The organism is Citrobacter sp. C5_2 (genome assembly GCF_014596845.2).
Lineage (GTDB): Bacteria > Pseudomonadota > Gammaproteobacteria > Enterobacterales > Enterobacteriaceae > Citrobacter > Citrobacter werkmanii.
In genome coordinates this window covers 2652895-3112748 of sequence record NZ_CP115032.1, presented here as the reverse complement: position 1 = coordinate 3112748, position 459854 = coordinate 2652895, and the positions used below count along the sequence as shown (strand labels likewise).

At 51.2% G+C, this 459854-nt stretch carries 451 protein-coding genes, 5 tRNA genes, 1 other RNA gene, 8 pseudogenes and 1 other annotated feature (2 of these 466 only partly in view); of the genes and pseudogenes, 242 read left to right on the top strand and 223 right to left on the bottom strand.

The features are described 5' to 3' along the window. The 4 genes in view from csgG to csgD are tightly spaced (at most 25 nt apart) and all read right to left on the bottom strand, a layout consistent with a single transcriptional unit that may run on beyond the window. Positions 1–509, bottom strand: partial view of a curli production assembly/transport protein CsgG gene (csgG, locus tag ICA20_RS15310; RefSeq protein WP_003036082.1) — the 5' portion only. Its footprint begins 325 nt before the window's first position; the window shows 509 of its 834 coding nt (coding positions 1–509); the start codon lies at positions 507–509; its stop codon lies beyond the left edge, outside the window. A 25-nt stretch (positions 510–534) separates the two neighbouring features. Then, positions 535–948, bottom strand: a complete 414-nt coding sequence (gene csgF / locus ICA20_RS15305) for a curli production assembly/transport protein CsgF (protein WP_016152599.1) — start codon at positions 946–948, stop codon at positions 535–537. A gap of 25 nt (positions 949–973) precedes the next feature. Then, entirely contained in the window at positions 974–1366 is a 393-nt protein-coding gene (gene csgE, locus ICA20_RS15300; protein ID WP_038639617.1) for a curli production assembly/transport protein CsgE, read from the bottom strand. Between the two features lie 4 nt (positions 1367–1370). Further along, positions 1371–2021 carry a biofilm master transcriptional regulator CsgD gene (gene csgD / locus ICA20_RS15295; RefSeq protein ID WP_038639621.1) on the bottom strand — a complete coding sequence of 217 codons (651 nt, stop codon included), beginning with the start codon at positions 2019–2021 and terminating at the stop codon, positions 1371–1373. A 759-nt stretch (positions 2022–2780) separates the two neighbouring features. Between csgD and csgB the strand changes: the two genes are divergently transcribed. From csgB to ICA20_RS15265, 6 genes are all read left to right on the top strand, one after another. After that, positions 2781–3236 carry a curli minor subunit CsgB gene (gene csgB / locus ICA20_RS15290; protein WP_032939898.1) on the top strand — a complete coding sequence of 152 codons (456 nt, stop codon included), beginning with the start codon at positions 2781–2783 and terminating at the stop codon, positions 3234–3236. A 40-nt stretch (positions 3237–3276) separates the two neighbouring features. Continuing rightward, positions 3277–3726, top strand: coding sequence for a curli major subunit CsgA (gene csgA, locus ICA20_RS15285; protein WP_006685125.1), 450 nt, complete (start codon positions 3277–3279; stop codon positions 3724–3726). 61 nt (positions 3727–3787) lie between these two features. Further along, positions 3788–4120, top strand: a complete 333-nt coding sequence (csgC, locus tag ICA20_RS15280; protein WP_038639625.1) for a curli assembly chaperone CsgC — start codon at positions 3788–3790, stop codon at positions 4118–4120. A gap of 149 nt (positions 4121–4269) precedes the next feature. Beyond that, positions 4270–4590 (top strand): type 1 fimbrial protein, encoded by a 321-nt coding sequence (locus tag ICA20_RS15275; RefSeq protein WP_038639628.1) that lies wholly within the window; start codon positions 4270–4272, stop codon positions 4588–4590. A 100-nt stretch (positions 4591–4690) separates the two neighbouring features. Then, complete coding sequence (ymdB, locus tag ICA20_RS15270) at positions 4691–5233, top strand: O-acetyl-ADP-ribose deacetylase (protein WP_038639630.1); 543 nt, start codon at positions 4691–4693, stop codon at positions 5231–5233. Between the two features lies 1 nt (position 5234). Next, a complete protein-coding gene (locus ICA20_RS15265) occupies positions 5235–6656 on the top strand; it encodes a phospholipase D family protein (protein WP_038639633.1) in 1422 nt (473 codons plus the stop codon). Between the two features lie 20 nt (positions 6657–6676). Here ICA20_RS15265 and mdoC read toward each other — a convergent pair whose 3' ends face one another. Then, complete coding sequence (gene mdoC, locus ICA20_RS15260; protein WP_038639636.1) at positions 6677–7837, bottom strand: glucans biosynthesis protein MdoC; 1161 nt, start codon at positions 7835–7837, stop codon at positions 6677–6679. A gap of 270 nt (positions 7838–8107) precedes the next feature. Between mdoC and mdoG the strand changes: the two genes are divergently transcribed. From mdoG to ICA20_RS15245, 3 genes are all read left to right on the top strand, one after another. Further along, positions 8108–9643 (top strand): glucans biosynthesis protein MdoG, encoded by a 1536-nt coding sequence (mdoG, locus tag ICA20_RS15255; protein ID WP_087857802.1) that lies wholly within the window; start codon positions 8108–8110, stop codon positions 9641–9643. Then, positions 9636–12164, top strand: coding sequence for a glucans biosynthesis glucosyltransferase MdoH (mdoH, locus tag ICA20_RS15250; protein WP_038639642.1), 2529 nt, complete (start codon positions 9636–9638; stop codon positions 12162–12164). The genes mdoG and mdoH overlap by 8 nt, the downstream gene beginning before the upstream one ends. 76 nt (positions 12165–12240) lie before the next feature. Continuing rightward, positions 12241–12468, top strand: coding sequence for a YceK/YidQ family lipoprotein (locus ICA20_RS15245; protein WP_038639644.1), 228 nt, complete (start codon positions 12241–12243; stop codon positions 12466–12468). On the opposite strand, the gene ICA20_RS15240 is transcribed toward ICA20_RS15245, so the two are convergent. Further along, a complete protein-coding gene (locus ICA20_RS15240; RefSeq protein ID WP_038643106.1) occupies positions 12469–12846 on the bottom strand; it encodes a MysB family protein in 378 nt (125 codons plus the stop codon). A gap of 689 nt (positions 12847–13535) precedes the next feature. Between ICA20_RS15240 and ICA20_RS15235 the strand changes: the two genes are divergently transcribed. After that, positions 13536–14867 (top strand): sensor domain-containing diguanylate cyclase, encoded by a 1332-nt coding sequence (locus ICA20_RS15235; protein ID WP_038643109.1) that lies wholly within the window; start codon positions 13536–13538, stop codon positions 14865–14867. Between the two features lie 64 nt (positions 14868–14931). Here the strand turns inward: ICA20_RS15235 and mdtG are convergent, their stop codons facing one another. Together mdtG and ICA20_RS15225 are read right to left on the bottom strand one after the other, a co-directional pair. After that, entirely contained in the window at positions 14932–16152 is a 1221-nt protein-coding gene (gene mdtG, locus ICA20_RS15230; RefSeq protein ID WP_038639648.1) for a multidrug efflux MFS transporter MdtG, read from the bottom strand. 155 nt (positions 16153–16307) lie between these two features. Next, a complete protein-coding gene (locus tag ICA20_RS15225; protein ID WP_038639653.1) occupies positions 16308–17228 on the bottom strand; it encodes a Kdo(2)-lipid IV(A) acyltransferase in 921 nt (306 codons plus the stop codon). A 220-nt stretch (positions 17229–17448) separates the two neighbouring features. Here ICA20_RS15225 and ICA20_RS15220 point away from each other — a divergent pair, with 220 nt between their 5' ends. Beyond that, a complete protein-coding gene (locus ICA20_RS15220; RefSeq protein WP_038639656.1) occupies positions 17449–18501 on the top strand; it encodes a rhodanese-related sulfurtransferase in 1053 nt (350 codons plus the stop codon). 48 nt (positions 18502–18549) lie between these two features. Here the strand turns inward: ICA20_RS15220 and ICA20_RS15215 are convergent, their stop codons facing one another. The 9 genes from ICA20_RS15215 to mdtH all read right to left on the bottom strand — a co-directional run bounded on the left by ICA20_RS15215 (position 18550) and on the right by mdtH (position 25294). Beyond that, a complete protein-coding gene (locus ICA20_RS15215) occupies positions 18550–19125 on the bottom strand; it encodes a YceI family protein (RefSeq protein ID WP_038639660.1) in 576 nt (191 codons plus the stop codon). Position 19126: 1 nt separating this feature from the next. Next, positions 19127–19693: a cytochrome b gene (locus ICA20_RS15210; protein ID WP_038639662.1), complete on the bottom strand. Its 567-nt coding sequence runs from the start codon at positions 19691–19693 to the stop codon at positions 19127–19129. A 262-nt stretch (positions 19694–19955) separates the two neighbouring features. Next, positions 19956–20069 (bottom strand): YceO family protein, encoded by a 114-nt coding sequence (locus ICA20_RS15205; protein ID WP_003036148.1) that lies wholly within the window; start codon positions 20067–20069, stop codon positions 19956–19958. A 50-nt stretch (positions 20070–20119) separates the two neighbouring features. After that, positions 20120–21238: an N-methyl-L-tryptophan oxidase gene (solA, locus tag ICA20_RS15200; RefSeq protein WP_038639666.1), complete on the bottom strand. Its 1119-nt coding sequence runs from the start codon at positions 21236–21238 to the stop codon at positions 20120–20122. 114 nt (positions 21239–21352) lie between these two features. Next, entirely contained in the window at positions 21353–21607 is a 255-nt protein-coding gene (bssS, locus tag ICA20_RS15195) for a biofilm formation regulator BssS (RefSeq protein ID WP_003036154.1), read from the bottom strand. Positions 21608–21947: 340 nt separating this feature from the next. Next, positions 21948–22193 carry a DNA damage-inducible protein I gene (dinI, locus tag ICA20_RS15190; RefSeq protein WP_006685106.1) on the bottom strand — a complete coding sequence of 82 codons (246 nt, stop codon included), beginning with the start codon at positions 22191–22193 and terminating at the stop codon, positions 21948–21950. A 65-nt stretch (positions 22194–22258) separates the two neighbouring features. After that, entirely contained in the window at positions 22259–23305 is a 1047-nt protein-coding gene (pyrC, locus tag ICA20_RS15185) for a dihydroorotase (protein WP_038639670.1), read from the bottom strand. 105 nt (positions 23306–23410) lie between these two features. After that, positions 23411–23971 (bottom strand): lipoprotein, encoded by a 561-nt coding sequence (locus ICA20_RS15180; protein ID WP_038639673.1) that lies wholly within the window; start codon positions 23969–23971, stop codon positions 23411–23413. Positions 23972–24085: 114 nt separating this feature from the next. Then, a complete protein-coding gene (gene mdtH, locus ICA20_RS15175) occupies positions 24086–25294 on the bottom strand; it encodes a multidrug efflux MFS transporter MdtH (protein WP_038639676.1) in 1209 nt (402 codons plus the stop codon). Between the two features lie 259 nt (positions 25295–25553). On the opposite strand from mdtH, the gene rimJ reads away from it, so the two are divergent. The 4 genes from rimJ to murJ all read left to right on the top strand — a co-directional run bounded on the left by rimJ (position 25554) and on the right by murJ (position 29477). After that, positions 25554–26138: a ribosomal protein S5-alanine N-acetyltransferase gene (gene rimJ, locus ICA20_RS15170; RefSeq protein WP_006685101.1), complete on the top strand. Its 585-nt coding sequence runs from the start codon at positions 25554–25556 to the stop codon at positions 26136–26138. Positions 26139–26170: 32 nt separating this feature from the next. Beyond that, positions 26171–26818: a YceH family protein gene (locus ICA20_RS15165; RefSeq protein ID WP_038639678.1), complete on the top strand. Its 648-nt coding sequence runs from the start codon at positions 26171–26173 to the stop codon at positions 26816–26818. 1 nt (position 26819) lies between these two features. Next, positions 26820–27743 carry a Gfo/Idh/MocA family oxidoreductase gene (locus ICA20_RS15160; protein WP_038639680.1) on the top strand — a complete coding sequence of 308 codons (924 nt, stop codon included), beginning with the start codon at positions 26820–26822 and terminating at the stop codon, positions 27741–27743. Positions 27744–27941: 198 nt separating this feature from the next. Continuing rightward, complete coding sequence (gene murJ, locus ICA20_RS15155) at positions 27942–29477, top strand: murein biosynthesis integral membrane protein MurJ (RefSeq protein ID WP_038639684.1); 1536 nt, start codon at positions 27942–27944, stop codon at positions 29475–29477. Between the two features lie 84 nt (positions 29478–29561). On the opposite strand, the gene flgN is transcribed toward murJ, so the two are convergent. The 3 genes from flgN to flgA all read right to left on the bottom strand — a co-directional run bounded on the left by flgN (position 29562) and on the right by flgA (position 31034). After that, complete coding sequence (flgN, locus tag ICA20_RS15150; protein ID WP_038639689.1) at positions 29562–29984, bottom strand: flagella biosynthesis chaperone FlgN; 423 nt, start codon at positions 29982–29984, stop codon at positions 29562–29564. A 3-nt stretch (positions 29985–29987) separates the two neighbouring features. Next, positions 29988–30281, bottom strand: coding sequence for a flagellar biosynthesis anti-sigma factor FlgM (gene flgM, locus ICA20_RS15145; RefSeq protein ID WP_003832153.1), 294 nt, complete (start codon positions 30279–30281; stop codon positions 29988–29990). A gap of 93 nt (positions 30282–30374) precedes the next feature. After that, positions 30375–31034 (bottom strand): flagellar basal body P-ring formation chaperone FlgA, encoded by a 660-nt coding sequence (flgA, locus tag ICA20_RS15140; protein ID WP_038643111.1) that lies wholly within the window; start codon positions 31032–31034, stop codon positions 30375–30377. A gap of 157 nt (positions 31035–31191) precedes the next feature. Here flgA and flgB point away from each other — a divergent pair, with 157 nt between their 5' ends. From flgB to flgL, 11 genes are all read left to right on the top strand, one after another. After that, positions 31192–31608, top strand: a complete 417-nt coding sequence (gene flgB / locus ICA20_RS15135) for a flagellar basal body rod protein FlgB (RefSeq protein ID WP_038639692.1) — start codon at positions 31192–31194, stop codon at positions 31606–31608. Positions 31609–31611: 3 nt separating this feature from the next. Continuing rightward, positions 31612–32016, top strand: a complete 405-nt coding sequence (gene flgC / locus ICA20_RS15130) for a flagellar basal body rod protein FlgC (protein ID WP_038639694.1) — start codon at positions 31612–31614, stop codon at positions 32014–32016. A gap of 11 nt (positions 32017–32027) precedes the next feature. Next, on the top strand, positions 32028–32726 hold the full coding sequence (flgD, locus tag ICA20_RS15125; protein ID WP_038639698.1) for a flagellar hook assembly protein FlgD: 699 nt from the start codon (positions 32028–32030) through the stop codon (positions 32724–32726). A gap of 26 nt (positions 32727–32752) precedes the next feature. Beyond that, positions 32753–33988, top strand: a complete 1236-nt coding sequence (flgE, locus tag ICA20_RS15120) for a flagellar hook protein FlgE (RefSeq protein WP_038639701.1) — start codon at positions 32753–32755, stop codon at positions 33986–33988. 20 nt (positions 33989–34008) lie between these two features. Next, entirely contained in the window at positions 34009–34764 is a 756-nt protein-coding gene (locus tag ICA20_RS15115; RefSeq protein WP_038639704.1) for a flagellar basal body rod protein FlgF, read from the top strand. 13 nt (positions 34765–34777) lie between these two features. After that, a complete protein-coding gene (flgG, locus tag ICA20_RS15110) occupies positions 34778–35560 on the top strand; it encodes a flagellar basal-body rod protein FlgG (RefSeq protein WP_006685087.1) in 783 nt (260 codons plus the stop codon). 57 nt (positions 35561–35617) lie between these two features. Continuing rightward, the gene (gene flgH, locus ICA20_RS15105; RefSeq protein ID WP_038639707.1) at positions 35618–36316 is read left to right on the top strand and encodes a flagellar basal body L-ring protein FlgH; all 699 of its coding nucleotides are present in this window, start codon (positions 35618–35620) and stop codon (positions 36314–36316) included. 33 nt (positions 36317–36349) lie between these two features. Beyond that, complete coding sequence (locus ICA20_RS15100; protein ID WP_087857787.1) at positions 36350–37426, top strand: flagellar basal body P-ring protein FlgI; 1077 nt, start codon at positions 36350–36352, stop codon at positions 37424–37426. Beyond that, positions 37426–38376, top strand: a complete 951-nt coding sequence (gene flgJ / locus ICA20_RS15095) for a flagellar assembly peptidoglycan hydrolase FlgJ (protein WP_038639713.1) — start codon at positions 37426–37428, stop codon at positions 38374–38376. Before ICA20_RS15100 ends, flgJ begins: the two co-directional genes overlap by 1 nt. Positions 38377–38440: 64 nt before the next feature. Then, a complete protein-coding gene (gene flgK, locus ICA20_RS15090; protein WP_038639715.1) occupies positions 38441–40105 on the top strand; it encodes a flagellar hook-associated protein FlgK in 1665 nt (554 codons plus the stop codon). Positions 40106–40119: 14 nt separating this feature from the next. Continuing rightward, positions 40120–41073 carry a flagellar hook-associated protein FlgL gene (gene flgL, locus ICA20_RS15085; RefSeq protein WP_038639718.1) on the top strand — a complete coding sequence of 318 codons (954 nt, stop codon included), beginning with the start codon at positions 40120–40122 and terminating at the stop codon, positions 41071–41073. A 77-nt stretch (positions 41074–41150) separates the two neighbouring features. Here flgL and ICA20_RS15080 read toward each other — a convergent pair whose 3' ends face one another. Continuing rightward, a complete protein-coding gene (locus tag ICA20_RS15080) occupies positions 41151–42350 on the bottom strand; it encodes an MFS transporter (protein ID WP_038639721.1) in 1200 nt (399 codons plus the stop codon). Between the two features lie 21 nt (positions 42351–42371). Here ICA20_RS15080 and ICA20_RS15075 point away from each other — a divergent pair, with 21 nt between their 5' ends. Beyond that, a complete protein-coding gene (locus ICA20_RS15075) occupies positions 42372–43397 on the top strand; it encodes a LysR family transcriptional regulator (RefSeq protein WP_071888122.1) in 1026 nt (341 codons plus the stop codon). Between the two features lie 40 nt (positions 43398–43437). Here ICA20_RS15075 and rne read toward each other — a convergent pair whose 3' ends face one another. Further along, positions 43438–46674 carry a ribonuclease E gene (rne, locus tag ICA20_RS15070; protein WP_038639727.1) on the bottom strand — a complete coding sequence of 1079 codons (3237 nt, stop codon included), beginning with the start codon at positions 46672–46674 and terminating at the stop codon, positions 43438–43440. A gap of 574 nt (positions 46675–47248) precedes the next feature. Here rne and rluC point away from each other — a divergent pair. Beyond that, a complete protein-coding gene (gene rluC / locus ICA20_RS15065; RefSeq protein WP_173781982.1) occupies positions 47249–48202 on the top strand; it encodes a 23S rRNA pseudouridine(955/2504/2580) synthase RluC in 954 nt (317 codons plus the stop codon). A gap of 82 nt (positions 48203–48284) precedes the next feature. On the opposite strand, the gene ICA20_RS15060 is transcribed toward rluC, so the two are convergent. After that, positions 48285–48869, bottom strand: coding sequence for a nucleoside triphosphate pyrophosphatase (locus ICA20_RS15060; RefSeq protein ID WP_038639734.1), 585 nt, complete (start codon positions 48867–48869; stop codon positions 48285–48287). A gap of 197 nt (positions 48870–49066) precedes the next feature. Here ICA20_RS15060 and yceD point away from each other — a divergent pair, with 197 nt between their 5' ends. From yceD to ptsG, 14 genes are all read left to right on the top strand, one after another. After that, entirely contained in the window at positions 49067–49588 is a 522-nt protein-coding gene (gene yceD, locus ICA20_RS15055; RefSeq protein WP_003036239.1) for a 23S rRNA accumulation protein YceD, read from the top strand. A gap of 16 nt (positions 49589–49604) precedes the next feature. Then, a complete protein-coding gene (gene rpmF, locus ICA20_RS15050) occupies positions 49605–49778 on the top strand; it encodes a 50S ribosomal protein L32 (RefSeq protein WP_003036242.1) in 174 nt (57 codons plus the stop codon). Positions 49779–49900: 122 nt separating this feature from the next. After that, a complete protein-coding gene (plsX, locus tag ICA20_RS15045) occupies positions 49901–50980 on the top strand; it encodes a phosphate acyltransferase PlsX (RefSeq protein WP_071888123.1) in 1080 nt (359 codons plus the stop codon). A 77-nt stretch (positions 50981–51057) separates the two neighbouring features. After that, complete coding sequence (locus tag ICA20_RS15040; RefSeq protein ID WP_038639740.1) at positions 51058–52011, top strand: beta-ketoacyl-ACP synthase III; 954 nt, start codon at positions 51058–51060, stop codon at positions 52009–52011. Between the two features lie 15 nt (positions 52012–52026). After that, on the top strand, positions 52027–52956 hold the full coding sequence (gene fabD / locus ICA20_RS15035; protein ID WP_038639743.1) for an ACP S-malonyltransferase: 930 nt from the start codon (positions 52027–52029) through the stop codon (positions 52954–52956). 12 nt (positions 52957–52968) lie between these two features. After that, complete coding sequence (gene fabG / locus ICA20_RS15030) at positions 52969–53703, top strand: 3-oxoacyl-ACP reductase FabG (protein WP_006685074.1); 735 nt, start codon at positions 52969–52971, stop codon at positions 53701–53703. Positions 53704–53858: 155 nt separating this feature from the next. Further along, a complete protein-coding gene (gene acpP, locus ICA20_RS15025; protein WP_000103754.1) occupies positions 53859–54095 on the top strand; it encodes an acyl carrier protein in 237 nt (78 codons plus the stop codon). Positions 54096–54180: 85 nt separating this feature from the next. Further along, positions 54181–55422, top strand: a complete 1242-nt coding sequence (gene fabF, locus ICA20_RS15020) for a beta-ketoacyl-ACP synthase II (RefSeq protein ID WP_038639753.1) — start codon at positions 54181–54183, stop codon at positions 55420–55422. Between the two features lie 136 nt (positions 55423–55558). Then, a complete protein-coding gene (pabC, locus tag ICA20_RS15015) occupies positions 55559–56368 on the top strand; it encodes an aminodeoxychorismate lyase (protein WP_038639756.1) in 810 nt (269 codons plus the stop codon). Positions 56369–56370: 2 nt separating this feature from the next. Continuing rightward, positions 56371–57393, top strand: a complete 1023-nt coding sequence (gene yceG, locus ICA20_RS15010) for a cell division protein YceG (RefSeq protein ID WP_038639759.1) — start codon at positions 56371–56373, stop codon at positions 57391–57393. Then, a complete protein-coding gene (tmk, locus tag ICA20_RS15005) occupies positions 57383–58024 on the top strand; it encodes a dTMP kinase (protein WP_038639762.1) in 642 nt (213 codons plus the stop codon). Before yceG ends, tmk begins: the two co-directional genes overlap by 11 nt. Beyond that, the gene (gene holB, locus ICA20_RS15000) at positions 58021–59025 is read left to right on the top strand and encodes a DNA polymerase III subunit delta' (protein WP_038639765.1); all 1005 of its coding nucleotides are present in this window, start codon (positions 58021–58023) and stop codon (positions 59023–59025) included. The genes tmk and holB overlap by 4 nt, the downstream gene beginning before the upstream one ends. A 10-nt stretch (positions 59026–59035) precedes the next feature. Then, on the top strand, positions 59036–59833 hold the full coding sequence (locus tag ICA20_RS14995) for a metal-dependent hydrolase (RefSeq protein ID WP_038639768.1): 798 nt from the start codon (positions 59036–59038) through the stop codon (positions 59831–59833). A gap of 416 nt (positions 59834–60249) precedes the next feature. After that, positions 60250–61683, top strand: coding sequence for a PTS glucose transporter subunit IIBC (ptsG, locus tag ICA20_RS14990; RefSeq protein WP_003036277.1), 1434 nt, complete (start codon positions 60250–60252; stop codon positions 61681–61683). 55 nt (positions 61684–61738) lie between these two features. Here ptsG and ICA20_RS14985 read toward each other — a convergent pair whose 3' ends face one another. The 4 genes from ICA20_RS14985 to ICA20_RS14970 all read right to left on the bottom strand — a co-directional run bounded on the left by ICA20_RS14985 (position 61739) and on the right by ICA20_RS14970 (position 66706). Beyond that, positions 61739–63517, bottom strand: coding sequence for an aminopeptidase P family protein (locus tag ICA20_RS14985; protein ID WP_038639771.1), 1779 nt, complete (start codon positions 63515–63517; stop codon positions 61739–61741). Between the two features lie 14 nt (positions 63518–63531). After that, a complete protein-coding gene (locus ICA20_RS14980; protein ID WP_038639774.1) occupies positions 63532–64986 on the bottom strand; it encodes an AMP nucleosidase in 1455 nt (484 codons plus the stop codon). A 119-nt stretch (positions 64987–65105) separates the two neighbouring features. Beyond that, positions 65106–66422, bottom strand: coding sequence for a shikimate transporter (gene shiA, locus ICA20_RS14975; RefSeq protein WP_038639777.1), 1317 nt, complete (start codon positions 66420–66422; stop codon positions 65106–65108). Positions 66423–66630: 208 nt separating this feature from the next. Then, positions 66631–66706: transfer RNA gene (locus tag ICA20_RS14970), tRNA-Asn, on the bottom strand. 325 nt (positions 66707–67031) lie between these two features. Between ICA20_RS14970 and nac the strand changes: the two genes are divergently transcribed. Both nac and cbl read left to right on the top strand, forming a co-directional pair. Next, positions 67032–67949 carry a nitrogen assimilation transcriptional regulator NAC gene (nac, locus tag ICA20_RS14965; RefSeq protein ID WP_038639782.1) on the top strand — a complete coding sequence of 306 codons (918 nt, stop codon included), beginning with the start codon at positions 67032–67034 and terminating at the stop codon, positions 67947–67949. A gap of 101 nt (positions 67950–68050) precedes the next feature. Continuing rightward, a complete protein-coding gene (gene cbl / locus ICA20_RS14960) occupies positions 68051–69001 on the top strand; it encodes an HTH-type transcriptional regulator Cbl (RefSeq protein ID WP_038639784.1) in 951 nt (316 codons plus the stop codon). Between the two features lie 105 nt (positions 69002–69106). Here the strand turns inward: cbl and ICA20_RS14955 are convergent, their stop codons facing one another. Then, the gene (locus ICA20_RS14955; protein WP_038639788.1) at positions 69107–69979 is read right to left on the bottom strand and encodes a LysR family transcriptional regulator; all 873 of its coding nucleotides are present in this window, start codon (positions 69977–69979) and stop codon (positions 69107–69109) included. A gap of 108 nt (positions 69980–70087) precedes the next feature. Between ICA20_RS14955 and ICA20_RS14950 the strand changes: the two genes are divergently transcribed. From ICA20_RS14950 to ICA20_RS14915, 8 genes and pseudogenes are all read left to right on the top strand, one after another. Beyond that, positions 70088–71278 carry an MFS transporter gene (locus ICA20_RS14950; protein ID WP_038639791.1) on the top strand — a complete coding sequence of 397 codons (1191 nt, stop codon included), beginning with the start codon at positions 70088–70090 and terminating at the stop codon, positions 71276–71278. Continuing rightward, a complete protein-coding gene (locus ICA20_RS14945; RefSeq protein ID WP_038639794.1) occupies positions 71275–73137 on the top strand; it encodes an FAD/NAD(P)-binding protein in 1863 nt (620 codons plus the stop codon). The genes ICA20_RS14950 and ICA20_RS14945 overlap by 4 nt, the downstream gene beginning before the upstream one ends. A 46-nt stretch (positions 73138–73183) precedes the next feature. Beyond that, positions 73184–74467 carry a hypothetical protein gene (locus ICA20_RS14940; protein WP_230592229.1) on the top strand — a complete coding sequence of 428 codons (1284 nt, stop codon included), beginning with the start codon at positions 73184–73186 and terminating at the stop codon, positions 74465–74467. A 15-nt stretch (positions 74468–74482) separates the two neighbouring features. Continuing rightward, positions 74483–74686: a 4-oxalocrotonate tautomerase family protein gene (locus ICA20_RS14935; protein WP_038639801.1), complete on the top strand. Its 204-nt coding sequence runs from the start codon at positions 74483–74485 to the stop codon at positions 74684–74686. A gap of 158 nt (positions 74687–74844) precedes the next feature. After that, positions 74845–75483 carry a 2OG-Fe dioxygenase family protein gene (locus tag ICA20_RS14930; protein WP_038639804.1) on the top strand — a complete coding sequence of 213 codons (639 nt, stop codon included), beginning with the start codon at positions 74845–74847 and terminating at the stop codon, positions 75481–75483. Further along, complete coding sequence (locus tag ICA20_RS14925) at positions 75483–76715, top strand: ATP-grasp domain-containing protein (protein ID WP_149282261.1); 1233 nt, start codon at positions 75483–75485, stop codon at positions 76713–76715. The genes ICA20_RS14930 and ICA20_RS14925 overlap by 1 nt, the downstream gene beginning before the upstream one ends. Positions 76716–76780: 65 nt before the next feature. Continuing rightward, complete coding sequence (locus ICA20_RS14920; RefSeq protein WP_038639808.1) at positions 76781–77806, top strand: AbrB family transcriptional regulator; 1026 nt, start codon at positions 76781–76783, stop codon at positions 77804–77806. Between the two features lie 97 nt (positions 77807–77903). Beyond that, positions 77904–78160: pseudogene (locus ICA20_RS14915) on the top strand (hypothetical protein). A 54-nt stretch (positions 78161–78214) separates the two neighbouring features. On the opposite strand, the gene ICA20_RS14910 reads toward ICA20_RS14915, so the two are convergent. Further along, a tRNA-Asn gene (locus ICA20_RS14910) sits at positions 78215–78290 on the bottom strand. A 99-nt stretch (positions 78291–78389) separates the two neighbouring features. Further along, the gene (locus tag ICA20_RS14905) at positions 78390–79877 is read right to left on the bottom strand and encodes an EmmdR/YeeO family multidrug/toxin efflux MATE transporter (RefSeq protein WP_121528886.1); all 1488 of its coding nucleotides are present in this window, start codon (positions 79875–79877) and stop codon (positions 78390–78392) included. A gap of 160 nt (positions 79878–80037) precedes the next feature. Between ICA20_RS14905 and ICA20_RS14900 the strand changes: the two genes are divergently transcribed. The 9 genes from ICA20_RS14900 (at position 80038) to ICA20_RS14860 (ending at position 86594) form a co-directional block, all read left to right on the top strand. Then, positions 80038–80113, top strand: a tRNA-Asn gene (locus ICA20_RS14900). Between the two features lie 436 nt (positions 80114–80549). After that, positions 80550–80909 (top strand): purine nucleoside phosphoramidase, encoded by a 360-nt coding sequence (gene hinT / locus ICA20_RS14895; RefSeq protein WP_003030826.1) that lies wholly within the window; start codon positions 80550–80552, stop codon positions 80907–80909. A gap of 2 nt (positions 80910–80911) precedes the next feature. Further along, complete coding sequence (locus ICA20_RS14890) at positions 80912–81286, top strand: YcfL family protein (RefSeq protein WP_038639814.1); 375 nt, start codon at positions 80912–80914, stop codon at positions 81284–81286. Positions 81287–81299: 13 nt separating this feature from the next. Continuing rightward, the gene (gene lpoB, locus ICA20_RS14885) at positions 81300–81941 is read left to right on the top strand and encodes a penicillin-binding protein activator LpoB (RefSeq protein WP_038639817.1); all 642 of its coding nucleotides are present in this window, start codon (positions 81300–81302) and stop codon (positions 81939–81941) included. Further along, positions 81922–82746 (top strand): thiamine kinase, encoded by an 825-nt coding sequence (gene thiK / locus ICA20_RS14880; protein WP_038639820.1) that lies wholly within the window; start codon positions 81922–81924, stop codon positions 82744–82746. The genes lpoB and thiK overlap by 20 nt, the downstream gene beginning before the upstream one ends. Before the next feature lie 10 nt (positions 82747–82756). Further along, positions 82757–83782: a beta-N-acetylhexosaminidase gene (nagZ, locus tag ICA20_RS14875; RefSeq protein ID WP_038639824.1), complete on the top strand. Its 1026-nt coding sequence runs from the start codon at positions 82757–82759 to the stop codon at positions 83780–83782. A 21-nt stretch (positions 83783–83803) separates the two neighbouring features. Further along, positions 83804–84346, top strand: a complete 543-nt coding sequence (gene ycfP / locus ICA20_RS14870) for an alpha/beta hydrolase YcfP (RefSeq protein WP_003030817.1) — start codon at positions 83804–83806, stop codon at positions 84344–84346. Between the two features lie 235 nt (positions 84347–84581). Beyond that, complete coding sequence (gene ndh, locus ICA20_RS14865) at positions 84582–85886, top strand: NADH-quinone dehydrogenase (protein WP_038639829.1); 1305 nt, start codon at positions 84582–84584, stop codon at positions 85884–85886. A 168-nt stretch (positions 85887–86054) separates the two neighbouring features. Beyond that, complete coding sequence (locus ICA20_RS14860) at positions 86055–86594, top strand: glycine zipper 2TM domain-containing protein (RefSeq protein ID WP_003030814.1); 540 nt, start codon at positions 86055–86057, stop codon at positions 86592–86594. A gap of 57 nt (positions 86595–86651) precedes the next feature. Here ICA20_RS14860 and ICA20_RS14855 read toward each other — a convergent pair whose 3' ends face one another. Together ICA20_RS14855 and comR are read right to left on the bottom strand one after the other, a co-directional pair. Further along, the gene (locus ICA20_RS14855; protein ID WP_038639832.1) at positions 86652–88832 is read right to left on the bottom strand and encodes a TonB-dependent siderophore receptor; all 2181 of its coding nucleotides are present in this window, start codon (positions 88830–88832) and stop codon (positions 86652–86654) included. 247 nt (positions 88833–89079) lie between these two features. Then, entirely contained in the window at positions 89080–89715 is a 636-nt protein-coding gene (gene comR / locus ICA20_RS14850) for a TetR family copper-responsive transcriptional repressor ComR (protein WP_038639835.1), read from the bottom strand. Between the two features lie 243 nt (positions 89716–89958). Here comR and bhsA point away from each other — a divergent pair, with 243 nt between their 5' ends. Beyond that, a complete protein-coding gene (bhsA, locus tag ICA20_RS14845) occupies positions 89959–90216 on the top strand; it encodes a multiple stress resistance protein BhsA (RefSeq protein ID WP_029139491.1) in 258 nt (85 codons plus the stop codon). 87 nt (positions 90217–90303) lie between these two features. On the opposite strand, the gene ICA20_RS14840 is transcribed toward bhsA, so the two are convergent. The 3 genes from ICA20_RS14840 to ICA20_RS14830 all read right to left on the bottom strand — a co-directional run bounded on the left by ICA20_RS14840 (position 90304) and on the right by ICA20_RS14830 (position 96047). Beyond that, positions 90304–91269, bottom strand: coding sequence for a L,D-transpeptidase family protein (locus tag ICA20_RS14840; RefSeq protein ID WP_038639838.1), 966 nt, complete (start codon positions 91267–91269; stop codon positions 90304–90306). A gap of 148 nt (positions 91270–91417) precedes the next feature. Beyond that, complete coding sequence (gene mfd, locus ICA20_RS14835) at positions 91418–94864, bottom strand: transcription-repair coupling factor (RefSeq protein WP_038639841.1); 3447 nt, start codon at positions 94862–94864, stop codon at positions 91418–91420. Positions 94865–94982: 118 nt separating this feature from the next. Beyond that, on the bottom strand, positions 94983–96047 hold the full coding sequence (locus ICA20_RS14830) for an acyltransferase family protein (protein ID WP_038639844.1): 1065 nt from the start codon (positions 96045–96047) through the stop codon (positions 94983–94985). Between the two features lie 261 nt (positions 96048–96308). Between ICA20_RS14830 and lolC the strand changes: the two genes are divergently transcribed. The 5 genes from lolC to cobB are packed head-to-tail and all read left to right on the top strand — an operon-like array spanning position 96309 to position 101213. Next, positions 96309–97508, top strand: a complete 1200-nt coding sequence (lolC, locus tag ICA20_RS14825) for a lipoprotein-releasing ABC transporter permease subunit LolC (RefSeq protein ID WP_038639847.1) — start codon at positions 96309–96311, stop codon at positions 97506–97508. Further along, on the top strand, positions 97501–98202 hold the full coding sequence (gene lolD, locus ICA20_RS14820) for a lipoprotein-releasing ABC transporter ATP-binding protein LolD (RefSeq protein ID WP_038639849.1): 702 nt from the start codon (positions 97501–97503) through the stop codon (positions 98200–98202). Before lolC ends, lolD begins: the two co-directional genes overlap by 8 nt. Next, entirely contained in the window at positions 98202–99446 is a 1245-nt protein-coding gene (lolE, locus tag ICA20_RS14815; protein ID WP_038639852.1) for a lipoprotein-releasing ABC transporter permease subunit LolE, read from the top strand. Before lolD ends, lolE begins: the two co-directional genes overlap by 1 nt. 18 nt (positions 99447–99464) lie before the next feature. Then, on the top strand, positions 99465–100376 hold the full coding sequence (gene nagK / locus ICA20_RS14810; protein ID WP_038639855.1) for an N-acetylglucosamine kinase: 912 nt from the start codon (positions 99465–99467) through the stop codon (positions 100374–100376). Positions 100377–100391: 15 nt separating this feature from the next. After that, positions 100392–101213, top strand: coding sequence for a Sir2 family NAD+-dependent deacetylase (gene cobB / locus ICA20_RS14805; protein WP_038639858.1), 822 nt, complete (start codon positions 100392–100394; stop codon positions 101211–101213). Positions 101214–101312: 99 nt separating this feature from the next. Here the strand turns inward: cobB and potD are convergent, their stop codons facing one another. From potD to potA, 4 genes are read right to left on the bottom strand one after another with little or no spacing between them, the layout of a single operon-like run. Further along, a complete protein-coding gene (gene potD, locus ICA20_RS14800; protein WP_003030797.1) occupies positions 101313–102359 on the bottom strand; it encodes a spermidine/putrescine ABC transporter substrate-binding protein PotD in 1047 nt (348 codons plus the stop codon). Positions 102360–102386: 27 nt separating this feature from the next. Next, positions 102387–103166 carry a spermidine/putrescine ABC transporter permease PotC gene (gene potC / locus ICA20_RS14795; protein WP_006684943.1) on the bottom strand — a complete coding sequence of 260 codons (780 nt, stop codon included), beginning with the start codon at positions 103164–103166 and terminating at the stop codon, positions 102387–102389. Continuing rightward, positions 103163–104020 (bottom strand): spermidine/putrescine ABC transporter permease PotB, encoded by an 858-nt coding sequence (potB, locus tag ICA20_RS14790; protein WP_038639863.1) that lies wholly within the window; start codon positions 104018–104020, stop codon positions 103163–103165. The genes potC and potB overlap by 4 nt, the downstream gene beginning before the upstream one ends. After that, entirely contained in the window at positions 104004–105140 is a 1137-nt protein-coding gene (potA, locus tag ICA20_RS14785) for a spermidine/putrescine ABC transporter ATP-binding protein PotA (protein ID WP_038639864.1), read from the bottom strand. Before potA ends, potB begins: the two co-directional genes overlap by 17 nt. A gap of 250 nt (positions 105141–105390) precedes the next feature. On the opposite strand from potA, the gene pepT reads away from it, so the two are divergent. Continuing rightward, positions 105391–106617, top strand: a complete 1227-nt coding sequence (pepT, locus tag ICA20_RS14780; protein ID WP_038639867.1) for a peptidase T — start codon at positions 105391–105393, stop codon at positions 106615–106617. 96 nt (positions 106618–106713) lie between these two features. Here the strand turns inward: pepT and roxA are convergent, their stop codons facing one another. From roxA to xisR, 5 genes and pseudogenes are all read right to left on the bottom strand, one after another. Further along, the gene (gene roxA, locus ICA20_RS14775) at positions 106714–107835 is read right to left on the bottom strand and encodes a [50S ribosomal protein L16]-arginine 3-hydroxylase (protein ID WP_038639870.1); all 1122 of its coding nucleotides are present in this window, start codon (positions 107833–107835) and stop codon (positions 106714–106716) included. 91 nt (positions 107836–107926) lie between these two features. After that, positions 107927–109390 carry a two-component system sensor histidine kinase PhoQ gene (phoQ, locus tag ICA20_RS14770; protein WP_038639873.1) on the bottom strand — a complete coding sequence of 488 codons (1464 nt, stop codon included), beginning with the start codon at positions 109388–109390 and terminating at the stop codon, positions 107927–107929. Next, positions 109387–110061, bottom strand: a complete 675-nt coding sequence (gene phoP, locus ICA20_RS14765) for a two-component system response regulator PhoP (RefSeq protein WP_038643115.1) — start codon at positions 110059–110061, stop codon at positions 109387–109389. Before phoP ends, phoQ begins: the two co-directional genes overlap by 4 nt. 146 nt (positions 110062–110207) lie before the next feature. Next, complete coding sequence (locus ICA20_RS14760; protein WP_230592233.1) at positions 110208–110816, bottom strand: DUF3596 domain-containing protein; 609 nt, start codon at positions 110814–110816, stop codon at positions 110208–110210. Then, positions 110813–110983, bottom strand: a pseudogene (xisR, locus tag ICA20_RS14755) (excisionase family protein); the annotation flags it as partial. The pseudogene xisR and the gene ICA20_RS14760, both read right to left, overlap by 4 nt. On the opposite strand from xisR, the pseudogene ICA20_RS14750 reads away from it, so the two are divergent. Beyond that, positions 110982–111425 (top strand): annotated as a pseudogene (locus ICA20_RS14750) (host specificity protein J); the annotation flags it as partial. The pseudogenes xisR and ICA20_RS14750 sit on opposite strands and share 2 nt — an antisense overlap. A gap of 266 nt (positions 111426–111691) precedes the next feature. Here ICA20_RS14750 and ICA20_RS14745 read toward each other — a convergent pair. The 5 genes from ICA20_RS14745 to ICA20_RS14725 all read right to left on the bottom strand — a co-directional run bounded on the left by ICA20_RS14745 (position 111692) and on the right by ICA20_RS14725 (position 114798). Continuing rightward, complete coding sequence (locus ICA20_RS14745) at positions 111692–112582, bottom strand: manganese catalase family protein (RefSeq protein WP_038639876.1); 891 nt, start codon at positions 112580–112582, stop codon at positions 111692–111694. A gap of 18 nt (positions 112583–112600) precedes the next feature. Continuing rightward, the gene (locus ICA20_RS14740; protein ID WP_038639879.1) at positions 112601–113107 is read right to left on the bottom strand and encodes a ferritin-like domain-containing protein; all 507 of its coding nucleotides are present in this window, start codon (positions 113105–113107) and stop codon (positions 112601–112603) included. A 36-nt stretch (positions 113108–113143) separates the two neighbouring features. Continuing rightward, positions 113144–113644: a ferritin-like domain-containing protein gene (locus tag ICA20_RS14735; protein WP_038639882.1), complete on the bottom strand. Its 501-nt coding sequence runs from the start codon at positions 113642–113644 to the stop codon at positions 113144–113146. A gap of 78 nt (positions 113645–113722) precedes the next feature. Continuing rightward, on the bottom strand, positions 113723–113905 hold the full coding sequence (locus ICA20_RS14730) for a general stress protein (RefSeq protein ID WP_038639884.1): 183 nt from the start codon (positions 113903–113905) through the stop codon (positions 113723–113725). 650 nt (positions 113906–114555) lie between these two features. Further along, positions 114556–114798, bottom strand: a complete 243-nt coding sequence (locus ICA20_RS14725) for a DinI family protein (protein WP_038639888.1) — start codon at positions 114796–114798, stop codon at positions 114556–114558. 77 nt (positions 114799–114875) lie between these two features. Here ICA20_RS14725 and ICA20_RS14720 point away from each other — a divergent pair, with 77 nt between their 5' ends. Next, positions 114876–115295 carry a translesion error-prone DNA polymerase V autoproteolytic subunit gene (locus tag ICA20_RS14720; protein ID WP_038639891.1) on the top strand — a complete coding sequence of 140 codons (420 nt, stop codon included), beginning with the start codon at positions 114876–114878 and terminating at the stop codon, positions 115293–115295. Position 115296: 1 nt separating this feature from the next. Continuing rightward, positions 115297–116565: a Y-family DNA polymerase gene (locus ICA20_RS14715; RefSeq protein ID WP_038639894.1), complete on the top strand. Its 1269-nt coding sequence runs from the start codon at positions 115297–115299 to the stop codon at positions 116563–116565. On the opposite strand, the gene ICA20_RS14710 is transcribed toward ICA20_RS14715, so the two are convergent. From ICA20_RS14710 to rluE, 6 genes are all read right to left on the bottom strand, one after another. After that, positions 116558–117229, bottom strand: a complete 672-nt coding sequence (locus tag ICA20_RS14710; protein ID WP_038639897.1) for an SOS response-associated peptidase — start codon at positions 117227–117229, stop codon at positions 116558–116560. The two genes, ICA20_RS14715 and ICA20_RS14710, sit on opposite strands and share 8 nt — an antisense overlap. Positions 117230–117698: 469 nt before the next feature. Further along, on the bottom strand, positions 117699–119069 hold the full coding sequence (gene purB / locus ICA20_RS14705; protein ID WP_038639900.1) for an adenylosuccinate lyase: 1371 nt from the start codon (positions 119067–119069) through the stop codon (positions 117699–117701). Between the two features lie 3 nt (positions 119070–119072). Next, on the bottom strand, positions 119073–119714 hold the full coding sequence (gene hflD, locus ICA20_RS14700; protein ID WP_038643120.1) for a high frequency lysogenization protein HflD: 642 nt from the start codon (positions 119712–119714) through the stop codon (positions 119073–119075). Positions 119715–119748: 34 nt separating this feature from the next. Beyond that, positions 119749–120855, bottom strand: a complete 1107-nt coding sequence (mnmA, locus tag ICA20_RS14695; RefSeq protein ID WP_038639903.1) for a tRNA 2-thiouridine(34) synthase MnmA — start codon at positions 120853–120855, stop codon at positions 119749–119751. Between the two features lie 53 nt (positions 120856–120908). Continuing rightward, positions 120909–121370 (bottom strand): NUDIX hydrolase, encoded by a 462-nt coding sequence (locus ICA20_RS14690; RefSeq protein ID WP_038639907.1) that lies wholly within the window; start codon positions 121368–121370, stop codon positions 120909–120911. A gap of 9 nt (positions 121371–121379) precedes the next feature. After that, a complete protein-coding gene (gene rluE, locus ICA20_RS14685) occupies positions 121380–122003 on the bottom strand; it encodes a 23S rRNA pseudouridine(2457) synthase RluE (RefSeq protein WP_038639910.1) in 624 nt (207 codons plus the stop codon). A 201-nt stretch (positions 122004–122204) separates the two neighbouring features. Between rluE and icd the strand changes: the two genes are divergently transcribed. Continuing rightward, positions 122205–123455, top strand: a complete 1251-nt coding sequence (icd, locus tag ICA20_RS14680) for an NADP-dependent isocitrate dehydrogenase (RefSeq protein WP_038639915.1) — start codon at positions 122205–122207, stop codon at positions 123453–123455. A 113-nt stretch (positions 123456–123568) separates the two neighbouring features. On the opposite strand, the pseudogene ICA20_RS14675 reads toward icd, so the two are convergent. Then, positions 123569–123724, bottom strand: a pseudogene (locus ICA20_RS14675) (integrase); the annotation flags it as partial. Positions 123725–123762: 38 nt separating this feature from the next. Here ICA20_RS14675 and ICA20_RS14670 point away from each other — a divergent pair. The 10 genes from ICA20_RS14670 to ICA20_RS14625 all read left to right on the top strand — a co-directional run bounded on the left by ICA20_RS14670 (position 123763) and on the right by ICA20_RS14625 (position 131546). Next, the gene (locus tag ICA20_RS14670; RefSeq protein ID WP_038639917.1) at positions 123763–124491 is read left to right on the top strand and encodes a MerR family transcriptional regulator; all 729 of its coding nucleotides are present in this window, start codon (positions 123763–123765) and stop codon (positions 124489–124491) included. Positions 124492–124695: 204 nt separating this feature from the next. Further along, positions 124696–125130 carry a nuclear transport factor 2 family protein gene (locus ICA20_RS14665; RefSeq protein ID WP_038639921.1) on the top strand — a complete coding sequence of 145 codons (435 nt, stop codon included), beginning with the start codon at positions 124696–124698 and terminating at the stop codon, positions 125128–125130. Continuing rightward, a complete protein-coding gene (locus tag ICA20_RS14660; protein WP_038639926.1) occupies positions 125127–125846 on the top strand; it encodes an SDR family NAD(P)-dependent oxidoreductase in 720 nt (239 codons plus the stop codon). The genes ICA20_RS14665 and ICA20_RS14660 overlap by 4 nt, the downstream gene beginning before the upstream one ends. Then, a complete protein-coding gene (locus ICA20_RS14655) occupies positions 125843–127099 on the top strand; it encodes an FAD-dependent oxidoreductase (RefSeq protein ID WP_038639931.1) in 1257 nt (418 codons plus the stop codon). Before ICA20_RS14660 ends, ICA20_RS14655 begins: the two co-directional genes overlap by 4 nt. Before the next feature lies 1 nt (position 127100). Continuing rightward, entirely contained in the window at positions 127101–127823 is a 723-nt protein-coding gene (locus tag ICA20_RS14650; protein ID WP_038639934.1) for a DUF1365 domain-containing protein, read from the top strand. Next, positions 127820–129040, top strand: coding sequence for a cyclopropane-fatty-acyl-phospholipid synthase family protein (locus tag ICA20_RS14645; protein ID WP_038639939.1), 1221 nt, complete (start codon positions 127820–127822; stop codon positions 129038–129040). Before ICA20_RS14650 ends, ICA20_RS14645 begins: the two co-directional genes overlap by 4 nt. Next, complete coding sequence (locus ICA20_RS14640; protein WP_038639943.1) at positions 129037–129519, top strand: DUF2878 domain-containing protein; 483 nt, start codon at positions 129037–129039, stop codon at positions 129517–129519. Before ICA20_RS14645 ends, ICA20_RS14640 begins: the two co-directional genes overlap by 4 nt. Continuing rightward, entirely contained in the window at positions 129519–130046 is a 528-nt protein-coding gene (locus ICA20_RS14635) for a hypothetical protein (RefSeq protein ID WP_038639946.1), read from the top strand. Before ICA20_RS14640 ends, ICA20_RS14635 begins: the two co-directional genes overlap by 1 nt. Then, positions 130043–130573, top strand: coding sequence for a DUF3833 domain-containing protein (locus tag ICA20_RS14630; RefSeq protein WP_038639949.1), 531 nt, complete (start codon positions 130043–130045; stop codon positions 130571–130573). The genes ICA20_RS14635 and ICA20_RS14630 overlap by 4 nt, the downstream gene beginning before the upstream one ends. Positions 130574–130586: 13 nt before the next feature. Continuing rightward, positions 130587–131546, top strand: a complete 960-nt coding sequence (locus tag ICA20_RS14625; RefSeq protein WP_038639952.1) for a DUF523 and DUF1722 domain-containing protein — start codon at positions 130587–130589, stop codon at positions 131544–131546. A gap of 129 nt (positions 131547–131675) precedes the next feature. Here ICA20_RS14625 and yibB read toward each other — a convergent pair whose 3' ends face one another. The 4 genes from yibB to ICA20_RS14605 all read right to left on the bottom strand — a co-directional run bounded on the left by yibB (position 131676) and on the right by ICA20_RS14605 (position 134341). Then, positions 131676–132533 carry a protein YibB gene (yibB, locus tag ICA20_RS14620; protein ID WP_038639955.1) on the bottom strand — a complete coding sequence of 286 codons (858 nt, stop codon included), beginning with the start codon at positions 132531–132533 and terminating at the stop codon, positions 131676–131678. A 402-nt stretch (positions 132534–132935) separates the two neighbouring features. Then, positions 132936–133178 (bottom strand): DinI-like family protein, encoded by a 243-nt coding sequence (locus tag ICA20_RS14615; protein ID WP_038639958.1) that lies wholly within the window; start codon positions 133176–133178, stop codon positions 132936–132938. A gap of 200 nt (positions 133179–133378) precedes the next feature. Further along, entirely contained in the window at positions 133379–133918 is a 540-nt protein-coding gene (locus ICA20_RS14610; protein ID WP_038639961.1) for a cytochrome b, read from the bottom strand. A 144-nt stretch (positions 133919–134062) separates the two neighbouring features. Continuing rightward, the gene (locus ICA20_RS14605; RefSeq protein ID WP_038639964.1) at positions 134063–134341 is read right to left on the bottom strand and encodes a hypothetical protein; all 279 of its coding nucleotides are present in this window, start codon (positions 134339–134341) and stop codon (positions 134063–134065) included. Between the two features lie 237 nt (positions 134342–134578). Here ICA20_RS14605 and ICA20_RS14600 point away from each other — a divergent pair. Both ICA20_RS14600 and ICA20_RS14595 read left to right on the top strand, forming a co-directional pair. After that, a pseudogene (locus tag ICA20_RS14600) lies at positions 134579–135105 on the top strand (CSS-motif domain-containing protein); the annotation flags it as partial. Between the two features lie 157 nt (positions 135106–135262). Continuing rightward, positions 135263–135469, top strand: a complete 207-nt coding sequence (locus ICA20_RS14595) for a hypothetical protein (RefSeq protein ID WP_038639967.1) — start codon at positions 135263–135265, stop codon at positions 135467–135469. 128 nt (positions 135470–135597) lie between these two features. On the opposite strand, the gene ICA20_RS14590 is transcribed toward ICA20_RS14595, so the two are convergent. Together ICA20_RS14590 and ICA20_RS14585 are read right to left on the bottom strand one after the other, a co-directional pair. Then, the gene (locus ICA20_RS14590; protein ID WP_038643122.1) at positions 135598–135888 is read right to left on the bottom strand and encodes a Bor family protein; all 291 of its coding nucleotides are present in this window, start codon (positions 135886–135888) and stop codon (positions 135598–135600) included. A 332-nt stretch (positions 135889–136220) separates the two neighbouring features. Further along, on the bottom strand, positions 136221–138308 hold the full coding sequence (locus ICA20_RS14585) for a TonB-dependent receptor (protein ID WP_038639972.1): 2088 nt from the start codon (positions 138306–138308) through the stop codon (positions 136221–136223). Positions 138309–138736: 428 nt separating this feature from the next. Here ICA20_RS14585 and ICA20_RS14580 point away from each other — a divergent pair, with 428 nt between their 5' ends. The 10 genes from ICA20_RS14580 to ICA20_RS14535 all read left to right on the top strand — a co-directional run bounded on the left by ICA20_RS14580 (position 138737) and on the right by ICA20_RS14535 (position 146562). Beyond that, entirely contained in the window at positions 138737–140323 is a 1587-nt protein-coding gene (locus ICA20_RS14580; protein ID WP_038639983.1) for an ABC transporter substrate-binding protein, read from the top strand. Further along, positions 140323–141297, top strand: coding sequence for an ABC transporter permease (locus tag ICA20_RS14575; RefSeq protein ID WP_038643124.1), 975 nt, complete (start codon positions 140323–140325; stop codon positions 141295–141297). Before ICA20_RS14580 ends, ICA20_RS14575 begins: the two co-directional genes overlap by 1 nt. Then, on the top strand, positions 141287–142099 hold the full coding sequence (locus ICA20_RS14570) for an ABC transporter permease (protein WP_038639987.1): 813 nt from the start codon (positions 141287–141289) through the stop codon (positions 142097–142099). Before ICA20_RS14575 ends, ICA20_RS14570 begins: the two co-directional genes overlap by 11 nt. Further along, positions 142093–142887 (top strand): ATP-binding cassette domain-containing protein, encoded by a 795-nt coding sequence (locus ICA20_RS14565; protein WP_038639990.1) that lies wholly within the window; start codon positions 142093–142095, stop codon positions 142885–142887. Before ICA20_RS14570 ends, ICA20_RS14565 begins: the two co-directional genes overlap by 7 nt. Beyond that, entirely contained in the window at positions 142871–143461 is a 591-nt protein-coding gene (locus ICA20_RS14560; RefSeq protein ID WP_038639993.1) for an ATP-binding cassette domain-containing protein, read from the top strand. The genes ICA20_RS14565 and ICA20_RS14560 overlap by 17 nt, the downstream gene beginning before the upstream one ends. Positions 143462–143588: 127 nt before the next feature. Next, positions 143589–144200, top strand: a complete 612-nt coding sequence (gene zinT, locus ICA20_RS14555) for a metal-binding protein ZinT (protein ID WP_230592295.1) — start codon at positions 143589–143591, stop codon at positions 144198–144200. Between the two features lie 138 nt (positions 144201–144338). Beyond that, a complete protein-coding gene (gene leuE, locus ICA20_RS14550) occupies positions 144339–144977 on the top strand; it encodes a leucine efflux protein LeuE (RefSeq protein ID WP_032940118.1) in 639 nt (212 codons plus the stop codon). A 173-nt stretch (positions 144978–145150) separates the two neighbouring features. After that, positions 145151–145513, top strand: coding sequence for a DUF1971 domain-containing protein YeaR (gene yeaR / locus ICA20_RS14545; protein WP_038640001.1), 363 nt, complete (start codon positions 145151–145153; stop codon positions 145511–145513). A gap of 3 nt (positions 145514–145516) precedes the next feature. Continuing rightward, positions 145517–145699 carry a DUF1869 domain-containing protein gene (locus tag ICA20_RS14540; protein ID WP_003832433.1) on the top strand — a complete coding sequence of 61 codons (183 nt, stop codon included), beginning with the start codon at positions 145517–145519 and terminating at the stop codon, positions 145697–145699. Positions 145700–145917: 218 nt separating this feature from the next. Continuing rightward, positions 145918–146562 carry a hypothetical protein gene (locus ICA20_RS14535; RefSeq protein WP_038640005.1) on the top strand — a complete coding sequence of 215 codons (645 nt, stop codon included), beginning with the start codon at positions 145918–145920 and terminating at the stop codon, positions 146560–146562. 52 nt (positions 146563–146614) lie between these two features. Here ICA20_RS14535 and fdhF read toward each other — a convergent pair whose 3' ends face one another. After that, entirely contained in the window at positions 146615–148762 is a 2148-nt protein-coding gene (fdhF, locus tag ICA20_RS14530) for a formate dehydrogenase subunit alpha (RefSeq protein ID WP_038640011.1), read from the bottom strand. Positions 148763–149123: 361 nt separating this feature from the next. On the opposite strand from fdhF, the gene ICA20_RS14525 reads away from it, so the two are divergent. Beyond that, the gene (locus ICA20_RS14525; protein ID WP_005120370.1) at positions 149124–149372 is read left to right on the top strand and encodes a GlsB/YeaQ/YmgE family stress response membrane protein; all 249 of its coding nucleotides are present in this window, start codon (positions 149124–149126) and stop codon (positions 149370–149372) included. A gap of 48 nt (positions 149373–149420) precedes the next feature. Here ICA20_RS14525 and yoaJ read toward each other — a convergent pair whose 3' ends face one another. The 3 genes from yoaJ to ICA20_RS14510 are packed head-to-tail and all read right to left on the bottom strand — an operon-like array spanning position 149421 to position 150669. Continuing rightward, positions 149421–149495, bottom strand: a complete 75-nt coding sequence (yoaJ, locus tag ICA20_RS14520; protein WP_099530266.1) for a protein YoaJ — start codon at positions 149493–149495, stop codon at positions 149421–149423. A gap of 2 nt (positions 149496–149497) precedes the next feature. Continuing rightward, entirely contained in the window at positions 149498–149596 is a 99-nt protein-coding gene (locus ICA20_RS14515; RefSeq protein ID WP_038640017.1) for a YoaK family small membrane protein, read from the bottom strand. Positions 149597–149643: 47 nt separating this feature from the next. Then, on the bottom strand, positions 149644–150669 hold the full coding sequence (locus ICA20_RS14510) for a sensor domain-containing diguanylate cyclase (RefSeq protein ID WP_038640019.1): 1026 nt from the start codon (positions 150667–150669) through the stop codon (positions 149644–149646). A 186-nt stretch (positions 150670–150855) separates the two neighbouring features. Here ICA20_RS14510 and ICA20_RS14505 point away from each other — a divergent pair, with 186 nt between their 5' ends. Beyond that, positions 150856–151107 carry a DUF333 domain-containing protein gene (locus ICA20_RS14505; RefSeq protein ID WP_038640020.1) on the top strand — a complete coding sequence of 84 codons (252 nt, stop codon included), beginning with the start codon at positions 150856–150858 and terminating at the stop codon, positions 151105–151107. 7 nt (positions 151108–151114) lie between these two features. Here ICA20_RS14505 and ICA20_RS14500 read toward each other — a convergent pair whose 3' ends face one another. Beyond that, positions 151115–151462 carry a DUF488 domain-containing protein gene (locus ICA20_RS14500; protein ID WP_038640022.1) on the bottom strand — a complete coding sequence of 116 codons (348 nt, stop codon included), beginning with the start codon at positions 151460–151462 and terminating at the stop codon, positions 151115–151117. Between the two features lie 198 nt (positions 151463–151660). On the opposite strand from ICA20_RS14500, the gene ICA20_RS14495 reads away from it, so the two are divergent. Continuing rightward, the gene (locus ICA20_RS14495; RefSeq protein WP_038640024.1) at positions 151661–152368 is read left to right on the top strand and encodes a CTP synthase; all 708 of its coding nucleotides are present in this window, start codon (positions 151661–151663) and stop codon (positions 152366–152368) included. 37 nt (positions 152369–152405) lie between these two features. Here the strand turns inward: ICA20_RS14495 and ICA20_RS14490 are convergent, their stop codons facing one another. Beyond that, positions 152406–153593: a CynX/NimT family MFS transporter gene (locus tag ICA20_RS14490; protein WP_038640026.1), complete on the bottom strand. Its 1188-nt coding sequence runs from the start codon at positions 153591–153593 to the stop codon at positions 152406–152408. 99 nt (positions 153594–153692) lie between these two features. Here ICA20_RS14490 and ICA20_RS14485 point away from each other — a divergent pair. Further along, a pseudogene (locus ICA20_RS14485) lies at positions 153693–154485 on the top strand (helix-turn-helix transcriptional regulator); the annotation flags it as partial. Here ICA20_RS14485 and ICA20_RS14480 read toward each other — a convergent pair. From ICA20_RS14480 to yeaG, 5 genes are all read right to left on the bottom strand, one after another. After that, positions 154468–154914, bottom strand: a complete 447-nt coding sequence (locus tag ICA20_RS14480; RefSeq protein ID WP_038640032.1) for a DUF441 domain-containing protein — start codon at positions 154912–154914, stop codon at positions 154468–154470. The pseudogene ICA20_RS14485 and the gene ICA20_RS14480 overlap by 18 nt on opposite strands. 136 nt (positions 154915–155050) lie before the next feature. Next, on the bottom strand, positions 155051–155554 hold the full coding sequence (locus ICA20_RS14475) for a YbaK/prolyl-tRNA synthetase associated domain-containing protein (RefSeq protein ID WP_038640035.1): 504 nt from the start codon (positions 155552–155554) through the stop codon (positions 155051–155053). A 44-nt stretch (positions 155555–155598) separates the two neighbouring features. Further along, a complete protein-coding gene (gene dgcJ, locus ICA20_RS14470) occupies positions 155599–157089 on the bottom strand; it encodes a diguanylate cyclase DgcJ (protein WP_038640038.1) in 1491 nt (496 codons plus the stop codon). A 154-nt stretch (positions 157090–157243) separates the two neighbouring features. Continuing rightward, positions 157244–158527 carry a YeaH/YhbH family protein gene (locus ICA20_RS14465; RefSeq protein ID WP_038640041.1) on the bottom strand — a complete coding sequence of 428 codons (1284 nt, stop codon included), beginning with the start codon at positions 158525–158527 and terminating at the stop codon, positions 157244–157246. A 202-nt stretch (positions 158528–158729) separates the two neighbouring features. Beyond that, a complete protein-coding gene (yeaG, locus tag ICA20_RS14460) occupies positions 158730–160664 on the bottom strand; it encodes a protein kinase YeaG (protein WP_038640044.1) in 1935 nt (644 codons plus the stop codon). 433 nt (positions 160665–161097) lie between these two features. Here yeaG and ICA20_RS14455 point away from each other — a divergent pair, with 433 nt between their 5' ends. The 4 genes from ICA20_RS14455 to ICA20_RS14440 all read left to right on the top strand — a co-directional run bounded on the left by ICA20_RS14455 (position 161098) and on the right by ICA20_RS14440 (position 164054). After that, a complete protein-coding gene (locus tag ICA20_RS14455) occupies positions 161098–161844 on the top strand; it encodes a MipA/OmpV family protein (RefSeq protein WP_038640047.1) in 747 nt (248 codons plus the stop codon). A gap of 571 nt (positions 161845–162415) precedes the next feature. Next, the gene (locus ICA20_RS14450) at positions 162416–162658 is read left to right on the top strand and encodes a hypothetical protein (RefSeq protein ID WP_038640050.1); all 243 of its coding nucleotides are present in this window, start codon (positions 162416–162418) and stop codon (positions 162656–162658) included. A 10-nt stretch (positions 162659–162668) separates the two neighbouring features. Further along, positions 162669–163019: a hypothetical protein gene (locus ICA20_RS14445; RefSeq protein ID WP_038640054.1), complete on the top strand. Its 351-nt coding sequence runs from the start codon at positions 162669–162671 to the stop codon at positions 163017–163019. 180 nt (positions 163020–163199) lie between these two features. Further along, a complete protein-coding gene (locus ICA20_RS14440) occupies positions 163200–164054 on the top strand; it encodes an aldo/keto reductase (RefSeq protein WP_038640057.1) in 855 nt (284 codons plus the stop codon). A 62-nt stretch (positions 164055–164116) separates the two neighbouring features. On the opposite strand, the gene ICA20_RS14435 is transcribed toward ICA20_RS14440, so the two are convergent. Further along, complete coding sequence (locus tag ICA20_RS14435) at positions 164117–165001, bottom strand: D-hexose-6-phosphate mutarotase (RefSeq protein WP_038640060.1); 885 nt, start codon at positions 164999–165001, stop codon at positions 164117–164119. Positions 165002–165073: 72 nt separating this feature from the next. After that, positions 165074–166069 carry a glyceraldehyde-3-phosphate dehydrogenase gene (gene gapA, locus ICA20_RS14430; protein ID WP_003030697.1) on the bottom strand — a complete coding sequence of 332 codons (996 nt, stop codon included), beginning with the start codon at positions 166067–166069 and terminating at the stop codon, positions 165074–165076. Positions 166070–166410: 341 nt separating this feature from the next. Between gapA and msrB the strand changes: the two genes are divergently transcribed. Together msrB and ICA20_RS14420 are read left to right on the top strand one after the other, a co-directional pair. Continuing rightward, positions 166411–166824, top strand: a complete 414-nt coding sequence (msrB, locus tag ICA20_RS14425; RefSeq protein ID WP_006684886.1) for a peptide-methionine (R)-S-oxide reductase MsrB — start codon at positions 166411–166413, stop codon at positions 166822–166824. Positions 166825–166866: 42 nt separating this feature from the next. Further along, a complete protein-coding gene (locus tag ICA20_RS14420; RefSeq protein WP_003030693.1) occupies positions 166867–167142 on the top strand; it encodes a YeaC family protein in 276 nt (91 codons plus the stop codon). A gap of 43 nt (positions 167143–167185) precedes the next feature. On the opposite strand, the gene yajD is transcribed toward ICA20_RS14420, so the two are convergent. Then, the gene (yajD, locus tag ICA20_RS14415) at positions 167186–167530 is read right to left on the bottom strand and encodes an HNH nuclease YajD (RefSeq protein WP_038640066.1); all 345 of its coding nucleotides are present in this window, start codon (positions 167528–167530) and stop codon (positions 167186–167188) included. Between the two features lie 94 nt (positions 167531–167624). Further along, on the bottom strand, positions 167625–168878 hold the full coding sequence (locus tag ICA20_RS14410; protein WP_038640069.1) for a glycoside hydrolase family 18 protein: 1254 nt from the start codon (positions 168876–168878) through the stop codon (positions 167625–167627). 295 nt (positions 168879–169173) lie between these two features. On the opposite strand from ICA20_RS14410, the gene ICA20_RS14405 reads away from it, so the two are divergent. The 8 genes and pseudogenes from ICA20_RS14405 (at position 169174) to ICA20_RS14370 (ending at position 177910) form a co-directional block, all read left to right on the top strand. Next, complete coding sequence (locus ICA20_RS14405; protein WP_038640072.1) at positions 169174–170250, top strand: zinc-binding dehydrogenase; 1077 nt, start codon at positions 169174–169176, stop codon at positions 170248–170250. Between the two features lie 26 nt (positions 170251–170276). Continuing rightward, positions 170277–171656: an MFS transporter gene (locus ICA20_RS14400; RefSeq protein ID WP_038640074.1), complete on the top strand. Its 1380-nt coding sequence runs from the start codon at positions 170277–170279 to the stop codon at positions 171654–171656. Positions 171657–171673: 17 nt separating this feature from the next. Continuing rightward, entirely contained in the window at positions 171674–172717 is a 1044-nt protein-coding gene (locus ICA20_RS14395) for an NAD(P)-dependent alcohol dehydrogenase (protein ID WP_038640076.1), read from the top strand. A 19-nt stretch (positions 172718–172736) separates the two neighbouring features. Continuing rightward, complete coding sequence (locus tag ICA20_RS14390) at positions 172737–173573, top strand: ketose-bisphosphate aldolase (protein ID WP_038640077.1); 837 nt, start codon at positions 172737–172739, stop codon at positions 173571–173573. A gap of 4 nt (positions 173574–173577) precedes the next feature. Continuing rightward, positions 173578–174524 (top strand): annotated as a pseudogene (locus tag ICA20_RS14385) (sugar kinase). Between the two features lie 9 nt (positions 174525–174533). Next, entirely contained in the window at positions 174534–175517 is a 984-nt protein-coding gene (locus ICA20_RS14380) for an aldo/keto reductase (protein WP_038640078.1), read from the top strand. A 135-nt stretch (positions 175518–175652) separates the two neighbouring features. After that, positions 175653–176411, top strand: coding sequence for a DeoR/GlpR family DNA-binding transcription regulator (locus ICA20_RS14375; RefSeq protein WP_032943120.1), 759 nt, complete (start codon positions 175653–175655; stop codon positions 176409–176411). A 140-nt stretch (positions 176412–176551) separates the two neighbouring features. After that, positions 176552–177910 (top strand): MFS transporter, encoded by a 1359-nt coding sequence (locus ICA20_RS14370; protein WP_038640079.1) that lies wholly within the window; start codon positions 176552–176554, stop codon positions 177908–177910. 37 nt (positions 177911–177947) lie between these two features. Here the strand turns inward: ICA20_RS14370 and pncA are convergent, their stop codons facing one another. Both pncA and ansA read right to left on the bottom strand, forming a co-directional pair. Further along, positions 177948–178592, bottom strand: a complete 645-nt coding sequence (pncA, locus tag ICA20_RS14365; RefSeq protein WP_129694905.1) for a bifunctional nicotinamidase/pyrazinamidase — start codon at positions 178590–178592, stop codon at positions 177948–177950. Between the two features lie 8 nt (positions 178593–178600). Further along, complete coding sequence (gene ansA / locus ICA20_RS14360; protein WP_038640081.1) at positions 178601–179617, bottom strand: asparaginase; 1017 nt, start codon at positions 179615–179617, stop codon at positions 178601–178603. Between the two features lie 200 nt (positions 179618–179817). Here ansA and ICA20_RS14355 point away from each other — a divergent pair, with 200 nt between their 5' ends. After that, the gene (locus ICA20_RS14355) at positions 179818–180753 is read left to right on the top strand and encodes a DMT family transporter (RefSeq protein ID WP_051594515.1); all 936 of its coding nucleotides are present in this window, start codon (positions 179818–179820) and stop codon (positions 180751–180753) included. After that, on the top strand, positions 180750–181841 hold the full coding sequence (locus ICA20_RS14350; protein WP_038640083.1) for a helix-turn-helix domain-containing protein: 1092 nt from the start codon (positions 180750–180752) through the stop codon (positions 181839–181841). Before ICA20_RS14355 ends, ICA20_RS14350 begins: the two co-directional genes overlap by 4 nt. Here the strand turns inward: ICA20_RS14350 and sppA are convergent. Continuing rightward, positions 181838–183694: a signal peptide peptidase SppA gene (gene sppA / locus ICA20_RS14345; RefSeq protein WP_038640084.1), complete on the bottom strand. Its 1857-nt coding sequence runs from the start codon at positions 183692–183694 to the stop codon at positions 181838–181840. The two genes, ICA20_RS14350 and sppA, sit on opposite strands and share 4 nt — an antisense overlap. Before the next feature lie 174 nt (positions 183695–183868). Between sppA and ICA20_RS14340 the strand changes: the two genes are divergently transcribed. The 3 genes from ICA20_RS14340 (at position 183869) to topB (ending at position 187531) form a co-directional block, all read left to right on the top strand. Beyond that, entirely contained in the window at positions 183869–184420 is a 552-nt protein-coding gene (locus tag ICA20_RS14340) for an NAD(P)H nitroreductase (RefSeq protein ID WP_038640085.1), read from the top strand. A 116-nt stretch (positions 184421–184536) separates the two neighbouring features. Beyond that, complete coding sequence (gene selD, locus ICA20_RS14335; RefSeq protein WP_038640086.1) at positions 184537–185580, top strand: selenide, water dikinase SelD; 1044 nt, start codon at positions 184537–184539, stop codon at positions 185578–185580. 4 nt (positions 185581–185584) lie between these two features. Further along, positions 185585–187531 (top strand): DNA topoisomerase III, encoded by a 1947-nt coding sequence (gene topB, locus ICA20_RS14330; protein ID WP_038640087.1) that lies wholly within the window; start codon positions 185585–185587, stop codon positions 187529–187531. 89 nt (positions 187532–187620) lie between these two features. Here topB and gdhA read toward each other — a convergent pair whose 3' ends face one another. Then, a complete protein-coding gene (gene gdhA, locus ICA20_RS14325) occupies positions 187621–188964 on the bottom strand; it encodes an NADP-specific glutamate dehydrogenase (RefSeq protein ID WP_038640089.1) in 1344 nt (447 codons plus the stop codon). A gap of 237 nt (positions 188965–189201) precedes the next feature. Here gdhA and ICA20_RS14320 point away from each other — a divergent pair, with 237 nt between their 5' ends. Further along, complete coding sequence (locus ICA20_RS14320; RefSeq protein WP_038640091.1) at positions 189202–189477, top strand: YnjH family protein; 276 nt, start codon at positions 189202–189204, stop codon at positions 189475–189477. Here the strand turns inward: ICA20_RS14320 and ICA20_RS14315 are convergent. Continuing rightward, positions 189437–189850: a pyrimidine (deoxy)nucleoside triphosphate diphosphatase gene (locus tag ICA20_RS14315; protein ID WP_162620741.1), complete on the bottom strand. Its 414-nt coding sequence runs from the start codon at positions 189848–189850 to the stop codon at positions 189437–189439. The two genes, ICA20_RS14320 and ICA20_RS14315, sit on opposite strands and share 41 nt — an antisense overlap. A gap of 79 nt (positions 189851–189929) precedes the next feature. Here ICA20_RS14315 and ICA20_RS14310 point away from each other — a divergent pair, with 79 nt between their 5' ends. Together ICA20_RS14310 and ICA20_RS14305 are read left to right on the top strand one after the other, a co-directional pair. Further along, positions 189930–190499, top strand: coding sequence for a carboxymuconolactone decarboxylase family protein (locus tag ICA20_RS14310; RefSeq protein ID WP_038640095.1), 570 nt, complete (start codon positions 189930–189932; stop codon positions 190497–190499). Continuing rightward, entirely contained in the window at positions 190492–191115 is a 624-nt protein-coding gene (locus tag ICA20_RS14305) for a CDP-alcohol phosphatidyltransferase family protein (protein ID WP_038640097.1), read from the top strand. Before ICA20_RS14310 ends, ICA20_RS14305 begins: the two co-directional genes overlap by 8 nt. Positions 191116–191159: 44 nt before the next feature. On the opposite strand, the gene ICA20_RS14300 is transcribed toward ICA20_RS14305, so the two are convergent. The 7 genes from ICA20_RS14300 to xthA form a co-directional block, all read right to left on the bottom strand. Further along, the gene (locus tag ICA20_RS14300; protein ID WP_038643130.1) at positions 191160–192467 is read right to left on the bottom strand and encodes a sulfurtransferase; all 1308 of its coding nucleotides are present in this window, start codon (positions 192465–192467) and stop codon (positions 191160–191162) included. A gap of 87 nt (positions 192468–192554) precedes the next feature. Then, complete coding sequence (locus tag ICA20_RS14295; protein WP_038640099.1) at positions 192555–193187, bottom strand: ATP-binding cassette domain-containing protein; 633 nt, start codon at positions 193185–193187, stop codon at positions 192555–192557. After that, positions 193187–194722, bottom strand: a complete 1536-nt coding sequence (locus ICA20_RS14290) for an ABC transporter permease subunit (protein WP_038640101.1) — start codon at positions 194720–194722, stop codon at positions 193187–193189. Before ICA20_RS14290 ends, ICA20_RS14295 begins: the two co-directional genes overlap by 1 nt. Then, positions 194695–195864 (bottom strand): ABC transporter substrate-binding protein, encoded by a 1170-nt coding sequence (locus tag ICA20_RS14285; RefSeq protein ID WP_129694904.1) that lies wholly within the window; start codon positions 195862–195864, stop codon positions 194695–194697. Before ICA20_RS14285 ends, ICA20_RS14290 begins: the two co-directional genes overlap by 28 nt. A gap of 31 nt (positions 195865–195895) precedes the next feature. Further along, a complete protein-coding gene (locus ICA20_RS14280; protein ID WP_038640132.1) occupies positions 195896–196606 on the bottom strand; it encodes a TVP38/TMEM64 family protein in 711 nt (236 codons plus the stop codon). Then, positions 196603–197259, bottom strand: coding sequence for a TVP38/TMEM64 family protein (locus tag ICA20_RS14275; RefSeq protein WP_173782109.1), 657 nt, complete (start codon positions 197257–197259; stop codon positions 196603–196605). The genes ICA20_RS14280 and ICA20_RS14275 overlap by 4 nt, the downstream gene beginning before the upstream one ends. A gap of 223 nt (positions 197260–197482) precedes the next feature. Continuing rightward, positions 197483–198289: an exodeoxyribonuclease III gene (xthA, locus tag ICA20_RS14270; RefSeq protein WP_038640136.1), complete on the bottom strand. Its 807-nt coding sequence runs from the start codon at positions 198287–198289 to the stop codon at positions 197483–197485. Between the two features lie 444 nt (positions 198290–198733). Between xthA and ICA20_RS14265 the strand changes: the two genes are divergently transcribed. The 7 genes from ICA20_RS14265 (at position 198734) to ves (ending at position 206464) form a co-directional block, all read left to right on the top strand. Beyond that, positions 198734–199954, top strand: coding sequence for an aspartate aminotransferase family protein (locus tag ICA20_RS14265; protein WP_038640138.1), 1221 nt, complete (start codon positions 198734–198736; stop codon positions 199952–199954). Then, on the top strand, positions 199951–200985 hold the full coding sequence (astA, locus tag ICA20_RS14260; RefSeq protein ID WP_038640139.1) for an arginine N-succinyltransferase: 1035 nt from the start codon (positions 199951–199953) through the stop codon (positions 200983–200985). The genes ICA20_RS14265 and astA overlap by 4 nt, the downstream gene beginning before the upstream one ends. Beyond that, positions 200982–202460, top strand: coding sequence for a succinylglutamate-semialdehyde dehydrogenase (astD, locus tag ICA20_RS14255; RefSeq protein WP_038640141.1), 1479 nt, complete (start codon positions 200982–200984; stop codon positions 202458–202460). Before astA ends, astD begins: the two co-directional genes overlap by 4 nt. Beyond that, the gene (gene astB, locus ICA20_RS14250) at positions 202457–203800 is read left to right on the top strand and encodes an N-succinylarginine dihydrolase (protein WP_038640143.1); all 1344 of its coding nucleotides are present in this window, start codon (positions 202457–202459) and stop codon (positions 203798–203800) included. The genes astD and astB overlap by 4 nt, the downstream gene beginning before the upstream one ends. Further along, positions 203793–204758 carry a succinylglutamate desuccinylase gene (astE, locus tag ICA20_RS14245; RefSeq protein WP_038640145.1) on the top strand — a complete coding sequence of 322 codons (966 nt, stop codon included), beginning with the start codon at positions 203793–203795 and terminating at the stop codon, positions 204756–204758. The genes astB and astE overlap by 8 nt, the downstream gene beginning before the upstream one ends. 348 nt (positions 204759–205106) lie before the next feature. Further along, the gene (gene spy, locus ICA20_RS14240; RefSeq protein ID WP_006684847.1) at positions 205107–205592 is read left to right on the top strand and encodes an ATP-independent periplasmic protein-refolding chaperone Spy; all 486 of its coding nucleotides are present in this window, start codon (positions 205107–205109) and stop codon (positions 205590–205592) included. A 296-nt stretch (positions 205593–205888) separates the two neighbouring features. Further along, complete coding sequence (gene ves, locus ICA20_RS14235) at positions 205889–206464, top strand: environmental stress-induced protein Ves (protein ID WP_038640148.1); 576 nt, start codon at positions 205889–205891, stop codon at positions 206462–206464. On the opposite strand, the gene cho is transcribed toward ves, so the two are convergent. Both cho and nadE read right to left on the bottom strand, forming a co-directional pair. Further along, a complete protein-coding gene (cho, locus tag ICA20_RS14230; protein ID WP_038640150.1) occupies positions 206424–207311 on the bottom strand; it encodes an excinuclease Cho in 888 nt (295 codons plus the stop codon). The genes ves and cho overlap by 41 nt on opposite strands. A 126-nt stretch (positions 207312–207437) precedes the next feature. Continuing rightward, positions 207438–208268 (bottom strand): ammonia-dependent NAD(+) synthetase, encoded by an 831-nt coding sequence (nadE, locus tag ICA20_RS14225; protein WP_038640152.1) that lies wholly within the window; start codon positions 208266–208268, stop codon positions 207438–207440. A gap of 199 nt (positions 208269–208467) precedes the next feature. On the opposite strand from nadE, the gene osmE reads away from it, so the two are divergent. From osmE to chbG, 7 genes are all read left to right on the top strand, one after another. After that, entirely contained in the window at positions 208468–208806 is a 339-nt protein-coding gene (osmE, locus tag ICA20_RS14220) for an osmotically-inducible lipoprotein OsmE (RefSeq protein ID WP_038640154.1), read from the top strand. A 301-nt stretch (positions 208807–209107) separates the two neighbouring features. Continuing rightward, positions 209108–209428 (top strand): PTS N,N'-diacetylchitobiose transporter subunit IIB, encoded by a 321-nt coding sequence (chbB, locus tag ICA20_RS14215; RefSeq protein ID WP_003030620.1) that lies wholly within the window; start codon positions 209108–209110, stop codon positions 209426–209428. 87 nt (positions 209429–209515) lie between these two features. After that, entirely contained in the window at positions 209516–210874 is a 1359-nt protein-coding gene (chbC, locus tag ICA20_RS14210) for a PTS N,N'-diacetylchitobiose transporter subunit IIC (RefSeq protein WP_038640157.1), read from the top strand. 54 nt (positions 210875–210928) lie between these two features. Next, complete coding sequence (chbA, locus tag ICA20_RS14205; protein ID WP_038640158.1) at positions 210929–211276, top strand: PTS N,N'-diacetylchitobiose transporter subunit IIA; 348 nt, start codon at positions 210929–210931, stop codon at positions 211274–211276. A gap of 13 nt (positions 211277–211289) precedes the next feature. Continuing rightward, entirely contained in the window at positions 211290–212129 is an 840-nt protein-coding gene (chbR, locus tag ICA20_RS14200; protein ID WP_003030617.1) for a transcriptional regulator ChbR, read from the top strand. Between the two features lie 124 nt (positions 212130–212253). After that, positions 212254–213609, top strand: a complete 1356-nt coding sequence (locus ICA20_RS14195; protein WP_038640160.1) for a 6-phospho-beta-glucosidase — start codon at positions 212254–212256, stop codon at positions 213607–213609. Positions 213610–213621: 12 nt separating this feature from the next. Then, positions 213622–214380 carry a chitin disaccharide deacetylase gene (chbG, locus tag ICA20_RS14190; protein WP_038640162.1) on the top strand — a complete coding sequence of 253 codons (759 nt, stop codon included), beginning with the start codon at positions 213622–213624 and terminating at the stop codon, positions 214378–214380. Positions 214381–214417: 37 nt separating this feature from the next. On the opposite strand, the gene katE is transcribed toward chbG, so the two are convergent. Beyond that, on the bottom strand, positions 214418–216676 hold the full coding sequence (katE, locus tag ICA20_RS14185) for a catalase HPII (RefSeq protein WP_038640164.1): 2259 nt from the start codon (positions 216674–216676) through the stop codon (positions 214418–214420). Positions 216677–216889: 213 nt separating this feature from the next. On the opposite strand from katE, the gene cedA reads away from it, so the two are divergent. Next, positions 216890–217132: a cell division activator CedA gene (gene cedA / locus ICA20_RS14180; protein WP_230592298.1), complete on the top strand. Its 243-nt coding sequence runs from the start codon at positions 216890–216892 to the stop codon at positions 217130–217132. Positions 217133–217196: 64 nt separating this feature from the next. On the opposite strand, the gene tcyP is transcribed toward cedA, so the two are convergent. The 4 genes from tcyP to hxpB all read right to left on the bottom strand — a co-directional run bounded on the left by tcyP (position 217197) and on the right by hxpB (position 220974). Next, positions 217197–218588, bottom strand: coding sequence for a cystine/sulfocysteine:cation symporter (gene tcyP, locus ICA20_RS14175; protein WP_006684833.1), 1392 nt, complete (start codon positions 218586–218588; stop codon positions 217197–217199). A 135-nt stretch (positions 218589–218723) separates the two neighbouring features. Next, positions 218724–219323 carry a metal-dependent hydrolase gene (locus ICA20_RS14170; protein WP_087050648.1) on the bottom strand — a complete coding sequence of 200 codons (600 nt, stop codon included), beginning with the start codon at positions 219321–219323 and terminating at the stop codon, positions 218724–218726. A gap of 83 nt (positions 219324–219406) precedes the next feature. Then, positions 219407–220168 carry a 2-dehydro-3-deoxy-D-gluconate 5-dehydrogenase KduD gene (gene kduD / locus ICA20_RS14165; RefSeq protein WP_038640166.1) on the bottom strand — a complete coding sequence of 254 codons (762 nt, stop codon included), beginning with the start codon at positions 220166–220168 and terminating at the stop codon, positions 219407–219409. A 137-nt stretch (positions 220169–220305) separates the two neighbouring features. Then, positions 220306–220974 (bottom strand): hexitol phosphatase HxpB, encoded by a 669-nt coding sequence (gene hxpB / locus ICA20_RS14160; protein ID WP_038640168.1) that lies wholly within the window; start codon positions 220972–220974, stop codon positions 220306–220308. A 167-nt stretch (positions 220975–221141) separates the two neighbouring features. Here hxpB and ICA20_RS14155 point away from each other — a divergent pair, with 167 nt between their 5' ends. After that, the gene (locus ICA20_RS14155) at positions 221142–221678 is read left to right on the top strand and encodes a YniB family protein (protein WP_038640170.1); all 537 of its coding nucleotides are present in this window, start codon (positions 221142–221144) and stop codon (positions 221676–221678) included. 56 nt (positions 221679–221734) lie between these two features. Here the strand turns inward: ICA20_RS14155 and ICA20_RS14150 are convergent, their stop codons facing one another. After that, on the bottom strand, positions 221735–222595 hold the full coding sequence (locus ICA20_RS14150) for a fructosamine kinase family protein (protein WP_038640172.1): 861 nt from the start codon (positions 222593–222595) through the stop codon (positions 221735–221737). Between the two features lie 270 nt (positions 222596–222865). Beyond that, positions 222866–223795 (bottom strand): 6-phosphofructokinase II, encoded by a 930-nt coding sequence (gene pfkB / locus ICA20_RS14145; protein WP_038640174.1) that lies wholly within the window; start codon positions 223793–223795, stop codon positions 222866–222868. Positions 223796–224082: 287 nt separating this feature from the next. On the opposite strand from pfkB, the gene ICA20_RS14140 reads away from it, so the two are divergent. Next, on the top strand, positions 224083–224841 hold the full coding sequence (locus ICA20_RS14140) for a YdiY family protein (protein WP_038640176.1): 759 nt from the start codon (positions 224083–224085) through the stop codon (positions 224839–224841). Positions 224842–225006: 165 nt separating this feature from the next. Here the strand turns inward: ICA20_RS14140 and yniD are convergent, their stop codons facing one another. Continuing rightward, positions 225007–225114 carry a small membrane protein YniD gene (gene yniD / locus ICA20_RS14135; protein WP_087856702.1) on the bottom strand — a complete coding sequence of 36 codons (108 nt, stop codon included), beginning with the start codon at positions 225112–225114 and terminating at the stop codon, positions 225007–225009. Between the two features lie 302 nt (positions 225115–225416). Here yniD and thrS point away from each other — a divergent pair, with 302 nt between their 5' ends. From thrS to selO, 14 genes are all read left to right on the top strand, one after another. Further along, positions 225417–227345 carry a threonine--tRNA ligase gene (thrS, locus tag ICA20_RS14130; protein WP_032939806.1) on the top strand — a complete coding sequence of 643 codons (1929 nt, stop codon included), beginning with the start codon at positions 225417–225419 and terminating at the stop codon, positions 227343–227345. Positions 227346–227348: 3 nt separating this feature from the next. Beyond that, positions 227349–227891, top strand: a complete 543-nt coding sequence (infC, locus tag ICA20_RS14125) for a translation initiation factor IF-3 (protein WP_048997935.1) — start codon at positions 227349–227351, stop codon at positions 227889–227891. Positions 227892–227987: 96 nt separating this feature from the next. Continuing rightward, positions 227988–228185 carry a 50S ribosomal protein L35 gene (gene rpmI / locus ICA20_RS14120; protein ID WP_003030583.1) on the top strand — a complete coding sequence of 66 codons (198 nt, stop codon included), beginning with the start codon at positions 227988–227990 and terminating at the stop codon, positions 228183–228185. A 54-nt stretch (positions 228186–228239) separates the two neighbouring features. Beyond that, positions 228240–228596, top strand: coding sequence for a 50S ribosomal protein L20 (gene rplT, locus ICA20_RS14115; protein WP_003030578.1), 357 nt, complete (start codon positions 228240–228242; stop codon positions 228594–228596). A gap of 119 nt (positions 228597–228715) precedes the next feature. Further along, positions 228716–228840 (top strand) — a sequence feature (Phe leader region). Continuing rightward, positions 228721–228765 carry a pheST operon leader peptide PheM gene (gene pheM, locus ICA20_RS14110; protein ID WP_001386830.1) on the top strand — a complete coding sequence of 15 codons (45 nt, stop codon included), beginning with the start codon at positions 228721–228723 and terminating at the stop codon, positions 228763–228765. Its footprint overlaps the feature before it by 45 nt. 165 nt (positions 228841–229005) lie before the next feature. Further along, on the top strand, positions 229006–229989 hold the full coding sequence (pheS, locus tag ICA20_RS14105) for a phenylalanine--tRNA ligase subunit alpha (RefSeq protein ID WP_038640179.1): 984 nt from the start codon (positions 229006–229008) through the stop codon (positions 229987–229989). Between the two features lie 15 nt (positions 229990–230004). After that, positions 230005–232392, top strand: coding sequence for a phenylalanine--tRNA ligase subunit beta (gene pheT / locus ICA20_RS14100; RefSeq protein ID WP_038640181.1), 2388 nt, complete (start codon positions 230005–230007; stop codon positions 232390–232392). A 4-nt stretch (positions 232393–232396) separates the two neighbouring features. Continuing rightward, positions 232397–232696 (top strand): integration host factor subunit alpha, encoded by a 300-nt coding sequence (gene ihfA / locus ICA20_RS14095; protein WP_003030571.1) that lies wholly within the window; start codon positions 232397–232399, stop codon positions 232694–232696. Between the two features lie 280 nt (positions 232697–232976). Next, entirely contained in the window at positions 232977–233957 is a 981-nt protein-coding gene (gene btuC, locus ICA20_RS14090) for a vitamin B12 ABC transporter permease BtuC (RefSeq protein ID WP_038640182.1), read from the top strand. A 61-nt stretch (positions 233958–234018) separates the two neighbouring features. Beyond that, positions 234019–234570, top strand: a complete 552-nt coding sequence (locus tag ICA20_RS14085; RefSeq protein ID WP_038640185.1) for a glutathione peroxidase — start codon at positions 234019–234021, stop codon at positions 234568–234570. Beyond that, entirely contained in the window at positions 234570–235319 is a 750-nt protein-coding gene (btuD, locus tag ICA20_RS14080) for a vitamin B12 ABC transporter ATP-binding protein BtuD (RefSeq protein WP_038640187.1), read from the top strand. Before ICA20_RS14085 ends, btuD begins: the two co-directional genes overlap by 1 nt. A 77-nt stretch (positions 235320–235396) precedes the next feature. Next, positions 235397–235861, top strand: coding sequence for an NlpC/P60 family protein (locus tag ICA20_RS14075; protein ID WP_038640189.1), 465 nt, complete (start codon positions 235397–235399; stop codon positions 235859–235861). A 318-nt stretch (positions 235862–236179) separates the two neighbouring features. Beyond that, the gene (locus tag ICA20_RS14070; protein ID WP_038640192.1) at positions 236180–236893 is read left to right on the top strand and encodes an EAL domain-containing protein; all 714 of its coding nucleotides are present in this window, start codon (positions 236180–236182) and stop codon (positions 236891–236893) included. Positions 236894–236954: 61 nt separating this feature from the next. Continuing rightward, positions 236955–238397 (top strand): protein adenylyltransferase SelO, encoded by a 1443-nt coding sequence (gene selO, locus ICA20_RS14065; protein ID WP_038640194.1) that lies wholly within the window; start codon positions 236955–236957, stop codon positions 238395–238397. Here selO and ICA20_RS14060 read toward each other — a convergent pair. The 8 genes from ICA20_RS14060 to ppsR form a co-directional block, all read right to left on the bottom strand. Then, positions 238394–239173, bottom strand: a complete 780-nt coding sequence (locus ICA20_RS14060; RefSeq protein WP_038640197.1) for a heme ABC transporter ATP-binding protein — start codon at positions 239171–239173, stop codon at positions 238394–238396. The genes selO and ICA20_RS14060 overlap by 4 nt on opposite strands. Continuing rightward, positions 239166–240158 (bottom strand): iron ABC transporter permease, encoded by a 993-nt coding sequence (locus ICA20_RS14055; RefSeq protein ID WP_038640199.1) that lies wholly within the window; start codon positions 240156–240158, stop codon positions 239166–239168. The genes ICA20_RS14060 and ICA20_RS14055 overlap by 8 nt, the downstream gene beginning before the upstream one ends. Next, positions 240158–240979 carry a hemin ABC transporter substrate-binding protein gene (locus ICA20_RS14050; RefSeq protein ID WP_038640201.1) on the bottom strand — a complete coding sequence of 274 codons (822 nt, stop codon included), beginning with the start codon at positions 240977–240979 and terminating at the stop codon, positions 240158–240160. Before ICA20_RS14050 ends, ICA20_RS14055 begins: the two co-directional genes overlap by 1 nt. Beyond that, positions 240976–242007: a hemin-degrading factor gene (locus ICA20_RS14045; RefSeq protein ID WP_038640203.1), complete on the bottom strand. Its 1032-nt coding sequence runs from the start codon at positions 242005–242007 to the stop codon at positions 240976–240978. Before ICA20_RS14045 ends, ICA20_RS14050 begins: the two co-directional genes overlap by 4 nt. A gap of 47 nt (positions 242008–242054) precedes the next feature. Further along, entirely contained in the window at positions 242055–244040 is a 1986-nt protein-coding gene (locus ICA20_RS14040; RefSeq protein ID WP_038640205.1) for a TonB-dependent hemoglobin/transferrin/lactoferrin family receptor, read from the bottom strand. A gap of 74 nt (positions 244041–244114) precedes the next feature. Beyond that, entirely contained in the window at positions 244115–244303 is a 189-nt protein-coding gene (gene hemP / locus ICA20_RS14035) for a hemin uptake protein HemP (protein ID WP_038640207.1), read from the bottom strand. 170 nt (positions 244304–244473) lie between these two features. Further along, complete coding sequence (gene aroH / locus ICA20_RS14030; protein ID WP_038640209.1) at positions 244474–245520, bottom strand: 3-deoxy-7-phosphoheptulonate synthase AroH; 1047 nt, start codon at positions 245518–245520, stop codon at positions 244474–244476. A gap of 126 nt (positions 245521–245646) precedes the next feature. Continuing rightward, on the bottom strand, positions 245647–246480 hold the full coding sequence (gene ppsR / locus ICA20_RS14025; RefSeq protein WP_038640212.1) for a posphoenolpyruvate synthetase regulatory kinase/phosphorylase PpsR: 834 nt from the start codon (positions 246478–246480) through the stop codon (positions 245647–245649). Between the two features lie 328 nt (positions 246481–246808). On the opposite strand from ppsR, the gene ppsA reads away from it, so the two are divergent. After that, entirely contained in the window at positions 246809–249187 is a 2379-nt protein-coding gene (gene ppsA / locus ICA20_RS14020) for a phosphoenolpyruvate synthase (protein WP_038640216.1), read from the top strand. A 67-nt stretch (positions 249188–249254) separates the two neighbouring features. Here the strand turns inward: ppsA and fadK are convergent, their stop codons facing one another. The 5 genes from fadK to ICA20_RS13995 all read right to left on the bottom strand — a co-directional run bounded on the left by fadK (position 249255) and on the right by ICA20_RS13995 (position 254330). Beyond that, the gene (gene fadK, locus ICA20_RS14015) at positions 249255–250892 is read right to left on the bottom strand and encodes a medium-chain fatty-acid--CoA ligase (RefSeq protein WP_038640218.1); all 1638 of its coding nucleotides are present in this window, start codon (positions 250890–250892) and stop codon (positions 249255–249257) included. An 81-nt stretch (positions 250893–250973) separates the two neighbouring features. Next, positions 250974–251267: a ferredoxin gene (locus ICA20_RS14010; protein WP_038640220.1), complete on the bottom strand. Its 294-nt coding sequence runs from the start codon at positions 251265–251267 to the stop codon at positions 250974–250976. Continuing rightward, positions 251264–252553 (bottom strand): FAD-dependent oxidoreductase, encoded by a 1290-nt coding sequence (locus ICA20_RS14005; RefSeq protein ID WP_038640222.1) that lies wholly within the window; start codon positions 252551–252553, stop codon positions 251264–251266. Before ICA20_RS14005 ends, ICA20_RS14010 begins: the two co-directional genes overlap by 4 nt. A 55-nt stretch (positions 252554–252608) precedes the next feature. Beyond that, the gene (locus ICA20_RS14000; RefSeq protein ID WP_038640223.1) at positions 252609–253544 is read right to left on the bottom strand and encodes an electron transfer flavoprotein subunit alpha; all 936 of its coding nucleotides are present in this window, start codon (positions 253542–253544) and stop codon (positions 252609–252611) included. A 21-nt stretch (positions 253545–253565) separates the two neighbouring features. Next, positions 253566–254330 (bottom strand): electron transfer flavoprotein, encoded by a 765-nt coding sequence (locus ICA20_RS13995; protein ID WP_038640226.1) that lies wholly within the window; start codon positions 254328–254330, stop codon positions 253566–253568. Positions 254331–254804: 474 nt separating this feature from the next. Here ICA20_RS13995 and ICA20_RS13990 point away from each other — a divergent pair, with 474 nt between their 5' ends. Continuing rightward, a complete protein-coding gene (locus tag ICA20_RS13990; RefSeq protein ID WP_038640228.1) occupies positions 254805–255695 on the top strand; it encodes an AraC family transcriptional regulator in 891 nt (296 codons plus the stop codon). Positions 255696–255749: 54 nt separating this feature from the next. Here the strand turns inward: ICA20_RS13990 and ICA20_RS13985 are convergent, their stop codons facing one another. From ICA20_RS13985 to ydiK, 9 genes are all read right to left on the bottom strand, one after another. After that, positions 255750–256901, bottom strand: coding sequence for an acyl-CoA dehydrogenase (locus ICA20_RS13985; RefSeq protein ID WP_038640230.1), 1152 nt, complete (start codon positions 256899–256901; stop codon positions 255750–255752). Positions 256902–256914: 13 nt separating this feature from the next. Then, positions 256915–258510 carry an acyl CoA:acetate/3-ketoacid CoA transferase gene (locus ICA20_RS13980; RefSeq protein ID WP_038640232.1) on the bottom strand — a complete coding sequence of 532 codons (1596 nt, stop codon included), beginning with the start codon at positions 258508–258510 and terminating at the stop codon, positions 256915–256917. A 157-nt stretch (positions 258511–258667) separates the two neighbouring features. Then, positions 258668–259426, bottom strand: a complete 759-nt coding sequence (gene aroD / locus ICA20_RS13975; protein ID WP_038640234.1) for a type I 3-dehydroquinate dehydratase — start codon at positions 259424–259426, stop codon at positions 258668–258670. A gap of 36 nt (positions 259427–259462) precedes the next feature. Next, a complete protein-coding gene (ydiB, locus tag ICA20_RS13970) occupies positions 259463–260329 on the bottom strand; it encodes a quinate/shikimate dehydrogenase (RefSeq protein ID WP_038640236.1) in 867 nt (288 codons plus the stop codon). 21 nt (positions 260330–260350) lie between these two features. Then, a complete protein-coding gene (locus ICA20_RS13965) occupies positions 260351–261586 on the bottom strand; it encodes an MFS transporter (protein ID WP_038640238.1) in 1236 nt (411 codons plus the stop codon). 238 nt (positions 261587–261824) lie between these two features. Next, on the bottom strand, positions 261825–263045 hold the full coding sequence (locus tag ICA20_RS13960; RefSeq protein ID WP_038640240.1) for an MFS transporter: 1221 nt from the start codon (positions 263043–263045) through the stop codon (positions 261825–261827). Positions 263046–263093: 48 nt separating this feature from the next. After that, entirely contained in the window at positions 263094–263450 is a 357-nt protein-coding gene (locus ICA20_RS13955) for a YdiL family protein (RefSeq protein ID WP_038640241.1), read from the bottom strand. Positions 263451–263608: 158 nt separating this feature from the next. Then, an RNA gene (gene rprA, locus ICA20_RS13950) (antisense sRNA RprA) lies at positions 263609–263716 on the bottom strand. Positions 263717–263900: 184 nt separating this feature from the next. Then, on the bottom strand, positions 263901–265001 hold the full coding sequence (gene ydiK / locus ICA20_RS13945) for an AI-2E family transporter YdiK (RefSeq protein ID WP_038640243.1): 1101 nt from the start codon (positions 264999–265001) through the stop codon (positions 263901–263903). A 213-nt stretch (positions 265002–265214) separates the two neighbouring features. Here ydiK and ICA20_RS13940 point away from each other — a divergent pair, with 213 nt between their 5' ends. The 3 genes from ICA20_RS13940 to ICA20_RS13930 all read left to right on the top strand — a co-directional run bounded on the left by ICA20_RS13940 (position 265215) and on the right by ICA20_RS13930 (position 268944). Continuing rightward, a complete protein-coding gene (locus ICA20_RS13940; protein WP_085049443.1) occupies positions 265215–268271 on the top strand; it encodes an FAD-binding and (Fe-S)-binding domain-containing protein in 3057 nt (1018 codons plus the stop codon). After that, complete coding sequence (gene menI, locus ICA20_RS13935; RefSeq protein ID WP_038640247.1) at positions 268268–268678, top strand: 1,4-dihydroxy-2-naphthoyl-CoA hydrolase; 411 nt, start codon at positions 268268–268270, stop codon at positions 268676–268678. The genes ICA20_RS13940 and menI overlap by 4 nt, the downstream gene beginning before the upstream one ends. A 77-nt stretch (positions 268679–268755) precedes the next feature. Further along, entirely contained in the window at positions 268756–268944 is a 189-nt protein-coding gene (locus ICA20_RS13930) for a YdiH family protein (protein ID WP_029139522.1), read from the top strand. A gap of 67 nt (positions 268945–269011) precedes the next feature. Here ICA20_RS13930 and ICA20_RS13925 read toward each other — a convergent pair whose 3' ends face one another. Next, complete coding sequence (locus ICA20_RS13925) at positions 269012–269863, bottom strand: Vmh family MBL fold metallo-hydrolase (protein WP_038640249.1); 852 nt, start codon at positions 269861–269863, stop codon at positions 269012–269014. 122 nt (positions 269864–269985) lie between these two features. Between ICA20_RS13925 and ICA20_RS13920 the strand changes: the two genes are divergently transcribed. Then, positions 269986–270873: a LysR family transcriptional regulator gene (locus ICA20_RS13920; protein ID WP_038640250.1), complete on the top strand. Its 888-nt coding sequence runs from the start codon at positions 269986–269988 to the stop codon at positions 270871–270873. A 238-nt stretch (positions 270874–271111) separates the two neighbouring features. On the opposite strand, the gene ICA20_RS13915 is transcribed toward ICA20_RS13920, so the two are convergent. Next, complete coding sequence (locus tag ICA20_RS13915) at positions 271112–271708, bottom strand: hypothetical protein (protein ID WP_038640252.1); 597 nt, start codon at positions 271706–271708, stop codon at positions 271112–271114. A 5-nt stretch (positions 271709–271713) separates the two neighbouring features. Beyond that, on the bottom strand, positions 271714–272334 hold the full coding sequence (locus ICA20_RS13910; RefSeq protein WP_038640254.1) for a helix-turn-helix domain-containing protein: 621 nt from the start codon (positions 272332–272334) through the stop codon (positions 271714–271716). Between the two features lie 956 nt (positions 272335–273290). Between ICA20_RS13910 and ICA20_RS13905 the strand changes: the two genes are divergently transcribed. The 8 genes from ICA20_RS13905 to ICA20_RS13870 all read left to right on the top strand — a co-directional run bounded on the left by ICA20_RS13905 (position 273291) and on the right by ICA20_RS13870 (position 283852). After that, complete coding sequence (locus ICA20_RS13905; protein WP_080700406.1) at positions 273291–276803, top strand: autotransporter outer membrane beta-barrel domain-containing protein; 3513 nt, start codon at positions 273291–273293, stop codon at positions 276801–276803. Positions 276804–277204: 401 nt separating this feature from the next. Continuing rightward, positions 277205–277573 (top strand): Fe-S cluster assembly scaffold SufA, encoded by a 369-nt coding sequence (gene sufA / locus ICA20_RS13900; protein ID WP_038640259.1) that lies wholly within the window; start codon positions 277205–277207, stop codon positions 277571–277573. An 8-nt stretch (positions 277574–277581) separates the two neighbouring features. Further along, the gene (gene sufB, locus ICA20_RS13895) at positions 277582–279069 is read left to right on the top strand and encodes a Fe-S cluster assembly protein SufB (RefSeq protein ID WP_038640262.1); all 1488 of its coding nucleotides are present in this window, start codon (positions 277582–277584) and stop codon (positions 279067–279069) included. Between the two features lie 16 nt (positions 279070–279085). Continuing rightward, on the top strand, positions 279086–279832 hold the full coding sequence (sufC, locus tag ICA20_RS13890) for a Fe-S cluster assembly ATPase SufC (protein ID WP_038640264.1): 747 nt from the start codon (positions 279086–279088) through the stop codon (positions 279830–279832). Beyond that, on the top strand, positions 279807–281078 hold the full coding sequence (gene sufD, locus ICA20_RS13885; protein WP_038640265.1) for a Fe-S cluster assembly protein SufD: 1272 nt from the start codon (positions 279807–279809) through the stop codon (positions 281076–281078). Before sufC ends, sufD begins: the two co-directional genes overlap by 26 nt. After that, a complete protein-coding gene (gene sufS / locus ICA20_RS13880; protein WP_038640267.1) occupies positions 281075–282295 on the top strand; it encodes a cysteine desulfurase SufS in 1221 nt (406 codons plus the stop codon). Before sufD ends, sufS begins: the two co-directional genes overlap by 4 nt. A 12-nt stretch (positions 282296–282307) precedes the next feature. After that, a complete protein-coding gene (sufE, locus tag ICA20_RS13875; RefSeq protein ID WP_038640268.1) occupies positions 282308–282724 on the top strand; it encodes a cysteine desulfuration protein SufE in 417 nt (138 codons plus the stop codon). Between the two features lie 123 nt (positions 282725–282847). Further along, positions 282848–283852 carry a L,D-transpeptidase family protein gene (locus ICA20_RS13870; protein WP_038640270.1) on the top strand — a complete coding sequence of 335 codons (1005 nt, stop codon included), beginning with the start codon at positions 282848–282850 and terminating at the stop codon, positions 283850–283852. A 68-nt stretch (positions 283853–283920) separates the two neighbouring features. Here the strand turns inward: ICA20_RS13870 and lpp are convergent, their stop codons facing one another. From lpp to ICA20_RS13855, 3 genes are all read right to left on the bottom strand, one after another. Next, positions 283921–284157 carry a murein lipoprotein Lpp gene (lpp, locus tag ICA20_RS13865; protein ID WP_003029373.1) on the bottom strand — a complete coding sequence of 79 codons (237 nt, stop codon included), beginning with the start codon at positions 284155–284157 and terminating at the stop codon, positions 283921–283923. Between the two features lie 309 nt (positions 284158–284466). After that, a complete protein-coding gene (gene pykF / locus ICA20_RS13860) occupies positions 284467–285879 on the bottom strand; it encodes a pyruvate kinase PykF (protein ID WP_006684766.1) in 1413 nt (470 codons plus the stop codon). A 7-nt stretch (positions 285880–285886) separates the two neighbouring features. Beyond that, the gene (locus tag ICA20_RS13855; RefSeq protein WP_247672768.1) at positions 285887–286081 is read right to left on the bottom strand and encodes a hypothetical protein; all 195 of its coding nucleotides are present in this window, start codon (positions 286079–286081) and stop codon (positions 285887–285889) included. Between the two features lie 375 nt (positions 286082–286456). On the opposite strand from ICA20_RS13855, the gene ICA20_RS13850 reads away from it, so the two are divergent. Genes ICA20_RS13850 through ICA20_RS13840 form a run of 3 tightly spaced genes read left to right on the top strand, consistent with a single transcriptional unit; the run spans position 286457 to position 288974 of the window. Continuing rightward, positions 286457–287479, top strand: coding sequence for an ATP-binding cassette domain-containing protein (locus tag ICA20_RS13850; RefSeq protein WP_038640275.1), 1023 nt, complete (start codon positions 286457–286459; stop codon positions 287477–287479). Further along, positions 287472–288140, top strand: coding sequence for a methionine ABC transporter permease (locus tag ICA20_RS13845; protein ID WP_038640276.1), 669 nt, complete (start codon positions 287472–287474; stop codon positions 288138–288140). Before ICA20_RS13850 ends, ICA20_RS13845 begins: the two co-directional genes overlap by 8 nt. A gap of 21 nt (positions 288141–288161) precedes the next feature. Continuing rightward, on the top strand, positions 288162–288974 hold the full coding sequence (locus tag ICA20_RS13840) for a MetQ/NlpA family ABC transporter substrate-binding protein (RefSeq protein ID WP_038640278.1): 813 nt from the start codon (positions 288162–288164) through the stop codon (positions 288972–288974). A gap of 78 nt (positions 288975–289052) precedes the next feature. Here the strand turns inward: ICA20_RS13840 and ttrA are convergent, their stop codons facing one another. The 3 genes from ttrA to ttrB are packed head-to-tail and all read right to left on the bottom strand — an operon-like array spanning position 289053 to position 293868. Continuing rightward, complete coding sequence (ttrA, locus tag ICA20_RS13835; protein WP_038640280.1) at positions 289053–292118, bottom strand: tetrathionate reductase subunit TtrA; 3066 nt, start codon at positions 292116–292118, stop codon at positions 289053–289055. After that, the gene (gene ttrC, locus ICA20_RS13830) at positions 292111–293133 is read right to left on the bottom strand and encodes a tetrathionate reductase subunit TtrC (RefSeq protein ID WP_038640283.1); all 1023 of its coding nucleotides are present in this window, start codon (positions 293131–293133) and stop codon (positions 292111–292113) included. Before ttrC ends, ttrA begins: the two co-directional genes overlap by 8 nt. Beyond that, complete coding sequence (gene ttrB / locus ICA20_RS13825) at positions 293134–293868, bottom strand: tetrathionate reductase subunit TtrB (protein ID WP_038640285.1); 735 nt, start codon at positions 293866–293868, stop codon at positions 293134–293136. Positions 293869–294095: 227 nt separating this feature from the next. Between ttrB and ttrS the strand changes: the two genes are divergently transcribed. The 9 genes from ttrS to ydhT all read left to right on the top strand — a co-directional run bounded on the left by ttrS (position 294096) and on the right by ydhT (position 303018). Further along, on the top strand, positions 294096–295829 hold the full coding sequence (gene ttrS / locus ICA20_RS13820) for a tetrathionate respiration histidine kinase TtrS (RefSeq protein WP_087856321.1): 1734 nt from the start codon (positions 294096–294098) through the stop codon (positions 295827–295829). Then, positions 295804–296388, top strand: coding sequence for a tetrathionate respiration response regulator TtrR (ttrR, locus tag ICA20_RS13815; RefSeq protein ID WP_038640289.1), 585 nt, complete (start codon positions 295804–295806; stop codon positions 296386–296388). The genes ttrS and ttrR overlap by 26 nt, the downstream gene beginning before the upstream one ends. Before the next feature lie 92 nt (positions 296389–296480). Next, the gene (gene fumD / locus ICA20_RS13810; RefSeq protein ID WP_038640291.1) at positions 296481–296690 is read left to right on the top strand and encodes a fumarate hydratase FumD; all 210 of its coding nucleotides are present in this window, start codon (positions 296481–296483) and stop codon (positions 296688–296690) included. Positions 296691–297168: 478 nt separating this feature from the next. Beyond that, positions 297169–297795 carry a ferredoxin-like protein gene (locus ICA20_RS13805; protein WP_038640293.1) on the top strand — a complete coding sequence of 209 codons (627 nt, stop codon included), beginning with the start codon at positions 297169–297171 and terminating at the stop codon, positions 297793–297795. A gap of 113 nt (positions 297796–297908) precedes the next feature. After that, entirely contained in the window at positions 297909–300011 is a 2103-nt protein-coding gene (locus ICA20_RS13800) for an aldehyde ferredoxin oxidoreductase (RefSeq protein WP_038640295.1), read from the top strand. Positions 300012–300021: 10 nt separating this feature from the next. Then, positions 300022–300687 carry a YdhW family putative oxidoreductase system protein gene (locus ICA20_RS13795; protein WP_038640298.1) on the top strand — a complete coding sequence of 222 codons (666 nt, stop codon included), beginning with the start codon at positions 300022–300024 and terminating at the stop codon, positions 300685–300687. 64 nt (positions 300688–300751) lie between these two features. Beyond that, a complete protein-coding gene (locus ICA20_RS13790) occupies positions 300752–301420 on the top strand; it encodes a 4Fe-4S dicluster domain-containing protein (RefSeq protein WP_051594516.1) in 669 nt (222 codons plus the stop codon). Further along, a complete protein-coding gene (gene phsC, locus ICA20_RS13785) occupies positions 301417–302202 on the top strand; it encodes a thiosulfate reductase cytochrome B subunit (protein WP_038640300.1) in 786 nt (261 codons plus the stop codon). Before ICA20_RS13790 ends, phsC begins: the two co-directional genes overlap by 4 nt. A gap of 3 nt (positions 302203–302205) precedes the next feature. Beyond that, the gene (gene ydhT / locus ICA20_RS13780) at positions 302206–303018 is read left to right on the top strand and encodes a protein YdhT (protein WP_038640302.1); all 813 of its coding nucleotides are present in this window, start codon (positions 302206–302208) and stop codon (positions 303016–303018) included. A 9-nt stretch (positions 303019–303027) separates the two neighbouring features. Here the strand turns inward: ydhT and ICA20_RS13775 are convergent, their stop codons facing one another. The 4 genes from ICA20_RS13775 to ICA20_RS13760 are packed head-to-tail and all read right to left on the bottom strand — an operon-like array spanning position 303028 to position 306133. Beyond that, the gene (locus tag ICA20_RS13775) at positions 303028–303705 is read right to left on the bottom strand and encodes an amino acid ABC transporter permease (RefSeq protein ID WP_038640304.1); all 678 of its coding nucleotides are present in this window, start codon (positions 303703–303705) and stop codon (positions 303028–303030) included. Then, positions 303695–304480, bottom strand: coding sequence for an amino acid ABC transporter permease (locus ICA20_RS13770; protein WP_038640306.1), 786 nt, complete (start codon positions 304478–304480; stop codon positions 303695–303697). Before ICA20_RS13770 ends, ICA20_RS13775 begins: the two co-directional genes overlap by 11 nt. Next, entirely contained in the window at positions 304480–305298 is an 819-nt protein-coding gene (locus ICA20_RS13765) for an amino acid ABC transporter ATP-binding protein (RefSeq protein WP_038640309.1), read from the bottom strand. The genes ICA20_RS13770 and ICA20_RS13765 overlap by 1 nt, the downstream gene beginning before the upstream one ends. A gap of 1 nt (position 305299) precedes the next feature. After that, the gene (locus ICA20_RS13760; RefSeq protein ID WP_038640311.1) at positions 305300–306133 is read right to left on the bottom strand and encodes an ABC transporter substrate-binding protein; all 834 of its coding nucleotides are present in this window, start codon (positions 306131–306133) and stop codon (positions 305300–305302) included. A 212-nt stretch (positions 306134–306345) separates the two neighbouring features. Here ICA20_RS13760 and ICA20_RS13755 point away from each other — a divergent pair, with 212 nt between their 5' ends. Next, positions 306346–307239, top strand: coding sequence for a LysR family transcriptional regulator (locus ICA20_RS13755; RefSeq protein ID WP_038640312.1), 894 nt, complete (start codon positions 306346–306348; stop codon positions 307237–307239). A gap of 52 nt (positions 307240–307291) precedes the next feature. Here the strand turns inward: ICA20_RS13755 and ICA20_RS13750 are convergent, their stop codons facing one another. Next, a complete protein-coding gene (locus tag ICA20_RS13750) occupies positions 307292–307432 on the bottom strand; it encodes a hypothetical protein (RefSeq protein WP_003832695.1) in 141 nt (46 codons plus the stop codon). 332 nt (positions 307433–307764) lie between these two features. Between ICA20_RS13750 and ICA20_RS13745 the strand changes: the two genes are divergently transcribed. Beyond that, positions 307765–309246 (top strand): APC family permease, encoded by a 1482-nt coding sequence (locus tag ICA20_RS13745; RefSeq protein WP_038640315.1) that lies wholly within the window; start codon positions 307765–307767, stop codon positions 309244–309246. Between the two features lie 19 nt (positions 309247–309265). On the opposite strand, the gene ICA20_RS13740 is transcribed toward ICA20_RS13745, so the two are convergent. Both ICA20_RS13740 and ICA20_RS13735 read right to left on the bottom strand, forming a co-directional pair. After that, a complete protein-coding gene (locus tag ICA20_RS13740; protein ID WP_038640317.1) occupies positions 309266–309964 on the bottom strand; it encodes a cache domain-containing protein in 699 nt (232 codons plus the stop codon). Positions 309965–309988: 24 nt separating this feature from the next. Next, the gene (locus ICA20_RS13735; RefSeq protein WP_038640319.1) at positions 309989–310714 is read right to left on the bottom strand and encodes a GntR family transcriptional regulator; all 726 of its coding nucleotides are present in this window, start codon (positions 310712–310714) and stop codon (positions 309989–309991) included. A gap of 313 nt (positions 310715–311027) precedes the next feature. On the opposite strand from ICA20_RS13735, the gene ICA20_RS13730 reads away from it, so the two are divergent. The 4 genes from ICA20_RS13730 (at position 311028) to ICA20_RS13715 (ending at position 316127) form a co-directional block, all read left to right on the top strand. Next, entirely contained in the window at positions 311028–312455 is a 1428-nt protein-coding gene (locus ICA20_RS13730) for a gamma-aminobutyraldehyde dehydrogenase (protein WP_038640325.1), read from the top strand. Positions 312456–312466: 11 nt separating this feature from the next. Beyond that, entirely contained in the window at positions 312467–312940 is a 474-nt protein-coding gene (locus tag ICA20_RS13725; RefSeq protein ID WP_038640326.1) for an ester cyclase, read from the top strand. A gap of 82 nt (positions 312941–313022) precedes the next feature. Then, complete coding sequence (locus ICA20_RS13720; RefSeq protein ID WP_038640327.1) at positions 313023–314915, top strand: FAD/NAD(P)-binding protein; 1893 nt, start codon at positions 313023–313025, stop codon at positions 314913–314915. Positions 314916–314918: 3 nt separating this feature from the next. Further along, the gene (locus tag ICA20_RS13715) at positions 314919–316127 is read left to right on the top strand and encodes a cytochrome c (protein WP_038640328.1); all 1209 of its coding nucleotides are present in this window, start codon (positions 314919–314921) and stop codon (positions 316125–316127) included. Positions 316128–316170: 43 nt separating this feature from the next. On the opposite strand, the gene ICA20_RS13710 is transcribed toward ICA20_RS13715, so the two are convergent. Next, on the bottom strand, positions 316171–317646 hold the full coding sequence (locus ICA20_RS13710; protein ID WP_038640329.1) for a PLP-dependent aminotransferase family protein: 1476 nt from the start codon (positions 317644–317646) through the stop codon (positions 316171–316173). Between the two features lie 106 nt (positions 317647–317752). Between ICA20_RS13710 and puuE the strand changes: the two genes are divergently transcribed. From puuE to ICA20_RS13690, 4 genes are all read left to right on the top strand, one after another. Then, positions 317753–319015, top strand: a complete 1263-nt coding sequence (gene puuE / locus ICA20_RS13705; RefSeq protein ID WP_038640330.1) for a 4-aminobutyrate transaminase — start codon at positions 317753–317755, stop codon at positions 319013–319015. A 176-nt stretch (positions 319016–319191) separates the two neighbouring features. Further along, a complete protein-coding gene (locus ICA20_RS13700; protein ID WP_038640331.1) occupies positions 319192–320247 on the top strand; it encodes an ABC transporter substrate-binding protein in 1056 nt (351 codons plus the stop codon). Then, positions 320234–321238, top strand: coding sequence for an iron ABC transporter permease (locus tag ICA20_RS13695; RefSeq protein WP_038640332.1), 1005 nt, complete (start codon positions 320234–320236; stop codon positions 321236–321238). Before ICA20_RS13700 ends, ICA20_RS13695 begins: the two co-directional genes overlap by 14 nt. Next, positions 321235–321987 carry an ABC transporter ATP-binding protein gene (locus ICA20_RS13690; RefSeq protein ID WP_038640333.1) on the top strand — a complete coding sequence of 251 codons (753 nt, stop codon included), beginning with the start codon at positions 321235–321237 and terminating at the stop codon, positions 321985–321987. Before ICA20_RS13695 ends, ICA20_RS13690 begins: the two co-directional genes overlap by 4 nt. Here ICA20_RS13690 and ICA20_RS13685 read toward each other — a convergent pair. The 14 genes from ICA20_RS13685 to ICA20_RS13620 form a co-directional block, all read right to left on the bottom strand. Next, positions 321974–322696 (bottom strand): substrate-binding domain-containing protein, encoded by a 723-nt coding sequence (locus tag ICA20_RS13685; protein WP_038640335.1) that lies wholly within the window; start codon positions 322694–322696, stop codon positions 321974–321976. The genes ICA20_RS13690 and ICA20_RS13685 overlap by 14 nt on opposite strands. Positions 322697–322700: 4 nt before the next feature. Next, on the bottom strand, positions 322701–324308 hold the full coding sequence (locus ICA20_RS13680) for an FAD-NAD(P)-binding protein (protein ID WP_038640337.1): 1608 nt from the start codon (positions 324306–324308) through the stop codon (positions 322701–322703). A gap of 216 nt (positions 324309–324524) precedes the next feature. Then, positions 324525–324601, bottom strand: a tRNA-Val gene (locus ICA20_RS13675). A gap of 4 nt (positions 324602–324605) precedes the next feature. After that, positions 324606–324682, bottom strand: a tRNA-Val gene (locus ICA20_RS13670). A gap of 402 nt (positions 324683–325084) precedes the next feature. Next, the gene (gene trpS / locus ICA20_RS13665; RefSeq protein ID WP_038640339.1) at positions 325085–326089 is read right to left on the bottom strand and encodes a tryptophan--tRNA ligase; all 1005 of its coding nucleotides are present in this window, start codon (positions 326087–326089) and stop codon (positions 325085–325087) included. A 217-nt stretch (positions 326090–326306) separates the two neighbouring features. Further along, positions 326307–328091, bottom strand: coding sequence for a diguanylate cyclase (locus ICA20_RS13660; RefSeq protein WP_038640341.1), 1785 nt, complete (start codon positions 328089–328091; stop codon positions 326307–326309). A 118-nt stretch (positions 328092–328209) separates the two neighbouring features. Then, the gene (locus ICA20_RS13655) at positions 328210–329319 is read right to left on the bottom strand and encodes an AI-2E family transporter (protein WP_038640343.1); all 1110 of its coding nucleotides are present in this window, start codon (positions 329317–329319) and stop codon (positions 328210–328212) included. A 236-nt stretch (positions 329320–329555) separates the two neighbouring features. Then, positions 329556–331484, bottom strand: a complete 1929-nt coding sequence (locus tag ICA20_RS13650) for a GGDEF domain-containing phosphodiesterase (protein WP_038640345.1) — start codon at positions 331482–331484, stop codon at positions 329556–329558. Positions 331485–331501: 17 nt separating this feature from the next. Beyond that, positions 331502–331996: a molybdopterin-dependent oxidoreductase gene (locus tag ICA20_RS13645; protein WP_038640347.1), complete on the bottom strand. Its 495-nt coding sequence runs from the start codon at positions 331994–331996 to the stop codon at positions 331502–331504. A 399-nt stretch (positions 331997–332395) separates the two neighbouring features. Continuing rightward, positions 332396–333037: a PAS domain-containing protein gene (locus ICA20_RS13640; RefSeq protein WP_038640349.1), complete on the bottom strand. Its 642-nt coding sequence runs from the start codon at positions 333035–333037 to the stop codon at positions 332396–332398. A gap of 124 nt (positions 333038–333161) precedes the next feature. Then, positions 333162–334130, bottom strand: a complete 969-nt coding sequence (locus ICA20_RS13635) for a threo-3-hydroxy-L-aspartate ammonia-lyase (protein WP_038640351.1) — start codon at positions 334128–334130, stop codon at positions 333162–333164. A gap of 27 nt (positions 334131–334157) precedes the next feature. Then, positions 334158–334553 (bottom strand): RidA family protein, encoded by a 396-nt coding sequence (locus tag ICA20_RS13630; RefSeq protein WP_038640352.1) that lies wholly within the window; start codon positions 334551–334553, stop codon positions 334158–334160. Between the two features lie 225 nt (positions 334554–334778). After that, positions 334779–335087: a monooxygenase gene (locus tag ICA20_RS13625; RefSeq protein ID WP_038640354.1), complete on the bottom strand. Its 309-nt coding sequence runs from the start codon at positions 335085–335087 to the stop codon at positions 334779–334781. A gap of 39 nt (positions 335088–335126) precedes the next feature. Then, entirely contained in the window at positions 335127–335918 is a 792-nt protein-coding gene (locus tag ICA20_RS13620) for a PhzF family phenazine biosynthesis protein (RefSeq protein WP_038640355.1), read from the bottom strand. A 134-nt stretch (positions 335919–336052) separates the two neighbouring features. On the opposite strand from ICA20_RS13620, the gene ICA20_RS13615 reads away from it, so the two are divergent. Beyond that, positions 336053–336751 (top strand): RluA family pseudouridine synthase, encoded by a 699-nt coding sequence (locus ICA20_RS13615; RefSeq protein WP_038640357.1) that lies wholly within the window; start codon positions 336053–336055, stop codon positions 336749–336751. Positions 336752–336789: 38 nt separating this feature from the next. Here the strand turns inward: ICA20_RS13615 and mdtK are convergent, their stop codons facing one another. Next, entirely contained in the window at positions 336790–338163 is a 1374-nt protein-coding gene (gene mdtK, locus ICA20_RS13610; RefSeq protein WP_038640359.1) for a multidrug efflux MATE transporter MdtK, read from the bottom strand. 217 nt (positions 338164–338380) lie between these two features. Between mdtK and ICA20_RS13605 the strand changes: the two genes are divergently transcribed. Beyond that, a complete protein-coding gene (locus tag ICA20_RS13605) occupies positions 338381–339022 on the top strand; it encodes a riboflavin synthase (protein ID WP_038640361.1) in 642 nt (213 codons plus the stop codon). 47 nt (positions 339023–339069) lie between these two features. Here ICA20_RS13605 and cfa read toward each other — a convergent pair whose 3' ends face one another. Further along, positions 339070–340218, bottom strand: a complete 1149-nt coding sequence (gene cfa / locus ICA20_RS13600; RefSeq protein ID WP_038640363.1) for a cyclopropane fatty acyl phospholipid synthase — start codon at positions 340216–340218, stop codon at positions 339070–339072. 290 nt (positions 340219–340508) lie between these two features. After that, on the bottom strand, positions 340509–341714 hold the full coding sequence (gene punC / locus ICA20_RS13595) for a purine nucleoside transporter PunC (protein ID WP_038640365.1): 1206 nt from the start codon (positions 341712–341714) through the stop codon (positions 340509–340511). Positions 341715–341827: 113 nt separating this feature from the next. On the opposite strand from punC, the gene punR reads away from it, so the two are divergent. Next, on the top strand, positions 341828–342760 hold the full coding sequence (gene punR / locus ICA20_RS13590; protein ID WP_038640367.1) for a DNA-binding transcriptional activator PunR: 933 nt from the start codon (positions 341828–341830) through the stop codon (positions 342758–342760). Here punR and purR read toward each other — a convergent pair. After that, complete coding sequence (gene purR, locus ICA20_RS13585; RefSeq protein ID WP_038640368.1) at positions 342757–343782, bottom strand: HTH-type transcriptional repressor PurR; 1026 nt, start codon at positions 343780–343782, stop codon at positions 342757–342759. The two genes, punR and purR, sit on opposite strands and share 4 nt — an antisense overlap. Positions 343783–344079: 297 nt before the next feature. Here purR and cydH point away from each other — a divergent pair, with 297 nt between their 5' ends. Then, positions 344080–344169 carry a cytochrome bd-I accessory subunit CydH gene (gene cydH, locus ICA20_RS13580; protein ID WP_003029209.1) on the top strand — a complete coding sequence of 30 codons (90 nt, stop codon included), beginning with the start codon at positions 344080–344082 and terminating at the stop codon, positions 344167–344169. A gap of 175 nt (positions 344170–344344) precedes the next feature. Beyond that, positions 344345–345514 carry an MFS transporter gene (locus ICA20_RS13575; protein WP_038640370.1) on the top strand — a complete coding sequence of 390 codons (1170 nt, stop codon included), beginning with the start codon at positions 344345–344347 and terminating at the stop codon, positions 345512–345514. A gap of 39 nt (positions 345515–345553) precedes the next feature. On the opposite strand, the gene sodB is transcribed toward ICA20_RS13575, so the two are convergent. Beyond that, positions 345554–346135 (bottom strand): superoxide dismutase [Fe], encoded by a 582-nt coding sequence (sodB, locus tag ICA20_RS13570; protein WP_003029205.1) that lies wholly within the window; start codon positions 346133–346135, stop codon positions 345554–345556. 127 nt (positions 346136–346262) lie between these two features. Continuing rightward, positions 346263–347093, bottom strand: coding sequence for a C40 family peptidase (locus ICA20_RS13565; protein ID WP_038640372.1), 831 nt, complete (start codon positions 347091–347093; stop codon positions 346263–346265). A gap of 334 nt (positions 347094–347427) precedes the next feature. On the opposite strand from ICA20_RS13565, the gene grxD reads away from it, so the two are divergent. Beyond that, complete coding sequence (grxD, locus tag ICA20_RS13560; RefSeq protein WP_003832760.1) at positions 347428–347775, top strand: monothiol glutaredoxin 4; 348 nt, start codon at positions 347428–347430, stop codon at positions 347773–347775. A 53-nt stretch (positions 347776–347828) separates the two neighbouring features. Here grxD and rnt read toward each other — a convergent pair whose 3' ends face one another. From rnt to ICA20_RS13540, 4 genes are all read right to left on the bottom strand, one after another. Next, positions 347829–348476 carry a ribonuclease T gene (rnt, locus tag ICA20_RS13555; protein ID WP_038640374.1) on the bottom strand — a complete coding sequence of 216 codons (648 nt, stop codon included), beginning with the start codon at positions 348474–348476 and terminating at the stop codon, positions 347829–347831. Positions 348477–348571: 95 nt separating this feature from the next. After that, complete coding sequence (gene gloA, locus ICA20_RS13550) at positions 348572–348979, bottom strand: lactoylglutathione lyase (RefSeq protein ID WP_038640376.1); 408 nt, start codon at positions 348977–348979, stop codon at positions 348572–348574. Between the two features lie 97 nt (positions 348980–349076). Then, entirely contained in the window at positions 349077–350174 is a 1098-nt protein-coding gene (locus ICA20_RS13545) for an alkene reductase (protein WP_038640378.1), read from the bottom strand. A 54-nt stretch (positions 350175–350228) separates the two neighbouring features. Then, complete coding sequence (locus ICA20_RS13540) at positions 350229–350828, bottom strand: TetR/AcrR family transcriptional regulator (RefSeq protein WP_038640379.1); 600 nt, start codon at positions 350826–350828, stop codon at positions 350229–350231. A gap of 100 nt (positions 350829–350928) precedes the next feature. Between ICA20_RS13540 and ICA20_RS13535 the strand changes: the two genes are divergently transcribed. The 3 genes from ICA20_RS13535 (at position 350929) to sodC (ending at position 352720) form a co-directional block, all read left to right on the top strand. Next, entirely contained in the window at positions 350929–351168 is a 240-nt protein-coding gene (locus ICA20_RS13535; RefSeq protein ID WP_038640381.1) for a DUF1289 domain-containing protein, read from the top strand. A gap of 49 nt (positions 351169–351217) precedes the next feature. Beyond that, positions 351218–352114, top strand: a complete 897-nt coding sequence (locus ICA20_RS13530) for an aldo/keto reductase family oxidoreductase (protein ID WP_038640383.1) — start codon at positions 351218–351220, stop codon at positions 352112–352114. A gap of 81 nt (positions 352115–352195) precedes the next feature. After that, positions 352196–352720 (top strand): superoxide dismutase [Cu-Zn] SodC, encoded by a 525-nt coding sequence (gene sodC, locus ICA20_RS13525; protein ID WP_038640384.1) that lies wholly within the window; start codon positions 352196–352198, stop codon positions 352718–352720. On the opposite strand, the pseudogene ICA20_RS13520 reads toward sodC, so the two are convergent. From ICA20_RS13520 to ICA20_RS13510, 3 genes and pseudogenes are all read right to left on the bottom strand, one after another. Further along, positions 352696–354736, bottom strand: a pseudogene (locus tag ICA20_RS13520) (FUSC family protein). The gene sodC and the pseudogene ICA20_RS13520 sit on opposite strands and share 25 nt — an antisense overlap. Next, complete coding sequence (locus tag ICA20_RS13515) at positions 354733–355596, bottom strand: HlyD family secretion protein (protein ID WP_038640386.1); 864 nt, start codon at positions 355594–355596, stop codon at positions 354733–354735. Before ICA20_RS13515 ends, ICA20_RS13520 begins: the two are co-directional and overlap by 4 nt. 2 nt (positions 355597–355598) lie before the next feature. Beyond that, on the bottom strand, positions 355599–355835 hold the full coding sequence (locus tag ICA20_RS13510) for a DUF1656 domain-containing protein (protein WP_038640388.1): 237 nt from the start codon (positions 355833–355835) through the stop codon (positions 355599–355601). Between the two features lie 192 nt (positions 355836–356027). Between ICA20_RS13510 and slyA the strand changes: the two genes are divergently transcribed. Further along, positions 356028–356468 carry a transcriptional regulator SlyA gene (slyA, locus tag ICA20_RS13505; RefSeq protein WP_019076732.1) on the top strand — a complete coding sequence of 147 codons (441 nt, stop codon included), beginning with the start codon at positions 356028–356030 and terminating at the stop codon, positions 356466–356468. 46 nt (positions 356469–356514) lie between these two features. Here slyA and slyB read toward each other — a convergent pair whose 3' ends face one another. Continuing rightward, the gene (gene slyB, locus ICA20_RS13500) at positions 356515–356982 is read right to left on the bottom strand and encodes an outer membrane lipoprotein SlyB (RefSeq protein ID WP_003029175.1); all 468 of its coding nucleotides are present in this window, start codon (positions 356980–356982) and stop codon (positions 356515–356517) included. 273 nt (positions 356983–357255) lie between these two features. On the opposite strand from slyB, the gene anmK reads away from it, so the two are divergent. The 5 genes from anmK (at position 357256) to pdxY (ending at position 361836) form a co-directional block, all read left to right on the top strand. Then, positions 357256–358377 carry an anhydro-N-acetylmuramic acid kinase gene (anmK, locus tag ICA20_RS13495; RefSeq protein ID WP_038640391.1) on the top strand — a complete coding sequence of 374 codons (1122 nt, stop codon included), beginning with the start codon at positions 357256–357258 and terminating at the stop codon, positions 358375–358377. Between the two features lie 93 nt (positions 358378–358470). Next, positions 358471–358794, top strand: a complete 324-nt coding sequence (mliC, locus tag ICA20_RS13490; RefSeq protein WP_038640393.1) for a C-type lysozyme inhibitor — start codon at positions 358471–358473, stop codon at positions 358792–358794. A 59-nt stretch (positions 358795–358853) separates the two neighbouring features. Continuing rightward, positions 358854–359510 carry a pyridoxamine 5'-phosphate oxidase gene (gene pdxH, locus ICA20_RS13485; protein WP_038640396.1) on the top strand — a complete coding sequence of 219 codons (657 nt, stop codon included), beginning with the start codon at positions 358854–358856 and terminating at the stop codon, positions 359508–359510. Between the two features lie 126 nt (positions 359511–359636). Next, positions 359637–360911: a tyrosine--tRNA ligase gene (gene tyrS, locus ICA20_RS13480; RefSeq protein WP_038640399.1), complete on the top strand. Its 1275-nt coding sequence runs from the start codon at positions 359637–359639 to the stop codon at positions 360909–360911. Between the two features lie 64 nt (positions 360912–360975). Beyond that, complete coding sequence (pdxY, locus tag ICA20_RS13475) at positions 360976–361836, top strand: pyridoxal kinase PdxY (RefSeq protein ID WP_038640402.1); 861 nt, start codon at positions 360976–360978, stop codon at positions 361834–361836. A 107-nt stretch (positions 361837–361943) separates the two neighbouring features. On the opposite strand, the gene gstA is transcribed toward pdxY, so the two are convergent. The 12 genes from gstA to blr form a co-directional block, all read right to left on the bottom strand. After that, a complete protein-coding gene (gene gstA, locus ICA20_RS13470; protein ID WP_038640404.1) occupies positions 361944–362549 on the bottom strand; it encodes a glutathione transferase GstA in 606 nt (201 codons plus the stop codon). Between the two features lie 104 nt (positions 362550–362653). Beyond that, on the bottom strand, positions 362654–364159 hold the full coding sequence (dtpA, locus tag ICA20_RS13465; protein ID WP_038640405.1) for a dipeptide/tripeptide permease DtpA: 1506 nt from the start codon (positions 364157–364159) through the stop codon (positions 362654–362656). Positions 364160–364772: 613 nt separating this feature from the next. Further along, on the bottom strand, positions 364773–365408 hold the full coding sequence (gene nth, locus ICA20_RS13460) for an endonuclease III (RefSeq protein ID WP_038640407.1): 636 nt from the start codon (positions 365406–365408) through the stop codon (positions 364773–364775). Continuing rightward, complete coding sequence (locus tag ICA20_RS13455; RefSeq protein WP_038640410.1) at positions 365408–366100, bottom strand: electron transport complex subunit E; 693 nt, start codon at positions 366098–366100, stop codon at positions 365408–365410. The genes nth and ICA20_RS13455 overlap by 1 nt, the downstream gene beginning before the upstream one ends. A gap of 3 nt (positions 366101–366103) precedes the next feature. Next, a complete protein-coding gene (gene rsxG / locus ICA20_RS13450) occupies positions 366104–366724 on the bottom strand; it encodes an electron transport complex subunit RsxG (RefSeq protein WP_038640412.1) in 621 nt (206 codons plus the stop codon). Between the two features lie 9 nt (positions 366725–366733). Further along, positions 366734–367786: an electron transport complex subunit RsxD gene (rsxD, locus tag ICA20_RS13445; protein WP_038640414.1), complete on the bottom strand. Its 1053-nt coding sequence runs from the start codon at positions 367784–367786 to the stop codon at positions 366734–366736. Beyond that, on the bottom strand, positions 367787–369811 hold the full coding sequence (gene rsxC / locus ICA20_RS13440; RefSeq protein WP_038640416.1) for an electron transport complex subunit RsxC: 2025 nt from the start codon (positions 369809–369811) through the stop codon (positions 367787–367789). After that, a complete protein-coding gene (rsxB, locus tag ICA20_RS13435) occupies positions 369804–370382 on the bottom strand; it encodes an electron transport complex subunit RsxB (protein WP_032943340.1) in 579 nt (192 codons plus the stop codon). The genes rsxC and rsxB overlap by 8 nt, the downstream gene beginning before the upstream one ends. Next, complete coding sequence (gene rsxA / locus ICA20_RS13430) at positions 370382–370963, bottom strand: electron transport complex subunit RsxA (RefSeq protein ID WP_003029144.1); 582 nt, start codon at positions 370961–370963, stop codon at positions 370382–370384. The genes rsxB and rsxA overlap by 1 nt, the downstream gene beginning before the upstream one ends. Positions 370964–371039: 76 nt before the next feature. Next, positions 371040–371480: a DUF2569 domain-containing protein gene (locus tag ICA20_RS13425; RefSeq protein WP_038640418.1), complete on the bottom strand. Its 441-nt coding sequence runs from the start codon at positions 371478–371480 to the stop codon at positions 371040–371042. A 91-nt stretch (positions 371481–371571) separates the two neighbouring features. Beyond that, positions 371572–371787 (bottom strand): transcription modulator YdgT, encoded by a 216-nt coding sequence (ydgT, locus tag ICA20_RS13420; RefSeq protein ID WP_008784684.1) that lies wholly within the window; start codon positions 371785–371787, stop codon positions 371572–371574. A 291-nt stretch (positions 371788–372078) separates the two neighbouring features. After that, positions 372079–372204, bottom strand: a complete 126-nt coding sequence (gene blr / locus ICA20_RS13415; protein WP_038643149.1) for a division septum protein Blr — start codon at positions 372202–372204, stop codon at positions 372079–372081. A 240-nt stretch (positions 372205–372444) separates the two neighbouring features. On the opposite strand from blr, the gene ICA20_RS13410 reads away from it, so the two are divergent. Further along, positions 372445–373485: an oxidoreductase gene (locus tag ICA20_RS13410; RefSeq protein WP_038640423.1), complete on the top strand. Its 1041-nt coding sequence runs from the start codon at positions 372445–372447 to the stop codon at positions 373483–373485. A 77-nt stretch (positions 373486–373562) separates the two neighbouring features. On the opposite strand, the gene add is transcribed toward ICA20_RS13410, so the two are convergent. The 6 genes from add to ICA20_RS13380 form a co-directional block, all read right to left on the bottom strand. Beyond that, positions 373563–374564: an adenosine deaminase gene (gene add, locus ICA20_RS13405; RefSeq protein WP_038640426.1), complete on the bottom strand. Its 1002-nt coding sequence runs from the start codon at positions 374562–374564 to the stop codon at positions 373563–373565. Between the two features lie 161 nt (positions 374565–374725). Beyond that, the gene (gene cydB / locus ICA20_RS13400; protein WP_038640429.1) at positions 374726–375736 is read right to left on the bottom strand and encodes a cytochrome d ubiquinol oxidase subunit II; all 1011 of its coding nucleotides are present in this window, start codon (positions 375734–375736) and stop codon (positions 374726–374728) included. Continuing rightward, entirely contained in the window at positions 375736–377142 is a 1407-nt protein-coding gene (locus ICA20_RS13395) for a cytochrome ubiquinol oxidase subunit I (protein WP_038640431.1), read from the bottom strand. The genes cydB and ICA20_RS13395 overlap by 1 nt, the downstream gene beginning before the upstream one ends. A gap of 50 nt (positions 377143–377192) precedes the next feature. Beyond that, positions 377193–377699, bottom strand: a complete 507-nt coding sequence (locus ICA20_RS13390; RefSeq protein WP_038640433.1) for a ferritin-like domain-containing protein — start codon at positions 377697–377699, stop codon at positions 377193–377195. 24 nt (positions 377700–377723) lie between these two features. Further along, a complete protein-coding gene (locus tag ICA20_RS13385; RefSeq protein ID WP_038640435.1) occupies positions 377724–378221 on the bottom strand; it encodes a ferritin-like domain-containing protein in 498 nt (165 codons plus the stop codon). A 92-nt stretch (positions 378222–378313) separates the two neighbouring features. Then, positions 378314–378499 (bottom strand): general stress protein, encoded by a 186-nt coding sequence (locus ICA20_RS13380; RefSeq protein ID WP_006684659.1) that lies wholly within the window; start codon positions 378497–378499, stop codon positions 378314–378316. 484 nt (positions 378500–378983) lie between these two features. Between ICA20_RS13380 and ICA20_RS13375 the strand changes: the two genes are divergently transcribed. Next, on the top strand, positions 378984–380183 hold the full coding sequence (locus ICA20_RS13375) for a zinc-dependent alcohol dehydrogenase (protein WP_038640437.1): 1200 nt from the start codon (positions 378984–378986) through the stop codon (positions 380181–380183). 68 nt (positions 380184–380251) lie between these two features. On the opposite strand, the gene ICA20_RS13370 is transcribed toward ICA20_RS13375, so the two are convergent. Then, complete coding sequence (locus ICA20_RS13370) at positions 380252–381424, bottom strand: MalY/PatB family protein (RefSeq protein WP_038640439.1); 1173 nt, start codon at positions 381422–381424, stop codon at positions 380252–380254. Positions 381425–381434: 10 nt separating this feature from the next. After that, entirely contained in the window at positions 381435–383027 is a 1593-nt protein-coding gene (malX, locus tag ICA20_RS13365; protein ID WP_038640441.1) for a maltose/glucose-specific PTS transporter subunit IIBC, read from the bottom strand. A 169-nt stretch (positions 383028–383196) separates the two neighbouring features. Between malX and ICA20_RS13360 the strand changes: the two genes are divergently transcribed. After that, on the top strand, positions 383197–384225 hold the full coding sequence (locus tag ICA20_RS13360) for a Mal regulon transcriptional regulator MalI (protein ID WP_038640443.1): 1029 nt from the start codon (positions 383197–383199) through the stop codon (positions 384223–384225). Between the two features lie 45 nt (positions 384226–384270). Here the strand turns inward: ICA20_RS13360 and ICA20_RS13355 are convergent, their stop codons facing one another. Together ICA20_RS13355 and manA are read right to left on the bottom strand one after the other, a co-directional pair. After that, a complete protein-coding gene (locus ICA20_RS13355; RefSeq protein WP_038643152.1) occupies positions 384271–385779 on the bottom strand; it encodes a YdgA family protein in 1509 nt (502 codons plus the stop codon). A 106-nt stretch (positions 385780–385885) separates the two neighbouring features. Then, on the bottom strand, positions 385886–387061 hold the full coding sequence (gene manA / locus ICA20_RS13350; protein WP_038640446.1) for a mannose-6-phosphate isomerase: 1176 nt from the start codon (positions 387059–387061) through the stop codon (positions 385886–385888). 262 nt (positions 387062–387323) lie between these two features. Here manA and fumB point away from each other — a divergent pair, with 262 nt between their 5' ends. After that, positions 387324–388970 (top strand): class I fumarate hydratase, encoded by a 1647-nt coding sequence (gene fumB / locus ICA20_RS13345; protein WP_038640448.1) that lies wholly within the window; start codon positions 387324–387326, stop codon positions 388968–388970. 140 nt (positions 388971–389110) lie between these two features. After that, positions 389111–390514 carry a class II fumarate hydratase gene (gene fumC, locus ICA20_RS13340; protein ID WP_038640450.1) on the top strand — a complete coding sequence of 468 codons (1404 nt, stop codon included), beginning with the start codon at positions 389111–389113 and terminating at the stop codon, positions 390512–390514. Here the strand turns inward: fumC and tus are convergent. Continuing rightward, positions 390511–391440, bottom strand: a complete 930-nt coding sequence (gene tus / locus ICA20_RS13335) for a DNA replication terminus site-binding protein (RefSeq protein WP_038640452.1) — start codon at positions 391438–391440, stop codon at positions 390511–390513. The genes fumC and tus overlap by 4 nt on opposite strands. 74 nt (positions 391441–391514) lie before the next feature. After that, on the bottom strand, positions 391515–392816 hold the full coding sequence (gene rstB, locus ICA20_RS13330; RefSeq protein WP_038640455.1) for a two-component system sensor histidine kinase RstB: 1302 nt from the start codon (positions 392814–392816) through the stop codon (positions 391515–391517). Between the two features lie 65 nt (positions 392817–392881). On the opposite strand from rstB, the gene ICA20_RS13325 reads away from it, so the two are divergent. Then, the gene (locus ICA20_RS13325) at positions 392882–393226 is read left to right on the top strand and encodes a DUF1294 domain-containing protein (protein ID WP_038640457.1); all 345 of its coding nucleotides are present in this window, start codon (positions 392882–392884) and stop codon (positions 393224–393226) included. Positions 393227–393251: 25 nt separating this feature from the next. On the opposite strand, the gene ICA20_RS13320 is transcribed toward ICA20_RS13325, so the two are convergent. Then, positions 393252–394043: an MBL fold metallo-hydrolase gene (locus ICA20_RS13320; protein WP_038640459.1), complete on the bottom strand. Its 792-nt coding sequence runs from the start codon at positions 394041–394043 to the stop codon at positions 393252–393254. Between the two features lie 343 nt (positions 394044–394386). On the opposite strand from ICA20_RS13320, the gene ICA20_RS13315 reads away from it, so the two are divergent. Continuing rightward, a complete protein-coding gene (locus ICA20_RS13315) occupies positions 394387–395415 on the top strand; it encodes a HoxN/HupN/NixA family nickel/cobalt transporter (protein ID WP_038640460.1) in 1029 nt (342 codons plus the stop codon). Positions 395416–395469: 54 nt separating this feature from the next. Here the strand turns inward: ICA20_RS13315 and ICA20_RS13310 are convergent, their stop codons facing one another. Both ICA20_RS13310 and rstA read right to left on the bottom strand, forming a co-directional pair. Beyond that, positions 395470–396810, bottom strand: a complete 1341-nt coding sequence (locus ICA20_RS13310) for an L-cystine transporter (protein ID WP_038640462.1) — start codon at positions 396808–396810, stop codon at positions 395470–395472. A 243-nt stretch (positions 396811–397053) separates the two neighbouring features. After that, positions 397054–397788 (bottom strand): two-component system response regulator RstA, encoded by a 735-nt coding sequence (gene rstA / locus ICA20_RS13305; protein ID WP_179957930.1) that lies wholly within the window; start codon positions 397786–397788, stop codon positions 397054–397056. 126 nt (positions 397789–397914) lie between these two features. Between rstA and ICA20_RS13300 the strand changes: the two genes are divergently transcribed. Continuing rightward, positions 397915–398250 carry a GlpM family protein gene (locus tag ICA20_RS13300; protein ID WP_032939759.1) on the top strand — a complete coding sequence of 112 codons (336 nt, stop codon included), beginning with the start codon at positions 397915–397917 and terminating at the stop codon, positions 398248–398250. On the opposite strand, the gene folM is transcribed toward ICA20_RS13300, so the two are convergent. The 3 genes from folM to ydgH form a co-directional block, all read right to left on the bottom strand. Beyond that, the gene (folM, locus tag ICA20_RS13295; protein WP_038640466.1) at positions 398247–398969 is read right to left on the bottom strand and encodes a dihydromonapterin reductase; all 723 of its coding nucleotides are present in this window, start codon (positions 398967–398969) and stop codon (positions 398247–398249) included. The genes ICA20_RS13300 and folM overlap by 4 nt on opposite strands. A gap of 36 nt (positions 398970–399005) precedes the next feature. Beyond that, positions 399006–400388, bottom strand: a complete 1383-nt coding sequence (locus ICA20_RS13290) for an amino acid permease (RefSeq protein ID WP_038640468.1) — start codon at positions 400386–400388, stop codon at positions 399006–399008. 246 nt (positions 400389–400634) lie between these two features. After that, the gene (gene ydgH / locus ICA20_RS13285; RefSeq protein WP_038640470.1) at positions 400635–401579 is read right to left on the bottom strand and encodes a DUF1471 family protein YdgH; all 945 of its coding nucleotides are present in this window, start codon (positions 401577–401579) and stop codon (positions 400635–400637) included. Positions 401580–402104: 525 nt separating this feature from the next. Between ydgH and pntA the strand changes: the two genes are divergently transcribed. Both pntA and pntB read left to right on the top strand, forming a co-directional pair. Then, positions 402105–403634: a Re/Si-specific NAD(P)(+) transhydrogenase subunit alpha gene (gene pntA, locus ICA20_RS13280; protein ID WP_038643154.1), complete on the top strand. Its 1530-nt coding sequence runs from the start codon at positions 402105–402107 to the stop codon at positions 403632–403634. 10 nt (positions 403635–403644) lie between these two features. Further along, positions 403645–405033 (top strand): Re/Si-specific NAD(P)(+) transhydrogenase subunit beta, encoded by a 1389-nt coding sequence (pntB, locus tag ICA20_RS13275; RefSeq protein WP_038640472.1) that lies wholly within the window; start codon positions 403645–403647, stop codon positions 405031–405033. Positions 405034–405093: 60 nt separating this feature from the next. Here the strand turns inward: pntB and ICA20_RS13270 are convergent, their stop codons facing one another. Beyond that, positions 405094–406128 (bottom strand): AI-2E family transporter, encoded by a 1035-nt coding sequence (locus ICA20_RS13270; protein WP_038640474.1) that lies wholly within the window; start codon positions 406126–406128, stop codon positions 405094–405096. A gap of 416 nt (positions 406129–406544) precedes the next feature. Here ICA20_RS13270 and mdtJ point away from each other — a divergent pair, with 416 nt between their 5' ends. Together mdtJ and mdtI are read left to right on the top strand one after the other, a co-directional pair. Continuing rightward, positions 406545–406910, top strand: a complete 366-nt coding sequence (gene mdtJ, locus ICA20_RS13265) for a multidrug/spermidine efflux SMR transporter subunit MdtJ (protein ID WP_160956389.1) — start codon at positions 406545–406547, stop codon at positions 406908–406910. Further along, positions 406897–407226 (top strand): multidrug/spermidine efflux SMR transporter subunit MdtI, encoded by a 330-nt coding sequence (mdtI, locus tag ICA20_RS13260; RefSeq protein ID WP_038640477.1) that lies wholly within the window; start codon positions 406897–406899, stop codon positions 407224–407226. Before mdtJ ends, mdtI begins: the two co-directional genes overlap by 14 nt. A gap of 34 nt (positions 407227–407260) precedes the next feature. Here mdtI and ICA20_RS13255 read toward each other — a convergent pair whose 3' ends face one another. The 5 genes from ICA20_RS13255 to msrP all read right to left on the bottom strand — a co-directional run bounded on the left by ICA20_RS13255 (position 407261) and on the right by msrP (position 412049). Further along, positions 407261–408082: a serine protease gene (locus tag ICA20_RS13255; RefSeq protein ID WP_038640479.1), complete on the bottom strand. Its 822-nt coding sequence runs from the start codon at positions 408080–408082 to the stop codon at positions 407261–407263. 270 nt (positions 408083–408352) lie between these two features. Next, complete coding sequence (gene asr / locus ICA20_RS13250) at positions 408353–408745, bottom strand: acid resistance repetitive basic protein Asr (RefSeq protein WP_038643157.1); 393 nt, start codon at positions 408743–408745, stop codon at positions 408353–408355. Positions 408746–408882: 137 nt separating this feature from the next. Further along, positions 408883–410370, bottom strand: coding sequence for a carboxypeptidase M32 (locus ICA20_RS13245; protein WP_038640481.1), 1488 nt, complete (start codon positions 410368–410370; stop codon positions 408883–408885). A 47-nt stretch (positions 410371–410417) separates the two neighbouring features. Next, positions 410418–411044, bottom strand: a complete 627-nt coding sequence (msrQ, locus tag ICA20_RS13240) for a protein-methionine-sulfoxide reductase heme-binding subunit MsrQ (protein ID WP_038640482.1) — start codon at positions 411042–411044, stop codon at positions 410418–410420. Beyond that, positions 411045–412049, bottom strand: coding sequence for a protein-methionine-sulfoxide reductase catalytic subunit MsrP (msrP, locus tag ICA20_RS13235; protein ID WP_038640484.1), 1005 nt, complete (start codon positions 412047–412049; stop codon positions 411045–411047). It lies immediately after the preceding gene. 187 nt (positions 412050–412236) lie between these two features. Here msrP and ICA20_RS13230 point away from each other — a divergent pair, with 187 nt between their 5' ends. From ICA20_RS13230 to ICA20_RS13220, 3 genes are all read left to right on the top strand, one after another. Next, on the top strand, positions 412237–412959 hold the full coding sequence (locus tag ICA20_RS13230; RefSeq protein ID WP_038640487.1) for a response regulator transcription factor: 723 nt from the start codon (positions 412237–412239) through the stop codon (positions 412957–412959). Next, positions 412956–414437, top strand: coding sequence for a HAMP domain-containing sensor histidine kinase (locus tag ICA20_RS13225; RefSeq protein ID WP_038640489.1), 1482 nt, complete (start codon positions 412956–412958; stop codon positions 414435–414437). Before ICA20_RS13230 ends, ICA20_RS13225 begins: the two co-directional genes overlap by 4 nt. An 87-nt stretch (positions 414438–414524) precedes the next feature. Beyond that, positions 414525–415199, top strand: coding sequence for a type II CAAX endopeptidase family protein (locus tag ICA20_RS13220; RefSeq protein WP_038640491.1), 675 nt, complete (start codon positions 414525–414527; stop codon positions 415197–415199). A 30-nt stretch (positions 415200–415229) separates the two neighbouring features. Here ICA20_RS13220 and ICA20_RS13215 read toward each other — a convergent pair whose 3' ends face one another. Then, positions 415230–416480, bottom strand: coding sequence for an MFS transporter (locus tag ICA20_RS13215; protein ID WP_038640493.1), 1251 nt, complete (start codon positions 416478–416480; stop codon positions 415230–415232). Between the two features lie 107 nt (positions 416481–416587). On the opposite strand from ICA20_RS13215, the gene ICA20_RS13210 reads away from it, so the two are divergent. The 3 genes from ICA20_RS13210 to bioD all read left to right on the top strand — a co-directional run bounded on the left by ICA20_RS13210 (position 416588) and on the right by bioD (position 419656). Next, a complete protein-coding gene (locus ICA20_RS13210) occupies positions 416588–417496 on the top strand; it encodes a LysR family transcriptional regulator (protein WP_038640495.1) in 909 nt (302 codons plus the stop codon). 118 nt (positions 417497–417614) lie between these two features. Continuing rightward, complete coding sequence (gene mlc / locus ICA20_RS13205) at positions 417615–418835, top strand: sugar metabolism global transcriptional regulator Mlc (protein ID WP_038640497.1); 1221 nt, start codon at positions 417615–417617, stop codon at positions 418833–418835. 125 nt (positions 418836–418960) lie between these two features. Next, positions 418961–419656: a dethiobiotin synthase gene (gene bioD, locus ICA20_RS13200; protein WP_038640499.1), complete on the top strand. Its 696-nt coding sequence runs from the start codon at positions 418961–418963 to the stop codon at positions 419654–419656. Here the strand turns inward: bioD and clcB are convergent. From clcB to ICA20_RS13170, 6 genes are all read right to left on the bottom strand, one after another. Then, positions 419612–420901, bottom strand: coding sequence for a voltage-gated ClC-type chloride channel ClcB (gene clcB / locus ICA20_RS13195; protein WP_038640501.1), 1290 nt, complete (start codon positions 420899–420901; stop codon positions 419612–419614). The two genes, bioD and clcB, sit on opposite strands and share 45 nt — an antisense overlap. A gap of 117 nt (positions 420902–421018) precedes the next feature. Continuing rightward, entirely contained in the window at positions 421019–421633 is a 615-nt protein-coding gene (gene dmsD, locus ICA20_RS13190; RefSeq protein WP_038640503.1) for a Tat proofreading chaperone DmsD, read from the bottom strand. A gap of 42 nt (positions 421634–421675) precedes the next feature. Next, entirely contained in the window at positions 421676–422530 is an 855-nt protein-coding gene (locus ICA20_RS13185) for a dimethyl sulfoxide reductase anchor subunit family protein (RefSeq protein ID WP_038640505.1), read from the bottom strand. 1 nt (position 422531) lies between these two features. Then, a complete protein-coding gene (locus tag ICA20_RS13180) occupies positions 422532–423149 on the bottom strand; it encodes a DMSO/selenate family reductase complex B subunit (protein WP_038640507.1) in 618 nt (205 codons plus the stop codon). A 10-nt stretch (positions 423150–423159) separates the two neighbouring features. Beyond that, on the bottom strand, positions 423160–425598 hold the full coding sequence (gene ynfE / locus ICA20_RS13175; protein ID WP_038640509.1) for a selenate/tellurate reductase subunit YnfE: 2439 nt from the start codon (positions 425596–425598) through the stop codon (positions 423160–423162). Positions 425599–425751: 153 nt separating this feature from the next. After that, positions 425752–426060 (bottom strand): DUF1161 domain-containing protein, encoded by a 309-nt coding sequence (locus ICA20_RS13170; RefSeq protein WP_129694949.1) that lies wholly within the window; start codon positions 426058–426060, stop codon positions 425752–425754. Positions 426061–426163: 103 nt separating this feature from the next. On the opposite strand from ICA20_RS13170, the gene ICA20_RS13165 reads away from it, so the two are divergent. Next, positions 426164–426874 carry a YnfC family lipoprotein gene (locus tag ICA20_RS13165; RefSeq protein ID WP_038643159.1) on the top strand — a complete coding sequence of 237 codons (711 nt, stop codon included), beginning with the start codon at positions 426164–426166 and terminating at the stop codon, positions 426872–426874. Between the two features lie 6 nt (positions 426875–426880). Here the strand turns inward: ICA20_RS13165 and speG are convergent, their stop codons facing one another. Both speG and ICA20_RS13155 read right to left on the bottom strand, forming a co-directional pair. Continuing rightward, the gene (speG, locus tag ICA20_RS13160) at positions 426881–427441 is read right to left on the bottom strand and encodes a spermidine N1-acetyltransferase (protein WP_038640513.1); all 561 of its coding nucleotides are present in this window, start codon (positions 427439–427441) and stop codon (positions 426881–426883) included. A gap of 37 nt (positions 427442–427478) precedes the next feature. Then, a complete protein-coding gene (locus ICA20_RS13155) occupies positions 427479–427820 on the bottom strand; it encodes a DUF1283 family protein (RefSeq protein ID WP_038640515.1) in 342 nt (113 codons plus the stop codon). 152 nt (positions 427821–427972) lie between these two features. Between ICA20_RS13155 and ICA20_RS13150 the strand changes: the two genes are divergently transcribed. The 5 genes from ICA20_RS13150 (at position 427973) to ICA20_RS13130 (ending at position 433718) form a co-directional block, all read left to right on the top strand. Then, entirely contained in the window at positions 427973–428299 is a 327-nt protein-coding gene (locus ICA20_RS13150) for a YnfA family protein (protein WP_038640517.1), read from the top strand. Positions 428300–428406: 107 nt separating this feature from the next. Beyond that, a complete protein-coding gene (gene rspA / locus ICA20_RS13145; RefSeq protein WP_003832907.1) occupies positions 428407–429621 on the top strand; it encodes a starvation-sensing protein RspA in 1215 nt (404 codons plus the stop codon). A gap of 13 nt (positions 429622–429634) precedes the next feature. Beyond that, positions 429635–430654: a Zn-dependent oxidoreductase gene (locus ICA20_RS13140; protein WP_038640519.1), complete on the top strand. Its 1020-nt coding sequence runs from the start codon at positions 429635–429637 to the stop codon at positions 430652–430654. Between the two features lie 53 nt (positions 430655–430707). After that, positions 430708–432087, top strand: a complete 1380-nt coding sequence (locus ICA20_RS13135; protein ID WP_038640521.1) for an MFS transporter — start codon at positions 430708–430710, stop codon at positions 432085–432087. 164 nt (positions 432088–432251) lie between these two features. After that, a complete protein-coding gene (locus ICA20_RS13130) occupies positions 432252–433718 on the top strand; it encodes a mannitol dehydrogenase family protein (RefSeq protein ID WP_038640524.1) in 1467 nt (488 codons plus the stop codon). Positions 433719–433793: 75 nt separating this feature from the next. Here ICA20_RS13130 and ydfZ read toward each other — a convergent pair whose 3' ends face one another. The 3 genes from ydfZ to ydfG form a co-directional block, all read right to left on the bottom strand. Further along, positions 433794–433997 (bottom strand): putative selenium delivery protein YdfZ, encoded by a 204-nt coding sequence (gene ydfZ / locus ICA20_RS13125; RefSeq protein WP_038640526.1) that lies wholly within the window; start codon positions 433995–433997, stop codon positions 433794–433796. Between the two features lie 190 nt (positions 433998–434187). Further along, a complete protein-coding gene (locus ICA20_RS13120) occupies positions 434188–434874 on the bottom strand; it encodes a GntR family transcriptional regulator (protein ID WP_038640528.1) in 687 nt (228 codons plus the stop codon). A gap of 86 nt (positions 434875–434960) precedes the next feature. Continuing rightward, positions 434961–435707: a bifunctional NADP-dependent 3-hydroxy acid dehydrogenase/3-hydroxypropionate dehydrogenase YdfG gene (gene ydfG / locus ICA20_RS13115; RefSeq protein ID WP_038640530.1), complete on the bottom strand. Its 747-nt coding sequence runs from the start codon at positions 435705–435707 to the stop codon at positions 434961–434963. A 137-nt stretch (positions 435708–435844) separates the two neighbouring features. On the opposite strand from ydfG, the gene dcp reads away from it, so the two are divergent. After that, positions 435845–437890 carry a peptidyl-dipeptidase Dcp gene (gene dcp / locus ICA20_RS13110; protein WP_038640532.1) on the top strand — a complete coding sequence of 682 codons (2046 nt, stop codon included), beginning with the start codon at positions 435845–435847 and terminating at the stop codon, positions 437888–437890. A gap of 164 nt (positions 437891–438054) precedes the next feature. Beyond that, positions 438055–438981, top strand: a complete 927-nt coding sequence (locus ICA20_RS13105) for a diguanylate cyclase (RefSeq protein ID WP_149282260.1) — start codon at positions 438055–438057, stop codon at positions 438979–438981. 283 nt (positions 438982–439264) lie between these two features. Here the strand turns inward: ICA20_RS13105 and mgtS are convergent, their stop codons facing one another. Beyond that, positions 439265–439360, bottom strand: coding sequence for a protein MgtS (mgtS, locus tag ICA20_RS13100; RefSeq protein WP_003032406.1), 96 nt, complete (start codon positions 439358–439360; stop codon positions 439265–439267). Between the two features lie 486 nt (positions 439361–439846). Between mgtS and urtA the strand changes: the two genes are divergently transcribed. Genes urtA through urtE form a run of 5 tightly spaced genes read left to right on the top strand, consistent with a single transcriptional unit; the run spans position 439847 to position 445314 of the window. After that, complete coding sequence (urtA, locus tag ICA20_RS13095; protein WP_038640537.1) at positions 439847–441118, top strand: urea ABC transporter substrate-binding protein; 1272 nt, start codon at positions 439847–439849, stop codon at positions 441116–441118. A gap of 43 nt (positions 441119–441161) precedes the next feature. Then, positions 441162–442736 (top strand): urea ABC transporter permease subunit UrtB, encoded by a 1575-nt coding sequence (urtB, locus tag ICA20_RS13090; RefSeq protein ID WP_038640539.1) that lies wholly within the window; start codon positions 441162–441164, stop codon positions 442734–442736. Continuing rightward, on the top strand, positions 442736–443809 hold the full coding sequence (urtC, locus tag ICA20_RS13085; protein WP_038640540.1) for an urea ABC transporter permease subunit UrtC: 1074 nt from the start codon (positions 442736–442738) through the stop codon (positions 443807–443809). The genes urtB and urtC overlap by 1 nt, the downstream gene beginning before the upstream one ends. Beyond that, positions 443809–444606: an urea ABC transporter ATP-binding protein UrtD gene (urtD, locus tag ICA20_RS13080; RefSeq protein ID WP_038640542.1), complete on the top strand. Its 798-nt coding sequence runs from the start codon at positions 443809–443811 to the stop codon at positions 444604–444606. Before urtC ends, urtD begins: the two co-directional genes overlap by 1 nt. Before the next feature lie 9 nt (positions 444607–444615). Continuing rightward, positions 444616–445314, top strand: coding sequence for an urea ABC transporter ATP-binding subunit UrtE (urtE, locus tag ICA20_RS13075; protein WP_038640544.1), 699 nt, complete (start codon positions 444616–444618; stop codon positions 445312–445314). Positions 445315–445354: 40 nt separating this feature from the next. On the opposite strand, the gene ydeE is transcribed toward urtE, so the two are convergent. Then, complete coding sequence (ydeE, locus tag ICA20_RS13070) at positions 445355–446542, bottom strand: efflux MFS transporter YdeE (protein WP_038640546.1); 1188 nt, start codon at positions 446540–446542, stop codon at positions 445355–445357. Positions 446543–446740: 198 nt separating this feature from the next. Here ydeE and eamA point away from each other — a divergent pair, with 198 nt between their 5' ends. Continuing rightward, the gene (eamA, locus tag ICA20_RS13065; RefSeq protein ID WP_038643162.1) at positions 446741–447640 is read left to right on the top strand and encodes an O-acetylserine/cysteine exporter; all 900 of its coding nucleotides are present in this window, start codon (positions 446741–446743) and stop codon (positions 447638–447640) included. 33 nt (positions 447641–447673) lie between these two features. Here the strand turns inward: eamA and marB are convergent, their stop codons facing one another. The 3 genes from marB to marR are packed head-to-tail and all read right to left on the bottom strand — an operon-like array spanning position 447674 to position 448757. Further along, positions 447674–447892: a multiple antibiotic resistance protein MarB gene (marB, locus tag ICA20_RS13060; RefSeq protein WP_038640548.1), complete on the bottom strand. Its 219-nt coding sequence runs from the start codon at positions 447890–447892 to the stop codon at positions 447674–447676. Positions 447893–447919: 27 nt separating this feature from the next. Further along, positions 447920–448303 (bottom strand): MDR efflux pump AcrAB transcriptional activator MarA, encoded by a 384-nt coding sequence (gene marA, locus ICA20_RS13055; protein WP_003032424.1) that lies wholly within the window; start codon positions 448301–448303, stop codon positions 447920–447922. 19 nt (positions 448304–448322) lie between these two features. Further along, positions 448323–448757 carry a multiple antibiotic resistance transcriptional regulator MarR gene (gene marR, locus ICA20_RS13050; protein ID WP_038640550.1) on the bottom strand — a complete coding sequence of 145 codons (435 nt, stop codon included), beginning with the start codon at positions 448755–448757 and terminating at the stop codon, positions 448323–448325. A 257-nt stretch (positions 448758–449014) separates the two neighbouring features. Between marR and ICA20_RS13045 the strand changes: the two genes are divergently transcribed. Continuing rightward, entirely contained in the window at positions 449015–449680 is a 666-nt protein-coding gene (locus ICA20_RS13045) for a MarC family NAAT transporter (RefSeq protein WP_038640552.1), read from the top strand. A gap of 37 nt (positions 449681–449717) precedes the next feature. Here the strand turns inward: ICA20_RS13045 and ICA20_RS13040 are convergent, their stop codons facing one another. Both ICA20_RS13040 and ICA20_RS13035 read right to left on the bottom strand, forming a co-directional pair. Beyond that, on the bottom strand, positions 449718–450914 hold the full coding sequence (locus tag ICA20_RS13040) for a sugar transporter (protein WP_038640554.1): 1197 nt from the start codon (positions 450912–450914) through the stop codon (positions 449718–449720). A gap of 94 nt (positions 450915–451008) precedes the next feature. Further along, entirely contained in the window at positions 451009–451869 is an 861-nt protein-coding gene (locus ICA20_RS13035; protein ID WP_038640556.1) for a LysR family transcriptional regulator, read from the bottom strand. Between the two features lie 102 nt (positions 451870–451971). Here ICA20_RS13035 and sad point away from each other — a divergent pair, with 102 nt between their 5' ends. The 6 genes from sad (at position 451972) to ICA20_RS13005 (ending at position 458086) form a co-directional block, all read left to right on the top strand. Beyond that, entirely contained in the window at positions 451972–453360 is a 1389-nt protein-coding gene (gene sad / locus ICA20_RS13030) for a succinate-semialdehyde dehydrogenase (RefSeq protein WP_038640558.1), read from the top strand. Between the two features lie 150 nt (positions 453361–453510). Continuing rightward, positions 453511–454437 carry a glutaminase B gene (gene glsB, locus ICA20_RS13025; protein ID WP_038640560.1) on the top strand — a complete coding sequence of 309 codons (927 nt, stop codon included), beginning with the start codon at positions 453511–453513 and terminating at the stop codon, positions 454435–454437. Next, a complete protein-coding gene (locus ICA20_RS13020) occupies positions 454437–454796 on the top strand; it encodes a DUF4186 domain-containing protein (RefSeq protein WP_038640562.1) in 360 nt (119 codons plus the stop codon). The genes glsB and ICA20_RS13020 overlap by 1 nt, the downstream gene beginning before the upstream one ends. An 80-nt stretch (positions 454797–454876) precedes the next feature. Then, a complete protein-coding gene (locus ICA20_RS13015) occupies positions 454877–455404 on the top strand; it encodes a GNAT family N-acetyltransferase (RefSeq protein WP_038640564.1) in 528 nt (175 codons plus the stop codon). Positions 455405–455510: 106 nt separating this feature from the next. Beyond that, the gene (locus ICA20_RS13010; protein WP_038640566.1) at positions 455511–456962 is read left to right on the top strand and encodes a tagaturonate reductase; all 1452 of its coding nucleotides are present in this window, start codon (positions 455511–455513) and stop codon (positions 456960–456962) included. A gap of 209 nt (positions 456963–457171) precedes the next feature. Then, on the top strand, positions 457172–458086 hold the full coding sequence (locus ICA20_RS13005; RefSeq protein WP_038640568.1) for a bestrophin family protein: 915 nt from the start codon (positions 457172–457174) through the stop codon (positions 458084–458086). Here ICA20_RS13005 and ICA20_RS13000 read toward each other — a convergent pair. Both ICA20_RS13000 and tam read right to left on the bottom strand, forming a co-directional pair. Beyond that, a complete protein-coding gene (locus tag ICA20_RS13000; RefSeq protein ID WP_038640570.1) occupies positions 458079–458459 on the bottom strand; it encodes a GFA family protein in 381 nt (126 codons plus the stop codon). The genes ICA20_RS13005 and ICA20_RS13000 overlap by 8 nt on opposite strands. A gap of 130 nt (positions 458460–458589) precedes the next feature. Beyond that, a complete protein-coding gene (tam, locus tag ICA20_RS12995; protein WP_038640572.1) occupies positions 458590–459348 on the bottom strand; it encodes a trans-aconitate 2-methyltransferase in 759 nt (252 codons plus the stop codon). Positions 459349–459457: 109 nt separating this feature from the next. Between tam and ICA20_RS12990 the strand changes: the two genes are divergently transcribed. Beyond that, a protein-coding gene (locus tag ICA20_RS12990; protein WP_038640574.1) for a GNAT family N-acetyltransferase crosses the window boundary here: on the top strand, positions 459458–459854 show its 5' portion. The gene runs 128 nt beyond the window's last position; the window shows 397 of its 525 coding nt (coding positions 1–397); it begins with the start codon at positions 459458–459460; the stop codon falls past the right edge of the window.

Here is a 459854-nt window from a genome sequence, read left to right as displayed (position 1 = left end):
TCAAGCTGGTATTGCGTATCGGCGCCTATACCGAAATAGCGCGCGCCGACACCACCTGATTTAACGTTGCTTTCATAACCAATAATTGACCCTTCCACCATGACGTTTGCGGCGGTCAGAGACTGGAGCGGGATCCGGTTGTTAATGGCAACCGTACCGTTTTCCTGAGCCGCACGAATGATTTTTCGTTCGTTAAGCAAGTTCTGTAACCCCTGACGTTCCAGCGGGACGAACCAACGAGAATCCTTCAATGCGGTGACGAGCATAGCCGTGGCGCTTTGCGGGACGGCGGTAGAGAAGTTACTTGCCGGGTAAGGCTTAAACTGGCCAGTCTCATCCTGAATGTTGTATACCGACACAAATATCTTACCTGTAGGCATGGGTAGATGCGTCAAATCTTTATAGCTTTGGGCTCGGGGCATTAATGTCGGCTTAGCGGCCTCTTGAGGCGGGGCGGTTAAGCATCCGCTGAGTAAAATTACTGCCACCATGATAAGTAAGCGCTGCATGATATTTTCCTTTCGTGGCTCTCATTTAGAAATCGGTTGACTGGTTTTGTAAACCTGACACTTCAATAGTCGAAGTTCTTCCCGTTTTCCTGTCAGTGACATTTAATTGCAGTTGCCCATCCCGGTTGGCGATATCAACGATAAAGTCACTGGTTACCATCCTCCCCGGCTTACCTGTATTGATATTGGTGAGTAAGCCGCCGAGTATTTGCGACTGAATTGCCTGGGTAAAGTTATCCAGTGCTGTTGGGGTTTCGATCCCGTAGTCGCCAGCGCTCGGATCTTTATATGAGTTTTGCGCCTGAGCGCTATTTAATAAAAAAGAGCCGTTGTTTGGGTTGCCACCAAAGTTAGGGTTGCGGAACTGGAACGTCATGTTTCCGGCCCAACTTAATGGCGAAATTAGCATGAGCAAAACCACTGCATGTTTGACACGCATGAAAGCCTCCGGACAAAATCATGTTTTAGAATTCATCACGCGCTAAATCGCTTGTGCTTAATAGTGTTTGATCTATTTGCCGGCGATTTAATGCTTCCTCAGTTTCTGCCAATGCGAAGACCACTATTTTGTCGAAGTCTCTTTTCGTCGGGAATAAAAAGGTCTGGAAGATAACGTCCTGATTAACCGTTATCGTAATCCAACTTCCCCAACGTGCACTGGGCCTTTCATTAATGGTTAAGTTTCCTGTGTACTTGCTTTCCCACTTGTCACTAAAGGCGCGATAAAAATCATGGCCAATGGAAGAGACAGTGTGGTCAGTTAACAGTCCGGGAACCTCCACCTCTACAGCCGCGTGTAGATTCCCGGCAGCAAAGAACAAATTTGCTGCCACAATCCAGTTCAAATAGCGTTTCATGGCTTTATCGCCTGAGGTTATCATTGGCCCACGAGACCGCCTGCGTACGATTTTTGACAGCTATCTTTTTGAAAAGATTATAAAGGTGCGTTTTCACGGTATTTTCACTGATAAACAGCGAACGCGCGATTTCAATATTTGAGGCACCGATACGCAGTTTATTAAGGATCTCTTTTTCACGGTGAGTGAGTAGTGCCGACTCCGTGCTGTTATAGCGGTAATTTCCGGAATGCGTGATCAGGTAGCTGGCGAGCTTTTGCGAAAAGTAGCATTCACCGCGCAATACACCTTGCAAGCCGCTGACTACACGTTGTTCATCTTCGGTTGCGTAAAATACACCATTGATATGCGGCCAGTTTTCAATATCCCGATAGGGATAATCATCAGGGGTATTCAACAATAAAGTCTTTATATTGTTGTTTTTTCTGCTTAAATTATCTTTCCAGTAATGGATCAGTTTTTTATCTGCCTCCATCATATCCATTAAAACAATGCAGCCGGAGGAAATATCATCCAGAGAACGTTGAATATTATGTAGTTTTCCGGTTAACGCCAGTGATTGCTTTAAATGTTGTAATAACGCAGTTGCCTGCAGAGAAGGTTTAGTGATCAACAATAATGTATGACCATGAATACTATGGACTTCATTAAACATGATGAAACTCCACTTTTTAGTCGCACACCTGACAGCTGCCGCTACTAAAATAGAGGCACCAGAAGTACTGACAGATGTTGCACTGCTGTGTAGAAATAAAATATCAACCCAACGGGGTGAAAATATTAAAACAAATGGACTTCAACTGTTTTCAATCTAGCTATTACAAATCTTAAAGCAAGTGTTAAACATGTTACATAATGTAAATTTATATATTAAAATGTGATTTTTGGGTTTTAATTGAGTTTAGATTTGATAGTAAAGTTGTACATTTCAGCATTATTGCATAGATTTAAAAAATCATACAAATTATGCTATCGCATTGATATCAAATAAATAAATTTATGGTTTGTTAGTTTTACATTCCTAATGAATTCGGATTGTTTCGCCTGGATTCAACTTGGACAATTTTAGATAGAAAAAAATGATGCTTGTCACGACTTGTACCGATGCTTATCGCAGCACTAAGCTGGGAGGCGCGGAAATCGCGGGAAATGCACTTTTTTGTTACTGCATAGAAATTCACTTGCAGGGTTAAAAAAGAAATAGAACCTGCTGTCGCAACCGTGTTTTTTACTGTTAATTAATACTTTGGTGTGAATCAGGATATAAAAATACCACTGGCGGGTGAGTTATTTAAAATGTTTCAACGGACATACTCTTCATCGTAACGTGACGTTAACAAATGTAAGTCATGTTAACAAAAATTTGAGTGGTAACTAATTTAACTTCATGTACGACCAGGTCCAGGGTGACAACATGAAAAACAAGTTGTTATTTATGATGTTTACAATACTGGGTGTGCCTGGGATTGCATCCGCAACAAGTTATGATTTAGCTAATTCAGAATATAACTTTGCGGTAAATGAATTAAGTAAGTCTTCATTTAATCAGGCAGCCATTATTGGTCAGGTTGGCACTGCGAACAGTGCAAATACTCGTCAGGGGGGCTCGAAGCTATTGTCGGTCATTTCGCAAGAAGGTTCTGGTAACCGGGCGAAAACGGACCAGACGGGATCATATAACTTTGCATATATTGATCAGGTGGGTAGTTCCAATGACGCGAGTATTAAACAAGGTTCTTATGGTAATACAGCTGTAATTATCCAGAAAGGCTCTGGTAATAAAGCGAATATTACCCAGTATGGTACACAAAAAACAGCAGTTGTGGTGCAGAGACAGTCGCAAATGGCAATTCGCGTAACTCAACGCTAATCCATGATCGACGTTTAAATCAATCCGATGGGGGTTTACCATGAAACTTTTAAAAGTGGCAGCATTCGCAGCAATCGTCGTTTCTGGCAGTGCTCTGGCTGGTGTTGTTCCGCAATGGGGCGGTAATCATCATGGCGGCGGTAGCAACTATGGCCCAGACTCTTCGCTGAGTATCTACCAATATGGTTCAAACAACGCTGCGAATGCTCTGCAAAGCGATGCGCGTAAATCAGATGTCACCATCACCCAACATGGGCGTGGTAATGGCGCGGTCGTAGGCCAGGGGGCTGATGACAGTACTATTAGCCTGAAACAGACTGGCTTCCAGAACAATGCCACCATCGATCAGTGGAATGCAAAAAATGCTGATATTAGCGTGACCCAGTTCGGTGGCCGCAACGGCGCGCTGGTTAATCAGACTGCTTCTGACTCCAATGTGCTGATTCAGCAAGTTGGTTTTGGCAACAATGCAACAGCTAACCAACACTAATTCAGTTTTCTGACTGATAATAAACAGGGCGTGAGCCCTGTTTTTTTTTCGGGAGAATATGATGCATACATTATTACTCATTGCCGCGCTGACAAATCAAATAACATTCAATACGACCCAACAAGGCGATATGTACACCATTATTCCTCAGGTGACGTTAGCCCAACCCTGCGTTTGTGAGGTCCAGGTCCTTGCCGTTCGTAAGGGGGAGGGAGGACAAAGCCAATCGCAGCAGAAAACAAGCCTTTCGGTCCCCGCTAATCGGCCGATTGAACTAACCAAACTGAGCTTTAATATTTCACCGGGGGATTCGGTCAAAATTATCGTTACCGTTTCGGACGGGCAGTCTCTGCATTTGTCACAACAATGGCCTGACTCAACCAGTCAGCCATAATTTTTGCTGTATTTGCATTAAGGGTGTGGCTGGGAATGCGGCGCTGTTCTATGAATATAGAAACGTACAGCGTTTTTATTTGATCGTAACTCGCAGTGGTGAAGGATCATTCAGATCCCTCAAGGATGACTAATCATTGAGGAACCCTTATGTGCACATTTTTTAAACGTATTTTTAGCGCCAGTTTATGTACGTTATCTCTTTTCACTTTTCCCATAATGGCGCAACAGATCTCGCCCGGCGGCATTATCCATTTTCGCGGCGCAATAGTTGAAGCGCCCTGCGACGTTAACACCCAACAACAACAGATCGAATTGTCTTGTATGCGCAATGGCACCACCCGTAATAGTCTCTATAATCATCAACAGGTCACGGCTGCCCCTCAGAATGTGCAGCAAATTGCTACTGTGAAAATGCATTACCTCAATGAACAGAAAAACATGGCGATCCTTAACATTGAATATAAATGAACCATTCTGGCTTAGACATGCAAACTTGTGGTTAAAAAGTGAGATTTCAAGGAAATCCCTGCTGTACACTTGATGAATCGTGTTTTGTCAGGGGGAATTTATGCATTCACGCGTGCATGTGTTACACGGCGATATTACGACGATCGCTGTTGATGTGATCGTCAACGCGGCGAATTCATCGCTACTGGGAGGTGGTGGTGTTGATGGCGCAATCCATCGCGCCGCCGGCCCCGCATTGCTGGAGGCCTGCAAACAGGTTATCCAGCAACAGGGAGAATGCCCGACCGGGCATGCCGTTATCACGCTGGCGGGGGCGCTTCCGGCAAAAGCGGTCATTCATACCGTAGGGCCTGTCTGGCAAGGTGGAGGGCATCATGAGGCTGAACGTCTTGAAGACGCCTATCTGAATTCGCTGCAACTGGCCCTGGCCAATGGGTATCAATCCATTGCTTTTCCGGCGATCAGTACCGGAGTCTACGGGTATCCCCGCGCCGCAGCGGCAGAAATAGCGGTAAATACGGTGTTAAAATTTATTACCCGTCGTACGCTTCCCGATCAAATATACTTTGTTTGTTTTGACGAAGAAAACGCTCAACTCTACAAGAGACTACTTTCCCGGCAAGGTGACAAGAACACGGATTGATATGACGCGACTTGAGCGGGCCATCACGCCACTTTGTGCTAACCACCCTGGAGATTGTGGCATTCTTACGTTGGATGACAGCCTGGATGCCTTTGCTGCTCGCTATCGACTAACAGAAATGGCGGAACGTACACTGGATGTGCAGTACTACATCTGGGAGAACGACATGTCCGGTCTGTTGCTGTTTTCAGTTCTGTTGGCGGCGGCGAAACGTGGAGTGAAGGTTCGCTTGCTGTTGGATGACAACAACACGCCGGGTCTTGATGACACGCTGCGGCTGCTGGATAGCCATCCTAATATAGAAATTCGTCTGTTTAATCCCTTTTCCTTTCGCATCCTGCGCGCCCTGGGCTATTTGACCGATTTTGCCCGGCTAAATCGGCGAATGCACAATAAAAGTTATACCGCTGACGGCGTGGTGACCATCGTGGGCGGGCGTAATATTGGTGATGCCTATTTTGGGGCGGGTGAGCAACCGCTGTTTTCCGATCTGGACGTCATGGCTATTGGTCCCGTTGTCAAAGATGTTGCGGATGATTTTGAGCGTTACTGGCACTGCCGCTCTGTTTCAACGTTACAAAACGTACTTGAGATGTCGGAGTCAGATTCTTCGCAGCGTATCGAGCTGCCTGAATCCTGGTATAACGATGATATTACTCGTCGCTATTTGCATAAGCTGGAAACCAGCCAGTTTATGGCCAGCCTCGATCAGCAGTCGCTGCCGCTGATTTGGGCGAAAACGCGTTTGCTGAGTGATGATCCTGTCAAAGGTGAAGGGAAAGCGCCGCGCCATTCGTTATTACCGCAGCGTTTGTTTGATGTGATGGGGTCACCGGGCGAACGCATTGATATTATTTCCGCCTACTTTGTGCCGACTCGGGCTGGGGTGGCGCAACTGTTGAGAATGGTAAGGAAAGGCGTCAAGATTGCGATTTTAACCAATTCGCTGGCGGCAAATGATGTGGCTATCGTTCATGCGGGCTACGCGCGATGGCGAAAAAAACTGCTGCGTTACGGGGTAGAATTATACGAACTTAAACCTACCCGCGAACGCGTTTCGGTGGTCCACGATCGCGGATTAACCGGTAATTCAGGTTCCAGCCTGCATGCTAAAACCTTCAGTATTGACGGTCGAAAAGTATTTATCGGCTCGCTTAATTTTGATCCCCGTTCAACGCTGCTTAATACGGAAATGGGGTTTGTGATTGAGAGTGAAGTGCTGGCTGAAGTGATCCATAAACGTTTTATGCAGAGCCAGCGTGACATGGCCTGGCAACTGCGCCTCGACCGCTGGGGCAGAATTAATTGGGTGGATCGCGTTTCCGGCAGCGAACAGGTACTGAAAAAAGAACCCGCCACAGGATTCTGGAAGCGGGTTCTGGTGAAGCTTGCGTCGGTGTTACCCATTGAGTGGCTGCTCTGAACCACACAATGAGAGAAAAATTAACCGGCGACAGCTTTATTTTTATCTTGCTTAACGGCCGGTTTACCCGAAAAGAGAAACTTCAGCACCGGTATGCGCAAATGGAGTTCGTACAGTATCACCGCAATCCCCACCACAAACAGCAGGCCGCACAAAAAGCCCAGTAGATTCGATGAGATATGCGGTGTGATATACGCGCCAAAAAACAGCGTCAAAGGGTGGTGCACTAAATAGATAAACAGTGACGCGTTGACAAAATAGGTCACGCGGGCCGACTGGAAATTCAGCAAACGGTGGCCAAGCGAAAAGACGACGTTCACCATCCACAGTCCCATGACCATGGTGATGACATATTCGGTTTCATACATCCAGGCATCGCCATTGCCATAACGTTGATTGAGCAGGTAAGCGACAAACGCCAATGCGGCGCCTATCGTGCAGCTACGCGATGACCTGGTAAACAGCGCTTTCAGATTAGGGTTGATAAACGCCAGCGCGCCGAGCATAAAGAAAGGTATATAGAACAGCGTTTGCATAACAATAAAATTAAACATGCCATCGCTGAGAATTGAAGGGTAGAGGATGAAAATCGTCCTTCTGACGGCGGCATAACCGACACCCAATAAAATAAAAATCAGCGTTAATTTGGTCATCGACACAGCAGAGGGGTTGGCACCTTCGCTACGCATCGTCTTATTTTTCATCTGGGTAAATACCCACATGCTTACGGTCGTTAACACCACCAGAACCAGTAAAAACCACAGATGGGAAATAAGCTCCCAGGCCAGCGTGTTGTACTTTTCGTACCCGCTGAGAGTATGCCAGCTGTCTGCTTTGCCCTTCACGTATTGCAGCATGATAAATTGCGGCAGCGTAAGCAATGGAATCGCTGTCAGCATCGGGATTCCCACGCGTTCGACACGCACCTTCCACCACCGCTTTAGCGGATAGCGCAAAAATAACATGTACGAAAAGTAACCCGAAATAACAAAGAAGACCTGCATGCGAAATGCATGGATAAAATCGTTAAAAAGGGTCAACCACCATGACGGCTCTGCGCTGTTCACGTGCCAGGTATGAGTGGAGTAGATCAAAGAAATATGGAAGGGGATCCCTAACAACATTAGCCAGGCACGGATGGAGTCAAGAAAATATTCACGTGGTGGTGATACAGGGCTCATAGACAGTTACGTATTCTCAGACTTTTCGTCTTATCCCTAAGACGAATAATGGTTACATTCGAGGCCAACCCTACACGAAGTCCAACAACCTGTCTCCAGGATAAGCACGCAAAGTGAAAACAGCAGACAAAGCTGCTTAAAGCATGAGCCAGCGTGCGAACAATACAGGGATTCAGTTGTCGGAATACCCGATTATCCATTAAAATGGATCGGATCAATATAAGCACACAAAGGGGGAAGTGCTTACTAATTATGAAACATAAACTACAAATGATGAAAATGCGTTGGTTGGGTGCAGCAGTCATGTTAACGCTGTACACATCATCGAGCTGGGCGTTCAGCATTGATGATGTTGCAAAACAAGCTCAATCCTTAGCCGGTAAAGGCTATGAGGCGCCAAAAAGTAACTTGCCCTCCGTTTTCCGCGACATGAAATATGCGGATTATCAGCAGATCCAGTTTAATCGCGATAAAGCCTACTGGAGCAATCTCAAGACCCCATTTAAGCTCGAATTCTACCACCAGGGTATGTACTTCGACACGCCGGTCAAAATCAACGAAGTTACCGCCACTGCGGTGAAAAGAATCAAATATAGCCCGGATTACTTTAATTTTGGCGATGTTCAGCATGATAAAGACACGGTAAAAGATCTCGGTTTCGCCGGGTTCAAAGTGCTGTATCCGATCAACAGCAAAGATAAAAACGATGAAATCGTCAGCATGCTCGGGGCCAGCTATTTCCGCGTTCTCGGCGCAGGCCAGGTCTACGGTCTGTCTGCGCGCGGTCTCGCGATCGATACCGCTCTCCCTTCTGGTGAAGAATTTCCCCGCTTCCGTGAGTTTTGGATCGAACGTCCGAAACCGACTGACAAACGTTTAACCATATACGCCTTGCTGGACTCTCCGCGCGCAACCGGAGCGTATCGCTTTGTCATTATTCCGGGTCGCGACACGGTTGTTGATGTTCAGTCCAAAGTTTACCTGCGCGACAAAGTGGGCAAGCTGGGCGTGGCGCCGTTAACCAGTATGTTCCTGTTCGGCCCAAATCAGCCTTCTCCGGCAACGAATTATCGTCCGGAACTGCATGACTCTAATGGTTTGTCTATCCACGCTGGCAACGGTGAATGGATTTGGCGGCCGCTGAACAACCCGAAACATCTCGCGGTGAGCAGCTTTGCCATGGAAAACCCGCAAGGTTTCGGTCTGTTGCAGCGTGGCCGTCAGTTCTCGCGTTTTGAAGATATTGACGATCGTTACGACCTGCGTCCAAGCGCCTGGATCACGCCAAAAGGTGACTGGGGCAAAGGTAAGATTGAGTTAGTTGAAATTCCGACTAACGATGAAACGAACGATAACATCGTTGCGTACTGGACGCCGGATCAACTGCCTGAAGCGGGCAAAGAGATGAACTTCAAGTACTCCCTGACGTTCACGCGTGATGAAGACAAGCTTCATGCGCCGGAAAATGCCTGGGTACAACAGACTCGTCGATCTACGGGTGATGTTAAACAATCCAATCTGATTCGTCAGCCAGACGGTACTATCGCGTTTGTGGTGGATTTTACCGGCGCAGACATGAAAAAGCTGCCACAGGATACCCCGGTTACCGCACAAACCAGCATTGGCGACAACGGCGAGATCGTTGAAAACACCGTGCGTTACAACCCGGTCACTAAAGGTTGGCGTTTGATGCTGCGCGTGAAGGTGAAAGACGTGAAGAAAACCACTGAAATGCGAGCAGCCCTGGTCAATGCCGATCAGACGTTGAGTGAAACCTGGAGCTACCAGTTACCTGCCAATGAATAAGACTACTGAGTATATTGACGCAATGCCGCTTTCGGATATCGAAAAAGCGGCTCTGCCGAAAACTGACATCCGCGCCGTTCATCAGGCGCTGGATGCTGAGCATCGTACTTACTCGCGCGAAGATGATTCACCGCAGGGTTCTGTGAAAGCTCGTCTTGAGCAAGCATGGCCAGATTCTCTGGCGAAAGAGCAGTTGGTTAAAGACGATGAAGGACGCGATCAGCTTCAGGCAATGCCTAAAGCAACGCGTACCTCAATGTTCCCCGATCCCTGGCGTACCAACCCGGTTGGTCGTTTTTGGGATCGTCTGCGTGGACGTGATGTGACTCCGCGTTATCTTTCGCGTTTGACGAAAGAAGAACAAGAGAGCGAGCAAAAATGGCGTACCGTTGGCACAATCCGCCGCTATACGCTGTTGATCCTAACGCTGGCGCAAACGGTGGTAGCAACCTGGTATATGAAGACGATCCTTCCGTATCAGGGTTGGGCATTCATAAATCCGGTCGACATGATGGGGCAGGACCTGTGGGTCTCCTTTATGCAATTGCTGCCCTATATGCTACAGACCGGGATCCTGATTTTGTTTGCCGTGCTTTTCTGTTGGGTCTCTGCAGGGTTCTGGACTGCGCTGATGGGCTTCCTGCAACTGCTGATTGGGCGAGATAAGTACAGTATCTCCGCCTCAACGGTCGGGGACGAACCACTGAATCCTGAACACCGCACCGCACTGATTATGCCTATCTGTAACGAGGACGTTGACCGCGTATTCGCGGGGCTGCGCGCCACGTGGGAGTCAGTTAAAGCCACGGGCAACGCCGAGCATTTTGATGTTTACATCCTGAGCGACAGCTACAATCCTGATATCTGCGTAGCGGAACAAAAAGCGTGGATGGAACTGATTGCCGAAGTGCAGGGCGAAGGGCAGATTTTCTACCGTCGTCGTCGTCGTCGTGTGAAGCGCAAAAGCGGCAACATCGATGACTTCTGCCGCCGCTGGGGGAATCAGTACAGCTATATGGTGGTGCTGGATGCTGACTCCGTGATGAGCGGCGACTGTCTGAGCGGTCTGGTTCGTCTGATGGAAGCGAATCCTAACGCCGGGATTATCCAGTCTTCACCGAAGGCTTCCGGTATGGATACGCTGTATGCGCGTTGCCAGCAGTTCGCGACCCGTGTTTATGGCCCGTTGTTTACCGCCGGGCTTCACTTCTGGCAGTTGGGTGAATCGCACTACTGGGGTCATAACGCCATCATTCGCGTGAAGCCGTTTATTGAGCACTGTGCGCTTGCGCCGTTACCTGGCGAAGGCTCATTTGCAGGCTCGATCCTCTCCCATGACTTCGTGGAAGCGGCATTAATGCGTCGTGCCGGCTGGGGCGTGTGGATCGCTTACGATCTGCCGGGTTCTTATGAAGAGCTGCCGCCAAACCTGTTGGATGAGCTCAAGCGTGACCGTCGCTGGTGTCATGGCAACCTGATGAACTTCCGTCTGTTCCTGGTTAAGGGGATGCATCCGGTTCACCGCGCGGTGTTCCTCACCGGCGTTATGTCCTATCTGTCAGCGCCGTTGTGGTTCATGTTCCTCGCGTTGTCTACCGCATTGCAGGTAGTCCATGCCTTGACGGAGCCGCAGTACTTCCTACAACCGCGGCAGTTATTCCCGGTCTGGCCGCAGTGGCGTCCTGAACTGGCGATCGCGCTGTTTGCTTCCACCATGGTGCTGCTGTTCCTGCCGAAGCTGCTGAGTATTTTGCTTATCTGGTGTAAAGGGACGAAAGAGTACGGCGGATTTATTCGCGTCACGCTGTCGTTGCTGCTGGAGGTTCTGTTCTCCGTGCTGCTGGCGCCGGTGCGTATGCTGTTCCATACCGTTTTCGTGGTGAGCGCATTCCTCGGTTGGGAAGTGGTGTGGAATTCGCCGCAGCGTGATGACGATTCCACCCCGTGGGGGGAAGCGTTTATGCGTCACGGTTCTCAGCTCTTGCTGGGGCTGGTGTGGGCTGTGGGTATGGCCTGGCTGGATCTGCGTTTTCTGTTCTGGCTGGCGCCGATTGTCTTCTCGCTGATCCTCTCGCCGTTTGTTTCCGTAATTTCCAGTCGTTCTACGGTTGGGTTACGAACCAAACGCTGGAAGCTGTTCCTGATCCCGGAAGAGTACTCTCCGCCGCAGGTGCTGGTGGATACAGATACCTATCTGGTAATGAACCGTAATCGTACGCTGGACGACGGTTTTATGCATGCGGTTTTTAACCCGTCATTTAACGCGCTGGCTACGGCAATGGCGACTGCTCGCCACCGTGTGAGTAACGTACTTGAGATTGCACGCGACCGTCATGTGGAGCAGGCGCTGAACGAAACGCCGGAGAAACTGAATCGCGATCGTCGCCTTGTGCTGTTAAGCGATCCGGTGACCATGGCGCGTTTGCATTATCGCGTCTGGAATTCACCTGATAAGTATTCTTCGTGGGTGAATTACTATCAGGGCCTGACCCTGAATCCGTTAGCGCTCAGGAAAAAATAAGCGTTCTGTAATGTGAAAATACCGGCCTGGTGCCGGTATTTTTTTATACTGAATAAAAAGAGTCATGGGGTACCAGATGCGAATAGTGGCAGTGGCGATAATGGTCTTGTTCCTGAGCGGATGCGGCAGCATCATTAGCCGGACCATCCCAGGACAAGGGCATGGCAACCAATACTATCCGGGCGTACAGTGGGATGTCCGGGATTCCGCATGGCGCTACGTCACCATCCTCGACCTGCCGTTTTCGCTGGTGTTTGATACGCTGTTGTTACCGCTCGACATTCACCATGGGCCTTACGAGTAGTTATCGTTCATCCCATTCATCAGCTGCGGTCTGACCCTCTTCGGTATCAAGGGGAGGCTCCAGCTGAAATTCACCTTCGTCCCATTCGTGAAGCGTGTTTTCTTCCTGCCACTCCTGACGAATTTCAATCTCATCATAATCACCATCAAAAACGCTTTGCGCCGCTTCACCGCTTAGCATTGGCAGACATTCACCATCGACATCATCCTCATCGGCAAAGAATTCTGCTTGCCACATAATGTCGCCATCCTGTAGCACGTATTTTTGTACGCTTAGCTGCTGAACACTGGCATCGTCAGCCTCCAGACCTGGGTTATCTGCCAGAAACACTTCACGAGCAGCATCAATAGCCTCTTCCAGCGTGGCATAAAAATACATGTCATTCTTTGCCATAATCTTCTCCTAAGGTGAACAATAAATGGTGATGATTCAATCTATAGACCTCGATCCGCGGAGCGTCAAACCCATTGACTGCAGAGCTAACCTAAATGAATGCCAGCCGTTGGTAGCGACGACAGGGTTTTATGATGACGTCTTCGATTGGTATGGAAAAATTTACAATGCGAGATACTGAAGTTGGCGTAATGGACGACCGCGAATTTGAGAAAAAAAGGTAATGTGTGTGGTTAGCTGTGGCGTAATGAAAATCAAATAAATAAACGATACTGTTATATAAATGAATCTTCAGATTTAATACGTATTTATTCGATTCTTTGCTTGCAGTAATGCCTATTGTTCTGATGAGTGGATGTCTAACCTTATCAAAATAAAGGAAAAAATATTTATTAATGTGAAAAAATCACAGAGGTAATTATTGAGAGATACTGAACTCAAGAGCCGGAAAGGTAATGACTAAGTATCCGCCATGTGCAACATCTGTTAATGGCGTGAGGCGTTTTAAAAAAGGATACATAATAATAGATGATTAATACCAAGTGTTATAAATGGATAAAAAATCATTAAATAATAAATGAATAAATATCACTGAAGTTGTACGGTTATATAGATTGCAAATGCTTATGCTTTATTATATAAAATGCCAACTCAAGAATACTCCTAAGGATGTTATGGAAAACAGTAATTCAAATAACAGGAAGTTGATGGCGTTCTATATAACTTGCTTAATCAGCTATATTCTTGGTGGGTTATGTCTTACGCAGTTTAAATTAACAATGCAAAGTGTTCCGCAAACAATATATTTGATTATCATAGTAGGTTTGTTCTTTTTATATGGAATTATTTTCCTTTTTATGTTGTTTCAGTATTTATGCAGAAAAGATCTAACATGTCTCATAGTCTTAGGTATGGCATTTCTTAGCAATAATATTTTCTTTGTAGAAACTATCTATATCGTTCAGGATTTAATCAATGATCACACTTCGATAGAAAAAAGAACTAACGATATCGCTATATTCTATTATTTTCGCCAACTGAGTTTTATTGCTTTATTATTTGTATCCTTGAAATCTTATAAAGCATCTTCGACAATCCTTGAAACCAAAGAAAGAGAACCATGCTATATAGCGGTAGCATTTTTGATCATGTTGGCTATCGCTGTCCTGGCACATAGCCTGGCCAGTTATAACCCGAGCATGACCCTTGAGATTACGAGCTTAAAACCCGACAACATAACCGTACACTGGCATATTGGCTACATTTACTCTCTGATTGTTGCCTGGGGATTGGTTCTACTCTATTTGGTCATTAAAACCAAAACGCATAACATCTTATGGAAAAGTATCGGCTTACTGTGTTGCTCAGGAATATTAACCAATGTGCTGCTATTAAGTTTAGATGAATATAGTATGTATATTTGGTATATCAGCAGAGGGATTGAGGTGATCAGTACCCTTTGTATAATATCGATCTTAATGTATAACACTTTTATCATTCTAAAAAAAGAAACGGATTCGGCTATCAAAGATGCCATGACCAAAATATACAACCGGAAACTGTTCTATAGATCGTTAAAAGCATCGCTAGCGAAAGGCGTGGTTTGCGTAATGGTTTTGGATATCGACAAATTTAAACGCATTAACGATACCTATGGGCATCAGGAGGGGGATCGGGTAATCATTAGTATTGTTGATATAATCAACAAGTCAGTTAGAGATTCGGATATCTTTGCGCGCATCGGCGGCGAGGAGTTTGCGATTCTTCTTAAGTGCAAGGATAAAGATGAAGCTATTGTCGTTGCAGAACGAATCAGAAGAAATGTTGAGCATGGAACGACTATACCCAATGCATATGATTTAAAAGAAAAGATGACGATCAGCATCGGTGTATATTGTACTAAAGTTGATGATGACTCAGCGGATAAAGTTGTTTCTTATGCGGATGCTGCGCTGTATGACGCCAAAAACTCTGGCAGAAATAAGGTGTGTTACTACTATCATTAAAAGTAAAATGAATACTGCCTGAAAACGCAAAGTTTACTCTTCGGGTTCAGGCAATATATACAAATCATCCAGCGAGCTCGGCACTCCGGCGACGGCGCAGACTATTCCACGAGTAGATCGCGTTAAACAGTACAACCCCCGCGGTCACGCAGAAGACCGCGCGAAAGCCGTAGTTGGCGGATATTGCCGCCCCCATTAATGGTCCCGTTACGTTGCCGATGTCGCGAAATGACTGGTTATAACTGAAAATACGCCCGGCTATTTGGTTGGTTGAGTTATAAACCAGCAGCGTTTGCACCGCCGGGAGCAGAGCACCGTCGGCAGCACCCAATAAAAAACGCAGAACGCCCAATTGCCAGGGAGTTTGTACAAATGACATCGGGATCAGCAGTAGCACGGAAATAATCAGCGCGACGATTAGAATCTTCTCCGGGCCAATCCGGTCACCGAGTTTGCCAAGCCTTGGGGCACTGATTAACGCTGCTACGCCGGGTACGGAGGCAATCATCCCACTAATGAACGCGATATTACTGACGTTCCCGGCTAACTCCCGCACGTATAACGTCAGGATTGGCGCAATAGAACCGGTCGCCACCTGAATGATTAAGGTGGTGACAAACAGGCTCAGCACCAGTTTGGGGTTTTTTAACGAGGCCACGACTTCGCGTATGTGCAGCATCTCTTTCTTGCTTACCGGCTGAAAACGCTCGCGGATAAAAAATAGCGTCAGGATAAAACAGACCAGCAGTACGCTGGCGGTAATGAAGAACACGGGACGCAATCCATAATGGTCCGCGAGTAGTCCACCTGCCAGCGGCCCTAGCAGTGCGCCGCTGACACCGCCGGTAGAGAGCGTTCCCAGCGCCCAACCGCTTTTATTGCGTGGAACCTGGGTGGCGATCAACGCATTGGCGTTGGGAATGAAACCGCCGAGCAGACCGAGCAGCGCGCGCAGAACCAGGAACTGCCAGATATTTTGCGCCAGGCCCATCAGTAGCATCACAATAGCCATACCCAATGCGGAACGCAGCAGCATGATTTTTCGCCCTTTGCGGTCGGCAAGGCCACCCCAGAAAGGGGAGGCGATGGCTGAAAACAAAAAGGTGATGCTGAAGACCAGACCTGACCACATGTTCAGGGCGCTATGCCCCGTGACGCCGAGACTCTCAACGTACAAGGGTAAAAAGGGCATGACCAGGCTAAATGCTGCGCCGGTTAAAAAACAACCTATCCAGGCAACGGTGAGGTTGCGTTTCCAGTTTATGGGGGCATCTGAGGGTGACATAACGATCCGCAGTGTGATGCGCTGTATGCGCTATCGATTGAATATAAGTAAGCAGACTAATTATGCGCCCGGTTGATAGTTGCTGCAATGCGGATAGCAGTTAAACCTAAAGCGAGTCAGGAGGGGGTTGCAGCCCACTGGACTGCAACTGGATTTTAGTACAGGGAAGGGGCGCCTTCAGGACGGGTCTTGAAGCGACGATGCAGCCACATATATTGTTCTGGGGCCATCATGATGCATTGCTCAACGATCTTATTCATCCATGCAGCTGTGGTCTCCGCGTCGTCTAATGGCGGTGAACATTCTGGCGGCAGCATAATCAATTGATACCCTTTCCCGTCGGGCTTACGACGAGGAACAAATGGCACCAGGCACGCATTCGACATGCGTGAAAGCATCCAGGTCCCGGAGGTCGTGGCGGCCTGTTCAACGGCAAACAGCGGCACAAACACGCTGGCGCGAGGACCGTAGTCATGATCCGGCGCGTACCAGACCACTTCGCCTTTTTTCAACGCTTTAATCATTCCTTTCAGGTCCTTACGATCAAGCATTGATTTATTAGAGCGCATGCGTCCCCAGGTCTGTAACCAGTCGAGCAGCGGGTTGTCATTAGGACGATACACACCGATACCAGGCTCCTGCAGACCAAACTGACGCGCACCCAGTTCCAGGGTCAGGAAGTGCAGACCGACTAACAGGATCCCCCGCTTTTGCGCCTGAACGTCACGGATATGTTCCATCCCGATCACTTCTGTCCAGCGTGAAATGCGCTTATCGGACCAAAACCAGGCCATCCCGGTTTCCATCACGCCCATGCCGACGGACTCGAAGTTCCTGACGACCATCTGCTGGCGTTCCTGCTCACTCATCTGCGGGAAGCACAGCTCCAGATTACGTGAAACGATTTTTGCCCGGCGTTTCATCAAACGTAACGCCAGACGACCTAATGCACAGCCCAACTTATAAAGTACCGGGTAGGGCAACTGCACGATTAACCAAAGGATGCCAATACCCAGCCAGGTTAACCAATAACGTGGATGCAGTAGCGCAGCCGAAAACTTGGGTAAATTCGTCATGTCTATCCTGTCTTCAAACGACCAATTCCCTGTATTGTCGCATTTTTTCGCGCGTATCAAAAATTTGTGACGGGAGAACGGTGATTAAATCGGCAATTGTTGTTGCGTTTTTATCGTGAAGTAAGAAATGTAGCGTAAAATGTGTGGATGTAAATTGGCGATGTTTGCTTTATGATGCCGCCGATTTTCATTTACTCCCTATTTGCAGGATACGTACACCATGCCAGTGTTACACAACCGCATTTCGAACGACGCGCTCAAAGCCAAAATGCTGGCCGAGACTGAGCCGCGCACGACGATCTCGTTTTATAAATATTTCACCATCGATGACCCGCAACATACGCGTGATGCGTTGTACCAACTGTTCACTGCGCTGAATGTGTTCGGGCGTGTATATCTTGCCCATGAAGGCATTAACGCGCAAATCAGCGTGCCGCAAAGCAACGTGGATGCATTCCGCCAACAGCTGTATGCGTTCAATCCCGCACTGGATGGATTACGTCTTAATATCGCCCTGGACGATGACGGGAAATCATTCTGGGTGCTACGCATGAAAGTTCGCGAACGTATTGTGGCGGATGGTATTGATGATCCTGACTTTAACGCCAGCGACGTGGGTGATTACCTGAAGGCGGCAGAAGTGAACGCCATGTTGGACGATCCTGAGGCGGTATTCATTGATATGCGCAACCACTATGAATATGAGGTGGGGCATTTCGAGAATGCGCTGGAGATCCCGGCAGACACATTCCGTGACCAGTTGCCGAAAGCGGTTGAAATGATGCAGGCGCATAAAGATAAAAAAATAGTTATGTACTGCACGGGCGGGATCCGCTGTGAGAAGGCCAGCGCTTGGATGAAACACAACGGATTTAGCAAAGTCTGGCACATTGAGGGGGGGATTATTGAATATGCCCGCAAGGCGCGTGAACAGGGGCTTCCGGTACGTTTCATCGGCAAAAATTTCGTTTTTGATGAGCGTATGGGCGAAAGGATCTCTGAAGATGTTATCGCGCATTGTCATCAGTGCGGAACCGCATGCGACAGCCACACTAATTGTAAAAATGATGGCTGCCATCTGCTGTTTATTCAGTGCCCGGCTTGCGCGCAGAAGTTTAAAGGCTGCTGTAGTGAGCTGTGTTGCGAAGAGAGTGAGTTGCCGGAAGAAGAGCAACGACGTCGTCGCGCCGGGCGTGAAAATGGCAACAAAATCTTTAATAAATCCCGCGGTCGTCTGAATACCAAACTGGGTATTCCGGATCCCGCGCAATAAAAACGTTGCCGGATGATGGCTATCGCCTCATCCGGCAACATTTATGCGTTACTTCTGCTGCACACCTTCCACTGAGATGATTAAATCGACTTCCTGTGAAGCAGGGCCGAGATCGGTGGTGATATTGAAGTCTTTCAGTTTAATCTTACCTTGCGCTTCAAAACCGGCGCGCGTACCACCCCATGGATCGCCACCCTGACCGATCAACTTCGCGTCCAGCGTCACTGGTTTGGTGACGCCATTCAGGGTCAGGTTACCGGTGATATCGAGGTCGTTCCCCTCTTTTTTCACGCTGGTGGAGCTAAAGGTCGCCTGCGGGAATTTGGCCACGTTAAGGAAATCCGCGCTACGCAGATGCTTATCGCGTTCGGCGTGGTTGGTGTCAACACTGTTGGTGTTGATGGTGACGTTAACCTTATCGGCTGCGGGATTTTTTTCATCAAAGGTGAACGTACCGTCGAAATCTTTAAAGGTGCCGTACAGCCAGCTGTAACCCAGATGCTGAATACGGAAATTAACAAAGGCATGCTGTCCCTCTTTGTCAATTTTGTAATCTGCCGCCATAGCCGATCCGGTCGTGAATAACAGAGAGGCGAGTGTCAATCCCAGCAGGTTTTTTTTCATTTTAAGCTCCATAGTCAGATGACGATTTTCCCAACATGCGATTCAGGGTATCGTCGTTATCGATAAAGTGATGTTTCAGGGCCATAAGCCCATGAAGAAGCGATAAAACCACCACGGTCCATGCCAGCCACAGGTGCAGGCTGCCGGCAAGGTCGGCCTGAGCGCCCGCGTTGGCAAGGGTGGCGGGAATATCAAACCAACCAAATACGCTTATCGCTTTGCCATCTGCGGTCGAGATCAGATAACCGCTGATAACAATCGAAAAGAGCAGGGCGTAGAGCGCAAGGTGACCCAATGCCGCTGCGATGCGGGTTAAACGGGAATAGCTTGTCAGCGCAGCTGGGGGAGGGGAGAACAACCGCCAGACAACGCGAATGACCAGTCCCATCATGAGCAGGATCCCGATGCTTTTATGCAGTTCAGGGGCCTGGTGATACCAGCCGTCGTAATAGCTGAGCGTGACCATCCATAAACCCAACGCAAACATGCCATATACAGCAATCGCCATCAGCCAGTGCAATGCGACAGACACCACGCCATAGCGCTGTGGACTATTAGTGAATTGCATAAGTACACCGTTAGATATTTCAGGAGTAAATGAAAATGGCGCGTAAAAGACATTAATGCAACTAATAAATAACAATGATGATGATATTTATTTTCATATTCAATAAAATTGATTGAATATTGATGTCATCATCAAGGTATTAGAGAGAATGAGCAAAAGGTGGGCATTATTACACGGTGTTGATAGGGTTTTCTTATTCAGTTTATTGCAATGAAATTTAAGTAAATATCAGTTTTTGTCAATTAGTGTCAGTACGATCTGGTCAGAAAAACATAATATATATCACATCCATAATTGCCAGCAGCGACCATAAAATAATGTAGAGCATAAGATGCTCACGAATATTATTAACCAGATAGTGAAAGATGCGCCGCATCGATGTTATTCCTGTCATTAAAAATGGCCTCACCACGAGGCCATTAATCATTATCGCGTAAAGCGACTCAGCCTGAATGGCGTCAGGTCAAAGGCCGGCGGTTTGTCCTGCGCAAAGTCCGCGGCTATTTCCCCCAGTACGGAGGCAAACTTAAAGCCATGCCCGCTCAGTCCGGTGATGATCAGGGTATTGTCATGTTCAGGTAGCGTATCAATGATAAAGTCTTCATCCGGCGAATTATCGTAAGTGCAGGATGCACCGTGCAGACAACAGCCAATGCCTGGCAGAACTGTACGCAGGAATGGGAAAGCTTCGGAGCCATCGCTGGCCACAGCGGCAAACGGCTTGCGCTCTTCGGCAGCGTGAATTACCTGTCCGCCGTTGTGCTTACCAATTTTTAGTTCGTCGTTTTCTGCCGGAAAACCGTAGTACTGATCGCCATTTGGCAACTCGCCGGTAAAGGCCGGGAAGTTATTTTTAACGCTATAGCGGCCATCGGCTTGATACCATGCGAACACTTTGCGCACTGACTGTATCGGCAGTTCCGGTACTAATGCCTGTACCCATGTCCCTGCGCTGACCAGGGCTTTTTTGGCGTGGTAGTCACCGTCGGCGGTTTCTACTGTGACGCCATCTTCACTATGATGAATAGCCGTGACCGGGCATTTAAACAGCTGTGCGCAGCCAGCTTCTTCAGCCAGACGAATCCAGGTTTTAATCGCTAACTCACTACGCAAAAAGCCCGACTCAGCTTCAAATAGACCAATATAATTTTCAGGTACGCGAATCTCGGGCCAGCGAGCCATGATGGCGGCGGCATCAAGATGTTCGACGTTGAGTTGCCACTGTTTCGCGCTTTGCGTTGCGGTAGCTAAGAAAGTTGAATCTGCCGGGCCCAGATTGATAACCCCGGTGCGTACAAAAATCGGTTCTTCATTTTGAGTGGAAAGTTCATCCCACAATGTCTGCGCGCGCAGCACCAGCGGAACGTATTTCTCACCTTCGCCATAAGCATGACGAATTAATCGTGTGTCGCCGTGGTGGCTGCCCTGTTGATGCGGTGGCATATGCGCATCGATCATCAGAACGTTCAGACCGGCGCGAGTGGCATAGTATCCGGCTGCGGCACCCACGGAACCGCTGCCAATAATGATTAAGTCGTATTTCATCCGCTTCTCTCTGCAATCGCGATAGTAGCAGGGTAAATAACTGACCTGGAATATTCAACCGGGAAATAAGAAAGGCACCGTTAAGGTGCCTTTTGATGGTTGGATGTATCAGATTTAATGGCGCTGATACTCATTTACCTGGTAATCGCCGGATTCAATTTTGGCGATTCCTGCTTCTAATATCGAAATAAATTGCCTGGCAACATCAGTGGTTAACCAGAGCGTTTGACCAACTTCAGTCCCATCCGGGTCCGGTCGATTCGGGGTCTGGTAGTGCAAACGCAGCATCAGCGCGTCGTAGCTATCAACGGTGCTGATGTCCCATCCTACAAGCGGATGAGTCTGAATGACTTCATTATTCTTTTCCATCATGCCCCCTAATTCGTGTTACTAGACAACGGTTTTCGAGGTTCAATGCATTTTTTTTCTGAAGCAACTTCAGTATATCAATAAATAAGGGTATTCATTGAAAATTTAAAGAGGGCAGCGCATAAATTTATAGTTTTCAGCGTTATCTGACTAATAAAGCAACATGTCATTCATTTTTTTTTAGCAAGTTGCACAATTATTTTGTTGTTTTGGTTAAAAGATAACCAGGAAATGAATATTAAATTAAATGGCCGCCAGGGGGAGTCTGCATTTTTTTAAAACTGCGTGTAAAAAAAAAGCCGGGGCGACCCGGCAAACAAACATCACTGCATATCATTATTTATTCATTGATAAACCAGTCATCCGCGCTTTCCCAGGTCTCCTGCAAGATCTCGCTGATGCGTTCTTTGTCCTCTTTGGTCGCGCCAATTACCGACAGATTGTTAGCTCCGGCATAACGGACGGTAACGTTACCCTCGTTATCCGGAAAATGATGATGAATACGGCGGGAGAGTTCACCTGCCAATGCGTCAATCGCACCGGCAGGCAAAGGTGAAGTTTTGGCAATAGTGACTTCAATACGCATAATAGCCCCCTGTTGAATATACTGTTTATTTATACAGTTATTCAAATCAGTTGGCTACATTTTTTTTAGCTTTTTACTGACCAGCGTACCGTTTCGCCACCCAGGAAAGGCACCAGCGAGTCATCTGCCAGCGTAATGCTCTCCGGGACATGGTGCTCCACGCGTTCAAGCTCAATAAAAGTCTCATTCACCGGCAGACCGTAGAATTGCGGACCATTGAGTGAGCAGAAGGCTTCAAAATGGCTCAGTGCATTCATCTCTTCAAATACGGTGGCATAGCTGCCCAGCGCGGTCGGGGCGTTAAAACACCCGGCACAGCCGCAACTGGATTCTTTGCGATGACGGGCATGCGGCGCTGAGTCGGTACCAAGGAATGCACGGCTAAATCCGCTGGCGACCAGCTCACGTAGCGCCTGTTGGTGGACGTTACGTTTAAGGATTGGCAGACAATACAGGTGCGGACGAATGCCGCCGACCAGCATGTGGTTGCGGTTAAACATCAAATGTTGTGGCGTAATGGTGGCGGCGAGAAGCTCGTTACCATCCCGCACATATTCGGCAGCATCTTTAGTGGTGATATGTTCAAATACGACTTTCAGCGCAGTCAACCGCTGACGCAGCGGTTCCATCACCGTCTCAATAAAGCGTGCTTCGCGATCGAAAATATCGATATCCGCATGTGTCACTTCACCATGCACCAATAGCGGCATACCCAATTTTTCCATCCGTTCCAGCACAGGCATGATGGCTTCAATAGAGGTTACGCCATGCGTTGAGTTGGTGGTGGCATTCGCCGGGTAGAGTTTCGCGGCGGTAAACACGCCTTCGTTGAAACCTCGCTCCAGCTCATTGGGGTCCAATGTATCCGTTAAATAACAGGTCATTAAGGGCGTGAAGTCGTGTCCGGCAGGTACCGCATCAAGAATGCGTTGGCGATAAGCGATAGCTGCATCAACTGTGGTGACGGGCGGTGCCAGGTTCGGCATGACAATGGCGCGGCCGTAAATTTCGCTGGTATAGGGCACGACAGTTTTTAACATGTCGCCATCGCGAAAGTGAAGATGCCAGTCGTCTGGGCGGCGGATCTTTAAAACCTGGGATGGTGCAGTCATCAATATGCTCCGGCTGAGGATTGTCTTTTTTGCCGGAAACAAAGGATAAGCGGAAACGTTTTCGTTTGCACGAAAAAAAAGGGCGCATCAGCGCCCTCTGGTTTATTAGTCGGTGAATGGGATGATGATTTCGCCCGGTTTCACTTCTATACCTTTCGCCAGTTTTTTCGCCAGCGCTTCACCCTGACTGCTGTCGTCCTGCAGAACATAGGCAGGCTGTTGGTTAAAGTAATTACGCAGCGACTGGTTTAAATACGGCATCAGCGTTTGTAGCACCGACTGCATTTTTTCAGGTGTGACGGTCGCGTCCACGACTTCCATCTCTTGCAAGTAAATCGCGCCTTTCTCTTTATTGAAGACCGGTAGCGCTTTAAGTTTCAGCTTCATGGTGGCTTTCTGACTGCCAAACAGGGAATTCATGTCCAGATTGGCATCACCCGTCAGAGTCACTTTATTAGGCTCTTCACGCCCTATCTGACTGGCGAGATTGCTCAGTACGATGTGTGCTTCAGCGACGCCGGGCAAACCGATATCTTTTGAAAAGTTATTATGCTTCGCCAGCGCCTGATTAATCTCTTGCTCGCTAACCGTATATTGCGTGAGTTGATTACAACCAACCAACAGGCCGCCGACAATCAGTGCAGCGGCAAAAAAAAGCTTTTTCATGGGAGTCCTCAACATGATGCATATGGCGTAATCGTGACACAAAGCATCATCGAGTACCAGCGCCCCGGGCACCAGCAGAAAAAACTGAAAAGTGCTCGTGCGCCGGATTAGCTATCAGGCATCGGGTTCCAGCATGCCGCGCGTCGGGCGTTTGTGGCTGAATTGCCAGCCCAAAGCCAGGAAGGTGATGAAGCCGATAATACCGAGCATCATCCATGGCAATTCAGGCTGCGCCAGGGCTTTGCCCATATCAAACAGCCAGCCGCCGCCGACATAACCAATTGCGCCGCCGATGGCGAGCCCAAGTCGGCTGAAGCCCATGTAACTTCCTCGCGCCCGTGCATTGGCCAGCGAGGCGCTCAGGGTTTCACGCGCCGGTTCGGCGATGATCGAGCCAATATAGAAGGTGCAGATCAGCGTGAATAGCTGCTGTAAATTGCCGACCAGACCGATGGGCATCATGCTCAGAGACATCACCAGCAGACCGGCCATCAGGCGATGTTCCAGGCGAAAACGTTTTTCACTCCAGCGGGCAATAGGGTAGAGCAGCGTTAACGAGAGGCATGCTTCGATGGCATACATCCATTTCACGGCGGCAGGCGAGCCAGCGATGTCGTTCACCATGATTGGCAGCATTAACATGACCTGTACCGCCAGCATGTAATAACCCGCCAGCGTCAGCACATAGGTGACAAAACGTTTGTCATGCATCACGTGGCCCATCCCTTCACGCACCGGTATTTTCACCGTCGACAATTTCCATGCCGGGAGTAGCCAGGCGTTAAACGCCGCGCACAGAACAAACAAAATGGCTCCTGTCGCGCAGACCAGGCGGAAATCGTACTGTAACAGCCAACTGCCAAGTAACGCGCCAACCACGGCGCCTGCGCTATCCTGCATCATCAGGATAGAGAAAAAACGCCCGCGCTTTTCCGGGCGGATCAGTTTGACCACCAGCGCCGAACGGGGAGGGTCGAACAGCGTGCCGCCCAGCCCGGAAAGAAAACAGGAAAACCACAGCAGCCAAGGCTCGTGGGCAATACCCATGGTGGCGAACCCGGCGGCGCGCATCAGCATACCGGTGACGATCATCGGTTTTGCGCCGAAACGGTCAGCAATAGCGCCGCCAAAAATACCCAGACCCTGCTGAATAAATTGACGCAATCCTAACGCGATCCCGACCATAACGGCAGCCCAGCCCATTTGGTCGACGAAGCGAATTGAGATCAGCGGGAAAACGACGAAGAACCCCAGCACGACCAGCATATTATCGATGAGAAGGAAGTATTTACCCAGGTTCCTTGCCTGCGAGACTTGCGACATTTCCCCTCCCGGGAAAAACTCGTCACTCTGGTTAGAGTTTAAAAGATAAGCATCTCCTATTCTGCGGTGTCGCCATCGCTTTTCCCACCCTTGGCGGGACAATATTTTTTTATCAAAAGCCCGTCTTGATAGAGAGTTTTCATCAAAATGTGTGAATAATTCAAAAAATGGCAATTTGCTCTTTTCAAAGGGCATATTTGCACAGGTATAGTATCGCGAATAGCGTATCGAAGACGTTACGGGAAGGAGTAGGTATAGAATGTTTGGCTATCGCAGTAACGTGCCAAAAGTGCGCTTAACCACGGACCGCCTGGTCGTGCGTTTAGTGCACGAGCGTGATGCCTGGCGTCTGGCAGATTATTACGCAGAAAATCGTCATTTCTTAAAACCCTGGGAACCTATTCGCGATGAAAGCCACTGTTATCCCTCCGGCTGGCAGGCGCGTCTGAGTATGATCTCTGAGTTTCATAAACAAGGCACCGCGTATTATTTTGCGCTGCTCGATCCGGAAGAAAAAGAGATTATCGGCGTCGCGAACTTCTCGAACGTGGTGCGGGGATCTTTCCACGCTTGTTATCTCGGTTATTCCATTGCGCAAAAGTGGCAGGGGCAGGGGCTGATGTACGAAGCTTTAACCTCGGCCATTCGTTATATGCAGCGCACGCAGCATATTCACCGCATTATGGCGAACTATATGCCGCACAATAAACGTAGTGGTGACTTGCTGGCGCGACTCGGTTTTGAAAAAGAAGGGTATGCCAAAGATTACCTGCTGATTGACGGGCAGTGGCGCGATCATGTGCTGACGGCGTTGACCACATCAGAATGGACCCCAGGCCGCTAAGTTTCAGGTTAGCCTGAGTAATGGAGAAAACGATGAAATACGAATTAACCGCCACCGAAGCACGCGTGATTGGCTGTTTACTGGAAAAACAGGTCACCACGCCGGAACAGTATCCGCTTTCTGTCAATGGCGTCGTCACCGCCTGCAATCAAAAAACGAATCGTGAACCGGTGATGAATCTGTCGGAGTCGGAAGTGCAGGATCAGCTTGATAACCTGGTGAAGCGGCATTTTCTGCGTACGGTGAGCGGCTTTGGTAATCGCGTCACGAAATATGAGCAGCGTTTCTGCAACTCTGAATTTGGCAATCTGAAACTCAGCGCAGGCGAGGTGGCGCTGGTCACCACGCTGTTGCTGCGCGGCGCGCAAACGCCGGGCGAACTGCGAAGCCGTGCTTCGCGAATGTACGAATTCCGCGATATGGCTGAAGTGGAGTCGACGCTGGAAAAACTGGCGACCCGTGAAGATGGCCCTTATGTGATCCGTCTGGCGCGCGAGCCGGGTAAACGCGAAAGTCGCTATATGCACCTGTTTTGCGGTGATGTTGATGAGCCCATCGCTGCGGCAGATGAACTCCCGGTCGCGTCTGGCGATCTGCAGGCGCGCGTTGAAGCCCTGGAAACAGAAGTCGCAGAACTTAAGCAGCGGCTGGATTCTTTGTTGGTGCACCTGGGAGACTAACGTGAATAAATTACGTATCGGTGTTGTCGGTCTGGGTGGCATTGCGCAAAAAGCCTGGCTGCCCGTACTGGACAGTTCCGCTGACTGGACGCTGCAAGGCGCGTTTTCACCTTCGCGGGAAAAAGCGCTGCGTGTCTGTGAGACCTGGCGCATACCCTACGTTGACTCCCTGGTGAATCTGGCGAAAACCTGCGACGCGGTTTTCGTCCATTCCAGCACCGCGACGCATTTTTCGGTGGTCAGAGAACTCCTGAATGCCGGGGTCCATGTGTGTGTGGATAAACCGCTGGCAGAAAACCTGCGTGAGGCTGAACAACTGGTCGAGCTGGCCGCGCGGAAAAAACTGACGTTGATGGTCGGCTTTAACCGCCGATTTGCGCCGCTGTATCAGGATCTCAAAGCCCAGTTGGGCAACGCAGCGTCTGTGCGTATGGATAAGCATCGTTCGGACAGCGTGGGGCCGCATGACCTGCGTTTCACTCTGCTGGATGACTATCTGCACGTGGTCGATACTGCGTTGTGGTTGGCAGGAGGGAAGGCGCAGTTAAATAGCGGTACTTTGCTGACTAATGACGCTGGCGCGATGCTCTACGCCGAGCACCATTTTTCTGTCGATCAGCTACAGATAACAACCAGTATGCATCGGCGTGCCGGTAGCCAGCGGGAGTGCGTTCAGGCGGTGACCGATGGGGGACTGATTGACGTCACAGATATGCGGGAATGGCGGGAAGAACGTGGGCAAGGTGTCGTACACAAGCCGGTAGCAGGCTGGCAAACGACCTTAGAACAGCGAGGTTTTGCCGGATGTGCGCGGCATTTCATGGAGTGTGTGCAAAATCAGACGGTTCCTCAGACGGCAGGCGAGCAGGCGCTACTGGCCCAGCGTGTTGTCGAAAAGCTATGGCGGGAGGCGATGGCTGAATAACCGCCTGTAACATCTGGCGGTAGTAATTCATTGTAATCCAGGTACTATATGCCAACTCAAAATAACACCTCTTTTCAACCATAGGCTGGCTTGTAGGCCTGATAACACGCTGCGGCGTCGCCATCAGGCACAGTGACATTGCCGGATGGCGATGTTGGTTATACGGGGTTTTGCCTCAGGGTCTGGAATACAACATAGATGAATTTATTAAAGTCGCTGGCAGCCGTCAGCTCGATGACGATGTTTTCACGTGTGCTGGGTTTTGCGCGTGATGCGATTGTCGCCAGAATCTTTGGCGCAGGGATGGCGACCGATGCCTTTTTTGTGGCCTTCAAACTTCCTAACCTGCTACGCCGAATTTTTGCTGAAGGCGCATTTTCTCAGGCGTTTGTGCCTATTCTGGCTGAATACAAAAGTAAGCAGGGTGAGGATGCTACCCGCGTGTTTGTTGCCTATGTTTCAGGGCTGCTGACGCTGGCGCTGGCCGTGGTGACGGTTGCCGGGATGCTGGCTGCGCCGTGGGTGATTTTAGTCACTGCGCCAGGGTTTGCCGACACCGCCGACAAATTTGCCTTGACTACCCAACTGCTGCGGATCACCTTTCCTTATATCCTGCTGATTTCACTGGCCTCGCTGGTCGGCGCAATCCTTAACACCTGGAACCGCTTTTCTATTCCGGCGTTTGCGCCGACCTTTTTGAATATCAGCATGATCGGTTTTGCGCTGTTTGCCGCGCCTTATTTTAATCCTCCGGTACTGGCGTTGGCATGGGCCGTGACCGTTGGCGGCGTGCTGCAACTGGTGTATCAACTGCCGCATCTGAAGAAAATTGGCATGCTGGTGCTGCCGCGCGTGAACTTCCGCGATGCGGGGGCGATGCGCGTCGTCAAGCAAATGGGGCCGGCGATCCTCGGGGTTTCCGTCAGCCAGATTTCACTGATCATCAATACGATTTTCGCCTCGTTTCTGGCCTCCGGCTCGGTTTCCTGGATGTATTACGCCGACCGTTTGATGGAGTTCCCGTCCGGCGTCCTTGGCGTGGCGCTGGGGACTATCCTGTTGCCATCGCTATCAAAAAGCTTTTCCAGCGGTAATCATGATGAGTATTGTCGTCTGATGGACTGGGGGTTGCGTCTGTGTTTTCTGCTGGCATTACCCAGCGCTGTGGCGTTGGGTATTCTGGCAAAACCGCTGACGGTTTCTCTGTTTCAGTACGGTAAATTTACCGCCTTTGATGCCGCCATGACCCAGCGCGCGCTGGTGGCATACTCGGTCGGTTTGATTGGTTTGATCGTGGTGAAAGTTCTGGCCCCTGGCTTTTACTCGCGCCAGGATATTAAAACGCCGGTGAAAATTGCTATTGTGACGCTGATTATGACTCAGGTGATGAACCTGGCGTTTATCGGCCCGCTGAAGCATGCCGGGCTGTCGCTGTCGATTGGTCTGGCGGCATGTCTGAACGCTTCACTGCTTTACTGGCAGTTGCGTAAACAGAAAATCTTTACCCCGCAACCGGGCTGGGCCTGGTTTCTGGCGCGTCTGGTGATTTCCGTCGTGGTGATGTCAGCGGTTCTGTTCGGGATGCTCTATATCATGCCGGACTGGTCGCAGGGAACGATGTTGTGGCGTTTACTGCGTCTGATGGCCGTCGTGGTGGCTGGGATTGCAGCTTACTTCGCCGCGCTTGCTGTGCTGGGCTTTAAAGTGAAAGAGTTTGTGCGCCGGACGGCGTAACCGATAATTGCCGGATGGCGGCGTTACGCCGGATCCGGCCTGCAGAACGCGCAGGCCTGAAAGCTGCGAGCGATCAGGCTGGCATTAAATAGAGAATTTTTTCCCGCCGCGGTGCGCAGCAGAGGTTTGACCGTTTGCGCCATACAGCGCCGGCTCCTGGTGCGGTTTCAGCACTTGAATCGCTTGTTGATTACGCTCAATTTGCCCTTCCAGCAGCCATCCGTTGTGCTGGTTGAGGTCGCGCAAATGCTGCGTTTTTTGAGTGATCGTCTGCCAGCGTTCAGCAATCTCATCGTTGGCGCTGCGCGTGGTGTCATGCTCCAGACGGCGCTGCTGCTCCAGATAATCAAGGGTTGCCAGCAAAGAGCTTTTTTCTTCTGTAATACGCTGTAGCTGGCTGCCGTTGATGTATCCGGCGGAAAGCTGCTGCTGCTCAGCATCCATTACCGTTTTCAGGTCATTGAGGACGGTTGTCATCTGATCAAGTATTTCTGACAAACGAGTCATACTTTATTTACTCTGTAAGTAGCTCTGCGCCTCGCGAATGAGCGAGTCAGCAATTTTTCCGGTATCCATTTTCAACTCACCGTTACGGATCGCGGTTTTTAATGCTTCGACGCGTTCCATATTGATGTCATTGGTGCCGGGCTGCATCAGTTTGGCCTGGGCGTCGCTCAGCATGACGCTGGTGCTGGTGGTCGCGGTGGTTTTTTCCTTCCGCGCTTTTTGTACCGGCGCATCGCTGGTTTCACGTGGCTGAACGGTACTGACTGGCTTCAATGGTGAGGTACGATCAATGCTCATTTTGTTTATCCTCATCGAGGGGGTACGCTATAGCGGCCCGCTGTAATCATTGGTTGTTTATCTATCGGCACACGCTAAAAAATCTTTAACCTATTATAGGTTAATAAGAATATTCCCATCAGAATCGACGATGCCGCTCACCACCTGGCCGGAAATCATCCGCACTCGCGCATTCTGTGCGACGGCGGCATTGTTCAGCGCTTTACCTTCGGCATTCACCCGAAAGCCATCGCCATTGGCGATAACCAGTACGCGTTGGCCAGCTTTGATCCGCCAGGCCTGGCGCAACATTGAAAGCTGTATCGGCTGACCGGGAACCAGATCGCGCAGACTCACCGCGTCCTGCACCTGATTCAAATCTAACACGGCGCGCGGCGGCAGTTGGTCCAGCCGGCCTCGCTTTAACGTCACGCTGGTCGGGGTTAGCGCGCTGCCCCGGGCGACGGGCGCGGCGGCAACCACGTAGTTTCCCGTGGCCTGCACATTCACCTGCAAATAACGTTTCTCGTTGGCGCAGCGGGCCAGCACGTTCACATTCCCCCACAGTTTCGCGTTGCCTGACACGCTTAATGCGGGTTGCTCGCAACTGGGCAGTAGGTTAGGCGATGTACGGATAGTGACGACCACCTCATCGCTAAATCCGGCCAGACGTTGGGAAAACCATGCCGTCAGCTGTGAATTCAGGTCTTGCGCCAGCGTCATAGGGCTGAACAGCAGTGCTGCCACAACTATTCCACGTTTAAACGTTTGCATCAAAACCTCGCGTTTTTTCAGGTAGTGGCAGGATTTTACCTGTGTGACGCAGTCATCAACGCAACAAATAGCGACGCATTTTGCGTTTATTCCGGCGATAACGCGCGCGTAATGGGATTTAAGCTGTCGGCTGAATTTTGTCATTTGCGGAGGAGATATGCTCGATAAGCTCGACGCCGCCTTACGTTTTCAACAGGAAGCGCTGAATTTGCGCGCACAGCGCCAGGAAATATTGGCCGCCAACATTGCCAATGCCGACACGCCGGGGTATCAGGCGCGCGATCTGGATTTCGCCAGTGAATTGAAAAAAGTCATGGTGCGTGGACGGGAACAAACCGGCGGCGTCTCGTTGACGCTGACCTCTGCACAACATATTCCGGCCCAAACCGCTTCTGCTCCCGCTACGGAATTGCTCTATCGCATTCCTGACCAGCCGTCTCTGGATGGTAATACGGTGGATATGGACCGGGAACGTACGCAATTTGCAGACAACAGCCTCAAATACCAAATGGGGCTGACCGCGTTGGGCGGACAAATCAAAGGCATGATGAACGTGCTGCAAGGAGGGAACTAATTCGTGGCGCTGTTAAATATTTTTGATATCGCAGGCTCTGCGCTGACGGCGCAGTCTAAGCGTCTGAACGTGGCGGCCAGCAACATGGCGAATGCGGATAGCGTCACCGGACCCGACGGTCAGCCTTATCGCGCCAGGCAGGTTGTTTTTCAGGTTGATGCCGCGCCAGGGGCGGCTACAGGCGGCGTAAAAGTGGCTGACGTTATTGAAAGCCAGGCGCCGGATAAGCTGGTGTATGAGCCGGGTAATCCGCTGGCCGATGCGAACGGCTACGTAAAAATGCCGAATGTGGACGTCGTCGGCGAGATGGTCAACACCATGTCCGCTTCGCGTAGCTACCAGGCAAACGTCGAAGTGCTCAACACCGTGAAAAGCTTGATGCTCAAAACGCTTACGTTAGGCCAGTAAAGGAGACGCACATGTCTGTTGCTGTAACCATGAATGACCCGAGCAATGCAGGCGTTAAAGCCGCTACCGGGAATAGCTCTCTGACGGGCAGTAATGCCGCTGACCTGCAAAGCAGTTTTCTGACGCTGCTGGTCGCACAGTTGAAAAACCAGGACCCAACCAACCCGCTGCAAAACAACGAACTGACCACCCAACTGGCGCAAATCAGCACCGTGAGTGGGATTGAGAAACTGAACACCACGCTGGGGTCTATTTCCGGGCAGATCGACAACAGTCAGTCGCTGCAGGCCAGTACGTTGATTGGTCACGGCGTCATGATCCCCGGCACCACCATCCTGACCGGTAAAGGTACGGAAGAGGGCGCGAAAACCACCACCACGCCGTTTGGCGTTGAGCTGCAGCAGCCGGCAGATAAGGTCACTGCAACGATTACCGATAAAGACGGCAAAGTGATACGCACTATTGATATCGGCGGCTTGAAAGCAGGAGTTCATACCTTTACCTGGGACGGCACCATGACCGATGGCACGGATGCGCCAAGCGGTTCTTATAACGTCTCAATTGCTGCCAGCAATGGCGGAACGCAACTGGTGGCGCAGCCGCTTCAGTTTGCGCTGGTGCAGGGTGTTATTCGCAGTAACGGCGGTAATACGCTGGACCTGGGCACCTATGGAACCACCACCCTCGACGAAGTACGGCAAATAATCTAAGCCCTCACACTTATCAGGAGTAAGTCATGGCCTTTTCTCAAGCGGTCAGCGGTCTGAACGCTGCAGCGACCAACCTCGATGTCATTGGTAATAACATCGCCAACTCCGCTACCTACGGTTTTAAATCTGGTACGGCTTCTTTTGCCGATATGTTCGCCGGTTCTAAAGTGGGCCTGGGGGTTAAAGTTGCGGGTATTACTCAGGACTTTACCGATGGTACTACCACCAATACCGGACGCGGACTGGATGTGGCTATCAGCCAGAACGGATTTTTCCGTATGGTAGACAGCAACGGCTCTGTATTCTACAGCCGTAACGGTCAGTTCAAGCTCGATGAAAACCGCAATATCGTTAACATGCAGGGGCTGCAACTGACAGGTTATCCTGCTACCGGTACACCGCCGACAATACAGCAAGGTGCTAACCCGGCACCGATCACTATTCCGAATACGCTGATGGCGGCGAAAACCACGACTACCGCGTCAATGCAGATCAACCTGAACTCCACTGACAAGGTGCCAAGCAAAACGCCGTTTAATCCAAACGATGCGGATTCCTACAACAAAAAAGGCACTGTTACCGTTTTCGATAGTCAGGGTAACGCCCATGACATGAACATTTTTTATGTCAAAAACGCAGAGAGCAACACCTGGGAAATTCACACACAGGATGCTTCAACTGGCGACCCTGCAAAATCAGCCGGGTTTATGAAGTTTAACAACAATGGTGCGTTTTTAGGGATGAGCGCCACGGCAACTGGTACGCCAGCAGGAACGGATATCACAATTACAACCGGTCAGATTAATGGCGCAACTGAAGCCACCTTCTCTCTGAGCTTCCTGAACTCCATGCAGCAGAACACCGGTGCCAACAACATCGTCGCCACGAATCAGAACGGCTACAAGCCGGGCGATCTGGTGAGCTACCAGATTAACAATGACGGTACCGTGGTCGGTAATTACTCCAACGAACAGCAACAGGTACTGGGCCAGATCGTGCTGGCAAATTTTGCCAACAATGAAGGTCTGGCGTCTCAGGGCGACAACGTCTGGGCGGCTACACAGGCTTCCGGCGTGGCGCTGCTGGGTACCGCAGGCGAAGGTAACTTCGGCAAACTGACCAACGGCGCGCTGGAGGCCTCAAACGTGGATTTGAGTAAAGAACTGGTGAATATGATCGTCGCTCAGCGTAACTATCAGTCGAACGCGCAGACCATCAAAACCCAGGATCAGATCCTCAACACGCTGGTCAACCTGCGCTAAGCGCCTGACGGGATGGCTTAATGGATCACGCAATTTATACCGCTATGGGCGCGGCCAGTCAGACGCTGAATCAACAGGCGGTGACGGCCAGCAACCTGGCAAACGCCTCCACGCCGGGCTTTCGTGCGCAGCTTAATGCGCTGCGTGCGGTTCCCGTTGAAGGTTTGTCTTTACCGACGCGTACGCTGGTGGTGGCCTCCACGCCGGGGGCCGACATGACGCCGGGCCAGATGGACTATACCTCACGCCCGCTGGACGTGGCGTTGCAACAGGACGGCTGGTTGGCTGTCCAGACCGCAGACGGTAGCGAAGGATATACCCGTAATGGCGCCATTCAGGTAAGCCCTACGGGTGAACTCACTATTCAGGGGCATCCGGTAATCGGTGAAGCCGGGCCGATAGCCGTACCGGAAGGTTCCGAAGTCACCATTGCGGCTGACGGGACGATCTCGGCGCTTAACCCAGGCGATCCGGCTAATACGGTTGCGCCCGTTGGGCGTCTGAAACTGGTGAAGGCGACGGGGAATGAAGTGCAACGTGGTGATGACGGTATGTTTCGTCTGACCCAGGCCGCGCAGGCTACCCGTGGCGCGACGTTACAGGCCGATCCGAGCATCCGCGTTATGTCGGGCGTGCTGGAAGGTAGTAACGTCAAGCCGGTTGCCGCGATGAGCGACATGATTGCCAACGCCCGCCGCTTTGAAATGCAGATGAAGATTATCAGTAGCGTGGATGATAACGCGGGCCGCGCTAACCAACTGCTGTCGATGAGTTAACACAGGACATTTTATGATCAGTTCATTATGGATCGCCAAAACCGGCCTGGATGCGCAGCAAACCAACATGGATGTGATTGCCAACAACCTGGCAAACGTCAGCACCAACGGATTTAAGCGCCAACGTGCGGTGTTTGAAGATCTGTTGTATCAGACGATTCGCCAGCCTGGCGCCCAGTCTTCTGAACAAACCACACTGCCGTCCGGTTTGCAGATTGGTACCGGTGTGCGTCCGGTGGCAACCGAGCGTTTACACAGCCAGGGGAACCTGTCGCAAACCAATAACAGTAAAGATGTGGCGATTAAAGGCCAGGGCTTTTTCCAGGTCATGCTGCCTGATGGTACGTCAGCTTATACCCGTGACGGTTCTTTCCAGGTGGATCAGAACGGTCAGTTAGTGACGGCGGGTGGTTTTCAGGTTCAGCCTGCCATCACCATACCGGCTAACGCGCTCAGCATCACCATTGGACGTGACGGTATTGTCAGTGTGACCCAACAGGGTCAGGCTGCGCCTGTTCAGGTCGGGCAGCTTAACCTGACCACCTTTATGAACGACACCGGCCTGGAAAGTATTGGTGAGAATCTGTACACCGAAACGCAGTCATCCGGCGCGCCGAATGAGAGCACGCCGGGGCTGAATGGCGCGGGTCTGTTGTACCAGGGTTATGTTGAAACCTCTAACGTCAATGTGGCGGAAGAACTGGTAAACATGATCCAGGTTCAGCGCGCTTACGAAATCAACAGTAAAGCGGTATCGACCACCGATCAGATGCTGCAAAAACTGACGCAACTCTAAAGTGGAGTCCGGTGGGGTGAGAACCTCACCGGCACACTGATTTTGAAGATGACCGCAATGCGAAAATACGCGCTTCACCCATACCCAATTTTAACTCTGCTGGTGGTTTCACTGACAGGGTGCGCCTGGATCCCAGCCACGCCGCTCGTGCAGGGCGCGACGTCGGCTCAACCGGTTCCAGGCCCGACGCCGGTGGCGAATGGCTCAATCTTCCAGTCGGCGCAGCCGATTAACTACGGTTATCAGCCGCTCTTCGAAGACCGCCGTCCGCGCAATATTGGCGATACGCTGACCATCGTATTGCAGGAAAACGTCAGCGCGAGCAAAAGCTCCTCGGCAAACGCCAGTCGCGACGGCAAGACCAACTTTGGTTTTGATACCGTACCGCGCTACCTGCAAGGGCTGTTTGGTAACGAACGTGCCGACGTAGAAGCCTCCGGTGGGAACACCTTTAACGGTAAAGGCGGCGCGAACGCCAGCAATACCTTCAGCGGTACGTTGACCGTAACGGTGGATCAGGTCCTGGTGAATGGCAATTTACATGTCGTGGGTGAAAAACAGATCGCCATTAATCAGGGCACTGAGTTCATTCGCTTCTCCGGGGTCGTTAACCCGCGCACCATCAGTGGCAGCAACTCCGTACCGTCAACTCAGGTTGCGGATGCGCGTATTGAGTACGTCGGCAACGGCTACATCAATGAAGCGCAAAATATGGGCTGGTTACAGCGTTTCTTCCTTAACTTGTCGCCGATGTAAGCGAGGTACCCGGTGTTTAAATCTCTTGTTGGAATGGTACTGGTACTGGCAACCGCCTTTGCGCATGCCGACCGTATTCGTGACCTGACCAGCGTGCAGGGCGTGCGGGAAAACTCGTTGATAGGTTACGGGCTGGTGGTCGGGCTGGATGGTACCGGTGACCAGACCACACAGACGCCGTTTACGACGCAAACGCTCAATAACATGCTGTCGCAGTTGGGGATCACCGTACCAACCGGCACCAATATGCAGCTGAAAAACGTGGCGGCGGTGATGGTTACCGCGCAGTTCCCGGCTTTTGGTCGCCAGGGGCAAACCATTGACGTGGTGGTCTCTTCCATGGGGAACGCCAAAAGCCTGCGCGGCGGAACGCTGCTGATGACTCCGCTGAAAGGGGTCGATAGCCAGGTATATGCCTTGGCGCAGGGGAATATTCTGGTTGGCGGTGCGGGCGCGGCTGCGGGGGGCAGTAGCGTGCAAGTTAACCAGCTCAATGGCGGACGCATCACCAACGGCGCGACCATCGAACGTGAGTTGCCCAGCCAGTTCGGCGGCGGCAACACTATTAATCTGCAGCTCAATAATGAAGATTTCACTATGGCGCAGCAGATTACCGACACCATTAACCGCTCGCGTGGCTTTGGCAGCGCGACGGCGCTGGATGCCCGGACCATACAAGTGCGTGTGCCAAGCGGCAACAGTTCACAGGTACGCTTCCTTGCCGATATCCAGAATATGGAGGTGAACGTCACGCCGCAGGACGCGAAGGTCATTATCAACTCGCGTACGGGATCTGTAGTCATGAACCGTGAAGTCACGCTGGATAGCTGTGCCGTGGCGCAGGGTAACTTGTCGATTACGGTAAACCGCCAGGCAAACGTCAGCCAGCCGGATACGCCGTTTGGCGGCGGACAGACCGTAGTGACGCCACAAACGCAGATCGATCTGCGCCAGAGCGGCGGCTCGCTGCAAAGCGTACGTTCCAGCGCCAATCTGAACAACGTCGTGCGCGCGCTGAATGCGCTGGGGGCGACGCCGATGGATCTGATGTCCATTCTGCAATCGATGCAGAGCGCGGGTTGCTTACGCGCCAAACTGGAAATCATCTGATGATTGGCGACAGCAAACTGCTGACCAGCGCCGCCTGGGATGCGCAAGCACTGAACGAACTGAAAGCGAAAGCGGGTCAGGATCCGGCGGCGAATATTCGCCCCGTGGCCCGTCAGGTTGAAGGGATGTTCGTGCAGATGATGCTGAAAAGCATGCGTGAAGCGTTGCCGAAAGACGGCGTGTTTAGCAGCGATTCAACGCGTTTGTATACCAGCATGTATGACCAACAAATTGCGCAGCAGATGACCGCAGGCAAAGGTCTGGGACTGGCTGAAATGATGGTTAAGCAGATGACGCAAGGACAAGTGCAACCTGCTGATGATGCGCCACAGGTACCGATGAAGTTTCCGCTGGAAACGGTGACCAGCTATCAAAACCAGGCGCTGACGCAACTGGTGCGCAAAGCCATCCCGAGGACGACGGAAAGTAATGATGAGCCGCTGTCGGGCGACAGTAAAGACTTCCTCGCCCAGCTGTCGCTGCCGGCAAAACTGGCGAGTCAGCAAAGCGGCGTTCCGCATCATCTGATTCTGGCGCAGGCGGCGCTGGAGTCCGGATGGGGCCAGCGGCAAATTCGCCGGGAAAACGGCGAACCGAGCTTCAACATTTTTGGCGTGAAGGCTTCGGGAGGCTGGAAGGGACCAACGACCGAAATCACCACAACCGAATATGAAAACGGCGAGGCGAAAAAGGTGAAAGCCAGATTCCGCGTCTATAGCTCTTACCTTGAGGCGCTGTCGGATTATGTCGGACTGATTTCCCGTAACCCGCGCTATGCGGCGGTGACCGCAGCTGCAACCGCTGAGCAGGGCGCGCAGGCCCTGCAAAATGCCGGTTACGCTACCGACCCTAACTATGCGCGGAAATTAACCAGCATGATCCAGCAGTTGAAATCGATGAGTGAAAAGGTGAGCAAAACCTACAGTACGAACATCGATAATCTCTTTTAAATAGCTCAAGTCTACCGACCTGCTGCCGATAATAACGAGTATTGAAGGATTACAAGGAACCTCCATGTCCAGCTTGATTAATAACGCGATGAGTGGACTCAGCGCAGCGCAGGCCGCGTTGAACACTGCCAGTAATAACATCTCCAGCTATAACGTCGCCGGATATACCCGACAAACGACAATTATGGCGCAAGCGAACAGCACGCTGGGTGCGGGGGGCTGGGTAGGCAATGGCGTCTATGTTTCTGGCGTGCAGCGCGAGTATGACTCGTTTATCACCAATCAGCTGCGGGCAGCGCAAAACCAGAGCAGCGGTCTGACGACCCGTTATGAGCAAATGTCGAAAATCGACAACCTGCTGTCCAGCAAAACCAGTTCGATTTCGACCTCAATGCAGGACTTTTTTACCAGTCTGCAAACGCTGGTCAGTAACGCCGAAGATCCGGCGGCACGCCAGGCGCTGATCGGTAAAGCTGACGGTTTGGTGAATCAGTTTAAAACGACCGATCAGTATCTGCGCGATCAGGATAAGCAGGTTAATACCGCTATCAAAGCCAGCGTCGATCAGATCAACAACTACTCGAAACAAATCGCCAGCCTTAACGACCAGATTTCTCGTCTGACCGGTGTTGGGGCGGGGGCATCCCCTAACGATCTGCTCGATCAGCGCGACCAACTGGTCAGTGAACTGAACCAGCTTGTCGGCGTGGAAGTCAGCGTTCAGGACGGCGGCACTTACAACGTAACCATGGCGAACGGTTATTCATTGGTGCAGGGCAGCAATGCGCGCCAACTGGCGGCAGTGCCTTCCAGTGACGATCCTTCGCGTACAACCGTTGCGTATGTGGATGGCGTTGCCGGAGCGGTTGAGATCCCTGAGAAACTGCTGAATACCGGTTCATTGGGTGGACTGCTCACCTTCCGTTCGCAGGAACTGGATCAAACGCGTAACACGCTGGGCCAACTGGCGCTGGCGTTTGCCGATGCGTTTAACACCCAGCATAAAGAAGGTTTTGATGCTAACGGCGATGCGGGTAAAGATTTCTTTGCTATCGGCAGCCCGTCCGTACTGAGTAACGCTAAAAATACCGGTAAAGCAGAATTAAGTGCTGAAGTTGATGACAGTTCGAAAGTGCAGGCTACCGACTATAAAGTTGTGTTTAGCGGCGGCAAATGGCAGGTGACGCGTCTGGCCGATAACACCACGTTTGAAGCTAAACCTGATGCGAACGGTAAACTGGATATTGATGGTCTGAAGGTAACGGTTAAGGCTAATCCAACCGGCGCTAACGATAACGACAGCTTTATTCTGAAACCCGTGAGCAACGCCATCGTTGATATGAAAGTCATGGTGACAGACGAGTCGAAAATCGCCATGGCGTCAGAGAAAAACACTGATCCTGCTGCAGATACAGGTGCAAGCGATAACCGTAACGGTCAGAAACTGCTGGATCTGCAAACCAAGGCAACTGTTGGTAATAAAACCTTTAATGACGCTTACGCCACCCTGGTGAGTGACGTGGGCAACAAAACGGCGACGCTGAAAACCAGCAGTACCACGCAAAACAATGTGGTCAAGCAGCTTTATAACCAGCAGCAGTCGATTTCCGGGGTAAACCTCGACGAAGAATACGGTAATTTGCAGCGTTATCAGCAGTATTACCTGGCTAACGCACAGGTATTGCAAACTGCGAATGCGCTGTTTGATGCATTGATTAATATTCGCTAAGGGAGAGGGACACAATGCGTATCAGCACCCAGATGATGTACCAGCAGAATATGCGTGGCATCACTAACTCTCAGGCTGAATGGATGAAGTTCGGCGAGCAGATGTCGACCGGCAAACGCGTGATCAGCCCGTCTGACGATCCGATTGCCGCGTCGCAGGCCGTAGTGCTTTCTCAGGCTCAGGCGCAGAACAGCCAGTACACGCTGGCGCGCACCTTCGCGACGCAGAAAGTCTCGCTGGAAGAGAACGTATTGAGCCAGGTAACAACGGCTATTCAGGCTGCGCAGGAGAAAATTGTTTATGCCGGTAACGGTACATTAAGTGATGATGACCGTGCATCGTTGGCCACTGATTTGCAGGGTATCCGCGATCAACTGATGAACCTGGCGAACAGCACCGACGGTAATGGGCGCTACATTTTTGGCGGATATAAAACCGAATCGGCCCCGTTTGCCCAGGCTGATGGTTCCTATAGCGGTGGAACAACAAATGTGACCCAGCAGGTTGATGCTTCCCGTACTATGGTTATTGGTCACACGGGCGACAAAATCTTCGCCAGCCTGACCAGCAACGCCGTACCGGAACCACCGGGTAGCACCCAGGAAAAGAACCTGTTCAAAATGCTGGATAGCGCGATTGCAGAGCTAAAAATTCCTATTGCGGGTGATGATGTGGCAAAGGATAAGGCCGCAGCAGCTATCGATAAAACCAATCGTGGCTTGAAAAACTCACTGAATAACGTGCTTTCCGTTCGCGCAGAATTGGGTACCCAACTGAGTGAACTGAGCTCACTGGATTCACTGGGAGCCGATCGTGCGTTAGGCCAAACCCAACAGATGAGCAACCTGGTGGATGTCGACTGGAATGCGGCGATTTCGTCCTACGTCATGCAACAGGCCGCACTTCAGGCCTCTTATAAAGCATTTACCGATATGCAGGGAATGTCGTTGTTCCAGCTTAATCGGTAATAACTTTTTTTGAACATATCTTGAAACTGGGTATGTTTGTCTGCCCGCTCCCTTAACACCCAGGAGCGGGCATTTTTTTAGGCTACCGTTGTTTTGCTAAGCGACAGATTTCCCGTCAGCCTTATTACCAGCGCAAGCGCACCGCTGATGGTTGCCAGCGTCACCACACCTTCCCAGTTTGCCAGCGCATAGACCTGACTCCCGAGAACGGAACCCAGCGCCATACCAATGAACACCATAGTAAACAGCAGCGCATTCAGACGGCCCCGGGCCTGAGGCTCCAGGCCATAAACCAGGTTCTGGTGGGCAACCAGGCTGGATTGCAATCCGAGATCAAAACCGACCGCCGAAACAGCAATCAGCAACCACTGCCCCTGTACTGGCAGGGCGGGTAACAAGAACATCAGTGCGAAAGAGACGGTTACCAGCAAAGCACCTAACTGCGTCACTTTTGCTGCGCCCACTTTATCGGCCAGATGACCCGCCAACGGCGCGGCAAGCGCACCGGCGGCTCCCGCGATACCAAACGCGCCCGCCATCGCGCTACCCATGTGATAATGTTCAGATAACATCACCGCCAGCGTGGACCAGAAAGCGCTGAAGGCTATGGACAGAAAGCCCTGTGCCAGCGCCGCGCGGCGCAATGCGGGATACCGTTGCCAGAGCTGCGCCATAGAGAGCATCAATGACGGGTAGCTCAGCGTAGAATGGGCCGTAAAACGAGGCAGTACCTTCCACATAATTACGGTAATCATGGCAATACTGGCGGCGGCAAGTTGGTACATCTCACGCCAGCCAAACGCTTCACCCACCAGTCCGCTAACGGTACGCGAGAGCAAAATCCCCAACAGCAGGCCTGTCATCACCGTGCCCACCGTTTTTCCCTGTTTGCCTTCCGGCGCCAGAATAGCCGCCGCGGGAACGATATCCTGCGCCATTGTTGCCGCCATGCCCATCAACAGGCTCACTATTAGCAGTGAATGTAACTGCCCGGTAAAGCTGCATGCCAGAAGCAGTACGGCAAGAGAGATACTTTTCAGCAGGATTAATGTCCGGCGGTCATAACGATCGCCCAATGGCAATAAAAACAAAATACCCAGCGCGTATCCCGCCTGGGTCAGCGTCGGAACCAATCCCATGCCAGTAATACTTAAGTCCAGATCCTGACCCATTAAAGGCAGAAGGGGCTGGGCATAGTAGATAGCGGCAACGCTGAATCCGGCTCCTAACGCCAGAACGAAAATGACCCAACGGGAAAGTGCGGTGTGTGTGTTCACAAATGATTCCTCAATCACAGGATGTGCGGCTATTTTTATCCTTCTGCGGGTGGTGCGGTAGCGAGCGCAGTGGTAAAACAGTTATACGTCAGGCGTATGAAGAAACTGGTAATGATAAAAACTGAACGTATAGATAGGGTGGAATTGATGCGCACGTTTGTGCGTATCGTTGAAGCAGGATCGCTTTCGGCAGCGGCAAAACAGATGGGGACAACGCAAGCGACGGTAAGCCGACGGTTGCAATCCCTGGAAACTCTGCTGGGTGTGAAACTGATCATGCGTACCACGCATGCGATGAAATTAACCGACGATGGAGAGCGCGGATACCAGCACGCCAAAAATATCATCGATGCCTGGCTGGCGCTGGAAGATGGACTTAATGTCACGGAAGATGAACCGGTGGGGACGTTGCGCGTACGGGCGCCGCATGCGTTTGGACAGCAACAGCTCCTTGAGCCGCTGTTGCAGTTTCTTTCCCGCTATCCACAGTTATCGGTGGAGTGGATGCTTAACGACAAAACCGTTGATTTCCTGAGCGATAATATTGATTGCGCGATTCGGGTTGGCGCGGAAGTCGATCCGGCCACGGTTTCCGTTTTACTGGCTGAAGTTCCGCGTAGCATGGTGGCGAGTCCTGTATTGCTGGAGCAATATGGCGAAATTTCGCACCCTGAGCAGTTATCCGTGCTGCCGTGGATTGCAGTGAACACGTTTTTTCAGCATAGCGTTTCGTTGCTACACCAGGCGCGCAATGAACCTGTCACGCTGACTATTTCACCCAGATTAAGTACTGACAGTATTTATGTGGCAAGAAATGCCGCGCTGGCGGGGCTGGGGGTGACGATTGTTTCAAGCTGGATGGTTGAAGAAGATATCGCCAACGGACGTTTAGTTATGCTGCTACCCGAGTGGCGGGCAGCCTCGTTGCCGGTGCATCTGGTTTATCCATGGGCGCGTTACTATCCGACACGGTTGCGCAAATTTTTAGCGTTAATGAAGGATGTGATGCCACAATTAACCGGGATGAAACGCGTCGAGCCGATATAAAAAAGCCGACCCTAAGGTCGGCTTTGATGTTGATTATGACTTATTCAACCGGCTGCGGGCGTGTTGCCGGCGCAGTGGCCTGATGCGTGGCGCTGTGTCCACCGGCGGCGCCTTTGCCTTCAAAGGTGAATGGCGGGCGCTGCCAGTCGCTATGACGCGGCGCTTCTGGCACATAATCCGGCGCGGGAGCGCGGGTCATCGGCGCAGTCGCATGGCTGTGAAGGTGCTCGGCGTCAACGCTTGTTGCGACAACGTCAGACTTAACGACTTCAGCTTCTACAACCGGCGCAGCAACAACTTCCTGCGGCGCAGCGACTTCTTCCACAACAGGTGCTGCTTGCGCGACTTGTGCGACTTCTTCAACCACCTCCGGCCGGGAGACAACGATTTCCGCAGGCTCTTCAGCCGGGGTTTCAGCGACCGGTTGAGCTTCAGCGGCGATCTCTTCAGCTACAGGTGCGTCAGATTCAGCGATAATTTGCGGTTGTTCTTCAACCGGGGTCGCAATGACTTCCGGATGCGTGGTTTCAACAATGGCAATCTGAGGTTCCGCTACAACGTCCTCTGGCTGCACGGCTTCAACCGGCGCAGGAGTGTCCGCAATGTGCTCAACGGCAGCCGCAGCAACCTGAGGCTCTACTGCGACAGAGGCAGTTTGCTCCTGGTGAATTTCCTGCTCGCGTTGTTCTGCAACCTGCTGATCCTGCGGACGAACGACAGGGTAGCTGATCCATACTTTACCGGACGCCAATTCAGGAGAAGCACAGGCGACGGTCAGCGGCATTGGCGACTGAGCCGGATAACGCTCGTCACGATAACGACGACGACGCTGTCCACTTACGCGCAGATGGCGAGGGGAACGGCGGGAACGACGTGGCATACCGTTGGAGTCACGCGCTTCGCTGTTGTCTTCCTGCTCAGGTGCGACAACGGCTGGCAGATCAACTTTCGCCAGTTCGGTACGCGGAGTCGGTACGGACTGCTCAACGGGTTGAGCGACAACGACCTCAGCTGCCGCAGCGGTAGTTGCCACTTCGGCTTCAACCGCCGTGCTGTCTGTATAACGCACTTTCTGGTTCAACTGACGCTGTTTACGACGGGTCTGAGGCTGACGTACGCGCTCTTCCTGCTCGGTATCCTGCGCTTGCTGTTCAGCCAGGTTCAGCTCTTTAACTTCCTGCTGCGCCTGACGCTTGTCATCGTTGCGGCGACGGTTGCGCTCACGACGCGGGGTCTGCTGCTCATCACCTGATTTCGCTTTGTCAGCGACATCACTGGATTGCTGGCGATTATCGCGCGCTTCCGCATTTTGCTGCTGGGCCTGACGACGGTTACGACGATTGTCATCGCGGTTTTCGCCGTTTTCCGCACGTTCGTTACGGTTGTCACGATCGCCACGGTTATCGCGGTTATCACGACGATCGTTACGATCGCGACGATTATTTTGACGTGGTTTACGGCGGTCCTGCTGACGTTCCGTCTTCTCTTCAGCTTTCGGTACAGGTTGTTCAACCGGCTTCGCTTCTTCGTTACCGCCGAAGATAGACTTCAGTGCGCTGAAGAAACGGCTAATCAAACCAGGCTGAGAGGCTGTTGCTGCGGTGGCGGCAGCAGCTTTAGGCGCAACGGCTTTAACAGCGGGTTCTTGCACGGTTGGTGCTGGCGGCACGTCTGGCATAGCAAAGGTCGCGAGTGCCGGTTGCTCTGGCTGTTTACGCTCGACATACTCTTGTTCTGACGGCAGTTCCATTGCTTCTTCGTGCAGCTTCGGCAGCAAGTAGCTCAGGGTTGGCGTTTCTTCGCCTTTGCGGACGCGCAGCACGGAATAGTGCGGGGTTTCCATCTGATCGTTTGGCACGATTACACAGCGCACGCCATTCTGACGCGTCTCAATAGCGTTGACCGCAGTACGCTTTTCGTTGAGCAGATAAGAGGCAATTGGCACAGGAACGATAGCGTGAACTTCCTGGGTATTCTCTTTCAGCGCTTCTTCTTCAATCAGACGCAGAATAGACAGCGACAGAGATTCGTTATCACGCACGGTACCGGTGCCGGAGCAGCGCGGGCAGACGTGATGGCTGGACTCACCCAGCGACGGGCTCAGACGCTGGCGGGACATCTCCAGCAGGCCGAAGCGAGAAATATGGCTGATCTGAATACGCGCTCGGTCCTGACGCACGGCTTCACGCAGGCGGTTTTCAACCGCACGCTGGTGGCGAACCGGCGTCATATCGATAAAGTCGATGACAATCAGGCCGCCGAGGTCGCGCAGACGCAGCTGACGTGCAATTTCATCGGCTGCTTCCAGGTTGGTGTTGAATGCGGTTTCTTCGATGTCGCCGCCGCGGGTCGCGCGGGCGGAGTTGATATCGATAGCGGTAAGGGCTTCAGTGCTGTCGATGACGATGGAGCCGCCGGACGGCAGACGCACTTCGCGCTGGAACGCGGACTCAATCTGAGATTCAATTTGATAGTGGCTGAACAGCGGGATTTCACCGGTGTACAGTTTGATTTTGCTGCTGAAATCCGGACGACCCAGCGCGGCGATGTGCTGACGCGCCATCTCCATGACTTTCGGGTTATCAATGAGGATTTCGCCAATATCCTGACGTAAATAGTCACGGAATGCGCGGACGATGACGTTGCTTTCCTGGTGAATCAGGAACGGAGCAGGGCGGCTGTCGGCGGCTTTTTGAATGGCTTCCCAGTGTTTCAGGCGGAAGCTCAGGTCCCATTGCAGCGCTTCGGCGGATTTGCCGACACCTGCGGTACGCACAATAAGCCCCATACCATCAGGCAGTTCCAGGCTTGCCAGCGCTTCTTTTAATTCGGTGCGGTCGTCGCCTTCAATACGACGGGAGATGCCGCCCGCGCGCGGGTTGTTCGGCATCAGAACCAGATAACTACCCGCCAGGCTGATAAAGGTGGTCAGCGCAGCGCCTTTATTGCCGCGTTCTTCTTTATCGATCTGAACAATGACTTCCTGACCTTCACGCAACACATCTTTAATGTTGGGACGACCATGGGAGTTGTAGTTAGCGGGGAAGTATTCGCGGGCAATTTCTTTTAACGGAAGGAAACCGTGACGTTCAGCGCCGTAATCAACAAAAGCAGCTTCCAGACTCGGTTCAATACGGGTAATTTTACCTTTATAGATGTTGGCTTTTTTCTGTTCGTGTCCGGGACTTTCGATATCCAGATCGTACAGACGTTGCCCATCTACAAGGGCGACACGCAACTCTTCCTGCTGAGTCGCGTTAATTAACATTCTTTTCATCGTAACTTACTCATTATTCTTACATTGACGACTAAGCTGCGGGCAGAGTAATGCCTTTCCGGGTGTGAACCGATGGCCTCGTGTCTATTAGCGTCGCCAACCTCACGGTTATCGTCAGCTCAAAGAGGCGCAGAGTGTCGGTTGCCTGTATTTCATACGGAAACACAGCGCAATTATCAGGGGAACAGTCTGGGTGTTACTCTCCAGAAAAGCTTCCTTATTACCGGTAAGGACTGCAACCCGCAGCCCGCTAACTGCCTGAAAGATCAATACGTCTTACGCCATTGCTGCGTTGATGATCGGTCGGGCAAAATTGGGTCATTCCGGAAAAGGTCTTGTTTTAACAAGATTCAACACGGAGACAACCTCATTATTCCACTGCTAACCTTGTTATAGCAAGATGACTTTTGCCATTTATCACCCGGTTACTCACAGTTTTTTCACTTCCGCGTAGTGATTGGTTTAATAACCACCAAATCGGTTATGTCAAACTTAAGTAATAGGGTATAGCAGTTAATATAAGCATAGAAAAATGTGTGGCGCGAATCTTGATGGCTATTTAAAATCGGCCCCCATGAAAACAGAGACTCCAGCCGTAAAAACAGTTGCTATCACTGCCGACGAAGCAGGGCAACGCATCGACAACTTTTTACGCACTCAACTTAAGGGTGTGCCGAAAAGTATGATTTATCGCATTTTGCGTAAAGGCGAAGTGCGGGTGAATAAAAAGCGCATTAAACCCGAGTACAAACTCGAAGATGGGGACATTGTGCGTATTCCACCTGTGCGTGTCGCCGAACGTGAAGAAGAGACTATTTCCCCAAATCTGCAGAAGGTTGCGGCGCTGACTGATGTCATTTTATATGAAGATGATCATATTCTGGTGCTTAACAAACCTTCAGGAACGGCCGTACATGGCGGAAGCGGATTAAGCTTCGGTGTTATTGAAGGTTTACGCGCGTTACGTCCGGAAGCGCGTTTCCTCGAACTGGTGCATCGCCTGGACCGCGATACCTCCGGTGTGCTGCTGGTTGCTAAAAAACGCTCAGCCTTACGTTCATTGCATGAACAGCTGCGTGAAAAAGGGATGCAAAAAGACTACCTGGCGCTGGTGAGAGGCCAGTGGCAGTCGCATGTCAAAACCGTGCAGGCGCCGCTGTTGAAGAACATTTTGCAAAGCGGCGAGCGTATCGTGCGGGTGGATCAGGAAGGCAAACCGTCGGAAACACGCTTTAAGGTGGAAGAGCGCTATGCGTTTGCCACGCTTGTGCGCTGTAGCCCGGTTACAGGGCGCACGCACCAGATCCGTGTGCATACCCAATATGCCGGGCATCCGATAGCCTTTGACGATCGCTATGGCGACCGTGAGTTCGATAAACAACTCGCGGATACCGGACTGAACAGGCTGTTCCTTCATGCCGCGGCGTTGAAATTCACCCATCCGGGGACGGGCGAAGTGATGCGTGTTGAAGCGCCGATGGATAAACAGTTGAAGCGCTGCCTTGAGGTGTTACGTAGCAAAGCCTGATGCGCGTTGCTTATCAGGCCTGCAATCGCGTTATGCGCCGTAGGCCTGATAAGACGCATCGCGTCGCCATCAGGTAGATTAACTAGGCGTTAAGCGGGTTCATCTCTTCCCGGCGCAGCATTTGACACAATGCGATCAGCGGCAGGCCGATCAGCGTATTGGGGTCGCGACCCTCGAGACGCTCAAAGAGAGCAATACCTAACCCCTCACTTTTAAAACTGCCGGCACAATGTAGCGGGCGTTCTTTGCGCAGGTAATCATCAATTTCCGTTTCGCTTAGATGCCGAAAATGAACGTCAAACGGCTCGACCTCAGTTTGTAAATGTCCGGTAGCTGAATTATAAAGCGCCAGTCCGGTGTAAAACGTCACAATATTGCCACGGGCTTTGAGTAATTGTTGGCGCGCATTTTCTTCTGTTAATGGTTTGCCGGTTATTTCACCATCAAGAACACAAATTTGATCGGAGCCAATAATCAGATGCGCTGGATAACGTTGGGCGAGAGATTGCGCTTTTTGTTGCGCCAGTCGCGAGACTAAATGGCGTGGCGCTTCGCCGGGTAACGGCGTTTCATCCACCTCAGGAGCCGCGCATTCAAACGGAATTGCCAGTTTTTCAAGTAAAGCGCGACGCCAGGGAGAGGTCGAGGCAAGTATAAGTTGAGGCATATTTTTCCCCTCGCATATAGCGTATTGATGAGAGCCATTTTAAACTATGGACTTCGTCCTACAAGCTGGCTGTATTGGCTTGTCTTGAGCGATTTTAAGTCGATGACCCGCAATGTGTGCGAATTATTGGCAAAAGGCAACCTCAGGCTGCCTTTTTCTTTGACTATATGACGTTACAAAGTTAATATGCGCGCCCTATGCAAAAGGTAAAATTACCCCTGACTCTTGATCCGGTTCGTACGGCTCAAAAACGCCTCGATTATGAAGGTATCTATACTTCTGATCTGGTTGAGCGCGTCGCCGATTCTGTGGTCAGTGTGGACAGTGATGTGGAATGCTCCATGTCGTTCGCTATCGATAACCAGCGCCTTGCCGTGATAACCGGTGATGCGAAAGTGTCGGTTACGCTCGAATGTCAGCGTTGCGGGAAACCGTTCCCACTTCATGTTCACACAACATATTGTTTTAGTCCTGTCCGTTCTGACGAACAGGCTGAAGCACTCCCGGAAGCGTATGAGCCGATTGAGGTTAACGAATTCGGTGAAATCGATCTGCTTGCAATGGTTGAAGATGAGATTATCCTCTCCTTGCCGGTAGTTCCGGTGCATGATTCTGAACACTGTGAAGTGTCCGAGGCGGACATGGTCTTTGGCGAATTGCCTGATGAAGCGCAAAAACCAAACCCATTTGCCGTATTAGCCAGCTTAAAGCGTAAGTAATTGAGGAGTAAGGTCCATGGCCGTACAACAGAATAAACCAACCCGTTCCAAACGTGGCATGCGTCGTTCTCATGACGCTCTGACCGCAGTCACCAGCCTGTCTGTAGACAAAACTTCTGGTGAACAACACCTGCGTCACCACATCACTGCCGACGGTTTCTACCGTGGCCGTAAGGTAATCGCTAAGTAATCACGCATGACTCAATGGATTTCCCGCTTCGGTGAGAAAGACAGAGAGCGCACGCGTGATGAAGCTTAGTGAGGCTTTCCCCGGGTAACTGGGGAAACACCTAACCGGGCAGCGACGATACCTTGACACATCTAACCCTGGCGTTAGATGTCATGGGGGGAGATTTTGGCCCTACCGTGACAGTGCCTGCAGCATTGCAGGCACTGAATTCTAATTCGCAACTCACACTTCTTTTAGTCGGGGATCCCGATACAATCACGCCATTACTTGCCAAAGCTGACTTCGAACAACGTTCACGTCTGCAGATTGTCCCTGCTCAGTCAGTTATTGCCAGTGATGCCCGGCCCTCGCAGGCTATTCGCGCCAGTCGTGGAAGCTCAATGCGTGTTGCCCTGGAGCTCGTGAAAGAAGGTCGAGCGCAAGCCTGTGTGAGTGCTGGTAATACCGGCGCGCTAATGGGACTTGCGAAGTTATTGCTCAAACCCCTTGAGGGTATTGAGCGTCCTGCGTTGGTGACGGTGTTACCGCATCAGCAAAAGGGTAAAACGGTGGTGCTGGATTTAGGCGCCAACGTGGATTGTGATAGCACGATGTTGGTGCAATTTGCCGTTATGGGTTCCGTGCTGGCAGAAGAAGTCGTTGGGATTGCTAATCCTCGCGTTGCGTTGCTCAACATCGGCGAAGAAGAAACGAAAGGTCTCGACAGTATTCGGGATGCTTCTGTGGTGCTAAAAACAATCCCTTCCATTAACTATATAGGCTATCTTGAAGCCAATGAGTTACTGACTGGCAAAACTGATGTACTGGTCTGTGACGGCTTTACAGGTAATGTCACATTAAAGACGATGGAAGGTGTTGTCAGAATGTTCCTTTCACTGCTGGAATCTCAGGGTGAGGGCAAAAAACGGTCGTGGTGGCTGCTTTTATTAAAACGTTGGTTACAAAAAAGCCTGACAAGGCGATTTAGTCACCTCAACCCCGACCAGTATAATGGCGCCTGTCTGTTAGGATTGCGCGGCACGGTGATTAAGAGTCATGGTGCGGCTAATCAGCGAGCATTTGAGGTCGCGATTGAACAGGCAGTGCAGGCGGTGCAGCGACAAGTTCCTCAGCGAATTGCCGCTCGCCTGGAATCTGTATACCCAGCTGGATTCGAACTGCTGGACGGTGGCGAAAGCGTAAACTCACGACCGCACAGATAATAGCGCGTTTGTGAAAGCTGTCAGCGTACCAGCGTTTTGCTCGTGGCGGTATATAACCAAAAAGTGACTGAGCGTACATGTATACGAAGATTATTGGTACCGGCAGCTATCTGCCTGAACAAGTGCGTACTAACGCCGATTTGGAAAAAATGGTCGAGACATCTGATGAGTGGATCGTCACTCGTACAGGTATCCGTGAACGCCACATTGCAGCGCCAAATGAAACAGTTGCGACGATGGGCTTTGTCGCCGCAAACCGTGCGCTGGAAATGGCGGGCATCGACAAAGAAGAAATTGGTCTGATTGTGGTTGCCACCACATCATCCACACACGCATTTCCAAGCGCGGCATGCCAGATCCAAAGTATGCTGGGGATCAAAGGCTGTCCGGCGTTTGACGTTGCGGCCGCTTGCGCCGGTTTTACCTATGCCCTTAGCGTTGCCGATCAGTACGTTAAGTCTGGCGCAGTGAAGCATGCGCTGGTTGTTGGATCAGATGTTCTTGCTCGTACTTGTGATCCAACCGATCGTGGAACGATCATTATCTTTGGTGACGGCGCGGGCGCGGTGGTACTGAGCGCATCCGAAGAACCGGGTATTCTCTCCACGCATCTGCATGCTGATGGTCGTTACGGTGAATTGTTGACGCTGCCTAACGCCGATCGCGTAAATCCGGATAACCCGATCCACCTGACGATGGCGGGTAACGAAGTATTTAAAGTCGCGGTGACCGAGCTTGCCCACATCGTTGATGAAACGCTGGAAGCCAATAATCTCGACCGTTCTGCGCTGGACTGGCTGGTGCCGCATCAGGCAAACCTGCGCATTATCAGCGCGACAGCGAAAAAGCTGGGCATGTCGATGGATAATGTCGTCGTTACACTGGACAGGCATGGCAATACGTCCGCGGCTTCCGTACCGTGCGCACTGGACGAAGCCGTCCGCGACGGGCGTATCAAAGCCGGGCAGTTGATATTGCTTGAAGCCTTCGGGGGTGGATTCACCTGGGGCTCCGCGCTGGTTCGTTTCTAGTATAAGGATTTTAACATGACGCAATTTGCATTTGTGTTTCCGGGGCAGGGTTCCCAGACCGTTGGGATGTTGTCTGAAATGGCAGCAAGCTACCCAATTGTTGAAGAAACTTTTGCTGAAGCATCAGCTGCGCTGGGCTATGATCTGTGGGCGCTGACTCAGCAAGGTCCGGCAGAAGAACTGAATAAAACCTGGCAGACGCAGCCAGCGCTATTGGCTGCATCTGTCGCGCTGTATCGCGTATGGCAACAGCAGGGTGGTACAACACCTGCGCTGATGGCAGGTCACAGCCTGGGCGAATACTCTGCGCTGGTATGTGCGGGCGTAATTGATTTTGCCGATGCCGTCCGTCTGGTTGAACTGCGCGGCAAATTCATGCAGGAAGCCGTACCGGAAGGTACTGGCGGCATGTCTGCGATTATTGGTCTGGACGATGCCTCTATCGCTAAAGCGTGTGAAGAGTCTGCTGAAGGGCAGGTCGTTTCTCCGGTTAATTTCAACTCGCCGGGTCAGGTGGTTATCGCCGGGCATAAAGAAGCGGTAGAACGTGCAGGTGCTGCTTGTAAAGCCGCTGGCGCCAAGCGTGCGCTGCCGTTGCCGGTCAGCGTGCCTTCTCACTGCGCGCTGATGAAACCTGCCGCTGAGAAACTGGCCGTTGAATTGCAAAAAATCACTTTCAACGCGCCGACTGTTCCAGTTGTGAACAACGTCGACGTGAAGTGTGAAACTACCGCAGACGCGATTCGCGATGCGCTGGTTCGTCAACTGTACAGCCCGGTTCAGTGGACCAAAACCGTTGAGTTTATGGCATCTCAGGGCGTAGAGCACCTGTATGAAGTGGGGCCAGGTAAAGTTCTCACCGGTTTGACGAAACGTATTGTTGACACCCTGACCGCTTCGGCACTGAATGAGCCGGCAGCGCTGTCTGCGGCGCTAGAGCAATAAAAGAGGAAGCCCATGAATTTTGAAGGAAAAATCGCGCTGGTAACCGGTGCAAGCCGTGGAATTGGCCGCGCAATTGCAGAAACACTCGTTGCCCGTGGCGCGAAAGTTATCGGTACTGCAACCAGTGAAAGTGGTGCGCAGGCCATTAGCGATTACTTAGGTGCAAATGGTAAAGGTCTGATGTTGAATGTGACCGATCCGGCATCTATCGAATCTGTTCTGGAAAATATTCGCGCAGAATTTGGTGAAGTCGATATTCTGGTCAATAATGCCGGGATTACTCGTGATAACCTGTTAATGCGCATGAAAGATGACGAGTGGAACGATATCATCGAAACCAACCTGTCATCTGTTTTCCGTCTGTCAAAAGCGGTAATGCGAGCTATGATGAAAAAGCGTCATGGGCGTATTATCACTATCGGTTCTGTGGTTGGTACCATGGGAAATGCGGGTCAGGCTAACTACGCTGCGGCGAAAGCAGGTCTGATCGGCTTCAGTAAATCACTGGCGCGCGAAGTTGCGTCCCGTGGTATTACTGTAAACGTTGTTGCTCCGGGCTTTATTGAAACGGACATGACGCGTGCGCTGTCTGATGATCAGCGTGCGGGTATACTGGCGCAGGTTCCTGCGGGTCGCCTTGGTGGCGCTCAGGAAATCGCCAGTGCGGTTGCATTTTTAGCTTCTGACGAAGCAAGTTACATCACAGGTGAGACTTTGCACGTCAACGGCGGGATGTACATGGTTTAACCACGATTGAAAAATATTTGCGTTATTAGGGGGAATGGCCTCAAAATAACGTAAAATCGTGGTAAGACCTGCCGGGATTTAGTTGCAAATTTTTCAACATTTTATACACTACGAAAACCATCGCGAAAGCGAGTTTTGATAGGAAATTTAAGAGTATGAGCACTATCGAAGAACGCGTTAAGAAAATTATCGGCGAACAGCTGGGCGTTAAGCAGGAAGAAGTTACCAACAATGCTTCCTTCGTTGAAGACCTGGGCGCAGATTCTCTTGACACCGTTGAGCTGGTAATGGCTCTGGAAGAAGAGTTTGATACTGAGATTCCGGACGAAGAAGCTGAGAAAATCACTACCGTTCAGGCTGCCATTGATTACATCAACGGCCACCAGGCGTAAGTGAACATCTCCAGGCGGTCATTCGACCGCCTGAGTTTTATCTTTTTATCCCACTTGAATTATTTTCCCTCCCTGGAGGACAACCGTGTCTAAGCGTCGTGTAGTTGTGACCGGACTGGGCATGTTGTCTCCTGTCGGCAATACCGTAGAGTCTACCTGGAAAGCTCTCCTTGCCGGTCAGAGTGGCATCAGCCTGATCGACCATTTCGATACTAGCGCCTATGCAACGAAATTTGCTGGCTTAGTAAAGGATTTTAACTGTGAAGACATTATTTCGCGCAAAGAACAGCGCAAGATGGATGCCTTCATTCAATATGGAATTGTCGCTGGCGTTCAGGCCATGCAGGATTCTGGCCTCGAAATTACGGAAGAGAACGCTCACCGTATTGGCGCCGCTATTGGCTCCGGTATTGGCGGTCTCGGTCTGATCGAAGAAAACCATACCTCTTTGGTAAACGGTGGACCGCGTAAGATCAGCCCGTTCTTCGTTCCGTCGACGATTGTTAACATGGTGGCAGGTCACCTGACCATCATGTACGGCCTGCAAGGGCCAAGCATCTCCATCGCGACCGCCTGTACTTCAGGCGTACATAACATCGGTCATGCCGCACGTATCATTGCATACGGTGATGCAGACGCGATGGTTGCGGGTGGTGCTGAAAAAGCCAGTACACCGCTTGGCGTGGGTGGTTTTGGCGCGGCACGCGCGCTGTCTACGCGTAATGATAACCCGCAAGCGGCAAGCCGCCCGTGGGATAAAGAGCGTGATGGCTTCGTGTTGGGCGACGGCGCAGGCATGGTGGTACTGGAAGAGTACGAGCATGCGAAAGCGCGCGGCGCAAAAATCTATGCTGAAGTCGTTGGTTTTGGCATGAGCAGCGATGCTTACCACATGACGTCACCACCGGAAAACGGTGCAGGCGCTGCGCTGGCAATGGTCAACGCGCTACGCGATGCGGCTATCGAAGCGGGTCAGATCGGCTATGTCAACGCGCATGGTACGTCTACGCCTGCAGGCGATAAAGCTGAAACCCAGGCAGTGAAATCTGTCTTTGGCGATGCAGCGAGCCGCGTGATGGTTAGCTCAACCAAATCCATGACCGGTCACCTGTTAGGCGCTGCGGGCGCGGTAGAGTCTATTTTCTCTATCCTGGCGCTGCGCGACCAGGCTATTCCGCCAACCATCAACCTGGATAACCCGGATGAAGGTTGTGACCTGGACTTCGTTCCTCACGAAGCGCGTCAGGTGAGTGGTTTGGAATATACTCTGTGTAACTCCTTCGGCTTCGGTGGTACCAACGGTTCTTTGATCTTTAAAAAGATTTAAGTCTCGTCAGGTGATGCGTTAGCATCGAAATAAAACTGAAAAGGTCCGCTTGTCGGGCCTTTTTTTATTCGGTTTTTCACCCTTGTCCTGTGTTACTCATCCTGCCAAACTAGCGGACCAGATATAAGGAGCCTCCATGTTCTTAATTAATGGCTGCAAGCAAAATCTGCTGGCCGTAAGCGATCGAGCGACCCAATTTGGCGATGGTTGTTTTACTACCGCGCGAATTATCGACGGCGAAATTTGCCTCTTTGCAGCGCATCTTGCGCGTTTACAAGACGCTTGCCAAAAGTTGCTGATCGCTTTTGAACAGTGGTCAGAACTGCAAGATGAAATGAAAATGCTGGCTCAAGGACACGCGCGTGGTGTATTGAAAGTCATTATTAGCCGCGGTAGCGGCGGTCGGGGATACAGCGGCGCAAATTGTCACAACGCCACCCGTATTCTCTCTGTTTCAGCCTGGCCCGAACATTACGATCGTTGGCGCCATGAAGGGATTACGCTGGCGTTAAGCCCAGTGCGTCTGGGGCGTAACCCTATGCTTGCCGGACTTAAGCATCTGAATCGCCTGGAGCAGGTATTGATTCGCTCTCATCTTGAGCAGACGGATGCCGATGAAGCGCTGGTTCTTGACAGCGAGGGATGGGTTACGGAATGCTGTGCGGCTAATTTGTTCTGGCGTAAAGGTAATGTGGTTTACACTCCCCGGTTGGATCAGGCCGGAGTGAACGGCATTATGCGACAATTCTGTATCCGTATGCTGGCACAATCACCGTTCAGTCTTGTCGAAGTGTATGCCGGGTTGGAGGAGATTATGCAAGCCGATGAAATCGTCGTCTGTAACGCATTAATGCCGGTTATTCCTGTGCGTACCTGTGGCGACACGATGTTGTCTTCACGTTTGTTATTCGATTTTTTAGCCCCACTTTGTGAGCACCCGAATTAGTCATGAAAAAACTGTTACTCGTTGTCCTGTTATTGCTGGTTGTGCTGGGCATTGCCGCGGGCGTAGGCATGTGGAAAGTTCGCCATCTGGCGGACAGTAAGTTATTGATTAAAGAAGAGACTATTTTTACGCTGAAAGCGGGTACAGGCCGCCTGGCTCTCGGTGAACAACTGTATGCGGATAAGGTTATCAATCGTCCGCGTGTCTTCCAGTGGCTGCTGCGTGTGGAGCCTGACCTGTCGCATTTTAAGGCGGGTACCTATCGCCTGACGCCCGACATGACGGTACGAGAAATGCTGCTATTGCTGGAAAGCGGTAAAGAGGCCCAGTTCCCGTTACGTCTGGTGGAAGGGATGCGCCTGAGTGATTACCTCAAACAACTGCGCGATGCGCCCTATATCAAACATACGCTGAGCGACGATAACTACGAGACTGTCGCTCAGGCGCTGAAGCTGGAAAACCCGCAGTGGGTGGAAGGCTGGTTCTGGCCCGATACCTGGATGTATACCGCGAATACGACCGACGTAGCACTGCTAAAACGTGCGCATCAAAAGATGGTTAAAGCGGTGGATACCGTCTGGGAAGGGCGCGCTGATGGTTTGCCTTATCAGGATAAAAATCAGCTAGTGACAATGGCCTCGATTATTGAAAAAGAAACTGCGGTTGCCAGCGAGCGCGACCAGGTGGCCTCGGTCTTTATTAACCGCTTACGTATTGGCATGCGTTTACAAACCGATCCGACGGTGATTTACGGCATGGGGACACGGTATAATGGCAAATTGTCGCGTGTGGATTTAGAAACGCCAACCGCCTATAACACCTACACCATCACCGGGCTGCCGCCTGGCCCGATTGCCATGCCGGGAGAGGCCTCGTTGCAGGCTGCCGCACATCCGGCAAAAACGCCGTATCTCTATTTCGTGGCAGATGGTAAAGGCGGCCACACATTTAACACCAATCTTGTCAGCCATAACCGGTCAGTACAGGATTACCTGAAAGTGCTTAAGGAAAAAAATGGGCAGTAACTATATCGTCATCGAGGGCCTGGAAGGCGCCGGAAAAACCACTGCGCGTAATGTGGTGGTAGAGACACTTGAGCAACTCGGTATTCGTGACATGGTTTTTACCCGCGAGCCTGGTGGAACGCAGCTCGCTGAGAAACTAAGAAGTCTGGTGCTGGACATTAAGTCGGTAGGCGACGAGGTCATTACCGACAAAGCCGAAGTCCTGATGTTTTACGCCGCGCGCGTACAGTTGGTCGAAACCGTTATTAAACCTGCGCTGGCGAGAGGCGCATGGGTCATTGGCGATCGTCACGACCTGTCGACCCAGGCATATCAGGGCGGTGGCCGCGGTATCGATCAAAACATGCTGGCAACGTTACGTGATGCGGTACTCGGAGATTTTCGCCCGGACCTGACGCTCTATCTGGATGTCACTCCAGAAGTCGGATTGAAGCGTGCGCGTGCGCGTGGCGAACTGGACCGTATTGAACAGGAATCTTTCGATTTCTTTAATCGTACCCGAGCGCGCTATCTTGAACTGGCTGCCAAAGACGCCAGCATTCGTACTATTGACGCTACGCAGCCGCTGGAGGCTGTGATGGCTGATATTCGCAATACCATTACTCAGTGGGTGAAGGAGCAGGGCGCATGAAATGGTACCCATGGTTACGACCTGATTTTGAAAAACTGGTAGCGAGCTACCAGACGGGTCGTGGTCACCATGCGTTACTGATTCAGGCGTTACCCGGCATGGGCGACGATGCGCTGATTTACGCGCTCAGTCGCTATTTAATGTGTCAGCAGCCGGAAGGACATAAAAGCTGCGGACACTGCCGCGGCTGTCAGCTGATGCAGGCGGGGACCCATCCGGACTACTATTCGCTGCTGCCGGAAAAAGGCAAAAGCACGCTGGGCGTTGACGCGGTACGCGAAGTCAGTGAGAAACTGTACGAGCATTCACGCCTGGGCGGGGCGAAAGTGGTGTGGATCCCGGATGCCGCCCAGTTAACCGATGCCGCCGCTAATGCGTTACTGAAAACGCTGGAAGAACCTCCGGCGCAGACCTGGTTCTTCCTCGCCAGTCGCGAACCTGCGCGTTTATTGGCCACGCTGCGTAGCCGCTGTCGGTTATATCACCTTGCACCACCGGCAGAGTCATACGCTATCTCCTGGCTTACCCGTGAAGTGACGGCGTCACCGGAAGCATTGTTGAGCGCATTACGTCTGAGTGCGGGGTCGCCGGGTGCGGCATTAACGTTGTTACAGGCTGAAAGCTGGACGCACCGCAAAGAGTTCCTCGCCGCGCTGGCGAACACCCTGCAATCAGGCGACTGGTATATCCTGTTAGCGGCGCTCAACCACGATCAGGCTGCCGCTCGTTTACACTGGCTGGCCACGCTGTTGACGGATGCCCTAAAGCGTTCCTATGGGATTTCCCATTTAACCAATCCTGATGCTCAGGATCTCATCTCTTCTATCGCCGGGCGGTTATCCGTCGCCCAGATACAGGCGATACTCGGTGATGTTTGTCATTGTCGTCAGCAGTTGCTGAACGTGACGGGCATAAACCGTGAACTGGTATTAACCGATCTTATTCTCCGTATTGAGCATTACCTGCAACCAGGCACCGTACTGCCTGTTCCTCATCTTTGAGAGAGACATTATGTTTTTAGTCGACTCACACTGCCATCTTGATGGCCTGGATTATCAATCTCTGCATAAGGACGTGGATGACGTGTTGGCGAAAGCGGCCGCACGCGATGTGAAATTTTGTCTTGCCGTCGCGACCACCCTGCCTGGATACCGCAGTATGCGTGAACTGGTTGGCCAACGTGACAACGTGGTTTTCTCCTGCGGTGTGCATCCGTTAAATCAGGATGAAACTTATGATGTTGAAGACCTGCGTCGTTTTGCCGCCGAAGACGGTGTGGTAGCGATGGGAGAAACTGGGCTGGATTATTTTTACACGCCGGAAACGAAGGTGCGCCAGCAGGAATCTTTCATCCACCATATTCAGATTGGCCGCGAGTTACAGAAACCGGTTATCGTGCATACCCGTGATGCCCGAGCCGATACGTTATCAATTCTGCGCGAAGAAAAGGTGACGGATTGCGGCGGCGTACTACACTGTTTTACAGAGGACAGAGAAACGGCGGGCAAATTGCTGGATCTCGGCTTTTATATCTCGTTTTCCGGCATCGTCACGTTCCGTAATGCTGACCAACTGCGTGATGCTGCCCGTTATGTTCCTCTGGATCGTTTGTTAGTTGAGACGGATTCTCCGTACCTTGCGCCGGTGCCGCATCGTGGAAAAGAGAACCAACCTGCCATGACGCGTGACGTTGCGGAGTATATGGCCGTAGTGAAAGGTGTTGCCGTGGAAGAACTGGCGCAGGCAACCACTGATAACTTTGCCCGCCTGTTTCACATCGATGCTTCTCGCCTGCAATCAGTCCGTTAACTGACTTTTTTTAAAGCTCGTAATTAATAACTAAAGCGAGTAAAGTTCACCGCCACAAAATGGGCGGTGAATAACCAGTTAGACACATTCAGAAACTCATTTTATCGGAATGTGCGTATTTTGCGGCCATTCACAACTGAATTGTGATAGCCGTCAAACAAATACAGACTGAATTATTTTACTCTGTGTAATAAATAAAGAGCACTTAGATGCTCTGTCCACGGCGAGGCTCTCCCCCCTTGCCAATGCGTGAGAACGTAGAATACACAAAATCATTCAAGCGGCATCAAGGCGGCAAGTGAGTGAATGACAGGAGCTTACTCGAGTAAGTGACTGGAGTGAATGAGCGCAGCCAACGCTGAGGCGGTTTGAAGGATGAAGTGTATAAGCACAAATACTCAGGAGCACTCCTAATTATGTTTAAGAATGCATTTGCTAACCTGCAAAAGGTCGGTAAATCGCTGATGCTGCCGGTATCCGTACTCCCGATTGCAGGTATCCTGCTGGGTGTCGGTTCCGCTAACTTCAGCTGGCTGCCAGCCGTTGTATCGCACGTAATGGCAGAAGCAGGCGGTTCTGTTTTTGCGAACATGCCGCTGATCTTTGCCATCGGTGTTGCGTTAGGCTTCACCAACAATGACGGCGTATCTGCACTGGCATCCGTTGTTGCCTACGGCATCATGGTTAAAACCATGGCTGTTGTTGCGCCGCTGGTTCTGCATTTACCTGCTGAAGAGATCGCCGCTAAACACCTTGCTGATACGGGTGTTCTCGGGGGGATTATCTCCGGTGCGATTGCAGCGTATATGTTCAACCGTTTCTACCGTATCAAATTGCCTGAGTATCTCGGCTTCTTTGCGGGTAAGCGCTTCGTTCCTATTATTTCTGGTCTGGCTGCCATCTTCACAGGCGTGGTTCTGTCCTTCATTTGGCCGCCGATCGGTACTGCTATTCAGACGTTCTCCCAGTGGGCTGCATACCAGAACCCGGTAGTGGCGTTCGGTATCTATGGCTTCATTGAACGCTGCCTGGTGCCGTTTGGTCTGCACCATATCTGGAACGTTCCATTCCAGATGCAGATCGGTGAGTACACCAACGCTGCGGGTCAGGTATTCCACGGTGATATCCCTCGCTATATGGCGGGCGACCCGACTGCGGGCAAACTGTCCGGTGGCTTCCTGTTCAAAATGTACGGTCTGCCGGCTGCCGCTATCGCTATCTGGCACTCTGCTAAACCAGAAAACCGCGCGAAAGTGGGCGGTATTATGATCTCCGCGGCGCTGACCTCGTTCCTGACCGGTATTACCGAGCCGATCGAGTTCTCCTTCATGTTCGTGGCGCCGATCCTGTACATCATCCACGCGATTCTGGCTGGTCTGGCATTCCCGATCTGTATCCTGCTGGGTATGCGTGACGGGACATCGTTCTCTCACGGTCTGATCGACTTTATCGTTCTGTCCGGTAACAGCAGCAAACTGTGGCTGTTCCCGATTGTCGGTATCGGTTATGCGATCGTTTACTACACCATCTTCCGTGTGCTGATCAAAGCGCTGGATCTGAAAACGCCAGGTCGTGAAGATGCGACCGAAGACAGCAAAGCGGGTGCGTCCGGCGAAATGGCTCCGGCTCTGGTTGCTGCATTCGGTGGTAAAGAAAACATCACTAACCTCGATGCGTGCATTACTCGTCTGCGCGTTAGCGTGGCTGACGTTGCCAAAGTGGATCAGGCTGGCCTGAAGAAACTGGGTGCGGCGGGTGTCGTGGTTGCTGGTTCCGGTGTCCAGGCGATCTTCGGTACCAAGTCCGATAACCTGAAAACTGAAATGGATGAGTACATCCGTAACAGCTAAGCAGTAAGACGTTGGGGAGAACTAAGGCAGCCTGCGGGCTGCCTTTTTTATTGCCTTAATTGGCCTGAACGCGAATGGGCGCAGTGGCGGCGAACAGCCACGGACGGGCTTCTGCGTTTACGCGTGGGGACAACGTCTCTCTGACCTGCTGGTGGTAATCATCAATCCACTGTTTCTCAGCATCGCTCAGCAGATGCAATTCCACCAGGTTCAAATCAATCGGCACCAGCGTCAGCGTTGAGAAACGGCAGAAGCCCGGACGGCTGTTGATAATCTCCACCTGATTCTCAATGCGGATCCCATATTGCCCGGCCAGATAATAACCCGGTTCGATGGTGATGATATTGCCCGCGACCAGAGGCCATGGGTTAACTTTTTTGGCAATGCGATGGGGTTGTTCATGGATTAGCAACTGATGGCCCACGCCGTGTCCGGTACCATGATCAAAATCCAGTCCCAAATCCCACAATGCCCGCCTACTGAAGGCATCCAGTTGATGGCCCTGAGTACCGCTGGGAAACTGCAGTGAAATAAGTGACAAAAAGCCTTTCAACACGGCGGTGTAGTGCAAGCGTCGCTGCGGATCCTGTGGGCCAAATGCCAGGGTGCGCGTCGTATCCGTTGTACCATTATGATACTGACCACCGGAATCATTCAGGTACATGGCCTGCGAGGTAATTGGCGTATTGGTTTTTTCGCTGGAGTGGTAATGACACATCGCCGCATTGCTGGCAGAGGCTGAAATCGTGCTGAAACTCTGCTCGATAAATCCCGGCTGCTGCTGGCGAAACTCCAGCTGTTTCGCCTGTGCTTCCAGTTCGGTGATTGGATTGCCCGCCGCTTCGCGTAAAGGGACCTCATGGGCCAGCCATGCGAGGAAGTTAACCCAGGCGGCGCCATCCTGTTCATGGCATTCCCGATAGCCTGCCAGTTCAACGTCATTTTTGTGCGCTTTCATTAATGTAATAGGGTCGGGGGCCCACAGGACGTGGCCGCCATGTTCTTCTATGGCAAAACGCAATGCTACCGGAGCGTAGTCTTTATCGACCAGAAAGCGCTTCCCATTTGCCAACTGCTGGCAGCGAGCCAGAAAGCTCTCTTGCGGGGCCAGCGTAAGCGTATCCAACAGCGATGCGGGGAGTTGCTGTGTTTTATTGCTATCGACAAACCATTCCAGTTCGCCGCTGCGATGGAGCAGGGCAAATGAGAACGGCACCGGAACCATAGCAAGATCCGAACCACGGACATTAAGCAGCCAGGCAATGTTGTCCGGCAGCGTAATCGCCAGCACATCGGCCTGATGTTGAATGAGTTGCTCCACGACGCGGGCACGTTTCTGTGCGCTGCTCTCACCGCTGATGTCGAGGGGCATTTCGCGAATGATGCCGCAAGGCGCAGCCGGACGATCTAACCATACCTGGTCGAAGGGATCTTGCTCCAGAGGCACCAGCTCGCAGTGGGTAGCCGACAGCGCTTCAAACTGGCTGTTAACCATCAGCAGCGGCTCAAAGCCGATACGTGTACCCGCTGCAATGTGAGACTGCAAATAGTCTGCCAGCGGTTCGTCGTGTAAATGGTGAATTTCAAAATCATCCAGCGAGACTTCATTGCGCACCTGGACCTGATAGCGCCCATCGACAAATATTAATGCGCGGTCGCGCAGGACCAGCGCGAGTCCCGCTGAACCGCTAAAACCAGTCAGCCAGGCCAACTTATTATCATGCGGCGTACAATCTTCACTTTGGTGAGCGTCGGCGCGCGGGACAATCATACCATCCAGCCCCTGCGCTATCAGCAGGTTACGCAGGGCGGAAAGAGGGGTTGAGTTGTGCATAGTTACCTCAGGCCTTAACGGAACGGCGGTTCGTTGAACGTACGTAATTTACGGGAGTGCAGTCGATCGCCTTCGGCGCGAAGACGATCGATAGCCCGGATACCTATTTGCAGATGCTCGGAAATGGCGCCTTCATAAAAACGGTTGGCCTGACCAGGTAGTTTAATCTCGCCGTGCAGCGGTTTGTCGGAAACGCAAAGCAATGTGCCGTAGGGGACGCGGAAGCGGTAGCCCTGTGCGGCGATAGTGGCGCTTTCCATATCGATAGCTACCGCACGGCTGAGGTTAAAGCGCAGCGCAGAGGCGGAGTAACGTAATTCCCAGTTTCGATCGTCGGTGGTGACAACGGTACCGGTACGCAGGCGCTGTTTGACCTCTTCGCCGGGCATGCCGCTGACCTCTTTGGTCGCGTCATACAGCGCGCGTTGCACTTCAGCGATGCTCGGAATCGGAATATCCGGTGGGAGTACAGCATCCAGCACGTGGTCATCACGCAAATAAGCGTGGGCCAGAACATAATCGCCAATTGCCTGACTTTCACGCAGGCCGCCACAGTGCCCAATCATCAGCCAGACATCAGGGCGCAGTACGGCGAGATGATCGCAAATAGTTTTGGCGTTAGACGGGCCGACGCCGATATTCACCAGCGTGATCCCCTGACCATCAGCGGTAATTAAATGCCAGGCGGGCATCTGGTGTTTCTTCCAGGCGAGATCGGAGATGGCTTCTTCTGGCGCTTCGGTTTCGGCGGTGATCCAGATCCCGCCCGCGCATGACAGTGCGATATACGGGCTGTCCGGGTCGAGGATCTGGCTGCAGCCCCAGCGTACGAACTCATCGACATAGCGGGTGTAGTTGGTGAACAGCACAAAGGGCTGGAAATGTTCAACCGGCGTGCCCGTGTAATGACGCAGTCGCGCCAGCGAAAAATCCACGCGTCGGGCATCGAAGTGAGACAGCGGAGAAAATTCCGCCGGATGAAAAATCCCGTCCGCCGTTTCGTCACCAATCTGCGACAATTCAGTGGTGGGGAAATGACGCGTTAATCCGGCGCTCATCGAGCGATCCAACGTCAGTTCTGAACCGTCAATCACATAGGGATAGGGGATTTCATGCTGCGATGGCTCAACGGAGATATGCGCATCATAATCCTGATACAGCAGCGTGAGCTGTTCTTCAAGATAAGGACGAAAGAGCGACGGACGGGTAATGGTGGTGGTATAACAACCCGCATGGGTAAAACGGCCATAGGCGCGCGTTTTGGGCGGATTAGTGGCGCTGCCATCCCAGGTGACACGAAGTGACGGGTAGACAAAAAGACCGTTCTGGCGGGCGATTACGTCAGGGAGGGTCCCTGTTTCAATATACTTACCAATGGCGCTACGTAGTGATTTAACCGACTGTTCGTACAGCGCGTCCAGTTTATCCAGTGCCTGAGCCGGGGTCAGGCTGGCGCCCTTATTGTTCATGTCTGTCTCCTTGTTCCACAGATATACCGCTCTCCCGATAGTATGTCACAGGAATGTGAAACAAAAGTCAGACGTTAAGGAAGATGGTGCGAAGACCGGATGGCCCTCGCACCGGGGGTTTAACCGTGCTGCTTATCCCGCATCAACAGCGCGGTAGTGGCGGAGATAAGACAACCCGCCATCAGATAAATAGCTACGCTGTGCCAGTCTCCGCCTGAAAATGTTACCAGTGCCGCCGCAATAAAGGGGGTAAAACCGCCGCCAACCACGCTGGCCACCTGATAACCAACGCCTGCGCCGCTATAGCGATAGCTTGCGCCAAATAAACCGGTAAACATAGGCTGCTGCACGCAGACCACCATATCGTGTGCAATGTTGGCCAGCATAATCGCGAAGAACACGATCCAGAAAATAGACTGGGCCTCCAGCGCCATAAAGAATGGGAAGGCGCTTAGCGTCCCGACCAGTGCCCCGGTAATGTAGACGCGACGACGACCAAAGCGGTCAGCAAGCCACGCAAAGCAGGGGATGGTCAGACAGCTCAGCCCGCCGACCAGCAATCCGATATTCAGAAACAGCTCGCGTGGCAGGCCGAGGTTTTGTGTCGAGTAGTTAAGAGCAAATGCGGTGACGATATACATCGTCAGCAGTTCACACAGGCGCAGGGCGATAATTTTTAAGAATGCGCCCGGATGTCGGATTAAAGCCTCAATGACCGGAAGCCGCTTTTTCTCGGGCTGTGGCGCCTGTTGCTGCTGTTCGAACTCGGCCGATTCATCCATTCTGTTACGCATCCACAACGCGCCTAATACCAGCACGATGCTGAACAAGAACGGAATACGCCAGCCCCAACTGAGGAACTGCTCATCGGTAGTTTGAGAGCTAATCAGCGAGACCAGGCCGGTAGAAAGCAGCAGACCGACGCCGTACCCGACCTGTACACCGCTGCTATAAAAGGCTTTTTTATTTTTCGGCGCGCTTTCGACGGAGAGCAACGCGGCTCCGCCCCATTCACCACCCACGGCGAAGCCCTGAATGGCGCGCAGCGTCACCAGTAGAACAGGGGCCCACCAGCCAATGGTGTCAAAGGAAGGAATAATGCCGATCAGCGCCGTGGCGATCCCCATCATCCAGACGGTGAGCATCAGCATACGTTTACGCCCAAGACGATCGCCGAAGTGGCCGAAGATGACCCCGCCTAGCGGGCGGAACAGAAATCCGACGCCAAAGGTAGCGAAGGCGGCAAGTGTTCCCATCGCCGGACTGACCTGCGGAAAGAACTCGCGGTTAAAGACTAACGCAGCGGTGATGCCATAGAGCAGAAAATCATACCAGTCGACCACGGCGCCCGCGAAGCTACCAAGCGCAGCGCGTCGGGCACGGTTGAGCGAAGAGGCGTCCTGTTGGGGACCCGTGGAGGTGAGGGTGGAATCCATAGTTATCCTGTCTGTACTGTCTTTTAATTATTAGTATTTGAGTTGGGTTACGCACATTGCAGCCGATAGATTACCGGACGTTATGAGATTACCGCGACAGGCATGAAGAGGAAACGATTATATCCCTCGCAGAGGGCAACATGAATAATTAGACGAATGAGAAAATTGAAAAGCAAAAAGCCTGCTCGAAAGCAGGCTTTTCTGAATTTGGCTCCTCTGACTGGACTCGAACCAGTGACATACGGATTAACAGTCCGCCGTTCTACCGACTGAACTACAGAGGAATCGTGTGAACGAGGCGCATATTAGCGAGGGCGATGAGGGTTGTCAAAGGACGAAATACAATTGTGCGTTCGTTTGCTGACAAAATCAGCAAAGCGGCGAACTTTCCGTCTTTTTATGCTTTTGCCCCATTCTGGTGCGCTTCTACCTTTTCCAGGGCAGCCACAGTTATCTGTATAAGCGTACAAAAAATGTCGTTCTTCACTTTGCTCCTTATCTGACGCGGCGTCAGCGTAAAACGCCGCTGCAGACGAAACTGGCAAGTATCTTGCAATCCTGATTCACATGACTGCCAGCACGGGTTCTGGTATTCCGACAGGAGGCAAAATGAACTTCAGACGACTGAAATATTTCGTAAAAATCGTCGATATTGGTAGCCTGACCCAGGCAGCGGAAGTGTTGCACATCGCGCAACCCGCGCTGAGCCAGCAGGTCGCCACGCTGGAAGGCGAACTGGATCAGCAATTGCTGATTCGTACCAAGCGCGGCGTCACGCCCACGGAAGCGGGGAAAGTGCTGTATACCCACGCCCGAACAATTTTACGTCAGTGTGAACAGGCGCAACTTGCGGTCAATAATGTTGGTCAGACTCTGAGTGGTCAGGTTTCTATTGGCCTGGCACCGGGTACGGCGGCATCATCCATCACTATGCCACTGTTACAAACAGTACGTGCCGAACTGCCCGATGTACTGGTCTATTTGCATGAAAACAGTGGGGCAGTGCTAAATGACAAGCTTCTCAGCGGACAATTAGACATGGCAGTGCTCTATGAGCGCTCGCCCGTGGCGGGCATAAGTTGTCAGCCGTTGCTGAAGGAGGATCTTTTCCTGGTGGGGACGCGTGATTGTCCAGGCCAAAGCGTCGATTTAGCCGCAGTGGCGCAGATGAATCTGTTTTTGCCGCGGGATTACAGTGCGGTGCGTTTGCGGGTGGATGAGGCTTTTTCGCTACGTCGCTTAACGGCCAAAGTCATTGGTGAAATCGAGTCTATCTCGACCTTAACGGCTGCCATTGCCAGCGGTATGGGCGTCACCGTGTTACCCGAATCGGCAGCCCGCGCACTGTGCAATGCAGCAAATGGCTGGATGGCGCGGATTACTGCCCCATCAATGAATCTGCCGCTCTCGTTGAATGTGTCGGCCATGGGGAGCTTGTCGCCACAAGCGCAGGCAGTCAAGGAGATCCTGTTGTCGCTGGTTAGCCGACCGATGATGGAAAACCGTGAGCTGCAGCTGGTAAGCTAAAGCTTATTCCCAAGAGGAATAAGATGCAGGTTTTTATTATTTGTTATGCCGGGCATCAGACTTTAACAATAGCGTAATGTCTGATGTGCCCGGAGCGAAAAGTGAATTTCCAGCAACTTAAAATAATCCGCGAGGCGGCCCGTCAGGATTACAACCTGACGGAAGTCGCGAATATATTGTATACCTCGCAGTCGGGTGTCAGCCGACATATTCGTGAACTTGAAGATGAACTTGGCATCGAAATATTTATTCGTCGCGGGAAACGCCTGCTGGGCATGACCGAACCCGGTAAGGCCTTACTGGGCATTGCCGAACGTATTCTGAATGAGGCCAGCAACGTCCGCCGTCTGGCGGATCTGTTTACCAATGACACGTCGGGTGTTCTGACGATAGCCACCACGCATACCCAGGCGCGCTATAGCCTGCCCGCAGTGATTAAAGCTTTTCGTGAGCTTTTCCCGGAAGTGCGTCTGGAACTGATTCAGGGCACGCCACAGGAGATCGAAGCGTTGTTGCAAAATGGCGGAGCAGATATTGGGATTGCCAGTGAACGTCTGAGTAGCGATCCACTGCTGGTGGCTTTTCCCTGGTTTCGTTGGCACCACAGTCTGCTCGTTCCGCACGACCATCCACTCGTCAAGACATCGCCTTTAACGCTGGAATCCATCGCCCATTGGCCGTTAATTACTTATCGACAGGGAATTACGGGACGTTCGCGTATTGATGAAGCGTTTGCCCGAAAAGGGTTAGTGCCGGATATTATACTTAGCGCCCAGGATTCGGATGTAATTAAAACTTATGTGGCGTTGGGACTGGGTATTGGGCTGGTGGCAGAGCAATCCAGTGGCGAGCAGGAGGAGGGCAGTTTGACCCGTCTGGATACCCGGCATTTATTTGATGCCAACACCGTCTGGCTGGGGTTGAAACGAGGACAACTACAGCGCAACTATGTCTGGCGATTTATCGAGCTATGCAACGCAGGGTTATCCGTGGATGAAATCAAACGCCAGGCAATGGAGCCCGATGAAACGGTGATTGATTATCAGATATAAAGCGGGCTTTTCAATATCAATTACGTTGCCACTGGCGCTCTTTTGAGTGCGCCAGTCTTCCACTGACTCTGCGGCCTGCATTGCGCCGTTGTCGGTAGCGAAAAATTAAGCCTCGGTAATAAATGAGACAAAGCGATTAAGCACCCGGCTGACTTCTCGGTTTTTAAGCCATATCATCATAGTGTTCACGTTACCTATCTGTGGGGTAATCGTATGGCTACGGATAGGGAAATTATGTTCATACTGTCTGACTACGCTCTCTGGCAACAGGGCAATCCCCATTCCGGCACTCACGCAGCCAAGGATCGCCTGAAAAGAGCCGAACTCCAGGGGATCGGCATAATCGACTCCCTGCAGCCGCAGCCATTGTCCCAGACGGGAGCGATAGTTACACCCCTTAACAAAGACCAGCGGTCTTGTCACTTTGAGGTCCGCGCCGGTAATGACATTCCGGTGCTCTGCCGCCGTCACCAGTACCAGCGTTTCCTGACATAAAATGTGCAATTGCAGAGGCGAATTTTCCGTGTGCAGTGCCTGATGATCGGCAACGAAAGCGATTTCCAGTTCATTGTTCAGGATGTGCTGCACCAGTACCTCCGTGGGGGAGGTTTTCAGGTTTAGCTCAACGGAAGGCATTTCGCGGTGGAAATTCGCCAGTATCGAGGGCAGACGTACCGCTGCGGTCGTTTCCATTGCGCCGATGCGTAACGGTCCCGCCACTTTTGTTCCATGCATGGACAATTCCGCTTCGTGTAACAGGGCCAGAATTTTGTTGGCATAGCGAAGAAGAAGCTCGCCTTCAGGGGTGATGTAGAGACGATTTTTCTCACGGACAAACAGAGATACGTCAAGGCTGGCTTCCAGCTGTTTGAGACGGGTTGTGACATTCGATGAAACGCAGTGCAGACTACGCGCAGCAGCAGATATGGAACCCGTTTCCGCAACCGTTTTAAACAAGTTAAGCGAGGTACTGTTCATAGAAGGCATTACCTAAAGTGAATGTTTTCGTCATTTTTATTAACTTTTTATTATCATTTCCTTATGTAAGATAACAATCAAACTTAATTCGTCTTTTGAGGCCAAAAAATGGATATCGATCACAGTGCTGTTGGCCATCGTCAGCTGTGTACTGCTGTATTTGGTATGATTGTCTTGACCTTAGGAATGGGAATTGGGCGTTTTTTATATACCCCTATGCTTCCCGTTATGCTTCATGAAGGGCTTTTTACCTTTTCGCAATTATCCTTAATTGCCAGCGCAAACTATGCAGGTTACCTCGTCGGCAGTCTCCTTTTCTCCTTTGGTATTTTCAACGCAGTCAATAAGTTAAGAATGCTGTTACTGGCTTCAGCGTTACTCACAGCCCTGCTGATTTTTTTGATGGCACAAGTGACTCAGCCTGAAATTATTCTGTTAATCAGATTCCTTGCGGGTGTGGCAAGCGCGGGAATGATGATATTTGGTTCAATGCTGGTGCTCCAGCATACCCATAATCCTTTTGTTATCGCCTCACTGTTTTCAGGCGTAGGAATAGGCATTTTTATCGGTAATGAATATGTCATTGCTGGCGTGTCTTACGCGTTAGATTCACACTTGTTGTGGATTGGTGCTTCCATACTTTCAACGATATTTTTCGTCATCCTGGTAATTTTATTGCCGAAAGATAAGCATATGATCCCGCCGGTAAAAGCAGTCGTAAGTGCGGAACCTGAAATCCAGTGGTGGAATTTAGCCTTACTGTATGGTCTGGCCGGATTCGGCTATATCATTGTCGCTACATATTTACCGTTAATGGCCAGGGGGGTTGGCAACACCTTTTTAGCCGACCATATCTGGTCCATTGTCGGTCTTGCCGTTATTCCTGGATGCTATGGCTGGTTATGGGCCGCGCGTAAGTGGAATATATTATCCTGCCTAAGTGTTAACTTAATTGTTCAGGCGATTTGCGTAGTCATGGCCATATTTATTAACTCACCACTGCTACTAACCATTAGCTGTATTGGTTTTGGCGGCACATTCATGGGGACAAGTTCTTTGGTCATGCCGCTGGCAAGAAAAATAAGGGCACCAAAAAAGATTAACCTTCTTGGCCTCGTTACACTGACTTATGGGGTCGGGCAGATCGTCGGTCCATTAATTGTCAGTGCCTTCCAGAGCAATAAAAATGGAATGACCTATTCCATATTATTGGGTGCAGCCTCGTTATTTATCGCAGCAGGGATTAGCTATTTACAATACAGTAAAGTTAAATATTCAGACAGTTGGAGCAAAGAATGAAAAAAATGACAGTGGCTATACTGGGTATGGGACCGCGTGGTTTAAGTATTCTGGAAAGGATTTGTGCCCTGCATACAGAGTATGCGATTAATGAACATATGCAGATCATTATTATTGATAAAAATGCCATGGGTGTGGGAGCGCATAGTTTGTCTCAGCCCGACCATTTATTAGTTAATACTGTTGCCTGTCAAATAACATTGTTTGGTGATGTGACCGTAAAAAATGCCGGCCCTTTTCGCCCAGGCCCATGTTTTCATCAATGGGCTAACAATCAGGGTTATCGCAAAGTGGGTGATCGCTATATAAAAAGCGAAACAGGTTTAGCTATTGATGCAAATGATTACTTGCCTCGTCGCTTATTGGGAGAATATTTAAATTGGGCGTATGAGAGAATACTAAAAAATCTGCCAGCCAGTCTGACGGTAACGCAAATAAATCAGCAGGCAACTAATCTTTTTATTCAGCAAGATAAACGATCAGCCATTGTTTTAGAAGATAATCAGAGGATTGTTGCTGACTTTGTTTATCTGACAACCGGCCATGGCGACAATATGAAAACGTTGGAAGATCATTATGTCGAAAAATTTATTGCCAGCAGCAATAAGCAAAATGAACTGCTGGAATATTATTCCACGCCTTATCCGGTTGATAGGTTAAATAATATTCACTCCCGAGCTAAGGTTATCGTCCAGGGCATTGGGTTGACAGCTTATGATGTTATTTCCCAATTAACGCTGGGACGTGGTGGACGGTTTGTGACAGACAATGGGATGCTTCGCTATCACCCTAGTGGCAATGAACCTGATATTTTTATTTATTCCAGACAGGCTCTGCCTTTCAGCAGTCGCGGCATGAATCAAAAAGGTATTTCCGGTCAATACCGACCACGATTCTTAACTTCAGCCGCAATTAATGAATTTCGTGTCCAGAATTTAATTCATAATGCCACATCAAAAATAAATTTCATCGAACAAATTTTCCCGTTGCTGCATAAAGAAATGTGCTACGTTTATCGATCTACCCTGGAGGGGAAGTGGCAGGAACCCACGACATATGTTGCTGATGTGCATGATGCCGCGGTTATCGATAGCATACTTTATCCTCATCGCAATCAGGAACATGCCTCCCTGGAAGAATATAGCCAATGGTTTATTGATTTTTTACGCGATGACTTGCATGAGTCTGACAAAGGCAACGTCAAGGGCCCAGTGAAAGCGGCAACCGACATTATTCGTGACGTAAGAGATATTTTGCGAGGGGCTATCGATAATTGCGGACTTGACGCGAAATCGCATCAATACTTCATTGAGCAGATCAATCCTGTCTTTAATCGTATTGCTGTAGGTCCGCCGAAACTGCGTAATGAACAACTGTTGGCATTAATGCATGCCAACATAGTTCGTCTGGCAGGAGGAAAGGATCCCCGGTTAATGATGAATGAATATGAGGGTAAGTTCGAGGTTCATTCTGAATTTAAAGATGAGAGTAGCGTAGTGAAAGCTGATGTGTTGATAAAAGCCAAAATTGCTAACTTTTCGCCGTTGCACGACGTTTCAACGTTGATGAGGAATATGACTATCAACGGCATTGTGCGTCCCTTTATGAACGATGGTTATCATCCAGGCGGGCTGGATATTGATATCAATCAGCATCCGATTAACTGCCTTGGGGAAACACAAGAATCGATTTGGGTGTTAGGCAATCCAGCGGAAGGGGCTAATTTTTACACTTACGTATTGCCCCGACCCCTTGTCAATTCGAGGTTCCTGGTCGATGCCGGGCGCTGTGTAACTGATATGTATCAACAATTGCACCATCGCAATGTTCAGCATGAGGTTGTCATTAATGCAGACTGAGCAAATCCAGACGCACGGTAATCTCTGGCAAAATCTGCAATCCTCAATGATTGTGATCTCATTGGGTGTTTTCCTTGCATCCTGTGTGCTTGCCGGTAAATATCCCGTGATGTCTGCTTTTGCACTCGTTGCGTCAATATTGTATATCCTGTCAACTTTTTCATTCTGGTGGAAAAAATCATCGGCAAGAAGTGGGATCCTCATTTTTATCGCTTCGATGATTTTTCTACTGACAGCAAACAAGAGTGGGGAACTTAACCTCCTCGCTGTTTTTGTACGATATTCAGACGTCATGCTCTTGCTGGTGGGGATTGCATTACTCCGGCAGGTGATGAACGCGATAAATTTTAACGCTGCGCTGGGGGCATATTTACTGCAGAAAAAACCGTCTCGAGTCACATTGTCTATAACGTTGCTGACCGCTTTTTTAACCTGGCCAATGAGCCTTGGGGCCATTCCACTCCTGCTTGATAGCCTGAAAAAAGTGGTTCAACCGAAGTTTAACCTGGCGAAGATTGTCACTCGTACGGTATGTATCACGATGGTTTTAATGCCGACGACTATTGGTGCGGCGGCGGTATGGGCTGCTATGCCGGATATCCCTCATGTTCCGGCGATGCTGGTCGGCATTCCCCTGTTTTTATTCAGTATCCTGTTAAACCAGAAATCGCGTGTCCAACTGGTTGCCGAAGATAGTCATACGGTTTCTGACCGCGGCAATATGACCTCGATTCTTGCTTTTATCGGCTTGTTTTGGGGAAGCTTTATTCTATCGTTGAGCGTGCTGGGGTTGAATCCTTTGCAGAGCATCACCTTCACGGCGGTTGTTCTTTTTATCGTCAGCCATTTTGCGAATCGCAAAAAGCAGTGGGCGCAACAACTGTCTGAATCTGCTCAGGGGATCTCCGGCGAAGTGGTATTACTCCTGGCATGCAGCCTGTTAACATCGGTATGTATGATGTTGTTTGCAAACATCCCGCAAGGCATTACAGCGTTTGTTAGCGGTCTTACAACTTTTCAGTGCTATGCCATTATTTTATTTGTTCTGCCCTTGCCTGGTATTCTCGGTATTCATCCCCTAATTATATTTAGCGTGTCGTGGTCGATTTTTTCCGACTATCTTTCCGGCAGCGTGGTGGATTATCAGATTTGGATTTGCCTTTTTATTGCTACGCAACTGCTATCTCCGGTATCGATAAACGCAATTTTTGCTGCCAACAGCCTTAATGTTTCTCCCGGCAGAACCAGTTTCCAGATGCATTATGGTTATGTTCTGCTGTTTAACCTGTTTGCGCTTAGCTACCTCGGCGCATTATCCACAATCATTTAGTTTACAGGAGTTGTTATGCCCTACGTAAATATTAAGATCACTAAAGAAGGTGTGACCGATAAACAAAAGAAACAGCTGATGGAAGGTGCGACTCAGCTACTGGTGGATGTGCTTAATAAAAACCCTGCTACAACCATTGTGGTTATTGACGAAGTCGATACCGATAACTGGGGGATTGGCGGCGTACCGGTGACCGAGTTGCGTAAAAAAAGTCAGTAATAGTGAATGTGATGGCGGGGAACGTGCGTTCCTCGCCTGATATCCGCAGCCATCGTATTTTGCCCTGGATGCAGGTAATGATATTGGCCCTTGCCGGTGTCATAAGTTGAGAAAAATAACCAACATACATTATTGTCTCTTTTCTGAGGATGTCATATATGCATGCTTATCATCATATACGTTTGGGTAATACCTCGATTAATGTTAAAAAAAGCTTTGATGAGTTGCTACCTGATCCCTGGCTTAAAGCTGAAGATGGAAAATTTCGTTTTCGAAGTTATCTTCAGGCAAAAGCAGGGTATGAAAAATATTTTAGTTTGTGCGAGGCCGGAGTTTTCTTTCAGTCTGAAAAACTTAATACGTATTCAGGTGGTATCAGCAGAAAGTATCCAGAAATAAAACAGGATGTTGCCGAAGAAATTATGAATCTGGTATTTAGCAAATTACTGCCATTGCTACCGAAGGATAACTATAACGTTGGTATTCATCAAATAAGAATTACAACCCATGATCGACAGCCGGGCTATCCTGCTCCGGAAGGTATACATCAGGATGGCTTTAAGTTCATTGCCGTCTATTGCAGCGAAATGGAAAATATCGCCGGTGGCGATACTACGTTAATCCCTCATCACGACGGTGGAAATGACGCAACAACCTTCAAAATTCTGGCAGGGGAGGCGATCATTTTCAATGATGTTAATTATCTGCATTATACCGCACCTATCGTACCGCTGTTGCCCGGGAAAGGATTTCGGGATGTGTTTGTCATTACGTTTGATATCGAGAGTGAAAAATAATGAACATCTTACTGTGCCCACCCAAAATTCTTTTACAACACTCGCCAAACGCCTGGCATGAACTCCAGCAATCAACGCCGTTAGTGATAGCCACCTGCGCCAGTCAAAAAGCGGCGATTTTGCAACATATGGGGAATGATTTTACCTTTCTGTTTTATGAAAACTTTAACGATAATCCCCTGGTAGAACTGGATATTTATCATTATGCACGTTCGAACAACGCCAGCGGTATTTACTTCCTGGCTGAAATTGATGTGCTCAGAGCGGCAAGGATCAGCGATCGTTTAGGTTTAACGCAGGGGCGTGAGAATGCGGCGATCCTGTTTCGCGATAAGTTTCTGATGAAATCCCGTGTGCAGCAATATCAGTTACCGATTCCAGCAATGGCTCGCGTGGGAAATGCGACGGCAATGGCCTCATTTATTGCGCAACACGGATATCCCTGCGTGATAAAACCAAATGATGGACGTGGATCTCTGGGGGTGGTGGTTTTAAAAAATGAAGGTCAGTTATTTAAATATCTGGCGCAGATGAAATCCTCTGAATACCATAATCTGTTAATCGAGAAGTTTATTGAAGGTGAGGCTTATCAGATCAACGCGTTGTATCTGCAGGGGAAACCCATATTTATTTCCGCCTCTCGGGCCACGGTATCTTGTCTTGATTTTCTATCAGGGCAAACCTTAGGGCTGGTCATGGAAGATGATAATCCACTGCACCAGAAGTTGATTGACTATACAAAATACCTTGCGAAAGAAGTCTTCCCTATTGAGAAAAACACCTTACTTCATCTTGAGGTATTTGTGGATCAGGGCGGTAATATTATTTTCGGCGAGCTTGCCTGCCGGTTAGGCGGATGTTTCGTTAATGAAGAATTAGGTGCGGCGTTTGGCCTCGATCCGCGTATGACATGGCTGAAGGCCTGTCTGAACGAAACGTATCCGCGGGATTTGGCGCAAAGAATACCTGTTATCCGGGTTGGACAACTGAATGTGCCGCCTTCTCAAGGAACCTTACAGGCTATTGCGGATAAATGTCCGTTACGTTTTGTGATCAATTATCGGGCTACAGGTGTTGTCGGACGTCATTACGATGTGATGAAACTGACGAATGGTGAGATTGTCAGTGCCATTGTTGAAGGTGAGTCCAGTCGTGAAATTGAGGAACATCTTGCGATGCTAACGCAATGGGTGATCGATAATACGCATTGGGTTAAAGATACGGTGCACTGAATATATTCATGACGGTGCCGGCGAAAACTATTGTTATCTGAACAACCGGCCTGGAGAGGTACTGGATGAGAGTATTGGCAGGTATTATCCTCTGTTTTCTCGTCGGGCAGGGATTCACTTTCTGTAACGTTCCGCTGGGCATGATGTTTGGTGCCCTTTTTACCGTGCTTATGCTCAAACGTATTGGGTTCTCCGTATCCTCAATGCCGGGGAGTATCACGGTTATCCAGCTTTCTCTCGGAATCTCGATAGGGATTATGTTCAGAGATTTTTCATATGGCGAGCATCGGCAGATAAGCCTTTTGTTTGCTTTGTTATTACTCTGCTTATCTTTACAATTTACCTTGAGTTACTTCTGGTGTGTGCGGCGGTTAGGCTGGAGTAAAGAAGAGGCGCTTTTAGGTGCGGTGCCAGGAGCGATGGCGGCGGTACTGGCGTTAGCCTCCCATATTAAGACGCCGCCACAAAAGATTGTGATCTCGCATTCTCTGCGTCTCATCACCCTGACGTTTCTGGCCGGGTATATCACGCGTGGGGCATCTGCAGATATTCTGGCTGCGACTCCAGCCGTTGTTTTCTCCGGGCACAATCTGCTCTGGCTGACCGGAATGGTATTAGCAGGATATATTGCGGGGAAGTTTCTGGAGCGCTTACATTTCCCGGCACCCTTTATGATAACCTCGCTGGTTTGCGCGGCGGCATTGCACCCTTTATCTTCACAACCACTAATTTTTCCCGATCTCTTTAACCAGATTAGCATGGTGTTGATGGGGATCTTGCTGGGGCATCATTTTACGACTTATTCGATGGCTGAATTTAGTCGTCATCTTTGGTCTTCGGTACAGCTTGTTCTGATTGGACTGGGGGTGACGATAATCATGGCATTTATCTCGGCGCGCTTGCTGGATTATCCCTTCCCGGTGTTGATGCTCTCCTGGGTTCCCGGCAGCGTAGAGTCGATGTCATTTGCCGCGCTGGCGTTAAAAGCGGATGCGAGCTTTGTTATGGCGAATCATATTATTCGTATGCTTCTCATTCATACCGTTCCAGCATTGGTTTTCTTTCGCAAAAGACAGATGAAAGTAGATTAATGTCTTCCTTGAAGAGCAAGGCATTGTTGTGGCGTTGCGGTTATTATTGCGCTTATCCGCCGCTGGCCTAAAGGTGAAGGATTGATTGCTGAAGCCTATGTATACCACTCGTCTGAAAAAGGTTGGCGGATCCATCATGCTGGCGGTGCCTCCCGCCGTGCTGAAAACGCTGGGCTGTCGACGGACAGCGAAGTGGGCATGACCATTGATGATGGCTGCCTGATTATTGAACCCCAGAAACGGCCCCGTTATTCGCTGCGACCAGCACAGAACTATAGATATGGCGGCCCGGAACGCATACCTGATGCCGTTGTCAATGAGGTGCTTGCCTGGCTGGATGCGATTCTGTATTAACACCAGAGCCGCAAAAAAGCAAAAAGCCTGCTCGAAAGCAGGCTTTTCTGAATTTGGCTCCTCTGACTGGACTCGAACCAGTGACATACGGATTAACAGTCCGCCGTTCTACCGACTGAACTACAGAGGAATCGTGTGAACGAGGCGCATATTAGCGACACCACTCAGCGATGTCAAAGCCTGAATCGATAAATTCAATCGTTTGCCGAAATATTCCCCATTTCGCCGATTATTCAGGCGCAACAGGTTGTTTTATGCACTTTTCCTGTTCGGGACGCGGGTATTTCCATAGCCAGCGGCCGGTCACCATACGCCAGTAAAATAATGCGGCGCGTACGGCCCAGTCGAAGAACATCCCTAACCAGACACCGACTACGCCCCATCCTAAAACGATCCCCAGGGTGTAACCTACCACAACGCGACAGCCCCACATGCCCAGCATAGATACCCACATTGCGAAACGGGCATCGCGTGCGCCTTTAAACCCAGCAGGTAATACCCAGGAGGCTGCCCATATCGGCATAAATGCCGCATTGAGCCAAATCAGAATGACTATGACCTCTTTTACGTCCTGATCCTGGGTATAAAACGAGGCCATTACGCCAGCAAAAGGGGCGGTTAGCCAGGCAATGGCAGTTAAACCAATGGTCGACAGCCAGAATACATGCCGTAACTGAATTTCGGCTTGGGCAATCTGGCCGTTTCCCAAACGCCTGCCGGTGATGATTGTCGACGCAGAGCCTAAAGCATTTCCCGGTAGGTTGATGAGCGCGGCGATAGAAAATGCAATGAAGTTTCCGGCAATTACGCTGGTGCCCATCCCTGAGACAAACATCTGCGTTAACAGTTTACCGCCATTAAACAGCACTGACTCGATGCTGGCTGGAATACCGATCCCCATCACCTCCCAGATAATGGCGAGGTTGAGTGGCTTAAAATAACTTTTGAAAGTGATACGTAACGCCGGATTAAAACCAATCATCAGTACCCAAATAATAGCGATCGCACCTATGTAGCGTGAAATGGTTAGTCCGAGTCCGGCCCCCACGAATCCCAGTCCTTGCCAGGAAAAAATCCCGTAGATCAGGATACTGCTGATGACGATATTCAGAATATTCATGCCGCCATTAATCAACAGCGGTATTTTGGTATTGCCCGCACCGCGTAGGGCACCACTACCGATTAACGCAATAGCTGCCGCCGGGTAGCTGAGCACAGTTAGCTCCAGATAGGTAAGTGCCAAAGCCTTAACGTCTGGCGTTGCTTCACCTGCGACAACGTCAATAATCTGTTGACCAAAATAGTGAATGACTGCAGCCAGCACGGTTGCAAAAATCGTCATGATCACCAGCGATTGTCTGGCAGCAGCTCTGGCCCTGCGCCGATCTCGTTTTCCCAGGCTAAAGGCGACTACCACCGTGGTACCCAGATCGATGGCGGCGAAAAATGCCATGATAACCATATTGAAACTGTCGGCGAGACCGACACCTGCCATCGCTTCTTTTCCCAACCAGCTCACCAGGAAGGTACTCAGGACACCCATCAACAGCACACAGGTGTTTTCCAGAAAAATAGGGACCGCAAGCGGAGTGATTTCGCGCCAAAAGAGAACTTTATAACTCTTGCGTTTGGCATACCAGGGCGTGCGGGAAGCGACCTGACGTAAGGCAGCGGAGACGTTCAAAGTGGACCTTAAAGAAGAAAGTTGAAACCTCATTTCAAATGATGAGGGAGAATCCAAAAAGCTGCAAAGTTTTTTCCATTTAAAATGTCTGCAAATGCAACAAACTGTCGAGAGAAGCATCAATTGAGCGTTATTCAGGAAAATGGGGTTTGACAAAAAAAATTTCGCCGCTAAGATTAGCCTCCACAACGATTCCTCTGTAGTTCAGTCGGTAGAACGGCGGACTGTTAATCCGTATGTCACTGGTTCGAGTCCAGTCAGAGGAGCCAAATTTAAAAAGCCTGCTTGGGAAACTAAGCGGGCTTTTTTGCTTTTGTTTGGCTGCCAGGCGCAGTTACCTGGCGAGCTGCTTTTTGAGTTGAGTTATACAGTGTTGTTTTTCCACACTGAGTACCGGCGATTAGCACGCCAGTTGATTGCTCCACGTAATCCCTCTCTATGGGAGAATCATTGAGATTCTCTATAACCACTAACATTCCATACGCATACAGATGATACGGCACAAATGAAGCATCGTTTCAGTACTATGCTTAAGCGATAGCATAGGGAAATGGTTATAAGAGCGGCGCTGACCAGGGTTTTTGCTTAAAAAATCGAGGGTTAAAGTTGAAAGAGCGTGAGTAACTCGCTCATACTCTATACTCGCAGTGTTACCCGGCGTAGCATGGCATAACGCTTGGGCTGTTAATGAAAAAGGAAAACGTCGTGGCAGAAGAAACTATATTCAGCAAAATTATCCGTCGTGAAATTCCATCGGATATCGTGTACCAGGATGAACTGGTCACAGCGTTTCGTGATATTTCCCCTCAGGCACCTACGCATATTCTGATCATCCCTAATATCCTGATCCCCACCGTCAACGATGTGACGGCAGAACATGAGCAGGCGCTGGGCCGAATGATTACTGTTGCGGCGAAAATCGCGGAGCAGGAAGGTATTGCTGCGGATGGATACCGTTTAATCATGAATACCAATCGTCACGGCGGCCAGGAGGTGTATCACATTCATATGCACCTGTTGGGTGGACGTGCGCTTGGTCCAATGCTCGCACATAAAGGTCTTTAAGCATGACCAGAGGATGCATTGCACTTTCACTGGGCTTGCTGTTGCTGGCAGGCTGTCGCTCACACCCCGAAATTCCGGTCAGTGATGAACAGTCTCTGGTGATGGAATCAACGATTCTGGCGGCGGGCATAACCGCAGAACAGCCCGTGTTAACAACATCTGATATTCAGGCCTCAGCATCCTCGCGACTCTATAACGAAAGACAAGAATCCGTCACCGTGCATTATCGGTTTTACTGGTATGACGCCAGAGGGTTGGAGATGCACCCTCTGGAAGCGCCACGCAGCGTGACTATCCCGGCTCATTCGTCGGTCACACTGTACGGCAGCGCCAATTATCTGGGGGCGCACAAGGTTAGACTTTATCTATATTTGTAAGGGGTGAATCTTGATGATCAAAATGAATCGCTACGCATTGCTTGCCGCGCTGGCGATGTTTCTTTCTGGGTGTGTGGCTCAACGTGAACCCGCGCCGGTAGAGGAAGTGAAGCCGGTACCGGAACAGCCCGCGCAGCCGCAACAGCCAGTACCAGTAGTACCAACGGTGCCAAGTATACCGCAGCAGCCGGGTCCGATCGAACACGAGGATCAAACGGCGCAGCCAACACCGCGCCAACGTCACTACGACTGGAACAGCGCAATGCAGCCGATGGTAGGTAAAATGCTGCAGGCCGATGGTGTCAAAGCGGGTGGTGTTCTGCTGGTTGATAGCGTGAATAATCGTACCAACGGCTCGTTGAACGCTGGCGAAGCGACTGAAACCTTACGTAACGCGCTGGCGAATAACGGCAAATTTACCCTGGTTTCCGCCCAACAACTGGCTGTCGCCAAGCAGCAGTTAGGTCTGTCGCCGAACGATAGCCTTGGAACGCGCAGCAAAGCGATTGGTATTGCCCGTAACGTTGGTGCGCAGTATGTGCTCTACTCCAGCGCATCTGGCAACGTCAATTCGCCGGCACTGCAAATGCAATTAATGCTGGTACAAACTGGCGAGATAATCTGGTCAGGTAAAGGTGCCGTTCAGCAACAATAACAGACTGACGCGCGATGAAGTGCTGTCGCGCTACTTTCCGCAGTATCATCCCGTCGTAGCCAGCCACCACGGCCTGAGCGGCGGGAGCTGCATTATCGAATATCAGACCCACCGTTTAGTGCTGCGCTGCCATCACGACCCCGACGCGCCGGAATCGCATTTTCTGCGCCAATATCATGCCTTAAAACACCTACCGGAAAATCTTGCGCCCCGACCTCGTTTTTATACGCGTGGCTGGATGGCAGTCGACTTTTTTCAGGGTAAGGTAGAATCCAGATTACCGGACGCCGACGAACTTGCTGACTTATTGTATTATCTGCATCAGCAACCCCGACTGGGCTGGCGAATCAGTCTGCTGCCGTTACTCGAACAGTACTGGCAGTGCGGTGATCCGGCGCGTCGTACACCACATTGGTTACGAGCGCTGAAGCGGCTAAGAAAAAGCGGCGAGCCCCGACCTTTGCGGCTGGGGCCGCTGCATATGGATGTCCACGGTGACAACATCGTGCGCGGGCCGTCAGGGTTGCGGCTGATTGACTGGGAATATGCCGGAGACGGCGATATCGCCCTCGAGCTGGCAGCGGTGTGGGTCAGTGATGAACTCCAGCACCAACAGCTGGTCAGCGCCTATGGCCGACGAGCACGCATTGAGCCAACCGTTTTGTGGCGACAGGTCAGGCGATGGCGACCCTGGGTAATCATGCTAAAAGCGGGGTGGTTTGAGTATCGCTGGCGACAAACCGGCGATCAACAATTTATCAGGCTGGCCGATGAAACCTGGCGGCAGCTAACAATGAAAGGATGAGGAGAGCAGTGTGGGCCCAGTAATGTTGGATGTCGAAGGGTATGAGCTGGACGCTGAAGAGCGAGAGATTCTGGCGCATCCGCTGGTAGGTGGGTTGATTCTCTTTACCCGAAATTATCATGACCCGGAACAGTTGCGTGAGTTAGTGCGCCAGATCCGTAGCGCGTCACGTAATCATTTGGTCGTGGCGGTTGATCAGGAAGGCGGACGCGTGCAGCGTTTTCGCGAAGGTTTTACCCGCCTGCCTGCGGCCCAATCCTTTGCCGCGCTACACGGTCTGGAAGAGGGCGGCAAACTGGCTCAGGACGCCGGCTGGCTGATGGCCAGCGAAATGATCGCCATGGATATTGATATTAGTTTTGCACCGGTTCTGGACGTGGGACATATCTGTGCAGCGATCGGCGAGCGCTCTTACCATGCCGATCCGCTGAAAGCGTTGGCGATGGCGACCCGTTTCATTGACGGTATGCATGCCGCTGGCATGAAGACCACCGGTAAACATTTCCCCGGGCATGGAGCTGTGACGGCGGATTCGCACAAAGAAACGCCAACCGATCCACGTTCAGAAGCAGAGATTCGTGCGAAGGATATGTCCGTGTTCCGGACGTTAATTACGGAAAACAAACTCGATGCCATTATGCCTGCGCACGTTATCTACAGCGATGTTGATCCGCGTCCGGCGAGTGGTTCGCCTCACTGGTTGAAGACGGTACTGCGTCAGGAGCTTGGCTTCGACGGCGTTATTTTCTCTGACGATCTGTCGATGGAGGGGGCGGCGATTATGGGAAGCTACGCCGAGCGTGGGCAGGCATCGCTGGATGCTGGTTGCGATATGATCCTGGTCTGCAATAATCGTAAGGGAGCGGTCAGTGTGTTAGATAATCTGTCGCCGATCAATGCAGAACGTGTTACACGTTTGTATCATAAAGGTTCATTTTCACGTCAGGAACTGATGGACTCGACACGCTGGAAGACGGTAAGCGCCCAGCTCAACCAGCTTCATGAGCGCTGGCAGGAAGAGAAAGCAGGTCATTAACGCACGTTTGGCGAGGATGCGATGATTATCTATTTACACGGTTTTGACTCTAATAGTCCGGGCAACCACGAGAAGGTGTTGCAGCTGCAATTTATCGACCCGGATGTCAGGCTGATTAGCTACAGTACACGGCATCCTAAACATGATATGCAGCATCTGCTGAAAGAAGTGGACAAAATGTTGCAGCTTAATGTGGACGACCGTCCGCTGATTTGTGGCGTCGGGCTGGGGGGATATTGGGCAGAACGTATTGGTTTTCTATGTGATATTCGTCAGGTGGTATTTAATCCTAACCTGTTCCCATATGAGAATATGGAAGGGAAAATCGACAGACCTGAAGAGTATGCTGACATTGCGACAAAATGCGTGACCAATTTTCGTGAAAAGAACCGCGATCGTTGCCTGGTGATCCTCTCTCGCCATGATGAAGCACTGAACAGTCAGCGCTCGTCAGAAGAGCTGCATCACTTTTATGAGATCGTCTGGGACGAAGAGCAGACGCATAAGTTTAAAAATATCTCCCCGCATTTGCAGCGCATTAAGGCGTTCAAGACGTTAGGTTAAGCCTGATGAGCGTCTAAAAAACCAGCTTTCGGGCTGGTTTTTTTGTCCTTAACCTTCGGGTTGTCTATCTTTTCAGCATCAAAACTTGATGCACATCAATTTTGGTATGACCAATGCACCGTTCGTGTTATTCTCACTCTCGAAGGACATTTTCATTATCGTAACTTGTTGTTAATTAAAGGCTATGCCAATAACTTTTAATTAACAATTGGTTAATAAATTTGAGGGGGTCACGTTGACTACACCATTGAAAAGGATCGTGATTGTCGGCGGCGGTGCTGGCGGACTGGAAATGGCGACGCAGCTGGGTAAAAAGCTGGGGCGTAAGAAAAAGGCCAAAATTACGCTGGTGGACAGAAACCACAGCCATTTATGGAAACCGTTACTGCATGAAGTGGCGACCGGTTCTCTGGATGAAGGTGTGGATGCGCTGAGCTATCTGGCGCATGCCCGTAACCATGGCTTCCAGTTCCAGTTGGGCTCGGTGGTTGATATCGATCGCGAAGCGAAGACCATTACTATCGCTGAGCTGCGCGATGAGAAGGGCGATCTGCTGGTTCCTGAGCGTAAAGTGCCGTATGACACGCTGGTGATGGCGCTGGGCAGTACGTCCAACGATTTCAACACGCCGGGCGTCAAAGAGAACTGTATTTTCCTTGATAACCCGCATCAGGCGCGTCGTTTCCACCAGGAGATGCTGAATCTGTTCCTCAAGTATTCCGCGAATCTGGGCGTTAACGGTAAAGTGAATATTGCCATTGTCGGCGGCGGCGCGACGGGGGTTGAACTCTCCGCGGAACTGCACAATGCGGTTAAACAGCTGCACAGTTATGGCTATAAAGGACTGACCAATGACGCGCTGAACGTTACGTTGGTTGAAGCCGGTGAGCGTATCCTGCCGGCATTGCCGCCGCGGATTTCCAGCGCCGCGCACAATGAGTTAACCAAACTGGGCGTACGCGTACTGACGCAGACGATGGTTACCAGCGCTGACGAAGGCGGGTTGCATACCAAAGATGGCGAATACATTGAGGCTGACCTGATGGTGTGGGCCGCAGGGATCAAAGCGCCAGACTTTATGAAGGATATTGGCGGTCTGGAAACGAACCGGATTAACCAACTGGTGGTTGAGCCGACGCTGCAAAGCACACGCGATCCTGACGTGTATGCGATTGGCGACTGCGCTTCCTGCGCGCGTCCGGAAGGTGGATTTGTGCCGCCGCGCGCTCAGGCTGCGCACCAGATGGCGACCTGCGCGATGAACAATATCCTGGCGCAGATGAACGGCAAGCCGTTGAAAGCATATCAGTACAAAGATCACGGTTCTCTGGTCTCGCTTTCTAACTTCTCTACCGTCGGTAGCTTGATGGGCAACCTCACGCGCGGTTCAATGATGGTAGAAGGCCGTATTGCGCGCTTTGTCTACATCTCACTGTATCGTATGCATCAGATTGCGCTGCATGGTTACTTCAAAACCGGCCTGATGATGCTGGTCGGCAGTATTAACCGGGTGATTCGTCCGCGGCTGAAACTGCATTAATATTGACCTCAGGCGTCGGACAATTTCACGCATCCGACGCCTTCCTTCAGAGTTCTCTGAATCATCTCGTTTTATCCCTGCCTTCCGCTATTTTCATCCGTAATCTGATTGGCATTCCTTACCTTCTGTTGCAAAGTTGTTGCTAATAGCAAAAAAGGAGGAAGTCCCGTGAATAAATCAATGTTGGCGGGTATAGGGATTGGCGTAGCTGCTGCGCTGGGTGTTGCAGCGGTGGCCAGTCTTAACGTTTTCGAGCGTGGCCCACAGTATGCACAAGTTGTCTCTGCAACACCGATTAAAGAATCGGTAAAAACGCCACGTCAGGAGTGTCGGAACGTGACGGTCACGCACCGCAAGCCGGTGCAAGATGAAAACCGTATCGCGGGTTCTGTGCTGGGTGCCGTTGCCGGCGGTGTTATCGGCCATCAGTTTGGTGGCGGACGCGGTAAAGATATTGCCACCGTGGCGGGGGCGTTAGGCGGCGGCTATGCCGGTAACCAGATCCAGGGTTCGATGCAAGAAAATGATACGTACACCACCACGCAGCAGCGCTGTAAAACGGTGTATGACAAATCAGAAAAAATGCTGGGCTACGACGTGACGTACAAAATTGGCGATCAGCAGGGGAAAATTCGTATGGATAAGGACCCCGGCGCGCAAATTCCGTTGGATAACAACGGACAGTTGGTACTGAATAACAAAGCGTAAAATAGCATTATCCTGAACATTAGCCCCCCATTCGCTCAGGCTGGGGGGCTTTTTTTATCAGAAGGTTAAGGCGTAGTTCAGACCAAAGGTACGACCCCGGCCCTTGTATTCATACAGTGACGGGCTGCCATAAGTTGGGCTGTACAGCAGTGGCGCACGCTGTCCCCATAGCGTGGTGTACTCTTCATTCAGCAGGTTTTCCACGCTGAAGGTCAGCTTACCTAACGGGAGCTGGTAGCTGCCGATAAAGTCCATGGTGTTATAGCCGTCCAGCTTATTGCCGCTGGCGTCACTCAGATCAAATGTTTGCTGGCTCTGTACACGCAGCGACCACGGTTCAGGCGCCCAGCCGACCCATGCGGTTGCTTTAGATGGTGAAGCCAGAGTGACATCCCATTTCTGCCATTTACCGTTTTGTTTCACTTCGGATTTAATGACGTTGAAGTTGCCGCCCAGACTCCAGTCAGTATCGGCGATGAAATAATCTACCGCACCTTCCAGACCATAAATCCGACGATCGTCGGGCTGTACGTTTATGGTCATATCACTGCGGTTGATAACGATCGATTTATCCGAAGTGGAGTAATAAGCAGCCAGTTGCGTGCGCAGGTTATCGCCCGTGTAACGCCATCCCAGCTCGTACGAGTTAACTTTAATCCCTTCCAGGCGAGAATCCGCCACGTTGACGCTGCGCAGAAGTTGATAATGATCGCCAACCAGAGAATAGGTGCCGTTACCGTAATATTTCCCCGGATCCGGAAGCTCAACGCCCTGAGAGAAGTTAAACCAGGTTTGCTGGCGCTCAGTCAGGTGGGCGAGGATCCCGGCGTTAAACAGGAAGTTATCGTAATCGGTTTTGCCGCCCGGAATGGTATCCGCGGAGTTTGCAAGGCCCGTCGCGATTCCCTGCTGTTGGGCATAGCCAACGAAATCATCAACCCTGTTTTCGGTCCATTGATAGCGTACGCCGCCACTGAGAGTGAAGATATCGTTTATGTCATAGCTGTTTTGCAGGAAAGGCGCGAAGTTGGTGATGCTGTAACCAGGATAACGCCCGGTAGTATAAGCGGTACGGTTGTCCATGCCACCGGAGGGCAGAGAGTAAGCCAGATCGAAGAATTTCTGATTGGAATCGAAGGTTTCATGATCCGCATCGATACCCCACGTCAGTTCCCAGTCATCCATCACCTGGCTGTTGAGGGTAATTTTGGCACCGAACTGGTCGGTATCCTGCTGTGAGGCGGAGAAACTGGTGACCTTGCCTTTGCTCAGCGTAGGGAAGGGGTAGAATTTTAGCGATTCGTCGCGGTAATAGATTTGACTGACCAGGTTCTGACCAAAGAAGTCTGCATCGGAATATTGCAGACTGATCAGATGACGCTCGGTGCCGGGAATACGATCGGAGTTCAGTCCGCTGCTGGTATAAGCTTTACCGTTTCCGGTCACGGCGGACATGTTCTCGCCGAGATCCAGCCCGTAATCTTCATCCCCCTGGCTCTTGTAGTACTGGGTAACCAGTTGTAATTGACGGTTATCATCCAGCTCAATCGTCCCGGTGCCCATCACGTCCAGACGATCGGAATGCTGCAGGCCGGTTTGGGTGTTATCCAGCAGCAGAGCATCGTGGTTGCCGTCATACCAACCGCCAAACCGTTGATACGCGACGGACATACGACCGGATGCACGATCGGTTCCTCCACTCACCGCGGCGGCGACGCGTTCGTCATGATCGTTACTGTTATTAAACCCGCTTTTACTGCCCAGTTCGAGTTCGACTTCACGCTCAGGCTGACCTTTTTTTGTGACGATGTTGATCAAACCGCCGGTACTTCCTCCGCCATACAAGGATGTTGCGCCTGAGATGACTTCAATATGAGCAATGTTAAACGGGTCAATGGAGTCAAGTTGACGGCTGTCGGTGCGGGAGGAATTCAGACGGACACCGTCTATCAATACTACGATGGCGCGACCGCGCATGTTCATGCCGTAATTGGTTCGTCCCTGACTGCTGACATCAATTCCGGGGATTAACTGAGCAAGAACATCCTTGAACTCTTTACCACCCTGAACTTGCTGTTCAATTTCGCTTCCTTCAATAACCCAGGTCGTTTGCGCCATTTCTGCCACGGTGCGTTGGCTGCGGTTAGCGCTGACGATGAGATTCTCTTCCTCCGCTGCGATAGCCGGTAGGGTTAAGGATAATAAGAGCGGATTGAGCACCCAGAGACGCTTATGCATTTGTATTCCTTTTAAAAAAGTCGGTCTGTTTTTGTTATTGCGGTAGAGAAACCGATAGTTACATTGGGAAATAGGTGTTAAAACAAATGCGAATATTGCTGATAATAATTGTCGTTATCAATACATTTTTTAAAAAAGATCTGCTAATGCGATGAAAACAATAAGGAATGAAGGGTTATTGGTACAAAAAACCGAGGGCTTTTAGCCCCCGGCGGTGTCATCTGTTCGTGGAAGAGAGAGGAGAGAGTTAAGCTTTGATGAGTTCAGGCCACAGCCGCAGGGTGGTGTGTGCGATCTGCATCAGTTTCTCAAATGACGCGCCTTCACGGGCGCTAATCGACATACCCTGTAAAATGCAGTTCAGGTATTCGGCCAGCTTTTGCACGTCGCAGTGGGCCGGAATTTCGTCACGCTGCTGGCGCTGACGAAGGAACTGGGTAAGCGTCTGTTCCTGCATCGCATGGCGTGATTTCACCGTGTGGGCGATCTCGCGGGAAGAGGCCGCCAGCGTCGCGGACGTATTAATCATAAAACATCCTGCCGGAGTATCTTTACTGGTAAAGCAGGTCGCTATGGCGGTGAAATAGTCTTCCAGTGCTGACTGAAGGCTTTTTTCTTCGCAAAACAGCTGAGCTTCGTGTTTCGCCGCGAAGCGAGTTATATAGCGGTCCAGCACGGCACGAAACAACCCTTCCTTGTTGGTAAACTCCGCATACAGCGTGGGCGCTTTCGCACCCGTTGCTTCCACGAGATCGGCGAGCGATGTCGCTTCATATCCGTGCTGCCAGAAGAGTGTCATGGCCTTATCAAGCGCGGCTTCCCTGTCGAACACTTTTGGTCGGCCACGGCTTTTTTTTGCACAACCTGTCGTTTCAGTTGTCATGGCGCCGATGTACCTTTGTTGGGTTTATTGAATAATCATTATAAAAATATTCCCCCCCACACTCCAGCGGATTAGTGACAAAAATAATTTATAGCTATTAGCATGAAAAATAAGGTCTTTATCTTTTATATAACGATCATTATAAAAAAATGTTGACGTGTGACATGGATCACATCTATGATTTACCTATCGATCGTTAAGTTAATCATTACGACACCCATTCATCTGCAAAAGGTCACTATTATGAAAAACGTAAAAACTCTGTTTGTTGCTGCTGTTCTTAGCTCACTGTCATTTGCCAGCTTCGCCGCTGTTGAAGTTCAGGCCACGCCTGCAGGTCAACAGAAAGTTGGTACTATCTCTGCAAATGCGGGGACGAACTTAGGTTCTCTGGAAGATCAACTGGCGCAGAAAGCGGATGAGATGGGCGCGAAGTCTTTCCGTATTACTTCCGTTACCGGTCCTAACACCCTTCACGGGACTGCCGTTATCTACAAATAAGATTTAACCCATCGCAATGCCACTGCGAGTTAAATAAAAAACCCCCGCGGAATAAAATCCAGCGGGGGTTTTTTTTATGGGTAATGTTTACATCGGTTGTTGAGCCACGTCGTGATGGCGGGTGACATCGACCGGCATGCCTGAGCGAATCTCCATCGCATGTTCCATGACGGCAGGGTCCGTTTGCGCCGCATTCTTAAAGGTTTGCATTGCGGCGTTCAACACGATCGGCAGCAGTTGCGGGTCATCATTGATCTTTTCTGACAGCGGCTGGTGCACTTCCACCAGCCGCATGCCGTTAGGTTCGACTGAGGCTTTGATCGGCGTGTTAATGATATTGACTTTGGTTCCTGGCTTCACTTGACGGAACAGGGTTTCAATATCACCGTCGCGCAGACGAATACAACCGGAACTGACACGCATACCGATACCAAAGTCAGCATTGGTGCCGTGCAGCAGATAAACACCGCCGTATGCGGCTAAGCGAATTGCGTGATGGCCCATCGGGTTATCAGGCCCGGCAGGGACAACGGCAGGAAGATCGATGCCGTTTGCTTTATAGCGCGCGCGGATATTTGCCGTAGGCGTCCAGGTGGGATTAGCGCGTTTATCGGAAATGGTGGTTACCATGGTGGGCGTCAGCGTATCACCACCTAACTGGCCAATGCCAATAGGATATACGGTCACCGAATTTGTCCCCGGCTGGTAATAATAAAGACGCAGTTCGGCGAGGTTGATGACAATGCCTTCGCGCGGTGCATCCGGTAATAGGGTTTGCAATGGGATAGTCAAAACGCTGCCAGGACGAGGCACGAAAGGATCAACGCCGGGGTTGGCCTGCAGCAGCGCTAAAAAGCCGACGTTGTATTTTTTCGCAATAGCTTCGAGAGAACCGCCATTGTCTTCGACAACGTGAACGGCATTCTGTCCCACCAGACGGCTTCCCGGCGGCGGCAGCGGCCAGGTGTTTGCCTGAGCCGGAAATGCTAACGCGAAGGTCGCTGCAAGCGTAAAAAACGCTAACCAGCGAGAGAATCGTTTATTGTTTAACATCACCATAAATCCATTGTTTTTACGTGGTTTTTATTATGTAAAAGTAAACAAGAATTATGGCCGTTTGCTGTGTCGGGAAGTGCAGGGAAGTGCAAAGAGTTTGTAAATTCACAGGCCGGGAGCGTTATGTGCGCTCCCGGCCTGCTCACTATGCTACGGCGTTTTCTTCAAGTTGGCGCATAAACTGGCGTACCCAGTCGATTCGCGTTTTACGCTCGCTCAGATCCTGCATAAATTTCAGCCGGGTTGGACCGTCCAGACGGAAGTGCTGCGGCTGTTTTTGCAGTAAACCAATCAGCCACACCGGGTTAACGTGGTTTTTCTCTGCAAACTCAATCGTGCCGCCTTTTTCATTGCCTTCAAGCTTTCTGATGCCCAGTTTCTGCGCCTGTTGGCGTAACCGGGCAATATCCAGCAACGTACGGGCCGGGTCGGGCAGCAGACCAAAACGGTCTATCAGCTCGACCTTAATTTCTTCCAACTCGTTTTCGCCTTTCGCACTGGCAATACGTTTGTAGAACGACAGTCGCGTGTTGACATCGGGAATATAGTCATCCGGCAGCAGTGACGGCATGCGCAGTTCAACTTCGGTTTGCTGGCTGGTGAGATCTTCCAGCGACGGTTCGCGTCCCTCTTTGAGCGCATCGACAGCATTTTCCAGCAGCTCCATATACAGCGAGAAGCCGATGCTTTCCATGGAACCACTCTGATCTTCACCCAGCAGTTCCCCGGCGCCGCGAATTTCAAGGTCGTGGGTCGCCAGCGCAAAGCCAGCGCCCAAATCTTCCAGCGAGGCGATAGCTTCCAGGCGCTTTTGCGCGTCGGTGGTCATCGCTTTTGGATGCGGCGTCAGAAGCCAGGCGTACGCCTGATGGTGTGAACGTCCCACACGGCCGCGCAACTGGTGTAATTGCGCCAAACCAAAGTGATCGGCGCGTTCGATGATAATGGTGTTGGCGGTCGGGATGTCGATCCCGGTTTCGATAATGGTGGTACATACCAGAACGTTAAAGCGCTGATGGTGGAAATCGTTCATCACGCGTTCCAGTTCGCGCTCGCGCATTTGACCATGGCCGATGCCAATACGCGCTTCCGGCACCAGTTCCGCTAATCTGTCAGCGGTTTTCTGGATATTTTCGACGTCGTTAAACAGATAATAAACTTGCCCCCCGCGCAGAACTTCACGCAGGATAGCCTCGCGAACCACCAGATTGTCATATTCACGCACAAAGGTTTTCACCGCCAGACGACGGGCAGGAGGCGTGGCGATGATCGACAGATCGCGCATGCCGCTCATCGCCATATTGAGCGTACGCGGAATAGGCGTTGCCGTCAGCGTCAGGATATCGACATCCGCGCGCATTGCTTTGATGCGCTCTTTATGACGAACGCCAAAACGGTGCTCTTCATCGACAATCAGCAGGCCCAGATCTTTTAGCTTCACGTCCGCTTGCAGCAGTTTGTGGGTGCCGATGAGAATATCGATTTTCCCTTCGGCCACCTGCTCCAGAATCTGCGCTTGCTCTTTGGCGCTACGGAAACGGGACAGCATTTCAATACGTACCGGCCAGTTGGCAAAGCGATCACGGAAGTTGTCGAAGTGCTGCTGAGCGAGCAGGGTAGTCGGAACCAGCACGGCCACCTGCTTGTGGTTCTCTACGGCGAGGAAGGCGGCGCGCATCGCGACTTCGGTTTTACCAAAGCCGACGTCGCCACACACCAGGCGGTCCATGGCCAGCGGCTGGCACATATCGCTGAGCACCGCGTTGATCGCCTGCTCCTGATCGGGCGTAGTTTCAAACGGGAAATTGTCGCAAAACAGCTGGTACTGCTCACGATCATGCTTAAAGGCAAAGCCTTCTTTTGCCGCACGCTGAGCATAGATATCCAAAAGTTCTGCCGCGACATCGCGCACCTTCTCAGCGGCTTTCTGGCGGGCACGAGACCAGGCATCGCCGCCCAGTTTATGTAGCGGGGCATTTTCTTCCGCGCCGCCAGCGTAACGGCTGATCAGGTGCAACGATGACACAGGCACGTACAGTTTGGCGTCGTTGGCGTAGGTGAGCATCAGGTACTCGCCGGTGATACCGCCCGCTTCCAGCGTGGTCATCCCGGCATAACGGCCAACGCCGTGCTCCAGGTGCACCACCGGTTGGCCGGGATGCAGTTCGGCGAGGTTACGAATTAACGTATCAGGATTGATGGTGCGACGAGAATCCTGGCGGCGGCGCGCCACGCGCTCCCCGAGCAGATCGCTTTCGCAAATCAGCGCCAGGTTGCGTTTGCTATCAATGAAGCCGTGTTCGGCTGCGCCAATCATCAGATAGCGACCATTGTCGACGGCTTCGTCGAGACGCAATATGCGCTTCGGCGCGATTTTGATACGGGCGAGCAGTTCGCCAAGCGCTTCGCGGCGACCTTCGCTTTCAACGGAGAAAATCACCGGACCGGTGAAGCCTTCAAGGAATTTACGTAACGCATCTAACGGCGCTTTTTGCTGCGCCTGAACCGCGATATCTGGCAACTTCTGGAAGCCGAGGTTAGTATTCGCGGCTTTGTTCGCCAGAGTCTCAGTTTTCAGTTGAACACGGGGCCAGCGTTTAAGTTCGGAGAACAGCTCATCTACGCGCAGCCACAGCGAGTGTGGCGGCAGAAGCGGGCGCATCGGATCAACACCCCGGTTCTCAAAACGCGACAGGGTATCAGCCTGGAAGCGTTCTGCGCTGGTCTCGATATCGCCGGTATTGACCAATAACGTATTGGCGGGGAAATAGCTGAACAGGGGGGGCAGCGGCTCGCTGAAAAACAATGGCTGCCAGTATTCGATCCCGGCAGGTAACGTGCCTTTGCTGACCTGCTGGTAAATATGTTCGGCGTCGCGTTTAACTTCAAAGGTATCGCGCCACTGGCTGCGGAACAGCTCAATCGCCGTTTTATCGGTCGGGAATTCATGCGCGGGCAGCAAATTAATGGCGTCGACTTCTTCCAGTGTGCGCTGGGTGTCGGTATCAAACAGACGCAGACTGTCGATTTCATCATCAAAGAAATCCAGTCGATACGGTAATTCGCTGCCCATGGGGAACAGATCCAACAACGCGCCGCGCGTGGCGTATTCGCCGTGCTCCATCACCTGATCAACATGGCGGTAGCCCGCGCTGTCCAGTTGTTCGCGCAGGGCGTCGCGCGAAAGCCGCTGACCTTTTTTCATCACCAACGCATGACCATGCAGATAGCTGTGCGGACAGACGCGCTGCATCAGCGTGTTCACCGGCACAATCAGTACACCGCGCTGCATCGCAGGGAGTTGATACAGCGTGGAAAGCCGCGAGGAGATAATCTCCTGATGAGGGGAAAAGCTATCGTAGGGCAGCGTTTCCCAGTCCGCCAGGTTCATTACCATCTGGTCGGTAAACTGACGAATTTCATCATGCAGTCGCAGGGCATTTTGCATGTCCGGCGCGATCAGTACGACAGGACCCGCATGACGTTCAGCAATTTCAGCGACCAGCGTCGCGCAAGCTGCGCCGGTCAGTTCGCCTAACTGGCGCTGGTCGGAAGCGCTGGCCGGGAGCGTGTAACGATGTTGTTCAGGCATTCGGTTGTCAGGATCTCGTTTAGATATACATCTGATAAGCAATGTTCTTTATTATCCGTGATCGTTTCTCATAAGCAAATTGATTCGCCCCCTGATGGGGGCAAAAAGCGCGTTGAAATTAGCGCGAGGCCGTCGATAAAGACGGTGGAGAAAAGAGCAAGTCGGCAATGGTTTTTTGCGAAATCTTACGCACCAGCAAGCCAAACAGAGTGCACAACAGCAGGCAGGCGAAGGGATAAACCAGCAGCAGGAGCAACTCGCCGTAAGCAGGCCAGGCGGCATGATTGATTTTGGGGATTAGCGTTAAGCTGAACAGCTCAACCAAAATACGGTGGGTGGTATAGATGGCGATAGTATTGGATCCAATCACGCTTAACGGGCTGGATGCGCGCATACCAAAGCGCTGCTCGAACTGATAAAACAGCTTCATGATTAGTACAATAGACAGGAGGGAAAGCAGTAGCGAAATATTTGCCAGCCACGCGACCACAGCGGCCATTAAGCTAACCATAAATATGAGCGTATGGCGGCGCAGAGGCACCTCTTTGATCCATACCATCAGCGTTGCGCCAAACCAGGCGCCGAGGCTGTACCAGGGCAGATTGCGAATCACGCTGTTCATTCCCCACCACGGCGTGGGGAAAAAATTGATCGCCACGCTCAGCACGACAAACAGCACCAACAGCGGTAATGCCCAGCGGTTGAACATCTTACACAGCACAAAATAGACAATCAGCGCATACAGATACCACAAGCTGGTGCTGGCGGTCAGCATCCCGTGGGTAAAGCCAGTGATTGAACCGGCATACGCGGCGTTGGCGGCATGACTCAGATCGCGTTGCGGAGCCAACCAGTTATTGAGCGAGACTAACGCCAGCCATTGCACGACTCCCCATAGCACCAGCACCCAGGCAATACTCCAGATCCGTTTATCCACACAGGTTGTCCAGGGAACGCTATCGATGTAGCGGCGGATCAAATAGCCTGAAATAAAGAAAAATACCGGCATACGAAACGGCGCCAGGTACAGATTGAGGTAAATCCAGCATTTGCTCAGCATCTCTGAAAGCGGATACTGAAAGGTGGTGAGGTGTGGGTAAAACGTAATGACTGAGTGATATATTACCACCAGACAAATGCATAACCCTTTGATTTGATTGATCCATAATTCTTTTTTATTCATCGAGACAGCGTACCCATATTGTTAGCTATAGCCTGCCATCCTGCGCAACCCGCTGTACGCTGTAATGCGTAACTGTCTGCATTTTGTTTTTTTAGGATAAAGATCAGGGACCCGGACTGAAGGGGGGAGGGGTATCTACAGCGAATTGATTTATCTATCCTTTTAGGAATAGTGCTGACGAACACTTACGGTTCAGTCATTTACCCATTCCGCTTTCGCTTATATACTCGTGACTTTGCTAACAGCAACCAGACGGATTTCATGTACCAACCTGTCGCTCTATTCATCGGCCTGCGTTATATGCGCGGGCGTGCAGCAGATCGCTTCGGTCGCTTCGTTTCCTGGCTCTCCACCATCGGCATTACTCTCGGGGTAATGGCGCTGGTCACAGTGTTGTCAGTGATGAACGGTTTCGAGCGCGAGCTGCAAAACAATATCCTTGGCCTGATGCCCCAGGCTGTTCTCTCATCTGAACAGGGTTCCCTAAACCCGCAGCAATTGCCGGAAAAAGCGGTGGTGTTGAACGGCGTCAACCGCGTTGCACCCATAACAACGGGTGATGTGGTGCTGCAAAGTGCGCGTAGCGTGGCGGTTGGCGTAATGCTGGGTATCGACCCGGCGCAAAAAGATCCGCTCACGCCGTATCTGGTCAATGTGAAGCAAACAGATCTGCAACCGGGTAAGTATAATGTCATCCTCGGTGAGCAGCTTGCCGGGCAGTTGGGCGTTAACCGTGGCGATCAAATTCGCGTAATGGTGCCGTCCGCCAGTCAGTTTACGCCGATGGGGCGTTTGCCTAGCCAGCGTCTGTTTACGGTGATCGGCACCTTTGCCGCTAACAGCGAAGTCGACGGCTACCAGATGCTGACCAACATTCAGGATGCGTCACGCCTGATGCGCTACCCGGTGGGTAATATCACCGGCTGGCGTTTGTGGTTGAACGAGCCGTTAAAGGTTGACACGTTGAGCCAGCAAACGCTGCCGCAAGGTACCAAATGGCAGGACTGGCGCGAGCGTAAAGGGGAATTATTCCAGGCCGTGCGCATGGAGAAAAACATGATGGGGCTGCTGCTCAGTCTGATCGTGGCGGTGGCGGCTTTTAATATTATTACCTCGCTGGGTCTGATGGTAATGGAGAAGCAAGGGGAAGTGGCGATTCTACAAACTCAGGGGCTAACGCCGCGGCAGATAATGATGGTGTTTATGGTTCAGGGGGCCAGTGCCGGGATTATCGGCGCGCTGCTGGGCGCAGGGCTGGGCGCATTGCTCGCCAGTCAACTGAACAACCTGATGCCCATTATCGGCGTGCTTCTGGATGGCGCTGCGCTGCCGGTCGCCATCGAGCCGCTGCAGGTTATCGTCATTGCGCTGGTGGCGATGGCCATCGCGTTGCTGTCAACGCTTTATCCTTCCTGGCGCGCTGCCGCCACTCAACCCGCTGAGGCTTTACGTTATGAATAAGATCCTGTTGCAATGCGACAACCTGTGCAAACGCTATCAGGAAGGCACAGTGCAGACTGATGTCCTGCACGATGTCAGTTTTTGCGTTGGCGAAGGCGAGATGATGGCGATTGTCGGCAGCTCCGGCTCCGGTAAGAGTACGCTGCTCCATCTGTTAGGTGGGCTGGATACACCAACTTCCGGCGACGTCATCTTTAACGGTCAGCCGATGAGCAAACTCTCGTCTGCGGCGAAGGCGGAACTGCGCAATCAGAAGCTGGGCTTTATTTACCAGTTCCACCATCTGCTACCGGACTTTACCGCACTGGAAAACGTGGCGATGCCGCTGCTGATTGGTAAGAAAAAACCGGCTGAAATCACCGCGCGCGCGCGCGATATGCTGAAAGCGGTAGGGCTGGACCATCGTGCCAGCCATCGCCCGTCTGAACTGTCGGGCGGCGAGCGTCAGCGCGTGGCCATTGCCCGTGCGCTGGTGAATAACCCTCGTCTGGTGCTGGCGGATGAACCAACGGGTAACCTTGATGCGCGCAACGCGGACAGCATTTTCGAGCTTCTGGGGGAGCTTAACCGCTCTCAGGGCACGGCATTTCTGGTGGTGACGCACGATCTGCAGTTGGCGAAGCGCATGAGCCGCCAGCTTGAAATGCGCGATGGTCGCCTGACGGCCGAACTGAGCCTGATGGGAGCAGAGTAATGGCTTCGCCTTTATCGTTATTGATTGGTCTGCGTTTTAGCCGAGGTCGGCGGCGCGGCGGTATGGTCTCGCTGATTTCGGTGATTTCTACCGTTGGCATCGCGTTGGGTGTGGCGGTGTTGATCGTCGGGTTAAGCGCCATGAATGGCTTTGAGCGTGAGTTGAACAACCGTATTCTGGCCGTGGTCCCGCACGGTGAAATTGAGGCCGTTAACCAACCGTGGAACAACTGGCAGGAAGCGCTCGATAAAGTACAGAAAGTGCCTGGTATTGTCGCCGTGGCGCCCTATATCAACTTTACCGGGCTGGTGGAGAGTGGGGCGAATCTACGTGCGGTGCAGGTGAAGGGCGTTGACCCGAAACAGGAGCAGCGTTTAAGCGCGCTGCCATCGTTCGTGCAGAACCACGCCTGGGATAATTTCAAAGCCGGTGAGCAGCAAATCATTATTGGTAAGGGGATTGCCGATGCGCTGAAGGTGAAGCAGGGCGACTGGGTGTCGATTATGATCCCTAACGCCAGTGCGGACCATAAGTTACAGCAGCCTAAACGCGTGCGTTTGCACGTGACGGGCATTTTGCAGCTGAGCGGTCAGCTCGATCACAGCTTTGCCATGATCCCCATGGAAGACGCGCAGCAATACCTGGATATGGGATCCAGCGTTTCCGGGATCGCGCTAAAAGTTAACGACGTCTTTAACGCCAATAAACTGGTACGTGACGCGGGTGAAGTCACCAATAACTATGTTTATATTAAGAGCTGGATTGGCACCTACGGCTATATGTACCGCGATATCCAGATGATCCGCGCCATCATGTATCTGGCGATGGTGCTGGTGATTGGCGTGGCCTGTTTTAATATCGTTTCCACGTTAGTGATGGCGGTAAAAGACAAAAGCGGTGATATTGCGGTATTAAGAACCCTGGGGGCTAAAGATGGTTTGATCCGTGCCATTTTTGTCTGGTACGGCCTGCTGGCGGGTTTGTTCGGTAGTCTGATAGGCGTCGTCATCGGGGTGGTTGTCTCGCTGCAGTTGACGCCGATCATCAACGGCATCGAGGCGCTTATCGGCCATCAGTTCCTGTCTGGCGATATCTATTTCATTGACTTCCTGCCATCGGAATTACACTGGCTGGATGTGATCTACGTGCTGGTGACAGCATTAGTGCTGAGTCTTTTGGCGAGTTGGTATCCGGCGCGTCGCGCCAGCAATATTGATCCTGCGAGAGTACTTAGCGGCCAATAACAATAAGAAGGAGCGGTGATGTATTACGGATTTGACATCGGCGGGACCAAAATTGCGCTGGGGGTATTTGATAACCAACGCCGTTTGCAATGGGAAACACGCGTCCCTACGCCTCGCGACAGCTATGAAGCTTTCCTTAATGCGGTCTGCAATCTGGTAATGGAAGCGGACCAGCGATTCGGCGTCAAAGGTTCGGTGGGTATCGGCATTCCTGGCATGCCGGAAACAGAAGACGGTACGCTGTACGCGGCCAATGTGCCTGCCGCCAGTGGTAAACCGCTCCGTGCCGATCTCAGCGCCCGCCTTGACCGCGATGTTCGCCTGGACAACGATGCCAACTGTTTTGCCCTCTCTGAAGCCTGGGACGACGAGTTCACTCAGTATCCGCTGGTTATGGGATTAATCCTCGGCACCGGTGTCGGCGGTGGACTGGTGCTTAACGGTAAATCTATCACCGGACGCAGCTATATCACCGGTGAGTTTGGTCATATTCGTTTGCCTGTCGATGCGCTGACGCTGATGGGATTTGATTTCCCACTGCGCCGCTGCGGATGCGGTCAATTGGGCTGTATTGAAAGCTATCTCTCCGGCGGTGGATTTGCGTGGTTGTATCAGCATTACTACCATCAACCGCTGGATGCCTGTGAAATTATCGCGCTGTGGGAGCAGGGGGATGAGCAAGCGCGCGCCCATGTTGAACGTTATCTGGATTTACTGGCAGTCTGTTTGGGGAATATCCTGACCATCGTTGATCCTGATTTAGTGGTGATTGGTGGTGGTTTGTCGAATTTTTCCGCTATTACGACGCAACTGGCGGACAGATTGCCACGCCATCTACTGCCGGTTGCCCGAGTGCCGCGTATTGAGCAGGCGCGGCACGGTGATGCGGGCGGAATGCGCGGGGCCGCTTTTTTACATCTTACCGATTAATACAAAGAGGTTGTTATGCTGTCGCGTCGGAGTCATCGGTTAAGCCGCTTTCGTAAAAATAAACGCCATTTGCGCGATCGCCTGCGTCAACGAATCTTTTTCAGAGACAGAGTGGTGCCTGAATTGATGGAAAAACCAAGAGTGCTGGTACTGACGGGAGCGGGGATTTCTGCCGAGTCAGGTATTCGAACCTTCCGCGCGACGGATGGTCTTTGGGAAGAACATCGGGTCGAAGACGTTGCGACCCCGGAAGGGTTTAGTCGCAACCCGGAACTGGTTCAGTCGTTTTATAACGCCCGTCGTCATCAATTGCAGCAACCAGAAATCCAGCCCAACGCGGCGCATATCGCGCTGGCAAAACTTGAAGCCGAGCTGGGTGACCGTTTTTTACTGGTGACGCAGAATATTGATAACCTGCATGAACGCGCGGGCAGCCAGAATGTCATCCATATGCACGGCGAACTGCTCAAGGTTCGCTGTTCGCAAAGCGGACAGATTCTGGAGTGGACGGGCGATGTGACTGCGGAAGACAAATGCCATTGCTGCCAGTTCCCGGCTCCGCTGCGACCGCACGTCGTGTGGTTTGGCGAAATGCCGCTGGGAATGGATGAAATTTATATGGCGCTGGCAATGGCGGATGTGTTTATTGCCATTGGCACATCAGGCCATGTCTACCCGGCCGCGGGTTTTGTGCATGAGGCGCGGCTGCATGGAGCGCATACGGTAGAGTTAAATCTCGAGCCGAGCCAGGTGGGAAGCGAGTTCGAAGAGAAGCATTACGGTCCGGCAAGCCAGGTGGTGCCGGAGTTTGTTGAGAAGTTTTTGAAAGGGTTGTGATTTTTTTTGCCGGAAGGCGCTACGCTTATCGGGCCTACGCTTCGCATTGATGTAGGCCCGATAAGCGTAGCGCCATCGGGCATTCCTTACAACGCTGAATTAGCGTCCTGCTTTCAGCTTCTGATAATACTCTTCATAAATAGCGCTGGCGGAGCCGACGTCATTTTGCCATTCCCCTTTATTGATGGTTTCAGCATCAGGGTAGAGCGTTTTATCGTTCGCCACTTCCGGGCTCAGCAGCTTACGTGCCGCCAGGTTTGGCGTTGGATAACCGATAGTTTCTGCGACTTCTTTCGCCACGTCCGGGCGCAGCAGGAAGTTAATCAGCTTCAGCGCACCTTCTTTGTTTTTCGCATTAGCCGGAATAGACAGACTGTCCATCCAGAAAATACCCCCTTCCTTCGGCCACACCACTTCCAGCGGGGTCCCCGCCTGGCGCGCGACATATGCGGAGCCGTTCCACACCATCCCCAGATTGACTTCGCCTTCCATATACGGGTTGGCCGGGTTGTCAGAGTTAAATGCCGCGACGTTAGGCATCAGCTTCTTTAACTCGTTATACGCGGCTTCAATCTCTTTAGGATCGGTGGTATTGCCGGAATACCCCAGCTTGCGCAGCGCCATCTGGAAGACTTCACGCGCGTCATCGGTTAACAACAGGCTACCTTTGTACTCCGGTTTCCACAGGTCGGCCCAACTGGTTACGGTTTTCGGGTCGATGGCATCGCTGTTGACGCCAATGGCCGTCGCACCCCAGATATACGGAATGGAGTAGTCATTGTTGGGGTCAAACGGCTTGTTGAGCATTTCCGGATCGAGGTTGTGGAAGTTGGTCAACGTCGACTTGTCGATCTTCTGGATCATGCCTTCTTTACGCATTTTATCGACGTAATAGGTAGACGGAACCACCAGATCGTACGCACCGTCTTTATAGGTTTTGAGCTTGGCGTACATGGTTTCATTCGACTCGTAGGTCGAATAGATAACCTTAATGCCGGTCTCTTTGGTGAACTGCTCCAGCAGTCCTGGCGGCACGTACTCAGTCCAGTTATAGAAATAGAGCGTGTTGTTGTCATTCGCGTGAGCGGCGCTCATGCCTAGTGCCAGAGCACCCGCCGCGAGCAGGTGGCGTGACCATTTTTTCATCATTTAACGTCCCCTGAATTAAGGGCCTTAGCGGCCCTTGGTTTTATCACGTGCAATAAGCTGGCTGGCGATCACCATAACCAGCGACAGAACCAACAAAATGGTCGCCAGTGCGTTCACCTCGGGTGATACGCCGACTTTTACCATTGAGTAGATTTTTAAGGGCAAAATTTCATAACCCGGCCCGGTGACGAAGGATGAAACAACGACGTCATCCATCGACAGCGTAAAGCTTAGCAACCAGCCTGCGGCCACCGCAGGCATTGCCAGCGGCAGAATGATCTTGCGCAGGATAGTCACTTCACTGGCGCCCAAATCTTTTGCCGCTTCCAGCATTCGCACATCAAAGCCTTTCAGGCGTGAATAGACCGTCACCACCACAAAAGGCAGACAGAAGGTGATATGCGAAAACAGCAGCGACCAGAAGCCGAGCTGAATGCCAATCAGCATAAACAACACCAGCAGTGAAATCGCCATTACGATATCGGGCGACATCATCACCACAAACAGCATGCCGCTGACAAAGGGTTTCCCGCGAAAACGGTAGCGATAAAGCGCGACCGCGGTGAGTGAACCGATCAGCGTGGCAAACGTTGCGGAGAGCACTGCCATCGTCAGGGAGTGTTGCGCCGCCTGCAGCAGGCTGTCGTTGTTCACCAGCAGACCGTACCACTTGGTAGTAAAACCTTGCCAGTTGATGCCAAAGCGCGAGCTGTTAAAGGAGTTCACAATCAAAATAATGATTGGAATGTACAGATACGCGTAGATAGCGGTCATAAAACCGCCACGAAGCAGTCGACCGATCATTCGAGTTCTACCTTCTTGTTCAGCAAGCGGGAGGCGCGCCAGTAGACCAGCAGCATCAGCCCCATCACGATAGTCAGCGTTATGCTGGTGGCTGCGCCAAACGGCCAGTCGCGAATGTTCAGGAACTGCACTTTAATCACGTTACCAATCAACAGGTTTTTCGCCCCGCCCATTAAATCGGAAACGTAAAACAGCCCCATTGCCGGCAGCATAACCAGCAGACATCCGGCGATAATTCCCGGCATCGTCAGCGGAATAATGATGCGGGTAAAGGTCTGAAGTTTGCTGGCGCCTAAATCGCGTGCGGCTTCCAGCAGCGGTTTATCGAGCTTCTCAATGCTGGAGTAGAGCGGCATCACCATAAACGGTAGCAGGATGTACACCAGGCCGATAATCACCGCGCTGGGGGTAAACATGATGCGAATGGGGGTATCAATAATGCCGAGCCACAACAGAAACTCGTTGAGATAGCCTTTGGTACTGAGGAAAATTTTGAGTCCGTAGATGCGAATAAGCGAGTTGGTCCAGAACGGAACAATCAACAGGAACAGCAGCAGCGGGCGCACTTTTTCCGGCAGCTTTACCAAAAACCAGGCAAACGGATAGCCGAGTACCAGACAGGCGAGCGTGGCAATCAACGCCATATTGAGGGAGTGAACCAGTACCTCAAAATAGAGCGGATCCAGCAGGCGAGTATAGTTTTCCAGCGTAAAGACCATTTTGACGAAATTAGCGTCGTCACGGGTCAAAAAGCTGGTGCCGATGATCATCAGGTTGGGCAGAAAGACAAATAACACAAGCCAACCGACAATGGTGACGATCACCACACTCTGGAATTTACTTGTGTTCTTCATCAGCCAGTACGACCTCCCAGCTTTCTACCCAGTTAATCGCCATTTTCTGGTCGAGCGAGTGGTCGAAGTCAGGATCGTCTTCATTGAAGAATTCACTGACCATCACCATCTTGCCATTTTCCAGTTCCACAACCGACTCCAGCGTCATGCCTTTGTAGTTGCGTTCACGCACGTAGCCGATAAGACCTTCAATATGATTATCGTCGTTGATCTCATCAACGCGCAGATCTTCCGGGCGCAATAATACGTGCAGTTTTTGCCCAGGCACCACCGCGAAGTTGACGTAAATGTTGCACTCGCGACCTTCCACATTAGCACGAACGCGCTGATCGTCCAGACGCTCAATGACCGTCGCGTTAAACATATTGATTTCGCCGATAAACCCGGCGACAAACAGATTTTTCGGCTCTTCGTAGATTTCGCGCGGCGTACCGTCTTGCTCAATCTTGCCATCGCGCATCACCACGATACGGTCTGACATGGTCAGCGCTTCTTCCTGGTCGTGCGTGACAAAAACAAAAGTGATACCAAGCTTACGTTGCAGCGCTTTCAGTTCGTTCTGCATCTGTTTGCGCAGTTTGTAATCCAGCGCAGAGAGGGATTCATCTAACAGGAGCAAACGAGGTTTGTTGACCACTGCACGGGCAATCGCCACGCGCTGTTGCTGTCCACCAGAAAGTTGATGCGGCTTTCGTTGGGCGAATTCTTCCAGTTGTACCATGCGCAGGGCTTCGGTAACACGAGGAGGGATATCAGCAGCGGGTGTTTTCTGCATGCGTAAACCGAAGGCCACATTTTCAAACACGGTCATGTGGGGAAATAACGCATAGCTTTGGAAGACGGTGTTCACGTAGCGATTTTCCGCCGGAACGTGAGTGATGTCCTGGTTGTCCAATATGATATGACCGGAATCAACCGTTTCCAGACCGGCAATCAGGCGAAGAACGGTTGTTTTACCGCAGCCAGAGGGGCCGAGCAGCGTGAGAAACTCGCCGTTTTTGATGGTCAAATCCAGGCTGGAAATCACCTCTTTACCATCGAAACTTTTGCGAATTCCCGCTAATTGCACCAGTGGAGAAAGCGAACGCGGTTGTTTATTCAATTTTTTACTCTGTCCCATGTAAACGCACCGGATGGCTGACCGATGCGGGGTTTGTGGTTAACCACCTTGATGACTCTTAATGAGGGCCGTTATTCTACGGCAAACCATGGTAATCGCCAATCCTTGTTGCGAATTACTGACTTAGCCCTATAGTCAGAGTGGATGTCATGGCGAAATATTCTTACTTGCGGGGATAAAAGTGACCTGACGCAATATTTGTCTTTTGTTGCTTATTGATAATGTTGTCACAAAAAGTGAGGGTGACTGCATGGATAAACTACTTGAGCGTTTTTTACACTACGTGTCGCTGGACACCCAATCAAAATCGGGCGTGCGGCAAGTACCCAGCACCGAAGGACAGTGGAAGTTATTACAACTGCTCAAACAACAGCTCGAAGAGATGGGGCTGGTCAATATTTCACTCAGCGAAAAGGGGACGCTGATGGCAACGTTGCCTGCTAACGTTGCTGGCAATATTCCCGCTATCGGTTTTATTTCCCATGTGGATACCTCACCGGATTGCAGTGGTAAAAACGTTAATCCACAAATTGTTGAAAACTACCGCGGGGGCGATATCGCGTTAGGTATTGGCGATGAAGTTCTGTCGCCGGTGATGTTCCCGGTACTGCATCAGCTTTTGGGCCAGACGCTAATCACTACAGACGGCAAAACATTGCTGGGCGCCGATGATAAAGCGGGTATCGCAGAAATCATGACCGCGCTGGCTGTGCTGATCCAAAAAGATATTCCGCATGGTGATATCCGCGTGGCTTTTACGCCGGACGAAGAGGTTGGCAAAGGGGCGAAGCATTTCGACGTTGCGGCATTCGATGCGCAGTGGGCCTATACCGTTGACGGCGGTGGCGTGGGGGAGCTGGAGTTTGAAAACTTCAACGCCGCGTCGGTTAATATCAAGATCGTGGGCAACAATGTGCATCCGGGCACCGCAAAAGGGGTGATGGTGAATGCGCTGTCGCTGGCTGCGCGTATTCACGCGGAGGTTCCGGCCGATGAAAGCCCGGAAACGACGGAAGGCTATGAAGGCTTTTATCACCTGGCGAGCATGAAAGGGACGGTTGATCGGGCGGATATGCACTACATCATCCGTGATTTTGACCGCAAGCAGTTTGAAGCGCGTAAACGCAAGATCATGGATATCGCCAAGAAGGTTGGCAAAGGGTTACACCCGGACTGCTATATCGAACTGGTGATCGAAGACAGCTATTACAATATGCGCGAAAAAGTGATTGAGCATCCGCACGTGCTGGATATTGCCCAGAAGGCGATGCGCGATTGCGATATTGAACCTGTGCTGAAGCCTATTCGTGGCGGAACCGACGGCGCGCAGCTGTCGTTTATGGGGTTACCGTGTCCGAATCTGTTCACCGGCGGCTACAACTATCATGGCAAACATGAATTTGTGACTCTGGAAGGGATGGAAAAAGCGGTGCAGGTCATTGTACGTATTGCGGAGCTGGCGGCGAAACAAAAATAAATGTAGATGCCGGATGGCGCTTCGCTTATCCGGCCTACAAATATCTCATCCCGTAGGCCGGATAAGCGAAGCGCCATCCGGCGCAGTCACAATGATTTACCCTTCGAAGAACCAATACCCGCTGTTAACCAGTGCGGCCAGCATGGCAAGGAAGGATGGATCTTCCAGTGCATCCTCAAAATTCTCGGCCGTCAGTACGATATGACTGGCAAGGGCTTCAAGGGCAGGACGATGCGGCGAGTCAATTTTCTCACCATTGGCGTAGATATCGTCGCCGATGCGCAATACACGCAATCCACCCAGACGCACTAATACATCCCCTTGCTTCAGGGCATCGTAGATTTCGTCAGGCTGATACGGTGGCTCTGGCGGGGCAATATCCAGTTCATGACGAGACTGAGAAATAAACTCACCAAACCATTGTTGGAAATGTTCAGGTTGATTAATCAGCCCCAGCATCATTTCGCGCAGCTTGTCCATCTCCTGCGGCAGAACGTCAGCCGGATGATCGCGGGGCGGAAGATCCGGATCGCTGTAATACGTGCTGCCCAGTTCACGCTGCAAAACGTAATCGGCAAATCCGCTAATCAGTTCGCGAGTGTTTGGCGCACGGAAGCCCACCGAATAGTTCATGGCGTTTTCCAGCGCGTAGCCTTCGTGTGGGAACCCTGGCGGAATATACAGAATATCGCCGGGTTCCAGCTCTTCATCAATGATGGCTTCAAACGGGTCGACCTGCAGCAGATCCGGGTGAGGACAGTGCTGCTTCAACTGTAGTTTTTCGCCCACACGCCAGCGGCGGCGTCCGGTTCCCTGAATAATAAACACATCGTACTGATCCAGATGCGGGCCAACGCCGCCGCCGGGTACGGAGAAGGAGATCATCAGATCGTCAATACGCCAGTCCGGCAGCTCGCGAAACGGACGCATCAGCGCCGCGGTTGGCTCATGCCAGTGATTGACCGCCTGCACCAGCAGCGACCAGTTGTTTTCGCCAAGATGGTCATAGCTTTCGAACGGACCGTGGCTAACCTGCCATTTACCGTCCTGGTGGCTGACGAGTCGGCTGTCGACTTCGCTTTCCATCGCCAGTCCAGCCAGTTCGTCAGGAGAGAGTGGATCAATAAAGTTGTTAAACCCGCGTTTTAAGACCACCGGGCGTTTTTGCCAGTGGCGTTCCAGAAAATCGGGCCAGTTAAGTGTGAGTTGGTATTCCATAATGAGCATCCGCAGGCTGGTATCTGCAACCGATTATAACGGATACTTAACCTCAAGCGTGAAGTCAGTACATATTTATTACATGCGACGATTACTCGTCTTTCTGCCCCGGCTGCTGGCGACCAAAAATAACTTCCATGCGCGCGCCGCCCAACAGGCTGTCACCTGCAATAATCTGCCCGTCATACTGTTCGGTGATTTCACGCGCTACCGCCAACCCGACACCTTGTCCTGGTCGTAGCGTATCGACACGTTGTCCGCGGTCAAACACCACTTCCCGTTTGCTATGCGGAATGCCGGGGCCATCATCTTCAACCAGAATATGCAGTTGATCCTCTGATAGTCGCGCTGAAATCTCGACGAACTCCAGACAATATTTACAGGCGTTATCCAGCACGTTACCCATCACTTCGACAAAATCGTTCTGCTCGCCTACAAAGCTGATTTCAGGTGAGATGTCGAGATTAATGTTAACGCCTTTACGCTGATACACCTTATTCAGCGCCGAAGTAAGTTTATCCAGCAACGGCGCGACCGGATGCAGTTCCCGGCTGAGCAGGGCGCTGCTGCCACGCATGCTGGCGCGATGCAGGTAATAGCCTATCTGCTGGGAAATACGACTGATTTGCTCGAGCATGATGGGCTCCGCGTCGCTTACGTTCATTTTTTCGTTACGCATCGAGCGCATCGTACTTTGCAATACGGCCAGCGGTGTCTTCAGGCTATGCGTGAGATCGGTTAACGTGGTGCGGTATTTGCCGTAGCGCTCACGTTCGCTTTTCAACAGCCGGTTGAGGTTGCGGACCAGACTGGTCAGTTCACGCGTGGTGGCGGGATTCAGCATCTCACGATGATGTTCTTCAAGCTCACGAACTTCACGCGCCAGCGATTCAATAGGCCGCAGGCTCCACCAGGCGGCCACCCATAACAGTGGGATGACCAACAACAGATTAGCGACCAGCACATAAATAAACCAGCTCCAGACCATATACGAGCGCTTTAACTCAATAGGAATGGTATCGACAACCACAATGGTCAGTTGGGGCATTCTGGCGGTGGCTGGGTAGACATTTACCGCTACCGAGTGGGTCATTTCAGCGTCGTCGTCGTCTTCTCTGACTTCTTTTAACTGCTGCTGCGCGGAGTGATCTGCACCCAGCAACGTGCTGGTGGCGTCGACATTGGCCTCAATTTCATGAAAACCGTTCGTTTTAAGCCAGTCAGGTTGAATACTCTGGGTCAGCCACGGGACGTTGCGCTGCGCCCACAGTAACTTGCCGTTTTCATCATAAATCAGCGACATTGTGGGACTTTGCATGTCGAGATTTTCGGGCAACTCGACATTAATTTTACCGTTATCCCATTTCGCCAGGGTATAGAACAGATTGCTTTCGCCGCGCAACAGGCGAAACGTGGTCTTATCAAAGCTGACGCTATAACCCACCAGGGCAACGATGCCGTAGGCCAGTGAGAGCACCAATACCACGCCAGCGGTTGCCAGTAAAAAACGTAGCCGTAGCGATAACGGGAAAAAATGACGCAATAGTTTATTCATTGGCGCAATTCAAAAAGATATCCCTGGCCACGCACGGTGGTGATGACGTCGTCAGGATATTGCGCCTGTATTTTTTTGCGCAGACGTCCCATCAGAACATCAATAGTATGACTTTCACGCAGCTCGGCATCCGGATAAAGCTGCAGCATGAGCGAATCTTTACTGACCACTTTGCCGTTATTGCGGATGAGTGTTTCCATTATGGTGTATTCGAACGCCGTGAGCTTGATAACCTCATCATTGACAGATAACTCGCGGCGAGAGAGGTCCACCTGAAAAGGTGGAAGGGAGATAATCTGCGATGCCAGACCGCTGTTGCGACGCATCAACGCCTGCATGCGCGCAGCCACTTCTTCAATGTGAAATGGTTTTGTGACGTAATCGTCGGCGCCGGCGCTGAGCACTTCCACCTTGTCCTGCCAGCCTTCACGGGCGGTTAATACCAGAATCGGGAGCGAAACATCGTTGCTGCGCCAACGGCGGATCAACGACAAGCCATCTTCATCAGGGAGCCCTAAATCAACGATCGCGATATCCGGCAGATGTTCATTAAGGTAATAGTCTGCTTCCTTAGCATCTTCTGCATCATCCACCTGATGCCCTAAATCCTGTAACTGAACCTTGAGGTGGTGGCGTAATAAAGCATTATCCTCGACAACCAGTACGCGCATCATCGTTACTCCCTATCTGAACGGTATGAATAGTTTAACGCTGATTATGTGGATTGAAAGCAGCGCTATGAAATTAAATAACTTTTCTCATGCTCCCCTGCCCGTGGGGGCGTCCTGGGGGCTATTAGTGCCTGGTACTCATGAAGTCAAAGTGGGTCGGGATAGTTTTTAGATAGCTGGAGTCGCGACACTTCTTCATGAGGAGCATGAAATATAAACTGGCTTCGGTTTGCGGGCTTAAGCATTTCTGATAAAACTGCCATCTGTTTATTGACTGTTGAGGACACTCGGCCTTGCCCGGCAAGATTCGGCATTGCCGGGTTAATAATTGTCCCGGCCAATAACTCTTTTCGGTAATGCAAAATATCGGCATGCTCAGTATCTACCAGACGGGTATTTTCTCTGATTACACGTAGTAACGTATTTACGACCGAAGTAAGCGATAGCAGTGTTGCACCAGATACCTCTAAGGCTTTGGTGTCTGTAAAAAAATCACTTAGTTCTTTAAACGTGGTGATTTTTTTGGTTGTGATGAACTTCTTAAGCGCTTTGGATTCCGGGAAACGTTCCGCATAGTCGAACTTACCGAGCTGTATTTCACTTGTTATGAGCGCGCGAAGATTTCCAGCTTTTTTGATGTTGCTGCTGTTAACCGTCCAGCCGCGAAGGACTTCGCGGCAAGGTTTGCCGCGATAGGTAAATGTGATCCGTATTTTTCCATTATGCAGCTCCACGCTGGTTGGAAAGTCCATCATGCATCCTGTACTAATTGGTTAATCTTTGGATAGTTGTACCAAAGCAGTACTTTCGAATTGTCAGTTTCCCCGAGAGCTGTCAGATGTTTGAAATGCACGCCTTCGATCCACAAATTCAACCGATAACTTTTAATTTGTCTTTCCGACAAGCCGGTCTTTTCTGTTAATCAGATTTTTATGAACGAGGTGTCCCTCAAATATATGACGGCCCCGAGCATCACCAGCGGCGGGAACGCGCCGACCTTTAAGCTGACACCTGACGGCAGGCTGACTGCCCGTAATGCGGATATAAGCGGACATATCAGCGCGAATTCCGGCACCCTCAATAATGTGACGATAGCGGAAAACTGCACCATCAACGGCATGCTGCGGGCAGAGAATATTGTCGGCGATATTGTTAAAGCTGTGGGGCGGGCTTTCCCCGGAAGTGCTACTCACCCGAATGGAACCCTTACGGTTCAGAAACAGGATGATCAGCGTTTCGACAGGCAAATAATCATTTCGTCCATCACCTTTGCAGGAGGAAAAGGAAAATCAGAGACAAGCAACGAGATATGGACAGACTGTGGGCTTGTAGTGAAGAACAACGGCAGAGAGATATACTACGGCACATAAACGACTAATAGCACAGGAGCACACACACGGTGTCTTGCTTAATCGGGTAGACATCTCAAAACCTAAATGGCCTACGCCCCCGAATATTCAGACCAGTTAACATCTGGCGCGGAGGACAAATCGAGGCGGCGCAACTCAGTCGACTTTGTATAAGAAGTTCCCTATTAGTTTTTATAAAGCCCGCAAATAATTTCGCGGGCTCCATTCATCTCAATACTAAGTAATTAATATTCTTTAACTTAATGTAAAAACTATGTCAATTAACTTTTACACTGTTTCTTAGATTGAGGTTCACCTTCAGCCAGTTCCACGCCAGTGACAGGATTTATATCCTGATCAGATTTAAGCCTTGTAGCCATTGCTTTTATCATTGCGTCTTGCTTGGCTGTAAGGTTTATCGAGGCATTACCATCACCACCGTCAACAGCCGGAAATGGATCGGAAACATAGTCAAAGTTTTCATCACTATTCCAACTACCTCTCACGTCTTCACCTTCTGACATGTTGTAATATACGTTTTTGTATTTCTCAATTGGTGGTAATTTTCCTGGTGGAAAGGTGTTACGAATTGAATGTAATGCCTTTTCAAAAGAAAGCATATGTGCTGCTTCTCTGGTCATTAAAAATGCCAGAGCATCTTTTACGCCAGGATCATCAGTAACATTAATGAGACGCTCGTAAATGATCTTTGCTCGAGCTTCAGCTGCTATATTTGAACGAAGATCGGCTGTGACTTCACCAATAGTATCAACATAAGCTGCGGTCCAGGGGACTCCAGCTGAATTAGTTAATGCTGGGCCTCCTCCGTAGAGGAGAGAAGTTATATGGCTGTCATTGCCATTTTGAGTTAACGAACGATAAAGTTCAGCTTCACTCTCAGCCCCTTCAGCGAGTGCTCCTTTTGCACCTTTGTTGAGCATGCCAACAAGAGAACCAATAATTTCGAGATGGCTTAGTTCTTCTGTTGCTATGTCCATCAGCATATCCCTTCGGCCAGCATCTTCATCACTTAAACCTTGAGTGAAGTATCGGCATGCAGCTGCAAGCTCACCCTGTGGCCCGCCGAATTGTTCTAAGAGTAGATTAGCTAAGCCTGGATTTGGCTCACTTACACGTACTGTATATTGAAGTTTTTTCACGTGTCTAAACATAATGCCTCCTCTCAAGAATTATTTTTTTGCTTCAACTCCATCAATTTCAGATCTGACCATAAACTGTTCAGTGGTGTCAGGAATATGGTTAAGAAGCCATTCAGCCATTTGTTTTTCTTCACTAAGAATTGCTTCAATAATCGGTACTGAAGCTGTGTCACCGGCATTTTTGGCTGCTGCGAGAAGAGATGTGTAGCACGCAATTTCAAATTGTTCGAAAACATAACCACTGATCGACCCTTTGACAATTTCGTCTGATGGAAAAATTCCACCAATGGATTGCCCAAATGCGGCCATTTTACTCATAGAGTCTTTAATGACAGAGCGCGAAATATTATTACGATCAAGTATGCTTTCAAGCTGTGAAAGCTGGTTCTTGGTTTCGTTAATATGTTGCTCAATTCTGGAACGTAACTCAGGATAGTTTTCTATCCGGCTGGCCATAGACTCAAGCATTGTTTCAGCTTGTTTTTCCATTGCGTGTGCGTCACGAAGCCAGTCATGATAATGTTCAATTCTATTCATAATCTGTTTCTCCTAAAAGAAATTGAGGTCTATAGTTCAGGAATTATCCTGAGCTTTTTTATTAACATTATTAAATGCCAGATCTGTTAATTTGACGTCAGTAGCTTTTTCCTCTTCTAGACTTTCTTTTAGGAGTTTCGCTGCTTTTTTATATCCTAATTGCTCAGCGAGTGTTACCAGGGTGCCATAGCTGGCAATTTCATAGTGTTCTACTTTTTGTGCTGCGGCAATCAACGCTGCATCACGTATTTCATTTTTATCAGTGCTTTCAATTACCTCATTCGCCTCTTCGATAAGGCCTTCCATTGCGACGCACTTAATTCTTTTCAATTTAATTCCATCTTCAGAATCAACAACCTGGTCGATGCGTTCAATTTGACCATGTGTCTCATCAAGATGTGACTGAAAAGCAGCGATTAATTTATCACTATATGCAGAGCGACTAAGTTTAGATAGTGCCTTGGTTAGTTGTTTCTCTGCACTATATGTATCTGATAACAAGTGGATGAAGATATCTTCAACAGATTTAATTTGCATAATCACTCCAGAATTTTCACTGCGAGCCCGTAGGCTCGCAGTTAGCTTCAGTTATTCACGAATTTAGGGGGCGAGAAATTAAGAGTCAGATTTACGACCGCCGCCATGGCTATTCTGACCACCTTTTTTCCCTGCTTCTGATGCCCTTTGGGGATCGTTTTTAAAATTACCACCACTATTCTGGCCGCCTTTACGACCTGCTTCAGAAGCTTTTTGTCGATCTTCGGCGAAATTACCTGCACCGCCACGATGTTGGGTCATATCATTTCTCCTCTGATTTTCAATTTGTAAATAACATGTGCCTTATCAGCACCCCGTTAACTCTAGTAGTAAATAAGAAAGTGTCAAATATGAGACTGATTTACGTATTTTTTAATGTGGAAAATAATAATTGTAAAAGTTATGCGTCAGTGCTTATAATCTATTGATTTTAAGTGGTTAACAGAAAAATCATGGTTGTAATTCAAAAGATTAATAAACCTAAATTTACATTTCTATATTATTTGATGAGAGGAGTTGTGGTGTTTTATAAATAAGATTATTCTGATAAGTCATGTATTATGCTGTTTTATTGAGGAATTCAATAACGAATATTATGTAAAAAAATCCCATAATAAGGTAGTGGTAATTCACTTTTTTCAAGATTCTTCCTCATAGAGAATTCGCCTTGGCTAAATACTGAGAGGAGTTGGTCTGAAAACTTCGTCTTAAGAGCTATTTACGAAATCACTCATACAGTCCAAAGCATCATTATTGTACTTAACCATAAGATTTGAGAGTGGAAGGTAGAACCGCAGCACGTAGTGTGTAAGGGCGTACTGCGGTTGGCTGGTTCACATTCGATAGTGCGAGTATTGAATGTTGGCCAGTCACGGCGGATTGAACTTAAGCAATATGACGGTTGAAGGCGTTTAATCTGAAACCAGCCACATATCCGCCTCTTCAAACATTTCCTGCACGGTACGGCTTATTTGCTCTTTCTCGTGCTTGCTGGCATCAGTGTTGATCGCTGGTAGGGTCATCATCGGTTTAACCCGGACATCAGCATCTGGAAAGATCCGGTGCACTCTCTTTCTCAATTCGCCCAGAATGATATCTTTTGCACCAGGCAGACCATCAAAATTCCTTTTGTCATAAACGAGTTCCACGAACATGCTTTAACTCCTCTTTACTGTGTTTAATGTCAGCATATACTGTATGTATAAACAGTATAAGCGCGAGTGAGTTTATTATGAAGTTTTATTCACCAGCTGAGTTGCGCCAGATAGTTGCGCTTCCTTTATTTAGTGATCTTGTTTCATGCGGTTTTCCCTCCCCGGCGCATGATTACGTTGAACAACGCATTGATCTCAATGAACTATTAGTTCAGCACCCATGTGCAACATATTTCGTGAAGTCATCCGGTGATTCTATGACTGGAGCGGGGATCGGGAATGGCGATTTGCTGGTCGTCGACCGTTCCAGAAAGCCTGCACATGGAGATATTGTTATCGCTGCCATTGATGGCGAGTTCACGGTTAAACGTCTTCAGCTACATCCAATACTTATGCTTGTTCCTGAAAACAATTCTTATGCACCCATTACGATAAACAGCGAAGATATGCTGGATATCTTTGGGGTGGTGACGTTTATCGTGAAAGCGGCAAGCTGATATGTTTGCCCTGGTTGATGTTAATTCGTTTTATGCCAGTTGCGAGACTGCATTCCGACCAGATCTGAAAGGCAGGCCGGTAGTTGTTCTGTCAAATAACGATGGCTGTGTTATCGCCCGTAACACTGAAGCCAAAAGAGCTGGTGTGAAAATGGGGGAGCCGTATTTCAAGCAGAAGGACTTATTCCGTCGATATGGTGTGGTTTGTTTCAGCAGCAATTACGAGCTTTATGCAGATATGTCCTGCAGAGTAATGTCCACGCTAGAGGCAATGTCTCCCCGCTGCGAAATATATTCAATTGATGAAGCCTTCTGTGACCTGACAGGTGTAAGAAACTGCCGGGTTCTGCAGGAGTTTGGGCAGGAATTAAAAGACGCCGTTTATCAAAATACGGGTCTGGCGGTTGGCGTTGGTATTGCCCAGACAAAGACGCTGGCGAAACTGGCGAATCATGCCGCCAAAAAATGGCAGAGACAAACGGGTGGGGTGGTGGACTTATCTAACCAGGATCGCCAGCGCAAACTGATGGCTGCACTTCCGGTTGATGAGGTCTGGGGGGTAGGGCGCCGTATCAGCAAAAAGCTGGAGGCCATGGGGATTAAAACGGTTCTGGATCTGGCTGATACTGATATTCATTTTATCCGTAAGCACTTCAATGTTGTCCTCGATAGAACGGTGCGCGAACTGCGGGGCGAACCCTGTCTTGAACTGGAGGAATTTGCCCCCGTAAAGCAGGAAATTGTCTGTTCCAGATCATTCGGGGAACGTATTACGGATTATGATGCTATGCGACAGGCCATCTGCAGCTACGCGTCACGCGCCGCAGAAAAGTTACGTGGAGAGCATCAGTATTGCCGCTTCATATCTACTTTTGTTAAAACGTCACCCTTTGCGTTGAACGAACCGTACTACGGTAACAGCGCGTCGGTGAAACTGCTCACCCCGACACAGGACAGCCGGGATATCATTGCAGCAGCGACGAGGAGTCTGGATGCAATATGGAAAGACGGGCACAGATATCAGAAAGCAGGGGTAATGCTGGGGGACTTCTTCAGTCAGGGCATCGCCCAGTTGAATCTGTTCGATGATAATGCGCCGCGCCGGGGTAGTGAGAAATTGATGGAAGTTCTGGATCATCTGAATGCAAAGGAAGGAAAGGGGGCGCTTTATTTCGCCGGACAGGGGATCCAGCAACAATGGGCGATGAAGAGAGAGATGCTGTCACCACGATACACGACCCGCTATGAGGACCTGCTTCAGGTTAAGTAACAGGCTTAATTAAATCTGCTCCCTGATTGTTCACATTCCCGACGGCACGTGTTACGGCATGCCATATAAATTTATCAGCAGGCACGGAACCGTCGGCCGCAATTTCCGCAGCTTCTTTCCCTCCAATGTCCTGCCTCATCCATTCGCGAGCGGCTTCTGGTGAAAGTACCAGAGGCCGCCTGTCGTGAATATCTACCAGCCCTTTGTCGGCCGCAGCTGTCACTATCAGAAAACCTTCTGCTTCATCTCCACGTTCGAATGGTGTGCTACCGATCGCCGCCATAAAAATCGGCTGACCGTCTGCCCGGTGAATAAAGTAAGGTTGTTTCTTATCGCCTTCTTTTTTCCACTCAAACCATCCATCAGCAAAGCAAATTGCTCGGCCATGCTGCCAGAGTGGTTTAAACATTCTGCTGGTGGCCGCAGTTTCAGACCGTGCGTTAATCAGCGGCGGTTTATCCCACCAACCGGGGGCGTATCCCCAGATAACTGGATCAAGATGCAACTGCTCATCACGTTCGCTCAGAAGCAGAACCTTTGTCCCTGGCGCTACGTTGAATCTTCCGATGGGTTCTGGATCGTATGGAATATCGCGTTCTGATTCATCAGCGAGCAGGGCAAGATAATCTTCACGCGTCATTGACTGTGCAAAGCGTCCACACATAGAAACCTCCAGCCATATGTCAGACTGAAAGTATAGGTTATTGGCTGACACGAGAGGATTTGAACCTCCATACAACAAATATTCCATTATGGCTTTTTAGCTTCTCGAAGTTGCTAAATGGCCGATAGACCACTACCCATTTTTACTTTTTTGGGGGCAAATTTGGGGGCAAAAACCAGTCAGGGGCATGATTTGGGGCGATAAATTGACCGATATTGCCCGCAATTGCCCAAGACGGTTTTTTATTAACTAATTGATTTTATGATAATTAACAGTATTTACTGAATTTACAAAATCAGTTTTATAGTCTAGCGTTGATTATGTGTCCGTGGGGATAAACATTTAATAAACCGGGGGAAGGGAGGCTATCACTGGCGAAAAAGCCGGAAGGCGCTGACGCTTATCCGGCTTCAATATAACATCAACTGGAGGCCGGAACTGACGAAACCGCCGTCCGGCACAAACCAGATTACTTCAGTTCATCAACCATGGTGATGGCGCGACCAATATAGTTGGCTGGTGTCATCGCTTTCAGGCGAGTTTTCTCGTCTTCCGGCAGGGCCAGGCCATCGATAAACTGTTTCATACCTTCGGCGTCAACGCGCTTACCGCGCGTCAGCTCTTTCAGCTTCTCGTACGGTTTTTCAATGCCATAGCGACGCATTACGGTCTGAATAGGTTCGGCCAGCACTTCCCAGTTATGGTCCAGTTCATCAAGCAGATGCTCGCGATTGACTTCCAGTTTGCTCACGCCCTTCAGCGTGGACTGATACGCGATCAGCGCATAGCCAATACCGACACCCAGGTTGCGCAGAACGGTAGAGTCCGTCAGGTCGCGCTGCCAGCGGGAAACCGGCAGTTTGCTCGCCAGGTGTTGCAAAACCGCGTTAGACAGACCCAGGTTACCTTCGGAGTTTTCGAAATCGATTGGGTTAACCTTGTGCGGCATGGTGGAGGAACCGATCTCACCGGCGATAGTTTTCTGTTTGAAATGGTTCAGCGCCACGTAACCCCAGACATCGCGGTCAAAGTCGATCAGGATAGTGTTGAAACGGGCGATGCAATCAAACAGCTCGGCAATGTAGTCGTGCGGTTCAATCTGCGTGGTGTAAGGGTTCCACTGGATGCCCAGCGACGTAACAAACTCTTCGCTGAACTGATGCCAGTCTACTTCCGGATAAGCGGCGATGTGGGCGTTATAGTTACCGACGGCGCCGTTGATTTTACCGAGAATTTCGACCTGGTTAAGCTGGCGGTACTGGCGCTCCATACGGTAGGCCACGTTCGCCATTTCTTTGCCCAGCGTGGATGGGGTGGCGGGTTGACCGTGGGTACGGGAGAGCAGAGGGATATCGCGATACTGTACGGACAGATCTTTCACTGCGTCGATAAGCTTACGCCAGTACGGCAGGACCACTTCGTCGCGAGCGGTTTTCAGCATCAGCGCGTGAGACAGGTTGTTGATGTCTTCTGACGTACACGCGAAGTGAATAAACTCGGAAACGGCATGCAGTTCCGGGATATCAGCCACTTTTTCTTTCAGGAAATACTCAACTGCCTTCACATCATGGTTGGTCGTACGCTCAATGGTTTTGATGCGCGCAGCATCTTCTTCATTGAAGTTAGCGACGATCGCATCAAGGAAACCGATTGCGTCGGCAGCAAAAGCAGGAACTTCCTTGATCGCTGCGTGCGCGGCCAGTTTTTGCAGCCAGCGTACTTCAACCTGTACACGGAATTTCAGCAAACCGTATTCGCTGAAAATCCCGCGCAGCGCGCTGACTTTATCGCCGTAGCGTCCATCGACAGGGGAAACGGCGGTCAGTGAGGATAATTCCATAGATCACAACTCCGGGGTTAAATGAGCAAGAATTTGTTTTGCCTGAGTCGTCAGGCGATTACGAGAAAACATGAGTTGCAGACGGCCTCCACCAACCTGATGCCAGAGCACGGCTGCACGAATGCCAGCCAGTAGCGAAGCGCGTACTTTGGCCTGAACCTGCGGGCTCTGAAGGATGGCAGGAGAACCCGTAACCTGAATACGCGGGCCGAGTGGGCTGATGACGTCAACATAAATGCCGGCCATTGCGCTCATCAGCGTTTCTGACTGCAAATTAAAATGGTCCAACTGGCGCTGCAAGCCGTTGATACGGTCTCCCAGCGTGTCCATAGCGCCTTTGGCAGCTGACAGCTTACGCTCCAGTACCATCAGGCTTAACGTGTAGCGGGTGAGTTCCGCATTCAGCCCCTGACGACTGCTGGCGTTGAGCACGCCGAGCAACGTTTCAAGGCCAAGTCGCAGGTTAGCTTCACTCCCGCCAAAAACCCCAAGCGTAGAGCTGGGGTTCATGTCGATGATACTGTTGAGCGAAACGTGTAACGCATCGGCATCACAATGCCCCTGGTGCGCCAGTTCTTGCACCAGGCGTGCCGACTGGCATATACCTGCCAGGGCGAGGGTGATGTCATAATAATTCTTTGCCACGTTCACTGCTTCCTTGTATCAAATGTGTAAATAATTAGACCGGCAAAGGCAGGCGTTGTTCGATAATTCCGCCGCCGAGGCAGACTTCGCCATTGTAAAAGACAGCCGACTGACCTGGCGTTACCGCCGCGACAGGTTCGTCGAAAATGACTTCAACACGTTCAGCATCCAGCGCTTTAACGGTGCACGGAATGTCGGTCTGACGATAACGGGTTTTCACCGTGCAGCGCATGGTGCCGGTGAACGGTTCGCGATCGACCCAATGCAGCTGTTGCGCCACCAGCCCAACGGACATCAGACGTGGATGTTCGTGACCCTGAGCGACAACCAGAATGTTGTTCTCAACGTCTTTATCCACCACATACCATGGATCTTCCGTCCCTTCTTTTGTACCGCCAATGCCCAGACCTTTACGTTGGCCCAGAGTGTGGTACATCAGCCCCTGGTGCTGGCCAATCTCTTCACCGTCAACGGTGATGATTTTACCTGGCTGAGCCGGCAGGTAGCGACCAAGAAACTCGCGGAACTTACGTTCGCCGATAAAGCAGATACCCGTCGAGTCTTTTTTCCTGGCCGTAATTAGTCCGAGATCTTCGGCAATTTTACGCACCTGTGGTTTTTCCAGTTCGCCCACCGGGAACAGGCTTTGCGCGATTTGTTCATGACCGAGCGTGTAGAGGAAATAGCTCTGGTCTTTATTGCCATCGAGCCCTCGCAGCAGGCGGCTTTTTCCGTCGACATCCGCGCGGCGTACGTAGTGACCGGTGGCGATGTAATCGGCACCTAAATCTTCGGCGGCAAACTCAAGGAAGGCTTTAAATTTGATTTCTTTATTGCACAGAATATCCGGGTTCGGCGTACGACCCGCTTTGTACTCTTCCAGGAACAGTTCAAAGACGTTGTCCCAGTATTCTGCAGCAAAGTTAACGGTATGCAGTTCAATGCCGAGTTTGTCGCAAACAGCCTGTGCATCCGCGAGGTCGGCAGCCGCTGTGCAATATTCCTCGCCATCGTCCTCTTCCCAGTTCTTCATGAACAGGCCTTCTACCTGATAACCCTGTTGTTGCAACAACCAGGCAGATACGGAAGAATCGACACCGCCGGACATGCCGACGATCACTTTTTTTGGGCTTTCAGACATAGGAATACTCACGACATTGAACTTCAAGGCGGCATATTCTAGCACGCAGCCCTTTACTTGACACCCTCTGTAAACGGCCAGTTAAATTCGCCGATTGTTGCCAGCGGATAGCGCTCTCCACTCTGGTAACAGAGAATGCTCTCGGCAACCAGCGGCGAGCGCAGATTTGGCGCTGAAAGAATCTCTTCTGCGCTGACCCAGCGACAGCAATCTATATCACTGTCATGAGGTTCAGTAGCGCACATATTGGCAAGTTCTATAGAAAACAGAAAACGTAAAAAGGGCGTTTTGTCCGGCGCAATCCATTGATGCATTCGAATGAAGTGCTGCGGTTGCGCGTTGATGCCTGTCTCTTCCCATAGCTCACGAGCGGCGGCCTGCACCAGGGTTTCGTCCGCTTCCAGGTGCCCGGCAGGTTGATTCCACAAAGCTTTGCCGTTGATGGTTTCCTCAACGACTAAAAATTTATCTTCTGCATGCACAATGCAGGCGACCGTGACGTGTGGTTTGAACATACAGCTTCCTTATACAGTTGCATCCCGCCATTCGCCGTTAGCGAGATTTTCCAGTGTGTAATCGCCCATGGCATAGCGTATGAGGCGCAGCGTAGGAAACCCAACATGCGCCGTCATCCGACGTACCTGACGGTTGCGGCCTTCATATAAGGTGACTTTTAGCCAACTGGTGGGAATATTCTTCCGTTCACGAATGGGCGGGTTTCTTGGCCACAGCCAGGCAGGTTCTTCTACCATTTGAATTCCTGCGGGCAGTGTAGGGCCATCGTTGAGCGTTACGCCAGTGCGCAGGGATTCCAGCGCTTCGGGCGTAGGTTCTCCCTCAACCTGAACATAATAAATTTTCCCCGTACGCTTGCCGGGCTGCGTTAACCGCGCCTGTAATGCGCCATCGTTGGTCAGCACTAAAAGCCCTTCACTGTCCCGATCCAAACGACCCGCAGCATACACGCCTTGCACGGGAATAAAATCTTTTAACGTTTTGCGTCCCGCTTCGTCAGTAAATTGTGGCAAAACATCGTAGGGTTTATTGAACAAAACCACGCGTTTTGGCTGGTTTTCTTTACGCTGTTTAGTGACTTGTCGTGAGCTGAATCGCTTAACTTGGTGATTTCTAAAAGAAGTTTTTTGCATGGTATTTTCAGATTATATCAATTGCCGCATTATAGCCTAAGAACGAGTGTCTTTCATGGCGACGAACAATAGGGTAGTATTGACACGCTCATTACAAATCATTAACAAAAAATTGCTCTAACGCAGTCGTGCAGCAGGACGCCAATGCACATGCAGCGCGATGACAGACGAGCAAACCAGAAGCGCTCGAAGGAGAGGTGAATGGAAAGCAAAGTAGTTGTTCCGGCGGAAGGTAAGAAGATCACCCTGCAAAACGGCAAACTCAACGTTCCTGAAAATCCGATTATCCCGTTCATTGAAGGCGACGGTATCGGCGTTGATGTAACCCCACCGATGATCAAAGTTGTCGATGCTGCTGTCAAGAAAGCCTATAAAGGCGAGCGTAAAATCTCCTGGATGGAAATCTACACCGGCGAGAAATCCACTCAGGTTTATGGTCAGGACGTCTGGCTGCCTGCTGAAACCCTTGATCTGATTCGTGAGTATCGTGTTGCCATCAAAGGCCCTCTGACCACGCCAGTTGGCGGCGGTATTCGCTCTCTGAACGTTGCTCTGCGTCAGGAACTTGACCTGTATGTCTGCCTGCGCCCGGTGCGTTATTACCAGGGTACGCCAAGCCCGGTAAAACATCCTGAACTGACCGACATGGTTATCTTCCGTGAAAACTCCGAAGATATCTATGCGGGTATCGAGTGGAAAGCGGACTCCGCAGACGCTGAGAAAGTGATTAAATTCCTGCGCGAAGAAATGGGCGTGAAGAAAATTCGCTTCCCGGAACATTGCGGCATTGGTATCAAGCCGTGTTCTGAAGAAGGGACTAAGCGTCTGGTTCGTGCGGCGATTGAATACGCCATCGCGAACGATCGCGATTCTGTTACCCTGGTACATAAAGGTAACATCATGAAGTTCACTGAAGGCGCGTTCAAAGACTGGGGTTACCAGTTAGCGCGTGAAGAATTCGGTGGCGAATTGATCGATGGCGGCCCGTGGGTGAAAATCAAGAACCCGAAATCCGGCAAAGAAATCGTGGTTAAGGACGTTATCGCCGATGCGTTCCTGCAACAAATCCTGCTGCGCCCTGCTGAGTATGATGTGATTGCGTGTATGAACCTGAACGGCGACTACATCTCTGATGCGCTGGCAGCACAGGTGGGTGGTATTGGTATCGCGCCGGGCGCGAACATCGGTGACGAATGTGCGCTGTTCGAAGCGACTCATGGTACTGCGCCGAAGTACGCAGGCCAGGATAAAGTGAACCCAGGTTCCATCATTCTGTCTGCTGAAATGATGCTGCGCCACATGGGTTGGGTTGAAGCGGCTGACCTGATCGTTAAAGGTATGGAAGGCGCGATTAACGCCAAGACCGTAACCTATGACTTCGAACGTCTGATGGATGGCGCTAAGCTGCTGAAATGTTCAGAGTTTGGCGACGCGATCATCGAAAACATGTAATCCAGATTCTGGGTTGTGTTAAAACGGGAGCCGAGAGGTTCCCGTTTTTTATGCCTGCAACATTGTTTCCCCAAAACGTTTCCCCAAAACGTTTCCCCAAAAAACAGGCGTGCTCACCCTGTTTTTACTTCGACAACTATCCAATCCTTACCCCTGTCATTGTGATATTTGTCTGTCATTACTCTTGATTTATGTTCCAATAATTTCTGGATATCAATCCCTTGTGCTTTATATCTTCTTTCTGAAAGTGATTGTTGCTCGTGGTTCGTAGTATATTGAAAGTATTCTTGGTTATTCGGTGCTCTGTATGTCCTATTCCATCGGTGAATTTGCGCGGCTTTGTGGAATAACCGCCACAACGCTGCGCGCCTGGCAACGTCGTTATGGACTTCTCAAACCACAGCGTACGGAGGGTGGGCACCGGTTGTATAGCGATGACGATATCCAACAGGCGCTTAAAATTCTCGATTGGGTGAAAAAAGGCGTACCGATAAGCCAGGTTAAACCGTTGCTGTCCCGCCCTGGTGCCCGGCGAACGAATAACTGGCTCGCTCTGCAAGAGAGTATGCTGCAGCGCCTGAACGAAGGGAAAATAGAATCTCTGCGCCAGCTTATTTATGATGCTGGCCGCGAATATCCCCGCCCTGAACTGGTGAGCGAGGTGCTGCGCCCTCTGCGAAGCCAGGTCTCAGCTAACGTGCCGGCTATCATGACGCTGCGTGAAATCCTCGATGGTATTATTATTTCTTACACCTCGTTTTGCCTGGAGGGGGATAAGCGTGCGCCGGGCGATAACTACCTGATTACAGGCTGGCATCTTACCGACCCCTGCGAGATCTGGCTTGAAGCGCTTGGTCGCACTGGACAAGGACATCGCATTGATGTGCTTCCTGTACCGCCCGCGATGCTTGCGCCTGAAATTTTCCCCGATCGCAAATGGCTGTTGGTGACGTCCGGTAAACTCACCGTAGCGCGCAAAAAACAGATAGACCTCTGGCAACAGCAGGTCAACTCCCTCGAAGTGATCCCGCTTTAATCCTCTGTCATTACCTTTCTTGTGTGTTGATTGGCCACTACCTTAGTGGCTTACGAATAAATTCTCTCAAAAACACTAAATTTTAATTTGTTGAATTAAATGAATTTATAATTATTTTTATGTATAAACTTGGACAAATTAAAGTATTTGTGTAAGTTTTAGTTATACCGCCTACGTAATGTGGTTCACACAAGGGTAAGAGCTATGCGCGCACCGCCATCCGTTATCGACAGGTTTGTGGATTACTACGCCAGTTTGGATCGCCAGCCCGTCCCCGCGCTTGCCGGGTTGTACGACGTGCACGCGGTACTTGTCGATCCCTTCGGGGAACATAACGGGCTGTTTGCCATTCAACGCTATTTCTCGCATCTCCTGGCGAATGTGAATGCCTGCCGTTTTGCCATTGACCCTCCACTGTGTGAGACCGGGCGGTTTGCCGTGACGTGGACAATGTACTGGTCGCATCCGCGTATTGCTGGCGGAGAAATACGATCTTTGCCGGGATGTTCAATGGTCGAGACACATGGCGAGAAGATTTTTCGCCAGCGTGATTATTACGATGCCGGTGAGATGCTCTATGAGCATCTACCGCTGTTGGGTTGGGCCGTTCGCCACGTTAAAAGGAGGGTGCGCGCATGATGACTGTCCTCATTACTGGCGCAAGTTCTGGGATTGGCGCCGGGCTTGCAAAATCATGGGCCGATGACGGCTGTCACGTGATTGCCTGTGGCCGCAATCCCGAAAGGCTGGAACAACTGCGCCAATCCCACGCCAACATCACAGTACGCCTGTTCGATATGACAGACAGGGACGCCTGTCGCCAGGCGTTGGCGGACTGCAAACCCGAACTGGTTATTCTCTGTGCCGGAACTTGCGAATATCTCGACCACGGCTGGATAGATGCAGGGAAGATTGAACGGGTGATGGCGGCGAATTATCAGGGCCCCATCAACTGCCTGGCAGCGCTTCAGCCGCAGTTAACTTCCGGTAACCGCGTGGTGCTGGTCAGTTCGATGGCGCACTGGCTGCCGTTCCCACGGGCGGAAGCCTATGGTGCGTCTAAAGCCGCGCTAACCTGGTTTGCCAATAGTTTGCGTCTGGACTGGGAGCCAAAAGGTATTGCCGTGACCGTCGTTTCGCCAGGATTTGTTGATACCCCGCTTACCCGTAAAAACGATTTTCCTATGCCCGGGCAGGTGAGTGTAGAGCAGGCGGTGAAGGCTATTCGCCGTGGCCTGGCGAAAGGAAAAAATAGTATTGCCTTCCCGACAGGTTTTGGCGTGTTGCTGCGTCTGTTGGCCGGGTTGCCTGAGAGTCTCCAGCGCGCGTTGCTGCGCAGGATGGTGCGTTCATGAAAATTGCTATCATTGGCAGTGGTATTGCCGGATTAACCTGCGCCTGGCGTCTGGCCGGACATCATCAGGTGACGCTTTTTGAAGCGGCGTCGACCCCTGGCGGCCATACTGCGACGGTAGATATAGCGACTCCACAGGGGAATTTCGCAATTGATAGCGGCTTTATCGTCTACAACGACCGAACTTATCCGCGTTTTATGGGCTTGCTGAGTGAACTCGGTATCCAGGGGCAAAAAACGCAGATGAGTTTTTCGGTGCATAATACGCAAAGCGGTATGGAGTACAGCGGTCATACGCTGACTTCCTTGTTCGCCCAACGTCAGAACCTGCTCAAACCCGCATTTTGGGGAATGCTGAAAGAGATTGTCCGTTTTAATCGTCTGGCGAAACGGGCATTGAATGATGTCGATGCAAACGCCACGCTACAGACCTTCCTCGACCAGCACCACTTCAGCGCGTTCTTTGCGCGTCATTATATTCTGCCGATGGGCGCAGCTATCTGGTCATCTTCGCTACAGGAGATGCGCCGTTTTCCGTTGCCGCTGTTCTTACGCTTCTTTGAACACCACGGCCTGCTGGATATCTGGCATCGTCCGCAGTGGTACGTGGTGCCAGGCGGATCGCGCGAGTACATTCGCGTTATGCTGGCGAAGCTGGGTGAGCGTCTGGCATTGCACCTCAATGCGCCTGTTCAGCAGGTTATTCGTCACGACAGCGGCGTCAAAATCCAGTTGGCAGGATCAGTACAGACGTTTGATCAGGTGATCTTCGCTTGTCATTCTTCGCAGGCTCTGGTCGTGCTTGGTGATGCCACCCCCGCAGAACGCGACGTGCTGGGCGCAATTAGCTGGCAGCGTAACGAGGTCGTATTGCATAGCGATCGCCGCTGGTTACCGGTACGCGAACGCGCGTGGGCAAGCTGGAATTACCGCCTGAGTGGGCAAGATCGCGCCAGCGCCTGCGTCACCTATAACATGAATATTCTCCAGGGATTACCCGAAGGAAGCCCGCTATTCTGCGTGACCCTCAACCCGGACACCCCTATTGACGAGCGATTCGTCTGGCGACGCTTTGTCTACGAGCACCCATTGTTTAATCCCGACAGCTGGCGCGCGCAGGCGCGCCGCACTGAGATCAACGGCCTGCGTCGGACCTGGTTCTGCGGGGCTTATTGGTACAACGGCTTTCATGAGGATGGCGTGCGCAGCGCGCTCGATGTAGTACACGGCATTGCCGCAGGAGAGGGGGGCTAAGATGAACAGCTGCCTATACCACGGTGTTTTGCGCCATCGCCGCCTCCAGCCAGCAACACACCAGTTTAGTTATCAGGTGTTTATGGCGTGGCTCGATTTAGATGAACTCGCACAGCTTCCGGGCGTGGGCGTGAAGCGCAATCGCTTCGCCGCGACAGCTTTTCATGATGCGGATTACCCGCTGGGGACACCGTTAAGAGAGAGCGTGTTGAATAAGCTTGCCTGCCTGACGGGCGAACATCCCGGGGGGCGTGTAATGCTTCTGACACAGCTGCGCTATTTCGGTTTTCATTTTAACCCGGTCAATTTTTACTACTGCTATGACCGTTCACAGCGTCTGCGCTGGGTACTGGCGGAAGTCCGCAATACGCCATGGAATGAGCGACATTACTACGCTGTAGATGCACAGGAAAAGCGTCCGTTGGAAAAAGCGTTCCATGTATCGCCGTTTAACCCGATGGATATGGTCTATCACTGGCGATTTAACCCGCCGGGTAAAACGCTGCATATGCATATCGAAAACCACCAGGCAGAGAAGATTTTTGATGCCAGCCTGATGCTCAAACGCGAGCCGTTGACGCAGGCGAGTTTACGCGCGTTGCTGCTACGACTGCCGTTAATGACGCTGAAAACGGTGTTCGCGATTTACTGGCAGGCGCTACGCCTGTGGCTCAAGCGAGTCCCTCTCTACAACCATCCCGTCAGCAGGAGTGAACGATCATGACCGATCCCGTCTTTGCGCTTGAACCTGATGTTCCGCGCAACCTGCGTGTGGCGCGTTGGCTTCTTTTCCGCATGCTGAGCGGCCTTCGCCAGGGTTCAGTCACGGTGCGGGAAGGGGAGCAGACCTTGCACTTTGGTGATGTTTCAACTGAATTACGCGCTGAAGTACATATTCTCTCGCCCACGGTGTACTGGCGGGTGCTGAAAGGCGGAAGTCTTGCAGCGGCTGAGGCCTGGATGGACGGAGAGTGGGAAACGCAACAGCTCACGCCGTTACTGCAAATATTTGCGCTTAACAGCACCCTACTGGGACGCCTGGAAAGCGGTTTTCGCCTGCTTGGCCGACCCGCCGAGCGTTTGCGTCACTGGACGCGTCGCAACCATCGACAACAAGCAAGAGAAAACATTGCCGCGCATTACGATCTCGGTAATGCATTTTACGCGCACTTTCTTGATGAGGATTTACTCTATTCCAGCGCTTTATTCACCTGCCCCGAGCAGTCTTTAGCGCAGGCTCAGCAGGCCAAAATGGCGCGGCTTTGCGAACAACTGGCACTGACCGCGAATGACCACCTGCTGGAGATTGGTACTGGTTGGGGGGCGATGGCGGAATACGCCGCCCGCCACTACGGTTGCCGTGTAACCACCACGACCCTGTCTCAGGAACAGTTTGCCTGGGCGAAAGCGCGGATTGCCCGCGCAGGTTTACAGGAGAGAGTCAACGTCCTGCTGTGCGACTACCGCGACCTGACCGGGGAATTCGACAAACTGGTGTCGGTTGAAATGATCGAAGCGGTTGGTCAGCGTTATCTGCCGACGTTTTTCCGTACCTGCCAGGCGCGACTGCGTCGTGGGGGAAAACTGGCGATTCAGGCCATTACCATTCAGGATCAGCGCTATCGCGAATACAGCAAAAGCGTTGATTTTATTCAGCGCTATATCTTTCCAGGGGGCTTTTTACCCAGTATCACCGCGATGAGCGGCCTGATGACAAAGCATACTGACTTTGTGGTTCGTAATCTGTTCGATATGGGGCCCGACTACGCCCGGACGCTTGCGCACTGGCGACAAGGATTTGTTCACGGCTGGCATGACATTGAAAAACTGGGATTTGATGAGCGTTTTCGTCGTATGTGGCTGTACTACTTCGGCTACTGCGAAGCCGGTTTTAACGCCCGCACGATCAGCGTGGTGCAATTGACGGCGGAACGTCCATGAACCGCCATTTACAGGTCTTTATCCTGGCTGTCGGGTTCGATCTGTACTGGCTCATGGTGGTGTTATTTCGTGAGCGCGGCCTGGCGTTATGGCTTGGGCTGGCTATTCTGGCCTGCTTCTTGCTGCCGTCTGCGCAACGTCTGTACGCGTTAATGCTGGCAGCGGTGGGTAGTGGTCTGGATGCGCTGTGGGCGTTGACGGGGTTGATTAATTTTCACGGCGAAGCATTGTTGCCGTTATGGATGGTTGCGCTTTGGCTCATGTTCGCTGTCCTGTGGACGCACCTTACCTGCTCGACTACCTTGCCGGGATGGCTGCTGGCCATAATGGCCACCGGTGGTGGGCCGATCGCCTATGTGATAGGAGAGCGTTTGGGGGCCATTACTTTTCTGGAACCAACATTTATTGTTGTTGGCTTAATGGCGACGGGCTGGCTGGTGTTGATGCTGTTTTTTCATATTTTCATGGGGAAACACTAATGAAACCTGCCTTATTGATACTGCTGGGCGTCATGGCGACGACGCCTTTTGCCGGTGCCGCTGACTGGTTAAGCTGGCGGCAAGTCGGCGATGCGACGCTCTCCTGGGGACCATTCACGATCTATACCTCACAACTGCGCACGCCGGATGGGCGCTATCGCGGGCTGAAAGAGGATCAAGCACTGATTATCACCTATCAGCGCAATATTGAACGGCAAGAACTGGTTAATGCCACCCGCGATCAATGGCGAGCGCAGGGTATTCTCGGGCGGGAAGCGCAGAGTGAGTCCTGGCTTCGCATGTTGAGTGAGATATGGCCAGACGTCGCGCCAGGTACGCAACTGGCTTTTGTATTGCAAGATAAGCAGGGGAAGTTTTGGTATCGCGCTTCAGCGGCTCAAAGGCACTTTATCCCGCTTGGCCCACCGCAGTCGGCGGCGTTCAGCGAAAACTTTCTCTCTGTCTGGCTGGGTTCCCGCACGCAATATCCTGAGCTGCGTCAGCAGCTTACTGGAGGTGAAAAATGAAACGTTTATTGGCCCTGAGCCTGCCCTTGCTGATGCAGGTGGCTGGTTGTAGCGCTGAAATTGCCGACTATCGGCAACAGCAGCCGACGCTGGATATCTTTCAGTATTTTCAGGGAGAAACGCAAGCATGGGGGATGATTCAGGACCGCAGCGGTAAACAGCTTCGTCGCTTCCATGTCGATATTGACGGCGATGTGGTGGGAGACACATTGACCCTCAACGAACGCTTTGTGTATGACGATGGAGAGAAACAGCAGCGGGTATGGCATATCCGTAAAGTTAGCGCCGATCGTTACGAAGGTACTGCCGGTGACATTGAAGGCGTGGCGAAGGGGCAAGCAGCGGGCAACGCGTTCAACTGGCATTACAGCATGAATGTGAAAGCCAGCGGCAGAACCTGGTTGCTGAATTTTGACGACTGGATGTACATGCAGGATGCTAACCATCTGTTTAATAAAACGGAGATGAAGAAATTTGGCCTCACCGTCGGTACGGTGACGCTTTTCTTCTCCCGTAAAACGCGATAGTGAGGAAGAGGTCATGAAAATGCAACCCATCGTTGGGATCAGCGGCTGTTTAACGGGATCTGCCGTCCGCTTTGACGGCGGGCATAAACGGGCAGAATTTGCGATGGAGAAACTAGCCCAGTGGGTGACTTTCCAGCCTGTTTGCCCGGAGATGGCGATAGGTTTGCCTGTCCCTCGGCCAGCGCTGCGCCTGGTGCAAACAACTGTCGGGGATATTCGCATGCGTTTCAGTCACGCACCTCACGAAGACGTGACCGACGAAATGGCTGACTTCTGCCAGCGGTATCTGGCAGGGCTGGACACACTGTCCGGTTTTATCGTCTGTGCAAAATCCCCCAGTTGTGGCATGGAACGTGTGCGCTTATATGACGATAAAGGCAATCGCGGGCGTAAAGACGGGGTGGGACTGTTTACCGCCGCGCTGATGGAGAAATATCCGTGGCTACCGGTAGAAGAAGACGGGCGACTGCACGATCCGGTCCTACGCGAAAACTTCGTTGAAAGGGTTTTCGCGCTACATGAGCTCAATATGCTGCGCAAAAATGGCCTGACGCGGCGGGCTCTACTGGATTTTCATAGCCGTTATAAATTGCAATTGCTGGCTCACCATCAGGCCGGATACAGGCAAATTGGCCCATTTGTCGCATCACTGCATGAATGGGAGGATCTGGAGGCTTTCTTTGCGGTCTACCGGGATAATTTAATGACAATTCTGAAGAAACCCGCCTCACGTAAAAACCACACAAACGTGCTTATGCACATTCAGGGGTACTTCCGTAATCAGTTAACAATGCGTCAGCGCGGCGAGTTGCGCGAGGTGATCCTTCATTACCGCGCAGGACTACTGCCCATCCTGGCCCCGATGACGTTGCTGAAACATTATCTGGCGGAATACCCGGACGATTATCTGCTGACGCAGAATTACTTTGATCCCTACCCGCAAGAATTAGCATTGCGACTGACTGTTAATTGATCATGACTGATAAACAGAACCGAGCAGAGTGATAATTTATGTCGTGTTCGAATCTTTAATTACCGCTCTTCGCTCATAGTAGACGTCAGCTTTACCTTTATCGGTATTGTGTATGCCTTCAATTTAATCTTATTTCCCGATAAGTGTTACTTTTAACCTTCGTGAAAAAGAAACAAAATCATTCCTGCCATACAGTTTAAACAAATTGAACCATCGGTTTTTACCGAGATGATTTAGTTTGATTAATTGAGGTTTATAATGGTAGCACATTATAAAAATACCCTGATCATCATCCACAATATTGTTTTTAAGCGTTGTCATTTGGCACTGACAAACCAATTCATAAAATTCTTTCCATTTATTTTGTGTTGCAACAATGGCACCGCCAATAATATAAGAGCGATTATTAATCATGTGATCGAAAACCTGATGAAGCGTTTTGACAGTTAAACCTTTTTTTACTGTGAATAAGTTAACTTTGTTGACGTCAAAACGATAATCCCAGCGAGATAATCCATCTATTACTTTCGCATTACGACAGTAACCAAAATCAACCCATGCAACCATATTATTATTTACAAGATTTAACTCTATTGCCTTATTTACAAAGTATGTCTTCAGGTTGCAAACTAGTACGTAGTCTGAGGACCAGTATTCAGGGTTTATTAGTTGGCGAGTTTCAAGCTTATTTCTAAACTCATCATTTCTCTGGATCTGAGAAATCCTGTTTTTAATGTGTTGGAATTTTTTATTAATATCTAAGGGGATTACAACAGTACGTTTACCATTTCTAATTTTTTCTATTTTTGGTTTAAGATCGCAGGATGTAAATATAACCATGTCATTATCTAACTCAGACAAGTTTTTAAAATAATTGATGTAGGTATCAGATGTTCTCTCTAGATGAGGGGAGAAACCTTTATCACTCGTCCAGTTCCCGCGTCCTATATCGAAAAATGCTGTAACGATGGTAATAGATGAATTCATTTCTATGTAGTCCCTTTTCGGTATTTGTCCAAAAGCTGCCAAAATATTAGTAATGTATTTTTTTACAATTTGTAATATCCCGGTATTCTATCAGTATCAACATGGGTCGGAAAGCATAATGTGATATCTGAAATGATAAACAACAGATTGGATTTATCGAACTGTGAAATTATATATTGCAGTAGTTTATTATTTGAAGTGTCATAATATATAATGTTATTATTTCTTGTTGGTTTATCTTACGGCATCTGGAATAATTAAGCTACAGAAGCAAAGATGCCCGGACAGGACAAATGATATTTGCTCAGTGATGAGTGTTGCCGTGACGGAGTCGTATGCCAGAACATAACGGCGGTTAGCCGGCAATCTTTCAGGAATTTAAGTCACAGCAAATTAGGGTATTTAATCTGAAATCAGCCACATATCGGCTTCTTCAAACATTTCCTGAACAGTGCGACTAATCTGTTCTTTCTCGTGCTTACTGGCGTCAGTGTTGATCGCTGGGAGAGTCAGCATCGGTTTAACCCGGACATCAGCATCTGGAAAGATCCGCTGTACTCTCTTTCTCAATTCGCCCAGAATGATCTCTTTTGCGCCTGGCAGACCATCAAAATTCCTTTTGTCATAAACGAGTTCCACGAACATTGTTACTTTCCTTTATCTGTATAAACATACAGTACTTATGCTGTGTTTTTATCTGATATACAAGGGGCGACGTCAATACGAATTGATGTCGTCTGGAGATGATAATGTTATGAGGAGAGAGAAAGAAACATAAGCATTATGATGACTAATAAATAAACTAATGCTTTCTTGGTGTTTTAGTGCCTATGTTTCTAAGATTATTATTTCAGGTGTTTATGCTCAGGCATCATTCGCAACAGGGTATTGTCCTTCTGTATGGCGTGATGAAATAATGCCGCGCCAGCATGGGCTGCAATCAGGAAATACCCTACATTTGCCAAAGTTTCATGAATAGTTTTTACGATGGCCTTTATTTCACCGTTGCTATGAAAGAAAGCGGGAATGTTTAGCCCTAAAAAATACCAACTCTTTCCGCCGTAAGCCATCGTTAAGATACCTAATAACGGTAGCGCCAGAAAAGAGACATAGAGCATGATATGCATTAATTTGGCTGATATCCTCTGCCACTGGGGTGGCGTAGGTACGATCGCTGGATCGTCATACTTATGTTTGAGAATTAAACGTATTATCATTAAACACCAGACAAATACCCCAGCATTATAGTGTGTTTCTTTCATCAACAGATAGGGAGTGCTGCCTTTGGGAAACCAGCCGCGAAATTCCATTGCGGCATAGGTTATCGCGATTAACACCAGAGTTAACCAGTGCAAGCGAATCTGAAGCCTTGAGAATCTGTTCATTATTTTTCCTCGAATGATACGCCACCACAACCGTATCGTATTAAGCTTAACAAATCCTTATTTTCATTAAGAGATTAGGGTTTCGTTATGTCTGCTTCGGGTAACACGATCGAATAGTTGATTGGTGTGTTCACTGTGAGTTTGTCACGATTCATTTTTTGACGAGATTTTGTACGGGAAAACGTGTAGAGCATTGGCAGCAATTGGGTAAACGCCGAGGCTTTCTGTTCTGGCCTTGATTTCCTCAAATGGGAGTGAAGGAGACGGTTCCCGTCCTCCCCAGAGATTGATCCCTTCCGGAATGTCGTCTCTGCCGTATTCCTCGGCGATCTCAATCGTTTTGCCGTTATTCAATTCGATGACAACGCTTTTTCCATCTACAGGGATCAGATTTCCGTCATTATCAGTAATAAATATTTTCATTTGCTCGCCTCCTGGTTATGCCTTCATATGATAGCGCATTAAATGCGCTGCAATACTGCTATTGCACTGAAAATACTCAATGATTATTTACTATTAATCAATACGTTATGATGTGATTTAGAAAATGTGATTGGTTTCATGGCGATTTATGTTGCGGTCTACCATGCTCAGTAGAGACAAACTTGACTCAGTCAATGCCTGCTTTAACGGGTTCATTTTTCGCCACAGGATATAAGAATGCGCAAAGTACCGTTAACGATACTTGCTGCGATATGTCTGTTCGTAATCGGCGTTTTTATTCTCAACATGCTGCTTTGGTATTCCTCATCGATGGAAGCTCTTGGGGAAGCACGATATGCCGCGAAAAATATGGATAACATACTTAATGAAGCTTTCCAGGCAACGGATACAGCTAAGCGCATCGCTGAAAAGAAATGCGATCTGGAGAGCCAATATCAGCTCGGAACTGAAGCCGCGCTTCGGCCTCATCTACGAACGTTGATTATTATTCGGCAAGGGAAGGTTTGGTGCACCTCACTGCCTGGTAATCGGATCCTGCTGAAGCAAATACCGTCATACCTGATACAAATTTGCTGTTGGCCCCAGCACAAAATACGGTGAATGAGATACCTGTTCTGCTTTATTAAACTCATTTTCAAACAAGTAGCATCATTATCACAATAAGTGGTGTGCATATCCGGGGCGCATTGAATGTCCCATTTAAAGGACTGTCCTATTCGTTGCGGGTGGGCGACAAAGTACTTGATTCATTGATGGAAGTGAGAATAGGGTTGAATTGGCCGTAGAAATCCTGTGTTTTTCTTTATCGTGAGATAAATCTCAGATCGCGCTATTCAAAAAATATATCCTTAGTCATGTGGTGGTTATTTGCATTTTTACATACAGCAAACGGATAACAGCATGACTGATATAGCATTTACCAGGGCACGCGATTCAAATCGTGGAGTGAAAGTAGTACATAAGAAAAAATTGGATGTGCGCAGTAACGGTAAGTACACAAACCGGGACCAACTAGCAATCGCCGCTGTTCTGTTTTTAGGCGGTATCGCCGGAGCTATTGTTTTGGCAATGTACTTAATGATGCAGGAGGGCGTTTTTCTGTACTGATTGTTTAATTTTTCTTATGTTTTATTAAGGCGTGTATTGAGTCGCTACTACCATCTCTCAGTAATGTTCAATATTATTAACCATCAATTAAGTTAAGCAGGTATTCCTGAAAATACCTGCTTAAAATATCACTTAGAACAATACACTCTGGCTTCACGAGGGGTATAGATGCCAATCGTGATGATGCGCAAGAAAACATCCATACCCGACTCCTGAACTTCTGTGCGAACAACCTTGTCTGCACCGCCGCAAACAGAAGCTGCATCGATGGTTTGTGACTGGCCAATACCATTAATAAAAAAATTCTGTCTGGTTTCCTGTGTGGGTTTTTCTGCAATACCATTGTTAATTTTAAAGGTTTGCTGAGCGCAACCGGATAAAGCTGTTGCAGCAATAATCGCAATCATTAACTTTTTCATTTTTACCATTCTCAAGTGTTGGAAAGTGAGAAAATGATCTTCTTTAATGTCGCTGGTACATATCCGACCAGCGTTTATGCATGACAGTATTGTGCTGGCTGTTTATCTATTATTTAGTTAGATAAATTTTTTGTTTATGCTTTGTAGGTCATTGTTGATAACTTACGGTATCAACTCACATTTTATTAATATCAACATTAAGCACGCACAAAAATATGGGTGTGTTAATGTTATTTAGACGAGAATATCTAATTCATATACGCGAGGAAGATATCAGTTGCATATTGGAACAGGACTATCAGAGATAGTCCTGCCAATAAAACATTTTAAAATTAGAACTGATAGTTTAACGAAACCCAGTAGTTACGACCCGGATTTACGTAGCCGGTAGTGGATTGTGCAGTCTGATAGTAGTCACCTGCGTAGGTGCTATTGCGACCAACCTGATACAGTTTAACTTCGCTGAAGTCTTTATCCAGTACGTTATTGACTGCCGTATTCAGCGTCAGGTCTTTGGTCAGCTTATAAGACATTCCCATGTCGAGAACGGTCCAGGCTTTTAAATTCGCGCCTTTGTCGTCATACACTGCCTTTTGTACCGCGCTGAGGTTCTCATAATTTTCGGTAAAGCGTGGCGCCTTACCGCGATAACGGGCGCTCAACCAGGCGTTCATATCTTCTGTAGCCTGCCAGTTCAGGCGGGCGTTAGCCATATGTTTGGGGGTATAGCTCAACGGTGCGCCTTTATTATCACCATCTTTTTGCTTGCTTTGTGTGTAGGTGTAGTTAAGAGATAAACTCAGTACGTCCGACCAGAGAGGGAAGGTGCTGGCGAATTCAATACCATCGGTCCTTGCTTTACCGCTATTGGTATAGCTGTTGGTATTATCATCGATAGAATACGAGACAATTTTATTTTTATATTCGGTATAGAAGCCGGTAACGTTGGCGTTCAGTCCGGCCTCGTTTTCATAATATAACCCGGTTTCGTAGCTGATACTTTCTTCCGGCTTGAGGTCAGGGTTACCGACAGTATTAACGGTTCCTTGCGCAGTTACGCCGCTAATGCCGTTATGCAACTGGCTGAGTGAGGGCGCTTTATAACCTGTAGTAACACCGCCCTTGAGCGTCCACTCATCGGAGACATCCCAAACCATATAGGCGCGAGGACTCAGGTGGCCGCCAAAGACATCATTATGCTCATAACGGGTACCTGCGGTTAACGCCAATGAGTCTAGAATATGCCATTCATCTTCCGCATAGGCAGCCCACGTTTTTTGGTGGAACGTCTCGCCGGTATTGGCCAGTACGACACCGTCTTTCATTCGCGCATCCCAGTATTCCCCACCAAGGGTTAACAGGTGTGAGTCACCTAATGGCGTCAGCAGCACTGAGTCCAGAATGACGTTAGTGTTCTTGAGTTCTCGCGCATCACCGGCACGGCCCGCGTTTTCCGGCGTGAGCGCGGAGGAGACCAGTTGTCGGCCTTTGTTCTCGGTTTCATTCCAGCCGAGGGAAGATTTCCAGGTGCCGAACGTTAAAGCGGTATCGTGGCCGAGAGTCACTTTGTTGCGCTCATAGCGCAGCGTTTTATCATAACCTCCCGTCAGGTTGCCCAACTGTCCATCGTCATTGTCATAGCGCTGTCTGGCAGAGTCGAGATCTAACCACAACGTGTTGTTCTCATTGGTTTTCCAGTCCAGGCGCGTGCCGATATTATAGTTCTCAGATTCAGTTGGATAGGGTACGCGAGTAGAGGCGGTATCGCTCAAAGAGGTGACGCTTGAGCCCTGGCGCTGCGTTGTGCTCCCGCGAACCTGCATATCCAGCACGCCTGCGATTAACGGACCGCTGGACCAAAAGTTGGCCACCGTACTGTTACCCCATTTATTACTCTCTTGCAGGTTAACGCCGGTATTGATGGAGGTGCTCCATTTATCGGTACTTTTTTTGGTAATGATGTTCACCACGCCACCGATTGCGTCGGAGCCATACAGCGTCGACATTGGGCCGCGGATCACTTCGATATGATCGATTGCCGCCAGCGGGGGCATAAAGCTGGTATTCATGGCAGAGAAGCCGTTTGGCGTTACATCGCTGCTGCCGTTTTGACGAATACCGTCAATCAGGATCAGGGTATAGCTCGCAGGCATGCCACGGATGCTGATCTCCAGACCACCGGTTTTACCGGTGCTGCTTTCGACATCCACGCCCTCTACTGAACGCAGGGCTTCACCTAAATCATTATATTTATTGGTTTGTAACTCTTGCTGCGAAATCACGGAAACACTGGCTGCTGCATTGGTAATTTTCTTTTCGTAACCGGAGGCGGTGACTACCATGACATCTTCGGCAAAAACCAGGGGGCTGGTAAAACCCATACAGGACAGAACGACAGAGGCAATCGGTTTTAAACGCATAGTCAAACTTCCTTTGTTAAAATTCAAAGGCAGTAAGATAATTGATGAAAATGATAATACAAATAATTATCATTATAGATTTACATAACTTGTCATTTCTGGTGTTTTTCTTGAATAAATAGACATAAATTGTCATTGGCTTAGCGTAAAGGAATGGTAGTTAAGACAATAGTATTAACAGTAATTATTAGAATCGAATTAATATGTTATTGAATGAACGGTTGAATTTTAAACAATTTCTGGGGTTCACATCGTACTCATAACGGAGTATCAGAAAAAAGTATGATAATTTTAGAAAATCGTCATACTTTTCTGCGCCGCATCATTTTTTTCGCCAATTCTCTTCGCCATAATCCTTTTCCCAGGAGACTGCTTAACGACAATGCATCGTTAAGCGGCATAAACATAACGCAAATCTGGATAAAATAATGATCAAAGGCAAGCTGGCACTCCTGACGTGTGCATTAACTCTCGCATTAACCTCACCACTCCTCGCCGCGCAGAATGCGGGCGCAGGTCAGACGTTAAAACTGGCGATTGGACCGGAGCCAACGGAAGGGTTTGACCCAATGTTGGGCTGGAGTCATGGCAGCTATTTGCTTTTGCATGCGCCGTTATTAAAACAAAATGCAGATATGAGCTGGGGAAACCTGCTGACGGAGAAGGTGGTGACCAGTGCTGACGGCAAAACCTGGACGCTGACGTTAAAACCTGACCTTAAATTTTCTGATGGGTCGCCGCTAACCGCTGAAGATGTTGTGTTCACTTATAACAAAGCAGCAAAAAGTGGTGGAAAAATTGACATGGGGAACTTCGCTCATGCCACTTTGAAAGATAACCGCACGGTCGAAGTGACGCTGAGCAGCCCGCAGAGCACCTTTGTGAATGTGCTGGGATCTTTAGGCATTGTTCCGGCAAAGCTTTATAACGAAAAAACATTCGCCAAAAATCCGATTGGCGCAGGTCCTTATCGGTTGGTGAGTTTCCAGCCTGGGCAGCAGCTGATTGTGGAGGCTAATCCCTGGTATGCCGGTAAGAAAAATGATTTCAGTAAGCTGGTGTTTGTTTTCCTTGATGAAGATAACGCTTATGCCGCAGCACGCAGTGGGCAACTGGGATTAGTACGTATTGCACCTTCGATGGCAGTCGCCCCTCAGCAGCAGAATTTGAAACTGTGGGTGCGTGACAGCGTGGAGAATCGGGGCATTGTGTTCCCGATGATTCCTGCAGGTAAAAAAGACGCCAATGGTTATCCGATTGGTAACGATATTACAGCCGATGTCGCTATCAGACGCGCCATCAATTACGCCATTGATCGTAAGCAGCTCGCCGATCAGGTTATGGAAGGTCATGCGATCCCCGCCTATAGCGCTGTTCAGGGCCTGCCATGGCAGGGGCAGTCAGTCGCGTTCAAAGATGGCGACAGCGAAAAAGCACGGACGATTCTGGAAGACGCCGGCTGGAAAGTGGGTAAAGACGGTGTACGAGTGAAAGAGGGCAAAGAGGCGCGCCTGACTTTATGGTATGCCAGCGGTGACAGTACGCGCCGGGATTTAGCCGAAGCCGTACGTGCGATGCTGGAGCCTGTGGGTATCCAGGTATCATTGCAATCCGGAAGCTGGGAAACCGTTGAGCGTCATATGCATGCCAACCCGACGCTGTTTGGCTGGGGAAGCCTGGATCCCATGGAACTGTTCCATCATTACAGCAATCAGGCCGCGGGCGTGGAGTATTACAACCCCGGTTACTACAGTAATTCTGTCGTTGAAGATCATCTCAAACAGGCTATTGATGCACCGGACTGGCAAAAAGCGCTGCCTTTCTGGCAACAGGTTGAGTGGGATGGCAAGCAAGGCGCTGGTGTACAGGGCGATGCCGCATGGGCATGGTTATTGAATATTCAGCACACTTACCTGGCAAATCCATGTATTGACTTAGGCAAAGGCGCACCGGAAATTCACGGGAGCTGGTCACTGCTCAATAATCTGGATGAATGGACCTGGACCTGCCGTTGATGAAGTCTGTAGTGGGCAATTTTCTCCGGCTGATGGTGTTATTAGTGCTGGTTGCGGCTGGCACTTTTGTGCTGCTCAGCTTTTCTCCGGTCGATCCGATTCGTGCTTATATTGGCAACGATCTCCTGCACGTGCCACCGGAACAATATGCACGTATCGCCGCTCGCTGGGGATTGGATCAGCCGCTGTGGGAGCGTTTTGGTAACTGGTTTATACGGGTATTGCAGGGCGATCTCGGCTACTCGATGTTGTTTAATGCGCCGGTTGCCAGCGTGATCAAGGAGCGCTTTGCTACCTCGTTTGCGCTGCTTAGCGGCGCATGGCTGCTCTCCGGTATAGTGGGGACGGCAATGGGATTTGTCGCCGGACGCTACCTGAATCGCTGGCCGGATAAAGCAATTTGTCGCCTCAGCTATCTGCTTTCCTCGTTACCGACCTTCTGGATTGGCATGCTGCTGCTGGCGTTATTTGCCATTCGTTGGCCGATATTCCCGGTCTGCTGTGCGTGGGAGCCGGGCAACAACAGCGATATGGCGACACTAACCGAGCGTCTGCGCCATCTGGTGCTTCCCGTTTGCGCGCTAAGTTTACTGGGGCTGGGGCAGATTACGCTTCATACGCGGGAAAGTATCGCCAGCGTAATGAAGAGCGAATTTGTCCGTTTTGCGCGCTCTCAGGGCGACAAAGGTTGGTCACTGTTACGCCATCAGGTTCTGCGCCACGCTATCACGCCCGCGCTGTGCCTGCAGTTCGCCTCGCTGGGAGAACTGTTGGGGGGCGCGCTGCTGGCAGAAAAGGTCTTTGCTTATCCCGGACTTGGGCAAGCGACCATTGATGCCGGCTTGCGGGGCGATCTACCGTTACTGATGGGGATCGTCTTGTTTAGCACCGTGCTGGTTTTTATTGGCAATTCACTTTCTACCTGGTTTGTTCACGTGTTGAACCGTGCTCTGGAGCGACCCGATGCTCTATAATCCGACGCCAACGCTTATTCGTCTGGTGCTCTCTTTTAGTTGTCTGCTATTCATTGCGGTTTATGGCGCGGCCACGCTGGATAACCCGTTGAATGTGAATCTGCTTGCCCGTCATCTGCCCCCTGATGCGCTGCACTGGTTTGGCACCGATAACCTCGGTCGCGATCTGTGGGTGCGTTGCTTTCAGGGGGCGTTAACCAGTCTGCAAATTGGTATTGGCGCAGCCTTGTGCAGCGGCTTCATTGCGTTAATGATGGCGGCGTTGTCGCGCCTGCATCCACGTCTGGACGTGCTTATGCGTCTGATAACTGATGCCATGCTGTCGATGCCGCATCTGCTGCTGCTTATTTTGATTTGTTTTACGCTGGGCGGTGGGAAAAGTGGGGTGATCATGGCAGTGGCGCTAACCCACTGGCCGCGCCTCGCACTGATTCTGCGTGCAGAGGCCGAGCGTGTTGCCCATAGCGACTATCTGACGCTGACATGGCGTCTGGGACATGGTCATTTTTACTGCTGGCGACATCACTATCTACCGGCATTGTTACCCCAATGGCTCACGGGGACATTGCTGATGTTCCCCCATGCGGTGCTGCACAGCGCGGCGTTGAGTTTCCTCGGTTTTGGACTGGCGCCGCATGAACCGTCGCTGGGGCTGCTGCTGGCGGATGCGCTGAGGTTTATCAGTCATGGGGACTGGTGGTTAGTGCTGTTTCCGGGGCTGATGTTATTCAGCCTGGTGATGTTATTCGATCAGCTCGCGAGGGCAGTGCATCGTTTATGGTTGCGAGGTGACATATGTTGAGTTTAAGACAGGTCTCGCTGGACGTGGCGCGTTATCGTTGGTTCGGGGCGAGAAAATGGTCTCCGCTGTTGCAGGATATCTCTTTCGACGTTGCGCCCGGCCAGATGGTGGCCTTAGTTGGGGGAAGTGGTGAAGGGAAAAGTCTGCTCCTGCAATGTCTGCTCGATCTGTTACCGGAAAATTTGCGTCTGCACGGCGCCATAACCCTTGATGGCAAAATGCTGAACAGTCATGACATCCGCGAATGTCGGGGCAATACCTTCAGCTATGTCCCGCAAGGCGTTCAGGCCCTGAACCCGCTGCTCTCAATTGAAAAGCATTTGCGCAGAGCAAGTCAGCTCTCCGGCCAAACCTGGAATGCCGGAAAAATAGAAAAATTGCTCCAGCGTAGTCAACTGGAATCCAGCGTATTAGATGCCTTCCCGCGTCAGCTTTCAGGCGGTATGGCGAAACGTGTTCTGGCCTGTCACGCGTCGCTGAGTCAGGCCCGCTATATTCTGGCTGACGAAATTACCGCCTGGCTTGATGCGCCATTGGCTAATCAACTGCTTGAGCAGTTGCGTGGTTTATGTGAGCAAGGGTCTGGTGTTTTATGGGTGACGCACGATCTCACGCTGGCGGCCCAGCATGCGGATCGCATCGTCGCGCTGTATCAGGGAAGCGTGTCGGATAACGTTAGTCGTGAACAGCTGTTGCGCGGGGAAATTAGCGAGCATCTGCAACGTCAATGGCGGGCTCTGCCTGAGAGAAATCAATTGTTTGGAGTGCGCGATGCTGTGCTGTCGTGATGTCGTGATTCGCCAGGGAGGGAAGGTGCTGTGGCAAAACCTTTCTTTCTCATTGCACCCCGGTGAACGTATTGGAATTTGTGCGCCCAGCGGAACCGGCAAAACGACGTTGGGACGTGTGCTGGCGGGCTGGCAAAAGCCGACCTCGGGCGACATTCTTATCGATGACCAGCCGCTACCGATGCATCAATATTGCCCGGTGCAACTGGTACCGCAGCATCCGGAATTAACTTTTAACCCACGGCGTAGCACCGGCGATGCGGTTCATGACGCCTGGCGGCCCGACGCGGAAATCCTTACCCGTCTGCATATCAAGCCGGAGTGGCTAACCCGTCGCCCCGGACAGCTTTCTGGTGGTGAACTGGCGCGAATCGCCATACTTCGCGCGCTGGACCCGCGGACCCGTTTTCTTATTGCCGATGAGATTACCGCCCAGCTCGATCCTTCCATTCAAAGAGATATCTGGGGGCTGCTGCTCGAAGAGTGCCAGCGTCGCTCGTTAGGCATGCTGATTATCAGCCATCAGCAGGCGCTGCTTGATCAGATTTGCACGCGAGCGCTACTCACGCCGTGATTTTCCCCGTTCCGGTAAGTTACGACGTTGATTAAATAGTTATGTTATATTATAACATTTCACTCGCAAACGATTTGAGGGTGAAATTTTGGCTATTCATTTTAAAAAACTGGCAATCGCTCTGGGGATGATTTTGGTCAGTGGTCAGGTTTTGGCTCACGGTCACCATTCCCATGGTGTTCCGATGAGTGAAACAGAACAAAAGGCGTCAGAAGGCGTGTTTGATGATAATCAGGTACAGAACAGAGCGCTGACTGACTGGGATGGCATGTGGCAATCTGTCTATCCGTATCTGGTCAGTGGCGAACTTGATCCGGTATTCAAAAAGAAAGCGGAGAAAGATAAAAGCAAAACGGCAGAACAGATTAAAGATTATTACCGTCAAGGCTATGCAACTAACGTAGACACCATCGGCATTGAAAATGGTGTGATGGAATTTCATACCGGTAATCAGGTTACATCATGCAAATACGATTATGCCGGATATAAAATCTTGCACTATAAATCAGGCAAGAAAGGTGTACGTTATTTGTTTGAGTGTAAAGCTGCTGATAGCAAAGCGCCTAAATACGTCCAGTTCAGCGATCATATCATTGCTCCGCGCAAGTCAAGCCACTTCCATATTTTTATTGGAAATACCTCGCAGGCAGCCTTGCTCGAAGAAATGGAGAACTGGCCTACCTACTATCCTTATCAGTTGAAAGGCGAAGAGGTGGTGGATGAGATGCTGCACCATTAATCCGGCCTAAGTTAACGGTACATACCCGCCGCCGGTGGCGGGTATTTTAATTAACAACCTTCTCTTTCCATCCCGTTGCGCATTCGTTAGCATATTGTCTTGCAGCAAGTGCATGTGTTTTTTCAGGAAGAGGTTAACGTGTTTGCAGAGTATGGAGTTCTGAATTACTGGACATATCTGGTGGGGGCTATTTTTATCGTGCTGGTTCCCGGGCCAAATACGATATTTGTGTTGAAGAATAGCGTTGGTCGGGGAGTGAAGGGCGGTTATCTCGCCGCAAGCGGTGTGTTTATCGGTGATGCTGTGTTGATGTTTTTGGCCTATGCCGGTGTTGCCGCCTTGATCAAAACCACGCCTGTTTTATTTAATATCGTTCGTTATCTCGGCGCTTTTTATCTGCTGTATCTCGGTGCGAAGATCCTGTACGCCACACTGAAATCAAAGGCAAGCGACGCCGCGGCTGAGGAAGTCCCGTTTGGCGCCATTTTTAAGCGCGCCTTAATTCTGAGCCTGACTAATCCGAAAGCAATCCTGTTTTATGTTTCGTTCTTCGTGCAGTTCATTGATGTCAATGCGCCGCACTCAGGGCTGTCATTCTTTATTCTGGCTATAACGCTTGAGATAGTGAGCTTTTTCTACCTGAGTTTCCTTATTTTTTCCGGCGCGTTTGTGACCCAGTACATTCGTACCAAGAAGAAGTTGGCTAAGGTGGGTAACTCCCTTATCGGTCTGATTTTCGTTGGTTTTGCTGCCCGTCTGGCGACGCTTCAGTCGTAATCATTGGCCCGCTGAATATGGCGGGCTTCAATATTAAGCTTTTCTTCCCCACACATATCAGCTAATGGTTATAACCAATAAATGGTATTTTAAATGTATATTTTGAGGCGTACTCTGTACACAGCAGCGGTTCAATAAGACTCGCTGGTTGTCGACTGGAAAAGGGAAGAAAAATGCTTCAAATTCCACAGAATCATATCCATACACGCTCAACTCCGTTCTGGAACAAACAAACTGCACCTGCCGGAATTTTCGAACGCCACCTTGATAAAGGCACCCGTGCCGGGGTTTATCCTCGACTGTCAGTTATGCAGGGGGCGGTCAAATATCTCGGCTACGCAGATGAACACAGCCCTGAGCCAGTAGAAGTGATGGTTATTGAAGCCGGTCAGTTTGGCGTTTTCCCGCCGGAAAAATGGCATAACATCGAAGTGATGACCGACGACACTTACTTTAATATCGATTTTTTCGTTGCCCCGGAAGTACTGATGGAGAGTGCAAATCAACGAAAAGTCGTGCGCACTGGCAAGGAGTAAATCATGGGCAAAGCAACCTATACCGTCACAGTAACCAATAACAGCAACGGTGTGTCTGTTGATTACGAGACCGAAGCGCCGATGACATTATTGGTTCCGGATGTCGCGGCAGAAGTGGTCAAAGACCTGGTCAATACCGTCCGTTCATACGATACCGAAAATGAGCATGAAGTCTGCGGATGGTAGTGCTTTCACTTCTGATACCGTTTGAACTGATTGATTCTTAACTTGAAAACCGCACTGCATTTTGATAACGCAGGGCGGTTTTTTATTTGCGCCGGATAGATCGCAGTCCGGAAAAAGATTTCTTAAGAATACCTTAAGAAATTCGCATCGTTTGCTAATAGTTGATCATTCATAGGGGTTATGATCGTGAAATAGTAACAATACAGAACTTCGCGCTTATGAAATTGAATACCCGACTTACATTATCCGCATTCATTCTTGGACTGGTCCTCGTCGCGATCCCGTTCACCGCAAACTGGCATCTTCCTCTGCTCAATGGCGCGGTTGTCACATGGATTGAAAATGGCCAGGCGCTATGGTTATTGTTTGGTGCTGTATTTACTTTCTGCTACATCCGGCCTTTATCGCGTCCTGCAGGCGAGAAGCAATTTTGGCTTTGGGCGGCGGTATGGTGGCTGGTATTACTGGGCCGAAGCACCAGTTGGGGCCGTGATTACTTCCCGGAGCATCCTAAACTGCTGTTCAGAGCTATCTCAGTCGTGTTAATTGCGATGATTATTCTGCCGGTCCTGCTGTCGAAGCACCTACGCCAGGATATTGCCCGGCGCTTGCGTAATGAACCGCTACCGCTGTGGCTACTGGCGATCACCGTCTGCGCATTTTTGATTTCCGATACAGTGGAGCATCATCGCCTGCTGGCGCCTGTCTTTTTGCATAACGCCAGTTACGGCGATTTGATTGAAGAATTGTACGAACTGCCGTTTATGGTGGGATTGTTTCTGATGAACCTAGGTTTTATGCAGCGGGATAAACAGCATGAGCCTGCCGCTATTTGCTTCAGTGAACCGCATCTGGCGAAGTAGTTGGAAAAGGCCTGAGTCTGGAAGGCCAGACTCAGGCGGTCAGGGCGATAATTTACGCAATGGCCTCACACAAGCGTGATTTCATTTCGCTGTACGTTTGTGCGGCATACTTCTCCGCCCATCCCTGATCGGTAATGTGCTCAATTTTGACAGCACAATATTTGGTTTCCGGCGTTTTCGAGATCGGATCAAGGTTATCCTGCGTTAGTTCATTACACGCGCCAATCCACCATTGATAGGTCATATACACTGTGCCGGCATTAATACGCTCAGATACATCCGCACGGCTGATGACCTTGCCTCGGCGCGAGCTTACCCACACCAGGTCACGATGACGGATACCTAGTTTTTCTGCATCATCGGTGTTGATTTGAACATACCCTGGCTCATCAGCCAGCGCCTGTAATGCCGCGCAGTTGCCGGTCATGGAGCGGCAGGAGTAGTGTCCGACCTCGCGCACAGTACACAACACCAGCGGATAGTTCTCATCAGGGACTTCAGCAGGAGCGCGCCACGGAGCGGCAAACAGTTTGCCTTTGCCATTCGCGGTATCAAACTGGCTGTGTGCGTAAAGATACGGTGTGCCCGGGTGATCGAGATCCGGACAAGGCCACTGAACATGGCCCATCTCACCCATTTTCTCATAGGTCACGCCATAGAATAGCGGGCACAGTTCGCGCATCTCATCCCAGATTTGCTGATTATTTTGATACTGCATTGGATAGCCCATTTCGCTGGCCAACAGACTGATAATTTCCCAGTCACGTTTAACATCCCCGTGGGGTTCAATCGCTTTCTCAAAACGCTGGAAGCCACGATCGGCGCAGGTAAAGACACCACCGTGTTCGCCCCATGATGTTGCAGGCAACAGGACGTCGGCCATCTCTGCCGTTTTGGTCATGAAGATATCCTGCACGACGATAAAATCGAGCGCGTTAAATCCTTCCCGGACCAGCCCCAAATCAGCCTCGGTTTGCAGCGGATCCTCACCCATGATGTAGTAGGCTTTTATTTTGCCCTCAATCGCCAGATGCGGAACTTCGGTGATGCGCGTTCCGACCTTGTCATCCATCTGATTAACGTCAATCCCCCAGGCGGTGGCGAATTTCTCCCTGACGGCAAAATCGGTCACGTCCTGATACCCCGGAAACTGGTTAGGCAGTACGCCCATATCACATGCGCCCTGCACGTTATTTTGCCCGCGTACCGGGCCAACGCCGACGTTTGGACGTCCCAGATTCCCGGTCAGTAAGGCCAGGCTCGACAGTCCACGCACCACATCAACGGCCTGGCCAAACTGCGTGACGCCCATCCCCCACATCACGGTTGCCGATGGCGCCGCGGCAAATGTACGCATCGCCTGACGAACCTGTTGTGCAGGGACGCCGGTTAAATGTTCTACGGCTTCAGGGGCATAGTCCTTAACGGTTTCCCAGTATGTTTCCAGACCTTCGGCATGTTTATGCACGTACTCGCGATCGTAAAGCTGCTCTTCAATAAGCACATGGCCAAAAGCGTTGACCAGCGCCATGTTGCAGCCATTTTTTAACTGCAAATGCTGATCGGCGATACGGGCGGTTTCAATACGGCGAGGGTCGCAAACAATGATTTTCGCGCCGTTCTGACGAGCTTTAATCACCCGACGGGCCACTATGGGGTGTGAGTCCGCGCAGTTATAACCAAAGATGAGCAGGCATTTTGAGTTTTCAATGTCGCTGATGGAGTTGCTCATTGCGCCATTGCCCAGCGTTTCCTGGAGACCCGCAACGGAAGGCCCGTGACAGACACGGGCACAGCAGTCGACATTGTTGGTGTTGAGCACCCCACGGGCGAATTTTTGCATCACGTAGTTGGTCTCATTGCCTGTTCCCCGGGAGGAACCTGTCGTCATGATGGCGCGAGGACCATAGGTATTTTTGATTTCAGATAAGCGTTTAGCGGTGTAACGAATGGCCTCATCCCAGCTAACGGGAGTGAATTTTCCACCTTTTTCATAACGGATCATCGGGCGAGTCAGACGGGGAGTCAGAAGGCGGGTGTCGTTCAGAAAGTCCCAACCATAATAGCCTTTCAGGCATAGCTGATTTTGGTTCGTTACACCCTCAGCGGCTTCGGCGCGGATGATTTTGTTATTTTCAACAACAAGCTTGAGCTTGCACCCGGCCCCACAGTATGGGCATACACTGGTGATTTTTTTCATCAATAACAGACCTGTTAAATGCTGAAATAGCGCGAATTGTAGACGAAGCCACGTGAATAGATATCACGGGCTACGATGTGTCGTAGTGACGGGTTGTTAAAGCATAAAGCATGCCAAAAATGAAAACCCAGCATTGGCAGGGGGGCTGCCCAGAGAGCAGAGAGGAATGACTGTCGATTCGTCACTATTGACGAGAAGCGTCATAAATATCACCGTTTTGTCGTTGGTTTAACTCTATGAAACATCAGAAAAAGATGAAAATTACAGGTGATGCCGATCACAAATTATAATTTTTCAGCGCTATGCTATGCTTTTATACAACGAGTCAATCGTTAACTTAAAAACATAAGTGAGGAAAATAATGGGCATTATTTCATGGGTGATTTTCGGTCTTATCGCGGGAATTTTGGCAAAATGGATTATGCCGGGTAAAGATGGCGGCGGATTCTTTATGACCATTATCCTGGGGGTTGTTGGTGCGGTGGTTGGCGGCTGGATCAGTACCTTCTTTGGCTTTGGCAAAGTTGATGGTTTCAACTTCGGCAGTTTCGTCGTAGCGGTTATCGGCGCGATCGTGGTGCTGTTTATCTACAGAAAGATCAAAAGCTAATTCAATATACAGAGATGAAAGGCCACTGATATGTGGCCTTTTTATTAGTTACCACCAGCCCAGTTCCGTTCCCAGAACCACGATGATAGCCACGCCAATCATAATGAGCGTTGTTTTTTTCATCGTTATGCACCCGGCGCAGCGTAGCCGCCAACAAAAAACCAGGATAAGAAAACGACAGCGGAAATGAAAATAATGACGGGGAAAATAATACCGAGTCGCATAGGATTATCTGCCAGAGTTATTTAAAGACGAGCCAGCATAGCAGGGCTTAATGTACGACAAAAGTGGTTTTATCCTGTCGCTTTTTATCTTTGTACATTGCGCTGTCTGCCATGTGGAGCGCACAGTTTACATCGGTCTCATGCGGATCAATTTCCACCACGCCCAGGCTGGCGCCAGGATAAAACAGATGGACGCTGCCCAAGTGATAGTCGCCGCAAATGCGCTGTTGCAGCTGATTTTTCACCTTTTGCAGGCGCTCGCACCGATCGCTTTCATCTTCCGGCGACAGGCTAACGACTAAAAATTCGTCACCGCCCAGTCGACCAAGGATATCATTGTCGCTGCATTCGTGGAGCAGGCGCTGTCCGATCTGGATCAGGAACTGGTCGCCAACTTCATGACCAAAGCGGTCATTAATCAGTTTGAAATCATCCAAATCAATATAGGCAACGACGACCTTCTGCCGGAGATGTCGGGCAAGCGAAAATAGGGTTTCAACATTTTCAAAAATCGAGCGCCGGTTCGGTAACCCGGTCAGCGCATCGGTGTAGGAATACGCAATCAGCGCGGCGTTGGCTTCGCGTAACTGAGCGACCAGCGACTCTTTTTGAATAGACTGGGCGATCAGGCCGGCAAACAGATTCAGCACCTGTTCACCTCGCTCGCTCAATGCCTGCTGGCGGCGACTGGTGGCACAGAGCGTACCGTAAAACGTTCCGTCCGGAAGATGAACAGGCGTGCTGAGAAACGTAGTGATTTCCAGCGCGCGGGCTGCGCTGCATTCCGGCCAGCGTGCGGGCACGTTGTCGCTATACAGACAGTTATCTTCGATGGCGCGTTTGCATAGCGTCTCATCCCACGGGACGGACAGCCCTTCCGGGATCTGCATTTGTTTGCTATTGCGCGCGTACAAAATATGCTGCAGGCGAGCATCTAAATCGACCTTGGTTAAATAGGTTGATTCCATCTCTGTCACCACCTCCAGCATCTCCAGAAGTTGCCGAACCAGACTCTCAACAGACTGCTCCGTGGCTAAGGATTGTGAGACTCTGGCGAGGATCATGTCCGACATGAGGTGTAAATACTCCTGAGTAATGACAAGGCTGGCGTTGCCCGCATGATAGAACATCAAGGTGAAAGATGAAACACGTGCTCCCGGTTAAAATGTAAACATAAAATTGAAGCCCGGTGGTAAAACATGGAGATATATGAGGAGTCGGGGTAATCTTGCCGGATAACGTTCTTAGCAGGAGTTGATATGAAACTGGCGTCTGTTATTTTGCCCGGCATGCTGGTGCTGGCAGGGTGTAGTGCCCCACAACCGGAAGTGCCAATGCCACCGAAAATTGGCATGGCGAATCCGGCATCGGTGTATTGCGAACAAAAGGGCGGCTCGCTGATTACGGTGCAGACTCCGCAAGGGGTAAGGTCTGACTGCAAACTCCCCGGAGGGGAAGTAATAGATGAATGGGAACTCTGGCGTAGAGATCATCCGGCAGCGGGGAAGTGATCCGCTGTTAGCATTGACGTAGCCATTCAGCCAGCACCAGCGCGTGGTTTTGCTGAGTATTCTTCGCCGCATACAGTAGCGTTAAGGTTTGCTGCCGGGCAATCTCTGCGAGGCGCTTCCCTTCCTGCTGCTGTTGGGCCAGTTCGCTACGGTACTGCTGGGAGAAGTGAGAAAAATCAATCAGCTCTGCGTGGAATGCTTTACGTAAATCTGATGACGGCGTCAGCGCTTTATTCCATTCATTGAAAGCAAGGTCGGTCTTTTTTATCCCCCGTGGCCATAACCGATCGACCAGAACGCGATAACCATCGCTTGTTTCTGCCGGGTCATACACGCGTTTACACTGAATATTCATCTTTTCATCCGCTCCATTAAGCCGCCGCGTTGGTATTTAGCATCATTTTTATGACGGTTAAATAAGATCCTAAAACGTGACCATTATAGCATTTTGCCAGCCTGGACTCCCAATTTAAGGGATTGTGATACCGATGAAAAGTCGGTAGGCTGAGGCTCCTTATGTTGTCCCTTATTGTCTGGACATAAGGAAACCTTAATGGACATTTCCCCGATAAAAGATACGCTTCGCATTGCGCTGGTGGGCGATTACAACCCCGATATTGTGGCGCACCAGGCGATTCCCCTTGCCATTGATGATGCTGCTGCCGTGCTGGAGTTGGTGGCTGATTATGACTGGCTAACCACTTCCGATATCAATAGCCGTGAAGACCTGATTGGCTATGATGCCATCTGGGTCGTGCCAGGCATCCCCTATCGACACCCGGAAGGGGCGCTGATTGCGATACGCTACGCACGCGAGAACAGCATTCCATTTTTAGGCACCTGTGGTGGTTTCCAACACGCCATACTGGAGTATGCCCGAAACGTGCTGGGCTGGAGTGATGCCGCGCATGCTGAAACGGATACCGCTGGGCGAATGGTGATCGCGCCGTTGACCTGCTCGTTGGTTGAAAAAAAGGATGATATTGAGCTCCGGGCCAATACGCTGATTGCGAAAGCCTATGGACGCGATGCTATCACGGAGGGGTATCACTGCAACTATGGTGTGTCGGACGCTTTTGCCACCGTGCTTGAGAGCGGCGATCTCCGGGTGACCGGTTGGGATGACGCCGGGGATATTCGCGCCATTGAACTGGTAACGCATCCTTTCTTTGTTGGCACACTCTTTCAGCATGAACGTGGCGCGCTGGCGGGAAAACCCGTGCCGTTAGTCCAGGCGATGCTCCGCGCCGCGCGGGGATAAAATGCCGGGCAGGAGGTTAGCTAACCTGCCCGCTACATTATGCGTTCGCGATCTCCCGATCGCGCCCAGCGCACAGACCAAACACGGCCATCAGCATCGCTAACGCGGCGACACCCGCTAATGGAATCAGCCAGCTACCGTTGAGGTCGTGAATTTTACCCATCAAGGGCGGCCCGCAGGCGGCCAGTAAATAGCCGACAGACTGCGCCATTCCGGACAACGCCGCGGCCTGATGTGCGGAACTTGCGCGCAGGCCAATGAAGGTCAAGCCGAGGATCATGGTCGCACCTGAGCCAAAGCCAAACAGAATGGTCCACAGTAAAGCCTGGTCGGGCATTATGGCGAATCCCGCCGCGCCAATGGCGCACATTACTGAAACCAGGGCGGCGATGGCACGCTGATCCTTAAATCTGTTCAGGACGAGGGGAATCAATAACCCTGGCGCGGCGGTCGCCAGTTGCAGCAAACCGTGCAACGAACCGGCCTGCGCCTCGCTGTAGCCGTGGCTGATTAAAATGGCGGGTAACCAGCCGATGATCACGTAATAGATAAGCGAGTTGATTCCCAGAAACAGGGTCACCTGCCAGGCGAGGCTGGAGCGCCAGATAGCACGGGAATGTAATGCGCGTGAGTTACTCAAGCTGGCATTGCCCGTCTGACGACACTGGGGTAACCAGATAACCAGCGCCAGCAGCGGAAAAACCATCAGTACCATCAGTGCGCCGCGCCAGCCAAATCCATTTAACGCCAGCGGAACAACCATGGCTGAACCCAGCGCCGCCGCTGCGCCCATGGTCAGCGAGTAAGCGCCAGTAAGTTTTGCCACATGCTGGGCATAATCACGCTTAATTAGCCCAGGCAACAGGACATTTCCCAGGGCGATTCCGCACCCGATGATGGCGGTGCCGCTAAACAGCAATCCCGGTGAGGGCAGCGAGCGTATCGTAATACCTGCGCAAATCAGCAGCATAGCGGCAAACAGGCTGCGTTCGATGCCCCAGCGGCGCGCAACGGCTGCGGCCAGAGGGGATACCAGCGCGAAGGCCAGCAGCGGAAGGGTGGTCAACAGTCCCGTTTGGGCGGTACTCAGATCGTAGTCGGCACGAATTGCATCTAACAGCGGGGCGGCGCCGGTAAAGGTAACGCGCAGCGTGGTGGCAATCATCAGGATACCCGCGATCAGCAAAGCAGCGTTTTTACCGCGGGAGGAAGGCGTATTTATCATTTTTTTCTCATCTTGTCAGGCGAGGCGATACCTTAGCGTTTTTACGCCATGAGTGAATCAAGCTAAAATGACAGTTTATCGCTAAAATCGGACATTCTTATGTTGGGACTAAGATTGGATGGGTATGAACCTGACCTTCACCATGATGCCGCAGTGGCGTTCTGCATTCAGGCCCGGGAAGATGAACTCTTTAGTCCGCTGCATCAGCATCGTAAGGGGCAGTTGATTCTGGCTTTGCATGGCGCGATTACCTGCGAGGTCGAAAATGCCATGTGGATGGTGCCTCCCCAATATGCGGTGTGGATTCCTGGTGAAATTCCGCACAGTAACCATGTAACCGTAGGCGCACAATTGTGTTTCTTGTTTATTGAACCTCATGCCGTCGTGATGCCTGAGCGTTGTTGTACGCTAAAGATATCTCCCTTGTGCCGGGAGCTCATTCTCTCGCTGGCGTCGAAAACGGACGACCAACGACTGGAACCGTCAACTCAGCGACTGACGCAGGTGTTGTTTGATGAACTCCCGCAGCAACCGCAGGAGCAACTGCAGTTACCGGTTTCCGATCATCCGAAAATCCGCAGAATGGTCGCGACAATGGCGCGAGAGCCTGCCCAATGGCAGACGCTGGGGCAGTGGGCCGACGTATTTGCGATGAGTGAGCGCAACCTTGCCCGGCTGGTCGTCAAGGAAACGGGATTGAGCTTTCGCCGCTGGCGTCATCAGCTGCAGTTGATTCTGGCGCTGCAGGCGCTGATCGATGGTCATAATGTTCAGCAGGTCGCGCAAATGCTCGGTTATGATTCAACCACCGCATTTATCACGATGTTCAAAAAAGGCCTGGGGCAGACCCCAGGCCGTTATCTGAGCTGACTTGCTACTGCTTCCCAACAATCAACGAGACCAGACCTGCCGCAATAAGCGGCCCCACCGGTACGCCGCGAAACAGCGCCACGCCCAGCACCGTACCGACCAGTAAACCGGCCACAAGCTGGGGCTGGCTGCCCATCAACGTGACGCCGCGCCCGCCAAGCCAGGAGACAACCACGCCGACGGCAATCGCGATCAGTGATTTCCAGTTTACAAAGGAGTGAATGAGCGTGGAGGGCGGTAGCGTTCCGCTGGCGATCGGTGCCATTACGCCGATAGTCAGAATAATAATCCCGATGGTCAGTCCCTGTTTTTCAATCCACGGAAAGAACGTATTCAGAGGGGTTACACGGACGATGATCAGCACCAGAATTGAAACAGCGACAGTGGTGTTGTGGCTGACAAAGCCCAGAGCTGCCAGTCCGAGGAGGATCAGCAGAGTGACATCAAACATCGTAGTTTCCTTGCCAAAAGAAAAAATAAGCCTGCTTACTGTACGCGTAAACGCGTGACGGAACAGGCTTTATTTAATAATTATGATTTTTTTGAGCTAATGCACGATGCGGCGTTATTTGCTGCTAACTCGGCTGTTATTGAACGCGGCGGAACGAAATTAATTCCGGTTGTGCAATTCGCAGGTAATCAGCAGTATCCATGATCACGGATTTTTCCAGCATTCCGGCATTGAACGCAATTTCAGTAAAACGTTCAAACAACAGCGGATCGGCGACCAGTTTGAGATTCGGATGGAAACTAAATGGTGGGATGGCGCCAAATACGCAACCCGTCAGTTCATCGACTTCCGCCGGGCTGGCGAGCGACGCTCTCAACCCGCCGATATGGCCGGCCAACAGGCTCAGGTCGGCCTGCTGGTCGGCAGAGAGAATCGCCAGAACATGCTGATTAACGCCGTTACCCTTTACTTTACAGACCAGCGCTTTTGCGCCCTGGCCCAGTGCAGTACCGCGAATTTCAGAGACCGCTTCACATTTGCCGACGGCTTCATGGCTAACCACGCGATACGTCGCGCCTTGTTCTGATAATAACGAAATTAAACGCTGATGCGTTGCGTTACCTTTGTTCACTTCCGTCATGACTTGCTCCTGGTACAACAATGAAAATCCTGGCTGAAAAATGATTACGCATCGGTGCGTTTTTTCTGTTTGTTCAGATAGAGTTGGGCATCCGATGCTTTGTAAGCATCATCAATGGTGTCGTTTGGCTGCATATTATAAATCCCGGCAGAGAAGCTGATTGATATATCTTGCGCAATAATTTGTAAGTTGTAGCGAATCCGTTCCAGCACGCGGTGCGTTAATTCACTGGGATGATTGATGAGGATAATGCAAAATTCATCCCCGCCGAGTCGGATGGCATAGTCGCTTTTGCGAATCGAGGTTTGAATGGCTTTAGCCAGAAGGGTGATAATGCGATCGCCTTCCTTATGCCCCAATGTGTCATTAATCACTTTAAGCTTATCGCAATCAATGGCGATAAAGGTCACGAGGGTTCCCGTGTTCACCAACTGCTGCAAACGCTGTTCGAGCATCGGCGTCAAAATTTTACGGTTATAGAGTCCAGTCATCGCATCGCTGATATTTTCCCGCGTGACGTTGTGATACAACCGAAAATGAGTTCTGACCATATTCAGCAGCAATATCGTTGCCAGAAGATAAAAGGCGAATATTTTCCATGATGAGACAATAAAGTACATAAAATCAAGAGATAACGTGACGCGTATGCCGCCAGGGATGTCCTTCTCGTAGTGAACGTAGCGGAATAAATGGGTCTCACTTTGGTGAACAATAATCTCTTTTCCTGAGCTGATATCCGAGAGCGTCACGTTAAGAAAACGCCAGACGAGAGGGCGATCGCTGGTATAAAAGATATTTTTTAAATTTTCTTTGTTAATATCCACCATCACCACGCCTTTTAGCTTACCGGCATAGTAGACCGGCGTTAAAAAGCTCATCACCTTTTTCTCGGTCAGGTTATCCTCATAAATACTGGAGATCACCGTACGACCAGTGAAAATACCGTCAATATCATTCTGATCGATTCCCAGCGAGCCTTTTTGCAAAAATGTCCAGTTGTGTATTGCAAATTTCCGTGAGTCGATCAGGTCATAGAAATAGACGTAGTTATTTTTCAGATCGACGTAGTAGCGAAATTTATACTCCAGCGTCCCTAATCCCTGCCCATAATCCTTTTGCAGGCGATTGACGTTCACCGCCCGGTCAAAAGAGGGTAACAGGAATACGTCTTCAAGTTGCCCGCTACATTTCGTAGATGTGGTCTGCAACGTACCGTGTAATGGCAGATAATTATGCGCTGTGAGATTGAGCCCATGTGTACCGTTAACGCTATCGAAAGCATCGCAGAACGCTTTTTGTTGTTCGACAGATGCGGGTTCCTTAGGGGATGAAAATGTGCGCATCAGATGGGCTGCAATACTCTGATTGGTGTACTTATCATAGAGAAAGGAGGAGTCGGCTTTCTCATTGATATAGCGCATATAGGCATTCATTGCCTTATCGCTGGCAATGAGTTCATAAACTAAAAAAGAAGATGTCAAAACAACAACGCTGACTGAGATAAAGAGCCTGAGCGCTTTATGATGCAACTTCATAATGAATTACAGCCCATAGGTTAGAGATGCGATTTTACCACATGCTCCACATTCGCTCTAACGAAGCGGCGGGATAAACCATTGCAAAATGTCACGATCATGATACAGGGTAATGTAATCAGCCGAAGCCTGAGCCTCGGCCGAAAGTGGTTACTTAATTATTGCTGGTGGTACTTTGCTTATGAAACAGTTCGCGGAATACCGGATAAATATCATCCTGATCGCGGATATGCTGCATCGCAAAATTTTCAAAGGTTGATTGCAGATGTTCATATTCACGCCATAAGGTCTGGTGCGCGCGGCGGGTAATTTCGATATAGCTGTAATATCGCACTACCGGCAACAGTTTTTTCGCCAGAATCTCATGACACAACGGTGAATCATCCGCCCAGTTATCACCATCCGACGCCTGCGCGGCATAGATATTCCACTGAGCAGGGTCGTAGCGGTCTTTCACCACTTCATCCATTAACTTCAGCGCGCTGGAGACAATAGTTCCCCCGGTTTCCTGAGAGTAGAAGAACTCATGCTCATCTACCTCTTTCGCCTGGGTGTGGTGGCGAATATAAACCACTTCCACGTTCTTATAGGTGCGGCTTAAGAACAGGTACAGCAGAATATAAAAACGCTTTGCCATATCTTTGGTCGACTGATCCATCGAACCGGAGACGTCCATCAGACAGAACATCACCGCCTGGCTGGAAGGATCGGGCCGTTTTTCATAATTCTTGTAGCGTAAGTCAAAGGTGTCGATAAACGGCACGCGTTCGATTTTTGCCCGTAGTTCGGCAATTTCTTTGCGTAACCGTTCTTCTTCCAGCAACTGAGCCGGTTCACTTTTCGCGATGGTCTCAAGATCTGCTTCGAGCGCATGCAGTTCGCGACGCTTACCTGCCGTCATTGCCGTGCGACGCGCCAGTGAATTTTGCAGGGAGCGCACCACGCTGATGTTGGCCGGCACACCGTTAGAGGTAAAACCAGCCCGGTGCGTTTTGTACTCCGTTAGCTGACGCTGCTGATTCTGTTTAAGGTTTGGCAGTGCTAAATCTTCGAAAAGCAGATCGAGATATTCATCTTTAGAAATCTGGAAGACGAATTCATCCTGACCCTCGCCATCCTGACTCGCCTGGCCTTGTCCGCTTCCCGAACCGCCGCCTCCGCCCTGTGGACGTTCAATACGGTCATTCTGCACAAAATGGTCATTACCCGGATGCACACGATGGCGCAAGCCACCGCGCCCCTGATGGAACATCGGTTCGCTAATATCATCAGTCGGAATAGAGACAGATTCGCCGCTATCCACATCAGTCACCGAACGCTTGTTAATGGCCTCGGAGATCGACTGTTTAATTTGCGATTTATAACGGCGTAAGAAGCGCTGGCGGTTTACCGTGCTCTTGTTTTTGCCGTTAAGACGCCGGTCAATAAACCAGGTCATAAGCCCCCCGTACTGCATTTGCCAACTTACGCTTCATCCTTCAAGTTGTCTCCGCGTTGGCTGCATTCGCTCACCCAGTCACGTACTTATGTACGCTCCTGGGAATTCACTCATTTGCCGCCTTGATACCTCTTGAATGATTTCGCGTACAGAAGAAATTTTGGCCCGGTAAACGGATAAATTTTCCGGGCCATTTATGCTCTTAAGACGATTTACGTACGCGCAAATACCATTCGCACAGTAAACGCACCTGTTTACGCGTGTAGCCTTTTTCCATCATACGGTCGACAAAATCGTCGTGCTTTTTCTGCTCGTCAGTCGAGGTTTTGGCGTTGAACGAAATAACCGGCAGCAACTCCTCGGTATTGGAGAACATTTTCTTCTCAATCACCGTGCGCAGTTTTTCGTAACTGGTCCAGTTTGGATTGCGACCGCTGTTATTCGCTCTGGCGCGCAGAACAAAGTTGACGATCTCGTTACGGAAGTCTTTCGGGTTACTGATACCCGCCGGCTTCTCAATTTTTTCCAGCTCTGCGTTCAGCGACTCGCGATCGAACAGTTGACCGGTATCCGGGTCGCGGTACTCCTGATCCTGAATCCAGAAATCCGCATAGGTGACGTAACGGTCGAAAATGTTCTGTCCGTATTCGGAATAGGATTCGAGATAAGCTGTCTGAATCTCTTTGCCAATAAATTCAGCATATTTAGGGATCAGGTAGCCTTTCAGGAACTCAAGATAACGTTCGGCCTGCTCCTGAGGGAACTGTTCACGCTCGATTTGCTGTTCCAGGACGTAGAACAGATGCACCGGGTTCGCTGCGACTTCGGCATGATCAAAGTTAAAGACGCGAGAGAGGATCTTAAACGCGAAACGCGTGGACAGACCGTTCATTCCCTCATCGACCCCGGCGTAATCCCGATACTCTTGATAGGATTTCGCTTTTGGATCGGTATCTTTCAGACTTTCGCCATCGTAAACGCGCATCTTCGAGTAAATGCTCGAATTCTCAGGTTCTTTCAGACGAGAAAGAATGGTGAAACGGGAGAGCGTTTCCAGCGTGCCTGGCGCGCAAGGCGCATGGGTCAGCTCACTGTGATTAAGCAATTTCTCGTAAATTTTGATCTCTTCGGAGATCCGCAAGCAATAAGGCACTTTGACAATGTAAACACGGTCAAGGAACGCCTCATTGTTTTTGTTGTTGCGGAACGTCACCCATTCGGACTCGTTCGAGTGGGCAAGAATAATTCCGTTAAACGGCAGGGCAGAGATACCTTCCGTCCCGTTGTAGTTTCCTTCCTGGGTGGCGGTCAGCAGAGGATGCAGCACTTTAATCGGTGCTTTAAACATCTCTACGAACTCCATAATCCCCTGGTTAGCGCGGCACAACGCCCCTGAGTAACCGTAGGCATCAGGATCGTTCTGGGCGTGGTGTTCGAGTTTACGAATATCCACTTTCCCGACCAGCGCAGAGATATCCTGGTTGTTTTCATCGCCAGGTTCTGTTTTGGCGATAGCGATCTGCTCCAGAATAGACGGCCAGACTTTGACGACGCGGAATTTTGTAATATCCCCGCCAAATTCGTGCAGGCGTTTCGCCGCCCATGGCGACATGATCGTCCCGAGGTAGCGACGCGGGATCCCATACTCTTTTTCCAGGATCTGCGCATCTTCCTGTGGATTAAACAGGCACAACGGATGATCGTTAACCGGGCTACGTTCGCCATTGGCGCTCAGGACATAAATCGGAACTCTCTGCATCAGCGACTTGAGTCGCTCAGCGAGAGATGATTTCCCCCCTCCCACAGGCCCCAACAGATACAGAATCTGTTTCTTCTCTTCTAACCCCTGAGCCGCATGTTTCAAATAAGAAACAATCTGCTCAATGGCGTCTTCCATGCCGTAAAACTCTTCGAAAGCGGGATAGCGTGCAATTACCCGATTCGAAAAGAGTCGAGAAAGACGAGGTTCGTGGGCAGTGTCAACCATGACAGGCTCACCAATAGCCATTAATAGCCGCTCTGCCGCGTTGGCATAAGCACTGCGATCTTGCCGACAAGTGGTAAGAAACTCCTGCAGCGTGAACTCTTCGTCCTTGGCAGCTTCGTAACGCTGGCGATAGTGATCGAATATATTCATGGTATGCCGTCCTTTCGTTTTTTAGCACATGTTAAGAGCCGTTCATATGAATAGTAGAGGCCCCTGAAGAGGTAAACTGAACGACGTCGCTGCTGAAGAAATAAGCAACTCTCATGCCATTTTGATGGTCAGGAGATCAACGTATTCGGTGATACACCTTCTAAAATTAAGCGTAGATGGCATTTGCAAAACTTGCCTGGGTGCGCAAATGAATTTCAATGGCATATCAATAACTCATCAGCAAAAAAAGCACATCTTATGTAAAGAAATGGGGCGGGATTCATGTGGTGTTCACCATCCTGCAAGCAAAATGTCATCACTCGCTGAGAAATTAGGGGGTTACATTCCTGGACTAATACGTAAAATAGTTGGGCTGAAGCGTATTGGCGGTTACACTTTGACCGCTACACATTTGAATAAGGAATTATGGATTGTGACCAAACTCAAACTTCTGGCACTTGGCGTGCTTGCCGCAACCGCAGTTAGCACCGCACACGCGGAAAGTCAGTGGACTGTTGGTGCAGGTGTCGGCGTGATTAACAGCCCGTACAAACAGTATGACCGCGATGTTTATCCCGTTCCGGTTGTCACCTATGAAGGCGATAACGTCTGGTTCCACGGTCTGGGTGGCGGCTACTATCTGTGGAATGATACGGCAGATAAGCTCTCCATCATGGCGTACTATGATCCGACGCATTTCAAGCCGGGTGACAGCGACAGCCATGCTTTGCGCCAACTCGACAAGCGTAAAAGCAGCCTGATGGCTGGCCTCTCGTATGTACATAACACCCAGTATGGTTTCCTGCGTACCGCTCTGGCGGGTGATACCCTGGATAATAGCAACGGCTTTATCTGGGATCTGGCCTGGCTCTACCGTTACACTAACGGTGCGCTGACTTTGACGCCGGGTATCGGTGTGCAGTACAGCAGCGAAAACTACAACGACTATTATTATGGCGTGTCCAATCACGAGTCTCGCCGCAGTGGTCTGAAAAGCTACAGCGCTGACGATGGATGGGATCCATACCTGGAGTTGACTGCAAGCTATAACTTCCTTGGCAACTGGAACGTATACGGCACTGGCCGTTATGTGCGTTTGAGTGATGAAGTGAAGGATAGCCCGATGGTCGATAAATCCTGGTCTGGCATCTTCTCGGTGGGTGTGACCTACAAGTTCTGATGCTATTGCGTGTCAAATACAAGCCTGCAGAGATGCGGGCTTTTTTATGCTTCGTGGGGATGAATATTGATCTAAAACATGAGACTGCATTTTTATAGTGGTTTTATGTTTCGCCTGGCCGCAACGATTATTTAACCAGGTATTTCTTTTGCCGTTACTAAAAATAAACCTCTCATTTGATAGCCTGATAGCTATTGTTTTTTTTCATGAGGTAATATCGTCATGCCTTAATGATTTATTGTTGTGGGCTGTCGCTTTCTGGGTTCATAATTTATTGATAATACTGTGGTTTATTGTGTCGCGATGCGCGGGGTATTTATTCTCAAGTGGCATAAAGATAACTGATAAATATTTTGGCTTATTTCGAATGTTAACTTTCAGGTGAAAAAATAAAAAATTAATCATTTGTTTTTATTTTACATCCTTTAGGTATTTGTCTGAAAAAATTAAAATTGACATTAAATATCCTATTGCCGATATTCATTAAACTTTAAAAGTAGTGATAGCAACTCTCGTGGTAAGGCCTTAAATATGCCACGGGGATATCTTGAGTAAAAACCTGGTATAAATAATGAAAAAGTTAATCATGATAGCTGTGATGGGCGGGGTCCTGGCTGGATGCACCAGCGAGGCTTCACGCATGAGTGCATGCGAAAACAAAGGGATCAGCCGCGATGCCTGCTACATCGCCGAACAAAACCGTCAGGCGACAATCAATGCCGCGGCTGAAAAACAGGCCCTGGAAAACGCGCAAAATCTGTATAGCTCCGATGGCACCCATCCCGACCATCACCACAAACACGATAAATACTAAGGTTTAACTCATGAAGAAATTGATTATTATCGCTGCGCTGGTGGCTCCATCTGCTGCGCCTGCTTATGCTATCAGCGAAGCATATCGTCAGCAATTACAGCATGAACACAAAACTCAGGTCAGTGACGCTAATGCCCCGGTGCACGCCAGCAAAACCACATCCGTGCATGTGAATAAGCTGGGCGTGGACTTTAAACGTGGCGCTGATGGTATTGCATATATTAATGGCAACCCTGCGGCAAATGATGAAAATAATGCCGATGCACAAACTTACAGTGCGGGTTTGATTTCCGTCATTGTCTATAAAAACGGAAAAATTAACGCCATGAAAGAGGGCAAATATTTAGGTCGGTTGAAATAAGCGCTGAGTAGTGAAAATTTTGCATTATTTAGGCCCGGGATCTGCATCAGATCCCGGGCCTTTGACTTTAATCGTATTAACGGCCCACACGCCAAACTATGATGGTGCAATTTGTGCACCATAACAGGACACATGTCTGTTGTTTTGCTTTACTGTGGTGCATTAACACAGGAGGGTGCGATGACAGCGAAACAGGTGATGTTTACGGAGCAGGTATCGCTTCCTGCGATTGGGCAGGGAACATGGTACATGGGTGAGGATTCAGCCCGACGTCGGGATGAAGTCGCCGCGTTACGGGCTGGGCTGGATCTTGGCCTGCGATTGATTGATACAGCCGAAATGTACGCAGATGGTGCAGCGGAAGAGGTGGTTGGCGAGGCGCTGTCAGGTCGGCGTGATAGCGCTTTTTTAGTTTCGAAGGTTTACCCATGGAATGCCGCGGGCAAGAAAGCGATTGCCGCCTGCGAAGCCAGCCTGCGTCGTTTGAAAACCGATTATCTGGATCTCTATTTGTTGCACTGGACGGGAGACTTTTCATTTGCTGAGACCGTTGACGCTATGGAAACGCTTATTGCGCAGGGCAAAATCCGCCGCTGGGGCGTCTCTAATCTTGATTACGATGATATGCAGGCATTATGGCAGGTTGCAGGTGGACGACACTGTGCAACTAATCAGGTGCTCTATCATTTAGCATCACGCGGCATTGAATATGATTTACTGCCATGGTGCCAGCAACAGCAGATGCCGGTTATGGCCTACAGTCCGCTGGCTCAGGAAGGGCGGCTACGGGGGGACTTGCTTTCTAACCCAGTGGTCAATGACATTGCGCGCGCCCACAATGCCAGCGCTGCGCAGATTTTACTGGCATGGGTTATTCGTCTTTCGGGGGTGATAGCCATTCCGAAAGCCGCGAATGTGGCGCATGTCGAACAGAATGCCGCAGCACTGGAGATAACGCTCTCTGCCGATGAGCTGACGCAGTTAGATAAGGCATATCCGGCGCCAAAAGGTAAAACGGCGCTGGATATGGTCTGATTTGCCGCATGGCGCGCTGAGTTGCCTGATGGCGCAAACACTATCAGGCAACTGACACGATCTTAGCGCTTAGCAACACGAATCGTTTGTGCCAGACGAGACGGTTTTTCTTCGGTGGTTTTCTGCGGTGCCGTGGCGTAAGCCGTTTCTACGCAAACAAATGTTTTGTAACCGTCATCCGGCATGTCGCCCATGCTGACAGACAGCGCCGGGCCTGGGTTCCAGCCCACGACATTCAGATGGTGGTGGTGGATTACATCAATATTGCGATTCAGCGCATCATCATGAATGACGCTGCACGCTTCCGGATTCAGATAGACACGATCGGTACGGTCCGGGAAGGTCTGGATACCATCAGCCAGTACGTCTTCTTTGGCATTATTCACTTTATCGATCAGACGATCGCCAAGACCGCTGACTTTTACCGCCGCAATATCACCCACATTGAAATAGGTATGCAGCGCGGAGGTGGTTTCAAACTCACCGTGCGCTTCCAGCTCCATCTCGCAGGTGGCGCCCACTTTGAAACGGGCCAGCAGGCAGAACTCGTGCGGCCAAAGCTGACGCGTTTCAGCGCTGCTTTGCAGTTCGAACGTCAGTACGACACCTTTCTCGTCTTCGTTATGCGCCTTCAGCGTCCAGGGCAGGTTACGTGCAAAACCATGAGACGGCAGGCCTGGCTGAGCGGCAGGGCCAAACCACGGCCAGCAAATCGGTACGCCGCCACGCAGCGCAACACCGGTTTTAAACGGCGTATTGTTACTTAACCACAGGACTTCTTCTTCACCGTTTGGTTTCCAGGAAAGAAGATGTGCGCCCTGCAGCGCAAAAGAGGCTTTAACCTGCGGGTGATCGACAACAATGACCTCAAGCTCATCAAGCTGACGGCGGGAGAGTACCGGGGCAATTTGTTCGACTACCGGAAGTGCAAAAATTTTATTAATCATTACGCAATCCTTTCTTCAGGCAAAAAAAAGAGCGACCGTAGTCGCTCTTACAGATTACTGTTTCATCTCAACTTATTTGGAGATGTGAGCAATCAGATCCAGAACTTTGTTGGAGTAGCCGGTTTCGTTGTCGTACCAGGATACCAGTTTCACGAAGTTGTCGTTCAGTGCGATACCTGCTTTAGCATCGAACACGGAAGTGCAAACTTCACCGTTGAAATCGGTAGATACTACGTCGTCTTCGGTGTAACCCAGAACGCCTTTCATCGGGCCTTCGGAAGCAGCTTTGATTGCTTTCTTAATTTCTTCGTAAGAAGCAGCTTTTTCCAGACGAACGGTCAGGTCAACAACGGATACGTTCGGGGTAGGAACGCGGAACGCCATACCAGTCAGTTTGCCGTTCAGTTCTGGCAGTACTTTACCTACAGCTTTAGCAGCGCCGGTAGAGGACGGGATGATGTTCTGGGATGCGCCGCGGCCGCCGCGCCAGTCTTTGTGAGACGGGCCGTCAACGGTTTTCTGAGTAGCGGTGGTCGCGTGAACAGTAGTCATCAGACCTTCGATGATGCCGAAGTTGTCGTTGATAACTTTAGCCAGCGGAGCCAGGCAGTTAGTGGTGCAGGAAGCGTTAGAAACGATGTCCTGACCTTCGTATTTGTCAAAGTTAGCGCCTTTAACAAACATCGGAGTGTTATCTTTGGACGGACCAGTCAGAACCACTTTTTTCGCGCCAGCAGTGATGTGCTTACGAGCGGTTTCATCTGTCAGGAACAGGCCAGTAGCTTCAGCTACTACGTCAACACCAACTTCGTCCCATTTCAGGTTAGCCGGATCACGTTCAGCGGTAACACGGATTTTTTTACCGTTTACGATCAGATGACCGTCTTTCACTTCAACGGTACCGTTGAAACGGCCGTGAGTGGAGTCATATTTCAGCATGTAAGCCATGTAGTCAGCGTCTAACAGGTCGTTGATTGCAACGATCTCGATGTCAGAGCGTTCTTGAGCAGCACGGAAAACAATGCGACCGATACGGCCAAAACCGTTGATACCTACTTTGATAGTCATATATTCCACCAGCTATTTGTTAGTGAATAAAAGGTTGCCTGTAAAATTACAAAAACCTTACGCAGCGTCAAGCGGAATCGTGTCAATCATTGCGACAAATCAATCTGCTGCCTAAGCTTTGCGCAACTGACTCGCCTCACTCTTCCTTTGGGCTTGAAACCACATGGGGTCGGCGGCCCGAATTTTAAAGGGCAATCAAGATAAAAACGTGATTCTGATCACGAATTGCAGGCTGCCATTTCGCAAGGATCAAGTTTAGAACAAAAGTTCGCACTCCGGTGTTAATGTTTTGTTAGAATCTGTCTCGCGATGTGAGTTTAGATAAAGCGAGATGTGAGCAAATGGCTAATCAACCTTCTCCAGAAGAACTGAAAAAAAATTTAACAGAAATGCAGTTCTACGTGACGCAGAATCACGGGACAGAACCGCCATTTACCGGGCGTTTGCTGCATAACAAGCGTGACGGCATCTACCACTGTTTGATCTGCGATAAACCGCTATTTCGTTCCGAGACAAAATATGACTCTGGCTGCGGCTGGCCCAGTTTTTACGAGCCGGTCAGCGAAGAGGCTATCCGTTACATAAAAGATACCTCGCATGGTATGCAGCGCATTGAAATCCGCTGTGGGAACTGTGATGCGCACCTGGGACACGTCTTCCCGGATGGCCCAAAACCTACCGGTGAGCGCTACTGTGTCAACTCAGCCTCTTTGAACTTTACCGATGGCGAAAACGGTGAACAAATTAAAGGCTGAAGAAACGATTCAGCAAATTATTCTACGGAGAGAGGATTTAACATGAATCTTGATGAGATGATCAACAGCATGACGCCGGAAGTTTATCAGCGCTTATCTACCGCCGTTGAACTCGGAAAATGGCCGGATGGCGTGGCGCTAACGGCAGAACAAAAAGAGAACAGCTTACAACTGGTGATGTTATGGCAGGCGCGCAACAACATTGATGCGCAACATATGACGATTGATACCAATGGTGAGATGGTGATGAAGAGCAAGCAGCAGCTAAAGGTTGAATTTGGTATTACGCCTGAGCCTATAGCAACCTTCAAATCCTGATAATCCTGGCCCGGCAGTTATGATGTCGGGCCCGCAGTCGCTGTTATTTTTTGTTCATCATCGCCTTCAGATCGGCAAACGGATTATATTTCGCTTCGCCAACAGCCTTCTGCGCATCTTCTCCGGCAATCACCGTTGAACCATACTGGTCCGCTTCCGTATATTTAGAATGCTCATGATCGTGACAATACAGGCACAACATTTCCCAGTTGCTACCATCTTCCGGGTTATTGGAGTGATCGTGATCGATATGGTGTACCGTCAACTCGCGCAAATTTGAATAGACAAACTCGCGGGAACAGCGTCCGCAGACCCAGGGGAAGAGCTTAAGCGCTTTTTCCCGGTAACCAACTTCCAGACGAGCGTAATTTTTAGGGATAAAAGCCATAAAAGCTCATGCCTCCAATAGAAAATGAATAGCTGCGCCAAAGATTGGCGCAGCGTAATTCGGTAATCATAACCTATTGTGTCAGGCGTTGGGATCAGTGTTTGATGCCCAATGAATCGGCTAACTGTTTAGCCAGTTGATTGTTGTCATCCGCACCGTATTCCCAGAACATGGCGCCTCCCAGCCCCTTACTCTTGATGTAGTCGGCTTTAATCGCCACCGAGCGCGGGTTTTCATAGGAGAGGGCAAAGAGCGCTTTCCCGTCTGCTGACTGTACCGACAGCCACGGTACTTTCGCCTCATCATCCCAATGCTGGCTAAAGCGCTTCTGCGGATCGTTGATCAGCTTCGCCACGATATCGTTGTACTTCACATAGGTATCTTTGCTCAGATCGACGCCCAATGATTTGAACAACGCAATTTGTGCTGCTTCGAAATAGGGTTGGGTGGCAGGATTCTTCTGCGCGTCAGGTTTGCTCCAATCAATTCCCGGTTCAACGGCGCGTTTTGGTACGCGTCCATAAAAACCAATACCCAGATTCATCTGGCTCGGCTTTAACCCGGCGGCGAGATAGTTATTGACCACAAAATCCGCACTGTACTTATCTGCGGCGGCGACGGTCGGCCATTTCGTCGAATCATACAGGTTGGAGTTGAAATATTGAGTGCCGTAGGCCATGTCATAGGTCATCAAATTGATGTAGTCGAGTGATGGCGCAATGGCTTTTACATCCACCCAGCTTTTCGGACTTTCCGCATTCGCGCCCACGGCAATGGTCAGTAGCTTTTTATGCCCTAATGCTGCCCGCAGCTCTTTTAACAGCGCGGTAAAGTTAGCGCGATCGGTTGGTTGGCTTTCGACCAGTCCCCATGCGCCATTGACCGGATATTCCCAGTCGAGGTCGATGCCATCCAGACCGTATTTCTCAATGATTTCCTGCGCAGACTGAATGAATACCGCTCGTGTTTCTTTCGTTGCTGCCGCGCCTGAGAATCCACGCGCACCCCAACCCCCGACAGAAAGCAGAATTTTCAGATTCGGATTCTGCTTACGCAGCTCCGGGATTTTCTGCAAATCAGCCTGCACTTTCTCTGAAAGCCAAATCTGATGCAGCTTGCTGGCGTCTTTTAGGGCGTCATTGGTTTCGTCTTTCTCGTTGTTGTAGACAAGACCAAACGAATAGTTGAGGTGGGTTATCTGGCGCACATCCAGTTTATTGATATCGCCGCCTGGACCGGCAGTGACATCGCCACCGCCATTAAAGTAGCCAACTGACATCAGTGAATTGGCGGAAACAACGCTGGCGCAGAGCAGGGGGAATGCTGCCAACAAAGGCAATAGTTTCATCGGTGTTCCTCTTTGACATTTAAACAAGTAAACACGCCACGGAAAGGCGTGGCGAAAAAAACAGCTCTTACAGATTAACCGTTTCATAACAGAAAAAATGCGAAGGGGTTCACGGCGTACAGGCGAAGCGGCCTCCACGTTTCTGTAGGTTTCAGTACATCTTTGCACTTATTTGTGATCTGAGTTGTGAAATGCAGATCTTGATCTGTGTTTTAAAGATTTTGTGTTGACCTCAAAAATTACATGGATAAGTATGATGACCACTGATGCAAAACTAAACACAAAGGAAAATTCAATGAAAGCACTGGCAAGATTTGGCAAGGCCTTTGGTGGCTACAAGATGATTGATGTTCCGGAGCCGGTATGTGGTCCGGATGACGTTGTGATTGAAATCAGGGCAGCTGCTATCTGTGGCGCAGATATGAAGCACTATAACGTTGACAGTGGTTCCGACCAGTTTAATTCGATTCGTGGTCACGAATTTGCCGGTCGAATTGTCCAGGTCGGCGACAAGGTTACGGACTGGAAAGTGGGTCAGCGCGTGGTTTCTGACAACAGCGGGCACGTTTGCGGTGTCTGTCCTGCCTGCGAACAAGGTGATTTTCTTTGTTGTACAGAAAAGGTGAATTTAGGCCTGGACAACAATACCTGGGGCGGTGGGTTTTCGAAATATTGTCTGGTTCCTGGGGAAATCCTCAAAATTCACCGCCATGCGCTGTGGGAAATCCCGCCTGGTGTTGATTATGAAGAGGCGGCAGTCCTGGACCCCATCTGTAATGCCTACAAATCTATCGCCCAACAGTCCAAATTTCTCCCAGGTCAGGACGTGGTGGTTTTCGGTACTGGCCCGCTAGGTCTCTTTTCCGTGCAAATGGCACGCATTATGGGGGCCGTTAATATCGTCATGGTCGGGCTGGAAGAGGATGTCGCGGTGCGCTTTCCTATCGCCAAAGAGTTGGGGGCGACGGCGGTCGTCAACGGTTCGAACGAAGATGTGGTCGCCCGTTGTCAGGAAATCTGCGGCAAAGACAATCTGGGATTAGTTATCGAATGTTCCGGTGCCAATATTGCCCTGAAACAAGCTATTGAAATGCTGCGTCCCAACGGTGAAGTTGTCCGCGTAGGGATGGGTTTCAAACCACTCGACTTCTCCATTAATGATATTACCGCGTGGAACAAAAGCATTATTGGTCATATGGCTTACGACTCCACTTCCTGGCGTAACGCCATTCGTCTGCTTGCGAGCGGTGCGATTAAAGTCAAACCAATGATCACTCACCGTATCGGGTTATCGCAATGGCGCGAAGGTTTTGACGCCATGGTCGATAAAACCGCGATTAAAGTCATCATGACTTACGACTTTGATGAATAACATGTTTATTAAAGGGACGTTATCGCATGGAACAGATTGCAAAACCGCACTGCGGCGCCAGGCTGGACAGGCTGCCTGACTGCCGCTGGCATACGTCGATGTTCGCTATGGTAGCCTTCGGATTACTGGTTTGCTGGAGTAATGCCGTTGGCGGATTAATTCTCGCGCAGCTAAAAGAACTCGGTTGGACCGATAATTCTACCACCGCCACGTTTTCCGCCATTACTACAGCGGGTATGTTTCTTGGTGCACTGGGTGGCGGAATTATCGGTGATAAAACCGGGCGTAAAAACGCGTTTATCCTGTATGAAGCGATTCATATTATATCCATGGTAATTGGCGCGTTTTCACCCAATATGACCTTTCTGATCGCCTGTCGTTTTGTCATGGGGGCGGGTTTAGGCGCGTTGCTGGTAACCCTTTTTGCCGGGTTTACCGAATATATGCCAGGACGGAATCGTGGCACATGGTCCAGTCGGGTCTCGTTTATCGGCAACTGGTCTTATCCGCTCTGTTCACTGATTGCGATGGGGTTAACGCCACTGATCAGCGCGGAATGGAACTGGCGCGTACAGTTGTTGATTCCGGCTGTGCTGTCGCTCATTGCAACCGTTATTGCATGGCGCAGTTTCCCGGAGTCGCCCCGTTGGCTGGAGTCTCGCGGACGCTATCAGGAAGCTGAACAGGTGATGCGGGCCATTGAAGACGGTGTCATTCGACAGACAGGTAAGCCACTACCGCCGGTCGTGACAGAAGATGATGACAAACAACCGCGTTCAGTGCCGTACTCCGCCTTATTAACGGGAGTTTTATTAAAGCGGGTGATTCTGGGCTCCTTTGTTCTGATTGCCATGAACGTTGTGCAGTACACCTTAATTAACTGGTTACCGACAATATTTATGACTCATGGGATTAATCTGAAAGACTCCATAGTCTTAAATACCATGAGTATGTTCGGTGCGCCGTTTGGGATTTTCATCGCCATGCTGGTAATGGATAAAATTCCGAGGAAAACGATGGGGGTGGGGTTATTAGTGTTAATTGCCGTGCTGGGTTATATCTATTCGCTGCAAACCAGCATGTTGCTAATCACATTAATTGGTTTCTTCCTGATTACCTTTGTGTATATGTACGTTTGCTATGCCTCCGCGGTATATGTTCCAGAGATATGGCCGACTGAAGCGAAGCTGCGCGGGTCTGGGCTTGCTAACGCGATAGGGCGTATCAGCGGTATCGCCGCGCCTTATGCGGTCGCTGTATTACTTAATAGTTATGGCGTGACGGGCGTATTTGTACTGCTGGGCGCAGTCTCAATTATTGTCGCTGTTGCTATTGCCACCATTGGAATTGAAACAAAAGGCGTCTCTGTCGAGAGTCTCGGTATCGATGCCGTTACCAGCAAATAATATTGACGGGAAATAAAATGAAAAATTCAAAAGCGATATTAAAAACGCCGGGCACGATGAAAATCATTGCCGCCGATATTCCGGTACCTAAAGAGCATGAAGTGCTAATTAAAGTTGAATATGTTGGTATTTGCGGTTCAGATGTTCACGGTTTTGAATCGGGCCCCTTTATTCCGCCGAAAGACCCCAATCAGGAAATAGGTCTTGGGCATGAATGCGCCGGTACGGTGGTGGCAGTGGGAAGTCGCGTTAGTAAATTTAAACCGGGCGACCGGGTCAACATTGAACCCGGCGTGCCGTGTGGCCACTGCCGCTACTGTCTGGAAGGGAAATACAACATCTGTCCTGACGTCGATTTTATGGCCACACAGCCAAATTATCGCGGTGCGCTAACGTACTATCTGTGCCACCCGGAAAGCTTTACTTACAAGCTGCCGGACAATATGGACACCATGGAAGGCGCTCTGGTAGAGCCTGCGGCGGTAGGGATGCATGCCGCAATGCTGGCGGACGTGAAGCCGGGCAAGAAAATCGTCATTCTGGGGGCTGGCTGTATTGGTTTAATGACCCTGCAAGCCTGTAAATGTTTGGGGGCTACCGACATCGCTGTTGTTGATGTCCTGGATAAACGTCTGGCGATGGCCGGGCAGCTTGGCGCGACGGTCGTGATTAACGGTGCGAAGGAGGACACCGTTGTCTGCTGCCAACAGTTTTCCGGCGATATGGGGGCAGACATTGTTTTCGAAACGGCCGGTTCGGCCATCACGGTTAAGCAGGCGCCATATCTGGTAATGCGCGGTGGGAAAATCATGATCGTGGGCACGGTGCCTGGCGATTCAGCGATTAACTTCCTCAAAATTAATCGTGAAGTCTCAATACAAACTGTTTTCCGCTATGCCAATCGCTACCCGGTCACCATTGAAGCCATCTCCTCCGGGCGTTTCGATGTGAAGTCGATGGTGACGCATATTTATGATTATGCAGATGTTCAGCGCGCGTTTGACGAATCCGTCAATAACAAACGCGAGATTATTAAAGGCGTTATTAAAATTAACCATTAATTAAATAGGGAGAAACACCATGCTGGCAGATATTAAATATTGGGAAAACGATGCTCAGAATAAACATTATGCGATTGCTCACTTTAACGTGTGGAATGCGGAAATGTTAATGGGGGTCATTGATGCGGCAGAAGAGGCTAAATCGCCGGTAATTATCTCTTTCGGCACCGGATTTGTGGGGAATACCTCGTTTGAGGATTTTTCGCACATGATGGTTTCGATGGCGAAAAAGGCCTCGGTACCGGTTATTACTCATTGGGATCACGGACGTAGCATGGAGATTATTCACAACGCCTGGGTCCATGGCATGAACTCTCTGATGCGCGATGCCTCCGCCTTTGATTTTGAAGAGAATATTCGTCTGACCAAAGAGGCTGTGGACTTCTTTCATCCGTTAGGCATTCCGGTCGAAGCGGAGCTGGGCCATGTGGGCAATGAGACGGTCTACGAAGAGGCGCTGGCGGGTTATCACTATACCGACCCGAGCCAGGCGGCGGAATTTGTCGAGCGTACCGGCTGCGACTCTCTGGCGGTGGCGATTGGCAACCAGCATGGCGTATATACCTCCGAGCCGAAACTTAATTTCGAGGTGGTTGAGCGAGTTCGCCGAGCGGTTTCTGTTCCGCTGGTGCTGCACGGGGCATCCGGCATTAGCGATGCGGATATTAAAAAAGCCATCTCATTAGGCATCTCTAAAATCAATATTCATACCGAACTGTGTCAGGCGGCAATGGTGGCGGTGCAGGAGAACCAGAACCAGCCATTCCTGCATGTTGAACGTGAAGTTCGTAAAGCAGTAAAAGAGCGAGCGTTGGAAAAAATCAAACTGTTTGGCTCTGACGGTAAAGCGGAATGACAATATGGATAATATCGAGGTTATTTGTATAGGGGCTGCAATTGTTGATATCCCCTTACAGCCAGTGAGTAAAAATATCTTTGATGTAGATTCTTATCCGTTAGAACGTATTACCATGACCACCGGGGGCGACGCGATTAATGAAGCGACTATTATTTCTCGCCTTGGGCATCGTACTGCGTTAATTAGTCGGGTAGGGGATGATGCGGCAGGTCATTTTATTCTCGACCACTGTCGTCGGGAGAACATTGATATTCAAAGTCTGAAACAGGATGCGGATATTGATACTTCTATTAACGTGGGTTTGGTTACGGCTGATGGCGAACGCACCTTCGTCACCAACCGCAATGGCAGCCTGTGGAAGCTGAATATAAACGATGTTGATTTTGACCGCTTCTCTCAGGTAAAGCTGCTGTCTCTGGCGAGTATTTTTAACAGCCCGCTACTCGACGGCGAAGCATTAACGACGATTTTCACTCAGGCGAAAGCACATCGGTTAATTATTTGTGCCGATATGATTAAACCACGACTTAATGAAACGCTGAACGATATTCGCCAGGCTTTGAGCTACGTAGACTATCTGTTTCCTAATTTTGAGGAAGCAAAACAGCTTACCGGCAAAGAGACGCTGGATGAAATTGCCGACAGTTTCCTGAGCTGTGGCGTAAAACGGTAGTGATTAAGACCGGTAAAAGAGGCTGCTTTATCAAGCGTACCGATATGAAAATGGAGGTCCCGGCGGTTTCAGGAATTACCGCTATCGACACCATCGGCGCGGGAGATAATTTTGCCTCGGGATTTATCTCCGCGTTACTTGAAGGCAAGTCGCTGCGCGAGTGCGCACTGTTTGCTAACGCAACGGCAGCAATATCGGTACTGAGCGTGGGCGCCACAACGGGCGTAAAAAACAGAAAGCTGGTTGAACAACTTCTTGATGAATATGAAGGGTAATAACGGCAGATGAAAAAGATTCCTTTAGGCAGTACGGATATTATGCTTTCCCGCATGGGATTAGGGACATGGGCCATTGGCGGCGGTCCGGCATGGAACGGCGATCTCGATCTACAGGTTTGTATCGATACCATTGTCGAGGCGCATCGCTGCGGTATTAATCTGATTGATACCGCTCCAGGCTACAACTTTGGTAATAGTGAAATCATTGTTGGGCAGGCGCTGAAAAAGTTACCGCGTAAAGATATCGTGGTTGAAACTAAATGCGGCATCGTCTGGGAGCGGACAGGCAGCCTTTTTAACAAAGTGGGCGATCGCCAGTTGTATAAAAACCTCACGCCCGAGTCGATTCGTGAAGAGGTCAATGCCAGTTTGCAAAGGTTGGGTATAGAAAGCATTGATATCTATATGACCCACTGGCAATCGGTCGAACCCTGTTTTACACCGATTGCGGAAACCGTAGACACGCTGAACGCACTTAAGAAAGAAGGCAAGATTCGATCTATCGGTGCCGCCAACGTGGATGCAGGGCATATCAGGGAGTATCTCAAACACGGTGAGCTGGATATCATCCAGGCTAAGTACAGCATCCTTGATCGCGGACTGGAAGCTGAATTGTTGCCGTTATGTCAGCAGCATGGCATCGTCGTGCAGGTTTATTCACCGCTCGAACAGGGTTTACTGACTGGAACAATCGCGCGGGATTATATTCCTGGCGGCGCACGGGCCAACAAAGTCTGGTTCCAACGGGAAAATATGCTGCGGGTGATTGATATGCTCGAGCAATGGCGGCCATTGTGTGAAAAATACAGTTGCACGATCCCCGCGCTGGCGTTGGCGTGGATTTTGAAGCAAAGCGATTTAATCACCTTACTGAGCGGAGCGACCGCGCCTGAACAGGTTCGCGAAAACGTCGAGGCGCTGACCGTTGCCCTGACTGATGGCGATTCGTTATTGATGAGACAAATGGCAGAAGCGTTGGATATAAAATAACCCAGCTGGCAATGACCTCTGTTTCTGTGTAAAAGAGTACTAAATCTGTGATTCAGACATGTTCTTTTGAAAATAAACATAGCCTGTGAGATACTAGGGTCTTATTATTACTTTGCAGGAAACAGAGGTGTCATCGTGGCGGCAAAAGACAGGATTCAGGCCATTAAGCAAATGGTGGCTAATGATAAGAAAGTGGCGGTATCTAATTTAAGTTCCATCTTTCAGGTAACTGAGGAAACAATTCGCCGCGATCTCGAGAAGTTGGAAGATGAAGGTTTTTTGACCCGAACATATGGTGGTGCGGTACTTAATACCACCGCGTTGTCTGACAATATTCATTTTTATAAACGTGCAAAGTCTTTTTTTGAAGAGAAGCAGATCATTGCTCGTAATGCATTACCGTTTATTAAAAATAAGACCACAATGGCCGCTGACTCCAGCAGTACGGCGATGGAATTATTAAAGCTGTTAAAGGAAAGAAACGATCTGACGCTGCTAACCAACTCGGCTGAAGCATTTCATGAACTGGCGCAGTCAGAAATTAACGTCGTTTCTACTGGCGGCGAGCTGAATAAGAATACGTTGTCGTTGCAGGGAAGGATCACCAAGGAGATCATCAGTCGCTATCATGTTGATATTATGGTGATGAGCTGCAAAGGCCTGGATATGCAAAGTGGGGCGCTTGACTCTAACGAAGCAGAAGCGGAAATCAAAAAAACCATGATCCGCCAGGCGACTGAGGTGGCCCTGTTGGTTGATCACTCAAAGTTTGATCGTAAAGCTTTCGTCCAGCTCGTGGACTTTAGCCATATTAACTACCTTATAACCAATAAGGCACCGGGTGCAGAGTGGATTGCGTTTTGTAAAGAGAATAATATTCAACTCGTTTATTAACTTTAACGTTACTCGTGTCGATATTATTTTAGTTTGCACCTGGATAATGCCATAAAAATCTAATGATGATGGATGGCGCGGCAAAATTACTACTGCCGCGATCGCCATACTTTCTATTTAGTTGAATTTGAGGCATCCAGATGGAACAATGTGACCCTATCGGTGCAAGATTAGATCGTTTACCCTTATCGCGATTTCATTTTCGTATTTTTGGCATTATAAGTTTTAGTTTATTAGTCACCGGTTTCCTCAGTTATTCCGGGAATGTGGTATTGGCAAAATTAGTCAGTACCGGTTGGTCTAACAATTATCTCAACGCAGCATTTACCTCGGCGCTGATGTTTGGCTATTTTGTCGGTTCGCTAACCGGGGGCTTTATTGGTGATTATCTCGGTCGACGCAAGGCATTCCGCATTAATTTGCTGATTGTTGGGGTCTCTGCTTGCGCGGCAACGTTTGTGCCCAACATGTACTGGCTTATTTTTTTCCGTTGCCTGATGGGGATCGGGATGGGGGCGCTGATTATGGTGGGCTATGCTTCATTTACCGAATTTATTCCGCCTGCAGTACGTGGAAAGTGGTCTGCCCGCCTGTCATTTGTTGGTAACTGGTCGCCGATGCTGTCCGCAGCTGTTGGCGTCGTGGTTATTGCCTGGTTAAGCTGGCGGGTGATGTTTCTGCTCGGTGGCGCGACAATGCTGTTGGCCTGGTATCTGTCCGGAAAGTACTTTATCGAATCTCCCCGTTGGCTGGCTGGTAAGGGACAGAGAAGTGAAGCTGAAAAACACCTGGTACTGGTGGAGTCGCAGATTGAGACAGAGAAAAATATCACCTTACCCTCCTGTCAGAGCCATTGCCTGGTGGTGCACTCTGGCGTGGAAAGTGGTTCATTTTGGCTACTGTTCAAGGGGCCGATGTTGCGCTGTACGCTGGTGGCGATCACTGTGCTTATCGCGATGAATATTTCGCTCTATACCATCACGGTATGGATCCCAACGATTTTTGTTAATTCGGGAATCGATGTGACGAAGTCTATCTTTATGACCGCGATAATTATGATTGGCGCGCCCGTTGGAATATTTATTGCCGCGATGATTATCGATCGTTTTCCACGGAGGCTGTTTGGTTCACTCTTACTCGTTATTATCGCGCTGCTCGGATATTTCTATTCGATTCAAACCGAAGAGTGGGCCATTTTGAGCTACGGGTTGGTGATGATTTTTTTTCTGTATATGTATGTTTGCTTTGCCTCTGCGGTATATGTCCCGGAGTTATGGCCGACACATCTGAGATTGCGTGGTTCGGGTTTCGTGAATGCGGTGGGCAGGATTGTCGCGGTATTTACGCCTTATGGCGTCGCTATTCTGTTGACACGCTACGGCTCGACCACTGTCTTTATCGTGCTGGGCGTTATGCTGGTGCTCTGCGCACTGATTCTGTTGTGCTTTGGCATCGAAACACGCAAAGTTTCTCTGGAAGAGATTTCAACCCTGGCCTGAAATAACGTGCCGACAGGAGCGATCCTGTCGGCGTCGCTTACGGTTGGGTTTCCAGCCAGTCATCCAGCGTATACAACGTCGCACCCGCCGCCGCCATTTCCATAAAGGCGTTTGCACTGTCCTGGGGGTGAATATTGACGCCACGACAACCGTCGGTAATGACGCTGACGGCGTAACCCAGATCGAGCGCATCCAGAACGGTAAATTTTACGCAATAATCGGTCGCCAGCCCCATGATGATGAGCTCGGCAACGCGATGTTCGAGCAGCCATGCGTTCAGTGCGGTTGCCTGACGACGACCATTATCAAAAAACGCACTATAACTGTCGACCAGCGGGTTTTCGCCCTTAGTGAAGGTTTGCGCTATCGCGCGCTGGTTCAGCAAAGGATGCAAGGCTGCCCCTTCGCTGTTTTGCACGCAATGGTCGGGCCAGAACGTCTGCGCCAGGCCGTCCAGTTGCCCCTGACTGTATGGTTCAACCTGGTGCTGGCTGGCAAAACTACCATGATTAGCCGGATGCCAGTCGAGACTGGCGACGACGGTGTCGCCGCGCGGGGCGCACCAGTCGATCAGGCGGTTAGCAATATCGATGGTGCTGTCGCCTTGCGGGACGGCGAGGGCGCCGCCGGCACAAAAGTCATTCTGTAAATCGACCAACAGTAAGGCTCGGGTCATGGGCATTAACTCCTTTATTCGTCTGGCGTGAGCTCGCCACGCAGGTTTTGCGACATAGCTTGACGAATGCTCTGCGTGTCCAGCCCCTGACTCAGCAAATAGTGCAGTTTGGTCAGCGTTGCTTCGACCGTCATATCCGCGCCGCCGATAACGCCAGCATGCGCCAGCGCGTTCCCCGTCGCGTAACCCCCCATGTTCACCTTGCCGGACATACACTGCGTAAGGTTAACCACCACGATGCCGCGTGAGCTGGCATCTTCAAGCTCTTGCAGAAACTCTTTATTTTGCGGCGCATTGCCCACGCCGTAAGAGCGTAAAATTAACGCTTTAACCGGCTGGCGCAAGAAGTTGCGTACCACATCCGCAGAAATCCCAGGATAAATAGTCACCACGCCAATCGGTTGTGGCGTGATAGGGTGAACAATCAGTTCGCCCGTACCGTGTGGCGCAGGTGGTGTTCCCAGTCGACGGATATGGATACCCGCTTCCAGTAGAGGGGAAAGATTGGGTGAGGCAAAAGCGTCAAAACCATCGGCATGCGCTTTGGTGGTACGGTTGCCGCGAAACAGTCGATTATTGAAGAACAGGGTCACTTCGTTAATCGGATAATTCGCTGCAACGTAGAGCGCATTCAGCAAATTAATTTGTCCGTCGGAGCGTAATTCTGCCAGTGGTATTTGTGACCCTGTCACAATCACCGGCTTGCCGAGATTCTCCAGCATGAAAGAGAGTGCCGAAGCGGTAAACGCCATGGTGTCGGTACCGTGGAGAATGACAAAACCATCGTAATCGTCATAGTGCGATTTAATGTCTTCCGCAATATGCTGCCAGTCTTCCGGCGTCATATCGGAAGAATCCATCAGCGGATCGTATTCATGGATGGTGAAGTCTGGCATCTCAGGGCGGTGGAATTCTGGCATCAATGCCAGCTGGCGCTGAAGATGACCAGAAACGGGGATATAACCCTGTTCTGAGCGCTGCATACCAATGGTACCGCCGGTATAGGCAACGTAAATCGATTTCTTTTGCATGGGCGTCACAGATTAAGTTGTGCATAAACAGGCGCAGTATAAAGTCCCTCCTGAAAAAAGACAGCGCAAATGACGCATACCGGTTGTCTGATCAATATGTCATTTACGTTCAGTGCGTTGTCCCGATTATACAGTGTGGTTCTCCCCCCTCAGTCCTACAGTATCGACCTTCTTTTACGCGTACTTTTACGGATCGAGAAATGATCAGAAAGAGAATTGATAATGCCGCTATTTTGCTGATGGTGGTGATTTGCGGTGTCTGGGGCAGTCAACAGGTTGCGATTAAATCCGCGGCTGATGATATGTCGCCGTTTCTTCAGGTGGGGTTGCGTTCTGCAATCGCCGCGCTGCTGATTGGACTGCTTTTTCACCGCCGGGATAATATATTTGGCCGCCTGCGTGAGCGCAGTATTGCCAGAATGGGTACTATCGTTGGGCTGCTTTTTGCGCTTGAGTTCGTGTTGGTTTCTGTCGGAATAACGCTGACGACTGCCTCTCATATGGCGCTTTATCTGTACACCGCGCCGTTGTTTTCCGCTGTCGGGTTACATATTATTTTGCCTGAGGAACGCCTGAGCCGCCTGCAGTGGTGCGGGTTGGGCATCGCCTTTTTCGGGATTGCCGTCGCCGTGATGTGGGTTGCGCATGACGGGAATACGCAGTGGAGTCTGGCAGGCGATTTGTGCGGGCTGTTTGCGGGCATTGCCTGGGGAACGTCCAGCGTTGTGATTCGCTGCAGTCGTCTTGCTACCATTCCTTCATCGTGTACGTTGTTTTATCAACTCGCTATCACCGGTATTGTGTTATTGCTTATTGGTTTGATGCTGGGTGAAACGACGATACATATGACCTCGACATTGATGGCTAGTCTGACTTTCCAGACGCTGGTCGTCGCATTTTCAAGCTATCTAATCTGGTTCACTCTGCTGCGTAATTATCATGTTGCTTCGCTGGGAACGCTGGTTCTGATGACGCCTGCGATGGGGATTATCGCCGGCGTGATGTTTCTGGGAGAATCGCTACAGCCTGCGTTTATCGTAGGGGCGCTGTTGATACTGATAGGATTGCTTTGTGTGTCATTACCGTCCCGGGCAATTTTGCGCCATCGCCCGGGTTTAAACCGGAGCCTGAAGTGAAGAAAAACAACATTGCGTTGCCCCCAGGTGGAAAAGCGGATCGCGATATTATCACCGCCATTGATGCGAACCAGACAGCGATGCCCCTCAGGCCGCAATTAAATGTCGGGATTGTACTATGGCCTGAATTTCCTTTACTGGCACTGGCGGGGTTGACGGATGCGCTGCGTCACGCGGCGGATATGGGGGATGACAGCCAGAAGATCCGCTGTTCCTGGCGTCTGATGAGCGCTACGCCAGAACAGCCTGTTTTAAGCAGTTCGGGCATGGCGATGATGCCGGATAGCGCATTCGTTACCCCGGAACAGTTCGATTATATCGTGGTGATCGGTGGGCTATTGCGCAGTATGGCAAAAGCGGACCCTGCCGCGCGGCGTTATCTGCATCTTGCCCATCAGCGGAATATCCCGCTGGTCGGTGTTTGTACGGGCAGCTTTGTTCTGGCGCAGGAGGGTTTTCTACAGGGATTAACTGCGGCGGTTCATCCCTGGCATCTGAACGATTTTAAGACGCAATTTCCTCTGTTGACCGCCCGAACCGGCGTCGATTTCCATGAAGAAAAGGGGATACTGACTTGCCCGGGCGGTATCTCAACGATCGGACTGGCGACGGAGCTTATTCGCCGACACTGTGGCCCCGACAGAGCGACAAAAGCCATTTTCCAGATGTCAGTGCCTAACCGAATAGACGGCACTTCCGTGGCGGTTTCCAGAGCGATAGGCTTTACGCATGTGAGCGATAGCCGCTTACGTAAGGCCGTATTTTTGATTGAGAAAGGGTTGGTTAAACCTATCTCCACCCAATGGCTTGCCGCAGAAGTCAATCTGAGTCCACGGCAGTTGACCCGGTTGTTTAATGCTGAGTTTTCTCAGTCGCCGGGGGAGTTTATCCGTAGCGCCCGATTGCGTTATGCCCATTGGCTGCTGATAAATTCTGGAGAGAGCGTAACGGAGATTGCGCTGCGTCTGGGGTTTAGCGACTGCGCGCACTTTATTCGCATGTTTAGTCGGGAATTTGGCTGTACGCCTGGGGATTGTCGGAATACCCGAATCAATGCTGCCCCATCCGGGGCAGCATTTGACGGTTAACGAACGTTGGCGCAGGTCAGGCAAAACGCATAGCGGTTTTGCGGATCGTTAAACGCGGCCAGCTTATCGCTTTCAGCTTTTACCGTACTTGCCGCAGAAGCCAGCGGAGCCGGAAGCATTGCCTGAATGGCAGCGGGCAGCATGGCGCGAACCGAACCTGACATACTGTCCATGACCATATCCACGAATGTGGGTTCGTCCTGGTAATACTCAATGTGCCATTGTTTCAGTTTGGCCAGTTCAGCCGCTTTCGCGACGGCGTCGTCAAAATCCCCCAGACTGTCGACCAGACCGTTGGCTTTCGCATCCTGGCCGGTCCAGACGTGGCCCTGAGCGATTTTGTCAATCTGCTCTGGCGTTGTCTTACGTGCATTCGCGACCAGCGTGATAAAGCGCTTATAGCCGTTCTCGATGCTCAGTTGCATCATTTGCTGTACTTCAGGCGGTAACGCTTTAGTGATGGAAATGTCCGCCAGCGGGGAGGTGGCTACGCCGTCGGTATGTACGCCAATGGAATCCAGACTGTTTTCCACGGTGTTGATCACGCCAAAGATCCCGATTGAACCGGTCAGTGTGCTGGGGTTAGCCACAATGTAACTGGCTGGCGTGGAGATCCAGTAACCGCCTGATGCCGCCATACCGCCCATCGACACGACGACCGGTTTGCCCGCTGCTTTGGCCGCAGCCAGTTCAGCGCGGATCACTTCGGAGGCGCTGACGCTGCCGCCAGGACTGTTCACTCGCAGAACAATGGCTTTCACCTTCGGATCAAGACGCGCTTCGCGGATTTGTGCGGCAGTGGTGTCGCCGCCCACATTCCCTGGGGTTTCTTCACCGTCCATAATCGCGCCATTCGCGAAGATGACGCCAATGCTCTCTCCGGTATCCGCCGGGGTTTTCAGCGAATAATCGTAGTAGCTGACGGCGCGGAAGTTTTTATCCGCTTTGCTCCAGCCGAACTGTTTGGTCAGCATTTTTTCGACTTCAGCGCTGGAGGCGAGTGCATCCACCAGTTTGTTGTCGAGCGCGTATTTTGCGGTATCACCCTCGACTTTTGTCAAACCGTCCAGCATCGCTTGCGCGCCGGGGAACACCTGCTGGGCTGGGATCTGACGGTTTGCGGCTACCGTATCGAGATAGTTCTGCCACAGCTCGCCGATCCAGCGGCTATCGGCCTCGCGCGCGGCAGGGGACATATCATCGCGGATGAAGGGTTCTACCGCAGACTTATAGGTACCGACGCGGAACACGTGCGTTGAGACTTTCAGTTTATCCAGCAGGGACTTGTAGTACAGACCGTTAGTGGCAAAACCGTGCAGATCAACGGAACCCTGCGGAGAAAGGTAAATTTTGGTGGCAAAACTGGCGAGGTAATATTGCCCCTGGCTGAAGTTATCGCCCACGGCAAAGACCGGTTTACCGCTGTCGCGGAATTCCCGCAGCGCTTTACCGATGTACTGCATGGACGGCTGATCGGCCCCGGCAAAGTTTTTCAAATCCATCACGATGCCGGTGATGTTGCGGTCATCTTTCGCCTGGCGAATGGTATTCACGATATCAAACAGGGAGTTTTCCTGCAGTCGGTCAGAACTGGCGCCAAACAGTTGACGACCAATGGCGCTCAAGCGACTGGTGCTTGAAGGCTTGTCGACAATCACGCCCGAGATATCCAACAGCAGCGCGCCACGTTCAGCATGTTCACTGGTGTTGCTGCTACTGACTTGCATCCAGATCCCCACGCCAACCAGCACCAAGAAGATAAAGAACAGGTTAAGCACAAATTCACGGACGAAATTGAGTAATCGCCATGTCCATTTAAAAAATCCGGCAATAAATCGCCACAGGGTTCGCATGTATTCTCCCTACCGATTAACAACACGCCACCCGGTTATCCCGAAAAAGGCGTTAAGATGTGGCTATCGTAATGACCCAACGGGCACTTGTCAGCAGGAATCACCGCCTGTGCTGTAACAAAATCCGCTCACGTGTTAATTTTGTGAATAAATCTCATTGTTGGAGTTAAACAAATGGATGCACTCGAATTACTCATCACCCGTCGTAGCGCTTCTCGTCTTGTCGAACCGGCACCGGCGGGAGAGCAACTGCAAAACATTCTGCGGGCGGGAATGCGCGCGCCAGACCACAAAACGCTGCAACCGTGGCAGTTCTTTGTTATTGAGGGCGAAGGGCGCGAGCGCTTTAGCGCCGTGCTTGAAAAAGGCGCTATTGCCGCAGGCAGCGACGAGAAAGCTCAGGAAAAAGCGCGGACGGCGCCGTTTCGCGCCCCGCTGATCATTACCGTCGTCGCGAAATGTGAAGAAAACGACAAGGTTCCGCTGTGGGAACAGGAAATGTCTGCCGGTTGCGCGGTAATGGCCATGCAGATGGCCGCTGTTGCTCAGGGCTTTGGCGGTATCTGGCGTAGCGGCGCATTAACGGAAAGCGCGGAAGTTCGCGAAGCGTTTGATTGTCGTCCGCAGGATAAGATCGTCGGTTTTCTCTATCTGGGTACGCCGCAGCTAAAAGCGTCCACGACCATTAGCCTGGCCGATCCGAGCGCTTTTGTTCGTTATTTCTGATATCAACGGCAAAACTGTCTGGATTATGAGCAAAGACACCTGAATTCAGACAGTCACTCTTACCACATCATGGAATGAGCGCTACCATATCCGAATTGCAATGACAGGAGATGTCCATGAGCGAGCAAGCTATTCGTTTAACGCAATACAGCCACGGAGCCGGTTGCGGTTGTAAAATTTCCCCTAAAGTGCTGGAAACCATCCTGCACAGCGAGCAGGCGAAGTTCGTTGATCCAAACTTACTCGTGGGTAATGAAACCCGCGATGACGCCGCTGTCTACGATTTGGGTAATGGCACCAGCGTTATCAGCACCACCGATTTCTTTATGCCGATTGTCGATAATCCGTTTGATTTTGGCCGTATTGCCGCCACCAACGCCATCAGCGATATTTTTGCTATGGGCGGCAAACCGATTATGGCAATTGCTATTCTGGGCTGGCCGCTGGATAAGCTGGCGCCGGAAATCGCCCGTGAAGTGACCGAAGGCGGACGCTTTGCCTGCCGTCAGGCGGGTATCGCGCTGGCGGGCGGTCACTCTATCGATGCCCCGGAGCCTATCTTCGGTCTTGCGGTTACCGGCGTTGTGCCCACTGAACGCGTGAAGAAAAACAGCACCGCCGAGGCGGGATGCAAGCTGTTCCTGACCAAACCTTTGGGCATTGGCGTCCTGACTACCGCAGAGAAAAAATCGCTGCTGAAGCCGGAGCACAAAGGGCTGGCGACGGAAGTGATGTGCCGGATGAATATTGCCGGTGCGGCATTTGCCGATATCGAGGGCGTGAAAGCCATGACCGACGTTACCGGTTTTGGTCTGCTGGGACATCTGAGCGAGATGTGTCAGGGCGCAGGCATTCAGGCGCAGATTGTTTACCAGGATATTCCTAAGCTTCCTGGCGTTGAAGAGTACATCGCGCAGGGCGCGGTGCCGGGCGGTACCCAGCGTAACTTTGCCAGCTACGGACACCTGATGGGTGAAATGCCGCAGCCGGTTCGCGACCTGCTCTGCGATCCGCAAACTTCCGGCGGTTTGTTGCTGGCGGTAACGCCGGAAGCGGAAGCCGAAGTGAAAGCGGCAGCGGCGCAGTTTGGTATCGATCTCACTGCGATTGGTGAGTTAGTGGAAGCTCGTGGCGGTCGCGCCATGGTTGAGATCCGTTAACTCGATGCGGTTGTTTATTGCCGAAAAACCGAGTCTGGCGCGCGCTATCGCCGATGTGCTGCCAAAGCCGCATCGCAAAGGTGACGGCTTTATTGAATGCGGAAACGGACAAGTGGTGACCTGGTGTATTGGTCACCTGCTTGAGCAGGCGCAGCCAGACGCCTACGACAGCCGTTATGCGCGCTGGAGTCTGGTCGATCTGCCGATTGTCCCGGAAAAGTGGCAACTGCAGCCACGTCCTTCGGTGACCAAACAGCTCAACGTTATCAAGCGATTTTTACATGAAGCCAGCGAAGTTATTCACGCAGGAGACCCCGATCGTGAAGGACAACTGCTGGTGGATGAAGTGCTGGATTACCTGCAACTGGCTCCCGAAAAGCGCCAGCAGGTGCAACGTTGTCTGATTAACGACCTCAATCCGCAGGCCGTCGAACGGGCTATTGAGCGTCTGCGGGCCAACAGTGAGTTCATCCCGCTGTGCGTGTCGGCCCTGGCGCGGGCGCGGGCAGACTGGCTGTACGGCATCAATATGACCCGTGCTTACACCATTCTTGGGCGTAACGCGGGCTATCAAGGGGTACTCTCGGTCGGGCGCGTACAGACGCCGGTGCTCGGCCTGGTTGTGCGTCGCGATGAAGAGATTGAAAACTTCGTCGCCAAAGATTTCTTTGAAGTGAAAGCGCATATCGTGACGCCCGCCGATGAGCGGTTTACCGCTATCTGGCAGCCCAGCGAAGCATGTGAGCCGTATCAGGACGAAGAAGGGCGCTTGCTCAATCGTACGCTGGCCGAACACGTGGTGAACCGTATTAGCGGGCAGCCGGCGCTCGTTACCAGCTATAACGATAAACGGGAATCAGAATCCGCGCCGCTGCCGTTTTCGCTGTCGGCGTTGCAGATTGAAGCGGCGAAACGCTTTGGTTTGAGCGCGCAGAACGTTCTGGATATCTGCCAGAAACTGTATGAAACCCATAAACTGATTACCTATCCGCGTTCGGATAGTCGTTATCTGCCGGAAGAACATTTTGCCGGACGTCATGCGGTAATGAACGCAATTAGCGTTCATGCGCCGGATCTGCTTCCGCAACCCGCGGTGGATCCCGATACGCGAAACCGCTGCTGGGACGATAAAAAGGTGGATGCCCACCACGCCATCATTCCTACCGCGCGCAGTTCGTCCATCAACCTGAATGACAACGAAGCGAAAATTTACAACCTGATTGCCCGTCAGTATCTGATGCAGTTTTGTGCGGATGCGGTATTCCGTAAGTGCGTTATTGAGCTGGATATTGCCAAAGGCAAGTTTGTCGCCAAAGCGCGTTTTCTGGCGGAGGCCGGATGGCGCACGCTGCTTGGCAATAAGGAGCGTGATGAAGATAACGACGGGACGCCGTTGCCGGTGGTGGCTAAAGACGATGAATTGCTGTGCGAAAAAGGCGAAGTGGTTGAACGTCAGACTCAGCCACCACGCCATTTTACCGATGCCACGCTGCTGTCAGCGATGACCGGGATTGCGCGCTTTGTGCAGGATAAAGATCTGAAAAAGATCCTGCGCGCCACGGATGGATTAGGTACGGAAGCGACGCGCGCCGGGATTATCGAGTTGCTGTTCAAGCGCGGATTCCTGGTGAAAAAAGGGCGCTATATCCATTCGACCGATGCCGGAAAAGCGTTGTTTCACTCGCTGCCGGAAATGGCGACGCGTCCGGATATGACCGCGCACTGGGAATCTATTCTGACCCAAATCAGCGAAAAACAGTGTCGTTATCAGGATTTCATGCAGCCGCTGGTGGGAACGCTGTATCAGCTCATCGATCAGGCGCGCAGTACGCCGGTACGGCGCTTCCGGGGAATTGTCGCGCCGGGTGGCAGTGGTGGCGATAAGAAAAAGAGCGCGCCGCGTAAACGCCCGGCGAAAAAAAGCCCGCCATCCGAAGAGGCAGGCGTGTAAGTCTGTAGGCCTGATAAGCGTAGCGCCATCAGGCTTTGCCGGATGCGGCACCCGCGCCTTATCCGGCCTACGGTTCTACAGAGACAATATTAAATCACACCCTGGCCCAGCATCGCGTCGGCAACCTTCACGAAGCCCGCGATATTGGCGCCACGTACGTAGTTGGTTTGTTTGCTTTCGCCGCCGTATTCAACGCAGGCATGGTGAATATCCAGCATGATGTGGTGCAGGCGCGCGTCCACTTTCTCCGCTTTCCAGCCCAGACGTGCGGCGTTTTGCGCCATTTCCAGACCGGAGGTCGCTACGCCACCAGCGTTGGCGGCTTTACCCGGCGCGAACAGAACACCCGCTTCGAGGAACAGGTCGGTGGCTTCGATGGTGGTCGGCATGTTGGCCCCTTCGGCGACAGCTTTCACGCCGTTGGCGATCAGTACGCGCGCCGCGTCGACATCAAGTTCGTTCTGGGTGGCGCACGGCAGGGCGATGTCGACCGGAACCGACCACGGCTGCTTGCCTTCGAGATAGGTCAGGCCAAACTCCCGGGCGTAATCCGCCACGCGACCGTCACGGCTGTCTTTGATCGCGCACAGACGCGCCAGTTTTTCTTTGGTAAATCCACTTTCGTCGACCACTGTGCCGCTGGAGTCGGAAGCGGTCACCACCCGGGCGCCAAATTCCATGGCTTTCTCAATGGCGAATTGTGCAACGTTACCGGAGCCAGAGACCGCCACGCGCATGCCTTCAAAGCTGAGGCCATGACGTTTAAGCATCGCTTCGGTGAAGTACACCAGGCCATAGCCGGTCGCTTCCGGGCGGATCAGGCTGCCGCCGAAAGAGAGACCTTTACCGGTAAAGACGCAGGCGCTGTTGTTGGACAGTTTTTTCATCATCCCGGCCATAAAGCCGACTTCACGACCACCCACGCCGATATCGCCCGCCGGAACGTCGGTATCGGGACCTAAATGGCGGAACAGCTCGGTCATCAGCGCCTGGCAGAAACGCATCACTTCACCTTCGCTTTTACCTTTCGGGTCGAAGTCACTCCCGCCTTTACCCCCGCCCATCGGCAGCGTGGTGAGGGCATTTTTAAAGGTCTGCTCGAAACCGAGGAATTTCAGGATCGACAGGTTTACGGAAGGGTGGAAACGCATACCGCCTTTGTATGGGCCAATGGCGGAGCTAAACTGCACGCGCCACGCACGGTTAACCTGCACCTGATTACGATCGTCGAGCCAGACTACGCGGAACTGGATCACGCGCTCCGGCTCAACCAGACGCTCCAGCAGCGACATCTGGCGATAACGTGGGTTTTGCTCAAGGAAGGGCCACAGCGTCGTCATCACTTCACGAACGGCTTGCGCGAACTCGGTTTGGTTTGGGTCGCGCTTTTGTACATGGTTAAGAAACGACTCCAGAGAACATGTCTGATCCATAGATATAAAAACCTCTTATGTATTGATATGGTTATATTTTTGATATTTGTGTTAAGTGTTTTGCAGTTTTTGACTATACCACCAGCAGCGTGACGGGACGCAAGAAAAAATTAACCCCGCTAAGTAAATTAATATCGCGGCGTGGGTCATAACCAAAAACGATGACGGGCGGGACTAAAGTTTCTGCCGATTTATACCGTTATACTGAGCATAACTGTCAGTCACAAAGGAAAGAATATGCGCCGTTTAATCATGGCAGGAGCGTTGGTACTGGTGTCCAGCGCGACGCTGGCAAATCAGCTTTATCGCCCGGATGTGCAGGTGAATGTGCCGCCGGAAGTGTTCAGTTCCAGCGGGCAGCGAGCGCAGCCTTGTAGTCAGTGCTGTATTTATCAGGATCAAAACTATTCCGAAGGGGCGGTGATCAAAGCGGATGGTGTGCTGCTTCAGTGCCAACGCGATGATAAAACGATCAGCACGAATCCGCTGGTCTGGCGGCGCGTAAAAGAATAAAGGCTTCTAACAGCGGGATATCGGCAGGCGCCAGCGGATAACGCCGCGCCTCTTCGGGTGAACACCAGACCATATCCTGGTGTTCATACGCATTCAGTTCTCCCTGAAAAGACGGTACATGCCAGGCATGTAAATGAATCAGCCGGCCTGAAACCTCACGTTGATGGCTGGCGATATAGCGCCCAACGACTGCGTCGATGCCTAATTCTTCACGCAGTTCACGCACCAGAGCCTGAGACTGACTTTCGCCCGACTCAACTTTACCGCCAGCAAATTCCCACATGCCTGGCTGATCCGCATCCGGCGAACGCTGAGCCAGTAAAATTTTGCCATCACGTTCAATGATAGCGGCGACCACGTCGAGGGTTTTCATCATATTCATCAAGATCTAACAGCAGAAAATGACATACTATATTTATCTTTGAGTTATCTAAAGTATTCAGGAGTCATCGTTGAACGATCCTCACTCGTGGGTAAGTCCGTTAACGCGTATTCCCTCCAGTTTGCAACCGCTCGTCGCGACGCAGAAAAAACATTATGGCGATGTGCTGCATCCCACGCGCTGGTGGGGGCGGATGCCGTTTCTGTTCTGGCTGGTGGCGCTGTTTGTCGGGTTTCTGGAGCGTAAAAAGGCGCGCTTAACGCCGGTGATGCGCGCATTGTTAATGACCCGCGTTTCTCAGGTATGTCATTGCGCCTTCTGTGTTGATGCCAACAGCTTACGGCTGGCGGAACGCTGTGGCGCGCTGGATAAAGTCTTGCAGGTCGCCAACTGGCAAGAATCAGCGCTGTTTAACGCAGAAGAGCGCATAGCGCTGGCTTATGCGGATGCGGTGACCGCCACGCCACCGCAGGTTGACGATGCGCTGAAAAAGCAAATGAAGCAGCATTTTACCGATGACGTCATTACTGAAATGACCGCGCTGATTGCGTTTCAAAATCTCTCGGCGCGTTTTAATGCCGCCCTCGATATTCCTGCGCAAGGATTGTGCGACAGTTTTAAAGGACGCCCGCATGCTTGACCGTCATCTTCATCCACGGTTAAAACCGCTGTTGCATCGCTGTGTGGGCATTATTGATAAACCTGCGATTACCCCGGATGGCCTGACGCTGGTTGGTTTTGCTATTGGCGTGTTGGCCCTGCCATTTCTGGCGTTAGGCTGGTATCTGGCGGCGCTGGTGGTCATTGTGCTTAATCGCTTGTTTGACGGGCTGGACGGGGCGCTGGCGCGGCGCAGAGGGCTAACCGACGCGGGAGGATTTCTCGATATCTCACTCGATTTTCTGTTTTACGCCTTAGTACCGTTTGGTTTTATTCTTGCCGCACCTGCGCAGAATGCACTGGCTGGGGGTTGGCTGTTGTTTGCGTTTATTGGCACTGGCAGCAGCTTCCTCGCCTTCGCGGCCCTGGCAGCGAAACACGATATTAATAACCCAGGCTACGCGCATAAATCGTTTTATTATCTGGGGGGGCTAACCGAAGGCACTGAGACTATTTTGCTGTTTGTTTTGGGCTGTTTGTTCCCGGAATCTTTTGCCGTGCTGGCGTGGGTCTTTGGCGCGCTGTGCTGGATTACGACGTTCACTCGGATCTGGAGCGGATATCTGACGCTGAAAGCGGTTCAGCGTCAGGCGTAATGTCTTGTGTTGCCGGATGCGCTTATCCGGCAATGGTGACCGTTTTACTTGCTGCTGTCCGGACCCCGTTCACCGCTGGCGACCGGGTTTTTCGGATTGCTGCTCCACTCATACCAGCCACCGTCGTAAACAGAGACGTTTTTCCAGCCCATCGCGCGGGCATACATAAACGTTTCTGAAGCACGCCAGCCGGTGCCGCAGTAGAAAGAAACCTGCTGGTCTGGCGTGATATTCCACTGTTTCCACATGGCGGCGATATCATCCGCGCTGCGCATGGTGCCGTCCGGGTTATGGAAATCTTCCATATGCGTGGAATCACTCCCCGCGTGGCCCCAGCGTGCGCCTGCGATCTCACCTTTTGGCTTGATGTAGCTATAGCCGCTGGTGGTACCAATAAACTCAGGCCACGAGCGGATGCTGACCAGCGACGCATCCTGGCGATGCAGCAGGCCGCGAGCCTGTTCCGTATTCAGCATCAGTTGTGGTTGGGCAGGGATAGCAACGCCAAAATCAGGCTCCGCTTTCACCGTCGGCGGCGTTCCGCGTTCCACCGGTAAACCTGAATCTGACCAGGTTTGCCACCCGCCGTCGAGCAGACGCACATCTTTCACGCCTGCATACAACATGATTTGCGCCACGCGCGCGGCGGCATAGACATCACGACCGTATAAAATCACCGTGGTGTCGTGGCGAATACCATGTTTTGCCAGCATGGCTTTGAGTTGCGCGTCGGAAACTTTATTCCACAGTGGTTCGCTCTCGACTTCGTTGGTATCAATGTAGTCCGCGCCAGGGATATGGCTGAGCAGATACAGCTTCGGCGCGCCCCAGGCGGCTTCAATCACTTTCCAGTCACCCGACGGTTTGGCGGTCACTTCTTTTCCCTGCTGCAGGTCGTGCAGCCACTGCGGGTAAACCAGTTGTTCGAAGTGCGGCAGACGTTGCAGGCGGCCAGGATCCGCAAGGGCGTCGCTGAGGGTTGAAATATGGCTAAAACCGACTTTCTGCAGGCGGGATTTAACGGCCTGCATCTCGCTATCGCTACCATACAACGCCACCGGCGCATCGGTTTTTAGCTGATGCGCCTTCACCCAGGCATTGAGTTGTTCATCATTCATTTTGTCGAGCCAGGCGGCAGACAGATTCAGTGCGGAGGGTTCGTGTCCGGAAGGACCATTGAGCGATTGTGGCCAGCCGTTGTAAAAAGCGCTCTGACGGGTATCGATCGCCGCGCCTTGCTTTTGCTGTAACTGGTTGAGGGTGAGCGTCTGTGCTGTTTCAGCAGCCCAGGAAGGAGCGCAAGCGAGCCCTAAAGCCAGTGCCAGCGCGGTCATTTGAGAAACACGTTTCATCGAATAGCCCGACGTTGAAAAAAGAAGACGACATTCTGTGCCGCCGGTTAAGTAAAAACCTTGCGTTAACGCAGCATATCGCCACATTCACGCCCAGTTTTCCATCTGTAATACACGGCCTGCTGACGGGACATCCTGCACGTCATGCGTAACCTGTACCACCGGAATATTCAGCTTGCGCACCTCGGTAAAGACCCACTGGCGAAAGGTATCGCGTAGCGACGCATCCAGTCTGCTAAAGGGTTCATCGAGCAGCAGCGCCTGAGGCTGAGCCAGCAGGGCGCGCAGCAGGGCGACACGCGATCGTTGGCCGCCGGAGAGCGAGGCCGGATCGCGATGATAAAATCCAGCCAGGTCCGCGCGCGTAAGGGCGTTTTCAACAGTATGGCGTCTGGCGGATCCTTGCAGGCTGGCGGGTAAGGCCAGAAGTAAATTCTGCCCAACGCTGAAATGGTCAAACAACAACGCATCCTGGAACAGAATGCCAATCTGGCGCTGCGCGGTGGGCAGCATGTCTATACGCCGTTCGTTGAGCCACAGTTCGCCTGAAGCCTGAAACTGAGGAGACAATGCGCCGACCATCCACGAAAAAAGCGAAGACTTACCGCTACCGGAAGGTCCCATAATAGTGACAATGTCACTTTTGCTAACCTGGAAGTTCACATCTTTCAGTAGCGTTGTCGCGCCCCGGTACACTGAAAGGCTTTGAACGATGAGCATTAACGGAGTCCTTGTCGAAAGCGGCCGAGCCACGCGGCGAAAAGCGCCGCCAGTACGAAAACGAATAGCGGTAACAGAAGCTGCCATAGCGCCTGTGTCGCTAAAACAGCCGTGCTGCCGCCGCTGCTTAATGCCACCGCCTCGGTGGTCAGGGTGGGATAGCGTCCGGCCCCTAACCATAGCGTTGGCATATATTGGGCAATACTGACCGAGAAGCCAACCGCGAAGGCGACCAGTGCCGGGCGTAACAGCAATGGGCATTTTACCCGCCAAAATATGCGACCTCGTGTCCAGCCCAGCGTTTGTGCAATCAAAATCAATCGTGGGTCAATGCGTTGCCACGCCGGTTTGAGCACAAACAGCATCCACGGCATCACCCACAGCAGGTGGCCCCAGATGATGGTCGTCATCAGCCCATCTTGTCCGGTATATAACGCCAACAGATACTGTCCGGTGACCAGCGGCAGCGCGGGCAGGATAATGGGCAGCCAGACCCAACGGTGTCCGGTTTGCGGTCCCCATTCCAGCCACGCAAAGAGCATCAGTAACCCCAGCACGCTGGAGATGAGTCCCAGTTGCAGACTATTGCTGAGCGCGTCGCTGTTGAGCGATGAAGAGTTGGCGGAAAGCGCCAGCACCAGGGTGCATACTACTCCGCTGATGGGCAAAAGTTGTACCAGCGGCCGTGCGATTGTTGTGGACGAAAAACGCAGGCGTATTCCGTTTACTGCCGGAATTGTGCGCCGCCAGCCACGCCAGAACAGATAGCCCACCAGCGCGAAGATAAATAGCAACAACACCAGCAGCAGGCTGGCGAGTGCGCCTTTGGCCTGTTGTTCGGCATCGCTCTGGCTGAGCCATTGCCAGCTCAGCACAGCAAGCGTGGGCGGGTTGCCGGGGCCAAGGACGATGGCCACATCCACAACGGAGAGTGACCAGGCCACGACGGCCAGCATGGCTTTGCCTAACGCAGGAGCGATGGAGGGCAGTACCAGCCATTTCAGGCATTGCAAACGGCTGTAACCCAGCGAATCCAGGACGATAACCTGCTGTGAAAGTTGTTTTTCACTCAGCAGGGCTGAGAGGATCCACAACAAAAAGGCGCTCTCTTTCACCGCCAGCGTTATGCCAAGCCCAACCCCATAGCGGTCTGGTTGCGAGTTGAGAAAGGGCAGCCACTGCCAGAGCATGCCGCCTTCGGCAAAAATCAACAGCATGCTGGTCGCGAATGCGACGTGCGGGATCGCCAGCAGCAAGGGCAGGCGCGTGCACAATCGCGCCCAGCCAGCGCCAGGCCACAAAAAGAGGATCGCCAACAGCGTAATGGCCAGGGCACCCAGAGCTGCGAGGCTTACGGAAACCAGCGTTGCCAGCAACGCCTGCGAGAGTTGAGGATCGTCAAAGAGCGCCAGCCAGTGCGTGGTGCGAAGCGCTGGGGCTAGCAGAGAGAACGTTGCTGGCACCAGCGGCAGATAAACTGCCGTCATGATGCCCCACAGCAACAGAATTAATGCGTACCGTAGCGGCGTAGCCATTCTTGTTCCAGTGCATTTATCCAGGCAGCATGTGGTTCTGGCAGTACGGCAGGGAGTCCTTGCGGGGTATACGCCAGCAGTGCGTTACGCTGTTCGTTGGGCAGTTTTTGCGGATCAAGCACCGAAGGGTCTCCCCAGATAGCAGGGTCAGCTTTACGCAACTGCGCTTCGGGAGAAAGCAGGAAGTTTGCCACGACTTTTGCTCCGGCGCTGGCGCGAGCATTCGCCGGAATAGTGACAAAATGCACGTTGCCGATCATGCCCTGTGAGAAACCAAAACTATAGCTGGTTTTAGGCAATTCGCCGCTGGCCATTTTTTGCTGCGCGTGGGCTGGGTTAAAGGTCAATGATAAGCGCAACGTACCGGTATTCAGCAACGCATCCATCCGCGCAGGCGTGGGAGGAAAATCTTTGCCTTCACGCCATAGTGAAGGGTGTAGAGCGTCAAGATAATGCCATAACGGAGCGGTAACGTTGGCGAATGTGGCGGCATCGGGCGCAACTTTCAATGCTTGCGGTTCCGTGGTGAGCATAATCAACAACTGCTCGAGAAAAGCCGTTCCGGTAAAGTCTGGCGGGCGCGGGTAGGTAACTGTGCCAGGGTGTGCCTGCGCAAATTCAAGCAACGCCTGCGGGGATTGCGGCGGTTGGGCGGTGAGATCGCGCCGGGCAATGAAGGTTAGCTGTGCGCCGCCCCATGGCGATTCTGCCCCTTCCGTGGGGATGGCAAAGTCTTCACTGACCGGTTTCCGGGTATCAACATAGCGCCAGTTAGGTAACGCCTGCGCCCACTGGGTTTGCAGCAGACCCGCTTCTTTTAATGTGCGGAAGTTTTCACCGTTTACCCACAATAAGTCGACAGATCCGCCGGTTGTTCGCCCGGACGCCGCCTCGGTCTGGATGCGTTTAACGGCGTCGGCGGCATCCGCCAGCCGCACAATTTTCAGGTTAATGGCATAGTGCGTTTTCATCTCGCCGCTAACCCAGTCGAGATACTGATTAACGGCGTTATCGCCACCCCAGGCGTTGAACCATACCGTCTGACCGCGGGCGTCATTTTTGATTTGCTGCCAGCTGGCGTCCTGGGAAAAAGCCGCCAGCGGGCAGAGCAGCAAACTCAGGCACAATAAGCAGTAACGCATAATATCTCCATTGCTAAAAATGGCGTATGTCTCAGGTTTTTTTCCGTTGACGCTCCAGGTAAAGGCTTCTTGCTACTGAAATCACCACGCTCAGGGCAAACAGGATGAACAGGCCGGTAACAAACCAAAATGTACCGCCGGTTAACAGGCTACCGGCCCACGAATAGACAATCGTGGCGGGTAACTGACCGAGGCCGGTGGCGAGGAGAAAGTGGCGAAAACGAATCGAGGTCAGGCCCGCGGCATAGCTTACCGGGTCGAAGGGCACAAAAGGCAACAGGCGACAGATGAGAATAGTGTGCTTGCCATAACGTTCGAAAAAAGCGTCCATGTTGTTCAGCACCGTTTTCCCGGTCAGCTTTTCCACCGCACTTCGACCTAAAACGCGGGCAATAAAAAAACACAGCGCTGCGCCGACCATCGCGCTGCTCCAGGACAGTACACCGCCCCAAAACGCGCCAAACAGCGAGGCATTGGCAAACGTAATCACAAAGCCGGGAAGCGGCGCGACGATGGCCTGTAAGATCATCAGGAAGAACGATACAACCGCCGCCTGGGTCCCATACGAACGAATGAAGTGCTCGAGCGCGTGTTGATCCAGCGTAGTAAACGCCGCCAGGCTGCCCCGGAGAAAATCACTGACGCCAGGTATCCACGCCCATGCCATCAGCGCGAGCAGCAGCACAGCTATCAATCCTGCCCGGTAATAGTGGGTTAATCGCGCTTTGTTCAGCTTTGTCATTTACCTGCACACTCGGGGCTGGACGACGGATCGATATGTTTATATCTGGCCCAGGCTTTTGCCGCCTGAATAAGAATGAATAACGCCAGGCCCGCAACGCTGAGTTTGCCGATAAATGCCAGAGTCATGCCTTCGCTGGCCAGTTCGTGCGACATCAGCGTATAGATAAAGATGCCGGGCAAGGTGGTTACCGCAGATATCACCGTAAATGACCAGAACGGAATCGCCGTCAGCCCATAGGCGTAATTTTGAATATTATAGGGGAACAATGGTACGAGTCGGGTCAGGATCAGAAAGTCCAATCCGCTATGGGCAATGCCTTTCTCGATTGCCTGAAAAGTCGCCGTGTGCCTGACGTATTTCAGCAGTAGTTCCCGACCAAGCCACCGAGCCAGCAAAAACGACAGCGCCGAGGCGACGGTTGCCGCCACTAACGAGACAAGCGTCCCTGCCACAGGGCCAAACAGCACACCGCCGACGATCACCAGAATACTGCCGGGGATCAGACACAGCGCAGCGATGATAAACAGCAAGATGTAAAGCGTATAGCCGAACATACCGCTTTGGCGGATGACGTTTTGTAAATGATGGAAATTGGTTATCAGGTCGGTCAGGCCGAAATAATGGAAAACTCCCGCCAGAACGCAGAACAGGACTGTGACAATCAGCAGTCGATATTCTGCGTTATGCGAACTTCTTTTTCATGGGGGTTCTCCTGTAAAACCGAGTGTAATGCAGCGTTTTCGTCAGCGAAAAGTGCGCGCGAAGATATAATAAATTCCCGGACACAACAATGTATTACCGTCGATTTATTGATTTTACACAGAATAAACAGACTCTCCAGGCGAGGCCCGGAGAGTGACAAATCGCAGGAGGTCAGACGCGGAATTTAGCCCATACCGGCGCATGATCGGACGGTTTTTCCATGCTGCGGATCTCATAGTCGATGCCGGTTTCTTCGCAGCGCTCCGCCAGTGGGTTGCTCGCTAACAGCAGATCGATACGCAGGCCACGGTTATCATCAAAGCCTTTGGAGCGGTAATCAAACCACGAGAACTGGTCATTTTTTTCAGGATAAGCATGACGATAGGTATCCACCAGGCCCCAGCCCAGCAGGCGCTCCATCCACTCACGCTCTTCCGGCAGGAAGGAACATTTACCGGTACGCAGCCAGCGTTTACGGTTTTCCTCGCCAATGCCGATATCGAGATCGGTTGGGCTGATGTTCATATCGCCCATGATCAAGACCGGATTGTCGCGTTTCAGTTCAGTCTCCAGATAGTTTTGTAGATTCTGGTAAAACGCGGCCTTGGCCGGAAATTTGGTTTCGTGGTCACGGCTTTCGCCCTGCGGGAAATAGCCGTTGATCACGGTAATGCTGCCCAGAGGGGATGGGATTTCCGCCATGATGATACGACGCTGCGCTTCTTCGCCATCGTCCGGGAAGCCACGACGCACTGCGATTGGCGTTTCTTTCGTTAGCAGCGCCACGCCGTAATGACCTTTCTGACCATGATAAAAGACGTTGTAACCCAGCTTTGCTACCTCTTCGAGAGGGAACATGTCGTCGTGGACTTTTGTCTCCTGTAAGCCAATCACATCCGGTTGGTGTTTTTCGACAATGGCTGCCAGTTGATGAGGACGGGCACGCAGGCCGTTGATATTAAAAGAGACAAATTTCATAGTCGCTGCCGTTTTGCAAGATGAATAGTGCAAGGATGGTAGCAGAATTTCCGCTGGCTGACTGCTTCTTGTCACCTGATTCCAACAATGATTGCCAATGGTGTTAACGATGGAGCAAAAACTGCACCGTTTTGGCGCGAAGCGCGTCAGAACAGAGCAATAATTTCCGATAAATTTCGTATACGATCACAATTCCAGAATTATATTTGGCAACTGAATAAAACTGCGGTTTTTCCTCTATTTAGTCGCCTGGTGCGCAAACATATTCACTTTATATGCACATTAAGTGAATATCGCCACGTTGTAACCTGTTGATATTCCGTCACCGACCTTTGTTTATGCACTTTTTTTGCTGGCTGGCACGAACCCTGCAATCTACATTTACACCGCAAATACTATATTTATTAACATATAAATAACCTTTTATTTACCGTTGAGGTCGCTATGTCTCTGTCAATTACGCGTGAAAATTTTGATGAATGGATGATGCCCGTATATGCCCCGGCTCCTTTTATTCCGGTGCGTGGTGAAGGTTCACGTCTGTGGGATCAGCAGGGTAAAGAGTATATCGATTTCGCGGGAGGCATTGCGGTTAACGCGCTGGGGCACGCCCATCCGGCATTGCGCGAGGCATTAAACGACCAGGCGAGCAAATTCTGGCACACGGGAAATGGCTACACCAACGAGCCGGTGCTGCGTCTGGCGAAAAAGCTGATTGACGCCACCTTCGCCGAGCGTGTTTTCTTCTGTAACTCCGGCGCGGAGGCTAACGAAGCGGCATTAAAGCTGGCGCGTAAATATGCTCACGATCGTTTTGGCAGCCAGAAGAGCGGCATCGTGGCGTTTAAAAATGCTTTCCATGGCCGCACGCTGTTCACCGTCAGCGCCGGAGGGCAGCCCGCTTATTCACAAGATTTCGCGCCGCTGCCGCCGGATATCCGCCATGCCATCTACAACGATCTCGACTCAGCCCGCCAACTGATTGATGACACCACCTGTGCGGTCATCGTTGAACCGGTGCAGGGTGAAGGTGGCGTCGTACCGGCAACAAATGACTTCTTACAGGGTCTGCGTGAATTATGCGATCGCCACAATGCGCTGCTGATTTTTGACGAAGTCCAGACAGGTGTGGGTCGTACCGGCGAACTGTATGCCTATATGCACTATGGCGTTACGCCAGACCTGCTGACGACAGCCAAAGCGTTGGGCGGCGGTTTCCCCATCGGCGCGTTATTGGCGACAGCAGACTGTGCCAGCGTGATGACGGTTGGTACGCACGGTACAACATACGGCGGAAACCCGCTGGCCACGGCGGTGGCGGGCAAACTGCTGGAGATTGTTAACACCCCGGATATGCTCAACGGTGTTAAGCAGCGTCACGACTGGTTTGTGGAGCGTATTAACGCTATTAACGAACGTTTTGGACTGTTTAGTGAAATTCGTGGGCTCGGCCTGCTGATCGGCTGCGTACTGAACGCGGAATTTGCCGGGAAAGCGAAACTCATCTCGCAAGAGGCGGCCAATGCCGGAGTGATGGTGCTGATCGCCGGCGCTAACGTGGTGCGCTTTGCGCCAGCGTTAAACGTCAGCGAAGAAGAGGTTGCTAGCGGACTGGATCGCTTTGCGCTGGCCTGCGAACGCATTAAAGCAGGAGGTTCATCATGATGGTGATTCGTCCTATTGAACGCGCTGATATCACCGCGCTGATGCAACTGGCCGGTAAGACCGGCGGTGGGTTGACTTCGCTACCGGCTAATGAAGCCACGCTGATGGCGCGTATCGAACGCTCGCTACAAACCTGGCGCGGTGAGTTGCCGAAAAGTGAGCAAGGCTATGTTTTTGTACTGGAAGACAGCGCCAGCGGAACCGTTGCAGGGATTTGCGCCATCGAGGTGGCGGTAGGGCTTAACGATCCCTGGTACAACTATCGGGTTGGCACGCTGGTGCACGCCTCGAAAGAGCTGAACGTATATAACGCGCTGCCGACGCTGTTTCTGAGTAACGATCACACGGGCAGCAGCGAGCTTTGCTCTCTGTTTCTCGATCCCGACTGGCGTAAAGAGGGCAACGGCTATTTGTTGTCTAAATCACGCTTTATGTTTATGGCGGCATTTCGTGACCGGTTTAATGAAAAGGTCGTGGCCGAGATGCGCGGCGTAATCGATGAGCACGGTTACTCTCCCTTCTGGGAAAGCCTCGGCAAACGCTTTTTCTCCATGGAATTCAGCCGGGCGGATTTTCTCTGCGGCACCGGACAAAAAGCCTTTATTGCTGAACTGATGCCCAAGCATCCTATTTATACCCATTTCCTGTCTGAGGAAGCGCAAAGCGTAATTGGTCAGGTACATCCGCAAACCGCTCCGGCGCGGGCGGTGCTGGAGAAAGAAGGATTTCGCTACCGTAACTATGTCGACATTTTCGATGGCGGGCCGACGCTGGAATGCGATATCGACCGCGTTCGCGCTATTCGTAAAAGCAGGCTGGTGGAAGTGGCGGAAGGTCAGCCAGCGATCGGTGATTACCCGGCCTGTCTGGTCGCTAATGAAAACTATCAAAACTTCCGCGTCATGTTGGTTCGCGCTGACCCGGATACCCAACGTCTGGTACTGACGGCGGCGCAACTGGACGCCCTGAAATGCCACGCGGGCGACCATGTACGTTTTGTGCGTCTTTGTGCAGAGGAGAAAACAGCATGACATTATGGATAAACGGCGACTGGGTGACGGGGCTTGGCGAGCGTCGGGTGAAAACGAATCCGGTAAGCGGTGATGTGCTGTGGCAAGGTAATGATGCCGACGCGACTCAGGTGATGCGGGCTTGCCGTGCTGCGCGCACCGCCTTTGCCGGTTGGGCTAAACACCCCTTTAGCGCGCGTCAGGCTATTGTCGAAAAATTTGCTTCATTGCTGGAAAGCAATAAAGCCGAGCTAACCCAGATTATCGCCCGGGAAACCGGCAAGCCGCGCTGGGAAGCCGCCACTGAACTGACGGCGATGATCAATAAAATTGCTATTTCCGTGAAAGCTTACCATGTCCGTACCGGAGAGCAGCACAGCGAACTACCGGATGGCGCGGCGACGTTGCGCCATCGGCCGCACGGCGTGCTGGCGGTATTTGGCCCGTATAACTTCCCTGGCCATTTGCCCAATGGCCATATTGTTCCGGCTCTGCTGGCGGGCAACACGTTGATTTTCAAGCCCAGCGAGCTGACGCCGTGGACCGGTGAAGCCGTGACAAAGCTGTGGGAACAGGCGGGATTGCCGCCGGGCGTGCTGAATCTGGTGCAGGGCGGACGCGAAACGGGGCAGGCGCTGAGCGCGTTGGATGATCTGGATGGTCTGCTGTTTACCGGCAGTGCCAATACCGGTTATCAGCTGCATCGACAGTTATCCGGCCAGCCGGAAAAAATCCTTGCGCTGGAGATGGGCGGCAACAACCCTCTGATCATTGAGAACCCGGAAGATATTGATGCGGCAGTACATCTGACCATTCAATCCGCATTTGTTACCGCCGGGCAGCGTTGTACCTGCGCCCGTCGCCTGTTGGTTAAAAACGGCGCGCAGGGGGATGCGTTCCTCGCGCGTCTGGTGGAAGTCAGCCAACGAATAATGCCAGCTCACTGGGATGCGGAACCGCAGCCGTTTTTAGGCGGGCTGATTTCTGAACAGGCCGCACAGCACGTTTGTGATGCCTGGCAACGTCTTGCGTCGTTGGGGGGGCGCACGCTGCTGGCGCCACGCATGGTGAAAGCCGGAACGTCGCTGCTGACCCCCGGTATTATTGAACTGACCGACGTGGCAAACGTACCCGATGAAGAGGTTTTTGGTCCACTGCTCGGCGTCTGGCGCTATGACAGCTTTGATGACGCGATTCGTATGGCGAACAACACCCGCTTTGGGTTGTCATGCGGGCTGGTTTCACCCGATCGCAGCCAGTTTGATCAGATCCTGCTGGAGGCGCGGGCCGGGATTGTTAACTGGAATAAACCGTTAACCGGCGCGGCAAGCACCGCACCGTTTGGTGGTGTGGGCGCGTCCGGTAACCATCGCGCGAGCGCGTGGTATGCCGCGGATTATTGCGCCTGGCCGATGGCGAGCCTGGAATCTCCGGCCTTAACCCTGCCGTCGGCGCTCAGCCCCGGTCTGGATTTCTCTTGCGGGGATAAACGATGAAAGCGCGTGAGGTCAATTTCGATGGTCTGGTGGGATTCACCCACCACTATGCGGGACTGTCATTTGGTAATGAGGCTTCGACCAGCCACCGTTTTCAGGTGTCGAACCCTCGTCTGGCGGCAAAGCAGGGTTTGTTAAAAATGAAAGCGCTGGCGGATGCGGGATTCCCTCAGGCGGTGATCCCGCCTCATGAACGTCCCTATATCCCGGCGCTGCGTCAGTTGGGCTTTTGCGGCAGTGATGAGCAGATTCTGGACAAGGTGGCGCGTCAGGCGCCGCACTGGCTCTCCAGCGCCAGCTCCGCATCACCTATGTGGGTGGCGAATGCGGCAACGGTCTGTCCTTCGGCAGATTCACTGGACGGGAAAGTGCATTTAACGGTGGCGAATCTGAATAATAAGTTCCACCGTTCGCTGGAAGCGCCGACGACCGAAGCGTTGTTACGCTCGATTTTTCGTGATGAAAATACCTTTGCGATTCACGGCGCATTGCCTCAGGTTGCGTTATTCGGTGATGAAGGGGCGGCAAACCATAACCGCCTTGGTGGGGATTATGGCGATCCCGGCGTACAACTGTTTATTTACGGTCGTGAAGAGGGGAATGCGTCACAGCCGAGGCGCTATCCGGCGAGACAATCTCGTGAAGCCAGCGAGGCCGTAGCCCGGCTGAATCAGGTCAATCCACATCAGCTTGTTTTTGCTCAGCAAAACCCGGACGTTATCGATCTTGGCGTGTTTCATAACGATGTGATTGCGGTGTCGAATCGTCAGGTGCTGTTTTGTCATCAGCAGGCGTTTGTCAGACAGCAAACGTTGTTAGAGCAACTACGCCGTCAGGTGGACGGTTTTACCGCGCTGGAAGTCCCGGCCGCGGAGATGTCGGTGCAGGATGCGGTAACAACCTATTTGTTTAACAGCCAATTACTGAGTCGTGACGACGGTTCGATGATGCTGGTTTTACCGCAGGAGTGTCGGGAGCATGCTGGCGTGTGGCGATATCTGAGCCGTTTGCTCGCAGATGACAATCCGATCGATGACCTGCGGGTCTTTGATTTGCGTGAAAGCATGTCCAACGGCGGCGGTCCGGCCTGTTTACGCCTGCGAGTGGTACTTACCCCACAGGAGCTGCAGGCCGTGAATCCGGCGGTTATCATGAACGACACGCTGTTCAATACGCTGAATAACTGGGTTGACCGCTACTATCGCGATCGCCTTGTCGCAACGGACCTCGCGGATCCGCAGTTGTTGCGCGAAGGGCGTGAAGCGTTGGATACGCTGACGCAATTGCTCAATCTCGGCTCTGTTTATCCCTTCCAGCAGGAGAGAACGAGCCATGGATAATTTTCTGGCCCTGACGCTCGCAGGTAGCGCACCTGAGAAAACGCAGGGCACAATTCACGGTTTTGTCTGGCAATGGCTTGGTCACGGGGTACTGGAACTGACACCAACTGCGCCGGTTGAACAGTCGCTGGTGCTTTCTGCGGGAATTCATGGCAATGAAACCGCGCCGGTAGAAATACTTGATTCATTGCTGACCAGGCTGTTTAACGGTGAGCTGGCGCTAACATGGCGGCTGCTGGTCATTCTCGGTAACCCGCAGGCGCTGGCCACGGGAAAACGTTATTGTCATAGCGATCTGAACCGGATGTTTGGTGGCCGGTGGCAGAGTTTTGCCGAGAGTGAAGAGACGCACAGAGCCCATGAGCTTGAACTGTGTCTGGCAGATTTTTACTCGCGCGCGAAAGAGCCTGTGCGCTGGCATCTGGATCTTCACACCGCCATTCGCGGCTCACAGCATTTGCGCTTTGGCGTGTTGCCACAACGCAATGTTGCCTGGGACGAAAACTTTCTGGGTTGGCTGGGGGATGCGGGGCTGGAGGCATTGGTTTTCCATCAGACCCCAGGCGGTACGTTCACCCATTTTAGCGCTGAACATTTTGGCGCGCTGGCCTGTACGCTGGAACTGGGTAAAGCGCTGCCGTTCGGGCAAAACGATCTGACCCGGTTTGCACGCACAGCAGATGCGATGGCGCAGTTGCTGCGGGGCGAGCGAGTGTCTACGGCAGAAACATCTCCGTTGCGCTACCGTGTGGTCTCGCAGATTACGCGGCGTAGCGACGACTTTATTCTCCACATGGATAACCAGACGCTCAATTTTACCCCCTTTACCGAGGGAACGTTACTGGCGCAGGACGGAAATGAACGTTTTATCGTCACCCATGACGTTGAATACGTTCTTTTTCCGAACCCAAATGTGGCCTGTGGTTTACGTGCCGGATTGATGCTCGAAAGATTTTGATAAATATAATCGCCCTCAGATTTATTTCTGAGGGCTTATTTTTACGTGCGCTTTAGATTGATTACAGATTATTCCTGGGAAGTTGCTTTCTTAATAATCACAGTTCAGGTATAGTTCTTCATAATCCTTTCAAAATCACATGGTTGTAATTTTTCCTTTCAACTCTGCGCAATTTATTCTTTTTTTCTCCATAATTGATGAAAGTTTGTTTTTTACACTTTCATTGTTTTACCGTTGCTCTGATTAATTGACGCTTAAGCCGGTAAAGTTAATCTCGTCAACACGACATCACATTGCATAAGAATCGCATGAATGTCGTAAAAATAACTGAAAGAAAGGATAGAAATTATGCGTAAACTGACTGCTCTGTTTGTTGCCTCTACCCTGGCGCTGGGTGCTGCAAACCTGGCCCATGCTGCTGACACCACAACAGCTGCGCCAGCGGATGCCAAACCAATGATGCATCACAACGGGAAGTTCGCCCCGCATCACGACATGATGTTCAAAGACCTGAACCTGACCGACGCGCAGAAACAGCAGATTCGCGAAATTATGAAAGGCCAGCGCGATCAGATGAAACGTCCGCCGCTGGAAGAACGCCGCGCCATGCACGATATCATCGCCAGCGATAGCTTCGATAAAGCGAAAGCCGAAGCGCAAATTGCGAAGATGGAAGAACAGCGTAAAGCCAACATGCTGGCGCACATGGAAACGCAGAACAAGATTTACAACATTCTGACGCCGGAACAGAAAAAGCAGTTTAATGCCAATTTTGAGAAGCGTCTGACAGAACGTCCGGCGCAGAAAGGTAAAATGCCAGAAGCTGCCGAGTAATCGCCAGTCGTCTACACTAAATCAGTCATGCTGTGTCGGCGTTCAGCGCCGCACAGTGTGCAACAAACTCAAGACCGCCGCTCTTGTCCACAACATGTTTAACGATGTGGGCAGGATCGGCGGTTTTTTCTTTCCCGCCAGGAGAAGCGTTAATTTTTTTGCAAAATACCCTATTCAGCACTAAGGCAAATCAACCCTGTTGCCGATAACGATACTCTGCAGGGTAAATATCACAATGATGATTTATGGCTGGCTGTTCACGGCAGGTTGACGTGCTACGCCTTTCTGGAGGGGTGATGAAATATTTCGATATCCGCAAAATGCCGGTCAGTCTGTGGCGCAATGGGGCAGGAGAAACGCGAGAGATTTGCTGTTTTCCGCCAGCAACACGCGATTTTCACTGGCGGGCGAGTATCGCCTCTCTTGCAGCGAACGGAGAGTTTTCTCTTTTCCCGGGCGTAGAACGCGTGATTACCTTGCTGGAAGGAGGTGAAGTGACCCTGGAAGGGGCGAACATCTTCACTCACACCCTGAAGCAGCATCAACCTTTTACTTTTGCTGGTGACAAGGTTGTAAAAGCAAAGCTGACGGAAGGGCGGATGTCGATGGATTTTAATATCATGACCCGACGAGATGTTTGCCAGGCGAAAGTCAGAGTTGCCGATCGCACTTTTACGACCTTTGGTTCTCGTGGCGGCGTCGTGTTTGTTATCAGTGGCGCCTGGCAATTGGGTGAGAAGCTGCTGACGGCCGATCAGGGCGCGAGCTGGCACGACGGTAAACACACCCTGCGCCTGTTGGAGCGCGAGGGAAAACTGCTGTTCAGCGAGATTAACTGGATGCCGGGATACTCTCCGGATTCAGTTCAATAATGTCATATTTGCCAGACAAAACAGGCCGACAGAGAATTTTGTAGCCATCATGGTCAAAGCCAGCCGGCATTCTCGCCAGGGTTGTCGCCTCATCCAGCGTTGCAACGGCGCCCAGCCAAAACCAGTTATTGATGATATGGTACTGAGTCATGTCAGCGCGGGTTTCTTGCAGCGCAATGGCATTGTTCCACGGCCAGCAGATGACGCGCACTCTTTCCAGCGCCTCAAGCAGGCGCGAATGATGCGCCTGCGGGCTCTCTTTTCCACAGCACGCTCCGGCGCAGCGCTTTAGCGCTGAGCGAAAGCAGGCGCGCCCGCGACTCAGGGGTTCCAGCCCCAACAGGCCGTAGCACAGTTGCTGTTCATCGGCGATGCTTTGCAATGTTTGTAGCGCGGCACGGCGATTGGCAAACAAACCAAACAGATTGGGGGCATGGGAGAAATCAATATCTCGTGCGTAAACAACCTGAACAGTCTGGTCGGTAAGCTGCAGGGCGCAAAGCTGACGATTGCGTCGCAACCGTTTATTAAACAGAGGCTGCTGCTCTTTGATAAGCCGCGCTTCTAACAGTAGGGCGCCAATTTCTCCAGCCGTACAAATCCAGCTAATGCGTTTGGACTGGCGCAGCATTGCCGCTTCGTCCGTGGTACGCAGGTGTGACAACACGCGGCTGCGAATATTGACGCTTTTGCCTATATAAAGCGGCAGGGTGTCGCTTTCGCTATGAAACAGATAGACGCCGGGCACCGCGGGAAGCGCACTCAAAAATGGGCGCAGATGCTCGGGGTATTCATAAATTGCTGCTGCCTCTAATGTCAGGCGAGGGGCTGATTGACGCCGTACCACTTTTCACTCCGCTGCTGGTTATCTATCCAGTATAACAGCTGAGGAGCGATTAAAAAAGCGGCATGACCAGGCAGCTAAGGCCGGAGAGCGGCAATAGGGGCGCTACCCGGCATTAGGCAGAAAAAATTATGCTTTTTTCCAGAAATCATCAAACACGGTGATGGGTGGGCGACGTTTGTGCTCAGTCTTCAGATACCAACCTTCGATTTTTTTAGCTATTTCAGCATCCAGCGTTTTTCCTTCCAGATAATCGTCGATGTTGTCATAGCTCACGCCCAATGCGGCTTCATCCGGCAGAGAGGGGCGATCGTCTTCAAGGTCTGCGGTGGGAGCTTTCTTATATAAATGCTCCGGGCAACCCAGCGCAGCAAGCAGCTGTTTACCCTGGCGCTTGTTCAGACGGAATATTGGGTTGATGTCAGTACCGCCATCGCCATATTTAGTGAAGAAACCGGTGATCGCTTCTGCTGCATGATCGGTACCCACGACAACGCCGCTGGTCATGCCCGCGATACTGTATTGCGCCTTCATACGTTCACGGGCTTTTTCGTTGCCGCGCACAAAATCACTCAGCTCAATTCCCGCCTCACGCAAAGCCTGCTCGCTGGCCAGCACTGCGCCTTTAATATTGACGGTGAGTACGCGGTCTGGTTGTATAAAGGCAATGGCATCCTGGCAGTCCTGCTCGTCAGCCTGAACGCCATACGGTAAACGCACCGCAATAAATTGTAGCGCGTCATTTCCCGTTTCCTGGCGGAGCTCGGAAACGGCCATTTGGCAGAGTTTTCCGGCGAGGGTGGAGTCTTGTCCGCCGCTAATACCCAACACCAGTGATTTCAGAAAGGGGTAGGTTTGCAGGTATGATTTCAGGAAATCTACGCTGCGACGAATTTCCTCTTCTGCATTAATGTGCGGTTTTGCGCCAAGCGCTTTGATTATCTCTTGCTGCAGAGTCATGCAACCCCCTGTGAAAAATAAAATGATATGTTAAAGCTAACGCGTTGAGGCCCAAACGACAAGGGATGCAGGCCTGATATAACATCATTTTGTTTTAATAGAATTTTCCGAAACGGCCTAAGTATCATCTGATTGCTTGAAAAATGCGTTGTTGTGCTCCAGGCTTACATAACACGCTGAAAAACAAGAGGACGAAAAAATGAACAAGAATCTAACAGGAATTCTGGGTGCAGCGGCTGTTTTGACTATGCTGGCGGGGTGTACGGCCTATGATCGTACCAAAGACCAATTTGTTCAGCCCGTAGTGAAAGATGTGAAGAAAGGGATGAGCAGGGCGCAGGTCGCGCAGATTGCCGGTAAGCCTTCTTCAGAAGTGAGCATGATCCATGCGCGCGGGACCTGTCAGACCTACATCCTGGGTCAACGAGATGGTAAAGCTGAAACCTATTTCGTTGCTTTAGACGATACCGGTCATGTGATTAACTCTGGCTACCAGACCTGCTCAGAGTATGACACCGACCCGCAGGCAGCGAAGTAGTAACAACTGTTTATTGCCTGAGCACTCTGAACAACCGGCCATCGCGCCGGTTTTTTTGTGCCGCACGATCTTATTTATTGCCGCGAATTATTTGCATAAAATGTGAGGGGGGTCATAACGACAGGTCAAGGAGAGACAATTTAGTTGGTCAAGGAAATACCATCAACCGGTACAATCCCGTATACTCGTTTCAGCCACCTAAAAAAGTAATTTAGCTGACGCAGGTTACCCAGAGCATGGATGCAGGTTATGGCTTGCGGAGTGTCTGGTTGACAGATAATCGCACATGAGGATCGTTTTAATGGAAAAGAAACACATTTATCTGTTTTGTTCTGCGGGCATGTCGACTTCATTGTTGGTATCGAAGATGCGTGCTCAGGCCGAAAAATACGAAGTGCCGGTTATTATTGAAGCGTTTCCTGAAACGCTGGCCGGAGAAAAAGGCCCGGCGGCCGATGTTGTGTTATTAGGTCCGCAAATTGCTTATATGTTGCCCGAAATTCAGCGTTTGTTACCCAACAAGCCTGTGGAAGTGATTGACTCGCTGCTGTATGGCAAAGTCGATGGTTTAGGCGTGCTTAAGGCTGCTGTTGCAGCAATTAAAAAAGCCGCAGCAAATTAATTATTTTATTTTAATTTTTCCCGTCAAAGAGTTATTTCATTAACATTCACCGCAATTATTAATTGCGGTATTTAAGGGTATTTTTCTATGAGTAACGCTATTGCTTCACTTGAAAAGGTACTCCTTCCTTTTGCTGTAAAAATTGGAAAGCAGCCGCACGTTAATGCAATCAAAAACGGTTTTATTCGTTTAATGCCGTTAACCCTCGCAGGGGCAATGTTTGTATTAATTAATAACGTTTTCCTGAGCTTTGGGGAGGGGTCGTTTTTTTATTCGATGGGCATTCGACTTGATGCTTCAACTATTGAAACGCTGAATAGTTTGAAGGGCATTGGTGGAAACGTCTATAACGGTACGCTGGGTATCATGTCATTGATGGCGCCGTTCTTTATCGGCATGGCGCTGGCAGAAGAACGCAAGGTCGACTCACTGGCTGCCGGGTTGTTATCTGTCGCCGCATTTATGACCGTCACGCCGTACAGCGTGGGTGAAGCCTATGCGGTTGGCGCCAACTGGCTGGGCGGCGCGAATATTATTTCCGGTATTATTATCGGCCTGGTGGTCGCGGAAATGTTCACTTTTGTGGTCCATCGTAATTGGGTGATCAAATTACCTGATAGCGTACCGACATCCGTATCGCGTTCCTTCTCTGCGCTGATTCCTGGCTTTCTTATTCTCTCCATTATGGGGATCATCGCCTGGGCGCTGAACACCTGGGGTACCAACTTCCATCAGATCATTATGGATTCCATTTCAACGCCGCTGGCATCGCTGGGTAGCGTAGTGGGTTGGGCCTATGTGATTTTTGTTCCGCTGCTGTGGTTCTTTGGTATTCACGGTTCTTTGGCGCTGACCGCGCTGGACAGCGGAATCATGACGCCATGGGCGCTGGAAAACATCTCTATCTACCAACAGTTTGGTTCCGTAGACGCTGCGCTGGAAGCCGGTAAGACGTTCCACGTCTGGGCGAAACCGATGCTCGACTCCTATATTTTCCTTGGGGGTAGCGGGGCAACGTTGGGTCTGATTATCGCTATCTTCCTGGCATCACGTCGTCCTGACTATCGTCAGGTTGCTAAGCTGGCACTGCCGTCAGGTCTCTTCCAGATTAACGAACCTATCCTGTTCGGTCTGCCGATCATCATGAACCCGGTTATGTTTATTCCGTTCATTCTGGTTCAGCCGATTCTGGCGGCGATTACGCTGGCAGCTTACTACTCAGGCATTATTCCACCGATTACCAACATCGCACCGTGGACTATGCCAACCGGTTTGGGCGCGTTCTTTAACACCAACGGTAGCGTCGCCGCTCTGCTGGTCGCGCTGTTCAACCTCGGTATTGCAACGCTGGTTTACCTGCCGTTCGTGGTAGTAGCCAACAAAGCTCAGAACGTTATTGATCAAGAAGAAAGCGAAGATGATATCGCTAACGCATTGAAATTCTAAATTTAATCCGGCGTGGCTTTGCGGTCATGCCGGACTTAACCAGAGGAAAAAAGTATGTTGGATATCGAGAATATCGTCGACACGCAGTCAGAAGCAGAAGAACTTGAAGAAGTGGTGATGGGGCTCATCATTAATTCTGGTCAGGCGCGTAGCCTGGCATACGGCGCACTCAAAATGGCCAAGCAGGGGGATTTTGAAGCAGCGAAGACCATGATGGACCAGTCTCGCCTGGCGCTGAACGAAGCGCACCTCGTGCAAACAAAACTGATTGAAGGCGATCAGGGCGAAGGTAAAATGAAAGTCAGCCTGGTGCTGGTCCACGCACAGGATCATCTGATGACCTCGATGCTGGCGCGCGAGCTGGTCACTGAACTGATTGAACTTCACGAGAAGCTGAAATAGCGAGGAGTGCAAAATGCAGCTACAGATTAACGCACCGGAAATCAAAACTGTCTATGAACAGCAGCTGTTTAATGGCAAAAATTTCCATGTGTTCATCTATAACAAAACTGAGAGCATCAGTGGGCTGCATCAACATGACTACTATGAATTTACGCTGGTTTTAACCGGACGCTATTATCAGGAAATCAACGGTAAACGCGTATTGCTTGAGCGTGGGGACTTTGTTTTTATCCCGTTGGGATCGCATCACCAGAGTTTTTATGATTTCGGTGCGACAAGGATCCTTAACGTCGGTATCAGTAAACGTTTTTTTGAACAGCACTACCACCCGCTGCTGCCGTTTTGTTTCGTTGCATCGCAGGTCTATCGGGCGAATAACTCGTTTCTTACCTACATTGAAACGGTTATTGCATCACTGAACTTTCGTGAGAGCGGACTCGATGAATTTGTAGAAGTGGTCACCTTCTATATTATTAATCGGCTGCGCCATCATCGCGAAGAGCAGGTGCTGGATGATATTCCTCAGTGGCTCAAAACCACCGTCGAGACCATGCATGATAAACGGCAGTTTAGCGAGAATGCGCTGGAAAATATGGTACACCTGTCCGCGAAATCCCAGGAGTATCTGACCCGCGCGACCCAGCGTTATTACAGCAAAACGCCGATGCAGATCATTAATGAAATTCGCATTAATTTTGCTAAAAAACAGCTGGAAATGACTAACTATTCTGTTACGGATATTGCTTATGAGTCTGGTTACAGTAGTCCAAGCCTGTTTATTAAAACATTTAAAAAGCTGACGTCGTTTACGCCAAATAGCTATCGTAAGAAATTAACTGAATTTAATCAGTAGATATTATTTTCCAATAACTCATTTTTTATAGCTTGCCCTAAATAGCGTCGGGACAGCCACGCTATACCTGACAAACGGGTTGAGCATAATACATGTCAGTGTTTTGACACTGAAGGGAGAACGTATGAGCCAGAAATTAAAAGTCGTCACTATCGGTGGCGGGAGCAGCTACACCCCTGAGTTACTTGAAGGCTTTATTAAGCGCTATCATGAATTACCGGTTTCTGAATTGTGGCTGGTTGATGTAGAGGGTGGTAAAGAGAAGCTGGACATTATTTTTGACCTTTGCCAGCGGATGATCGACAAAGCTGGCGTTCCGATGAAGTTGTATAAAACGCTGGATCGCCGCGAAGCGTTGAAAGATGCTGATTTTGTTACCACCCAACTGCGTGTAGGACAACTTAAAGCCCGTGAGAAGGATGAGCGTATCCCGCTGAGCCACGGTTATCTGGGACAGGAAACGAACGGTGCGGGCGGTCTGTTCAAAGGTTTGCGTACCATTCCGGTTATTTTTGACATTGTAAAAGATGTGGAAGAACTGTGCCCGAATGCGTGGGTGATTAACTTTACTAACCCGGCCGGGATGGTGACTGAAGCGGTCTATCGCCATACGAATTTTAAGAAATTCATCGGCGTGTGTAATATTCCCGTCGGCATGAAAATGTTCATTAGCGATGTGCTGGCGCTGAAAGAGAGCGATGATTTATCTATCGATCTGTTCGGTCTGAACCATATGGTCTTTATCAAAGATGTGCTGGTGAACGGCGTGTCACGTTTTGATGAACTGCTGGACGGCGTCGCATCGGGCGAGTTGAAAGCATCTACCGTGAAGAACATCTTTGACCTGCCGTTTAGTGAAGGACTGATTCGTTCGCTGAAACTACTGCCGTGCTCTTACTTGCTCTACTACTTCAAGCCAAAAGAGATGCTGGCGATTGAGATGGGCGAATACTATAAGGGCGGGGCACGCGCTCAGGTGGTACAGAAAGTTGAGAAACAACTTTTTGATCTCTATAAAAATCCTGAGCTGAACGTTAAGCCGAAGGAGCTGGAACAGCGCGGTGGCGCTTATTACTCCGACGCGGCCTGTGAAGTGATCAACGCTATCTACAACGATAAGCAGACCGAACATTATGTCAACATTCCGCACCATGGGCATGTCGATAACATTCCTGCGGACTGGGCGGTAGAAATGACCTGCACGTTGGGACGCAACGGCGCCACGCCACATCCACGTATTACTCATTTTGATGAGAAAGTCCTTGGTCTTATCTATACCATTAAAGGCTTTGAAGTGGCGGCGAGTAATGCGGCATTGAGCGGAGAGCTAAATGATGTGCTGCTGGCGCTGAACCTGAGCCCGCTGGTGCATTCTGACCGCGACGCTGAAGTCCTGGCGCGTGAATTGATTCTGGCGCATGAACAATGGCTGCCAAATTTCGCCGGGTGCATCGAGAAACTGAAAAGCGAACAACACTAACTGAGGTCGGCTATGGAACGCGTACTGATTGTGAATGCGGATGATTTTGGCCTGAGCAAAGGCCAAAACTACGGCATTGTTGAAGCCTGCCGCAATGGCGTGGTCACCTCGACGACGGCGTTGGTAAATGGCGCTGCGATTGACCATGCGGTACAACTGAGTCGTGACATACCTGCACTTGCCGTCGGGATGCACTTTGTTCTGACGCTGGGCAGACCGTTGACGCCAATGCCAGGCCTTACGCGTGACGGATTGCTGGGGAAATGGATCTGGCAAATGGCAGAAGAAGATGCTTTGCCGCTGGATGAAATTTCGCAAGAGCTGGCCGCGCAGTATCAGCGTTTTATAGACCTGTTTGGGCGGGAACCGACGCATCTGGATAGCCATCACCATGTGCATATGTTCCCGCAGATTTTCCCCATTGTCGCGAGCTTTGCAGCCGAACGAGGGATTGCGTTGCGTATCGATCGTCAGGCGGTGTGCCAGTCGTCTGATTTACCCGACACGTTGCGTTCTTCCCAGGGATTCAGCAGCGAGTTTTATGGCGAAGCGATTTCTGAGGCGCTGTTTTTACAAACGCTGGATGCCTCAGCAGACCGGGGAGAGTCCTCACTGGAAGTCATGTGCCATCCAGCCTTTATCGATGACACTATTCGTCAAAGTGCCTACTGTTACCCCCGCTTAACTGAGCTTGACGTACTGACGTCTTCGTCACTGAAATATGCTATTGCGGAGCGCGGTTATCGTCTTGGCAGTTTTCTGAACGTGTAATTCCTGAGTTTGCGGCGCAATTATGCGCCGCATTTTTTTAGGCAGGGATCGCGTCGATTTTTCCGGCTCGCGACCAGACACGATGCGCAGTCATCAGTGTCAGTAAGGTATCCATAAACTGTGCGTCTGCACTGTCCGCTTCTACCACGCCTTCCTCACTCTGATTTGTGATATTCAATGCAGCTTTAAGCTGGCGAGCATCTCCTGCCAGGGCGATAGGTTTCAGGTGCTTATACGCTTCCAGTAAGTAATATTTCGCATCGCCATTCATGGCGATATCCGCGATATTCCCACCCGGAACGATAACCGCATCGACCGTCAGCGACGGCGAGCCGGCAAAGGTACCCGCGATCGTCAGGACGGAGCCATCGTCGGCAACCACATTACCCATTCTGGAATAGAGCAACCTGGCATGAACGCCTTTCGCCTGCAGGGCCTGCATAATGGTGAGCAGATCGTCTGCCTTTACCTGATCATTGAGCAGAATGGCGACCACGCGGCCTTTGATATCACCTTTTGATCCCGCATATAAACTAAGCGAAGGCGCATTGGTTAACCCGTTGACGTCCGGTGGAGGGGAGATCTGGGTTTGCTCTTCGGTCAGTTCAAAACCGAGGTTGCTGGCCACGGACTGCGCCAGAGTGGTATCAATATGCGCCAGATGATCGACCACTCTTTCGCGAATATAAGGCCGGGTCACTTTGCTGAGTTCGAAACTGAATCCGCCAATAATATGCTGTTGCTCTATTGGCGTCTGGCTTAGCCAGAACAGGCGAGGGTGGGCATAGTATTCGCCGAAAGAGGGGCTACGCTCACGAATTTTATTCCCGTCAATGCGCTCCTGATACGACTCAAATCCACCACGTTTTGGCCCCGGCGGCGTTTCTCGTGGCCAGTTGTCATTGATGGAGTTAGGTTCATAGTTGGCGGGATTGGTATCAATATCCATGCGATGCATGCCGTCGCGCTGGAAGTTATGATACGGGCAGGTAGGGCGATTGATCGGAATTTCATGGAAGTTGGGTCCCCCCAGACGGCTGATCTGTGTGTCCGTATAGGAGAACAGTCTGCCCTGTAACAGAGGGTCATTGGTAAAATCGATGCCCGGAACGATGTGACCGGGATGAAATGCCGCCTGTTCGTTTTCCGCGAAGAAATTGTCCGGGTTGCGGTTTAGTACCATTTTACCGACGCGCTGAACCGGAACCAGCTCTTCCGGGATGAGTTTTGTCGGGTCGAGCAGGTCAAAATCGAATTTAAACTCATCTTCCTCCGGAATTAACTGCAGGCCAAGTTCGTATTCCGGGTAATCGCCGGCTTCAATTGCCTCCCACAGATCGCGGCGATGGAAATCAGGATCGCGACCCGTCAGTTTCTGTGCTTCATCCCATACCAAAGAAGCTTTGCCAGCCAGCGGTTTCCAGTGGAAGCGGACGAAAGTGGCTTTCCCCTGCGCATTAATCAGCCGAAAAGTATGGATGCCAAAACCTTCCATCGTGCGATAACTGCGCGGGATCCCCCGGTCAGACATCGCCCACATCACGTTGTGCAGGGTTTCAGGCTGCAATGAGACATAATCCCAGAAGGTATCATGCGCGCTTTGGCCCTGTGGGATGGCCCAATGTGGCTCCGGTTTTACGGCGTGGACGAAATCCGGGAATTTATGTGCATCCTGAATAAAAAAGATCGGCGTATTATTCCCTACCAGATCAAAGATGCCCTCTTCAGTATAAAATTTTGTCGCAAATCCCCGAATATCCCTGACCGTATCCGCTGAGCCTGCGCCGCCCTGGACTGTTGAGAAACGGACAAAAACGGGTGTTATCTTGTTTTCTGCGGACAAGAAATCGGCTTTTGTCGTTGCGCTTAAATCGGTATAGGACTGAAAGTAACCGTGCGCGGCTGACCCTCGGGCGTGAACGATACGTTCTGGTATACGTTCGTGATCAAAATGGGTGATTTTTTCTCGCAGGATAAAATCTTCCAGTAATGTTGGCCCGCGATTTCCGGCGCGCAGCGAGTTTTGATCGTCTGCAATGCGTACGCCCTGATTGGTGGTCAGGGCAAATTCTTCGCTTCCTTTGCGAAAACTGTCCAGCGCGTTGAGTTTGTCACTTCTGATGTCAGGCGCTTTTAAGCTGCCGGACGTGGTGGGTTGCATGCCAGGAGGCGTGGGTTCAGGCGTTGGACGATGTGAACCGTCTGCTGGCGCCAGGGAATCAAGACCGGGTTTGGACTCGCTGGCATCATGAACCGGCGCAGTGTGATGGAGCGGATGCTTATCTTTCTGTGACATTAAACTCGTCTCCTGTATTCATCGCTGAAAGGGTCGTTGTTGCTGTCAAAAGCTTTAACTATAGACCACTCACTCAGCCCTGCAGGAATATACCGGGGAAGTAAAGCGCGATGAGACAGGCAAACCGCGCACGCAAGGCAGGACGCGGGAGGGGAAAATCGGCTAAGATAGCGGTTTTCTGATTTTTAGAATTTGTCTTTAGTGAAACAACTGATTATGAAACCTCTTCGCCAACAAAATCGTCCGGTTATTAGCTACGTGCCCCGCGTGGAGCCTGCTCCGCCAGAGCATGCGGTTAAAATGGATGCGTTTCGTGACGTATGGATACTGCGCGGTAAATATGTCGCTTTTGTCTTAATGGGGGAGTCGTTTCAGCGTTCGCCTGCATTTACGGTTCCGGAATCAGCGCAACGCTGGGCTAATCAGATTCGCCAGGAAAATGAACTGAGCGATTAACTGGATATAAAAAAACCGCCGGAGCATGACACGCCGGCGGTTTTTTGTTTATCAGCAAACAGGCTTAGCGATGCGCCAGTTCGGCGTTATCATCGCTGTCCAGAATCGTTTTGTCGGTCTGCTTCAGCCACTGGCTGGTCAGCGTACCGGCAGTCATGGAGCCGCTAACGTTCAGCGCCGTACGACCCATATCAATCAGCGGTTCAACGGAGATCAGCAGCGCGACCAGCGTTACCGGCAGACCCATGGCAGGCAGAACGATCAGCGCGGCAAAGGTCGCGCCACCGCCCACACCCGCAACGCCTGCGGAACTCACGGTCACGATACCTACCAGCGTGGCAATCCACATGGGATCCAGCGGGTTAATACCGACAGTGGGGGCGACCATCACCGCCAGCATGGCCGGGTACAGGCCGGCACAGCCGTTCTGACCAATCGTGGCGCCAAAAGAGGCGGCAAAACTGGCAATGGATTCAGGTACGCCCAGACGACGGGTTTGTGCTTCAACGTTCAGCGGGATGGACGCGGCGCTGGAACGGCTGGTGAAAGCGAAAGTCAGGACAGGCCAGACTTTGCGGAAGTATTTCAGCGGGCTAACGCCGTTAACTCCCAGCAGGATCCCGTGTACCACAAACATAATGCCCAGACCAAGATACGAAGCGACGACGAAGCTGCCAAGCTTGATGATGTCCTGCAGGTTGGAGCCTGCAACCACTTTAGTCATCAGCGCCAGAACACCGTACGGTGTTAACTGCATAACCAGACGAACCAGCTTCATCACCCAGCTTTGCAGGGTATCGATAGCGACCAGAACACGCTCGCCTTTTGGGGCGTCATCTTTCAGCAGTTTCAGTGCGGCTACACCGAGGAATGCTGCGAAGATAACCACGCTGATAATTGACGTCGGGTTCGCTCCGGTCAGATCGGCAAACGGGTTTTTCGGGATGAACGACAGCACCAGTTGCGGAACGCTGAGGTCGGCTACTTTGCCAACATAATTGGTTTCAATGGCATTCAGGCGTGCGGTTTCAGCCCCGCCCTGTACCAGACCTTCAGCGGTCAGGCCGAACAGGTTGGTCACCAGAACACCTACCAGCGCGGCAATCAGCGTGGTAAACAGCAGCGTGCCGATGGTCAGGAAGCTAATTTTACCTAACTGAGAGGCGTTGTGCAGACGCGCAACGGCACTGAGAATAGAGGCAAAGACCAGCGGCATAACAATCATTTGCAGCAACTGGACGTAACCGTTGCCGACAATGTTGAACCACTGTACGGAATCTTTAAGAACCTGGCTGTCGGAGCCATAAATGGTGTGCAGCGCAAGGCCGAACACCACACCCATGACCAGACCGACCAGTACTTTTTTTGCCAGACTCCACTGTTTGTGACGGGCTTGCGCCAGCACGAACAGCAGCACTACGAACACGATAATGTTCGCGATTAATGGAAAGTTCATCCCCGTTCTCCTGATCTTATTATGCGGATCACCGTACGATGGTGATTCAGTTGGCGCAAGATTAGCAGAACTGTGACATGCCTCTTATATTCAAATGGAATTGTTTATGCCAAAAATGACATTTCGGCTGATTTATTAGTCAACCTGGTGCGTTATGAATCGATTAAACTGCATTTGTAGCGTATTTATCATTTGCGATGACCAGCGTACTGCGCTGTTTTCTTGTACGGTCTGCGGCATCCAGATGGCCCAGGCAAACAGCGCCATACACAGGAATCGCTCCAGTTGATTCCCTTTTTGCGGCACAAGGATCGGCAGGCGAAAGCGCCAGCGACAGGGCCAAAGCAGGGGGACGCCTGCCGGGGTCAGCATGTCGGCCAGAATGTGGCTGAGATAACCGAGAACCATGCCCTGTAAGGCATCAGCTGGAATTATCCAGGTATCAGGGACTTTCAGGTAAAACGTGGCCAGCAGGGCAAAGACTGCCAGCAGGCTATGCGTAAACCCGCGATGGCCAAATGCGCGGGCAATGGGTTTCGATATCCACTTCAGACGCTGTCCGAGCAGAGATTTTGGATGATCGATATCCGGTAGCAGACATGTCAAAATGGCTGAAGGAACAATATGCCACCAGTCACCCTGCGCAAGAACGGGCGTTAGCTCGGCATTTTTGGCAAATACCGCACAGGCAATAGAAAAAAGAAGGTGGCCTTCCGCCGTCATGATAAAACCCAATAAACTGTCGATTCATACAGTATAGGGGTTTTATACAGTAGGCGGAAGAGGTGACGTTGTAACCCTTTGTCACAAGTGCGACATTACCGCGCCAGCCAACCACCATCCACGGCCAGCGTATAACCATGAATATAGTCAGAGGCTGAACTTGCGAGAAAAACGACCGGGCCTTTCAGATCGTCTGGCTTTCCCCAGCGTCCGGCTGGAATACGATCGATAATCTCCTGATTGCGCTCGCTGTCTTCACGTAGTTGCTGCGTGTTATTGGTCGCCATATAGCCGGGCGCAATAGCGTTGACATTAATACCTTGTGCAGCCCATTCATTAGCCAGCAGGCGGGTGATACCCAGTACACCGCTTTTCGATGCGGTATAGGAAGGAACGCGGATCCCGCCCTGAAATGAGAGCATTGAGGCAATATTAATTATTTTCCCACCGTTACCCTGCGCCACAAACTGGCGCGCCACGGCCTGCGACAGAAAGAACACGGATTTGAGATTCAGGGTCATCACGTCATCCCAGTCTTTTTCGCTGAAGTCCAGCGCATCCTGGCGACGTATGGTGCCCGCATTATTGACCAGAATATCGATCCGACCAAATGCCTCCACCGTTTGTGTCACAATACTGGCGAGTACGTCCTGTTGGCTGAGATCGGCCTGAATCGCCAGAAAACGTCGACCGAGCGCGTTAATTTTCTCTGCGGTATCATGCGGGGTTTTACGATTCACTCCGACCACATCACAGCCAGCTTCAGCCAGCGCCAGTGCCATACCTTGTCCAAGGCCGGTATCACATCCGGTGACGATGGCAACTTTACCTGCGAGACGAAAAGCATCCTGAATCATATTCACCTCAATTATTCATTCCATTCACACTTTACCATGCGGAAAGAATAGGAGAGGCTGAGCTGAAATGCAATAAAAATGAAACGCTGTTTTAAAATCAATCTCACGGGCAATGCGAATCATTGCCCGTGAGAGGATTAGCCGCGCAGATGAACGGCTGTAAGTTCGGTGAGCGAGGACAGTTTTACGTCGGCCAGTACATAGCGAGGATCGCCCTGATTTTCATGTGCAGGCACCACGATAGAGCGCATGCGAGCCGCTTTCGAGGCGATCATGCCGTTGACTGAATCTTCCAGGGCAACGCAACTCAAAGGATCAATGCCCAGTTTCGCTGCGCAATCGAGATACACCTGCGGGTGCGGTTTGCTGTAGGGCAGTTTCTCCGCGGAGGCCAGTGCATCGAAGCTGTCGCATAAACCAAACATGGTCAGCACTTTTTCCAGCATATGCAACGGTGATGCGGATGCCAGCCCGACCAAAAGTCCCTGCGATTTGCACAACGCCACGGCTTCACGTACGCCAGGCAGCAGCGGTCTTGTTTCTTCAACTAACGCAATAGCCCGCGTGATGATACGTTCAGTCACTTCCTGACGTGTGGGGCCATTCCACGGTTGCTGCGCAAACCACAAATCAACCACCATGTCGATGCGTAAGCCAAGGGTATCGGGAAGCTCATGGCGGCGAGTGATATCAACGCCTAAACTTGCCATCACATCCAGTTCGGCCTGATCCCAGAGCGGTTCTGAATCGACCAGTAATCCATCCATATCGAAAATTGCAGCAAGAATTTGACGCGGGGTTGACATCACAACCTCTCCTTTAGGGTGATAAAAGGGATTTCGAGCCAGTCATAACAGGCTCTGAGCGTTCATTATGGCTAATTCTCTATTATACCGCCTTTAAAGATCAGGCGAAAACGGTTATCAACGGGTAAACTTAGGCCAAAATGACACGTCTTTATCAAGGGGAACTCATGACGTATCAACAAGCTGGACGCATTGCCGTCTTGAAAAGGCTGGTGGGATGGGTGATTTTCATTCCCGCGCTGATTTCAACACTGGTTTCTGTACTGAAGTTTATGTATGCGCACAGCGAAAAGCAGGAGGGGATTAATGCGGTGATGCTCGATTTTGCCCATGTAATGATCGACATGATGCGGGTGAACACCCCCTTTCTTAACGTATTTTGGTATAACTCGCCGACACCCGATTTTCAAAGTGGACTCAATCTCGTTTTTTGGCTGATTTTCATCCTGATTTTTGTCGGCTTAGCGTTGCAGGATTCAGGTGCAAGAATGAGCCGTCAGGCGCGTTTTTTACGCGAAGGTGTTGAGGATCAACTGATTCTGGAACAGGCCAAAGGCAGTGAAGGGTTATCACGCGCACAAATTGAATCACGTATCGTGGTACCGCACCATATGATCTTTTTACAAATTTTTCCGCTGTATATATTGCCGGTGATCGTTATCGTCATCGGCTACTTCTTCTTCTCATTACTGGGCTTTTTGTAAGCGTTGAAACATCAGGCCTGCCGCATTGTGTAACGTCAGGCCTGATAAGCGCGCTGTTAAGCCGCCAGTAACCTATCCATCGCTTTCTGTGCCACAACCAGATGCTGCCCTCCGAACAGAATAGCCCGATTCAGCAGCGTATAGAGCTGGTAGACAGGCTGTCTGTCAAGAAAATCCAGGGGGAGCGGCGAGACGGACTGATAACCATCATATATTTGCGGCGGCTGTTCGGTATGTAACTGCAGCATTGCCAGATCGCACTCTCTGTCTCCCCAGTAGCAGGCAGGGTCGAAGATGTAAGGACCGTTCGGGCCGAGGGCGCAGTTTCCCGACCACAAATCCCCATGCAGGAGAGACGGCTGCGGCTGATGGGACGAGAGGCGTTGCTGAACATGCTCGACAATGGCGTCAATATTGCCAAACGCAATACCTTTTTCAGCGGCGAGTTCCAGTTGCCAGCCAATGCGCTGCTCGGCAAAAAAAGTTGACCAGCGACGTTGCCAGGCATTGGGTTGCGGCGTGGTCGAGAGCGCATTGTCGAAGTCGAGTCCGAACTGCGGCTGATCGCTCCATTCATGCAAATGCGCAAGCTGTTGGCCGAGGATAAACGCATTGTGCGCGTCAAGCGGACGGGGAGGGAGGAAGTCCATCACCAGGAAACTGTAATCTCTGTCTGCGCCTACCGCCCAAACTTTCGGTACAGATACGGTTTGACTGCGGGAAAGTAGCTCCAGTTGATCGGCTTCCGCCGTAAAGCCGGTCAACAGCTCTCTTTCATCGCATTTGACGAAAAAATCGCGCCCCGCATAGCGTAAATGCCATGCGGCGTGGATCTCTCCGCCGGGCAGTTCATTACGCAGTTCGATTTCGCCTTCACCTAATTGCTCGCTTAAAAGACGACTGATAGCCTGCCACATGATGTCTCTCCCCATGTTGTCTGCCAGATCATAAGGTTAGCGCAAGAATGCGGTTAAAAAACACGAACTGACGCACACCACGGACGCGTCATCGCTGGAAAGGCACTTAATGTTTGTCGTTCTTCTTCATCTCGCACAGTTGTGGAGACGTCTGTTTGCACATGATTCACTTCTTTGTAATCACGTGATTTTTTATCATAGACGTATAACAACCATGCCGACAGTTTTACCGGAAAATCCCCCTTCCTGGTAAGAAGGGGGACGGTGGCATTACTGCGCAAGGTATGCATATATTTTTTGCGTATCGTCCAAAGCGCACAGACGCGTCCCCTGATTCAGGGTTGCTGCGCTACCGGCGGCAACCCCGAAACGAACAATATCGTCAAAAGGTGCGTTGTCAGCCAGTTTAAGCGTCATGGCGCCGACCATGCTGTCGCCTGCGCCTACGGTACTTTGACTTTTCACCGGGGGTGGAACCACCTGGACGCAGGTGTCGCGATCAACGCCCAGCGCCCCTTGTGGCCCAAGAGAGACCACGACGCGGTGTGCTTTACCCGATTGCACAATCTCCTGCGCAGCTTTACGCACGTCATCAGGTTGGGTGAGTTCGCGGTTCACCAGCGCGCTCAGTTCTTTGAGGTTGGGTTTGACCAGTTCGATATTGCCGATGGCTAACGCCGCCGTTAGCGCCTCGCCTGAGCTATCGACGATGCAGCGAATACCCTGTTTTTGTGCTGAGGTAACGAGTCGGGTCAGCTTCTCAAGTTGTACGCCAGGCGGCAAACTGCCGCTAATCACCAGCAGCGCGCCGGACTCAATTTCCAGCACCTGATCCTGAAGTTGATAGAACTCATCATCGGTCAGCGCAGCCCCGGGCATAACGAAGCGATACTGCTCACCGCTGGACTCAACGTGGACGTGCAGATTTTGGCGGGTCCAGTCTTTGGCTTCGACTGTAGAGACGGGAACATTTTCGTCGGCGAGCAATGCAACAAGATGCTCACCCGTGGCCCCGCCCGCGGGGAAGATAGCCGTCGCAGTACCGCCAAGATGCGCTATTGCACGAGCGACATTGATGCCGCCGCCACCGGGTTCAAAAACCGGCGAGGTACAGCGAAGTTTACCCTCAGGGTAGATTTGCGGAGTAATTGTTGCGCTATCGAGAGAGGGCGCAAGTGTTAACGTATAGATACGTACCATCTTTACCTCCTGTTAGGCTGCCTTCAGTCTGGCACTTAACATCCCGAAAGTGAAGTAATTAACAACATGATTTTTCATATCTTTATTTAAAATTATCGGGTCAAAGTTATATAAATAAAATATCGATTTAAGAACGCTCTTATTCAAAAAATGAAATAAGAATTTATTGCTATGTTATTCGAGTCTTTTTATAATTTGTTACCTTTCAAGGGTCTTTTGTCATTGATCCATATGAAAGTTTCCGAGACCGTTATGGTCTCTTTTTTTGTTGTACGGACTCTTAATAAATGAAGCTTTTGAAGACAGTGCCCACAGCATTCATGCTGATGGGAGGCCTGCTTGCGTCAATGCATGCTGCCGCCGATGATTCCGTTTTTACTGTCATGGATGACCCTTCCAGCGCGAAAAAACCCTTTGAAGGTAACCTGAACGCGGGATATCTCGCCCAGTCAGGCAACACAAAAAGTTCTTCTTTAACTGCAGACACCAACATGACCTGGTATGGTCAAACCACGGCGTGGTCTCTGTGGGGAAACGCCAGCAACACCTCCTCAAATGATGAGCGTTCATCAGAGAAATATGCCGTAGGGGGCCGTAGTCGTTACAACATGACCGACTATGACTATCTCTTTGGGCAGGCAAGCTGGTTGACCGACCGCTACAACGGTTATCGCGAGCGTGACGTACTGACCGCAGGTTACGGCCGTCAGTTCCTTAATGGGCCGGTGCACAGCTTCCGTTTTGAATTCGGTCCTGGTGTTCGTTATGACGAGCACACTGATGGCACCACCGAAACGCAGCCGTTGGGCTATGCGTCCGGGGCGTATGCGTGGCAGATGACGGATAACACCAAATTTACTCAGGGTGTATCAGTATTCGGTGCTGACGATACGACACTCAACTCTGAAACGGCTTTGAACGTTGCCATCAACGAACACTTCGGGTTAAAGGTGGCTTACAACGTAACCTGGAACTCTGAACCGCCGGCAACGGCGCCGGAGCATACCGATCGTCGAACGACTGTTTCGCTCGGTTATCGTATGTAGTGACAAGCCGGGTCAAATAATTGGCCCGGTTTTCCCAATTAAAGTTAAGTTTATTTAATATTTACTCTACGTTTTATTTTTACCACATGACAATAACGCGCTATTTTTCAGGTAAATTCTATTTAATAGATAAATAAACGGAACCGTACTGCCGGTGCCAATAATTTAACCCCAGATCATTGCGGCCCAACGCAGCATCAGCATGGCCGCACAAATAACAAGCAGAATCACAACTATTTTCCAGTGTTTCTTCGCAAAGCGATTTGTTGGCATAGTTCTTTCCCGCTCATATTCGATGACTTTCGGCAAGTGTAACAAAGACGTCAGGGTGTCAGTGAATTGATTTACATCATACAGTGCGCGTTGATTGCTGCTTTGATCGGCTCGTAACACCGTGTACACTGTCAACGGTGTTATCAAAAAAAGGGCGTAGGTCCAGCGTCGCCACCAAGGCAACCCGTGACATATTTCGCAGAGTGAAGCGGGAATCAGCCCACACCTTTTTGATAATTTTAAATATTGAATCTTTGTATGTGCTCTTACGTGTGGGGCACCACTGCAAATAAGGATATAACATGCCTGTTATTACTCTTCCTGATGGCAGCCAACGCCATTACGACCACGCTGTAAGCCCCATGGATGTTGCGCTGGACATCGGTCCAGGTCTGGCGAAAGCCACGATTGCTGGCCGTGTTAACGGTGAGCTGGTAGATGCTTCCGATCTGATTGAACATGATGCGAAGCTCTCCATCATTACCGCGAAGGATGAAGAAGGTCTGGAGATCATTCGTCACTCCTGTGCGCACCTGTTAGGGCACGCGATCAAACAACTCTGGCCGCACACCAAAATGGCGATCGGACCGGTTGTTGACAACGGTTTTTACTACGATATCGATCTTGACCGTACGTTAACCCAGGAAGACGTCGACGCGCTCGAGAAGCGGATGCACGAGCTCGCTGAGAAAAACTACGATGTCATTAAGAAGAAAGTCAGCTGGTACGAAGCGCGTGAAACCTTCGTGAAGCGTGGCGAGACCTATAAAGTCTCTATTCTTGATGAAAACATTGCCCATGATGACAAGCCTGGCTTGTACCATCATGAAGAATATGTCGATATGTGCCGTGGCCCGCACGTGCCGAACATGCGTTTCTGCCATCACTTCAAACTGATGAAGACCGCAGGGGCATACTGGCGTGGCGACAGCAATAATAAGATGCTGCAGCGTATTTATGGTACTGCATGGGCAGATAAAAAAGCCCTCAACGCCTACCTGCAACGTCTGGAAGAAGCCGCCAAACGCGATCACCGTAAAATCGGTAAACAGCTTGACCTGTATCATATGCAGGAAGAAGCGCCGGGTATGGTGTTCTGGCACAATGATGGCTGGACTATCTTCCGTGAACTGGAAGTCTTCGTTCGTTCGAAACTGAAAGAATATCAGTATCAGGAAGTTAAAGGTCCGTTCATGATGGACCGCGTGCTGTGGGAAAAAACAGGTCACTGGGATAACTACAAAGATGCGATGTTCACGACGTCTTCAGAGAACCGTGAATACTGCATTAAGCCCATGAACTGCCCGGGCCACGTACAGATCTTTAATCAGGGTCTGAAATCATATCGCGATCTGCCGCTGCGTATGGCTGAGTTTGGTAGCTGCCACCGTAACGAGCCGTCAGGCGCGCTGCACGGTCTGATGCGCGTTCGTGGCTTCACTCAGGATGATGCGCATATCTTCTGTACTGAAGAACAGATCCGTGATGAAGTTAACGCTTGTATTCGTATGGTCTACGATATGTACAGCACCTTTGGCTTCGAGAAGATCGTCGTCAAACTGTCCACTCGCCCCGAAAAACGTATCGGTAGCGATGAAATGTGGGACCGTGCTGAAGCTGACCTGGCCGTTGCGTTGGAAGAAAACAACATCCCGTTTGAGTTCCAACTGGGTGAGGGCGCATTCTACGGTCCGAAAATTGAATTTACCCTGTATGACTGCCTCGATCGTGCATGGCAGTGCGGTACTGTACAGCTGGACTTCTCCCTGCCGTCCCGTTTAAGCGCCTCTTATGTTGGCGAAAACAACGAGCGTCAGGTGCCGGTTATGATTCACCGTGCAATTCTTGGGTCGATGGAACGTTTCATCGGTATTCTGACCGAAGAGTTTGCTGGCTTCTTCCCGACCTGGCTTGCGCCGGTTCAGGTTGTGGTCATGAACATTACCGATTCTCAGTCTGAATACGTTAACGAATTAACGCAGAAACTACAAAATGCGGGCATTCGTGTAAAAGCAGACTTGAGAAATGAGAAGATTGGCTTTAAAATCCGCGAGCACACTTTACGTCGTGTCCCTTACATGTTGGTCTGTGGCGACAAAGAGGTTGAAGCAGGCAAAGTTGCCGTGCGCACCCGTCGTGGCAAAGACTTGGGCAGCCTGGACGTAAATGAAGTGATTGAGAAGCTGCAACAAGAGATTCGCAGCCGCAGTCTTCAACAACTGGAGGAATAAGGTATTAAAGGCGGAAAACGAGTTCAAACGGCACGTCCGAATCGTATTAATGGCGAGATTCGCGCCCTGGAAGTTCGCTTAACAGGTCTGGAAGGCGAAGCTTTGGGTATTGTGAGTCTGAGAGAAGCAATCGAAAAAGCTGAAGAAGCTGGAGTAGATTTAGTTGAAATCAGCCCTAACGCCGAACCGCCAGTTTGTCGTATTATGGACTACGGCAAGTTCCTTTATGAAAAGAGTAAGTCTTCTAAGGAACAGAAGAAAAAGCAAAAAGTTATCCAGGTTAAGGAAATTAAATTCCGTCCTGGCACCGACGATGGCGATTACCAGGTAAAACTCCGCAGCCTGGTACGCTTTCTGGAAGATGGCGATAAGGCTAAGATCACGCTGCGTTTTCGCGGCCGTGAGATGGCCCACCAACAGATCGGTATGGAAGTGCTCAACCGCGTCCGTGACGATCTGAGTGAACTGGCAGTAGTCGAATCCTTCCCTACGAAGATCGAAGGCCGTCAGATGATCATGGTGCTCGCTCCTAAGAAGAAACAGTAAGGCCTTCAAGTAGCAATGTCTGTGGAGCCTGCGGGTTCCACAGCCGTTGTTCGCCTACGTTTCGTTTATTAACAATGCGAAGTGGAAGTTATTAAAATGCCAAAAATTAAGACCGTACGCGGTGCTGCTAAGCGCTTCAAAAAAACCGGTGGTGGTGGATTTAAGCGTAAGCACGCAAACCTGCGTCATATTCTGACCAAAAAATCTACTAAGCGTAAACGTCACCTGCGTCCAAAAGGCCTGGTTTCTAAAGGCGATCTGGGTCTGGTTATCGCGTGCCTGCCGTACGCATAAGCCGTTAACGTTTAATTAATTTTTTACTAAGAATATAGATACAGGAGAGCACATATGGCTCGCGTAAAACGTGGTGTAGTTGCCCGTGCACGTCACAAGAAAATTTTGAAACAAGCTAAAGGCTACTACGGTGCGCGTTCTCGCGTATACCGCGTTGCCTTCCAGGCTGTTATCAAAGCTGGTCAGTACGCTTATCGTGACCGTCGTCAGAAAAAGCGTCAGTTCCGTCAACTGTGGATTGCGCGTATCAACGCAGCAGCACGTCAGAACGGTATTTCTTACAGCAAATTCATCAACGGCCTGAAAAAAGCCTCTGTTGAAATCGACCGTAAGATCCTGGCTGACATCGCAGTATTCGACAAAGTAGCGTTCACCGCTCTGGTCGAAAAAGCGAAAGCAGCTCTGGCATAAGCCGGTGAAAAGAGGGAGCCTGGCTCCCTCTCTTTTATTGTAGAGCAATCAATTAGTTGACATTTTACCCGTAAGCCTTTTCAATAAAGGTTGTCCGGTTTTTACCACATAAGGTAATGCAAGCATGAATGCTGCTATTTTCCGCTTCTTCTTTTACTTTAGCACCTGAATCCAGGAGGCTTGCGCGTGAAAGAAGAAACGGAAAACAGCGCCTAAAAGCCTCCCTGGTGGAGGCTTTTTTTATACGCGTCATCCTTCAAGTTGTCTCTGTGTTGGCTGCATTCGCTCACCCCAGTCACGTACTGATGTACGCTCCTGAGGATTTGCTCTTTTGCCGCCTTGATACAACTTGAATGATTTTGCGTATAGACGAGCGACTAGTGAATATCGCCACATAACGAGGAAAACCATGTCACATCTCGCAGAGCTGGTTGCCAGTGCAACGGCCGCCATTAACCAGGCTTCAGATGTTGCCGCGTTAGACAATGTCCGCGTCGAATATTTGGGCAAGAAAGGGCACTTGACCCTTCAAATGACAACCCTGCGCGAGCTGCCGCCAGAAGAGCGTCCGGCAGCAGGTGCGGTGATAAACGAAGCCAAAGAGCAGGTACAGCAAGCGCTGAACGCACGTAAAGCCGAATTAGAAAGTGCTGCGCTGAATGCCCGTCTGGCTGAAGAAACGATCGATATCTCTCTGCCGGGACGTGGTATCGAAAATGGCGGTCTGCATCCGGTAACACGTACTATCGATCGTATTGAAAGCTTCTTTGGTGAGCTGGGCTTTACCGTGGCGACCGGTCCGGAAATCGAAGATGACTATCATAACTTCGACGCACTGAATATTCCTGGCCATCACCCGGCGCGTGCTGACCACGACACTTTCTGGTTTGACGCGACCCGTCTGCTGCGTACGCAGACTTCCGGCGTGCAGATCCGCACCATGAAAGAAAAACAGCCGCCGATCCGTATCATCGCCCCTGGGCGCGTATACCGTAACGATTACGATCAGACGCACACCCCAATGTTCCATCAGATGGAAGGGCTGATTGTTGATACCAACATCAACTTCACCAACCTGAAAGGTACGCTGCACGATTTCCTGCGCAACTTCTTTGAAGAAGACCTGCAGGTTCGCTTCCGTCCTTCTTACTTCCCATTCACCGAACCTTCTGCGGAAGTTGATGTGATGGGCAAAAACGGCAAATGGCTGGAAGTGCTGGGCTGCGGGATGGTTCACCCGAACGTGCTGCGCAACGTGGGTATCGATCCGGAAATCTACTCCGGCTTTGCATTCGGTATGGGTATGGAGCGTCTGACCATGCTGCGTTATGGCGTGACCGATCTGCGTTCCTTCTTCGAAAACGATCTGCGTTTCCTCAAACAGTTTAAATAAAGGCAGGATAAAACAATGAAATTCAGTGAACTGTGGTTACGCGAATGGGTAAACCCGGCGATTGATAGCGATGCGCTGTCAAACCAAATCACGATGGCGGGTCTGGAAGTTGACGGTGTGGAACCTGTTTCGGGCGCGTTCAACGGCGTTGTGGTGGGTGAAGTGGTTGAGTGCGCTCAGCACCCGAACGCTGACAAACTGCGCGTCACCAAAGTGAATGTAGGCGGTGACCGCCTGTTGGATATCGTCTGTGGCGCGCCGAACTGCCGTCAGGGCCTGAAAGTGGCGGTGGCAACCGTGGGCGCCGTACTGCCAGGCGACTTTAAAATTAAAGCAGCGAAACTGCGCGGTGAACCGTCTGAAGGTATGCTGTGCTCGTTCTCCGAGCTGGGTATTTCCGACGACCATAGCGGCATTATCGAACTGCCCGTCGATGCGCCAATTGGCACCGATATCCGCGAATACCTGAAGCTTGACGACAACACTATCGAAATCAGCGTTACGCCGAACCGCGCCGACTGCCTGGGTATCATCGGCGTGGCACGTGATGTTGCCGTACTGAACCAGGCTCCGCTGGTTGAACCGGAAATGGCGCCAGTAGCCGCAACCATTAGCGATGTCCTGCCGATTCAGGTCGACGCGGTGGAAGCCTGCCCACGCTATCTGGGGCGCGTGGTGAAAGGCATCAACGTTAAAGCGCCAAGCCCGCTGTGGATGAAAGAAAAACTGCGTCGCTGCGGCATCCGCTCTATCGATGCCGTGGTTGACGTAACGAACTATGTGCTGCTCGAACTGGGTCAGCCGATGCACGCGTTCGACAAAGACCGCATTGAAGGCGGGATTGTTGTCCGGATGGCAAAAGAGGGGGAAACCCTGGTTCTGCTGGACGGCAGCGAAGCTAAACTAAATGCGGATACGCTGGTGATTGCCGACCATAACAAAGCGCTGGCCATGGGCGGCATCTTTGGTGGCGAACATTCCGGCGTGAATGATGAAACGCAAAACGTCCTGCTGGAATGCGCGTTCTTCAGTCCGCTGTCTATTACCGGTCGCGCGCGTCGTCATGGCCTGCACACCGATGCTTCTCACCGCTATGAGCGTGGTGTCGATCCTGCGCTGCAGTACAAAGCGATGGAGCGCGCTACCCGTTTGCTGATTGATATCTGCGGCGGTGAAGCCGGTCCAATTATTGATGTAACCAACGAAGCGACGCTGCCAAAACGCGCGACCATTACGCTTCGCCGCAGCAAACTGGATCGTCTGATCGGACACCATATTGCTGATGACCAGGTGAGTGATATTCTGCGTCGTCTGGGTTGTGACGTCACGGAAGGTCAGGATGAGTGGAAAGCGGTAGCGCCGAGCTGGCGTTTCGATATGGAAATCGAAGAAGACCTGGTCGAAGAAGTTGCCCGCGTTTACGGTTATGACAATATCCCGAATACGCCAATTCAGGCAGGTCTGATCATGGGTACGCATCGTGAAGCGGATTTATCGCTGAAACGTGTAAAAACCATGCTGAATGACAAAGGCTACCAGGAAGTTATCACCTACAGCTTTGTCGACCCGAAAATTCAGGCATTGCTGCATCCGGGTGAAGAATCGCTGCTGCTGCCAAGCCCAATTTCTGTTGATATGTCGGCAATGCGCTTGTCACTGTGGACCGGTTTGCTGTCAACGGTGGTGTATAACCAGAACCGTCAGCAGAACCGTGTGCGTATTTTTGAAACGGGTTTACGTTTCGTACCGGATACGCAGGCCAACCTCGGGATCCGTCAGGATCTGATGCTGGCAGGCGTGATCTGCGGTAATCGTCATGATGAACACTGGAATCTGGCAAAAGAGACCGTTGATTTCTATGATTTGAAAGGCGATCTGGAAGCGGTTCTCGACTTGACCGGCAAACTGGCGGACATTCAGTTCAAAGCTGAAGCGAATCCAGCACTGCATCCGGGTCAGTCTGCGGCGATTTATCTGAAAGGTGAACGTATTGGTTTCATTGGGGTTGTTCATCCTGAGCTGGAACGTAAACTGGATCTGAACGGTCGCACTCTGGTGTTTGAACTGGAGTGGAACAAGCTCGCAGACCGCGTGGTGCCTCAGGCGCGTGAAGTTTCTCGCTTCCCAGCGAACCGTCGCGACATCGCAGTCGTTGTGGCAGAAAACGTTCCCGCTGCGGATATTTTATCCGAGTGTAAGAAAGTTGGCGTAAATCAGGTAGTTGGCGTAAACTTATTTGACGTGTACCGCGGTAAGGGTGTTGCGGAGGGCTATAAGAGCCTCGCTATCAGCCTGATCCTTCAGGATACCAGCCGTACACTTGAAGAAGAGGAGATTGCCGCTACCGTCGCCAAATGTGTAGAGGCATTAAAAGAGCGATTCCAGGCATCATTGAGGGATTGAACCTATGGCGCTTACAAAAGCTGAAATGTCAGAATATCTGTTTGATAAGCTTGGGCTTAGCAAGCGGGATGCCAAAGAACTGGTCGAGCTGTTTTTCGAAGAGATTCGTCGTGCTCTGGAAAATGGTGAGCAGGTAAAACTCTCTGGTTTTGGTAACTTCGATCTGCGTGATAAGAATCAACGTCCGGGACGTAACCCGAAAACGGGCGAAGATATTCCCATTACAGCACGGCGCGTGGTGACCTTCAGACCCGGACAGAAGTTAAAAAGTCGGGTTGAAAACGCAACGCCCAAAGAAGAGTGATTTAACGATTCGTTAAACCACTTGCGTTGCCATCAAAGCGGCAGCGTAAAGCATGACGTATATATACCCTAAATAATTCGAGTTGCAGGAAGGCGGCGACGCAGCGAATCTCCAGGAGCGTACATAAGTACGTGACTGGGGTGAGCGAGTAAAGCCAACGCACATGCAGCTTGAAGTATGACGGGTATAACTAAAAAGGCCGCTCTGCGGCCTTTTTCCTTTTCACTACCGAAACAGCACCGTAGAATCACCCCCATCTCTTTTCAGCAGAATGGAAAACATGCTGACTTTCGCCCATCAACAGCAGCGACGAAACGTGCGCTGGATACTGTCACTGTCAGTGCTGATGTTACTGGCAACGGTTTTAAGCCTGTGCGCAGGAGAACAGTGGATCGCTCCCGGCGACTGGTTCAGCGCCCGCGGCGATCTGTTCGTCTGGCAAATCCGCTTTCCTCGTACCCTCGCCGTTTTGCTGGTAGGCGCTGCGTTGGCTTTATCCGGTGCGGTAATGCAGGCCCTCTTTGAAAATCCACTCGCGGAACCGGGTCTACTGGGCGTGTCTAACGGCGCAGGTGTAGGACTTATTGCTGCGGTGCTGCTCGGCCAGGGGCAGCTTCCCGGCTGGGCGTTGGGCTTATGTGCCATCGCCGGGGCGCTGATTATTACTCTCATTCTGTTACGCTTTGCCCGTCGTCATTTGTCTACCAGTCGCTTGCTGCTGGCGGGAGTGGCGCTGGGCATTATCTGTAGCGCGTTGATGACGTGGGCCATCTATTTTTCCACCTCTTTTGACTTACGACAACTGATGTACTGGATGATGGGGGGCTTTGGCGGCGTCGACTGGCATCAGGCCTGGCTGATGGTGGCGTTGATCCCCGTACTGATATGGATCTGCTGTCAGTCTCAGCCGATGAATATGCTGGCGCTGGGGGAAACTTCTGCGCGCCAACTGGGGTTACCATTATGGTTCTGGCGCAATCTGCTGGTGGTCGCCACAGGATGGATGGTCGGCGTAAGCGTGGCTCTGGCGGGTGCGATTGGTTTTATTGGATTGGTTATCCCCCACATTTTGCGGTTGTGTGGTTTAACCGATCACCGTGCTCTCCTGCCTGGCTGCGCGTTGGCTGGCGCAATCGCATTATTGTTTGCTGATGTTGTCGCGCGTTTGGTGTTGGCTTCGGCTGAACTGCCCATCGGCGTGGTGACGGCTACCATGGGAGCACCGGTATTTATCTGGCTATTGTTGAAAGCCGCGCGCTAGAAAGCGTTGGTTCGGTCTATGATTAAAAAACTGAAAATCAACCTGTTGTTCTGGAGATGCTATGCAAGACACTATCCTCAATACCGAAGTGACGACCATTGACGGCGAGGCGACTACGCTGCAACCGTATTCCGGCAATGTACTGTTAATCGTCAACGTTGCTTCAAAATGTGGACTGACGCCGCAATACGAACAACTGGAGAACCTGCAGAAAGCCTGGCATCAACAGGGCTTCAATGTGCTTGGTTTTCCCTGCAATCAGTTTCTGGGCCAGGAACCGGGCAGCGAAGATGAAATCAAAACGTACTGCAGTATGACCTGGGGCGTTACCTTCCCGATGTTCAGCAAGATTGACGTCAACGGCGAGGGGCGTCATCCGCTGTATCAGAAGCTGATTGATGCCGCGCCAACGGCTGTGGCGCCAGCAGACAGTGGATTCTATGAACGTATGGCCAGTAAAGGCCGGGCGCCGCTCTACCCGGACGATATCCTGTGGAACTTTGAGAAGTTTTTAGTGGGACGGGATGGGCAAGTACTGCAACGATTCTCTCCGGATATGACGCCTGAGGATCCGATGCTGGTGCAAAGCATCAAGAAGGCGCTGGCAAACTAATGTCTCGATTGATGCAGCTACAGGATGTAGCGGAATCGACCCGGCTCGGCCCGCTTTCTGGTGAAATAAAAGCAGGGGAAATCCTGCATTTGGTGGGTCCTAACGGTGCGGGGAAAAGTACGCTGTTAGCGCGTATGGCGGGTTTGACGACCGGGGAGGGCAGCATCACCTTCGGCGACATGCCGCTTGAAGAGTGGCCGGCAGCAAAGCTGGCGCAATATCGTGCTTATCTTGCGCAACAGCAAAACCCGCCTTTTGCCATGCCGGTCTGGCATTTTCTGACGCTGCATCAACCCGACAAAGCGCGTGCCGATCTGTTACAGGAGGTCGCCGATGCGCTTGGTCTGGGGGATAAGCTGGGGCGTGGCGTTAATCAACTCTCCGGCGGTGAGTGGCAGCGTGTGCGCCTGGCGGCCGTTATTTTGCAAATTTGCCCGCAAGCTAATCCATTCGGTCAGCTTTTACTGTTGGATGAGCCGATGAACAGCCTGGACGTCGCGCAACAAAATGCCCTGGACAGGTTGTTGGGCCAGCTGTGTTTGCAGGGAATAGCGATTGTGATGAGCAGCCATGACCTCAATCATACCTTGCGCCATGCGCATAAGGCCTGGTTGCTCAAACGTGGGAAGCTGCTTGCCAGTGGCTCACGTGATACGGTCCTGACACCAGCTAATCTGTCTGCGGCTTACGGCGTGAACTTCCGTCGTTTGGATATCGAAGGCCACAGAATGCTCATATCAACCACTTAAGTTAAATGGGTTCTTGAAAATCCTGTAATTTCCACGCTAAATTGGCATAAAAATAAAATCCAGAGGATTCGTCCTGAATGCGCTTTTGGCTCCTTTTCATCACAGCATTGTTTTTGGCGGGCTGCAGCAGCCATCGTGCTCCTGCGCCAAATGCCCATTTGTCGGATTCTATCGCCGTTATCGCCGGTCTTAATGACCAGCTACAAACCTGGCATGGTACACCTTATCGTTATGGTGGTATGAGCCGTAGCGGGGTGGATTGCTCAGGGTTTGTTTTGATGACGATGCGGGATAAATTCGATCTACAGCTCCCGCGCGACACGCGCATGCAATCAAAGATTGGTACCGAAATCGATAAAGATGATTTGCTGCCAGGCGATCTGGTTTTCTTTAAAACCGGATCCGGAGAAAGTGGTCTGCATGTCGGCATTTACGACACCAATAATCAATTTATTCATGCCTCAACCAGCCGCGGAGTGATGCGCTCGTCACTGGATAATGTCTACTGGCGTAAAAACTTCTGGCAGGCTCGACGTATTTAACCCTCACAACTGACGAGGCTGCTAACGACTGTGCAGCCTCGACATTTTCATTTGAATGCTAACTGTTATTACTGCTTCCAGCCGATCAATAACCCTGTGTGTTAAGAGTGTATCTTGCTAAAAATATGATTTATGCCGGGATATTAAAAAGTGCAAAGCTGGATATTCGCTTATAATCACGATAAGCTAAAAAAAAGGATTCGATTTACTGGCTATAAAGGGACAAATGAAAGAGCCTCTACTTGCATCAGCAGTAACGTATTTCTCCATCCTTTGCTACAGGATGCCGGATAACACCTATGCAGAGGGGCTGGTACGATGATTGTTTCACTGGATAATCTTTATCAATCGGAGTTGTCTTTTCTTCCTGCGAGAAGTGAAAAAGGCGATCTTGAATTCGTAGATATCATCACCAGTTTTGCCAGCCTGCAGGGGGATGTGCGCATACCAACCGAGCTGGTCTTACCTCGGATGTCGGACGATGAACAATGTCGTTTATTTGCAGAGAAACTAGAATTAATCGAAACGTGCCAACATTTTTTTATTCAGCGAAAAGTCTCAGTCTGGATTAATTTAACCCCGGCAATTGCTCATACTTTATTATCAGACGCTGAATATGCTTCACAAATTGAACGATTTTCATTTCTGGAACTGGCTATTAATGAAAGCTATCCAGAGTTAAACAAGGGTAAAGACAATCCAACGCTGGCTGCACTTGCGGCAAGATTTCCATTAATTCTGCAAAATTATGGCGCTGGCGGCATATCAACGCGGGCAATTTTTGATGGCCTGTTCAAACGTGTGGTGTTGGATAAAAACTTTGTTCAACAAAGGATTGCACATATTTCATTTGAACCATTTATGCGCGCTATCCAGGCGCAAATATCACCCTGCTGTGAGTCAATCATCATTAGCGGTATTGATACGCAAGAAATGTTGGCACGAGTACTTCCCCTCGGTTTCAGCGCCATGCAGGGAGGACTGTGGCCTGCGGTACCGCCCGCGCAGATAATTTCGTTATCGAGGATATAACCCTTTTATTTGCTGGTGTTTAACAGGCTATTAACAGTCTACACTAGAGACAGGAGGCCCTATGACCCTGTCTTTTACCACCCGCTGGCGTGATGAATTACCAGCAACCTATACAGCACTCTCGCCTACGCCCCTGAAAAACGCGCATCTTATCTGGCATAACGATGCTCTGGCTGAGCAATTGGCTATTCCTGCGGCGCTGTTTACTATTCCAGAGGGTTCAGGCGTTTGGGGAGGTGAATCCTTGCTTCCCGGGATGTCGCCTTTAGCGCAAGTTTATAGCGGACATCAGTTCGGCGTTTGGGCCGGTCAGCTTGGTGACGGACGTGGGATCCTGCTGGGCGAACAACAGCTTGCTGATGGCTCGACGCTTGACTGGCACCTGAAGGGTGCCGGACTGACGCCTTATTCCCGCATGGGGGATGGGCGCGCCGTGCTGCGTTCAACCATTCGCGAAAGCCTGGCCAGCGAGGCGATGCACTATCTGGGAATACCCACCACGCGGGCATTGTCGATTGTCACCAGCGACACGCCGGTATATCGCGAAACGGTAGAGCATGGGGCGATGCTCATTCGCGTGGCGCAAAGCCATATGCGCTTTGGCCATTTTGAACACTTTTACTATCGTCGCGAGCCGGAGAAAGTCCGTCAACTTGCAGACTTCGCGATTCGTCATTACTGGCCGCATTGGCAGGAAGAAGCCGATAAATATCAGCTGTGGTTTAGCGATATTGTCACGCGTACCGCAAGCTTAATCGCCGACTGGCAGGCGGTAGGGTTTGCGCATGGCGTTATGAATACGGACAACATGTCTATTCTGGGGCTGACGATGGATTACGGTCCGTATGGTTTTCTTGATGACTACGTGCCGGATTTTATCTGTAACCACTCCGATCATCAGGGACGATACAGTTTCGATAATCAACCTGCAGCCGCGCTGTGGAACCTGCAACGTCTGGCACAAACCCTGTCGCCATTTATCCCGGTCGAGGCGCTCAATGATGCGCTGGACAATTACCAACTGGCGCTGTTAACGCGTTACGGTCAACGGATGCGGCAAAAGCTCGGCTTCTTTAGCGAGCAGAAAAACGATAACGAGCTGCTGAGTGAACTGTTTAGCCTGATGGCGCGAGAAAGAAGCGACTATACGCGAACGTTTCGCATGCTCAGTCTGACGGAACAACACAGTGCGCTATCTCCGCTACGCGATGAGTTTGTTGATCGTGCGGCGTTTGACGACTGGTTCACACGGTATCGCTCGCGCCTGGAACAGGACAGCGTTGCTGACGATGTCAGACAAACGCAGATGAAAGCGGCAAACCCGGCGATGGTTTTACGCAACTGGCTGGCGCAACGGGCGATTAGTCAGGCGGAGCAGGGAGATTACGCCGAGCTACATCGGCTGCACCAGGCGTTGCGTACCCCGTTTGTCGATCGCGATGATGACTATGTCAGTCGGCCGCCTGACTGGGGCAAACGGCTGGAAGTGAGCTGTTCAAGCTAAGGCGCCAGAAACACCTGGGGGGACACGTTGGCCGGATGATGGCCAACGTGAACCTCAGCACCGTACCAGCGCATCAGATCATCGGCCCGTAACACGGTCTCCGGCGTCCCTTGCGACGCCAGCCTGCCATTATGCAGTAACACTATTCTGTCAGCCCATAAAGCTGCCAGATTCAAATCGTGAAGCACAATACACACATGCAGTTCTCCTGAAGCGACAAGCGTTTTCAGTAACCGCAGCAGATGTTGCTGGTGGTAAAGATCCAGCGCCGAGGTGGGTTCATCAAGAAATAACCAGCCGCGAGGCGCTCCGTCGCACCAGAGTTGCGCCAGGGCACGGGCTAACTGCACGCGCTGTTGCTCGCCGCCGGAAAGCGTGGCGTATTGCCGACCTGCCAACGGCGCGCATCCGGTCATCTCCATCACCTGCGCGATAAGGCGAGGTTCCGGACGCTGGGCCCAGGGCGCGCGTCCCATTGCGATAACGGCCTCTACCGGCCAGTCAAATCCCAGTTGCGTTTGCTGACGCATCACCGCCCGATGGCGCGACAGCGTCTGCGTATGCCACTTATCCAGCGCTTTGCCCGCCAGCATGCAGCGTCCGGCAACCGGTTTGAGAAAACCGGTCAACAGGCGCAGCAGGGTTGATTTCCCCGCACCGTTTGGGCCGATGAGCGCCACCAGTTCACCTTTTGCGAGGGCAAGCGATACATCAGCAATCACCGACCTGCCCGCCACGCTATAGTGAAGTCCTTCAGCAACGAAATGTTCAGCCATGCGATCCTCGCTGACGAAAAATAAGCCATAAAAACCATGGGGCGCCGAGCAGACTGGTTAACAGACCGACCGGCATTTCCGCTGGCGCAACTGAAGTGCGGGCCAGCGTGTCGGCAATCAGTAATAAAAACGCGCCCGCCAGCACGGAACCGGGGATAACGGCCCGATGGTCTGCGCCGAGCCACATACGTATTAAATGCGGGATAACCAGCCCGATAAAGCCAATTACGCCGCTTACTGCCACCGCTGCGGCTACCAGCAAGGCGCTGCAAAGCAGCAAAATACGCTGGATTGTACGCACATTCACGCCAAGATAATGCGCCTCTTCCTCGCCCAGTTGCAGCAGGTTCAGGGCCGAAGCCAGACGCCAGACGATCAGCACCGTCGGGATAGCCAGCGAGGTAACTGCCAGCAGCGTGGACCATTGTGCAGCGCCCAGACTTCCCATCCCCCACAGCGACAGCTGGCGCAGTTGCGCATCATTACTGACCCACGACAGAACGCCAACAGCCGCCCCGCAGAGCGCGTTGATCGCAATACCGACCAGCAGCAGCCGCGAGAGTGAACCGTCGCGCTGTTGGCTGAGGATAAAAATCACCACGGTTGCCGCCAGTGCACCGACAAATGCAGCCAACATTGGCGCATACAGCATCAGTAGCGCGGGTAAAGAGACAGGCAGTACCACCCACAGGGCGACGGCGCAGGCTGCACCGCTGCTAATTCCGAGTAATCCCGGGTCGGCAAGTGGGTTGCGAAACAGTCCCTGCATCACACAACCGGATAGCGCCAGAGAACCGCCAATCACCAGCGCCAGCAGAACACGGGGCAGGCGAATAGTGAGCCAGATTTGACGCAGAGTTTCATTGTCATCACGCCAGAGCAGACTTACCGGCAGGCGCAACGCGCCAAAACCGGTAGCCAAAATTGTCATTACGACCAGCATTAGCGCCATGACCCACAAAGAACAAGTGATTCGTCGGGACATCAGGGCAATTGCTCTGCTTTCGCGCGTAGTTGCAAAATGGCCTGCGGCGTGCGGATACTGAAGCCAAGCAGAGCCATATCATCAACCTGCAATACCTGTTTATTCCGTCCCGCAGGTGTTTGCGCCAGCCCCGGCAGCGCCCACAGGCTCGCCTCGCCACCCATTGCCTTAACACCTTCCCGGGAAATCACAACCAGGTCCGGCTGGCTGGCAATCACACCTTCTTGTGAAAGAGGTTGATAACGGTTAACCCCCTGCATCGCGTTGCGCAAACCGGCGGCGCGAATAGCGGCATCGGCTCCGGTTTGCTGGCCTGCAGCCATGGCGGTCATCCCACCATGATTAAGAATAAACAGGACGCGTTTGTTAAGTTCAGATGACGGGAGCGCCGCCAGCTCCTGACGTAAGGTTGCACGCAACGTTTCGCCGTCGGCCTCCCGGTGAGTCGCCTCGGCAATGACGCGAATTTTTCCATCAATCGCGTTAAGGTCGTTGTTTGCCGGGATCGTAACAACCCTGACGTTGCTCTGCTCGACCTGTTTTAGCGCCAGAGAAGGCTGCGCCTGCGCACTGGCAAGGACCAGCGTCGGACGGGTGGCAAGGATCCCTTCGGCGTTAAGCTGGCGTAAATAGCCGACGTCAGCCAGGGCGTTTGCGGCTTCAGGCCACTGGCTGGTACTGTCTCGCGCCACAAGCGTTGACTGCGCCCCCAGCGCGTACACAATTTCGGTGACGTCGCCCCCCAGAGTAACGACTCTTTCCTCGGGGACCGCCAGTGCAGTAACGGGCAGCAGCGCAATCAGGAGCAGCAGTTTGTTCATGCGGCCAGCCCTTTCGGCGTCAGTGCGTCAATTTGCGCGCGCCATTGCGTTTGCTCCGGTTCGCCTTCCGTACGTTGACCATACAGTTGGGCAATCTGTGTGCCATCGGCCGCAAACAGTTCCAGACTGGTAACGTGTCCATCGGCGGTTGGTTTGCGCGTTACCCATGTTTCAGCCACGCTTTCTTCCAGCAGATGTAATGTAAATGCTGGATTGAATATATTCAGCCAGCCTTTCATCGGCACCAGTTTTTCTATCACGCCGGTAAAAATTTGTACGCAGCCGCGATTACCCACAAACACCATAATTTCATTACCATCCTGACGCGCGGTATTGAGTAACTGCGCCAGTGCGCCATTGGTCACTTTACAGGCCAGATCGTCGCCCACCAGATTAAACGCCTGTTGGCGAGTGAGATCGTGGCGTTTCAGCAGACCGAAGAACTGGTGGACATCGGTCATGGCTCGCCACTCTTGATCCACGGTCTGTGCATCAACGGTGACGGTAGCAGGAGCAGGGTTTTTAGCGGATTGCAGCGCCAGTGGCGGGTTTTCAGTGAAGATGAAACGGCTCAGTAACGCTGCCCATTCTTCAACGAGGGTATTTTGTGTGGCATAGACCTTCAGTAATGCATCACCCTGATGGTCGAAAAACTGAATGCTCTGACGCTCGCCGTGAGCGGTTGTTTCTCTGATATGAAAGGCGCTTGCCCACTGATTCAGGAACAGACGCAGATCGAGGGCGCGTGGATTGAGTACCAGCCCGGCATGCCCGCTCAGGTGCTGGTTGGTAAAGACGCCGACCTGCTCATGCACCGCATATTCGTTGCGGCAAATACATTTGGTTTCGCCTACGGCTTCCAGCGCGCCGAGGATTTCGCGGACTTCGCCACGTAAGCGCCAGGCGTCATGACCGACGCGCGCGAAGGTCAGTTCTGCCTCGCTGATGTGCATCATAGCCGCGATGTCACGTGCGTATTTGCCAGGGTTTTCTTTTTTCAGTTCCAGCCAGCGTGTGTGGTGATTCATTGTCTCTTCCTTCCAGATTGCTGCCCCGGCGAACCGGGGAAAAGTGATTACCACTGATAACTCACGAAAATTTTGCCATTGCGGCCATCCTGCGGAATGCCCTGCGGCGACCAGTACTCTTTGTCGAAAGCGTTGCCCAGGACCAGTGTGGTGGTCATGCCTTTTAGCGCCTGTTGCCCCTGATAGCTCACGTAGAAGTCGTTTACCGCATAGCCGGGTTGTTTGGCGTAGCTGCTGCTGATGTGCGTTGAGCGGTCAGCAAATGTACCTATCCAGCCAACGGAGAAACCGCTGTGCGCAACCGGCACGTTCAATTTGCTGGTGACGGTGTCCGGGTTAATGCTGGAAATGTACTCGCCCGTGTCAGTATCTTTACCCCGCGTGCGGTTATAGGCCATATCGAGGCTGAACAGATCGGCGGTGTATTTCGCCATCACGTCCCAGCCCCAGATTTTGGCGTTGGGTACGTTATAGGACATGGTCGTCGCAGCGGCAAAATCGACGCTGGTGGAGATGTAATCTTTGGCTTTGGTGTCGAAATAGCTGGCTTTAAATTCGAGCGCATCGCTCGCCATCAACAGATCGTCAAAGCGCAGGCCAAATCCGTATTCCTGCGTTTCGTTGGTTTCCGGACGCAGGTTCGGGTTTGGCACCCAGTAGTTGGTGTAAAAACGGCCAATCGAGAAGTGCTTCGCGTCGTTATACATCTCGCCCATGGTTGGAGCACGGAAGGCCTGAGCGTATGAACCGAAAAGCATCAGCCAGTCGGCAGGCGCAACGGTGAGTCCAGCGCGGGACGACCATTTGTCGGCATCGACATCTTCATAACCGTCGCTGCTGCCACGATAAGAATCATAACGGGTACCCCCCAGCAGCGTAACCGGCAGGTCGCGCAGGGTGATTTCATCCTGTAGCCAGCCGGAGCTAAAATCGATTTTTGCCTGCGGGAAACCGGTGGTTACGCCACCCGGTTGTTGTTCCTGACGATAGTATTCACCGCCGTAGGTCAGTAAGTGAGAAGCAAATGAATCGGTAAACAGGCGGCTACGGTTGTCGACTTTCCCGCCTTTGGTGGTCTGCTTGCGAAATTCGCCGGTGCTGTCCGTGTTTTGTGCATTAATGCGCGCTTCGGACCAGTAGATGCGGGCATCCGCGTTCAGCCAGTCATTATCCGCCGGGGCGAGGGAGTAGGTCAGTTGCGCATCGCGCTGAATGGTCGAGCGATCGGTCATCGGGTTGCTGGTGGTATCCGCCGCGCTGGTTTGTGGGTTTTTAGGTTCCCGGGCATCATTGTTGTAATAACGCAGCGAGCCGGCCAGCGTCTGGGCGCTGTCAATTTTCCAACTGCCTTTCGCCAGCATATTGTTAATTGCTTCATCGTTCGGGGCGGTAGTGCCGTCGCTCTGGCGCAAATTACCGCGATCGCGACTGGACCAGGCCAGCAGCCCGTCGAGGGTATCGGTGCGGCCAAATGCGCTGGCGCCCATACCGAGGCTGTGATCGCCGGTAGCCGCGGTACCGAACACGCGATAACCGCTATTCTGACCCGCCTCCAGTAAGTCTTTAGCATCCGCAGTGTCGTAGGCGATTACGCCACCCAGCGCGCCGCTGCCATACAACAGTGCGGAAGGGCCGCGCACCACTTCAATCCGCTTGATTAGCGCCGGATCGAGGAAGGTACTGTTCAGGTGCCCGGTATCGGTTCCCTGGCGAACGCCATCCACCAGCACCAGAACACCGCGACGGTCATAGCCGCGCAGATTGACGTCCTGACCATTTGTCCGCCCCGTACCGTCAAGGCTCAGGCCCGGAACCTTCCGTAACAGGTCGGCTGCCGAGCTGGCTGTCTGGTTTTCAGGTGCAGTAGCGTCGATAACGCTGACCATCATCGGCGCTTCAAAAGCGCTACGGGGATTACCGGTGGCGGTGACGGTCATATCCTCTACTGCCGCCCAGGCAACGACGGGAAGATTACTGACAATCGCCAACGCCAGGAGCGACGGGCGCAAGGATGCGGTGTGCAGATGGGGCATAGCAACTCTCCATTAGAAAATCGAAAAGCGCTGGCTGCCTGGGTATCACCTGGGTGGCTGGCGAAAAGTGTCGTTTATTTAGTCAGAATGAGTTTTCCAGCATGGGTCTGGCGCAGCAGGTAGTGCTGGCCATCGTGCTCTATAATCACGCGTCCTTCTTTGCCCAGCAAACTTTTACTGTCAATGCGACGCTCGGTTGCGGCGACGGCAGGCGGTGTTTTTTCTTTTGCAGGCGTTGCTGTTGTGTTATCCATACGTGACATAGAGTTTAAAAATAGCAATCAATGTAACAATGATAATCATTATCATCAAACTGCAAATGTGCGGCAAGCGTTTTTGTGAAATAATTGTGACGGGAACAGTTTTTGCACAACAATGAAGGGAAAAACAAAGAATTACCACCGGGCAACGTGGTGTTACCCAGTGTACAGCGTTAAAAACGGCTATCAACCGCCGAGGCGAGTTTGTCCACCAGTAGTTCAGTATCTTCCCAGTTCAGGCACGGGTCGGTAATCGACTGACCGTAAACCAGCGGCTGACCGCTGACGATTTTTTGCGTGCCTTCACGCAGAAAACTTTCCGCCATGATCCCGGCAATCGCCGTCGAACCGTTGCGAATTTGCTGGCATACGTCATCACACACTTCCAACTGACGGCGATGCTGCTTCTGGCAATTACCATGGCTGAAATCGACGACCAGATGCTCAGGCAGGGAAAATTCGTGCAAGGTATCGCAGGCGGCGGCAATATCTTCAGCAAAATAATTCGGCTTTTTACCGCCGCGCATAATGATATGCCCGTATGGATTACCGCTGGTCTGATAAATGGTCATCTGGCCGGTTTTATCCGGGGAGAGGAACATATGGCTGGCGCGGGAGGCGCGAATCGCATCGACGGCGATACGGGTATTACCATCCGTCCCGTTCTTAAACCCAACCGGGCAGGAAAGAGCAGACGCCATTTCGCGGTGGATCTGGCTTTCGGTGGTGCGCGCGCCAATGGCGCCCCAACTGATTAAATCAGCAATAAACTGGCCGGTCACCATGTCGAGAAATTCAGTCGCCGTGGGGACGCCCAGTTCGTTGACCTGCAGCAGCAGTTTACGCGCCAGCTCAATGCCGTGGTTCACACGGTAGCTGCCGTTCAGGTCCGGGTCGGAAATTAAGCCTTTCCAGCCCACGACGGTGCGTGGCTTTTCAAAATAGGTACGCATCACGATTTCCAGACGCGTCTGGTGCTTTTCGCGCAGGGCCTGCAGGCGCGTCGCGTATTCCACGGCGGCATCGAGATCGTGAATTGAGCAAGGGCCTACGATCACCAGCAAACGGGGATCTTCGCCATTCAATATTTTTTCTATCCGGCGTCGGGAGTCCGTAACATGACGGGCGACGGCGGACGAAACAGGATGCCGCTGCGCAAGCTCTGCTGGAGTGACCAGGTTGTCAATACGCGCAGTACGGAGTTCATCGGTTCTGTTCATTACTTGTCTCAGAAATTTGTTGCTTCAACGGCAGGACTACCGGGAAGTGATGTGCATCACAATATCACACTCATCCGGCCTGGTGGCGAGCATAATAACAAAAAATCGAACCAATGCACTAGCATTCTAGTACATGCGGCGATTCAGCCCCATAATGTCGAGGATCTTGGTAGCAATCTCTTCTACCGAATAATTGGTACTGTTTAACCATGGGATCTGATTTTTCCGGTACAGCGCTTCCACTTCGGCAACTTCCATCCGACACTGGCGTAGCGAGGCGTAACGGCTGTTCTCTCGTCGCTCTTCGCGGATCGCCGCCAGGCGTTCGGGGTCGATGGTCAGACCGAACAGTTTATGCTGCAGCGGCTTCAGGGATGTGGGCAGCACCAGATTATCCATATCATCGGCAATAAAGGGGTAGTTGGCCGCGCGGATACCAAACTGCATGGCCAGATACAAACTGGTCGGGGTTTTGCCGCAACGGGAAACACCGAGCAGGATCACCTGCGCCTGATCGAGGTTGCGCAACGAAATACCATCGTCATGGGCAAGGGTGTAATCAATAGCGGCAATACGCGCATCGTACTTGTTGAGGTTGCCGGGATTCAGGCCGTGGGTACGATGGGCAATCGGCGTTGGGTCGAGCTTCATCTCTTGCTGCAATGGAGCGACCAGCGCCTGTACGATATCCTGACAAAACCCCTCGCTTTGCAGAATGATTGAGCGGATTTCCGGCAAGACAATGGAGTAAAACACCAGAGGACGCACGCCAGTTTGTTGGTAGATGGCGTCAATCTGGTCTTTAACCGCGCGCGCGCGACTCTCGTTTTCAACAAACGGCAGCGTAATGCTGTTGATAGTGACCGGAAATTGCGACATTACCGCGTGGCCCAATACCTCGGCGGTGATGGCCGTACCATCAGAAATATAAAAAACGTGACGATCAACAGCATTATCCATTTTACTCATCCTGGGGCAGACATAATTCTCTGAAAGCATAAATTAAAATTCGCCAGAAGCGAATATTGCGCCATCACTTTTATAAACTGAAACGCTATTTTTATATTTAATGAAAAGTACATTTCATTTTTCGGAACAAATGTTTATACCGATAGTTTTTGTGGTGATCCCGTGTCGCTCGCGGGTTTGCGCAAATGCGGAAACAATCTTAAAAAATAAAAAATAAAGTTGCTTGAACGATTCACCGTTTTTTTCGCCGCGGTAAATATGCAAAGATAAATACGCAAAATTGAGTTTCCTAACCTCGTTCATATATAAGGATTGTTCGATGTCCAACAATGGCTCGTCACCGCTGGTGCTTTGGTATAACCAACTCGGCATGAATGATGTAGACAGAGTTGGGGGCAAAAATGCCTCCCTGGGTGAAATGATTACTAACCTTTCCGGTATGGGGGTTTCCGTACCGAATGGTTTTGCAACAACCGCCGATGCGTTTAACCAGTTTCTGGACCAAAGCGGTGTAAACCAGCGCATTTATGAGCTGCTGGATAAAACGGATATTGATGATGTTACCGAGCTTGCGAAAGCCGGGGCACAAATCCGCCAGTGGATTATCGACACTCCTTTCCAGCCGGAGCTGGAAAATGCCGTCCGCGATGCCTACGCGCAACTGTCAGCAGACGATGCCCATGCATCTTTTGCCGTGCGTTCTTCCGCCACCGCAGAAGATATGCCAGATGCGTCATTTGCTGGTCAGCAGGAAACCTTCCTCAACGTCCAGGGCTTCGATGCTGTCCTGGTCGCTATCAAACACGTATTTGCTTCGCTGTTTAACGACCGCGCGATTTCTTACCGTGTTCACCAGGGCTATGACCACCGTGGCGTGGCGCTTTCTGCTGGCGTCCAGCGAATGGTGCGCTCTGACCTTGCGTCCTCAGGCGTTATGTTCTCCATCGACACCGAATCCGGTTTCGACCAGGTGGTGTTTATCACTTCCGCATGGGGTCTGGGCGAGATGGTGGTGCAGGGTGCCGTTAACCCGGATGAGTTCTACGTGCACAAACCGACTCTGGCGGCTAACCGTCCGGCGATCGTTCGTCGCACCATGGGATCGAAAAAAATCCGTATGGTCTACGCGCCAACCCAGGAACACGGTAAGCAGGTGACCATTGAGGATGTGCCGCAGGAACAACGCGATATTTTCTCTCTGACCAATGATGAAGTGCAGGAACTGGCGAAGCAGGCGGTACAGATCGAGAAGCACTACGGTCGTCCGATGGACATCGAATGGGCGAAAGACGGTCATACTGGTAAGCTGTTCATTGTTCAGGCTCGTCCGGAAACCGTGCGTTCTCGCGGGCAGGTGATGGAGCGGTATACGCTGCACGCCCAGGGTAAAATTATTGCTGAAGGTCGCGCCATCGGTCACCGCATTGGCGCCGGCCCGGTCAAAGTTATTCACGACATCAGCGAAATGAACCGTATTGAACCCGGCGACGTACTGGTGACTGATATGACCGACCCGGACTGGGAACCGATCATGAAGAAAGCGGCGGCGATTGTGACCAACCGTGGTGGACGTACCTGTCACGCGGCGATCATTGCCCGTGAACTGGGGATCCCTGCCGTGGTTGGCTGCGGCGATGCCACCGAGCGCATGAAGGATGGTGAGAAGGTCACTGTCTCCTGTGCCGAAGGCGACACCGGTTATGTTTACGCTGAGATGCTTGATTTCAGCGTGAAGAGCTCCAGCGTGGAGACCATGCCGGATCTGCCGTTGAAGGTGATGATGAACGTCGGCAACCCGGACCGGGCTTTTGACTTTGCCTGCCTGCCAAACGAAGGTGTCGGCCTTGCGCGTCTGGAATTCATTATCAACCGCATGATCGGCGTGCACCCTCGTGCGCTGCTGGAGTTTGATGACCAGACGCCTGAGCTACAAAATGAAATCCGCGGCATGATGAAAGGTTTCGACTCTCCGCGTGAATTCTACGTTGGTCGTCTGACGGAAGGGATCGCGACGCTGGGTGCGGCGTTTTTTCCGAAACGCGTCATCGTGCGTATGTCGGACTTTAAGTCCAACGAATATGCTAACCTGGTCGGCGGTGAGCGTTATGAGCCGCACGAAGAGAACCCGATGCTGGGCTTCCGCGGGGCGGGCCGTTACGTTTCAGACAGCTTCCGCGACTGTTTCGCACTGGAATGTGACGCGGTGAAACGTGTCCGTAACGATATGGGTCTGACTAACGTTGAAGTGATGGTACCGTTTGTACGTACCGTTGCCCAGGCGAAAGCGGTGGTTGAAGAGCTGGCGCGCCAGGGGCTGAAACGCGGCGAGAATGGCCTGAAGATCATCATGATGTGCGAGATCCCGTCTAACGCCCTGTTGGCTGAACAGTTCCTTGAGTACTTCGATGGCTTCTCCATCGGCTCAAACGACATGACGCAGCTGGCGCTGGGCCTGGACCGTGACTCGGGTGTGGTTTCTGAACTGTTTGATGAGCGTAACGACGCGGTGAAAGCGCTGCTGTCGATGGCGATTCGCGCTGCTAAGAAACAGGGCAAATACGTGGGTATTTGCGGTCAGGGACCTTCTGACCACGAAGACTTCGCGGCCTGGCTGATGGAAGAGGGGATCGACAGTCTGTCGCTGAACCCGGACACCGTCGTACAGACCTGGCTGAGCCTGGCTGAACTGAACAAGTAACATTATGCCTTATCCGGCCTATTCAACGTAGGCCGGATAAGATGCGTTAGCATCGCCATCCGGCACTTTATCCTGCAACACTCTCCATGCTCAAACGTTTAATAATATCCTGACGCAACTGGTATTTTTGTACCTTGCCGGACGCTGTGCGCGGTAACTTCTCGACAACCACGATATGCTCCGGGTATTTATACTTTGCTACACGTTTGCGGCTAAAAAAGGCGACGACAGATTCCAGCGACAGCGAATGATGCGGGGCTTTTAGTACCACATAAGCGCATGACCTTTCACCTAACCGTTCGTCCGGCATCGCGACAACGCAGGCATCATGAATGCGTGGATGTTGCAATAAAATATCCTCTACCTCGCGGCTGCTGATATTTTCCCCTCCGCGCACAATAATATCTTTTTTACGCCCGGTTATTTTGATGTATCCCGCGTCGTCCATCCGGCATAAGTCGCCACTGTAATACCACCCCTCTTTATCCAGCGCGCGGGCGGTCAGTTCGGGTTCATCGAGGTAGCCCATAAAAACATTGGGGCCACGCGAGGCCTCTTCACCTTCTACTCCTGCAGGCAGGGTATTGCGCGCTTCATCAACGACTTTAATTTCGACCCCTGCAGCAGCATAGCCGTCGGTGGTCATCATGCGGGAAGGTGAATCATCGAGATTGACCAGCGCATGCGGCGAGCTCTCCGTTGAACCATAAATGCTTAACAATTTAATGCCGAGCCGTTGGCAGTCACGGGCAATCTTTTGCGGAATGGTGGTGCCTCCGCATAAAAAAAAGCGTAGCGATGAGAGATCGCAGGCGCGTTTTTCCATGCGACACAACATGTCATAGACAAATGGCGTTGCGCCGAGTACGCAGGTGCAGTGCTGTTGCTCCAGCAGATCGAGACAGGCGTCTGGGGTAAAAATATCCAACAACACGCTGCGTGCGCCGATTAAAAACGGTGCGGTAACGCCATGCAGAAAACCGGTAGCATGTCCAAGCGGCGCGGGCATTAAAAACACATCTTGCCAGGTGAGATTGAGACGGGCGCAGTAGGCGCGTTCGCTGGCAAGGATATTGTTGTGGGTTAACATTACGCCTTTCGGCATTCCCTCGGTTCCGGAGGTAAACAGTACCGCTGCCAGTTCATCCGCGTGAACGTTAATCGTTTGATTTAACGGCGGTGCTAAAAGCAGTTGGCTGAGTGCCTGTGAGGTGGTTGCCGGCGCCAGTTTATCCACGGCGACAATCTGTTGCAGATGCGGTAACTGGTTTTGTAAGGGGAGGATCAAATCGACCGGCCGGGTTTGTTTAAACAGGGTAGGTGCGAAAAAAATCTTCGCTTTACATTTATTTAATACCCATACTAACTCCGCTTCGCGCCAGGCTGGTAGTAACGGGACGGAAACGGCTCCGGTTTTCAGGCAGGCCAGATAAATAATGGTAAATTCGCACCAGCCCGGTAACTGGAAAGCGACGCGATCGCCGGGTTGAATACCGCAGGCTAAAAACCAGCTCGCCAGACTGCTGGCGGCACCGTCGAGTGCGGCGTAGGTATATGAAGCGCCATGATTATCAACCACGGCGATTTTATCCGGCATGGCTCTGGCTGTTTGGTTCCAGTAATCGCCAAGCGAAGCATCTCCCCATAAACCTTGTTGTCGCCAGGCATCGCGACGTTCGGCGTTAAACGTTAGTGTGATACTCATTCGTTATTCCCAGGATAATATCGGCATACGTCTGACCGGATTGGCCGTGGAGGCCGATCCGGGGTACAACGGCTCAGTCCGTTAGCCGTAGCGAAAATCAATGCCAAATGTTCCTGCCGGATACTCCCATTGTTCGAGGATCGTATCGCCGCACAGCACCCGACAGGTGCCACACTCCAGGCAGCCAGCAGAATCAAAATGAATATTCCCACTCTCGTCCTGCTTATACAGTCCGGCGGGACAGGCCTTCAGCAGTTTGCGAAATTCATTCAGATCGGGATGTTCGGCCAGAATAATGTGCGGGTGACCTTCATCGACATTGAATTTATTGACGCCCAGCTTGACGTCGACGTTAACGGTATTGTCCTGACTCATAGCGCAGTTGCCCCCTTGATGCCGTCTTTCAGTAAGTTCATCAACCCAATTTTCTTCGCATGGGACATCATCATCTTACGAATCGGTTGGTTCGGGCGTCCGTCAACGGTGAACATAGCGTTCATGATATCTGCGACCATGCGAGGGTATTGGGTGAAAAGGCGCGGGTTTTCCATCAGCGCCGGGATCTTGCGAAAATGCTGTAAATCACGCATCACACAGCCCTGTTCGAGGGCGCGTTTGTAGTCCATCAGGCTGCTGGCGGAGAAGTCCTGGCGTTCTTTGGCTGCAATGGCGGTTTGGGCAGCGGCTTCTGCGGAGGCTATTGCTAAATCCATACCACGCACCGTGTAACCCAGATTCAGGCAGAAACCCGCGGCATCGCCGACGATCATTACGCCGTCATCAACCAGTTTGGGTACCATTGCCAGACCGCCTTCCGGCACCATATGCGCGGAATACTCCAGCAGTTCTCCTCCCGCAATCAGTGGACGAATAGTCGGGTGTTGCTTAAAGTCTTCCAGCATTTGTGGAATACTTTTCGTTGCGTGAGCAATATCCCCCAGCCCGCATACCAGCCCCAGAGAGACCGAGTCCTGGTTGGTATACAAAAAGCCTCCCCCCATCAGTCCATCCGACGGTGAACCGGCAAACAGCCAGGCTGCACCTTCATCGCCTGAGAGGTTGAATCGATCCGCAATCACAGCCGGAGGTAAGCCGATCAACTCCTTTACGCCAACGGCATAGTGGTGAGCAGAAGAGGGAGGGACCATCCCCAGCGATCGTCCTAATATTGAGTTGACGCCATCGGCCAGGATGACAATATTGGCTTCCAGGATATCGTCACCTGCTTGCACGCCGGTGACCTTATTACCTTCGCGGATCAGCGCATCAACGCGGACGCCGGGGATGAACTGCGCGCCGGCCTGTTCTGCTTTTTCCATCAGCCAGGGGTCAAGTCGGTTGCGCAACACGGTGTAAGAATCCTGCGCTGGCGCGTTGTCTTTATCCCGATGAAAGTCGAGCGTTACGGCGCTCTCTTCGGTCAGGAAGGATATTTTTTCGCGGGTCACTTTACGTTCGAGTGGTGCTTCCTGCGCAAAACCCGGCATGATGCGTTCCAGACTATGCGCATAGAGTCGCCCACCGGTCATATTTTTACTGCCTGCACTGTTTCCGCGTTCGATGACCAGCACGTCCAGTCCGGCCTGCGCCATAACGTAGCCTGCAACTGTACCCGCCACGCCAGCACCGACCACAATGGCATCGAATTTTTCATCTGACATGCTTTATGCTCCTTTCCCGCCGCGAAGCAGCGGGAGATGTGCGTTAAATGGGGGGTTAGCGGCTGAGATGTTCGATAAGGGCCGGAACAACTTTGTAGATATCGCCTACCAGGCCGTAATCGGCGTAATTGAAAATAGGGGCTTTTTTGTCTTTATTGATAGCAACAATGACTTTCGCGCCGTTACCGCCGACCATGTGTTGAATTTGTCCTGAGATGCCTAACGTGAGGTAAAGGTCTGATTTCAGTAACACACCAGAAACGCCAATGTAGCGTTCGCGCTCCATCCAGTTTTCGCCTTCGGCAATCGGGCGTGAACAGCCCACTTCTGCACCCAGTACCGCTGCCAACTGGCGCACCATCTCCAGATCGTGTTGCGCAACCAGGCCGCGCCCCACGCCAACCACACGTTTGGCTTTACTGAGGTCCACGCTGCTCACGGATTTGGCGCGACGTTCCTGGCACATAATTTCATGAAGCGGTGCGATGTAAGCTGCCGAGACAACAGGACAGGTGTGCGATGCGTTTTCCGCTACGGGTTCAAGCACCCCTGGGGCTAGCGTGATAATTGCCAGCGCGCTTTTGATTTTTTCTTTGCCGAATGCCAGACCACCATACATGCGGTGCTCTGCGAACACGGTGTCATCCTCAAGCGTCACCGATATTGCGTCGTTCACCATTGCGGCATTGAGTTGGATGCTTAACCGTACCCCAAGTGATTTCGCGCGCTTTGTAGCGGGCATCAACAGCATTCCGGCGTGTTCTTGCATCTGCGCTGCAATGGTTTCGGCGTAATTTTCAACACGCTGTAAACCGGAGGGGGCTTCGAGCACGATTATCTCATCGGCACCCAGAGGTTTAACCTGATTAGCTTGTTCGCTGCCTTGTACAATAAGATGGACGTGTTCACCCCACTGACGCGCGCCGGCCATTAATTCTGTGTAGCGTTCTACGTTATCGCTGAACACCCATACGTTAGCTAATTTACTCATGATAATTTCTCTCCGTTGAGCTTAGTTCAGGGCTTTTTTCAGGTGTTCCGCCAGTTCGGCAATGGCTTCAGCCGAGTCATTTTCCAGAATGATGTGCTTACGTTCTGTTTGTGGCGGTACCGTAAGGCTTACCAGTTCCGCTAACGGTGACGCCGGCGTCCAGCCAATATCGCTGGCTTGCCATATTGTGACGGGCTTTTTACCCGCGCCGAGAATGGCTTTCATTGAGGGAATACGCGGCGTGTTGATATCCGAGGTTACGCAGAGTACAGCGGGGAGCGGCAGGTCAATCACTTCGACTTCATCTTCCAGCGTACGCTCAACCACAATGCGGTCGCCATTACGTTGGATGTTGCTGACGGCGCTAATCACCGGGAGTTGCAACAGTTCGCCAACCAGTAAGCCAACCTGTTGGGCGTAGATATCCCCCGATCCTTCTCCGAACAGCATCAGGTCGAAATTCATATTTTTGGCCGCGCAGACCAGCGCCTGAGCGGTGTCGCGGGGCAATGAATGCTCCAGCTGTGGATCCTGCACCATGAACAAACTGTCCGGTCCACGCGACAGCACGTCTTTACGCACTTTGGAATTTTGCAGTAGCGAGCCGCCCACGGTTAAAGCGACGATTTCATCACCCTCCGTACTCAGTTGCGCCGCGGCCTCAATCGCATTCAGATCAAACTGGCTGATTTTGGCGTCGGCCCGGTCAAAGTTAAGCGAACGCTGTGGGGTAACAACAATGTCCTGTTCTTCAGGCACCAACTTAAAGCAGGTTATTATTTTCATGGCATCTCCAGTCATCCACAGTAGGGAAAATTAACTGAAAATAGTGTGCGGCAGAGAGGGGACTGTTTTCGACGGGGCAATCTGTTTTCATTCCCAACAATCTTGCAAAAAAAAGTGCGGCGGGAATGCTTGTTTCATAAACGAGAGCTCGGGGTTGTGTACTGAAGAAAAAAAATAGCAAACACACCAGGAAAGGATAATTGCGAAATGCATCCTGTTTTTTATCGTTTCTACGCTTAATTTGTTTCTGATATGTAAATTGTTAATGTTGAATTAATAACATTTACTCTTATCAGTTTTTATAAAACGGGAATAATCGTAGAGAACAGCGAGATAGAGCCGGAGGTATCATCTTGCAGTCGACGCAAATAATTTTGTTTCGCCAGCAAGGAATAACGTTGTATAACATCATTATTGTTTTCGCTTTCTGATATTAATTATTCGCAAAATTACTGCCTTTAGGTGGAGGTTGTCATGTATCAACGCTGCTTTGATAATGCCATGGAGACCCTTTTTGAGCAGGGGAAAACGCCGAGACTTTCCCGATTCGTCATTAGCGATGATCCTAACTGGGAATCCGGCCATCATGTTCATGATAATGAAACGGAGCTTATCTATGTTAAAAAGGGGGTTGCAAGATTAATCATCGACTCTTCGCTGTATGTCGCGCATGCCGGGGACATTGTGGTGATTGAACAAGGGCGATTACATGCGGTTGCATCTGATACCAGCGCACCGGCTACCACTTACACCTGCGCGCTCTACGGTTTCCGGTTTAAAGGCTGGCAGGATAATCAGCTATTGCAGACGCACTCGTGTCCGGTCATTAACGTCAGTCAGGGTAAAGAGGTTATTAAGAGTATTTTTAATGAACTGGGGGTGATGCTCCCGCAGAGCAAGAACAACCTGACTTCTTCCGCTTATGACGCATTCGCGTATGCATTAACCGTGTTATATTACGAAAACTTTAAAAATGCTTACCGCTCTGAACAAGGATATATTAAAAAAGATGTCTTAATTAAAGATGTACTGGTCTATTTAAATAACAATTTCCGCGAAAAAATCACTCTCGAACAGTTATCTAAAAAATTCCGCGCCAGCGTGAGCTATATCTGCCATGAATTTACCAAGGAGTATCGTATTTCACCCATCAATTATGTTATTCAGCGACGAATGACGGAGGCAAAATTTTCCCTGACTAATACCGAGGCCTCGTTGGCGGAAATTTCGTGGCGGGTAGGGTATGAAAACGTCGATCATTTTGCCAAACTTTTTCAGCGGCATGTGGGATGTACTCCCAGCGATTATCGTAGGCAGTTTAAAAATAACCTTGCTGAGCAAGAATGCCTGATGCCTGAAGTCTGATTCCCCCGCACCGTCCCGGATAGCGCATCCGCGCTATCCGGTCAGTTATACCGCTTACTTATTTTGATAATCTTTCAGGATTTGGCGACCCGCGACGTAAATCATGATTTCATCGGTACCACCGCCAATGCGCTCACAGCGGACATCGCGCCAGAATCGGGATACGCGTGCTTCATCGGTGTAACCCAGTCCGCCCATAATCTGAATTGCGTCGTCAATCACTTCCATTGCCGTACGTGCACAATACAGTTTTGCCAGCGCCGCACTTGTGCGCAGCGACTGTTCCTGATCGGCCTGCCAGGCGACCTTCAGCACCATATTACGCATGTTTTCGATTTTTATTGCCATCAGAGCCAGTTTTTCCTGGATCATCTGGTTATGACCAATTGGCTTACCAAATGCGATGCGTTGGTTAGCGTAACGAGCGGCATCTTCGAAGGCGCATTCGGCAAAACCCGTGCTGCGCGCGGCGTTGATCAGGCGTTCCATTTCAAAGTTGTACATTACATTAAGGAAGCCCATGCCTTCTTCGCCGACCATATCGCTTTCGTCCACTTCAACGTTATCAAGATAGACTTCGCAGGTGCTTAACATGTGCCAGCCGATTTTATGCAGTGGGTTAACCTTAATGCCAGGTTTCTTTGAATCCACCCACCATAGCGTAAAGGCTTTCTTCGGATCTTTCGGCTCCGGGTCGCGAGCCAGTACCAGCATGTACGGATACTCTTTAGCGCCGGTGATAAATGTTTTTTGCCCGTTGAGATACACCTTGCCGTTTTTGCGGGTATAGCTGGTGGTGGCGCTGTTATTGTCGGAGCCTGCTCCCGGTTCGGTTAATGCCAGCGCATACGCTGGATCGCCCGTTTCCATGGTGCTTTCTGCCGTTTTACGCAGCTGCTCGGCGGAGCCAAAACGTCGCATGCTGTGGATGCACTGACCATTGGTGATCAAAAATGCGGGCGCGCCACATTTTGACACTTCCATCAGCGCCAGCATCTGGGTGACGTAATCAGCCGGGATGCCGCCAAACTCTTCCGGAACGCCCAGCATCGAAATACCGTTGTCCGCAAGGGCTCGCATAAATTCCTTCGGATAAGTCGCCGTCTGATCGCAGGTGCGGAAATACTCTTCCGGGAAATTGCTGGTAATCAGTTCGCGAATGCTGGCAAGCAACAGTTCTTGTTCTTCAGTTAATGAAAAATCCATCAGGGTACTCCTTTTAATTGGCTGCGTCGGGTAATACAAAGCCCATCGAGGCATCGATAAATAATCTTTCGTCCATCAGTTTCAGGTCTGGGGAAATAATCGGAATGAAGTCCATTTTGTCGAGAATGTCTTCCTGCAAGGAGACCCCTGGCGCAATTTCAACTAAATGGAGGCCATCTTCTTTTAACGTAAATACAGCGCGTTCGGTGATGTAACGCACATCGAGACCACGCTCAAGGGCAATTTTTCCACTGAACGTGACTTCAGGTAATTCGTTAACGAATTTTTTTACCCGACCTTCCTGCACGATATTTAACTTGCCGTCGGCAACTTCCGTTTTCAAACTTCCGGCAGTTAACGTGCCGCAAAAAATAATTTTCCTGGAGGTGGCGCTAATATCGATAAAACCGCCGGTGCCCATGATTTTGCCATTGAATTTATGTACGCCGACATTGCCGTGCCGATCCACTTCAGCAAAACTTAAATAACACACATCCAGCCCGCCGCCGTGGTAGAAGTCAAACTGGGAGGTCATATCCAGAATGGCGCGGGTGTTGACGTTGGCGCCAAACGCGATGCCCTGAGACGTAATGCCGCCAATCGGGCCGGTTTCTACCGTCAGAATAAAATCGTCGGCACAACCTTCTTCGCGTGCGACAAGGCCAATCCCGTCGGCGATGCCCACGCCAACGTTGCCGACCGCGCCTTTACGCATTTCGAACAGCGCGCGTCTGGCCACCAGTTTACGCTGGTTAAGCGGCAGGGCTGTTTGCTGGCTGTCATCGAGGACAAAATCGCCGGAAATAAAACGGTTAACCGGCGCGCCACCGTACAGTTGCGTTTGGTCGGGGTCGATGACCACAATATCGACCAGATAGCCCGGAATACGCACCGCTTTCGGATGCAACGTGGCTTTCTTCACCATTTTTTGCACCTGCATCATGACGATGCCGCCGTTGTTGTGTACGGCCTGAGCAATCACCAGCGCATCGAGATACATCACTTCATCTTCAAAGGTGGCGTAGCCTTCGCTATCGCAGGTCGTGGCGCGAATAAAAGCGATGTTTGGCGCAATGGCTTTGTAATAGAGGTACTCTTTGTTATCGATTTCCACCAGTTTGATCAGATCTTCGGTCGTCACCTCATTCAGTTTGCCGCCCTGTTGGCGAGGATCGACAAACGTACCGATGCCGATATCACTCAGAATGCCAGGCTGGTGTGCTGCTGATGCTCGCAGGGCTTGGGTCAATACGCCCTGAGGATAGTTATAGGCGGCGATTTTATTCTGCTCCGCCAGGTCGGAGATTCGTGGCGATTGTCCCCAGTGGCCGCAGAGCGCCCATTTGACTAAACCTTCCTGCGCCAGCGGGCTGATTCCACGGTCGGCACGGTCACCCAATCCCGTTGGGCTAATTAATGATAAATTACGTGGTGATTGCGTGTTTTTGTATTTTTCTGCCAATGCATTAATTAATGTGGTTGCCTCAAGAATACCGCCGCCTGCGCCTAATACGCAGAGGGTTGCTTCATCAGGAATATAATTAATGGCTTCTGCTGCGGATAATACAGGTACCCGACCATCGATACGGTTTGGTCTTGGAAATTTCATATAAACTCCAGATTATATGCGTGCGACTACCTGTCGCTATAGTCGACAATAATATTGTGAGTTAATTTAATCAGGCTTAGCTGCCAGCCAGATATTCGTGGTTAAGCGAATATCTGGGGCAGGGCATTGCTAATAGTGATGTGGATATATTCTGCTATTAAGCCTGATGCAATATTGTTAATACAGTACGCAGATCGGCGACCGAAATTTGTCCCGGGGCCGACGCTTTTTTCACGGCGCCAAAGGTGGCTGCTGAACCGAAAACCTCGCCGGAGAGACGTGAAATCACCCCAGTTTTAGCCATCGACATGGTAATTATCGGCCGGTCCGCATAGCGCTCTTGCATTTCCAGCGTAGCGCCCAACAGTGTCAGCACATCCGTTTTGTTTTGCGGCATCAGGGCGATTTTAGGAATATCCGCGCCAAGTTCCTGCATTTTACGCAGACGCTGGATGATCTCTTCTGCGGCTGGTGTCTTATGGAAATCATGATTCGACATAATCACGCTGACATTTTTCGCGTGGGCATGTTCGACGGTCGCTTTAACCAGCTCATCACCGGTGAAAAGCTCCAGGTCGATCATATCCACCAGACCGCTGTCTACTGCTGCACGGTTAAGTGCAATATAGTTTTCGACAGACAGTGCCTGTTCACCGCCTTCTTTGGCGCTGCGGAAGGTGAAAAGTAGCGGTTTGTCCGCTATCACATCGCGGATGGCGCGAGCCGCTTCCAGCACGGCATCTGTGGAAGAGACATCGCTGAAATGGTCAACGCGCCATTCCAGAATGTCGAAATCCTCTTCGCGATAGGCCAGCGCTTCGCTTTTTACCGTGGCGATGTCTTTACCCATCAGCGAGACAATGATCTTCGGCGCACCCTCGCCAATCACGAGGTTTCTTACGGTTACGGTTTTCATTGATTACCCTTTAAATATATTACAAATGCGTGCCCGTCAGGCTGCAAAACCCATAACCTGTTTCACATACTCCAGTGGGAAATCTTTCCCGGTCCAGAGTTTGAACTGTTCAGCCCCTTGCCATAACAACATGCCGTAACCATCAATTGTTTTGCAACCCGCAAGTTGCGCCTGTTGCAATAATTTGGTCATATGCGGGTTATAAACGCATTCCGTCACCAGCAGGTCCGGGCGCAGCAGGGAAACGTCGGTCACGAGAGATTCGTTGTCCAGCGGCTTCATGCCGACTTTTGTGCCGTTGGTCAGAATATCCGCGCTGGCGAGGGCATCGGCAAATGCTTGCCGATCGGCGAGATCGATAACGGTCACGACGCAATCGGTGTTTTCATTGACGCGTTTGGCGAATGCCTGCGCCTTTTCAAAGAATTCATCTTTACGGTTAAACAGCTTAATTTCTTTGATGCCTTCAATGGCCGCCTGCGCGCCAATGGCTGTCGATGCGCCGCCCGCACCCAACAGTACCATGGTTTTACCTTTAATATCGAAGCCGCTTTCTTTAATGGCGCGAATATGACCGGTGCCATCGGTATTGTAACCGCGCAGGTAACCATCATCGTTCACGATGGTATTGATTGCGCCGACCAGTTTGGCCGCAGGGGTCAATTCATCAACATATTCACATGCCAACTGCTTATTGGGCATAGAGACCCCGGTGCCACGCATCTTCAACGCTTTCAGTCCGGCAATGGCATTGGCAAACGTTGAGTTATCGACTTCAAATGCCATGTAGGTAAAAGGTAGTCCCGCTTTTTCTAATGCCTTGTTTTGCATTTCTGGTGACAGACTATGTCTGATAGGGTAGGCCATTAAGCCAATCAGTTCATATTTAGCAGTTACGTCCATTTGATACTCCTTCTAAACAATTTATTGAAAATAACGTTCGCCCAACCGCACATCATTTTTGGGAATATCAAATACGCGGTAGTAACGAATAAAGACGATGATGGCGGTGATGAAGGCCAGCAGAGCAAATGCAAAGTCCAGCAAAATGATGTATTGCAGGCCAATGTTAGAAAGGTATCCGGTGATTAATGGGATAATAAAATTGGCTACGCCACCCATCATCATATAAACACTGGTGACTTTGGCTTTGCTCCTGGGGAAAAACTCTGACATCACCGAGACGCCAAGCTGTAAAATACCGCCAGCGGCAGAGAAACCAATCAGAAATGAACCGGCGTTACACACTAGCGGAGAGGGATATAAATAGATGACCGCTGCGGTGATGGTTGCCAGTGCGGCGTTAAACACATTTGCCCATATCGGTCGAACCATTTTCTTCAGCAGGGCGGCAAAAATAAATACGCAGACCAACGATCCCATACTGTAGTAAGAGATCGTTTTCAGGGCGTCGGCTTCCGCCATGCCGGCAAACGCCATGGCGTATTTCGGCATCCAGACCACGATGACGTAAAAGGTTGAAAACGCCGCGACACCGAACATCACGGAAGCGACGCCTTCCAGCCAGACCAACGGTTTGCTGTTCATCTGTGGCAGCTCTTTAGCGATACCGGCATCCACCATCTGGCTGGGAAAGCGGCTTTTTAACAGCATCAGGGTAATAACGACGAACAGTACGCCAGGGATAATGACCGCATAGCCGTACCAGATATGGTTGAGCAGCATGGTGCTGACGACAATGGGGTAGAGCATCTGCCCGAACGAGACCATCGCTTTAACCAGGATAACAGCCGATCCTGATGCTTTGGGGAAGCATTCCATTAATGCCGGATAGCCACCGGTATCCAGCGCCGAGTTAGCCACGCCAACGCAAACAGCCAGAATAAAGGCAATCAGCAGATTAGGGCTGGCGGGAATACCGAAGAAAAACAGCATATACAGAATAGCGCCTAACAGAATGATCGCCCGGCGGCCAAACTTATCTGAGAGCACACCAAAGAATAAAATACTCACCAGTCGCCCCAAACCAATGCCTGAAATTAAATAGGCAATCCCGGCATTGTCGGTGGAGAACTTTTCTGCGAGAGACGTCATATTTTGCGCCAGCGTAATGACGCTAATGCCGTGGAGAAAATAACTTAAATAAATACAGATTATCGCCAGAAGAAATGGCGTGTTAAAGGTCTTGTTTTGAGACATTTTCACAACTCCTTGCGGATTTTAAAATTATTTCGTGCTTGACGATATTTTTAAATTTCGGCGACCTTGTGCTTAATATACCGTTCAGTAGACACATTACCTACATAGCATGGCGTTTAACTTACCAGGTATTTTGCATCTTAAACTGTGAATTTAATTCTTCCTGATGACTTTTTGCTGATAATTTAAAAGGGCAGCCAATTATGTTGCAGAAGGGATGAACAATATTGCATCCTCGTTATTCTGCGACCGTCGCCATTTTTAGTTGATGTTTTAATGCGGCGCGGCTGCGATACCCAATAAACAGCGCCAACAGGAAACCGACAGCGGCGATACCGGCATCAAACCACATGATATGAGCAATGCTGGTCTCAGAGATTCTTGCTGTGATCAGCGGAATGGTGAAAGTCGCAATGCTGCCCGCGCTGTAGTAAATGCCGGTCGCTTTACCCTTTGCATGTGGAAAGCGTGCCGCCATTAGCGTTAAACCGATTTGCACCACGCCTCCGGCTGAAGAAAATCCAATGACAAACGCAAAGGTGATAACCACGTAGGGTGTCGGGTGCAGGCAAACCACCAGCAGCGCAATAAATGAAATAAAGGTGTACAGCATCAACAACAATGTCGCGCGTTCCGCTTTGCGCGCCAGTGGCGCAGTAATCAATACACACAATAAAGAGCCGCAGGTGTAAATGCTTAACAATTTGATAGATAACGTATAAGGCATGCCAGCAACAAACTGTCCGTACTGCGCCAGCCACTGGCTTACCAGATAAAATGTCGCCATGGCGATATAGCCATACAGAGTGTAACAGGCAAGATCGAGAATCGAACAACGATGTTCAGATTGTTGGGTTTCCCGTTTAGCAGGTAATGCCTTGATGGAAGTTTGATTTCCTGGATGCGCCGGGAAACGACAGCGAAACAAAAACACGCCGTTGATTATCATAATGGCGGCCGCCAGCAGGAAGGACCAGCCAAACCAAAGCTCGGCCCACACCAACAAACTGATAATCATAGGTAGCAGAAACTGGCCGCTGGAGACGAAGGCTTTTATTAATATATTGGCTGTACTGGGCGATCGGGGAAACGCCTCCATCAGGCTGGGATAGGTTCCGGCATCGAGAAAACTGTTGGCCATTCCCGCCAGAAAGCCAAAGGCATAGGCGATAAAAATACTATGCGTATTGATGATGCCAACAAAGAAAATCAGGTAGCAGATCATGCCGAAAATAATAAACGGTCGGCGGCCATAGCGGTCGGAGAGCATGCCAGCCATTAATAAGACACTTAAACGACCGATGCCCAGCGAGGAAATAACGATCGAGACGCCCGCGGCGTTGGTTTGCCACTGGTGTTCAAGCGAAGACATATTGAGGCTCATCAGAATGACCCCCATGCCGTGGACCAGGTAATTAAAGTACAGCCCTATCGCAGTGGAGAAATAGGTGTTTTTCATAATGTGTTACTCAGCGAAGAGGCTAAATTGGTATGGCGTTGTAAATGCTTAACACAAACGCTCAAGGTCGTGAGCGTAGAGCTCAACAGCAGCCGATTGATAGATTTTCCAGTCGAGGAAATCGTTGTGGTGATAAACCGTCTGAAATGAGTTCAGATCGGGGAAAAAACGCATAGTGTTATTACCAATGCGGTTATTAATTTTGTCGATAACTGCATTAATTCTTACTTTCCGTCTGGCTTTCATTTCTTTACAAATGTGCGCGATGTACTCCGGGATTTCCCTTTCGCCATTTTCCCATTGTTGCCATGCGGCAACATTATTATCACGCGAGATATACATCGCGCTTTCTTCCACCGTCATAGCAAAAATATGGCGGATAGCCTGCAGTTCCAATGCGTTCATTATTTGATCACCTCATAAAAGACGGTGGAATAGTAATAGCATTGCTGTGGATATTTCGGCTTGAAGAGAGTCACAGTATCTTGTGCAATATTATTTGTTGTATAGCAGGGAAGAGGTACTGAGTTTTGCAGCCAGTCGAGTGCGGAGGTGAGTGAAGGACAAAAAAAAGCCCATCGTGGGAGATGGGCAAAGACTACACACAGCAATTCGTTGTTTCACTCAGGGGAATTCCATGCTTATAAATCAATGTGTTGATCTACAGCCTTGAGCTAATAGTAGGCATACTGATTTTTCGCGTCGATCAGATTCATCTCAATAGTTTAAAAACTGTAAAGAATTTGCGACATAAATGAGTGCTGCGAGGAGAGTACCGTTCGGTTTAACTCAGTACCGGGACGGGATAGATTAACATTGCTAAACAATCAGGCGGCAATGCCGCCTGACGTTGGATTACTTATTGCTTTCAATTTCTGCGAGGAGTTCGTCCGGATCGCTCCCCGGCGCAGGCGCTTCATTCACCCAGGCAGAGAACAGACGCCAGGACACAGCCAGGACTACCGGGCCGATAAACAGACCAATCATGCCGAATGCAATTAATCCACCGATGACGCCAGAAAGGATAAGGAGCAGCGGCAAATCGGCGCCCATACGAATCAACATTGGGCGAATGACGTTATCCAGCGTTCCGACCACACCGCTCCACACCAGCAGCACGGTGCCCCAGGTTGAATCCCCGGTCCAGTACAACCAGATAATGGCCGGGACCAGCACCGGCAGCGGCCCCAGTTGTACCAGGCAGGAGAGGATCATTAATACTGCCAGCAGCGTCGCATACGGCACGCCGGTTACCGCCAGACCAATGCCACCGAGGACCGCCTGTACCAGAGCCGTAACCACAACACCTAACGCAACAGCGCGAATGGCCTGAGCCGCCAGCAGAATGGCGGCATCACCGCGTTTAGATGCCAGTCGACACGCGAAATGACGGATCCCTAACGCCACCTGTTCACCACGCCAGTACAGCAGGGCGCTGAATAGCAGCATCAGGCCACAATGCATCATAAAGCGACCAATATGCGCAGCCTGACCGACAAACCAGGTCGTTGTGGCGCCGACATAGGGCCGAACTTTGGCCATAATGGCTGCGCCGCCCATATCCAGCAGGCTGTGCCATGCGCCATACATTTTGGCTCCCACCAACGGAATGCTGTTCAACCACGCCAGATCCGGCAGCGTCATATCGCCAGCGGTGACGGCATGGATCAACGGTCCGCTGCCATCAACAATGCTATTAACCAGCAGCGCAATAGGAATGATAAACAGCATTACCAACAGCAGGGTCATTACCAGCACCGCCAGTGAACGGCGTCCCCACAGCAGTTTTTGCAAGCGTAACAGGATAGGCCAGGTTGCGATAACCACCGTACCCGCCCATGCAAAACCGAGGATAAAGGGCTGCACAATCCAGAGACAGGCCACAATCATGATGGCTAAAAACAGCACCGTTAGCAGCACTTGTGCAATATCCCTGGGCTGACGAAAATTTACCATAAATACTTTTCACCTTTGTCTTTGCGTCAGAACGTTGACGCGACGTGAACACTTAAATCACACCCTGTAATGATGAGCAATTTCAGCGGTTTTGAACAGGCGGATTCTGCCTGTAAATCTGCTGAGCGTATTAGAAAAAAATGTGATACAACAAACAAAGCAACACGCAAACGATTAAATTCACAACACAGACCGCAGGAAAGGGTCACTATAATGATTCCACAAATTTCTCAGGCGCCAGGTGTCGTTCAACTGGTGCTCAATTTTTTGCAGGCGCTGGAGCAGCAAGGATTCACGGGCGATACGGCAACGAGCTACGCCGATCGGCTGACAATGTCGACGGATAACAGTATCTATCAGTTGCTTCCTGATGCTGTGGTTTTCCCGCGTTCAACGGCAGATGTGGCGCTGATCGCCCGTCTGGCGGCTGAACCTCTTTTTTCGTCGTTGATTTTTACCCCGCGCGGCGGCGGTACCGGGACGAACGGTCAGGCGCTGAATCAGGGCATTATTGTTGATATGTCCCGTTATATGAGTCGCATTATTGAAATCAACCCGCAGGAAGGTTGGGTGCGGGTCGAAGCCGGGGTAATCAAAGATCAGCTCAACCAGTTTCTGAAGCCTTACGGCTATTTCTTTGCCCCGGAATTATCCACCAGTAACCGGGCAACGTTGGGCGGGATGATCAATACCGACGCATCCGGACAAGGTTCGTTGGTTTACGGTAAAACCTCCGATCACGTGCTGGGTATCCGCGCGGTGCTGATGGGCGGCGATATTCTTGATACTCAGCCAATGCCGGTCGAACTCGCCCAAACGCTGGGCAACAGCAATACCACTATTGGCCGCATCTATAAGACGGTGTATGAGCGGTGTCGTGATAATCGGCAGCTTATTCTTGATAAATTCCCCAAACTCAATCGCTTCCTTACTGGTTACGATCTCCGACACGTCTTCAACGACGAGATGACCGAGTTTGATTTAACCCGCATTCTTACCGGTTCAGAAGGTACGCTGGCGTTTATTACCGAAGCGCGCCTGGATATCACACCGTTGCCCAAAGTCAGGCAGTTGGTCAACGTCAAGTATGACTCGTTTGATTCAGCATTGCGTAACGCCCCGGTTATGGTGGAAGCGCGCGCACTCTCGGTAGAAACCGTTGACTCCAAAGTGCTTAATCTGGCGCGGGAAGATATCGTCTGGCATTCGGTAAGTGAGTTGATTACCGACGTACCGGATAAAGAAATGCTGGGCCTGAATATCGTCGAATTTGCGGGTGACGATGAAGCATTGATTGATGCTCAGGTCAGGGCGCTGTGCGAACGCCTGGACGGCTTAATTGCCCGTCAGGAAGCCGGTGTCATTGGTTGGCAGCTGTGTACTGAGCTCGCGGGCGTGGAGCGCATTTACGCCATGCGTAAAAAAGCCGTCGGTTTGCTGGGAAACGCGAAAGGTTCCGCGAAGCCTATTCCGTTCGCTGAAGATACCTGCGTTCCACCGGAGCATCTGGCTGACTACATTGCCGAGTTCCGTGCGCTGCTCGACAGCCACGGTCTGAGTTATGGCATGTTTGGTCACGTGGATGCCGGCGTACTGCACGTCAGACCGGCGCTGGACATGTGTGATCCGCAGCAAGAAGTGCTGATGAAACGCATTTCTGACGATGTGGTCGCGCTGACGGCAAAATATGGTGGTTTGCTGTGGGGCGAACACGGGAAAGGTTTTCGTGCAGAATACAGTCCGGCGTTTTTCGGTGACGAACTGTATCGCGAATTGCGCAAAGTGAAGTCGGTATTTGATCCGCAAAACCGGCTGAACCCGGGGAAAATCTGTCCACCGGAAGACGTTGACGCGCCAATGATGAAAGTGGATGCCGTCAAGCGCGGGACTTATGACCGACAGATCCCACTGGCGGTGCGGCAAGAGTGGCGTGGAGCAATGGAGTGTAACGGCAACGGGTTATGCTTTAACTTTGATGCGAAAAGCCCCATGTGCCCGTCGATGAAAATCAGCCTCAACCGAATCCACTCGCCGAAAGGCCGTGCCACGCTGGTACGTGAATGGCTGCGTCTGTTGGCGGATCGCGGAATTGACCCGATACAGCTGGAAAAAGAGCTGCCGGAAAAACGCGCCAGTTTACGCACACTGATTGCCCGCACCCGTAACAGCTGGCATGCGCGTAAGGGCGAATACGATTTCTCGCATGAAGTCAAAGAGGCGATGTCCGGTTGTCTGGCGTGTAAAGCCTGTTCCACGCAATGTCCGATTAAAATTGATGTACCGGAGTTCCGCTCGCGCTTCCTGCAACTGTACCACACGCGTTATCTGCGACCGTTGCGCGATCATATGGTGGCGACCGTTGAGAGTTATGCGCCGCTCATGGCGCGTGCGCCCAAAACGTTTAATTTCTTCATCAATCAGCCGCTGGTGCGTAATCTGGCTAAAAAGCACATCGGTATGGTGGATTTACCGTTGTTGTCTGCGCCGTCGCTGCAACGTCAGTTGGTTGGTCATCGTTCTGCGAACATGACACTGGAGCAGCTCGAATTACTCAGCCCGGAACAAAAAGCCCGTATGGTGCTGGTGGTACAGGATCCGTTCACCAGCTATTACGATGCGCAGGTGGTGGCTGATTTTATCCGTCTGGTAGAAAAACTGGGCTTACAGCCGGTACTGCTGCCGTTCTCGCCAAACGGCAAAGCGCAGCACATTAAAGGCTTTTTAAACCGTTTTGCCAAAACAGCGAAAAAGACATCTGAGTTTCTCAACCGGGTGGCGAAGCTGAATATTCCAATGGTGGGCGTTGATCCGGCGTTGGTGCTCTGTTATCGCGATGAATACAAGCTGGCGCTTGGAGAACAGAGGGGGGATTTCCATGTATTGCTGGTCAACGAATGGTTATCTACCGTTGTGGCGTCACAGCAGCCAGCTGCTATTGCCGGTGAGCCGTGGTATTTCTTTGGTCATTGTACCGAAGTGACGGCCCTGCCAGGCGCGCCTGCGCAGTGGGCAGCTATTTTTGCCCGTTTTGGCGCCAGGCTGGAGAACGTCAGCGTGGGATGCTGCGGCATGGCTGGCACTTATGGGCACGAAGTGAAAAATCACCAGAACTCACTGGGGATCTATGAGCTATCATGGCACCAGGCAATGCAACGACTGCCGCGAAATCGTTGTCTGGCTACCGGATATTCCTGTCGTAGCCAGGTTAAACGCGTTGAAGGCACGGGCGTTCGCCATCCATTACAGGCACTGCTGGAGATTATAGGATGATCTGGAAACGTGAAGTCACTCTTGAGGCGCTCAATGCCATGGGTGAAGGAAATATGGTGGGGTTGCTCGACATTCGCTTTGAACATATTGGCGACGATACCCTGGAGGCCACAATGCCGGTGGACCATCGCACCAAACAACCTTTTGGTTTACTACATGGCGGTGCATCGGTGGTGTTGGCGGAAAGCATGGGTTCAGTGGCCGGTTACCTGTGCGCTCAGGGAGAGCAAAAAGTGGTGGGCCTTGAGGTTAATGCCAACCATGTTCGCTCTGCGCGGGAAGGGCGTGTCAGAGGCGTGTGTAGCGCCATTCATACCGGCTCTCGCCATCAGGTATGGCAAATCGAAATCTTCGATGAGCAAGGGCGATTGTGTTGCACATCGCGTCTGACGACCGCTATTTTGTGATGCATATTGCTTTTGGTCATTATCTGCGCAGTGAATGGTGTTATACTGTGCAGGTTTTGAACACAAGCGAGGATGATATGTCTACCCAATTAGACCCGGCCCAACTGGCAATAGAGTTTTTACGTCGTGATAAAACCGATCTTTCACCGGCTCAGTACCTGAAAAGACTGAAACAGCTTGAGCTGGAGTTTGCGGATTTATTGACGCTCTCTTCAACTGAACTGAAAGAAGAGATCTATTTTGCCTGGCGCATGGGCGTTCATTGATTCCGGTATGCTTATTGTAATGTAACCCCGACATGCGTTCGGGGTTATTTTTGGCGTTAAATCTTGTTTACCACTTCATCTCACCGGTATTGACCTTCGCGCTTAGCTCCAGAGAGCTGGCGTCCGCCAGACCTGGCCATGCCGCCGTCATGGTTTTAATCACGTAAGCTGAACCTTTATTCGCGCTTAACGCCTGCTCAAATGACTGCAAATAGTCCCGGGTGAAGCGAATCGCTTTATCGCCTGTCGGGCGTTCGCCAATGTAATGCCCCGGAACCACCTGAGCGGGCTGTAAGTTCTGCATCTCGCTTAACACATTGCGCCACGCGGAACGCTGTTCAGCAGACTGCGTATCCGCCGTCCAGACATGAATACCCGAAGCCACGCCGGTACCGCCAATGATTGCGCGGTTCGCCGGGATCCAGACATACGCCGCATAATCGTCGGGATGGCGAAGTTCCAGCGTTTCGCCATCAACCGTGAAACGCCTTTGTGTGGTGGCTTGCGGCACGGTGAGTGATGTTGGCGCGCCGTCCTTCATTTGCGGGCCCCAGAACTGCAGTTTGACCTCTTTCGTGGCGCGGATATGCTCAACCACATGCGGTGTTGCCAGCACTTTTACCTGTGGGAAGGCGTTGACGAGGGGCTGCAGACCGAAATAGAAATCCGGATCGCCGGAGGTGATTACGATGGCTTTCAGCGTCTTACCGCTGGCGCGAATCATCTGTACCAGTTGTTCACCATCTTTGGTGCTGAACTGCGCATCAAACAAAATCGCCTCTTTCGGTCCTGAAACCAGCGTCGAGGAGACCGGGAAAATAGACTTATCCTGCGGGTTGTAGACGTCCAGCTGGAGCGGGGCGGCAAAGAGTGAAGAGGAGAACAGGGGTAACAGCAGAGCCAGAGTTTTAACATTCATACCAGGTAACCTTGTGCAGGAAATTGTCTTTTGATAGTTCGCGTATTTTAAGGATATTTGCATCTGTTAGAATTCCTGTATCAGGGTATGCTGAGTTTCTTAAAACGATCGGATGGGATGCAATGGACAGAGTAATGGCGGCAACGGTATTCAACCATATCTGTGATTTGGGCAGCTTAAGCGCCGCCGCGCGAGCGCTGGGGCTTTCCAGACCGATGGTTAGTCGTTACCTCGACGAAATGGAAAAATGGGCGGGGGCAAGGCTTATCCATCGGTCGTCGCGTCGCCTGACGATCACGCCAGCCGGAGAAGAGGCATTAGTGAAAACGCGTTCTCTGGCGCAACTTTCGCTGGATATTGCTGCCGCCAGTGCCGCGCAAATACCTTCCGGTACGCTACGTGTCGCTTGCGCGCACTATACCGCGATGCACATTCTTGCTCCGGTGCTGCCCACTTTTCTGGCGCGGTATCCGCAACTGCGCATTGAGGTTGAGATTAATAATCAACCGGTAAGTCTGGTCGGGGAACGCATCGATGTGGCGATCCGCATTACGGATACCCCCGAGCCTGGGACCATCGCCCGTCGATTGGGGGACTGTGAATCCGTGCTGTGTGCGTCTGTCGATTATCTGCATCAACATGGCACCCCTGAAACGCTCGACGATCTTACGCAGCATAACTGCCTCTATTACAGCGGCTTTGCCGGAAAATCCTGGCACTTTCTCGATGTACAAGGGCAGACGGTTTCTGTTGCGATCAAAGGGAATTTGAGCGCCGGGATCTCTTCGCTGCTCTGTGAGTCGGCGCTGGCGGGTATGGGCATTGCGCTGGTACCGGAGCCGGAAGCGCGAGAAGGGTTGGCGCAGGGAAAGTTAGTTCGGTTACTGCCAGAGCTACAGCCTAAACGCCTGCCAATATACGGGTTGTATCTTTCTCGTGAGCATCAGCCTGCGGGGTTACGCTTGTTGTTAGACGCAATTAGTGAAACAACGCGCGAATTATGTCATTGACTGCGCTCAAAAAACAATCAAACCGCAATTTGTGTTAAACAAAACTTATCCGGGAGTGAGATTATTCTTATGCCCCTTCAAGAGCTAAGCCATTACGAGTGCCGGAGATAAGCGCCGGATGGGGCCGGAACCCTTAAGCCTGCCAGCAAGCAGACTTAAGGGTTTTTTTGTTATTTGCACTGTTCCGCATAATAATGCATTGCTGCTGAGACTGTAAGCGCTTAATTTCTATGTGCCTTTAAAGATGATAATTGGACTGTCTGCCACAATGAAAATAGTTTGTTCTTGACTCTAAAATAAAAGTGTAAGCGAGATGGATGTTATTCCTTTCTAAGTTAAATTCACATTTAATTTTACTGAGTCTGGCATAAACTATCTTTGCATTCAAACCACTTAGTTCAGAGATTTCAGAAAATGAATAACCATGACACAAATGCTCAAGAATAAAAAAATCCTTATTTGTCAGAGGCTTTGAAGCGTAATGATGCTCCAGTTCTGGAATGCTGGCTACAGACCACTTAGTATACGCCTTTGCTTTTTTTAGAATATCCACCCAGTTTAATATTGATTCTGTCGGTGTAATGCATAGTATGCTGAATTTACGCAGAAAATCTGCTGTCTGTTTATTGCATATAGCTATTATTTTCTGCGGTTCATCTAATGTAATCCGCATGTAATTTTTTATTTTATTTAATAGTAAGATTGGATGTGGGTTTTCGATGAGATCGAAAATATGAATGACCTCATCGGGTTGTGAAGTTTCAAATATTTCATCAATGAGGCCCAAAACCCCCTGCCGGGTATAGGCACAGTAAGTATGTATATGAAATCCCATAGTGTTTATCCTTTTTCTTTAGGAATCCATTCAATAAGTATTCCATTTTTAATATCTAGTTGGCCATTATCTCTGTAATGGTTTACGACACGCATTATTGTACTTTTTGAATACTTTGTTCTTTCCTGAAGAAATTTATAAACAGAGATTGATTTTCTAAACTCTGGTGGGAGCATACTAAGAACGGTAATCAGCTCTCCGATTGCCACTTTAACTGATGCGCCATTGAGGTTGGCATCTCTGCGCCATATGGCTTGAGATTTATACTTTTCAACTATCCACAATTGTTTGAATAAATTGAACTTTTCCACTAAATTCAATGCGGTTTCTTTTTTAATCCGATATGCTACTGAATGAGCCCGTATCTCACCATAAAAGTACGCTTCACTTTCAGGATGGTCGGTCCCGCTCATAATATAGGGCGCAAGCGCAGTACAGAATACCAGGTCGTCCATTGTTCTCCTGATATCCATCGCTCCTTCAGTCAGAAAGACGAAGTCAGTATTATTCGGCTTAACGCCTAAAGTACGCTCAATTCCAATTTCGCTTTTTATGATGATACGCGCGGCACCGGATGATAACCATTTGGAGATAATTAACTTCATTTCATCATTTGGCTTCATCATACGCAGGATTCTCATCATAAAAGTGGAATTTTAGTATCAATGTTCAATGAGCACTCACGATGTAAGTATATTCACATGGGGAATACTTTCCTTGCAATATGGGAAAATAATTAATTCCACATTGAAATGGTAACTTAATGAAATTAAATGAAATTATTATGTAATATAAGGTCGTTTTGTGGTTCAAGCATTTGTACTGGTCCGTTTTTTTGATATTTTAATCTTGGTTTTGCGTTTATGTCTGGTTTAATGTTCTACCCTCTATCTATTTTATGAATTATATATCCACAGGGGGCTTATGTGTTCTATTCCTGATTGTGTCATTTGAATCTTCTCTTTATATAAATTTACATAACTAGAGGGGCGAGAGGCAATTCGTTAAGCGAGAAATAATTTATTCCGTTATTAAATCGGGAGTTACGTTGCAATGCGCCGTAATGCCTGCAGAATTTCAAACGTATTACTTATTGACGACGATCCTGTTCGCGACTGCATCGTTATAAACAGGAATGTGCGGTTAGCGGTGGGCTGGGGAATTTCATATATATCAAATGGTTAATATATATCTGGTCTGCCGGTAAAAGAAATGTTAGTTACGGTGTCTGTTATGTATGTCAGGACAAGATAAAAACGAAAACAGGACGACAAGGATAAGGATGTAAAGGAAAGTAATAGATATAAAACAACAGGATATTAAATCTGAACCTATTTGCCGCATTAGAAAGTTTAGGATTTTTCATGCTGGTTGGAAATTGATAGCTTTAATAACCAGGGTATACTCGTGGCGTAAAACTGTGTAACTTGATGTTTCTAAATCATGGGGCTATACATAACTTAGTTATGCCATGAGCTATTACTATTCTCCAGGATCGTTCAAGTAATTACACCTCTTAAGAAAATGAACTTCACTGCAAAACGTAGTGGGGTTTTAGAGATATGGGAATTAAGGAGCGTCGATGTCTTGCTTAAACACCAGGTTATCAAAAGTATCAATAATGATTGGTCTTCTATTCTCAACATCAACTGAGATCGCTAAGGCGCAAACGATAGCCGATAACACATCAACTAATGTGCTTGCAGGCTATTCATCGTCAAGCAGTACTTCTGATACTCCAGAGTTATTTGCTTTGAATGCAGGAACAATTACCTCGCCCGGGGCATTAAATATTGTCACGACCGGAGGTAACTCTGAGGGCGTTCTTGCTCAATCTGGCGGGACGGTTAATCTCAACGGCGTTTCAACTATTACGACTTCTGGCGGCGATTCATCCGGAATTAAAGTGGATGGTACAGGTTCTTCGGTAACAAGCCAGGGGGACCTTAACATCACAGCAAATGGAAGTTCGTATGGAATATATGCCTTAAACGGCGGCAAAGTTAATGTTTCCGCCGGGACGTTAAACGTAACGGCTAACAACGATGCATCTGCCAATGGCCCATATAGCGCAATAGAAGCTAGCGGAAACGGAACCAGTGTAATTGTTAATGCCGGAGGCTTGATTCAGACATCCTCTCTTTTACCTTCTGGTGGAGGAGTCAATTCGTCTGCAGTGAATGCATCAAATGGGGCCAGTATCGAGCTTAATGGCACCGCATCCTCTAAATTAAATATTAAAACGGTTGGCGATACTGCGCATGGTATCTCAATGGATGCTAACGGAGTGGGGACTTCCGTCCATGGAAGCAACTTAGCTATCTCCACATCGGGTGCAAATGCAAATGGGGTATTTGTTGGGGATGATTTTTTACTTAGTGACTCGACCGTAACGACCTCCGGGACAGATGCCGATGGTATTAAGTTCCTCGGCAGCAATAGTGCAGGTGTGATACAAAATTCATCCATTGCGACCAGTGGGGCGACTGCAAACGGTATTTCAGTTATCGCTGGCGGTGATTCACAGCTCAATGGAGTTTCAATCAACACGACAGGCGACGAATCTTTTGGCATCTATGCCACGAGTTCAGGCAACGTTAGCTCACAGGGGCTGTTAAGTGTTAATTCCACCGGAAGTGGTTCTTCAGCGATAGTTGCTCAAGATAATAGTAACGTTGACGTTCGCGATCGGTTCAATATTGTGAGTACTGGCGATGATGCTTCTGCTATATCTGCTACAGACAGCAGTACAATCACATTGTCAGGTACTGGCACCATCGAAAAGAATTCATCATCATCCATCTTCACAACATCTGCGATTTATGCTGCATCCGCAAGCAGTGTCTCAATCCAGGGTACAGATGCCATAAATATCAACACGACAGGTGCAAACATTCATGGCGCCTATGTAGATGGCAGCGGTGATTTGAATAATCCGACAAGCATCTCGCTCACCAATACTAACATTTCAACTGCTGGAGTGGGGGCGCTTGGTGTATACGCGATAAAAGAAGGGGCTACCCTGAACGTTGTTGATAGCAATATAAACACAAAAAATTCATCCGCTGCAGGCGTTATGACGAGGGATGGCGCCATCGCCAATATTAGTAACTCAAATATACTTACCGAGAATCACATTTCAGCGGCGGTACGGGCGGTATCTGGCGGCAAGATTAACGTCACGGATAGTGCGTTAGAGACGAAAGGTAACTATTCGCCAGGTGTTTCTCTTGAGGGTGGGGATGTCGTTCTTACTAATACAACAGTAAATACGACTAATAGCATCCAAAGCCCGGCAATTTTGCAGAATCGCGGCGTGTCGACGCTTTCAATGACTGGCGGTGAATTATCATCTCTTGCCGGTGAGTCTATCTACGCTATAGAAGGCAATGGGACCATCCAGTTAAATGAGGTTAATTCCACCGTTAATAACGGCGTGTTTATTCAAAACACGGGGGCAGCGGCGTTAGAAGTCAATGCCGATGCTAACTCTGTTGTGTCGGGGGATGCAATTAATACCTCATCATCGACGGCTTCGCTTTCGCTTAACAATGGCTCTGTCTGGACAGGTAAAGCTGTTGATATGACAAATCTAAACATTGCCAATGGAAGCCAGTGGAATGTGACGGGCGATTCAAATTCTGCGGCTATTACCTTAAATAGTGCTTTGATTAACTTTCAAAGCAGTGGCGTTAATGATGTTAAGACCATCACGACTAATTCATTCTCCGGAAATAATGGAACGATAACTTTTAATACTGTTCTTAATGAAGGCGACGCTAATACAGTTTCTGACAGAATTGTAGTTAATGGTGATGCTGCCGGTAACCATACGATTAATATCAATCAGATTGGTGGAGCGGGGGCGCTCACTGTAAACGATGGCATTAAACTTGCTTCTATCAGTGGCCAGGATACGAGCTCGGTAACGCTATCAAAACCTGTTGTCGCAGGCGCTTATGAATACCTGGCGTATAACGGCGGCCAATCCGGAAATGGATGGTATTTGCGCTCGACTTTAGAGCCTACCCCAGAACCGACCGAGGAGCCGACGCCGAATCCAACCCCTGAGCCGACGCCAAATCCGACGCCAAACCCAACTCCGGAGCCGACTCCAAATCCGACTCCGGCCCCAACATCGGAACCATCATATAACCCATCAGTACCTGGTTACGTTATCGCCCCGTACTTAAACCGTATGTATGGCTATCAGACCGTTGGTACTTTGCATGAAAGGGTCGGTGAACAGGAAAATATTAAGAAAGAAAGTAATATGCCTCAGGGGGCCTGGGGACGTATTGGCGGCGGTGAAACAAAATCTAATGCAGATCGTTTTAACTATGACGCCGACACCTGGTTTGCTCAGCTTGGCGGCGATCTTTATAACAACTTTGAAGAAGATGGCACCAGAGTACATAGTGGCGTATTTGCTACTTTCGGACAAGTTAGCACGTCTGCTAAAGATTCTGTTCGTGGAATGTATCAAGGCAGATCGACAACGACAGGTAAGATCAATTCCAAAGGTTACGGTGTAGGGGCTTATTACACCTCATATTTTTCAAATGACGTATATGTAGATACTGTGGCTCAGTATACTCACTATCGTAATGAATATAATAGTATTTACGGTAATGATGCCACTCAAGATGGTGATGGCATAACTCTATCCGTAGAGGCAGGTAAGCCATTCAAATATGCCAATGGGTTATATCTGGAACCTCAAGTTCAACTTATGTATCAATACCTTCACTTAGATGCGACAAACGATGGCGTTGCCTACGTTAAATCAACGTCTGATAACTCGGGCCTTGCTCGTATCGGAGGACGTCTGGGTTATGATAGTGTTAAAACATCTAAAGCACATCCATATTTAACTGCAAATGTCCTGACTAATATTGGTCGTTCGCCAGATGTAACGGTGAGCTCGGTGAAATTTAATCAAGATTATTCAGATCAATGGTATGAAGTGGGCGGTGGTTTTACCGGTGATATTACCAAAAATGCTTCACTATATGCAGATATGAAATATCAGCATGATTTTGAAGGTAATATGCATGGTTTTGCTGGCAACCTGGGAATTCGGGTTAACTGGTAATAGTTAAAGGGCGGTAAGTTTATGCTTACCGCTTTTTTATTAACGTAAGTAATATGCCTGTAAATCAATACGTTTTGTAATATGCAAATATTAAGTCCCTGATTATACAATAATTGCAGATTTTATTCAGATTTTAAAAGCAATCCCTTAAATAGGTATTACCTATACATCTTTTGGCGTTTGACCTGCATGAACGATTGGATTTTCATAATCCATTATTAATCAATGCATTGAACAAAACAATCCATCTCTGATAACCCGCGCTGCAGGGTCTATGCTTATTAAAAGTAGCCAAAAAATGGCGATTAACCCGAATGCCCCTGCTGTTGAGGGGTTGAAGTGATAATCATTATCACTAACATGGTGTTATAGCTTGAAAGCTAATGACTCGAGGTAACCCTATGGAATTGCATTCAGGAACATTTAACCCGGACGATTTCGCATGGCGCGGTTTGACGTTAACACCGGCAGCTGCGGCGCACATCCGCGAACTGGTGGCAAAACAACCCGGTATGTTGGGCGTGCGTTTAGGTGTGAAACAAACCGGATGCGCGGGATTCGGCTACGTGCTGGACACCGTCCGTGAGCCGGAAAAAGACGATCTGCTGTATGAATCGGATGGCGCCAGACTTTATGTGCCGTTACAGGCGATGCCGTTTATCGACGGGACGGAAGTCGATTTCGTACGCGAAGGATTAAATCAGTTATTTAAATTTCATAACCCGAAAGCCCAGAACGAATGCGGCTGTGGCGAAAGTTTTGGGGTATAGGCGGTACTATGTCTCGTAATACTGAAGCAACTGATGATGTCAACACCTGGGCTGGCGGGCACCTCAATTATAAAGAGGGCTTCTTCACCCAACTGCAAACCGATGAGCTGGCAAAAGGGATCAATGAAGACGTTGTGCGCGCGATTTCGGCAAAACGTAATGAACCCGACTGGATGCTGGAGTTTCGCCTGAATGCCTTTAACGCATGGCTCACCATGGAAGAGCCGCACTGGCTCAAAGCGCACTACGACAAGCTGAATTATCAGGATTACAGCTATTACTCTGCGCCGTCCTGCGGCAATTGTGATGAAACCTGTGCTTCTGAACCGGGGGCTGTTCAGCAAACAGGGGCGAATGCCTTTTTAAGCAAAGAGGTAGAAGACGCCTTTGCACAGCTAGGGGTGCCGGTTCGTGAAGGAAAAGAGGTGGCGGTTGATGCTATTTTCGACTCGGTGTCGGTGGCGACAACCTATCGCGACAAGCTGGCAGAGCAGGGCATTATTTTCTGTTCGTTCGGTGAGGCGATTCATGACCATCCCGAGCTGGTGAAACAGTATCTGGGAACCGTCGTTCCGGGTAATGATAATTTCTTCGCCGCGCTGAATGCCGCAGTGGCATCTGATGGCACCTTTATTTATGTGCCGAAAGGCGTGCGTTGTCCCATGGAACTCTCGACCTACTTCCGGATTAATGCCGAAAAGACCGGGCAGTTTGAACGCACTATTCTGATTGCGGATGAGGGCAGCTACGTCAGTTATATCGAAGGTTGTTCAGCTCCGGTACGCGACAGCTACCAGCTACATGCGGCGGTGGTGGAAGTTATCATCCATAAAGATGCTGAAGTGAAATACTCGACGGTGCAAAACTGGTTCCCCGGTGATGGTAATACCGGCGGCATTTTGAACTTCGTCACCAAGCGCGCGCTGTGCGAAGGCGAAAACAGCAAAATGTCGTGGACGCAGTCGGAAACCGGCTCGGCCATTACCTGGAAATACCCAAGCTGCATTCTGCGTGGCGATAACTCTATCGGTGAATTCTACTCCGTCGCGCTGACCAGCGGTCACCAGCAGGCCGATACCGGCACCAAGATGATCCACATTGGCAAGAACACCAAATCGACCATCATCTCGAAAGGGATCTCCGCCGGTCAGAGTCAGAACAGCTATCGCGGCCTGGTAAAAATCATGCCGACCGCCACCAACGCGCGTAACTATACCCAATGCGACTCCATGTTGATCGGGGCGGACTGCGGGGCGCATACCTTCCCGTATGTCGAGTGTCGAAACAACAGCGCCCAGCTTGAGCACGAAGCCACGACGTCACGCATCGGTGAAGACCAGCTGTTTTACTGTCTGCAACGCGGCATCAGCGAAGAGGATGCCATTTCGATGATCGTCAACGGTTTCTGTAAAGACGTGTTCTCTGAACTGCCGCTGGAATTTGCGGTGGAAGCGCAAAAACTTCTCGCCATAAGTCTTGAACACAGCGTCGGTTAAAATTTAAGGAAAGCACATGTTAAGCATTAAAGATTTACAGGTCAGTGTCGAAGATAAGGCGATTCTGCGTGGGCTCAGCCTTGAGATTCGTCCCGGAGAAGTCCATGCCATTATGGGGCCGAACGGTTCCGGGAAAAGTACGCTGTCCGCCACGCTCGCCGGACGTGAAGACTACGAAGTCACTGGCGGGACGGTTGAATTTAACGGTAAGGATTTACTGGAACTGTCGCCGGAAGACCGGGCCGGCGAAGGGATCTTTATGGCATTTCAGTATCCGGTAGAAATTCCCGGCGTCAGTAATCAGTTTTTCCTCCAAACGGCGCTGAATGCGGTGCGCAGTTATCGTGGGGAGGAGTCGCTGGACAGGTTCGACTTCCAGGATCTGATGGAAGAAAAAATCGCGCTGCTGAAGATGCCGGAAGACTTACTGACGCGTTCGGTAAACGTCGGTTTCTCTGGCGGTGAGAAAAAGCGGAATGACATTCTGCAAATGGCGGTGCTGGAGCCTCAGTTGTGCATTCTCGATGAGTCAGACTCCGGGCTGGATATCGATGCGCTGAAAATCGTCGCCGATGGCGTGAACTCGCTGCGCGACGGGAAACGCTCATTCATTATCGTCACTCACTATCAGCGCATCCTGGACTATATCAAACCCGATTATGTTCACGTTCTCTACCAGGGGCGAATTGTGAAGTCCGGCGATTTCACGCTGGTCAAACAACTGGAGGAGCAAGGATATGGCTGGCTTAGCGAACAGCAGTAACGTGCTGCAACAGTGGCACCATCTGTTTGAGACCCAAGGGGAGACCCGTTCGCACTATGCGCAACAGCATCTGCAACAGCTACTGCGTCTGGGGCTGCCAACGCGTAAGCATGAGGACTGGAAATACACGCCGCTGGAGGGATTAACCAACAGCCGGTTCGTCAGCAATATCTCCGCGCTAACGCCAGCCCAGTTTGAGGCGCTGGCACCAGCGATTGATGCGGTACGATTGGTGTTTGTCGATGGCAAATTTTGTCCAACGCTCAGCGACAGCGTGGAAGGTAGCGGATTTGATATTACCGTTAATGATGAGCGTCAGACGCTGCCTGCAGCTATCCAGCCGGAAGTATTTCTGCATCTGACCGAAAGCCTGTCCCGCAGCGTAACGCACATTTTGGTCAAGCGTAACCAGCGACCAGCGAAACCGCTGCTGCTGCTACACATTACCCAGGGAGCGACGGGCGATGCGGTGAACACGGCGCACTATCGTCACCATCTGGATCTGGCGGAAGGCGCAGAAGCCACCGTTATTGAGCATTATGTCAGTCTCAGCGAGCTTCGCCATTTTACCGGGGCGCGCTTAACGATGAACGTCGCGGCCAATGCACATTTGCACCACATTAAACTGGCGTTTGAGAATTCGCTCAGCCACCACTTTGCCCATAATGATATTCAGTTGAGTACAGATGCCTCGGCAGTCAGCCAAAGTTTCTTGCTGGGTGATGCCGTGTTACGCCATAACACCAGTACCCAGCTCAACGGCGAAAATACTACGCTGCGCCTTAACAGCCTGGCGATGCCGGTGAAAAACGAAGTTTGTGACACCCGAACCTGGCTTGCGCACAACAAGGGCTATTGCAACAGCCGCCAGTTGCATAAAACGATTGTCAGCGATAAGGGGCGGGCGGTGTTCAATGGCCTGATCAACGTCGCTCAACACGCCATTAAAACCGACGGTCAGATGACCAATAACAATTTACTGCTCGGAAAACTGGCGGAAGTGGACACCAAGCCTCAGCTCGAAATTTATGCCGACGACGTGAAATGCAGTCACGGGGCGACGGTAGGGCGGATTGACGACGAGCAGATGTTCTATCTGCGTTCGCGCGGGATCGGTCAGCAGGATGCTCAACAGATGATTCTCTATGCGTTTGCCGCTGAGCTGACGGAAGCCTTGCGCGATGAAACGCTTAAACAACTGGTACTGGCGCGGATCGCTCACCGCCTGCCGGGAGGCGTAGCATGACATTTCCCATTGAAAAAGTGCGGGCTGATTTTCCGGTCCTGACGCGTGAAGTGAACGGTTTACCGCTGGCGTATCTGGACAGCGCCGCCAGCGCGCAAAAGCCTAATCAGGTGATCGATGCCGAAGCCGAGTTTTACCGTCACGGCTATGCGGCGGTTCACCGTGGTATCCATACGCTGAGCGCGCAGGCCACGGAAAAAATGGAGAATGTGCGCAAGCTCGCCTCGCTGTTTATTAACGCTCGTTCCGCTGAAGAGCTGGTGTTCGTTCGCGGTACCACGGAAGGCATTAACCTGGTGGCGAACAGTTGGGGCAACAGCAATGTCAGGACTGGCGATAACATCATCATCAGCGAAATGGAGCACCATGCCAACATTGTTCCCTGGCAAATGCTATGCGCCCGCGTGGGCGCAGAACTGCGGGTTATTCCGCTCAATGCCGACGGCACATTGCAACTGGAAGCGTTGCCAGCGCTGTTCGATGAGCATACGCAACTGCTGGCAATTACCCATGTTTCAAACGTACTGGGCACCGAAAACCCGCTAAGTGAGATGATTGCGCTGGCGCATCAATACGGCGCAAAAGTACTGGTGGATGGCGCACAGGCGGTTATGCATCATCAAGTGGATGTGCAGGCGTTAGATTGCGATTTTTATGTTTTCTCCGGACACAAGCTCTACGGGCCAACCGGTATTGGCGTGCTGTATGCGAGAGAGGCGCTGCTGCAGGAAATGCCGCCATGGGAAGGCGGCGGTTCGATGATTGCGACCGTGAGCCTGAGCCAGGGGACGACGTGGGCCAAAGCGCCGTGGCGTTTTGAAGCCGGTACGCCTAACACAGGAGGAATTATCGGGCTTGGCGCGGCTATTGAGTATGTTTCAGCGCTGGGGCTGACTGAAATTAGCGAATATGAACAATTCCTGATGCGCTATGCGTTGGAACAGCTGGCGGACGTGCCGGATTTGACGCTTTACGGACCGGATAACCGCCTGGGGGTGATTGCCTTTAACCTCGGCAAACATCACGCCTATGACGTCGGGAGTTTTCTCGATAACTATGGGATCGCCGTGCGGACGGGGCATCACTGCGCAATGCCGCTGATGGCCTACTATCACGTTCCCGCCATGTGTCGGGCGTCGATTGCCATGTACAACACCCATGAAGAAGTGGATCGCCTGGTGACAGGTCTCAAGCGTATTCATCACTTACTGGGATAACAGGGAGGCGTTATGGCTGCGCTACCGGATAAAGAAAAATTGTTGCGTAATTTTCTGCGTTGCGCTAATTGGGAAGAGAAATACCTGTACATCATTGAACTGGGTCAGCGTTTGCCGGAATTAAACGCCGACGATCGCTGCCCCGAAAATAGCATTCAGGGATGTCAAAGTCAGGTATGGATTGTTATGCGTCAGAATGCTGAAGGGATTATTGAATTTCAGGGCGACAGCGATGCGGCAATTGTGAAAGGGCTTATCGCCGTGGTCTTCATTCTGTACGACCGCATGACGGCCCAGGATATTGTGAATTTTGATGTGCGTCCGTGGTTTGAAAAAATGGCGCTCGCACAGCATCTCACACCGTCTCGTTCACAGGGGCTGGAGGCAATGATTCGGGCTATCCGCGCCAAAGCCGCAACTCTTAGCTAAACTGATAAAACACGTCAACTTTCAGACCGACTTGAAATCGATCGTGTAAGGCAACGCAGTGACTCGTAAGCCGGATCTGGCGCTCGCCGTCGTCCGGCAGGAACGCCAGGGGGGTGAGTGAGTATGAAACGCGCGTCTGTTATTACCTTAATGCTAATCGGCGCTTACAGCGCTATTCAGGCCGCATGGGCGGTCGATTATCCGTTGCCCCAGGCAAACAGTCGTCTTGTTGGGCAAAATCAAACTTATACCGTGCAGGAAGGGGATAAAAACCTACAGGCGATTGCCCGTAAGTTTGATACCGCCGCAATGCTGATCCTCGAAGCCAATAATACTATTGCCCCTGTTCCCAAACCCGGAACCCTGATTACTATTCCCTCGCAATTACTGCTGCCTGATGCGCCACGCGAAGGCATTATTGTGAATCTGGCGGAGCTACGTCTGTATTACTACCCGCCGGGAGAGAATATCGTTCAGGTATTCCCGATTGGTATCGGTTTGCAGGGGCTGGAAACCCCGGTGATGGAAACCCGGGTGGGGCAGAAAATACCGAATCCTACCTGGACCCCTACAGCAGGCATCCGTAAACGCTCTCTGGAACGTGGCATAACATTGCCTCCGGTAGTGCCCGCCGGGCCAAATAACCCGTTAGGACGCTTTGCACTGCGTCTGGCGCATGGAAACGGTGAATACCTGATCCATGGCACCAGCGCGCCGGACAGTGTCGGTCTGCGCGTGAGCTCCGGGTGTATTCGCATGAACGCGCCGGACATCAAGGCATTGTTTGCTCAAGTCCGAACAGGAACGCCGGTCAGGGTGATTAATGAGCCGATCAAATATTCGATTGAGCCGAACGGCATGCGGTATGTCGAGGTGCATCGCCCACTGTCGCCGGAAGAGGAACAAAACGTTCAGACCATGCCGTATGTGCTCCCAGCCGGTTTTACTCAGTTCAAAGACAATAAAGCCGTTGATAACAGCCTGGTGGAGCGCGCGTTGTATCGCCGTGCGGGTTATCCGGTCACAGTGACGGCCAGCCAGGCCTCGGTCGTTAGCAATGGTGCGGAAGTGAAGTCTGCGCGAAATGGGGTACCGGGAGAGAATGCAGAGGTGCGCGCTACGCAATAACAGGGAACGAGAAATTCAGGGCAAAAAAATGGCGCACAATGTGCGCCATTTTTATTACACAGATACTATTACTTGCGGTATTTAGTAGCTGCGTTGTCCAGACGCTGGTTAGCGCGAGCTGCGTCGTCTTTAGCAGCCTGAACGTCGGAACGCATTGCGTTCACGTCGTTGCTCAGCTGGTCAACTTTAGCGTTCAGAGTCTGAACGTCAGAAGACAGCTGATCGATTTTAGCGTTGCTGGAGCAACCTGCCAGCAGAGTAGAACCCAGGATTACCGCGCCCAGTACCAGTTTAGTACGATTCATTATTAATACCCTCTAGATTGAGTTAATCTCCATGTAGCGTTACAAGTATTACACAAAGTTTTTTATGTTGAGAATATTTTTTTGATGGGAATGCACTTATTTTTGATCGTTCGCTCAAAGAAGCATCGAATTGTGCAAAAACGGCTAAAAAACCGAGTGAAAACAGAAAGCTTCCATCGGATTCATCTTAGATAATCACGGATTAGATAGTGAAATCCGATTTGATTTTTTATTAATTGTGGCTATCGATAAAATAAAAAAAGCGCCACGAGGGCGCTTTTATAAGCAAATTAATTCGCGGCGGAATTATTACAGTACGTGAACGGATGCGGTGTTGGTCGTGCCGCTTGGAACCAGGGCGCCAGAAACCATAACCACAACGTCACCTTTCTGCGCCAGACCGCTCTCCAGAGCAACTTCTTTGCCCAGACGGTAGAAATCATCGGTGGAGCTGATTTCTTTAACAACCTGTGCCACAACGCCTTTGCTCAGTACCAGCTGACGCGCGGTAGTTTCGTTAGTCGTCAGCGCCAGGATGGTGGCATCCGGGAAGTATTTACGCACTGCGCGAGCAGATTTACCGCCCTGGGTTGCAACGACGATCAGCGGAGCGTCCAGTTTTTCCGCAGTTTCAACCGCGCCACGGCAAACGGCTTCGGTGATGCGCAGTTTGCGGCTGTCGTTGTTGAAGTCCAGACGGCTGGTCATCACGCGGTCGGTACGTTCGCAAATGGTCGCCATGATGGTCACGGCTTCCAGCGGGTATTTACCTTTCGCGGATTCGCCAGACAGCATGACTGCGTCGGTGCCGTCGAGGATTGCGTTCGCGACGTCGCCGGCTTCAGCGCGGGTCGGACGCGGGTTTTTGATCATGGAGTCCAGCATCTGGGTCGCAGTGATAACGACTTTGCGCGCGCGGATACATTTCTCGATGATCATCTTCTGCGCGAAGATAACTTCTTCAACCGGGATCTCAACGCCCATGTCGCCACGAGCAACCATGATACCGTCAGACGCTTCGAGGATTTCGTCGAAGTTGTTCAGGCCTTCCTGGTTTTCGATTTTGGAGATGATCTGGATGTTTTCGCCGCCGTGCGCCTTCAGGTGCTCGCGGATTTCAACCACGTCAGAACGTTTACGGATAAAGGATGCCGCAACGAAGTCAACGCCCTGTTCGCAACCGAAGATCAGGTCCTGTTTGTCTTTCTCAGCCAGTGCTGGCAGCGCGATAGAAACGCCTGGCAGGTTAACGCCTTTGTTTTCGCCCAGGTCGCCGTTGTTCAGCACTTTACAGATAACTTTGTTACCTTCGATCGCGGTAACTTCCATGCCGATCAGGCCATCGTCAACCAGTACGGTGTTGCCGACAGACAGATCTTTAGTGAAGCCTTCGTAAGTCACAGCAACGATTTCGCTGTTGCCGACAACAGATTTGTCGGTGGTGAAGGTGAAGGTCTGGCCTGCTTTCAGAGAAACGTCGTTACCGCCTTCCAGCTTAATGGTACGGATTTCCGGACCTTTGGTATCCAGCAGGATAGCGGCTTTCTTACCGGTTTTGCTCATCACGTTGCGCAAATTTTTGATGCGCTGACCGTGTTCTGCGTAATCGCCATGAGAGAAGTTAAGACGCATGACGTTCATGCCCGCGTCCAGCATTTTGGTTAACATCTCTTCGGATTCGGTTTTCGGACCGATGGTGCAAACAATTTTCGTCTTTTTCATGACAGTCTTAGTCTTTAAGTTGAGAAGGATTGGGAAATCTGGCTCCCATCGCGCACGGATGGGAAGCTAAACCTGAGTTACGAAAGTGGTGATGTCTCGCTCTAAGGATAGGTGACATCGAAAGAGCGTGCAGAGGAATGTGTGCTTGCGTTTCAGCCCAACGGGAAGGTGAGTTTTGTAGTCGTTGAGTTTTACAGGTCAATGTGCTGAAACCATTCAAGAGACAATTGGCGCGCATTATACGCTGAATTTTATCTAAAAGGAAAATGGAAACGCTGTTTCAAAACAGTTCTGTGCGGTTTTACAAAAAATATTCATTAATTTGTTCATCGGTATGGATAAAGGCGTTGGGCTCAGCGACAGTTTGTTGCGCAACAACCCGCCCTGGCTAGCCAAATAAACAGATTTAGGCGGGCGTTTTCAATGGATAGATCATATTCCTAAAAATTATATCAAATTCGTTTTAATTCATTCTAAAAGCCAATTTCACTCATTACACTCGTTTGGACATCCATACTGCTAAACAGCTAAAAGCGCTAGCAGGATTACAAAAAGCAGCAGCGGATACCCAAACGACATGATTGTCCTGAAAAATATTTCAAAAGTGTTTACGCCAGGCAGGCTATCCATTACCGCTGTCGATAACGTCAACCTGACGGTTGAGCAGGGACAGATTTACGGAATTATTGGTTACAGCGGGGCGGGTAAGAGCACCTTAATTCGCTTGCTTAATGGTCTGGAAAAACCGACCTCCGGCAGCGTGACGATTAACGGCCATGATATCTCTGCCGCCCGCGGAGAATCTCTGCGTCAGGCGCGACTGAAAATCAGCATGGTGTTCCAGCACTTCAACTTACTGTGGTCGCGCACGGTTAGCGAAAATATTGCTTTCTCTATGCAAATCGCGGGTGCGCCAAAGGCGTCCATCAAAGCGCGGGTTGCCGAACTGATTACGCTGGTTGGGTTAAGTGGTCGCGAGAATGCTTATCCGTCCCAGCTCAGCGGCGGGCAAAAACAACGGGTGGGAATTGCCCGCGCGCTGGCGAACAATCCTGACGTACTGCTGTGCGACGAAGCCACCTCGGCGTTAGATCCGCAAACTACCGATCAGATCCTTGATTTACTGCTCGATATTAACCGTCGCTTCAAATTAACCATTGTGTTGATCACCCATGAAATGCATGTGGTGCGCAAAATTTGCGACCGCGTGGCGGTGATGGAAAACGGTAAAGTCGTTGAAGAAGGCGACGTGCTCAGCGTCTTTACCCATCCGCAGCAGCCGATCACCCGACAATTCGTGCGTCAGGTGAGCCAGTACGCCGAAGAAGATGAGTTCAACCCACAGCTGGCACGCGAACTGGGCGGCGTGGTGATCAAGCTAACGTTTACCGGGCAACGCACCCACCGTCCCGTCGTTGGAGAATTGACCCTGCGCTACGGCCTGCCGTTTAACATTTTGCACGGCAAGATGACGCAAACCGCGCACGGGGTGTTTGGTCAGCTATGGGTGCACGTTGTGGCTACCGAGGAGCAACTGAGCAATATTCTGGCCGATCTGCGCGATAGCGACATTGAAGGTGAGGTGATTCAACATGGCTGAAGAACTGTTCCCCCATCTGAAATGGGATCAATTATTAGCAGCAACCCAGGAAACGCTCTATATGACCGCGCTTTCTGGCGTGGCGACCTTTGTTCTTGGGGTCGCCCTTGGCCTGGCGCTGTTTCTGACGGCGCGTGGCGGACTGTTCCACAATCGCGCCGTGTATAGTGCGATTTCGCTGGTGGTGAATATCTTCCGTTCGATCCCCTTCATCATTTTGATCGTGCTGCTGATCCCATTTACCAAAGCGATGGTTGGCACCATTCTCGGCGCCAATGCCGCGCTGCCTGCGTTAATTGTGGGAGCCGCGCCGTTTTATGCGCGTCTGGTCGAAATTGCCCTGCGTGAAGTGGATAAAGGCGTTATTGAAGCGACACGTTCGATGGGCGCGCGTCTGAGTACGCTTATTTTTCGGGTTTTACTGCCGGAATCTTCTCCCGCTCTGGTGTCCGGGATCACCGTGACGCTGATTGCGCTGGTCAGCTACAGCGCGATGGCGGGAGTCATTGGTGCCGGGGGTTTAGGGAATCTGGCCTATCTGGAAGGATTCCAGCGCAACCACAGCGACGTCACGCTGGTGGCGACGGTGACGATTCTGCTCATCGTCTTCATCATCCAGCTTTGCGGCGATGTGATCACCTCTCTGTTAGATAAACGCTAATAAAATACGGAAACCATTATCATGAAAAAATCACTGACATTACTCGCCGCAGCAACCTTAAGCGCCCTGAGCTTCGCCTCCTGGGCTGATACGCTGACCGTTGGCGCATCAAACGTACCGCACGCGGAGATCCTTGAGCAGGCCAAACCGATTCTGGCAAAGCAGGGGATCGACCTGGAAATTAAGTCGTTCCAGGATTACATCCTGCCGAATACCGCGCTGGCTGGCCGTGAAATTGACGCTAACTACTTCCAGCATATTCCGTATCTGAACAGCGTGATTAAAGATCATGCTGGCGATAAAACCTATGACTTCGTCAGCGCCGGAGCAATTCACATTGAGCCGATCGGCATCTATTCGAAGAAAGTGAAATCGCTTAAAGATCTGCCGGAAGGCGGCAAGGTCATCATGCGCGATGCGGTATCTGAGGAAGGCCGTATCCTGTCGATTTTCGAAAAAGAGGGTGTGATCAAGCTGAAACCGGGGGTGGACAAAGTCACCGCGCGCATTAGCGACATCGTGGAAAACCCGAAAAAACTGAAGTTCCTGCCTAACGTGGAAGCGGCGCTGTTACCGCAGATGTACAACAACGACGAAGGCGATGCGGTGGTGATTAACGCGAACTACGCTATCGACGCGGGGCTGGATCCGGTGAAAGATCCGATTGCCGTCGAAAGCGGTGAAAACAACCCGTATGCCAACATCATTACCGTACATCGCGGCGATGAGAAGAAAAAGGATATTGTGGCGCTGGTAGACGTGCTGCATTCAAAAGAGATTCAGGACTGGATCCGCACTAAATATAAAGGCGCGGTGATCCCGGTGAATAACTGATCCGCTTTTTGCCTTATCCGGCCTACAGGATGTTGTAGGCCGGATAAAATGCGTTAGCGTTGCCACCGGACGCGCGAGTTACACGCGCTCAATTCTCGCTGGCAGCCCCTGGCGTACCGCCGCACCCGACACCCAGTCAAGCCAGGTATTGGTTACCTGCCGGGTAGGATCCGCAAAGCCCAAGTCATTGAGATTAATTCCCGACCTTATCTGCGCGTCAAATGGCATCGGCTCGCCGTCGAGCGTATGCTGCGCCGCGCCCATTTCTTTATGTCCATAGCCATGTTCAATGGCGATAACTCCCGGCATAACACCATGAAGCAGGCTTATTTGCGCCTGTACCTGACCGCCAGGCGTAGTGATACGTACCGTATCGCCATGTGCTAGACCGTACCGCTTACCATCCTGCGGGTTGAGCGCCACCAGATTAACCGGCTTCAGATGATGCAGGCGCGGGATGACCGCCGTGGCGCTGGACATGGTATTGGATTTAAAGGAGATCAATTTCAGCGGCCATTCTTGTTCCGGGAACAACTCCTCGACCGCACGTCCGTCTGACAGACGCGAAGGATACCAGGCCGGGCAGCCGCTGTAGCGCTCGCCGGTAATCGCATGGCGGTGCGCGGCGACATTCGCATTCCAGATTTGCAGCGGTTTTTCCCACGCATTGCCGACGCGATCCTCCACCCGGCCACTGCTGGCTGGGGCGAAACGCCCGCCGCGTGAATACACAAATGCCACCCGGCTGGCTTCATCGGCTTTCAGCGTTTGCGTTATCACCGGCATGATCCGTTGCACCCCGGTCAAGGCAATGTCTTCCGGCTGAGCCTCCGGGACCGGTGATTTACCCATAAACGCAATATTGGCGGCGAGGCGCAGATAATAATCTTCCGCACGATTTAACGGATACTGATTGCCCTGTGGGTCGGTAATCGCATTATCACCAAAACCAGGCAAACCAATGCGTTTCGCTACCGCAATACAGAAAGATTCCATTGAGGCCGGTTGACCGTCAGCGGTACTGCTGGTTGCGGCTCTGACCACGGGCCAGCGAGCGGTGGTAGCTTTGCTGGCGACGCCCGCCCACGGGGCGCTGAATCCCCAGCTTTCGAAGTTATGGGTATCCGGCACGATGTAATCTGCCAGCGCCGTGGTTTCGTTCATAAAGGCATCAATGGCGATAAATAGCGGCAAACGCGCAGGATCTTTAAGCTTTTCTTCCGCCACGCCGCGCAACCCTGCGATGCCGTAAAACGGGTTGGTCATGTTAGAGATCCAGGCTTTTAGCGGATAAGGGTAGCCTTCGAGTGCCGAGACAAGAAGTTCAGTAAGTTGACCTGCCACAAACGGATACCAGGGGGCTTTTGCCGGGAAGGGCGATTGTCCGGCGGCTACTTTATTGCGGTACTCTTCGGAAGACTCATACGCGGTTTTACTGCGTGCGATGCTTAATCCCTTTGGTTTAATCTTCCCGGTGAAACTGTCCATGTTGTAGCGTGGTCCATCGGTGGCGCCATTGAACTTGCCGCCGCCGACAAACACGCCGCCTTCAAGACTCAGGTTGCCAATCAGCGCATTGAGCATCATTACCGACCAGGCGTTATAAAATCCATTACCTGCCATCATTCCGCCGTGCGCGATTACCGCCGCTTTACGTCCGTGGCGGGTAAACGCGTCGGCCAGTGCGCTAATGTCTGCTTCAGCCACGCCGCACTGCTGGCTGTATTGCGCCAGCGTGAGTTTTTCGGCGGATTCTTTCAGGCACTGGAGGCTGCTTTTTACCGTCACCGTCTGGCCGTCTGCCAGCGTCACCACGCGGGTGACAAACAACTGCGCGCGTGGGCAACCGCTGGCGGCGACGATTTCTCCGGCTTCGTTAACGACCACCGGCTCCTGGGCGGCGTTTGCGTTCAGATGCGCGAGGGTTAAATGCTGCCCGGCAAGATTTGGGATCTCATCGGTGATCACCAGATGCGTGGCGTTGCTCCAGCTTTTTTCACCGGCTTGCTGCATGGCCTGTACGCCGGGAATCGCAAGGTAATCGGCGTTATAGCGCTGTTTTTCGATTATCCAGCGGATCATACCCATCGCCAGCGCGGAGTCACTCCCCGGACGCACGGGCTGCCAGTGGCCGCGATCGTCAGCCAGTACCGTGGTTAATGGCAGGGCTGGCGCCACCACCACATAGCGGAAGTCGTCGCGTAAACGGGCGCTGGCGAGCTGGCGAGCCTGGCGTTTAAACGGGTTGCCGGATTGCGCCGGAGAGGTTCCCATAAACAACGCGAATTCGACATTATCCCAATCGGGCTTCACGTGGGTATTTTTATCCAGATCGCCCATTAGCGCACCAGAACCGGCCCGGTAGGCCAGACCGCAGTAAGCGCCATGCGCGCCGAAGTTTTTACTGCCGAAACTGTTCAGCGCGAAGCGACGTAAAAACGTATCACGTCCTTCATCGCTGGTATTGGTGACCAGCAACTGATTGGATTTTGGCCCAAAGCCGGGATGTCTGGCATCAAGCGGCGTATCGGGATCGTGAATTGCCCGCAGGCCATCAACATGGCCCTCACCAAACAGGTCACCGCCTTCCACCACCTCTGTGATTAATTGTTCGAAGCTGATGCGCTGCCATTTTCCCTCGCCGCGTTTGCCGACGCGTTTCATGGGCTGCAGAATGCGCTGTGGGCTGTACAGACCTTCAAGTAAGGTTGCGCCACGAGCGCAGGCGGTGGAGCGCGCGTCCAGACCCGACTCGCCCGCCAGTTGCGCCATTGCCGTGGCAAAGGGAACCGAGGCGTCAATATGGTGCTCGTGAGATAATGGATGATAAGGGTTACCGGCAATGCGCAGCACTTTGCCTTGCTCACTATCAACGCGTACCCGCACACCGCACTGCGTCCAGCAGCCAAAACACTGCGTCATTGAGATCACCTGCTGCGGATTTTGCTGCCATTGCGGCCGGGCATTGGCTTCAGGGATGAGCGCATTACCAAAGATGCGGTCGCGGGTAATTTTACCAGAGGTACCGTCCAGCAAACCGTCCAGTGCGCGCTTTGCTACATCCCGATAACTCAGACCAAACGTCACCATGCCACCTACTGCAAGACCGACTTTAAGCCACTGACGACGGGTTAAATTAGCCATGTTGCATTCTCCTTGCGATCGCGTTCAGGGCTTCACGAACAATAATAATCAGTGCTATCCACAGGCCGAAGGTGCCCACAATGGCCAGCCAGCCATCGGTGCCGCCGGGCAGGGTGTAAGGATTAAATTGGGCGTTAAATTTCGGTACGGTCTGTACCTGGATGAGTAACGTCCAGCGCATCAGCCAGCACAGCGCCATGGCGCTAAACGCCAGTAATATGCGCAGCAGCCGCGATAATGGAAAACGCAGCACCAGCCCGCAAAGGACGAGCGAGACAAGCCATAACGCAACCCAACCGATGGGGTAGTGTCGTGCCGAAGAGGCGACATCCAGCCACTGGCGAATTGCTGAACCGGAGAGCGTATTGCCGCTCACCCAAATTGCCACCACGATAGCCAGCGCGCTCAAGGCGACAATTTGTCCCCACGCCAGTTTGCGCAGCAAAGATCCTTCACTGTTTGTTGCAGCGATGAGCAGGGCGAGGAACGTTTGCAGCGCGCTGAGGAACATTGCAACCGGAAAGGCGTAGCTGAACCAAATGGGACGCGCCTGCACCACCGACACTTCGCGACCGGTGTAAACCAGTAATCCGATGGCGGATAAGGCGCTACCGACGGCCAACCATTTAGTTACACTGTAACTTTTAAGCGTTAGCTGCTTAACGTGTTGTGCCAGAAACCACAGGCCCAGGAAGCCGGTGAACAGCGGTAAAAACAGCGCGCCCCACGGCATCCAGGACCATGGCGTTGGATAAGCATAAAAATGCCAGACGCGGGCGGTTTGGTGTAAATCGGCGGTTAGCGCCAACGGGGCAGTTATTGCACAGGTCAGGGCAATTAACAGCGTCAGGTTTTCCAGGTCCGGCGTCTCTTGTTTGCGCCAGTGCAGCACGCAGGCGAACAGCGCGGCGCAGGCGGCAATACCGATGAAAAAGAAATACTGTACGGCCCAGGGTAACCAGCTTACATGTTGCGGATGGGCCAGAACCTCTTCGATAATCAGTGAATGGTTCATTTAAACCTCCTGCCAGAGCGCGGGTTGAGCGCGTCCCATTAACGGGGTGACAAACGCTTCATCCAGACCCAGATAAAACACGTGCGGTGATGTTCCGCTTTCGGGTTTCAGCACTTTGATGGCCTCATGGTGTTCATGCAGCATTTGAGAAATCCGGCTGTGCGGATCTTTGATATCGCCAATGATGCGTGCGCCGCCGACGCAGGATTCCACGCAGGCCGGGAGCAGCCCCGCTTCCAGACGGTGTACGCAAAATGTGCATTTATCGGCGGTTTGCGTTTCATGGTTGATGAACCGCGCATCGTAAGGGCAGGCCTGCACGCAGTAAGCGCAACCCACGCAGCGGGTGTTGTCGACGACCACAATACCGTCTTCACGTTGGAAGGTGGCCTGCACCGGACAAACGGGTACGCAAGGGGGATTATCGCAATGGTTGCACAGGCGCGGCAGCAGGACGTTGGTGACGCTTTGCTGGCCTGTAAGCTGCACCTGATACTGGTTAACGAGGGTTCGGAATTCTCCCTGCGGCGTCTGGTTTTCAATAGCGCAACTGACGGTACAGGCCTGGCAGCCGATGCAGCGTCGCAGGTCAATCAACATGGCGTAGCGATGCGCGAGTGAGCCTTCATGGCGTTCAGGCGAGAAGGGGAATTGCGCCTGCGCCAGGGGGACCAGTGAAGCGCCAGCGGTCAGGACGCCCAGTTGCTGGAGAAACTGCCGTTTACTGCTGTCCATATTTTCTCCCGTCACGGTACAACAACGAAACATTGGTCACGCCGTTGATTTGTGTGTGATGAATAAAGAATCTCAATGATTTACAGTGTAAAAATCGTGACGGGGGGTACTCTATTGTGGTTAACCACATACCCGGCTTGTTGTTGATCTAAAACAACATAATTGACAGGGATAATTGAGTGGGACGCAACGTAGTAAGATGCCTGACGGTACTGGCGTCGCTGTGGATGCTAAGCGGCACGGTCGCGGCGCAGACATGGAACATTGGCGTGTTGGCAATGCGTGGGGAGATCTCCACACGTCAGCACTGGCAGCCGTTGGAAACCCTGTTGAATCAGCAAATTCCCGGTGAGCAGTTTCATATACAACCGCTGGACCTGCACCAGATGCAGGAGGCGGTGAATCGTGGCACGGTACAATTTGTGGTCACCAATCCGGCGCAGTTTGTACAGCTAAACAACCGCTCTGCGTTACGCTGGCTGGCGTCGTTACGTTCTACCCGGGGAGGCAAAGCCGCCAGTAACGTGATCGGTAGCGCGATTCTCGTCAGGCGCGATAGTGGAATCACTTCCGCGCATGATCTGATCGGTAAAACGGTTGGCGCCATTGATGCTCAGGCTTTTGGCGGCTATTTGTTGGGGTATAAAGCACTTAGCGATGCCGGTCTGCGACCTGAGCGCGATTTACGCCTGACGTTTACCGGTTTTCCTGCCGATGCCTTACTCTATTTACTACGCGAAAAAGCTGTGCAGGCGGTGATTGTGCCGGTGTGTCTGCTGGAAAACATGGATGAGGAAGGGCTCATTCATAAAACGGACTTTAGGGCTGTACTCAACCATCCGACCTCGATTCCCTGTTTAACCAGTACGCCGCTCTATCCTGACTGGTCATTTGCGGCACTGCCTGCAGTGAGCGACGAGCTCGCCGATCGCGTCACACGGGTGCTGTTCAATTCTCCGCAGAATGCAACGTTTCGCTGGGGAGCGCCTGCCTCGACACGCGAAGTAGAAGCGTTGCTACGCGATGTCCGCCAGCATCCGCAGCAGCGTCAGCTCTGGCTGGACGTCAAAAGTTGGTTTATCCAGCACCAGCTCGCTATGGGGGCTGTGGCCGTTGTGCTGTTGCTGCTGACGCTCAATTATATCTGGGTGATGCTGCTGGTTCGTCGTCGCGGCAGGCAACTGGAGCGGAACAGCATTCTGCTGCGCAAACAAGAACAGGCGCTGGAAACCGCTCGCCAAATGAGTGTGCTTGGCGAGATGACCTCCGGGTTTGCCCACGAACTTAATCAACCGCTGTCGGCTATCCGCCATTATGCGCAGGGCTGTTTGATCCGCCTGCGCGGTCAGGATAAGCAGCATCCGTTGTTGCCTGCGCTGGAGAACATTGATGCTCAGGCGCAGCGGGGCGCTGATACGTTGCACAATCTGCGCCAGTGGGTCAGCCAGGCGCAGGGTAATCCGGTGATGACCGATGACTGGCGGGCCGTCAACGTTCATGATGCAATTCATCACGTCTGGCAATTATTGCGCATGCCCCAGCAATTCCCGGCAGTGGCGCTGCAAACGCGTGTCGGCAAGACGTTAACGCTGACTCTGCCAAGCGTTCTGCTTGAGCAGGTGCTGGCCAATCTGGTGCTCAATGCGGCCCAGGCCGGGGCAACCACGGTGTGGTTTAGCGCTCAGCGTGAGGAGGGGGATGTGCGTATTCAGGTGCAGGATAACGCTGGCGGTATTGATGAGGCGCAGTTGTACCAGGCTTTTCAGCCGTTTATGACCACCCGTAAAGAAGGCATGGGGCTGGGATTAGCCATTTGTCAGCGGCTGGTGCGTTACGCAAATGGCGACATTGAGATCAAAAATCATCAGGCTCCTGATGAAAAAGCGGGGGCGGTAGTGACATTACATTTTAAGCAAAACCAGGAGGGAGGCCGTAGTGGCATTAATTCATCTGCTGGATGACGACATTGCCGTCACCCAGGCCTGTGCGTTTTTACTGGAAAGTCTGGGATATGAGGTATGTTGCTGGGAGCAGGGTGAAACATTCCTCGCAGGGGCAAATCTGCACCAGGTGGGCGTGCTTTTGCTGGACATGCGTATGCCGGTACTGGATGGGCACGCTGTACATGAAGCGATGCGCCAGCGAGAAAGTACGCTGGCGGTGGTGTTCCTCACCGGGCATGGCGATGTGCCGATGGCGGTTGAGCAAATGAAACGTGGAGCAGTCGATTTTTTGCAAAAGCCGGTGTCCGCCGGGCCTTTGCAGACGGCGTTAGAGCACGCTTTGCAGGTTTCTCGCGCCGCTTTCTCGCGACAAGAGATCGTGGCCTGCTATCAGATGCTCACGCCAAAGGAGCGAGAGTTGGCGCAACTGGTTGCAAAAGGGTTAATGAATCGGGAAATTGCGGACGCTATGAATATTGCCGTGCGCACGGTTGAAGTTCATCGCGCGCGGGTGATGGAAAAAATGCAGGCGCGGAGCCTTGCGGAACTGGTAAATCGACTGCAGCGGATCCGATAGATTTATGACATTTGTTTGATTTTCATTGAATTTTGTCTAATTAGCCAGAGTGATATATGCTGTTGGTTTGAGTTAATGACGAGCGGGTAAATATGGGAAATCAGACCAAAGACGATGAGTTGTACCGGGAAATGTGCAGAATAGTCGGTAAAGTAGTACTGGAAATGCGCGATCTGGGACAAGAGCCAAAGCATATCGTCATTGCGGGTGTGCTGAGAACCACCCTCGCCAACCAGCGTGTAAAGCGCAGTGAGCTAGAAAAACAGGCCATTGAGACCGTTATTAAAGCATTGGCCGGATAATCCATAAAAAGAGGAGGGCAGTCATTTGCGCCATCCTCTTATTCTCGTCACGTTATTCTATCAATATATATAATTTAGGACTGCAATTAGAGAAATACACTCCGCTGTATATTTTGTTGTATATCGATTGATATATAAAAATATATTTGAGAGTGGAGTCACAAATATTTGCAAGCCACATGAAATATTATTTCAACTTATCTTAATGATAATAAATCTCACTCCGCATTAATTACTTTTCTTCCGTTTTTTAATTGATGACGATCAAAACGACGGGCGCTGAATAACCACATTATCATTGTGCCTAACCCTAAAGGATTAGATTCATTTAGTTTAACCACCGTCATTTCTACGATCAGGTTAGGGCAAATATTCACGTGTTGTTGGCAACATTAATGGCCGAATTGGCCCGATCTGTGCGTAAAAATTAGCCTTGATGTGTTGCCGCTACTGCGTTTGCGAAGAGGATGCGAAATAAATGAACCAGGTTGATCGTCCATTTTTAGATTGTGGTTTAACGCGGCTTGAATTCCTACGTATATCCGGAAAGGGTCTGGCAGGACTGACCATTGCACCCGCGTTGTTATCACTTTTTGGTTGTAAGCAGGAAGATATCGACAGCGGTACCGTTGGACTTATCAATACGCCGAAAGGGGTGCTGGTAACGCAGCGAGCACGCTGCACTGGTTGTCATCGCTGCGAGATTTCCTGTACCAATTATAACGATGGAGCCGTTGGCACCTTCTTTTCCCGCATCAAAATTCATCGTAATTACTTCTTTGGCGATGATGGCGTCGGGTCCGGTGGCGGGCTGTATGGTGATTTAAACTATACCGCGGATACCTGCCGCCAATGCAAAGATCCGCAATGCATGAAGGTCTGCCCGATTGGCGCCATTACCTGGAAGCAGGAAGACGGTTGTATTGCCGTTGACCATAAACGTTGCATTGGCTGTAGCGCTTGTACCACAGCCTGCCCGTGGATGATGGCGACCGTCAACACGGAAACGAAAAAATCCTCAAAATGTGTGTTATGCGGGGAATGCGCCAATGCGTGCCCGACTGGGGCATTAAAAATTATCGAGTGGAAAGATATTACCGTTTGATAGAGGGCAGGCATGCCTGATACGCGTCATTAATTGCCAAAAATAGCGCAGTTTTGAATAAAAAAGCTGCCTGACGGGTATATCTATTAAACCTTCTTGCAAAGGAAAACATGATGGCTAACGGTTGGACAGGTAATATTTTACGGATCAATCTCACCACGGGTAATATCACCCATGAAGATTCCAGTAAATTTAAGAAATTTATCGGTGGGATGGGCTTTGGGTATAAAATTATGTACGACGAAGTCCCGCCAGGCACCATGCCGTTTGATGAAGGGAATAAACTGGTTTTCGCCACCGGGCCATTAACGGGCTCGGGCGCACCCTGTAGCTCCCGCGTCAATATCACCTCCTTGTCAACATTTACCAAAGGTAATTTAGTCGTAGATGCTCACATGGGCGGTTTCTTCGCCGCACAGATGAAATTTGCCGGTTACGACGCCATTATTATCGAAGGTAAGTCCGCGTCGCCTGTCTGGATCAACATCAAAGACGATAAAGTCAGCATCGAAAAAGCCGATTTCCTGTGGGGCAAGGGCACGCGCGCCACAACCGAAGAGATTTGCCGCATTACCAGCCCTGAGACTTGCGTCGCCGCGATTGGCCAGGCGGGGGAAAATCTGGTACCGCTCTCTTGCATGATCAACAGCCGCAACCACAGCGGCGGCGCCGGTACTGGCGCGGTGATGGGCTCGAAAAATCTGAAGGCCATTGCGGTAGAAGGGACCAAAGGTGTCAACATTGCCGACCGCAAAGAGATGAAGCGGCTCAATGACTACATGATGACCGAGCTTATCGGCGCCAACAACAACCACGTTGTGCCGAGCACCCCGCAGGCCTGGGCAGAATACTCTTCGCCAAACTCGCGTTGGACGGCCCGCAAGGGACTGTTCTGGGGCGCGGCGGAAGGCGGGCCAATTGAAACGGGTGAAATCCCGCCGGGCAACCAGAATACCGTCGGTTTCCGTACCTATAAATCCGTGTTCGATCTCGGACCTGCCGCTGAGAAATACACGGTGAAAATGAGCGGCTGCCATTCGTGCCCGATTCGTTGTATGTCACAGCTCAATGTCCCGCGGGTGAAAGATTTTGGCGTACCGAGTACCGGTGGCAACACCTGCGTGGCGAACTTTGTGCACACCACCATTTTCCCCAATGGCCCGAAAGATTTTGACGATAAAGACGATGGGCGCGTGGTGGGAAACCTGATTGGTCTGAACCTGTTCGACGATTATGGCATCTGGTGTAACTACGGGCAGTTGCACCGTGATTTTACTTATTGTTACTCGAAAGGCGTTTTTAAGCGCGTACTGCCGGCGGAAGAGTATGCGGAGATCCGCTGGGATCAGTTGGAAGCGGGCGATCCTAATTTTATTAAGGATTTTTACTATCGGCTGGCGCATCGCGTGGGGGAACTCAGCCACCTTGCGGACGGCTCATATGCCATTGCTGAACGCTGGGATTTGGGCGAAGAGTATTGGGGTTATGCCAAGAACAAACTGTGGTCGCCGTTTGGTTTTCCTGTCCACCATGCTAACGAGGCTTCAGCGCAGGTTGGGGCGATCACCAACTGTATGTTTAACCGTGACTGTATGACGCATACCCATATTAACTTCATCGGTTCCGGTTTGCCGCTGAAATTACAGCGCGAAGTGGCGGGCGAATTGTTTGGTTCACAGGATGCCTACGACGAAACCAAAAACTACACCCCGATCAATGCCGCGAAGATCAAATATGCCAAATGGACGTTGCTGAAAGTCTGTTTGCATAACGCGGTCACGCTATGCAACTGGGTCTGGCCGATGACGGTCTCGCCGCTCAAGAGCCGTAATTATCGCGGAGATTTGGATCTGGAAGCGAAATTTTTCCAGGCGGTTACCGGCGATGAAACCACGCAGGCGAGTCTGGATCTGGCCGCTGAACGTATCTTTACCCTGCATCGTGCCTATACGGTCAAACTGATGCAAACCAAAGATATGCGCAATGAGCACGATCTCATTTGCTCCTGGGTGTTTGATAAAGATCCTAAGATCCCGGTCTTCACCGAGGGGACCGACAAGATGGACCGGGAGGACATGCGCCTGTCACTGACGATGTTCTATCAGGAAATGGGTTGGGATCCGGAGCTGGGCTGCCCTACGCGCGAAACGCTGAATCGACTCGGACTTGAGGATGTGGCAGCCGATCTGGCGGCACAAGATCTGTTGCCAGCGTAAGGAACGCGAGATGACTAACGTGAGCAACGTTCAGGCACCCATTGAGGCGTTTCCTGATGAGGTAGATAGCCAAAAGAGACACTGGCTGCAGGCGCTACAGTCGCCTGCCGAACAGGTGAACGCGCCGCAGGTTCAGGAACCTGCCAGCCCGGAGTCGATAGTGGCGGAATTTATCCGCCAACATTCAGCATCGGGTCAGTTGGTGGCTCGCAGTGTTTTCCTGCAGCCACCGTATTCGGTTCCTGAGACTGACTTAACCGTGCTGCTGGATACCCTGTGTCAGGGCGCGAATGGGGCGGATATTACCTGTGTGCATGGCGCTGAAGAGGCGTATTTCTTTTCGACGCAAACCATGACGGCAAACTACGCCAGCATGTGTGTGCAGGTGGTGGAGAACGACATCTGTCGCGCGATTGCCGAGGCGGTACGCTTCGACTGTCAAACGTATCCACGCCCCTATAAGGTCGCCATGTTGACGCAACCGCCGTATAGCTTTGGCGATCAGCAGGTTGCAGCGGCGCTCTCGGCAATGGAAACGCACCCGGATTACGCAGATATACGCACTGTGGAATCGTCAAATGCGGAGCCTTATTTGTTCAGCGAACGTTTTATGAGTTATGGCAAAGCGTACGGCCTGTGCGAATGGTTTGAGGTTGAGCAGTATCAGAACCCCTGAATTCTTCAGGTTGATGTCATGGAATGTGTGGACGACCACTGTCACAGCATTAGAGGATAACCCGATGTCCTTCACCCGACGTAAATTTGTCATTGGCATGGGGACGGTGATTTTTTTTACCGGCCCAGGTCAAAGTTTGTTAGCAAGTCCCAGGAGCACTAAAGGCGTTCGTTATGTCATGATCCACGACGAATCACTGTGTAACGGCTGTAATATTTGCGCCCGCGCATGCAGGAAAACCAATCATGTTCCTGACCAGGGCAGCCGTTTGTCGATAGCGCATATTCCGGTTTCGGATAACGACGACGAAACGCTGTATCACTATTTTCGTCAGTCCTGCCAGCATTGTGATGATGCACCCTGTATTGAGGTCTGTCCAACCGGCGCCTCCTGGCGAGATGAGAACGGCATTGTCCGGGTCGACACGTCTTCGTGTATCGGCTGCAGTTACTGCATAGGCGCGTGCCCTTATCAGGTCCGCTATCTCAATCCGCGCACCAAAGTGGCTGATAAATGCGACTTTTGCGCTGAATCACGTCTGGCGAAAGGTTTTCCACCGATCTGTGTTAACGCCTGCCCGGAACACGCGCTGATTTTTGGTCGTGAAGATAGCCCGGAGATTCAGACCTGGCTGCGGGAAAACAAGTATTACGAGTATCAACTTGCAGGCGCCGGGAAACCCCATCTGTATCGTCGGTTCGGTCAACATTTGATTAAAAAGGAAAATGTATGAACGCGTCGCAGAATGCCGAACAGTTTCACGCCCAGCTTGCGCAATATGTCCCTATGTTTTCTCCTGACTACTGGCCAGTGTGGCTGGTCATCGCCGGATTAATGCTGGTGGGAATGTGGCTGGTGCTGGCGCTACACGCCATGCTGCGCTTTCGTGCCGCGCATAAAGCGTCGGCAGGGCACGGTGAGAAGATCTACTTATACTCGAAGGCTGTCCGCTTGTGGCACTGGTCGAACGCGCTGTTATTTCTGCTACTTCTGGTCAGTGGACTCGTCAATCACTTCTCGGCCGTTAGCGCGTCGGTGATGAAAAGCCTGCTTACCGTACACGAAGTCTGTGGCTTTTTGCTGCTCGCCTGCTGGATTGGTTTTGTCCTGATCAACCTGATTGGCGGTAACGGACATCACTATATTATTCAGCGGCAGGGTTGGATCGGACGCGCGCAAAGACAAACGCGTTTTTACCTGTTTGGCATTATGCAGGGAGAGTCACATCCATTCCCGGCATCAAAGCGTTCGAAATTCAATCCGCTACAGCAGGCGGCCTATGTTGGCGTGATGTATGGTCTGCTGCCGCTGTTGTTGATATCGGGTCTGTTATCGCTCTATCCGGCGGTAGTCGGCGATCTGTTCCCCGGTGTGCGTTACTGGTTGTTACAGGCACATTTTGCGCTGGCAATAATCAGTTTGTTTTTCATTTTTGGGCATCTTTATCTTTGCACTACGGGCCGCACGCCGGGCGAAACCTTCAAGTGCATGGTGGATGGCTATCACCGGCATTAAGCGATGATGATTACGCGTGATGACTTACGGGCCTGGCGCGTTGGGCCCGTAATGTATCGCTGGTTTCTACGTACTTTTCCCGCCGGGGGAAGTTATGCCGATGTACATCGTGCGCTCCAGCGGGAAGGGTATATCGACTGGGCAAATAGTCTGGTGGAATACGGCTGGTCAAAATGGCGGGAAGAGGAGAGTTTTGTCCGGCAGGATATTCGCGCGATGGGAAATATTTCCCGCGTGAAAACAACGGGGGGGACCAGCAGCCCGCTGGCGAGTGCGGAAGATAATGTCAGCTTTGGCTGTGCGGATGATAACGTTAAAATCGCCAGCGCTGGCTATGCCGCGCAAATTGCCAGTGCAGGTTACAGCGTACGTATAGGCAGCGTAGGCTATAACGCGCATATCGGCAGCTCGGGCGATCGCGGGCGAATTGCGGTCGCGGGAAATTCAGCGCGTATCAGTAGCGTGGGTGACGGTACGCGCATCGCCAGTGCCGGTATGCGTGTACGCATCAGTGCACTGGGCGACAGAAATCGGATCGCCTGCAGCGGTGATTTAACCCAGCTAGCCTGTTTCGGCGCGGAATCGAAAATCGCCAATTGCGCAGACAATATCCATATTATTGCCAGCGGAGAGAACGCCGTTGTTGCCAGTACAGGCACTGTCGATTCGATAATACTCGGTCCTGGCGGATGCGCGGCGCTGGCCTATCATGATGGCGAAAGAATGCGTTTTGCGCTTGCCGTGGAAGGTGAAAAAAATATCCGGGCTGGCGTGAAATATCGGCTCAACGAAGACCACCAGTTCGTGGAATGTTGAGCCTTGAGGTCATTTTAGCGCGAATCGTCGCTGGGTGAATTTTTCCAGGCTAAAGCACAGCAGGTAATAGACCAGTCCGGTAAAGATAAAAATGGCCGCGGGATAGATTTGCACCCGGCTATTAACCTGACCGGCAACCGTCGTGAGTTCTGGCACATTGACGATAAACGCCAGCGACGTGTCCTTCAGTAGTCCAATAAATATCCCGGTCAGCGACGGCATAATGTTGCGCAGCACTTGCGGCAATAAAATAAGCCACAGGGCCTGGTACGGGCGAAAACCCTGCACCACTGCCGCTTCATATTGCCCGCCAGGTAAGGCGCTAATTCCTGCATACACCGAGTGCATCACCGAGGCGGCGGTGAACCATGCCAGTGCCAACGTCACGGTAACTGCGCCAGGCAGATCGCTTCCAGTCAGCATGGGGAGCAAATACCACATCCAGAAAATCACAAAGATTAACGGAATGCCGCGAATAAACTCGGCCCAGATAAACAGTCCTTTGCGCATCGCGCCAGGAAAACGCCAGGCGCAGCAGGCAAGAACTATCCCACCGGGAAGTGCCAGCAATGCCGCGCCGATAGCCATCAGCAAAGTAAGCAGAACGCCGCCGGGTTGGCCTTCGGTCACGCGTCCCCACAGAAGATAGTCAAGATTGTCAGTAATGACCGAAATATTAGCGATCATGCGATATGCTCCTGACGCTGAACAGACGGGCTTTTGCCCTGAACGGTTTACCTGACACAGTTTTTGGTCCAAGACGCGTAAGCAGCATACCTGACACGATACCGATGAGCAGATAGAGCACTGTTCCAACGGCAAAGGCTTCCAGTGCATGCGCGTTATAGCTCTCAATTTGCCGCACCTGATAGGTCAACTCTGCAAATCCAATACCGCTGGCAAGCGAGGAGAGCTTCATCAGGTTGAGATATTGCCCAACGATGGGCTGCCATGCGTTCGCCAGTCCCTGGGGAAGGAGAATGTGACGAAAAACCGCCCATGAGGAAAAGCCCTGGGCAATGGCCGCCTCGCGTTGCCCGGCAGAAACCGCCTGCAAACCAGAGGCAATCTCCTCGACCAAAAAGGCTGAAGTAAAAACACCCAGCCCCCAGGCAGAACAAAGAAACTCCGGCGTTAACCACCAGACGTCACCCGGCAGAACTGACCATGGGTGTTCAGCATTAATAAAGGTAATCACGTCACGGGGTAGCCAATTCCATGCGGCGAAATACCAGAACATCAGTTGCACCAGTAAAGGCGTATTGCGAAAAGCGGAGACCCACACGCCGACCACCGCGGTGGCAATGCGATTGCCTGTCAAACGTAAGCCGAGCAGTAGGAGAGCAAAGAGAGTGGCGAGCGTGACGCCTGCCAGCGTCACCCATAGCGTGGTGAGAAAACCGGAAATTATCCATTGTAGGGGTTGCCCGCTCAGCACCCCCTGCCAGTCCATTAGATGCATTATAACGGTAACTCCTGGTGTAACGGGTCGAGCACTTTTTTCAGGAAACGCTGGGTTCTGGGATGTTGCGGGTGGGTGAAGAAATCCTCCGGCGAGGCGACCTCCAGGATATCGCCGCCATCAATGAATACCACACGATCGGCAATCTCACGAGCGAAGTGCATTTCATGAGTCACGACGATCATCGTGATACCGCTGTGAGCCAGATTTTTCATCACTTGTAACACCTCGCCGATCATTTCTGGATCCAGCGCGGAGGTGGGTTCATCAAACAAAATGATTTGTGGCGATGAAGCCAGCGCGCGGGCAATGGCAACGCGCTGTTGCTGCCCGCCGGATAACTGAGCGGCATAGGCATCGGCTTTCTCGAGCAGTCCCACTTGATCCAGCAATTCGAGTGCCCGGCCTTTTGCTTCCGCTTTGTTCCAGCCGTGAACATATTCCAGCGCCAGCGCAATGTTTTGCAGCGCGGTCAGATGCGAATAGAGATTGAATTGCTGAAATACAAAACCGATACGGCTGCGTAACTGGCGTAATGCAGCGCCGCGCAACTGACTAATCGGTTTACCATCAATGAAAATTTCGCCACCGCTGAGCGACTCAAGCTGGTTGATAAGACGTATAAGAGTGGATTTTCCAGAGCCAGAAGGACCCAAAATGGTCACCACTTCACCAGGTTCAACTGCCAGGCTGACGCCGTTAAGTACGGTATGAGCGTCATACTGTTTAAACACATTGTGCAGTTTGACGCTTGCCTGACCCAATTGGGCAGAATCCGCAGCCGAAGCTGCGGAACGATGTAAAAGAGCTGAGAGCATATTACTTGGCTTCTATTTTAAAGGCGCGGGGCTGCGGGTTTTTGGTTTCAGGGCCGAACCACACATCATAAATTTTTGCTGCCTGACCAGTAGACTCCAGCTTCAAAAGTTCATCGTTGACGGCTTTTAACAGCGCGGGTTCGCCTTTTTTTACCCCCACGCCGATCTCTTCTTTACTCAGCAGGTCCGGCAAAATTTTGAAATCCGCTTTATCCGGCGCACCGCTTAACAAGCCCGCCAGGATTGTACTGTCCTGGGTGATGGCCTGCACATTACCGTTGCGTAAGGCGGTTAATGCCAGGGGGATATCGTCATAGGCCAGTACGCGCGACTGCGGGAAGCGCTGATGTAACGCCTGCTCACCGGTAGTACCTTTTACCGCGCCGATTCGCGCTTTGCTGTATTCATCGAGCTTGTCCGGGGATTTTGCTGGCACAAGGAACTGCTGGCCGGTGACAAAATAGGGCACGGAGAAATCGATCACTTGTGCACGCTCAGGTGTGATCGTGATATCCGCTACGATTAAGTCGGCTTTACCGGATTGTAATAGCGGAATACGGTTGGCCGGATTGGTGGCCACCAGCTCCAGTTTTACCCCCAGGGACTTGGCCAGCGCTTCGGCAAAATCGACGTCATAGCCGACAATCTTATGCGTTTTTGCATCAACTGAACCGAACGGCGGATTGGCGTCGAATGTCGCCACTTTAACGACGCCGGCGGCTTTGATATCGGCCAATTGGTCAGCCTGAGCCTGTGAGACGCTAATGCCAGAGGCCAGCAGCACGCTGAGTGCCAGAAGTGTTTTTTTAGCGCTGTGAATTTTCGTTGCCATCATTGTATGAAATCCCTGTAGTTTTTGGTTTGTGCTTTTTACGCTCCCATAACTTACGATTCAGACAAAATAAGAAAAAATTCTTATCTATATACAAAATGTTATTAGTGAAAGGGGGGAGAACAGGAGTGATGTGCGCGAACGTTGAGAAACGCTACGTGATTACCCTCATGACCTGTACCATACGTCAATAAAGTTAATGGCTGGGGACAAGCATGCTGCGTGATAATTTTAACGATCTTTATTATCTCATTATCGTCGCCCGCGAGCGGAGTTTTACGCGGGCTGCGGCAAAGCTCGGGGTCTCGCAGTCAGCGTTAAGCCATGCGATACGTGGACTCGAAGAGCGGCTGGATGTTCGACTCCTGACCCGTACCACGCGCAGCGTCGCGCCGACTGAAGCCGGAGAACGGCTCATCAACAGTATCAGTCCGCGTTTTGATGACATTGAAACGGAGCTGCTGGCATTAACTGACATCCGTCAGCGGGTGGCGGGTAACATTCGCCTTACCTTGGGTGAACATGCGTTGCAATCGACCGTCTGGCCCGCGCTGGCGCCTTTTTTGCAGGCTTATCCTGAAGTGAAAGTGGAAATGACCCTCGACAACAGCCTGACGGATATTGTGGCTGGCCGTTATGACGCGGGTATTCGTCTCGGCGAGCAGGTGGCAAAAGATATGGTTGCTGTCAGAATTGGTCCGGACTGGCGCATGGTGGTGGTCGGTTCACCCGCTTATTTTGCCCGCCATGGTAAACCACTCACCCCACACGATCTGCAAAACCATAACTGCATCAACATGCGCATGCCAACGTTGGGCGGGCTGTATGCCTGGGAATTTAGCAAAGGCGGACAAGATTTACGCGTGCGGGTTGAAGGGCAGCTTATTTTTAACAATCTCCCCCCGCGGATTAGCGCAGCGATTGCCGGGATGGGGCTGGCATTTGTGCCGGAAGACACTGTCGAACAGGCGGTGGCTGACGGTGCGCTGGAAAAAGTGCTGGAGGACTGGTGCGAACCCTTCCAGGGCTATTATATGTACTACCCCAGCCGCAGGCAGCACACCGCCGCCTTTGCCAAATTGATTGAGGCTTTACGGTATAAGGGCTGAAACGGAAAGGGGTAACAGGCGATAAAAAACCGGCATTGCGCCGGTTCGGAAATCAGATTTTGCAGGCGTCGCCGCAGTCATTATCAGCAATAATTTCCTGCGCTTTCTTATCTGCATCTTCCAGACGTTCAGCATTACGCTCTTGCGCTTCTTCCAGTCCATCAAAGACCAGATTATCGAGATCAATTTCCATCATTCACCTGCTCAGGTTCAGCGTTTAACATCACACTATTATATTGCAAAAATGTTGCTTAACAGCAGCGATTATTGCTACTTAGCCCCGAACTTAAATCAGATGCGCATGTTTTTCCGCCAGCGTAGCCTACTGTTGGCGGCTGCGAAGATCCATTGGTCATAAATACTGCTAAATGCCAGCGCTTTCTACCGTTTTGCTCTTACTTTTTCATTAACGTGACATGCGATCATTTTTAACAACTCTGCGACAAAATCACTATACATATAACTTAATATCTTTTATACATTAATTGTTCAACCCTGCGACTATTCCACAAAAGAGAAAGATATATGGAACAGACACCTGATAAGAAAAACGATAATTTTCAGAAAGATGGCAAAGAACAGTTCAATCGCTCAATCGGTTTAATTTCTAATTTCGCGTTGGGTTTTACCTACCTTTCGCCGCTCACTGCCGTCTATTCGCTGTTTGCGCTGGCCGTAACGCTGGCGGGGCCGCCCGCAGTATGGTGGATTTTAATCGTCGCATGTGGCCAGCTTTTAGTGGCGTTGGTATTTGGCGAGGTCGCTTCCCAGTATCCGATAACCGGTGGACTGTATCCCTGGGCGAGAAGATTATGGGGCAAGAAATATGCCTGGATTGCCGCCTGGATTTACCTGTGGGCGCTGGTGGTCACCATTACGTCAATTGCGGAATATACCTCGACGTTTGTTGAGTCGCTGTTCCACTATGGTCAAACGCCTGCCACCATGTTGCTGACGTCTGTCCTGCTACTGCTGTTGATGATGGCTGTTAACATGTCCGGGACCAAAAACCTGGCCAGAGTCGCCAAAATTGGCTTCTGGTGTGAAATTGTTAGCGTGATTGCGCTGGGAATTTACCTGCTGATCTTTCACCGTTCTCAGCCTTTCTCCGTCATCTTCGACTCGATGGGCGTGCTTGCTCAGGACGGAAGCTACTCCACCGCGTTTATGTCCGCCGCGCTGATGGGGCTGTTTATGTTCTTTGGCTTTGAAGCCTGCGGTAACGTAGCGGAAGAGGTGCAGAACCCGAGCAAAAAGATCCCGGTTGCGATGATTTTAAGCATCGTATTTGGCGCAATTTCCGCCATCATTTCTGTGATGGGTTATCTGCTGGCTTCACCGAATCTGGTCATTATCGTGAATGGTAAAACGTCCGATCCAATCCCCGCCATTCTCAATGAAGCCCTGGGAGAAACCGGCGCAACTATCTTTATCATCGTCGCGATTGTGGCGATGTTGTCGTGCATTTTGTCTCTACAGGCTGCGTTAAGCCGTCTTATTTTTTCGTTCTCTCGCGACAGAATGCTGCCAGGAAGTGAATGGATGTCCAAAATCTCGAAAAACGGCGTTCCGGATAATGCGATGGTCGTCAGTTGCTTGCTGCCGGTGATCATCTGCGTTTGGGTCTATTTCCAGCCAGACAACCTGTCGCGTATTACCGCGTTTGCCGTAATCGGTATTTATATCTCGTTCCAGATGGTTGTGCTTGCTGCGTTACGTCAGCGTCTGAAGGGCTGGAAACCGGCCGGGGAGTGGACCATTGGCGGTTGGGGCGTGATTGTAAACGTACTGGCCTTAGCCTATGGATTATGCGGGATCTGGTTGCTGGCCCAACCAGCAGACAGCAGCGATTTCATTGATCGTTGGACAGTGCTGTTCGGCCTGGCGATTGTCGTTGGATCGGGGCTTATCTATATGTTCCTGACCCGACCGTTTGGGCGCTCTGCGGCGCCGGAAAACGACGCCATTGCTTACGCCAATAAGCTCAATATGGGGCAGGACAACTAAAACAAGGGCCTTCGGGCCCTTAGTTTTGATAGTGATAAAGGATAAAGTAGTCGCTCTGATATACCACGGTGCTGTTGGCGGGCGACAGTAACTCACCCACGCGAAAGCGCGGCCAGCTGGAGAAGATAATCCTGTTTTCCAGATTGGTCAGTATGACATAGTCAGGATGAGCGCAGGAGAGCAGTTCGGCTTCGATTTGGCTGACCAGCAGATCGACGGCGGCGACGCCAAGAAACTGATCGTTGTAGTAGACCGGCACTGCCGAAGTCAGGGTATAGGAGATATTGCAGATATAATCGACGTACGGGCCGTGGATATAAGCTTTGCCTGCCGGTGGCGAATGTTTAAACCACTCGAAGGTTCTGAAATCCAGTCGTTGCTGCGTGGCCTGATCCAAATCGAGATGCGCCTGGCTCAAACCATTATCTTTCTTATACCACCACTCCAAAAGCCAATACTCTTTGGTGGTGGCGGTGCTCTCTATATGGCTGGCAAATCCGGCTCCAGAGCAGTAATGGTTGTCATTGAGCGTACGCTTAATATGCTGTTGAACGGTGGATCGCACAGAGGGATCGAGGACAACCTCGGCCGAAGCTTTCTGTATCCCGGCAATCGCCTCATGGATGCTCCTCGCCAGCGCCACGGTAGAATCTACCGTAGAGACAGTAATATCATCAATTTTACGGATTAATGCGCTTAAAGATGTCGAAGAGCTCATTGTCTGTCCTGCCTTCACGGATTGTCAGTTCGAGTTATATTTCAGCTTTTTTTCGATAAGGTAATAGGTAAAGGTGTCGATGATCCGCGTGGCAAGCTGTACTGATTCCGCCTCGTTGTGGGCGGCCAGCGCATCGGCCAGTGCTGAATAAAGCGCGATAATTTCGGCATGAATGCTGTCCGTGCGATAGAGGATCGCCACCAGCGATGCCCATTCAGCTTGCACCTGAAGCTCCTGGTTCGCCAGCCGTGCCGAATGTGAACTGGCGGCTATTGCCAGCAGGCATCGCATATCGGCCTGGGTCATCAGCTCAGGTGATTTTGCCTGTCTGAGCACCTCAACAAACTCGCGAAATTTGGCGATATCCGCGCCGGTCATTCGTCTGGAAGCAAGTCTTGCGCTATGGCTAATGATGGCGCAATGCATTTCCCCCAGATCCGAAAGATAATCGGTACTGATCGCTTTGAACGGATGCAGGGGGCTATTTTTGCCATCAATATTTTCGCAAACGAAGCTGCCACCATTACGGCCACGAACAGTATGGATAAGATTATTAGCCCGAAGCGTGTTTAGCGCTTCTCTGATAGTGATATGTGAGACACCCATCATCTTTGCCAAATCAGTTTCGTTGGGCAGCTGTTCTTTCGGCTCCAACAATCCCGTGATAATGGCATTTGAAAGGCGTTGCACTATCTGGTCTGAACGACTGACCTGCCCGATAGGCGCAAATATGACCGCGTGAGTAATCATAATCTTTTCTGCACTCAATTCCCTGAAACAACGACCCTTTCTAACACATGCCTGCTGGGCAAGGAAGGTAAGAATGGCCGCGTTATTTTACATGCCCATGCGCAAAAGCTGCCGCACAGACGGATGTGTGTCCCAATAACCATTGGAGCTGCGCGCGCCGCGTCAGCTAACAATGACAAGCCTTCCTCTGAATAATGTAAAGAACAAGTTAAAAATGAGAGGCTTATCATAGTGTCAATGTTGCGTATTTGAAAAGTTTTTACAATATATATATTACATAAGATTCTTTATGTATTAACGGGTGGAGACAGACATGAAAACCCTGAAGCATTTTATTAATGGGCAATATGTAGCAGGCGGCAGCGAAGAGACCTTCGAACTGGTGAGTCCGGTCGACGGTGAAACGTACGCATTATCTCCTAATGCCAGCGCGGCAGAGGTAGAGCAGGCTTACTCTGCTGCTGAAGCGGCGTTTAGCATCTGGAGAAAATCGACACCGGCCCAGCGACAAATAGCGTTATTGCGCCTGGCGGACGAAATAGAACGCAACGTGGAGCGACTGGTCAATGCCCAGAGCCAGGAGACGGGCCAGCTTCGCCATTTTATTGAGAAGGAAGAGATCGCGGCATCCTGCGATGCCATCCGTTTTTTTGCCGGGGCTGCGCGTTGTCTTGAAGGCAAGGCAGCAGGCGAATATTCCGCTGGATTTACCTCGACTATTCGCCGGGAACCGCTGGGTATTGTCGGGCAAGTTACGCCGTGGAATTACCCATTTATGATGGCGGTATGGAAGATTGCGCCGGCACTGGCGGCGGGTAACACGGTAGTGTTAAAGCCAAGCGACACCACCCCGGTCAGTACGCTGCTGTTGGCGGAACTGGCGGCACCCTTGTTCCCGAGAGGAGCGTTTAACGTGGTTCTAGGCAAAGCCAGTACCGGTTCTCTGGTGGTCTCAAACCCGAAAGCCTCACTGGTTTCGATTACCGGTTCGGTCCGCGCAGGTCTGCAGGTTGCGGCCTCGGCAGCGGCGAACCTGACCCGGGCGCATCTGGAATTGGGCGGGAAGGCGCCCGCGGTGGTATTTGCTGATGCGGATATGGACAAGGCGGTTGCGGCGATTGTCACGGCTGGCTTTTTCAATGCCGGGCAGGACTGCACGGCGGCCACGCGTATTCTGGTCGAACAGTCCATCTACGCTGAATTCCTGGAAAAACTGGTACAAAAAACAAAGAGTATTAAATTTGGGCCGCCAGAAGACCAGGATGCGCTGTATGGCGCATTGAATAGCCGGAATCAACTGGAACAAGTGAAAGGCTTTATTGAGCGTTTACCGGCGCATGCAAAAATTGAGACCGGCGGGCGCGCCGGATCTGGCCCTGGCTTCTATTTTGAGCCGACGATCGTCTCTGGTCTGCAACAGCACGATGAAGCTATCCAGCATGAAGTATTTGGTCCAGTAATGACTATTCAGCCGTTTTCTGACGATGAAGATGCATTACTTAAGGCCAATGATGTGGAATATGGTCTGGCGGCGAGCGTCTGGACCAGCAATCACAGTCGCGCGCAGCGCTTTTGCATTGACCTTGATTTTGGCACGGTATGGATTAACAGCCATATTCCCCTGTGCGCCGAAATGCCGCACGGCGGCTTCAAAAAATCAGGTTATGGCAAAGATCTCTCATCTTATTCACTCGAGGAATACACTCGGGTGAAACATATCATGTGCGACATTTCTGAATAGAGAGGGTGGTGATGAAAACATTAAAAGTGGCGGTGCTTTCATTGGTGATGCTCTCGGGCTATAGCCTGGCAGAAAGTACCTCGCTGAATACCGTGAACGAGTATATGGCGGCGTGGAATGCGCATGATGCTTCGCGAGCGGCTCAATATCTTGCAGATGATGCTGTCTATTATGATGCCGCCGCGGGAGAACCGATTACCGGCAGGGAAAAAGCAGAAAAAGAAGTTATTGGGGCCTTTATTAAGGCGGTCCCGGATCTGACCTGGAAAATGATCGGTAAACCCGTTTATGACGAGGATACCGTGGCTTTTCGTTGGCAGTTCTCAGGAAAAAATAGTGGTGAATGGGCAGGGAGCCCACCGACAAATAATCTGATAAGATTTGAAGGTGTTAGCTATATTCATGTTAAAGCAGGAAAAATCACCTGGCAGGGTGATTATTATGATTCTAAGAAACTGGATGAAGAATTAAAGCCAGTGAAATAGATGGCGATCCCCTTTTTGCTGAGAAGGGGATGCCTCTTATTTGTGTCGTGTTAAGGGCAGTGTAGCAATAAGGAAAAAGTTAATGGCAATTACCCGACGTGATTTTCTCAACGGCGTCGCGGTGACCGTTGCGGCGGGGCTTACCCCGCTGGAATGGGTCAGGGCGGCAGGGAAGGAAAACGCATTTATAGATGGAAGTTATTATCCGCCTGCGCTGACGGGGCTGCGGGGCAATCATCCTGGATCGTTTGAAATGGCGCATGCCGTGGGCCGTGAGCATAAACATTTTGATTTAAACGCTTTGCCTATTGAGGAAGAGTACGATCTGGTGATTGTGGGCGGCGGTATTAGCGGCCTGGCTGCCGGTTGTTTCTGGCGTCAACTTGCCGGACAAAATAGCCGGATTTTGATCCTCGATAATCATGACGATTTTGGAGGACATGCCAAACGGAATGAGTTTACCAGCTCGGGCAAGAAACTACTCGGCTATGGCGGCAGCGAAGCATTCCAGTCTCCGGCGCATAATTTCAGTCCCGAAGTGCAAAAGCTGATGGAAACTGTGGGCGTCAGCGTCACGCGGTTGAAAGAGAGTTTTGACGTAAACTTCTATCCCGACTGGCAGCTCAGTCGCGGCGTTTTTTTCGATAAAAAGAATTTTGGCGAAACAAAAATCGTCAGCGGCGATCCGGGACGGGCGGTATCTGATGATATTCCGCCGGACAGACTGAATGGACGCAAGATTGAAGACTTTATCAATGATTTTCCGCTAAGCGAGAACGACAGAAAAGCGTTAATCGATCTGCATGTACGTCCTGCGGACTACCTTCCGGGTATGACGATTGATGAGAAAACTGAATGGCTGGATACTCACAGCTACAGTGAGTTTCTGGCGACAAAAGTCGGTTTGAGCAAAATGGCGCTGCTCTATTTTCAGCAGCGTTCTAATGACTTCTTTGCCATTGGCATTGAAGGGATTTCCTGTAGCGATGCCCGGGCGTGCGCCTTACCGGGTATGGAAGCGCTGGGATTACCCCCGCTGGACGGAGAGTCGCTGGCAGACCTCGAAGAGCCGTATGTTTACCATTTTCCGGATGGAAATGCCGGTCTGGCCCGACTGCTGGTCAGGTATATGCTACCGGATGCGCTACCGGGTACCACCATGGAGGACTCGGTCCTCGCCAGACTGCATTATGAAAAACTGGATCTGCCGGAAAACACCACGCGTCTGCGCCTGAACAGCACGGTGATTAACGCCGCCAACGTACCGGATGGCGTGGTTGTCAGCTATCTGCGCGACGGAAAAATGCATCGCGTTCGTGGTAAGAACACCATTATGGCGGGTTATAACATGCTGATTCCGTATCTGGTGCCAGAGATGCCGGAACAGCAGCAGGCGGATCTCAAACTGAACGTGAAAGCGCCGCTGGTATACACCAACGTGGTGGTTAAAAACTGGCAGGCATTTAAACAGCTTGGCGTGCATGAATTTTACTCTCCGGCAGCCCCCTACAGCCGGGTTAAGCTCGACTATCCGGTCAGCATTGGCGGGTATCAACACCCAGCCTCACCGGACGATCCGATGGTGATTCATATGGTCTACGTCCCCACGTATCCTGGCAGTAACCTCTCGGCCAGAGAGCAGTTCCGTCTGGGGAGGGCCTATCTGCTGGGGACGACATTTGCGGCGCATGAAGAGATGATTCGCGCCCAGTTGCAGGAGATGTTTGGCGCAACAGGCTTTGATAATCAACGCGATATTGCCGCCATTACGGTTAACCGCTGGGCGCATGGCTATGCCTATTACCCTAACTCGTTGTTCGACGATATGGACAAAATGCCCGAGATTATCGAGCGGGCGCGCAAGCCAGTCGGTCGTATTGCCATTGCTAACTCCGATTCTGACTGGGGGGCTTATGCTCATACGGCGATCGATCAGGCATGGCGAGCGGTTAATGAACTCAAGGAGATGGGGTGATCTATGCGTAATGTAACCGTTCTTGCTGCCTGTTTATTTACCGCCACGGTTTCTGCGGCTGAAACTCATGGCGAATACATCGCGAGGATTTCTGACTGCGTAGCCTGTCACACGACGGAAGGTGGCGCGGCGATGGCAGGGGGTAAAAAGTTTCCCACTCCGCTTGGGGATATTTATTCGACCAATATAACTCCAGATAAGACACAGGGGATTGGTAGCTACGCATACGAGGATTTTGAAAAGGCGGTACGTCAGGGGATTGCCAAAGATGGTCATCCGCTCTATCCGGCCATGCCTTATCCCTCTTACGCGAAGCTTTCTGACGAGGATGTTCAGGCGCTGTACCGCTATTTTATGCATGACGTCACGCCGTCGGCACAACCCAATAAAGAGAATGCCATTCCGTGGCTACTCTCCGCCCGCTGGCCGCTGCATATCTGGAACTGGTTGTTTACCGACGCGCCAGAGACGGCTGCTGCGAGCGCGAAAACGGATGAAAACGCGGTCCTGCTAAAACGAGGCGCTTATCTGGTGGAAGGCCCGGGCCACTGCGGTTCATGCCATACACCGAGAGGTGTGGCGATGAACGAAAAAGCGTACAGCAATGCCGATCCCGAGTATCTGAGCGGCGCGATGATCGACGGCTGGTATGCGCCGTCGCTGCGGGGCACCGGAATGTCGGAGTCGGAGTTAAAATCGCTGTTGCTGACCGGTAAAAGTAAACATGCCGCGGTTTCTGGTTCGATGGCTGAAGTCGTTACGCAAAGTACACAGTATCTGACGGACGAAGATGCCACGGCGATCGCACAATATCTGCTGAGCCTGAAAAGTACGAAGCCTGAAGCGGGGCGTACCGCAGCGACTACGACATCCTGGTCGAATTCAGCCGAGGCGGGCAAAGTGACCTATAACCGCTACTGCTCAACGTGTCACGGTCTGGAAGGCAAAGGTACGGATGATAATGCACCTTCGTTGATCCGCAATCCGCTGGTGATGGTGGATGACCCGACGCCACTGTACAGAGTGATTGCCTATGGCGCAGAAACCCCGACAACGCGGGGAAGCGTCTCCTTTAAGATGCCAGCCTACGGCGGCATGTTAACCGACAGCGAAATGCGTGACGTAATTAACTACGTGCGTAAAAGTTGGGGGGAAGGGAATGGTGAAGTAAGCCAGCAGGATCTGGCTGGCGTTAAAAAAGCGTCACATTAAACAGCATGCCGGATAAGGTGCGAGCACCGCTATCCGGCAGTGCTTATACGGCGTTTTCCCTGATAATCGTCGCGAGTCGGGTAAACGCCGCCGCCATTTCATGTTCTTCAATACTGGCAAACCCCAACAGCAGGCCGCTGCATTTCTCTTCATTCACGTAGTAACGAGACAGCGGACGCACCAGCAGATCTTGCGCATTCGCTTGCCGGGCTATGGCGACGTCATCACTTCCGGCGGGTAGCTGTAAAATCATATGCAGCCCGGCGTTGCTGCTGAAGGAGCCAAGATATTGCTCACCAAGTTGGCGGGTAATAAGTTCCACCAGCATCTGGCGACGACGACTGTACAGCTGGCGCATTTTTCGAATATGCGCCGCGTAGTATCCCTCGCGGATAAACTCCGCCAGCGCGGCCTGAATCAACAAATGTCCGCCGCGATAGAGGTCGTTATGAACCTTTTTAAGCGGCGCGGCTAGTGGTTTGGGCAGTACCACATACCCGAGTCGCAGTGCAGGATAGAGTGTCTTACTGAATGTTCCGATGTAGATAACCGGCGTATCTTCCTCCAGTCCCTGTAATGACGGAATAGGCTGCCCGGAAAAGCGAAACTCGCTATCGTAATCATCTTCTATTATCCAGCTTCGCGTTTCACGGGCGCGCAAGAGAAGCTGTTGCCGACGGCTCAGGCTCATTACCGAACCGAGCGGATACTGATGTGACGGTGTCACAAAAATCAGCTTCGGTGCGGGTTCTGTTGGGCCTGGCGGAATCATTCCTTGCTCATCAACCGGGATCGCCGAAAAGTTAACCGCGTTGATACGTAGAATGTTTTTTATCCCCCAATAGCCTGGTTCCTCAATCCAGGCATTGTCACCCGGATTACACAACGCGCGCGCTACCAGATCCAGCGCCTGGTGAATACCTTCAGTAATCAGAATTTGATCAGGCGAACAACGTACACCCCGGGCGGTGCGCAGATAGTCTGCCAGCGCTTCTTTCAATTCACTCACCCCGCCTGCGGCATCGTAAGTGAGAAACGCCGGGCGCAGTCGCCTTGCCAGCCGATCCTGGATTTTTTTGAGCACCCGATGAGGAAAATGCTGAACATCAGGCACGCCAGGAATAAAGGCTCCCCATTGCCGGGGACTGGCGCTGGCATGCCCCAGCAGTTCAAGGCAGCGGGCAGATAAGCGGGTGTGATCCTCAAGCGCAACAGCCACTGGCTCTTTGTTGGGGCGGAGGTCGAGATTGTCGAGCACGCTGTCGCTAACGAAGGTGCCGCTGCTGGTGCGCGCAGAGATATAGCCTTCGGCCTGCAACTGCTCGTAAACCCGCAAGACGGTGTTTCGCGATAACGTCAGTTCGCCCGCCAGATCCCGCGAGGGAGGCATGCGGGTAGCCGGTTTCAGGCTGCCCTCAAGGATGCAACTACAGATGGCGGCATACAGGCGACGATGCAGTTTTTCATCTGTCTGCTGGCTAAATGCTTGCTTGATCACATCTCCGGCAAGTGAACGCATTTGGATCCTTAAAATAAAACGATTTGGCTCTCGATTAAAGTACCAGATGGCGTCTAAATTTAAAGGGTAATTCAACTGAAATGTATTTATGGACAAGGTGTAGAGAATGAACAATAAAAACCTGCAACAACGTCGTCTGGATGCCACCCCGCGTGGCGTGGGTGTCATGTGTGATTTTTACGCCCAGTCGGCAGAAAACAGCACGATTACCGATATTGAGGGCAATCAGTATATTGATTTTGCCGCCGGGATTGCCGTGCTGAACACCGGGCACCGTCATCCTCGTCTGGTGCAGGCAGTCGAAGCGCAACTGCAGGCGTTTACCCACACGGCTTATCAGATTGTACCGTACGAAAGCTATGTGTCTCTGGCTGAGAAAATCAACGCCGTTGCGCCGATTGACGGTAAACGCAAAACCACATTCTTCACTACTGGCGCAGAAGCTGTGGAAAATGCGGTGAAAATCGCCCGCGCGCATACCGGTCGTCCCGGTGTTATCGCTTTTGGCGGCGGTTTTCATGGACGTACTTACATGACGATGGCGCTGACCGGCAAAGTAGCGCCCTATAAAAAAGGGTTCGGCCCGTTCCCGGGTTCCGTTTACCATGCGCCATATCCTTCTGAGTTGCAGGGTGTCTCCACGGCGGATTCGCTAAAAGCGATTGAACGCCTGTTTAAAGCCGACATCGATCCAACTCAGGTTGCGGCGATTATCTTCGAACCGGTCCAGGGCGAAGGCGGTTTCGTGGTGGCGCCGTCGGAGTTTGTTGCCGGGATCCGCCGTATCTGTGATGAGCATGGCATCGTGATGATTGCCGATGAGGTGCAAAGCGGTTTTGCGCGTACGGGGAAACTGTTTGCGATGGATCACTACGCCGACAAAGCGGACCTGATGACGATGGCAAAAAGTCTGGCGGGTGGGATGCCGCTGTCTGGCGTGGTAGGCAAGGCAGAAATTATGGATGCGCCTGCGCCGGGTGGGCTGGGTGGTACCTATGCCGGCAACCCGTTGTCGATTGCGGCGGCGCATGCGGTACTGGATATTATTCGTGATGAGCAGTTGTGCCAACGAGCAGCGGCTCTCGGCGAACAACTGCGCGCCACCCTGACTGACGCGCAAGGATGGTGCCCTGAGCTGGCCGAAGTGCGCGGCTTAGGCTCAATGGTTGCTGCTGAATTTTGCGATGCAGCGACGGGGGAGCCCAGCGCTGCCGTCGCGCAACGCGTGCAGAAGAAAGCCCTCGAGCAGGGATTGCTGTTGTTAACCTGTGGCCAGTACGGCAACGTTATTCGTTTCCTTTACCCGCTGACAATTCCGCAGGATCAGTTTGCCAAAGCGCTCGATATCATTAAAGCTGCGACGAAATAGTTTAGCCACTCAGTATCAACAAAAGCCGACGGTGGTCATTGCCGTCGGCTTTATTTTTGCCCACAAAAATTGATCTTCCTCGTGTGTAGCGCGGTAATTATCGCTAATGGGTTGCCAGTTATATCGTTATATAATTTAATATATATCGTTTTTATTCCTCATCCAGATGGTACCCCATGTTAACTCTCCGTTCTTTTGTGCTGGTTTGCGCCAGCTTCCTGGTGGCGTTCTCCGCGCAGGCCGAGCGTACGATTACCGATCAGCTTGGTCGTCAGATCACGATTCCAGACCATGTCGACAACGTGGTTGTGCTGCAACACCAGACGCTGAATATTCTGGTGCAACTCAACGCCCAGCAAGACATTGTTGGTGTAATGTCGAGCTGGAAAAAACAGCTCGGACCTGAATTCGCGCGTTTCATGCCGAAGATAACGACATTGCCGACGCCGGGCGATCTCACCAGCGTGAATATCGAGAGCCTGCTGGCGATTCACCCACAGGTCGTCTTTGTTGCCAACTATGCGCCTGCGGAGATGATTCAGCAGATTCAGAACGCCGGTATTCCGGTGGTCGCGATCTCATTGCGTCAGGATGCTGATGGTCAGCAGAATAAAATGAATCCGACTATGGCCGATGAAGAGCAGGTCTACAACGAAGGGTTAAAGCAGGGAATTCGCCTGATTGCGGATGTTGTGGGGCGCAAAGCGCAGGCAGAAACGTTGATCGATTACGTTTTTGCGGCGCGGGCAAAGTTCAACGCGCCAGTTGCCAACATTCCTGATGCGCAAAAGGTGCGTATTTATATGGCTAACCCTGATCTGATGACTTACGGCTCCGGGAAGTATACGGGACTGATGATGCAGCATGCGGGGGGATTAAACGTAGCGGCGGCCAGTGTGAAAGGCGCCCGTCAGGTCGCGCTTGAGCAGGTATTAGCGTGGAATCCGCAGGTGATTTTTGTTCAGGACCGTTACCCGCAGGTGGTGACGGAGATCCAAAACGATCCCAACTGGCAGGGGATTGATGCGGTGAAAAATCATCGCATCTGGCTGATGCCGGAATACGCCAAAGCCTGGGGGTATCCGATGCCGGAAGCGTTGGCGATAGGTGAACTGTGGATGGCCAAAAAACTGTATCCGGACGCCTATAAAGACGTGGATGTCGATGCGCAGGCGCAAGACTACTATCAGCGTTTTTATCGTGTGAACTGGCAGTCTGATGCAGCTAAGTAACCGCATTTTACCCCAGCAGCCACTGCTAATGGCGGCGGTTTTATTACTGGGCGTCAGCTCGCTGTGCCTCGGACAATATCCGCTGTCGTTAAGCGAGGTATTTTACCATCTGACGCACTATAGCGACGCCGCAGGGATTGCCAGCCAGATTGTCTGGACGGTGCGGTTACCACGAATTCTGATCGCGTTGCTGGCGGGGGGCGCGTTGGGTTTATGCGGTGCGACGCTGCAAGGGGTATTTCATAATCCACTGGTCGACCCGCATATTATCGGCGTAACGTCGGGGGCTGCTTTTGGCGGTACGCTGGCGATTCTGCTCGGTCTTTCGCCGTGGCTGATGATGGGCTCAACGTTTTTCTTCGGTCTGACGGCGCTGATTCTGGTGTATGCCATCGCTACATTGCAGGGGCTGGAGAATACGCTGGTGCTGATCCTGTCGGGTATTATTCTGAGCGGTTTCTTTGCCGCACTGGTGAGTCTGATTCAGTATCAGGCGGATACCGAAGAGACGTTACCGAACATTGTGTTCTGGCTGCTGGGGAGTTTTGCGACGGCCAACTGGCATAAAGTTCTGCTGTTGGCGATTCCGGTGGGTATCGCCGCGACGGTTTTGTATCAGTTACGCTGGCGGATAAATCTACTATCGCTCAATGATAAAGATGCCAGAGCGCTGGGCGTGGCGGTGGTTCCTCTGCGACGCAGCGTGCTGGTGTGCTGCGCTTTTTTAGTCGCCGCTCAGGTGGCGGTAAGCGGCAGTATTGCCTGGGTCGGTCTGGTTATTCCGCATCTGGCACGTTTGCTGGTGGGTGTCGATCATCGTCGGTTGCTCCCTTGTGCCTTCTGGCTGGGGGGCGGTTTTATGATTGTGGTGGATGATATTGCGCGTACCCTGCTGCCTGCGGAGATCCCGCTGGGGATCATCACTGCATTATTTGGCGCGCCGCTGTTTGCTTTTTTACTCATCCGCAACAGCCGTCGGAGGAAACAATGAAATCTGTCGCACTGCGCGTGAATCGGCTGACTTACGGGTATCGCGCACCGCTATTTGAGCCGCTTACGTTCAGTTGCCGGAAAGGTGAGGTCTGGGCGGTGCTGGGACGTAACGGTCTGGGTAAAAGTACGCTGCTCGATACGCTAACCGGCACGCTGCCTGCTTTGGGCGGCAGTATTGAGAATGCCGGTGGAATTGGGATTGTGGCGCAACATTGTCATCTGCCGTTTCCCTATACGGTCAGCGATGTGGTACTGATGGGGCGGGCACAGCACGTGAAGTTATTTGCGCAGCCCAGCCAGCAGGATCAAAAAAGGGCAGCGCAGGCGCTGGAGCAACTTAATATCGCACATCTTGGCGCCTGCTCGTTTGGTTCACTCTCTGGCGGGCAACAACAGTTAGTGATGATAGCCAGGGCATTGGTCACGGAATGCCAGACGTTATTGCTTGATGAACCATGTTCCGCGCTGGATCTCGCTAATCAGCAGGTGGTGCTGCAGCTCATCAGCGATCTGGCTCGCCAACAAGGCTGCAGCGTGCTGTTTTCAACCCACGATCCGCTGCATGCGCTACAGATAGCCACGCATACGCTGCTGCTGCTTCCTGAAGGAAAATGGCGGGCAGGGGCGACGGACAGTATCGTGACGGAAGATAATCTGTCCCAGGCCTATGGATTACCGCTGCGAAAAGTGAACGTTGACCATTACCAGACGCCGTTTATTGCGCCGCTGTTTTCTATTCGTCGGTAAGTGGTATAAAACCGGCGGCGATCATAAACTCCTGACCGCCGTTGCCGAGCATAAACTCAACCAGCGCCAGCGCATCTTTGGATGCCTCCAGCAGCGCCAGTTGGTATTCACACTGAATGTTATATTCAGCCGGAATCGCTATATAACGAACGTCGGGGAGTGCGCGGAGCGTTTTTGCATAATGCGCGTAGCCGATAAACAGATCGGCCAGTCCCTGACGCAGGACCCAGGCGCTGGCCAGTTCTCCCTGCGGGATCCTCACGGTGTCTCGACCGCCAACCAGGGGAATGGCCCTTTCGCGAAGCTGCTGCCCAAGGCCCGTCTCCAGCGCATCCATCTTGTCAAAAAATGCCCAGGTATAATCCCCGGAAGGGTCACAGCCGGGCGTAGAGGTACCAATTCGCAGGGCAGGGTTTCGCAGCAAATCCAGCCATTCACCGGTCCGGTTGGTAACCAGACCCAGTTGGTTCCAGCAAAAGGTGTGCGTTGAGAGAGCTTTATGCTGAGCCAGAAGGCGCTGCGGATGCTCCCGACTGGCCGAAGCAAACAGCGTACAGGGTTCGCCTGCCTCAATCCGCTCACGCAGTAAACCGGCTGGACCATATTCCACTTTCACATCTATTCCACTTATGTGCGTGAAATGGGTTATCAGCGGAGTCAGTGCCGGACGTAAACTGCCGGCTGCAAGCAGAGTGATGGAAGAAGACATCGTGTCACGCCTCGTAACAGGGTAAGCGTCGACGAAGACGCGTGGCTGGCCGGGAAATGGCATGCGCGACGCACTGGCCAATTTCTGCGCAGGCAGTAAGCCCTTGCACAAACGGTTGATCGTGCATCAGCCATGGAAGTGCGGCGAGCGCAATGCGGCCCCGGACAATATCAGGCGCCTGTAACGTATAGTCATCGCCGACATCCGGTATTTCCTCACTCGTGGATTGCAGTTGATCCCGCAGCGATGGAAATGGCAGATCTTTAATTTTTAACGCTTTCTGGCCTCTGGCATCGATAAAAACGTCAAACTTATAGGTTTCGCCCTGAGCGCGTATCACCGTCATTTTCTCTTTTTGCTCTAACTGATAATCCTGACCGAGCGCGCGAATATTCAGGATCCCGGCCTCACGCAGCGCCAGTAATCTACGGATCGACTGTGAAGGAATGGCTGCATAGTTATCGATAAAGACGCGAGCAAGTCCATTGTTAAACCGCTCTCTGTCTTTCTCATCCAGCCACGGGACAATTTCCTGTACGGCCTCATGCAGTCGCAGAATAGCGTAACGCCAGGCAACCGTGTGTTTTTCACGTTTATTGCGTTCGACTTCTTCAAGATTGGCTGCGGCCCAGCGAAACGGATCGTGCTTTTTACGGGCAGCGAACCAGACATCTGTAAAGCTGTCGGCGTTCAGGGAAGAGAGGGCGACTTCTTTGCTCCAGACAGGGTCTGCCAGCTCAATTTCTTTGGCTATGAGCATAAAGATCCTGTCCAGCAGCCCAGCAGAACCATCTGCAATACACTGTTCCAGCGCCTCAGCAGTCACAATGGAGAGTGGTTCATAGGGGAGAGGACAGTAAAAATCGGCTTCTGGTAGAATGCCAGAACGGGACATGAGGAGAATGTTGAGATCCTGACTGCCTTCATTTCTTTCGAAATGAACACCCTGCGCATCATCTAATACAAACCTGCCGTGTTGTGCGACGACGGCCATAGCCGCATCAATAGCGCTCAGCGACGTACCCAAAATTCCTACATTACACGCCGGGATTTTTGCCTCCATAAGCCCGGTCCACGGACTCGGGAAGAAGGTGCGTGATGCGCTTTGTGCGTCAGGCCAGACGTGACCCGTGGCGATGACAGCAAGATCAAAGTGCTCCGGGTCGTTATGATCGCTGCAAATAACAACGCCATCCGTTGTGGCTTTGACATCCTTGACCTGACAGGATTCGTGTACGGTGATGTTAAACCCCTGTTTGTCCGCAAGGTCTACAAGGCGTAAAAACTGGTCACGAAAATATTCACCGAGCAGAATTCGCGGCAGAAATTGTCGGTCATGCAGCGAGGCGTGTTTCACGCCATAACGGGCTAAATGTTCAACGCTCTGTTGGCGTAACCAGTCGAGATAAGAAGAGGTAATGGGGGGTATTTCAATACTGGCGATATTTGCCAGCATCAATCGCGAGTTTTCCTCATCGCTATAGGGCATGCCTACCCCAGCTTCATTCGATTGTTCGTAGAGGCTAATTGAAAGCGGGGTTTGATGCTTGAGAAGCGCGAGTAACGTATAGATTCCTGTCGGTCCCGTACCGACGATAGCGATCTTGTTCATCTTATCCACCTGATATTATTTTTATGCCCTGTGATCGATGTTCTGTGTCGGCATTGTGCCGAAAACAAGCGAAGCAGGATAAGTGTGGTCGATAACGGCGCAGGAGACAAACGGGATAGACAGCAAGAATAGCGAAATCGCTCAGGACGGCAACAACAATTAGGGGGATTTTATCGAGAATAATGTAAGGGGAAAGGCACCACATCAAAAGTGATATGGTGCGTCCGAGTGGACTCGAACCACCGACCCCCACCATGTCAAGGTGGTGCTCTAACCAACTGAGCTACGGACGCAATATGGTGCGTTCAATTGGACTCGAACCAACGACCCCCACCATGTCAAGGTGGTGCTCTAACCAACTGAGCTATGAACGCAACGTTGTAGGTGACAACGGGGACGAATATTAGCGGCACAGACCGAATGAGGCAAGAGGGAAATCGCATTTTTCTTCCGGATCTCACGCGTTTGCAGAGTAATTAAGCAAGTTGATTATATTTTGTTGATTTTGCAGCGTGTTTTTTATTCAGGGGGGCGATGGGCTGGACATTAGTGGTTAACTGATATCCGAAAAGTTGTTAGTGAAAAAAAAGCCTGCATGGGCACGGACCCTGGCAGGCGTAAAGAAGAGAATTCGAACTTTTTATAATGAGGCGTAATAATAAGATAGTTAAATCTCACTCTCTTAGTAGCGGTTATGCTATTGAAAAACTTAAGCGTAACCACATTTTTTAAGTTTAGCGGGAGTTATCAGTCATCCTGTATTTTTCTATTCGTGTTCAGAACACCGGTAAACCGAGCCCTTGTTTCACTTCTCTTAATGTTTGCTGTGTGACTTCGTGCGCCTGTTCACTGCCTTTTTTCAGCATCGCCATCAGCATGCCTTTATCCTGAATGTAAGTTGCCCGACGCTCACGCATCGGCGCGATGAGTTCTTGCAAGCACATCTCCAGCTCATTTTTGCATGCCCTGTCACCTAATCCGCCGCGCTGATAACGCGCTTTCATCTCCGCCACTTTGATTTTATCTGGGTGAAACGCGTCGAGGTAGGTGAATACGATATTGCCGTCAATCTGCCCCGGATCGGACACTTTCAGATGATTAGGGTCGGTGTACATTGCGCTGACGGCGCGATGAATGGTTTCCTCGCTGGCGGACAACAGAATTGTATTACCTAGTGATTTCGACATCTTGGCGTTACCGTCGATACCGGGCAGACGACTGGTTTCACTCAGCAACGCTTTACAATGCGACAAGACTGGGGCAGGTAATAAGCTGTTCATTTTATGCACGATTTCATTGGTCTGTTCAATCATCGGCAGTTGATCGTCGCCGACCGGAACCACTTCAGCTTTGAAGGCTGAAATATCTGCCGCCTGACTGATGGGATAAACCAGAAAGCCAACCGGTAACGAGCGGGCGAACCCTTTCTGCGCAATTTCGTTTTTGACCGTAGGATTTCGCTCAACGCGCGCCACGGTAACAATGTTCATATAAAGCGCGGTCAGTTCGGTAAGGGCGGGCAAGGCCGATTGCAAACAAATGGTGGTGAGTGAGGGGTCTATGCCCGCGGCGAGATAGTCAGCCAGCACTTCGGGAATGTTGTTTTGGATCTTTTGTGGCGTACTGCCGTTATCGGTCAGTCCTTGCAGGTCCGCGACCAATATAAACTGCTGATAATCGTGCTGCAGGGTGGCGCGTTGGCGCAACGAGCCAACATAGTGGCCGAGATGCAGCGGGCCAGTAGGACGATCGCCAGTGAGGATGATGGTTTTGTTGTTCATATAAGACTCCTTAAGCGTAAAACCGAAAGGGGTCTTCAAATGCAAATAACCGCCTTTCGGCGGTTATGTAAAATGGGGAAACACATTCTGACCGCCTTTAAGAAGGCAGCCACCACAGATTATGAGTAAAAGCGTTGATATCGTGTCTGGTGTTCATCCTGTCAACTTACCACTACCTGACGTAGAGGTAAAGCAATGCGCCAACAACTGACATAGTTCAGCTCGCTTCCAGCATGCCAAAGCTCACAATGCGCGAGCGCCCCAGTTCTTTTGCGCGATACAGCGCGACGTCTGCGGCACGCAGCAGATTATCGCTTTGGGCATGCTGCGGGTAGCTGGCAACACCGATAGAGACATCCACGTGACCGATATCGGATACGCCAAAGCGCAGTGACAATTCGCGTACGCCGTTGTAAATATCCGTTGCAAAGCTATTGGCCGCCTGTTCATCCGCACCTGCCAGCAGGACCAGAAACTCTTCGCCACCGTAACGGAAAGCCATGCCGCTGTCGTGGACAACGCGTTGAATAATGGCGGCGATACTTTTTATCACACTATCGCCGGCCTCATGACCAAAGCGGTCATTGATGTTTTTGAAATGGTCGATATCGATCATCAGGCAACTGATCGGTTCTTGGGTACGAACCGCCTGGCTCATCTGGGTACGGAGAGTATCTTCAAGATGATGACGATTGCGCAGGCCGGTTAGGGGGTCGTACAGCGCTTTCTCCAGCAGTGCATCGCGCAGGCGTTGGTTGGCTAATGCCAGGCCGAGTGCTTCTGCCATCAGTTCCAGGTAGGCGCGAGATGAGGTGGAATCCTCGCTGAGATTCTGGAATGAGAGCAGGCCGATGGCTTCACCCTGGGCAATCAGCGGCACGCATAAGGTCTGCCGCTGACACGACTCAGGCAGATGGTAACAGGCGATATCCGGTTCGTCTTGTACCGGTGGATGGCTCTGGCCACGGCGTACCGCCCAGCATTCGTCCGGGTGAAACGCATCGGCTTTACCCTCTGGTGAGAGCCACTGCGCAACGCAGCGCATCTGCCAGGGCTCCCGATCCAGTATGTACAGTCGGCCGGCGATACCTGGAGCAATATTCGGCGCGAACAGTTCCGCCACATTAATAACATCGGCAAAACTTTCGCACCCCTGCAGACGCTGCGTCATGCGCGCCAGCAGTTCGCGGATCCCCCAGTCGGCGTCTCTCTCTTTCTCCAGCCGCTGACGGGCCAGCCCGTTCTCGCGAAAAATCCGGATCGCCTGGGCCATATCGCCAATTTCATCGATCTGGTTAAAGCTGGGTGTCTCGACAGCATAATCTTGCGATGCCAGACGGTTAACTACATCGCTCAAACGCACCACCGGGCGCAGCACGCGGCGCTTCAATATAAATCCAAGAACGAACAAAAAGAGCAGCGCCGTAAGACCGACCATCACTTCAGAGGCTGTGCGCAGTGTACGTGACGCCTGAGTGGCATCTTCAATGGCATAGAGTACACGGTTGTCGAGCAACTGGCGGAAATGGTCGATCCGGTCCTGTGCCCGCTCCAGTTCCTGTTCATAGGTTTTGCTAAAGAGCAGGGCAATCGCTTGTGTGTGTTCTCCCCGCGCGACGCTGGCCAGCGCTGCAGTTTGTTCGTCCTGCAGCGCATCAACAATCTGCAATCCTTCATGCAATAGCGCCAGTTCTTCACCTGTCGCTCCGGCATCTTTCAACGCTGCCAGGCGATGCTCAACGGCTTTCAGTGACGCCTCTTTCTGACGATAGTTGTTCAAAGCATCAGGGTCTTTACTGACCACGTAGAGACGCGCCATATCAGACAGCGACCAGGCGTCGAGTTCCACTTCTTCGGTCAGTTGGTCAAATTTATAACGTTGTTCCACCACCTGGCGTTCGGTGTTATCGGCGTTGGACGCCATCAGCATGACAACGCCGGAGGCGATGGTCAGGCATACCGTCGCGCTGTAGGCCCAGTTGGTGATTGTGGCTATTCGCACTGATTAGTTCCTTCTGCGACGATTAATCAATTAGCATGATTGAAATTATAGGAAACGTATGATTTTGCGTGAAAATAAAAAAGGCGGCTCTGGGCCGCCTTCTGTTATCGTCCTGACATCATAAATCTGGAGGATTTTTTCCTTCTTCGATAAAGGCTTCGTCGATACCTTCCACGTTACCGGCATGATCGCGCCCGGAAAACAGGTTCCAGCAGGTAATGAACAGCGCGGCGATCAGGGGGCCAATCACAAACCCGTTAATGCCATAAATCTCCATCCCGCCGAGGGTGGTTATCAGAATCAGGTAGTCCGGCATTTTGGTGTCTTTTCCTACCAAAAGCGGGCGCAGGATGTTGTCCACCAGACCGACGATAATCACGAAGAACCCGACGATAAACAGCCCTTGCCACAGTTGGTGCGTAGCGAAGAGGAATATTGCTGCGGGTACCCAGACGATTGCCGAGCCGACGGCAGGCACCAGAGAGAGAAATGCCATTAATGCGCCCCACAGAACGCTGCCGTCGATATCCACAATCGCAAACGCGATGCCGCCAAGAATCCCCTGAACTAAAGCCACAACCGCTGTGCCCTTGACGGTTGCGCGCGTTACACCGACAAATTTGGCGAACAAATGCTGTTTGGCAAAATCAGAAAGTGGTAATGAGTCCAGAATCTGGCGTACCAGATAAGGTCCATCTTTTAACAAGAAAAACAGCAGATACAGCATGATGCCAAAGCTGATGGCAAAGCCGAATGTCCCTTTACCGATCAGAAACGCGCTGCCCGCAAGGTACTGGCCGCCTTGCAACACAATGTCGGACAGCTTTTTCTGGATTTCTGCAACATTATCCAGATTGTGTTCTGCGAGGAATCCTCGCGCCCAGCCAGGAAGATACGAAAGAATAGAGGTGACGACTTCGGGAAACTGCGTGTCGTTTTGTTGCAGTTTGTTGTACACCACATTGAGTTCAATGGCCAGCGATGACAGGATCACCATGAGTGGGATAAAGACAATTAAACAGATAATGGCGATGGTTATTAACGATGCCAGCCCGTTGCGTTCGCCAAGTGCGCTGCGCAACCTGTTTTTTACCGGGTTAAAAATAGTCGTTAAGATCGCGGCCCACAAAATGGCGGAAAAGTAGGGGGACAGCACGTCGAAGAACGCCCAGGTAACGAGGGCAAGTATGAAAATGAAGAAACCTTTGGTCAGTCCGTTAAATCGCATCGGTGAATCCTGTAATGAGAAGCAGTCCCGACTATAGAACCGTTCTGAGGATTTACCAACTTTTGCTGAAGATCTCTGCTCAATACTTGCGGATACCGACTCACGTAAGCTCAGAGAGGATATCGTCCCATCATTTTTTTTAAACAGGTAATGAAACTGGTCATTTCCGTAAAACCTACATAGTGGGGCAACAGTGTTGTTGCCCCAATTTAGCGGCCAGGGATATCCGTTCTGATTTAGCCGTGTCTGATTTTCCCATCAATTCCCGGTTGAGGTTTACCAAACAGATATCCTTGTGCGAAATCACAGCCCAGTGCCTGAAGTTTTTCCAGTTGTTCTTGCGTTTCAACGCCTTCTGCAACAGCCTTCATATTAAGGGATTTCGCCATGCCTGTAATGAGTTTGATAATATTAAGGGCATCGTCCTGGGTAGATAGTGAATGTACAAAGGACTTATCTATTTTTATTTTATCGAAGGCCAGCCGGCTCAACCGGGAAAGAGAAGAATACCCGGTACCAAAATCATCGATGGAGATTTTCACGCCCAGCGCCCTGAGTTTATTCAGCGTATTCATCGGCGTATTACTCTCAGTAAAGATAGAGGATTCAGTGACCTCCAGTTCAAGGCGTTGAGCGGGGAGTCCTGTTTCTTTCAGAATAGTCAGCACTATTCCGGCAAAGGCTTTGCTGCTTAGCTGTACCGGCGAGACATTGACTGAAATTTTGGCCGGAATCGTCCAGGAAGCCGCTTCCGTACAGGCCATTTCCAGCACAAATTTTCCCATCTCGTTAATCATGCCTGTTTTTTCAGCAACAGGAATAAAGCTATCCGGCGACAGGAGGCCCTTTAGAGGGTGAACCCAACGAATAAGGGCTTCATAGCTGTAAATTTCCCGGCTGAAAGAATCCACAATAGGCTGATAATAAACCACGAATTCTTTATTCACTATGGCCATCGCCATATCATGCTCAAGCGTTCTGCTTTCTTGCAGCTTTTCTAACATCCATTGCCGGAAGACTTTTATCTTACCTGAACCTTCATTTTTGGCTTCATACAGGGCCAGATCTGCAAATTTATAAAGATAATCGGAGCGGCGTTCTGTTTCTGATATAACAATCCCAACACAGGTAGTTATGTTTATAATAGTGTTATAAATCGTGTAGGGTTGGCTGATAAAATCGCATATCTTTTGGGCGCGCGAAACGGCCTGGCTCTCTGTCAGGCCACTTGAGAGAAACGCAAACTCATCTCCACCTAAGCGATACAGCGTATCTGAAGTGTGGCTCATTGAAATCAGACGGTCCGATATCTGGCGTAATAAAATATCACCGGCATCATGACCATAGGTATCATTTACCTCTTTGAATCGGTCTAAATCAAACAGCATCACAGTCACGGAATCGTTGTTTTTTTCTGCCATCTCGATTGTTTGATTTAAATTCCCCCAGAAGAATTGGCGGTTATTCATATCAGTAAGCGAGTCATGGTAGACGTCATATTCCAGTTTTGCATTCTGGATTTGCAACTTTTCTTTAGAACTCTGAAGTTCTTCAGCGAGACTCTTTACCTGAAGATGCGCGCGCAGAATATTTCTGTTCTGAAAGAATATCAGTACACCCAGTATCGCACTCAGTATGATCAGCAGAACAGAGGTTGCCGAGTAAATATAGTACAGCGTTTGAATTTTAAGGTTGGCGTTATTGATCGAGTTAACATCCTTATTTAACGCGCCGGATGAAAGGCGGCCAAGTTGCGAATCCAGCGCATGCATTTTTTTCAGGTATGCCTGGAGTTCTGAACGGTTCATCTTCTCGAGGTTAAGGTCCAGATAGTTAAGCGTATTTTCAAGTTTTAACGCCAGTTCACTGTGCGCCTGATTGCTCGCTATATAGTGCCCTAAATCACCTTCTTTTATCAAATCACTCTGGCTAAGCATAATGTCGAGGCGCAAGCGCACCTCATCGAGGTTCATCGCTTCATCGATAGTGTAGAGACCAAGCAATGATTCGAATCGGTAATATTGCGATACCATTTGCGCAGCGGACCATGAATCGGTGTAATGCGTTAATTTCTGTAACTCTTGCTGCCTTTCATGCACCAGGAAGGAAATATACCCAGTAGATATAAAAAGAAAAAATATGATGCCAGCCAGTATTCTGTTCATGATGTTCCTCTGAACGCTTACTCAATATCCATTCTACTGACCTGCCATGCTGACCTTGAGTAATAAATCTGATTATTCAGTTCAGATATGCTGTCATAGGGATACACAATGAATAACGGCCCTTTATCACGGATTTGCATATATTTTCCGTTGATTTTTAAAGCAAGAATGACATTGTACTTCTTGAAATCATTGAGAGGGATAACGGTGGTGTAGTCATTGAGCGCAGTAACTTTTACAACCGTGCCTTTCGCCCCAACAAAATCCATGAGCTTTTGTAGTGGAATACCCGTAAAAGTCGTGCGTCCATTATACCAAGGAGAAGTGGTCTGAAAACTTACCATGCCCAGTTTCTCGAGGCTGGCGGTATCAAAAGTGGCTTTCCCGTCTTCATTTGTATTTTCTATATTACCGGACACGGTTAAAAGGACTTTGCCCGTAGGTTTGGAAAGTTCACCCGCCCAGAGCTGTGTGGAGACGACCAGGCTTAACAACATGACAAATAACCGCATTCTGACCTCACCTGACTTCCGGATGTAAAAAGATTATAATTTAGATATTATGCTATTTATATATACTGTATGGACATTATTTTACAGTACGTCTGTTTCTGTTTTAACTTAATGAAATCAGTAGGTTAGTGTGGGGCCATTTTATGCATTGATTAAGTAAGGCCGATGCTGTCATTTAAAATACCGCTAAAATTTACCCCGTCTGTATAAAAATAATCTATCAATTCAGTCAGCGCAAATAAATACCTACGAATGCCAAGGTTTATTTTTTGCAGTCATAAGGTGTCGTTTTTTCGTTGGATGATAATTTCTGGCTGTAAAGCAGCCCCGTAAGTGGGCTTGCTGCGTACCAGCAATGATTGACAGGCAAGTTGAGGCAGTTATGCCTGTCTGATCAGCTTAATCGCGCATGTGTGCCGACTGGCGCGCATACAGGTAAGCGGTGGCTCGCGACACGCCTAAATGCTGCGCGACGGTATCCATTGATTTTCGTACATTCAGCAAACCTTCTTTACGGAGTTTTTGAATCAATAACTTACGGTCTTCAGGTTTGAGTGCGCGCGCCGTGGTCGCGCGTTTAGCGGCAAAGTCATCAATACGCTGGCGAATAACTTCATTACTACCGGGATCGATATGTTCTTTTATGGGGGAGTCTTCGGTTTCAGTAAATTGTGCAAGCGCGCTCTGCATACCCCGAAACAACGTCATATCAACATTAAGGCACAGCGCCGCGACGTATTTACCGTCCTCATCCTTGATACCAATGGAAGTGCTTTTTACCGGACGACCATCAGCAAACTGATTGCTGTAGTTGGCGATGATGCTGGGAAAGTCTGGTGATGCTATGCGCGCCAGACCCAGTTCTGTTGCTGGTTGGCCTGGTTTACGTCCGGAAAGATTATTATGGATGGATAAAATGGCATGTTCAGGTTTTTTGAGGTCGTGAACAACCACTTCACAAAAGGGAGAAAAGGTCTCGCTTAACCCTCTGGCGATAGTATCAAGTTGGCTGAGAAGCGAGTTATTGTCGGTTTTTGGCATGCCAGTCTCCTGCAGTGGTGCCTTTTGCCACGATGACGAGCAGTTTACAGTGAGCAGGGCTCGCTTTTCCAGACGGGAATGTACAGACAGGAATAAGGTATCTGCATGGCAGATACCTTGCTTATCATCCAGCCAGCAATTCACCATAGCGGCTGATGTCCACGTTTCCACCGCTGATAATAATGCCGATTTTCTTACCTTGAAGTTCAGATTTCCGTGCTCTGGCGGCGGCAAAACCCAGACAGCCAGTTGGCTCTACGACGATTTTCATTCGTTCTGCGATAAATTTCATCGCGGTGACTAATTCAGTATCTGAGACAGTCAGAATATCGTTCACGTTTTGCTGAATAATCGCAAACGTATATTGCCCAAGGTGTTGAGTCTGAGCGCCATCGGCTATGGTTTTCGGTGTATCAATATGAACAATGTTGCCGCTGCGAAACGACTGCTGACCGTCATTGCCTGCCTCAGGTTCTACGCCATAGACCACACAGTCAGGGGAAAGATGCCTCGCTGCCAGTGCGGAACCGGATAGCAGGCCGCCACCACCCAGACATACGAAAAGGACGTCTAACGGTCCCACTTCCTCAATCAACTCTTTCGTTGCGGTGCCCTGGCCCGCAATAACGTGCGGATGATCGTAAGGAGGGATCAGCGTCAGCCCTTGTTTCTCAGCCAGGTCCTGACCAATTTTCTCTCTGTCTTCAGTATAGCGATCGTAAATCACTACATTTCCGCCATACCCTTTGGTCGCGGCAACTTTGGCAGCCGGGGCATCATGCGGCATGATAATTGTCGCCGGAATCCCCAATAATTTTGCCGACAAGGCTATGGCTTGCGCATGATTCCCCGAAGAAAAGGTCACGACGCCCGCAGCCCGTTGTTGTGGCGTGAACTGGCGTAGCGCATTCATAGCGCCGCGAAATTTGAACGCGCCCATTCTCTGGAAGTTTTCGCATTTAAAGAAGACTTCAGCGCCAAATTCTTCATTAACCGTGCGGGACGTCATTACCGGCGTTTTGTTGGCATAATTTGCGATGCGCTCTGCCGCAGCGACAATATCGTTATAATCAGGCAGTGTCATATCAGTCATTTTTATTCACCTGTATGCAGTTAAAAATCAGGCCTGCGCGGCCAAAGCCATCGCTTCGATTTCTACGGCAAAACCGTAATGAAGTTCGGCAACGCCAGCGACAGCACGGGCAGGGCGAAAATCACCGATCCACTCACCATAGATCCTGTTAAATGTCGGCCACTGGTTGATATCCGTCACATAGACACGCACTGAAACCAGATGTTGCCGCGAGATTCCAGCACCAGCCAGACAGGCATCGACATTTTGTAAGGCCAGTCTGGTTTGTTCTTCAAAAGACGCATCGGCTTTTTTTTCGCCATCCAGGGTGACTGGCAGTTGCCCGGAAATGAACACAAAACCGCCTGCCGTTGTACTGTGCGAGTAATGACCCGCCGGGGGGAAACTTCCTGGTGAAGCATTGAGCGTAATGTCTGGGGACATAAGCGATCTCCTGTGTTTTTGGTAATTCAATTTGTATAAAATAATACTATTTGTATTATTTATACGCCTTCATGCTCCGATCGGCTAGTGATAGTTTTCATGGGTGCTGATTTTGTGAACTAAAGCAAACGTGACACACGCTATATAGCGGATGTTGGGATATGAGTGAGGGGAAAACTGGGGGAGGAGGTATCGCCCCAGAACGGGGCGTTTAAGCCAATAACGTTAGCCAATATGACCGTGGTTAATCTTACTCAATGGCTCATTGATATCGAAGATTTTGAAAAACACTTCTTCCACACCCAGATGCTTCAGGCGGGCAGTATGTTTTTTGATATAAGCCTGTGCGGAGTCTTGATCCTGAAACAGATAGATGCCACCAGCTTCATGATTGGCTTCGTTCTCGGTCCAGATTTTCCAGATAAAGCCCGGCTCCTGATTGATGGATTCGGCCAGTTCGACAAGTTGCTGCGACATCTCGGCGCCAAACGGACCATGAAAATTAAAGTGAATCTGCACCAGTTTGTTCGACATATATCCTCCCTGGATTGGGTTGTGTAACGGATAAGAGGGTTAGCGTAGCAGCACTTTACCCGTCAGGTAAGTGGTTGCCTGCCCGCCAATATAAACGCGAGAGTCCGCCAATTGACAGCGTAAATCTCCCCCGCGTTCAGATACCTGACGCGCCAACATTTCTGTTTTATTCAGTTTTGCGGCCCAGTAAGGAATGAGCATGCTATGCGCCGAACCCGTTACGGGATCTTCTGCGACGGCCTCGCCCGGGCAGAAGAAACGGCTGACAAAATCATATTCCCCGTCGCCAGGCGCGGTAATACAAACCATTTTGCCTAGTGGAACCATGGCGTGGATATTCGGACGTACAGCCTCGACCTGGTGCTGATCCTCCAACACCACCATGTAATCGCGCCCCACGCGAACTTCTTTATATTCTGTGATGCCCAACGCTTCCAGCAGTAAGGCGGGCGGTACGACAGGCTCGCTTTGCCAGGCAGGAAAATCAAGCGTCAGCCATTCACCGCTGCGTGTGACCATCAGCGGACCTACAAATCGGGTGGCAAAATGGATCGTCGTGTCCGGGTAATCCAGATGTTCGAAAATCACATGCGCCGCGGCAAGCGTGGCATGCCCACAGAGATTAATTTCTCCCTGCGTGGTAAACCAACGTAGCTCAAAGCCATTATCATTGGCGACAAAGAAAGCGGTTTCCGACTGGTTATGCTGCTGCGCCATTTTTAATAATGTTTCATCGGGCAGCCAGTCCGTGAGGGGACATACAGCGGCGGCATTACCAGCAAACGTCGTGGTGCTAAAGGCGTCTACCATATAAAAATCGATTTGTTGCACTGTGTAACCCTCTCTTTGCACTCGGGATAACCTCCACTCTACCATGTAATGATTGCCATTAGTTACGCGGGTCGATTCGCCAGTGCAGTGAAAATTCGTTATCATCCATGCCCACATTCCATCCTGGCCGTCTGATGTCTACAATCCTTGATACCTTTATTGCCCCGCCTTGTCATGACCAGATAGAGATTCTCTATCAGGACGAACATCTGGTGCTTATCAATAAACCCACAGGGCTGCTTAGCTTGTCGGGGAAAAATCCGCAGAATCTCGATTCGGTACATCACCGGCTGGTACAGATTTATCCCGGTTGCACGTTGGTCCATCGGCTTGATTTCGGCACCTCCGGGCTGATGGTGGTGGCACGTAACAAGGGTATTAACGCCGCGCTGTGCCAGCAGTTTAGTCAGCGCATGGTGACGAAGGTATACAGCGCGCTGTTATGCGGGCATTTGGAAAACAATGCAGGGATTATCGACGCAGCGATTAGCAAAGATCCGGCGCGGTTTCCGCTGATGACGATTTGCGCCGTTAACGGCAAGCCCGCGCGTTCGCGTTATCAGGTTGTTGAGCGTTTTCTCCATCGCCAGAAGGACGGGGGATTACTCCCCTTAACGCGGGTACAACTGACGCCTGAAACCGGGCGTACCCATCAACTCCGGATCCACTGTCAGCAGTTGGGACATCCTATTTTGGGGTGCGATTTGTATGGTGGGCGTTTGCTGCCAGGTACAGAACTCACCCCGCGACTGATGCTGCATGCCAGCGCATTGCGTTTCAGGCATCCTGTCAGCGAACAGTGGGTGAATGCCGAAAACGCCAGTCCCTTCTGAAGGCGTAAAAAAGCCGCCTGACGGCGGCTATTGTGAGCTTATCGTGCAGCGCGTTGCAAAATGACGGCAGACGGCTGGCGTTGCAGATAACGCATCCGCAGCATCATTAATACGGCCGCAGAGGTCAGACCGATAATAAAGCCCATCCAAAAACCTGCAGGTCCCATCCTGTCGACCACCAGATCGGTAAGCGCCAGAATATAGCCGCTTGGCAGACCCAGCACCCAGTAGGCTGTAAAGGTGATAAAGAAGATAGAGCGCGTGTCTTTATAACCGCGCAGGACACCGCTGCCAATAACCTGGATAGAGTCCGATATTTGATACACCGCGGCCAGCAACATGAGTTGAGCCGCCAGAGCGACAACTTCCGGATTATCGTTGTAGAGCAGGGCAATGTGCTCACGGAAGGTCACGGTGAAAATCGCCGTTATTACCGCCATGCAGACACCAACGCCCAAACCCGTTCTGGCCGCCGTTTGCGCCTCAAGCGTGGAACCTTGACCCAAACGATAACCGACACGAATAGTGACGGCGGCAGCCAGCGACATCGGCAAAACGAACATTAACGAACTAAAGTTCAGCGCGATTTGGTGCCCGGCCACATCGACGATCCCCAGCGGGGAAACCAGTAGCGCAACCACAGCAAACAACGTCACTTCAAAAAATAACGCCAGCGCGATGGGTAAACCCAGCTGTACCAGACGCTTCATCACTGCAGTGTCTGGCTTCTGGAATCCTCGCTCATTACGGATGTCACGCATTGAACGCGCGTGTTTGACGTAAGACAGCATGGCGGCAAACATCACCCAGTAAACCGCCGCCGTGGCCACGCCACAGCCTACGCCGCCAAGTTCCGGCATCCCTAAATGACCATAGATGAAAACATAGTTAACCGGGATGTTCACCAGCAGGCCGATAAACCCCATCACCATCGCCGGTTTAGTCTTGGCCAGGCCTTCGCATTGGTTACGGGCTACCTGGAAAAACAAATATCCCGGCGCGCCCCACAGCAATGCGCGCAGATAACCGACGGCTTTATCAGCCAGCGCCGGGTCGATGTTATGCATGGAGCGGATGATATAACCCGCATTCCACAGCACGACCATAATCAAAACGGAGACGCTACCAGCCAGCCAGAACCCCTGGCGTATCTGATGGGCGATACGATCGCGGCGGCCGGAGCCATTGAGTTGGGCGATTACCGGCGTCAACGCCAGCAGGAGTCCGTGGCCAAACAGAATAGCCGGCAGCCAGATCGACGTACCAATGGCGACGGCCGCCATATCCGTCGCGCTGTATCCGCCCGCCATGACGGTATCGACGAACCCCATTGCGGTTTGAGCGATTTGCGCAAGAATCACCGGTATTGCCAGAGCTAATAACTGACGCGCTTCACTTACATACTTTTGCACGTGTACACCACTATATTGTTGTTATTTGAGAGACTAAAAAAGCCGCCTTATATGGCAGCAAAGAGAAAAAGCTGGGGAAATTTCAGTCTATTGTAGCGAGGAATACGTAATTCTCCAGTGAAAAAACAGGCAGCGGTGGCGCACTGCTGGCAACCTGAATTTCCACCTGCTATTGTGCTGGGCAGAGATGTCTTAATTGAGTTCAGGAGTAAGAAGTATGTTTACGGGTATTGTGCAGGGCACCGCAAAATTGGTGTCCATTGATGAAAAACCAAATTTTCGTACGCATGTCGTGGAGTTGCCTGAATATATGCTTGATGCGCTGGAGACCGGCGCATCGGTTGCCCACAATGGCTGTTGCCTGACGGTAACCGAAATCAACGGTAATCACATAAGCTTCGATCTGATGAAAGAGACGCTGCGTATCACCAACCTGGGCGACCTGAAGGTCGGGGATATGGTTAACGTTGAGCGTGCGGCAAAATTCAGCGATGAGATTGGCGGGCATTTAATGTCGGGCCATATTATGACCACCGCCGAGGTGTCGAAAATTCTGACTTCGGAAAATAACCGGCAGGTATGGTTTAAAGTTCAGGACCCATCGCTGATGAAATATATCCTGTATAAGGGGTTTATCGGCATTGACGGCATCAGCCTGACGGTCGGCGAAGTCACGCCAACGCGCTTTTGCGTGCATTTGATCCCGGAAACGCTGGAGCGTACGACGCTGGGTAAGAAAAAGCTGGGCGCGCGGGTTAATATCGAAATCGATCCGCAAACGCAGGCGGTTGTTGATACCGTTGAACGTGTGCTGGCTGCGCGTGAAAGCGCCATCAGTAACATAGCGGGCGAGGCCTGAGTCCGGCCTGAAACAAAATGCCCCCGTGAGTACGGGGGCGGCAGCCATTAGCGGGGGACGCGCAGACCGTGTTCGACACCGCGGGAGAAAACCACCTGCCAAAGCTGGATATCGCGAGCACGAAACGCACCGGCGCAGGCGTTCAGGTAATAGCTGAACATCCGTTTAAAACGCTCGGTATAGTTATCGGCGATTTCAGGCCAGGAACGCATGAAGCGCTCGTGCCATGCCATCAGCGTGGTATCGTAATCCGCGCCAAAATTATGCCAGTCTTCCATCACAAAATGCGGCTCGCTGGCGTTGGCAATCTGGCGAACTGACGGTAAACAGCCGTTCGGGAAGATGTATTTATTGATCCACGGATCAACATTATTGTCGGTTTTATTCGAACCGATGCTGTGCAGTAAAAACAGACCGTCCGGCTTTAAATTGCGATCGACAACGTTGAAATAGGTGTTGTAGTTTTTCGGGCCGACATGCTCAAACATGCCGACGGAGACAATGCGATCAAATTTGTCGTTCAGGTCGCGGTAATCTTGCAGCAAAATGGTGACGTCCAGTCCCGCGCAACGCGCTTGCGCCATTTTCTGCTGCTCTGCCGAGATGGTCACACCTACCACGCTCACACCGTATTGTGATGCCATAAAATGGGACAAGCCACCCCAGCCGCAACCAATATCGAGCACCCGCATTCCCGGCTTTAACTGCAATTTTTCGGCAATCATTTTTAACTTCGCCTGTTGGGCAGATTCCAGGGTATCGGCATCTTTCCAGTAGGCGCAGGAATACTGCATGTAAGGATCAAGCATGCGGCTAAAGAGGTCGTTGCCCAGATCGTAATGTTCTTTGCCGACAACCCAGGCGCGCTTTTTGGTCTGTAAATTAAACAGTCGTGCCGTGGCGATACGTAAGGTATCTTTAAAGTGGCGGGGGAGTTGATTTTCAAGCCCGGCGCGCAATACCTTGGTGAAAAATATGTCCAGCCGATCGCACTCCCACCAGCCGTCCATATAGCTCTCACCCAAACCTAACGATCCTTCCTGCAGTACGCGTTTGAAAAAATCGGGGTTCTTGACACGAATATCCGCCGCAGCCGAACCATTAATGGTAATGCCTGCACGGCTCAATAATTCATTGGTGATGCGGTACCAGTTATCATCCGGTACGCTGACGTCTTCTATACACGATGAACTCATAGCTTCTCCATCACTGGTCGGTGATCAGAACCTTAAAACAGCGTAGACGCTTTTTTTGGCTTTGTGAGAAATCTCACGGAATTAATCCGCGAATCTTTAATCCGACGTAGAACAGAGGAAGGGAGGAACCCTTACCGAAAAGGCCATCCGTGGAAAAACAGGAACGTTCTTGTCCCCGTTAATACCTAAAAATTATCGTTTTTGTAACAACTGGAAATCAGTATAAGCCTGATTTTTTGACGATTCAATAGAAAACTGTTAGCGGGCTAACTATGTGCCCGCGACAATTATTAGTGAGACTCACCGTGGGCAATTTGCGCCCGGTCATCTGTTTGACGGGTGTTATCGGTCTGCGATTGCATTTTGTAACCGAAGGCTGCCAGCAGCACTGTTGTCAGCATCACGCTGGTGGTGGTGAGCAGCGGGGTGGCGATCAGCCACGACACCACCAGACTTGCCAGGAAGCATAAACCCAGTTGCAGCGTATTTTGCAATGCGGCTGCGCGTCCTGTGGCCTGTGGGAAAGGACGTAACGCCTGAGCGACAACGATAGGATAGATTGCGCCGTTGGCAATCGCCATTACGCAGAATGGGATCAGAATTTCAGCCAGCGCAACATGATGAATAAAGCCGGTAGCCCAGGTGGCAACAACGCTGATGGCATAAAGAATCAGTAACCATGGCAGCATCTGACGACCTTGCCATTTTTGCAGCGCCGCACGACAGCCGTAACCACCAATTAAGAAGGCGATAGTTTGCGGAACATAGCTCAGGCCAATCACTGCCGGGCTGTAGCCCATTTCGCTAAGGATAAACGGTGAACCCGTCAGCCATGCGAAAAAGCTTGCGGAGCAGGCGGCATAAATCAGTACGTTTCCACGATAAGCTTCCGAGCGCAACAGTGTGGCGAAAGTCAGTTTATCCTGGCTGTCGTCGCGTGCTTTAACCGTCGGTTTTAAACGCAGGGCCGGAAGCATCAGAATCAAGGTAATAGCAAACAGGGTGGCGAAAATGGCCTGCCAGGAGAAATGGACCAGAATCCAGCTGCCCAATAACGGCGCGAGAGCCGGTGATAACCCGACCAGCGGCATAATGGTGGCAAAGATGCGGTTTACTTTTTGTGAAGGGTAATAGTCTGTAACCAGCGCTTGCCAGATAACCGACGCGGCACAGACGCCAACGGCCTGAATAAAGCGTAGCGCCAGCAAGCCAGTGGCGTTTTCAACCCACAGCATACCCAGACTACCCAGCGCAAAAATAGATAAACCCAACAGTAAAATCGGTTTACGGCCATAGCGGTCCGAGAGCGGTCCCCACAGTAGTTGTGCGACGGCGAAACCCGCTAAAAATAAACTTAGGCTGGCGCTGACGGCAGATGCAGGTGTTTGCAGATCGGACTGAATCGCGGCAAAGGCGGGCAGATACATATCCGTCGCCAGAAAGCCGAGCACGCTAAGGCCCGCCAACCAGACTAAAAAACCTTTCCCAGGTTGCATCATCATTTCTCTTTTTTTAGCAATAGAACAATGCCGCTGAGTGTAGTGAGTGTAATTCACGCTGTGAAACGCTAATATTTGCTTACTGATTTCAAATTTTTTGTAGGCAGAATATGTGGTCGGAATATTCACTTGAAGTGGTTGATGCGGTCGCGCGCAACGGCAGTTTCAGTTCAGCCGCGCAGGAGTTACACCGCGTACCTTCGGCGGTAAGCTACACCGTGCGCCAACTGGAGGAGTGGCTGGCTGTACCGCTTTTTGAGCGACGCCATCGCGATGTGGAATTAACGCCTGCCGGCGCGTGGTTTTTAAAAGAAGGGCGCTCTGTTATCAAAAAAATGCAGATCACACGCCAGCAATGTCAACAAATCGCCAACGGCTGGCGAGGACAACTGGCAATCGCGGTAGATAACATTGTCCGTCCCGAACGTACCCGACAGATGATTGTGGATTTCTATCGCCACTTTGATGATGTGGAACTGCTGGTTTTTCAGGAAGTCTTTAATGGTGTCTGGGATGCGCTTTCCGATGGGCGTGTGGAGCTGGCTATTGGCGCCACACAGGCCATTCCGGTAGGGGGGCGCTATACCTTCCGCGACATGGGCATGCTGAGCTGGAGCTGCGTGGTGGCCAGCCATCATCCGCTGGCGTCAATGTCGGGGCCGCTAAGCGATGATACGTTGCGCAACTGGCCGTCACTGGTGCGCGAAGATACCTCGCGTACATTGCCGAAGCGTATAACCTGGTTACTGGACAACCAAAAGCGCGTTGTGGTGCCTGACTGGGAATCTTCCGCAACCTGTTTATCTGCGGGATTGTGTGTAGGCATGGTACCAACACATTTTGCCAAGCCGTGGATTGATAGCGGTAAATGGGTGTCGCTGCAGTTGGAGAATCCCTTTCCTGATGCCGCGTGTTGTCTGACATGGCAACAGAACGATACCTCGCCAGCACTGAGCTGGTTGCTGGACTATTTAGGCGATAGCGAAACGCTGAATAAAGAATGGTTGCGGGAGCCAGATGAGGCCCCCGCACAACAGGCTTAACGACGATAATCGCGGAATGGACCGTCAGCAACGGAGCGGCGTTCTACCAGGCGCGGATGAACCTCGATAGACTGCGACTCTTCGCGTTTATTCACGATGCGGTCTAACAGCATATTAAAGGCCGTTTCACCCAGTGAATCCTTAGGCTGGTGAATGGTGGTCAGCGCTGGCGTGAAGAAGCGGGCGTTGCGCACGTTATCATAACCGATGAGCGAGACATCCTGCGGTACGCGCAGTCCCATCTCATCAGCGGCGCACAGCGCGCCCATCGCCATGATATCGCCACCGCAGAAGACGGCGGTCGGACGATGCGACTGTGAAAGAATTTGCTGCATGGCGCGATAACCGGATTCAGGTTCAAAATCGCCCTGTACAATCCAGTTTTCGGGAACCTTAATCAGCGCTTCTTCCATCGCTTTCATAAAGCCAGCCAGACGACCGGCCCCGGTATTCCGCTCCATCGGGCCCGGGATCGCGCCAATCTCGCGATGGCCGCGTTCTATCAGATACCGACCCGCCATGTAACCGCCCTCGAAAGCGTTATCAATGACCGTATCGGTAAAATCAGCCTTAGCTTCTCCCCAGTCCATGACAACCATCGGAATATGGCGATACTCTTCGAGCATCGAAAGCAGCGATTCCGGATACTCAGAACACATCACTAACAGACCATCAACGCGCTTTTGCGCCATCATCGACAGATAGGCCTGCTGCTTTTCAAGACTGTTCCATGCGTTGCCCAGAATCAGGGTATAGCCTTTCTGGAAACAGTTTTTCTCAACGGCTTCGATAATTTCGGCGAAATAGGCCGCTTCGCTGCTGGTCGCCAGCAAGCCGATAGACTTGGTGTGATTCACCTTCAGGCTGCGCGCAACTGCGCTTGGAGAATAGTGCAGCTCTTTAATCGCAGCCCAAACCGCATTACGCGTTTCTTCCGCGACAAAGCGCGTCTTGTTAATTACGTGTGATACGGTTGTAGTGGAAACGTTTGCTCGCTTCGCTACATCTTTAATTGTTGCCATTACATCTCACTCCAGACCATATCCTAAGCTCCTGAGAATACTCCAGGTAAACGTTTGCCTTCACACACCCTTAACGCAACGTAGGGGTTGCGGCACGCCGGGAAAACGACACGGAACGTCAGGAAGGGGTCAATGGCCGGTACGCTAATCAAGTAAGCGTGGAATTTTGTCTGATCTTAACGAAAAGGGGAAGAGTTAAAAGCAGTTATCAATATAAATCGTGAGAGATTTTTGCTTTCAAGTGTGTAAAAATGCGCAATATCACTTTTTGTGTGGGAATAAAAAGGAGAAAACTTGATGAGCACCGATCTGAAATTTTCGTTAGTGACTACCATTATTGTTCTGGGTTTGATCGTCGCGGGTGGCCTGACCGCAGCACTGCATTGATTTCCCCGAGGGAGTTAGCTCTCCCTCATCCTTTCCGCATCTATTCCCCCTCTATTGTTTGCGAATAAGCAAAAGTCTTTTGCAATTTTGTTAACTTTATTAATTTTGCGATCAATGTCATGCTTTTGACTCTTATTTTATGTCGCGCCACGGCTCGACGTTACGGAGTCGATATATGAAAATCAATTATCCCTTACTGGCGCTGGCGATTGGCGCGTTTGGCATTGGCACCACCGAATTTTCGCCAATGGGATTATTGCCCGTGATTGCCAAAGGGGTGGATGTCTCGATTCCCGCGGCCGGGATGCTGATTAGCGCGTATGCGGTTGGCGTGATGGTGGGAGCTCCGCTGATGACACTGCTGCTGTCCCATCGCGCGCGACGTAATGCGCTGATATTCCTGATGGCTATTTTCACGCTGGGCAACGTGCTTTCCGCTATCTCGCCGGATTACACCACGCTGATGCTGTCACGTATTTTGACCAGTCTTAATCACGGAGCCTTTTTTGGTCTCGGCTCTGTTGTCGCCGCAAGCGTGGTACCTAAACATAAGCAAGCCAGCGCCGTGGCAACCATGTTTATGGGGTTAACGATTGCCAATATTGGCGGTGTTCCCGCGGCGACGTGGCTTGGTGAGACAATCGGCTGGCGGATGTCGTTTATGGCGACGGCGGGTCTGGGCGTCATCGCTATGGTCAGCCTGTTCTTCTCATTACCGAAAGGTGGGTCAGGAGCGCGCCCCGATGTCCGCAGCGAACTGGCGGTACTTATGCGCCCACAGGTGCTGTCGGCTCTGCTGACCACTGTGCTGGGCGCAGGCGCGATGTTCACGCTTTATACTTACATTTCGCCGGTGCTGCACAGCATTACCCATGCCACACCGGCATTTGTGACCGGAATGCTGGTATTAATTGGCGTCGGATTCTCGATCGGAAACTATCTTGGCGGCAAACTGGCGGATCGTTCTGTCAACGGTACGCTTAAAGGCTTTTTGCTGTTGTTGATGGTTATTATGCTGGCCATTCCCTTCCTCGCGCGTAATGAGCTGGGGGCGGCGGTCAGTATGGTCGTCTGGGGCGCGGCGACGTTTGCGGTGGTTCCGCCGTTGCAGATGCGGGTGATGCGCGTTGCCAGCGAAGCGCCAGGGTTATCATCGTCAGTCAACATTGGCGCGTTTAACCTGGGAAATGCGTTAGGTGCGGCAGCCGGTGGGGCGGTGATTTCCGGTGGTCTGGGCTACAGTTTTGTACCCGTGATGGGAGCGATTGTGGCAGGGCTTGCGTTACTGCTGGTCTTTATCTCGGCAAGAAGGCAATCTGAAGAAGTCTGCACTGCCTCCAGCTAAGGCTAAAACGCAGAAGGGAGTCCCTTCTGCGTTATCATTTTATGCTGCGAAGTTCTTCGCAACAAATTCCCAGTTCACCAGCGCCCAGAAGTGCTCCAGGTAGCCAGGACGGGCATTGCGATAATCGATGTAGTAGGCGTGTTCCCATACGTCAACGGTCATCAGCGGCGTCGCGTCGGTCGTCAGCGGAGTACCTGCGTTGGAAGTAGAAACGATAGCCAGTTTGCCATCCGTTCCTTTAACCAGCCAGGTCCAGCCAGAACCGAAGTTTTTGATAGCGGCATCGGTGAATTGCGCTTTGAAATCCGCAAAGCTGCCAAAGGAGGCGGCAATTGCATCGGCCAGTTTACCGGTCGGCTCGCCACCTGCGTTCGGCGCCAGGCAGTTCCAGTAGAACGTGTGGTTCCATACCTGTGCAGCATTATTGAATACACCGCCTTCAGAGCTACGAACGATCTCTTCCAGTGATTTACCTTCAAACGCCGTGCCTTTGATCAGGTTGTTCAGGTTGGTCACGTAGGTTTGATGGTGTTTGCCATAGTGGTATTCCAGCGTTTCGGCAGAAATGTGCGGTGCCAGAGCATCTTTGGCATACGGTAATGCAGGTAATTCAAACGACATTGCTTCTCTCCTTATTATTTATATTGAGTACACACAATAGCCTCATTGTGAGTAAGGATAGGGTAGCAAATTGAAAGGTTATGCAAAAGAAGAACTTACCCTACAGCATGTTCTGTAGGGTAAGTTTTTAGCGAATTGTTTTCGGTGTCATTACCCGACGCGCGCCGACATAGTGGCGCTGCCAGTAATCTTCGCTCAGAGAAGTGATTTGAATTTCCTGACCGCTGCGCGGTGACTGAATAAATTTACCGTTACCCACGTAAACACCGACGTGATCGGCTGTGCCGCGACCTTGCGTGCGGAAAAAGACCAGGTCACCGTTTTTCAGCTCGCCACGTTCAATCGGTGCGGCGTCACGCAGGTGGTACATTTCATTCGCCGTACGCGGAATGCGGAATTTAACCAGATCTTTATAGGCGTAATAGACCAGACCGCTGCAATCAAAGCCGGTTCTTGGCGAAGAGCCGCCCCAACGGTAAGGTTTGCCGATTTGGTTCATCAGGGTGGACATAGCGGTTTTCGTCGCTTTCTGCACTTTAACTTTATGCGCCTCAGCAAGCGTTGTCGGTGCGGCGGTTTTCACTTTCACACAGCGCGGTTTATGACCTTTGCGCGGCGTACATTTTTCAGTCCAGGTAACGGCAGCGGTTTGTGCTGCGGCATTTTTGCTGCGACGGTTTACCGTTTTAGTCGATTTTGCCGGAGTGGCTGTGCGTTTTTTAGAAGAGGAGGCTGTTTTGCTACTGGTTTTGCTGGTGGTTTTTGTCGCCGATTTCTTGTTGGTCCTGGCTGTTTTTTGGCTGGTTGTTGCGCTTTTCTTTTTATCTACCGTTTTGACGGTGTGGGAACTGGTAGGTGTCGTCCTGGCCTGCTTGGAAGCATGCGCCATAGGCGTAAAAGGCAGTGTAGTAAAAAGTAAAGCACAGAGCGTGATCGAGATTCGGTTTATCCGCGCCACTGAGCAGTCCTCTGTTAAGGCAGGTCTATCATACCTGCGTGTGATTTTCAAAACTTGAAGATTCTAATCTATCGAAACGGGGAAAGTTAATAGCTTTTTTTGTTTAACGCGGCGTTTCGTTACCGACCGCAAAAAAAAACAGCAAATCAAAGTGTGGCCGGTGAATAAATAATCAAAACCATACACTTCGAGCGGGTAAGTAAGATTAAGAATGCAACTTTTAACGGCAGGCGATAAAATAATAACGCGTAATGAAAATGTTATTTTCCGTTGCCTGCCTGACCCGCTACAATGTCAGACTACTGCCGTAAAAGAAGTTTAAGGAAGCAAGATAATGAGCACCACTATCGAAAAAATCCAGCGCCAGATCGCTGAAAACCCAATTCTCCTGTACATGAAGGGTTCCCCTAAACTGCCAAGCTGCGGTTTCTCCGCTCAGGCCGTACAGGCGCTGTCCGCCTGTGGTGAACGCTTTGCTTATGTTGATATTCTGCAGAACCCGGATATTCGCGCCGAGCTGCCGAAATACGCAAACTGGCCGACCTTCCCACAGCTGTGGGTTGATGGCGAGCTGGTTGGCGGTTGTGACATTCTCATTGAAATGTACCAGCGCGGTGAGTTGCAGCAGCTGATTAAAGAAACAGCGGCGAAATACAAAACCGAAGAGCCGGACGCTGAGTAATATCAGCTGAAATAAAAAAGCGACCTGTGAGGGTCGCTTTTTTTATCGGTCCGTTATGCGTCTTCCGGTACGGGGAGAGGCCAGCCGCCGAGGCGTTTCCAGCGGTTAACGATTTCACAAAACAGCACGGCCGTACGTTCGGTATCATACAGCGCCGAGTGCGCCTGAGTGCCATCAAATTCCATTCCTGCCGCCAGGCATGCTTTTGATAACACAGTTTGCCCCAGCGACAGACCGCTTAATGCCGCAGTATCAAAGGTAACGAACGGGTGAAACGGGTTACGTTTCAGTGAGGCGCGTTCTGCAGCGGCCATCATAAAACTGTGGTCGAATGTGGCGTTATGCGCCACCATAATTGCCCGATTGCAGCCGCTGTCTTTAATGCCTTTACGTACCATTTTAAAGATGGCATGTAGAGCGTCGTATTCGCTGACCGCGCCACGTAAAGGATTGTTAGGGTCAATACCGTTAAAGGCGAGCGCTTCAGGCTGCAAATTTGCCCCTTCAAACGGCTCTACGTGGAAATGTAACGTCGTGTCCGGCATCAGCCAGCCTTGTTCATCCATTTTCAATGTGATGGCTGCGATCTCAAGCAGCGCATCGGTTTTGGCATTAAACCCTGCGGTTTCGACATCAATGACGACAGGGTAAAAACCACGAAAACGGTCACACAGACCGGAAAGTTGAGCGTTATCGGACATCTGGGTCTCTTAATACGGGAAAATTGCAGCGCGTATTATGGCAAAATGATGATGATAAAACTACGGGCACAGACGATCTGCGCCCGAGGGGGAGGTTAGTCGCCCAGGCCGCGCCCGGCGTCTTTCTCTTCAATTAATTCAATTTTGTAGCCGTCCGGATCTTCAACAAACGCGATCACGGTTGTGCCGCCTTTTACCGGGCCAGCTTCACGCGTCACGTTACCACCGTTCTGACGAATACGTTCGCAGGCTTCAGCCGCGTTGTCTACGCTCAGGGCGATATGACCGTAGGCTGTGCCCAGCTCATAGTTGTCAACGCCCCAGTTATAGGTCAGTTCGATCACGGCTTCACTGGTTTCAGGACCGTAGCCAACAAAGGCCAGAGAGTACTTGTATTCAGGGTTTTCGCTGGTACGCAGCAGCTTCATGCCCAGCACGTTGGTATAAAACTCGATGGAACGCTGCAGGTCACCCACGCGCAGCATGGTATGAAGTAAACGCATCTTTTTCCCCTTCGAAAATGGCTAATACATTCAAAATGTTGTTTTAGTATAGCGGCGTTGTTACGCCGCTATCAATGGCAGAACGGAGATTGTGACGTTAGAGGGTCGGGTAATCGGTGTAACCTTCCGCGCCGCCGCCGTAGAAGCTTTCGGCACGCTGTGGGTTCAGTTCCGCTTTATGTTGCAGACGCGCCACCAGATCCGGGTTAGCGATATAAGCGCGACCAAAAGCAACGGCGTCGATCAGACCTTTCTCGATCAGCGTTTCGGCTTTTTCAGGCGTGTAAGCGCCTGCGCCAATGATCGGACCGTGGAAACGGGCACGCACTTTCTCGCGGAACGCGTCGGAATACGGCTCACCACCAGCCCAGTCCGGTTCAGACATATGCAGATAAGCGATACCGCGCTTGCCCAGTTGTTCAATCAGATACAGCGCGTCGGCTTCTTCATTCGGACCGTTGTCGACGTTCTGGAAAGAGCCAATCGGAGAGACGCGAATGCCAATGCGATCGGCACCCCATTCTTTAATACCGGCATCGACAACTTCCAGCACCAGACGCGCACGATTCTCGACGCTACCGCCGTATTGATCGGTACGCTGGTTAGAGGTTGGCGACAGGAACTGGTGCAGCAGGTAGCCGTGGGCGGAGTGCAGTTCTACCATGTCGAAACCCGCTTCACGCGCGTTAGCAATTGCCTGACGGAAATCATTAACGATACCCGGAATTTCTTCCGTTTCGAGTGCGCGCGGCATAGTCGTATCGGCACGCGTCGCCAGACCGTTTTCATCGCGCAGTGAGGTGCGGGTACCGGCGCTAATCGCGGAAGGTGCTACCGGTGGCTGGCCGTTTGGCTGCAGACTGGCGTGGGAGATGCGCCCGGTGTGCCACAACTGGACAGCAATATGACCTTGCTCAGCATGTACGGCTGCAGTGATTTTCTTCCATGCGGCAATCTGCGCTTCGCTGTGTAGTCCCGGCGCACCGGCATAGCCTTTCGCCTGGGCGGAAATCTGCGTCGCTTCACTGATGATGAGTCCCGCGCTGGCGCGTTGACGGTAATACTCGGCCATCAGCGGAGTAGGGATGTCGCCAGGCTCAATGCTGCGCAGACGCGTCAATGGCGCCATAAAAACGCGGTTTGCTGCCGTAATGGCACCCACTTTCAGTGGGGAAAACAATTTTTCAGATGACATGTGGTACTCCTGAATAGACCGGTCGTCTAGTAATAAAAGAAATAAAAACGCCTGTTAAACGGCAGGCGTTGTAATGATGGTTTTAACGTGCGCCAGCGCATTTTCCAGCGGCGTGGCGCTACGAGAAATCTTGGCCTGAAGATTGGCGCCCAGCCACAGCGCATACAAAACCTGCGCCTGCTGTAATGGCTCGCCAACAAAAGACAGACAATGATTGGCCTGACCTTTCTCCAGCGCCTGCGCCAGCAACGCAATAATGTGTCGCGCGCCTTTATCCATCGCGGTACGCATATCTTCTGACAGATCGCACACTTCGGCAGACAGTTTAACGGTTAAACAACCGCTAATAATGCCGTGCTGGCTAAACTGATTCAGGGTTTCCTGATAGTAAGCCAGAATCCTGTCGCGGTAATTTCCCGCCCCCGTATCAAAATGCGTAGCCAATCGCTGATGATAAGCTGCATAGTGGCGTTCCAGCATCGCGACGCCGAACGCTTCTTTTGAGCGAAAATAGTGATAAAACGAACCCTTAGGCACTTCAGCGGTTTTCAGTAGCTCACTCAGACCCATGCCGGTGAAGCCACGCTGCATGCACAGCAGCTCGCCAGTCGCCAGAAGATGTTCGCGTGTATCGTGTTCAGTGACTTTGTTCATGAAAGAAGCATAATAGACCAGTCGGTCTAATGCAATAGCGCTTGCGAGAAATTCAGTTAACGTCTTCAATAGATATATCAATCTTACTACAGGAGGGGATGTGGCCGAACAGCTGGAATTTTTCCCCGTCCAGAGCCCATGCCGTGGTATATGTCAGTCTGACGAGCGCGGCTTTTGCCGTGGCTGTTTTCGTAGCCGGGATGAGCGTTTTAACTGGCAAAAAATGAGCGATGCCGAAAAGCAGGACGTGCTGCGTCTTTGTCGTCAGCGCCTGATGCGTAAATTACGTGCAAACAAACCCAACCCGCCGGAAGAACCGCAACAACCTTCACTCTTTTAAAAGCGTAATTGCGTATACTCGATGCACATTCATTTATAAGGAAGCTGCTATGGTTCAGCGTATTACTATTGCGCCGCAAGGCCCGGAATTTTCTCGCTTTGTGATGGGTTACTGGCGCCTGATGGACTGGAATATGTCCACGCGTCAGTTAGTCAGCTTTATTGAAGAGCATCTTGACCTGGGCGTTACCACCGTCGATCACGCCGATATCTACGGCGGATACCAGTGTGAAGCAGCGTTTGGCGAGGCGATGAAGCTGGCTCCGCATTTACGTGAGAAAATGCAGATTGTCACCAAATGCGGGATCGCCACGACGGCGCGCACGGAAAATGCGCTCGGGCACTACATTACCGACAGCGCCCATATTATTGCCAGCGCGGAACAATCGTTAAAGCTGTTGGCGACCGATCATATTGATTTGCTGCTGATTCATCGTCCCGATCCACTGATGGATGCAGACGATGTGGCCGACGCATTTAAAAAATTGCACCATAGCGGCAAAGTGCGTCACTTTGGCGTCTCTAACTTCACCCCTGCGCAGTTCTCGCTGCTGCAATCGCGTCTGCCGTTTACTCTGGCGACCAACCAGGTTGAAATTTCACCGGTGCATCAGCCACTCCTGCTGGATGGCACATTAGATCAATTGCAACAGCTGCGTATCCGCCCGATGGCCTGGTCCTGCCTCGGAGGCGGTCGTCTGTTTAATGACGATGCCTTCCAGCCGCTGCGCAATGAACTGGCCGCGATCGCAGAAGAGTTGAACGCACAGTCTATTGAGCAGGTGGTGTACGCCTGGATCTTGCGTCTGCCTTCGCAACCGCTGCCGATTATTGGTTCGGGTAAAATCGAGCGTGTTCGTGCCGCCATTGAGTCCGAAGCGCTGAACATGTCTCGCCAACAATGGTTCCGTATCCGTAAAGCCGCGCTCGGTTATGACGTGCCTTAATCGCGTTTTTGGCGCTTCACCGTTCAAATTTGTGTCACTGGTTTACACTTATCAATCAGACACCTTTTAGACGGAGGTCTTATGAAGCGTTTGAGTTTAGCCATTATTACCTTACTGGCCTGTGCAGGTGCGCAGGCTGCCAGTGAAGAAAAAGTGACGATGAATCTGGTGACGTCGCAAGGCGTCGGCCAGGCGATTGGTACTGTCTCAATTACTGAAACCGGAAAGGGGCTGGAATTTACCCCCGATTTGAAAGCGTTGCCGCCGGGTGAACATGGTTTCCATGTGCATGCCAACGGCAGCTGCCAACCGGCGATTAAAGACGGGAAGGCGTCAGCGGCGGAATCAGCGGGAGGGCATTACGACCCTCACCAAACGGGTAAACACGAAGGCCCGGAAGGTGCAGGCCACATGGGTGACCTGCCGCTGCTGGTGGTGAATAACGATGGTAACGCCACAACACCGGTCGTTGCGCCCCGGCTTAAATCCCTGGATGAGGTAAAAGGTAAGGCGCTGATGATTCATGTGGGCGGCGATAATATGTCCGATCAACCGAAACCGCTTGGCGGTGGCGGAGCGCGCTACGCCTGTGGCGTTATCAAATAATCAACTGCTTAGCGTACCCGGTGGTGGTGCTTGTTCAAGCTGTGACAGCGAGCAATGCAGCCGCCAGACGAGGGCCGACAACTCCTGCGCAGCAGGTTGGTGATGGTGGGCGAGCGTATCGCAGATACGCTGTAGCTCGCTTAGCGTGGCATTCAACGGTCGTTGTTGGACGCCGCGCTCACTCATCACGTCGCGAAGCAACGCGATACATACGTCCCTGACGCGAGCCAGCGGATCAGAGCGCGCCTCCCAGGTACGCAGTTGCCACACCACATGCGAGCAGTTCAGCAAGACAACCCCCCAACGTAATAACCAACGCCTCGCCAGCGCATCCTGACTGTTACTCAACTGGCTGACGTGATGATAGGTCAACGACTCAAATTCATTCTCACTGAGTGCAGGATGTCGGCTGAGCTGATCGACAAAATCCCGACGCAGGGCGCGAATATGACGGCGGCTTTTCCGCGCATCCGATCCGGGGCGTAGAATGGCGAATGCCAGCCATGACAGCGCCACGCCGGTGATTTTCGCCAAATTGTCATTCAGAAAATCAGCAAAATCGTATACCGGGGGATTCGTTACCGCGATGAACGATCCCATAAACACGATAAGCTGCCCCCAAAGCCCCGCCAGCGCAGGCATTTGTAGCTTTAACAACTGCATGGTGGCGAGGAGCGGGAAGAGAAACAGGATGAACTGCCAGAGGTCGGTAATTTGTACCATCAAACCAAACTTGACCACAAAGCTAAACAGCGACAACAAAACCAACGTGCGCATTAACAAGGAAAGTGATTTGAAGGGTGTGGCAACGGCGGAATACAACACGCTGCTGATGGCCGCGAGCGTGAGTGCGCCAGATCCTGATTCCCATTGTGCGCCAATGCTCCATGCGCCGATAAGCATCAAAGTGCAGAACGTGCGCAACCCGCTCCAGATAGCTTCCGCATTATCGGTATGGCGGGCAAGCCCTGGCGTACGAGCAACATTGATACGTTCGGCGGTAACGCCATTTTCCAGCAAATGCAGGTAATGGCTGCTACGTAAGTAGAGGCGGCAAAAATAGCGCAGCCGTTGCCAGAAGGCGACGTGTCGATAATCGCGGGCATCGACGGGCCGCAGTGGGGCGATGATACGCGCGACGGTATAGCTGTCGGTATTGGATTTGACCAGCGCGCCAAGTAATTGCTCAATGATATCGCGGGTATTAGCGGGAGGATTAGGCCAGTTCAGCAGCATTCTGCGCAGGCTGGAAATCACGCTTGTCATACGTAGCTGCTGATGCAACAGCGAATTGAGTAAGGCATTTTGGCGGCGAAAGCGGTAGTGACTCCAGAACGCCTGTATACGCAACAGGTTCATGGTCAGAATCTGACCGATAACACCTTCATGTGCCGTGCGGATGGCATCCGTTGTCTCCGGTTGCCAGAGCAAACTGGCATGTTCCAGCAAACGCGTATGCATGTTTTTCAGTGCTGTAAGCAACGTGGTGCCATCGGAGGTGCTGGGTAGGATCATCATCATCATCCCCCCGCACAAGATACCGACAATGACCTCGCATACGCGGGCCTGCGCGATATCCCATAACTGCGTGATCTCGACGGTATTGACCATGGGAAACGCGATGATCGCCGCCGTGTAACCCGCCAGTTGAAAGGCGTAGGCGACGTTATTAGTAAAATGCGCGCAGGCCCAGGTACAAAAGCCGATCCAGACTGACATGCTCAGCAGAAAAAGCCACGGTTCATTGAGGGTATGGCCGGCAATAATCAGTGCGGCTGTCGCGCCAAGTAAACTACCAGCTACACGGCCCAGGCTTTTGCTGATCACCCCGCCGACGGTAGGGAAACTCACCACCGCCGCCGAAGTCATCGCCCAATAGGGCTCGTCCAGATTGAGATAATCGGCGAAGGTTAACGCCAGACACATTGCAATGGTGTTACGCAGCGCATAACGCCACTGTGCCGGCGTGGCTTTAAACCACGGCCAATTGCCTGGCGTCAGGGGGGGCATTTTCATTTACGCTGGCCGATGGAGACGCTACAGGTGGTGCCTGAGACCAGTGTGACATCCTGCGGCAAAGCGTCAAATTCAATGCGTACAGGGACACGCTGCGCCAGACGTACCCACGGCACGTTAGGTTTGATGTCGGGAATCAGACCGGAATCGCTTTCAACACTTTGGTCATAAATTGCGCGACCGATGCTGGAAACGTGACCCTGTAACTTAACGTTGCCGCTGTAGAGCGTAATTAACGCCGGTGCGCCTTCGCGTATGTGACGCAACTTCGTTTCTTCAAAATACCCCATTACATAAAAAGAGTGGCTGTCGACAAGAGCAAACAGCGGCTTACCGGTTGAGGCGTAGTCGCCGGTGCGGGTTGAAAGGTTGGTGACCCAGCCCGCTACGGGCGCTTTGACGACCGTTTGCGACAGTTGCCATTGCGCCTGGCGCAAACTGGCCTCGGCTGCTTCAACGCTTGCCTGCATCGCTTTTACGTTGAGGTTGGCGGTATCCAGATCTTCGGCTGAGATATAATTTTGCGATAAGTGACGACGGCGATTGGCTTCGTTATTCGCTTTTGCCAGATCGGATTGTGCTTTCGCCAGCTGTGCTTGCGCATTCAGTTCAGCAATGTGAAACGGCGTCTTGTCGATAGTAAACAGGACATCACCTTTATTCACGAACTGGTTATCTTTTATATTGAGTTCATTAATGCTGCCCGAAACCTGCGGTGTGATGCTGACCTGTTCTGCGCGCACTTTGCCATCACGTGTCCAGGGCGATTGCATATAGTAATTCCACATCCACCATCCGGCAAAAACTGCGATTGCAGCGACTATAATGGTTGAGAAGTATTTAATGGTTTTGAGCGACATAATCACCACACAATCAGCATAACAAAGGCCAGACCTACGCTAAGCGTAAAGAGAGACAGATCCATCAACAGGGGATGCCAGATCTCACCGGAATAAATCCAGTCGCGCAGCAGGCGATGAACAACCAACCAAAGAATAAACCCTGCGACAAACGCCTTGAAAATGGGAGGGAAGTAGACAGATGCACCGATCATTAAATCTTGTAGGGGCAATCCTGTTGCATTAAACATAAACTTCACGGGCAAAATCCTTGACGGAAGAGAGCATTGCTATAGGTTTAGCAAAAAAGAGACGATGAGTCTCTGTAACACATAATGTCTGAAAAAATGTCAACCGGTAAGCAAATTTGGCAATACATTTGTTTTGAGAATACAAATGCTGCACACTATTCTAAAATCAGTACAATAACTTAGCAAGCTAATTATAAGGAGATGAAATTGGAATCGCCATTAGGTTCTGATCTGGCACGGTTGGTGCGCATTTGGCGTGCTCTGATTGACCATCGCCTGAAACCTCTGGAGTTGACGCAGACGCATTGGGTTACGCTGCACAACATTCATCAGTTGCCACCGGATCAATCGCAGATCCAGTTGGCTAAAGCGATTGGCATCGAACAGCCTTCGCTGGTACGTACGCTTGACCAGTTGGAAGAAAAGGGACTCATTTCACGACAGACTTGCGCCAGCGATCGTCGGGCAAAGAGAATTAAACTGACTGAGAAAGCCGAACCACTGATCGCAGATATGGAAGCGGTTATCAACAAGACACGTGGAGAGATTCTGGAAGGGATTTCAGCTGAGGAAATTGATCTGCTGATAAAACTGGTCGCCAGACTGGAACACAATATTATTGAACTGCAGTCTCAGGGCTGAGACGAGAGATGACGTGTGGCCAGAGCCTGACCACACGTAAATTCGATTAACGTGGAGACACGGTAACCTGGCTGCCGTTGTTCGCCATAACAACACGCTGACCCGCAGAGAATTTGGTCGCGCCCTGTTTCTGAACCACCATGATGGTATTACCATCATCCTTACGGATTTCCAGTTCGACACCCTGAGTTTTATTCATCGCGCCTTGCACGCCCTGGCCCGCAACGCCACCGGCAACTGCGCCTGCAGCCGTCGCTAATGAACGACCCGTACCGCCGCCGACGGTGTTACCCAGGAACCCGCCGAGCACCGCACCACCGATAGCGCCAATTACGTTTGCGTCATCGCCACCCTGGATTTGCACCGGACGAACATGAACAATCGTACCGTAGGTAACGTTCTGAACTTGTTTCGCTTCGGATGCGGTATATACGTCGCCTGAAAGGCTATCATTGTTCACGCAGCCCGCTAAAGATACGCCCATTAATGAAACAATCAGCACACGTTTAATCATTTACAAATCTCCTTTGTCACCACGAAACGCTAATAAAGCCCCATCATGGTTAAATTATATGGCATTTGTGAGCCTGAGGTCACATGTTCCACTGGCACAATGTGAAAATCTTAACCGAAATCGGATCAACCGAGTATAAACGAATCATTCATATAATTGATGTAATTAAGCGACCGTTGGCATGATTTCCTCTCAAAAATCATTCAGGAAGCATGGCATTAGTCTGCACTTTATGGTTGAGTGTCAAGGCTAATTTGCTTAAAAGGATGACGTATGAAATCGGGCCGTTTTATCGGTGTTATGTCTGGAACCAGCCTTGATGGCGTCGATGTTGTGCTGGCGACAATAGATGAAACGATGGTTGCACAGCAGGCGAGTCTGACCTGGCCTATCCCTGGTCATGTAAAACAGGCGATTCTGGATATCTGCCAGGGGCAGCAGCTTACGCTTTCTCAGTTTGGTCAACTGGATGCGCAACTGGGTTATCTTTTTGCTGAGGCGGTAAATGCGCTACTGGCGAAGGAAAAATTGAAACCGCAGGATATCGTGGCGATTGGCTGCCACGGACAAACCGTGTGGCATGAACCGAACGGCGCCGCGCCGCACACGCTGCAAATTGGTGATAACAACCAGATTGTCGCGCGTACCGGGATAACCGTCGTCGGCGATTTTCGTCGGCGTGACATCGCGCTCGGTGGGCAGGGCGCGCCACTTGTTCCTGCGTTTCATCAGGCACTGTTGGCTCATCCTACGGAACGGCGGATGGTGCTGAACATCGGCGGAATTGCCAATTTGTCTCTGCTTATTCCGCAACAACCCGTTCGTGGATACGACACCGGGCCGGGCAATATGCTGATGGATGCCTGGATCTGGCGGCAATGCGGTCAACCTTACGACAAAGATGCGCAGTGGGCCATTTCAGGAACGGTAGTCCTGCCGTTGCTGCAAAATATGCTTAACGACCCTTATTTTTCCACGCCTGCGCCCAAAAGCACTGGTCGTGAGTATTTCAATTACGGCTGGATAGAGCGTCATCTGGCGCAGTTCCCGGGAATCAGCCCACGCGATGTACAGGCGACGCTTGCCGAACTGACGGCCGTCACCATTTCAGAGCAGGTCTTGTTAAGCGGCGGCTGTGATCGCCTCATGGTATGTGGCGGTGGAAGCCGTAATCCGCTGCTGATGATGCGTCTGGCGGCATTATTGTCAGGTACCGAAGTCACCTCTACCGATGAAGCCGGGATCAGCGGCGACGATATGGAAGCGTTAGCCTTTGCCTGGCTGGCGTGGCGAACGCTGGCTGGATTACCGGGAAATTTACCTTCTGTGACCGGGGCGTCAGAGCCGAGCGTGTTAGGGGCGATTTATCCTGCCAATCCGCGAACTCAGAGTTAACTGAAATTATTCAGCGCGGCATACCGGTAAACTAGGGATATTAGGGAGGGTGCCATTACCCTCCGGGACCAGGAAAGTCTTCAGGATAGGGCTATGAAAAAACTGTTGTTAGTATGTCTGCCGGTACTGCTTAGCGGGTGCAGCGTGTACAACCAATTTGTTGAGCGTATGCAAACCGACACGCTTGAATACCGCTGTGATGAAAAACCGCTTACCGTGAAGCTGAACAATACGCGCCAGGAAGTGAACTTTGTTTATGATAATCAGCTATTGAACCTCAAACAGGGCATGTCGGCATCGGGGGCGCGCTATACGGATGGTATCTACGTCTTCTGGTCTAAAGGCGACGAGGCAACGGTCTATAAACGAGACAGAATTGTGCTAAATAACTGTCAGTTACAGAACCCGAAGCGTTGAGATTTTCACCTGGGCGGCGCACAATAGCGTCACCCACTGACAATCCGTAGCCCAACATCATGTCTGATAACGACGAATTGCAGCAAATCGCGCATCTGCGCCGTGAATACACGAAAGGCGGTCTTCGCCGCCACGATCTTCCCGCCGAGCCCCTTGCGCTGTTTGAGCGTTGGCTGGGGCAAGCCTGCGATGCCAAACTGGCAGACCCTACTGCTATGGTTGTTGCGACCGTTGATGAAAACGGTCAGCCGTATCAGCGCATCGTGTTGCTCAAACATTATGATGACAAAGGGCTGGTTTTCTATACCAACCTCGGTAGCCGCAAGGCGCATCAAATCGAGAAGAACCCCCGTATCAGTCTGTTGTTCCCATGGCATACCCTGGAACGGCAGGTGATGGTGATTGGCAAGGCTGAGCGCCTTTCCACGCTTGAGGTGGTGAAGTATTTCCACAGTCGCCCACGCGACAGCCAGATTGGCGCCTGGGTATCTAAACAGTCCAGTCGAATCTCCGCTCGCGGCATTCTTGAAAGCAAATTCCTTGAGCTGAAGCAGAAGTTTCAGCAAGGGGAAGTTCCGTTGCCCAGTTTCTGGGGCGGCTTTCGCGTAAGTATTGAACAAATGGAGTTTTGGCAGGGCGGCGAAAATCGTCTGCACGATCGTTTTTTATACCAACGTGAAGATAACGCGTGGAAAATTGATCGTCTGGCCCCCTAAAGATGCAAAATTCTTGTTTTAAGCGCTGGTGCTGATCAATCCGGCGCTTTATTCTATGTTTCTTTCGCATCAGGCGAAAAGTCGTGTACCGGCAAAGGTGCAGTCGTTTTATACATGGAGATTTTGATGGCAAGCAGTAACTTGATTAAACAATTGCAAGAGCGGGGGCTGGTGGCCCAGGTGACGGACGAGGAAGCGTTAGCAGAGCGACTGGCGCAAGGCCCGATCGCGCTCTATTGCGGCTTCGATCCTACCGCTGACAGCTTGCATTTGGGGCATCTGGTTCCATTGTTATGCCTGAAACGCTTCCAGCAGGCAGGCCATAAGCCTGTTGCACTGGTAGGTGGCGCGACCGGTCTGATTGGTGACCCGAGCTTTAAAGCCGCCGAGCGTAAACTGAATACCGAAGACACCGTGCAGGAGTGGGTGGATAAAATCCGTAAGCAGGTTGCACCGTTCCTCGATTTCGACTGTGGCGACAACTCGGCGATTGCTGCGAACAACTACGACTGGTTTGGCGGTATGAATGTACTGACTTTCCTGCGTGATATCGGCAAACACTTCTCTGTTAACCAGATGATCAACAAAGAAGCGGTTAAGCAACGTCTGAACCGTGACGATCAGGGGATCTCCTTTACCGAGTTTTCTTACAATCTGCTGCAGGGCTATGACTTTGCTTGCCTGAATAAACTGCACGGCGTGACGCTGCAGATTGGTGGTTCTGACCAGTGGGGTAACATTACCTCAGGTATCGACCTGACCCGCCGTCTGCACCAGAATCAGGTATTTGGTTTGACCGTTCCGCTGATCACCAAAGCGGACGGCACCAAATTCGGTAAGACCGAAGGCGGCGCAGTGTGGCTGGATCCGAAGAAAACCAGTCCGTACAAATTCTACCAGTTCTGGATCAACACCGCCGATGCGGACGTTTATCGCTTCCTGAAATTCTTCACGTTCATGGACATTGAAGAGATCAATGCGCTGGAAGAAGAAGATAAGAACAGTGGTAAAGCACCGCGTGCCCAGTATGTTCTGGCTGAGCAGGTCACACGTCTGGTTCACGGTGAAGAAGGTCTGGTTGCGGCAAAACGCATTACCGAAAGCTTGTTCAACGGCAACCTGAGCGATTTGAGCGAAGCGGATTTCGAACAGCTGGCGCAGGATGGCGTGCCGATGATTGAGATGGAGAAAGGTGCGGATCTGATGCAGGCGCTGGTCGATTCCGAACTGCAACCGTCTCGCGGCCAGGCGCGTAAGACCATTGCGTCTAACGCGGTGACCATCAACGGTGAGAAGCAATCCGATCCGGAATATTTCTTCCAGGAGAGTGATATCCTCTTCGGGCGCTACACCTTATTACGCCGTGGCAAGAAGAACTATTGTCTGATTTGCTGGAAGTAAGATTTAGTTAGCAGGGGCGTGGGAAACTACGCCCCTTTATTTTTTCAGGGTTGTGATAAGTAAAATGAAAAATATCCTCGCCATCCAGTCCCACGTTGTTTTTGGTCATGCGGGCAACAGCGCGGCTGAATTTCCGATGCGTCGTCTTGGCGCAAATGTCTGGCCGTTAAATACCGTGCAGTTCTCTAACCACACGCAGTACGGCAAATGGACCGGTTGCGTTATGCCGCCGACTCATCTGACTGAAATCGTGCAGGGTATTGCCGATATCGATAAACTCCAGACCTGTGACGCAGTACTAAGCGGCTATCTTGGCTCGGCAGAGCAGGGTGAGCATATTCTGGGTATTGTGCGCCAGGTTAAAGCGGCCAATCCGCGGGCAAAATACTTTTGTGACCCCGTGATGGGGCATCCGGAGAAAGGGTGTATCGTCGCGCCGGGCGTGGCGGAATTTCATGTGCGTCATGCGCTTCCCGCCAGCGACATTATTGCCCCGAACCTGGTTGAACTAGAAATTCTGTGCGAACATGCGGTTCACAATGTGACTGAAGCGGTGATGGCTGCCCGTGAGCTGATCGCCCAGGGGCCAGAAATTGTGCTGGTGAAACATCTGGCTCGCGCAGGTATTAGCACCGATCGTTTCGAGATGCTGCTGGTCACTGCGCAACAGGCGTGGCATATCAGCCGCCCATTAGTCGATTTTGGCGCGCGTCAGCCGGTTGGCGTGGGTGACGTTACCAGCGGCTTGCTGCTGGTGAAACTGCTCCAGGGCGCGTCTTTACAGCAGGCGCTTGAGCATGTGACGGCGGCAGTGTACGAAGTGATGATCGCCACCAAAGAAATGCATGAGTATGAACTGCAGGTGGTAGCCGCTCAGGATCGTATCGCGATGCCTGAACACTACTTTAGCGCGACGCAGTTGTAATCAATGCCCGATGGCGCTCACGCTTATCGGGCGTACGTTTGGCCGTCGGCCAGCCAAGTAAGTAGGCCGGATAAAGCGCCTGGCGCCGCCATCCGGCACATTAGTGATTAGCTCAACCCTTCTGCTTTAAGCGCTGCGGCAACCGCCGGGCGTTCAGCCATACGCGCCATATACGCCTCGATATGGCTTAATCCTGCCATATTCAGCTTAACCGCATAAGCCCAACGCAGCACGGTGAACAGATAAGCGTCTGCAATGCTAAAGCGTGGGCCGCAGATCCATTGCCCATCTTTCAGCGATTCATTCACGTACTGCATTTTTTTCTCCAACTGCGCGCGAACGGTTGGCTTGTACTCTTCCGGCGTATCGGGACGGAACAGCGGGGTAAAACCTTTATGCAGTTCTGTCGCAATGTAGTTAAGCCATTCGATGGTTTTGTAACGGGAGAGGCTGCTGGTAGGGGCGAGGAGGTGGCGGTCTGGCACTGTGTCCGCCAGGTACTGCATGATGGCGACGCCTTCGGTTAGTAATGTACCGTCGTCCAGCAGCAGCGCGGGAACTTGTCCTTTGGGGTTTACCGCGAAAAAATCATCGCCGTTTTCCAGACGTTTCTTCATCAAATCGACACCATCCAGCGTGAAATCTTTACCGCTCTCACGCAGCGTGATGTGGGAAGCGAGAGAACAAGCGCCCGGTTTGTAGAATAGTTTCATCGGTAACTCCTTTTGGCTGAGGTTTATCGTATGGTAGTGCTACCTCAGGTAAAAAAAAAGCCGCTAACAACAGTTAGCGGCCTGAAAATGAGTTTCCCTGAGAATTACGCTGTCGCGGCCTTAGAGGCTTTCTCATTAACGTCATCGTCCTGAGTCATACGATTCAGTTTCGGCGCCGTCAGCAGCATCAGAACAGCGATAACCGCCGTTGCAACACCAATCTGCAGGAACACACGACCGTAGACTTCCAGAGACATCAGCGGGTCAGTCACGTTTTCTGGAACTGCCATCATGTTGGCGACGTAACCGCCGATGATGTTTGCACCGGCAGTGGTCAGGAACCAGCTCCCCATGATGAAGCCCATCAGACGTTGCGGAACCAGCTGCGCCACCATGGCCAGACCCAGACCGGAAATCATCAGTTCACCGATGCTTTGCAGGCCGTAGCAGATGATCAGCCAGTTAACAGAAACGATGCCCGCATCGGTGGCGAATTTCGCACCCAGCGGCAGGATCAGGAACGCACCGGAACACAGCACCATACCAATCGCGAACTTGGTCGGCATCGGCAGCGTATCACCCATCTTGTTATAGATAGCGGCGAGGATTGGGCTACCAATGATGATCCAGAACGGGTTCAGCGCCTGGTACTGCTCAGGTTCAAAAGCAATACCCAGAATAGAGTGTTCAACGTTACGAATCGCGAAGAAGTTCAGTGAAGTCGGCATCTGGCTGTACAGCACGAAGAAGATAATCGCTTCCAGCATCAGAATGAAGGCGACGATCATTTTACGACGCGCAGCACCGTGCATGGTGAAGGCTTCTTTACCGAAGATAAATACGATACCAATGGCAATCACACCCAGAACCATACGGGCGATTTCCTGGTTGTGCAGCAGCCAGGTCGCAATCGCAATCAGAACCACAACCCCAGCGATGGTCAGCAGCAGGTTACGGAAGTTGATCGGCTCAAAGTCAGGTTTAGAACCGTACTGTTTAACCCAGCGCTGACAAAATGCGAAGTTAACCACGGTGATCAGCATACCTACGACGCTCAGCGCGAACGCGGTGCTCCAGCCGTAACGCGCAGCTAACCATGGCGTTGCCAGCATAGAGAAGAATGAACCGATGTTGACGGACATGTAGTACATGGTAAATGCACCATCAAGACGCGGGTCATCTTTTGCATAGCAGGTAGAGAGCAGGGAGGATGGGTTGGCTTTAAACAGGCCGTTACCGACCGCGATGGCCGCCATGCCCATATAAACAATACCGGCATCGTGACCGGACCATGCAACCAGCGCATAACCGATGGCCAGAACAATGGCGCCCAGCATAATGACACGTTTTGTTCCCAGAACTTTATCACCTAACCAGCCGCCGATGGCAACCAGACCATACACCAGGGCGCTAAAGGACGAGAAAAGGGTGATGGAATCCGCTTCTGACATACCCAGTTGCTTAACCAGGTAGACGGCCATAATCCCTTGCAGGCCGTAATAACCAAAACGTTCCCACAGCTCTATCGAGAAAATGAGATAGAACGCTTTCGGTTGTTTGAAGGCGTTTAAACTAACGCTTTCTGTTGGTTTATTGTTTGCAGTAGACACTTTTACCTCTTTTTTTACATCCCATATCAACGGGGGTGTTCAGGTACGTGATGAATCAAGTTCATCCGTCCGATTGTTATAGTGGGAGGGGAAACGGCAAGTAATGTTCACTATCTTGACCATTCAGACAAGTGGTTTGTAATAATCTGTTACATATATCCTGGGTGGTGAAATCATCGGTACAGAGAAATGTTATCTAGCGTTAAATTTCTTCATTTGAAAAATCGCAGATTTTTACACTGTTTAAGTCACCCAAAAACCGCAATGCGGCGATATGTTCTGCTATTTGCAGTTGAATCCAGTGATATAGGCCATTATCTGAAAAATAGCCAGTGTAATGTTTTGTTTAGAAACTGTTCAGTAAGGTTATCTGATTGTCGCTTTAACTAAAAAATAAAAATTATTTAACATTGTGTTGTCTGAGTGATCTGCATCACGTATAGATAGAAATTTCTATTACTAAAAAAACGATTAACCTGCTCAGGTGTTTATACGCAAGAATAATGCGTTAGATATGCGCAGTTGAGTGGCATCATCGACGGGAAAAGATTGTTTAGGGAGTGCATAACTAATCGTTATGTGTCAAAGGGGCAAAGGGAACGCCCCATCAGTATCATATATCAACTTTCTCTTTGAATTCGCAGAGATCTTCGATGATGCAAGAACCGCAGCGCGGTTTTCTGGCAATACAGGTGTAGCGGCCATGAAGGATTAACCAGTGATGGCAATCGACTTTAAATTCACTCGGTACGACTTTCAGTAATTTTTCCTCTACCTGCTCGACGTTTTTGCCTGGCGCAAATTGCGTGCGATTACAGACGCGAAAAATATGGGTATCTACCGCAATGGTAGGCCAACCGAAGGCGGTATTTAACACCACATTGGCTGTTTTTCGCCCAACTCCGGGCAGGGCCTCTAATGCGGCCCGGTCTTCTGGCACTTCGCCATTATGTTTTTCCAGCAGAATGCGGCAGGTCTTAATCACGTTCTCCGCTTTGCTGTTGAACAACCCGATTGTCTTGATGTAGGACTTAACCCCGTCTACGCCGAGCTCCAGCATAGCGGCAGGGGTATTGGCGACAGGGTACAGCTTAGCCGTGGCTTTATTGACGCTGACATCGGTGGCCTGCGCGGAGAGCAAGACCGAAATCAGCAGTTCGAACGGCGATGTAAAATTCAGCTCAGTGGTTGGATGCGGATTGTTATCACGCAGGCGTGTCAGTATTTCCAGCCGTTTTGCTTTGTTCATTACACATTCCCTGTTTCACCAACCGGACTGTCTGCAACAGCCGCTTCGGCACGACGTTTCTTCATTTTCTCATCGATCAGATATTTCACCGCCAGCATCAGACCCAGACCAATGAAAGCGCCCGGTGGCAGCATGGCCAGCAGAAACGGCGTATCGGTATGGAAGATCTCTACGCGTAGTACTTTAGCCCAACTGCCTAACAGACCGTCTGCGCCATCAAATAGCGTGCCGTTACCAATTATTTCACGCAGCGAGCCCAGAACAAACATGGCCCCAGTTGCGCCCATACCGATGGAGAACCCATCAAGGGCGGATAATGCCGGGCCTTTTTTAGCTGCGAAGGCTTCAGCACGACCAACAACAATACAGTTGGTCACAATCAGCGGAATAAAGATCCCCAGAGACTGATACAGGCCAAAAGCGTAAGCATTAATCAACATCTGTACCGCACTCACGACGGAAGCGATGATCATGACATAAATCGGAATACGAATTTCAGACGGTGTCCAGCGACGCAGGGCTGAAATGGTCAGGTTCGTCAACGTCAGGACGAGCGTAGTCGCCAGTCCCAGACCTAACGCATTGGTGGCGGTAGACGTTACCGCCAACAGCGGGCACATACCAAGTAACTGCACAAGCGCGGAGTTATTTTTCCATAACCCCTGGACAATGACATCTTTAATTTCGCTCATGGTTTATTCTCCACAGGCGCTAAGTTGAGGGAGTTGCGCTGGCAACGTCTGCGCATACAAACCGGCGCGTTTCACCGCATTAACTACCGCACGCGGCGTAATGGTTGCGCCAGTAAACTGGTCGAAGTCGCCGCCATCTTTCTTCACCGCCCAATGGGCATCGTTACCCGCGCCGATCGTTTTGCCGCTAAAGTGGGTGATCCAGTCGGACAGACGCAGCTCAATTTTATCGCCCAGCCCCGGCGTTTCATGGTGTTCAGTCACGCGTGTGCCCAATACGGTACCTGTGAAATCCACACCAACCAACAGCTGAATAGCGCCGGAATAACCATCTGGGGCAGTGGCTTCGAGAATTGCCGCAACAGGTCGATCGTCCTGGCGCGCGATATACACACGGTGAGTCCCTTTACCTAACGCCTGCGCATTCACCAGATAGCAACTCTCAGACAACGCGTTATTGTAGCGATCGCCAGGCAGAACCTGATCAAACAATACTTTTTGCTGCAACGCCGCTTGTTCATCGATAGTGGATTTGGTTAATTGATTGATTGCCGCGGTTAACCCCGTAGATCCAGCGGCAAATAGCGCCAGAGTAATACCGTGTTTACGAATCGTTTTCAGCATATGTTGTCCTTAGCGATGTCCGTACACGCGAGGGCGGGTGTAATAATCAATCAGGGGAACCGTAATATTTGCCAGCAACACGGCAAAGGCCACGCCATCAGGATAGCCACCAAAACTGCGGATTAACCACACTAATAAACCCGCAAGCGCGCCAAAAATCAGGCGACCACGGTTGGTGGTCGATGCCGTAACGGGATCGGTAAGAATAAAGAAAGCGCCGAGCATCGTCGCGCCAGAAAGTAGATGTAACTGAGGCGATGCCAGCGACTCTGGCGAGAAAATCCAGCCTAAAGTAGCGCAAACAGCGAGCGACAGCAGGAAACTAACCGGGATATGCCAGCGAATCGCTTTTTGCCATAACAGCACAATGCCGCCAGCCAACCAGGCAAGGTTAACCCACTGCCATCCGGCGCCCGCGAGCATGCCGCTGTAAATCGGGTACTGCATTACCTGTTCAACCGTTCGTCCCGCATGCAGAGAGGTCTTGAAGGTATCAAGGGGCGTAGCCTGGCTGATGCCGTCGATTCCCATACGGAGCGCGTTCATATCGCTGCCGCCCGCGGTATGTCCGGTAAAGATTACGTTCAGAGCGTCAAAGAATCCGGGGACCGTGGCTGCAATTTCCTGCGGCGGCAGCCAGCTTGTCATCTGCACCGGGAATGAGATAAGCAGTACGACGTAGCCAATCATGGCGGGATTGAACGGGTTTTGTCCGAGGCCGCCATACAGCTGTTTTGCAATGATAACGGCAAATACCGTGCCTAATACCACCATCCACCAGGGGGCCAGCGGAGGAATACTCACGGCCAGCAGCAACCCCGTAAGGAGCGCGGAGTTATCTTTTAAAATCGGCGCAATGGGTTGTTTCCGCAGTTTAAGTACGACCGCTTCGGCGCCGATAGCGCTAATGGCGGCCAGAACGATCTGCAACAACGTCCCCCAGCCAAAGAACCATAGCTGCGCGACGATTCCCGGCAATGCAGCAAGTAACACCAACATCATGATGCGTGATGTCTGACGTTGGTTATGGGTATAAGGGGAGCTTGCTATTCTGAATACCATTTATTCCTCGTTTACAACCTGCTGCTGTGCGGCTTTTTTAGCCTGGGCGCGTGCGATAGCGGCCGCGACGGCGGCTTTACGCGGATCCACCGGTTCAGCGCTTTCAGTCACCGGCTGCTGCTCAAGCTTACGGGCTTTGGCGCGGGCGATTGCCGCTTCGACGGCGGCTTTGCGCGGATCCACCGGTTCAGCGGTTTCAGTCACCGGCTGCTGCTCAAGCTTACGGGCTTTGGCGCGGGCGATTGCCGCTTCGACGGCGGCTTTACGCGGATCCACCGGTTCAGCGGTTTCAGTCACCGGCTGCTGCTCAAGCTTACGGGCCTTGGCGCGGGCGATAGCCGCTTCAACTGCCGCTTTACGTGGGTCGGTACCCGCGCTGCTGTCTTCAATTTTGTTTGAATTTTCCGTCCGGGCCGCACGAGCCTGTGCTTTACGCGCCTCGCGAGCGGCAATCACTGCGCTATTGTCAGGTTTTTCGCCAGCCTGAATAACAACCGGTTGCATTGCCTGAGCCTGTTTCTCTTTTACGCGAGCCAATGCGGCGGCGATGGCATCATGATCTTTAGCCGCAGGCTGTACGGCAGCGCTTTTGTGGCGTTCAAGACGTGCGGCTTTTTCACGCTCAAGTCGCGCCTGTCGAGCTTCAAAACGTGCTTTGGCTTCCGCGGCGCGTTTTTCTTCCTGGCTAATAGCATAAATCTCGGCCTTTTCCTGGCGGAAATACTGTACCAGCGGAATGTTGCTCGGGCATACCCATGCGCAAGCGCCGCATTCGATACAGTCTGCAATATTGTGAGTTGTGGCTTTATCGTGCTGCTGCCCTTTACTGAACCAGTAGAGTTGCTGCGGCAGAAGATCGGCCGGGCAGGCATCGGCGCAGGCGCTACAGCGAATGCAGCCTTTCTCCTCCGGCGTTTCACCCATTTCACTGGCAGAGGGGGCCAGAAGGCAGTTGGTGATCTTCACCACCGGTACATCCAGCCATGGCAGCGTAAACCCCATCAGCGGCCCGCCCATAATCACCATCTGGTCGGCGGAAGGGCAGAAACCCGCGTCGCTGAGCAAATGACGAACCGGCGTACCTAAACGCGCCCAGACGTTTCCCGGACGGCTGACGGCTTCGCCTGTAAGCGTCACAACACGCTCGGTAATAGGTTCTCCGTCAATGACCGCACGTTTAATCGCGTAGGCGGTCCCGACGTTTTGCATCAGCACGCCAATATCTGAGGAGCGTCCGCCATGAGGTACCTGCTTACCGGTCAGAATTTGCGTTAACTGCTTGGCGCCGCCGGACGGGTACTTGGTTGGGATCACGCGTAAGCTGATATCGTGGGAATCGGCCAGCACCGCACGCAGCATGGAAATTGCCTGCGGTTTGTTATCTTCTATTCCCAGCAGGATCTCACGCGGCTGAAGAATGTGCGCGAGGATGCGGATACCTTCGACGACCTGAGCCGCGCAGTCCTGCATCAGACGGTCATCCGCCGTAATGTACGGCTCGCATTCTGCGGCGTTGATGATCAGCGTTTCAATTTTATCGCCGCCGCCCTGTAGCTTAACCCCGGTTGGGAAACCTGCGCCGCCCAGACCGGCGACGCCGTACTGATGAATACGTGCAATAAGCTCTTCCCGACTACGGGAACGGTAATCGGCCCAGCCATCACGCTCAATCCAGCGGTCTTCGCCATCGGCATCAATGATGACGCTTAGCTCGGCTAATGCCGAAGGGTGTGCGGTGGAATGCGGCGCAATAGCAACAATAGTGCCTGACGTTGGCGCATGTACCGGCAGCATTTTGCCACGCCCGATGGTTAACGCCTGGCCACGCAGGACGGTGTCGCCCACGTTGACACACAGTTCACCTTCCGCGCCAATATGTTGTTTCAGGGGAATAACGAAGCGCGGCGCCAGCGGAACCTGCCGCAGCGGCGTACCGTTTGACTGGGTCTTCATTTCTGGTGGATGAATGCCGCCATCAAAGTCCCAGATTTTGTTTTTTCTGAATGCAGAGAATAACTTAAACATGTTGTTCCACAGGAATGATGCGCACAGGGATAGTGTTTAAATCCCATTTCCAGCTATCGGGCGTCTCAGCCACCGGGCGTAATTCGATACATTGCGTTGGACATGGGTCAACGCACAGGTTGCAGCCGGTGCAGAGATCGCTCATCACTGTGTGCATGGCGCGGGTCGCACCCACAATGGCATCGACCGGACAGGCCTGAATGCACTTTGTGCAACCAATACAATTATTTTCATCAATGACCGCCAGCATTCGCACGGGCGTAACATCTTGTTCATCACCATCAATCGGCTGCGGGTCGACGTTCAACAGGGCAGCGATTTTTAACATCACGGCTTCACCACCGGGCGCGCAACGATTGATTTTTTCACCCTGCGAGCCGATCGCTTCAGCATAGGGATGACAGCCCGGATAGCCGCACTGTCCACACTGGCTTTGCGGGAGAATTTCATCAATTTTCTCCACGACCGGGTCATCCTCAACGGCAAAGCGTCGCGAGGCGTAACCCAAAATAGCGCCGAACGCCAGACCCAGCAGACTCACTGCGGCAACGGCAATCCAGATAGCATTCATTACAACTTCACCAAACCACTAAAGCCCATAAAGGCCAATGACATTAAACCGGCGGTAATCAGCGCAATCGCATTACCGCGAAACGGAGCAGGGACGTCTGCCACAGCGAGGCGTTCGCGAATGGCGGCAAACAGTACCATTACCAGTGAGAAGCCGACGGCGGCAGAAAAACCGTATAGCGCCGACTGTAAGAAGTTATGGCCGAGGTTAATATTCAGCAACGCCACCCCCAACACCGCACAGTTTGTGGTGATCAGCGGTAAGAAGATCCCCAGCAGGCGGTAAAGCGCAGGGCTGGTTTTACGGACCACCATCTCGGTAAATTGCACGACGACGGCGATGACCAGAATAAAAGCCAGCGTGCGCAGATAGATGAGATTGAGCGGAATGAGGATCCAGGTATCAATCAACCATGCGCAAATAGAGGCCAGCGTCATGACAAACGTCGTGGCCAGGCCCATACCCATTGCGGTTTCCAGTTTTTTGGAAACGCCCATAAACGGACAGAGGCCCAGAAACTTAACCAGTACAAAGTTGTTGACCAGCACAGTTCCGACAAACAGCAGCAGGTAATCAGTCATTTTTCGGCCTGAAATAAAAAAGCCGCCTATTATCTGACAATCTACAACAGGCGACAACAGGTTAACTGTAGGGTTATTACGGGTTCACAAACGTCGACTTAACGCGCTGTGAGCGCTTGAAGTAGGGCACCAGCAGTGCTGCTGCTAACAAAGGGAACAGCAGTTGGCGCACGGCAAAGGCGTCCGGGACGGGTGAAAACGCAAACGCTTTAATCGCCAGTAACACGGAGATCAACAGCCATAAAATATAGTGCTTCGGCACGCAGGTTCTGCGTTTGAAAAACGCAATCGTCAGCCATAACGTGTAATACCACATGGCGATAGCCGTAATAAAAGAGACGCCCCATAACAACAAATTGGTCGTACTTTGCTCACCAAGCGTTTGGAAGGTTTGCGGTGTGGCCAGCGCAGTGACGTAAAGTAACAACGCCAGCGAAGCACTCAACAACGCAACTAACAGCCAGGCCAATGGCCCAAGTAGCCAGCCTCCGATACGTTGTGCCGGTGTGGTAGTCATCTCTTCTCCAGGTTTACGCGCGCGATCAAACATGCCATTCATTTTGGGGCAATTATTATAAAGCTTTTAACGTTGAGCGCTACTTTCTTCTTTATTGCACGTAATGCCAGACTGATTTAGGCACCTGACCGACGTCAAACAGACGACCTCCGGAGATGAGCTCCGCACGACGGTGGTCTGCTGCACGGTACATATTGATAATGTCGTTATCGTCGGTGAGCGTGTAGTTAAGATGATCGAACAGTTTTTCCAGACTTTCGAGTGAACTAATTTTACGGAATTTTAATAAGTAATCCTGAACAGTCATAAAGAGCAATCCATATATAAAATAATACCAACGGAGTAGAAAATATTAAGAAATAAACAACGTGCACAGGTAAAAGCGGATTTGCGCGCAAATGTAAGAAAGAGTATGCATACCTGTAAAAAGCAGGCGCTATGTACGCCTGCGGCAAGGTTAGCGCGCTTCGCGATCCCAGGCAATACGCGCGGGAGCGGGATGCGGCATAATTCGCTTTTTTTGACAGAATTGGATCTTTTACAGCCGGACCCAGCAATGCGTGAAGGTGAATTGCGGGGCAAAAAAGGCTGATGACGCTTATTTTTTCTGCACTGCTGCAATTGGCTCCGGTGGCTGGTAATTGTCAATATGATTGGCAATACCCAGCAGGATCACGGAGACCGCAAGAACAATCCAACCTGCTAACTCAATAAGACGATTCATTACTGATGACATTTGCTTTGATTTATCCATAAACACAGGCTGCAAATGTTACTAATCTCTCCATAATACAGCAAGAAGATTGGGAACGATTTCAGCCACTTTTTCGCGGCAAATTCAGCTTAAGAAGCATATGTTTGACTTAAGTTAATAAACAACCTTTGTAGCGCAAAGGTTATTAAACTATTGAGACGTTGCAATGTATGGTGTGAAATAGGTCAGTCTGAATTGAGAGGCAATAACATGAGTGACAACATCCGCGTTGGGCTAATCGGCTATGGTTACGCCAGTAAAACCTTCCATGCCCCCCTGATTGTGGGCACACCAGGTCTGGAACTGGCCGCGGTGTCCAGTAGCGATGAAGCAAAAGTGAAGGCCGACTGGCCTACAGTGACGGTTGTTGCTGAGCCTAAGCACCTTTTTAACGATCCTAATATTGACCTGATTGTGATCCCTACGCCAAATGACACGCACTTCCCGTTAGCGAAGGCCGCACTGGAAGCGGGTAAACATGTGGTTGTTGATAAACCGTTTACCGTGACACTGTCACAAGCTCGTGAGCTGGATGCTCTCGCGCGTAGTCTGGGGCGCGTACTATCCGTTTTCCATAACCGGCGCTGGGACAGTGATTTTCTGACGTTGAAAGCGCTATTGGCGGATGGCGTTTTGGGCGAAGTTGCCTATTTTGAGTCCCACTTCGATCGTTTCCGCCCGCAGGTTCGGGACCGTTGGCGTGAACAGGGCGGTCCGGGCAGCGGTATTTGGTATGATTTAGCGCCACATCTTTTGGATCAAGCGATTAATCTGTTTGGTTTGCCGGTCAGTATGACGGTGGATCTGGCGCAACTGCGTCCGGGCGCACAATCGACAGATTACTTCCATGCCATTCTGACGTATCCACAGCGTCGTGTGATTCTGCATGGAACCATGCTGGCGGCCGCAGAATCGGCCCGCTATATCGTGCACGGCTCACGCGGGAGCTACGTCAAGTATGGTCTTGACCCACAGGAAGAACGTCTGAAAAATGGCGAGCGCCTGCCTCAGGAAGACTGGGGTTACGACATGCGCGATGGCGTATTGACGCGAGTTGAAGGCGATGAGCGGGTTGAAGAGACCTGGCTGACCGTGCCAGGTAATTACCCGGCGTACTATGCAGGCATCCGTGATGCGCTGAACGGTAATGGTGAAAACCCGGTCCCGGCGAGACAAGCTATCCAGATTATGGAGCTGATTGAGCTTGGCCTTGAGTCCGCAAAACACCGCTCCACACTTTGCCTTGCCTGATAAGGCACATGCCGGATGGCGGATGCCCCGGTATTTGATCCGGCCTACAATGCAACGCCACGTAGGCCGGACAAGCGTCACGCTGCGGCGACTTTCTCGCGCAGCGTACGTTTCTCTTCGTTACTCAGGAATGCCATTTCCAGACCATTGATTTGCGCCTGGCGGATCTGTTCGCGAGTTAAACCTGCGGCAGGAGCGGCAATGGTGTACTCGTGAATAATATCGACACCCTGAACAGCCGGATCGTCCGTATTCAGACTGGCCACAACGCCATGTTCAAGAAATGTTTTCAGCGGATGGGTCGCCAGCGTAGCGACGGTGCTGGTCTGGATGTTCGATGTCAGGCAGGATTCAATGCCGATACGGTGTTCGGCGAGATAATCCATCAATGCGCGATCTTCGACCGCTTTAACACCATGACCAATGCGTTCAGCGCCCAATTCTTTAATGGCCTGCCAGATACTTTCTGGTCCCGCGGCTTCGCCGGCATGGACAGTGATATGCCAGCCTGCATCGCGTGCCTGGTTGAAATGTGACAGGAACAAACTGCCCGGGAAGCCCAGTTCGTCACCGGCCAGATCCAGCGCAGTAATATGGTCACGGTGTGCTAACAGCGCATCAAGTTCCTGCAGGCAGGCGGCTTCGCCGAAGGTACGACTCATAATGCCAATTAAACGCGCTTCAACGCCAAAGGCCTTGCAGCCTTCGCGCACGCCTGCAATAACGGCTTCAACCACGCCTGCTACAGGGAGTTGATGGGTCATTGCCATGTAGCCAGGGGAAAAACGTAGTTCAACATAGTGCAGGCCGTTACGTGCGGCATCCTCAATATTTTCAAACGCGACGCGGCGGCAGGCGTCCAGCGAGGCCAGAACCTTTACGCCCCAGTCCAGTTTGGATAAAAAGCTGACCAAATCAGGCTCGGTTGACGTCACTTGCACATGAGGGATCAACGTTTCCAGCGTCTGTGCCGGGAGGGTTAAATTGAACTGGCGACCCAGATCGAGGATCGTTTGGGCACGGATGTTACCATCAAGGTGGCGATGGACGTCGGTTAAGGGGAGAGAAGTATCAATCATGGTCGCACTCGTATTTTTAGGTAAAGTGCAGGGCATTATACAACAGAATCATAATTCTCTAATAACTTTGAATAAAGCGCGCCAACACTTTGTAAAAGAGTCACATTGTGGACATTTATTTCAGATTTTCAATGAGTCAGGCGATCGGCGCGCTATTCTGGTCAATGGTAGCCTTCTCCGTCAGATACTTTGCCGCGAAAGACATAGTAGCTCCATGCCGTATACATCAGAATGACCGGAATAATAATAAGCGTACCAACCAGCATAAACATCTGACTTGCAGGAGGAGCCGCCGCATCCCATAAGGTAATATGCGGCGGAATAATATAGGGCCACAGGCTGATGCCTAAGCCGCTAAAACCCAGAAAGATTAATCCCAGCGTCAGGATAAAAGGTTGTGCATGGCTGGTGTTGTCGCTGCTCAGACGCCAAATCCACAGGCTGAGTATCGTCACCAGAATGGGGACCGGCACAAACCAGTAGAAATTAGGTAGTATGAACCAGCGCTCTGCGATGTATTGCCAGCTAAGGGGGGTCCAGATGCTGACCACGGCAATCACCGCCAGCAGAGCGAGCAGAACATGGCGCGTTAATTTACGCATCCGTTCCTGAAGCGCGCCATCGCTTTTCATTATCAGCCAGGTGGTGCCGAGTAACAGATAGGCGGCAACCAGTCCGAGTCCGCAAAACACATTAAATGGGGTCAACCAATCCAAGGCCGACCCGGCAAAGCGTCGTTCTGCTATATCGAAGCCGTTAATCACGGCGCCAACAACGATCCCCTGACTCACGGTCGCCAGCAACGAGCCGCCGGCAAATGCGTAATCCCAAAATAGCCGATGCGAAGGCGTGGCTTTAAAGCGAAACTCAAATGCCACGCCGCGAAAAATCAACCCAATTAGCATCATCGTGAGTGGAATTGCCAGTGCGTCAGCAATCACAGCATAAGCCAGAGGGAATGCGCCAAAGAGACCGGCACCACCGAGCACCAGCCAGGTTTCGTTCCCGTCCCAGACGGGGGCCACGCTGTTCACCATCACATCTCGCTCGCTGGGGGCATGTACAATGCTAAACAGCATACCAATGCCCAAATCGAAACCGTCCATTACGATGTACATCAGCGTGGCAAAGACAATGATAATAAACCAGATTACGGTGATATCGATGTCCATCAGATTTTCTCCTCTTCATCCGTTACCGGTTCTGCGGCGGAAAGCGGACGCGCAGGGGTGCCATCGGTTTGTGAGGTCAGTTCACTGACCGGCTGAGGTCCTTTTTTAATCAGCCTGAATATGTAGTGATAACCCACGCCAAAGACTGTGCTATAAACGACGATAAATACCAGCAAACTGATGACCATTTGCGTTGTGCTGTGCAATGAAACGGCATCTCTCGTGCGCAAAAAGCCGTATACGACCCAGGGCTGGCGGCCAACTTCCGTGGTCACCCAGCCGGCCAGTAAGGCCAATAGTCCGGCAGGCCCCATCAAAAGCGCAAACCACTGGAATGGGCGGGAATGGTACAGGCGTTTGCGCCAACGTAACCAGACACTGCAGATACCCAGGGCGATCATCAACACGCCCATGCCAACCATGATGCGAAACGACCAAAATACAATTGCGGAGTTGGGGCGATCTTCCTTGGGAAAATCCTTCAGCGCTGGAACCTGCTTGTCCAGGCTATGGGTCAGAATCAGACTGCCCAGCGCAGGGATCGCCAGAGCGTATTTGGTGCGCTCTTCCTCCATGTCAGGCATGCCAAACAGCGTCAACGGCGTCGCCTCTCCGGGGGGATTCTCCCAGTGTCCCTCAATGGCCGCTATTTTCGCAGGCTGATGCTCAAGGGTATTGAGGCCATGCATATCTCCAATAACCGCCTGAATAGGGGCGACAATCAGAGCCATCCACAACGCCATCGAAAACATTTTACGAATGGCAGGGGTATCGTTACCGCGGAGTAAATGCCAGGCGGCAGATGCGCCAACGAACATCGCGCTACTCAGAAAAGCAGCAATCGACATATGCAATAAGCGATACGGAAATGAAGGGTTAAATATGATAGCCAGCCAATCCTGGGGAATGACATGCCCATTTTCGAGGCTAAAACCTTGAGGTGTTTGCATCCAACTGTTAGAAGCCAGGATCCAGAAGGTAGATAGCAACGTGCCCAGCGCCACCATACAGGTGGTGAAGAAATGCAGCGCTGGAGATACTTTGTTCCAGCCGAATAGCATTACGCCAAGGAAGCCCGCTTCGAGGAAAAAGGCGGTCAGGACTTCATAAAGCAGCAGTGGTCCGGTAATACTACCGGCAAATTGCGAAAAGCCGCTCCAGTTGGTACCGAACTGATAAGCCATCACCAGGCCGGATACGACGCCCATCCCAAAATTGACGGCGAAGATTTGCAGCCAGAAATTATAGAGCGAGCGCCAGAGATTGTTTCGCGTGCGCAGCCACATCCCCTCCAGCACCACCAGATAGCTGGCCAGCCCAATCGTAATCGCGGGAAAAAGAATATGGAAAGAGACAGTGAAGGCGAACTGAAAACGGGCTAAATAAAAAGCGTCAAGTTCAGGCACGGTACAGACCCCATCCGAGGAAGCTCTGCCTGAAGCAGAGCGTAGTGAGATTATTTTTTGGCTACAACGCCGTCAGCGTCAGACCGTAAGAGAAATTGTTCTGTCGTTTGCGGAATATGTTTAATCAGCCAGTCGGCCATCTCACGTTCCTCTGCCAGAATCGTTTCGATAGCGGGGATAGAGGCGGTATCACCGACCTTTTTAGCGGCGGCCAAAAGCGATGTGTAGCAGGCTATTTCAAATTGCTCGAATACATAGCCGCTAATTGCGCCTTTTACAATTTCGTCAGAAGGAAACATGCCGCCAATCGACTGGCCAAAAGCCGCCATTTTACTCATTGAGTCTTTTAATACAGAGCGCGAGATATCGTTTCGATCGAGGATCTCTTCCAACAGAGTAATTTGCCGTTTTGTTTCATTAATATGTTGCTCAATTCTGGCACGCAAATCAGGATAATTATCGATACGACTCGCCATCGATTCCAGCATTGACTCCGCTTGCTTTTCCATCGCGTGCGCATCGCGTAGCCAGTCATGGTAATGTTCTAAGTGATTCATCGTAATTTCCTCGTGTCAGTATGGTTATCGTTTTTCAGCGTCTTTATTAATGTTACCAACCGCAAGATCGGTTAATTTCAGATCGGTTTGTTTCTCTTCTTCAAGCGTTTCTGCGAGGAGTTTTACGGCTTTTTTATATCCAAGTTGTTCTGCCAGCGTTGCCAGTGTGCCGTAGCTGGCAATTTCATAATGTTCCACTTTCTGTGCGGCTGCGATTAATGCCGCATCGCGTACTTCATTTTTCTCGGTGCTTTCAATAACCTCATTAGCCTCTTCAATTAAGCCTTCCATCGCCACACATTTCATGCGTTTAATCTTAATTCCCGGCTCTTGCTCAACGATTTGGTCAATTCGTTCAATTTGCCCCTGGGTTTCTTCCAGGTGGGCATTAAAGGCTTTGCTGAGTTTTTCACTTGATGCGGCTCTGGCGAGTTTGGCCAGTCCGCGCGTTAATTGTTTTTCAGCGCTATAGGTATCTGAAAGTAGGTGAATAAATACGTCTTCAATGCTTTTCATATGCATATTAATATCCTGTAGAGGTTAAAAATAACTGCGAGCCTCATACAGACCCGCAGGACACTCTTTTCATTAAAAGATGAAAATAACGCTAACTATCAGGAGTTGTCAGACTTACGGCCACCACCGTGGCTGCTTTGTCCACCTTTTTTGCCTGCTTCAGATGCGCGTTGCGGATCGTTTTTGAAGTTACCACCGCTATGTTGACCGCCTTTACGGCCCGCTTCTGATGCTTTTTCTCGGTCTTCTGCGAAGTTACCGGAACCACCACGATGCTCTGCCATATATCACCTCATATATCGGTTATGTCAGTCAGATACAAAAAATAATTTCGTATCCGTCGTTGTTCAAGGATTAAAGTTAGCGGCTATTTGTATTAAGTCAAATTTAATGTTGATAGGCGGATTAGTCCGTATTGATAATTTTCAATGGATTGCGGGAAATACCGCTTCGTTTATTATGGTTGACGTTTAATTAATAAATCGCTGTAACCGTCTGAGATTTAGAAGGAATAAAGGCATGATTGCCTGAACAGGATTATTCTTGTAAATTTTCTTAAATTATAAATAGATCGCAATAAAATCGAAGCGTTCCGCTCAGTCTTAAAATGACATTATTAAATGTCATGGTATTCATTTTGTTCTACGCTTACTACTCTTTTGGGCAAAAACAATACGGAGCGAAAACATGGTTAACCTAAATAATGAAGGAACCAGCCAAATACGATAATTTTTAACTTTTAAGATGATGACTTAAAGGAGAAAAATGATGAAAGCACTGACTTATCATGGCCCTCATCATGTTAGCGTTGATAATATGCCAGATCCCGGCATAGAAGAGCCGGATGATATCATTCTGCGTGTTACTGCGACTGCTATATGCGGTTCGGACCTGCATCTTTATCGCGGTAAGATCCCTGGAATTCATCATGGCGATATATTTGGTCATGAGTTTATGGGCGAAGTGGTTGAAACGGGATCGCAAGTGACGGCTGTAAGTAAAGGTGATCGCGTGGTGGTACCCTTCGTTATTGCCTGTGGCGAATGTTTTTTCTGTCAACTTCATCAGTATGCCGCGTGTGAAAGCACTAACAGTGGCAACGGCGCAGCGCTGAACCGCAAGAATATCACGCCACCGGCGGCACTGTTTGGCTACAGCGATCTGTACGGCGGTATTCCTGGCGGTCAGGCCGAATATGTTCGGGTACCAAAAGCGAACACAGGTCCATTCAAAGTGCCGGATACGTTGGCAGATGAAAAGGTTCTTTTTCTGTCTGATATTTTACCGACGGCATGGCAGGCTGTGAAGAATGCCGACATTAAGCCAGGCTCCAGCGTTGCTATCTTTGGCGCTGGACCGGTAGGGTTATTAACAACTGCCTGTGCTCGTCTCAACGGTGCCGAACAGATATTTATCATTGATCATAACGATTACCGCCTTGAATTTGCACGACAACGTTATGGTGCGATTCCCATTAACTTTGATAAAAACGACGATCCCGCAAAATGGATTATTGATAACACGGCAGGTCATCGTGGCGTGGATGCGGTGATTGATGCCGTCGGTTTTGAGGCAAAAGGGAGCCTCACTGAAACTGTACTCAGCACATTAAAAATTGAAGGCAGTAGTGGAAAAGCGCTCAGGCAATGCATTGCGGCAGTGCGCCGGGGAGGAATTGTCAGCGTCCCTGGCGTTTACGCCGGTTTTATCCATGGATTCATGTTTGGTGATGCTTTTGATAAGGGACTGACGTTCAAAATGGGGCAGACACATGTGCATGCTTACTTACCTGATCTGCTTAATTTGATCGAGAAGGGATTGCTTACCCCTGAAGAGATTGTGACGCACCATATGCCGTTGGAAGATGCCGCAAGAGGATATGAAATTTTTGAGAAACGGGAAGATGGGTGTCGAAAAGTTATTCTGGTACCGGGAATGAAAGCGGGATTATCCACGGTGAATGATTGAGGCTGGCTTAATGGAGGAGGCGTCAGGCTGATAAGGCGCGCAATGAGGTTTTCATTGCGCAAACCTGCTTAACGAATTGTACGGATGGCGTTAATCAATCCCTGAACGCCTTTTTCAAGTTTTGAGCGCGGGCATCCGGCATTCAGGCGCACAAAACCGCATCCTTCTTCGCCGTAGGTGTATCCTGGCATGATGGCGACTTTCTGCTGGTGGATAAGCGCTTCCTGCAATTCGCGATCATCAATGTTGAGCGGACGCAGGTCAATCCACGCCAGATAGGTAGATTGCGGAACCTGCCAGCTCAGTTCGGGGAATGCGGCATTAAGCTCGCGTGAGACGTAATGCAGGTTGCTGGCAAGGTAATCCCGCAGCGCATCAAGCCAGCTTGCGCCCTGTTGATAGGCGGCAATATGAGCGGTCAGCGCCAGTACCGCCGGCGAGGAAAGACCATCGCGACCTTTTAATGCGCTGAGATAATCGTTACGACTTTGAGCGTCTTCAATCATCCCGTAAGCCCCGGTCAGTGCCGGAATATTAAAACTTTTTGAACCGGAAGTGAGCAGCGCCCAGCTGTCACGTGCGACGTTACTCCAGGGAATATGTGGGTGATCTCCCCATACCATATCCATATGGATCTCATCGGAAATAACTTTTACACCATGGCGCTGACACAGTTCCGCCATGGTTTCCAGCTCATCACGCGTCCACACTTTACCCGTCGGATTTTGTGGGCTACAGAGCAGAAGAATTTTGCTCTCTGGACGAGACAGGGCATTCTCCAGCGCGGTCATGTCGCAGTACCAACCGTCAGTGCGTTTTTCCAGTTCGACAGCGCGCACCACGCGCTGATTACCCTCGATAGCTTTGTAAAACGCGTCGTAAGCCGGAGTGTGGATAACCACCGCATCACCCGCGGAAGACCACTGGCGAATCAGCTCTGACACCATATAGATGACCGAGGGACCATATACCAGCGACTGAGGATCGATTTTTGTATTGTGACGCGTAAGAAACCAGTGCTGAATGGCCGCCAAAAATTCATCATTTTTCCAACGGCTATAACCCAATACGCCATGGGACAGGCGCTGGGTAAGCGCCTCAAGAATGCAGGGGGCAGTGGCAAAATCCATGTCAGAGATGGTGAACGGTAGCAGATCGGCTGAGCCAAAACGGTCGGCGACGTAATCCCATTGGGTACACCAGGTGCCGTGTCTGTCCACAACCTTTGAAAAATCAAACATACTGTTGTCCTTAAGCCTGTACGGTATTCATCAGAACCGCGATTTCGTCTTTCACTGACTGGACCTGCGGACCAATAACAACCTGGAGGTTATGCTGATTGAGTTGTACTACGCCAATGGCACGATTGTCCTTCAGAGCTTGTACGTTAACAAGCGACATATCTTTTACTGACAAGCGCAGACGAGTAATGCAGTTATCCAGGCTAACAATGTTTTCCGCGCCGCCCAACGCCGCCAGAATAGCTGGCACGTTGTATCCCGATTTACCTGGCGCTCCAGCCATCACTTTTTCGATAGTGCTGGCCATTTCGACTTCGCGACCCGGTGTCTTCAGATTGAAGCGCGTGATGGCGAAGCGGAAGATAACGTAATACACCGCGAACCAGATAGCTGCGACGACAGGGACCAGATACCACTTGGTAGACAATCCATGCAGGATGCCGAACACCACGAAGTCGATCAGGTTACCGTCAGTGTTACCGATGGTAACGCCAAGCACCGCCATCACGGTGAAGCCGAGGCCGGTAAGCAAAGCATGGATCACATACAGAACCGGGGCCACGAACAGGAACAAGAACTCAAGAGGTTCGGTCGTACCACCAATTACACAGGCAATCAGACCGGAAATTAATAACCCTTTAATTTTATGACGATTCTCTGGACGTGCGCAGTGATACATCGCTAACGCTGCACCCGGTAACCCGCCGAGGAACGCTGGCATTTTACCCTGGGACAGGAAGCGGGTTGCGCTTTCAGAGAAGCCTTGGGTTGTCGGGCAACTCAATTGAGCCTGGAAAATAGTCAGTGCGCCGCTCACGCTATGACCACAGACTTCCTGCGTGCCACCGGCTTCGGTAAAGCGAATCAATGCCACCAGAATATGATGCAGGCCAAAAGGCAGCAACAGACGTTCGCCGGTGCCAAACAGCATAGGACCAAATTCACCTGCACTGTTGATGATGTGACCGAGTCCGGTAATGCCCATGGCGAAAACCGGCCAAATCAGGGGAATGACCAGACCGACCAGGCCCATCACTACCGAGGAGATGATGGGAACGAAGCGAGTGCCGCCGAAGAAGGCGAGAGCATCCGGCAGACGAATGTTATGGAAGCGTTCATGCAGCATCCAGACGATGATCCCGGCGATGACGGCGCCGAGGATCCCGGTGTCGATCGACTGGATCCCTAGAATATTTTGCACGTTGTTGGCTTTCAGGATCGCCGCATCAGTGGTGGGTAAGATACCTTTTGCGGTTAACCAGAAGTTGACGGCAAGGTTCATTACCGCGTAACCGACAAAACCAGCAAACGCCGCCACACCTTTGTTCTCGCGCGCCAGGCCAAGAGGAATGGCAATACAGAACATCACCGGTAGGAAGCTAAACGCAAATGAGCCAACCTTGCTCATCCAGGTAAAGATGGCCTGTAGCACCGGATTTCCTAACGCCGGGATTAACGTTAAGACGTCGTGGCTGCTTAACGAACTGCCGATCCCTAACATGATCCCGCAAAATGAGAGCAGAGCCACGGGCAACATAAAAGTTTTGCCCAACTGCTGGAAAAATTCCCATAACGTTATTTTTGGTGTGGTTCTCGTCGTCATTAAACGACTCCTTGTTAAATCAGGCTGGCTAATGATGGCGAGAAGATAAAACGTTTTACCTAATTTTAGTGCGGTATAAATCACATTATCGAACGATAATAGGGGGTATAAATATAAGTGATTGATAAAACGTTTTATCCGTCACGTTATCAGGGAGTTTTCTGTTTTTATGGCTATAGCCAAAAAAATAACGATCCATGATGTTGCGCTGGCTGCGGGTGTTTCGGTCAGTACCGTCTCATTGGTACTCAGTGGCAAAGGACGTATTTCATCAGCAACCGGTGAACGGGTAAATGCTGCCATTGAGCAACTGGGGTTTGTGCGTAATCGACAAGCATCAGCCCTGCGCGGTGGGCAGAGCGGGGTAGTGGGGTTGATCGTGCGCGATCTTTCTACGCCGTTTTACGCCGAGCTAACGGCGGGGCTGACGGAAGCATTAGAAGCTCAGGGGCGCATGGTCTTCTTACTGCATGGCGGTAAAGACGGCGAACAGCTGACACAGCGCTTCACCCTGTTACTTAATCAAGGGGTTGATGGCGTGGTGATCGCCGGGGCCGCAGGCAGCAGTGACGCGCTACAGCAACTGGCCGCTGAGAAAGGGATCCCGGTGGTGTTTGCGTCACGCGCCAGCTATATGGATGACGTTGACACCGTCAGACCTGATAACATGCAGGCCGCGCAACTTCTGGTTGAACAACTGATACGTCATGGGCATCAGCGCATTGCCTGGCTGGGCGGGCAAAGCTCTTCATTAACCCGGGCAGAGCGCGTCGGCGGCTATTGCGCGACATTGTTAAAGTATGGTTTGCCGTTTCATAGCGACTGGGTGCTGGAGTGTTCATCCAGCCAAAAGCAGGCCGCGGAAGAGGTGACGGCGCTGTTACGCCGGAATCCCACAATCAGTGCGGTGGTGTGCTACAACGAAACCATTGCCGTAGGCGCCTGGTTTGGCCTGATGAGAGCAGGGCGACAGAGTGGTGAAACAGGCGTGGATCGCTACTTTGAACAGCAAATATCCTTGGCCGGATTTGCCGATGTGGCGGAAAGCGCGCTGGATGACATTCCCATCATTTGGGCCTGCACGCCTGCCCGTGAAATGGGATACACCCTTGCGGAACGCATGCTACAACGCATTGGCCACGATGAAAGCCATTCGCGCAATCTGACGCTTGCCGCCCGACTGGTCGTCGCGAAATAAAAAAAGCCCGATAAGCAATGTTATCGGGCCTGTCGTAAGGGATATTTACTGTTGCGGGGCAGCAGGCGCGTCCGGCTCAGCAAAGGCAGGCATACCGAACATGCCAACAAACTCATCCAGCGACATTTTCTGTCCGTTAAGTGTTACCTGACCGTTCGCATATTGCAGGCTGGAACCGATAACGTTGTCCTGCAGCGTCGTAATACGGAACATCTGACCCATCGCCGCGAGACCATTAACCTGCTGTTTCGCCAGACCCGCCGCTTCTTCCTGCTGATATCCTTCCAGTTTGGCAATCTGCGTCATGAATTCAGTCGCCATGTCGACAGGGATCGTCAGCTTAGCGTCCAGTGATTTGACGGAGCGATCCACTTCCTGGGCCAGCGTTTGCGGCTCCACGGTGTTTGCGGTCGGATCTTTCAGCAGTAGAGACAGATTAAAGGCGGTTTCACCTTTCGCATTTTTCCAGCTCAGTGGCGCAATGGTGATAACCGGTTCGCCTTTCATCAGAATCGGCAGGGCATTAAAGAAGGCTTCGGTGACTTTCTGCTGATATAGCTCCGGGTTTTGCACCACATCCACCTGTGACATCAACGCCTTGGTCTGGGCGCTATACTGCTGACTGAACTGGTGCAGGGCTTCACCATCAATCTGACCCACTTTCAGCGTCAGTTTGCCGCTACCCATATCCTGGCCCTGCAGTTTAAGGCTGTTCAGAGTGTAATCCAGCTGGCTGTTGACGGTTTTACCCTCGTTGATCAGATCGGATTTACCATCGATACCCATGCCTTCCAGAACCGCCAGCTCTTTACCCTCGACTGAAATTGACAGTTTTTCGAGTGACAACTTCTGGTCGCCAATACGCTCACCAAAGCTGGCGATACTGCTGGAACCTTCAGTTTTCAGGTTATTGAAGGTAATTTGTACCTTCTGGTTGTACTCATTGACCGCATTAACCAGACCACTTTGCGCATCGCCAGTCAGCGAAACCGCATTACCGTCTTTGTCAGCCGTAAACTGGAATTCCCCGCCGCTGAAGGCCACTTTTTCATCGCCATTCTCGTAGTTCAGCGGTTTGAGGGAGAGATCGGAGCGGGTATCGCCGCTGTAACCGATACGGGAGTTAATGATGAATGGCGTTTCACCTTTGGCAATGTCGAACAGTGGTTTGGTGACGTCGTTATTCACCAACGTTGTTTTCACCGAGGCCATGGCGGGGACCAGATTCAGCGACTTCAGCTGTGCCAGCGGGAAAGGACCGTGATCAACCGTTTCATTAAGGACGATGCTTTGCCCCGGCTTCAGCCAGGAATCTTGCTGCCCGGTGATGGGTTTAACCACCAGTTGCAGTTGGCTATTGAACACGCCGCGCTGATAGTTTTGATAACTCAGTTCAATTCCCGCCTCAGGGGAGTAGCGTTTCAACTGATTGTTTGCCTGTGTCACCATCTCGGCGAGATGCGTTTCGAGTTTTTTACCTGTGTACCAGGCGCCGCCCGTCCAGACGATACCCAGTGCAACCACTACACCCGCAGCTACCAGCGATTTTTTCATTTTGATATCCATAAAATAAAACCAGGCGTTTGAAGACGCCTGGAGGAGTGACTTGTCTTTAACTCACTACAGCTTAGCAAGAGTTGTTAAAAATATCAGTATCTTGCTACAGCTTGTTATAAACCCGAGCTAAACGGCCCTTGCCGCTGACGTTTACCGGCGATTCATTCGCACTAATAAAGGCCGACTCACCCGGCTGCAGTACCAGACGTTGCTCACCTTTGCTCAACACGGCTTCACCCTCAATGCAGAACAGAATTGCGGCGCTTTGCTGGCCGATCTCTGCACCAGTGGCCGTTAACTCATGTAGTGAGAAGGCGAAATCGTCGACCGGAATGGGGAAGTCCAGTTCGCCATCTGTTTTAACTGGTGTGGTCAGCAACCGGTTTGCAGGTTTAGCGACAAATTTAACGTTGGCGACCAGTTCCGGGATATCAATATATTTTGGCGTCAGTCCGGCGCGCAGCACGTTATCTGAGTTCGCCATCACCTCCAGCGCCACACCCTGCAGGTAGGCGTGCGGGGTTTCAGCAAACAAGAACATGGCCTCGCCGGGATTGAGTTTAACCACGTTGAGCAGCAGTGGGGAAAAGAGTCCGCTGTCGTTAGGGTAGAAGTCGGCGATCAGGCGGATGGTTTGCCAGGGTTCACCCTGCTGGCTGTTCAGCGCCGATTTCAGGATCGCCAGCGCATGGGATTTCTCCTCATCCTGCATATTGAGCAAACTGGCGAATAGATAGCTCAGACGCTCTGCGCTCGGCTCCTGCAGGAAATGCGCAATAGCCGGATGCGCGGCCGAAACGGGTTGTAATAACGCAACAATTTCGGAGAACTCACGAAATGCGTTCATTGCCAGGAAAGGCGTCAAAGCAAAAACCAGTTCTGGTTTGTGGTTAGGATCTTTGTAGTTGCGCTCGGCGGCATCCATTGGGATCCCGGCGGCGTTTTCTTTGGCATACCCGATTTCAGAATTGTGCTTGTTAGGATGAACCTGAATCGAAAGGGGTTGCGCGGCGCAGAGCACTTTAAACAGGAAGGGCAGTTCACCGAAGCGTTTGGCAACGGCATCACCTAATAGCGCGGATTTATCGCGTTCAATAACGTCGCGCAAAGCAACCGTCTGACCATCAGCGCTCTGAACCTGCGAACTGCTTTTTGGGTGCGCCCCCATCCAAAGTTCAGCCATCGGTTGCTGAGTTGGGTTGGCAATCCCATAAAGTTCCGTTAACGCAGTTTTACTTCCCCAGGCGTAGTTCTGCACTGAGTTGATGAGTTTTTGCATTCTCAAGCCCTGTTTGAATGTGGAATTTTCTCTGGCTATTAAACCAAGAAACCCTGAGGGAAGTAACCTGCGCATGTAAAAAGTCGTACTTGTCTCAGTTTTTGTTAAAAAATTGTGTAGGATATGGTGACTCGCTTTTAATACCCTGAGTATTTCCGGTTGCAGAAAGCCTTGCTTTCTCCAACCCGACTTACGGCAGGGAAGCAGGGCAATGGAACATCTGCCCAGAGAATAACCAGACCTAGCAGTAAGTGAGAGCACAATGTCAAACAAACCCTTTCATTATCAGCATCCTTTCCCGCTTAAAAAGGATGATACCGAATACTATCTGCTGACCAGCGACTATGTCTCCGTTGCCGAATTCGAAGGGCAGGAGGTTATTAAAGTCGCGCCGCAAGCGCTAACTCTGCTGGCTCGTCAGGCTTTTCATGATGCGTCGTTTATGCTGCGTCCTGCGCATCAGCAGCAGGTTGCTGATATCCTGCGTGACCCTGAGGCCAGCGAAAACGACAAATATGTGGCCCTGCAATTCCTGCGTAACTCCGACATCGCGGCGAAAGGTATTTTGCCGACCTGTCAGGATACCGGCACAGCGATAATCGTGGGTAAAAAAGGTCAGCGTGTCTGGACCGGCGGCGGAGATGAAGCGGCACTGGCACGAGGGGTCTATAACACCTACATCGAAGACAACCTGCGCTATTCGCAAAACGCCGCGCTGGATATGTATAAAGAAGTGAACACTGGCACTAACCTGCCGGCGCAGATCGATCTGTATACCGTTGACGGCGATGAATACAAATTCTTGTGTATTGCTAAAGGCGGTGGTTCGGCAAACAAAACCTATCTGTACCAGGAAACCAAAGCGCTGCTCACGCCGGGCAAATTAAAAAATTACCTGGTCGAGAAGATGCGTACGCTGGGAACAGCGGCTTGTCCGCCGTATCATATCGCGTTTGTGATTGGTGGAACGTCGGCGGAAGCGACGCTGAAAACCGTCAAGTTGGCTTCGGCGAAATACTACGACGAACTGCCGACCGAAGGTAACGAGCATGGTCAGGCATTCCGCGATGTGGAGCTGGAAAAAGAGCTGTTGGTAGAAGCGCAGAATTTGGGGCTGGGCGCGCAGTTTGGCGGGAAGTACTTCGCTCATGATATCCGCGTGATCCGTCTGCCGCGTCACGGCGCGTCGTGTCCGGTTGGTATGGGCGTTTCTTGCTCAGCCGATCGAAATATCAAAGCTAAGATCAACCGTGAAGGCATTTGGATCGAAAAACTGGAGCATAATCCGGGTAAATATATCCCAGAAGAGCTGCGCCAGGCGGGCGAAGGCGAAGCGGTGCGCGTTGACCTCAATCGGCCGATGAAAGAGATCCTGGCCCAGTTGTCGCAGTACCCGGTGTCCACGCGTCTGTCACTTAACGGAACCATTATTGTTGGTCGTGATATTGCGCATGCGAAACTGAAAGAACGTCTGGATAACGGTGAAAGTTTGCCGCAATATGTTAAAGATCACCCGATCTATTACGCCGGTCCGGCAAAAACGCCGGAAGGCTATGCCTCTGGTTCACTTGGCCCAACTACAGCCGGACGTATGGATTCATATGTCGACCAGCTTCAGGCCGCGGGCGGCAGTATGATCATGCTGGCGAAAGGCAACCGCAGCCAGCAGGTGACCGATGCCTGCCATAAGCACGGCGGCTTCTACTTAGGTAGCATTGGCGGCCCCGCAGCGGTGCTTGCCCAGGGCAGTATCAAGAGTCTGGAATGCGTGGAATATCCTGAACTGGGGATGGAAGCCATCTGGAAAATTGAAGTGGAAGATTTCCCAGCGTTTATCCTGGTGGATGACAAAGGTAATGATTTCTTCAAGCAAATTCAGACGTCGCAGTGCGCACGCTGCGTTAAGTAACGTCAGCCGCCCTTAGGGGCGGTTTTTTTTCCGCACGAACCACCAAACGACAGTTTAATCCTCGTTAATACTGATAAGACCAATGCAAGTGGGCAATGTCGAAACATAACCTAATCAATTCTTAATGTAAGGAGCAGGTAATGGTAACGGTACGCCGCGAGAATGATTCAATGGGCGCAATTGATGTTCCTGCCGATAAGCTTTGGGGGGCGCAAACCCAACGTTCGCTGGAGCATTTTCGTATCTCTACGGAGAAAATGCCGGTCTTGCTGATCCATGCGCTGGCGCTGACGAAACGGGCGGCTGCCAAGGTTAATTTAGATCTCGGGCTGCTGGCGGAAGATAAAGCCACCGCGATTATGCAGGCCGCAGATGAGGTATTGGCGGACAAACATCGGGATGAGTTTCCGTTGGCCATTTGGCAGACGGGGTCCGGCACGCAAAGCAATATGAATATGAATGAGGTGCTGGCAAACCGTGCCAGCGAATTGCTGGGCGGCGTGCGGGGAATGGAGCGAAAAGTTCACCCCAACGACGATGTTAATAAAAGCCAAAGCTCGAATGATGTCTTTCCGACAGCGATGCATGTTGCCGCGCTGCTGGCGCTGCGCAAGTCACTGATCCCGCAATTAACGGTGTTGACCAAAACGCTCAGTGATAAATCCCACGCGTTTGCCGATATCGTCAAAATTGGCCGGACGCATCTGCAAGATGCGACCCCGCTTACGCTTGGGCAGGAAATTTCCGGCTGGGTGGCAATGCTCGAACATAACCTCAGACACATTGAAAACAGTTTACCCCATGTGGCGGAACTGGCGTTGGGGGGAACGGCGGTGGGAACCGGACTGAACACCCATCCTGAATATGCGCGTCGGGTCGCGGATGAGTTGAAGGTCATTACCTGCGCGCCGTTTGTTACTGCACCGAATAAATTTGAAGCACTGGCGACCTGCGATGCGTTGGTTCACGCCCACGGAGCGCTCAAGGGGCTGGCGGCGTCACTGATGAAAATCGCCAACGATGTGCGTTGGCTGGCATCCGGTCCGCGTTGTGGTATTGGTGAAATTTCAATTCCTGAAAACGAACCGGGTAGCTCCATTATGCCGGGTAAAGTCAATCCGACTCAGTGTGAGGCGCTGACCATGCTTTGTTGCCAGGTGATGGGCAATGATGTTGCCATTAATATGGGCGGGGCGTCAGGTAACTTTGAACTTAACGTTTATCGACCGATGGTTATTCACAACTTCCTGCAATCAGTGCGTTTGCTGGCGGACGGGATGGAAAGCTTTAACGAGCATTGCGCGACGGGTATTGAACCCAATCGTGAGCGAATCGACCAGTTACTCAACGAGTCGCTGATGCTGGTTACCGCACTCAATACCCATATCGGTTACGACAAAGCCGCTGAGATAGCCAAAAAGGCGCACAAGGAAGGGCTGACGTTAAAAGCATCAGCCCTGGCGCTGGGATATTTAACCGAAGCGGAGTTCGACAGTTGGGTACGACCGGAACTGATGGTTGGCAGCATGCGACCGGGCAGTTAATCAGCAACGTACAGGTGCAGTCGGGGAATAATCAATCTCAACGGCTGCGCCTGAGGTTTAAAACGATGCTGAACGTTGTCGGCATCGTAATTCAGTAACTCGCCGATATCGGGTACGGTCATACCGTTGTTGTTGTTGATTAGCGCAATCAGCGGCGTCGGGCAGGCGTATTGCACCTGTTTTTGCTCTCCTTTGTACCAGACGCGGGCGATGGGCTGCACTTTCACCGGTCTTTTAATCTTCAGTTTTGCCTGCTGTGGCAGGGCTGCGATGTCCTGATATTCCCGCTCCAGCTTCGCCTGCCACTCTTCACGCGTCCATGGGTGTACGCTGCGCGGCGACGTCAGACTCTTTTCCAGTTGCTGCAGGACTTCATCGCGCTTCAGGTTTTTAATGATGTGTTTGTTAGCCCAGCCAAAGCGCAGGGTGGCGGGTTCTTTCACCAGCGTGAGAGTACGATAGGCATTCAACGTAATCAGTCCCGGCAAGTGGCGATGCACCCATTCGAAACGTGCCGCCGGCGCCAGTCCCGATTCCACAGTGACAATGCGTTCAAACGTCGTTTTCAACTGGTTAATACGCTGAATTTGTTCTTCCAGAGCGCGCTGCGCCGCGTTATCCACCTGATAGCACAACACGCCAGGAAGACGGACGGCCGCTTTGCTGCTGCGGTTCTCAGATTGCTGCTGAATAAACAGATGGCGATAGTGACGCAGTGCCAGCGATTCAGCCTCTTTGCCTAAATGTTGTTTTACATCGATGCTCTGCAAAGGGGCATGTTCTGCCTCCTTGACGACTTCTGGTAGCGAGAACACGCGCGCAATCAGCAGCGTCTGCTGCAACAAATTTTCGCTCAGAAGCGCCAGTTCCTGTTCCATCTGGCGGAAGGTGCTGTTCAGACGGTCAACGAGATCGTAACGGGCCATGTGTTTTACCATTTTAGTTACAACATACTTTTTTATAGCACAACATTTGCCGCCTGACCACCGAGCGGCATGGGTCAGGCAGAGGGAAATTCAGGAATGTTATGCCAGACGGGCCAACTGAAAGAAAAACGAGCCCCGCCCAGTTCACTTTCATCGCAAACGACCGTACCGCCCATAGCCAATGCGATCGAGTGGACGATGGCTAACCCAAGTCCGCAACCACCGGTCGCCCGGTCACGACTGGGATCGAGGCGTACAAATGGCTCAAAAACTTGTTCACGCGCCGCAGGTGCGATACCCGGACCGTCGTCTTCCACGATCAGTGTCGCCTGGTTGCCGTCCAGCTGCAGACTGGCTTGTACCGTCGACTGGCAATAGCGCAGGGCGTTATTCAGCAGATTATCCAGCACACGCTCCATCAGGCGCATATCCAGCGCGCCGTAGTCGCCACTCTGAAGATGGCGTAGCCGCACCTCATGGTCAGGATTGACGCTTTGCACATCCTCAAGATGGGTTGTCAGCCAAAGGGGCAGGTCGGGTACGCTAAGCTTCAATTCATTTTGTGGGCGATCCAACCGGGCGTAGGTCAGTAACTCTTCGATCAACGCTTCCAACTGGCCGATATCACGATTCAGTGCCTGAGATTCTTGCTCGGTGAGGTTCTCACTCATCTCCAGTCGGTAACGTAAGCGTACCAGTGGAGTCCGAAGCTCATGGGCAATACCATCAATAAGCTGTTTTTTACTGGCGATCAGCGCATTGATATTGTCCGCCATCTGGTTAAACGCCACACCAAGACGCTCAAAACTGGAACCGTTATCAAAATGGAGGCGTTCGCCCAGATGTCCCTCACCAAAACGTTGTGCTGCGGCTTCCAGTCGGAGCATTTCCTGCCAGTGGGGGCGCATCCAGATAAAGACCGGGAAGGCCAGCGAAATGGCAATGAACGCCATCAGCGCGATGTCCAGCAAGCGCATTTGATGCAGAAAATAGAGATAGGGTACCGGGCCGACGGCCAGCACGTAATGGCTGCGCGGGATTCGTTGAATAAAAGTGTACTGATCGTCAAGCGCGACAATATCGCCTTCGCGCAGGCGCTGCATGGTTGGGGCATCCAGCGTGTATTTATTCAGCGGTTCAACGCGCAGATCAAAAGAGAGGTTCAAATCCATCTCCTTTAGCGTCTTACCCCAGTCACGTGGTGGGATCTCGCGCAGTTCACTGCGCATCAGGTACAACGAGCTTTTCATTAAATCGTCGAGCGACTGTCTGCCCGCGCGTTCTGCGGTGAATTTGTATACAAGGCCGACCAGCAAGGTCATCACCAGAAAGCAGACAAATAGCAGGAGATAAAACTGTACAAACAGCTTCTTCATATAAAATCACCGAATACGCAATATAATGCGTACTGATACTCTCAAAATTGTTGTGATATAAAAATATGAATTTCAATCGTTGTTGTTATTTGCTACTCATTTTCGCAGCAATAGGCTGTATTTTCACCGCACAACCTGTGGTTATGTGGCTAATAGTTGCCAATATACTGACGATGGCGCTATATGGCCTCGACAAAATGGCCGCTCGTAAGGCCTGGCGCAGGGTGCCTGAGTCTACTTTGCTGATGTTTGGTGTTGTTGGCGGGTGGGGGGGCGCGATAGCGGGTCAACAAATTTTCCGCCATAAAACACAAAAGCAGCCATTCAAAACCTATTTTATTATTAGCGTGATAGTCAGTCTCTCGTTGATGGGGGCGGTTTATCAGTTCTATCCATTTTCATCTTCCTGAGTGAGGGAGAGAGTGAACGGCCCGATTATCTAAGGCAGGAGATATACTTTTTGCCTGAACGGCGTACGATTTCATCGGCATTGTCCTTAATATCTTTTCCCTCAAATGCGCCGTAGAGTTGTTTAAATTTTACCGTACTCAGGCGGTGAGTGATGTCGCTGACCGTTGCGGCTGGCAGCGGCAGCATATTGGGGTAACTCCACATAAAGGAGACGGCATGCGTCCCTGGTGTGACCTGAACGATGTCGCCGGAAAGCACCAGGCCTTCATTTCGTGCCCAGTGCAAAACACAGCCACTGGAAAAGTGTCCCCCCAGTCGTATCACACTGACGTCCTGGGCGAGTTCAAGGGTGTCGCCTTGCCAAAATCTAATCCACGGGCTGTCGCGCATCACCCACTCGCTATCACTGGCATGGAGGTAAATCGGAGCATTAAATTCTGCAGCCCAGTCCTGCATCGTTGTGTAGTAGTGAGGGTGTGATATCGCAATAGCCTTAAGCCCGCCCAGAGACGCTATTAGCATTTTCGTGGCATCATCGAGCGTAGCAATACAGTCCCACAGAATATTGCCCCCGGGAGTACGTAGAATAAATGCCCGCTGGTTAATCGCAAAATCCGGAACGGTGCGGATGCTGAGAAGATCGCCGTTGTGTTGTTGCCACTTATTTGTATGTGAAGCACAAAGGGCGGAAAAATCGATCCATTTCTGCCCTGTCGCGGGGACATACTGGCGTTCATCATTACAGATAGCGCAATGTTGTGGATGAGAATCCGTTTTCTCATAGGATGTCCCGCAGGCTTTGCATAAAACAATCATCGCGTTTCCTCATTTAACAACCACAATCAGCATGGCACACGGAGACATAAGAATGTGCCCATTAGTGCTCTGGCCCCTAATCTTCTGCGGAATGCTTCAATGCCTGATTCTTGATTTCGGAGTTAAAGCCGGTTTTTGTAAGAGGGGGACAACGCGACTATATACCCCTGTGCGTAGCGGAGTGAGCGATGGCGGAACTCGCATCAGTGGTAATCAACTTTGATCTATGACACTGGGTTGGTAATTCTTAAGAGTTATCATTAGCCTGGTAAACGTTTTATTAATCAATCAGTGAACGGCGGTGTAGTGTGTTGTTTAGCGCAAATTTGACAGGCTGGAAACAATGAACGCATTGTTTTCAATATTAAAAAAACGCCCAAACATTATTTCGTTGATGGTTTTACTCATCGGGGCAAACATTGTGGCGTGGCTGTGGGCTTTTACCGCGTTTAGCAACAACACGTCGTTACTGGCGCTGTGTCTAATCGCGTGGTGCTATGGTTTGCGCCATGCCGTGGATGCCGACCATATTGCTGCTATAGATAGCGCGACGCGCAAACTGATGCAGCAGAAAAAACGCGCCCTGACGACGGGAGCCTGGTTTTCCCTTGGTCACTCCACCATTGTGGTGCTGGCAAGCATTGGCATTGCGCTGACCACCAGCGTTTTTAAGCAGCATATGACCTGGTTTCAGAATGTCGGCGGTCTTATCGGTACCACGGTCTCTGCCGCATTTCTGCTGATTCTGGCCACTATCAATCTCATTATCTTCTGCCATGTCTGGAAGGCTTTTCGCCATCTTAAACGCACCGGTACTTACGCTGGTAACACGGAAAATATTACGGTTTCAGGTCCTTTGAACTGGATTTTTCGCTCAGCTTTCCGCCTGGTAGGTAAAGACTGGCATATGTATTTTGTCGGTTTTCTGTTTGGTCTGGGTTTTGATACCGCCACTGAAATTTCTCTGCTGGGTATTTCCGCTTCAAGCGCGTCCAGTGGCATGTCGGTCTGGTCAATATTAGTTTTCCCGGCGCTGTTTACCTGCGGGATGGCGCTGATTGATTGCCTTGACAGCATCCTGATGGTTGAGGCCTATGGATGGGCGTTTAATAAGCCGCAGCGCAAGCTTTATTACAATATGACCATCACCGGAACCTCGGTGATTGTTGCGCTATTTATCGGTGGACTGGAGGCGTTGGGACTTCTCTCTGACGCATTTTCACTCCAGGGAGGATTATGGGATACCGTCAGCAATTTGAGTGACCATATGGGCAATGTCGGCTTTGTGATTATTGGCGTTTTTATCTGTTGCTGGATTATTTCTGCCGTGAATTACCGTTGGAAAAAATACGACGGACTGACATTCAGTTGACACAAAAGAAAGCCTTCCGTTTACAGGAAGGCTTAGTTCTTACTGGAAGGCTGGTTAATTCGCGTTCACGCGTTGCGGTTCTTCTGCTCTTTTTTTCAGGAGTCTGTTAGCCAGTACGCCTGACATCATCGAACCATTCACGTTGAGTGCCGTTCTGGCCATATCAACGACAGGCTCGATAGCAATGAAAATCCCCACCAGCGCGACAGGGAAGTTCAGCGTTGAAAGGACGATCAGCGCAGCAAATGTTCCGCCGCCACCAACGCCCGCCACTCCGATGGAACCCAGCGCAATCGCAGGTAGCATGGCGAGCAAAAAATGCACCGATAGCGGGTCAATGCCAATTGTTGGCGCAATCATCGCCACCATAATAGCCGGATAGATCCCGGCGCAGCCGTTTTGACCCATGCTGGAGCCGAATGAGGCCGCAATATTGGCAATGGTGTTTTGCACGCCAAACTTTTCCTGCGCGGTAATAGCCAGTGGAATAGATGCCGCACTGCTGCGTGACACAAAGGCAAAGGTTAATACTGGCCAGACGGTTTTAAAATAGTGAACCGGATTATTGCCACTCAGCACCAGTATTAGCGCGTGGACGATAAACATCATCAGAATGGCAAGGTAACAGGCTGCAATAAAGCCTAACAGACTGGCAAATTGTTCAAGTCGATACGCGGAAAATACGCCTGCCATTAATGCCATCACGCCATAAGGGGTGAGGGCAATAACGATACGTACCATCTTCATCACCCAAATCTGGATGGCGTTAATGCCGGCACTTAATTTTTCACCTTCTTGCGGGGCGTCTTGTTTGACCTTTAATAATGCCACGCCGGCAAGTAGCGTGAAGATAACAATGCCTATGACGGAAACACTTCTGGCCCCGGTTAGATCGAGGAAAATGTTCGTGGGGATCAGGGAGGTCATCAGTTTTGGTAGTGAAATGGCGGCAGTTTTACTCACATCATCCGCCGTCAGCGTGGACTGCATATGAACAAATGCGCTGGCGTCCAGACCTAATACATGCGCAGTCAGTAGCCCAATAAACCCGGCAATCATTACCAGGCAGAGCATGCATCCGACGATGGTTAACGACATTTTCCCAATGCCTGCACTATTTTCGAGCTTATTAATGGCTGAGAGAATAGAGATGAAAATCAGCGGAACCGCAACCAGCTTTAGTAAATTCACATAGCCATTGCCGATAACGTTATACCAACCGATCACTGTTTTACTGTCGTCGGCAGCAATGAAATGCAGGGATAAGCCGATAACGGCACCAAGAAAAATAGCGATGAAGACACTTTTTGAAAGAGAGTGACTTTTTTGGTTGATTCTGAAAATTGCCCATGAACAAACCAAAAAGAACGCGATATACGCGAGCGTAACGAACATATTGTAGCCTCTTGCCTCATTCAGCACCTGAAATGCCGGAAAGAGTTTTGTTATTGCGAAATAAACCTGAACCATAAGGTTCAGGACCGCAACGGATTATAGGGAGGGAGGACGTCAGCAGCCACACAAAAAATGTGGAAACTAACCGGATAGCGGTTGTATGCCTGTTCTGTAAACAATTTTTCGTGACAGTGTAACGTATTGTGGTAAATCCAGCCGATCCGCGAGACCGGCCTGATGGCATTATTTCTGTGGCTCGTCGTCCCAGGCGTGCGGTGCAAACAGGTAACCTTTGTTGCGTACCGTTTTGATTCGATAGGGCTCAGTGGCGTTATCAAGCAGTTTTTTACGTAATCGGGAAATCGCCACATCAACGCTGCGATCCATACCGTCATAGCTTACACCGCGCAGGTTCTTCAGCAGCGCATCGCGGTCCATAATCTGCCCGGCATGAGTCGCAAGCTCCCACAATAATTCAAAATCGGCGGTGGAAAGAGAGACTTGCTCGCCGCCGAGTAGCACGGAGCGGTTGGTTGGGTCGATAGCGAGTGTACCAAAGCGTAGCGTTGTGTGCGGTGTGATGGTCGCTGCCTGAATACCTTTAGACTGGGCTGATTGTTCGCTCTGACGCAAATGCAGGCGTAGCCGCGCAAGCAGTACGGCCGGAGGGGTTGTTTTAAGGATGTAGTCGCAGGCCCCCATTTCCAGCGCCAGGATATGGTTCATGTCGCTGTCCAGAGAGGTCAGCAGAACAATCGGACCCTGCCAGCGTCCACGTAAATCGCGGCAGATTGTCATCCCGTCTTTGCCCGGCAGCATGATATCTAATAACACCAGATCGGGTTGAACTTGCAGGATTCTCTCCTCGGCCAAATCACCACGAGGTTCAAGAATAACCTCAATGTCATGCCGGGCCAGATAGGCGGCAATCAGCGAGCCAACTTCAGGATCATCTTCAACAAATACAATGGTGTTCATATCGTTCATTTTGAATATAAAACGCCAACATACACCGCCCTCGTTTTTCCTTCCATTAATCTTTTCTAAACAAGATTGCTTCCGTTATGCTAGGGACTGATGTTATTGATGTGTTAAGGCAGGGTAATGGGACTCGTTATCAAAGCGGCGCTGGGTGCGCTGGTGGTGGTGTTGATTGGTTTGCTCGCTAAAACAAAGAATTACTATATTGCTGGATTAATCCCGCTGTTCCCGACATTCGCGTTGATTGCCCATTATATCGTGGCCAGTGAGCGTGGAATCGAGGCGTTGCGTACCACCATTGTATTCAGCATGTGGTCGATTATTCCCTATTTTGTCTACCTCGTTTCGCTGTGGTATTTCACCGGCTTTATGCGCTTACCCGTCGCGCTCGGCGGGTCAGTGGTGTGCTGGAGCCTGAGCGCGTGGTTGCTGATTTTTTGTTGGATTAAACTGCATTAACGCAGATGACGCCCGCCATCAAGGGCAAAACTACGTCCTGTGACAAAGCAACTGGTCAATAGATAGTCAATTAAATCAATGACTTCTTTTTCACCGGGCGCCGTTTTCATCAGTGATTTATTCAGAGCCTGCTGGCGATATTCAGCATTGTCACTCTCGTTGAACAGGATCAGCGAGGGGGCAATCGCATTCACTTTGACTTCCGGCGCCAGTTTGCGGGCGAACGAGCGAGTCATATTGTCCAGCGCCGCTTTACTGGCAGCATAAGCGATGTGCTTGTCGCTGCCACGCTCCACAACATAATCCGTAAAATGGATAATATCGCTGGCTGCATGTCCATGACCGCGTAACAACTCTTCCAGGGCGTGGTTGAGTAAGTAGGGCGTATTGACATGAATCTGCATCATGGCCGACAGCACTTCGGTTAGCGGCGTGCCCGGCTTTTCTGCAACCCAGGCACTGGCATTATGCACAATGGCGCGCAAACCGTTCGTCTGCCTTTTAACCTCATCGGCAAAGGCTAACACGCCTTTATCGGTAGAAAAGTCAGCCTGGATACACAATGCGCCAGCTTCGCATAAGCCATCAATGGCCGGGTAATGTGTCCGATAGCTGACAATAACTGGCTGTCTTTGATTGAGAAAATGCCATGCGACGGCGAGGCCGATGCGACGACCTCCTCCAGTGATAAGTATCGGCAAAGGGGGCTTTTTACCCATCGTAATCTCCAGGTTTCGCGAACGATGGGGATAGCGTTACCCCACCAACATCCAGGTCGCCGGAACTGCTGCAATAAGCAGCAGGCCGATCAGCGCCATCTCCTGACGTTTTAATACATTTTCATGCGCGTGTGTTTTACGGGCATAAAGGAAAACCAGTAGTCCCGGCGCATATAGCACCACAGACAGCAGCAGGTGCATCGGACCTGACGCATACAATAACCATATGCCATAAATGCTCGCACCGACACCGACGGCTTTATGCAACGGACGGGTAGCGATTTTCAGCAAAAATGCGCCGACCAGCAAATAGGGCACCAGAATCATCTCTGAGGCAATAGTCAGTAGCGTATTGTAGTCGGAACCTGTGAGCCAGATCAGCACCAGACAGATTTGGACGCAGATGTTGGTCAGCCACAGCGACGCGGATGGCGCACCCTGCGCATTCTGACGCGCGAAAATCCGTGGAAACGCTTTGTGGGTAGCGGCGAGGAATGGCACTTCCGCCGCCATAATCGTCCAGCTTAAATAGGCACCGCAAACGGAGACAATCAGACCCGCGGCAATAATAATTTCGCCCCATGGCCCCATCATTTTTACCATCAGACCGGCCATTGATGGGTTGCGGATTTCTGCCAGTTCTGGACGCGCGACAACACCCAGCGACAGCAGGGTAACCAACAGATAAACGCCCAGCGCGGCAAGCACCGCCAGCAGCGTGGCGCGTCCGACATCGCGTTTATTTCGTGCGCGGGCGGAAACCACCACTGCGCCTTCCACACCGATGAATACCCAAAGGGTAATGAGCATAGTGTTTTTGACCTGCTCCCAGACGGGGACGCCCAACGCGACACCGGTAAAATCCAGACTGAAGGTATCGAGCTTAAACAGCATGAACGCCAACACGATAAACAGGCCAAGCGGCAGCAATTTGGCCAGGGTCGCGACCAGGTTTATGCTGGCTGCGGTTTGCACCCCACGCAGCACCAGAAAGTGGACGATCCACAGCAGCATTGATGCGCCAACAATAGCCTGCCAGGTATTACCATCGCCAAAAAGGCGTAATTCCGGCGTATCGGTAAAGAAGCTGAGCGCAGAGAAGACGATAACCAGATACGAAACGTTAGCGATAACGGCGCATAGCCAGTATCCCCATGCCGAGCAGAAGCCAATCAGTTCCCCGAAACCTTCGCGCGCGTAGGTAAAAATGCCACCGTCCAGTTCAGGTCGGATACGCGTCAGGATCAGCATGGCAAAGGCGAGTAGCAAAATACCCGCACCGGTAATCGCCCAACCAATCAGTAATGCAGCCGGGCTGGCAACCGCCGCCATATTTTGTGGCAGGCTGAAAACACCAGCGCCGAGCATTGAGCTTAGAACCAGCGCGGTCAGTGCGCTCAGACCCAATTTCTTTTCCATTTGTATCCAGTTACTAAAACGAGAGTGAGAGAATAATTATTTTGGCAAACCGCATAAAAATGGTGAAAGCCACTAAGGCGCGGGATTTTACGGAGAGAAGAGAACGCATGCAATGGGGATAGAGAGATTTGTGACTAATAGTGTGAAAAGTTGTCTTAATATTCGTGTTTTTTGTTCGGGCTGAGGGCTTAACAAGGGAAAATTATCAGGCCTACAACCGCTGCAGACCTGATAAAGCATAGGATATTACTTGTACAAGTCAGCGCTGATGGTCATGTTGTTACCACGTTCTGACCACTGGCGAGTAATGTGATAATACTTCGCGCCTTTCTTCGCTGCGCGCTTGGCAACCTGATAAGAGACTTCGGTCATATTGCCGTAGTTACCGGTGAACTTGATGCTGTCGAACGGAACCATCATGGCAGCAGTCGCTTTGTTCAGCTCTTCAACTTTCGTGCCATCCGGCAGCGTGACGGTGTAACGTCCACCTTTGGTGGATTGCGTTTCGAAGAAGCGGCCAACTTCAGCACTCGGAGATGCGGTAGTCGCAACGCCCGGGATCTCAACTTTCTTCGCGGCTTCACCACCTTCAGCTAATGCGGCGCGACCGGCATCAGAATCAGCCGGGATTGCATCAGGGCTTTGTACTACGCGTTTTTTCGCATCCGCTTTATAGATGAATGCGGTAATACGCTGGTTACCACCCTGGTTGGCATCGACCTGGCGAACGATATAGAAAGAGTAAGCCCCTTTCTCTTTCGCCGCTTTGGTGATGGCGTCATTCACTTCAGGCTGGCTGCGGTAGAAGCCCTGTACCGTAACGGTATCGTAAGGTTCTATCAGAACGGCCTGATCTTTAGGTAACTCCATCACACCGTTAATAATACGGTTTTTGGATGCTTCCGCTTTTTCAGCGTCGGCTTTATAGATGTCGGCTACAACGCGCCAGTTACCGCCACTGCCAAAATCTGAGGTATCAACAACATAAAAAGAGGCTGCACCGTCTTTATCTGCACGACGTGATACGGCATCCACCGCGTCACCGATCGCATTAAAACGACCGGTAACCACAATGCGGTCATAGGGTTTCAGGGCAGCAGCTTGCTCCGGCGTCAATTCTGTCGCTGCATTTACAGAAAAAGCAGTCGCAGAAATAAGTGCGGACGCCAGGAGAGTGTTCTTAAGCTTCATAAAAATAATCCTTCGCCTTGCGCAAACCAGGTACTGGTATTGTTATTGACTAGAAACGTCGCTGATTATTGCATTTAAATTGTGTCAGTGTCTGCGTCATTTTTCACTCATCGTGCCACAGGGTGTAACAGTGTCGATAACATTTTGTGATATGTCCAAAAATTCGGCGTTTGGAGGCTAAAACTGATAAAACAGTTGAATTTCATAAGTTAATTTAATGTTAATCAATTGTTCTCTGGTGGCGCTTAATCATGTTTTGCCGCTTCGCTTGAGCGAATTATCAGCCATTGCGGGCTATTTAAAGGGCATTATCCCTGTCTGCGGGCGAATTCATCCCTGTTTTGCGAATTTCATAATAAATACTGTTTTTTGGCGCTAGATCACAGGCTCCATTTTCAGTAGGTTATACAGAGTTTGTTACTGTTTTATTTTATTGAGGTAACACTGACCTCTTTCGAGAGTGCGCGCATGCCTCTTGTAAACATTGATAAACCATCATCAAAAATACAGATGGAAGGGAACATTATGCGAATTGGCATACCAAAAGAACGGTTAACCAATGAAACCCGTGTCGCAGCTACGCCGAAAACGGTTGAGCAGCTGCTAAAGCTGGGTTTTAGCGTCGCGGTTGAAAGCGGCGCAGGTCAACTGGCGAGTTTTGACGATAAGGCGTTTGTGCAGGCAGGCGCAGAAATTGTTGACGGCAATGCTGTCTGGCAGTCAGAGATTATTCTGAAGGTCAATGCACCGGAAGAGGCGGAACTTCCCTTGCTTAATCCGGGCACGACGCTGGTGAGTTTTCTTTGGCCTGCGCAAAACCCGGAGCTGCTGCAAAAGCTTGCACAGCGCAATGTGACTGTGATGGCAATGGACTCCGTCCCGCGTATTTCGCGTGCGCAGTCGCTTGATGCCTTAAGCTCGATGGCGAATATCGCCGGCTATCGCGCCATTGTTGAAGCCGCCCATGAATTTGGCCGCTTCTTTACCGGACAGATCACCGCCGCGGGTAAGGTTCCGCCTGCCAAGGTCATGGTGATTGGTGCGGGTGTGGCAGGGCTTGCGGCGATCGGGGCGGCAAACAGCCTGGGTGCTATCGTCCGTGCTTTTGACACCCGTCCGGAAGTGAAAGAACAAGTTCAGAGTATGGGTGCTGAATTCCTCGAACTGGACTTTAAAGAAGAGGCGGGCAGCGGCGACGGTTACGCTAAGGTGATGTCCGAAGCCTTCATCAAAGCCGAGATGGCGCTTTTCGCCGCTCAGGCAAAAGATGTCGACATTATCGTTACAACGGCATTGATCCCGGGTAAGCCTGCGCCGAAACTGATCACCCGTGAAATGGTTGATTCGATGAAAGCGGGGAGTGTAATTGTCGATCTCGCCGCGCAAAACGGCGGTAACTGTGAATATACCGTGCCTAACCAGGTGACCACCACCGAGAACGGTGTGAAGGTTATCGGTTATACCGATTTGCCTGGTCGTCTGCCGACACAGTCTTCCCAACTGTACGGTACCAACCTCGTCAACCTGCTCAAACTGTTGTGCAAAGAGAAAGACGGCAACATTACCGTTGATTTTGACGACGTGGTGGTGCGTGGCGTGACGGTGGTTCGCGAGGGTGAAATCACCTGGCCTGCGCCGCCGATCCAGGTTTCAGCTCAGCCGCAGGCTGCGCCAAAAGCGGCTCCCGCGCCGAAAGAAGAGAAAAAACCGGTTTCACCATGGCGTAAATATGCGCTGATGGCGCTGGTAGTCATTTTGTTTGGCTGGCTTGCCGACGTCGCCCCGAAAGAGTTCCTCGGTCACTTTACGGTGTTCGCGCTTTCCTGCGTGGTGGGTTACTACGTGGTCTGGAATGTGTCGCACGCGTTGCATACTCCGCTGATGTCTGTGACCAACGCCATCTCCGGGATTATCGTTGTCGGCGCGTTGTTACAAATTGGCCAGGGTGGCTGGGTGAGTTTCCTGAGCTTTATCGCGGTGCTTATTGCCAGCATTAATATTTTCGGTGGCTTCACCGTGACTCAGCGCATGCTGAAAATGTTCCGGAAAAACTAAGGGGTAACATATGTCTGGAGGATTAGTTACAGCTGCATACATTGTTGCCGCGATCCTGTTTATTTTCAGCCTGGCGGGACTTTCGAAACACGAAACCTCCCAGCAGGGTAACAACTACGGTATCGCCGGGATGGCGATTGCGCTGATTGCGACGATTTTTGGCCCGGATACCGGCAATGTTGCCTGGATCCTGGTGGCGATGATCATCGGCGGCGCGATTGGTATCCGCCTGGCGAAAAAAGTCGAGATGACCGAGATGCCGGAGCTGGTGGCGATTCTGCACAGCTTCGTTGGTCTGGCGGCGGTACTGGTGGGCTTTAACAGCTACCTGTATCACGACACGGGCCTGGAACCGATTCTGGTGAACATTCACCTGACAGAAGTGTTCCTCGGTATCTTTATCGGTGCGGTGACCTTTACCGGTTCCGTGGTGGCCTTTGGCAAACTGCGCGGCAAGATCTCCTCTAAACCGCTGATGCTGCCAAACCGTCACAAAATGAACCTCGCGGCGCTGGTCGTTTCCTTCCTGCTGTTGGTGGTGTTTGTTCGTACTGAAAGCGTTGGCCTGCAGGTTCTGGCGCTGCTGGTGATGACCATTATTGCGCTGGCTTTTGGCTGGCATCTGGTGGCGTCCATCGGTGGTGCAGACATGCCGGTAGTCGTTTCAATGCTCAACTCCTACTCCGGATGGGCGGCGGCGGCGGCGGGCTTTATGCTGAGCAACGATCTGCTGATCGTTACCGGTGCGCTGGTAGGTTCGAGCGGTGCGATCCTGTCTTACATTATGTGTAAAGCAATGAACCGTTCGTTCATTAGCGTAATTGCGGGCGGCTTCGGTTCTGATGGCTCATCTACGGGTTCTGATGAAGAGGTGGGTGAACACCGGGAGATTAATGCAGAAGACACAGCAGAAATGCTGAAGAACTCGCATTCCGTGATCATCACTCCGGGCTACGGTATGGCTGTGGCTCAGGCGCAATATCCGGTGGCGGAAATCACTGAGAAGTTGCGTGCCCGCGGCATCAAAGTGCGTTTCGGGATCCACCCGGTAGCAGGGCGTTTGCCGGGTCATATGAACGTGCTGCTGGCGGAAGCCAAAGTGCCATATGACATTGTGCTGGAAATGGATGAAATCAATGATGATTTCGCCGACACCGATACCGTACTGGTTATAGGTGCCAACGATACGGTAAACCCGGCGGCGCAGGATGACCCACGCAGCCCGATCGCCGGTATGCCAGTGCTGGAAGTGTGGAAAGCGCAGAACGTTATCGTGTTTAAACGTTCAATGAACACCGGCTATGCTGGCGTACAAAACCCGCTGTTCTTTAAAGAAAACACCCATATGCTGTTTGGCGATGCCAAGGCCAGCGTGGATGCGATTCTGAAAGCGCTGTAATCGTTAGCTAAAAGTAAGACGGCCTCTGCGGAGGCCGTTATTGTTTATAAAACCTAATCCTTACGCTTTGTTGAGATCGCTAAGCAGAACGGCAATGCTTTGCCCGCCATTGGTTTGCTCAAGCGCGATTTTGACGATGATGGTCAGCGGGACAGAAAGCAGCATCCCCACAGGTCCCAGCAACCAGCCCCAGAAGATCAACGACAGAAAAACCACCAGCGTGGACAGCCCAAGACCACGTCCCATAATCCGCGGTTCGAGGATATTCCCGAACACCAGGTTAATGACCAGATAACCCGCCAGCACCACCAGGGCGTCGTAAAGACCGCTAAATGCCAGCACCTGAGCAATAGGGGGGATGGCTGCCAGCACGGAACCGATATTAGGAATATAGTTGAGGGCGAAGGCCAGCAATCCCCAGACAAAGGCAAAGCGCACGTCGAGGGTGGCGAGCATGCCCCAGGCGACCAGTCCGGTCACAATGCTGATTGCCGTTTTTAGTACCAGATAGTGCGATACGCTGTCGATGGCGCGTTGAATCGCTGCCATTCCCTCAATAGGCCGGCTCATCATTTGTTTCAGTTTGTTGGGCAGTTGCGGGACTTCCAGCAGCATAAAAACCACCGTCAGCAGCAGTAAAAATATCGATGACATGGCATTAGACAGCTGCGCCAGTAAATTAGTGACCAGCGTCATTGCCGCGTTCGGATCGATATATTTGACGAGCTCATCCACCGAAACGCCTATCCCTGCGCGCTGTAGCCAAGGCTCGAGATTTTTCAGCGGGATAACCAGTGAAGAACGGTATTGCGGTAGCGTCCGCGCAAGCTCATTTAAGGATGTACCTAAGTAGGCTAATAACAGCACCATTAGCATTACAATAATTACGATCAGCAATGACACTGCGAATACGCGCGGTATGCGAAGTTTCACCATGCGTTGCACCACAGGGTTCAGCACAACGGCAATAAATAATGCCAGAATAAAGGGCACGATGATATCTGCGGCAAAGCGGATGCCGCTCAGTATGATAACCAGCATGCCCAGCATAATGACTATTTTTAGCCCGTTAAGCGTGATGATCGGTTTCGCCATGTGTATTCCTGCGTTTTTACTTTTTGAATCTGAATAATAATGTGATTTGCGTCGAGCCGTTATAACAAAAATCAAACGGGGCTGGTAAAGAAGTGAAAAGGCTTTGAGTTCGTAATGAACCTATGATACAAATCATCTGTGTTTAACTACCGAGGACAATTATCATCCGCGATGATGAGAAGCAACACTGCGGATAATTGTAATATTATGGACAATATGTTCAGGATGTTTTTGCTTTTGCCTACACTTCTTCGTACCTCTTCCACTTTCCTGCTTGCGGGTGAGCAACACTGGCGCAACGCGCTTTAGTCCCTTCTTCTGCCTGAGCTGGCGCTGTGCGCTGAGCTAACTGATTTTATTTTTTGGTTTACTGCATGCAGTAGGCCCAAAGGACTATATTCTCAAGCAGGAGAAGCATCATGTTTTACTGGATATTATTAGGTCTGGCCATCGCGGCTGAAATTACCGGTACGCTGTCAATGAAATGGGCAAGCGTGGGCCATGGTAATTCAGGCTTTATTTTAATGCTGGTAATGATCGCCTTATCGTATATTTTTCTCAGTTTTGCCGTTAAAAAAATTGCCCTCGGCGTAGCTTATGCCTTATGGGAAGGTATCGGTATTTTATTTATTACGCTGTTCAGCGTGCTGTTATTTGACGAAACCTTGTCCACGATGAAAGTGGCTGGTCTGGTCTCGCTGGTGGTAGGTATTGTGCTGATTAAATCCGGTACACGAAAGCCTGCCAAAGCGGGCAGAGAGGTGACCCATGCAGCAGTTTGAATGGGTTCATGGCGCCTGGCTTGGCATGGCTATCGTTCTGGAAATCGTGGCTAACGTCTTTTTGAAGTTTTCTGATGGTTTTCGCCGCAAGGCTTATGGCGTGCTGTCGCTGGCTGCAGTTTTAGCGGCTTTTAGTGCGCTGTCGCAGGCGGTAAAAGGTATCGATCTCTCCGTCGCCTATGCCTTATGGGGTGGATTCGGGATTGCCGCGACGTTAGCTGCAGGCTGGGTGCTGTTTGGTCAGCGTCTGAACAATAAAGGCTGGATCGGCGTGGCATTGCTGTTGGCCGGAATGATCATGATAAAACTGGCCTGATAAAAGTGCTGCCCGTTAATACGGGCAGTATGCGTTATCCCTTGGCCAGCGCTTCCAGTTTGTCGCGAAATCCGGTCACGGAAATCGCGCGGTTATCTGCTCGCCAGCGATCTTTCGCCGCCGGAGCGGAGCTTTGTACGCCAATCAATTGCCAGCCGGAATCCGTCTTCAGCATCAATGGCGACCCACTGTCGCCCGGGAGCGTATCGCACTGATGTGACAAAACGGTATTTTGCGCCCAGCCGGTTACTACGCAATCCTGATGCGTGTACAAATCGTCAAGATGATCTTCCGGATAGCCTGACTGCGTGACTTTACGATCCGCGGTTTTCAGCGCCGCGGTTAACGCCGCTTTATCACCTTCAAATAATGGCAGCGGTGTGATACCGGAAGGTGGATAACGCAACACCACCAGACCAAAATCCCATGGGGCGGCGGAGGGGGGCACAATCCAGCCATCACCATCGGCTTTTAAACGTTTGCCGAGCGAAGGATCAACCCGGCCTTCAATTCCGTGGATCTCATAACGCCAGATACCCTTTTTCGACACGAAGCGTAACGCCACGGCTTTATCAGGTTTACCTTTTGGCGGCGTAAGTAAGCAGTGTCCGGCAGTCAGAGCCAGATGGGGTGAAATGAGCGTAGCGGTACACAGATTACCGCTGGCGGTTTCCAGTTGTCCGATAGCGTCCCATGGTGATTGCGTTGGGTCAGTCACCTTAATGCGATCGTCATGTCCAAAAAACAGCGTTTTTATATTTTCTGCTTCAGCGCTGGACGTTGCTGGCTGTTCCGCATGCGCAACGACAGGAGTTAAACAAATTGAACCCAGTAACACAGCAATGGTTTTATGCATATCACACTCTGGTGGGGAATTATGATTTTTAACAGCAAACCCTCAGTTAATACTATAGACGGGACGGCGGGAAAGTGGGAGTAAAATCAGATAACTACACTCAGGAAAGATAAAAATGCATGGCGATGAGGGCACAAATAATCAGGGCCGTAAGAATGAACTCAAAGCGGTAATGTGACACCATTTTACCCTCCGAAAGGCGGCGCCAAATCTGAATGATTTAGCGCCGTATGCTACGGCGTGGGGGACGCCATAGTGACTACAGGTGTGTTATGCGGCTGGCTGAGCAGCTGGTTTAGCGGAGTCGTGTTTCATAGGTTTTTTGGTGTGTTTTTTAGCGGCCTGAGCTTTTTGCTCTGGCGCTTTCTGTTCTGCGGCAGGCTTGGTGGCTGCTTTTTTGGTGTGTTTTTTAGCGGCCTGAGCTTTCTGTTCTGGCGCTTTCTGTTCTACCGCCGGTTTAGTGGTGGTTTTTTTGGCGTGTTTTTTGGCAGCCTGTGCTTTCTGCGGCGCAGCTTTGTGCTGTTTTTTATGATGGGTGGTTTTCGCCGGGGCCGCTTTTGTCGTTGCAGCAGTTGGCGCGGTGGTAGCAGTTGTTTCAGCAGCAAATGCAGCAGAAGACAGACCCATAGCAGCGGCAACAACCAGAGCTAATACTTTTTTCATTCTCATACCCTCGATTTGGTTTTTCATTCAACCCCACTGCGGGGCCGTTGAAATAACTATATCGCTGTAATCACTGGGCTTCCGTGAGTCATTGGTATCGGCGTGTAACGATATGTACAATGACTCACGGCATGAGATTACAAATAACGGGCTTCCAGGTGAGCGCGGAAATAGCGGCTGCTGAGCGGCTCTCCGGTGGCCTGGGTAATGAGTTGTTCAGTGGTAAAACGACTGCCATGCTGCCAGATATTTTGGCGTAGCCAGTCAAAGAGGGCGCTAAACTCTCCCTGCGCAATGGACTGGTTCAGATCGGGCCATGCGCGGTGAGCTGCGCTGAACAATTGCGCCGCATACATAGCGCCTAAAGTGTAAGACGGGAAGTAGCCAAAGCCGCCGTCGGTCCAGTGAATATCCTGCATACAGCCATTGCGATAATCCCCCACCGTTGACAGTCCAAGCCAGGCCTGCATCTTCTCATTCCACAAGGCCGGAATGTCATCCACTTCAATGTCACCGTTAATTAACGCTCGCTCGATTTCATAACGCAGGATCACGTGAGCAGGGTAGCTCACCTCGTCGGCGTCAACGCGGATAAAACCGGGTTTTACCTGCTGGTTCCAGGCAATGAAATTGCTCTCTTCAAACGCAGCCTGGTTGCCAAAATGACGCGTCACAGCCGGAATGAGTCTCGTCAGGAATGCTTTGCTGCGTCCCAATTGCATCTCAAAGAACAGACTTTGCGACTCATGAATGGCTGTTGAGCGTGCCAGAGCGATAGGTTGACCTGACCAGTTACGCGGCAGATTTTGCTCATAGCGGGCGTGACCCGTTTCATGAATCACGCCAAACAGCGCGCTGAGGAGTTCATTTTCGTCATAGCGGGTCGTAATGCGAACATCTTCCGGCACGCCGCCACAGAAGGGATGCGCGCTGATATCCAGTCGTCCAGCGGTAAAGTCGAATCCTAACTGCGCCATCGTTTCCAGACCCAGCTCTCGCTGTACAGCAGTCGGGAAGGGGCCAATTGGGGCGATAAGCGTTTGTTGAGACTGTTTTGCCACCGCCTTGCTAAGGAGATCGGGCAGCCAGCTTTTCACATCTGCAAACAGGACATCCAGTTGGGCGCTGGTCATCTCTGGTTCAAAGATGTCCAGTAGCGCGTCATAAGGTGAGCAACCTTTAGCGTCTGCGCGCAGTCGGGCTTCTTCGCGGCTGTATTTCACGACCTCTTTCAGGTTCTCGGAAAAACCCTCCCAGTCATTCGCGGGTCGCTGGCTGCGCCAGGCATGCTCACAGCGGCTGCCTGCCAGCGACTTTGCTTCTACCAGTGATTCAGGCAGCAGGGATGCCTGGTGATGCAGTCGCGACATTTCGCGCAAATTCGCTTGCTCAACATCGTTAAGGTCTTCCTGTTTTGCGGCGGCGATCCACTTGGCTACTTTCGCGTCGGTTAACAACTGATGCTCAAGCACGCTCAGTTCTGCCAACGCTTCGCCGCGGGCTTTGCTGCCGCCCGGCGGCATCATGGTAAACATGTCCCAACTGGCGATGGCCGAGAGGTGAGAGAAGCGAGAGAGCCGCTGGAACGTGCGGGTGAGTTGATGGTAATTATCATTGTTACTCATTTTTTGTTCTCGTTCTGTTTAGGTGTGGTTAAGAAGTTTACCGTGAATCATTCACTTTTCATAAACACACCTTTGTATCCGCTTTTGCGTAACCACTTTTTATAGCGAAATACCAGCAGCACAATAAAACAGGAGGCGTAGATAATAGGGGACGGTGACAACACTTTGACCGACCATAGGTAATGAACCGGGAGTAAAATGGCAGTCAGGTAGACGTAGTTGTGCAACGTTTGCCAGCGTTTGCCCATTTTACGCTGTGCGGCCTGCGTGGAGGTCAGCGTCAGCAGGAGTAAGATAACCCAACCCGTCATGCCCAGCGTGAGCCATGGCCGTGAAACCAGCTCTCGCCCCAACAATCCCAAATTTTGTATACCCAGCTCCAATAGCGCATAGCTGGTCAGATGCAGTGTGGCCCAGGCAAAACACCATAATCCTAACAAGCGTCGGGTACGAAACAGCAAAGGCTGCTTTGTATAGCGTGCGAGCGGCGATACCAGCAGGGTGGCAAGCAAGAATTTTAGCGCCGTAATGCCGGTAAAATGCTGAATGTCTTTCCCGGGATCGGCGCCCAGTGCACCCTGTTGCACTGCCCAGAAAAGCCATAGCAGGGGTAAAAAACCGGCGAGATGCAGTAGCACTTTCAGGCCGGTTATCTGCTTTGCCGTTAATCTCACTTAAAAGTTCTCCCGTAGATCCATACCCCGATATAAAGAAGCCACCTCATTGGCGTAACCGTTAAAAAGCAACGTCGGCTGGCGTTGTACATCGAGAATCCCACCGGAACCGATAAAACGTTCCGTCGCCTGAGACCAACGGGGATGATCGACATGTGGATTAACATTGGCATAAAAACCGTATTCGTTTGGCGCTGACATATTCCAGGTCGTCGGCGGGCGCTCACGTGTCAGCTTGATACTGACGATCGATTTAATACCCTTGAAGCCATATTTCCAGGGGACCGTCAGGCGTATCGGCGCCCCGTTTTGCGGCGGCAATGCTTTGCCATACACGCCCACGGTCAGAAGGGTAAGAGGGTGCATGGCCTCATCCAAACGCAAACCTTCAACATAGGGGTATTTCAACCCACCACCAATGAAGCGATCTTTCTGACCGGGCATTTCATCGGGGGCGTAGCGTGTTTCAAAGGCAACGTATTTGGCGTCGCTGGTGGGTTCAACCTGCGCCAATAATTTATGTAAGGGAAAGCCAATCCACGGCACAACCATCGACCACGCTTCAACGCAACGCATCCGGTAAATACGTTCTTCTAACGGAAAACGTGTGGTCAACGCATCATGATCCAACGTTAAGGGTTTGTTCACCTCACCGCTGATGGTTAATGTCCAGGGATCGGTTTTCAGGCTACCGGCATTGGCGGCAGGATCGGCCTTATCCAGACCAAATTCATAGAAATTGTTATAGCCCGTCACCTTGTCTTCCGGCGTCAGGGGGAGTGTGCTTTGCCAGGCATCCGGTTTTATGAACTCGAGCGGTTTCCCCGCCGGTGCAGGCGCGCGATCGTTGCCCTTAAACCAATTCAGTAGATTCGCCTGCGTCGGAGAGGAGAGAGAAGCGGCTGCAGCACCTATCCCAAGCGCTTTGAGGACCTGTCGTCTTTGCATAAAAAAAACTGATTCGGCGGTAACATCAGCTTCCCGAAGTGGATGTTTTTTCTGCATAACTGTTCCTTTTTATTTTCATGTTAAGGAAAACAAAGCGACGTTTCCCTGTTGATGCGTGACTTTCTGTAACGACATCCTTGATCCAGGCGTATCCCAGGATCCTCACGAAAAGTTAAAAATTTTGTGATAACTTCCGCCCCTTGCCTGAGGTAAGCTTTCAGTTCAACGAGAGGGGATGACACTGATGGCCGGCGCAAAAAAGATATTTTTGGTGGAAGATGACTGCGATATTGCCTCACTTTTGCAGCTTAGCCTGAAAGATGAGGGATATGAAATTATCCATGAGGCAGATGGAACGCGCGCGCTTGAACAACTGGAAAAACATGTCTGGGATGCGGTTATCCTCGATTTAATGCTGCCGGGTGTCGATGGTCTGGAAATATGTCGTCGCATTCGTCAAATGAGTTTCTATTTACCCGTCATCATTATTAGCGCCCGCACCAGTGAAACTCACCGCGTTCTGGGGCTGGAGATGGGAGCCGATGATTATTTAGCCAAACCTTTCTCCGTACTGGAACTGATGGCCCGCGTGAAGGCGCTGTTTCGCCGTCAGGAGGCGATGAGTCAGAATCTACGTTTGGAAGCGGGGATCATTAGCGTCCATGGCGTGGAGATTGATCCCTTAGCCCGAGAAGTCCGCCAGCATGGCAAATCAATCGATTTGACGCCCCGTGAGTTCGATCTGCTCTATTTTTTCGCTCGTCATCCCGGCGAGGTTTTTTCGCGTCAGGCGCTGTTAGATCATGTGTGGGGCTACCAGCACGAAGGGTATGAGCATACGGTGAACAGTCATATTAATCGTCTGCGGACCAAGATTGAAAAAGATGCTGCTGAGCCGGAAATTATTCTCACCGTTTGGGGACGAGGTTATAAGCTTGCGGCGAATAACGCGGAGCATCAGTCATGATTTATCGACTGTCTTTAAGCCAGCGGCTGACCCTGGTATTTACCGCGATTATGTTGATCTGCGCGGTAGCCGTCAGCGTTGTCCAGCTACGTAATAGTCAAAAATATGGCGATGCCATGGTGCAAAGGCTGTCGTTGGAACTGGCGAGCAAGATTGTCAAAAGTGAGTCACTGATTGATACCCGCGGGCAGATCAATCGACAGACGTTAAAAGGACTGTTTAATCACCTGATGACGCTCAATCCAAGCGTCGAACTGTATCTGGTTTCACCAGCAGGTGACATACTCGCCGATGCCGCACCGCCCGGGCATATTCAGCGCCAGAAAATTACCGTGCAGCCGATTCAGGATTTTCTAAATTCGGATGCTTTGCCAGTGTATGGCGATGATCCGCGCAGCAATCAGCAGAAGGTCTTTAGTGCGGCACCAGTGATGCTTAACGGCCAACTGCATGGTTATCTGTACATTATTCTCCAGGGCGAAAATCTGCATATGCTGGCAAATACTGCCTGGCAGAAAACGCTCTGGAACACGGTGGCAGGAACGTTAATTCTGGTTTTATTAGCCGGCGGAATTGCGGGCTTGCTGGTGTGGCGATGGGTGACGCATCCGGTAAAAAGGTTGACCGCGCAGGTGGTCAAAATGGAGCAGGACAGTATTAGCGTCATTAAGCAGTTGGCGCAGAAAAAGCCCGATCCGTCACCGGGGAATGAAATTGCGTTGTTGAACAATGCGTTTATAGAGCTGGCACAGCAAATTGCGCAGCAGTGGGATCTGTTAGCTGACAGCGATCGCCAGCGCAGAGAGTTTATTGCCAATATATCTCACGATTTACGCACGCCGCTCACCTCGCTGCTGGGCTATCTGGAAATGTTGTCGCTGAAAGCCGACACGATAACGCCAGAGGAAAACAGGCATTATCTTAGTATCGCGTTGCGCCAGGGGCATAAGGTTCGCCATCTGTCACAACAACTGTTTGAGCTGGCGAGGCTGGAGCACGGCGGCATAAAACCTCAGCGCGAACGTTTTGCTTTTGGCGAGTTGATCCAGGATGTGGCGCAGAAGTTTGATCTCCCTGTTGCCACACGCCATTTACAGTTACACCTTGACGTGATGGGGCCGTTACCGCTGGTAAATGCCGATTTATTGATGATGGAAAGGGTGGTGACGAATTTACTGGATAATGCTATCCGCCATACACCTGACGGGGGAGATGTATGGCTAAAAATCTGGCGTGATGAAGACCGACTGGTAGCAGAGGTGCAGGACAGCGGCCCAGGCGTGGAAATGGGGGTACGCGAAGTGTTATTTCAGCGCCCAACCGCGTTAACTCCCCGTGAGCAGCGCGGCGGTCTGGGATTGCTGATTGTGCGAAGAATGCTTGAACTGCATGGCGGCGATATCAATCTGGTTAATTCAACGGCAGGCGCGTGCTTCCGCTTTTGGCTGCCGCTGACGGATTCTCCATACATAGGGTAAATGTTGGTAGGTTGTCAGTGATAATGAGAATTTTTATCATATATCGATAATTCATCATCTTATACTCGACAAGTGCAAGGAGATTGTATGTCACAGGATGTCGACAACCAGTATATCGCCCGGACCAAAGCCGTTGCTGGCTGTTTTTCTATGTTTATGCTGATGTTTGGCCTCACGTTTACCCCGTTGTTTTTTCCCGCGAGCCAGGAGCTGCTCGCCAAAGGATTACTCTTCCCGCTGTTGTTTATGCTGGAATTTATCGTACTGGTTCCGCTGTATTATTTCTTCTTCAGGAAAAGAGAAGGGCTGGGCAAAGGGATCTTCAATGCCCGGTGGTTTGGCATTTTATTTGCGGCCCTGCTTTTTATTCAGCTTATCTTGCCGTGGTTGATAGGTCTCAGACAAACCGAAGCGTGGGTAACCAGCCAGATATCCTTAAACAACTACGCGCTGTGGTTATCCACTCTGACCCTGATATTTTTTGCGCCAGTTTATGAAGAAATTGTTTTCAGGGGCTGTTTATTCAACGCATTCCAGTATTGGTTCAATAATAAAACCTGGCTGTCGTCAGTCGTGGTATCGATCATTTTTGCCGTGATGCATACCCAGTATGTGGATCTGCGCACGCTGCTGATGCTGTTTCTTGTGTCGCAGGTTTTAATCCTTGCCAGACTGAAAAGCAATGGACTGCTGATGCCGATGACGCTGCATATCGTGATGAACGGGACGGTTATTGTCCTGCAAATGGCAGCGTCTTCATAAGTGATGATGCCCGAAGCCGGGCATCCTTGATTAAACGTGCAGACGATGGTGCAAACGCGCACCTACCAGCAACGCCAGCACCAGCATCAGGGCGATAAATCCGCCCACGCCGTTCCAGCCGTAGCTATGCCAGAACACACCGCCCAGCGTACCGGCAATACTGGAGCCCAGGTAATAGCTGAACAGATACAGGGAAGAGGCCTGGCCTTTAGCGCGTTTCGCCCGTGGCCCAATCCAACTGCTTGCCACAGAGTGCGCGGCAAAGAACCCGGCAGAAAAGAGCAGCATCCCGGCGAAGATCAGCCATAGTGAGGTAAACAGGGTCATCAATAGCCCAAAAAGCATCACGCCGGTTGAAACGATCATCACCGGGCCGCGACCATAGCGGGTGGTCATGGAACCTGCTTTCGGCGAACTCCAGGTCCCGGTCAGATATGCCACGGATAACAGGCCGACAACAGCCTGACTGAGTTCCCACGGAGAGAGCATCAGGCGATAGCCGATGTAATTAAACAGTGTGACAAACGACCCCATCAGCAAAAAACCTTCCGCAAACAGTAGCGGTAACCCTCTGTCGCGCCAGTGTAAACGGAAATTGATGAACAATGATTTAGGTCGTAGCGACGTGGGCCTGAAATGACGGGACTCTGGCAAAATTTTCCAGAACATCAGCGCGGAGGCGAGGGCAAAACAGCCGATCGCCGCCAGCGCGATACGCCAGTTGAAAAAGTCGGTGAATACGCCGCTGATCAAGCGACCACTCATACCGCCAATTGAGTTCCCACTGATATACAAGCCCATTGAGAAAGCCACAAAGCTGGGATGAATTTCCTCACTCAGATAGGTCATCCCCACCGCCGCCACGCCGCTCAGCGACAGACCGATCAGCGCGCGCATGATTAAAATCCCGTGCCAGCTGGTCATCATTGTTGAAAGCAGTGTACAGCAGGAGGCGAGTAGCAGTGCCGTAACCATTACCGGCTTACGACCTATCGCATCGGAAAGTGGGCCAGTAAACAGTAAACCGATGGCCAGCATTGCCGTAGAGATGGAAAGCGAAATACTGCTGCTGGCAGGGGAAACCCCAAACTCGTGCGAGAGCACCGGCAGTATGGGCTGCACGCAATAGAGCAGGGCAAATGTCGCCAGCCCGGCAGAAAACAGCGCCAGCGTAACGCGCATAAAAGGGGATGTACCGCGTTTGATAAAACCATCCGGCAGGGTAACGCTCTCGTCAATATCGCTTGCCGGCGCGGTATCGACCGTTGTTGTACGACTCACCTGGAATCCTTGCTTAATATTTTGCTACTACAGGACCAGCCTTAAGAGTATGAAAATCCCAATATTCTGTCTAATATATTAATAATCTCAAATAATATTTTAAAAATATGAATATCGAACTTCGTCATTTACGCTACTTCGTGGCGGTTGCGGAAGAGTTGCATTTTGGTCGGGCGGCAGCGCGGCTGAATATTTCGCAACCACCGTTAAGCCAGCAGATCCAAATCCTGGAACAACAGATTGGCGCCCGGTTATTGGCGCGAACTAACCGTAGCGTGGCCCTCACTGCCGCCGGAAAACAGTTTCTGGCGGACAGCCGACAGATCCTTAGCCTGGTTAATGAAGCCGCCGCCCGGGCAGAGCGTTTGCATCTCGGAGAAGCAGGGGAATTGCGTATCGGCTTTACGTCATCAGCGCCGTTTATCAAAGCGGTGTCAGATACGCTCTCCCTGTTTCGCCAGCGCTATCCGGTGGTGCATATGCAAACCCGCGAAATGAATACGCGCGAGCAAATTGCCCCACTTAACGAAGGCACTCTGGATCTGGGGCTTATGCGCAACACGCAACTCCCGGAAACGCTGGCGCGAGAGGTTATTCTGCATGAACCGCTGATGGCGATGATCCCACGAGCGCATCCGTTGGCGCAAAAGCCCGTAGTGACGCTGACTGAGCTGGCTAATGAGCCATTTGTCTTTTTTGACCCGCATGTGGGAACGGGGTTGTATGACGACATTTTGGGCCTGATGCGTCGCTATGATCTCAAACCGACGATTACTCAGGAGGTAGGCGAGGCGATGACCATCATTGGGTTAGTGGCCGCGGGGTTGGGCGTTTCGATCCTGCCCGCTTCCTTTAAACGGGTGCAACTGTATGAAATGTGTTGGATCCCGATAGCAGAGGAAGATGCCGTCTCCGAAATGTGGTTAGTCTGGCCTAAGCATCATGAGCAAAGTCATGCCGCGCAACGTTTTCGTGAACAACTGCTGGCGGCGGTCCAGGCAATTAATTTAGTTTAAATATGGGTGAAAATGTGCAGTAAATCACAAGGCTAAGTAAAAAGTTGACGGAAGCCATTGAAGTGCTTCACCATAGCCCGCAGATTATTTCGGAGCGCGAAAATAAAGGGAGTAAGTGGTGGTTGCTGATAGTCAGCCTGGGCATATCGATCAAATTAAGCAGACCAATGCGGGCGCGGTCTATCGCCTGATTGATCAGCTGGGACCGGTATCGCGTATTGATCTCTCTCGCCTGGCACAATTGGCGCCTGCCAGTATTACCAAAATTGTCCGCGAAATGCTTGAAGCCCACCTGGTACAAGAGCTGGAAATCAAAGAAGCAGGGAGTCGTGGGCGTCCGGCCGTGGGGCTGGTTGTCGAAACCGAAGCCTGGCATTATTTATCCATTCGCATCAGTCGCGGTGAGATTTTTCTGGCGCTGCGCGATCTAAGCAGCAAGCTGGTGGTTGAGGATTGCCTGGAAATGGCGCTGGTCAGTGAAACACCTCTGCTGGAGCGTATCATTACCCAGGTCGATCAGTTTTTCATCCGCCACCAGCAAAAGCTGGAACGCTTGACCTCCATCGCCATCACGCTACCTGGCATAATCAATACCGAAAACGGCATCGTACATCGCATGCCGTTTTACGATGATGTCAAAGAGATGCCGTTGGGCGAAGCGCTCGAAAACCATACCGGCGTGCCGGTCTATATTCAGCATGATATCAGCGCCTGGACCATGGCGGAGGCGCTTTTTGGCGCATCACGTGGCGCACGCGATGTCATCCAGGTCGTTATTGACCATAACGTTGGCGCAGGGGTGATAACCGACGGTCATTTACTGCATGCCGGGAGCAGTAGCCTGGTGGAAATTGGTCATACGCAGGTGGATCCTTACGGTAAACGCTGCTATTGCGGTAATCATGGTTGTCTGGAAACCATCGCCAGCGTCGACAGCGTGCTGGAACTGGCGCAGGTGCGGCTGAAGCAGTCAATGAGCTCTTCACTGCATGGACAACCGTTAACGGTAGACGCACTGTGCCTGGCGGCGATGCAGGGTGATTTATTGGCAAAAGATATCATTAGCGGCGTCGGGACCCACGTCGGACGCATCCTTGCCATCATGGTGAATTTGTTCAACCCGCAAAAGATATTGATTGGTTCTCCGCTCAGCAAAGCGGCGGATATACTGTTTCCCACCATTGCTGACAGCATTCGTCAGCAGGCGCTCCCGGCGTATAGTCAGCATATTGTGGTCGAAAGTACGCAGTTTACCAACCAGGGAACCATGGCGGGGGCCGCGCTCGTTAAGGACGCGATGTATAACGGTTCTTTGTTGATACGTCTATTACAGGGTTAACATTTTTTAACTGTTGTACGAAAAATTGCGCTATCTCAAGCTGATTCCGGTCGTCATACCTTAGACTTTCTCCACTGTTTTATTTTCCTGACTTATATTTTCAAAGCATAACGGTGGAGTTAGTGATGCTGAAGCGTTTCTTTATTACAGGTACAGACACTTCTGTTGGGAAGACCGTGGTTTCCCGCGCATTACTACAAGCGTTGGCGTCAGGGGGTAAAAGTGTCGCGGGCTACAAACCGGTAGCCAAAGGAAGTAAGGAGACACCTGAAGGTTTGCGTAACAAAGATGCGCTGGTGCTGCAAAGTGTTTCATCTATCGAACTGCCGTATGAGGCGGTCAACCCGATTGCGCTGAGCGAGGACGAAAGCAGCGTAGCGCATAGTGGTCCCGTCAATTACACCTTGCTATCCAACGGTCTCGCAAGCCTGAGCGATAAAGTCGATCACGTTGTCGTGGAAGGTACCGGCGGCTGGCGGAGTCTGATGAACGATCTGCGCCCGCTATCTGAATGGGTGGTACAGGAACAAATGCCGGTGCTGATGGTGGTGGGTATCCAGGAAGGTTGTATTAATCATGCCATTCTTACCGCACAGGCGATCGCCAGCGACGGATTGCCGCTGCTTGGCTGGGTCGCAAACCGAATCAACCCTGGGCTGGCGCATTATGCGGAAATCATTGACGTGCTGAGCAAAAAATTACCTGCGCCGCTAATCGGCGAACTGCCGTATCTGCCTCGCGCAGAGCAGCGAGAGCTGTCACAGTATATCCGTCTGTCAATGCTTGGCAGCGTGCTGTCGGTAGATAGAGTCCTGGCGTAACGTTCTCGACAGCACTGACGCCACCACGCAAGCGATCAGTAATCCGGGGAGCAAGCGATACTCCCCGGTCATTTCACAAACCATCAATGTAGACATAATTGGCGCATGCGTGGTTGCTGCCAGTAGCGTGGCCATCCCCGTTAATCCCAGCAGAATGGCAATTTCATCCGGACCCGGAAGCCATAATCCCCACGTCCGTCCCAGCAGCATGCCAACAGACAGACCGACAAACAGCGTTGGCGTAAACACCCCGCCCGGCGCACCGGAGCCACTGCTGGCAAGCACCGCCAGTAATTTGCAGATAAAGATCCCGCTAACCACGGTCAATAGCGGTGGCGAGAGCAGATATGACTGCACCACGCTGTAGCCATTTCCCCAAACGGCAGGAGTGAGCAGCGACAACAGGCCAACGATCAGCCCGCCAAGCGCCAGTTGCCACGGTGGCGAGAGTTTTAAGCGCAAAAAACCGTTATGGCTGGCGGTCATCAACCACATAAACAACGGACCGCAGACGCCGGCAACCAGACCTGTGCTGACAATCATAGCGTATTCCATCACATGCAGTTCCCGTGTGAAGTGCACGGCATAGAGCAACGCATTGCTGTCGCTCAGTACATTGGTGGTCAGCAAGGCGACGACGGCGGATACCACCACCGGTCCCAGCGAGGCGAGGATCATCGTGCCAAACAGGACTTCAGCAATAAATAAACTGCCCGCCAGCGGGGCATGATACGCGCCGGCCATACCTGCTGCCGCTCCACAGGCGATCCATAATTTCCATTCGGCGCGCGGTGTGAAACGTTGAGCAAAGCTGGACGCGGCCAGCGCCGCCAGCAAAATCATGGCACCTTCACGCCCGATAGCACTGCCGCTGGCGACAACCAGTAACGATGCCAGTGACTTTACCAGGCTGGCGCTGACGTCGAATTGACCGTCCGTTTGCAGGGCTTCCATGTAATCTGTGGGAGCCTGTGGTCGTAAACGGTTGAATTTTTGCCAACCCCAGAGCAGTAAGCCAGCTGCCAGGCCGCCCAGCGCGGGCGTCAGCATGCGTCTTAACGGAGAAAGATTTGTCGCCGCATTGACCAGACTCCCGGTGTCGTTGCTCAGGAACAACCATTCAAGAAGGAACATGGCATGGCGAAAGCCTGCGACGGCCAACGCGGCAAGGATACCAATCAGCGCGGCGATCAGCAGGCGGCGAAACATAGCGCGCAGGTCAGGATAAGCATGTAAATGGTGCATGAGTGGCCAGACAGGGAAATTCAGAGGCTTTATTTTGCGGCTATTTGGCAACAGAAGCAAAAGCTCAGCGTGCGCAACGGTATTATGCAGGCAGGATACATCCTGCCTGTGGCGACATTAACGAAACAAAGGCTTATCGGCTACTGGAATTAATAATTGCGATCGCCACTTTGCCAGCGTCAGGCGCGCCAGTTCTGCCAGAGCCTGGTAGAACGGGTGGTTCGCATGTTCGATAAACACGTCAAGGAAACGCGTTGACCACGGTAGCAGATGCCAGGCTAACAACTGTTCGCACTCGGTGTGGCGTCCGTTTTCAGCAAGCCAGGCCGTCAGTAACAGCAGCGCGCCAAAGTGATCTTCCGGTTCATTTTGCTGCACGGCAAACTGGATCCCGTTGTCCCGCATCCACTCACGTAATGCCAGCGTGGAATCGCCAAACAAGACATTTTCACGATCCAGCCAGACGGAACCCCAGGGCGGAGAAGGTAGCGCGTAAGGGCCGACAAACAGTCGCTGCCAGGCTTGCGGGAGCGGCTCATCAGCCTCGCTCTGCAGTAGTTCAGCCAGCGCAGAAAGGGCCGTGGGTTCAAGCGGCCACTGCGCCTGCCAGCCATCGGTTTTTAGCGCACTGACCAGCGCAGAAGCTTCTGTACTGTCTGGCGCATAGTAGAACAGCGCACCCAATACGCGCGCCGCGGTAGAGAAGTTGTCACGTTGTGAAAAATGCGTCATGCAAACAATCCTGAAAAGTGCGGGTTGCCCCGCACCCGAGTATTAACCTGCAACAGCCATTCCGACTGTCATATGTAAGCCATAAAACAAACCGCGGCCAATAATTTCACCGGCAAGCACGAAAACTAAACCCAGCGCCAGTCCGCCGACAGCCGGTTCTTTGCGACGAATTAGCGGGCATATCCAGCAACCCAGCCCCGCAGCCAGCATCACGATGCGCCAGACCTGTAAGCTTGCGTAGTCGGGAACCAGAGCGCTGGCGTGTTGTACCGAACTGTGAATTTCGCTGAGCGATACGCCCTGCAAAACGATAACGGCCACACTCACCAGCAGGGCAAGTATGCTGATTCCGGCGAATCTGGCGGCGTTAAACGACACGCTTGCAGCGCGTAGCAGCAGGGCGGCAAACAGCGGGCCACTCAGCAACATCGTCATGAAAAACGCCAGCGTAGTATAGCCATTATACCAGGTCGGAACGGTGTCTATCTGGTAGACGTTAGTCATCGCCAGAACAAAAACCAGACCAAGCAACATGCTGAGCAGCAGCCAGATTTTACCTGACGTCGCCGGCATTTTACCGAGAAACGCCACCAGCCACCACAGGCCACCAACAGCGAAAAACAGCGAACCGCTGGCGATTTCGTTACTGAGCGCCGATGCGCCGATTCTGTTCAGCGAGTTAAACGCGCGTAGCGGTGAACCTAAATGCATTATTGAGGCGAGAAAGGCGATGCCCATTACCAGCCACAGAAAAAACATACTGCGCACGATACGTTGTTTTGCCACATCGTCTTTGGTGGTTAACCAGCCATACCCACTCACGATCAGCGCCCCGGCCACACATTGACCCAGCACCGTAAACAGGACCAGCGGCCATTCATGCCATCCATTTCCCATTTTACACCTCCTTCGGATTAGCCAGAAAACCCGTGGTATCCCCGGTCGGGCGGCTATTGGCATTCGGTTTAATCACAATACTCGGCCTGGTAAAATGCGCGCCCGGTAACGGGGCAACCGCCGCCAGCTCACCATGTTTTTTGCGCAGCTCATCAAGCGGACCAAAGTCCAGCGCGCGTAGCGGACAGGACTCGACGCAGACAGGCTTTTTGCCGTCGGCGACGCGATCATGACAGCCATCGCACTTGGTCATATGACCTTTAGCTGCATTGTACTGCGGCGCGCCGTATGGGCAGGCCATGTGGCAGTAGCGGCAGCCGATGCATACGTCTTCATCCACCACGACAAAACCATCTTCGCGCTTATGCATAGCCCCACTAGGACAAACCTTGGTGCAGGCTGGATCCTCGCAGTGGTTACAGGAGATGGAGAGATAGTAGGCAAAAACGTTCTGATGCCAGACGCCGTTATCCTCCTGCCAGTCACCGCCCGCGTATTCATATATCCGTCGAAAGCTCACCTCAGGCGTGAGATCTTTGTAGTCTTTGCAGGCCAGTTCGCAGGTTTTGCACCCGGTGCAACGACTGGAATCAATAAAAAATCCATACTGAGTTGTCATGGGCTAGTCCTTAAACCTTCTCGATCTCGACCAGGTTAGTGTGCTGTGGGTTGCCTTTTGCCAGCGGTGAAGGGCGCTGGGTTGTCAGCGTATTGACGCAGGCGCCATGGTCAATTTTATCGCCAGCCATATCGGCATCGTGCCATGCGCCCTGACCCATTGCGCTTACGCCGGGCAGGATCCGCGGCGTCACTTTGGCCGGGATACGCACTTCACCACGATCGTTAAAGACCCGCACCATATCGCCGTTTCTGATTCCCCGCTTTTGGGCATCGACGGGGTTGATCCATATTTCCTGGCGACAGGATGCCTGGAGAACATCAATATTCCCGTAGCTGGAGTGGGTGCGGGATTTGTAGTGGAAACCAAACAACTGCAGCGGGAATGAACTGCGTTTTGGATCGTCCCATCCTTCAAACGTTGAGGCGTAAATGGGAAGTGGGCTTATCACCTCATCCTTTTGCAACTCCCAGGAGTTGGCAATTTTCGCCAGTCGGCTGGAGTAGATTTCAATCTTGCCAGAGGGGGTTTTGAGCGGGTTGGACTGCGGATCGTCGCGGAATTTTTTGTAGGCGACAAAGTGTCCGTTGGGATCTTTGCGTTTATAGATCCCCATTTTCTTCAGCTCGTCATAAGAAGGGAGCGCGGGGTCTTTAGCCAGCATTTTTGCATACAGATACTGGAGCCACTGTTCCTGGGTACGGCCTTCAGTAAAACGTTGGTAGATATCGTCGCCAAGACGTTTCGCTACTTCGCTCATTATCCAGTAGATCGGTTTACGTTCGAACTTAGGCGACGTCGCGGGTTGAATAAAAATGAGGTACCCCATGTTGCCCGCGTAGTCGTTGGGAATAATATCCTCCTGTTCGACGGTCATTAAATCAGGCAGCAGAATATCGGCATATTTGGCCGAAGATGTCATGAAGTTTTCGATGACCACTATCATTTCGCATTTCGTCTCGTCCTGAAGGATCTCATGCGTTTTATTGATATCTGAGTGCTGGTTGGTGATGGTGTTGCCCGCATAGTTCCAGATAAATTTAATTGGCACGTCGAGCTTATCTTTCCCACGAACGCCATCGCGGGTAGCGGTCATTTCAGGGCCCCGGACGATGGCGTCGGTCCAGCTAAAGCAGGATATCTGAGTCTTGATGGGATTTTCGGGCAGTGGCATGCGCTCAATCGTGATGGTGTAGGTTGATTCTCGTGCGCCGCTATTGCCGCCGTTGATGCCGACGTTGCCGGTCAGAATAGGCAACATCGCGATCGCGCGTGAGGTTAGTTCACCGTTAGCCTGACGTTGAGGACCCCAACCCTGGCAAATATACGCCGGTTTAGTGCTGCCGATTTCCCTTGCCAGTTTGATTATGCGCTCGGCTGGGATCCCGGTGATGTGTGAGGCCCATTGTGGCGTTTTGGCGATACCGTCATCACCGTTGCCAAGAATATAAGCTTTGTAATGCCCGTTAACGGGAGCATCGGCGGGCAGGGTTTTCTCGTCATAACCGACGCAATATTTGTCGAGAAACGCCTGATCGACAAGATCTTCGTTAATCATGACCCAGGCGATTCCCGCTACGAGTGCAGCGTCGGTGCCCGGACGAATAGGGATCCACTCATCCTCTCGACCCGCTGCAGTATCGGTATAGCGGGGGTCAATGACGATCATCCGGGCGTTTGAGCGCTCCCGGGCTTGCTCCAGAAAGTAAGTTATGCCGCCGCCGCTCATGCGCGTTTCGGCAGGGTTATTGCCGAACATCACCACCAGTTTCGTGTTTTCGATGTCTGAGGTACTGTTGCCTTCGTTTGAGCCATAGGTATAAGGCATTGCCGCCGCGATTTGCGCGGTGCTATAGGTACCGTAATGGCTCAGGAATCCGCCATAGCAGTTCCTCAGGCGAGCGACCAGTGAGGCATAAGGGGAGGAGCGTGTAATATTGCCGCCGACAATGCCAGAGGTGTAGTTGATATACACGGCTTCATTACCGTATTTCTGTACGGTATTTTTCAAACTGGCGCTGATAGTATCCAGGGCTTCCTGCCAGGTTATGCGCTCGAATTTACCTTCACCGCGCTTACCCACGCGTTTCATTGGATAGTTGAGGCGATCCGGATGATTAATTCGGCGACGGATAGAACGACCACGCAAACAGGCGCGAACCTGGTGCTGACCATAAATATCATCCCCGGTCGTATCGGATTCTACCCATACGACCTCATCATCTTTGACATGAAGTTGCAGGGCGCAACGGCTTCCGCAGTTCACGGAACAAGCCCCCCAAACGACTTTTTCTTCTGCTGGTTGTAACGCTTGTTGTACCGCAGCCGCTGCGGAGCGCATTCCGAAAGGTAATGAGAGTCCGCCTGCGGCAAGCGCCAGCGAACCAATAGCCGAGGATTTCACTAACGTCCTGCGGCTGATGCCTCCATATTGCTCAGTTTCAGACATAACTCCCTCCTTTATAGTTATCGCTATATATTAATTTCTATAACGAAATTAATAGCATGCTAATAATGGAGTGAGTTTACCCACTTATAGGCATGTCGCCTTAATGCATATCAAAAGGGAGCGACCCTCCGCGAGCGGAGGGCACTATTTATTTTATTGCGGCTCGGCAGCATGCCCGTCCTGGGCAGGGGTGCTATTGGCGGGGGCATTGCCACTGTTGGTCCGGGTATAGAGAATCTTATGCGTATCGTTTGCACAATGCCCCACTACCAGTGAATCAGGTTGATCGGCCTGATCGTTGGGGACGATACTCAGCGTAAAGCTGGATTCCACTACGCCATTATTTATGATGCGCTGCTCAATATCGCTCTTAACGCGTTCGCAGGACGCTGGCGCCGCCAGAACTTGCGGGGAGGCAGCTACCAGTAAGATTGCGGCAATTCCTGTTATGTATTTCATCATCAGCTCCTTTTATGATCGACATGAACTAAGAGTAGCATTTCTGGTGTAAATAACTGTATTTGCTAATATGATTGAGAATTATCTTCTTATCTAGGTGAAAAATGTGAAGAAACAGACCCTGTTAGTTTTCCTGTGCGCCGTACTGGTCGGGTGTGATAACGCCAAAGGGCTGGTTTCTTTTACGCCGGAAATGGCGAGTTTTTCCAATGAATTTGATTTCGATCCGCTGCGTGGACCAGTGAAAGATTTCAGTCAGACGCTTCTTAATGATAAAGGTGAAGTTTCCAAGCGCGTTGTCGGTACGCTCTCGCAGGAAGGGTGTTTCGATACGCTTGAACTGCACGATATCGAAAACAATACCGGCATGGCGCTGGTTCTGGATGCCAACTACTATCGCGATGCCGAAACGCTGGAAAAAAAGATCCGCTTGCAGGGTAAATGCCAGCTAGCGGAACTGCCTGCTGCCGGTGTGGTGTGGGATACCGACGATAACGGCTTTGTCGTTTCCGCCACAGGAAAAGAGATGAAAGTCCAGTACCGCTATGACGCGGAAGGCTACCCGCTGGGTAAAACTACTGTCAGTAAAGACAATACCTTACAGGTTGATGCCAAACCGTCGGTTGATCCGCTGAAGAAGCTGGATTACACGGCGGTGAGTATGCTGAACAATCATCCATTGGGTAATGTCAGGCAAACGTGTAAGTACGATAACTACGCCAACCCGGTCAACTGCCAGCTGGTTATCGTCGACGAAAGCGTGAAGCCAGCAGTTGAACATCATTACTCGATTGAAAACACCATCGATTACTACTAGTCGCCTTTACTGAGCGGTAGGTTGTAGCAGGTTAGGACCTGACGTTTTGTGTTCCGCCAAATACTGCTGCTGGAAAATACACATACGGATGGTGTTGCGGTACTGGCCGTTGATAAAGAATTCATGAATCAGTTCACCTTCCACCATAAAGCCGAGTTTACGGTAGATGTGGATGGCTTTTTCGTTCTCTTTATCGACGATCAGATACAGCTTATATAAGTTGAGGACGGTAAAACCATAATCCATCGCCAGCTTTGCCGCCCGCGAAGCCAGACCTTTACCCTGATATTCAGGCGAAATAATAATCTGGAATTCAGCCCGGCGGTGGACGTGGTTAATCTCTACCAGCTCCACCAGCCCGGCTTTTTCACCTTCGCATTCCACCACGAAGCGACGTTCGCTTTGGTCGTGAATATGCTTGTCGTACAGGTCTGACAGCTCAACAAACGCTTCGTAAGGCTCTTCGAACCAGTAACGCATAACGCTGGCGTTGTTATCAAGCTGGTGGACAAAACGTAAATCTTCACGCTCCAGCGGGCGCAGCTTAACACTGAGGGCGCTAGTCATATTGTATCCTTGCAATATCCTTTAAGGTGCATAGTCATTATGGTGCAACGGTACGGCCAGTACGACGGTCGAGGCAGCGCAGGGTGTTAGGTTCCCAGTAGGCGTTAATATTGGCGCTCTGTTCGCACTTATCACGGCTATCAAAGGCCGCATCGGCTTTGTCCCACTCTTTCTCAGTACGCTTGTTCACTTTCTGACGTAACTGGCGCGTATCGTTCCATTGTTCCTTTTCCATGGCGGCCTGTTGACGGCTTTGCGCACTGTCCCCGGATTCAATGACCAGTTTACTGGTTTCAGCAAATGCTGAAGAGGTGTACACAGCCGCCGCAAGCGTCAGCATAGCCGTCAGACACAGACGTTTGGTCAGTGTAATATTCATGGCGAATTCCTTTTATGAGAAAGGGAAAAACGATAAAACAGGGTTAAATTCTACACTATTCCTGCTTCAGGGCATACCCACTGAGCGGATATGGATACGTTGGCGATATTCTGTCGTATCATGGTTAAACCGAAGATAACTGAATAACGTCAATGCTGAAGACTACCTTTCTTTTTTTCGTCACTGCTTTATGCGAAATCATCGGCTGTTTTTTACCTTGGCTGTGGCTTAAACGAGGCGCGACGGCGTGGTTGTTGGTACCCGCCGGAGTGTCTCTGGCCTTATTCGTCTGGCTGTTGACGCTGCATCCGGCCGCGAGTGGGCGAGTTTACGCGGCCTATGGCGGCGTTTATGTTGTCACTGCGCTGCTATGGCTGCGCTTTGTCGATGGCGTAAAACTCAGCCTGTATGACTGGTCTGGTGCGCTGGTGGCTTTGTGCGGGATGCTGATTATTGTGGCTGGATGGGGGCGCGCATAGCGCCTTTTTTGTGATCAACGAGGGCTTTTTCGATCTTTATACTTGTATGGTAGTAGCTCAGTTGAGTAAATTTCCTGCATCACAAGAACAGATGTAAGGAATAAAAAATGAAGATTGTCGGGGCTGAAGTTTTTGTCACCTGCCCGGGGCGTAATTTTGTTACGTTAAAAATAACGACAGAAGACGGGATCACCGGGCTGGGAGATGCCACCTTAAATGGCCGCGAGTTATCCGTGGCGTCCTATCTGAAAGATCATGTCTGTCCGCAACTTATCGGACGCGACGCGCATCGAATCGAAGACATCTGGCAGTTTTTCTATAAAGGCGCGTACTGGCGTCGGGGGCCGGTCACCATGTCGGCGATTTCCGCAGTGGATATGGCATTGTGGGATATCAAAGCGAAAGCGGCGAACATGCCGTTGTATCAGTTGCTCGGCGGCGCGTCGCGTGAAGGGGTCATGGTTTACTGCCACACCACAGGGCATACCGTAGATGATGTGCTGGAGGATTACGCGCGACATAAAGAGATGGGCTTTAAAGCGATTCGCGTACAGTGCGGCGTACCGGGCATGAAAACTACTTACGGTATGTCTAAAGGCAAAGGTTTGGCCTACGAACCCGCGACTAAAGGGCAGTGGCCGGAAGAGCAGCTGTGGTCTACAGAGAAATACCTCGATTTCACGCCGAAACTGTTTGCCGCCGTTCGCGATAAATTTGGTTTTAACGAACATTTGCTACATGACATGCACCATCGCCTGACGCCGATTGAAGCTGCCCGGTTTGGCAAAAGCATTGAACAATATCGTCTGTTCTGGATGGAAGATCCCACACCAGCCGAAAACCAGGAGTGTTTCCGCCTGATCCGCCAGCATACGGTCACGCCGATTGCAGTAGGGGAAGTCTTCAATAGCATCTGGGATTGCAAACAACTGATCGAAGAACAGTTGATCGACTATATCCGCACCACCATTACCCATGCGGGCGGTATTACCGGTATGCGCCGTATTGCCGATTTTGCCTCGTTGTATCAGGTACGCACGGGGTCACATGGACCTTCCGATCTGTCACCCGTATGCATGGCCGCAGCACTGCATTTTGATCTGTGGGTGCCGAACTTCGGCGTTCAGGAATATATGGGGTATTCCGAGCAAATGCTGGAAGTGTTCCCGCATAACTGGACTTTTGATAACGGCTACATGCACCCGGGCGATAAGCCAGGCCTTGGTATCGAGTTTGACGAAAAACTGGCCGCGAAATATCCGTATGACCCGGCATATCTGCCTGTCGCTCGCCTGGAAGATGGTACGTTGTGGAACTGGTAAGGAGTGATTTGCTATGAAAAGTGTTGTGATTGAAAAACCAAATACGCTGGTCATTGCCGAACGGCCCGTTCCAGAGCCAGCAGCGGGAGAGGTCAGGGTGAAGGTAAAACTGGCGGGAATTTGTGGTTCCGATAGCCATATTTACCGCGGGCATAATCCATTTGCGCAATATCCTCGCGTTATCGGCCACGAATTTTTTGGCGTGATCGATACGGTAGGTGAAGGTGTCGATCGTTCGCGAATAGGTGAGCGAGTGTCCGTTGATCCCGTTATCAGTTGCGGGCATTGCTATCCCTGTTCGATAGGTAAACCCAACGTTTGCACATCGCTGGTGGTGCTGGGCGTTCATCGCGATGGTGGTTTTAGCGAGTACGCCGTAGTGCCGGCAAAAAATGCCTGGCCGATCCCCGATGCCGTACCAGATGAACATGCCGTCATGATCGAGCCTTTTACCATCGCCGCGAACGTAACCGGGCAAATTAAACCCACAGAAAATGATATTGCGCTGATTTATGGCGCAGGGCCTATGGGGCTGACCACCGTACAGGCGCTTAAACGTGTCTATAAGGTAAAAACGGTGGTGATTACCGACAGAATAGAAGAACGCCTGAGCATGGCGAAACGGTGCGGTGCTGACTGGGTAATAAATAACGGTCAGCAATCTTTGCACGATTTCCTGGCGGAAAAAGAGCTTAAGCCGACGATCATCGTAGATGCGGCCTGTCATCCATCCATTTTACAGGAGGCTATTACGCTGGCATCGCCAGCCGCGCGAATTGTTCTGATGGGCTTCTCCAGCGAACCTTGTCAGATTGTTCAGCAGGGTATTACCGGGAAAGAACTTTCAATTTATTCCTCAAGATTAAATGCCAATAAATTCCCGGTTGTTATTGATTGGTTGGTTAACGGACTTATTAACCCTAATCAACTTATTACCCATACTTTTGACTATCACCACGTTACAGACGCAATTGAATTGTTTGAGAAAGATCAGCAGCACTGCTGCAAAGTTTTACTCACATTCACTGAATAATATAAATAACTGCGAGTAAGTGGTACGCATCTTACCTCTAAGAGATAGCCAATATGAATCAAGAAAAACACGAAAGATCCACCACAGATCTGGTCAGAGCCGCCGTATCCGGATGGTTAGGTACTGCGCTCGAATTTATGGATTTTCAGTTATATTCTTTGGGTGCCGCACTGGTATTCCATGAGATATTTTTCCCGGAACAATCTGCGGCGATGGCCCTCATTTTAGCGATGGGAACCTACGGCGCAGGATATATTGCTCGTATCGTCGGGGCATTTATATTTGGCAAGATGGGGGACCGCATCGGGCGTAAAAAGGTGTTGTTTATCACGATTACAATGATGGGGATTTGTACAACATTAATCGGCGTGCTGCCAACGTATGCGCAAATTGGTATCTTTGCGCCCATACTGCTGGTGACGCTGCGTATTGTGCAAGGACTTGGCGCGGGGGCTGAGATCTCCGGGGCGGGTACTATGCTTGCCGAGTATGCGCCGAAAGGAAAACGTGGGATTATTTCCTCACTTGTCGCCATGGGTACCAACTGTGGGACCCTTAGCGCAACGGCCATCTGGGCGGTGATGTTCTTTGCTCTTGACCGTGAAGAATTATTAGCCTGGGGATGGCGCATTCCGTTCCTGGCCAGTGTTGTGGTGATGATCTTTGCCATCTGGTTACGTATGAATCTCAAAGAAAGTCCGGTATTTGAGAAAGTGAATAATGAGGAAAATGCGCCTGCATTAAACAATTCGTCGGAAAATACGCTGGGCGCGATGTTTACCAGTAAATCCTTCTGGCTGGCCACCGGTTTACGTTTTGGACAGGCGGGAAACTCAGGATTAATCCAGACATTCCTCGCCGGTTATTTAGTGCAGACTTTGTTGTTTGATAAATCAATTCCCACTGATGCATTAATGATTAGCTCGGTACTGGGATTTATTACCATACCGCTGCTCGGTTGGTTGTCTGATAAATTTGGCCGTCGATTGCCATATATTATCCTCAATATCTCAGCCATTATTTTGGCTTACCCGATGTTGTCTATTGTAGTGGATAAAACGTATAGCCCTGGCGTTATCATGTCAGCATTGATTGTTATTCATAACTTTGCTGTGTTGGGATTATTTGCTCTCGAAAATATCACCATGGCTGAAATATTTGGTGCCCGCAATCGGTTTACGCGAATGGCGATCTCAAAAGAGGCGGGCGGATTGGTAGCCGTTGGTTTTGGGCCGGTTCTGGCCGGTATTTTCTGCAACATGACCAATTCCTGGTGGCCAATTCTGGCGATGGTTATTGCCTACTCACTGATCGGTCTGGTATCCGCGTTGTTGATGCCGGAGGTCAAAGACCGCGATCTGAGCGTGCTTGAGGATGCCGCTGAAGTGAGTCAGACGGATAAAGTTCGTTGCTCGGCGACCCAGGCAAGCTAAGACCTGGCTGTAGCATGGGCGGGGCGGTCATGCTCCGTTCATGCTATTACACAGCTTTAAATGATGTCATACCAATCATAAAAAGCTTAATGCAAATCAAAACATACAACCCTGCAGGCGTTACTCTGAGACAATCCTGATTTCATTGATAAGTAGGTCATACCATGCAAAACAAGCTGTTAGCGGCAAAGGCTGCGCTTCCTGACTACGATCGTACTATTCTGATCCCGCGTATTGTTCATCTGGGATTTGGCGCGTTTCATCGCGCACATCAGGGTGTTTATGCTGACATCCTGGCTGCAGAACACGGCAGTGACTGGGGCTATTGCGAAGTGAATCTGATTGGCGGTGAGCAGCAGATTGCCGATCTGAAACAGCAAGATAATTTGTATACCGTTGCGGAGATGTCTGCGGATGCGTGGACTGCCAGAGTCGTTGGTGTGGTGAAAAACGCGCTGCATGCGCAGGTAGATGGTCTGGAAAGCGTACTGGCTGCGATGTGTGAACCGCAGGTGGCGATCGTTTCTCTCACCATCACCGAGAAAGGATATTGCCACTCTCCGGCGACGGGTCAACTGATGTTAGACAACCCCATGATTGCCGCCGATCTGCAAAATCCAAAACAACCAAAAACTGCGCCAGGCGTGGTGGTTGAAGCCCTGGCGCGTCGCAAAGCTGCGGGATTAGCCGCATTTACCGTGATGTCCTGCGACAACATGCCTGAAAACGGCCACGTTATGCGCAATGTCGTCACCGCGTATGCCCGGGCGGTAGATGCTGAACTGGCTACGTGGATCGAACAGCATGTGACGTTCCCCTCTACAATGGTTGACCGCATTGTTCCTGCGGTTACTCCGGATACGCTGGACAAAATTGAACACATCACCGGGGTACGCGACCCGGCAGGCGTAGCCTGTGAACCGTTCCGTCAGTGGGTAATTGAAGATAACTTTGTCGCTGGTCGTCCGGCATGGGAAAAGGCCGGGGCGGAGCTGGTATCGGATGTGATTCCGTTTGAAGAGATGAAACTGCGTATGCTCAACGGCAGTCACTCTTTCCTTGCCTATCTTGGTTATCTGGCGGGTTATCAGCATATCAACGACTGCATGGAGGATGAGAATTATCGTCTTGCCGCGCGAGCGTTGATGTTGCAGGAACAGGCACCGACGCTGAAAGTGAAAGGGGTGGATCTGCAACACTATGCCGATCTGCTCATTGAGCGCTACAGCAACCCGGCACTGCGTCACCGTACCTGGCAGATTGCGATGGACGGCAGCCAAAAACTGCCGCAGCGTATGCTCGATTCAATTCGTTGGCACATTGCGCATGGCAGCCATTTTGCGCTGCTGGCACTGGGCGTAGCCGCCTGGATGCGCTATGTCGGCGGTGTGGATGAACACGGTCAGGCGATTGAAATCAGCGATCCGCTGTTGCCAGTGATCCAGACTGCGGTCCGCAGTAGTCATGAGGGGGAAGCGCGCGTTCAGGCGTTACTGGCGATTGATGCCATTTTTGGTCGCGAATTACCGCAGGTAGAACTGTTCAAAAACCAGGTCACAGAAGCCTATCTTGCTTTACTGGCTGAAGGGGCAAAGGCAACGGTTGCGAAGTATGCAGCAAAACTGAAGTAACGAAGGGCATCATTTATGTCGCCATCTGGCTTTAAACGGGCCAGATGGCGCAGTGTTTTCTGGCATTCACACCAATTAGTTCATGCCCAAACGAATCAACTCGAGTGGGGCATATTTGCCTTCACACCCTTCGATTGCCACTGTTTTGCCACGGCGAATTTGCTCAGCGGTCAGGCCATCGGTATCTATCGCTGTAATGCGGCCTGTGAGTCCGGTGTTGCTAATCATGACGCGACTGCCAGTGGTGATTGCGTTACGGTTACGATCGTATGTTTTCATGGTGTTTTCTCCTTTCCAACTCACCGTCAAAGCCCGTGGGCTTTTAGTCCCACGTAACGGGCGCAATATAAATACGCTTCTCGTTAATGATTTTTTTTGTTTTCGATCAAAGTCACAGCTTTTTTTAGGCAGATGTGCAGGAGAGGGGGAAACGTTGAAAAACTCACCCCGCAGAGAGGTGAGCGTAGTATTAATCTTCGCTGAACCAGTCGCTATTTTCCTGGCGAATAAGCTGAACAGACTCACCGATTTCCTGAAGGTGCAACATCATTGCACGCTCGACGCCGTCACCATCATGTTTTTCAAGTGCGGCAAAGATATCGTGATGCTGGCGCAGCAGCATTTCAGGAGGGGAAATGTGATCCAGGCTCATATAGCGAACGCGGTCAATGGTGGCCTTTATATTCTCGACGGTGTCCCAGGCGAGCTGGCACTCGGCGATTAAAGCCAGTTTCTGATGAAACTCATCGTCAAGCTGGAAGAAATCATTAATTTGTTTTCGGTCAATCGCGATACGCTGCTGATGCAGATTCTGTTCGAGCTGATAGCACTGTTTATCGGTGATCAGGCTGGCGGCGCGGCGGACCACGGCACATTCAATCGCCTGGCGAACAAAACAGCCGTTTTGCACCTGCGACAGCGAAATTTTGTTCACGTAGCTGCCACGCTGCGGACGGATCTGAATCAGACCGTTCTCTGCCAGTTTGATGAATGCCTCTCGTACCGGCTGGCGTGACACATTAAAGCGTACAGAAACTTCTTTCTCCGACAGCGGCGTACCAGGCGCAATCAGACAGTGCACGATATCACGACGAAGAATACGGTAAATCTGCTGATTTACAGGCTGTGTAGGGTTGAGCTGCGTTTCTACGGTCATTCATTCTTACTTTTTAGAGAGTTAACCCAGATATTTTATCACTTATTTCAGGCTATCTATACCCGGCGCAAGGCCGGGCAGAGAAATTAGCTCCGATGGATACTCAGCCCGGCAAAAGACTGTGTGACAGGCATCATTTCAAGGGTGTTAATGTTGACATGTGCGGGTAACGAAGCCACCCACCATACCGCTTCTGTAACATCTTGTGGGGTCAGCGCGGTGGTATTTTCGTAAGTTTTTTCCGCCTTGGCATCATCGCCTTTGAAACGCACGTTAGAGAATTCCGTGCCGCCAACAAGACCCGGCTCAATGTCGGTAACACGAATCGCTGTCCCGTGTAAGTCAGTACGTAAGTTGAGGCTAAACTGACGGACAAACGCTTTGGTCGCGCCATAAACGTTACCGCCGGCGTATGGCCAGCTACCCGCAGTAGAGCCGATATTGATAATATGTCCGCGATTGCGCTCAACCATACCAGGCAGCACGGCACGGGTCATATAAACCAGGCCTTTGTTGTTGGTATCGATCATGTTTTCCCAGTCTTCAATGCTGGCCTTGTGGGCAGGTTCGAGGCCCAGCGCCAGACCTGCGTTGTTGACCAGAACATCAATATCGCGCCATTCAGCAGGTAAGGACGCCAGCATCTCTTCAATCGATGCGCGATTACGTACGTCCAGTTGCGCGGTATAGAGGCGGTCACCCAGCTCATCTTTGAGTTCCTGCAGGCGCTCCTGGCGGCGTCCGGTGGCAATAACTTTATGCCCATTCTCAATAAAACGACGCGTAATGCACTCACCAAAACCTGCGGTTGCTCCGGTTACTAAAACGATCATCTCACTGTTCCTCAACGCTTTTTATGTAGTACTACCATAGCACGTCATTTCCGCTCAGAGCTATTCCTGGTTAACAGGATTGCGGTCGATTCCCGGGAAGTCTACTCTGGTAAACAAATCGTTTTCAGGAGTGAAAGATGTCGTTAACGAATCCTTTTTTACACCACAGTACATTGCCGTATCAGGCACCGAAGTTTGATCAGATTGACGTGCAGCATTATCGTCCGGCGTTTGATGAGGGCGTGCGGCAAAAACGCGAGGAGATCGCGGCAATTGTACAAAACCCACAGGACCCGGATTTTGCTAACACGTTGCTGGCGCTTGAACAAAGCGGCGCGCTGCTCACGCGCGTAACCAGCGTTTTCTTTGCGATGACGGCGGCGCACACTAACGATGAACTACAACGCCTTGACGAAGCGTTCTCAGCAGAGCTGGCGGGACTTGCCAATGATATCTATCTTGATGGCGCGCTTTTCGCCCGCGTCGATGCAGTCTGGCAACGACGTCATACCTTAGGTTTGGATAGCGAATCAGTGCGTCTGGTGGAGGTCGTCCACCAGCGTTTTGTCTTGGCTGGCGCTCGCCTCAATGAGGCCGACAAAGCACGCCTCAAAGCGCTCAACACCGAGTCAGCCACGCTGACCAGTCAGTTTAATCAGCGTCTGCTGGCGGCGAACAAGTCCGGTGCTTTGGTGGTGGATGATGTCCGGCGGCTTGACGGACTTAGCGCCGAAGAAATTGCCGTTGCCGCTGAGGCTGCAAAAGAAAAGGGGCTTGAATCACGTTGGGTTATTCCGTTATTGAATACCACTCAACAACCGGCGCTTGCCGTGTTACGCGATCGCCAAATCCGTGAAGACCTGTTTACCCAGGCGTGGACGCGGGCCGAACACGATGACGATAACGATACCCGGGCTATTATTCAGCGTCTGGTCGACATCCGCATGCAACAGGCAAAATTACTCGGTTTTGCCAATTATGCGGCCTGGAAAATCGCCGACCAGATGGCTAAAACGCCTGAGGCGGCACTTTCGTTTATGCGGGCGATCGTTCCGGCCGCGCGCCAGCGTGCGTTGGATGAACAGGCTGAAATCCAGAAAGTCATCGATCAAGAGCAGGGGCAGTTTAGCGTCAGGGCCTGGGACTGGGCATTTTATGCTGAGCAGGTCCGCCGCGAGAAATATGCCCTTGATGAGTCACAGCTTAAACCTTACTTTGCTCTGGATACGGTGTTGAACGAAGGCGTTTTCTGGACGGCCAATCAGCTCTTTGGTATCAAATTCGTTGAGCGATTCGACATTCCGGTTTATCACCCGGATGTTCGGGTATGGGAAATTTTCGACCATGATGGCGTAGGACTGGCGTTGTTTTATGGTGATTTCTTCGCCCGTGAATCAAAAAGCGGCGGGGCATGGATGGGCAATTTTGTTGAGCAATCGGCGCTTAACGAAACCCGACCCGTTATTTACAATGTCTGTAATTATCAAAAACCCGTAACGGGTAAGCCGGCGTTACTGCTGTGGGATGATGTCATTACGTTATTTCATGAGTTTGGCCACACCTTACACGGTCTGTTTGCCACACAGCGTTATGCCACGCTTTCAGGCACTAACACTCCGCGTGATTTTGTCGAGTTTCCTTCGCAGATTAACGAACACTGGGCGAGCCATCCGCAGGTTTTTGCCCGATTTGCCCGTCATGTCGAAACCGGGGAGCCAATGCCGCAGGCGTTGCGGGATAAAATGCAGCGGGCCAGCTTGTTTAATAAAGGCTACGATATGACCGAACTGCTCAGTGCCGCATTGTTGGACATGCGTTGGCACAGTCTGGAGACGAAGGCGTCATCTTATTCAGTTGATCAATTCGAGCAGCAGGCGCTGGCGGCAGAAGATCTGGATCTTCAGGCCGTGCCGCCACGTTATCGCAGCAGTTATTTTGCCCATATCTTCGGCGGCGGCTATGCCGCGGGTTATTACGCCTATTTGTGGACGCAAATGCTGGCTGATGACGGCTATCAGTGGTTTGTAGAGCAGGGTGGATTAACCCGCGAAAACGGGCAGAAATTCCGCGAAGCGATTTTGTCCCGCGGGAACAGTACTGATTTAGCTGAACTTTATCGCCAGTGGAGCGGGCGCGATCCCCGTATGGAGCCGATGCTGGAACATCGTGGTTTGAGCGCGTAAGGCACTGTCAGAAAAAAATTGAGCCGGGCGTGATGCCCGGTCTTATCTTACTGTTCATTATTGCACCTGATAAGATTTATTCTCAAATAAAAAATTACATAAATTTTCTTTTTTATCGTTAAGATGATTGCATCAGAAACGTTCGAACAGGGAGGAAGATCGTGATGATGAGAAATACGATGGAAATAGATGCAATTTTGATCGAGTTGAACAAGTCAATTGATGCCCACTATAAATGGCTGGTGAATATGTTCCGTTGCGCAGTATCCTCGAATGCTACGAAACCAGATATCATGGGTGACAACGCGCATTTTGTTTGCCAATTTGGACAGTGGCTTAATAATCAATCGCTGCGCAATGAAGATGATTGTAGCTATGTGAATAAGATAAATACTGTTCATGAAAAAATGCATTTATCAGGCAAGGATTTGCTATCGGCAATACTGGAGGAACGGAGTTATCCATGGCATTTCACCAAATTCGAGGACGCGTTACTGGCATTTACGTCTGCTGTAATGGACTATAAAATATATTTGCTGAGTATCGGGAGCAATATCGACATATTAACAGGCTTACCGGGCAGAAGAATGCTCGATGAGTCTTTTGACCAACAGTTAATCGATGCCGAACCGCTTAACCTTTATATATTGCTGCTGGATATCGACCGTTTTAAACACGTTAATGATACGTATGGTCATCTTGTGGGGGATGTAGTATTACGCGCTCTGGCAGCAAATTTTCTGGCATGGACGCGATATGATGAACAGGCTTACCGCTACGGTGGCGAAGAGTTCATTATCATCATCCGAACGAAAACTGATGAGCAGGCCTGCCAGGCTGGGTTGCGATTGTGTCAGCTTGTTGGCCAGCAAAAAATCCCTTACGCAGATGGAGAGATCGCTATCACCGTAACGGCCGGTATCACCAGAGCTCAGCGGGATGAAAAATTAGATACCGCTCTTGGACGGGCTGACAGAGCGATGTACCAGGGAAAACAGAGCGGCAGAAATCGCTGTATGTTTATGGATGAACGCGAGCAGATCACCCTGGTTAACGCCAGTGATGGGCTTTCGTTCCACCTCAGCGCGTGAGATTCACCTAAGCTGTTTTGCGTTAGTTACGTTTCGTTTAGCTTTCATTGGGGTTGCCGATGATAGGTTAGCCAGATATCCGTTATCTTCGCAGGGAATTGCCAGATAGCGTATAAAGCAAAACACAAATCTATCCATGCAAGCATTTACCGCTGGTTTATCCGGCGGTTTTTTTTATTGATGGCCAGGGAAAAGGTGCAGGAAAGGCGATTCAGGTAAAAAAATGGCCCCTTGTGCAGTGACGCTACAAGGGGCCGGTTCGGTGCAGGACTATCGTCGTTCATCAATCATCCCATCTGTGGCTAAAATACGCGGCCAGAAAACCGGAAAATAAAATAATTCCCAGAACAGCCATAAAAATATTCATATTACCCAGCATAGTAAATGCTCCTTTATCTGTGAGTTTCCTCTCTTACCTTAAGTTCACCTCGCTTATGACTATAGTAGCAATTGCAACTTAAACAAAGGCTGAACTGTATGATTATTTCGTCTGAAATGTAAAAAATTGACGCGATTTTGTCGGGAAAAATAAATAATAGTGACAAGGCGCGCTTATCCTGGGGGAATTAATCACGATTTTATGCTGAGTGCCAAAGTCATTGTTATACGACCCCCATGCAAATTTTTGCACGGTTATAATGCAACGCTGTCTCATGGTGGTTCAATTTTCCTGACGATCCGCCTTATTGGCGAAATATTTTCATCCAGTCACTGAACTGTACTACTCTAATGCTTTGATTTTATATGGTATTTTAATATCTGGCATCGTTTTTGCCTTATCACTTCTGAATCCCCTTAATTTGCACCGTTTTGTCTGCCCGGCTGCACCGGAGCTTTCAGCGAATCTAATTTCAGGAGTGAAACTATGCAGCGTCGTACAATTTTAAAAGCTTTTGCGTTATCGGCCTCCGTTATGGCAATGGGCATGAGTTTTAGCGTCCAGGCGGCTGACACTATTAAAGTGGGCATCATGCATTCGTTATCCGGAACGATGGCGATTTCCGAAACGCCGTTGAAAGATGTGGCGTTGATGACTATTGACGAAATCAATGCGCAGGGCGGCGTGTTGGGCAAAAAGCTGGAGCCGGTGGTGGTTGATCCAGCCTCGAACTGGCCTTTATTTGCTGAAAAAGCTCGACAGTTGCTGAGTCAGGACAAAGTAGCGGCGGTGTTCGGGTGCTGGACATCGGTTTCGCGTAAATCGGTGTTACCGGTATTCGAGGAATTAAATGGTTTGCTGTTTTATCCGGTGCAGTATGAAGGCGAGGAAATGTCGCCTAACGTCTTTTATACCGGCGCGGCGCCTAATCAGCAGGCGATCCCGGCTGTTGAGTATCTGATGAGTGAGGACGGCGGCAGTGCGAAACGCTTCTTCCTGCTGGGGACTGATTATGTTTATCCGCGCACGACTAATAAAATTCTCCGTGCCTTTTTGCATTCGAAAGGCGTTGCCGATAAAGACATCGAAGAGGTGTATACCCCGTTTGGACACAGTGATTATCAGACCATTGTCGCCAGCATTAAAAAATTCGCCGCAGGGGGAAAAACGGCGGTGGTCTCAACCATCAACGGTGATTCTAATGTTCCATTCTATAAAGAGTTAGCGAACCAGGGGCTGAAAGCCACCGATGTTCCGGTGGTGGCCTTCTCCGTAGGTGAGGAAGAATTGCGCGGTATTGATACGAAACCGTTGGTAGGTAACCTTGCCGCCTGGAACTACTTTGAGTCCGTGGATAATGCGGCTAACAAGAAGTTTGTCGCGGATTACCGGGCGTATGCCAAAGCGCACAAATTACCGAATGCGGATTCGGTTGTGACAAACGACCCAATGGAAGCCACCTGGGTTGGTCTGCATATGTGGGCACAGGCAGTAGAAAAAGCCGGAACTACCGATGTGGATAAAGTCCGTGCTGCAATGGCAGGGCAATCATTCGCCGCACCATCTGGCTTTACCCTCACGATGGATGCCACCAACCATCATCTGCACAAACCCGTCATGATTGGCGAGATTGAAAGCAATGGTCAGTTTAACGTGGTGTGGCAAACCGATGAGCCGGTCCGCGCCCAGCCGTGGAGCCCGTATATCGCCGGCAATGATAAAAAATCTGAACAACCCGTAAAAACCGCCAGCAACTGATCTTATGCCCTCCTGCGGGAGGGCAACGCTTAGGAGAATGCTCATGAAAGTCATGCGCTTTATTCGTGGTGTGATGTTGCTGACGTGGTTTTTGCCGTGGATAGCGCAGGCATCAGATGCCGATACTTTTACCGCTGCCAACCGTGCGCAGCAAGCCACCTTGCTTGAACAATGGGCGATGAATCCCGACCTTCAGCGTTTACCCGTGCTTAAGGCGCTGCGAGATGAAAACCTGCTGACCGATAATGCGAAACATGCGTTTGTCATGGATGGTTCGCGAGTACAAGCGCTGGGGACGGCGGCAGCGCCAGACGGCGAGCTAAAAAAAGTCCGTCTGACTAACCGACTGCGCAATCTGGTCGCCGGAACGTTGGCTGCGCATCAACTTTTAAGTGACAGTGTCACAGTTAGGGCTGATGCCGCACGCATATTACAGCGTGAGGCAATGCCTGGCATGCTGCCATTTTTACAGCAACGACTGGCGCAGGAAGCGGATGCTGACGTGAAATCTGCACTGGTTATTGCGCTGGCTAACCTGCAACTGACCAGTGCATCACCAGAGGTCAGGCGGCAGGCAATTGAACTGTTGGGGGCGTCAAACGACCCTGAAACCCAGGCGAAATTACAACCTTTCACCCGTGCAGAGCATGAACCTGATGCCCGCGTTCGCGCTGCCGCCGACGAAAGTCTGAATTCCATCGCACACCGCATGAAGGTTGGCGATCTTCTTGGGCAAGCCTTTATGGGATTGTCTCTGGGCTCGATTTTGCTACTGGCGGCATTGGGTCTGGCGATTACTTACGGGTTACTCGGCGTCATCAATATGGCGCATGGCGAGATGTTAATGCTCGGCGCTTACTGTACCTGGATGGTGCAACAGTTGATGGGGCAGTTTCTCCCGCAATGGTTAGCCTGGTATCCGGTCATTGCGCTTCCGGTCGCCTTTTTACTTACCGCGGCAGTAGGAATGTTGCTGGAGCGCGGCGTGATCCGCCATTTATATGGCCGTCCGCTTGAAACACTGCTGGCGACATGGGGGAGCAGTCTGATGCTGATCCAGTTGGTACGAATGACCTTTGGCGCGCAGAACCTCGAAGTTGCCAATCCGACATGGCTTTCCGGGGGAATTCAGGTCTATGCCAATCTGATTTTGCCGTGGAACCGAATTGTGGTGCTTGGCTTTGTCATGCTGGTGCTGTTCTTCACCTGGCTATTGTTGAATAAAACCCGTCTGGGGCTGCGCGTGCGCGCGGTGACGCAAAACCGCAATATGGCGGCCTGCTGCGGCGTGCCTACCGGGCGAGTCGATATGCTGGCCTTTGGACTGGGTTCAGGGATTGCCGGGCTGGGTGGCGTGGCGCTGTCGCAGCTGGGTAACGTGGGGCCGGAGCTGGGGCAAAGTTACATTATTGATTCGTTTCTGGTGGTGGTGCTTGGCGGCGTTGGACAACTCGCCGGAAGTGTGGCAGCGGCGTTTGGTCTCGGGATCTTCAATAAAATTCTTGAGCCTCAGGTGGGGGCTGTTCTCGGCAAAATTATGATCCTCGTGCTGATCATTCTGTTTATCCAGAAACGACCTCAGGGACTTTTCGCATTGAAAGGGAGGGTTATTGACTAATGACTATGCCAATGACATTAACGCTGGCACGAAAAGCGCCGCGCGTGACGCGCATCCTGGGGCTGTTTTTGCTGCTGGCGCTCATTATTCTGCCATTTCTGACGCTACTCCCCGCGGATCATCCGCTGGCAATCTCCGTCTGGACGCTGACGCTGGCCGGGAAAATCCTGTGTTATGCCATTGTGGCGGTGGCACTGGATCTGGTGTGGGGCTATGCCGGAATGCTCTCACTGGGCCATGGCATTTTCTTTGCGCTGGGGGGATATGCGATGGGGATGTACCTGATGCGTCAGGCCTCCGGCGAAGGACTACCGGCTTTTATGTCGTTTCTGTCGTGGACCGAACTGCCCTGGTTTTGGTGGGGAACGCAACATTTTATCTGGGCTATGCTGCTGGTTGTGCTGGTGCCCGGCCTGCTGGCGCTGGTGTTTGGCTGGTTTGCTTTTCGCTCAAAAATCAAGGGCGTCTATTTCTCCATCATGACTCAGGCCCTGACTTTCGCTGGCATGTTGCTGTTTTTCCGTAACGAAACCGGGTTTGGTGGAAATAACGGTTTTACCGGATTTACCACTATTCTGGGATTCCCTGTGACCGCGACCTCAACCCGTATCGCGCTGTTTCTGGCAACGGTGATGCTACTGGTGCTGGCGTTGTGGCTGGGACTGGCGCTGGCGCGCAGTAAGTTTGGTCGTATCCTGACCGCCGTGCGCGATGCCGAGAATCGGCTGATGTTCTGTGGCTATGATCCGAAAGGTTTCAAGCTGCTGGTGTGGACGCTTTCTGCTGTGTTGTGCGGGTTGGCTGGTGCGCTGTATGTTCCGCAGGTGGGCATCATTAACCCCAGCGAAATGTCACCGACCAACTCGATTGAAGCGGCGATTTGGGTCGCCCTCGGCGGTCGCGGAACCCTGATTGGCCCGGTTTTTGGCGCTGTGTTGGTGAACGGCGCTAAAAGTCTGTTTACGGTGATCATGCCCGAATACTGGCAACTGTTTCTTGGTCTGATTTTTATTGGCGTTACGCTGTTTTTACCCCGTGGCGTGATTGGTCTGTTTCGCAAAGGAGATAAATAATGCAGCCAGATGAAGGTCTTTTTACCCGCCAGTTGCCAGGGGACAGATTTCGCAATCAAACCGACCCGGTGTTACAGCTGGAAAAAATCAACGTGAACTTTGATGGGTTTCAGGCGCTAACGGATCTCACGCTCAATATTGGCGTAGGGGAACTGCGCTGCATTATTGGTCCTAATGGCGCCGGAAAAACGACGTTGATGGATGTCATTACCGGCAAAACCAGACCGCAAAGCGGTCGTGCGATTTACGATCAGTCTATTGATTTAATGACGTTTGATTCTATTGCCATTGCGCGCCAGGGGATTGGACGAAAATTTCAGAAGCCCACGGTATTTGAAGCGCTAACGGTGGCGGAGAATCTGGAACTGGCACTGAAAAATGATAAATCAGTTTGGGGTTCTTTACGGGCTCGCCTTTCGGGTGAACAACGGGATCGCATTGATGAAATGCTGGCGCTGTTACGTCTGGGCAACGAGCGCGAACGCCGTGCCGGGCTGCTTTCGCATGGACAAAAACAGTTTCTTGAGATCGGCATGCTGCTGGTCCAGGAGCCGCATTTACTACTACTGGATGAGCCGGCGGCAGGGATGACCGATGCGGAGACGGAATACACCGCGGAGCTGTTTCGCCAGCTTGCCGGAAAGCACTCGCTGATGGTTGTTGAGCATGACATGGGATTTGTCGAGACGATTGCTGACCATGTCACGGTGCTGCATCAGGGGAGAGTACTGGCCGAAGGAAGCCTGCGCGATGTGCAGGCTAATGAGCAGGTTATTGAAGTTTATCTTGGACGGTAAGGAGGGCTGATGCTACAGGTAAATGCACTGAATCAATATTATGGCGGCAGCCATATTCTGCGTGGCGTGAGCTTTGAAGCGCGTATCGGCGAAGTGACGTGTCTGCTGGGGCGTAACGGCGTGGGAAAAACAACGCTACTAAAATGCCTGATGGGACTTATTCCTGCCCGCAGTGGAAGCGTGCTCTGGCAGGAAAAAAATGTCACGCACTGGAAGCCACATCAACGGGTCAGAGCAGGTGTGGCGTACGTGCCGCAGGGCCGCGATATTTTTCCGCGTCTGACAGTGGAAGAGAACCTGTTGCTGGGCCTTTCCCGCTTTTCAGCACAGGACGCCCGGCGCGTGCCGGATGATATTTACGCGCTATTTCCAGTGCTACAGGAGATGAAGTATCGACGGGGCGGAGATTTGTCCGGCGGACAGCAGCAGCAACTGGCTATTGGACGGGCGCTGGCCAGTCGCCCGCAGTTGTTGATCCTTGATGAGCCGACCGAGGGGATCCAGCCGTCAGTAATTAAAGAGATTGGTCAGGTTATTTCTCAACTGGCGCACCGGGGCGATATGGCCATTTTGCTGGTGGAACAGTTCTATGATTTTGCGCAGCAGTTGGCTGACAAATACCTGCTTATGTCGCGCGGAAGTATTATTCAAAGCGGTTTCGGCGAGAATATGGAATCTGAGGGAGTACGAGGGCTGGTGGCCATTTGAGGTACGCGACAGAACCACTCTGGCTCTGTCGCGATGACAATCAGCAGACTACCGTCTGATCCCAGGGTTTGGCGCGCATACCCTTTATCATTAACGCCCAGGCAAGGACAATCGCCACGATCAGCGCCACAAACAGCGACCACGGCGGTAATGTGGTCAAAATAACGCCACTGACCAATGGATTTACCGCGGCGCCAAGCCAGCCCAGCGACTGGGCGGAAAAATAGCTGGCTTTCATACCAGCCGGGGCGATGTTATCGATCAGCATGTATTCGCCTGGGGCGTAAATGACCTCGCCGATCGTGAAAAGGGCAGCAGAAATACCCCAGAACCACAGGCTGTTGCCGGAAAACATGAAGCCAACCAGACCGAGCACAAAGAAGATTGTGCCTACTGTCATCAGCGGTCGAATGTTAGCGACAGTGATCCTGCGTCCGAGGGCATATTGCAGCGATACCACAATGGCGGCATTGACGGGCAGAACGACCGCTACCACTTTTTCGGCAAAATCACCGTTGGCGACCACCATCACGTATTGCGAAATACAGGAAGCAAACGCGCCGCCAACAAATGACGCCAGAAATGCCGACAACGTGAACCAACACAATGCTCTGTCGCGCAGGAGCACCGAGGGTGACCAAACCGCGGCGTTTGAACTTTCTGATGCTGCATTGGAACGTTTTACCCACGTCTGGATAAACACCAGTGGTAAAGCCGAGCAGGCGGCCGCCAGCCAGAACGGTAAGTTAATACTTTGCATCACCAGTAGCGTGCCCAGCGGGGGGCCAACGGTCCAGCCGATGTTCAGCACGGTATAGTTAAGCGAGAAAATTTTCGTTTTGTTGGTGGCAGAGAGATTATCGGCAAACCAGGCTTTCAGCACCGTTGCGAAGACGGAGTAGGCGCAGTTGATCAGGGCGAAGAGCAGTACCACCACCACCACGTTATGCATCAGTGGGATCGCAATAAAACCAGAGGCAAAACCGCAGATAGCCAGCAGCATGTAGCGTTTTTTATCGAACTTGTCGGCCAGAATACCAAAGCCAAGGCTGAAAACGACGCCAATAGTCAGGGCGACCGTCATTGCATATCCGATCAGATCGACGCTCAGGTTATACTGCCGACTGAGGTAAATCGTCATAAATGGCAGCGTAGCGCCACGCCCAATGGTTAATAACAAAGATGATGCAAGTAACGCGAGAGTGGACCGTCTCAGAGAGATATTCATTTTCCTGCCCGACAATGCATGTTGTTATGTTTTTTTTAGATATCAAAAACAAATAGCATGGTAAAAGTGTGATGTACACTCAATAAGTTGTCGGAAAATGCCCTCAACAGCCTACCTGAATTAATGATCTGTTCCGGTACAATGATTTCCGTTACCTTAACTTGTTTACAAAAATTTAATATTTACAAGGGCGGTGGTATGTCACGTAAAGACGGGTTGTTAGCGTTGCTGGTCGTCGTCGTTTGGGGCCTGAACTTTGTCGTCATTAAAGTGGGTCTGCACAATATGCCGCCATTGATGCTGGCAGGATTGCGTTTTTTACTGGTGGCGTTTCCGGCGATATTCTTTATTGCCCGCCCGAAAATCCCGCTTTCGCTGTTACTTGGTTATGGCCTGACTATCAGTTTTGGGCAGTTCGCGTTTCTCTTTAGCGCCATCAAATTCGGTATGCCTGCCGGATTAGCTTCTCTGGTATTACAGGCTCAGGCATTTTTCACCATCATCCTGGGGGCATTCGCTTTTGGCGAGCGTTTGCACGGGAAACAGTTGGTAGGGATTGCGCTGGCCGTGTTTGGCGTATTGGTACTGATTGAAGCCAGTCTGAACGGACAGCATGTCGGCATGCTCGGTTTTATGCTGACGCTGGCGGCAGCGCTAAGCTGGGCCTGCGGCAATATCTTTAACAAAAAAATAATGCAGCATACGGCGCGTCCGGCGGTGATGTCCCTGGTCGTGTGGAGCGCCTTAATTCCCATTATTCCGTTCTTTTTGGCATCCTCACTGCTTGATGGTCCGACACAAATTGTGCAGAGTCTGGTGGCGATAGATATGACCACCATTTTGTCACTGGTTTATCTGGCGTTTGTGGCGACCATTGTGGGTTACGGCATCTGGGGGTCTTTGCTCGGACGTTATGAAACCTGGCGGGTAGCGCCGCTGTCGCTGTTAGTGCCCGTTGTCGGTCTGGCAAGTGCGGTCGTGCTGCTGGATGAAACGCTCACGGGTTTGCAACTGCTGGGTGCGCTGCTGATTATGGCTGGGCTGTATATTAATGTGTTTGGCTTTCGTTTGCGCAAGATAGCGCAGGTGAGAGGGTAATAAAAAGCCCCGCCGTGGCGGGGCAAAAACGAATTACAGGTTGCGCGTATTGTAATAAGGCACACCCAATTCGTCGGACTTATCGCTGCCGGCACCCATATGATTAAAATCGAACGGGGACTGATCGTGCGCAGGGGGCATAATCATCGCGTCACGGCTGTTCTGGGTGGCTGGTTGCGCGGTCTTTTCCGCCATGCTCTGGCCCGAAACAATCAACAGCAGGGCCAGCATCGCATAAGACAGAATTTTCATCATTTCCTCGGTTACGTCGTTTGGCGATTAGCAATTACACTGATTGAGCGGAAGCAAATAGCGTGACTCGCCGTGCATATTGGTCATACGGTATTTATGCGGCGGAACATCAAAATAGTTTTTGAACGTTCTGGTCAGGGTTTGCTGAGACTCAAAGCCGTAACGTTCCGCCAGGTAAAGAATCGGCTCGTTACTTTCTTTTAATTTTTGCGCTATTTCAGTCATTTTACGGCTGCGGATGTATTGACCCAGTGAATGACCGGTTTCTTTTTTAAACATCCGTTGCAGGTGCCATTTGGAGTAACCTGAACGCTCAGACACTTTTTCCAGCGAGAGCGGCGATTCAAGGTTATTTTCGATCCAGTCCAAAATGCTATGAATAGTGATTGTGTCAGTATTGCGTCTGGACATCGTCATACCTCTTTTCTGTTTACGGCAGAATTCTCTTAAGCAAATGCTCAAGCGTGGCTACTTCATCCGCCGTTAAGTTTTTTGTTAGTTCCTGGTGCAGGTCTTGCCCGACTAATTGGTGACACTGCTCGCAAATTGTTGCGCCATGCTCGGTGAGTTTCACCAACACGCCACGCTTATCGTGTGGATTCGGAAGCCTTTCTATCCAGCCTTTACAGGCCAGTCTGTCCAGCATCCGCGTCAGGGCGCCAAGATCGACAGACAGCACTTTTTTCAATTCGACAGGGGTGATGCACACCGCGCAACGGATGGAGCAGAGCACTTTGAACTGTGATGCCGTGATATCCAGCGGTGACAGATAGTCGTTTAGCAAACGATCTTTTTTCTGATTAACCATGTAGATCAAACGCCCCAGTGGGATGATTTCGTTAAACAGATCACTGGTGCTTTTCACAATGGTTGCCCTGGCAAGTAGTTAGTCACGGCTGATATTATTGCTTAGGCAAATATAAGTCAAATAAATGGGGCGGAAAATGCCACGTTTTGCTAAATCCGCAGGCTCATCAACAGATGTATATAATTTTAACAGTTTGATAATTATGGCTTATAGGTTCAGGTGAAAAATGAATCCTTACACCGTGAAAATGGCTTATCTCTCGGGTTTCACCTTATACTTGCCGTTGACGATTAACGCACAGGAAAGATGACATTATGATGGACTTGTTTAAAGCAATAGGACTGGGGCTGGTAGTCCTGTTACCGTTGGCAAACCCGTTAACCACCGTGGCGTTGTTCCTTGGCCTTGCCGGTAACATGAATAGCGCGGAGCGTAACCGTCAGTCCCTGATGGCGTCTGTGTATGTGTTTGCCATCATGATGGTGGCGTACTATGCCGGACAACTGGTGATGAATACCTTCGGGATTTCAATCCCCGGATTACGAATTGCGGGTGGGTTAATCGTTGCGTTTATCGGTTTTCGGATGTTGTTTCCACAACAAAAGGCGCATGAGTCTCCTGAGGCGAAAAGCAAGTCAGAGGAGCTGGAAGATGAACCGACTGCCAATATTGCATTTGTACCGCTGGCAATGCCAAGCACCGCCGGTCCGGGTACGATAGCAATGATCATCAGCTCGGCGTCAACCGTCCGTCATGGCTCCGAATTTCCTGATTGGGTAATTATGGTTGCGCCGCCGATAATTTTTGCGGTTGTCGGCGTTATCCTGTGGGGGTGTTTACGCAGTTCTGGTGGGATTATGCGCCTGGTAGGCAAAGGCGGCATAGAAGCTATTTCGCGTCTGATGGGCTTCCTGCTGGTGTGTATGGGCGTGCAGTTTATTATTAACGGCGTGGTGGAAATTATTAAAACTTACGCTTAAAAAAACGGGCCCGGTATTGTTTTACCAGGCCCGTTTTTTATGAATGTTGAGGCCGCTCTTCGAGCGATACTGGCCATTTACGAAAGATAATCACCGACCATACCAACGCGACAACGGCAGGCACTGCGCCTGTATAACCAATCGTTGACATCGACCAGTGCAAACTCACCTGATTTCCCACCAGCGCGCCAGCGCCAATGCCGATATTAAAGATACCGGAGAACAGTGCCATTGCGACATCGGTGGCATCCGGGGCCAGCGCCAGCACTTTTACCTGCATGCCAAGGCCGATCAACATAATCGCAATGCCCCAGAAAATACTCAGGATGGCGAGGTGCATTTCGCTGTCAGCGGCTGGTAGCAGCAGCACCAGACACACCGTCAGCAGGGCAATGGCGCTACTGATAAGCATGGACGCATGAAGGTTACCCAGTTTGCCAAATATCACACTACCAATAATACCCGCGCCGCCCAGAATCAGTAGCAGCACGGTAGCAAAGTTGGCACTCAGTCCGGCGACGGTCTGTACAAACGGTTCAATGTAGCTATAAGCCGTGTAGTGGGCGGTGACCACAATCACCGTCAGCACATACAGACTCATCAATGCCGGACGGTGGAATAACACCGGCAAACTTTTAAGTGAACCGGAGTGTTCGCTGGGCAATTCAGGCAGTAACTTAATCAGGCAGAGCAGGGTGACTAACGCCCCCATGCCGATGGCAAAGAACGTGGTGCGCCAGCCAAAATACTGACCGACGATACGCCCGATAGGCAGACCCAGCACCATTGCCAGCGCGGTGCCGGTAGCAATCAGACTAAGCGCCTGCGCGCGTTTTCCTGCCGGGGCCAGACGAATCGCCAGCGATGCGGTAATGGACCAGAAAATAGCGTGCGCAAAAGCGATACCAATGCGGCTAATCACCAGCACGGTGAAATTCCATGCCAGGAAAGAGAGGACATGGCTGGCGATGAACACGACAAACAGACAGATCAGGAGCTTGCGTCGTTCCACCTGGCTGGTGAGCAGCATGAAGGGAAGCGACATTAAGGCAACAACCCAGGCGTAGATCGTCAGCATGATCCCGACCTGAGCGGTCTGCATATTAAAACTTTGTGCAATGTCGGACAGCAAACCGACAGGGACAAACTCTGTGGTATTGAAAATAAAACCGGCAATGGCGAGCGTAACTACACGTAGCCACGCCACTTTGCGGGAAACAGTGTCTGTTGTCATAGTGAATCAGTGGATTAGCTGCGAAAAGGTAAGATCGCGATCTTAAAACGTTTGCTGGTGAAAATACAATCATTTCGTGATGCGGATCTCATTTTTACAGCTGCGGGTTCAATACCTCAATAAAGGCTTCCAGTTGCCTCGTCATCGCCCCCCTTCGCCAGACCAGCCACGTATTCAGCCAGCGCCAGTTTTCGCTCAATGGCCAGGCGTTGACCTGATGGTGTCCGGGCATACTCTCCAGCATCGAACGTGGAATCAGCGCGATACCCGCACCGGCAATAACGCAGGCCAGCATCCCATGGTATGACTCCATTTCATGAATGGTACCCGGCATAGCGCGATCGGCATGAAACCAGCTTTCAAAATGTCGGCGGTAGGAACAGTTGGCGCGAAACGCATAAATACTGCAGCCGTTGACGTCGCTGGCCCGCTGGATGGGAGGGTGACCGTGCGGGGTGACAATCATCATCTCTTCACGATAGACCGGAATACCCTCAAGTCCGGGGTGGGTAATAGGGCCATCGGCAAAGGCAGCGTTCAGCGTGCCGTCGAGCACGCCGTCCAGCATGGTGCCAGAGGGACCTGTCGCCAGTGCAAACTGAATTTTCGGGTACCGTTGGTTATATTCAGCCAGCGTTGCAGGAATACGCACCGCGGCGGTGCTTTCCAGCGATCCGAGCGAAAACAAGCCCTGCGGTTCATCCCCGGCGACCACCATTCTCGCTTCCTCAACCAGCGCCAGGATCCGCTGACTGTAGCGTAAAAAGTTGTGCCCGGAGGGGGAAAGCCGCAGGCGCTGGTTTTCACGAATAAACAGATCGACGCCAAGATCGGCCTCAAGTTGGCGTATACGGGTAGTGAGATTGGACGGCACGCGGTGCACCTTCGCTGCGGCCTGCGTAATGCTACCGGTCTCCGCGACGGCATTGAACATTTCCAGTTGCGTCAGATCCATAATATTCTCTAATCGTGAATGGTGTGGTTAATATTATTCATTTTTCAGAAAGAGTAAATGTGCTCATGATATAACCATACCCTGCGATAAAGAGAGGCATCTATGACTATCACAGCAGCAACACATGCTATTTCGGTTGATCCTACCAGCGGTGAAAGACTGACGGCGATGCCGTGGGCCAGCACCGAAGAGATTGCGCAGGCACTGAGTCTTGCCGCGAGTGCCTACAGCGAATGGAAACAGACTACCGTCGCGCACCGTGCGCATACGCTGCGTCAAATCGGCCTGGCCCTGCGTAATCGCGCGGAAGAGATGGCGCAGTGTATTTCACGTGAAATGGGTAAACCCATCAAACAGGCTCGGGGTGAAGTCGCCAAGTCAGCCGCGTTGTGCGACTGGTACGCTGAACATGGACCCGCGATGCTGAACCCGGAACCCACGCTGGTGGAAAATAACCAGGCGGTGATTGAGTATCGTCCGCTTGGAACTATTCTGGCGATCATGCCGTGGAATTTCCCGCTGTGGCAGGTACTGCGTGGCGCCATTCCGATTCTGCTGGCCGGAAATGGTTATTTGTTAAAGCATGCGCCTAACGTAACCGGCTGTGCTGCGATTATTGCACAGGTTTTTGCTGATGCAGGCGTACCAGCCGGTGTTTACGGTTGGGTCAATGCCGATAACGCCGGCGTCAGTCAGATGATTAACGACCCGCGCATCGCGGCAGTCACGGTAACGGGGAGCGTACGCGCCGGTGCGGCGATTGGTGCTCAGGCGGGGGCGGCGCTGAAAAAATGCGTACTTGAACTGGGTGGTTCCGATCCGTTTATTGTCCTGAATGATGCCGATCTCGATCTGGCCGTTAAAGCGGCAGTCGCCGGACGTTATCAGAATACCGGGCAGGTTTGTGCGGCAGCAAAACGCTTTATTATCGAAGAAGGGATTGCAGAAGAATTTACTGCGCGTTTTGTGGCGGCCGCGAGCGCGCTCAAAATGGGCGATCCGTTAAACGAAGAAAATGACCTTGGACCGATGGCGCGATTTGATCTGCGTGATGAGTTGCATCAGCAGGTTGAAGCATCCCTGGCCGAAGGGGCTAAGTTACTTCTTGGCGGTGAAAAAATAGCAGGTCAGGGCAATTACTATGCCGTGACGGTACTGGGCGGCGTAACGCCAGAAATGACGGCTTTCCGGCAGGAGCTGTTTGGTCCGGTTGCGGCGATCACCGTTGCCAGGAATGCGGAACATGCTCTGGCGCTGGCGAATGACAGTGATTTTGGATTATCCTCCACGGTGTTCACTGCGGATGACGCGCTGGCCCAGAATATGGCCTCTCGTCTGGAGTGTGGAGGCGTATTCATCAATGGTTACAGCGCCAGCGATGCCCGTGTAGCGTTTGGCGGCGTGAAGAAAAGTGGTTTTGGTCGCGAGCTTTCACATTTTGGCCTGCATGAGTTTTGTAATGTGCAGACCGTCTGGAAAAACCGACTCTGAAGGTGAGGGTGCCTCCGTCGGGGGCACCTGTCTGATCTCGGCATATTTTTGTCATTGACTCTTCGTCCGCTGACACCTAATGGTCTGACGCAGCGTATTCAGCTCTGTTATACTCGCAGGCCTTTCATACCTGCGAGCAAGGAGCATGTTGTGGCCAGGGCCATGGACAATTCAATTTTAGAGACCATTGTACAGCAGGTTCGTCCGCTGATTGGTCAGGGTAAGGTCGCTGATTATATTCCTGCGTTAGCTTCTGTCGACGGTTCAAAACTGGGCATCGCCATCTGTACCGTCGATGGGCAGCACTATCAGGCAGGGGATGCACAAGAACGCTTTTCTATTCAGTCGATTTCGAAGGTATTAAGCCTGGTCGTGGCGATGCGTCACTATCAGGAAGAGGAGATCTGGCAACGCGTTGGCAAAGATCCGTCCGGTCATCCTTTTAATTCCCTGGTGCAGTTGGAACTGGAGCAGGGTATCCCGCGTAATCCCTTTATTAACGCCGGGGCGCTGGTAGTTTGCGACATGCTGCAAGGGCGTCTGAGCGCACCACGTCAACGGATGCTGGAAGTGGTCCGGGCATTAAGCGGCGTCCCGGATATCGCCTACGATGCGACGGTGGCGCGATCAGAGTTTGAGCATTCCGCACGTAACGCGGCTATTGCCTGGTTGATGAAATCGTTCGGCAATTTTAACCATGACGTGACCACTGTTTTGCAAAACTATTTTCACTACTGTGCATTGAAAATGAGCTGTGTGGAACTGGCGCGAACTTTCGTATTTCTGGCGAATCAGGGCCATGCCTTCCATCTTGAGGAGCCCGTAGTGACGCCGATGCAGGCCCGACAAATCAACGCGCTGATGGCGACCAGTGGGATGTATCAGAATGCAGGGGAGTTTGCCTGGCGGGTTGGGTTGCCGGCAAAATCTGGTGTGGGTGGCGGTATCGTGGCCATCGTTCCACACGAGATGGCGATTGCTGTCTGGAGTCCGGAACTGGACCCAGCGGGAAATTCACTGGCGGGTATCGCCGCGCTGGAGCAACTAACGCAACAAATGGGGCGTTCGGTTTACTGATGAATACGCTCGATCCTCTTTTTGCCCGGCTGGCGAAATCGACGTTTCGCTCGCGGTTTCGCCTCGGCCAGAAAGAAAGGCAGTATTGTCTGGATAAAGGCGCGCCGGTTATTGAACAACATGCAGCCGATTTTATTGCCAAACGGCTGGCTCCCGCTTTTCCCGCTAATGATGGGAAGCAGACGCCAATGCGTGGTCACCCGGTTTTTATCGCGCAGCACGCGACGGCGACCTGCTGTCGGGGGTGTCTGGCAAAATGGCATGACATTCCTCAGGGTGTGGCGCTTAACGAACAACAGCAACGTTACGTTGTCACGGTTATTTATCACTGGTTAGTGATTCAAATGAACAAGCCATAGATAACATTATCCTATGATACAATCCCTTGTGTTATGTAATTGTTAAAAGCAAGCTTAGGGGGTCAATCTAAGGAGAAAAAATGGCTTCCTGCAAACCCTGCTTCGTGCTGAATGCGGCCCAGATTCTGTCGAGAATCGACGAGCTCAGCGATGTCCTTGAACAGTGCGTCAATGATGGCGCCTCCGTCAGCTTTATGCTGCCTTTTAATCGTGAGAAATCACGGCCTTTCTGGATGAACGTCGCGCAAAGCGTTGCCCGTGGGGAAAGACTCGTTCTTGGCGCCCAGAATGCCCGGGGAACGCTTGTCGGTACCGTCCAGCTCATTATCGATCAACCTGAAAACCAACCTCATCGCGCCGATGTCGCTAAGCTGCTGGTTCATACTTCTGCGCGGCGGAGCGGGATTGCCCGGGAACTGATGAACGAGCTGGAACGTTGTGCGCGTCAAAGGGGCAAAACGTTGCTGGTGCTCGATACGGCGACGGGCTGTGGCGCGGAGTTGTTCTACCACAAGTGTGGGTGGCAAAAAGCAGGAGTGATACCTGGCTATGCCAAAATGCCTGACGGGACGCTGACCGGGACCACACTTTTTTATAAAACTCTCTAATTTGTCGCTGGGGATTGATCAAAACAGGGTTTCAATGTATTAAAGTTTGCTAACCTATTGGACCAATTCAATCAGGTTGTATGACTAATTAAAAAGGGAACCCATTGTGCAAACTTTAAATCGTCGCGATTTCCCCGGTGCTCAGTATCCTGAACGCATTATTCAGTTTGGTGAAGGAAACTTCCTGCGCGCCTTCGTTGACTGGCAAGTCGATCTGCTGAATGAGCATACCGATCTTAACTCTGGTGTGGTCATTGTCCGACCTATCGAAAGTACTTTCCCTCCATCACTGAGTACACAGGACGGCCTTTATACCACCATCATTCGTGGTTTGAATGAGAAGGGCGAGGCCGTAAGCGACGCCCGTTTGATTCGTTCGGTTAACCGCGAGATCAGCGTCTATAGTGAATACGATGAGTTCCTGAAGCTGGCGCATAACCCTGATATGCGTTTTGTTTTCTCCAATACCACCGAAGCCGGCATCAGCTATCATGCTGGTGATAAGTTTGAGGATGCGCCAGCGGTGAGTTATCCGGCCAAACTGACCCGACTGCTGTTCGAGCGCTTCAGCCATTTTAATGGCGCGTCGGATAAAGGCTGGATAATCATTCCTTGTGAACTGATTGATTACAATGGTGATGCGCTGCGTGAACTGGTTCTGCGCTATGCCCAGGAGTGGGCATTGCCGGAAGCATTTATCCAATGGCTGGATCAGGCCAACGCCTTTTGCTCCACGCTGGTGGACCGTATTGTCACCGGCTATCCACGTGATGAAGTCGCGAAGCTTGAAGCGGAACTGGGTTATCACGATGCGTTTCTGGACACCGCAGAACACTTCTATCTGTTTGTTATCCAGGGGCCGAAGTCATTAGCCGCTGAGTTGCGTCTGGATAACTATCCGCTGAATGTCCTGATAGTTGATGACATCAAACCGTATAAAGAACGGAAAGTGGCGATTCTCAACGGCGCACATACCGCATTGGTTCCCGTTGCCTGGCAGGCTGGGTTGGATACCGTGGGGGAGGCCATGAATGACGCGGAGATTCGCGCCTTCGTGGAAAAAGCGATCTATGAAGAAATTATTCCAGTGCTGGATTTACCACGCGATGAGCTGGCGTCTTTTGCCAGCGCGGTGACAGGTCGATTCTGCAACCCGTATATCAAACATCAGTTGTTGTCGATTGCCCTGAACGGCATGACTAAATTCCGCACTCGCATCTTGCCGCAACTGTTGGCGGGGCAACAGGCCAGCGGTAAACTGCCTGCGCGTCTGACATTTGCGCTTGCCGCGTTGATTGCGTTCTACCGTGGTGAGCGTAACGGTGAGTCTTACCCGGTTCAGGATGATGCGCACTGGATGACGCGTTTTCAACAGCTATGGTCCCAGCATCATGACCGCCAGATAAGCACCGAAGAGCTGGTTAAAGCTGTGCTGGCCGTTACAGAACACTGGGAACAGGATCTGACGGAAGTTTCCGGACTGGTAGAACAGGTTACTGCCGATCTGGATAGCATTCTGCTAAAAGGCATGCGCGAAGCCGTTAAACCACTGTGCTAATACGCAGACCCGGCTCAGGCCGGGTTTTTTACAGATCTTACTTAGTTACAACATACTATAGTTTTCTACTTTTATGGTGACGGTCTGCCACTTCAGCGCATTGTCCGTTCAGCAGGAGGAAAGATGTTTAGATAGTGTTGCGATTAGCTTGCAACATTGATCATGTTCGCGTCTAATGTGACGGATTTCACATTTTCCTGAAGATAACCATGATCGTTCGCCCCCAACAACACTGGCTACGCCTGATATTCGTCTGGCATGGGTCGGTATTATCTAAAATTTTTTCACGTCTGCTGCTGAACTTCCTGCTCTCCATCGCCGTTATTATCATGCTGCCGTGGTATACGATGCTGGGCATCAAATTTACCCTGGCGCCGTTCAGCATTCTCGGCGTGGCGATTGCTATCTTTTTAGGTTTTCGTAATAACGCCTGTTATTCACGTTATGTTGAGGCTCGACACCTGTGGGGGCAGTTGATGATTGCTTCCCGGTCGCTGCTACGTGAAGTAAAAACTACCTTGCCGGACGACAGCGAACTGGGACAGTTTGTTCGTCTGCAAATCGCCTTTGCCCACTGTTTACGCATGACTTTACGCCGTCAGCCACAGGCTGAACCATTGGCGAAATACCTTAGTGAGGAGGATCTGCGAATAGTATTTGCCTCACAATCACCGGCAAATCGCATTCTGTTGCTGATGGGGGAATGGTTAGCTGTACGTCGGCGCAATGGTCAACTGTCAGACATATTATTCCATAGTTTAAACAATAGGTTAAATGATATGTCTACGGTGCTGGCAGGATGTGAACGGATCGCGAATACCCCCGTCCCGTTTGCTTATACCTTGATCCTTCATCGCACGGTCTATCTGTTTTGCATCATGTTGCCATTCGCGTTGGTGGTAGATTTACATTACATGACGCCGTTTATCTCAGTGCTGATTTCCTATACTTTTATTTCGCTCGATACGCTTGCAGAAGAGCTGGAAGATCCGTTTGGTACAGAGAACAACGACCTCCCGCTGGATGCGATTTGCAATGCGATTGAAATCGATTTGTTACAGATGAATGATGAAACAAACGTGCCAGCAAAACACATTCCGGATAAGCATTACCAACTCACTTAGTTACATTCTTTTGCCACCATGTAGGCTGCATATCTGAAAAAGAATGAAATTCCGGCGCCAGGTCTTTATCGTCAGGATCGTCAAAAGCGCCAGCTAACAGCGCAATAACCGGGGCGTCATCAATGGCGCCTACGGAACTGCCACACTGAGGGCAAAATGCCCGACTTGACGTCTCAGAAGAGCGCCAGGTTGTCGGTTTTCCGGCTTTACCCGTCCACGTTACATTTTCTGCATTAAACTCAATCCAGACGACGGTTGGTGCGCCCGTATGTTTCCGACATATATCGCAGGAGCAGGTATGGGAATTATTAGGACTGCTGGCCGCGAAGCGAATCGAACCACACAGACAGCCACCAATGTAGACTTTAGACATGACAACTCCTGTCAGAAACACGTTGCCAGACACTAGCAGATGACAGGCTTTGCCACTAGATCCTCATGATAAAAAGGCGAGGGCGCGCATGGCAGATAGTCAGCTCCTGTGATGCACTTATAATAAACGCTTAATCAGTACGTCTGGCTACGATAAATAACCGCGGAAAGGCCAGCAAAATTTTACCGTTTTCCTGCAGAGGATATTGTTCCTGAAGTAGCTCATGATAACGCGCGAGGTAAAGATGTTGCTCATTTTCGCTCAAATCACGCAACCAGGGCCGCAGGCCCGTTGAGCTTACCCAGTCGATAATCGATTGATGTGAATCCATAACGTGATAATACGTTGTGCGCCAGATATCCACCTCACAGCCCGCTTCAGTCAAAATATCATAGTAGGCGTGAACGCCAGGAAGCGGCGAGCGGCCCCGGTCAGGGTAACCTTGTTCATAAGCCACTTCACGCATCAAAACATGTGTTCGCTCTAGCCAGTTATCCGGCATTTGTACAGCCAGCACGCCATTGCGAGCCAGTAGCGATACCAGATGCGGGAACAATTCATAGTGATTGGGAACCCACTGCAATGAGGCATTGGCATACAGCAGGTCCAGAAGCTGCTCTGTCTGGAATGAACGAATGTCCGCTTCAATAAAACGGCATGTCGGTAATGCATTGCGCGCCTCATTAAGCATGGCGGGTGAGGTATCAACCCCGGTTATTACAGCCGAGGGCCAGCGCTGATGCAGTAATGCCGTACTGTTTCCCGGACCACAGCCAAGATCGACCACTGAATGGACATTCTCTAACGCCACTCTGCTGAGTAATTCCGCAGCGGGTCTTGATCGTTCAGTTTCATATTGCAGATAAAGCGCAGGATTCCAGTCGGCCATGAATGAATCTCCAGTATGAGAGAAGAAGGCGGAAAGGGGCACATAAGTCCTTGCCGATGAGCCATTTCTTTTAGAAGATTATATGAAAATACAGGAGAAGGGCAGAAATATGCTGGAAACATCAAGACTGATTTTACGCCCGTGGGAAGACAAAGACAAAGCCCCGTTTGCCGCATTAAATGCCGATCCGGACGTGATGCGTTTTTTTCCGGCTCCGCTGCAACGAACGGAAAGCGACAACTTGGCTACCAGATTTCAGGAAGGCATTACAGAGCGCGGCTGGGGATTCTGGGCCGTTGAACTTAAAGAAACACACCAGTTTGTGGGGTGTGTAGGTTTACATCCACAACCTGATAAATTTCACTTTTCACCCTGTACCGAAATAGGCTGGCGTCTTGCTAAATCCTTCTGGCACCAAGGGCTGGCATTGGAGGCCGCCGAGGCGTGTCTGACGTTTGCTTTCAAGGAACTGGCGTTAAGTGAGGTGGTTTCATTTACGTCGGTGC

Coding starts and splice junctions, on each gene's coding strand:
- ICA20_RS15115 (WP_038639704.1), top strand. CDS start 34,009: ATGGATCACGCAATTTATACCGCTATGGGCGCGGCCAGTCAGACGCTG.
- ICA20_RS14645 (WP_038639939.1), top strand. CDS start 127,820: ATGACCGATCCCGTCTTTGCGCTTGAACCTGATGTTCCGCGCAACCTG.
- ICA20_RS13040 (WP_038640554.1), bottom strand. CDS start 450,914: ATGACAACAGACACTGTTTCCCGCAAAGTGGCGTGGCTACGTGTAGTT.
- ICA20_RS13655 (WP_038640343.1), bottom strand. CDS start 329,319: ATGCGATTTAACGGACTGACCAAAGGTTTCTTCATTTTCATACTTGCC.
- yniD (WP_087856702.1), bottom strand. CDS start 225,114: ATGCCAACAAATCGCTTTGCGAAGAAACACTGGAAAATAGTTGTGATT.
- ICA20_RS14925 (WP_149282261.1), top strand. CDS start 75,483: ATGAACATCTTACTGTGCCCACCCAAAATTCTTTTACAACACTCGCCA.
- ICA20_RS14610 (WP_038639961.1), bottom strand. CDS start 133,918: ATGAACAGATTCTCAAGGCTTCAGATTCGCTTGCACTGGTTAACTCTG.
- tus (WP_038640452.1), bottom strand. CDS start 391,440: ATGGCCCGTTACGATCTCGTTGACCGTCTGAACAGCACCTTCCGCCAG.
- ICA20_RS13930 (WP_029139522.1), top strand. CDS start 268,756: ATGTCTACCCAATTAGACCCGGCCCAACTGGCAATAGAGTTTTTACGT.
- ICA20_RS13425 (WP_038640418.1), bottom strand. CDS start 371,480: ATGACTACCACACCGGCACAACGTATCGGAGGCTGGCTACTTGGGCCA.
- ICA20_RS13230 (WP_038640487.1), top strand. CDS start 412,237: ATGGCCGGCGCAAAAAAGATATTTTTGGTGGAAGATGACTGCGATATT.
- ICA20_RS13630 (WP_038640352.1), bottom strand. CDS start 334,553: ATGTCCCCAGACATTACGCTCAATGCTTCACCAGGAAGTTTCCCCCCG.
- ICA20_RS13545 (WP_038640378.1), bottom strand. CDS start 350,174: ATGTCATCTGAAAAATTGTTTTCCCCACTGAAAGTGGGTGCCATTACG.
- ICA20_RS15225 (WP_038639653.1), bottom strand. CDS start 17,228: ATGACGAATTTACCCAAGTTTTCGGCTGCGCTACTGCATCCACGTTAT.
- aroH (WP_038640209.1), bottom strand. CDS start 245,520: ATGAACAGAACCGATGAACTCCGTACTGCGCGTATTGACAACCTGGTC.
- tcyP (WP_006684833.1), bottom strand. CDS start 218,588: ATGAACTTTCCATTAATCGCGAACATTATCGTGTTCGTAGTGCTGCTG.
- chbA (WP_038640158.1), top strand. CDS start 210,929: ATGTTGGATATCGAGAATATCGTCGACACGCAGTCAGAAGCAGAAGAA.
- tmk (WP_038639762.1), top strand. CDS start 57,383: ATGGGCAGTAACTATATCGTCATCGAGGGCCTGGAAGGCGCCGGAAAA.
- ICA20_RS14400 (WP_038640074.1), top strand. CDS start 170,277: ATGGAACAGATTGCAAAACCGCACTGCGGCGCCAGGCTGGACAGGCTG.
- msrB (WP_006684886.1), top strand. CDS start 166,411: ATGGCTAATCAACCTTCTCCAGAAGAACTGAAAAAAAATTTAACAGAA.
- ICA20_RS14560 (WP_038639993.1), top strand. CDS start 142,871: ATGCTGTGCTGTCGTGATGTCGTGATTCGCCAGGGAGGGAAGGTGCTG.
- ICA20_RS14405 (WP_038640072.1), top strand. CDS start 169,174: ATGAAAGCACTGGCAAGATTTGGCAAGGCCTTTGGTGGCTACAAGATG.
- potC (WP_006684943.1), bottom strand. CDS start 103,166: ATGATCGGTCGACTGCTTCGTGGCGGTTTTATGACCGCTATCTACGCG.
- ppsR (WP_038640212.1), bottom strand. CDS start 246,480: ATGGATAATGCTGTTGATCGTCACGTTTTTTATATTTCTGATGGTACG.
- csgA (WP_006685125.1), top strand. CDS start 3,277: ATGAAACTTTTAAAAGTGGCAGCATTCGCAGCAATCGTCGTTTCTGGC.
- ICA20_RS13990 (WP_038640228.1), top strand. CDS start 254,805: ATGTATCAACGCTGCTTTGATAATGCCATGGAGACCCTTTTTGAGCAG.
- ICA20_RS13735 (WP_038640319.1), bottom strand. CDS start 310,714: ATGATTACTCACGCGGTCATATTTGCGCCTATCGGGCAGGTCAGTCGT.
- thrS (WP_032939806.1), top strand. CDS start 225,417: ATGCCTGTTATTACTCTTCCTGATGGCAGCCAACGCCATTACGACCAC.
- ICA20_RS14690 (WP_038639907.1), bottom strand. CDS start 121,370: ATGTTCAAACCACACGTCACGGTCGCCTGCATTGTGCATGCAGAAGAT.
- ICA20_RS13035 (WP_038640556.1), bottom strand. CDS start 451,869: ATGGATCTGACGCAACTGGAAATGTTCAATGCCGTCGCGGAGACCGGT.
- ICA20_RS15165 (WP_038639678.1), top strand. CDS start 26,171: ATGAAATACGAATTAACCGCCACCGAAGCACGCGTGATTGGCTGTTTA.
- ICA20_RS14585 (WP_038639972.1), bottom strand. CDS start 138,308: ATGCGTTTAAAACCGATTGCCTCTGTCGTTCTGTCCTGTATGGGTTTT.
- astB (WP_038640143.1), top strand. CDS start 202,457: ATGAAAGCGCGTGAGGTCAATTTCGATGGTCTGGTGGGATTCACCCAC.
- ICA20_RS13840 (WP_038640278.1), top strand. CDS start 288,162: ATGAAAAAATCACTGACATTACTCGCCGCAGCAACCTTAAGCGCCCTG.
- gapA (WP_003030697.1), bottom strand. CDS start 166,069: ATGACTATCAAAGTAGGTATCAACGGTTTTGGCCGTATCGGTCGCATT.
- ICA20_RS14855 (WP_038639832.1), bottom strand. CDS start 88,832: ATGCATAAGCGTCTCTGGGTGCTCAATCCGCTCTTATTATCCTTAACC.
- ICA20_RS13985 (WP_038640230.1), bottom strand. CDS start 256,901: ATGGATTTTTCATTAACTGAAGAACAAGAACTGTTGCTTGCCAGCATT.
- ymdB (WP_038639630.1), top strand. CDS start 4,691: ATGCATTCACGCGTGCATGTGTTACACGGCGATATTACGACGATCGCT.
- ICA20_RS13170 (WP_129694949.1), bottom strand. CDS start 426,060: ATGATGAAATACATAACAGGAATTGCCGCAATCTTACTGGTAGCTGCC.
- spy (WP_006684847.1), top strand. CDS start 205,107: ATGCGTAAACTGACTGCTCTGTTTGTTGCCTCTACCCTGGCGCTGGGT.
- ICA20_RS14535 (WP_038640005.1), top strand. CDS start 145,918: ATGAAATTGAATACCCGACTTACATTATCCGCATTCATTCTTGGACTG.
- acpP (WP_000103754.1), top strand. CDS start 53,859: ATGAGCACTATCGAAGAACGCGTTAAGAAAATTATCGGCGAACAGCTG.
- ICA20_RS14655 (WP_038639931.1), top strand. CDS start 125,843: ATGAAAATTGCTATCATTGGCAGTGGTATTGCCGGATTAACCTGCGCC.
- ICA20_RS13760 (WP_038640311.1), bottom strand. CDS start 306,133: ATGATGGCAACGAAAATTCACAGCGCTAAAAAAACACTTCTGGCACTC.
- ICA20_RS14390 (WP_038640077.1), top strand. CDS start 172,737: ATGCTGGCAGATATTAAATATTGGGAAAACGATGCTCAGAATAAACAT.
- flgD (WP_038639698.1), top strand. CDS start 32,028: ATGTCTGTTGCTGTAACCATGAATGACCCGAGCAATGCAGGCGTTAAA.
- ICA20_RS14950 (WP_038639791.1), top strand. CDS start 70,088: ATGGATATCGATCACAGTGCTGTTGGCCATCGTCAGCTGTGTACTGCT.
- ICA20_RS13925 (WP_038640249.1), bottom strand. CDS start 269,863: ATGAATGTTAAAACTCTGGCTCTGCTGTTACCCCTGTTCTCCTCTTCA.
- punR (WP_038640367.1), top strand. CDS start 341,828: ATGTGGTCGGAATATTCACTTGAAGTGGTTGATGCGGTCGCGCGCAAC.
- menI (WP_038640247.1), top strand. CDS start 268,268: ATGATCTGGAAACGTGAAGTCACTCTTGAGGCGCTCAATGCCATGGGT.
- chbB (WP_003030620.1), top strand. CDS start 209,108: ATGGAAAAGAAACACATTTATCTGTTTTGTTCTGCGGGCATGTCGACT.
- roxA (WP_038639870.1), bottom strand. CDS start 107,835: ATGGAATACCAACTCACACTTAACTGGCCCGATTTTCTGGAACGCCAC.
- ICA20_RS14945 (WP_038639794.1), top strand. CDS start 71,275: ATGAAAAAAATGACAGTGGCTATACTGGGTATGGGACCGCGTGGTTTA.
- ICA20_RS13960 (WP_038640240.1), bottom strand. CDS start 263,045: ATGAAAAACACCTATTTCTCCACTGCGATAGGGCTGTACTTTAATTAC.
- ttrA (WP_038640280.1), bottom strand. CDS start 292,118: ATGGCTAATTTAACCCGTCGTCAGTGGCTTAAAGTCGGTCTTGCAGTA.
- ICA20_RS14725 (WP_038639888.1), bottom strand. CDS start 114,798: ATGTTCGTGGAACTCGTTTATGACAAAAGGAATTTTGATGGTCTGCCT.
- fumD (WP_038640291.1), top strand. CDS start 296,481: ATGGGAAATCAGACCAAAGACGATGAGTTGTACCGGGAAATGTGCAGA.
- holB (WP_038639765.1), top strand. CDS start 58,021: ATGAAATGGTACCCATGGTTACGACCTGATTTTGAAAAACTGGTAGCG.
- ICA20_RS14355 (WP_051594515.1), top strand. CDS start 179,818: ATGATCAGAAAGAGAATTGATAATGCCGCTATTTTGCTGATGGTGGTG.
- phoQ (WP_038639873.1), bottom strand. CDS start 109,390: ATGAATAAACTATTGCGTCATTTTTTCCCGTTATCGCTACGGCTACGT.
- sufE (WP_038640268.1), top strand. CDS start 282,308: ATGGCTGCGCTACCGGATAAAGAAAAATTGTTGCGTAATTTTCTGCGT.
- chbG (WP_038640162.1), top strand. CDS start 213,622: ATGGAACGCGTACTGATTGTGAATGCGGATGATTTTGGCCTGAGCAAA.
- ICA20_RS14420 (WP_003030693.1), top strand. CDS start 166,867: ATGAATCTTGATGAGATGATCAACAGCATGACGCCGGAAGTTTATCAG.
- mfd (WP_038639841.1), bottom strand. CDS start 94,864: ATGCCTGAACAACATCGTTACACGCTCCCGGCCAGCGCTTCCGACCAG.
- ICA20_RS13800 (WP_038640295.1), top strand. CDS start 297,909: ATGGCTAACGGTTGGACAGGTAATATTTTACGGATCAATCTCACCACG.
- ICA20_RS13635 (WP_038640351.1), bottom strand. CDS start 334,130: ATGACTGATATGACACTGCCTGATTATAACGATATTGTCGCTGCGGCA.
- ICA20_RS13755 (WP_038640312.1), top strand. CDS start 306,346: ATGCTGCGTGATAATTTTAACGATCTTTATTATCTCATTATCGTCGCC.
- sppA (WP_038640084.1), bottom strand. CDS start 183,694: ATGCGAACCCTGTGGCGATTTATTGCCGGATTTTTTAAATGGACATGG.
- ICA20_RS14285 (WP_129694904.1), bottom strand. CDS start 195,864: ATGCGTTACTGCTTATTGTGCCTGAGTTTGCTGCTCTGCCCGCTGGCG.
- marB (WP_038640548.1), bottom strand. CDS start 447,892: ATGAAAATTCTGTCTTATGCGATGCTGGCCCTGCTGTTGATTGTTTCG.
- ICA20_RS14040 (WP_038640205.1), bottom strand. CDS start 244,040: ATGCCCCATCTGCACACCGCATCCTTGCGCCCGTCGCTCCTGGCGTTG.
- ICA20_RS14580 (WP_038639983.1), top strand. CDS start 138,737: ATGATCAAAGGCAAGCTGGCACTCCTGACGTGTGCATTAACTCTCGCA.
- ICA20_RS15240 (WP_038643106.1), bottom strand. CDS start 12,846: ATGTATTTTTATGCCACGCTGGAAGAGGCTATTGATGCTGCTCGTGAA.
- ICA20_RS14670 (WP_038639917.1), top strand. CDS start 123,763: ATGTCCTATTCCATCGGTGAATTTGCGCGGCTTTGTGGAATAACCGCC.
- clcB (WP_038640501.1), bottom strand. CDS start 420,901: ATGCACCATTTACATGCTTATCCTGACCTGCGCGCTATGTTTCGCCGC.
- ICA20_RS13910 (WP_038640254.1), bottom strand. CDS start 272,334: ATGATGAAGCCAAATGATGAAATGAAGTTAATTATCTCCAAATGGTTA.
- rluC (WP_173781982.1), top strand. CDS start 47,249: ATGAAAACAGAGACTCCAGCCGTAAAAACAGTTGCTATCACTGCCGAC.
- zinT (WP_230592295.1), top strand. CDS start 143,589: ATGATTTTGGTCAGTGGTCAGGTTTTGGCTCACGGTCACCATTCCCAT.
- icd (WP_038639915.1), top strand. CDS start 122,205: ATGGAAAGCAAAGTAGTTGTTCCGGCGGAAGGTAAGAAGATCACCCTG.
- fumB (WP_038640448.1), top strand. CDS start 387,324: ATGTCAAACAAACCCTTTCATTATCAGCATCCTTTCCCGCTTAAAAAG.
- ICA20_RS13245 (WP_038640481.1), bottom strand. CDS start 410,370: ATGAGTAACAATGATAATTACCATCAACTCACCCGCACGTTCCAGCGG.
- sodB (WP_003029205.1), bottom strand. CDS start 346,135: ATGTCGTTTGAATTACCTGCATTACCGTATGCCAAAGATGCTCTGGCA.
- malX (WP_038640441.1), bottom strand. CDS start 383,027: ATGACGACGAGAACCACACCAAAAATAACGTTATGGGAATTTTTCCAG.
- ICA20_RS14565 (WP_038639990.1), top strand. CDS start 142,093: ATGTTGAGTTTAAGACAGGTCTCGCTGGACGTGGCGCGTTATCGTTGG.
- pdxY (WP_038640402.1), top strand. CDS start 360,976: ATGAAAAATATCCTCGCCATCCAGTCCCACGTTGTTTTTGGTCATGCG.
- grxD (WP_003832760.1), top strand. CDS start 347,428: ATGAGCACCACTATCGAAAAAATCCAGCGCCAGATCGCTGAAAACCCA.
- ICA20_RS14295 (WP_038640099.1), bottom strand. CDS start 193,187: ATGCTCATCGTTCAAAGCCTTTCAGTGTACCGGGGCGCGACAACGCTA.
- flgL (WP_038639718.1), top strand. CDS start 40,120: ATGCGTATCAGCACCCAGATGATGTACCAGCAGAATATGCGTGGCATC.
- ICA20_RS14590 (WP_038643122.1), bottom strand. CDS start 135,888: ATGAAAAAGTTAATGATTGCGATTATTGCTGCAACAGCTTTATCCGGT.
- flgM (WP_003832153.1), bottom strand. CDS start 30,281: ATGAGCATTGATCGTACCTCACCATTGAAGCCAGTCAGTACCGTTCAG.
- urtD (WP_038640542.1), top strand. CDS start 443,809: ATGCAGCCAGATGAAGGTCTTTTTACCCGCCAGTTGCCAGGGGACAGA.
- astD (WP_038640141.1), top strand. CDS start 200,982: ATGACATTATGGATAAACGGCGACTGGGTGACGGGGCTTGGCGAGCGT.
- ICA20_RS13225 (WP_038640489.1), top strand. CDS start 412,956: ATGATTTATCGACTGTCTTTAAGCCAGCGGCTGACCCTGGTATTTACC.
- ICA20_RS14050 (WP_038640201.1), bottom strand. CDS start 240,979: ATGAACAAACTGCTGCTCCTGATTGCGCTGCTGCCCGTTACTGCACTG.
- ICA20_RS13685 (WP_038640335.1), bottom strand. CDS start 322,696: ATGTCTTCTTCCATCACTCTGCTTGCAGCCGGCAGTTTACGTCCGGCA.
- yceD (WP_003036239.1), top strand. CDS start 49,067: ATGCAAAAGGTAAAATTACCCCTGACTCTTGATCCGGTTCGTACGGCT.
- ICA20_RS14710 (WP_038639897.1), bottom strand. CDS start 117,229: ATGTGTGGACGCTTTGCACAGTCAATGACGCGTGAAGATTATCTTGCC.
- lpp (WP_003029373.1), bottom strand. CDS start 284,157: ATGAATCGTACTAAACTGGTACTGGGCGCGGTAATCCTGGGTTCTACT.
- ICA20_RS13120 (WP_038640528.1), bottom strand. CDS start 434,874: ATGACCGTAGAAACGCAGCTCAACCCTACACAGCCTGTAAATCAGCAG.
- eamA (WP_038643162.1), top strand. CDS start 446,741: ATGTCACGTAAAGACGGGTTGTTAGCGTTGCTGGTCGTCGTCGTTTGG.
- ICA20_RS13710 (WP_038640329.1), bottom strand. CDS start 317,646: ATGCGTTCACTTGCCGGAGATGTGATCAAGCAAGCATTTAGCCAGCAG.
- ICA20_RS14395 (WP_038640076.1), top strand. CDS start 171,674: ATGAAAAATTCAAAAGCGATATTAAAAACGCCGGGCACGATGAAAATC.
- ICA20_RS14510 (WP_038640019.1), bottom strand. CDS start 150,669: ATGTCGGACATGATCCTCGCCAGAGTCTCACAATCCTTAGCCACGGAG.
- ICA20_RS14495 (WP_038640024.1), top strand. CDS start 151,661: ATGGACATTTCCCCGATAAAAGATACGCTTCGCATTGCGCTGGTGGGC.
- rsxD (WP_038640414.1), bottom strand. CDS start 367,786: ATGGTATTCAGAATAGCAAGCTCCCCTTATACCCATAACCAACGTCAG.
- pabC (WP_038639756.1), top strand. CDS start 55,559: ATGTTCTTAATTAATGGCTGCAAGCAAAATCTGCTGGCCGTAAGCGAT.
- ICA20_RS13385 (WP_038640435.1), bottom strand. CDS start 378,221: ATGCATATGAAAAGCATTGAAGACGTATTTATTCACCTACTTTCAGAT.
- ICA20_RS15235 (WP_038643109.1), top strand. CDS start 13,536: ATGGAAAACAGTAATTCAAATAACAGGAAGTTGATGGCGTTCTATATA.
- dmsD (WP_038640503.1), bottom strand. CDS start 421,633: ATGACGCATTTTTCACAACGTGACAACTTCTCTACCGCGGCGCGCGTA.
- ICA20_RS14480 (WP_038640032.1), bottom strand. CDS start 154,914: ATGTTTGATGTCACTCTGCTGATCCTCCTCGGACTGGCAGCTCTGGGC.
- sad (WP_038640558.1), top strand. CDS start 451,972: ATGACTATCACAGCAGCAACACATGCTATTTCGGTTGATCCTACCAGC.
- ICA20_RS13795 (WP_038640298.1), top strand. CDS start 300,022: ATGACTAACGTGAGCAACGTTCAGGCACCCATTGAGGCGTTTCCTGAT.
- pfkB (WP_038640174.1), bottom strand. CDS start 223,795: ATGGTACGTATCTATACGTTAACACTTGCGCCCTCTCTCGATAGCGCA.
- mdtI (WP_038640477.1), top strand. CDS start 406,897: ATGCAGCAGTTTGAATGGGTTCATGGCGCCTGGCTTGGCATGGCTATC.
- cfa (WP_038640363.1), bottom strand. CDS start 340,218: ATGAGTTCATCGTGTATAGAAGACGTCAGCGTACCGGATGATAACTGG.
- ICA20_RS14575 (WP_038643124.1), top strand. CDS start 140,323: ATGAAGTCTGTAGTGGGCAATTTTCTCCGGCTGATGGTGTTATTAGTG.
- ICA20_RS14665 (WP_038639921.1), top strand. CDS start 124,696: ATGCGCGCACCGCCATCCGTTATCGACAGGTTTGTGGATTACTACGCC.
- ICA20_RS14000 (WP_038640223.1), bottom strand. CDS start 253,544: ATGAGTAAATTAGCTAACGTATGGGTGTTCAGCGATAACGTAGAACGC.
- mdtG (WP_038639648.1), bottom strand. CDS start 16,152: ATGTCACCCTCAGATGCCCCCATAAACTGGAAACGCAACCTCACCGTT.
- osmE (WP_038640154.1), top strand. CDS start 208,468: ATGAACAAGAATCTAACAGGAATTCTGGGTGCAGCGGCTGTTTTGACT.
- ICA20_RS13695 (WP_038640332.1), top strand. CDS start 320,234: ATGCAGCTAAGTAACCGCATTTTACCCCAGCAGCCACTGCTAATGGCG.
- ICA20_RS13770 (WP_038640306.1), bottom strand. CDS start 304,480: ATGCATCTAATGGACTGGCAGGGGGTGCTGAGCGGGCAACCCCTACAA.
- katE (WP_038640164.1), bottom strand. CDS start 216,676: ATGTCACAGAAAGATAAGCATCCGCTCCATCACACTGCGCCGGTTCAT.
- rimJ (WP_006685101.1), top strand. CDS start 25,554: ATGTTTGGCTATCGCAGTAACGTGCCAAAAGTGCGCTTAACCACGGAC.
- lolC (WP_038639847.1), top strand. CDS start 96,309: ATGTACCAACCTGTCGCTCTATTCATCGGCCTGCGTTATATGCGCGGG.
- ICA20_RS14475 (WP_038640035.1), bottom strand. CDS start 155,554: ATGACGGAAGTGAACAAAGGTAACGCAACGCATCAGCGTTTAATTTCG.
- nadE (WP_038640152.1), bottom strand. CDS start 208,268: ATGACTCTGCAGCAAGAGATAATCAAAGCGCTTGGCGCAAAACCGCAC.
- ydhT (WP_038640302.1), top strand. CDS start 302,206: ATGATGATTACGCGTGATGACTTACGGGCCTGGCGCGTTGGGCCCGTA.
- ICA20_RS14195 (WP_038640160.1), top strand. CDS start 212,254: ATGAGCCAGAAATTAAAAGTCGTCACTATCGGTGGCGGGAGCAGCTAC.
- rplT (WP_003030578.1), top strand. CDS start 228,240: ATGGCTCGCGTAAAACGTGGTGTAGTTGCCCGTGCACGTCACAAGAAA.
- potD (WP_003030797.1), bottom strand. CDS start 102,359: ATGAAAAAATGGTCACGCCACCTGCTCGCGGCGGGTGCTCTGGCACTA.
- dinI (WP_006685106.1), bottom strand. CDS start 22,193: ATGCGTATTGAAGTCACTATTGCCAAAACTTCACCTTTGCCTGCCGGT.
- ICA20_RS13740 (WP_038640317.1), bottom strand. CDS start 309,964: ATGAGCTCTTCGACATCTTTAAGCGCATTAATCCGTAAAATTGATGAT.
- ICA20_RS13540 (WP_038640379.1), bottom strand. CDS start 350,828: ATGAACAAAGTCACTGAACACGATACACGCGAACATCTTCTGGCGACT.
- ICA20_RS14445 (WP_038640054.1), top strand. CDS start 162,669: ATGAAGAAATTGATTATTATCGCTGCGCTGGTGGCTCCATCTGCTGCG.
- ICA20_RS13355 (WP_038643152.1), bottom strand. CDS start 385,779: ATGAAAAAATCGCTGGTAGCTGCGGGTGTAGTGGTTGCACTGGGTATC.
- pntB (WP_038640472.1), top strand. CDS start 403,645: ATGTCTGGAGGATTAGTTACAGCTGCATACATTGTTGCCGCGATCCTG.
- flgH (WP_038639707.1), top strand. CDS start 35,618: ATGCGAAAATACGCGCTTCACCCATACCCAATTTTAACTCTGCTGGTG.
- astE (WP_038640145.1), top strand. CDS start 203,793: ATGGATAATTTTCTGGCCCTGACGCTCGCAGGTAGCGCACCTGAGAAA.
- rstB (WP_038640455.1), bottom strand. CDS start 392,816: ATGAAGAAGCTGTTTGTACAGTTTTATCTCCTGCTATTTGTCTGCTTT.
- nth (WP_038640407.1), bottom strand. CDS start 365,408: ATGAACAAAGCAAAACGGCTGGAAATACTGACACGCCTGCGTGATAAC.
- rnt (WP_038640374.1), bottom strand. CDS start 348,476: ATGTCCGATAACGCTCAACTTTCCGGTCTGTGTGACCGTTTTCGTGGT.
- ICA20_RS14605 (WP_038639964.1), bottom strand. CDS start 134,341: ATGAAAATATTTATTACTGATAATGACGGAAATCTGATCCCTGTAGAT.
- sodC (WP_038640384.1), top strand. CDS start 352,196: ATGAAGCGTTTGAGTTTAGCCATTATTACCTTACTGGCCTGTGCAGGT.
- ICA20_RS14715 (WP_038639894.1), top strand. CDS start 115,297: ATGTTTGCCCTGGTTGATGTTAATTCGTTTTATGCCAGTTGCGAGACT.
- ICA20_RS14045 (WP_038640203.1), bottom strand. CDS start 242,007: ATGAATCACCACACACGCTGGCTGGAACTGAAAAAAGAAAACCCTGGC.
- ICA20_RS14740 (WP_038639879.1), bottom strand. CDS start 113,107: ATGAATAGAATTGAACATTATCATGACTGGCTTCGTGACGCACACGCA.
- purR (WP_038640368.1), bottom strand. CDS start 343,782: ATGGCAACAATTAAAGATGTAGCGAAGCGAGCAAACGTTTCCACTACA.
- potA (WP_038639864.1), bottom strand. CDS start 105,140: ATGGGACAGAGTAAAAAATTGAATAAACAACCGCGTTCGCTTTCTCCA.
- csgE (WP_038639617.1), bottom strand. CDS start 1,366: ATGAAACGCTATTTGAACTGGATTGTGGCAGCAAATTTGTTCTTTGCT.
- ICA20_RS13680 (WP_038640337.1), bottom strand. CDS start 324,308: ATGAACAAGATCGCTATCGTCGGTACGGGACCGACAGGAATCTATACG.
- ICA20_RS13700 (WP_038640331.1), top strand. CDS start 319,192: ATGTTAACTCTCCGTTCTTTTGTGCTGGTTTGCGCCAGCTTCCTGGTG.
- speG (WP_038640513.1), bottom strand. CDS start 427,441: ATGACTAGCGCCCTCAGTGTTAAGCTGCGCCCGCTGGAGCGTGAAGAT.
- mdoG (WP_087857802.1), top strand. CDS start 8,108: ATGATGAAAATGCGTTGGTTGGGTGCAGCAGTCATGTTAACGCTGTAC.
- ICA20_RS13870 (WP_038640270.1), top strand. CDS start 282,848: ATGAAACGCGCGTCTGTTATTACCTTAATGCTAATCGGCGCTTACAGC.
- ICA20_RS13775 (WP_038640304.1), bottom strand. CDS start 303,705: ATGATCGCTAATATTTCGGTCATTACTGACAATCTTGACTATCTTCTG.
- fabG (WP_006685074.1), top strand. CDS start 52,969: ATGAATTTTGAAGGAAAAATCGCGCTGGTAACCGGTGCAAGCCGTGGA.
- fadK (WP_038640218.1), bottom strand. CDS start 250,892: ATGAGTATCACACTAACGTTTAACGCCGAACGTCGCGATGCCTGGCGA.
- rspA (WP_003832907.1), top strand. CDS start 428,407: ATGAAGATTGTCGGGGCTGAAGTTTTTGTCACCTGCCCGGGGCGTAAT.
- sufC (WP_038640264.1), top strand. CDS start 279,086: ATGTTAAGCATTAAAGATTTACAGGTCAGTGTCGAAGATAAGGCGATT.
- ICA20_RS15205 (WP_003036148.1), bottom strand. CDS start 20,069: ATGCGGCGCATCTTTCACTATCTGGTTAATAATATTCGTGAGCATCTT.
- ICA20_RS15040 (WP_038639740.1), top strand. CDS start 51,058: ATGTATACGAAGATTATTGGTACCGGCAGCTATCTGCCTGAACAAGTG.
- comR (WP_038639835.1), bottom strand. CDS start 89,715: ATGACAACTGAAACGACAGGTTGTGCAAAAAAAAGCCGTGGCCGACCA.
- ydfG (WP_038640530.1), bottom strand. CDS start 435,707: ATGATCGTTTTAGTAACCGGAGCAACCGCAGGTTTTGGTGAGTGCATT.
- purB (WP_038639900.1), bottom strand. CDS start 119,069: ATGGAATTATCCTCACTGACCGCCGTTTCCCCTGTCGATGGACGCTAC.
- ICA20_RS13360 (WP_038640443.1), top strand. CDS start 383,197: ATGGCTATAGCCAAAAAAATAACGATCCATGATGTTGCGCTGGCTGCG.
- hemP (WP_038640207.1), bottom strand. CDS start 244,303: ATGTCACGTATGGATAACACAACAGCAACGCCTGCAAAAGAAAAAACA.
- blr (WP_038643149.1), bottom strand. CDS start 372,204: ATGAATCGTCTTATTGAGTTAGCAGGTTGGATTGTTCTTGCGGTCTCC.
- ihfA (WP_003030571.1), top strand. CDS start 232,397: ATGGCGCTTACAAAAGCTGAAATGTCAGAATATCTGTTTGATAAGCTT.
- ICA20_RS13965 (WP_038640238.1), bottom strand. CDS start 261,586: ATGTCTCAAAACAAGACCTTTAACACGCCATTTCTTCTGGCGATAATC.
- msrP (WP_038640484.1), bottom strand. CDS start 412,049: ATGCAGAAAAAACATCCACTTCGGGAAGCTGATGTTACCGCCGAATCA.
- ICA20_RS13690 (WP_038640333.1), top strand. CDS start 321,235: ATGAAATCTGTCGCACTGCGCGTGAATCGGCTGACTTACGGGTATCGC.
- puuE (WP_038640330.1), top strand. CDS start 317,753: ATGAACAATAAAAACCTGCAACAACGTCGTCTGGATGCCACCCCGCGT.
- ICA20_RS13725 (WP_038640326.1), top strand. CDS start 312,467: ATGAAAACATTAAAAGTGGCGGTGCTTTCATTGGTGATGCTCTCGGGC.
- ICA20_RS13750 (WP_003832695.1), bottom strand. CDS start 307,432: ATGGAAATTGATCTCGATAATCTGGTCTTTGATGGACTGGAAGAAGCG.
- ICA20_RS14315 (WP_162620741.1), bottom strand. CDS start 189,850: ATGAAAACCCTCGACGTGGTCGCCGCTATCATTGAACGTGATGGCAAA.
- urtB (WP_038640539.1), top strand. CDS start 441,162: ATGAAAGTCATGCGCTTTATTCGTGGTGTGATGTTGCTGACGTGGTTT.
- ICA20_RS13905 (WP_080700406.1), top strand. CDS start 273,291: ATGTCTTGCTTAAACACCAGGTTATCAAAAGTATCAATAATGATTGGT.
- sufS (WP_038640267.1), top strand. CDS start 281,075: ATGACATTTCCCATTGAAAAAGTGCGGGCTGATTTTCCGGTCCTGACG.
- ICA20_RS15220 (WP_038639656.1), top strand. CDS start 17,449: ATGCCAGTGTTACACAACCGCATTTCGAACGACGCGCTCAAAGCCAAA.
- pykF (WP_006684766.1), bottom strand. CDS start 285,879: ATGAAAAAGACGAAAATTGTTTGCACCATCGGTCCGAAAACCGAATCC.
- phoP (WP_038643115.1), bottom strand. CDS start 110,061: ATGCGCGTACTGGTTGTCGAGGATAATGCTTTATTACGCCACCACCTC.
- ICA20_RS14505 (WP_038640020.1), top strand. CDS start 150,856: ATGAAACTGGCGTCTGTTATTTTGCCCGGCATGCTGGTGCTGGCAGGG.
- ICA20_RS15215 (WP_038639660.1), bottom strand. CDS start 19,125: ATGAAAAAAAACCTGCTGGGATTGACACTCGCCTCTCTGTTATTCACG.
- ttrB (WP_038640285.1), bottom strand. CDS start 293,868: ATGGACAGCAGTAAACGGCAGTTTCTCCAGCAACTGGGCGTCCTGACC.
- ICA20_RS14075 (WP_038640189.1), top strand. CDS start 235,397: ATGCGCTTTTGGCTCCTTTTCATCACAGCATTGTTTTTGGCGGGCTGC.
- ICA20_RS14650 (WP_038639934.1), top strand. CDS start 127,101: ATGAACAGCTGCCTATACCACGGTGTTTTGCGCCATCGCCGCCTCCAG.
- tyrS (WP_038640399.1), top strand. CDS start 359,637: ATGGCAAGCAGTAACTTGATTAAACAATTGCAAGAGCGGGGGCTGGTG.
- ydeE (WP_038640546.1), bottom strand. CDS start 446,542: ATGAATATCTCTCTGAGACGGTCCACTCTCGCGTTACTTGCATCATCT.
- flgB (WP_038639692.1), top strand. CDS start 31,192: ATGCTCGATAAGCTCGACGCCGCCTTACGTTTTCAACAGGAAGCGCTG.
- ICA20_RS14615 (WP_038639958.1), bottom strand. CDS start 133,178: ATGTTCGTGGAACTCGTTTATGACAAAAGGAATTTTGATGGTCTGCCA.
- yeaR (WP_038640001.1), top strand. CDS start 145,151: ATGCTTCAAATTCCACAGAATCATATCCATACACGCTCAACTCCGTTC.
- ICA20_RS13315 (WP_038640460.1), top strand. CDS start 394,387: ATGAACGCATTGTTTTCAATATTAAAAAAACGCCCAAACATTATTTCG.
- flgJ (WP_038639713.1), top strand. CDS start 37,426: ATGATTGGCGACAGCAAACTGCTGACCAGCGCCGCCTGGGATGCGCAA.
- cobB (WP_038639858.1), top strand. CDS start 100,392: ATGCTGTCGCGTCGGAGTCATCGGTTAAGCCGCTTTCGTAAAAATAAA.
- ICA20_RS13845 (WP_038640276.1), top strand. CDS start 287,472: ATGGCTGAAGAACTGTTCCCCCATCTGAAATGGGATCAATTATTAGCA.
- ves (WP_038640148.1), top strand. CDS start 205,889: ATGAAATATTTCGATATCCGCAAAATGCCGGTCAGTCTGTGGCGCAAT.
- selD (WP_038640086.1), top strand. CDS start 184,537: ATGAGCGAGCAAGCTATTCGTTTAACGCAATACAGCCACGGAGCCGGT.
- ICA20_RS13155 (WP_038640515.1), bottom strand. CDS start 427,820: ATGAATATTACACTGACCAAACGTCTGTGTCTGACGGCTATGCTGACG.
- csgD (WP_038639621.1), bottom strand. CDS start 2,021: ATGTTTAATGAAGTCCATAGTATTCATGGTCATACATTATTGTTGATC.
- ICA20_RS14630 (WP_038639949.1), top strand. CDS start 130,043: ATGAAACGTTTATTGGCCCTGAGCCTGCCCTTGCTGATGCAGGTGGCT.
- shiA (WP_038639777.1), bottom strand. CDS start 66,422: ATGGATTCCACCCTCACCTCCACGGGTCCCCAACAGGACGCCTCTTCG.
- marA (WP_003032424.1), bottom strand. CDS start 448,303: ATGTCCAGACGCAATACTGACACAATCACTATTCATAGCATTTTGGAC.
- ICA20_RS15265 (WP_038639633.1), top strand. CDS start 5,235: ATGACGCGACTTGAGCGGGCCATCACGCCACTTTGTGCTAACCACCCT.
- ppsA (WP_038640216.1), top strand. CDS start 246,809: ATGTCCAACAATGGCTCGTCACCGCTGGTGCTTTGGTATAACCAACTC.
- cydB (WP_038640429.1), bottom strand. CDS start 375,736: ATGGACATCGATATCACCGTAATCTGGTTTATTATCATTGTCTTTGCC.
- ptsG (WP_003036277.1), top strand. CDS start 60,250: ATGTTTAAGAATGCATTTGCTAACCTGCAAAAGGTCGGTAAATCGCTG.
- ICA20_RS14935 (WP_038639801.1), top strand. CDS start 74,483: ATGCCCTACGTAAATATTAAGATCACTAAAGAAGGTGTGACCGATAAA.
- lolD (WP_038639849.1), top strand. CDS start 97,501: ATGAATAAGATCCTGTTGCAATGCGACAACCTGTGCAAACGCTATCAG.
- urtA (WP_038640537.1), top strand. CDS start 439,847: ATGCAGCGTCGTACAATTTTAAAAGCTTTTGCGTTATCGGCCTCCGTT.
- ICA20_RS14595 (WP_038639967.1), top strand. CDS start 135,263: ATGACTGATATAGCATTTACCAGGGCACGCGATTCAAATCGTGGAGTG.
- pheS (WP_038640179.1), top strand. CDS start 229,006: ATGTCACATCTCGCAGAGCTGGTTGCCAGTGCAACGGCCGCCATTAAC.
- urtC (WP_038640540.1), top strand. CDS start 442,736: ATGACTATGCCAATGACATTAACGCTGGCACGAAAAGCGCCGCGCGTG.
- ICA20_RS14980 (WP_038639774.1), bottom strand. CDS start 64,986: ATGAACAATAAGGGCGCCAGCCTGACCCCGGCTCAGGCACTGGATAAA.
- ICA20_RS13300 (WP_032939759.1), top strand. CDS start 397,915: ATGGGACTCGTTATCAAAGCGGCGCTGGGTGCGCTGGTGGTGGTGTTG.
- ICA20_RS15100 (WP_087857787.1), top strand. CDS start 36,350: ATGGTACTGGTACTGGCAACCGCCTTTGCGCATGCCGACCGTATTCGT.
- ICA20_RS14340 (WP_038640085.1), top strand. CDS start 183,869: ATGGATGCACTCGAATTACTCATCACCCGTCGTAGCGCTTCTCGTCTT.
- sufD (WP_038640265.1), top strand. CDS start 279,807: ATGGCTGGCTTAGCGAACAGCAGTAACGTGCTGCAACAGTGGCACCAT.
- anmK (WP_038640391.1), top strand. CDS start 357,256: ATGAAATCGGGCCGTTTTATCGGTGTTATGTCTGGAACCAGCCTTGAT.
- nac (WP_038639782.1), top strand. CDS start 67,032: ATGAACTTCAGACGACTGAAATATTTCGTAAAAATCGTCGATATTGGT.
- sufA (WP_038640259.1), top strand. CDS start 277,205: ATGGAATTGCATTCAGGAACATTTAACCCGGACGATTTCGCATGGCGC.
- yibB (WP_038639955.1), bottom strand. CDS start 132,533: ATGAATTCATCTATTACCATCGTTACAGCATTTTTCGATATAGGACGC.
- flgN (WP_038639689.1), bottom strand. CDS start 29,984: ATGACTCGTTTGTCAGAAATACTTGATCAGATGACAACCGTCCTCAAT.
- ICA20_RS13130 (WP_038640524.1), top strand. CDS start 432,252: ATGCAAAACAAGCTGTTAGCGGCAAAGGCTGCGCTTCCTGACTACGAT.
- ICA20_RS14305 (WP_038640097.1), top strand. CDS start 190,492: ATGCTTGACCGTCATCTTCATCCACGGTTAAAACCGCTGTTGCATCGC.
- ydgT (WP_008784684.1), bottom strand. CDS start 371,787: ATGACTGTTCAGGATTACTTATTAAAATTCCGTAAAATTAGTTCACTC.
- ICA20_RS13720 (WP_038640327.1), top strand. CDS start 313,023: ATGGCAATTACCCGACGTGATTTTCTCAACGGCGTCGCGGTGACCGTT.
- ydgH (WP_038640470.1), bottom strand. CDS start 401,579: ATGAAGCTTAAGAACACTCTCCTGGCGTCCGCACTTATTTCTGCGACT.
- ICA20_RS14730 (WP_038639884.1), bottom strand. CDS start 113,905: ATGACCCAACATCGTGGCGGTGCAGGTAATTTCGCCGAAGATCGACAA.
- ICA20_RS14570 (WP_038639987.1), top strand. CDS start 141,287: ATGCTCTATAATCCGACGCCAACGCTTATTCGTCTGGTGCTCTCTTTT.
- ICA20_RS13575 (WP_038640370.1), top strand. CDS start 344,345: ATGAAAATCAATTATCCCTTACTGGCGCTGGCGATTGGCGCGTTTGGC.
- kduD (WP_038640166.1), bottom strand. CDS start 220,168: ATGATTCAGGATGCTTTTCGTCTCGCAGGTAAAGTTGCCATCGTCACC.
- ICA20_RS14930 (WP_038639804.1), top strand. CDS start 74,845: ATGCATGCTTATCATCATATACGTTTGGGTAATACCTCGATTAATGTT.
- ICA20_RS14830 (WP_038639844.1), bottom strand. CDS start 96,047: ATGAATAAAAAAGAATTATGGATCAATCAAATCAAAGGGTTATGCATT.
- csgF (WP_016152599.1), bottom strand. CDS start 948: ATGCGTGTCAAACATGCAGTGGTTTTGCTCATGCTAATTTCGCCATTA.
- ICA20_RS14955 (WP_038639788.1), bottom strand. CDS start 69,979: ATGAACAGTACCTCGCTTAACTTGTTTAAAACGGTTGCGGAAACGGGT.
- ydiB (WP_038640236.1), bottom strand. CDS start 260,329: ATGGACGTAACTGCTAAATATGAACTGATTGGCTTAATGGCCTACCCT.
- ICA20_RS14290 (WP_038640101.1), bottom strand. CDS start 194,722: ATGGCTACGCCGCTACGGTACGCATTAATTCTGTTGCTGTGGGGCATC.
- ICA20_RS14265 (WP_038640138.1), top strand. CDS start 198,734: ATGTCTCTGTCAATTACGCGTGAAAATTTTGATGAATGGATGATGCCC.
- ICA20_RS14515 (WP_038640017.1), bottom strand. CDS start 149,596: ATGCGACTCGGTATTATTTTCCCCGTCATTATTTTCATTTCCGCTGTC.
- ICA20_RS14760 (WP_230592233.1), bottom strand. CDS start 110,816: ATGATGGACTTTCCAACCAGCGTGGAGCTGCATAATGGAAAAATACGG.
- ICA20_RS14540 (WP_003832433.1), top strand. CDS start 145,517: ATGGGCAAAGCAACCTATACCGTCACAGTAACCAATAACAGCAACGGT.
- phsC (WP_038640300.1), top strand. CDS start 301,417: ATGAACGCGTCGCAGAATGCCGAACAGTTTCACGCCCAGCTTGCGCAA.
- ICA20_RS13995 (WP_038640226.1), bottom strand. CDS start 254,330: ATGAAAATAATAACCTGCTTTAAGTTGGTGCCTGAAGAACAGGACATT.
- ICA20_RS13515 (WP_038640386.1), bottom strand. CDS start 355,596: ATGTCGCTCAAAACCATTAAATACTTCTCAACCATTATAGTCGCTGCA.
- punC (WP_038640365.1), bottom strand. CDS start 341,714: ATGCAACCTGGGAAAGGTTTTTTAGTCTGGTTGGCGGGCCTTAGCGTG.
- pntA (WP_038643154.1), top strand. CDS start 402,105: ATGCGAATTGGCATACCAAAAGAACGGTTAACCAATGAAACCCGTGTC.
- ICA20_RS13105 (WP_149282260.1), top strand. CDS start 438,055: ATGATGAGAAATACGATGGAAATAGATGCAATTTTGATCGAGTTGAAC.
- ICA20_RS14085 (WP_038640185.1), top strand. CDS start 234,019: ATGCAAGACACTATCCTCAATACCGAAGTGACGACCATTGACGGCGAG.
- ICA20_RS13020 (WP_038640562.1), top strand. CDS start 454,437: ATGAATACGCTCGATCCTCTTTTTGCCCGGCTGGCGAAATCGACGTTT.
- ICA20_RS14500 (WP_038640022.1), bottom strand. CDS start 151,462: ATGAATATTCAGTGTAAACGCGTGTATGACCCGGCAGAAACAAGCGAT.
- dcp (WP_038640532.1), top strand. CDS start 435,845: ATGTCGTTAACGAATCCTTTTTTACACCACAGTACATTGCCGTATCAG.
- ICA20_RS13805 (WP_038640293.1), top strand. CDS start 297,169: ATGAACCAGGTTGATCGTCCATTTTTAGATTGTGGTTTAACGCGGCTT.
- mliC (WP_038640393.1), top strand. CDS start 358,471: ATGAAAAAACTGTTGTTAGTATGTCTGCCGGTACTGCTTAGCGGGTGC.
- ynfE (WP_038640509.1), bottom strand. CDS start 425,598: ATGTCTGAAACTGAGCAATATGGAGGCATCAGCCGCAGGACGTTAGTG.
- ICA20_RS13290 (WP_038640468.1), bottom strand. CDS start 400,388: ATGGAAAAGAAATTGGGTCTGAGCGCACTGACCGCGCTGGTTCTAAGC.
- rsxC (WP_038640416.1), bottom strand. CDS start 369,811: ATGTTTAAGTTATTCTCTGCATTCAGAAAAAACAAAATCTGGGACTTT.
- btuC (WP_038640182.1), top strand. CDS start 232,977: ATGCTGACTTTCGCCCATCAACAGCAGCGACGAAACGTGCGCTGGATA.
- ICA20_RS14070 (WP_038640192.1), top strand. CDS start 236,180: ATGATTGTTTCACTGGATAATCTTTATCAATCGGAGTTGTCTTTTCTT.
- csgC (WP_038639625.1), top strand. CDS start 3,788: ATGCATACATTATTACTCATTGCCGCGCTGACAAATCAAATAACATTC.
- dgcJ (WP_038640038.1), bottom strand. CDS start 157,089: ATGAAGTTGCATCATAAAGCGCTCAGGCTCTTTATCTCAGTCAGCGTT.
- ICA20_RS13455 (WP_038640410.1), bottom strand. CDS start 366,100: ATGAGCGAAATTAAAGATGTCATTGTCCAGGGGTTATGGAAAAATAAC.
- lolE (WP_038639852.1), top strand. CDS start 98,202: ATGGCTTCGCCTTTATCGTTATTGATTGGTCTGCGTTTTAGCCGAGGT.
- fdhF (WP_038640011.1), bottom strand. CDS start 148,762: ATGAAAAAAATCACCAGTGTATGCCCATACTGTGGGGCCGGGTGCAAG.
- rne (WP_038639727.1), bottom strand. CDS start 46,674: ATGAAAAGAATGTTAATTAACGCGACTCAGCAGGAAGAGTTGCGTGTC.
- ydfZ (WP_038640526.1), bottom strand. CDS start 433,997: ATGAAAACATACGATCGTAACCGTAACGCAATCACCACTGGCAGTCGC.
- rpmI (WP_003030583.1), top strand. CDS start 227,988: ATGCCAAAAATTAAGACCGTACGCGGTGCTGCTAAGCGCTTCAAAAAA.
- ICA20_RS13940 (WP_085049443.1), top strand. CDS start 265,215: ATGATTCCACAAATTTCTCAGGCGCCAGGTGTCGTTCAACTGGTGCTC.
- csgB (WP_032939898.1), top strand. CDS start 2,781: ATGAAAAACAAGTTGTTATTTATGATGTTTACAATACTGGGTGTGCCT.
- bssS (WP_003036154.1), bottom strand. CDS start 21,607: ATGGAAAAGAATAATGAAGTCATTCAGACTCATCCGCTTGTAGGATGG.
- rstA (WP_179957930.1), bottom strand. CDS start 397,788: ATGAACACCATTGTATTTGTTGAAGATGATCCTGAAGTTGGCTCGCTG.
- ICA20_RS13015 (WP_038640564.1), top strand. CDS start 454,877: ATGGCTTCCTGCAAACCCTGCTTCGTGCTGAATGCGGCCCAGATTCTG.
- mdoC (WP_038639636.1), bottom strand. CDS start 7,837: ATGAGCCCTGTATCACCACCACGTGAATATTTTCTTGACTCCATCCGT.
- pyrC (WP_038639670.1), bottom strand. CDS start 23,305: ATGACTGCACCATCCCAGGTTTTAAAGATCCGCCGCCCAGACGACTGG.
- fabD (WP_038639743.1), top strand. CDS start 52,027: ATGACGCAATTTGCATTTGTGTTTCCGGGGCAGGGTTCCCAGACCGTT.
- ICA20_RS14370 (WP_038640079.1), top strand. CDS start 176,552: ATGGAACAATGTGACCCTATCGGTGCAAGATTAGATCGTTTACCCTTA.
- mnmA (WP_038639903.1), bottom strand. CDS start 120,855: ATGTCTGAAAGCCCAAAAAAAGTGATCGTCGGCATGTCCGGCGGTGTC.
- aroD (WP_038640234.1), bottom strand. CDS start 259,426: ATGAAAACCGTAACCGTAAGAAACCTCGTGATTGGCGAGGGTGCGCCG.
- folM (WP_038640466.1), bottom strand. CDS start 398,969: ATGGGTAAAAAGCCCCCTTTGCCGATACTTATCACTGGAGGAGGTCGT.
- ICA20_RS13150 (WP_038640517.1), top strand. CDS start 427,973: ATGCTGAAGACTACCTTTCTTTTTTTCGTCACTGCTTTATGCGAAATC.
- ICA20_RS14155 (WP_038640170.1), top strand. CDS start 221,142: ATGACGTATCAACAAGCTGGACGCATTGCCGTCTTGAAAAGGCTGGTG.
- ICA20_RS13730 (WP_038640325.1), top strand. CDS start 311,028: ATGAAAACCCTGAAGCATTTTATTAATGGGCAATATGTAGCAGGCGGC.
- rpmF (WP_003036242.1), top strand. CDS start 49,605: ATGGCCGTACAACAGAATAAACCAACCCGTTCCAAACGTGGCATGCGT.
- ICA20_RS14055 (WP_038640199.1), bottom strand. CDS start 240,158: ATGTCCCGACGAATCACTTGTTCTTTGTGGGTCATGGCGCTAATGCTG.
- rluE (WP_038639910.1), bottom strand. CDS start 122,003: ATGCAAAAAACTTCTTTTAGAAATCACCAAGTTAAGCGATTCAGCTCA.
- ICA20_RS14465 (WP_038640041.1), bottom strand. CDS start 158,527: ATGACCTGGTTTATTGACCGGCGTCTTAACGGCAAAAACAAGAGCACG.
- hxpB (WP_038640168.1), bottom strand. CDS start 220,974: ATGTCAACCCCGCGTCAAATTCTTGCTGCAATTTTCGATATGGATGGA.
- ICA20_RS13410 (WP_038640423.1), top strand. CDS start 372,445: ATGAGTGACAACATCCGCGTTGGGCTAATCGGCTATGGTTACGCCAGT.
- yceG (WP_038639759.1), top strand. CDS start 56,371: ATGAAAAAACTGTTACTCGTTGTCCTGTTATTGCTGGTTGTGCTGGGC.
- ansA (WP_038640081.1), bottom strand. CDS start 179,617: ATGCAAAAGAAATCGATTTACGTTGCCTATACCGGCGGTACCATTGGT.
- ICA20_RS14995 (WP_038639768.1), top strand. CDS start 59,036: ATGTTTTTAGTCGACTCACACTGCCATCTTGATGGCCTGGATTATCAA.
- rsxB (WP_032943340.1), bottom strand. CDS start 370,382: ATGAATGCTATCTGGATTGCCGTTGCCGCAGTGAGTCTGCTGGGTCTG.
- topB (WP_038640087.1), top strand. CDS start 185,585: ATGCGGTTGTTTATTGCCGAAAAACCGAGTCTGGCGCGCGCTATCGCC.
- pdxH (WP_038640396.1), top strand. CDS start 358,854: ATGTCTGATAACGACGAATTGCAGCAAATCGCGCATCTGCGCCGTGAA.
- ICA20_RS13640 (WP_038640349.1), bottom strand. CDS start 333,037: ATGCCAAAAACCGACAATAACTCGCTTCTCAGCCAACTTGATACTATC.
- ICA20_RS14735 (WP_038639882.1), bottom strand. CDS start 113,644: ATGCAAATTAAATCTGTTGAAGATATCTTCATCCACTTGTTATCAGAT.
- potB (WP_038639863.1), bottom strand. CDS start 104,020: ATGAAGAACACAAGTAAATTCCAGAGTGTGGTGATCGTCACCATTGTC.
- ICA20_RS15210 (WP_038639662.1), bottom strand. CDS start 19,693: ATGCAATTCACTAATAGTCCACAGCGCTATGGCGTGGTGTCTGTCGCA.
- ICA20_RS13605 (WP_038640361.1), top strand. CDS start 338,381: ATGTTTACGGGTATTGTGCAGGGCACCGCAAAATTGGTGTCCATTGAT.
- ICA20_RS14905 (WP_121528886.1), bottom strand. CDS start 79,877: ATGAGGTTTCAACTTTCTTCTTTAAGGTCCACTTTGAACGTCTCCGCT.
- ICA20_RS13615 (WP_038640357.1), top strand. CDS start 336,053: ATGTCTACAATCCTTGATACCTTTATTGCCCCGCCTTGTCATGACCAG.
- ICA20_RS14140 (WP_038640176.1), top strand. CDS start 224,083: ATGAAGCTTTTGAAGACAGTGCCCACAGCATTCATGCTGATGGGAGGC.
- mdtH (WP_038639676.1), bottom strand. CDS start 25,294: ATGTCGCAAGTCTCGCAGGCAAGGAACCTGGGTAAATACTTCCTTCTC.
- flgA (WP_038643111.1), bottom strand. CDS start 31,034: ATGCAAACGTTTAAACGTGGAATAGTTGTGGCAGCACTGCTGTTCAGC.
- ICA20_RS14985 (WP_038639771.1), bottom strand. CDS start 63,517: ATGCACAACTCAACCCCTCTTTCCGCCCTGCGTAACCTGCTGATAGCG.
- flgG (WP_006685087.1), top strand. CDS start 34,778: ATGATCAGTTCATTATGGATCGCCAAAACCGGCCTGGATGCGCAGCAA.
- ICA20_RS14060 (WP_038640197.1), bottom strand. CDS start 239,173: ATGGCTGAACATTTCGTTGCTGAAGGACTTCACTATAGCGTGGCGGGC.
- flgK (WP_038639715.1), top strand. CDS start 38,441: ATGTCCAGCTTGATTAATAACGCGATGAGTGGACTCAGCGCAGCGCAG.
- ICA20_RS13220 (WP_038640491.1), top strand. CDS start 414,525: ATGTCACAGGATGTCGACAACCAGTATATCGCCCGGACCAAAGCCGTT.
- ycfP (WP_003030817.1), top strand. CDS start 83,804: ATGATTATCTATTTACACGGTTTTGACTCTAATAGTCCGGGCAACCAC.
- ICA20_RS13325 (WP_038640457.1), top strand. CDS start 392,882: ATGAATTTCAATCGTTGTTGTTATTTGCTACTCATTTTCGCAGCAATA.
- ydiK (WP_038640243.1), bottom strand. CDS start 265,001: ATGGTAAATTTTCGTCAGCCCAGGGATATTGCACAAGTGCTGCTAACG.
- ICA20_RS15245 (WP_038639644.1), top strand. CDS start 12,241: ATGCGAATAGTGGCAGTGGCGATAATGGTCTTGTTCCTGAGCGGATGC.
- ICA20_RS13185 (WP_038640505.1), bottom strand. CDS start 422,530: ATGGGAAATGGATGGCATGAATGGCCGCTGGTCCTGTTTACGGTGCTG.
- ICA20_RS13980 (WP_038640232.1), bottom strand. CDS start 258,510: ATGAAATTTCCAAGACCAAACCGTATCGATGGTCGGGTACCTGTATTA.
- ICA20_RS14005 (WP_038640222.1), bottom strand. CDS start 252,553: ATGTCAGATGAAAAATTCGATGCCATTGTGGTCGGTGCTGGCGTGGCG.
- pepT (WP_038639867.1), top strand. CDS start 105,391: ATGGATAAACTACTTGAGCGTTTTTTACACTACGTGTCGCTGGACACC.
- ICA20_RS14525 (WP_005120370.1), top strand. CDS start 149,124: ATGGGCATTATTTCATGGGTGATTTTCGGTCTTATCGCGGGAATTTTG.
- solA (WP_038639666.1), bottom strand. CDS start 21,238: ATGAAATACGACTTAATCATTATTGGCAGCGGTTCCGTGGGTGCCGCA.
- ICA20_RS13370 (WP_038640439.1), bottom strand. CDS start 381,424: ATGTTTGATTTTTCAAAGGTTGTGGACAGACACGGCACCTGGTGTACC.
- ICA20_RS15275 (WP_038639628.1), top strand. CDS start 4,270: ATGTGCACATTTTTTAAACGTATTTTTAGCGCCAGTTTATGTACGTTA.
- mgtS (WP_003032406.1), bottom strand. CDS start 439,360: ATGCTGGGTAATATGAATATTTTTATGGCTGTTCTGGGAATTATTTTA.
- chbC (WP_038640157.1), top strand. CDS start 209,516: ATGAGTAACGCTATTGCTTCACTTGAAAAGGTACTCCTTCCTTTTGCT.
- rsxG (WP_038640412.1), bottom strand. CDS start 366,724: ATGCTGAAAACGATTCGTAAACACGGTATTACTCTGGCGCTATTTGCC.
- ICA20_RS13210 (WP_038640495.1), top strand. CDS start 416,588: ATGAATATCGAACTTCGTCATTTACGCTACTTCGTGGCGGTTGCGGAA.
- ICA20_RS13745 (WP_038640315.1), top strand. CDS start 307,765: ATGGAACAGACACCTGATAAGAAAAACGATAATTTTCAGAAAGATGGC.
- ICA20_RS13320 (WP_038640459.1), bottom strand. CDS start 394,043: ATGATTGTTTTATGCAAAGCCTGCGGGACATCCTATGAGAAAACGGAT.
- ICA20_RS14490 (WP_038640026.1), bottom strand. CDS start 153,593: ATGATAAATACGCCTTCCTCCCGCGGTAAAAACGCTGCTTTGCTGATC.
- ICA20_RS13000 (WP_038640570.1), bottom strand. CDS start 458,459: ATGTCTAAAGTCTACATTGGTGGCTGTCTGTGTGGTTCGATTCGCTTC.
- yajD (WP_038640066.1), bottom strand. CDS start 167,530: ATGGCTTTTATCCCTAAAAATTACGCTCGTCTGGAAGTTGGTTACCGG.
- urtE (WP_038640544.1), top strand. CDS start 444,616: ATGCTACAGGTAAATGCACTGAATCAATATTATGGCGGCAGCCATATT.
- asr (WP_038643157.1), bottom strand. CDS start 408,745: ATGAAAAAAGTATTAGCTCTGGTTGTTGCCGCTGCTATGGGTCTGTCT.
- pheT (WP_038640181.1), top strand. CDS start 230,005: ATGAAATTCAGTGAACTGTGGTTACGCGAATGGGTAAACCCGGCGATT.
- astA (WP_038640139.1), top strand. CDS start 199,951: ATGATGGTGATTCGTCCTATTGAACGCGCTGATATCACCGCGCTGATG.
- ICA20_RS15060 (WP_038639734.1), bottom strand. CDS start 48,869: ATGCCTCAACTTATACTTGCCTCGACCTCTCCCTGGCGTCGCGCTTTA.
- ICA20_RS13790 (WP_051594516.1), top strand. CDS start 300,752: ATGTCCTTCACCCGACGTAAATTTGTCATTGGCATGGGGACGGTGATT.
- murJ (WP_038639684.1), top strand. CDS start 27,942: ATGAATTTATTAAAGTCGCTGGCAGCCGTCAGCTCGATGACGATGTTT.
- ICA20_RS13390 (WP_038640433.1), bottom strand. CDS start 377,699: ATGAATCACTTAGAACATTACCATGACTGGCTACGCGATGCGCACGCG.
- bhsA (WP_029139491.1), top strand. CDS start 89,959: ATGAAAAACGTAAAAACTCTGTTTGTTGCTGCTGTTCTTAGCTCACTG.
- ICA20_RS13310 (WP_038640462.1), bottom strand. CDS start 396,810: ATGTTCGTTACGCTCGCGTATATCGCGTTCTTTTTGGTTTGTTCATGG.
- ICA20_RS14890 (WP_038639814.1), top strand. CDS start 80,912: ATGACCAGAGGATGCATTGCACTTTCACTGGGCTTGCTGTTGCTGGCA.
- ICA20_RS14280 (WP_038640132.1), bottom strand. CDS start 196,606: ATGACAAAGCTGAACAAAGCGCGATTAACCCACTATTACCGGGCAGGA.
- ICA20_RS15075 (WP_071888122.1), top strand. CDS start 42,372: ATGTGCGGCTATTTTTATCCTTCTGCGGGTGGTGCGGTAGCGAGCGCA.
- ICA20_RS14635 (WP_038639946.1), top strand. CDS start 129,519: ATGAAACCTGCCTTATTGATACTGCTGGGCGTCATGGCGACGACGCCT.
- trpS (WP_038640339.1), bottom strand. CDS start 326,089: ATGAACAACAAAACCATCATCCTCACTGGCGATCGTCCTACTGGCCCG.
- ICA20_RS13645 (WP_038640347.1), bottom strand. CDS start 331,996: ATGCGGTTATTTGTCATGTTGTTAAGCCTGGTCGTCTCCACACAGCTC.
- gloA (WP_038640376.1), bottom strand. CDS start 348,979: ATGCGTTTACTTCATACCATGCTGCGCGTGGGTGACCTGCAGCGTTCC.
- ICA20_RS14410 (WP_038640069.1), bottom strand. CDS start 168,878: ATGAAACTATTGCCTTTGTTGGCAGCATTCCCCCTGCTCTGCGCCAGC.
- xthA (WP_038640136.1), bottom strand. CDS start 198,289: ATGAAATTTGTCTCTTTTAATATCAACGGCCTGCGTGCCCGTCCTCAT.
- gstA (WP_038640404.1), bottom strand. CDS start 362,549: ATGAAACTATTCTACAAACCGGGCGCTTGTTCTCTCGCTTCCCACATC.
- chbR (WP_003030617.1), top strand. CDS start 211,290: ATGCAGCTACAGATTAACGCACCGGAAATCAAAACTGTCTATGAACAG.
- ICA20_RS14640 (WP_038639943.1), top strand. CDS start 129,037: ATGAACCGCCATTTACAGGTCTTTATCCTGGCTGTCGGGTTCGATCTG.
- ICA20_RS13715 (WP_038640328.1), top strand. CDS start 314,919: ATGCGTAATGTAACCGTTCTTGCTGCCTGTTTATTTACCGCCACGGTT.
- selO (WP_038640194.1), top strand. CDS start 236,955: ATGACCCTGTCTTTTACCACCCGCTGGCGTGATGAATTACCAGCAACC.
- ttrC (WP_038640283.1), bottom strand. CDS start 293,133: ATGAACCATTCACTGATTATCGAAGAGGTTCTGGCCCATCCGCAACAT.
- cydH (WP_003029209.1), top strand. CDS start 344,080: ATGAGCACCGATCTGAAATTTTCGTTAGTGACTACCATTATTGTTCTG.
- ICA20_RS14300 (WP_038643130.1), bottom strand. CDS start 192,467: ATGAAACGTGTTTCTCAAATGACCGCGCTGGCACTGGCTTTAGGGCTC.
- slyB (WP_003029175.1), bottom strand. CDS start 356,982: ATGATTAAACGTGTGCTGATTGTTTCATTAATGGGCGTATCTTTAGCG.
- ICA20_RS13270 (WP_038640474.1), bottom strand. CDS start 406,128: ATGGCGAAACCGATCATCACGCTTAACGGGCTAAAAATAGTCATTATG.
- ICA20_RS13915 (WP_038640252.1), bottom strand. CDS start 271,708: ATGGGATTTCATATACATACTTACTGTGCCTATACCCGGCAGGGGGTT.
- manA (WP_038640446.1), bottom strand. CDS start 387,061: ATGCAAAAACTCATCAACTCAGTGCAGAACTACGCCTGGGGAAGTAAA.
- sufB (WP_038640262.1), top strand. CDS start 277,582: ATGTCTCGTAATACTGAAGCAACTGATGATGTCAACACCTGGGCTGGC.
- ICA20_RS13650 (WP_038640345.1), bottom strand. CDS start 331,484: ATGAACAGAATACTGGCTGGCATCATATTTTTTCTTTTTATATCTACT.
- ICA20_RS13625 (WP_038640354.1), bottom strand. CDS start 335,087: ATGTCGAACAAACTGGTGCAGATTCACTTTAATTTTCATGGTCCGTTT.
- lpoB (WP_038639817.1), top strand. CDS start 81,300: ATGATCAAAATGAATCGCTACGCATTGCTTGCCGCGCTGGCGATGTTT.
- tam (WP_038640572.1), bottom strand. CDS start 459,348: ATGGCCGACTGGAATCCTGCGCTTTATCTGCAATATGAAACTGAACGA.
- ICA20_RS13180 (WP_038640507.1), bottom strand. CDS start 423,149: ATGACAACTCAGTATGGATTTTTTATTGATTCCAGTCGTTGCACCGGG.
- ICA20_RS15180 (WP_038639673.1), bottom strand. CDS start 23,971: ATGAAAAAGCTTTTTTTTGCCGCTGCACTGATTGTCGGCGGCCTGTTG.
- ICA20_RS14440 (WP_038640057.1), top strand. CDS start 163,200: ATGACAGCGAAACAGGTGATGTTTACGGAGCAGGTATCGCTTCCTGCG.
- gdhA (WP_038640089.1), bottom strand. CDS start 188,964: ATGGATCAGACATGTTCTCTGGAGTCGTTTCTTAACCATGTACAAAAG.
- ICA20_RS14450 (WP_038640050.1), top strand. CDS start 162,416: ATGAAAAAGTTAATCATGATAGCTGTGATGGGCGGGGTCCTGGCTGGA.
- ICA20_RS14010 (WP_038640220.1), bottom strand. CDS start 251,267: ATGAGTCAGGACAATACCGTTAACGTCGACGTCAAGCTGGGCGTCAAT.
- ICA20_RS13955 (WP_038640241.1), bottom strand. CDS start 263,450: ATGAACGCATTGGAACTGCAGGCTATCCGCCATATTTTTGCTATGACG.
- ICA20_RS14625 (WP_038639952.1), top strand. CDS start 130,587: ATGAAAATGCAACCCATCGTTGGGATCAGCGGCTGTTTAACGGGATCT.
- ICA20_RS14920 (WP_038639808.1), top strand. CDS start 76,781: ATGAGAGTATTGGCAGGTATTATCCTCTGTTTTCTCGTCGGGCAGGGA.
- add (WP_038640426.1), bottom strand. CDS start 374,564: ATGATTGATACTTCTCTCCCCTTAACCGACGTCCATCGCCACCTTGAT.
- ICA20_RS14435 (WP_038640060.1), bottom strand. CDS start 165,001: ATGATTAATAAAATTTTTGCACTTCCGGTAGTCGAACAAATTGCCCCG.
- pncA (WP_129694905.1), bottom strand. CDS start 178,592: ATGCCCATGACCCGAGCCTTACTGTTGGTCGATTTACAGAATGACTTT.
- ICA20_RS13380 (WP_006684659.1), bottom strand. CDS start 378,499: ATGGCAGAGCATCGTGGTGGTTCCGGTAACTTCGCAGAAGACCGAGAA.
- ICA20_RS13135 (WP_038640521.1), top strand. CDS start 430,708: ATGAATCAAGAAAAACACGAAAGATCCACCACAGATCTGGTCAGAGCC.
- ICA20_RS14940 (WP_230592229.1), top strand. CDS start 73,184: ATGATTGTGATCTCATTGGGTGTTTTCCTTGCATCCTGTGTGCTTGCC.
- ICA20_RS13005 (WP_038640568.1), top strand. CDS start 457,172: ATGATCGTTCGCCCCCAACAACACTGGCTACGCCTGATATTCGTCTGG.
- slyA (WP_019076732.1), top strand. CDS start 356,028: ATGAAATTGGAATCGCCATTAGGTTCTGATCTGGCACGGTTGGTGCGC.
- nagK (WP_038639855.1), top strand. CDS start 99,465: ATGTATTACGGATTTGACATCGGCGGGACCAAAATTGCGCTGGGGGTA.
- ICA20_RS13530 (WP_038640383.1), top strand. CDS start 351,218: ATGGTTCAGCGTATTACTATTGCGCCGCAAGGCCCGGAATTTTCTCGC.
- btuD (WP_038640187.1), top strand. CDS start 234,570: ATGTCTCGATTGATGCAGCTACAGGATGTAGCGGAATCGACCCGGCTC.
- ICA20_RS13920 (WP_038640250.1), top strand. CDS start 269,986: ATGGACAGAGTAATGGCGGCAACGGTATTCAACCATATCTGTGATTTG.
- flgE (WP_038639701.1), top strand. CDS start 32,753: ATGGCCTTTTCTCAAGCGGTCAGCGGTCTGAACGCTGCAGCGACCAAC.
- ICA20_RS14150 (WP_038640172.1), bottom strand. CDS start 222,595: ATGTGGCAGGCTATCAGTCGTCTTTTAAGCGAGCAATTAGGTGAAGGC.
- ICA20_RS14720 (WP_038639891.1), top strand. CDS start 114,876: ATGAAGTTTTATTCACCAGCTGAGTTGCGCCAGATAGTTGCGCTTCCT.
- ICA20_RS13045 (WP_038640552.1), top strand. CDS start 449,015: ATGATGGACTTGTTTAAAGCAATAGGACTGGGGCTGGTAGTCCTGTTA.
- ICA20_RS13140 (WP_038640519.1), top strand. CDS start 429,635: ATGAAAAGTGTTGTGATTGAAAAACCAAATACGCTGGTCATTGCCGAA.
- ICA20_RS14840 (WP_038639838.1), bottom strand. CDS start 91,269: ATGTTAAACAATAAACGATTCTCTCGCTGGTTAGCGTTTTTTACGCTT.
- ICA20_RS14380 (WP_038640078.1), top strand. CDS start 174,534: ATGAAAAAGATTCCTTTAGGCAGTACGGATATTATGCTTTCCCGCATG.
- ICA20_RS14660 (WP_038639926.1), top strand. CDS start 125,127: ATGATGACTGTCCTCATTACTGGCGCAAGTTCTGGGATTGGCGCCGGG.
- ICA20_RS13375 (WP_038640437.1), top strand. CDS start 378,984: ATGAAAGCACTGACTTATCATGGCCCTCATCATGTTAGCGTTGATAAT.
- yeaG (WP_038640044.1), bottom strand. CDS start 160,664: ATGAATATATTCGATCACTATCGCCAGCGTTACGAAGCTGCCAAGGAC.
- ICA20_RS14320 (WP_038640091.1), top strand. CDS start 189,202: ATGCGCCGTTTAATCATGGCAGGAGCGTTGGTACTGGTGTCCAGCGCG.
- ICA20_RS13255 (WP_038640479.1), bottom strand. CDS start 408,082: ATGCATAAAACCATTGCTGTGTTACTGGGTTCAATTTGTTTAACTCCT.
- mdoH (WP_038639642.1), top strand. CDS start 9,636: ATGAATAAGACTACTGAGTATATTGACGCAATGCCGCTTTCGGATATC.
- ttrS (WP_087856321.1), top strand. CDS start 294,096: ATGCTAAGCGGCACGGTCGCGGCGCAGACATGGAACATTGGCGTGTTG.
- ICA20_RS14745 (WP_038639876.1), bottom strand. CDS start 112,582: ATGTTTAGACACGTGAAAAAACTTCAATATACAGTACGTGTAAGTGAG.
- fumC (WP_038640450.1), top strand. CDS start 389,111: ATGGTAACGGTACGCCGCGAGAATGATTCAATGGGCGCAATTGATGTT.
- ICA20_RS13850 (WP_038640275.1), top strand. CDS start 286,457: ATGATTGTCCTGAAAAATATTTCAAAAGTGTTTACGCCAGGCAGGCTA.
- bioD (WP_038640499.1), top strand. CDS start 418,961: ATGCTGAAGCGTTTCTTTATTACAGGTACAGACACTTCTGTTGGGAAG.
- ICA20_RS13765 (WP_038640309.1), bottom strand. CDS start 305,298: ATGCTCTCAGCTCTTTTACATCGTTCCGCAGCTTCGGCTGCGGATTCT.
- rsxA (WP_003029144.1), bottom strand. CDS start 370,963: ATGACTGATTACCTGCTGCTGTTTGTCGGAACTGTGCTGGTCAACAAC.